Raw genomic sequence first — 454,755 nt, 5'->3', positions numbered from 1 at the left:
GACCACCACGACATCGCGGTCCAATTCGCCTGCGGCAAAGGCGGCGTTGACCGATTGCTGATCTTCGAAGACGCGGCACGGTGCCTCGATCGTCCAGCGGTGTTCCTCGACCGCCGAGGTCTTGATGCAGGCGCGGCCCAGATTGCCCTGCAGCAGCCGCATCCCGCCATCGGGGCGGAACGGCGCGGCAACGGGGCGCAGCATGGTATCATCGCCCGCCGGGCCGACATCGCGCCACACCAGTTCTTCGACATCAAGCCCCGGTTCGCGGGCATAGTCGCTGAAATCGCCGCGTCCCACCGTCAGGATGTCACCGTGGGCAAGACCTGCGCCGAGCAATTCGCCGACTACATAGCCCATGCCGCCTGCCGCGTGGAACTGGTTCACGTCGCCCGATCCATTGGGATAGACCTGCGCAATCAGTGGCACCGCGCCCGACAGTTCGGACATGTCGTCCCAATCGAAGATTACGCCCGCCGCACGCGCCATGGCGGGCAGGTGGATCGCGTGGTTGGTCGATCCGCCGGTCGCCAGCAGACCGACAGCGGCATTGATGATCGCCTTTTCATCGACGCACAGGCCCAGCGGGCGGTATTCTTCGCCCTTGCGGCCCAGCGCCGCGACCCGGTGTACCGCTTCACGGTCAAGCGCCTGACGCAGCTTTGTGCCGGGCTGGATGAAGGCGCTGCCGGGAATGTGCAGGCCCATCATCTCCATCATCATCTGATTGGAATTGGCGGTGCCGAAGAACGTGCAGGTGCCGGGCGAATGGTAGCTGGCCATTTCGCTGGCGAGCAGTTCGGCGCGGTCGGCCTTGCCTTCGGCGTAAAGCTGGCGGACGCGCTGCTTTTCCTTGTTCGGAATGCCCGAGGGCATCGGCCCGGAGGGCACAAAGATTGCGGGCAGATGGCCGAACCGCAGGGCGCCCATCAGCAGCCCCGGCACGATCTTGTCGCAGATGCCCAGCATCAACGCGCCGTCATACATCGCATGGCTAAGCGCGACCGCGGTGGAGAGCGCGATCACATCGCGGCTGAACAGCGACAGTTCCATCCCCACTTCGCCCTGCGTCACCCCGTCGCACATCGCAGGGGTGCCGCCGGCAACCTGCGCGGTGGCGCCGATTTCGCGGGCGTAGATTTTCAGCCGGTCGGGGTAGCGGCCATAGGGCTGGTGGGCGCTCAGCATGTCATTGTAACTGGTGACGATCCCGATATTCGCGCCACGTGCCGATACCAGTGCAGGCTTGTCTTCCTCCATCCCGGCATAGGCATGCGCGAGGTTGGAACAGGACACGGCGCTGCGTTCGCCCATATTGTCGCCTTCACGGCGGATCAGGTCGAGATAGGCGCTGCGGCTGGCGTGCGAGTTTTCGATGACCCGCTGCGTCACCCGGTGAAGGGCATCGTGAAGGGGCTTATTCATGCCACGTTACTCCATCGCGTTCAGCCAGCGCGATGGCCGCGCTCGGGCCCCAGCTGCCGGCGGTGTAGGTTTTGGGCGTGACGTCATTCGCCTTCCAGCCGGCACGGATGGCGTCGACCCATTCCCACTGCGCTTCCACCTCGTCCCGCCGGACGAACAGCGTCTGGTCGCCTTCGACCAGATCGAGCAGCAGGCGTTCATAGGCGATTCGCCGCACCGCACCTGAAAAGACATCAGGCATGGCAATATCAAGCGGGACAGAGCGCAGGCGGATGCCTTCACGGTCAAGACCGGGCACCTTGGCCATCAGCGACAGCGTGATATTTTCTTCAGGCTGGATACCGATCACCAGCCGGTTGGGCTGCATCGTCGCGCCTTTACCGGCAAAGATGGAATGCGGCACGCAGCGGAACTGGATCACGATTTCGGTGACGCGCTTGGGCATCCGCTTGCCCGTGCGCAGGTAGAAGGGCACGCCCTTCCAGCGCCAGTTATCGACATGCGCCTTGATCGCGACGAAGGTTTCGGTGCCTGAATCCTTGCCCAGCTCTTCGTCATAACCCGGCACAGCCTGCCCGCCGATTGCGCCAGCACGGTACTGGCCCGTGACGGTTTCATTCGCGGCAACGCTGCGCAGGGCTCGCAGCACCTTGACCTTTTCATCACGCACGGCGGTTGCATCGAAATGCGCAGGCGGCTCCATCGCCACCAGCGCGAGCAGTTGCAGCATGTGGTTTTGCACCATGTCGCGGATGGCCCCGGCATCGTCGTAAAAGGCGACGCGGCCTTCAAGTCCCACGGTCTCGGCCACAGTGATCTGCACATGGTCGATGTGGGCGGCATTCCACAACGGTTCGAACATGATGTTGGCGAACCGCAGTGCCAACAGGTTCTGTACGGTTTCCTTGCCGAGATAATGATCAATGCGGAAGATGCGGTCTTCGGGGAAGGCCCCGGCGACGGCATCGTTGATCTCGCAGCTGGTGGCCAGATCGGTGCCAAGCGGCTTTTCAAGGCACATGCGCACCGTTTCGCCCGTCAGCCCGGCTGATTGCAGGCCCTTGATGGTGGGGCCGAACAGGCTGGGGGCGGTGGACAGGAAGATGGCGAGGCCATGCTTGGGCGTGCCGACCTTCTTGGCAAGATCGTCATACCCGTCAAGCGTGGTTGCATCGAGCGGCTGATAGCTCAGCCGGTTCATGAATTCCGCCATCCGGCCGCGTCGTTCCGCCGGGAGATACCGTTCCAGCGCGGCGCGGGCGAAATTGCGATATTCGCTATCGGTCATATCGCTGCGGGCCGTGCCGATGATTTTCAGATCGGTGGCCAGCAGCCCATCGGCATCCAGCGCAAACAGGCTGGGCAGCAGCATCCTTTGCGCAAGGTCGCCGGTGGCTCCGAACAGCAGCAGGCGGTCAGCGGTGAAGCTCATGCAACGTGGCCCCTTCTTGGCGTGCGCGCACCCTAGTCGCGCAGGCCCCGGGGTGCCACCCCGGCGCATACTTATTCAAGCAAGAAGCGGTCAGGCGGGCCTTCTGGCGAAGAACCCGAACCCGGCAATGATGAGGTAGCAGGCGATCGGAAGGATCAACGCTGTGCCAAGGCTGCCGCTGGCATCTGCCAGCATTCCGGTCAGCAGCGGGATCACCGCACCGCCGAAAATCGCGATGTTGATGATGCCCGATCCATCCGCCGCCTTGGCTCCCAGCTTTTCGCAGGCGAGGCTGAAGATGGTGGGGAACATGATTGAATTCATCAGGCCAACGGCGAGCAGGCTATAGCCCGCAGTGGTGCCCGCGGTGTTGGTGGAGACCAGCACCAGCACGATCGCCCCTGCGGCCACACCGGCCAGCACAAGGCCGGGACTGGCGAAGCGCAGCACCGCCGAACCAATGATCCGCCCCACCAGCGCGCCGCCCCAGTACAGGAAGATCAGATCGCCCGCGCCGCGTTCGGTCAGACCCATGACGCTTTCCTGCATCAGATAGCTGACGATCAACGAACCGATTGCCACTTCTGCGCCAACATAAAGGAAGATGCAGGCCGCACCGTAGGAAAATCGCGCGCGCGACAGCAGCGGGTTGCCCCACAGCCAGATCGCAGGCCCCGCCATCAGCAACGCGATCCCGGGAAGCTCGATCCCCTGGATCACCAGCCAGCCACCGATCATGATTGGCACCAGCCCGATCAGATAGCGCGCCAGCGTGGTCAGCGCCGCATCGCGCTGCGCACCGGCATCGTGCGGCAGTTTGCTGCGATACACCCACACCACTGCAGCAATCACCGCCAATGCCACGGCAAGGCCGATATAGGTCGATACAATCGCTGCGCTTTCGGCCGTGCGATAGGCATCAAGTTCCGCGCCGCTGAGTTCCGCCGCCGAAACGCCCGCCAATCCGCCGAGGATCAGACCCGATCCGACCCGCGGGAACACCGTGGTGCCCAGACTGTTGAAGGCCTGCGCAAACGTCAACCGGCTGTGGACCGTGGATTGCGGGCCAAGCAGGCTGATCAGCGGATTGGTGACGACCTGCACCACCACGACCCCGCTTGCCAGAATGAACAAGGCTCCCAGAAACAGGCCATAGGTTGCGGTCTGGCTGGCCGGGATGAACAGGAGGCACCCCGCCATCATCGTCAGCAGTCCGACCACCGCACCGCGCATGTAGCCCACGCGCTTCACCAGTTCGGCGCCCGGAATCCCGATTAGCAGATAGGCGGTGAAAAAGCAGAACTGCACCAGCATTGCTTCGGTGTAGCTAAGCGTGAAAAGCTCCTGCAGCTTGGGCAGGATCACATCATTGAGGCTGGTGATACCGCCGAAGATGAAGAACAGCGCAAAGACGAAATAGTTGAGGCCGGGTGCCTGAACATGCGGCGCGTCGCCCGCAATATCCCCCACAGGCGCCGCCGCGCCCCCATCCGGTGCCATTGCCATTGCTGCTCTCTCCCCGTGTCGCTTATAACTGCGAACGTTCACAATTCACGCGCTGCCTTTGATTTGCAAGACCTGCGCGCACAAATCCAGTGCGAATAGCAATGCAGGTGCGGCTTGCGCGGGGCTACCCACAGGTCCTAGAGAATATCGCCATGAACGGGGGATCACGCAGACGGCCGACATCGTTCGATGTGGCAGAGCGGGCGGGCGTCAGCCAGCCGACCGTCAGCCGTGCGCTGTCAGGATCGCCCGCCATTGCCGAGGCGACCCGCCGCAAGGTGGTCGAAGCGGCCGAGGCGCTGGGTTATTTCGTCGATGAACGCGCGGCGCGGCTGCGGCGCGGATCGACCGGAACGCTGGCCGTGGTGGTAATCTGCCGCGAAGGCGACAATGCGTCGAGCATCAACCCGTTTGCCTATGCGCTGCTTGGCAGCGTGTGCGTGGCAGCATCTGAACGCGGGTTTGAAACGCTGGTGTCGTTTCAGGCGCGGGACGCGAATTTCTTCGGACATTATCAGGAACAGGGCCGGGCTGACGGGTTGGTTGTTATCGGCACCACCACCAATTCGGCCGCGTGGGAGCATTTCCGCAAGCTGGAAGCCGAAGGGCGGCGGGTGGCCTATTGGGGTTCGCCCTTCGATGAACTTGACTGGGTGCGTTCGGACAACCGGCTTGCAGGACAGCTTGCGGTCGAGCACCTGCTGGCCGCCGGATACCGTCGTCCCTGTTTCCTCGGCGCGCTCAATACGCCGCAGGTGCAGTTTACCGAACGCTACGAAGGCTATGCCGAAGCGATGCGCGCCGCAGGCCACGATCCGTGCCTTGCGCCGACGGTCAACGCCCCGACCCGCGAGGAGGAAGGCCGCCGCGCCGCGCTCCGCCTGATCGAACGCGGGACCGATTTCGATGCCATCTTCGCCGCCTGCGATGCGATGGCGCTGGGCGCGATCGAGGCGCTTGCCGCGGCTGATATTGCCGTGCCGCAACAGGTGGGCGTGATGGGCTTCGATGATCTGGTCGCCGGGCGATTCAGCCGTCCGCCGCTGACCACCATCGCACCCGACCCCGCCGAAGCAGGCGCTGCACTGGTCGAAGCCGTTCTGGACGAACGCGAAAGCAACGCCCGCCGCCGCGTGCCCGTCTCGCTGATTGCACGGGGCAGCACCTTGCGTTCCTGATTGGCGATCGCGCTGGCATGATGTCAGCGCCGCCGAACCTCACCGGAAACTATCCGTGCGCGCCGAATTCGTTGGCGATGGCGGTCGAAATGCGCAGGTTGAGATCGTGTGCTCTTGCGATGGGTGTCATGAAGTCACGCTCGATCACGCCGTAGCCTTCCTCGCCGCCATCCGGATAATCGCTGGGTTCATCAAGCGGGAAGTCCCGCGGGCCGGGCACGCGCACCGGGAAAGCGCGCCGCAATTGCGCCAGCGCTTCGTCCACGCGCAGGGTCATCACCATTTCGATCACATCGCCGCGGCTGATGTCATTGGCGCGGCTGAAGGCGGGGACCGCCACGGCTTTCAGGAACATGTGCTGAAGCAGTGCCAGCCGCAGCGCCTGCAACACGCCGATCCGCCGGCGCACATGTTCGCGCGCGGCATCGGGCGCTTCGCCGGGCAAGAGATCGATCAGGCGGTGAAACTTCAACGCATCAATCCTGAGCCGGGATGCCAGCCGGCGAAATACACCGGTGCGGTCGTCGCCGACCAGATATTCGGCCAGCGCGGCGCAGGCACCGGCCAGATGATCTTCTGTCCCGCGATAGGTGCGGCTGGCCCAATAGGCCGAATTGAAGAGCTCGCCATAGGCAGCAACGGTCTTGATGCTCGCCAGCGCGTTGGCACGGCGCACCAGCCGCAGGATCTGCTGACCCCGCGGGCTGTCGTTCAGCAGCGCAGCGATTTCTTCGGGATTGCTGTCGGCAGCGGTGCCGATTCCGGCAATCACGTTGACGGGGTAGCCCAGCTGTTGAAGGATCGCGTTGTGCGGGATGGCGCGGATCTGCCGCAGGCTCATTTCGCGGTCGGCGTTGATATCGCTCTGGCGGCGCGACACGCGGCTGCCGGTGGGGTTCAACAGCCCCAGCCCGAAGGCCGTGACCGCGCGGGCATAGGTGCGGCTGGCCAGATGATCGCCCTGATGTTCCTTCACCGCACGGTAGAAATCCAGACTGATGTCGGTGCGGTGGTAGAAGGGATCGGCGGGCGCGCCGGGATCGGTTTCAGCCGGGCGCAATTCGGCAATCCGGCTGAGCGTGGCCAGCGCCAGTTCGGGCGTGGCAAAGAACAGATAGCCGTCACCGCCCTGAAAACTGGCTTCGGGTTCAAGCCGGATGCCCGCCCGCGTAAACCGGCGCCGCGCCCATGGCGAGAGGGGCCATTCCAGCCGATCGCGAAAACTGGCAGGATGCGCGCCGCGGCCCATGCCTTCGCCATGAGTGTTGAACACCAGCGCGGCGATATCCGACAGGCCATTGGCCGCCATCGCCTCGGCCAAACGGCCTTGAAGGCGTTCGATCGCAAGGCTGGCGGGGATCTGCCCGACAAAACGGCCTGCATCGGAAAAACCGGTCTGCACCGCCACCCGTCCGCGCTGGCGGGCGTAACTGCGGTACGCCGGTTCGGCCAGCAGCGCGTCAAGAAACCGGCCGCCATGTTCCAGCGCCGCTTCGGTTTCAAACAGGGGCGAAACATCGACCTTGCTTTCCACCCCGAACAGCTTGGCAAAATACAGCGCGGCCAGCACCGTCGCGGGCTGTTCGCATTCGGCCACAAGCATCCGGATCGGTGCATCGGCATCAATGTGCTTGAGGATTTGCGCCATCGCGATGAACTGGCGGATCGCGGTCGAACTTTCCGTGGCGAGCGCGGCGAAATTGGTGCGCAGGGGCGTGGTGTCTTCGACCATGCGGCGCAGCGTGGCAATCGCGCCCTTGCTGGCAAGGTCGATCGCTTCGCCTTCGCCCAGACGGCGGCGGACCGCGTTGTGCAACTGCTTGGCGTTCACGCGGAAGTGAATCCAGCCCATGCCCAACCCATCGGCACGCATCGCGGCGGCCAGCGTGAGCAACCCGACCGCGCGATCGGGCACGGCATCCTGCGCTTCGGTTTCCAGCGCGGCAATCAGCGGTGCGAGCGACAGCAGATTGTCGGGGCTGTGCGTGGTCAGCCGATTGGCGGCGGCGGCCAGCGCATCGGCGCTGGACAGGTCGGCGGCAAAATCATCGGCACGCGCTTGTGCAAAGGCGGATGCCTGGCGCAGTTGGTCAAGCAGCCGGTGCGCAGGATCAAGCTCTGCAAGGGCGGCGGTGTAGCGCGCCAGCCGTTCGGCCTTTTCCGCCAGCCGGAAGCCGATCGAGGTGTGCCACCCGATATCGGTGCGCCCGTCCATGTCGTAACCCACCCAGCTCGCAAAGCGGAAGGGCAGCGGGCGCAGGCTGCGCCATTGTTCGGGCCAGCGGGTCCGCGCTTCGGTCAGCAGGCGGGCCACGATCACGTCGCGCGCATCCTGCGCCCGCGCCATTGCCGCCATCGCCGCCCGGTGTTCGTGCTTCAGCGTGACAGGCGTGCGTTCCGGCGATGCCTCACCCACTGCATCATCGGCGCTGTCCGGCAAGGAAGCGGCCTGCGCGACAGCTTTGGTCTGTTGATCGGTCAGCAGAAAAGTGGGGTGCGCGGTAAACACCGCGTGAAGTTGTGGATTTTCCCAGCGGGCGCAGAACGTGCCGAAATCGTCAGTATCGTCAGCCAGCGACGCCGCTTCCAAAGGCGGGGCGAGCAGTTGGCGCAACCTTCTCGCGCGCGAATGCAAACCGTCGCATTCCAGTTCGTCCACCAATGCTGCCACATCATCCAGCGCAAGTTCGCCCGCTTCCAGCGCCCGCGACAGGTCGAGCGATAGCTGGAACACCGGATTGAACAGCGGTGTTTCGCGCGTTTTCTGGTGCAGTTCACCCAACCGCGTTTCCAGCGCTGCTATGGTTTTCATGCCGAGCCTCCATGTTCTGCCGCAAACGCCGCCGCCGCGCCGAACAGGCCGGGTTGGGGGTGTACGATCAGTTTGACCGGGATGCCCGCCATCAGGCTTTCAAACCGCCCCTTGGCCTTGAATCGCGACCCGAACCCGGATGACAGCAAGGTGTCGCGGATACGGTAGCCCAGCCCGCCCGCGATCACGACGCCCGCAAATCCGCCCTGCGCCAGCGCCAGATCGCCCGCGACCGAACCCAGCGACAGGCAGAACCGGTCCACCGCCGCGGCGGCGAGCGGGTCTTCGCCGCTGGTGCCCAGGTTCCAGATCGTGATGGCATCGCGTTCCGAAACGCTGCGCTGTTCCATCGCGGCCAGCGCCAAGTAGATATCGACGATCGCAGGGCCAGCCACCACGCGTTCCACCGATACGCGATTGTGGCGACTGCGCAGCCGGGCAAGGATAGCGTCTTCGATACTGTCGAGCGGGGCAAAGTCGATATGCCCGCCTTCGGTCGCCTGCACGCGGTATTGCGCGCCCGATCGCCACAGATGCGCAACACCCAGCCCGGTGCCGGGGCCCAGCACGCTGATCGTGCCTTCGGTGCCAAGCGGCTGATCGGGGCCAGCCAGATGCAGGAACTGGCTGTCGTCGGCGCGTGCAACAGCATGCGCGACTGCCGCAAAATCATTGACGAGCGTATAGCGTTCCACCCCCAGCTTTTCCGGGATCAGCGCCGGGCGGATGATCCAGGGGTTGTTGGTGAAACGGATCACCGGGTTCAGGTTGCCGCGGCTGCCCACGGGCCCTGCAATCGCCATGCTGACCGACCCGGGCAGACTGCCCCCGTTCATTTCGCGAAAGTGCTGCCAGGCGGTCTGGAAGCTGGCGTGATCCGCCGTATGCAGCGTTGCCGGTTCGCCCAGCGCAATCGACCCATCATCCGCGATATGGGCAATCGCGAACCGGGCATGGGTGCCGCCGATATCGACCACGACCACGTCTTGCATCATATTCTCCCCATGCAACTGCGCCTGCCGGGGAGGCAATAGCAGGCGGCGCGCGGAAATCCCACGCGCCGCATACTTATTCAGATTTATCCGGCCAAAGCCTTACTTGCCGGTAGCACCCATTTCGGCGAGCAGACGGTCGGCGCCGTCCACCTTTTCCATTGTCCACAGCATGAACCGGCTATCGACGTGGATCGTGCGATTGATTGCGGGATCATACATCCAGTCGGACACCACGCCTTCGATCGTGCCATCGAAGGCCAGACCCACGAATTCGCCTCGCGAATTCAGCGTCGATGAACCCGAATTGCCGTTGGTGATATCCACCGTGGACAGGTAATCGACCGGAAGGGTGCCCAGTTCGGGCGCAACGTACTGGCCATAATCCTTCGCCTTGATCAATTCGATCATCTTGTCAGGCGCATCAAATTCGCCGCGGCCGGTATGCTTGGCAACGATGCCTTCAGCGGTGGTGAAAGGTGTCCAGACCTGCCCGTCAACCGCCTTGCCGGTGACCTTGCCATAGGTGAACCGCAGCGACCCGTTGGCATCGGGATACATGGTCTTGCCCATTGATGCGGCATAGGCGAGACGCGCCTGCATGACCTTGGAACGGGCCTTCTGGACATCACCGGAACGGGCCTTGTCCTCCGCTTCATCAGTCATGGCTTCATCATAGGTGGCCACGGCCAGCTGGATGAAAGGATCGTTCGATGCGCGGAAATCGGCGACTGATTTGCCCATCCATTCCATGCGCTTGGCGGTGTTGCCGAGTTCAGTGGCGGCATAGAAGCCGGCCAGATCGCGGCCGTCCATGAAGGCATCGAAGCTGGCGATGCGCTGATCGGCGGGCAAGGTGCGGTATTCGGCGATGCCATCTTCCCACAAGGCCTGATCGATGTCCGCGACATAGCGGCGTTCGATCCGCTGCATGGCCTGCGTCATGAACGCACGGTCGCGGTCCTGATAGCCGGGTTCGCGCTGCGCGTCGGGCTTGGCCTGTTCGTTGGCCCAGCGCAAAAGGCTGCGTGCGGCGCCATAAAGCTGGCTGCGCCCCAGCATCCCGCGCTTGGCATCAGCCAAAGCTTGCGCGTTGCTGGTCGCGATCAGGGCATCCAGTTCGACGAGTGCTGCGCCGTATTGGGCCTGACGCTTGCGATCGGCGGCCACCCATGCGCGGAACGCCGCTTCGTCAGCCTGCTTCTTTTCCACCAGCGAGATGGCGTCGGCCCCTGCCAGCTGCCCGGCGATCTTCTTTTCGTAATTTTCAACGCCCTGCAGCGTTGCGGCATAGGCGATGGTCGCGGCCTGATTGCCTGCGGTCAGCGCATCGATCATGTCGCCATATTCAGCCAGCATGTTCTGCTGATAGGGATAGAGTTCTTCGAAATAGAACCGGGCTTCTTCGGCCAGACGCAGGCGTTCGGTGGTGCCCGGGAATCCGGCGACCATGATGAAATCGCCCTCCTTCACGCCCTGCTTGGCGATCGGCAACCAGGCCTTGGGCTTGAAGGGGACATTGTCCTTCGAAAAGTCTGCCGACGAACCATCGGGCGCCACGTAAGCGCGGTAGAAGGAAAAATCGCCGGTATGGCGGGGCCACATCCAGTTGTCCTTTTCCCCGCCGAAATTGCCGACACCAGCGGCTGGGGCATAGGCGAGGCGCACGTCCTTGATTTCAAGCTGCTGTTGCAACCAGTATTGCTGCCCGCCGAAATAGGCACGCACATCGCAGCGGCGATTGGCCTGCTTTTCGCACGCTTCGATCAGTGCGGTGCGGTTGGCCTGCAAGCGGTCATACCGGGCGCGGCCTTCCAGCTTTTCGGCGCCCTTCGTCATCGCAGCCGACACATCGCGCAGATCTTCGATCACATAGACCCGGCTGCCGGGCGCTGCGGGGATTTCATCACCCAGCGTCTTGGCCAAAAAACCGTTGGTGAGATAATCGTTTTCGGGCGACGAATTGTACTGCAGCGACCCGGCAACGCAGTGGTGGTTGGTTGCGACCAGACCCTGCGGCGAAAGGAAGGCTGCCGAACAGCCGCCCAGCGATGCAATCGCGGTCAACGGCGGGCGCTGCAGATCGCCCAGCGTTTCGGCATCGAGCTCCAACCCGGCGGCTTTCATGTCATCGGCAATCGCCGCAGTCTGGCTGGGCAGCCACATGCCTTCATCGGCCTGGACGACAGCAGTAGCCGAAAGCATCGCGATGCTGGCGCCGGCCAGCAGGAAGTTCTTCATGACTTGCGTTTCCTCGGTGTTGTGCCGCGCGGATGATCGCTCTGCGGCGGAAGATGGTATTGCCCCGGAAGGCAAGGCGCTGGTGTTAGGCCACATCGCATCCTTCTGAAAAGACCCAATCGCGTGCATCGACCAACAGCTGAACACGTTCGGTCAGCGACGTTGCGAGCTGACCCTGCAAAACAGCTCTTGCGAACCATTATCATGTCGGCCATGAGGCTGACCCTCACATCTACCTATTTCCCCGCAAGGATTGCCCGATCATGAACACCACCTTCAAACTCTGGACACAGCTTGGCCTTGGCACGGTGCTTGCCGGTGGTTTGCTGGCAGCGTGCGGCGGCGAAGCGGGTGAGAACGCCGCGCAGGGCGAAGCCGGCGCGTCCGGCACCGCCGCTACTGCAGGCGAAGGCGAAGGCGGCGAATCCGCCGGCGGCGAAGGTGAAGGCGGCGCAGCCGCTGGCGGCGAAGGCGAAGGCGGCGTCGCGGTTGCCGATGCCGCGACCGATCCGATTGCCTATGGCACCGCGCTGGCGGTTGCCGAAGCGCATGTGGTTGCCGCGCGCGATGCCTACGCTGCCGGAAACACCGATGCCGCTGCCGACATGTTCGCGCACCCGGTCAGCGAAGTGCTGCTGGATATGGAACCCACCTTCACCAAGCTGGGCGTGGCCGATATGAGCCCGCTGTTCACCGCCGCATCCGATGCGGCGCTGGCGCGCAAGCCCGCTGCCGAAGTGAACAAGGCTTACGATGCCATCATCGCTGCCTTGCGCGCAGCGGCCAGCAAAGCGCCTCGGTCCGATGCCACCGCGGCCACGATTGCTGCCGGTGTGATCGCTGATCAGATCGAACGCGCCAGCGCGATGTACCGCCTCTTGCCCACGAACGACGCGTACGAACCTTACCTTGATGGCTATGGCTTTGCGAAGGTAGCTGCGTCTTCCTTTGCTGCATCAGGCGCGGCGATCAAGGCGCAGAACCCGGCGGCCCACACACGCATCACCGAAGCGCTGGGCGTGCTTGCCCGCGCTTATCCCGCCGCTGTCCGCCCGGCAGATTTGCCGGTCGCACCGGGCGCAGTGTCGGGCGCGTCTGCCAAGGTGATGCTCGCAACCGCGAACTGATCCCATACCGCACGGGGGCCTCCGCAAGCCGCCCCTGTGCGATGATCGTGGCATCAGTAACGATAGGCAATCACGGCCTTGACGGTCTGCAGATTAAAATCGTCGTTCGCGCGACTGAAATCGACCCCGCCGGCAAGAACAAGCGGTCTGGCAGAAAGGGCGGTGTTATGTCCCACGCGGATCAGCGTGCCGGCTTCGTCGTATCCGGTGTAGAGGTATTCGATACCGATCGAGACGTCGCTGCCGATCTTCTTTTCCAGCCTCATGCCCTCCGAAACGCGTCTCACCCCATTGTCATGCCGCACCGGGGGTGTAGCTTGGCTTCAAAACGGGGTCAGATTAGGGAGAGTTGAGATGATCCACGCTGTCGAGAGGCCCAAGCCCCACGGCCAGACCCATTGCACGCCGGAACAATACGACACGCTGTACCGGCGTTCAGTTGAAAACCCCGATGCATTCTGGCTGGAACAGGCGCAGCGGCTCGATTGGGTGAAGGAGCCCAGCATCGGGGGGGACTGGTCTTTCGATCCGGTTGGGGTGGCGTGGTTCGCAGACGGGACGCTGAACCTGTGTCACAACGCGGTTGACCGTCACCTGCCTGAACACGCTGACCGCACCGCGTTGATATTCGAAGCGGATGATCCCGCCAGCCCGGCGCGCAGCCTGACCTATGGCGAACTGCACAGCGAAGTCATCCGTATGGCCAACGCGCTGAAGACGCTCGGCGTGGCGCGGGGCGACCGGGTGACGATCTACATGCCGATGATCCTTGAAGGGGTGGTGGCAATGCTCGCCTGCGCACGGCTGGGCGCGGTGCATTCTGTCGTTTTCGGCGGCTTTTCGCCCGAAGCGCTGGCGGGCCGCATCGCAGATTGCGGCAGCCGCTTTGTCATCACCGCAGACGAAGGTTTGCGCGGCGGCAAGGCGATTGCGCTGAAAGCCAATGTCGATGCGGCGCTGGGTCTTGCAGATCATGCGCTGGACGTTGCGGGTGTGCTGGTTGTTCGCCACACCGGCGGCACGATCACGATGCAGCCAGGCCGCGATCATTGGGCTTCCGATCTTGCCAGCGATGATGATTGCCCCTGCGCAGTCATGAATGCCGAAGATCCGCTGTTCATCCTTTACACCAGTGGTTCGACCGGCAAGCCCAAAGGCGTGCTCCACACCACTGGCGGCTACGGCGTGTGGACGGCGACGACGTTCCACACCATCTTCGATTACAAACAAGGCGAAGTGTTCTGGTGCACCGCCGATATCGGCTGGGTCACGGGGCACAGCTACGTCGTCTACGGCCCGCTGTTCAACGCGGCGACCGCGGTAGTGTTTGAAGGCGTGCCCAACTATCCCGACCACGGACGGTTCTGGGATGTGGTGGACAAGCACAAGGTCAACATTCTGTACACCGCGCCCACGGCGATCCGCGCACTGATGCGTGAGGGCGACCATCATGTAACGAGCCGCAGCCGCGCCTCGCTGCGTCTGCTGGGCAGTGTGGGCGAGCCGATCAACCCCGAAGCCTGGCGCTGGTATTTCGATACCGTGGGGGAAGGCCGCTGCCCGATCATCGACACCTGGTGGCAGACCGAAACGGGCGGCTGCATGATAACGACGCTACCCGGCGCGCATGACATGAAACCGGGCAGCGCGGGCCTCCCCTTCTTCGGCATTCGCCCGCAGCTGGTCGATCAGGACGGCGCGGTTCTGGAAGGGGCGGCCGAAGGCAACTTGTGCATCACCCACTCATGGCCGGGTCAGGCGCGCACCATCTATGGCGATCACGAACGCTTCGGGCAGACCTATTTCAGCACCTACAAGGGCAAATACTTTACCGGTGACGGGTGCAAGCGCGATGATGACGGGTATTACTGGATCACGGGCCGCGTCGATGATGTCATCAATGTTTCGGGCCACCGCATGGGCACCGCCGAAGTCGAAAGCGCGCTGGTGCTCCACCCGAAAGTGGCAGAGGCCGCGGTGGTCGGGTTCCCGCATGATATCAAGGGGCAGGGCATCTATTGCTACGTCACGCTGAACGCGGGCGAGGATGGCAGCGACGCGCTGCTCGCCGAGTTGAAGGCGCAGGTGCGTAAGGAAATCGGACCCGTGGCCACGCCCGATGTGATCCACTTCACAGACGGGCTGCCCAAGACGCGTTCGGGCAAGATCATGCGCCGCATCCTGCGCAAGATTGCCGAAAACGATTACGGGTCGCTCGGCGATACCTCGACGCTGGCCGATCCATCGCTGGTCGAACGGCTGATCGAGGGGCGGCACAGCGTCTGACCCGCCCCGGACACAAAAAAGCCGCCGGAGCGCAAACTCCGGCGGCGTTTTTGCAAGATCAGGCCGAAGCAATCAGGCTTCGCGCGTGCCCGAAAGCGGCATCGCGCCGAATGCGCCGGCGTTGACCGATCCGGTCAGGTTGTCGCCATCGATGGTCGCTTCGCAATCGAGCGACATCGGCATGGGGACGACCATGTTCATCTTCCACTTGATGGTGTTGCCTTCGACGGTGCCACCATTGATGTCCATCGAACCCAGGCTGCCGACCATCGAGCCGGTGAAGCTGTCGCCGTTGGGAACAACGGTGAGGGTGCCGGTCTGATCGCCCATCGGGCTCTTGACGATGGTCTTGTACGTACCTGCAACAGACATATTCCAACTCCTTGGCATCGGTGCGGACCTTGGATGACCCGGCACTATGGCTCGCTATTTACACTCATGTCAGCGCGCTTCAACCGGATTTCCGCTGAAGCGCGCCGTTTGACGGTTACTCTCCGCCTTCCATCTCACGTTGCTCGATCGGCAGACCAAGCGGTTCAAGCTGGCTGCGCACCTTGCTGGCATCGCCTACCACAACCCACACGAACTTGTCCGTATCGATCGCCGCGCGGGCAGCGGCATCAAGGCTGGCGGTGGTCTGAGCCCGGTAAATGCTGGCAAGCGTTTCCTGATAAATATCGGGCCGACCAAACAGGGCGTTGCTCTGCATGGCTCCCAGCACCGCAGGCGAGGTTTCAAACTGTCCCGGAAGCGCCCCGACCTGCGACGCGATGCTGCGCTCCAGTTCTGGTGTGGTTACGCCCTTGCTGGTCAGGAATTCATCGGTTTCGCGGATCATCTCGGCCAGCGATTCTCCGGTGCGATCTGCCTGAACGCCGCCGGAGATGCCGTAGATCACCGCATTCTCACGCGCCTGCGTGCCGCCGCGCACGCCATAGCTCCAACCCTTGGTCTCGCGCAGGTTCATGTTGAGCCGGGCAAGGAAGTTGCCGCCGAGAGAGTTGTTCGCGCTGTTGAAGGCGACAAAGGCCGGATCGCCGGCATCCAGCGGCGTGACCTGCGCACCGTAGATGAAGCTCTGCGGGGAATTGGGCCGGTTGACCAGAATGATGCGATTGCCTTCGGCTTGCGGGGCAGCGGTGAACTGCTTCACACCCTTTGCGGTAGCTGGAGCGGTCCAATCTCCGAAAGCCGTGTTCAGCGCGGTCACGATCTCATCCAGCGGCTTGTCGGAGATGACGAAGACTTCGCCATTGTCCGGGCGGATCCAGGCATCCTTGAAGGCGACCAGATCGTCACGCGTGATGGCGCTGACGCTTTCAACCGTGCTGACACCGCCATAGGGGCTGTCTTCGCCGAACAGTTCGGGCGTGATCGTGCGTTGGGCGATGCCCTGGGGCGACTTCATCGCCTGACGAATACCGGTGATAGTCTGCGTGCGCACCCGTTCCAGATCGTCAGGGTTGAAGGCGGGCTCACGCACGATCTGGCGCATCAGGTCGAGGCTGGGGGCAAGATTGGCTGTCAGCGCCGATAGCGTGAAGGTGGACCGATCATTACCGCCGCCGACTGCAATGTTGGCGCCCAAGCGCTCGCTCGCCTCGGCGATTTGCTGCGATGACAGCTTGGCCGTGCCTTCGTCGAAAAGGCCAAGCGCTAGGGTTTCGACACCGCTCTTGCCATCCGGATCGGCGACTGTGCCGGCGTTGAAGCTCATCGCCACATAGGTCGCGGGCACAGCGGTGCGGCGGGCATAGTTGACCGTCATGCCGTTGCTGAGCGTCGCACGTTCGATTGACGGGAAGTCCAGCGTGGCTTCGCTGCCGATCGCGGGCTTGGGACGCTCCTTCGTGACGGTCAACGCTTCGGCTGCGCGGTCCCGTTCCGAAGCGTTGGCATCTGCGCCCACCGATGCGGCTTCTTCATACGCCGCATCGCGTGCGCCCGGTTCCAGAACCAACGTGAAAGCGGGCTTGCTGACCCAACGCTGCATCGCGGCTGTCACGTCGGTCGGTGTGATGCTGGCGAGGGTATCGAACTGCTTGGCATAGAACGCCGCATCACCCGCCAGCACCTCGCCTTGTGCAAGCGTTACCGCCTTGCCGCCGAACCCGCCAACCTGTTCAAGCCCGCGGATTGTCCCGGCAAGCGAGCTGGTCGCCGCGCGGCGTACTTCGTCGTCGGTGGGCCCTTCGCTGATGAACTGCTGAAGCAGCGCATCAAGCCGCGCTTCGGCAGCCGCAAGGTCCACACCGGGCTTCAGCGTCATCTCAACCGCGAACACGCCGACACGCTGGAAATCGTAATTGCCGGCCGAAACGCTGACTGCCAGCTGTTCGTCACGCACCAGGGCTTCATCAAGACGGCTGGATGCGAGCCCGCCCAGAATGTTACCGCCCACCGCCAGCGCGGTCAGATCGGCATCGGTCATGCCGGGGACGGGCCAGAACTTGCTGAGCGTGGTGGCGGCGACCTGATCCTTCATCACCATCCGCTTGTTTTCAGAAAGCATCGGAACGGCGGCGGCGGCGGGCGTGTTTACGGGTCCACGTGCGATCTGGCCGAAATACTTTTCGACCAGAGGCCGGGCTTCTTCGGGCGAGATGTCGCCGGCCATCACCAGCGTTGCATTGTTGGGGCCATACTTGTCGCGGAACCAACCCCTGACCGTTTCCATCGAGGCCGCATCCAGATCGGCCATCGATCCGATAACGTTGTGGCGATAAGGGTGGCCTTCGGGGAACAGCGCGTTCAGGATTTCGTAGAAGACAAGACCGCCCGGTTCGTTGTCACCCTGACGCTTTTCGTTCTGCACCACGCCGCGCTGGTTATCGAGCTTCTGCTGCGTCACCGCACCCAGCAGGTAACCCATGCGGTCGCTTTCCAGCCACAGCGCGCGTTCCAGCGCCGGGCGCGGGACGGTCTGGAAATAGTTGGTGCGATCAAAATCGGTGGTGCCGTTGTAATCGGTCGCCCCCATTTCAGCGAGATACTGGAAGTAATCGTCAGGCGCGTTTTCCGATCCGTTGAACATCAGGTGTTCAAACAGGTGGGCAAAGCCAGTCTGGCCTTCGGGTTCGTCCTTGGACCCGACATTGTACCACACGGCCACGCCCACGATCGGGGCCTTGCGATCCTGATGAACGATCACGGTCAGGCCGTTTTCAAGCTGGAACCGTTCGTAAGGGATCTGCACCTGATCGACCAGCGCGGGAAGATCGGCTGTCGGCTGCGGCGCGGCGGCAGTCGCCGGGGCTCCGCTTTGCGCAAGCGCAGGTGTGAAGGACGCGGCAAGAGCGAGCGAAAGCGCAGAAAGACTGGCAGCAGCAAAGCGGTAGGTCATGGACGAAGGCTCCGGTAATTGAGACGGGCAACAAGAATACGCCGGTCGGCGCGCAGTTCAGGGCATGGTGGTGACGGTTCGCCGATTGCTGGCTTTCGCCAGAACATCTTCGCGCCAGAAATGCACCGGCTTCAGCTTATGATCGATGAACAGCCGCATCTGATCGGTGTAATGCGGACTGGCGGGCCGGGTTGTGGCCGCACCAAACGGCTGGATCGATCGCGAGCTGACCTTTTGTCCCGGCGCCCATTCGATCCACATGATGAAGCTGTCGCCATGCTTGATGCTGAGGCGGCCATCGTCTGCCACGCCCCAGGTCGTCGAAGCGCGCAGCGTGTCGGAACCGCCATCAAGCGGCAGGTCGATATCGCCCTGCCGCAGCCGCAACAGATCGGACATCGGGGGATCGAGGCGGCCGAAATGGGTAGTGAGATGATCGGCGGCAGCTTGCAGCTTTTCGGCCACGTCAGGGAAGGGCTTGTTGTTGTAATCGGCCCCCATGAAATCGCGGATCAGCAACAGCGCGATGGCATCGGCCCTGCCGTCATTATCGGCCGTGAAGTCCCATGACAGCGCCAGGTTGCGCGCTTCGGCCAGCGCGCCTTGGGCCTTCAACGCTTCAAGCCCGCTGAACATCCGGTCGATATAGCCGCGCCGTTCGTAGGCGGTGTCGTACTTGATCCGCTCCAGCGTTGCCCGGTCGAGCACGCTGGCTTGCGACAAGAGCGTGTAGGCGCGCCACGACCGGTTGGTTTGCTTCAGTTCTATCCCCATCAGGGGCGAGAACGCCTCGGGCGCAAGATCGCTCCCCGCGCCGGCGGCGGTGAAGGGGGTGTTGTTGGAATTGTAAAGCCAACCGCTCGCCGGGTTCACGATCCGCGGCAGGGTTTCGTAGTCCACCGAACCTCGCCAGATCAGATCGCTGCGATTGCCCGGCAGGATGCCGCGCCAGTTCGCTGTCACGCCTTCGGGCCGCTTGGGAATGGCGGCGTTGTAGACATAGGCGATGGTGCCCGCCTTGTCGGCATAGATGAAGTTGGTGCTGGGAATGGCAAGGCGCGACAATTGTGCCTCCCATTCCGCAAAGCTGGTCGCCTTGTTGATGCGGTAATAGGCATCAAGCTGCTGCAGTTCGCCGATCCCGCCATAGCGAATGGCAAAGGCGCCTTTCGCGTTCTTGATGACAGGGCCGTGGGCGGACCGCAGCACTTCGCGCCGGATCGGCAGGATGACAGGGCCAACCTTCACAGGCAGCGTCACCCATTGCGATTCCAGTTCGCGCCATTGTCCGTCAAGCTTGTAGCGGTTGCCGGTGTCGTCCAGTTCCAGCTGGTACACATCGATCATGTCGGGTGTGTTGACCGTGTTGGTCCAGCCCAGATGTTCATTGTGACCAAGGAAGGGGAACGGCGATCCAGGGAAGTTCGCGCCCGCAAAATGCCAGCCTTGGCCGCTTTCGACCACCAGTTCATACCACGCCACCCCGCCGCGCAGCGGCTGGTGGGAGTTCGAGATCAGCGTGGTGATCCCACCGCCCTTCTGCGGTGCGACGGCAAAGGCGTTGGAGCCCAGATGGTCGGCATCTTCACCCAGTGGCAGCACCAATGTGCGTGCCTGTTGCGGGGCAGCGGCCGTATCGCCCGGCGCGGCAACCGGCAGCGGTTCGCGTGGGAAGCCGGGAATGTCGGGGCCATGTTCGCGGCGCAGATCGTCGCCTGCCACCAACGGCCCGATCACACTGTCGAGGCCAAAGAAGAACGGTTGGCGCAGCGCGAAACCGGCAGCGACATCAAGGCCGTTGACCGGGAACAGATTGGCCAGCTTCACTTCGCCCGGATGGCCTTGCGCATACTGGTTGAGCCCTGCGGCATAGGCTTCGAACAGGGCGCGGGTGTCAGCGGGGAGTTTGGGATATTCGCGCTCCGCCGTGCCGCGTGCATCAATCAGATGATAGGCAAAATCAATCTTCGCGCCTTCTTCACCCGCGATTGCGCCGTAACGCCCCCGCGCCATCGCAACCACGTCTTGCAGCGTGAAGAAATCATCTTCCGAATGGGCAATGGCGACCCCGTAAGCGGTGTCGGCATCAGTCGCGCCATAAATATGCGGCACGCCGAAATCGTCACGGATAATCTCGGCGGTATAGGTGCGCAGCGGCGGAGGATTGGCGGCGGTTGCGAAGAATGGTTCCCACGTGGCAAGCGCCGCCACGGCAAGCAAAAGCACCACCACCAGCGCAAATGCGCCGCGCTTGACCCAGATCATGTCCTATTTCTCTCCCAATTCCCGCATGTTCTCCATCGCGTGACGACAGGGCGAGGTCAAGGCTCGCCCACGTCTTGCCTTGGACAGCAAAGCAACCCACCTAGTCGGCTAACACACCTGTTTGCGTTTTTTGCAGGTCCGGGACTTGTGTTGCCGTTGTGCAACACCATCTGAATCGGGCAACCTTTGGAGGGGTTAGACAAGCATGAATCTGGAAAAATTCACCGACCGGGCCAAGGGCTTCCTGCAAGCCGCGCAGACCGTTGCGATCCGCATGAACCACCAGCGCATCACGCCGCTGCACATCGCCAAGGCCCTGTTTGAAGACAGCGAAGGCATGGCGGCAGGGCTGATCCAGCGTGCGGGCGGTCAGGCGCCGCTGGCTGCGACCGCGATCGATGTGGGTCTGTCGAAGATACCTTCCGTCACGGGCAGCGGCGCGCAGGCCACCCCGGGGCTGGACAATGATGCGGTGCGTCTGCTCGACCAGGCCGAACAGATTGCGGACAAGGCCGGTGACAGCTACGTCACGGTCGAACGGATGCTGACCGCGCTTGCGCTGTCGCCCGGCGCCGCTGGAGAGGCTGTGAAGGCCGCCGGGATCACGCCGCAAAGCCTCAACACCGCAATTGAACAGCTGCGCGGCGGCAAGCGTGCCGACAGTGCGGGGGCGGAAAACACCTATGATGCGATGCAGAAATTCGCCCGCGATCTGACGCAGGCGGCGCGCGACGGGAAACTTGATCCGGTGATCGGCCGCGACGAGGAGATCCGCCGCACGATCCAGATCCTTGCCCGCCGCACCAAGAACAACCCCGCGCTGATCGGCGAGCCCGGCACCGGCAAGACCGCGATTGCCGAAGGCCTTGCACTGCGCATCGCCAATGGCGACGTGCCCGACAGCCTGAAGGGTCGCACCCTCATGAGCCTCGACATGGGCGCACTGATTGCGGGCGCGAAGTATCGCGGGGAGTTTGAAGAACGGCTGAAATCGGTGCTCGACGAGGTAAAGCACGCCGATGGGCAGATCATCCTGTTCATCGACGAGATGCACACGCTGATCGGGGCAGGCGCGTCCGAAGGTTCGATGGATGCATCGAACCTGCTGAAGCCTGCCCTGTCGCGCGGCGAGTTGCACTGCATCGGGGCCACCACGCTCGACGAATACCAGAAGTATGTCGAAAAGGACCCCGCGCTCCAGCGGCGCTTCCAGCCGGTGTTCATCGCCGAACCGACCGTGGAAGACACGATCTCGATCCTGCGCGGCATCAAGGACAAGTACGAGCTGCACCATGGCGTGAGGATCACCGATGGTGCGATCGTGGCGGCGGCGAAGCTGTCCGATCGCTACATCCAGAACCGCTTCCTGCCCGACAAGGCGATCGACCTGATGGACGAAGCCGCCAGCCGCATCCGCATGGAGGTGGAGAGCAAGCCCGAGGAAATCGAGGGCCTCGACCGGCGGATCATCCAGCTGAAGATCGAGGAACAGGCGCTTCAGAAGGAAACCGACCAGAACTCGAAGGACCGGCTCGTGGCGCTGCGCGAGGAACTGGCGAACCTTGAACAGCAGTCGGCCGAACTCACCACCCGCTGGCAGAACGAGCGCGACAAGATCGAGGCCGAAGGCAAGATCAAGGAACAGCTTGATGCGGCGCGGCTGGAACTGGAACAGGCCCAGCGCGAAGGCGATCTGGCGAAGGCTGGCGAGCTGTCATATGGCCGCATCCCGGCGCTTGAAAAACAGCTCGGCGAAGCCCAGGGGCAAGCCGCCAATGCGATGCTACGCGAAGAAGTGACCGAAGAAGATATCGCCGGCGTCGTCAGCCGCTGGACGGGCGTGCCTGTCGACAAGATGATGGCAGGCGAGCGGGAAAAATTGCTCCAGATGGAAAGCATCCTCGGCAAGCGGGTGATCGGGCAGACACAGGCGATCGCCGCGGTATCCAAAGCCGTGCGCCGCGCGCGTGCGGGTTTGCAAGACCCTGGCCGCCCGCTTGGCAGCTTCCTGTTCCTCGGCCCTACGGGTGTCGGCAAGACCGAGCTGACCAAGGCGCTGGCCGGGTTCCTGTTCGATGATGACAGCGCGATGGTGCGCATCGACATGAGCGAGTTCATGGAGAAGCACGCTGTTGCCCGCCTGATCGGCGCGCCTCCGGGCTATGTCGGGTATGAAGAAGGCGGGGTGCTGACCGAAGCCGTGCGCCGCCGCCCCTATCAGGTGGTGCTGTTCGACGAGGTCGAAAAGGCACACAGCGATGTGTTCAACGTGCTGTTGCAGGTGCTCGACGATGGGCGACTGACCGATGGGCAGGGCCGTGTGGTCGACTTTGCCAACACGCTGATCATCCTGACCAGCAACCTCGGCAGCCAGTACCTTGCCAACCTGCCCGACGGGGCGGAACCGGCGACGGTGGAAAAGGACGTGATGGACGTGGTGCGCGGGCATTTCCGGCCCGAATTCCTCAATCGGCTGGACGAGATCATCCTGTTCCACCGCTTGGCGCAGGAACACATGGCACCGATCGTCGAGATTCAGGTCAAGCGGGTGCAGAAGCTGTTGGCCGATCGCAAGATTACGCTCGACCTGACCGAGCCCGCGCTGCGCTGGTTGGGCCGGGTGGGGTACGATCCGGTCTATGGCGCGCGGCCGCTGAAGCGCGCGGTGCAGCGTTATCTGCAGGACCCGCTGGCAGAAATGCTGCTCGAAGGCCGGTTGCCCGATGGCAGCACGCTGGCGATCGATGAGGGCGACGGTGCGCTGACGTTTGAGGCGCCCGATGCACCCACTGCCTGAACGGCAATAAAAAAAGGGGCGAAGCATGGCTTCGCCCCTTTTTCATGTCGGGATCGTCAAACGATCAGAAGTTGAAGCGGGCGCCCGCGGTGAAGCGACGGCCGATCACATCGAAGTCCGCAGCCGTTTCCAGCCCGGTCGGTGTGCCGAACTGCGCACCCGGCAGGTATTGCGGCTTCTTGTCGAAGACGTTGTCGACGTTGAAGAAGACGGTCGCATCTTCGTTGACGTTGAAGCTCAGCTGAGCGTCATGGGTCGCATAGTCGTCGATGTCGTTCAGTGCGACCACGGCCGGGTTCGCATTGATGAAATCACGGACATAGGGCCCACCGCTCAGGAAGTTCGTCTGCCAGCTGAACCGGACGAAATCGACTTCATAGGTTCCACGCAGCGTGAACGAATGGGTTGAGAACGTCCGACCAAAGGTGCCGGCCGAATTGATCGCCTCTTCGGTGGGATCGGTCTGCACCTTGTTGTCGATCAGGTAGGTGTAGTTCCCCGAAAGCTGGAACGAATCGTCCGCGCCGATCCCCACTGCCGTGCGATACCGCACGCCAACGTCGACACCGCGCGTCTTGAGCGAGGCGACGTTGATCAGCTGACCGTTGACGGTTTCGATGAAGCCCGTCGACTGGTCACGGATCACGTTGTCGCAGAACACGTCGAGGCCGGTTTCAAGACAACGCTGGATCGAATTGTTGCGGCCCAGGGTCGCAATCGCACCGTCGATCTTGATGTCGTAGTAATCGACCGTCAGCGACAGGCCGCGAACGAACGAAGGCGTGACCACCGCACCAATGGTAAGCGTCTTTGCGGTTTCTTCTTCAAGATCGGGGTTGCCGCCGACAAAGCCGTTGATGCCTTGCAGATCGGCAAGTGCGTAATCGAAGGTGCCGTCCGCAGCGATAGCTGCTGCAACGCCCGGAAGCGCACGGCAGGTTGCACCGAGGCCGCCCAGATCGTTGGTTGCCGTTGTGCCATCGCACGGATCATTGACCGCAGCGAAGGTTTCGCTGGGGGCGCTGAACAGTTCCGAAATGTTCGGCGCACGGTTGGCTACAGCGTACACACCGCGGAACCGGATATCGCGCGTCGGCGCCCATTCGGCACCGGCGTTCCAGCTGAACACGCCGCCGATGGTCGAGTAATCGGAATAACGGGCAGCGCCGATCAGACCAAGGTAATCGAAGAACGGCTTGTCCGACAGGATCGGCACGTTGACCTCACCGAAGACTTCCCAGACATCGAAGGCACCCGACAGATCGGGGATAAGGTTGCCCGAGTTGCCACCGGTGTTGGTCAGGATGTCCAGATCGTTGAAGGTGGATTCGCGCCGATATTCGGCACCGGCTGCAATACCCACATCACCGGCAGGCAAGGTGAACAGCGGGCCAGCAAGCGATGCGTTGACCACATATTGTTCGTTGGTGACCTCTTCCGACTTGGGTACGACGGCCTGAACATAGGACGCTGCGCGCGGGTCTGCGGTGTTGAACCCGAAGAGGTTCAGCGGAATGCAGCCTTCCGAACGTGCCTGTGCGTCGGCACACACAATATCGACACCCACGACATTGCCGGGGCCCACGCGAACCGCGTTCAACGCGTTGCGATAGCGGTTGTTGTCGATATCTTCTGACGAGTTGAAGTCGTTCAGGTGACCGTAGACAAAGCTGGTTTCCCAATCGAACTTGCCTACGTCGCCGCGAAGACCGGCGGCTACGCGCCAGGTCTGGCGTTCGACCTGGTTGCTGCGATCGAACACGTCATTCTGACGGCGACGACCGGAAATGGCGTCGACGTCATTGGTCGGATCACCATCCGAATTGGCAGCTGCGATGGCGGCTGCGATATCGTCGGGAATGAACGGATTGCTGGCAGGGATACCGAAGGGATCAATATCGCGGAAGAAGATGTCGTTTTCGAGATCGAGCGCGAAGGGTTCGATCTGCGAATTCGAAATCACGCGGGCATAGGTCACTTCGGCGAACGCGGTGACATTGTCGGTCACTTCATAGTTACCGATGACCGTGCCGAGGTAACGCTCAAGCGGCACCGAGATGTAACGCGCGCCGTTGCGGTTGTAACCGAAACCGACAGCGCCGAGGCCGGGGATCAGCGCGGTGCTGTTGTCGGGGTTGAACGAGAAGGTCGACCCGCCGCCCGGAAGGACCGAGCGCACTTCGCCGTTGGGGCCGCGCAGCTGGAACTGGCCCTGGGGTGCGAAGGAGGAATAGGCCGCCGGCCCACAGATCACGCCGTTGCAATCCTCGTCCGAAATCGCACGGTTGCGCGAAAACAGACCATCGTCCCGGTCGTAGGAGAAGTTGGCCATGATGTTGCCGCGATCGTCGGCGCCGAATGTGGTGCCGCCCGTTACGCTGACATACTGACGCGGGTTGTCGCCTTCACCGGTGACAGACGCCTGCGCGCGCACCGAAATGCCTTCGAAGCTGTCCTTCATGATGAAGTTCACCACGCCGGCGACGGCGTCGGAACCGTACACGGCCGACGAACCACCGGTCACAACTTCGACACGCTCGATAAGGTCGGTCGGGATGTTGTTGAGATCGACCGACGAATCGCCGGCAAATCCGCCGATGAAGCGGCGACCATTCACCAGAGTCAGCGTGCGCGAGCTGCCGAGGCCGCGCAGGTTGACCGTGGCAATCCCGGTTCCCGATGTCAGGAAGTTGGAGTTGGTGCGTGTCGAACCGATGCCGACCTGGGGCAGTTCGTTCAGAATGTCCGATACGTTCTGCGCGCCGTCGGCCAGAATAGTATCAGCGCCAATCGCGACGACGGGCACTGGGCCGTCGATATCCGGACGCGCAATACGCGAACCGGTGACCACAATGGCCTGCGTTTCAGTTTCGGCCTCGGCGGTCGCAGCAGCTTCGGGCTGGGTCTGCGCCAGCACGGGCAGCGCGCATGCGACAGCAGCAAGACCGACGCCGGTGCGCAGCGCAAGCCGGAACCGGGCGGGGGTGGAAAATTGCATGAAGTCAGTACCTCTCATGTGTTTTTGCGAGCCGTTGCACAAGCGGGGACTAGATGAACGGCGGTGCCGGCAGTGATGCCGTGCGCGAGGATTAGGCAGCGCTGCGGCAGGGGTCACTGACAGACGAACTCCGTTCGGCGCAGCATTACGGCTAGTTGCAAGATTGCAACGATACAGGGAAACTATCGTAAACTCCGCACGGTTCATCGTTGCAGGCGCAAAATCTGAATATTTCCTGACTTATGATAAAAATGTCCGTTTTCAGACAGTTCCTGTCTATCCGCAGGGATGATGTTACACAAAGCGCCGTTGGGGCATCATCGGCCGAGCGCCGGGCCGAAGTCGGTTGGCCGATTCGTCCTCCACCTCTGCTGGTTAAGCGCGGCGCTGTGGGTGCACGCCGATTGTCGCGGCGGAAAATCGGCTATAGAGATAGGCCATTGGCAAGATTGGAGAGCCCAGGTGAAAACGACGTCAAGCGTGAAGGGGTTGATGGCTTCCGTACTGGTCGCAGCGGCCATGCCGGCTGCGGCGCAGTCCAAGGCGCCCGATGGGCCGCCCGAAGTTTTCACCCAGGTCGTATCGTGCCGCACGATCGCCGACGATACGGAACGGCTGGCCTGCTTCGATCGGGCGGTCGGCGCGCTTGCCCAGGCTGAAGAGAGCCGCGAACTGAAAGTGGTCAGCCGCGATCAGGTCCAACGGTCGCGTCGCAGCCTGTTCGGGTTCGTGACATCGGGCTTCGGGATGTTCGATGGCGAGGACGAGGCGGAAGAGGAAAAGATCAAGGAGATCGACGCGACGATCACGTCCTATTCGGGCGATACCGGACGCTATGTGTTCCGGCTTGATGATGGTTCGGTGTGGGAACAGATCGATGGCGCCTTCCTGAAGCGGCCAGCCGCGGGTAAGCCGATCAAGATCCGCCGCACCTTCATCGGCAATTACATGGGCAGCGTCGACGGCGGGGTCGGGTTCAAGATCAGGCGTCGCAACTGATCCGGAGCGCCGCTGTGACCACCAGCCAATCGCAGCTTGCGCAGATTCACGCGCAAATGCAGGGCGGCGATGTACCGGGCGCCCTGCGCGCCATCGCCGCCGTTGTCAGCGCCGAACCGCGCAACGGGGCTGCTTGGCAACTGGCCGGCATGATCCGGCGGCGCAGCAAGGACTTTGTCGGCGCCGTCGCGGGGTTCAATCATGCGCTGACTTGCGGGGTGCGGACGGCCGAACTGCACAACAGCCTTGCCCTGACCTACGAGGATCTGGAGCAATTCCCCGAGGCAGAGAGCGCTTATCAAGCGGCGCTGGCGTGTGATCCGGGCTATCTGCAGGCGCAGATCAACGCGGCACGGTTGAAGCACAAGCGGGGCCACAGTACCGAAGCTGTCGCGGCCCTGCGCAGCATTCTGGAACGTCATCCAACCTCGGTGCTTGCCAGCAACGCGCTCGCTGGTGTTCTGGCTGACGAAGGGGACGCTGGACTTGCCGCAGACCAATACCGTGCCAGCCTCGCCCGGTCGCCTGACAATCTGGCCGCGACGATCCGGCTGGGTGTGACCTTGCGCGAAGATGGTCAGGCCGATGCGGCCCTGGCGCATCTACAGGCTGCCGCGGCCCGCTTTGGCCAGTCTCCCGAATTCGTCGATGCGATGTGCGGCGCATTGATCGAATGTGGCAAGGTGGCCGAGGCCGAAACCCTGCTTGAACGACTGGTGCAGCAAACGCCGTCCTACTTCCCGGCGCACCGCGCGTTGGCGCGCCTTGCTTACGAATATCGCACCGGCAAGGACCCCTACCGCAGTTATCGTGCGATGTTGAACCAATGGCCGGCAGAGCGAACGATCTGGCAGAACTGGTTCGGCTTGATGCTTGACCACCGCGACCATGCCGAAGTGGTGACGGAGGCAGAGCATGCGCGTAAGGTGCTTGGCGCGCTGCCTGAAATCGATTTTTACGAAGCGGTCGCACGCGGCGAACTGGGGCAGGGCGAGGAAGCCGAACAGCTTTACGCCCGCGCGCATCGACAGTTTGGCGAAACCGCCGGTTTCATCGCGGCCCGTGCGCGTAACGCCTTGCGCCGGGGTGAGCCGCTGCAAACACAGGCGCTTGCGCGGCAAGCCGCCGAGCGCGATCGCTCCGATCAGTTTGCCTGGGCCTATCTCGGGCTGGCGTGGCGGTTGCTGGACGATCCCCGCGAATTCTGGCTGCACGATTACACCGCGCATGTCGAACAGCGCCCAGTGCCCTATCTGTCGGAACCGGGCGCGTTGGACGAACTTCGGGACACCTTGCGCAGCCTGCACCGCGCTTCGCATCATCCGCCGGATCAAAGCCTGCGCGGCGGAACCCAGACTGAAGGCGAACTGTTCAAGCGATCGGACCCCGTCATTCGCCGCCTTCGCGATGCAATCCGCGAACAGGTCGATGGGTACATCACGCGCTTTGCCGCGGACCCAGCGCATCCGCATTACTGGGGGCCGGATGCGGCATTCCGTTTTTCGGGATCATGGTCGGTTCGGCTGACGGGGCAGGGCTTCCATGTGGCGCATATCCACCGGGCTGGCAGCATCAGTTCGGCGCTGCATATCACGGTACCGCCTGCAAACCCCGATGATGTGGCAGAAGCCGGTGCGCTGGTGCTGGGCGCCCCGCCCAGCGAGCTTGGGCTTGATCTGGCGCCGCGGCGGGTTGTGCCTCCGATCGAAGGCGCGTTGGTGCTGTTTCCTTCGTCCATGTGGCACGGAACGCACCCGTTTACCGCAATGGGCGAACGCTTGACGGTGGCTTTCGACGTATCCGTTATCCGCTGACGGTAAGCGCGGCGTTCCGAGAAAGACGCGGCACCGCCGCTACCTCCAGCCACAACGCCAACGCCGCCCTCACTGTCAAAATGGCCAAAAAAGGGGCAGCTGATCGGATCAGCTGCCCCTTTTCATGTAGCGATTACGCTGCGGATCAGAAGTTCAGGGTCGCCTGAACGGTGTAGGTACGACCCAGGATCAGCGGCGAGTAGAACGACACATTGGTGTTCGCCTGCTCGAAGGTGCCGACCGCAGTCTGCGGGGGCGTATCGTTCAGGACGTTGTTGACGATCCCCGTGATGGCGAAGCCATCGCTAACCTTGTAGCGCAGCGACAGGTCGACCACGTGAAGGTCAGGCACCCGCGGAGTGCGGAAGCCGGTGTCTTCGTCCGGACCGAACAGCGCGCCCGACTGGTCGCCACCGCTCTTGTAGACGTAGCGAACCTGACCGGTGAAGCGTTCCTGCTGGTACGCCACCTGAAGGGTCGAAGCCCATTCCGAGGTGATCGCGCCGATGCCCGCGTCAGCGGTGTCGACGAAATCGGTGCCGCCAATGTCGAACTTGTCGACCCAGGTCAGCAGCTCGTTGATGGTCAGACGACCGCTGAACAGGGGTACAGCCCAGTTCAGGCCAACGTCGATACCCGAGGTCTGGAGATCGGTATCGCCGTTCACAAGCGTCGTGTTGATCGATTCAACTTCACCCGTTGCCGAGCTGCGGACGATACGATCGCACGCGGACTGCAGCTGCTGGTTGAAACACTGGTTGAGGAAGAACTGCGCGCCCTGGGCGGCAATCCGGTCCTGCAGCTTGATGTTGTAGTAATCGATCGTTGCCGAGAAGCGGCCCAGCGGGAACGAGTCCGGAGCGATCACCGCACCAATGGTGTAGGTTTCCGCATCTTCTTCGGTCAGGCCGGGGTTGCCGAAGGCAAAGGCCTGAACCTGCTGGTTGCTCTGTGCAAAGCCGGTCACAAGTGCCGGGTTGGCACCCGCTGCGGTGAACTGTGCCTGACAGAAGGCGGTGTCACGAGCAGCGTTGATCTGGTTGCACGGATCGCTGTAGCTCGGGAAGCCCTGGTCGCCGTTCTGGAACAGTTCGAAGACCGAAGGTGCACGAGCCGCCTTGTTGTAGGTGGCGCGGAAGCGGATGGCTTCGAACGGAGCGAATTCAACACCAAACTTGTAGTTGAACAGCGTTCCGACCGACGAGTAATCCGAATAACGCGCACCGGCTTCGAAGGCGAGCAGTTCAGGGAAGCCATCGCCGCCCAGAACGGGGACGCGGATTTCGCCGTAGACTTCCTTCACGTCGATCGAACCGGCGATCGGCTGCGAAGCGTTGAAACCGATGATTTCACCGCGCTGCTTGGCATCGTCAGGAACCGACAGACCGGTGTCCTTGCGATATTCGGCACCAACGGCAACACCAACCGGGCCGCCCGGCAGTTCAAAGAGGCTGCCAGCGAGGTTGAGCGCTGCACGAACCTGTTCGAATTCCGAGAAGTCGTAGGTGTCGGTCTGGATGAAGTTGACCATCGTCGGTGTCAGGGCGTTGGCACCGAAGATGTCGACCGTGACGCAGCCCGGCAGGATGCCCGCGCCGCCAACAACGCCCGCGCTGTTCTGGCAGCCGCGCAGACCCTGATCGACCGCAACGCGGTTGATGTTGCCCTGCGAGTAGGAATCGAAGTCGGTACGGCCGTAGCTGGCAACAGCCGTTGCAGTCCAATCGTCCGACAGTTCGTGCGTCACGAATGTCCGCAGCTGAAGCTGCTGCGATTCATTGGTGCCGATGCGCGGACCGGTTTCAGCAAAGCGACGGTTGAAGTTGAACGGCGCAAGCGGATCCGGACGGGTTGCCAGAGCGGCAGCCAGATCGGCCGGGATCAGCGGCGAATCCACCGGAATCAGGAAGCCGGTTCCGCCAGCCGCCGGGGTCGGGGCCAGGTTCACAACCGACGTCGTGCGGGTGTAGCTGCCGAAGAACTTCGCGCTGGTCTTGTCCGTGAACTCATAGCTGGCGATCGACGACACGTTCAGACGGTCGAAGGGAATCAGCAGGAAGTTCTGGTCGTTGAAGCTGTAACGCGACGAGTTGCCAACCGGGATGGCGCACTGGCCACCGGTGCTGTTGGGACGCAGGTTGCCCGCCGTATCGAACGAAAGGCTGCCGCCATTGACTGCAGTGTTGGCAGTGGCAGGGTTACAATCATTGTCGAACGAGGCAAAGTTGGGACCAACGCCGGGGTTGGTCGCCAGACCCTGGAAGGGGTTGCCGCCGTTGTTGACCACGGTGCCGAACGGGTTGGTGGCCGAACCGCCCGAGAAGATCACAGCACCATCGGCACCCAGATCAGCCGGATCGTCAACCACGACCAGCGTGTCGTCTACGAGACCGAGCGCGCCGGAGGTGCGCGAATAATCGAAACGGCCCTGACTTACTGGGTCACGGTCGTAATACTGTACGGCGAGAGCAACGTTACCGCGGCCATCGTCGAAGTTGCCGCCGAACACGCCGTTGATGGCGTAGTTGTAGCCAGCGCCGTCACCCGAAATTTCGTTCTGGAAGGTCAGTTCAAGACCTTCGAAATCGTCCTTCAGGATGAAGTTGATGACGCCTGCAACAGCGTCCGAACCGTAAACAGCGGTCGCGCCGCCGGTCACCACGTCAACGCGCTCGATGAGGCTGGTGGGGATCTGCGAAATGTCGACAGCACCGGTGGTCGACGAAGCGGCAACGCGCTCACCATCAACCAGGATCAGGGTGCGGTTCGGGCCAAGGCCGCGAAGGTCGAGCGTGGCGAAGGATTCACCGCCCGAGTTGTTCGACGTGCGGTTGTTGCCGGGGATGAGCTGCGGAAGATCGTTGATCAGTTCTTCAAGCGTCAGCGTACCGGTCAGGCCGATCGTCTCACCCGAAACCGTAGTGACCGGGCTGGCCGAATCAAGATCGGGACGGGCGATGCGCGAACCGGTGACGACGATCGAGCGGGTTTCCTGCTCGTTCGCCACACCGTCGGCGTCTGCCTGGTCCTGCGCGAACGCCGGAACCGAAGCCACCATCAAGCCAAGCGCGATCGGTGCAGTTCCAGCCTTCAAGATGGAGATTTTTCTCATGCTAGTTTTGTCCCCTAGTAGTCCGGCCATGGTGGCCGAAAAAAATGTGGTCTTGGACCGTTTATAGGTCTGCCCGGGAAAACCCACGGGCTGACGTATGCGAACGAAATGCTTCATTTGACGCAATGCTCGCAAACGAAAAGCATCCCGGCAGGGGAGTTTGAGGTAATTCTGTGTCAATGTTGCAACACAGATTAGTACCCGGTGTTACGCCCCTGCACACGCCTGCTTGCTTGACCTGATGGCGGTCGCTGCTAACGTTTACGAAAACGGAAACCCTACGGAGAGAGAGCAATGACGACAGCCTATATTGTCGAAGCCGTGCGCACGGCAGGCGGACGCCGCGGCGGGCGTTTGGCCGGGGTCCACCCCGTCGATCTGCTGGCCGGATCGCTGGATGCGATCGTGGAACGCAGCGGGATCGACCCCAGCGCGATCGACGACGTGGTGACGGGATGTGTCAGTCAGGCAGGCGAACAGTCGATGCAGGTCGGGCGCATGGGTGTGCTCGCTTCGAAGTTGCTGCCGCAGTCCACTCCGGCCGTGACCATCGACCGTCAGTGCGGATCATCGCAGCAGGCGATCCAGTTTGCCGCACAAGCGGTGATGAGCGGCACGCAGGACGTGGTGATTGCCAGCGGGGTCGAAAGCATGACCCGCGTGCCGATGGGTTCCAACGTGACGTTGCACATGAAGGAAGGCCTCTACAGCAAGGCCGCAGGGATCGAGGCCAAGTTCCCCGGCATCAATTTCAGCCAGTTCATGGGCGCCGAGATGATCGTGCAGAAGCACGGGTTTACCAAGGACGATCTCGATCGTTTCGCGCTATCCAGCCATGAAAAGGCAATCGCGGCAACCAAGGCCGGCGCGTTCAACCGCGAGATTGTCGCGATCGAGATCGAAACGGCCGAAGGCACGCAGATGCACACCGTAGATGAAGGCATCCGTTTCGATGCGACCCTGGAAGGCATCGCGGGCGTCAAGCTGATCAGCCCCGATGGCGCGCTGACCGCAGCGTCGGCCAGCCAGATTTGCGATGGATCATCGGCGGTGCTGGTGGTGTCCGAAGCCGCGTTGATGGCACACGGTCTGACCCCGCTGGCGCGCATCCACAACCTGACCGTGACCGCAGGCGATCCGGTGATCATGCTCGAAGAGCCGCTGTTTGCCACCGACAAGGCCTTGCAACGCGCCGGTCTGACGATCGACGACATCGACCTTTACGAAGTCAACGAAGCCTTTGCATCCGTGCCGCTGGCATGGCTCAAGCATACCGGCGCCGATCCGGCACGGTTGAATGTCCACGGCGGCGCGATTGCGCTGGGCCATCCGCTTGGCGCATCGGGCACCAAGCTGATGGCGACGCTGGTTCATGGGCTGCACCGCCACGGCAAGAAATATGGCCTGCAAACCATGTGCGAAGGCGGCGGTGTCGCCAACGTGACCATTATCGAGCGTCTCTGAACGCTTCGGACCACAACTGACCATCAGGAGAGAATTATGGAAGTTTCTGCCAATACCCCCGCTGTCGTCACCGGCGGAGCGTCGGGCTTGGGCGCGGCCACCGCGCGCGCGCTGGCTGCCAAGGGTGCGAAGGTTGCAATCTTCGACATGAACGAAGAAAAGGGTGAAGCGCTTGCCGCGGAACTGGGCGGCGTGTTCTGCAAGGTCAATGTAACCAGCGATGCCGATGTCGATGCCGGTTTTGCCAAGGCCCGCGAAGCCCACGGGCAGGAGCGCATCCTCGTCAACTGCGCCGGAATCGGCAATGCGATCAAGACCGCCAGCCGCAGCAAGGAAGACGGTTCGATCAAGCACTTCCCCGTCAGTGCCTTCGATTTCGTCATTCAGGTCAACCTGATCGGCACCTTCCGCTGCATCGCCAAGTCGGCCGCGGGTATGCTGACGCTTGATCCGATGGACGATCACGGTGAACGCGGCGCCATTGTCAACACCGCGTCGGTTGCCGGTGAAGACGGCCAGATCGGCCAGGCGGCTTACTCGGCTTCGAAGGCGGGTGTGATCGGGATGACGCTGCCCATCGCACGCGACCTGATGAACGAGGGCATCCGGGTGAACACGATCCTGCCGGGCATTTTCGATACCCCGCTGCTTGCCGCCGCGCCGCAGAACGTGCGCGATGCGCTGGCCGCATCGGTGCCGTTCCCCAAGCGGCTTGGCATCCCTACCGAATATGCCAAGCTTGCCATGTGCATGATCGAAACCGGCTACTTCAACGGTGAGGACGTGCGTCTCGACGGCGCGATCCGTATGGCGCCGCGCTAATCCAGCGTTACCCGTAAGGTCAGACCGCCCCTGCGCGACTTCGCGTGGGGGCGGTTTGCATATGCGGGGGCGTACGGTCCGATGGCTGGGCCTGCATGCGTTGTCTCTTTCCTACCGGGATGAGGCAGGGATAGAATTTTCGACATGTCCCCTGCGCCGTTTTCTGCCCTTTGGCACCCCTCTCAAGCGCACGCTTCGGACAGGCTTGTTTTCGCCTTCTGGACAGTGTCTCATGTGTCTCCAACAAGAGCGCCAAGCCCTGATCGAGAGAGAGCCTGCATGACCGATTACACCCAGATCACGCTCGCCAAGAGCGATGGTATTGCGACAATCACGCTGAACCGCCCCGACAAGATGAACGCCTATACCCGCACGATGGGGCAGGAAATCATCGCGGCGATGGACGATATCGATGCCGATGATGCGGTGCGTGCGGTGATCTTCACCGGTGCGGGCGAGCGGGCGTTCTGTGCGGGCGCTGACCTGACCCCGGAAGGCGGCGGACATGTGTTCTCCGATCCGTCCGAGGTCAGCGACCTGTCCGATCCCAAAGTGCGCGACGGGGGCGGCTTGTTGACGCTGCGCCTGTTCGAATCGAAAAAACCGCTGATTTCGGCGTGCAACGGCGTGGCCGTGGGCGTTGGCGCGACGATGCAGCTGGCGATGGACATCCGCCTGGCGAGCGAGACGGCACGTTATGGCTTCGTCTTTGCGCGGCGCGGGATCGTGCCGGAGGCGGCCTCCAGCTGGTTCCTGCCGCGGCTTGTCGGTATCGCGCAGGCGTTGGAGTGGTGTTACACGGGCCGCATCTTCGGCGCAGATGAAGCCAGAACGGGCGGTCTGGTGCGTTCGGTCCATGCGCCGTCGGACCTGCTTCCTGCGGCGCAAGCGCTGGCCCGCGAAATCACCGAAAACACCTCGGCCGTATCGGTTGCTATGACCCGTGCGATGATGTGGCGATTGATGAGCGCGGATCATCCGATGGAAGCGCACAAGATCGATAGCCGCGCGATCTATCGCCTCAGCCGCAGCGCCGATGCGAGGGAAGGCATTGCCAGCTTCCTTGAAAAGCGCAGCCCCGCGTATCCGGGCACAGTCAGCGCCGACATGCCCGATTTCTATCCGTGGTGGGAAGCGCGCCCCTATGAATGATGACACCGGCGATCTGGCGGGGTTTCTGCCCTATCAGCTTTCGGTCGCCTCCAATGCGGTCAGCGGGCTGATCGCCGAACGGTATCGCAAGCGGTTCGGGCTGAAAATTCCCGAATGGCGGGTGATGGCGGTGCTGGGTGATCGCGGCAGCATGACCCAGCGCGCGCTGACCGCGGCAACTTTGATGGACAAGGTGGCGGTCAACCGCGCGGTCAAGGTGCTGGAGGAACGCGGTCTGATTGCACGGGTGCCCAATCCAGGCGATGGCCGCTCGCACCTTCTGGCGCTCACGGATGAAGGCAGGGCGATCCATGGCGAAGTGATGCCTCTGGCCCGTGCCACCGAACACGAATTGCTGGCCGATCTGGTGCCGGGCGAAGAAGACACCCTGCGCCGCCTGCTGGCGGGTCTGCGCGCCCGTGCATTGCAGCTGGCCCGCCCTGCAAAGGAAGGGCCGGAACAGGAATGATCCTGTTCCGGCCCCTTCATCGTTTCGCGGCCTTTGGCGGTTACTTGTTGACCAGGTTGTCCGAAATCGAACAGGCTGCCGGGCCCAGAATAACCACGAACAGGGTGGGCAGAATGAACACGATCAACGGCACGGTCATGATCGCGGGCAAACGCGCAGCCTTTTCTTCAGCGCGCATCATGCGATCATTGCGGAATTCCGCTGATAGCACCCGCAGCGCCGAAGCCAGCGGCGTGCCGTAGCGTTCGGTCTGGATCATGGTGGTCACCACGCCTTTGACGGCTTCCAGATTGACCCGGTACGCAAGGTTGTTGAATGCCATGCGCCGTTCGTTGAGGAAGCTCAGTTCGATCGCGGTTAGGGCGAATTCGTCGCCCAGCTCGGGATAGGCGCGGCCCAGTTCCTTGGCGACGCGGTTGAAGGCGGCGTCGACGGTCAGACCGGCTTCGGCGCAGATAACAAGGAGGTCGAGCGCATCGGGCAGGCCCTTCTGGATTTCCTTGGTGCGCTTGTCGGCCTTGTTCTTGAGGAAGATTTCAGGGCCCTTGTAGGACATGAAAACGCTGCCGCCAAACACGCCAAGCCGGGTCATCGGACCCCAGTCGGGCCAGAATTCGACCACGTACACCAGCAGCCCCATGATCACACCGATCACAACCGGCAGAATGGCACGGGCGACGATAATCAGAACCGCCCATTCCTTGTTGCGATAGCCGGCATGGGCCATCTTCTGCTGGATCTCCTTGATCTGGCTTTCCTGCAGCACGTTGAGACGGCCAAGACCGTCCTTCATCTTGTCGGTCGCATCGGTGCGACGGACCAGACTGGTGCGCTTCCTGGTCGACGATGTGACGATCCCGGCCTTCAACTGTTCGCGCCGTGCTTCCAGCGCCTTGACGCGCTTGGCCATCGGATCGCGGATCGTGACCGCAGCGTAGATCGCCAGCATCATGGCGAAGGCGGCAAGGCCAGCCAGCAGCGTGCCGACAAGAACAACGTCGAAGCCAAGCAGGGTCGGACTGGTGGGTTGGTTGATCATGATGTTATATGCCCCCCGCCATCAGATTTCGAAATTGACCATCTTGGCCATCATCAACACGCCAAGTCCCATCCACACGCCAGCACCAAGGCCGGTCACGATCAGCCGATCGTCGGTGAAGAAGGTGCTCATGTATCCGGGATTGATCGAGAAGATCGCGGCAAAGACCAGGAATGGCAGCGAGCCGACGATGTAAGCCGAAGCCTTGGATTCCGAGCTCATCGCCCGGATCTTGAGCTTCATCTGCGCGCGCTTGCGCAAAACTTCGGCAAGGTTCGACAGCGTTTCAGCCAGGTTGCCCCCGGTTTCGCGCTGGATGGCCAGCGTGATCGTAAAGAAGTTGAATTCCGGAATGCCCAGCTTGTCGGCGGTGTCCTGAAGCGCGTCTTCCATGGTCTTGCCGACCTTGATCCGATCGATCACCGCCTTGAATTCATAGCCGACGGGGCCGGGCACTTCGGTCGACACGATGCCAAGCGTCTCGGTAACCGGCAGGCCCGAGCGCAGACCGCGCACCAGAAGCTCGATACCGTCGGGAAACTTGGTGATGAAGGCATTGGTGCGCTTGTTGATCAAATAACCGACGACCATGTGAGGCAGGCCCGCGCCGATCAGCAATCCGAGACCAAGCGACAGCATCGGCGCGCGGGTCAGCACGAAAAACACCACCGCAACCCCCAGTGCCAGCCCGATCGAGGCATAGGCATACTGGCTGACAGTCCACGGCTTGCCCGTCCGATTAAGCCGCATGCCGAGTGCTTCGACCCGCGAGCCCGAGCCTGCGACCTGATATGTCTTCGGTTTGCGGGCGGCGATTGCGCGTTTGAATTGCGCATCGACCTTGGCATCGACGCTTTCGGCATGGCGATCGCGCAGCGCTTCGATGCGGCGTTTCTGCGATTTGGATGCACCCGATCCGGTCGCTACCGCGTAGCCCATGACCAGCACGGAAAAGATCACGATCGTGATCAGCAGGGTTTGGAAAAAGTCCATATCTGTGTGTCCTGCCTGATTCCGCCGGGTTGGGGCGGGTCATGTCCGGTGTCGCTGGGCGAGGGGGAGCCAGGCACCTGTGCGCCCGGCATCCCGCTCTGGTCGGGTTCAATCAGCCTTGGTCAGGTCGACCTTGGGCTTCTTGGCGAGCATCGCCTTGAAATCGAAGTTGCCGAGCAGCGACTTCTTCTCTCCGCCGACATCAAGGGTGTCTTCCGAACTGACGCCCATGACGCGTTCGGCGATCTGGCGAATTGCCGCGGTCGCCTTGCTGGAACGGTTCGCGTCTACGAACACCTGACCCAGCTTTGCCGCGTTCGAGGCCGCCTTGATGTCGTAAGGCACGATGAAATCGACCTTGCGTTCGATCGAGGCTTCAAAATCCGCCTTGCTGATTTCGGCAAGGGCGGGTTGCACCTTGTTTGCCACGATCATCGGATGCGCATGGCTGGCATTGGCTTTCAGCCACGACAGGATGCGAATTGTGTCGCGCGCCGACGCCAGTGTCAGCTCGCAGGTCAGCACCACCAGATTCACGTCTGCGAGAAGCTGCGGGAAGTTGATGAGCATGTTGCGCGGCAAATCGATGACCGTCATTTCGAACGCCTGGCGGAATTCATCCTCCAGCTGCACGAAGGCCGATCCATCGGTCATCAACGGCTGGCTGATCGGGGCTTCTGCCGACAGGATCGAAAGGTGATCGCCCGCACGCACCATCGCGCGTTCGATGAACAGCGGGTCGATACGGCTGGGATTCTCGATCGCGTCGGTCAGGCCGCGGCCCGGTTCCAGATCAAGCGACAGTGCGCCGGTGCCGAAGTGCACGTCGAGATCGAGCAGTGCGGTGGCGGCCTTGTGGTGATCGCTGAAAAGCCAGGCAAGCGAGGTTGCAAGCGTCGACGCGCCCACACCGCCGCGGGTACCCACGACCGCGGTCGAGATATGGCGCCGCGCGGCATCCGCGTCGCCGGCCTTGGGAGCCATGAACACAGCCAGAGCCTGGCTCAGCGCATCATGCACCTGTTGCGGCGACAGGGGTTTGAGCAGGTAATCGTGGATGCCACTGGACAGCAGATCGCGGTACAGGCGCACGTCATTGACCTGACCGATGGCGATAACCACAGTGCCGGGCTCGCACACTTCGGCCAGTGCGTTGATGTCGTTCAGCGGATCGCCGCTTTCCGACAGGTCGACAATCAGGATTGCCGGACTGGCGCTGACCGAAAGCGATTGCACCGCATTACGCAGGCCGCCCTTGTTGCACTTTTCCGGTTGCCAGCCGAGTTCGATAACCACGGGACGCAGCACGTCGAGCGCGGTGTCATCGCAGATATAGGCAGCAAAGGGATCACGGTTTCCGGGCAAGCCCGATTTCCAGGGAGCATTCATGGCTTAATTACCTCCGCCGCCGGCTGCACCGGCATTTTGCAGACCGCCTGCGCCGGTCGGTTGTGCTTCACGATAGGTTGAGATTGCCTTGTTCGAAGTGGCGATCACGGTTTCGCCAGAGGCTTTCTTGCCTTCAAGCAGGTCTTGCGGATCGGCAACCATCGCCGCCAGATTGCTATTGACCGCGCAGCCATAGCCGGGGCTGAGACCGTTCATGTAATTCATGTCGGACTTGGCCGACCAGTCGGGGCAACCCGGAACGCTGGCGGTCGTGCGGGTGATGACCACGCGGGCCTGACCGGGCTGGATAAAACCAGCCGTTACCGGGGCGGTATCGCTGATCATGAGGCCATAACGCGCGGCCAGATCACGCACCGCATTGGTCACGGCGGGGTTCTGGCCCGGATTTTCGATCGCGATACGATCACCGTAGCGAAGATCCATCGTTTCGAACCAGCCGTTGATGCGCTGCTGTTCCGAAATCGGCAGACCCGCAGGGGTGGTGTTGACATCAAGCGTCATGTTGGTGCGTTCCACCACCGGCACCTTGGCGCTGTAGAGCGAGGTGTTGGTCGGCATTCCGCCGCAACCTGCCAGCCCCAGACCAAGCGACAGCGCAAGTGCGAGCCGGGCCACATGAACTTTGGGGAACGTGGTGTGTCGTGCATTGGGCATCGTAATCACCTTTCTCACGTTAGAGGCTGAAGCCCGGGGTCGCGGCACTGGCTTCGCGTTCCTCACGGCGGTTCTTCTTGTCGGCGCGGCGCGGTTGCTCCGGCGTGTTCGGGACGATAGCGGCCGGTTCAGCTGCGCTGACCCGCGGTTCGGGCGCATCGGGCTGCGCCGAGACCGGTCCGGGGCGAGCTTCGCCAGAAATGCCAGCGTGGTTCTGATAACCCAGCAGCTGCTCGAACTCGTTGGCAGAACGGAACCCGTCGGTCGGCAGCTTGATGTCCTTGGCATCCACCGGTTGCACCAGATAGGGGGTGACGATGATCACCAGTTCCGTTTCGCCCTTGCGGAAATCGCGGCTGCGGAACAGGTTGCCAAGGATCGGCACATCACCAAGGCCCGGCGCCTTATCGAGCGAGTTCTGCGAATTCGCGCTCATCAGGCCGGCAATCATGAAGCTTTGACCTGAACCCAGTTCGACCGTGGTTTCGGTCCGGCGCGTGGTGATGGCGGGAACCTGAAAACCATTGAGCGTGATGGCGCCCTGGGTCGAAAGCTCGGACACCTCCGGGCGTACCCGCATCGAAATGCGGCCGTTCGACAGTACCGTGGGGGTGTAGGCCAGGCTGACGCCGAATTGGCGGAACTGCACCGTCACCTGACCAAGGCCCTGCGCAATGGGGATCGGGAATTCGCCGCCCGCCAGGAACGTTGCGGTTTCGCCCGAAAGCGCGGTCAGGTTGGGTTCGGTGATGGTCGTCACCAAACCCAGACGCTCCGACAGATCGAGCGCGCCGAGCATGTTGAGGCCAAACAGCTGACCCAGCCCGGCAAGCGAAGTGCCGCCTTGCGAATCGACCGTTGGGCCGATCACGCGGGTGCCATCCGGCAGCAGGAAGGACGTCTGTCCAGCGCCGCTGCCCACACCAAGAGGACCGCCGTAGTTGAAGGTTTCGCCGCCGATCGAACGACCGGTGCCCACACCGAAGCGGAAACCGCCCGTGGCATCGGCCATTTGAAGGTTGCCGCCGATCTCGCGGACCAGGCTGCGGCTGACTTCGGCGAACTTGACATGCAGATTGACCTGCAGCGGGGTGGCAGTTTTCAGGCGGCTGATGACATTGGCCTGATCGCCCAGAAACGCGGTAACCAGCCGTTCGGCCTCTGCAGCATCTTCGGGTGCGGCCACGGTGCCGGTCAGCAGGACGGTGTTGGTCCCCATGGTCGAAACGCTGACCTTGGCATCGGGCATCGCCATGGCGAGCATCTGGTCGATGCTGCCGATGTTCGAGCCAACCCGGATATTGGCCGAAAAGATTACATCGCCGCGATCATTGCTGGCGTAGATCGTGGTTTCACCCCCGGCCTTGCCAAAGACATAAAGCTGACGCTGCGACTTGATCTGCACGTCGGCAACCGAATCATTGGCGACAAAAACGTCAGCCATGGTTCCCGGCACCGTTACCAGTTCGCCCTTGCCGATCGACAGGACGATTTCCTGCGACGGGCTGACGACCTGCTGCGCGGTGGCGGTTGCCGCCGGCATGGCCGCCATCGGCACTGCGGCCATTGCAGCGACCAAAAGCTTGATCTTGAAATTGCGTGTCATGGGTTTCCCCCCTTCGGGTCTGCCACGGTTTGTCTGAAGAGCAGACAAGCGATGGGTCATGATGTTCGACATGGTCCGGTTGGCTCTCAGTTGATCACGGTCGCGCCAGCGCTGGGAAGCGTGGGCCCGGCGCGGCGCATGCCGTTCGATTGGCTCGAGAGAATGGCGGTGCTGTTAGCCTTGGCGCTGACCGATGCCTGTTCGGTTTCCTTGCCGCGTGTCACCCGCACGCTTGGACCGGTGTAGACAGGAGCATCATTTCCACCCGATGAAGGCGCTGCGCGCGCCGGAGCGGGCTGATACGGGGCTGCTTCGCGGCGTTCGGGCGCACGGGTCGGTACAGTCGTGCGCTGGAAGCGCGAAACATCGCCGCCGGTCACAAAGGTCGTGCCCTTGTCGATCGGACGTCCCATTGCAGCCTTGAGCATCTTTTCTTCCTGCTCGGGCGTGGCATTGGCAGGCAATTGCACATCACCGGCAGCGACAGCGCGTTCGAGTTCGGCCGGGCTGTCCGCCAACGAACGCAGCACCAGGCTGATAGTCCCGATGGTTTGCGCCACCGCCACCTTTTCCGCGATCTTCGGCGTCACTTCGAGCGTAACAGTGCGGAATTCGCTGACTTCGGTCTTGCCGTTTTCATCGGTGGTCTTTTCCACCATCTGATCGGTGGCGAGCACGCGCAGGTTGCGCAGCACGGTTTCGGCAGTCTTCAGCGATTCGCCTTCACCTTCCCCGCTCACATCCTGTGTCAGCACAAGATCCACCCGGTCGCCGGCAAAGACGAAGCCGGCAACACCTGTGATCGCGGACACCGGAACGGTGACAGCCCGCATCCCCGGGCCAAGCGCCGCCGCCAGGAAGCCGCGGTCACCCGGCGCAACCAGCGATCCTTGCGTGACAGGCTCTCCTGCGGTGATCGGGTAGCGAACGACCGTGCCCAGCAGCGCGTTCATATCGGCTTCGCCGTCGATGAAGTAGGCATCCTGCACCAGTTCCTTGGGCCAAGGCTGGAAGCCCAGCGCATCGGCGGTGATGATGGTGCCCGCTGTCAGGGCCCGCTTGGCTACCAGGACGCGCGGTCCGGTGGGCTGTGCAGCCTCAGCATCGGGGGCGGCACCTCCAGCGAAGATGGTCCGTGCGCCAAAGGCCGTCCCGATCGCGATGATCAGCGCGCCGAGCAGCAGAACAAGTTTCTTCCTATCCATGGCTCAATTAGCCCCCTCGTAATTGCCCTTGGTTGGTGTGCGGGCGGGTATGGTTTCGGTGAGTAAGTCGTGACTGGTTAAAATCGGGTTCACGCCGCCGGCACAGCAAAGGCGCCGTCCGGCAGATAGTTGACCGCAAGCACCCACAAACCGCCAAATGCGATGGCAACCCCATAGGGTATGGCCAACTTGCCTTTCTGTCGGCGAATCGTGTGCCAGGCGACCATCACGATGGTCAGCGCGCCGCCAGCCAGCGCCATCACCAAAAGCAATTGCATGAAGGCCTGCGGGCTGACCCACAGCGCCAGCACGGTCAGCAGCTTCACATCACCGCCACCCATCATGCGCAGCGCAAACAATCCCGCAAAAACCGCAAAGGCGGCAAGCGCCACGCCAAACTGGATGGCCACGTCGGGCCACAATGACAGTCCGCTTGACCACCAGAACACAGGAGCGCCAATCGCGATGCCCAGATTGAGCCAATTGTCGATCTGACGCCGGCGCATGTCCGTGAACGCAGCAAAGACCAGCGCAATTGCCAAGGCGATCAGCAAAACGTAGGAAATGGAATTCATCGACTTCGTGCCCCCGGGCGCGGGCCTCGCGAAAGCCGCGGGCCGTCCTTCAATGGGACACTGCTACAGGTTATGACTTACCAAATAGTAACCACACTTCACGGCCCCGTGGCGTGCCTTGGGGGTGTGTGCGCATGATCGACCGCCGCAGCATTCCGGCCGAGGCCAGTGAAACGATCTGGACCGCCGCGGATGGCCACGCCGTACGCCGTATCGATTGGCCGGCCACCGCAGGGGACCGGGGATCGATCCTGTTCCTCCCCGGACGCGGCGATTTTTACGAGAAATACCTTGAGACGCTGGAAGAATGGCACCGCGCTGGATGGCGTGTGACGGCGGCAGACTGGCGCGGGCAGGCAGGCTCGGGGCGTCTGGGCAATGATCCCGTGACCGGCCATGTTGCCGATTTCGGCATCTGGGTCGATGACTTGGAGCACCTGTGGAACCAATGGATTCGTGAAACACCGGGCCCACATGTTCTGGCGGCACATTCGATGGGAGGCCATATTGCGCTGCGTGCGCTGGCCGAACAGCGGTTCCGGCCCGATGCCGTCGTTCTCAGCGCACCGATGACCGGGATGAACGGGCCGCAATTGCCCTTGCCTGTGCTCCATGCTGCTGCAAGGATCATGTGCCGGTTCGGCGATCCGCTGCGTCCGGCATGGAAATGGAGCGAAAAACCGGGAGAGCTTCCCACCGCCCGCGCCGATCTGCTGACACATGATCCGGTGCGATATGCCGATGAACAATGGTGGCGGCAGACGCGGCCCGAACTGGTGATGGGCCCGGCAAGCTGGCGCTGGGTGGAACGGGCCTACGCCTCGTGGCGGATGCTTGATGCACCGGGCACCCTTGAGGCTGTGGATGTGCCGGTGCTGATGGTTTCTACCCGTACGGACCGGCTGGTCAGCCACGCTGCCAATTGTCAGGCTGCTTCACGCCTGCCGCAAGGCGAACTTCTGGCATTGGGCGAAGAATCGCATCACGAAGTCCTGCGCGAAGTCGATGCGGTGCGCGAACCGATTATGGCCGCCATTGCCGCGTTCCTCGATCGCGCCGCGCCGCGGCCGATGGTCGCGTCTTGATGTACGATGTCGCCATCATCGGTGCGGGCATGGCCGGAGCCGGGCTTGCCGCTGAACTTGCGCCGCATGCACGGGTTCTGCTGCTCGAAGCGGAAGACGCACCGGGCTATCATGCCACTGGACGGTCAGCAGCGTTCTGGGAAGAATGTTACGGCGGCCCTGGGGTCGTGCCCCTGACGCTGGCGTCGGGAGGCTATCTGAAAGACCACGGCTTCCTGACCCCGCGCGGCGCCTTGTATGTCGGGCGCGCCGAAGACCGCGCGGCGATGGACGCCCATGTCGAAACCTTTGCCGGAACCGGCGTAACAATCGAGCGGCTGTCACCGTCCGCGCTGGCGCACAAAGTGCCGCACATCCGGCCCGATTGGACCGAGGCACTCCACCAGCCAGCCTGCGCCGATATCGACGTCGCGGGCCTGCACCAGCACTACCTCGCGTTGGCGAGGCGCCACGGTGTTAATATCATCTGCCGGGCCCGGGTAAGCGCTTTGGCTCGCGATGGCGGGGCGTGGTCAATCAGGACCGAAGGCGGCGCAAGCTGGCGCGCCGCGATCTGTGTCAATGCCGCCGGGGCCTGGGCCGATACCGTCGCACAATTGGCGGGGGTTCGGCCCATCGGTATCGATCCGCTGCGCCGGACGGTCGCGGTGCTGCGGGTGGAACCACAAGCGCCTGCCGATCTGCCACTGGTGCTCGACATCAATGGCGGCTTCTATTTCAAGCCTGATGCCGGACGGCTGTGGCTCAGCCCGCATGATGAAGTACCTTCTGCGCCAACCGATGCTGCGCCGGAGGAGCTGGATGTTGCGATAGCCATTGACCGCTTCCAGCAGGTGACCGACTGGAAGATCGCGGCGGTCGAACGGCGCTGGGCAGGGCTGCGCAGCTTTGCGCCTGATCGCCTGCCGGTCTATGGCTTCGATGCGGACGCCGAGGGGTTTTTCTGGTTCGCAGGACAGGGCGGGTTCGGCATTCAGACCGCGCCTGCCGCTGCACGGTTGGGTGCACAGATCCTGCTGGGGAACGCGCGCGATGCGATGACCGCAGCGATCGATGCGGCTGCCTATACGCCATCGCGCTTTCGCGACGGGACTGCGGCGCGACCTGTCTAACGGCGCGGTCTAGCTTCCTGCAGCGATGCGTGCCGCTTCGGCGCTTGCCATTGCGTCAACGCGCTCATTCTCCGGATGACCGCTGTGGCCGCGGACCCAATGCCAGTTGACCTGATGCGGCCGCGCAGCTTCGATCAGTTCATGCCACAGATCGGCGTTGCGCACGGGTTTCTTGCTGGCGTTGACCCAACCGTTGCGCTGCCATCCGTGAATCCATTTCTGCATTCCGTCGAGCACATATTTACTGTCGGAATACAGATCGACCTTGCACGGTTCTATCAGCGCGTTCAGCCCCTTGATCGCCGCCATCAATTCCATGCGGTTGTTGGTGGTGTCAGGTTCCCCTCCTGACAGCTCCTTTTCATGCGCCCCCATACGCAGCAGCGCGCCCCAGCCCCCGGGCCCAGGGTTACCCTTGCAGGCACCGTCGGTGTAGATTTCGACCTGTTTCATTGCGCCCAGCTTTGGCGCGGGAGCGGTCAGCCTGCAAGCACGCCGTCACCCGCTTCGTCGTAGAACGCCCAGCGTTTGACGAATTGCATCGGATCCTTGCGGGTAACTAGCGCATCGTCGGGCGTGTCGAGCCAGTCTTCAGCGCGGCTGGCCACAAACCGCAGACACGCGCCCTTGGCAATTTCGGGGAACAGCCTGCGTTCGGCCGGGTCAAGCGGGCGGATGCTTTGATAGCCCGCGATGAGCGCGGCGCCGCAGTCTGCGTGGTAAGCATTTGCACTGTCAAAGCACCAGGCGGCATGGGTGACTGCCAGATCCAGCACCATTGGCCCGGTGCACGCGAAATAGAAGTCGATCAGCCCTGTTACCCGGTCGCCCAGCATCAGGACGTTGTCGGGAAACAGATCGGTGTGTGTCTGCGATTGCGGCAGGGCTGAAAGATCAAGTGTAGCGGCACTGCGGGCGTGTTCTACCATGGCGGAAAGACGCGGGTCGATGGTCGCAAGGGCATCCGGGCCGCAATTTCCAAGAATTGCGGCGGTGGCGGCAAAATCCATCGCATTGCTGCGTTGGCGCGGAAAATCCTGTGCAGCCAGATGCAACCGCGCCAGCACCGCGCCCACAGCCCATGCCTGCGCTGCGGTTGGGCGGGTGGGGGAGATGCCGGGCAGAAATTCGATCAACGCGGCAGCCGTGCCTTCCACCATCCGAAAAGATGCCCCATCGCGGTCGTGCATCGTTCGCGGCACAGGGCAGCCTTTGGCGGCCAGATGATCGAGCAGGTCAAGAAAGTAGGGCAAATCGCCGGTGTCGATCCGCCGTTCGTACAAGGTCAGGATAAAGCGTGCGCCGCGCCGGTCAGCGCCGGTGGTTTCCACTAACCAGTTCGAATTCGACACGCCTTCGGCAATACCCTTGGCCGAAACCAGATCGCCGACATCGTAGTGCGCAATCAGCCGGGCGAGTTCTTCCGCCCCCAGATGGGTGTAAACCGCCACGATAAGCTCGGCTTCAGTCGGTCAGCTGGCGGGGAAGCTTGAACACCATCTTTTCGACCGTCGCAGTGATCTCCTTTTCGTGGATCGTGCGATGTTGCGCCAACAGTGCGACCACTTCGCGCACCAACACTTCAGGCGCCGAAGCGCCAGCGGTTAGCCCCAGGGTTTGCACCCCTTCAAGCCAGGCAAGATCGATTTCGCTGGCCCGCTGTATGAGCTTGGCAGGAGTTCCGAGCCGTTCGGACACCTCCACGAGCCGCAGCGAATTGGACGAATTGGGCGCCCCGATTACGAGCACCAGATCGCAATCATGCGCCAGTTCCTTGACCGCGGCCTGGCGGTTGGACGTGGCATAGCAGATATCTTCGGCGCGCGGGCCCGAGATGTTGGGATAGCGCCATTCAAGCGCCTGGATCACCTCTCGTGTGTCATCGACCGACAGCGTCGTCTGGGTCAGATAGGACAGTTCTTCGTCCGCATCGAACGGCAGCTTGTCGACATCCTCAATGGTTTCAACCAGCGTCATCTGTCCGGGCTCGACCTGCCCCATCGTGCCGATCACTTCGGGGTGGCCTTCATGACCGATGAAAATGATGTGGCGGCCTTTTTCGATCTGGCGTTCGGCCTGCCGGTGAATTTTGCTTACCAGCGGACAAGTCGCATCGACATACAGCAATTCGCGGCGCCGCGCTTCGGCCGGGATCGACTTCGGCACGCCATGCGCGCTGAACACGACTGGCGCATCGTCAGGCACTTCGTCCAGTTCCTTGACGAAAATCGCGCCCTTGGCCTTCAGCCCTTCGACCACATATTTGTTATGGACGATCTCGTGCCGCACGAACACCGGAGCGCCATAGCGTTCCAATGCCTTTTCGACGATTTCGATCGCACGGTCGACCCCGGCACAAAAGCCGCGCGGCGCGGCAATCAGAAGGTTGAGAGGCGGGCGGGCCGAAACCATGGCTGCGGCATCGGTGTCGGATGCTTGAAAGGGCGCGTTCATATCGCTCCCTCTAGCGCTTTCGCCGCGTCCTCGCTAGGGCGCACGGGATCGTAAATTCGAGGACGGCTTTGATGATGCTTCGCGCACGCGCCTTTTTTGCCATTTCCGCCGTTGCGGCGCTCGCTGCCTGTTCCAATGAAGGCGAACTGGTGATTGATCAGGGGGTTGGCATTGCCAGCGTTCTGACGCTTTGCCCTTCGGTGGGGATACCGGATTACACGGGTGATATCACCACATTCCGCGATGCCGCCGATACCACCACCGCGAGCCTTGATGTCAGCGCCGCGATGACCGATCTGCGCTCCACCTGCAACGACACTGGCGAAAAGGTCTATTCGGAAGCGACCTTCACTGTGAACGGCCGCCGCGCCGATGCGCGGGGCAGCCGCACGGTAGAACTTCCCTACTTCGTCACTGTCCTGCGCGGCGGCAGCGCCGTGGTGAGCAAACGGCTGGGCACCGCAAGCCTGACCTTTGCCGACGGGCAGGAGCGCGCTAGCGCCGCGGCCAAGGTGGGCAGTTACATTAATCGGGCTGATGCTGCCTTGCCCGAAGATATCCGTGAACGCATCACGCGCAGACGCCGCGCCGGCGATGCCGAGGCCGCGCTTGATCCGCTGGCTGACCCCGAAGTGAAGGCCGCTGTGGCGCGCACTCGGTTTGAAATGTTGGTCGGCTTCCAGCTTACGGAATCGCAGCTTTCATACAACGTGACGCGGTGAGTGTTTTACGCACCCGTTTTTGCGGGTGCGTCATCGGCGCGGTTTCTTCGCTTTGCTTGTAAGCACCTGCGGAGTTGACCGCAGGCTGCACCTGTTGCCGTCCCAGACTTGACCCGGCAGTTCGCTTTCTATCTTGCAGGCGCAATATTCTGCGCCCATCGCACGAGACAATTATGACCGAACCCAAGACCCTCTACACTGCTTATACGGCGTTGATCGAAACGGTGCTGACCGAATTGATTGCGGACGGCGTTTTGCCCGCGGGCACGTCCTTCGCCAATGTGACGCTGGAACCGCCACGCGACCCGTCGCACGGCGATTTGGCAACCAATGCTGCAATGGTGTTGGCCAAGCCCGCAGGTCTCAATCCTCGCTCACTGGCTGAGGCGATCACGGCAAAGCTGGCGGCGCATCCCTCCATCACTAGTGCCGACATAGCGGGGCCGGGTTTCATCAACCTACGCCTTGTGCCGCAGGCTTGGCTGGATGAATTGCAGGCGATTGCGAGCTTGGGCGATGATTATGGCCGGTCCGACGTGGGTGGGGGCCGGGTGGTCAACATCGAATATGTCTCGGCCAATCCAACCGGCCCGATGCACATGGGCCACTGCCGCGGCGCGGTGGTGGGTGATGCGCTGGGCAGTCTGCTGGAGTTTGCCGGCCACCAGGTGATCCGCGAATATTATGTCAACGATGCGGGCGCGCAGGTCGATGTCCTCGCCCGTTCGGTACATATGCGGTATCGCGAAGCCTTGGGCGAGACGATCACGATTCCCGAAGGTCTTTATCCCGGCGATTATCTTGTGCCGGTGGGTCAGGCGCTCGCAGCCGAATTCGGCGACACTTATGTGACCGCGCCCGAAGATGATTGGCTGATCCTGTTTCGCACCCGCGCTGTTGCGGCGATGATGGACATGATTCGCGAAGATCTCGCCACGCTCGGCATCAAGCACGACCTGTTTTCGTCTGAGGCCGAATTGCAGGCGTCGGGCAAGGTCGATGCGGCCGAACAATGGCTGCGCGACCATGACCTCGTCTATGATGGCGTGCTCGAAGCCCCCAAGGGCAAGGCACCGCCGGAGGATTGGGAGCCGGTGCAGTTGCCGCTGTTCCGCTCCACCAAGTTCGGCGACGATCAGGATCGCCCGATCAAGAAATCGAACGGGGCCTGGACCTATTTCGGCGCGGATCTCGCCTATCATTTCCAGAAGTCTCAGAGCGCGGACGCGCTGGTGGATATCTGGGGCGCAGATCATGCCGGCACGGTCAAGCGGATCAAGGCAGCCGTCGCTGCGCTGACCAGCGCCGACGGGGCTGCGCCGAAGCCCTTCGAGGTCAAGCTCGTTCAGATGGTGCAGCTGCTGAAAGGCGGGCAGCCATTCAAGATGTCCAAGCGTTCGGGTAATTTCGTTACGCTTGCGGACGTTGTCGAGATGGTCGGCAAGGACGTGGTGCGGTTCACCATGCTGACCCGCAAGCCCGATGCGCAGATGGACTTCGATTTCGACAAGGTGGTCGAAGCATCCAAGGACAATCCCGTGTTCTACGTGCAATACGCCCATGCGCGTATTCGTTCCACGTTGCGCAAGGCAGCTGATGCGGGCCTGACCCCGACCGATACGAACCTTGCAATGCTGGGATCCGAGGAACGCGCGCTGATCGCCCGCGCGGCCCAGTTCCCGCGCGAAATCGAGGCGGCGTCTCGTGCCCGCGAACCGCATCGGATTGCCTTCTATCTTTATGATCTGGCAGCCGATCTGCATTCTTACTGGAACCTTGGTAATGACCGTCAGGAAAAGCGGTTCATCGTGGAACAGGATGCGCAGCTGACAGAGGCAAGGCTTTTCCTTGGCACGGCAATCGGGCAAGTGATCCGCAACGGTCTCGCTGTCCTGGGTGTCGAGGCTGTCGAAAGTATGTAACGGCAGGCCATTGGTTGCCGGGGGAAGGACTGAAAGTTCGCCATGATCGATGCCGAGTACGAAGAACTGAACGATGACGGTAGCGAGCTGGACCTTGCTGACACGGACAGCTTGCCTTGGCTCGAATCCGATGAGGACGACAATGATGCAGGCGGGCTCGATCCCGGCCAGATCGTATTGTTCATCGCAGCAATGGTGCTTGTACTGGGCGCGGTTGTCGGCGGGGTGTGGTTCGTAACGAACCGTGCAGCCGACGAAGATATGGTTGCCGACGGAAGCGTGATCCCCGCGCCGGAAGGTCCCGTCAAGCAGCGTCCCGATGATCCGGGGGGCAAGGAATTCGCCGGCACCGGAAATGTCGCGCCCGTCGTGGGTGAAGGCGGATCGCGCCCTGCGGTGGTGGCTGAAGCGCCTGTGCCTGCCACAAGCGCTGCGCCCAAGCCTTCAATTGCGACCTTGCCTGCAGCATCACCGTCCGAAGGCGCTGCGCCTGCAGTGCAGGGCGTGGGCGTGCAATTGGCTGCCTACGGAACCCGTGCCCGCGCCGAACAGGGGTGGACCGATATCACCCGCCGAACCGATGTTTTGTCCGGCGTTAAATACCGGATTGTCGAAGGCAAGGTAGATATCGGAACGGTTTACCGGTTGCAGGCCGTCGCGCCCAACCGCACCGAGGCTGAACGCATGTGCGCATCATTGAAGGCCGGCGGGATCGATTGTCAGGTCAAATAAGGGCCTGGCGCGCGGGCGCACTATCTGACAGCGTCCTGCGCGTCTTTTCCCCGCCCTTGATCGCGCCGCACCCTTGCTAGACTGTCTGGAGAATGCGACCTTGCGGGGCCTATGACCCCTGCCATCTTTGGCCTTTCCGGCCCGCACCTGACTGCTGACGAACGCGCCTTCTTCCGAGAGGCAGATCCGGCGGGGTATATCCTGTTCGGCCGCAACTGCATCGAGCCCAATCAGCTGCGCAGTCTGACAGATGATCTACGCAGCCTGCACGGGCGCGAAAACCTTCTGGTGTCGATCGATCAGGAAGGTGGACGCGTCGCGCGCCTGCGACCGCCTCTTTGGGCCCATTATCCGACCGGGCATGCGTTTGACGCGCTGTATCAGATCGCACCGGCCAGCGCGATCGAAGCTGCGCGAGCGAATGCCACGGCGATGGGATTGGAATTGTCTGCCATGGGGATCACGGTGAATTATCACCCCCCGCTTGATCTGAGAGTCGCTGGCGCGCACGATGTAATCGGCGACCGTGCATTCGGAGCTGAACCCATGCAGGTTGCAGCAATTGGCCGGGCCGTGCTTGAAGGGCTGGCAGCCGGCGGCGTAGCGGGCTGTATCAAGCATATGCCGGGCCATGGCCGCACCGATGTAGACACGCACAAGTCGCTGCCAACCGTCACCGCATCGACCGCCGAGCTGGAGGATGATCTCATCCCGTTTCGCACGCTCAATCACGCGCCAATCGGTATGACGGGTCATCTTGTTTTCACGGCTTGGGATGCCGAACATCCCGCCACGCTGTCTGAGACCGTGATCCGCGATGTGATCCGTGGACAGATCGGCTTTGATGGTCTGCTGCTGACCGACGATATCGACATGCAGGCGCTTGGCGGCACCATCCCGGAACGCGCGGCCCGCGCTTATGCAGCTGGATGCGATATTATCCTGAATTGCTGGGCAAAAATGGATGATATGCAGGGTATTTGCGAGGCGCTGCCGGCCATGTCCGAAGTGACGAGTACGCGGCTGAACCGCGCTTTGTCAGGCACCCGAATTGCGCCCGCGATCGGGCCGGAAGCAGCCGAACTGCTGGCCAAACGCGATACGCTGCTCGCTCTTGGCGCCGCGCATACATGATCAACGAAGCGGCTCCTTTCCTGTTTGCGCCAGATCCGGCCAAGGCCGAAGCGGACGCGCTGTACCTCGAACTCGATGGCTGGGAAGGTCCGCTCGATCTGCTGCTAGACCTGGCCCGGCGGCAGAAGGTGGATCTGCTGCAAATTTCGATCCTTGCGCTGGTTGACCAATATCTTGCCTATATCGAGCAGGCAGGAGAGATGAAGCTGGAACTGGCAGCGGATTATCTGGTGATGGCGGCATGGCTGGCATACCTGAAATCGGCGATGCTGCTGCCAAAGGCGGAACAGGAAGATCCATCCCCCGAAGACCTTGCGATGCGTCTGCAATTGCGACTGCAACGGCTGGGTGCGATGCGCGAAGCGGCAGCGCGCCTGATGGGGCGCGACCGCATCGGACGCGACGTGTTCCTGCGCGGCGCGCCCGAAGGCTTGCGCACAGATCGCAAGACCGTGTGGCGAAGCGATATTTTTGCGCTGATCCAGGCTTACGGCCAGGTAAAGGCGCGCACCGCGCCGCGGATATACCATGTGGCCAATCGCCCTGTGATGACGCTGGACAGCGCGCTCGAACGTGTGTCTGCGATGCTGGGCGTGACGCTGGAATGGATGGAAATCCGCGACTTCCTGCCGCCCCATGCATCGCCTGAACTGAAGCGATCTGCACTGGCATCAAGCTTTGTCGCGGCGCTCGAACTGGCGAAGCGGGGTCGGGCGGAACTCGATCAGGAAGGCGCATTTGCCCCCTTGCGCATCCGGCGTCTGAAAGATGCGGCATCGGTATGAACGAAGAACCCGATACGCTGGAGCGCGCGGTGGAAGCCACGCTCTTCGCTTCAGAACAGCCCATGGCGGTGGACGCGCTTGGCGCGCATCTGGGCGGGCTGGCCGCGCATGACGTGCGGCGTGCCTTGTCAAACCTGCAGGAACACTACCGGGCGCGAGGGGTGCATCTGGTTGAACGCAGCGGGCGCTGGCATTTTGAAACCGCACCCGATCTGGCGCATTTGCTGCGACGGGAAAAGGAACAGGTTCGCCGCCTCAGCCGCGCTGCTACCGAAGTGCTTGCGATCATCGCCTATCACGAACCGGTAAGCCGTGCCGAAATCGAATCGATCCGCGGCGTGCAGACAAGTGCCGGAACACTCGATGTGTTGATGGAAGCGGGCTGGGTACGGCTCGCCGGGCGGCGTGAGGTGCCGGGTCGTCCGGTGATCTACGCCACCACGCCGGAATTTCTCGACCATTTCGGACTTACCAGCCGCCGCGATCTGCCCGGAATCGACGAGTTGCGTGCCGCAGGTTTGCTTGACCCGGTTGACGAGGCAATGGAAGCGGCGATGCGGTTTGATCCCGATGATGCGGATGACAGTGAGGGTCACGCTCATGAATGAAGCGTACCCTGCTTTTTGTCTGCCGGGTGGCGTCCCGCTGGCAAGGCTCCTATATGGAGTTCTGGTCCTTAACACGAGTCACACTTCATGAACGTCGGCATCTGGCAAATCCTCATCGTCGCATTGGTTGTCCTGGTCCTGTTCGGGCGCGGCCGCATTTCGGAAATGATGGGCGATTTCGGCAAGGGTATCTCGAGTTTCAAGAAAGGCATGAGCGAGACGGACGAGCCGCAGCCCAAGGCCCGGATCGAACCTCCGGTCGCCGCGCCGCCGCCGGTCGAAACACCAGTGTCGGTCGACAAGAACGACAGCACCGGCGCCTGATTAACGTCTTGGGGAGGCGGCGCGCCCGCATCTAACATGTTCGACATCGGCGCCGCAGAACTGCTGGTCATCATCATTGTTGCGGTCGTTGTCATCGGCCCGAAGGATCTGCCGCTCGCCATGCGGGTGGCCGGGCGCTGGATCGGCAAAATGCGGCGTATCTCGGCGCATTTCCGCAGCGGCATAGATACGATGGTGCGAGAAGCGGAATTGGAGGACATGGAGAAAAAGTGGAAGGCGCAGAATGAGGAAATCATGCGCCGGTCCGCTGCTCTTACCGAGGCTGAAGCCAGCGCAACCTTGATGACCGGGCCGCCCGCGAACGAACAGTCCGCTTCTGATACTGCGCCTGCCTCTTTCAACCCGCCGCCCATCGAACCGATTACGGTGGAATCGCCGCCGGGTTCGGTTTCCGAAACCTCCGACATTCCCGCAAAGAACGGCAAGCATGTTCAAGGTTGACGATCTTGACGAGACCCGCGCTCCGCTGCTCGATCATCTGATCGAACTGCGTACCCGCGTGATCCGTGCGCTGTTGGCGTTGGCGGTCGGGTTTGGCGTATGCCTCTACTTTGCTGGCGATATCCTTGGTTTCCTGGTCTGGCCGCTCGAACGCGCGTTTCCCGATGGGCAGGGCCAGCTGATCTTCACCAAATTGCCAGAGGTTTTCTTTGTTGAACTGAAGGTTGCCCTGTTTGCCGGGTTCATGATCAGCTTCCCCGTTATCGCCAATCAACTTTGGGCGTTCATTGCACCCGGGCTGTACGCACGCGAGAAAAAGGCATTCCTGCCATTTCTGCTAGCCACGCCGGTGTTGTTCCTGAGCGGGGCGGCGCTGGCCTATTTCGTGGTTATGCCGACCGCTTTCGTGTTTTTTCTGGGCTATGGCGGAAAGGCTGGGAACCTGACCTTGCAGGCCCTGCCCAGTGCAGAGGAATATCTCGGCCTTGTGATGCAGTTCATCCTCGCTTTCGGGATGACTTTCCTTTTGCCGGTGCTGTTGTTACTGCTGCACCGTGCGGGGATCATCACGCGCTTGCAGCTTGCAGGTGCACGGCGTTACGTGATCGTTGCCATCTTCGCGCTATCAGCAGTGGTGACGCCGCCCGACCCCGGTTCGCAGGTCATTCTCGCACTTCCCCTGATCCTGTTGTTTGAAGCATCGCTTGTGCTGATGCGCTTTCAGGACAAGGCGGTTGCGGCCGACAAGGCCGCGCGCGAGGCTGAAGAGGCAGCTGCGCGCGCGGCGGCAGAATAGTCAGTCAGCGCCTGTCACTCTGACACCGCCGACCCACACCTGCAGGATTTGCGTTTCCCGCAAGGCTTCGGGCGATGCGAACAGAGGGTCGCGGTCCACCAGCAGAAAATCGGCGCGCTCGCCTGGGATAAGGCGACCGAAGCGGCCTTCGGCAAATCCGGCATAGGCTGCATCCGAGGTAAACCCGGCAAGTGCCATCTCGCGGCTAACGGTTTCTTCGGGGAACCAGCCGCCGAACGGCGCGCCGCTGGCATCGGTGCGGCTAATCGCGGCGGCCATTCCGGCAAAGGCATCGGCAGGTTCGACCGGCGCATCCGATCCGAAGGCAAGTCGCCCGCCAACCGCCGTCACGCTGCGCCAGGGATAGGCGCCGTCCAGCCTGTCAGGCCCCAGCCGCGCTTCCGCCATCAGCCGGTCGGACGTCTGGTGGAGCGGTTGCATTGACGCGATGATGCCATGCTGCCCCAAACGCGAAATATCGGCAGGGTCGATGATCTGCGCGTGTTCGATCCGCCAGCGCCGGTCGCCGGTATAGCTTTCGGACAGTTCCTCCACCGCAGCCAGCACTTCGGCATTGGCTGCATCGCCGATCGCATGGATGGCGGTCTGGAAGTTGTCCATGCTTGCGCGGCTCATGAGATTGCGTAGCTGGGCAGGAGTGAGCAGCGGCAGGCCCTTGGCGCCGGGGTCATCGTGATAGGGCGCCTTCAGGCTGGCGCCGCGCGATCCCAATGCTCCGTCAAGGTACAGCTTGATGCCGCCCATGCGCAGTTTGTCGTCGTACAGCCACACCGTCGGCTCCGGCCCTGCGACTGTTTCGAGCGTCTCGAACGAATCGGCGTAGGCCATGATGCGGATCTGTAATCGGCCCTGATCGCCTGCACGCCGGAACGTTGTCCAATCGGGCATTTCGGTGCCCATGTCCGCCACCGCAGTCACCCCCTTGGCGAGTAGTGCTTTCTGCGCGGCGTCGAAGGCCAGATCCCTGTCTTCGGGGCGCGGCGCGGGCACCACCTTGCCCACCAACTGCACGGCATTGTCCACGAAAACGCCTGCCGGCGCCCCCTTTGTGTCGCGAATGATCCTGCCACCCGCGGGGTCGGGCGTCTTTGCCGTGATGCCAGCGGTCTTGATCGCGAGGCTGTTGCCCCAATTGGCGTGATTATCTGCACGTTCGAGCCACACCGGGCGGTCCGACACGACGCTATCGAGTTCTGCGGCGGTGGGGAACCGGCCCAATCCCCATTTTTCCTGATTCCACCCGCGCCCGATGATCCACGGGCGGCCCGGATTGGCATCGGCAAAGGCCTTGATCGTGGCTAGCGCATCCTCCAGCGAGGTCGTGGCCGAAAGATCGAGCGTCAGCGCGGCAAAGCCGATGTCCATGACGTGCACATGCGCATCGATCATCCCGGGGATCATCACGCGGCCTTCCCCGTCTAGGCGATAATCCACCTGCGGACGCTTGTCGTCACGGGTCAGCACAGCGATCACCTTGCCATCTTCGTCGAATACAAGGCCGTTGAACCGCTTAACCTTGCCGACTTCGTCGATCGTGATCCCGTCGACATTGTCGATGAGCGTGTCCGCCCACGCAGGCGCAGCAAGGGCGATGGCAGAGGCAGCGGCAAACAGCGGAGTAAAAGTGCGGAACATGGCTATCCTTGCGGCAGGGCAAAATCAGGAAGTTGCGGTGCCTATCGCTTTGCTGCGCGCTTGCCAATCGGTCGGCGCATACGAAATCGGTGCGGCGCCGATTGCCCTTGCGCCGCCAAGGTTCTAATCGCGCGGTCGCTATGTCGACACAACCGCTCACCGCCAGCCCCAAAGGTGCCGCCGCTACGTCGGCCGACCTGACCCTTGATCACGTCCGCGCCGCTGCTGCGCGTATCGCAGGTGCGGTGGTCAAGACTCCGATGATGCATTCGATTACACTGTCGGAAATCACCGGCGCGGATATCTGGCTGAAATTTGAAAACTTGCAGTTCACGGCCGCTTACAAGGAGCGCGGTGCGCTGAACGCTTTGCTGCTTCTGAATCAGGAACAGCGCGACAGGGGCGTGATTGCAGCCTCGGCCGGAAATCATAGCCAAGGCCTTTCCTATCACGGCACGCGGCTGGGTGTACCCGTCACCATCGTCATGCCGCGCACCACCCCCACGGTGAAGGTCATGCAGACCGAAAGTGTCGGCGGTAAAGTGCTGCTTGAAGGCGAAACCTTCGACGAAGCCTATGCCCATGCGCGCAAGCTGGAAATCGAACTTGGCCTTACCTTTGTACACCCGTTTGATGATCCCGATGTTGCTGCCGGTGCAGGAACGGTCGCGCTTGAGATGCTGGAGGTCAAACCGGATCTTGATTGCATCGTGACGCCGATTGGCGGGGGCGGGCTGATCTCCGGCATGGCGACCGTTGCCAAGGCGCTGAACCCTGACATCGAAGTTGTCGGCGTGCAGGCTGGCCTGTTTCCCAGCATGTTCGACCGGATCAAGGGCGCCAATCTGCCTTGCGGCGGGGATACGCTGGCTGAAGGCATTGCGGTGAAGCAGCCTGGCGATTTCACCGCCAAAGTCATTGCTGAAAAGGTTGATGACATCCTGCTGGTGGACGAACCGGCCCTGGAAAAGGCCGTGGCCCTGTTGCTGCAGATCGAAAAGACCGTGGTGGAAGGCGCAGGCGCGGCGGGCCTTGCAGCGGTGCTGGGAAATCCCAAGCGGTTCGCGGGCAAAAGCATTGGTCTGGCGCTTTGCGGCGGAAACATCGACACAAGGTTGCTTGCCAATGTGCTGCTGCGTGATCTGGCACGGCAGGGGCGTCTGGCTCGCCTGCGCATCACGCTGCAGGATCGGCCGGGCGCGTTGTTCAAGGTGATGCGCCTGTTTGACGAACACAACGTCAACATCATCGAAATCTACCATCAGCGGATATTCACCACCTTGCCCGCCAAGGGCCTTATCACCGATATCGAATGTGAAGCCCGTGATGCCGAGCAGGTTGAACGCCTGATCGAAGGTCTGCGTGCGAAGGGCTATATCGTCCAGTTGGTCGAACTCGGTTAAAAATCAGAGTTTTAGGTGCGGTTCGTTATCCGGCTTTGATCGGGGCTGGAGGGGCTTGTGTGCCGCAGTGAGGGAATGTCTGCAAAATTCGCGACATTTTGATGGTTAAAGGACTTTTACCGGGGCACCTGTGCGGGCATAAGATTTTCTTAACGATTTCGACCCCGCAGACTCATCTGCTTCCTCAGGCGCAAGAAGGACAGGCCCCACCCGTGACGGCACCGATCCGCTTTCCCCGGTTCTTCGTGACCAGCCCCGCGCCGTGCCCCTATTTGCCCGGGCGTAGCGAACGCAAGGTTTTTACCGAACTGAAAGGCCCCCACGCCGATCAGCTCAACGAAGCTTTGGGCCGCATCGGGTTTCGGCGCAGTCAGACCGTGGCCTATCGTCCGTCCTGTCTGGAGTGCCAATCCTGCGTGTCGGTGCGGGTGGTAGCGAACCAGTTTCAACCTTCGTCCACGCAAAAGCGCGATCTTAAGCGCAATGCGGATCTTATCGTAACCGAATGCCGCCCGTGGGCGACGGATGAACAGTTTGAACTGCTTGCCCGTTATCTGGGCCAGCGGCACCCCGATGGCGGCATGTCGGCGATGGACGAGCTTGATTACGCCGACATGATTGAACACACCCCTGTCGGAAGTGTGGTGACCGAATATCGCGAGCCCTTGCCCGATGGAAAACCCGGACGGCTTGTCGGCGCATGCCTGACCGATCGTCAGGGGGATGGATTGTCGATGATCTATTCCTTCTACGAACCCGATCACCCCACCCGGGCCGGACTGGGCAATTTTATTATCCTCGATCATATCCGCCGCGCAGCGGCTGAGGCATTGCCTTACGTCTATCTTGGATATTGGGTCGAAGGCAGTCCACGCATGCAGTATAAAGTCCGCTACCGCCCGCTTGAGCGGTTGACGCGGGAAGGGTGGCAGCTGATGGATTCGGACGAGCAGCACCGTCTGATCGCCGCTGCGACGGCACCGCGCCATGCGGACGATCGCAGTCTGGTCGAAATGGGTGCAGGCGCCCGAGGCAAGGATGGTCAGCCTGTCAAGTTCACGGCTAGCTGAAGCGCAGCGACTTCTCACGCTCGGTCTCGCACTCATTGCAGGCTTGGGTCAGGGATCACTGGCGCTCGGGGCATATCCGGCTGCGGCTCAGCAGGCTACACCTGCGGACGCACCGCCCGTGCCTGATGCAACCGCGGGTGACGAAGACGCCATGTCGTCGAATAGCTCACCTATCTTTGCTGATGAACCTGCACCGGTGCCGGCGTCGCTCGATGAATTGATACCGACGGATGCAGTTGCCAATCCGGATGCCTGGGCCGCTTCCGGGGTCGCGGATACTACGCCTGTGGCCACGCCTGGTGAAACCCTGGCCGATGGCACCGATCCATCGTCCGACGATCCCCTCGACGGCTTCCTTCCGCCGCCAAGCCCGCAATTGCAGCCAGCCATCGACAGCGTCTTCGCCGCGTTCGAACTCGAAACGCCAGAACCGCTACCGGCAGACCCTGCGCTCGAAGCTCTGGCCTGGATCGAAGCGCCCCAGCTTGGTGATCTGCCGGAACTGACCGAAACCAGGCTCGGCAGTGCGTTGGTCATCGCACTTCCGGCAGCGGAAGGCGCTTTTCCTGAAAGGGATGAGTTCATTCAGCGGTTCAAGGATCTGTCGACCTTGGATGCGCTTGATGATGGCGAGGATTCCGCCCCGCAGGTCGCCGCACGCGCCCGCGAAGATGAAGAACTGCTGGGCAATATTTTGCGTACCTATGGCTATTATGATGGCGAAGTGGTGCGACAATTGTCCGGCGGACGGCGTGCACGCGCCGATGATGGCGAAGCGCAGCAGGACGCCGAAGCGGCGGCCAGCGAACCCAGCGTCCGGTTCGATGTTCTTCCCGGCACCCGTTATCGATTTGGGCGCATCGATCTTGGTGCGCTGCCCACCTTGCCAGAGCCCGAAGCCACGCGCCTGATCGAAGCCTTCGGGATCGAGCCGGGCGATCCGCTTTATGCGGATCGCATCGTCGAACAGGAGCTGGAGCTGCGCGTTGCGCTGGGCGAGACAGGCTATCCCTTCGCTCAATTGTCCGAGCCGGAATTGCTGATCGATCATGCACGTAGCGAAGGCGACCTGACGCTTGATGTTATGCCGCGTGGCAAATATGTTTTTGGCGATGTGGTCAGCAATGACCCGCGGTTCCTTTCAGGTCGTCATCTTTCGCGGATCGCCCGTTTCGATCAAGGCGATGTGTTCCAACAAAGTCTGGAAACCGATCTACGCCGCGCAATTCTGGCAACCGGCCTTGTCTCCAGTGTAGCTATAACTCCTCGTGAAACCCGTGCCCCGCAGGACGGCGTGCCGGGTGAGGTGGCGCTTGATGTCGAATTGGAACGGGCGCCGCTGCGCACCATTGCTGGCGCAATCGGATACGGCACCGAAGATGGCTTCAAACTCGAAGGCCGTTGGGAACATCGCAACCTCTTCCCGCCTGAAGGCGCGCTGCGGCTACGCGGTATTCTGGGCACGCGCGAGGCGCTGGCCAGCGTCGGGGTACGACGAAACAACTTCCTCGGCCGCGATCAGGTTTTGACCGTCGATTTGTTCGCCAGCGACATCACGACGCTGGCGGTCGATTCGCGGGGCGGCGGGATGCGGGCAACCTTTGAAAAGGTGTCGAACATCCTGTTCCAGAAGCCGATCAGCTGGCAGGTTGGTGGCGAACTGATCTACACCGATGAACGCAACCGGGATGTGCGCATCTCCCCTGACCTTACCACGCCGAGGCAGGCGTTTCTGGTGGGGGGCCTTTTTGGCAGCGTGACCCTGGATGAAAGCGACGACCTGCTTGATCCCACACAAGGGTACAGGGCCACATTGTTTGTCGCCCCCGAAGCGTCGCGAACGCAGGGGACCGAAAGCTTTTATCTGCGCTCGCAGGTCGATGCGGCCTACTATCAGTCGATCGGTTCCACGGTGCTGGCAGGCAGGGTGCGGGCTGCCACGATCCAGGGTGCAGGGATTGACGATGTTGCGCCTTCGCGCAGGCTGTATGGCGGGGGCGGCGCTTCAGTGCGTGGTTACGGGTTCCAGGGTGTCGGCCCGCGCGACATTTTCGGCATTCCCACAGGCGGCGCATCGCTGGTTGAATTTGCGCTCGAAGCTCGGGTGCAGACGCCTTTGTTCGACGATGCCGTGGAAGTGGTGCCCTTCATCGACGCAGGGTCTGTCGCACGCGGATCGACTCCGGATTTCAACGAGATCCGTTTCGGTGCCGGAATTGGTCTGCGTTACAAGACAACCTTTGGACCGATCCGCGTTGATGTGGCGGTTCCGCTGAACAAGACCCAGTTCGATAGTCCGGTTGTTGTCTATGTTAGCCTGGGGCAGGCATTCTGATGGCTGACGAACCGGCAAGTCTGCCCGAAAGCGCGCCCGCGCCATCATCGCGCGGCAGGCTATGGGCAAAGCGTGCAAGCTGGGCGATCGGATTGCTGATCGCGCCGTTGCTTTTGTTAGCTGTGTTTTTTGCCTCGCCCATCGGCAAACGTTTTATCGCCGACCAGATCGCCAGCGTTGCCCCGGCGTCGGGCCTTAGGTTTACGGTGGGGCGGATCGAAGGCGACATCTATGGGCAGGCGGTTCTGCGCAGCGTCGTCGTAAGCGATCCCAAAGGCGTGTTTCTGACGATCCCCGTCGTGCGGCTGGACTGGCGACCGTTGAACTGGCTGTGGAGCGGGCTTGATATCCGAGAGGCGACCGCGCAGCGCGGCCGATTGACGCGCTTGCCCGAACTTCTGCCCGGCGATCCTGATGCACCGTTGCTGCCAGATTTCGACATTCGCGTCGACAAGCTGACGATCGACGATCTGGTGATTGCCAAAGGTGTGGCCACACCGCAGGATGAGCGGGCGAGCCTTACGGCGCAGATCGATATTCGCCAGGGCCGCGCACTGATCGATGCAAAGGCAAGTCTGGGTGCGCAAGACCGCTTGGCGCTGTTGCTTGATGCCAAGCCTGACGGCGATCGGTTTGTTCTGTCAGGCGATGTGCGTGCGCCATCTGGCGGAGTACTCGCAGGCTTGGCAGGTTTGGACGCTGGCTATCGCGGTCGGCTCGTCGGTGATGGCACCTGGACCCGGTGGCGGGGTGCCGCCACTGTACGGCGAGAGGGCGATGAAGGCACTGATCCTGTCGCCGCGTTCCGGATCTCCAATGACGGCGGGCAATACGGTGTTCTTGGCCAATTGCGGGCCGGTATGGGTGACAACACGCTGACCGGACGTGCTTTGGGGAACATCCTGTCGGTTGCAGCGCGTTTTCAGTTGCAGGACAGCATCATTGAAGGCCGGGCCGCCGCAGTTTCGGACGGCGTCGATCTTCGCGCTGCCGGTGTAGTCGACATGGCCGACAAGGTGGTGGACGGGGCCAGAGTTAGCCTTGCTGTCCGAAATCCCGATCTATTCGGTACCGATCTGCGCATCGAAGGCGGTCGGCTTGCTGCCAATCTGAACGGCGCCTTTGACAACCTCACCATCAAGCATGAAATCAACGTAGCCCGCCTGACAGCATCCGGCGTCGTTGCCGCTGATTTGGCGCAGGAAGGCGTGGCCCGGATCGAGGGAACGCTCTTGAGCGTCCCGTTGGCGCTTACCGCAGGCCGCGTGACGACGGGGAATGCCTTTGCCGACCCGCGACTGGTCAATGGCCGGCTGACCGGTCTGCTGACCTTTGATTCTGATCGGCAGAGGCTTTCCGCTGATCGCGCGCAGATCACGTTCCCGGGTCTTGATGCGACGCTTGCCCTGCGCGGCGATGTTGCCAAGGGTGCTTACGCACTTGCCGGACCCGTAATAGCCCGGCGTCTTGCGGTTTCTGGCGCGGGTGAGGTTACTGCGAACGCCAAGATCCTTGCAAAGTTCGGTCCATCCGTACCCTGGAGCTTGCGGGCAAACCTTGCAGGCGTGCTCAGCCGGATCGGTAACGCCACCCTGGTCAATCTGGCGGGGGAGCAAATCCGTTTCAAAGGCGCGCTGGGGATGGGGGCGGGCCAGCCGATCGTGTTGCGCGATACGGAAATTGCTTCGGCCCGTCTGAACGCTCGTCTGGATAGCCGAATTGTATCAGCCCGCGGAGTGACCCGCACTGTGCTGGCTGGCAGTGGCCGGCAAACGCAATATGGCCCTTTTAGTTTTGATGCCGAAATCACCGGTGAGGGGCCGCGTGCGGTGTTGGTACTGGCCGACCCCTTGCCTGCCGCCGGGCTTAAGGATGTGCGTATTGCGCTGGCGCGAAGTGACGAAGGTTTCGCACTTGATGTGGCAGGCGGATCGCTGCTCGGCCCGTTTGAAGGCAAGCTGCAGCTGATCGTGCCCGCCAACGCCCCCACCCGGGTAATAATCGATCGGCTGGACATCTACCGAACCACTGTGACTGGTGAGGTAGTGCTGGCAGAAGCCGGGCCTGCGGGTGACATGAGGCTGACCGGTGGCGGTGTCAGCGGGACGATCGCATTCCGTCCGCAATCCGGTGATGCGATCGGATTTGCGGTTGATCTGGCAGCGCGCAATGCAACTTTCGGAGGCGATACGCCCATCGGTATGGTGCGGGCCGACCTGACGGCCACAGGACGCTACGCATCAGGGAATGCCACTTTGAATGCTGACCTGACAGCGGCAGGGCTGGAATATGGCGGCTTGCGCGTCGCCAATCTGGCCGCGAAAGCTGCAATCGATAACGGGCAGGGCAAGGTGACGGGTTCAATTGCCGGCCGCCGAGCTGATCGTTTTGCGCTGAACTTCGATGCCGATGTTGCGCCGCGCCGGATCGCGGTTGCTGCGCGTGGGCAATATGGCAACGCCCCCATCACCATGCCGCGCAGAGCGGTTCTCAACGCGCTCGATGATGGCGGATGGAGCCTGGCGCCGACACAAGTGGGATTTGGTGGCGGGTTTGCCATCGCACAAGGCCGCATCGGTTCGGGCGTCACCGCAGCGGAGGTCAAGTTGGCGCGAATGCCGCTGCGGTTGCTTGATCTTGCGGGCGCTGATCTTGGCTTGGGCGGACGTTTGACCGGGGTGATCGATTATCGGCGCGAAGGTCGAAACCCGCCGACGGGTACAGCAAAAGGCCGTATCGAACGCTTCAGCCGCGCAGGGTTGGTGGTATCGTCAAGACCGATCAACGTTTTGGCGGTGGTCAATCTGACCGCATCGCAATTGACCGCGGCTGCGCGGCTATTTGAAGGCGAAGAGCGGCGCGGCGACATAGCGATGCGCATCAGCGGATTGGCAAGCGATGGCAGCCTGACCGATCGGGTGATGCGCGGCCAACTGGGCGCACGCATGACCTTTGATGGTTCGGCAGAAACGTTGTGGCGTCTTGCAGCGGTGGAGGCCTTCGATCTGGCAGGCCCCTTGACGGTGGCGGCGCGGGCAACGGGGACGCTTGCTGATCCAAGGATCACGGGCACACTTGCCAGCGATGATCTGACCGTCGAAAGCGCGTTGTCCGGCACGCGGGTCACTGGCGTTTCTGCTCGCGGTCGGTTTGCCGGATCGCGGCTCGAACTGGTGCGGTTTGCTGGCGTAACTGCAGGCAACGGTACGATCAGCGGCAGCGGCACGGTTGATCTGGCGGGAATGAACGCCCAGCGCGGGCCGCAACTTGATCTGCGTGCTTCGGTCAAGCGCGCGCGAATACTCAATGCCAATGGTCTTGCGGCCACGATCACCGGACCGCTGCGAATCGTATCCAACGGTCTTGGCGGAACGATTGCAGGCCGTGTCAGCATTGACCGGGCGCGCTGGGTACTGGGCACTGCCGGGGAAGACGTTGCCTTGCCGCGCATCGCCACCCGCGAAATCAACGGCGATGACGGGCGCGCCAGAACGCAGGTGTCCGACCGTGCGACAGCGTGGCGTTATCTCGTCAATGCCAGCGGCCCCGACAGAGTGGCCGTGGAAGGACTGGGCCTGGAAAGCGAATGGGGTATCGACATCGCACTTCGCGGCACTGTGGCCGATCCGCGCATCGGCGGCAGCGCAAGGCTGGTGCGCGGCGACTATACCTTTGCCGGAACCCGGTTCGACCTCACCCGTGGACGAATCCAGTTCGATGTGGACGAGCCGATCAATCCACGGCTCGATGTGCTGGCGGAAACAAGCAAGAACGGCACCAACGTCGACATTGCTATCACCGGTAACGCGCAATCGCCTGCGATTGCCTTTTCCAGCGATCCCGCACTTCCTGAAGAAGAAATCCTTTCGCGTCTGCTGTTCGGTGGTTCGGTCACGTCGCTATCGGCGACCGATGCGGTGCAGCTGGCCGCGGCGCTGGCGGCCTTTCAGGGTGGCGGCGGCGGTCTGGATCCGATCGGAAGCCTGCGCCGTTCGATCGGACTTGATCAGCTGCGGATCATCAGCGCCGATCCGCTCATCGGCCGGGAGACGGGCATCGCGATCGGTAAAAACATAACGCGAAACATCTATGTCGAATTGGTCACAGATGGACGCGGTTACAGCGCGACGCAGGTTGAATATCGCATCACCAGCTGGCTCGCCTTGTTGGGGACAGTATCAACCATCGGCCGTGATTCGGTGCTGATGCAGGTCAGTCGCGACTATTGATAGGGTTTTGCGCAGGGTGAAGTAGCAGCAATCACCGCGACTGACTTTCGTACAACGCGGCTTCGGCGGCGCGGCGACGGGTGAGGCCTTTCAGCACGCGCCCGCCAGCCCGGTTCCAGCGTGCAAATTCTCTCGCAGCGCCGGGGTGGTCGCCAGCGATATGCTTGCGCGTCAACGTCGCCCTGGCAATCGCACCAGTGTTGTAGTGGAAGCTGACCATCGCATCGAATTGCGGCTGCGTGGTGTGCGCATTACCGATGGCAGCAGCGACTTCGGTAGCATACCGGGTCAGATCCTGCGCGAGCCTCGTGTCGCACTGCGGCTGGGTCCAACAGGTTCCGCGACCGATCCGGCCGCCATGGACATGATCCCGCCCCGTCGCACCCCATCCAATCGTCCATGGCTCTGCGCCGGTGGCCGGATCGGGGTAGGCTTCAACCATACCATCGGCACGCAGACGGGCACATCCTTCGAACTGTTTGATAAGCGCGATACCTTTCGCGCTGACCTGTTGCGGCCGGGTTGCGGTGGCTGCGGGCAGGGGTGTAAAGCGGCGGATCAGCGCAAGCAGCGGTGCGGTCAGGTGATAAGCCATAGAGCAAAGCCTCCGTTGAAGGGGGTGAGGCCACGCGATTGAGCACGTTTTGCCAGAGTAGGAAAACAGTTTTCCGTTCTAGGGTGACAAGAGCTCTTGACTGACAAGAGTTCTTGTCTGTAAAGAGCTCTTGTCAGGCGGCGTTTGAGTTTCTGCCGTACAAAAACACATGGATTGTCCGGTCAGGAAACGATGGAAAATCGCGTGAAGCATTACCGCGAAGCACACAGCTGGAGCCAAGGCGAACTCGCCCGTCGGCTCGGCGTTTCGCGCCAAACCATTAATGCGGTCGAGACCGACAAGTACGATCCGTCACTGCCCCTCGCACTGCGCATGGCACGATTGTTCGGTGTGACCGTGCCGGACCTGTTTATCGATCATTGGGAGCCTGAAGCATGATGTCCGAAGACAAATCCTCCGCAGCGTCATCTTCCCTGCCGCGCTGGGTGCAGAAGATATTGATACCCGCATCGCTTGGCGGTGTTGTCGGCTTTGGTGCGAGCGCTGGCATGATTGCCTATATCAAAGGCGTCAAAGGCGCCGATGGTATCGGTTTGGACGCATCGGCAACCATCGCCGCTTTGGTGGCCGTGCTTTATGTCTTGATTGGCCTATCGGTAGGTTTTGGAGCGGTCATTCCAGGTTTGGGCGCCAAGTTTCTGAATGTCGAAGATGCCGATGAACTTCGCGAACAGAAAAAGACGTTAATTCTGTCAGGCCTTGCCATGATGCTGTTTGGCGTGGCGCTGGCGGCTCTTGCCTTTGCAGCGCCTGATGGGCCGTTGTCGCAGGGCGCAGCCTTGGCGGTGGCGATGGCCGGTCTGGTGGCAGGGACCTTTCTGTCTGTATTGGTTTACCGTGCCAGCGATGAACTGATGACGGCCGTCAATCTTGAAGCCTGTGCCATTAGCTATGGACTGGTGTTTCTGGTTTTCGGGATTTGGGGAATGCTGTCGCATCTTGGCTATACCGCGCCGCCAGCCCCACTTGATCTGGTGACTTCGTTTTACACGCTGGCACTATTGGCCACCTTTGTTGCAGTCGGGCGGCGCGGTATGTTGGCGACCCGCTGATTTCCGATGACAAATTCGCCAAAGAAAGGGGCGCCCGCATCTCTGCGCGCGCCCCTTTTCGTTGGGTTCTGAATTGATCAGAAGCGGTAAGTGGCGGTTCCGCGGATCACCTGTGCATTGGCACTTTCGCGGCCGATGGTGGTGTCAGCCCCGAGGCTGAACTGCAGCGGACCGTTACCTACCGACGCACTGATACCGATTTCAGCCCAGGTCTGATCGGCGGTATCGAGCACGAAATTGGCGTTCGCCCCAGTTCCGTTGACAAAGTTGGCAGCCAGCAGCTGCGGGCCTTCCTCCAGTTCGAACACCATTTGCGCCGTGGCATTGATCATCACACCCGTGCCCTGCATTTCGTAATCCAACCCGGCGCGGGCCTGGGTGCTGGTGAAGTTCTCGCGCGCGACCGCCAGGGCAACTGTCCCGCCCGTTTCGCGCACCGTCGACAAATCGACGCTTGCATAGCGGGCTTCGATACCAGGGGAGATGGTGCCGAAGCTGGTTGCAAGATCGTAGGACAAGCCCAACGCACCCGACACCAGCAGATCATCCGATGAGGATTCAATCGATTGGGCCGCGCCGAGGAACTGTACTTGGCGGCGCGTATCGAAGCCGATGCTGCCCATGCTGAATTGCGCATCAGCCACAGCACCGCCTTCAAAGGCATGGCGCATATAGAGCGAAGCGGCATAGGTTTCGCTATCGACGCGCTGGCCGAGCGGCGTGTCGGCTTCAAGCGAGTTGAAGTACCCCGACAGGCCCAGCATCGTGTTGTCGCCGGGGTAGAATTCGATGCCACCAGCAATGAACAGGCCCGAAACATCAGTCTGCTGGATAAAGCCCGGCAGGCTGTCGAATTCTCCCGTAACATAGCCGCCCGACAGGAAGACGCCGACATTTTCGGGAAGGCTCGTCTCCATCATGTCGGTGGTTTCGCTTCCGTCCTGCATCGCCATCAGCGCGCCGCCAAGCGGTTGGCCTGCTGGTGCAAGGCTCATGTGCGCCAGATCGAGCGGACGGCCCGAAACGGCAACCTTGCCCCCTGAACGCGATTTGTCAGCTTCGCGCAGGCGTGCGTCATTGAAGTTCTGCAGCAGATTGATCGACTGCCCGGACAAAGACAGCACGGCTTGCTCATTCACCGGGGCCAGATTGGTGAAGGTGCTGCGGATCGTATCTGCCGTCGCAAAATCAAGCCCGTAAAGATCGGCAAGCGCGGCGTTTGTCCGGTTCTGATCGAAGAGCCTGGCGTAGGCGGCCTGCACCGAATTGTTGGTATCGATGACCGTATTGAAGCTTGCCGCTTCAATCTGCATGAGGACCGCGTCTTCCTGATAGGTGAACGTCTGGCTGAGAATGGCTGAAATTGTCACCGGGTCAAAAGTGCCAGTGATGCCATCTTCTGCGGTGAGAATCGTATAGGTGCGGCCCTGTCCGTTGACCTGAGAGAGAAGACCCATGCCAAGCATCACCCGACCGCCCAAATCCGCTGCGCCTGTTACTGCGAGCAAATCCGAAGCGCCGCTGGCGTTGAAATCGACAAGGTATGATGTCCCTGAAGCCAGCACCAGATTGCCATCGATGGTGAGCGTTCCCACAGTCCCCATCGTGCCGGGCGAAATCGCGCCTGCAATGCTGGTAACAAACGGCGCCGTGATCGTGCCCGTGCCGCCCAGCATGCCTGCGAACAAGGTGTAATCGCCCACCGAAGTTAGGGCGCCGTTCAGGTTCAGGTTCCCGCCGAACTGGTTCACGTCGATCAGCGAAGTCAGGCTTCCTGTTGCCGCAATCGTCAATCCGGCGGTGTTGCGCAGGGTGAGGCGATCGATGGTTACGTCGCTGCTCAGCGTCGTCGTACCGGTCTGGCTCAGCGTCACATCGTAATACCGCGGATCAACGTTCAGCGCAGGATCGGCGCTGACGATGGGATCAACATTGTTCGGCACGAAACCGGTTGCTCCGGGCAGGCCATTGGCCAGCGTCGCAGCGGGCAGGACATCTTCCTCTGCCGCATCGATCGCAGCAGCAGCCGGCGACGTCGTACCGCCAGTAGCACCGCCTGTGAGCGCCGCACCGTCAGCGGTCAGTGTGAAGGTACCGGGCATGGAGGTGTTTTCCGCACCGAAATCAGCCACGCCCCGGTTATCGGAAATGGCGGCGACGAAGCCTGTTGCATTGCCGACAGCATCGGCCGGTGCAGGTTCAGGCGTCGTGTCGAGCAATTCGCCTGTCGCAGTGTCAAGGCATTCGTTGAAGCTGGGCAATTCAAAGCAGATCTGACCGAAATCGCCGTCAGTGCCATCCGGCCCCAGTTCGGGGGTCGTCGGCAGGCCGTTCACGACCGCGCCGTCGGAATTGATCACCCGGTACATCGGGTCGAGCTGCGTGACCCAGTGGCTGCTGTCCTCCCAATTGCCATCGCCAGCCACAGCGCCGACATAGCGGTAGGGATTGTTGGCGACGATGTACTGCCAGTACAGCGACAGGGGCTGATAGAAGCTTGTGGTTCCCAGCGTGCTAAACGGCTGGGGGCCGAAGAAACGCGATCCGCCTGAAAGGACACCGATCACAAGATCTTCATCCGTCAGCGCGTTGTTCGCTGCATCAAGGATCAGCGGCCCGCCGGAATCGCCACCAGCAGTGATGCCTTCGTTGGGAAGCGCATCGTCACGGTGAACATTGAAATCGAACGGGGAGCTGCGGTTCTGCGAATCGAAGTCGACCACGTACAAATTCTGCGGCAGGAAAGCGGGGGCAGGGCCGAACAGGAAATCGTTGCGATCATCGAGCGAGTTGAAACCGCCCAGCATGTTTTCCGCTGCACGGCGGCGGAAATCGATCTGACCTGCAACGCCGCCAGTGGCCGTACCCGTGCCGCCATAACCGACGATGTTGACATGATAGCCTGTCCCGCGAACCGGATCGATCGTTTCGGGCGCGGGTAAGGTTGTGAAAAGCATCGCCCAGGTTGGGATGCCGGCCGCGGGCGTATCAAGGCTCGCCAACGCGATGTCAGCTTCAAGGAAACCGCCGCCTGCTGCATCTTCGAGCGAGCGGCTGTCATAGAAAATGCGATTGACGTTGAAGGCCGACAAGGCGGTGTTGGTCTGTCCGTTGGCAAACCAGCTTTGGATGCCGGGAAGCGCATTGACATTGAACGACACAACCGCGCGCAGCTGTTCACCGTCGTAGGCGGTTTCAGGAACGTCGTTCACGCAGTGCGCGGCAAACAGCACGGTGCGCGGATTGATGAGCGATCCGGTGCAGATGCCGATTCCGAAGGTTCCGGGTACGTTGGTGATGATCGTACCGACGCCGGGAAATTCATCTTCGGTGTCGACAATTTCGTCCGACGTGGTCGTTTCGTTGGGTACGACTGCCAAGGCCGGCGTAGCGGTTGCAGCGATCGACAAGGCGGCGATGCCTGTGCCGATCATCAGACGGCGGCGCGAGACAGACGACGTTTTCATGCAATTTCTCCATCGGGACAGCCGGCAGTACGGCGGATGGAGAGGATGCTAACGGTTCAAACCATTCTTACAATTCGCTTTTCAAGGCAAATCCGAATGTTTTTTGACGTGTTGCACCAATGTCTCAACGTGTGGCCAGCAACACCGTGTAACCAGCGTAAAGCGCCACCAACAGGCCGCCCTCAATCCGTGAGAGGCGCCATCCGCTGCGCAATTGCACAAGCAAAAGCATGGTCACGCCAAGCATGAACCAGATGTCGAAGCGTACAATCTCTGCCGGTATGGCAATGGGATGGATCACGGCAGTTGTGCCGAGAATGCCCAGCGTGTTGTAGATGTTTGATCCCACCACATTGCCAAGCGCCACATCTGCATGTTTGCGCAGAACCGCGACGACGCATGCAATCAGTTCCGGCAGCGACGTGCCGATAGCAACCACCGTCAGGCCGATCACACTTTCCGAAACGCCCGCCGCACTGGCAAGAACGGTCGCTCCGTCAACCAGCAAACCTGCGCCAAACACCGCTGCCGCCAGCCCGGCCACGATCATCCCGATAAGGATGACCGGACTGGTGCCGGGCGGCACCGGACGGTCTGCAGCTTCTGCTTCATGGCGATGGCATTCGTCATCATTCGCGGCGCTTTCCGACTTGTAGGCGTACCACAGGTATCCCACGAGGCAGGCGAGCAACACGATCCCCGGCAAAAGCCCGATGATACCAAGCAGAACGGCACCCGTGCACAACAGCGCGCTGCCGCCCAATGCAATTGAGTCGCGCTTGAAAGATTTGGGGTTCACGGCAAGCGGAAGGATCAGCGCCGACACACCCAAAATCAGTAGGATATTGGCAATGTTCGATCCCACGACATTGCCGATCGCAATGCCGGGCGCGCCGGCCATGGCTGCCTGCACGCTGGTTGCAAGCTCTGGCATCGACGTGCCGAACCCGACAATTGTCAATCCGGCCAGCAGGGGGGAAATCCCGAGCCGTGCCGCCATGCCAACCGCGCCGCGAACCAAGAACTCTCCGCCCAAAGCCAGCAAAACCAGGCCACCGGCCACAAGTAGAATCGTCTCGGTCATGCAATATCTCGTCGTGTCAGAAGCGGGGCGGGCGCATCCGCAGCCTGGGGTTAGGCAGAACAATCGCAAAAAGGCCGCACGGTTCCCCGGGCGGCCCTTTGCAGGTTTGACAACAGGCCGCGCCAGCAAGGCACGGCCCGTCACGGCTTACATGGAATAGTACATGTCGTATTCGACCGGGCAAGGGGTGGTTTCGGTGCGGATCACCTCTTCCCACTTCAACTCGGCATAGGCTTCGATCTGGTCCTTGGTGAACACGTCGCCCTTGAGCAGGAATTCGTGATCGGCGGCGAGCGAATCCAGCGCCTCGCGCAAGCTGCCGCACACTGTCGGCACTTCGGCAAGTTCGGCCGGCGGCAGGTCATACAGGTTCTTGTCCATGGCTTCGCCCGGATGGATCTTGTTTTCGATTCCATCGAGACCCGCCATCAGCAACGCCGAATAGCACAGGTAGGGGTTGGCCATCGCATCGGGGAAGCGGAATTCCACGCGCTTTGCCTTGTCGCCGCTGCCGTAAGGGATGCGGCAAGAGGCCGAACGGTTGCGCGCCGAATAGGCGAGCAGCACCGGCGCTTCGAAGCCCGGCACCAGCCGCTTGTAGCTGTTGGTTGTCGGGTTGGTGAAGGCGTTCAGCGCCTTGGCGTGCTTGATGACGCCGCCGATGAAATACAGGCACATTTCCGACAGACCGGCATATTCGGTGCCAGCGAACATCGGCTTGCCATCCTTCCAGATCGAGATGTGAGTGTGCATCCCCGACCCGTTGTCCGCTTTGATCGGCTTGGGCATGAAGGTTGCCGTCTTGCCATAGGCGTGGGCAACCTGATGCACGACATACTTGTAGATCTGCATCCGGTCAGCGGTTTGCACCAGCGTGCCGAAGGTCAGGCCCAATTCGTGCTGAGCAGCGGCAACTTCGTGGTGATGCTTGTCGCAAGGCAGGCCCATTTCGAGCATGGTGGATACCATTTCGGCACGAATATCGACCGCGCTGTCAACCGGCGCGACGGGGAAATATCCACCCTTGGCGCGCGGACGGTGCGCCATGTTGCCCTGTTCGTATTCCTTGCTCGAATTACCCGGCAATTCGATGTCGTCGATGGCAAAGCCCGAACCGGCGTAACCGTCTTCAAAGCGCACATCGTCAAACATGAAGAACTCGGCTTCGGGGCCGACATAGACGGTGTCGCCGATGCCGGTGGACTTCAGGTATACTTCAGCGCGCTTCGCGGTGGTGCGCGGGTCGCGGCTGTACCAGTCGCCTGTCGACGGTTCGACAATATCGCAGTTGATGATCAGCATCGGGGTGGCGCTGAAAGGATCGACCCAGGTTTCGGTCAGGTCCGGCTTCAGGATCATGTCAGATTCGTTGATCGCCTTCCAGCCGGCAATCGACGAACCATCGAACATCAGACCATCTTCAAGCTCGTCTTCGCCCATGATGCTGGCGACCATGGTCAGATGCTGCCACTTGCCCTTGGGATCGGTAAAGCGCAGGTCGACCCATTCGATTTCCTCGTCCTTGATCAGCTTCAGGACGTCTTTTGCTTTCGACATTTTGGTATTGCCTCCAGGTAGTGTCGTGCCAGCGCACCGGTTTGGCGCGCAGGAGAGGGTGGAAAATCAGATCGCGTCGTCGTTCGTTTCGCCGGTACGGATACGCAGCGCGCTTTCGATCGCGGTGACGAAAATCTTGCCATCGCCGATGCGGCCGGTCTGTGCGGCCGCCGCGATCGCTTCGACCACGCGTTCGGCTTGATCGTCGGTGACGACCACTTCAAGTTTGACCTTGGGAAGGAAATCGACAACGTATTCGGCCCCGCGATACAGTTCGGTGTGGCCTTTCTGGCGGCCAAAGCCCTTCGCTTCGGTAACGGTGATGCCAGAAACGCCGATTTCATGCAGCGCCTCCTTCACCTCATCGAGCTTGAAAGGTTTGATGATCGCTTCGATCTTTTTCACGTCGTCCCCATCCGCGCCTGGCTGGATTGCTGACCGATTCTAAACAAGAACCGTGCCAAGCTCTAAGGTGGTGGCTGCGAACGATCGTTGCCGCTTGAAGACTCAAAGGGCAGGATGTCTTTCGCCGGAAAAGCCCGGTTAGCAAGATTATGGTGCGCTGCGCAATGGGTGCACAGCATATGATCGAGCCTTGCCTAAATTTTAAGCATTACCCAAGCGCAGGCCGGTGGTTTCGGGCAGGCCGCACATGACGTTGAGGTTCTGGATCGCAGCGCCTGATGCCCCTTTGCCGAGGTTGTCGAGCACGGCGACAAGCCGCGCGTGCCATCCCCCCTGATTGGCAAAGACATACAGCGACATTTCGTCCGAGGCTGGCGTAGAGCGATCGAGCAGCAGCTCGTTGACTGCGCCGTCATCGCCGACCTTAACGATCTGCGAGCCTTCATAGAAATCACGCAACGACGCACGCAAACGGCCAGCGTCGGGTGAGCCCGGCATCGCTCCGAGATGAAGGGGGATCTCAACCACCATCCCGCGATAGGCAGGGACCACTGCAGGGGAAAAAATCACGTCGTGGCGCAGGTCCGCGTACCGCTTCATTTCCGGAAGATGTTTGTGCGCCATATCAAACCCATAGGCGCGGTAAGCGGGCGCATCAGCGGATTCAAAGCGCGCAATCAGCGCATTGCCGCCGCCGGAATAACCGCTGACGGCATTGATTGTGTAGGGCCAGTCAGCCGGCAAAAGCCCGGCGCGCACCAGCGGCGCGATCAGACCGAGAAAGCCCGTGGGATAGCACCCCGGGTTGCTAACCAACTGCGCATCGGCAATCGTATCGCGGCCGACAAGTTCGGGGAAGCCGTAGCGCCAACCGTCAGCCACCCGATGCGCGCTGGAAGCGTCTATGATGCGGGTGCCTGAACCTGCTGCCAGCTTCGCCGCTTCCTTGGCCGCATCGTCCGGAAGGCACAGGATCGCGATATCGGCAGCGTGGAGCGCATCGCGGCGTGCGTTTTCATCTTTGCGCTGCGCATCATCGAGCAGCAGCAGTTCAAATTCGCTCCGTCCTTTCAGACGCTCACGAATTTCAAGGCCGGTGGTGCCTGCCGCACCGTCGATGAACAGGCGAATGGCCATGCCTAGGCTTCCTCTGGCGCGAGTTCACTGGCCCGGCACCAACCTGTCGGGCCGCTTGGGCTGGGGCATCCCCAAACCCAATCACCGGCCACATCTAGAAGTTCGAAGCGGCTTCGCGCGGCAAGTGTGGTGAAAACTTCGGCATCATCGCGCGGGGACAGGCGCAGGCCGACTCCGGCCGCACCCACCGTCCTGTGGTGGGGTATGACATAGTGCGCCGCCAAGTGCGTTTCGGCCAGCGCCATGTGTGCCAGATCGCCGCGCAATGGCAAGGTGCCGGGCGCGGGCTTTTCGACCGGGCCTTTCAGACCCAGCACACCCGCAGGCACTGCATAGTCGGTGGTGTCGCGCGCCGCGCCGCTCATCGTCGTTCCGTTGGCCCCGAATATCCCGCGCGCGCCAAGCCCGGCGACCGCGTGGCAGGCCCGTTAGCGGCAAGCGGCCCGCGGAGCAAGCGCACGCCTTGTGTCATTGGCCATAGCGGGCGCGGATTGCATGCCACGATGCGCGCAGCCCCAGTCCCCGTCCGCCGCGGGCGCGCCCCGGCTTTGATACCGGGCTCCACGCGAAGGTATCGTAATGCACCCAGTCGATACCTTCGCCGACGAACCGGTCCAGAAACAAGCCTGCAACACTTGCTCCGGCAAAGGGGTTATTGGCAGAGTTTGCCATGTCGGCCACGTCCGAGGCGAGATATTCGCGGTAAGGTTCGTGCAGCGGCAATCGCCAACCGGCATCGTCATGGGCCTTGCCCGCCGCAAGGAAGGCATCCGCCGTTTCATCGCGCCGCGCCATCAGCGCAGGCAGGTCTGGGCCCAAAGCCACGCGAGCAGCACCGGTCAGCGTGGCAAAGTCAACGATCAGGTCAGGGTCCTCCTCGCTTGCCCGGGTCAGCGCGTCACCCAAGATCAAGCGCCCTTCGGCATCGGTGTTGTCGATTTCGACCGTCAGCCCCTTGCGGCTTTGCAGCACGTCGCCGGGCCGGAAGGCGTTGCCGGAAACCGCGTTTTCCACCGCGGGGATCAGCAGATGCAGCCGCACTTTCAATCCCGCGCCCATGACAAGCCCTGCCAACGCCAAGGCGTGGGCTGCACCGCCCATGTCCTTTTTCATCAACCGGATACCGGCACCTGGCTTGATGTTGAGACCACCGGAATCAAAGCATACGCCCTTGCCAACGATCGCAAGCACCGGATCTGCCGCATCGCCCCAGACCAGATGCATCAACCGCGGTGCGTGGTGGCGTGCCGCTGCTCGGCCTACGGCATGAACCATCGGATAGCCTTGTTCCAAAGCATCTCCGCGCACCACGGTCAGATCAGCCTTGTGCACCTTGGCGAGCCGTTCACATTCGGCTTCGAGCGCGGCTGGGCCCATATCCTCGGGCGGCGTATTGACGAGATCGCGTACAAGGCATTCGGATTCGGCCTCGGCGGTCGCCGCGTCGATCTGCCCGACCTGCGTTGTGACCAAGATACGAGGCGCAGGGGCCTTGTCGTCGTTTTTGTACCGGGCAAAGCGGTACTGACCTGTAATCCAACCAAACATCGCGGACCCAGGATCGGTGGTCGCTACGCGGTAGACGCCTTCGGGAAGTTCTTCGGCAAGTTTGGCCAAGCACCAGCTCGACAGGCTTTCAGGATTGGCAACGCCGCCTACGGCAAACCAGCTGTCGCCATCGGGCACGATACCGACCTGATACCCGCTTCCATCGAATTTCTGGGCGGCCAGGGCGGCGCGCTGGCCGGCTGTCAGCCCCTTGGCAAACGTGTCATAGCCATCCTTGTTGACCAGATGAATGGCAATCGCATCCTCGCCGCGATCGGGCCGGATCAGTGCTTTGGGTTCGCTCATACCTGCTCCATAATCCGCCTGTGCCGAATGTCACCAGCAGATTCGGCCGCGCCGAAGGAGAGTACGATGCGCATTGCAATGTTTCACGTGGAACACCGTTCTGGCGTTGCTGGCATGATCCAGCAAGTCCACGCAGGATCGGTAGCGGCCATCGTGCTGTTGCTGGGGGCGATGCTTGCTGGATGCGCGGAGCCGGAACCGGTGCCCCGCGAAATGCAGGCTGCGCAGCAGGCGGATACGCCCGAACCGCCCATGCCGCCCGCGCCGGCTGCTCCCGATGCAACCAAAGTGACATTCTCCGACAATGCCAGCCAAGGAGAGGCCAAGCGCGAATTTGGCTATGCCTGGCCTGCCGAGGTGTCCGCCGTCCCATTGCTTGCCAAACAGTTCACCGCCGAGCGAGACAAGCTTCTGGCCGAACAAAAGGCCGATTGGACAGAGGCGATCGCCGAATACGGAAACAGCGATTGCATCGCCTGTGTAAACCGCGGGTTTGGAAAAACGTGGGAAGTCGTAGCAGACCTTCCCCGGTTCCTGTCGCTCTCGGCAAGTTTCTACGCCTACACCGGCGGTGCGCACGGCAACAGCGCGCATGACGCCTTGGTATGGGACCGCGAAAAGAATGCGGCAATCAAACCTGCGGCGATGTTCCGGTCACCTGCAGCATTGCAGGATGCGCTGGGCGCTGCGTGGTGCAAGGCGCTAAAGGCGCAGCGGACAAAACGCCTGGGCGAAGAATACAGCGACGACGGGTTTTTCCCCTGCCCGCCGATTGCCGATCTGACGGTGCTGGTGGGATCATCGGACAAGCAGGCATTCGATCGCATCGGATTGATCGCTGCGCCTTACGTGGCAGGTTCCTACGCCGAAGGGGATTACGAGGTGACCATGCCGGTGAACGCGGCCGTGCTCGCGGCGGTCAAACCTGAATACAAGGCAGCCTTCGCGTTGGGGACGTAGCTTTTTGCGCGCAGCATCGCTATGTAGCGGACATGCACGATTACCAACTCGTTGACGGCGATGAGACCGTCTATCGCGACGGCAGCATCAAGCTGCATTCGGCCGAGGGCTTCGAAGCCATGCGCAAGGCAGGGCGGCTGGCAGCCGAGATCCTGGATGCCTGCGCCGATCTGGTGAAGCCCGGTGTCACCACCGGCAGCATCGATGACGCGGTGCGCGCCATGATGCTGGATGCAGGCGCGGTGCCTGCGACATTGGGCTATCGCGGTTATGCGCATTCGTCCTGCATTTCGATCAACCATGTGATTTGCCACGGAATTCCGGGCGACAAGGTGTTGAAGGATGGCGACATCCTCAACATCGACGTGACGCCTTTGGTCGATGGCTGGCACGGCGATACGTCGCGGATGTTCTATGCTGGTGAGCCTTCGCTGAAGGCGCGCAAGCTGGTCGAAGTAACCTATGAATGCCTGATGCTTGGCATCGCGGCGGCGCAGCCCGGCGCCCGGCTGGGGGATATTGGCGCCGCGATTGAAGCCCATGCGAACCAGTTCCGCTACGGCGTGGTGCGCGAGTTTTGCGGGCATGGTCTTGGCCGCCTGTTCCATGACGCGCCCGAAGTCGTCCACGCCGCCAAGGCTGGCACGGGGCCCGAGCTGAAGCCCGGGATGTTCTTCACCATCGAACCGATGATCAACCTCGGCAAGCCATGGGCCAAGGTGCTGGGCGACGGGTGGACTGCGGTGACGCGCGACAAGAGTCTGAGCGCGCAGTTCGAACATTCGATCGCAATCACCGAAACCGGGAACGAGATTTTCACCAAAAGCCCGACAGGGCGCGACTTTCCGCCTTACGTGTAATTCGGGCCGCTTGTGTTTGAAGTTGGCTCATAGGTTCAACGTATCACTGCAAATACGTCGGGGCCGACAGGTAGGTGATTTGAGGGACTAATTCTCTCTTGCCGCCCGGATTGCTGCCCCTGCGGCGAAGGGCGCAAGTGCCACCAGCGCGAGGCTGATCGCGGCTACGAAGCCAAGGCTCGTCTGATCCTGACGGGCGAGCGCGCCGGCACCGAAAATCAGGATCGGCAGGGCGAGCGGGATCAGAAGTAAGCCCGAAAGCGCCGCGCCTGCGCGCAGGGAGGCGGTCAAAGCGGCGATCATCAGTCCGATGGCAGCGAGGCCCGGCGTGCCTGCCAACAGACCCAGCAGCAGGATCTGAAACGGCTCGCCCTCAATTCTAAGCAGCGCGGCGGCGGGAAAGGCCGCCAGTACCAGCGGCGGGCCAAAGCTGAGCCAGTGCGCCAGAAGGCGCACGGCCATCATTGCCTCTTCGGCCATCCCACGCAGCTTCAATTGGTCGAAGAATCCCAAATCGATATCGCGGGCTACCAGCTTTTCCAGGGGCAGGATCGCTGCCAGCAACGCCGCGATCCACACCACCCCGCCGCCTGTCTTGGCGAGCACGTTGGCATCCGGCCCAACCGCAAAGGGAAACAGCATCGCCACTGCGACGAAGAACACCACTGGAAGCGCAGCACCGCTGCCGGTAAAAGGGAAGAACTGCGCAAGATCACGGCGAAGCAGCGCGACAATCATCCGTCTTGCTCCTCAGCCGGAGCAAAATCTTCGATCGCGAAGCTGGTCATGCCCGGCACATCAAGCGGTTGGTGCGACGCGATCAGCGCAATACCTCCGCCAGCACAATGTTGGCGCACAAGTTCGCTGACCAGATCCTGCGAGGCCGTGTCGAGACCGGACAAAGGTTCGTCCAGAAGCCAGACAGGCGCGGCCTGACCCAGCACGCGGGCCAACGCGGCGCGCTTTTTCTGACCGGTGGACAAATACCGTACCGGCACCTCGGCCAGGGAATCGAGTCGCAACCGCGCCATGATGGCGTCAGTGGCGGCCACACCGTCCAGCCCGAACCAGAATCCCAGCGCCTTCGCCAAGGGCAGATCGGGATCGAGACCGCTGCGTTCGTCAAGCAGCGCCAAGTCGCCACGGCGAGACACGCTGCCGGAAAAGGGCGTGGTCAAACCTGCCGCGGAGCGGATCAGCGTTGTCTTACCCGAACCGTTTGCGCCTGTCACATGGCACACCGCGCCAGCCTCAAGCGAAAAGGACAGGCGCCGAAACAGTAGCCGGTCGCCCCGGCTGCAGGCCAGATCGTTGGCAACCAGAATGGGCGAGGGCGCTTGCATTGCGCTTTCGCGTTAGGGAAAAGGGGGCCAGCAAACAAGCGACCCCTTTTGCCGGAGTGCCATGATGTCCGTCCCCGAACTCAAAGCCGATGACGTAAATGACTTGCTCAGCCGCCATCCGGAATGGAGCCTCGCTCGCGACGGCAAGGCGATCACACGCTCGTTCCAGTTTGCAGACTTTTCCCAAGCGTGGGGCTTCATGTGCCGTGTCGCCCTGATAGCCGAAGCGCATGATCACCATCCTGAATGGTTCAATGTCTATGCCAAGGTGGATATCACGCTGACCACCCACGATGCCGGAGACACGGGCGGGCTCTCGTTGCGCGATGCCAAGATGGCGCGGGCCATAGATGCGCTGATTTAACCTGCTTGCTTACCGCCCCAGCGGCCCAGAACTTGCGCGCAGCTGTTTCCTGACCTTGCCGGGCATCCAGCGTTTTGCAAAGGCCATGCGCCGCGACGTGGGGCCAACGAAGTAATCCAGTTTATCGCCGTGAACGGCATCCCAGATGGCCTGCGCGACATGTTCAACCGGACTGATTTCCAGCCCGGCGGCGCGCACCCGGTCGCGGATCTGTTCGTTCGATTTGCGGTTGCCCGTGCCGTTCAGCAGTGGCGTTTCAATGAAGCCTGGGCAGACGGAAGCCACCGTGATCCTGTCGGGCGCCCATTCGGCATCTAGGCTTTCGGAAACCGCACGCACGCCGAACTTGGTGGCGCAATAAACGCTCATCCCCGCAGAGCCTGCGATCCCGGCGGCGCTGGCAATATTGACCATGGCGGAACGCGGCGCGCTGGCCTTGAGATAAGGATAGGCGGCCTGCGCGCCGTACAACACGCCCTTCAGGTTGATATCAAGGCAACGGTCAATTTCTTCAGGGTCGAGTTCGGACAGCGATCCGCCGGTGCCAATCCCGGCATTGTTGACCAGCACATCGATACGCCCGCCAGCCGCGGCGGCGAAAGCTGCAAGCGATTCGTCCCATGCTGCCCGGTCGCGCACATCAAGGTGGCCCGCCCACTTTGCCTCGCCCGCAATGGCGCCGAGTGTCTCGTCCATTCCGGCGACATTGATATCGGCAACGCCCACAAACCACCCTGCCTCGGCAAAGTGGAGGGCGGCGGCCCGGCCAATGCCCGATCCGCCGCCAGTGATGAAAATGCTGCGCTGCTGTCCCATGAGATCCCCTCAGATTGTTGTTTGCAACCTGATTAGAACGCCGCGGGACGCTTGTCAGCAGCGGTGTCGAACTATCCCCCGAGCGCGGCTTCGAGGCCCTTCACATGCTCGGCCCCTTCGACGATCTGCGCGCTCGATGGCTTGAGCACATCGCCCACCGGCTCGGCACGCCCGCCGATGCATTCGGCGAGGAAATTCTCGGCGACGGCATAAAAGGCGATGTTGTTTTCGGGCCGGGCAAAGCCGTGGCCTTCATCGGGATAGAGCACATAGGTCACCGGGACCCCGGCAGACTTCATCGCGGCGACGATCTGGTCGCTTTCCGCCTGCGCCACGCGCGGATCGTTGGCGCCTTGGCCGATCAGCAGCGGCTTGACGATCTTGTCCGCCTTGTAGAGCGGGCTGGCCGCCTTCAACAGCGCAAGGCCTTCGGGAGTGTTGGGGTTCCCCATCCGGTCGTGGAACTGCTTGACCACAGGTTCCCAATACGGGGGGATCGTTTTCAGCAGGGTTTCAAGGTTCGACGGGCCCACGATGTCGACGCCGCAAGCGAACTTGTCCGGCGTCATGGTGAGCCCCGCGAGCGTTGCGTAGCCCCCATAGGAGCCGCCCATGATCGCTACCTTGTCGGCTTGGGCAATGCCTTCGCTGATCGCCCAATCGACTGCGTCGATCAGGTCGTCATGCATCTTGAGACCCCATTGGAGGTTTCCGGCATTGATGAAATCTTTCCCGAACCCGGTCGAGCCGCGGAAGTTGACGCTGAGCACCGCATAGCCGCGGTTGGCGAGCATCTGGTGGTTGGAATTGAAGCCGTAGCCATCGCGCGCCCACGGCCCGCCATGCACCAGCAGCACCATCGGCACCGGCTTGTCGGGCTTGCCGTCGCCGTCGGCATCGCTGCCGGGCGGCAGGGTCAGGTAGGAGGGCAGGGTCAACCCGTCGCGGCTGGTGATTTCGCGCGGGTGCAGCGGTTGCAGCGGCGCACCTTCGAGCGCCGGACGCGAGGTGTAGAAGGGGGTGAGCGTATGTGCCTTGCGGTCGTAGATATAGGTCGCGGCCGGCTTCACCAGTGGGTCGTTGGCGACGATCCAGATGCTGTCATCCTCCGTACGGCTGGCGACGCCGAACTGGCCTTCGAGTTTGGTTTCCAGCCAATCGAGCGATGCGCCGATTTCGGGATCGATCGCGGTCCATTCGTTCTTGAGGTAGTTGACGGCGTAGGCTTCGACCACGCCGGTTACGGGATCGCGAAGGGTGCCGCCGATGTCGGCCTTGGCATCTTCCGCGATGACGCGCTTGTCGCCCGTGGCGCTGTCCTGCGCGATCAGCGCGGCGGTGTTGCGGCCGCGGCTGTCGATCCAGTAGAGCGTGCTGCCATCCGATGTGTAGCCGGCGGGCGAGGTGGTCAGCGAATCTTCCATCGCGGTGGTTTCAAACGGCTCGGCCGCGACCACGTTGTTCTCAACGCGGAAATAATCGGTGCCGCCGGCCGCATTCTGGCGCATCGCCATGCGCAGGGTCAGCGTGTCATCGGCCATGAACCCGGCATAGCCCGGATTTTCGAGCACCTTGGTCAGCTCACCGGTGTTCAGATCAAGCAGGTGGACATCGTGGAAGCGCGGGTCACGGTTATTGAGGCCCAGCAGCACCTTGTCCTTCATCGTCGTCGAAGCGCCGATGATCTGCACGCGGGTCTTTTCGAACGGGGTGAGGTTGGTCTCGGCACCGGTGGCGACGTTGATCCCGTAGAGCAGGAAATTCTCGTCCCCGCCCTTGTCCTGGATGTACATTACCGAACTGGCATCGGGCGACCAGAAATGCTGGCGTATGGGGCGGTCGGTCGCGCTGGTGAGCGCGCGAGCATCATCGGGGTTGCTGACTGGCGCGATCCAGATGTTGAGCACGCCTTCCTTGGGTGCAAGCCAGCTCAACCATTTGCCATCCGGGCTGATCTGGCCGCCGGCACGGACGGGATTGCCGAACAAGGCATCGCGCGGGATCAGAGGGGCGGCTTCGGCGGTGGTGGTCATGGTGGTTCCGTTGTTGGCAGCGTGGTTATCGGCGTGCCCGGCGGCGGGTAGAGCCAGCGCCGAGACTGCTGCCGAAATCAGACACAGACTGCGGAAATGATGGAATGGCCGCATTTCTTATTGCCCCCAAGGCTGCAAAATTGTTGTTGGTGTGTTGTAACAATAATACACAAAGAGACCGTATTCAAGCAATCACGCTTCACAGCGCCGGGTTGGCGTAGAAATGCCAAGTGAAGATCGCCATGCTCCCGCGTTGGGGCGACCACGGTTCGGCCAGCCGGCGGGTCACATTTTCACCGGGGCGTTCTTCAAGGTTGAGCAGCCGTTTGACCCCTTCCTGCACAGCCAGATCGCCAGCGGGCCAGATATCGGGGCGACCTTCGGCAAACAGCAGATAGATTTCCGCCGACCAGCGCCCGATCCCCTTGATCCGTGTCAGCAGGGCAATCGCCTTTTCATCATCAGCGGGCAGGGTGCCAAAATCGAGCTCGCCCGAATGCGCCAGTTCGCACAGTGACCGGGCGTATCCCTGTTTCTGACGCGACAGGCCGCATGCGCGCAAGGTGTCGAAATCACGTTCAAGCAAAGCGGAAGGGACAAAGTCGGTGCCGAGTTCGGCTTCCAGCTTGTTCCAGACCGATTCCGCCGATGCGACCGAAACCTGCTGGCCGATGATCGTCCGCAGCATCGTGGCAAACCCCGGTTCCCGAATACGCGCATCGGGATAACCGACCCTTTTCAACGCCGATGCCAGATATGGCTCCCGCGCGGCCAATGCGTTCAGATCGTCGTGCAATTTTTCCGTAGTGAGTCCCACTGGCACCGTCCTTAACTTGCCTTGGCCCTAAGAGTATCTTAGCAGCCGCAGTCATACGCGCAGCGCAAGACCCTGTGTCCAATAGCTCAAAAGGAACTTCGATCCATGCCCAGACTGGTCGTCACCAACCGCGAAGGCGAAACCAGCGAGATTTCCGTTAAGGACGGACTTACCGTGATGGAAGCGATCCGTGACAATGGGTTTGACGAATTGCTGGCTTTGTGCGGCGGATGCTGTTCGTGCGCGACGTGCCATATCCACGTCGACCCGGCTTTCGCAGACAGGATGCCCGCGATGAGCGAAGATGAGGATGATCTTCTCGAATCCTCGGACCACCGCACCGAAAACAGCCGCCTGTCGTGTCAGGTGCCTCTGACGCCCGCACTTGATGGCCTGCACGTGACAATCGCACCCGAAGACTGATCCCTGGGCTGAAGGCAAGGCTGGCTTTCCGGGTGCAGCGGACTTCTGCGTTGCCCCGGACCGCACGAGCGCCTAATTCAGCGCCATGAACATTACACGTCCTATTGGCGATACGCTCGCACTGATCGGTAACACACCTCTTGTCCGCCTTGCCGGCCCCAGCGCTGCTGCGGGTTGCGACATCTACGGGAAGTGCGAATTTGCCAACCCCGGCTCGTCGGTCAAGGACCGCGCCGCGCTTTGGATCATTCGTGATGCCGAAAGCCGCGGGGAACTGCAGCCCGGCGGTACTGTGGTCGAAGGCACCGCCGGTAACACCGGGATCGGCATTGCGCTGGTCGCCAATGCGCGCGGCTACAAGACGATCATCGTCATGCCCGACAACCAGTCCAAGGAAAAGATGGACACGTTGCGGGCGCTGGGCGCCGAACTGGTTCTGGTGCCACCGACCAAGTTCGCCGATGCCGGTCACTTCGTTCATACCTCGCGCCGGCTGGCTGAAGAAACACCGGGCGCAGTGTGGGCGAACCAGTTCGACAACATTGCCAACCGCCGCGCCCATATCGAAGGCACCGCGCCTGAAATCTGGGAGCAGCTTGACGGGCGCGTCGATGGTTTCACCTGTGCGGCTGGCACCGGCGGGACGATTGCGGGCGTCGGGCTGGGGTTGAAAGCGTTTGACGAAAACATCCGCATCGCGCTGACCGACCCGCACGGAGCGGCACTGTACAACTACTACGCCAATGGCGAACTGAAGGCCGAGGGGTCATCAGTGGCCGAGGGTATCGGGCAGGGCCGGATCACCGCCAACCTTGAAGGGGCGCCGATTGATACGCAGTACCGCATCGGCGATGAAGAGGGTCTGCACTGGGTCGAACGCCTGCTGAAGGACGAGGGGCTGTGTCTTGGCCTGTCATCCGGCATCAACGTCGCTGGCGCAGTTGCGCTAGGCAAGGAGCTCGTGAAAGAGGGGCGCGCCAACCCGCATGTCGTGACAATCCTGTGCGACACCGGCTTCCGTTATCTGTCGACCCTTTACAATGCCGAATGGCTGGCAGCAAAGGGCCTGCCCGTGTTTGACTGGCTTGTCCGCGATGGCAACGCTGCTTCGGCAGGTGCTGCATGAACCGCCCGTCGCTGCTCGATCGGCTCCGGCGCATGAACCAGCGCAGCCTGTTTGGGCCGAATGCGCGCAGCACCGCCGCCGTGCGCAGCAATGTCACCGATGCTGATGCGCTTTCATCCGCAGGCCAAGCACGTTCGGAAGCAATACAGCGGTTGCAAGTCGGCGTGTTCGGGATCGGCGCGATGGTGTTGCTGGTGGGTCTTGCCAGCGTCATCGGCGGGCAAGCGGACATGAACGATGACCTTGCTGTGCCCGAAGCCGCGCCCACAACCGAACCCAATCTGGCGCCGGCACAGGCCAATCCGCTCGCCGATGCAGGTGTGGTGCCCGACATTGCTGCCGAACCCAGCGCCTCGCCCGAGCCGCTGCTGCTGCCCACTGGTCCGTCAGATGTCCCGCCGCAACGCTAGGTCTGTGGTGGCCGCGGTTGTTGCGGCGATGTTGGGTGTCAGTGCGTGCAACGCGCCCATGACTGCCAGCGATGATCGCACATCCATCGAAACGTCGAACCCGGTTGCCATCAAGCTGGGATTGATGACCAGCCTGCCGCTTTACTGGCCGCTTGGCGTGCAGATGGGCGAACTTGCCAGCGGACAGGTTCCGGTGCCGTGGCAGCGCACTGAGTTGGAGGCGCGCTATGCCATCGATCCGCTGGATACGCTTTCGCCCGTTCCTTCATTTCCGGCCGGCGGCCCCGACCGCGATCCGCTGGCCGGGCTGAACGCGCTGGCGATTATCCAGCCTCGCGGGCTTTCACCCGCTGACAATGTCGCTCTTGACCAGTGGGTGCGAGGCGGCGGCCGGTTGCTTTTGATGCTCGATCCGGCTCTGACCGGGGAATATGACCTTCCACTCGGCGACCCGCGGCGTCCGGTCGATACGGCGCTGATCCCACCGGTCGTTGCGCGGTGGGGTCTGGCAATAAGCTTTGATGATACGCAGGCCGCCGTTGTGACGACGACGTCACTTGATGATGCACCATTGCCTCTGGCGTTATCCGGCACGGTAGCGATTATTGATCCCGAAGCCGCCCGTTGCACGGTGATGGCAGATGGTGCGGCTGCACGGTGCGCGGTGGGGAAGGGCATGGTGACACTCATCGCTGATGCCGCCGTGTTCGAACACGAGGAGCTTGGCCGCGCGGATGCCGGTGTGCTGCGCGCAATCGTGTCAGCCGCGATCGAAGCATGACCGTGGGGAAAATGCGGGACATTCCGGATTCGCACTTAACACAATCGGGAATCATGCGGGAAATCCCGTCAATTTGCGGGGAATACGGACATTTTCAGCAAAGCCTGGCGAATGATTATCTCCTAATCCCGATGTGAATATCGTTACAAAACAATAAGCTATCAAGTTTTCCCGTTATTTCCCGGAAAATTCCCTTCCAAACCCGCCCGGTCCCCGATATTACCGGGGTCCATCAGATATGCCTGTTTGTTTCGCGTTCGGCTGGTGGGGTCGGCGCAACCGTGTCGCATGCGTGCGCGCGGAGCGGGAAAGGCATGTCTCATCATCATGCGAGGCGCCAATCGGCGGCGTTTCGTTCGGGGCAAGAGGGGGTCGCAGGCACGTGTCTGCATTTGGAGGATATAACGGCCAAGCTTACTCGCCTTCGGGCGAGAAGGGCCGTTTTGTCCTGCCGCCCGCCTTCCGCAAGGCCGTCAAGGAAAGCTCTGGCGGCAGCCGCACCCTCTGTCTGACCGTGCATGACAAGTTCGATTGCCTCATCGGGTTTGGCCTGTCGCGGATCGACCAGCTTCACGCCAAGCTCGATCGCGAGGAAGATCTCGCCATCAGCCGCAAGGATGACAGCTTTGACCGCGATGTTCGCGCTGCGCAGCTGTTCGGCTTCGAGCAGTTGTCGTTTGATGATTCCGGCCGTTTCGTAATGCCCGAACATCTTCGGGAACTGGGCAAGATCAGCGATGGGGCCTATTTTCACGCCGCAGGCGATTTCTTCTTCGTGTGGTCGCCCGAAGAACTGCTGCAGATGGGGCCTGAATGGAAAGGCGCGCAAGCTGCCTGTTCCAAGCTGATGGCAACCGCCAAAAAAGGGGGCTCGGCATGACACAGATCGCGCCTCACATCCCCGTGCTGCTTGATGAAGTGATAGCCGCATTGGCGCCGCGTCCCGGCATGACGATCGTGGATGCAACTTTTGGGGCAGGCGGATATACCGCTGCGCTGTTGGAAGCCGGCGCGACAGTTCACGCGTTCGACCGTGACCCCGATGCCATTGCCGCAGGACAGGCGATGGTGCAGCGGTTTGACGGACGTCTGTCGCTGCATCCTGCCCGCTTTTCCGCCATGCGTGCAGAACTTGCCGCCATCGGTATCGACACTGTCGATGCGGTGGTGATGGATATTGGCGTGTCTTCGATGCAGCTCGATCAAGGCGAGCGGGGATTTGCCTTCATGCATGATGGCCCGCTTGACATGCGGATGAGCCAGGACGGCGAAAGCGCTGCCGATTTTCTCAACACTGCCGATGAAGAAGCGATTGCCGACGTGATCTATCTTTACGGCGAAGAGCGCCAGTCGCGCCGTGTAGCCCGCGCCATCGTGGCAGCGCGCCCGCTTGCCACCACCGGGGAACTGGCCCGCATCGTACGCCGTGCCCTGGGACACAAACCGCACGACAAGAAGGACCCGGCCACCCGTACGTTTCAGGCGGTGCGGATTCACGTCAATGATGAACTGGGGGAGCTGGAAGCAGGACTTGCGGCAGCAGAGGCGTTGTTGCCCGCAGAAGGCATGCTGGCGGTGGTCAGCTTCCACAGCCTTGAAGACCGCATCGTGAAGCAGTTTCTGCGCAACGCCAGCGGTGCAGGGCGGGCGGTTTCGCGGCATCTGCCCGGTGAACTTCCCGGGCCTGCGCCAACCTTCGCGCAAGTGTCCAAGGCAATTCGTCCGTCCGAGGCCGAAATCGCCCGTAATCCGCGTGCCCGTTCTTCCACCTTGCGCCATGCAATCCGCACAGCCGCCCCGTCCAGGAGCCAAGCCGCATGATGAACCGCTCTAAAGCCCGTTCGCTTGGCTGGGTCGCCGTGCTGGCGATCTGCTTTGCGCTTCTCGTGGTGCTCAGCTTCAAGGTTCATGCCGTGAAAAGCGAAGTATTGCTGGCCGAACGCCAGTTGATCGCGCTTGAGCGTGAAACGATGCTGCTGGAAACCGAATTCGAAACCCGCGCCAATCAGCGGCAGTTGGCCGAATGGAACGCGGTCGAATTCGGATACGAAGCACCGCGGGCCGGGCAGTTTCTGGATAGCGAACGCCAGCTGGCAAGTCTTGGCGAACGGCTGGGCCCTGACGCGCCATCCCCGATCCGCTTGGCGCGGGCGGGCGGCGATGATCTGGACGAAGCGGTAACTGATGCGCCGATGCGTTCGCCGGTGTCCGGGGCCAAGGTCACACTTGCATCGGCTTCGACCGAGAAGGACGCAGGCGCTGTCTTTGCCGAAGCCTTTGGCGATTTCCTGATCGAAGCGTCGCCGATACGTCCGGCCCGCGCCGAAACGCCTAGGGCCAATCCCAGCCTCGCAAGCGCGGGGACCGGCGAATGAACATGATGGCGGCTTCGTTCAACACGCGCGTCGCCACGCCTGTCATCCCCGCGGGCCGCGTTTCCGGCCCCGGAATGCGCCAGCAATTGCTGTGGACCGCGCGCGTAAGGGTGCTGTGGCTGCTGGCAGGTTTTGGCTTGATTGCGTTGATCGCGTTGCTGCGGATCGCCTCGCTTGGTCTTGCAGGACAGGCACCGCAGCGCACCAGCCTGGAAGACGCGCTGCTGCCGCCGCGCGGTGAGATTACCGACCGCAACGGCGCGCCGCTGGCGCGGGCATTTCCGGCCTATGCCCTGCGGCTCAACCCCGAAGCGATGGGCGACAGCGGCTCTCCGTTGGTGCGTTCGCCTGAAGAGGTTGCACGTGGTCTGAAGGCCATTTTCCCGGACATTGATGAAGCGCGCATGGCGCGGCGTCTGATGTCGGGCAAGGCTGGCTACCTGCGCCGCCGCATTTTGCCGGAAGAGGCGAACCGCGTGTTCGCGCTGGGCGAAATTGCGCTGGAAATTCCGCGCGAAACCGATCGGTATTATCCGCAAGGCACGCTGGCGGCCCATGTCCTTGGTTATGTGGTCGAAGAAGAAGGCGGCAAAATCGGTATGGAGGAGGTTCTGGAAGATCACCTCAGCCATCCCGAAAAACGGAACCAGCCTGTGGCATTGTCGATAGATGCGCGGGCGCAAGGCGCGCTCGAAGATGAGCTGCGACGGGGGATGCTTGCAACCAACGCCATCGGCGCTGCTGGTATTGTTTTGGATGTCGACACCGGTGAAGTGATGGCGCTGGCCAGCCTTCCGGAATTTGATCCGAACACCGCTGGCGCTAGCGGCGCAAAGAACGTTTTCAACCGGGCCACCAATGGGGTGTTCGAACTCGGATCGACGTTCAAGCCGCTTAGCATTGCTGCCGCGATCGATGCAGGCGTGGTGCGTGATTTCGGCAAATCCTGGGATGCAACGCCTGTCGCGGTCGGACGGCGCACCATCAAGGATCTTCATCCGCACGGCACGGTTCTCAATGTTCCGCAGGCGCTTGTCTATTCGTCCAATACGGTCACTGCGCGGGTTGCTGACGCATTGGGCTCTGAACAGCTGCGCAAGGTGATGATCGATCTGGGAATGGATCGCCGCCCCTTCATCGAACTGCCCGCGAAGGGCAAGCCGATCTGGCCCGCCGGACCCTGGAGCCGCGTAACCAATATGACGGTTAGCTACGGCCACGGTCTTGCCGTTACCCCGCTGCATCTGGCAAGCGCCTATGCCGCGATGGTCAATGGCGGGATCTGGCGCCCGGCATCGCTAAGGAAGCTTGCACCGGCTGATGTGCCGCGCGGTCGCCGCGTGTTCAAGGAATCCACCTCGTCGCGGATGCGGCAATTGCTGCGCATGATTTCGCTCTATGGGACGGGACGAAGTGCCGATGCGCCGGGATACCGGGTCGGCGGCAAAACCGGTTCGGCAGAAAAAGCGGGCGTGGGCGGCTACCGCAAGACTTCGCTTGTGTCGTCCTTCGCCGCCGCATTCCCGATGGATGCTCCCCGCTATGTCGTGGTCGTGGTTGTGGATGAACCCAAGGGCACCGTGGCAAGCTCGTTCCAGCGGACTGCCGCATTCACCTCGGCTCCGATCGTGGGCCGCTTGGTCCCGCGGATTGGCCCGATGCTGGGGGTGCAGCCGGATGATAGCCGCGATGTAGACATTTCAGATCTGCGTTATCTCGTGGATCGCGGCGAATGAGGCTTTCGGAACTCTTGCAAGCCGCGGGTCTGCCCACCGACGGCGCGCAGGAAGCCGCGGGCGTCACCGGCTTTGCGATCGACCACCGCAAGGTCGCCCCCGGAACAGTATTCGGCGCTTTTCGCGGCGCCAAGTTCAACGGTGAGGATTTCATAACTGCCGCTATCGAGGCGGGCGCGATTGCCGTCGTGGCTCACCCCGAAGCCCGCGTCGAAGGTGCGCTGCACATTGCCGACGTTAACCCCCGACGGGCTTTTGCGCGCCTCGCCGCGGGCTTTTTTGCTCCTGTGCCTGAAACGATCGTGGCTGTGACAGGCACCAACGGCAAGACATCCTGCGTGGAGATGACCCGGCAAATTTGGCGCATGGGGGGTGAACGTGCCGCAAGCATCGGGACATTGGGCGTCACAACACCCGACGGAAGCGTATCCACCGGCCTGACCACGCCCGACATCGTCACGTTTCTTGCCAACATGAGCGGGCTGGCCCGTGAAGGCGTGACGCACGTGGCTTTCGAAGCATCAAGCCACGGCCTTTCGCAATATCGCAACGAAGGGCTCCACGTCACTGCCAGCGCGTTTACGAACTTCAGCCGGGATCATCTTGATTACCACGGCACAATGGAGGACTATTTCGCTGCCAAGATGCGGCTGTTCACTGAAGTGGTCGGGCCGGGCAGCCCGGCTGTGATCCATGATGCGGGCGATGGTTCGGAATGGACAGCCAAGGCGGTAGCGCACGCAACGGCCCGCGGGCTCGATGTGCGCACCGTGGGCGAAGGAGGCACGTATCTGCGCCTTGTCCGCAGGGAGGCAGGCCAGCTTGGTCAGATGCTGACCATCGAACATGATGGTGCCGAGCGAAAGGTGAACCTGCCGCTCATCGGTGCCTATCAGGCGGCCAACGCTCTGGTTGCTGCCGCCCTGACGATGGCGACCGGTGTATCTGCTTCCATGGTGTTCGATGCACTCACCCGCCTACAACCCGTGCGCGGCCGGTTGGAGCGGGCGGCGCTCAATGCGGCCGGGGCGCCGGCCTATGTTGATTATGCCCATACGCCTGACGCGCTGGAAGCTGCCATGGCCGCGCTGCGTCCTCATGTGGACGGCGATGGCAGGTTGATCGTGGTTTTCGGGGCTGGAGGCGACAGGGACGCTGGCAAGCGGCCCCAGATGGGCGAAGTTGCGGCGCGGATGGCGGATGTCGTGATCGTCACGGACGACAATCCGCGCAGTGAAGATGCAGCAGCCATTCGCACCGCGATCATCGCGGGTGCAGGCGCCGATGCCCGCGAAATCGGCGATCGCCGTGCTGCCATTGCTGCCGCAATTGGGGAAGCCGGTCCGCGCGACATTGTGCTTATCGCGGGCAAGGGGCACGAACAGGGTCAGATATTCGGGTCAGGAGAAACAATGCGGATCGAAGCGTTCGACGATGTCGAGGTTGCGCGGGAATGTGCGGGGAGCGCAGGCCGATGAACGCGCCGCTTGCCCATCCGATGATGCACCAGTGGCCTGTTGCAGTGCATGACACGCTTCCGACTGCGCTGTGGAGCGCGTCCGAAATCGCGGCGGCGACGGGCGGGATCGCCAGCCATGATTTTCAGGCTGCGGGTGTCGAAATGGATTCGCGCGACGTAAAGCCGGGTGATGTCTTTGTGGCGCTCAAGGGTGAAACGATGGACGGACATCGTTTTATCGATACCGCCTTTGCCAAGGGGGCGGTCGCAGCAATCGTCGACCGTGCGATCGATTATCCGCATGTGTTGGTAGCTGATACGACCAAGGCATTGCACGATCTGGCCCATGCGGCGCGGGACAGGGCAGTGGAAGCCGTTCGGATCGCCGTGACCGGATCGGTGGGCAAGACGGGTGTGAAGGAAGCAATCTTCGCTTGCCTCGATCGGGCCAGCCGGGGCGCAGCGCATCGCAGCGTTCGCAGCTACAACAACCATGTGGGCGTGCCGTTGAGCCTTGCCAGGATGCCGGCACGCGCCAAGTTCGGTGTCTTTGAAATGGGCATGAACCATGCGGGCGAAATCGCGCCCCTGTCCGCCCACGTCCGGCCCCATGTGGCGCTCGTCACCACGATTGCGCCTGCGCACATCGAGAACCTTGGCGGACTCGATGCGATTGCCGACGAAAAGGCGCAGATCTTTACCGGGCTCGAGCCGGGCGGCGTCGCTGTTATCCCGGCTGACAGCGAATGGGCCGAACGCATGATTGGTCACGCGCGCGCCTGCGGTGCCCATGTGGTGACGTTCGGGCGTGCAAGGACCGCCGATGTGCGGCTGCTCGATGCGATCCCGGCAGCAAATGGTGGTTCGCTCGTTACAGCGGATCTTGGCGATCGGCGCATTTGCTACACGATCGCAGAACCTGGTGATCACTGGATTGCCAATTCGCTGGGCGTGATAGCCGCTGTGCGCGCCGCTGGCGGTGATTTGGCGAGCGCAGGATTGGCTCTGGCAGAAATGGGGGGTTTGAAGGGCCGCGGAGCGCGTCACACCATCATCCTGCCGACTGGGGGCGCAGCCGTGATGATCGACGAAAGCTACAACGCGAACCCTGCTTCGATGCGCGCTACGTTGAAAACGCTGCAACAAACCCCTGCGACCCGCCGCATTGCGGTGCTTGGCAGCATGAAGGAGCTGGGCGATTTTGCCGATGGTTTTCACCGTCAGCTGGCCGATCCGATCACCGAAGCGGGTGTAAGCCACGCAATCCTGGTGGGGCCGGAGATGCGCGCTCTTGCAGACGAACTGGGGAAAGCCGCGCGCGCGCAGCTTGGCAACAGCGTCACCTTCGCGCATTGCGAGGGACCTGCCGAGGCGATCGCAGCGCTCGGTCAGTTCGGACTTGCTCATGATGATGCGGTACTGGTCAAGGGGTCCAATTCGGTGGGACTTGGGCGATTGGTGGCGCATTTCACTCAGACTGCCCGTGCATCAGGCGCAACCGGAGGCTGAGGCCGCGCCGAAGGACGCCAAAGGACGATTCCATGCTGTATCTTCTTGCCGAGTGGCTTGGCTTTGAAGGCATCCTCAATCTGGTGCGCTACCAGAGCTTTCGGGCGGGCGCGACATTGATGACGGCGCTGTTGATCGGTCTGATCATCGGTCCGCGCTTCATCAATCTGCTGCGTGTGCGTCAGGGTAAAGGCCAGCCAATCCGGCTGGACGGGCCGCAATCGCATCTGGCCAAGCGCGGCACGCCGACTATGGGCGGGCTGATGATCCTGACTGCGCTGTCGCTGTCGCTGCTGCTGTGGATGGATCTTACCAACCCGTTCGTCTGGGCGTGTCTTGCCGTGACGATAGGTTTCGGGGCCATCGGCTTTATGGATGATTACGACAAGGTGTCGAAAAACAGCCATGCCGGGGTTTCTGCGCGGGTCCGGCTCCTCGCAGAATTCGCCGTCGCCGGTATTGCTTCGTGGATTATCGTCAGTCAGATCAACACCAATCTGTATCTGCCCTTCCTGACAGGTGCCAGCATTCCGTTGGGGCCGGCATATTACGTATTCGCAGCCTTCGTGATTGTGGGCGCAGGCAATGCGGTGAACCTTACCGATGGGCTTGATGGTCTGGCAATCATGCCGGTCATCATTGCCAGCGGCACATTTGCCATCATCGCCTATCTGGTGGGCCGCGCAGACTTCTCCGACTATCTTGGCATTCCGCATGTGCCGGGTGCAGGGGAGCTTGCCATTTTCTGCGGCGCCATCATGGGCGCAGGCCTGGCGTTCCTGTGGTTCAATGCGCCCCCGGCGGCGGTTTTCATGGGTGATACAGGGTCGCTCGCACTCGGCGGTGCATTGGGCGCGATCGCGGTTGCCTCGCATCACGAGGTCGTATTGGCGATCGTCGGCGGGCTGTTCGTGTTGGAAGCGGTTTCGGTGATTGTGCAGGTCTTCTGGTTCAAGCGCACGGGTAAGCGCGTGTTCAAGATGGCCCCGATTCACCATCATTTCGAACAACTGGGCTGGAGCGAGAGCAAGGTTGTGATCCGTTTCTGGATCATTGCGATTGTGCTTGCGCTGATCGGCCTTTCCACCCTGAAGCTGCGATAGGGCGCGGCGGCGTGATCATCTCTCCTGCCTTCAAGGACAAATGTTACGCCGTGCTGGGTCTGGCACGCTCGGGCGCGGCTGCGGCCGAGGCGCTGATCGCCAGCGGCGCAAGGGTGGTCGCGTGGGACAGGCAGGATGTTGCACGCGAACCGTTTGAGGGCCGCTGTCGGCTGATCGACCCGCTGGAACTTGATCTGACCGGCTTTGCTGGTGTCGTGGTGTCGCCCGGCGTACCGTTGAACTCTCACCCGATTGCGCCCCACGTTTGGCAATATGGCCTGCCGGTCATTGGCGATATCGAATTGTTTGCTGCTGCGCGGCCCAGTCTGCCGCCGCACCGCGTGGTGGGGATTACAGGAACCAACGGCAAATCGACCACCACCGCGCTGACCCATCACATTCTGCAAAGCGCGGGCATCGCGAGTGTCATGGGCGGTAATATTGGGGATCCGATCCTGGATCAGACGCCGCTGCCCGAAGGCGGCGTGTATGTGCTCGAACTGTCAAGCTTTCAGATCGATCTTACGTTCACGCTGGATTGCGACATTGCCGCGTTGACCAACATCACGCCTGATCACCTTGATCGCTACGCCGATTTTGCGACCTACGCTGCATCGAAGGAACGATTGTTTCAGATGCAGGTCAACGGCACCGCCTTGATCTGTGACGAAGACACCCCGTCGCGCGCCATCGCCGATCGACTGGATGACGCGGGCAAACCGCCCGTACGGATCAGATCTTCCGATCTGGACACCGCGGGGCTTGCAGATGTGCGCTCGCCTTCGTTGGCCGGGCCGCATAACGCGCAGAACGCATCTATCGCCGTCGCGATCTGCCGTCAGCTCGGGCTCGACGATGGGCAGATTGCCAGTGGTCTTGCCACCTATCCCGGTCTTCCGCATCGGATGGAGCGGGTCTGTGATGCGGGCGGCGTTGTCTATATCAACGATAGCAAGGCGACCAATGCGGCGTCTGCGGCACCGGCGCTTGCCGCATTTCCGCCCGATGCCGCAATCAACGCCAATAGCCCGCGCATCCACTGGATTGTTGGCGGGCTACCGAAAGAGGATGGGCTTGGCGCCTGTGCGGATCATCTGCTTAACGTCGCGGCGGCCTACACCGTTGGAGAAGCCGGTCCGATGTTTGCCGATCTGCTCGATGGGCAGGTGACAACCCACCGATGCGAACTTATCAGCGAAGCCGTTCGCCGCGCTGCCGAGGCTGCGCGTCCGGGCGATGTGGTGCTCCTTTCACCCGCCTGCGCATCCTATGATCAGTTTCGCGACTATGAAAAGCGCGGCACCCATTTCCGCCAGATGGTCAGGGCGATCACCGGATGCGATGGTGGCGGCGATGCCGCCCAATCGGGCGCGGCGTCATGACTGTGCCGGTCTATCCCCCGGCAGCGCGCGGCGCGGGCAACTATCTCCCGCCAGTTCCGGTGCAGCGTCGGTGGCGCGATGCCTTGCGCATCTGGTGGCGTGAGATCGACAAGGTGCTGTTGCTCCTGATCGGGCTTTTGATGGCGGTCGGGATCGTGGCTGTGGCTGCAGCGTCGCCAGCCAGCGCCGATCAGCTTTCGACGTCGAAAGAACGTGTAGCGGATTTCATGTTCTTCCAGCGCCACATCGTGTTTCAGCTGATGGGGCTGGCGATGATGATCGGTCTGTCCTTTCTGGGCCGTGATGCTGCGCGCAGGCTGGGCATTTGTGTGGGCGCGATAATGCTTGCACTGTTGTTTGTCGTTCCGATCATTGGCGAAGAAAAGAACGGGGCCAAGCGCTGGATCAACGTCGGCATGAGCTTGCAGCCATCCGAATTTCTCAAACCGGGCTTTGCGATCATCTGCGCCTGGATTCTGAGCTGGCGTTTGCGCGATCCCGGTCTTCCCGTGATCCTGTATGTCACGGGGCTTATGGCACTGGTTGCCGCGCTGCTGATGCTGCAACCCAACCTCGGCGATGCGATCCTGTTCGGCGGGATCTGGCTGGTGATGGTGCTGCTGGCTGGCGTTGCCTGGCAGCGCATTGCCGGCCTGATCGGTGCAGGCGTGGCCGCGCTGGGGCTGGCTTATGTGTTCTACGATAACGCGCGGCACCGGATTGACGGGTTTCTGGGGGGCGGCACGGCTTTTGACCAGGTCGATCTGGCGCAGCGCACCATCACGGCAGGGGGTTGGACAGGAACGGGTTTGTGGCTGGGCGTGCGCAAAATGAACCTGCCCGAAGCCCACACCGACTACATCTTCTCGGTCATTGGCGAGGAGTTCGGTCTGATTGTCTGCGCGATGATCGTACTGCTTTACTGCGCGCTGGTGCTGCGCGTGTTGTTGCGGCTGGTGGGTGAAGACAACCTGTTCGCGCTGCTGGCGGCAACCGGGCTTATCACCCAGCTCGGTGGGCAGGCATTCATCAACATGCTGGTAAATCTCAAATTGTTTCCATCCAAGGGCATGACATTGCCGCTCATTTCATATGGCGGATCATCGACACTGGCGGTCTGCTTCACGCTTGGGCTATTGCTGGCGATCACCCGGCGCAATCCGTTCCTCGCCCGCGAAGGCGGTTCGTTGCGCGACCTGATCGAACGCAAGGACAATGCCGCATGAGCAGCGACACACCCACTGGCGCATCGCGTCACTTCGTGCTGGCCGCAGGCGGCACAGGCGGTCACCTGATCCCCGCTTTTGCACTGGCAGCGGAACTTCATGCGCGCGGCCATCACGCCGCGCTCATCACCGATGAACGCGGCGCTGCCATTCCGGGGAAGCCCGATTTTCTTACCGCGCATGTTCTGCCTGCCGGGCGTTTCGGCAAGAACCCGCTGGGCTGGCCTTCGGGTATCCGTGCGGTACTGCAGGGCCGTGCCATGGCGTTGCGATTGTTCGATGCCTTTGAACCATCGGCAATCGTCGGCTTTGGCGGCTATCCTGCGCTACCCGCGCTGCTTGCCGCTACCTCAGCCAAATTGCCAAGCGTGGTGCATGAACAGAACGCGGTGCTGGGCCGGGTGAACCGGCTGCTGGCCGGGCCGGTGGACGCGATTGCGACCTCCTATGGTGCGGTGGATCGGCTGAAACCCAAGCATGCAGGCAAGGTGCATCTCACCGGCAACCCTGTTCGCGCTGATGTGCTGGCGTTGCGCAAGAAGGACTTCCCCGCGTTCAGCGATGAAAGCTTGCTGCGCATTCTGGTGACCGGCGGCAGTCAGGGCGCAAGGGTACTGTCCGAAGTGGTGCCCGATGGGCTTGCGATGCTGCCGCCTGCTCTGCGCCAACGCCTGCAAGTGACGCAGCAATGCCGCGCCGAAGACCTTGAAGCCGTACGCGCCCGTTATGCCAGCCACGATATTCCCGCTGAACTGGGCACATATTTTGAAGACATGCACGAACGTTTGGCCGATGCGCACTTATTTATCGGCCGGGCGGGCGCTTCGACAATTGCGGAACTGACAGCCGTAGGCCGTCCGGCAATTCTGGTTCCGCTGCCGATTGCTACCGACGATCATCAGGCGGCCAACACCCGCGAAATGGTGAAAGCGGGCGGGGCGCGGATGATCCGCCAAGAAGCGTTCCAACCCAAGGAGCTGGCAAAGCAGATCCAGGCGATGGCGATGAACCCTGCCAGTCTCGCCAATGCGGCGCATTGTGCATTCAATTGCGGGCGACCCGATGCAGCCAAGGATCTGGCTGATCTGGTCGAAAGCATGAGCGGGCTTGATTTGATGGACGTGATCCGGGTGGGCGAAGGCGCGACCGGTGCCGTGTCTGGGGTAAAGGGGCGCGCCACGGCCGCAGGCGCTGGCAGGGATCGCGCGGCATGAAGGGCGTCGGCACAGACATCGGCATCATTCACTTTGTCGGGATCGGCGGGATCGGCATGTCCGGTATCGCCGAAGTGATGCGCAATCTGGGCTATACGGTGCAGGGCTCCGATATCGCAGAAAGCCCCAGCGTCGAACGCCTGCGCGCCCGCGGCATTACCGTGCATATTGGCCATGTGCGCGAAAACGTGGAAGGTGTCGCGGTGGTTGTGACATCGACTGCGGTGCGCCGCACCAACCCGGAAGTGGCCGCCGCGCTGGAAAACCGGATTCCCGTAGTGCGCCGTGCGGAAATGCTGGCAGAACTGATGCGTCTCAAATCCACCGTTGCGGTGGCCGGCACGCATGGCAAGACCACCACGACCAGCATGATCGCAACGCTCCTGGATGCCGGCGGGGTCGATCCCACCGTCATCAATGGCGGGATCATTGAACAATACGGCTCCAACGCACGGCTGGGCGATTCCGACTGGATGGTGGTCGAAGCCGACGAGAGCGACGGCAGCTTTCTTCGGCTCGACGGCACGATCGCGGTCGTCACCAATATCGATCCCGAACACCTCGATCACTACGGCGATTTCGACGGGGTGAAGAAGGCCTTTGTCGAATTCATCCACAATGTCCCGTTCTACGGCGCGGCGGTGTTGTGCGTCGATCATCCGGTGGTCCAGGCGGTGATTGGCGAGGTGCGCGACCGTAAAGTCGTAACCTACGGCTTTTCGCTTCAGGCCGATATCTGCGGCGTCAATGTTCGTTCGCAGGACGGAGGCAACACCTTCGATGTGATCGTGCGCCAGCGCGGGCCCAAGAACCAGAACGCGGATCGACGGATTGAAGGGGTCCATCTGCCGATGCCCGGCCGCCACAACGTCCAGAACGCGCTTGCAGCGATTGCGGTATCGATTGAGATGGGCTGTTCGGACGATGTCATTCGCACAGGCTTTGCTCGGTTCGGGGGGGTGCGGCGCCGCTTCACAAAGGTTGGCAGAATTGCGCTGGATGGCGGCGCGGTGACGGTGATCGACGATTACGCCCATCACCCGGTCGAGATCCGTGCCGTACTCAGCGCCGCGCGAGAGGCGGTAGCTGGGACGCAAGGGCGCGTAATCGCGGTTGCGCAGCCGCATCGCTATTCGCGGCTCAATGATCTGATGGACGCCTTTCAGTCGTGCTTCGACGATGCCGACATCGCGTATGTCGCTCCGGTCTATTCTGCAGGCGAAGACCCCATGCCGGGTGTGGACCATGCAGCGTTGGTGGCAGGCATGAAGGCACGCGGGCACCGCGCCGCACGCGAAATCGCCGGGCCCGATGCGCTGGCGCAGACGCTCGCCGACGAAATTGCGCCGGGTGACATGATCGTGTGCCTGGGGGCAGGCGATATCACCCGATGGGCCGCGAGCCTCGCGCCTGCGATTGTTGCAACACGGGGCGCATCGTGAACCAACCGGGTGACACCAATATCTACAGCAACGGTGCCGCACCGACTTGCACCGTAGAAGGAGCCGTATCCGGTTCGGTTCCGCACGATGGCATCGGAGGCAAACTGACTGCCAACGCGCCCTTGGCCCCCTATACATGGTTCAAGACAGGCGGCCCGGCCGATTGGTTGTTCGAGCCCGCCGATCTTACCGACCTGCAGGGCTTTCTTGAAAGACTGGGCGGGGAAATTCCAGTCATGGCGCTGGGCCTTGGTTCGAACATGATCGTGCGCGACGGCGGGGTGCCCGGTGTGGTGGTGCGGCTTGGCAAGGCCTTTGCCAAGGTCGAGCATACGGCCGAGCGGGAACTGACCTGCGGCGGCGGGGCGAGCGGGATTCTTGTGGCATCAACCGCGCGCGACCTCGGCATCGCGGGGCTTGAATTTCTGCGCGGCATCCCCGGCACCGTCGGCGGCTTCGTACGGATGAACGGCGGGGCTTACGGGCGCGAGGTGGCTGACGTGCTGCTCGACTGCGCGGTGATTCTGCACGATGGCAGCTTCATTACGCTGACTGCCGCCGAACTCGAATATTCCTATCGCCATTCTGCCTTGCCGGACGGAGCGATCGTGGTCTCGGCCCGGTTCGGTGGCCATCCCGGCGATCCGGCGGAGATCGGCGCGGAGATGGACCGCATCGCCGCCGCACGCGAAGCCTCGCAGCCGCTACGCACCAAGACCGGCGGTTCGACCTTCAAGAACCCGGAAGGCCACAAAGCGTGGGAACTGGTCGACCGCGCGGGTTGCCGCGGGCTCCAGCTTGGCGGCGCGCAGGTGAGCGAGAAGCACACCAACTTCCTTATCAATACAGGCACCGCCACCAGCGCCGATATCGAAGGGCTGGGCGAAATGGTGCGCGACAAGGTCTACGCCGCAACCGGCGTCAGTCTTGAATGGGAAATTCAACGAGTAGGACGACCGTGACCCTTTCCAATCTCCACGTCGCAGTCCTGATGGGCGGCTGGGCCAACGAACGCGAAGTCTCGCTCACCAGCGGCGCGGGCGTGGCCGATGCGCTTGAGAGCAAGGGCCACCGCGTCACCCGCATCGACATGGGGCGCGATGTCGCGCTCAGGCTCGCTGAGGCGAAGCCCGACGTGGTGTTCAACGCGCTTCATGGTGTTCCGGGGGAGGACGGGACGGTTCAGGGGATGCTTGACCTGATGGGACTGCCCTACACCCATTCGGGCCTCGCCACCTCGGTGATCGCGATTGACAAGCAACTGACCAAGCAGGCGCTGGTCCCCCACGGTATCCCCATGCCCGGCGGGCGGATTGTGACGCGCGAGGAGCTGTATGAACGTGACCCGCTGCCGCGCCCTTATGTGCTGAAGCCGGTTAACGAGGGGTCGTCAGTCGGCGTCGCGATCGTCACGGATGATAGCAACGTGGGCAACCCGATAAACCCGGACGCACGCGGGCCGTGGCAGGAATTCGCCGAACTGCTCGCCGAACCCTTCATCAAGGGCCGCGAATTGACCGCTGCCGTGCTCGATGGTCCCGATGGTCCGCGGGCGTTGGGGGTAACGGAGCTTGTGATCGAAAGCGGGTTTTACGATTACGAACACAAGTATACGGCCGGGCAAACCCAGCATATCTTCCCCGCCCAACTTCCATCCGAAATCACCGCCTTGTGCGAACATTACGCCGTGCGGGCCCATCAGGTGCTCGGCTGCCATGGCACCAGCCGCACCGATTTTCGCTGGGACGAAGATGCCGGCGAAGACGGGTTGTTCGTGCTGGAAACCAACACTCAGCCCGGCATGACCCCGCTCAGCCTCGTACCGGAACAGGCCGCAGGGCGCGGCATCGCCTATGCCGATCTGGTCGAAATGCTGATTGCCGAGGCCATCCGGGTGCATGGGGCCACGCGTGCCAAGGGGGGCGGCAATGGCGCAGCAGATCCGGCGTAACGGGACGACGGGCGTTCGCCGCGCCGCCAAATCGCAAAGCCGCAGCCAATCGGCTCGCCGCGCGCGGGGACAAGCCAGCGGCGTGCTCGACAAGGCAATGGGGCTTCTTCCGTTCACTGAAGAACAGTGGAGCCGCATCTGGCTGGCCACCATCATCGGTACGGGCGTGGGTGTTGCCTTTATTATTGCCAGTCTTGTTGGCGTTCCTGCGCTGGCACAGGCGCAGGTCGCAAGGATCGCAGCCGATGCCGGGTTCGAAGTGCGCCATGTTCGTGTCACCGGCACATCGCGGATGGATGAACAGCAGGTCTACGCGCGCGCGCTTGCCACGCGCACACAGGCCATGCCCGATGTCGACGTGGAAGCGCTGCGTGCCGATCTGCAGGCGCTGCCGTGGGTAAAAGATGCGCGCGTATCGATCCAGCTGCCCCATACGCTGGCGATCGACATCGTCGAACGCGTGCCGCATGCGGTGCTTGAAAAGGCGGACAGGTTGGTGCTGATCGATCCGTCAGGCGTGGAACTTGAGCCGGTTTCGGCCGAAAAGGCCAAAGGCATGCTGCGGCTTGCGGGGCCGGGTGCAGGCAAGCAGGCCCGGACGCTGGAAACATTGCTGGCCGCCGCGCCCGCGCTGGCACCCAAGGTTGAAGCGGCCGAATGGGTTGGCAATCGCCGCTGGAATTTGACGTTTACAACCGGACAGCTTCTGGCGCTTCCCGAAGGCGAAACTGAAGCAGCCAGTGCGCTGGTCAAGTTTGCAAGGCTCGATGGCCAGAACCGATTGCTGGGCGGTACGGTTCTGGCGTTCGACATGCGCACGCCGCCGCGGCTGTATCTTCGCCTGCCTGAAGCCGTGGCAAAACCCAAATCCGTCGATGGGGAAACGACCTGATGGCCGCGCCCAGTGCTGCCCGCACCCCGGCACCCCGCCGCCTTTCGCGTACCTATGCCGCGGTCAACGTGGGGTCATTCCGTATCTCGGCGATGATCATGGGCGAGACGGAAAACGGCGAACTGCAAGTGTTGGGGTCCGGCCATCGGGCCAGCGCCGGGATCAAGCGTGGCTATGTCACCGACATGGGCGCTGCTGCGCATGCAATCCGCGATGCGGTTGAACGGGCTGAAAAGAGTGCCAATACCCCTGTCCGCAGCGTCTGGATCGCCTGCGCCGGGGCGGGGCTTGCCAGTCATGTGATTGCTGTCGATATCGAAATTGGCGGACGGCGGATCGAGGACGAGGATGTCGAACAGCTTCTGATCCAGGCGCAGGACATGATCCAGCCCGATGGACGCAAGGTTCTGCATGCACAGCCTGCGCATTACACGTTGGACGGTGCACACGGCATCGCCAACCCGCGCGGGCTGCATGCGGAAAGGCTGGGCGTGGATATCCATGTCATGCTGGCTGATGGCGCCCCTATCCGGAACCTGACAGAAGCGGTGCAGAACGCGCATCTCGAAGTCGAAGGCGTGGTCGCCGCGCCTCTGGCAGCAGGCCATGCATGTCTGACGCCCGAAGAACGCGAACTGGGTGTGGCTCTGGTCGAAATTGGTGCCGACATCACCAATGTCGCGGTGTTTGCCGGCGGCATGTTGCTGGGACTCCATGCAGTGCCGATGGGTTCGGCCGATATCACCGATGCCATTGCAAGCAGTTTCGGTATTCGTCGCTCTCAGGCAGAGCGGCTCAAATGTGTTGCCGGTTCGGCTGTTGCCAGTCCTGCTGATCACCGCGAGCTGATTCCGGTCAATGGGCCGGGTGAAGGCGGCGAAGGCGCGCCGCTTGGCCCGCTGGCGCGCGGCGCGGATGACAAGAACCGCATCTTGCGCGCCGAATTGGTGGCTGTTGTGACACAGCAACTTGCCGTCTTGACGGGCGAGATCGGCAAGGCGCTGAAAGGTATGGGCTTTACCGGAAGCCGCGCAGGTCAGGTGGTGCTGACCGGGGGCGGCGCGGAATTGGCTGGCATGGCGGATTTCATGCAGGGCGCGCTGGGTCAGCCTGTGCGTCTGGGTCGGCCGCCGCAGCTTTCCGGAATGCCTGAGGCGCACCATGCACCCGGCTTTGCCACGCTGGCGGGCCTTTGCCTTTACGCGGCGGAAGACCCGGTTGATATTCGGGCGGTGGGCGCGGGGCGGGGCGGCGTTTATCGGACGATGGCAAACGAAAGCGGGGTCGCGGCCTTGCTGATGCGGCTGTTTCGGGCCGTAAGGGAATATTTCTGACCGCCCGCCAACGCACGACCAAAGGGCAAAGCGGCAAAAATACAGCCGTGCATTGTGGATAAGGGCTTTGCCGCTATAAAATGTCCCCTTACTTTATGTCAGAGACGAGCATCGCGGGGGTGTAAGATCCCAAAACTCCATTCCCGCGCCTGGAGGATCAGCTGATGAGCATCAATATCGGACCCGCAGCGAGCGACGATCTGCGCCCGCGCATCACCGTTATCGGGATTGGCGGGGCCGGTGGCAACGCGATTGCCAACATGATCGCCGCCGAAATCGAAGGCGTCGAATTCATTGTGGCCAACACCGACGCGCAGGCGCTGAGCACTTCGCCCGCCGAACGCCGCATCCAGCTTGGCCCGGACATCACCGGCGGCCTTGGCGCGGGCGCCCGCCCCGAAGTGGGCAAAGCGGCTGCGGAAGAAACCGTTGCGGAAATCGAAAAGGCGCTTGAAGGCGTCAACATGTGCTTCATCGCCGCCGGCATGGGCGGAGGCACCGGCACCGGCGCTGCGCCGGTCATCGCCGAAGTCGCGCGCCGCATGGGTGTGCTGACCGTGGGCGTTGTGACCAAGCCGTTCCTGTTTGAAGGCACACGCCGGATGCGCGCCGCCGAGGCCGGGATCGACGAGCTTCAGACCCAAGTCGATACGCTGATCGTAATCCCCAATCAGAACCTGTTCCTGGTGGCGAAGGCGGAAACCACCTTCAAGGAAGCCTTCCAGCTTGCCGACGAAGTGCTTCAGCAGGGCGTACGTTCGATCACCGATCTGATGGTGATGCCGGGCCTCATCAACCTCGACTTTGCCGATGTGCGATCGGTGATGAGCGAGATGGGCAAGGCGATGATGGGCACGGGCGAAGGCGAAGGCGAAAACCGTGCGCTTGATGCCGCCGAACAGGCGATTGCCAACCCGCTGCTCGACGGTGTTTCGATGGCCGGGGCCAAGGGCGTCATCATCTCGATCATCGGCGGCGAAGACATGCGCCTGCTCGAAGTTGACGAAGCCGCCAATCACATCCGTGAACTGGTGGATGAAGACGCCAACATCATTTGGGGTAGTGCCTTTAACCCCGATCTGAAGGGTAAGATTCGTGTGTCGGTGGTCGCCACGGGGATCGAACAGAGCGCCATCGGTCATGTTGATCGGTCGCAGCCTGTTTCGCTCGGCCAATCGCGTGCGCCCAAGCGCCCGGTACTTGAACTGTCCGAAGACGAAGGTGTGGCTGAAACGCCTCCGCAGGTCAGAGCGCCTGAACCTGCGCCCAGAGCGGCAGAGCCGGCCGCGCCGGTCGCTGCCGCTTCGGTAAGCTACGATGACGATGCGCTTGATCTTTCGGACGAAGCGGATGACGCCGAATATCCGGCGGCGGCTCCATTTGAATTGACCGGAATGCAATCCGGTGATGGCTACGGCAGCGAATATGACGACGACGTGGACGACATCGTCGATCCGCTCGCCGGGCTGCGCGGCGCTGACGAAGGCGCCGTTGCCACCGGGCCCGGCACTGCAGGGTCGCCAAGCGCGCCGGATCATTCGGGCATGCTCGATTTGGGCGAAGGCTATGCTACGTACGAGGACGATGCCTCGCAGGACGATCTGCTTTCCAACGCCGATCGGCTTGCCGCAGAAGACCGTCCGGTTGAAGCCAAGCTCGGCGGTGGACGTCGTCGTGCGCTGCTTGGCGGGTCGGCGGGCGAACCTGCCAGCAGCGGCGGCAGCACGCTGTTTGAACGGATGGCCAATCTGTCACGCAGCACCGCACGCGATGATGAAGAGGACGACGACGGCGATGATGGTCCGGCGCTGAGCATCCCGCGCTTCCTTGGACGGCAGAACAACCAGTAAAGGCCTGGCCCTGCCGCCATCCGGCGTGACTGCGGCGCTGTTCGCCGCGCCGGATCGGCAGGGCACTGGCAGGCAGCGGCGGGGACGTTAAAGCAGTGGTCATGGTGTCGCGCCTTTCAGTTATTGTTCTTGCAAGCACGGCCGGGCTGGCAATCCTGCCGGCCGCAGTGTGTGCGCAAGAAACCGTGTCGCAGCCTGTCGTGCAGGCGCTCCCGCAACCCGAAGTGCAACGGTTGAACCGCGCTCTTGTCGCGCTTGCCCGCTCGCCGCGTGATCGTGATACCCTGATCGAAGCGGGCCGCGCCTCGCTCGCGGTTGAGGATTTGGAGGCGGCCATCGGCTTTTTTGGCCGCGCCGCGGAAGTTGATCCGGGGCATCCGGCTGTCGCGCAAGGCCTGGGGTCGGTCTATCTGAGGGCGGGCCGTGCGGGCGAGGCATTGCTCCAATTCGAAAGGGCGCTCGCTGCGGGGGTGGACGAACGCGCCGTGCTCACCGATCAGGCGCTGACCCTTGACCTGGTAGGCGAACAGGCCGCCGCGCAAAGCGCGTATACCCGCGCGCTCCAGCTTGATCCTGCCAATGCAGAGGCCCGCCGCAGGCTCGCGCTCAGCTTTGCGATTTCGGGGAACCGCGCAGGCTTTGAAGATACGCTGCGCCCCTTGCTTGATGATCGCGATACGGCCGCACAGCGGGCCCGCGCCTTTGGGCTGGCGATCCTTGGCGATGGCGACCGTGCGACCGCCATTGTCGAACAGATCATGCCGCGCGATCTTGCAACGCGGCTTGTCCCGTATCTGGGTTACATGCCGCGCCTGACAAAGCCGCAGCAGGCCGCGGCTGCCAACCTGGGCATCTTTCCGCGTGCTGCCGATATTGGCCGCGATGATCCGCGCCTTGCCCGGTTTGCGGCCGAGGAACGGGCGGAGAGCCGTCTTGAGCCTGCGGGTCCGCCGCTCAACGCCCGGCCAAATCCTGTGCCGACGCCGACGCCGACGCCGGTCGCCACCGTCACAGCCGCGCCTGCCGCAAACGTGGCGCCGCCTCCCGCGCGTGTCGCCACGGTTACGCCTGTATCGGTCAGCACGGCTCCAGAAGTTTCACCCGCCGCCGTGGCTCCCCCTCCGTCTCCGCCCGCCGCTCCGCCGATGCGTGTGGCCGATGCCTTTGCCGACTTTGTCAGCGCTCCGCTTCCCGATGCGCGAATCAGCGGCGATGCCGTCGATATTTCGCGCATTCAGGTAAAGCGTGAACTTCCGCCTCCGCCGCCGCCCGCGGCGCAGCCTGCAGAAAAGGCGAAACCCAAGGCGAAGGAGCCGGCCAAGCCCGTGCATCCGAGCCGGATCTGGGTTCAGGTGGCCACGGGCCGGAACGTCAAGGCGCTCGGGTTTGACTGGCGCCGCATCTCGAAGGATGCTGGCGCGCCGCTGGCGAAGCTGAACCCCTTCACAACCCGCTGGGGCGAAGCGAACCGGCTGCTGGCAGGTCCGATAGATAGCCGGGACAAGGCTCAGGGACTGCTACGCGAATTGAAGGCGAAGGGTATTGACAGTTTCCTGTATGTCAGCCCAGAAGGCGAAGAAATCCAGCCTGTTAAGTAGGTTTTGCGCGCTATCCCCGGCTATCTATGCACAGGCTTTGCACAGGTCTGTCCGGTTCTCCCCAACCGCTCCGCTTCGTGTGATTGCCAATCGCACCCGATAGCGTTCATGCGTTGGTCAATGGTGCAAATGACCCTCCCTCCCGCGTTCCCACGGCCATGAGAGTGCAAGACATGGACTATTCCGCCGAGGACGACGCCGCCCCTGTTGAAATGCTCGCCAGCCTCTTCACGGCGCGCGGGTGGCCGTGCGAGCTCGTGTCAGACGACGAGATGACCGGCGAAGTGCAGGGCAGCTGGGCCAATTACCAGTTGCGAGCGATCTGGCGGCCGGAGGACGGCGTTCTGCAGTTTCTGTGCCTTCCCGATATTCGCGTTACCGAAGAAAGGCGTGCAGCGGCCTATGAACTGCTGTGTCTGGTCAACGAACAGATGTGGCTTGGCCATTTCGACATATGGTCCAACGGCGATGTGCTGTTGTATCGGCACGGTGCGCTGCTGGGTGATCACGGTCGCTTGAGCATCGACATGGCGCAGGCACTTGTTGAAAGCGCGATTGACGAATGCGACCGGTTCTATCCTGCGTTCCAATTTGTGTTGTGGGGCGGCAAGAACCCTCGCGAAGCTCTGGACGCTGCAATGGTTGACGCAGCGGGCGAGGCCTGAGAGGCTAGGCCTCATGATTGACAGACTTCTTGTTATCGGATGCGGCAACATGGGCGGCGCTATGCTGACCGGGTGGCTGGCCGCAGGTGAGCCGACGTCGCGTTTTGCGGTGCTTGATCCCGGCCTTCCCGAAGCGCCTGCCGGTGTGACGTTGTACCGGACGGTCGATGACGCCGTGGGCGCCGGACACGATGCGGTACTGCTGGGCATCAAGCCGCAGCAACTGGGCGCGCTGGGTCCGGGGTTGCAGGCCCTTGCGGGGGCCGGGGTGACGGTTTATTCGCTTCTTGCCGGGATCACGCTGGATCAGCTGGCGCGTGCCTTTCCTGATGCGGTCGGCCATGTGCGGGTGATGCCCAACCTTGCGTCGCGCATCAACAAATCGCCCGTCATCCTGTGCGAGCAGGGTTTGGATGAGGTGTCGCGCAACACCGCGCTGGCATTGTACGACCAGCTCGGCAGCGCGGTGTGGCTTGATGACGAAGGCAAGTTCGATCTTGTCACGGCGCTCGCCGGATCGGGACCGGGCTTTGTTTATCGGTTTATTGACGCGCTGGCTTCTGCAGCGGTGGATCTGGGCCTTGATGAAGCCACGGCAGCCAGCCTTGCGCTGGCCACGGTCGAAGGCGCGTCGGCGCTGGCCGCCGGGGCAGATGTTGCCCCTGCAGCGCTTGCTGACCGGGTGGCTAGCCCGGGCGGGATGACCCGCGAAGGTCTGAACGTACTGGATCATGAACAGGCGTTACAACGGCTTTTGGCAGACACTTTGCGCGCCACGCGTGACAAGGGTGCCGCGCTGTCGCAGGGCAGTTAAGATTAACTTCGGTTAAGATGAACCGATTGCACCCTTTGCAATCCGGTTTCGCTTGAAAAGACGAACGGAAACACCGATATTCGCTGGACTGATGGGCGCGGGCGTTTCCGTGCTCCGCTAAGAAAGGCTAAGGGTTTCGCAATGGCTGACTGGAATGACACCTCGCGCAATGCGCAGCGTATGGGCTCCGTGCCTCGCGCTGGAGGCGATGTCGCCGGCCGCGCGGGTTACGATGAGGGTCTGCGCAAGCACATGCTCTCGATTTACAATTACATGACATCCGGCATCTTGCTGACCGGGATTGTCGCACTGCTCGCTTTCACCAGCGGAACGGCTGCGGCGATCTTCACCGGCGGGATCCTGCGCTGGATCGTCGCGCTTTCGCCGCTTGCCATCGTATTCGCGATGAGCTTCGGCGCCAACCGGTTCAGCACCGGCACGCTGCGGCTGATGTTCTGGGGTTTTGCCGTCCTTATGGGTCTGTCGCTGTCTTCGGTGTTCCTGGTCTACACCGGCGCTTCGATCGCAACGACCTTCTTTGCGACCGCCGCAGCCTTTGCCGGCCTGTCGCTGTGGGGCTACACGACCAAGAAGAACCTGTCCGGCATGGGCAGCTTCCTCATCATGGGCGTGATTGGTCTGCTCGTCGCGATGGTGATCAACATGTTCCTGCAGTCGCCTGCGTTCCATTATGCGATCAGCTTCATCGGCGTTTTGATCTTCGCCGGTCTGACCGCCTACGATACGCAGCGTTTGAAGAACGAGTATGAATATCTGCGCGGCACGCAGTTTGCGGGCAAGGCCGTGGTGCTCGGCGCGTTGAGCCTGTATCTGGACTTCATCAACATGTTCCAGTTCCTGCTCAGCTTCATGGGCAGCCGCGAATAACGACGCAAGCGCCTGACACGCATGTTGAAATATCGAATGCCCGGGGCCTTTCCATAGGTCTCGGGCATTTGCTTTGTTACCCGGGGCGGCTATCGACAGTGCTTAAGGCTGGAGCAAGCCGGGGCTATGCACGTTCGCCCCGCATTGGCTGCACAGCCCCTAGCGAGAGAGGTTATCTTCAATGAATCCGGTCTACCATCCGTCTTTGTCCTCCATATCGACACGTGAAGATACCGCCACGCGGCGCCGTTCGGGCGTCGGCTTTGCGACATTGCTCGCCGGCGGAGCGCTGCTGTCAGCTTGCGCCACCCCGGCGCCGCCGCCGCCGCCTCCGCCCCCACCGCCGGCTGCTGTCGTGGAATCCGTTCCCTATCGCCCGCTTCCGCCGGGCGGCGCGCATTATGTGATGGATCTGCCGCCGCGCGGGCCTGATGGCCGCCGTGTCACGGTTAACAGCAACCTGTCGGATGATCAGTTGGTCTGGAACCTGCGGTCGGCTTGGAACGTGGCTGCGCTCAATTGCCTTAGCAGCGAATATGAACCGATCCTCGATGGCTACCGGGCCTTCCTGACCAGCAATGTCAAATCGTTAAAGGCGGTGAACGACCGGATCGAGAAGAGCTATACCAGCCGTTTCCGCGTCCGCCGTGATGCGATGGTAGCGCGCGATGGTTACACGACGCAGGTCTATAACTTCTTCGCCGAACCGGCGGCCCGTGCCGGGTTCTGCCGCGCGGCGCTGGATATGGCGAACCGGTCGCTGGCTGCCCCGTCGACCGATCTGGTCGATTTTTCGCGGACAAACTTTGATGGGTTGATGGCGCCGTTCGAACAGTTCTTCAATGAATACGAAGCGTATCAGCAGGCTTCGGCAGCGTGGGATGCGCGCTGGGGCACCCTGTTTGGCGCGTCGCAGCCCGGTTGGGTGGCCGTGCAGCAGGCCCGCGCTGGCGGCATGACCGTGCCCACCGTAACCACCCAGACTGTTACCGATCCGGAAACGGGCCTTCAGGTGCCGGTGATCCCGGTGAATGAAGGCGTGGTGTCGCAACCGATCGTCGAACCGATTGCTGCGCAGCCTGAAGCCGTTTCGGGTCAATAATTGTCACAAACCGTGCGGCGACTGCGCAAATCGGTCGTTGCGACGTGCTTTTGATGACGCTATTCGGCGCTCGCCCGGGTCCTCAGGGAGGGGCGGGCGCCATGTCCTGGAACGGGGCCGTAGCTCAGATGGGAGAGCGCGTCGTTCGCAATGACGAGGTCAGGGGTTCGATCCCCCTCGGCTCCACCAGGCGCGTTTTGATTTTCACCCTCACGCCAGCGTGAGCGAGGATATTGCGCTCGTGGCTGCGAGCGCTTAACAACACCCCGCGCCAAGGTAACGGGAATGCGGTTCGATTCCGCAGCTGTCCCTGCAACTGTAAGCGGTGAGTATCAGGCAGCGTGCCCTTGTCAGCAGGGGCAGCCACTGGAGCAACGATGTTCTGGGAAGGTGAGCGCCCGATGCGTTGATCCGTGAGCCAGGAGACCGACCGGGGCGTGTCGCTCTTTGCTTGGTTCAGGGATTGGCCAGGCGCGGAAAAAAACACTTCTGTTGTGAGCGACATCGCTGGGCTGCGTGAAGGGCGACCTCTTGCGGCCACCATGTTGCTGATGACGGGAGGGATCCGTGAAAAATCTGAAATTGTTATGCAGCGTCGCTGGGGCGGCGCTGGTTTGGGCTGTGCCTGTGGCGGCGCAGGAAGCTGCGGATGATTGCTCGGATGGAGGATGCTTCGTCGCTCCGGCGCCTTTTCCGATCCTCGTCACCGCGAGCCGGGGCCAATCAGTGACAATATGGGACTACACGGGGTCCTTTACCGTCATCACCCCTGAGCAGCTTGAAAACCGCCAGACGCGCGACATTGCCGACATCCTGCGCGATGTTCCGGGTGTGGCCGTGGCAGGGGTGGCAGGCCAGACCCAGATCCGCCTGCGCGGTAGCGAAGCCAATCATGTGCTGGTTCTGGTCGACGGGATCGAGGTGTCCGATCCCTTCGCGGGCGAATTCGATATCGGCACGCTCCAGGCCGATATCGGGGCACGGGTCGAAGTGCTGCGCGGCCCGCAATCGGCGCTTTACGGCCCCGACGCGATTGGCGGCGTGGTTGCTTATGAAAGCGCCGGTGGCCGCAACCTCCCCGGTCTCGCCGCAAGGATCGAAGGCGGCACGCAAGATACGGTCAACGGCGCGCTGCGCTATGGCGCTTATGGCGACAGCTGGGACACAGCGCTGTCGGCCGTGGTGGTCAGCACCGGTGGCCAACCCAATGCACGGGGAGGTACGCGTGACATCGGGCGCGACAGCTATACCTTGTCGGGCAAGGGCAGCGTCAGAATATCCGAAGGCTTCGCCCTGCGCGCCGCCGCACGGCTGATCCGCACCGAAGGCGAAACCAACGACAGCGATTTCAATACCACCAGCCCTACCTTCGGCTTCATCATCGACAGCCCGGGCACTGGATTCACGAACGAGGCGATCTACGCGCTTGTGGGTGCGCAGGCCAAGGCCCTGGACGGGCGATGGACCCATGATCTTTCGGGCCAGATCGCCAATGTCTCCCGCGAAACCGCAGGCCCCTTCGGCGTTTCCAGCGCGAGCGAAGGCGACCGGGTCAAGCTGTCCTATGTCAGCGCCATTCAGCTGGCAGATGTGCACAATCTGACCTTGGCCGCCGATTACGAGGTCGAAGGTTTTCGCAACACCACCCCCGGCGGCTTCGCGTTCAACGGTCGGCGCGAGATTGAACAGGTCGGACTGGTCGGCGAATATCGGTATGATGGTGAGGCTTTCGACCTGTCAGCGGCGCTGCGCCATGACATAAATGACCTGTTCGCCGATGCCACCACTTTCCGTGTGGGCGTAGGCTACCGGGTTACAAGCACCACCCGCCTGCGCGCAGCAGCCGGTTCGGGGGTCAAGAACCCCGGCTTCTTTGAACTTTACGGCTTCGTCGATGGTCGTTTTATAGGGAATGCAAACCTGCGGCCCGAAAAGTCGACCGGTTGGGAAGTCGGCATCGATCAGGACGTGGGCACCAATGCCCGCATCGCCGCCACCTATTTCGACAGCGAGCTGGATGGCGAAATCTTCACCACCTTCCCGCCGCCCGCATTCATAGCGACGCCGGCCAACCGCACCACGGTCAGCGATCAGAGAGGGGTTGAGGTTTCGCTGGCCGCCCGGTTGGCAGATCAGTGGCAACTCAACACCGCCTATTCCTATCTTGATGCCAAGGAAGACGGCGTGACCGAGGTTCGCCGGCCGAAACACATTGCCAGCGCCGCCTTGACCTGGACGGCATCGGGTGATGCGGCATCTGCCACGCTGATCGTTCGCCACAACGGCGAAACACCCGACGTAGCCTTTACTGATCCGACATTTGCGCCAGTGCGGGTCAGGCTGGATGACTATACGCTCGTCAATATTGCCATACAGGCGAAACTGGCGGATGGGATCAGCGCCTTTGCCCGGGCCGAAAACCTGCTTGATGAGGAATACGAACAGGTCATCAGTTTCGTGTCACCGGGCCGATCGGCGGTCGTGGGGATCGAGGCGCGGTTCTAGGTTCCTGCCCCCTCCCTGTGCCGGAGGGAGGGGGTTCGTGCCATTCCCCTCGCAATTGCAGCAAAAAATGCTATGTGCGCGCCATGCATTTTCTTGATCAAGCAAAAATCTATGTGAAGTCCGGCGGCGGCGGCCCCGGTGCCGTTTCGTTCCGACGCGAAATGTACGTCGAATATGGCGGGCCCGACGGCGGTGATGGTGGGCGCGGCGGCGATATCGTGTTCGAAGCGGTTGCAGGGCTCAACACGTTAATCGACTTCCGGTATTCGCAGCACTTCAAGGCGCCGCGCGGCGGGCACGGCATGGGCAAGGACCGCACCGGCGCCAGCGCCAAGCCGCTTGTCATCAAGGTGCCGGTGGGCACGCAGATCCTGTCCGAAGACAAGGAAGAGGTGCTTGCCGATTTCACGCAGGTCGGTCAGCGGATCGTGTTCCTTGAAGGCGGAATGGGCGGACGCGGCAACGCCAGCTACAAGACGTCAACCAACCGCGCTCCGCGCCAGCACCAGGACGGCATACCGGGTGAAGAAGCCTGGCTGTGGCTGCGGCTGAAGCTGCTTGCCGATGTGGGCCTTGTCGGTCTGCCCAATGCGGGCAAATCGACCTTCATCAACGCTGTCAGCAACGCGCAGGCCAAGGTGGGTGCCTATGCCTTCACCACGCTGGTGCCCAAGCTGGGTGTGGTACGCCACAAGGGCCGCGAATTCGTTCTGGCGGATATTCCGGGCCTGATCGAAGGCGCTGCCGAAGGCGCCGGTATCGGTGATCGCTTTCTTGGCCATATCGAACGCTGCCGGGTGCTGATCCACCTCATTGACATCACCGGCACCGAAGATGCCGATCCCGCGGCGGCCATGCGCATCGTCGAAGACGAACTGGCGGCCTATGGCGCCGGTCTGGAAGACAAGGCGCGGCTTGTCGTGCTGAACAAGCTTGATCTTGCCGATGCCGAACTGGTCGAAAGCTTCCGCCAAGAATTGCTGGCAGCGGGCGCAGACAAGGTGTTCGCGGTATCCGGTGCGACCGGCGCGGGCATTTCGGATCTGCTCGATGCCATGCTGAGCTACCTGCCCGATCGGACATCGACCGAAACCAAGACCGTCGAGGTCGAGGACGAGGCAGACGTGGTTGCATGGTCGCCGCTGTAAGCGATCGCGGCCCATCATCTGAAGAAGGAACGCCTGAGAAAGGGAGGAATTCATGAAAATCGAGTCCCTGCTCGACTTCCGCGATATTGAAAAATGTCCGCGCCTTGTGATCAAGCTGGGTTCGGCGCTGCTGGTTCATCCCGATGGGAAAGTCCGTCATGAATGGCTGCGTACGGTAGCAGCCGAAATCGCCGGGGCACGCCAGCGCGGTCAGGAAATCATCGTTGTCTGTTCGGGCGCTGTCGCCGTTGGTGCGGCCAAGCTGGGTCTGCCCGGCGGGGGACGCGAAACACTGGCCCATGCGCAGGCAGCCGCCGCCACCGGGCAGGTGGTGCTGATCGCCACATGGGCGCAGCTTCTGGCCGAACATGGTCTTACCGCAGGTCAGATGCTGCTGACGCTCGACGATCTGGAAGGGCGCCGGCGTTATCTGAACGCGTCGGAAACCTTGCGCGAATTGTTGGCGCGCGGCGCTGTGCCGGTCATCAACGAAAACGACAGCATTGCGACTTCGGAAATCCGCTTCGGCGACAATGATCGGCTGGCGGCCCGTGTGGCGCAGGCCGCATCGGCAGATGGCGTGCTGCTGCTGACCGATGTCGATGGCCTTTATGACCGGGACCCGGCGCATCCCGATGCGGAAATTCTGCCAGAAGTGCGCGGCGTGACGGCGGAAATTCACCAGATGGCAAGCGGCAAGTCATCATCCGGCAAGGGGTCGGGCGGGATGACATCCAAACTTCTTGCTGCCGAAATTGCCGAACGTGCCGGAATTGCGCTGGCCATCATCAAGGGCACCGATGATCTGCCGATTGCCTGCGCCATGGCATCGGGGCTGGGGACGCTGTTCCTTCCCACGCGCGATGACAACGCCCGCAAAAGCTGGATCGGCGGCCGGTTGCGGTTTCGAGGCGGCATCACGGTCGATACCGGCTGTGTTGCGGCGCTGGGGCGGGGCAAAAGCATTCTGGCTGCGGGCATCACAGGTGTCTTCGGCAATTTCGAACGCGGCGATGTGATCCGGGTGGAAGGCCCCGATGGGGTAACAATCGCCAAGGGCATGGTCGAATACGACTGGGATGAATGCGACGCGATCAAGGGCCTGCGCAGCGATGAACTGGCCGAACGGCTGGGCCATCTGCCGCGTTCCTGTGTGATCCACCGCGATCATATGGTTCTTGTGTGAGCGTTGCTGGATGAGCCTTTTGGCACTCACCGGTGCGACCGGGTTTGTGGGCAGCGCGGTATTGGCAGAGGCATTGGCACGGGGGCACCAGGTCAAGGCGCTCGCCAGGCGCGATCAGGCGCCGCACGAAGGGGTGTCATGGGTCCGCGGTGATCTGGACAATACGGCTGCGCTTGCCAACCTTGTGAATGGCGCGGATGCGGTGGTGCACGTGGCCGGTCTTACCAATACGCCCGATCCTGCGGCCTTCGAAGCGGCCAATGTTACTGGAACCGCCAATGTGATCGCCGCAATGATCGGGGCGGGTGTCAGGCGGCTTGTCTTCGTGTCATCGCTGTCGGCGCGGATGCCGGTTCTCTCGGCCTATGGCGCTTCCAAAGCGAAGGCCGAGGCAGTGGTGGAAGCGAGCGGGTTGGATTGGACCACGGTGCGACCGCCGGGCGTTTATGGTCCGCGCGATTCCGATTACCTGGAAATGTTCCGCACCGCCCGGTGGGGCTTTGTCCCGCTGCCGCCCGGCGGGGCAAGCTCGATCATTCATGCCGATGATCTGGCACATCTGCTGGTGTCGCTGGCTGGCGGACACGCAGCGGCGACCAGAAAGCAGGTGTATGAACCTGATGATGGGCGCGAAGGCGGGTGGAGCCACAAGGAACTGGCGGCCGCAATCGGCCGCGCTGTCGGCAGGGATCGCGTTTTCGCCCCGCACCTGCCGCGTGCGGTACTGGAAGCCGCCGCGACCGCCGACCGGATGCTGCGCGGCGACAAGGCGAAGCTGACCGCCGACCGTGTGGGCTACATGACGCATCCCAATTGGGTATCACGATCCGATCGCAGGGTGCCGCCGGGGATCTGGCAGCCACGCATCGAAGGCGAAGAGGGTCTGCGCGCCACTGCCGAATGGTATCGGCGCGCAGGCTGGCTTTAGAAGGTTAGAGGAACGGTTCCTCGCCGGGCTTGTGGATGCCGCATTCGGTCTTGTCCCAACCTTTCCACCGGCCCGAACGTGGGTCTTCGCCCGGTGCCACCTGACTGGTGCACGGGGAACAGCCGATCGATGGATAGCCCTGTGCAATCAGCGGGTGACGCGGCAGATCGTGCTGGATCAGATAGGCTTCGATCTGGCTCGCATCCCAGTCGATCACCGGATTGATCTTGAGCCGGCCCTGCGCATCGGACGTGTCGATTTCGAACCGCGGCAGGTTGGCGCGGGTGGATGACTGGAACGATTTGCGTCCTGTAAAGGTCGCATCGTAATTCACCAGCGCCTTTTCCAATGGGCGGACCTTGCGGATGTCGCAGCAGCCATCGGGATCGTACGACCAGCGCAGGCCGCTTTCATCCTTCTTCGCCAGATCGTCCGGGTCGGGTGTCAGCACCACCAGATTAAGGCCAAGGCGCTCTACCAGAAGATCGCGATAAGCGAGCGTTTCGGGAAAATGCTTGCCCGTGTCGAGGAAGAGCACGGGGATGCTGCGATCGACGCTGGCGATCAGGTGGAGCAGCACGGCGCTCTCCGCGCCAAAGCTGGACACCACCGCCAGATCGCCCGCCAACCCATCCCGGATCACGGCTTCGAGCATTTCCTGTGTCGAGGCACCGCGGAACATACGATTAAGCCGCAGCGCATCATGTTCGCTGAAACGCGGCGCAAGGTCGATCGTGTCGCGGGTGCGCGGTTCGCCCGTGATGTTGAGTTCAGGTTTCATGGCGCTTGTCCGCAATGATAGGCCGGCGATCGGCGGCGCGCTGATAAACGTCCTGCCATGTGGCAAAGGCCCGCGCCGCATCGTCTTCATCAAGCCGCTTGTCGGGGGCAAAGGAATCGAAACCGCAGCGGCGCATATGCGACAGCTGGTCGATCAACACATCGCCCACTGCGCGAAGCTCGCCAGTGTAACCTGCTTCGCGCAAGATACGCGCGGCCGAATAACCGCGCCCGTCGCCAAAGCTGGGAAAGTTGACTTCGACCAGCGCAAGACGATCCAGAAACGGCAGCAAGGCGCGCGCATCGTCACCCGGTTCGATCCGGACGGCGTTGGCATTGGTCTGCTCCAGCGCGGAATCGACCGTCACCGTGCCGTGATCGACAGGTTCATCATCGCGGAAACGGAACTGGACTTCGTCAGGGCTGGTGCCCAGGTTCTGGGTATTACCCATAAAGCGCCTCCTTGAACGGCTCCATGCCGATGCGGCGATAGGTATCGAGGAAGCGTTCGCCCTCGGTGCGCGATGCAAGGTAGACGTCCGTCACCTTTTCGACCGCAGCCACAACGCCGTCCTCGTCAAATCCGGGGCCGGTTATCTTGGCCAGGCTGACATCTTCGGCTTCCGACCCGCCGAGAGAGAGCTGGAAGTTTTCCACCCCCTTCTTGTCGACACCAAGAATACCGATGTGGCCCGCATGATGGTGCCCGCAGGCGTTGATGCAGCCTGATATCTTCAGCTTCAGTTCGCCCAGCTCCGCCGTGCGTCCTGATGCGGCAAAGCGTTCCGAAATGCGCTGCGCCAGCGGGATCGAACGGGCGTTGGCAAGGCTGCAATAATCAAGGCCGGGGCAGGCGATGATATCTTCGATGGTGTCCATGTTGGGACTGCCAAGACCTGCTTCGTCAAGCGCGCTCCAAACGGAATGCAGATCGGCAATGCGGACATGGGGCAGCAGCACGTTCTGGGTGTGCATCACGCGCAATTCGTCAAAACTGTATTGCTTGGCCAGTCGCGCCATCAGACGCATCTGGTCGGCCGTGGCATCGCCGGGAATACCGCCTGCAGGTTTCAGGCTGATCACCGCCGACACATAGGCATCGTGCTTGTGCCGGTGTGTGTTGCGGTCGACCCACAGCGCGAAATCGGGGTCCGAACGGTCAAGCGTCTTGGGGCCATCGACGAAGGCGGGCAGGGCAAAATGCTCCGCAATCCGCGCCAGTTCCTCTCGCGGGGGCTCGACGCCCACGGTGAGCATATGCGCGAATTCTTCCTCAACCTGCCGCGTGTACTCGGCCGCGCCCAGTTCATGGACAAGGATCTTGATCCGCGCCTTGTACTTGTTGTCGCGCCGACCGTAGCGGTTGTAGACCCGCAGGCATGCCTCGGCATAGGTGATGAGCTGATCGAGCGGCACGAAGTCGCGGATCATCGGCGCGATCATGGGCGTGCGTCCCATGCCGCCACCGGCAAAGAACTGCGCGCCCGTCTCTTCATCTCGCTTCACGATGCGGATGCCGATATCGTGCAGGCGCATCGCCGCACGGTCGGTTTCCGAGCCTATCACCGCAATCTTGAACTTGCGCGGCAGGTAGGTGAATTCCGGGTGGAAGCTCGACCACTGCCGCATCAACTCGGCATAGGGGCGCGGATCAACCACCTCATCGGCGGCGGCACCGGCAAAGTGATCGGCGCTGATGTTGCGGATGCAGTTCCCGCTGGTCTGGATCGCGTGCATCTCGACCTTCGACAGGTCGGCGAGGATATCCGCGGCGTCCTCCAACTTGATCCAGTTGTACTGGATATTCTGGCGCGTGGTGAAGTGGCCATAACCGCGGTCATACTTTTCCGCGATGGTCGCCAGCGCCTCCATCTGACGCGGGTTGAGCGTGCCATAGGGGATCGCAACGCGCAGCATGTAGGCATGCAGCTGCAGGTAAAGCCCGTTCATCAGCCGCAGCGGCTTGAACTGGTCTTCGGTCAGCTTGCCTTCCAGCCGTCGGCGGGCCTGATCGCGGAATTCTTCCACGCGGGCATCAACCATCGCCTGATCATAGGAATCATATTGGTACATATCAGATCACCCAATCCCAGCCGGTCTTGTTGGCGGTGGGCACGGCAAGATCGCGCCGCACCGTCGGGCCGAGCGCGCGCACCCGGTCCTTGATGTGAGCCGGGCGGACATGCCCGGCAGCGTCAACGGATGCTTCGATCGCGTAAGGCACGTTGACCCGCCGCGCGGCTTCCTCGCGGGCGAGAATTTCTTCGGCCTTGTCGCCCACATCGACCGCATCGTCGACGAACAGCGACCAGCCTGTGCCGTTCCACCATGTTACCGCGCCCGAGCGCAGATCGTTGCCGGTGAGGATTTTCATTGTGCAGCTTCCTTGGCAATCGCGGCAAGGGTGGCGGAGTCGCGCGCGGTGACATCGCCAATGACGATCAGCGCAGGGCTTTTCACGGCTTCCGCCTCGACCAGATCAGGCAATCCTGCGAGCAATCCGCGCAGAACGCGCATTTCGGGCCGGGCGGCGTTTTCGATCACTGCAATCGGCATGCCAGGGGCCAGACCATCGGCCATCAGCTTTTCGGCAATCTGCGCGGCGGTGGAAACGCCCATGTAAATCACCAGCGTGCGGCCCTTTCCGGCAAGACCCGACCAGTCCTGTTCGCTGAGACCCTTGCACTGCCCAGCGACGAAGCTGACGATGCTGGATGCGTCCCGGTGGGTGAGCGCGATACCGCTGGCTGCGGCCGCACCATTTGCCGCCGAAATGCCGGGCACCACTTCGACCGGAACCCCGGCTGCGCGGGCGGTTTCTGCCTCTTCGCCGCCGCGCCCGAAAATATAGGGATCGCCGCCCTTGAGCCGAACGACATCACGCCCCGCCAATGCTTCGCGCACCAGCAGGTCGTTGATGTCTTCCTGTGGCAAGGTGTGACGTGCGCGCTGCTTGGCGACGGAAATCAGCCGCGCATCAGGGTGCGCCAGGCCGAGGATATCGGGGCCGATCAATCCATCATGGACGATCACCGTTGCGGTCTCGATCAGACGGGCGGCACGAAGGGTGAGCAAGTCCACCGGACCCGGCCCAGCGCCGACAAGATAAATGGTGCCAGTTTTGTGCATGACCCCTACATGGGCGACCGCGTCCCGACCTGCCAGCGAGAATGGATTGCCCCGCACGAAGCGGAGCTATTCGTGTTCCTGATGGGCAGCCGCACCGCGTCCTTCAAGCGCCGCAACCAGCGCCTGCATCTGCGGATTGTCGCGCAGATTGATGTCGCGCTGCGGGTAGGGAATTTCGATTCCGTTATCCTTGAACAGACCCCACAGGTTCTTCAGCACCGCGCTTTTCACGTTGCCCACGCCTTCTTCAGGATCGTTGATCCAGCAATGGATCGTGAAGTTGACCGAATTGTCGCCGTAATCATTCCACCACACCGTGGGCGGCGGGGTGGCCAGCACGCGTTTGGCTTTGGCAGCGGCTTCCTGCATCAGTTTTTCGGCCAGTTCCATGTCGGTGTTGTAGCTGACGCCGACCGAAACCTGCACCCGCACGTTGCGCGATGAATAGGACCAGTTTTCAACCTGATTGATCATCAGATTTTCGTTTGGAATCAGATATTCGCGTTCGTCGCGCGTCACCACCGAAATCGCCCGGATCCCGATCTTGCGGATCTGGCCGAAGGTCTGCTGCCCCGATTGGTCGGACACGGCAATCACGTCCCCCGGTTTGATCGATTTGTCCATCAGCAGGATGATCCCCGAGATAAGGTTGCCGAAAGTCTTTTGCAGGCCAAAACCGATCGCCAGACCGAACGCGCCTGAAAAGACTGTCAGGGCGGTCAGATCAATGCCGAGCAGATCGATCCCGATGAGGAAGGTGACGACCCAGATCACGATCTGCGCGATCTTTTCAATCAGCACCCGCTGCGTGCCGTCGAGCCCCGTCAACCGTTTGAGCGCGCTGCGGGTCAGGCGGGTTGCCATCACCGCGAATGCCAGCACCAGCAGCACGGCTGCGGCGGCAAACAGGATGTCGAACAGCGAAATGCGCCAATCACCGACAGCCAACGCCAACCCGTCAAGCCGGTCCAGAATGTCGCCCACGGTCTGGCTGCGTTCGGAGATGTCTTCCCGAACCGAATCCGCCCCGCTTACCACGTCTTCTGCAAGCGGGGTGGGCTCGGGTGTCGGATCGGGGGTCGGGGTTGCTGCCGGTGTATCGGATGGCGCGGGACTTGCGCCGAGTTCTCCCGACGGCGTGGCGGCGGGATCGTCCAAAATCGAGGGAACAGTCATGCTAGGCCCTTAAAGCTTGTGCGAGGTCGGCGATCAGATCGTCTGCATCCTCAAGCCCGATTGCCAGCCGCAACGCGGGCGCACCGCCGGTGGGGCAGGGCATACGGTTGCGATGAACGCCGGGCGTGATCGGCAGGGCGAGACTTTCAAACCCGCCCCAGCTGTACCCAATCCCGAACAGCTGCAAGGCATCGGCGACCCGGGCAGAGTGGGCGGGATCATCGCTGTTGAGAACAAAGGCAAACAATCCGCAGCCGCCGGTGAAGTCGCGGTGCCACAGCGCGTGGCCGGGATCGGATGGGAGCATCGGGCACAGCACCCGCGCAACCTGCGGCTGGGCTTCGAGCCACTGCGCCATCTTGAGCGCCGAACGGGTCTGCGCCTCCAGTCTGACGCCCATCGTCCGAAGCCCGCGCGCGGCAAGCGCGGCGTCATCCGGCGATACCACCTGTCCCAGTTCCTGCGCGGTGCGGCGCAGCGCGGTGTACCATCGCTTTCCTGCGCTGGCGCTGCCCATAATCAAATCGGAATGGCCGCCGACGTGCTTGGACAGGCTCATCATTACGATGTCGCAACCATGTTCAAGCGCGGCAAAGCCGAGCGGGCTGGCCCAGGTATTGTCGATCATGCTGACCGCGCCGTGGGCGCGAGCGATGGCGGTGAGGGCGGGCACATCGCACATTTCGAAAGTGAGACTGCCGGGCGCTTCGAGCCACACCGCCCTGACAGGGTCGGCAAACAACGCCTCGAACGCGGCGAGGTCGCGCGGGTCGAAAAAGGTGGTCGTTACCCCCATCCGCGCCAGCAACCCGGTCGCCATGCTGCGCGAGGGATCATAGGCGTTGTCCGCCATCAGCAACCGGTCGCCCGGCTTCAACACTGCAAGCATGCAGCCGGCGATTGCGGCCACACCGCTAGGGTAAAGCTGCGTGGCATAGGCGCCCTGCTCGATGGCGGTCAGCGCCTCTGCCAGCGCCCATTGGGTCGGTGCGCCGCGCCTGCCATAGAAGAACTGCCCATCGGAATTGTTGCCGCCCGCTGCCTGCCGATCGGCATCGCGATCATACAGGTGGGTCGATCCGCGCCAGACCGGCGGGTTGACCACCGGCCCGGTCCATTCCTTGCGCCGTCCGCCGCGCACCAGCCGCGTAGCGGGGTTCAATCCGCTGTCGTCGGTATCTGCGCTCACGTTGTGGGGCCTTGCAGTTTGGGCGTGTCGGGGTCCGCACCCCATTCGCTCCAGCTGCCATCGTAGAGCGCGGTGTCGTGCTTGCCGATCAGGTGCATTGCGAACATCAGAACGCTCGCTGTGACACCGCTGCCGCATGTCGTGGTGACAGGCTGCGAAAGATCGATCCCCGCAGCGGTCAGCGCGGCGCGGATCTCATCCGGCGATCTGTAGGTGCCATCCGAATTCAGCACGCCGCCAAAGGGCAGGTTCAGCGCGCCGGGGATACGACCGTTCGGTCCGCCATGAATGGGGTCAATGCCTGAACCGAACACCCGGTCCGCGCCGCGCGCATCCAGCACCTGTTCGCGCGGCTGCGCAATGTTGGCGAGCATATCGGCCTTGCTGCGGATGCGGCGGGCGGGCGTAAGTGTGGCGGCCGCGGCCGCGGCCGGGGACAGGGGCTGATCGCCGCTTTGCACTACGCGGCCTTCGCTGCGCCACTTGCCAAGGCCCCCTTCCAGTACCGCGACATTGTCCCGCCCGCTTGCAGTCAACACAAACCACGCCCGCGCGGCGGTGCGGATCGCGCTGTCATCATAGACCACGATCGCGGTTTCCGGCGCGACGCCCAATGCGGCAAGACGCTCAGCCAGCTGTTCGGGCGTCGGCATGGCATAGGGCACAGCGGAATCGGGATCGAATAGCGTTGCCAGATCCAGAAACCGTGCGCCGGGAATGTGCGCAGCGGTAAATTCGGCGCGGGCATCGCGCTCTGCTGCGGGCAGATGGTACGATGCATCCAGCACGGCGGGCGGCGATGCCTTCATTGCATCGGCAAGCCATTGGGTCGAAACGAGCGCGGAGGGAAGCATGGTCATGCCCGAACCCTAGCCTGCCGGGGCGGCCAATGCCAAGCGTGCGCGGCTATGTGCTGGCAGAAACTCGCGGGACGGCGATGCCTTGCGCCACGAGTCCCGCGATTCCTCCGGGTGGCCGATCCAGCGCGATGGGGTGAACCCGCCCGCTGCCTGATCCGCTTGGCGTGCCGATCACAAAGCTTTTGGAAAGCGCGGGGAGGCCTTCTCCTTCAAGCGTTACGTGCATCAGGGGAATGAACAGCGGCGTGGCCCCTTGGCGAAGCGGCTGAATCGCTGACAGCGGCAATTGCACCTGTCCGGTGATGCTGCGTGCCTGATGCGGGCCGATCCTTTCTACCGATGCGACCGACGGTGCCCGTCCGGGCGAGGCGGCATTACCCCCAGCGGGCGCGGCACCCGTCCGCGCACAGGCCAGTTCCAGCGCAATCGCGACATCGCTGATTGCTCGCTCGGACCGGTTGGCCAGTGTGAGGCGGTATTGCACGGTGAACATCATCACGCTGCGCGATGCGGCCGTTATGTCCAGCGTGATATCTACCCGCGGCGCCGCGGAGTCGGGCACCGGGGAGTGCGTGGCTGCGACCGGGGCGGCAAGGCGCAGCGCCTTGGGCGGGCGCTGGCGACGCCATGCGATCACGCCGCCAATCAGCGCCAGCACGGCAAGTCCGCCGACGGCCCAGGGCCACCATGCAGCTGTCGCGGTATCGGCTGTTGGCTCTGCCGTCGCGGCAGGCGGCGGCGCAGGAACGGTTGTCAAGGGTTCCGGCGGTGCAGCCGTCACAGCAGGCGTCGGCGTCTCACCTGCAAGCGGCGGGGGCGCGGGTTCCGGTTGCGGCGTTACGGGATCGTTGGGAATGGGCTGGCGCACCAGCGGCACCGCACGCGCGCTTGGCGTGGGGGAAGGCGTGAGCCGCGGAGACGGTGACGGGGTCGGCTGGAGGATCGGGGTTGGAATCGCTCTTGGGCTAGCGGTCGGTCGTGGCTGCGGCACCGCCGTGGGCACGGCGCGCGGCGGGATCACCACGCCGGCGCGCTCGTCAGCCGGACCGGCGGGGGCGGGGCCCTGCGTGGGGGTCGGCTGGGGCAGGGTGAAGGTGCCGGATTGTTGCTGCGCGAAAGCGGGCAAGGGAACCGCAGTGGAGGCAGCAAGGGCGATGATCAGGCAGGCAGCGGGACGGGTCATGGCGGGGTGCAGTTCGAAGCGGAGGGCAATTGGCGGGTCTTGTCGACGAGGCAGGGTGAACCTGCGCTGTCCCCATAGAGAGCGCCACCGCCCCGCGTCCAGTTCAACGCTTGCGCAAGGCGGCGGATCGAGGCAACAGCGCGGCATGGAAAGCACACACGAAACCCCGAAGTCCGCGCCGCAATTCCTGGGCCGCGATACGCCGCTGCCGGCATCCCCCGAAGAAGCGGTGCTCGATTACGTTCCCAACCCCCGTGCCGGGCTGACCTACATGGTGCGTTTCGTCTCACCAGAATTCACCTCGCTTTGCCCGGTGACCAACCAGCCCGATTTTGCCCATCTGGTGATCGATTACGTGCCGGGTGAAACGATCGTGGAAAGCAAAAGCCTGAAGCTGTTTCTGGGGTCGTTCCGCAATCACAACGGGTTTCACGAAGATGTGACCGTGGGGATCGGGGTGCGCCTGTTCGAAGAAATGCGCCCGCAGTGGCTCAGGATCGGGGGTTACTGGTATCCGCGAGGCGGAATTCCGATCGATGTTTTCTGGCAAAGCGGAGCGCCGCCGGCTGATCTATGGCTGCCCGATCAAGGGGTCGCATCCTACCGGGGTCGTGGATAATTCCAGCGTCCGGCCACGCGCCGCCTTTTATTTGTTCCTGAAATGTTTCACGTGAAACATTGATGTCTCTCTATGCGCCGGGTGCGCTGAGTGCGAGCTGCACGAAACGCGGCATCGTCTTGTTCGCTCCGCGCCATTTGGCCAACGGGAAGGCCCCGGCCCCGAGCGCAGCCAGCGGAATGCCCGCTTCCGCCAGGGAATAGGGCGATATGCGATGCCGGGTCATGAAACCGCCGCTGCCATCGCTGATCAGCGCGGTTTCAAAACTCAGGCCCTGACTGTTTTCGCTGGCGTTGACCACTTCGCTCACGACCAGCTGGCCATGCCCCAGATCAAGCACCACGGCTGTACCTACCGGAACCCCGGCAAGCCCGGTGATCCGCGCGCCGGTCTTTGACAGGTTGCGCAAGATCACATCGTAATAATGATCTTCGTGGATCAGGCCCACCTTGCGGAAGATCGTGATCCGGTCAGCGCGGTGGCGCGGGGGGCCGCTGGGGCGGAATCTGGGCGATCCGCTGGCAAACATGTCCAGCACCTGTTCCTGCTTGAGCGCAGGCGAATAGATGTACCCTTGCACCAGATCCGCGCCGCGCAGCTTGACCAGATCGAGTTCGTCCATCGCCTCGACACCTTCGGCCACCGTTTCCATGCCAAGCGCCCGTGCCAACGCCACGATCGCGGTGATGATCGCTGGGTTGATGTCGCCCGTTTCGGTGCAGCCGCGCACAAAGGTCTGGTCGATCTTGATCTTGTCGAAATGGCCATGTTTCAGATAGCCGAGCGAGGAATACCCCGTTCCAAAGTCGTCGAGCGCCAATCGCACGCCCATTTTTTTTAGATCGCGGAAGATCGTATCGACCGCTTCCTGATCGCCCACAAACACGCTTTCGGTGATTTCCAGTTCCAGCCGTCCGGGTGCAAGACCTGATTCGTGCAAGGCTGATGCAACGGTCTTGCGGTAACCGGGCTGAATGAACTGCTTGGCCGAAACATTGACTGCGACCCGGATCGTATCGGGCCAGGCCATCGCATCGCGGCAGGCCTGTCGCAGCGCCATTTCGCCCATGCGAATGATAAGATCCTCGTTTTCGGCCAGCGGAATGAACAGCGATGGCGAAATGTCGCCTTCGTTGTCATCGTGCCAGCGCATCAGCGCTTCGAAACATTTCACTTCGTTGGTGACGGGATCAATCAGCGGTTGATAGGCCAGCCGCAACTGATCGCGGTCCACCGCATCACGCAGCCGTTCGCCGAGAACCGCGTTCTTCGATGCCGCTTCCCGCAATTCGCTGGTGAAGAAACAAAAGGCCCCGCCGCGGGTTTCCTTCGCACTGTATAGCGCCATATCCGCAGCGCGGGTCAGCTCTTCCGCTTCGACCCCGTCATACGGCGCCACGGCGACCCCCACCGACGCGCCGATAATCGCGCGGCGGCCGTTGATCTGGTAGGGCTGCGAGATCGACTGGACAATGCGGCTGGCAAGCTCGCCCAGCGTACCGCGGTCGTCCATGTCAGGCAGCAGCACCTGAAATTCGTCGCCGCCCAGCCTGCCGACTTCGCCCAGGTCCCCTACAAGCGATGACAGGCGGTGCGCAACCTGCTTCAGCAGATCGTCGCCCGCGGGGTGGCCCATCGTGTCATTGACCTGCTTGAAGCGATCCAGATCGATCATCAGCAACGCACAGCTGCGCTGGCTGACGCGGAAGGCGCCAAGAGTCGCGGTCAGGCGTTCGGTCAGCTTGCGGCGGTTGACGAGGCCGGTCAGCTCATCGACCTGCGATTGGCGCGCAACCTGCGTTTCGTAGGCATACTGCGACGAAATATCGACTGCGCTGCCCCTGTAGCCCTGAAACACGCCTGTTTCGCTGGTCAAAGGTCGCCCGTTCAGCCGCCACCAGCGCGTGGTGCCGCGCTCTGTGGGGACCGCGACGATCTGTTCGTCGAGTTTCGATCGGGCATTGAGCTTGAAGGCCAGATTGCGCTGCGCGGGGCTTCCGGTTTCTTCTTCGACATCCTGAAAGATCGTGGTCAGCGGCCTGCCAATTACGGCATTGGCCTCGACCCCAAGATCGATCATTGCGCGCTGCGACAGGAAGCTGAGGCGTCCCTCGGCATCGGTTGCCCAGAACATCCCGATTCCCAATTCCTCGATCTCGCCCAGCACGAATGCGCGGTCAGGGACCGCTGCGGCATCGCGCGCCGGCGTATCGGGCACCGGGCGCCGCGGCCCGCGTGCGGATTTGAGAAAGCCGATCGGCATACCTCGTCCTTGGTTGGTGGCAGGATGCAGCAGCACGCCCGGCCAACCGGTCCCATAGGCCTGGCGTGATTGATAAACCGTTACAGCTAACCGGTGCTGACGGAAACGGGCCGAGGCAGGAAACACCATCTCCATAAAGGTCCGGAACCGTTTTGATGACGCTGCGTTATCGGGGGTGCGCTCTAAATGGCATTTTCTTGCCGAATGGGGCGACAACGTGTAATTTTACTGCATAACCGCCAAGCGTCAGGGATCGCGCGCAGCGAATTGTCGTCACCATTGGGGGGACTGCGCCATTTCTGTGACCACCTTGCTTGCGAGCGCGCCGCAGGCGCTGACCAATCCCGTGCGTACCCGCGCCGACTGGCACCGGATGCGAACTGCCGCACTGGCAAATCCGGGTGCATTCCACGGCGACATCGCCGCGCGCAATATGCACTGGTTCATGGCCGACATCGGCGCTGCGGGCGCATGGATTGCGCGTGACGATGATGGGCACTGGCATGGCTGGGATGCCGCCACCGCTGCCCCTGTCAGCCCCGACCTGTCGCAAGACTTCATGCCTTGGCATACAGGTTTTGACGGGTCGCAGGCACCGCACTGGCGCTGGTTTGTCGGGGGGCGGACAAATGCCGCATTTTCCGAAATCGACCGCCATGTGCTCAGCGGTCATGGCGATGAAGCGGCGTTGATCTTTGAAGGAGACCGCTGGGACATGTCGGCGGGCGGCGGCAAGGGTGCGCCGATCGATTGCTTTGCCGTCAGCCGCAAGAGGCTGATGCTTGAGGTGGCAAAATGCGCGGTTGCCCTGAAAACCCTGGGCCTCAAACCCGGCGACCGCATGGCGTTGAACATGCCAAGCATCATTCCGCAGATCTACTGGACCGAAGCGGCAAAGCGGATGGGGGTGGTCTATACCGCGGTATTCGGCGGGTTCTCCGACAAGACGCTCTCCGATCGCATTGCCGATACGGGCGCAAGGGTGATCGTCACGTCTGATGGCAGTTACCGCAACGCGCAGGTGGCCGCGTTCAAGAATGCCTACACCGACCCGGCGCTTGATAACTTCGTGCCGGTGACGACCGCGCTGGATATCCTGTCGGCCCTCGACATGGGGCTTCCTGCCGATGACGCCGCAACCATCGTCGATACCGTGCGCGAAGCGCTTTCGGGCGAGATTACCGTTGATCGTTCAGACGTGATGCGCGGAGTAGGCCGGGCGCTGATCAACCTTGGTGCCGAAGGGCGGATCAGCACCGCAGACGCTGCCCGCGTGCGGATCGCAATAGCCTCCAGCCTCGTCACGCTGCCGCCGCGCGTGGAGGCGGTGATCGTGTGCCGCCACACCGCACAGCCCGACGTGATCTGGCGCGAGGAACGCGACCGCTGGAGCCACGAGCTGACCGACGCCGCGCTGGCCACTTTGCTGGAGACAGCGCGGCGCGCAGGGTTTGACGTCAGCTCCGAAGCCGATCTGCTGGCGCTTTCGGACACCGATTTCGTCCGCGCCATCTGGGCGTCGTCCAAGCCGATGCCGGTCGATGCGGACTATCCGATGTTCTTCATCTACACCTCGGGCAGCACCGGAAAGCCCAAGGGAATCGTCCATTCGCACGGTTATGCGGCGGGCATTGCTGAGACGATGAAGGTCAGTTTTGACGCGCGCCCCGGCGACACGCTGTTCGTGGTCGCCGATCCGGGCTGGATCACCGGGCAAAGCTACCTCATCTGCGCGCCGCTGATGACACGGGTGACAAGCCTCGTTTCCGAAGGTTCGCCGGTGTTCCCGCATGCAGGCAGGTTCGCCTCAATGATCGAGCGGCACAATGTCACGATCTTCAAGGCGGGTGTGACCTTCCTCAAGGCGATCATGTCCGATCCGGCCAACCTTGCCGAACTGCAACGCTACGACATGAGCGGGCTGCGTGTGGCCACGTTCTGCGCAGAACCCGTCAGCCCTAGCGTGCAGGCCTTCGGGATGGAGCACGTGACGCCGCGCTACATCAATTCGTACTGGGCAACCGAGCATGGCGGGATCGCGTGGACCCACATGTTCGGCAATGACGATTTCCCGCTGCGTCCCGATGCGCACGCCTATCCGCTGCCGTGGATTGTGGGCGACGTGTGGGTGGAGGATGCGGACGCGCCAGGGGCTGGGGATGCGCCGTTCCCCCGCACTGAAGATGGCGGTGTGCCTTGGCGACGCGCGGATATGGGCGAAAAGGGCGAGATCGTGATCGCCGCGCCCTATCCCTATCTGGCGCGCACGATCTGGGGCGATATTGCTGGCTTCAAGGTTAAAGATGGCCGGGTTGATCCTGCATGGCGCGGCGATGCCGCACGCTGGGAGGATGGCTACTGGAAGCGCTGGAAAGGCGCATGGGCCTACACCCAAGGCGATTTCGCCATCCACCACGATCACGGCTCATTCTCGCTCCACGGGCGGTCGGACGACGTCATCAACGTCTCGGGCCACCGCATGGGAACCGAGGAAATCGAAGGTGCGGTGCTGCGCGACAAGGCGCTGGCGCCGGACTCGCCGGTCGGCAACGTGCTGGTGGTCGGCGCGCCGCACCGCGAAAAGGGGCTGATCCCGCTCGCCTTCGTGGTACCGGTTGCCGGGCGCAAGCTGACGATCGACGACAAGCGCCGTTTGTTCGACCTCGTGCGCACCGAAAAGGGCGCGGTCGCGGTGCCCGCCGACTTCATCGAGGTCAGCCAGTTCCCAGAAACCCGCTCGGGCAAATATATGCGCCGCATGGTGCGCGCACTGGTGGTGGACGAGGACGTCGGCGACGTTACAACCCTGCGCAACCCCGAGGCGCTCGACGAATTGCGCAAGGTGATCGGCGACTGGCAGCGCAAACAGCGCCTTTCGGACGAACAGGCGCTGTTTGATCGTCACCGCTATTTTCTCGTGCAATACAACACGCTTGATCACCTTGGCGCGCCCGGCAAGCAGGTGGCGACCGTCACGGTCGCCAATCCGCCGGTCAACGCGCTGAACGAACGCGCGATTGACGAGCTGGTGCTGGTCACTTCGACGCTGGCGCGGGACGACAACGTCGTCGCGGTGGTGTTTACTGGTGAGGGGACATCGTCCTTCGTCGCAGGCGCGGATATCCGCCAGATGCTCGAGGAAATCCATACCCGCGAAGAGGCGCTGGTGCTGCCCAACAACGCGCACCTCGCCTTCCGCACGATCGAGCGCATGGGCAAGCCTTGCGTCGCAGCGGTGCAGGGCGTGGCGCTGGGCGGCGGCATGGAGTTCGCGCTGGCCTGCCATTACCGCATTGCCGAGCCGGTCGCGCGCTTCGGCCAGCCCGAGATCCGCCTGCGGCTGCTGCCCGGCTATGGCGGGACACAGCGCCTGCCGCGCCTGCTGATCGACCGGCGCGGGGAGGAGGGATTGCGCGATGCGATGGACCTGATCCTTGGCGGGCGCAGCATTGATGCGGATGCGGCCGAAGCCATCGGTTTCGTCGATGAACTGGTCGGCGGATCAGCGGATGCGCTGGCGGCAGCCCATGCGGCGGTGCGTGACTATGCGAAGCACGGCGAGGACAGCCCGCTGGGCGCGGCCTTTGCCGAACGGCAGGCAGCGGTGGAGCGCTGGGACACCGCTGCGGAAGTTGGTCTGGATGGCGTAATGGCGGATGATTTCCTCCAGCGCATCTTGCGCCAACTCGATTGGGCAGGACGCGGGGCAGCAGGTGCACGGGCGCTGGAAGCGGTGCGCGTGGGTCTTGAACAGGGGATGAAGGCGGGACTCGCCAAAGAAGCCGCGCTGTTTGCCGAAGCCATCGTCGATCCCGAAGGCGGCAAGACCGGCATTAAGCAATTCATGGACAAAATTGCCCCTCCGCTCCCGGTGCGGCGCGATGGCGTGTGGATCGACGCGGAGCACGAAATGCGTGCGCAGGCGTTGGAAGCGGCAGGCGAGCTGCTTCCTTTAGGAGCGCCATTCTATCCCGGCGTGACCCCGATCCCGCGTCACCAATATGCTTTCGGCATCGCCCGCGATCCCGACACGGGCCAGCCGCGCTTCGGCCCCCCGGCGAGCCACGAAAAGGAGCTGATCGTCACAACCCCCGAGCCTGCGCCCAACGAGGCGCTGCTCTACATGCTGACCAGCGAAGTCAACTTCAACGACATCTGGGCGTTGACCGGCATCCCGGTGTCGCCCTTCGATTCCCATGAGGAAGATGTGCAGATCACCGGCTCGGGCGGGATCGCGCTGGTCGCGGCGCTCGGCAGCGAGACGCGGGCGCAGGGGCGGATCAAAGTCGGCGATCTGGTGACGGTCTATTCGGGAACGAATGATCTGCTCAGCCCGCTGGTCGGCAATGATCCGATGTATGCCGATTTCAGCATTCAGGGTTACGAGACCAAGACGGGAAGCCATGCACAGTTCCTGACCGTGCAGGCCCCGCAGATGCACAAGGTGCCGCCGGATCTGACGCTGGAGCAGGCGGGGAGCTATGTGCTGAACCTCGGCACCATCGCGCGCTGCCTGTTCACGACGCTTCAGATCGCTCCGGGGCGGACGCTGTTCGTGGAAGGCGCGGCGACGGGGACGGGGCTCGATGCGCTGCGGTCTTCAGTGCGCACGGGCTTGCAGGTGACGGGGCTGGTGTCATCGGAAGAACGCGCGCAGTTTATCACCGAGGTGCAGGGCGCGGTAGGCGCGATCAACCGCAAGGATGCGCGGTTCGCGGGGCTCTACACCGTGGTGCCCGAGGACAAGGCCGAGGCACAAAAGTGGGAAGCCGCAGGCGCCCCGCTGGTCGAGGAATACAAGGCCTTGAACGGCGGCAAGCTCGCCGATTACGTGGTGAGCCACGCGGGCGAGACGGCCTTTCCGCGCTCGTTCCAACTGCTGGAAGAAGGCGGCACGCTGGCCTTCTACGGCGCGTCTTCGGGCTATCACTTCAGCTTCATGGGCAAGCAGGGCACGGCTTCCCCTGAAGAAATGCTGCGCCGCGCGAGCCTTCGCGGGGGCGAGGCGGTGCTGATCTACTACGGGCCGGGCAGCAAGGAATTGCTCGACGAGACGGGACTCGAAATGATCGAAGCCGCGCGGCGCTTCAACGCCCGCAGCGTGATCGCCACCACCACCGACGGCCAGCGTGAATTCCTGCAATCGCTGGGGCTGGAAGATGCGATTGAAGGCATCGTCAGCCTTGAAGCGATCCGCAGGCGGGAGGGCGCGAATTTCCTCTGGCCCGACACCATGCCGCGCCTGCCGGACGCCAAGGCCGATATCGAGGTCTTCAAGGCGGCGGTGCGCGACTATCAGGACCGGGTGATGAAGCCCTTCGGATCGGCGGTGGGCAAGATCCTGCGCTCGCCCGACAACCCGCGCGGCAACCCCGATCTGGTGTTCGAGCGGGCCGGGCAGGACACGCTCGGCATCTCGACCTCGCTGGTGAAACCCTTCACGGGCCGCGTGATCTTTGCCGAGGACCTGACCGGCTGCCGCTTCACTTTCTACGCCCCGCAGGTCTGGACCCGCCAGCGCCGGATATTCATGCCGACCGCCCAGATCTTCGGCACGCACCTCTGCAACGCTTACGAAGTCGCTCGGATGAACGACATGATCGCCGCCGGGCTGCTCGAAGTGACCGAGCCGGAAGTTGTCCCGTGGGACGGCTTGCCCGAAGCGCATCAGGCGATGTGGGACAACCGCCACACCGGATCGACCTATGTGGTCAACCATGCGTTACCCGAGATGGGCCTCAGAAGCCGCGATGCGCTGCTGGAAGCGTGGGCGGCGACGCAATCGGGCGAACCGGGCGTTTGAACCGGGCGATGCCGTGCATGAAACGTTCGAAGCTCTCCTCCCCAGGGTTTGAACGAACAGCAAAAATACAAATTGCAGCAATCTTGTGAGGAGAGTTCCCAATGGCAAAATTGAAGAGCGCCGCGGCCGCACCTGCCTTGCAAGGCGATGTTTCGGGACGTCTGGCTGGCAAGATTGCGCTGGTCACGGGCGCGGCCGGCAATTTGGGGGGGCATATCACGGCGGATTTTCTGGCCGAAGGCGCCACCGTGGTGATGACCGGCCGCACACCCGAACGCACGCAGGCCGCGGCCGATGCATTGCTGAAAGCCACCGGGGCGGATCCTTCACGGCTCAGCACAGCGACACTTGATGGCGGCGACATGGCATCGGTTCGCGCTGCGATTGCCGATGTGGTGGAACGGTTTGGCCGGATCGATATCCTCGTCAACAATGCCGGAAGCGCAGGCCCAAAACAGCCGATCGAACAGCTTCCCCTATCGGCTGAGGAACGCGCCGCCAGCGATACTGAAACAGTCAGCGATGCGTTGCGCAATATCTTTGGCGTCGCCTTCAACGTCGCGCGCGCTGCCGCGCCGCACATGCCCGAAGGCGGGTCGATCATCAACGTCTCGACGATCTTCAGCCGTACGCCGTATTATGCGCGGGCCGCTTATGTTGTCCCCAAGGCTGCGATGAATGCCTGGAGCCGTGAGCTGAGTCTGGAACTCGGGCCGCAGGGCATCCGCGTGAATCTGATCTATCCCGGCCCGATCGAAAGCGAACGTATCCGCACCGTATTTGCCGCAATGGACGCCGCGCGCGGGGACGACGGTGGCACCACTGCAAACCAGTTCTTCGACATGATGAGCCTGGAACGGGCCACCGGCGGGAACGACAAGGCCAAGACGTTCCCGACGCCGACCGATATTGCCGCGACCTGCGTCTTCCTCGGCTCGGACGAAAGCGCGGCGTACAACGGCCACGATTTTGAAGTCACGCACGGGATGACCGTGCGCAAGGAAGACCGTGCAACCTATCTGGCGCGTCCCACGATGCGATCGATGGATGGTACGGGCCTTGCCGTACTGATCGCGGCGGGAGACAACTTCGAAGAGGCGCTGGACATCGCGCAGGTGCAACTGGCGTGCGGCGCGGAAGTCGTGCTTGGCCTGCCGCGCGCCGCCGACGTGGCAATTGCCGAAAAGCGCTGCGCCGCGCTGGGTCTGTCGGACAAGCTGGCGATCATCCGCTTCAGCCGGAATGATCCAACGGGCATGGAAAGCGCGCTGGACGATTATACCCAGGCCGGCACCCCCATCAGCGGGGCGCTGTTCCTGCCAGCCCTCAGCGCAGGCGAACTCACGGGCACATTGACCCACGCGGATGACAGCGTAGTGGAAGCGCTGATGGACGCGGAACTGGCGGGCAACATGGCGCTGGCCCGCACCATGAGCCGCTACTGGAAGCGGCACGACAATCTGCTGCAACCGCCACGCTTTGTGTTCGTGAGCCATGCCAGCGATGGGAAGGGGAATGTCTATAGTCACATCCTGCGCGCCGCGACCGAACAGCTGATCCGCATCTGGCGCGACGAAAGCGCGATCGACGCAGCACATGGGCGTCGCCGCCAGGCCGCATGGGGCAACCAGATCGTGCGCTTCACGAATACCGAGGCTGAAAACATCCGCTTCACCGCGGGCCACGCAGCGCGCATCCTGCTGAAGGAAAGCAAGCTGGGCGAAATCACGCTTTATGTCCCTGCCAACATCGGTGAGGCGACGGGGGCGCGGAAGGCCATGCCGGGCTTTTCGGAAAACATCACCGGGCTGCATCTGGGCAAGGTCGCGCTGATCACTGGCGGCTCGGCCGGGATCGGCGGGCAGGTTGCGCGTCTGCTGGCGCTGGCGGGCGGCAAGGTAATGATGGTCGCCCGGCGCGAAAGCGAACTCGCGGCGGCGCGGGCGCGGATCGTCAGCGAGTTGGAGGATATCGGCTTTGCCGGCGTTGAGCGCCGGGTGCAGACGCTGGCCGATGTCGACGTCAGCAATTTTGAAAGCCTGAAAGGCGCGGTCGATGCGACGCTGAAGGCTTTCGGGCGGATCGATTATCTCATCAACAACGCCGGGGTCGCGGGCGCGGAAGACATGGTCGTCGACATGGGGGTCGATGCCTGGAACTACACGCTCGATGCCAATCTGGTCTCGAACTACTTCCTAATGCACCACGTTGCGCCGCTGATGAAGGCACAGGGTTCGGGCTATATCCTTAACGTCTCGTCCTATTTCGGGGGCGAGAAATACCTCGCGGTCGCCTATCCCAACCGCGCGGATTACGCCGTCAGCAAGGCCGGGCAGCGCGCGATGGTGGAAAGCATGGCGCGCTATCTGGGGCCGGAGGTGCAGTTCAACGCCATCGCCCCCGGCCCTGTGGACGGCGACCGCCTGTCCGGCACCGGCGGTAAACCCGGATTGTTCGAGCGGCGCGGCAAGCTGATCCTCGCCAACAAACGGTTGAACGCCGTTCACGCTGCCGCGATCAAGGCGATCCGGCGGGGGGTGCGGGTGGAAGCGGTGCTGGCGCGGCTGGCGCGCAACGACACCGTCAAGATGAGCCACGACACCAACAACCCGCGCGAATTGCGCGATCTGGCGCTGGCCTGCGCGCGCGAAGGCGATGGCACGTGCAGCTGGGACAAATATCTGCTCACCCCCAGCATTGCCGCAGCATTGGTGGCACGCTTCCGGCAGGCTGGCCTGCTGCTTGATGCGCCCGAGTGGAACGACCGTCCCGCCACGCCAGAGGCTGACGCCGACTGGCTGATGCGCGTCCCGCCCGAAGATTCGCCCTTCCTGCCCGCGGACAAGATCGCGGTCGAGGCCAAGAAGGTTGGCACCGGGGTGCTGTCGAAGCTCTATCTCGGCAAGATGCCGACCGAGCATGACGTGGCTCAGGCGACCGTATTCTTCCTCGCCGACCGCGCGGTTTCGGGCGAGACCTTCATGCCATCGGGCGGGCTCAGCGTCGAACGTTCGACAACCGAGCGTGAACTGTTCGGCAGTCCGAAGCAGGAACGGCTCGACCAGATGCGGGGCAAGACGGTGTGGATCATCGGCGAGCATCTGACCGATTATCTTGCCGAAACCGCGCGCGCCTTCATCGAAGATTGCCATGTCGCCAATGTGGTGCTGATCAGCCGCAGCGCCGAAGGCTACGCTGCGGTGCGGGCGCTGCTGGAAAGCGAAACCGCTGATGCGCTGACATCGCTGGTCGTCTCCAGCCATATCGAGGCGGCGATGGACGAGGCGCTGCTGACATGGGGCAGGCCCACCACCATCCTGTCGACCCCGTGTGCCGCGTTACCGGACAAGCTGTTCGATAGCGCCGGTCCGCTGACACCCGATGAATTCCGCGAGATGATCGGCGACAATCTCACGCACCATTTCCGTGTGGCGCGCCGCGCTTCGCTTTACGATGATTGCCAGCTGGTGCTGACCAGCCCCGACGTGCCGATGGGTGACAAATCGCCCGCTTTTGCGCTGGCGAACTTCATCAAGACCACGCTTCATGCATTCACCGCGACGCTGGCAGTGGAGAATGAACGGCTCGTACATGATGTGCCGGTCAACCAGATCAACCTGACCCGCCGCGTGCAATCCGAAGAACCGCGCGATCTGGACGAACATCTGGAAGAAGTGCGCCGATTTGCGCGCGCGGTGCTGCTGCTGGGCGCACCGCTACCCGATGCCGAAGATTCGCGGTATCGGGCGCGGATCTATCGCGGCATGTCGATGACGGTGTGATGCTGGTGATAGCTGTTGGTGAGGTGACGGTGCCGGCTGCAGGATTCGAACCCGCGGCCCCCTGATTACAAATCAGGTGCTCTACCAACTGAGCTAAGCCGGCGCTCCGTGCCGCGCCATTGTATCAGACTGCGCCGAAAGTCCAGCCCTCGGTGCATGCGATCTTTGGCGTCAGGCGGGCAGGGTGCCACATTGCCCGGTCAGAATGCACGTGCCGCAGCCACGCCGCGGTCAGCAACGCATCGGATGAATGATCGTCAACATGGCCCGTACCGGGAACCGGCGGCGAGCCCAATGTGTCCAGCGCATCGTTGAGCGCTTCGTAACTGCGCAGCTTGGTCGCCGTGCCCTTCACGCCGCCCAACCGCGCGGCCATGGCGGTGTAGATTTCGGTCACGACCGATCCCTCTGCGGGAAGTGGGTCGATCGGCCAGACGGGAACCTTGCCTGCCACATGATGCAGCATCCGCATCCCTGTCAGGCTTGACTTGCCGACCTGCGCTGCGCCCACGAGGTTGAAATTGCTCACCGGCCGCACGCCCGCCGATCGCTGCGCGTGTTCGGCGATGCGAAAGCGGCCTTCGCGGGTAGCGGCGCCGGGCAGAAGAAATCGATCGCCCTCGGCTCCCGCGCCGTGACGGAAATAGCGCGCAGCCTCGGTATGCGCGAGAAACCCCGTTGCTTCGAAATTTGGGTCATGCGTGCACAGGGTATCGATTAACCGCCACAGCGCGCGCGCGTCGGGCGGCGAGGCGTGCCAATCCGGAAAGAACGCGCCTGCGTCGGCATGGGGCAGGCTGATCCCAAGATCGAGGCCGACGAGCGTCGGTTCAGTTAAGGATCTTAGCAGCACCAGCACCTCGGTCCGCGCCCAGCCTTTGATGTCAGGCGGGGCAACCAGCGCGGGCGGCCCGCCATGCGCCTGCGCAACCGCCACTGCGATACCTTTTTGCCGCGTTCCTTTGGCGCCTGACCAGTCGACCGCCAGAAAATGGCTGAACCGGGTCATCCCCGCTCGGCCCGCAATTTGTCCCAGTAGTCGAGCCGTTTCTTCACCTCACGCTCAAACCCGCGTTCGACCGGAGTGTAGAAGGTCTGCGCCTCCATCTCTTCGGGCCAGTAATTGTCGCCCGAAAAGCCTTCGGGCGTATCATGGTCATAGGTGTAACCCTTGCCATAGCCGAGGCTTTCCATGAGGCCGGTGGCCGGGTTGACGATGTTCATCGGCGGCATCAGGCTGCCGGTGTCCTTGGCTGATTTCCATGCGGCTTTCTGCGCCTTGTAAACCGCATTCGATTTGGGCGCAGTGGCCAGGTAGACGCACGCCTGCGCCAGCGCCAATTCGCCTTCGGGGCTGCCCAGAAAACGGTAGGCTTCCATCGCGGCCATGCATTGCGGCAGGGCGTGGGGATCGGCCAAGCCGATGTCTTCAACCGCCATGCGCACCAGCCTGCGGGCAAGGAACAGGGGTTCTTCCCCCGCCGTCAGCATCCGCGCAAGGTAATACAGCGAAGCCTGCGGATCGCTGCCGCGCACGGCTTTGTGCAGGGCACTGATAAGGTTGTAATGCCCGTCACGGTCCTTGTCATACACCGCCACGCGGCGTTGGAGGAAGGTGCCAAGCGCAGGCGGATCGAGCGGGGTGGACAGCTTTGCAGCATAAAGCGTTTCGGCCTGCCCCAGCAAAAACCGGCCGTCGCCATCGGCTCCCGCCACCAGCGCGGTCCGGGCATCAGGTGTCAGCGGCAGAGCGCCTTCCAGCCATTCCGCCTTGATCAGCAAGGCGTCCAGCGCAGCCTCGTCGAGCCGGTTAAGGACCAGGACCTGCGCGCGGCTGAGCAACGCGGCGTTCAGCGCGAAGCTGGGATTTTCGGTGGTTGCCCCGACCAGCGTGACCACGCCGCGTTCGACATAAGGCAGAAAGCCATCCTGCTGCGCGCGGTTGAAACGGTGGATTTCGTCAACAAAAAGCAGTGTCTTGCGGCCCGCGCGCGCCATTTTTTCAGCCTCGGCGAAGGCCTTCTTCAAATCTGCCACTCCGGAAAACACGGCGCTGATGGCGGCAAAGCGCATCCCCACCGCATCGGCCAATAAGCGGGCGATGCTGGTTTTGCCGGTGCCGGGCGGCCCCCACAGAATGATGCTGGCGAGCTTTCCTGCGGCCACCATCCGACCGATTGCGCCATCCGGGCCGGTCAGATGTTCCTGCCCCACCACATCGGCAAGGCACGCCGGACGCAGGCGGTCGGCCAAAGGCGCGTCGTCCGATGGCGCGTCGGGCGGGGGCACAGATGCATCCTGTCCGAAAAGATCAGTCATTCGTCGGGCCTGATAGGCGCATTGGCGGAAAAGGAAAGATGACGCATCGGCAACCCTTGCGAAGATAGGTCTAAGATATATCTTGGATGTATCAAGGCGTGAAGGAGACCTGTTATGACCTGGAACAGATATGGGCGCGGCGGCGGCTGGGAAAAGTTTGCCGAAACGATGGCAATGATGGCCATGAACGGAAACATGAATTTCGCGGGCCCCAAGTTCGACACCGGCGGGGCGAACACCCGCTGGCGTGATGATGCCGATGATGCCGAAGAACGCGGCGCTGGCCGACGCGGCCGGCGCGGACGGATGTTTGCATCGGGTGAACTGCGGCTGGCGCTGCTGGCGCTGATCGCTGAAAAACCCAGCCATGGGTACGAACTCATCAAGGAGATCGAGGAACTGACCGGCGGCGCCTATGCGCCAAGCCCGGGCGCGGTGTATCCCACGCTGCAGTTGCTTGAAGATGAAGGCGTCATCGAAGAGGCCGAGGCCGAGGGTGCGAAAAAGCCGTTCGCCGTCACCGGCAAGGGCCGCGAGGAGCTTTCGACCCGCACCGATGAAGTCGAAACGCTGATGCGCCGACTGGGCCGCCATGCCACGCGGGCCGAAAATGTCCGTTCGCCCGATCTGTTCCGCGCCATGGGCAATCTGGGATCGGTGCTCAAGAACCGGGCGCGCAGTGGCAAGCTGGATGAACGCACGATCAACGAAATCGTCGACATGATCGATGAAATGGCCAAGCGCATCGAACGCCTGTGACGCCGTCGTTGCGGGAAGCGCGGCAAAGGCATATTCTCTCCCCCGTCCGGGCCGCACCGGAAGTGGGGGAGGGGTGTACCCATGACAATCGCAGGTAAATACCGGGCCCGCGCACCCTGGCATCTTTGGGTGATCGGTGCGCTGACGCTGGCGTTCAACGCCATGGGCATCCTCAGCTATATGACCACCAGGCTCGGCATGCTGGCCGATGTGGGCATGACGCCGGATCAGATTGCCTTCATGGAGAGCTACCCCGCCTGGGTCAGCGCGTTCTGGGCGCTGGGCGTATGGGGCGCCTTTGCCGGATCTGTGCTGTTGCTGCTGCGGTCGCGATGGGCGGTTCATGCGATGTCCGCCGCGCTGATTGGGCTGATTGGCACGACGGCTTACAACTACGGCATGATTGCCATGCCGGAATCGATGCAAGCACCTGCGCTGGATGTGGCAATTTGGGGGGTGACGCTCATTCTGCTGGTTTATACCCGCCGCATGGCCGCGTCCGGTGTTTTGCGTTGATTGCAATCAGCCGCGCTTGGCCCGGCGTTCCTTTACCAATGCGACATAGGTATCGGCGACCACCGCGTTGATCGCTTCCCAGCTGTATTCGCAGGCCCGCGTCTCCCCTGCGGTGCCGTGCGCGGTGCGCAAGGCCGGATCGCGGCAATAGGGGGCAAGAGCGGCTGCAAAAGCGTCCGCATCGGTATCCTTGTTCCCTGTAGGCGCGACGAGCCTGCCGGTCACGCCTTCTGCCACTAGGCTCGCACTACCTGTCGCACCGGCGGCAACCACGGGAAGGCCGCTCGCCATCGCTTCGAGCGTTACATTTCCGAAGGTTTCGGTGACGCTGGGATTGAAGAACACATCGCCGCTGGCAAGCGCTTCGCCCAGCGCCTCGCCCGTCCTGAACCCTGCGAAGATTGCGCCGGGCAGATTGGTTTCGAACCAGCCGCGCGCCGGGCCATCGCCGATCACCAGCACCTTGTGCGGGGCGCCTGCTTCGCGCAGGCGGCGGATCGTCTCGGCAAAGACATCCAGCCCTTTTTCCATGACCAGCCGTCCGAGGAAGACTATGGCCACGTCGTCATCGGCAAGACCAAGGCTGCGCCGCCATTCGGGATCGCGGCGCGCGGACGAGAAGATCGTACGATCCACCCCCCGGCTCCACAGTCCGATGCGGGTGTGCATTCCCATCGCCCGCAGCTCGTCGATCATCGATTGCGAGGGTGCCACCAGCGCATCGCAGCGGTTGTAGAAGCGGCGCAGCCCTTTGATGATCAGCGGTTCGAGGAAAGCCATGTTATAATAGCGCGGATAGGTTTCGAACCGGGTGTGGACGCTGGCGAGCACCGGCAGATCGTGCGCCCGCGCCCAGCGCAGCGCGGCATGGGCAGCCGGATCGGGTGAGGAGAGGTGGACGATGTCAGGCGCGAATTCGGCAAGGTCGCGCTTTACCGCGGCGCCCAGATGGGTCGGCATCCGATATTCGCCGCGCCCCTTCACCGGCATCGGCACATTGGGCAGCCCCACCAGATCGCCGGTCGCGGGAAAATCGGGGTTGGCGACCTTGGGCGAATAGACGCGCACCTTCGCGCCCTTGGACAGCAGCGATGCCACCAGACGGTTCAGCGCCTGATTGGCCCCGTCGCGGGTGTAGTTATAATTGCCGCTGAACAGGGCGATGCGAAGGTCTGATGTGGTCATGGAACGGCCCGTTTAGTGACATTATGAGGACTTGGCGAGTGGCCCCGCGACCCCATTCGAACCTTGCCAAAGAACATTCGACCGCATCCGCGTTATTTCACGTTGACTCTTTTCTGCGCAACTCTAGTGCGGCGAGCGGGCCACGCGGTCCCAACGCCGCGCGAGCTCTCTGCAAGGAGAGAATACATGACTGAGTACACACGCGGGCTCCAGCACGAGCCTACGACCAAACCGGAACGCCCTTTCTTTTCTTCGGGCCCAACGGCGAAATTCCCAGGCTGGTCGCTGGACAAGCTCCAAACCGAAGTTCTTGGCCGCTCGCACCGTTCGGCGCTGGGCAAGGCGCGTTTGAAGTGCGCGATTGACCTCAGCCGCGAACTGCTCGGCATCCCTGACGATTACCTTGTCGGCATCATGCCCGCGTCCGATACTGGCGCAATCGAAGCGGCGATGTGGGCGATGCTCGACCCGGCGCGCCCGGTCACGGTCGCTGCTTGGGAAAGCTTTGGCAATATCTGGATTCAGGACGCGGTGAAGCAGTTGAAGCTGCCCAACTTGCAAGTCCTGACCGCCGATTACGGCGATATCCCCGATCTCACCACCATCCCGCAGCGCAATGATGTCGTGTTCACCTGGAACGGCACCACCAGCGGCGCGATGATCCCCAACACCGACTGGCTCGACGCGGACCGCGAAGGGATCACCATCAACGATGCCACCAGCGCGATCTTCGCGCAGGAAATGGACTGGTCGAAGCTCGATGCCACGACCTATTCCTGGCAGAAGGTAATGGGCAGCGAAGCGCAGCACGGGATGCTGATCCTCAGCCCCAAGGCTGTCGCGCGGATCGAAAGCTACGATCCGCCGTGGCCGATGCCCAAGCTGTTCCGCATGAAGAAGGGCAACAAGATCAACCTCGGCATCTTTGCGGGGGAAACGATCAACACGCCGTCCATGCTGGCGACCGAAGATTACATCGCGGCGCTGGAATGGGCCAAGTCGATCGGCGGGCGCAAGGCTTTGATCGAGCGGGCAAACGCCAATGCCAAAATCGTGAAGGACTGGATCGAAGCCACCCCGTGGCTGCGTAACATGGCGTCCGATCCGGCCCAGCAGACCAACACCGGCGTCTGCATGGTGTTCCAGGGTGACTGGTACGACAGCCTTTCGGATGACGACAAGGCGGGCGTTCCCAAGAAGATCGTCAAGCTACTGGAAGATCGCAACGTCGGCTTCGATTTCAACGGCTACCGCGACGCGCCGCCATCTTTGCGGGTCTGGTGCGGTTCGACCGTGGAGCAGGAGGACGTGAAGCGTCTGCTGCCGTGGATCGAATGGGCTTACGACAAGGTCAAGAACGGCTGAGGCCGTTGCTATTTGCGTCGCCCCGGACCTGATCCGGGGCCGCTCTCCCCGATTTGCCATGCGCGTGCTGCGCGCGGTCCCGGATTGGTTCCGGGATGACGATGGAAGGTATTCAAAATGACCCGTCCCAAAGTTCTCATTTCTGACAAGATGGACCCTAATGCTGCGCGCATTTTCGAAGAGCGCGGCTGTGATGTCGATGTCATCACCGGCGAAACCCCCGAACAGCTGATTGCGCGGATCGGCGAGTATGATGGCCTTGCCATCCGTTCGTCGACCAAGGTGACGAAGGCGATCCTCGACGCCGCCACCAACCTCAAGGTGATCGGCCGCGCAGGCATTGGCGTCGACAATGTTGATATCCCTTATGCCAGCGCCAAGGGCGTCGTGGTGATGAACACCCCCTTCGGCAATTCGATCACCACTGCCGAACACGCCATCGCACTGATGTTCGCACTGGCGCGCCAGATCCCCGAAGCCAACGCGCAGACGCAGGACGGCAAATGGCCCAAAAGCGGGTTCATGGGCGTTGAAGTCACCGGCAAGACGCTGGGCCTGATCGGAGCGGGCAACATCGGTTCCATCGTTGCAACCCGTGCTTTGGGACTGCGGATGAAGGTTATCGCCTATGATCCGTTCCTGACCGAAGACCGCGCAGTGGAGATGGGGGTCGAGAAGGTCGATCTCGACACGCTGCTGAGCCGCGCTGACTTTGTTACGCTGCACACCCCGCTGACCGACGAAACCCGCAATATCCTGAGCCGCGAACGGCTGGAACATGCCAAGAAAGGCATCCGCATCATCAACTGCGCGCGCGGCGGGTTGATCGATGAAGCCGCGCTCAAGGATTGTCTGGATAGCGGGCAGGTGGCCGGCGCGGCGCTCGACGTGTTCGAAACCGAGCCTCCGGCTGCCGATCATCCGCTGTTCGGCACGCCGGGCTTCATCTGCACCCCGCATCTGGGTGCAAGCACCACCGAAGCGCAGGTCAATGTGGCTTTGCAGGTGGCCGAGCAGCTCGCCGATTATCTCGTCAACGGCGGCGTCACGAATGCGCTCAACGTTCCCAGCCTGAGCGCCGAGGAAGCGCCCAAGCTGCGCCCCTACATGGCGCTGGCAGAACGGCTCGGCAGCCTTGTCGGTCAATTGGCGCATGGCAATCTCACGCATATCAGTATCGAACGCGAAGGCGCCGCATCGGGTCTGAACGGGAAGCCGATCACGGCAGCGGTGCTGTCGGGCTTCATGCGCCGCTATTCGGACACGGTGAACATGGTCAACGCGCCATACCTCGCCAAGGAGCGTGGGCTGGACGTCAGCGAAATCCGCCATGACCGCGATGGGGCATTCAACACGCTCGTTCGCGTGACGGTGGAAACCGCGCAGGGCCCGCGTTCGGTTGCGGGCACGCTGTTCGGTGCTGAATCGCCGCGTCTGGTGGAGATTTTTGGCATCGGGATCGAAGCAGAACTCGCCGGGCATATGCTGTACATCGTCAATGACGACAAGCCGGGCTTCATCGGCCGGATCGGTACGCTTCTGGGCAGCCACGGTATCAACATCGGCACCTTCAATCTGGGCCGGCGCGAGGCGGGCGGCGAGGCCGTGCTGCTGCTCAGCCTTGATGAACCCCTGACCTCCGAAGTGATCACCGAGGCCGAGAAACTTGATGGCGTGAAGCTGGTCAAGGCGCTGGCTTTCTAGGGAAGGCTTGCAATTCATCGTCACCCCGGCGAAGGCCGGGGCCAACAGGCGCAGGCGGATCGGATGATCGGCCTGCGCCGTGACGACGTGTGAGTGACTATGACCCAACCCAACGATCTCCTTCCTGAAGGTCTGGAAGACCGCCTGCCGCTGGAAGCTGCGCGGATTACAGCGGCGATGCGCGCCTGTCTGGATGTGCTGGACGCGCATGGTTACGACCGCGTCCGTCCGCCGCTGCTCGAATTCGAGGCGTCGCTGGCGGGCCGCATGGCAGGCGCGGAGCCGGGCGAAGCGCGTGCGATGTTCCGCTTCGTCGATCCGGCCAGTCTGCGTACGCTGGCGCTGCGCAGTGACATGACCCCGCAGGTCGGACGGATCGCTTCCACCAGTCTGAAGGGCGCGCCGCGTCCGCTGCGTCTTGCATATTGCGGCGACACCGTGCTGATCGCGGCAAGCCAGCTTGATCCCGCGCGCGAACGGCTGCAACTGGGCGCCGAACTTATCGGTGCCGACAGCGTCGCGGCCGCAAGCGAAGCGGTGATGCTGGCCATCGAGGCGCTGAAGGCGGCCGGGCTGACCGGGATCTCGGTCGATTTCACGCTGCCCGATCTTGTCGATACCCTGAGCGCCGCGGCCTTCCCCCTTGGCGCTGACCAGATTGAGGCGGTGCGCCGCGAACTCGACACCAAGGACGCAGGCGGTCTGAAGGCGGCGGGCGGTGCGGCATACCTGCCGCTGCTATACGCCACCGGCCCGTTCGACAGCGCGCTTGCCGCGCTCCGCGATGTCGATGCCGGCGGCGCGCTCAAGTCGCGGCTGGAGGGGTTGACCCGGATCGCCGCACATATCGGTGATGCGGCGCGGATCACGCTTGACCCCACCGAACGCCACGGGTTCGAATACCAGACGTGGTTCGGCTTCACCTTGTATGCCGAAGGGCTGCGCCATGCCGCAGGGCGGGGCGGCACGTACCGTATTGCCGGAAGCGATGAGCCTGCCACGGGCTTCACGCTATATCTCGACCGTCTGGCCGACGCCGCGCCGCAGCCGTCGCCCGCCCGTGTGGTGTGGCTACCGCTGGGCCATGATCGCCAAGCCGCGTCGCAGTTGCGCGGTGAAGGCTGGCGCACGGTGGCGCAGCTTGCCGAGGATGAAGACCCGGCCACGCTGGGATGCGACCATGTGCTTGATGCAGGTTCGGTGCGCGCGCTTCAGGATCGGGGCGCTTGATCGCGGTCATCTGAACGCGGCCTTCAGCCTCGCATCCGCCCGCATATTGGTCTGCGCGATGGCATCGGGCCGCTGGACGTAGGGCAGCAGGAACGCGGGCGCATTAAGCGCCGCCGCGGCGTGCGGTGTATCGCTGCCGCGTTGCTGCGCAAGGATCGGAACCGGCATTGAAGCGGTGGCGGCAGCAAGAACGGCCAGGGCTTTGGCAGCGGCGTTCATGACAATTCCTCCCCTCCATCATCCCTGCATCGCCAAGCCGTGTAGGAGACACATGAGACACTGTTCAGAAGCGAAAACCGCCCCCCTGCCATTATCTGCTGTCCCCGGCCCGTAACGGGGGGCGTGGGCAGACACGCGGTTCACGGGTTTTCCTTGCCCCATCGCCGGCGCCGTAGGAAAGCGCGATTGCGGCTCGCGCTTGCCACCATGACCCGGACAGCCTAGTGCCCCGCGCGGCTTATCGCCACCTGCATCACTGCCATCATCGAAGGAACAACATGGCCAACGTCACCGTGATCGGCGCCCAGTGGGGCGATGAAGGCAAGGGCAAGATCGTCGACTGGCTCGCCAGCCGCGCCGATGCCGTGGTGCGTTTCCAGGGCGGACACAACGCCGGCCACACGCTGGTGATCGACGGCAAGACCTACAAGCTCAGCCTGCTGCCTTCGGGCATCGTGTCGGGTACGCTGTCGGTGATCGGCAACGGCGTGGTGCTCGATCCCTGGGCCCTGCGTGACGAAGTCGCCAAGGTCGAAGCGCAAGGCGTCAGCATTACCGAGGAAAACCTCGCCGTGGCAGACAACTGCCCGCTGATCCTGCCGCTGCACCGCGATCTGGATGGCCTGCGCGAAACCGCCGCGGGCAAGGGCAAGATCGGCACCACCGGGCGCGGGATCGGCCCGGCTTACGAGGACAAGGTGGGCCGCCGCGCGATCCGCGTGTGCGATCTGGCGCATCTCGATACGCTCGAGCCGCAGCTTGACCGGCTTTGCGCGCATCATGATGCGCTGCGCGCCGGGTTCGGCCAGCTTCCGGTTGATCGCGCTGCGTTGCTGGAAGAACTGCGCGAAATTGCGCCCTTCGTGCTCAAGTTCGCGCAGCCGGTGTGGAAGCGTTTGAAGAAGGTCCGCCGCGCCGGGGCCAAGATCCTGTTCGAAGGCGCGCAGGGCGTGCTGCTCGATGTCGATCACGGTACCTATCCCTTCGTCACTTCGTCTAACACCGTCAGCGGCACCGCTGCATCGGGCAGCGGGCTTGGCCCCAATTCGACCGGCTATGTGCTGGGCATCGTCAAGGCCTACACCACCCGCGTCGGCTCCGGCCCGTTCCCGACCGAGCTTGAAGACGAAATCGGGCAGGGTCTGGGCGAGCGCGGCCATGAATTCGGCACCGTCACCGGGCGAAAGCGCCGCGTGGGCTGGTTCGATGCGGTGCTGGTGCGTCAGTCCTGCGCGATCAGCGGCGTGACCGGTATTGCACTGACCAAGATCGACGTGCTCGACGGGATGGAAAAGGTGAAGATCTGCACCGGCTACCGTCTGCGCGGCAAGGTCTACGACTACCTCCCCAGCCACGCCGCCGATCAGGCCGAATGCGAGCCGATCTACGAAGAAATGCCCGGCTGGCACGAAAGCACCGCCGGCGCGCGCTCCTATGCCGATCTGCCGGCGGCGGCGATCAAGTATATCCAGCGCATCCAGGAACTGATCGAGTGCCCCGTAGCGCTGGTTTCGACCTCGCCCGAACGGGACGACACGATCCTGATGCGCGATCCTTTTGTCGACTAGGCGGTTTGTGGATTGATCCGCGGGGGCGCGCAGGGTTACTCTTGCTGCCGTGAAACGCATCGCCCTTTTGCTGGTGTTCGCTGCGGCGGCCTGCGCTGCCCCGCAGGCTGAACAGACCACCGCGGCCTCACAGCCGCCGCAGCCCGCACTTTCGCGTGCGGCGGCGCGGATCGTGCCCGAACGCGGGGTAAGCCACGTCGATTATCTGATCGTCGACAAATCCGAACGGTTGCTGATCGCCTATGCCGCGGGCCAACCGGTCAAAGCCTGGCGCGGCCTTCAATTCGGTGACGCACCGCAGGGGCACAAGCGGTTCGAAGGCGACGAACGCACACCCGAAGGCCGTTATGTGATCGAAGGCCGCAATCCCGGCAGCGCCTATCATCTCAGTCTCAAGATTTCCTATCCCAATGCGGCAGATCGCGCCCATGCGGCGCGATTCGGCCGGTCGCCGGGCGGCGATATCTTCCTGCACGGCCAGCCCAACAGCCTGCCGTCCGGGCGGATGCCGGGAGATTGGACCGACGGGTGCATCGCACTGTCAAACGCGCAGATTGCCGAGCTGTGGCGCCTTGTTCCCGATGGCACCGTGATCGAAATCCGGCCGTAACGCCTTGGCGCTACGCACTTATACTTGACATGATCCGTATTTGTTCTAGCCATGTTCCATCATTGTTGGAGTCGCATCATGCTGAACGTTGCTTCCGGACAAGCCGATTTCGCTTATGACATGGCCGATGACGGCGCTGGCCTGGCTGCGCGGGTCGCGATCTTTGGCGAAGATGAAACGTTGCGCCGCCAGATCGGCGCGGACCTTGACGGTGCAGGGTTTCGCAGCGTCGATGGCGGCTGTGTACGATCGTTGCTCGAAGGGCCGATTGCGCTGTTGGGCGATGTGGTGGTCGTCGATTGTCCCGTGGCGGGCAACCGCGGCATCGATGCGATGATGCTGGCAGGGCTTGCGCGGCTCGATATGCGGATCGCGCGTTCGGGGGCCAAACTGATTGCGGCAACCAATCTGGCCGGACTGGATGATGTTTTTGCCGTGCTCGATCAATCCAACCCGCAGATCCTGATTGCGCCCAGCCGCGCTGAACGGGTTATTGCGGTGGGCCGCGCCATGGGCGAAGCGGGCGCGGCGCGGGTGCGCGAGATGGGCGACGAAGACCGTGTGGCTTTGCTCCGCTTGTCGCAACAGGTCGAAGCTATCGCCCATTCGCTTGACCGGATGGGTCAGGTGTCAGCCGCGCGGCCATCGGCGCTGGGTGAATTCAAGCGCGAATATCATGCTGGCCAACCCGCGTCTTTTTCTGCGAGTGATGCAGCGGGATTGGGCGGCGCGCGTGCAGTGCAGCCGCCGCTGCCCGATCCGCAGGTGGTGCGCCAGCTCATCGCCAACCGTCATGCGCGCAGCCGCTTTTTCGATGCGGCGCTGTTCGGCGATCCGGCGTGGGACATGCTGCTTGATCTGACCGCGGCCCACGGCGAAGGGGCGCAGGTTTCGGTGACTTCGCTTTGCATTGCCGCAGGCGTGCCTGCCACAACCGCGCTGCGGTGGCTGACGCAGATGGTGGAAACCGGCCTATTCATGCGCGTCCCCGATCCTGCCGACCGCCGCCGTGCCTTCATCGCGCTGAGCGACAAGGCATTGGCGGCGATGGCAGGGTATTTTGCCAGCTTGCGATATCCGGCGCTTCAGGCCGCCTAGGCCGCGGGCGCCGGGCGCCAGTGGAGGATCAGGGTCAGCCCCGCAGGCTGTGCGGTTCCGGTGTCCTGCGCCCCCATCCGTTCACGCGCTGCATCGGCGCGGGCGCGGGCCAGAATGGCGGTGGGGACCGCACCATCGATCAGCAGCAAATCGGCCTGTCCGAGCAGGCGCGCCTGTTTGAGCGTCAGATCCTCGGGATCGGGACTGGTCAGGGTGATGGCGAAGGTTTCACTCGAACTCAGTCGCTCCGCGCCGGCCAACCAGGTATCAACCTTCTGGAACGATGCCCCATCGAACGGATCCAGTGCGCCGTTTTCCGCCAGCGCGGCGTCCACCGCGCGTCTGCGGTCGGCACCATCGGGGAACTTTTGCCGCAGGGCGGGACGCGCCGCTTCCAGCGCCTTGGCGAGCTGTCCCAGCGTTTCGGGGAGCAGCCGTTCCAGCCGCAACCGTACATGTTTTGCCAGACCAGCCGATGCGCCCCCCGTTCCGATCGCAACCAGCAGCGGATCACGGTCGAGGATCGACGGCGTGGTGAAATCGCACAAGGCGGGCCGGTCGACCACGTTCACCAGCATCCCGGCACAGCGGGCGTTGATCGCGGCGACTTCGCAGGCGCGGGCATCATCATACGCGATGAAGGCGATGCGCACCCCTTCATCAATCGCGCGGGCGAGATCATTGACGATGACGCCGCCCGCGCGTTCCACCAGCCGCCGCTTGGGCTCTGCTGCGGGGCCATCGCCCAAAACCAGCACCGGCTGGCCCGTAATCTGATGAAACAGCGGCAGGCTGGCGATGGTGCCTGTCAATGCCTCAATCCAGCCATTCGGGCACGCGTTCGGCATCCATGATCGCGCCCGCTTCGATCCGGTCGGCGACAACGGCGAACTTGTCGCCATCGACCAGCACTTCGGCAACGAACCCGCGTGAATTGTAGGACGATGCCATCGTCGCGCCATAAGCGCCTGCGGTGCGGAACACGGCCAGATCGCCGGCCTCAAGACGGTCGCATTCGCGGCCCATCGCAAAGGTATCGCCGGTCTCGCAGATCGGGCCCACGATATTGGCGGTCATCTGCGCGCCGCGCGGCTTGACCGCTTCAAAGTGGTGATACGCCCCGTACAGCGCCGGTCGCGCCAGATCGTTCATCGCGGCATCGACGATCACGAAAGGATCGTTAATCCCGCGCTTCACCCGCACCACCTGTGTCAGCAGCACGCCAGCATTGCCTGCGATGACCCGGCCCGGTTCGAAGATCAGCTTCACGCCCCAACCCGCCGTGACCCGCGCCACCATCGCGCCGTAAGCTGCAGGCGCAGGAAGCACTTCGCCCACGCGGTATGGCACGCCAAGCCCGCCGCCCAGATCGACATGCGTGATCGTATGGCCCGCCCCGCGCAGCGCCGCTACCAGCGCGCCCAGCTTTTCAAACGCGGTTTCCAGTGGGGCAAGGTCTGCCAACTGACTGCCGATATGCACCGCAACCCCGCGCAGGTTCACCCCCGGCAGGCCCGCAAGAACACCGAATATCTGCCCGGCTTCGCTGATTGGCACGCCAAATTTGTTGTCGGCCTTGCCGGTCGAAATCTTGTCGTGCGTGCCTGCGTCAACATCGGGATTGATCCGCAAGGTGCACTGCGCCGTCATCCCGCGGGCCGCCGCGATCCGGGCAAGTTCGATGCCTTCTTCTTCGCTTTCAATGTTGAACTGGCCGATCCCTGCTTCCAGCGCGGCGACCATTTCGGCGGCGGTCTTGCCCACGCCCGAGAAGACAATCATCTCCGGTGCGATCCCGGCGGCCAGTGCGCGGCGCATTTCGCCCACCGATACCACGTCGGCACCCATGCCCTGCCGGCCCAGCACCTTAAGCACCGCAAGGTTGGGATTCGATTTGACCGCAAAGGCAATCAGCTTGTCAGGCACAGCCTCCAGCGCTTTGCGAAAGACGCGGGCATGGCGTTCCAGTGTGGCGCGTGAATAGACGTAGACGGGCGTGCCGACAGCTTCGGCAATGTGCGGCAGCGGCACATCTTCGGCGTGCATGACACCGTCGCGATAGACAAAATGATCCATAAGCCTGTGTTTCTATTCCGGGGGAAGATCAAAGGGGTCGTCCTGCCGTTCTTCCGAACGGCGGCGCAGCTCGACACTGCGTTCAGGCGCGGCCAGCGCGTCGCGGCGCAGCAGATCATCGGCAGTAGGGGTTTGGTCGGCGCCGTAGGGTGTATCGGGCAGGCTGGCGCCATCAGGCGGGGTCAGCGGCGAAACCGAACCGCACGCGGCCACCGCCATCGCAAGGCCCAGGACAGAAAGCTTGGCCATCATTCCTCCAGACCCAGAACGCGGGCCGCACGGGCGACCTGCAAGCGCACCTGATCGGGCGCTGTTCCGCCATACGAATGGCGCGCCGCGACCGAGGCATCGACCGACAGGGCCGCATAGACGCTTTCGTCGATCCGTTCATCGATTGCGCGAAGATCGTCAAGCGCAAGCTGGTCAAGCGCAATGCCGCGCTGTTCGGCCAGTTTGACCGCCGCGCCGGTGATATGGTGCGCTTCGCGAAAGGGGATGCCGGCAGCGCGCACCAGCCAATCGGCCAGATCGGTCGCAGTGGCATAACCCAGTTCGGCAGCAGCCCGCATCCGGCCGGTGTGGAACGTTGCGCCCGCGATCATGCCTGTCATCGCCGCCACCGAAAGCGCCATGAGGCCCGCAGCTTCGAACACCGGCGGTTTATCGTCCTGCATGTCCTTGGAATAGGCCAGCGGCAGGCCTTTCATGGTGATCATCAGGCTGGTCAATGCGCCGATTACCCGGCCCGAATGGCCGCGCACAAGTTCGGCGGCATCGGGGTTCTTCTTTTGCGGCATGATCGACGAACCCGTCGACAGGCTGTCGGGAAGGCGGATGAAGCCGAACGGCTGGCTGGCCCACAGGATCAATTCTTCGGCAAGGCGCGACAGGTGCAGCGCGGTTGACGAACAGCACCACAGGAAATCGAGCGCGAAGTCGCGGTCGGACACCGCATCAAGCGAATTGGCGGTCGGACGATCAAAGCCCAGCGCGTGCGATGTTGCGTCGCGGTCGATCGGAAATCCCGTGCCTGCCAGCGCGGCGCTGCCCAGCGGACATTCGTTCATCCGCCCCCGCGCATCGGCCAGCCGGCCGCGGTCCCGGCGGAACATTTCGTAATAGGCCATGAGATGATGGCCCAGTGTCACCGGCTGCGCGGTTTGCAGATGCGTGAAACCGGGCATGATGCTGTCGGCATGTTCGCCCGCACGCCGGACCAGCGCGGTTTGCAGACCGGCAAGGCCTTCGTCCATCTGCGCATTTGCATCGCGCACCCACAGGCGAAAATCGGTTGCCACCTGATCGTTGCGGCTGCGGGCGGTGTGAAGCCGCCCTGCGACCGGGCCGATCAGTTCGGCAAGCCGCGCTTCGGTGGTCATATGGATATCTTCGCGGTCCCAATCTTCGGGCACGCCCTGCGCTTCGTATTCGGCAGCAACGGCATCAAGGCCATTGGCGATCACCAGCGCATCTTCGTTCCCGATGATTCCCGCAGCGCCCAGCATGGCGACATGCGCCTTGCTGGCGGCGATATCCTGCCGCCACAGCGCCTTGTCGAAAGGGATCGAGGCGTTGATTTCGCGCATGATCGCGCTAGGGCCATCCGCGAAGCGACCGCCCCACATGGCGTTGGTCGTGCTGTTATCGGAGCCTGTCATGTCCCGCTGGTCGCTCATTGTCGGATTGCCGCTCCTGCTGCTGGCGGGATGCGATAGGGCGGCAGACGCGCCAGCGCAACCAGTTGAGGCAGGCGGACCGGCAGTGAGCACGATAGGTCTGACGACCCGCCAGTTTGCCGGGACGCCGATCCCCGATCTGCAATTCAGCGATCCGGCGGGCGCGACACTGGATCTGGCGGCTACAGATGGCCCGGTACTGCTCAACCTGTGGGCGACGTGGTGTGCGCCGTGCGTAAAGGAAATGCCGCAGCTCGATGCGCTGGCCGCCACGCTCGATGGCGAAGTGCGCGTGCTGACTGTCAGCCAGGATTTGCGCGGGGCCGAAGTGGTGGAGCCGTTCTTCGTCAAGGGCGGGTATGCTCGTCTCGAACCGTGGCTTGATCCTGATGCCGTGCTGTCCGCGCAGTTTACCCCGGAAGGGGCGCTGCCGCTCACCATTCTTTACGACGCGCGCGGCCGCGAAGTGCTGCGCGTGGTGGGCGGATATGAATGGGACACGCCCGCAGCCGCAGCGATGGTCCGCGGCGCGCTGGCGGCCGAATGATCTAACCGATGCGCCGTGCGATGGCTTGCCCCATGCGCAGGGTATCGCCCGGTTTGAACCCGTCGAGCCATTCGATCCGGCCCGGCTCAAACAAGAGCACCACGGTCGAGCCGAGGTAGAACCGCCCCATTTCGTCGCCCGCAGCAAAGACGTGCTGGGCGTTTGTGAAATCTTCGCAGACCGGGGCGGCGGCATGGGTGCGGAAACGGTTGGGCCAGACCGTATCGATTCCCGCCACAATCATCGCGCCGACCATGATGCTGGCAAAATGGCCATCCGGCCCGTCGAACCGGCACGCCAAGCGTTCGTTGCGCGCAAACAGGCGGTCGACCCCGCCGGCGGTGGCGACATTCACCGAATAGAGATCGCCGGGAATATAGGTGGTGTCCGTCAGCGTGCCCGCGGCGGGCATGTGGACCCGGTGGTAATCCTTGGGGCTGAGATAGATGGTCATGAACCGCCCCCCTTCGAACCGCGCGGCATCCGCATCATCGCTGCCGAGGATTTCCGCCACGCTGTAATCGCGCCCCTTGGCCTGGATGATCCGCCCGCCTGCGATCGGTCCCGACTGGCTGACAGCGCCATCGGCCGGCGACAGGATGAAGGCGCCGCTATCCGCCAGTGGCCGTGCGCCGGGCTTGAGTTCGCGGGTGAAAAAGTCGTTGAAGCTGGCAAACTGTCCGATGCTGCGGGCGGCTTCGGTCATGTCGACACCATAGGCAGCGACAAAGCGGCGGATCAGCCGGTCTTTCAGCCACGGCGCCCGGCTGGCGGCAAGCCGCCCGGCAAGGCGCGACAGCGCGTGTTGCGGCAGAATGTGTTGAAGCGCGATGAAGGCTGAAGACATGCCGACCGCGCTACCCACCCCTACCGCGTCATGCAAGCGGTCCGTGGCCAACCAGCGCAAAGGATGTGGTGGGCGGTAACGGGCTCGAACCGCTGACCCTCTCGGTGTAAACGAGATGCTCTACCAACTGAGCTAACCGCCCCACGGCGTGTGACAGGCGATTTAGCGGCGAACGCTCCGGGGTCAAGCGGCCTTTGCGTATTTGCGCGCAACATCGGCTTGGTGTTACATTTGAAACGTCCACAACGGCAGCGAGGCAGCCTGTGACAATCAACGCGCATCTCAATGATGGTTTACCGGTGTGCATCCGCCGCGTTCGCGCGGAAGACGAACAGCGGTTGAAGGACGGAATTGCGCAGCTGTCACCGCAATCGCGCTATTTGCGCTTTTTTTCAGGCATGAAAGAAGCGCCGCCGCAGGTCTTGCGCGCGCTCACCAGCGTCGATGGGCATAACCATATCGCCTGGGGTGCGCTGCGATCCGATCTGCCCGACACGCCGGCGCTTGGCGTGGTGCACGCCTTTCGTGATGCGCAAGACCCTGACAAGGCCGAGTTTTCCGTTGCGGTGGTCGATGCGTACCACGGACGCGGTCTGGCGCGGCTGCTGACCGCAGTGCTGCTACTGGATTGCGCGCGCGAAGGGCTGGGGCATTTCACCGTCAATATCCTTCCCGAAAACCGCCCCGCGCTGACGTTGGCCCGGTCGCTTGGCGCGCAGGGTGTGGGGTATGACAGCGGGGTATCGGTGTTCGACATCAACATTGCCGAAGCATTGCAGGCGATGCGCGAAGAAACCGACGTGCCCGGTCTTGCCGATGTGTTTGCGCAATTCGCAGCGGAGGCGGGCTAGGTTCCGGCGCCGCAAGCGGCTAGAGCGCGGGCCATGACAATCCCTCGAATTCTTGTGCTGGGCACTGGCGGCACGATTGCGGGCGCTGGCAGCAGTGCCACCGGCGCTGCCTATCGCCCCGGCGATCTGGCGCTTGAAACGCTGATCACGCATCTCGACACGCTGGGTCTGGCGGCCGATCTGGTGCCGCAGGATGTGGCCAAGATCGGTTCGCAGGATATCGGTTGGGCCGAATGGCAGGCGCTTCATATTGCGTGCGCCCGTGCGCTGGACGATCCGGCGATCGATGCGATCATCATCACCCATGGCACCGACACCGCCGAAGAAACGGGTTTTCTGCTCGACCTCACGCTTCCCACCACAAAGCCTGTGGTGCTGGTGGGCGCGATGCGGCCTGCCGATGCCGTAGGGGCAGATGGAATGCGCAATTTTGCCAACGCGGTAAAGGTCGCCAGCGATGCGCAGGCGACCGGGCGCGGGGTGATGCTGGTGATGGGCGATGCGGTGCTTTCAGCCCGCGATGCGCGTAAGGCCGCGACATCGGCGATCGATGCATTCCGCAGCTTTCCGCGCGGCCCGCTCGCCCGCGTATCGCCCGCCCGTCTCGACTGGTTCGGTCCGCCGAACAGGGCGGGGGAGGCGGCGCGTTACGCCTTCCCGGCAGCGTTGCCGCGCGTGGCGATCCTGACAGCGGGCGCGGGCATGGACGAACAGCCGGTCGAAGCGCTGCTCGGCATCGGCGCGAAGGGCATCGTCCTCGCCGGGATGGGGCAGGGCAACGCGCCGCGCGTCGTGATCGAAGCCCTCGCCCGCGCGGCGGCGAGCGGTGTCCCGGTGGTGCGCGCCACCCGCGTCGACGAAGGGTTGGTCGACCGCAATGTCGAGGTGGACGACGACGCGCTGGGGCTGGTCGCTGCCCGCGCGCTCGGCCCCGCCAAGGCGCGGGTGCTGCTGATGGTGCTGGTGGCGGGCGGGGTTACCGATGCGGCCAGCGTTCAGGCGGCCTTTGACGCGGGGTGAGGCGATCATTGCCCCCGCGGCAGCTCCGCTTCCTTACATATTCCATTCAGATGCGCTAAACCCCCGCGAGAAACCGGGAGGCAGCCTCCACCCGTCAAAGACAAAGTGAGCCTTCCCCATGTTTGACGAACCCGGATTCTCGACTGACGATGATCTCGACCCGGACGCAACCCTGCTGGAAACCTTCGTCTATTGCAGCCGCGCTGCCGAGGGCGTCGATGCCGATGAGGTCAGCCGCCTTGTCGCATTCTCTCAAGCCCGCAATGTCGCCCGCGGCATTACCGGCGTGCTGGTCTTCGGCAGCGGCGTGTTCTTCCAATGGATCGAGGGGCCGCCTGCAGAGGTGCGAACGCTGATCGCCAATCTGCATGGCGACACGCGGCATTTCGATATCGTCACGCTCGACCAGAGTATCGACATGCGGGAACGGCTCTATGCGAACTGGGACATGGAGCCGGTCGAGGCCGATGACCTGCGTGAAGTGCTGGAAAGCGCGCTCGAGAGCGCCGAGGACGACAGCAATGTCGCAGCGCTAAATCGTATTCTGGGGCATCTCGCGTCGGGGCCGTTCCCCTCGATCGGGCGCCGTTGACGGTCACCATGGCCGCACCCCCTTCCGTCGCCCTGTGCTAGACACGGGGCGACGGATGGTGGGACAAATCACCCCCAGGGCGTGACCAGATATTTCTCGCCGGTCTTCATCTGGCGGTAATCGCAGATGGCGTCCTTCTGCAACATGTCTTCAAGGCTGACTTTCGCCTTGTAATGGCTGGCGAAGGTCGTGGTGAGATTGGCCTGCACCCGGCCGCGCATCCGGCTGACGGTTTCCATGCCCGCACGCTGCAGGAAAGGTGTCAGCAACCAGCCGGCGATGCTCCACTGAAGGCCATAAGACGGTGTCAGGATCGTCGGGCTGAGATCAAGGCGTCCGTAGATATACATCTTCTTCTGCTGGTTTGATCCATAGCGCGAAAATTCACCCATCTGCGCAGACGCGACCTGTTCCATCGCTTTCAGCACGCCGTCCGAAGCCTGCCCGCCGCCGATCGGATCGAACCCGAGGAATGCGCCCGTTTCCGCAATCGCGGCGCGCAGATCGGCCATGTAGGTGGGGGCGGAGGAATTCACCACATGGGTCGCGCCTTGCGATTTCAGAAGTTCGACGTGTTCGTCCTTGCGCACGATGTTGACCAGCTTCATCCCATCTTCCACGCAGATGCGGTTGAGCATCTGGCCAAGGTTGGACGCCGCGGCGAGGTGGACGATCGCCGAATGGCCTTCCATCTTCGCGGTCTCGACAAAGCCCAACGCAGTCATCGGATTGACGAAGCTTGATGCGCCCGTTTCAGCCGAATGTTCGCCCAGCGGCAGGCACATCATCGCATCGGCGATGGCATATTGCGAAAAGGCGCTGCCCGGAACGCAGGCGACGCGCTGGCCCATCAGCGCCTTGGCCATGTCGCTGTCACCTGTGGCGATAACCGTGCCTGCACCTTCATTGCCGGCAGGCAGACGCTGGCCGTGGCGGCCCTTCTGACCTGACAGGAACGGTTCGGGCATGTCGGCAACGACCTTGCCTGCCGAATAGTCGGCATTGTCGAAATCGGCGGCACTGGTCAGGATCGCCAGGTCCGACGGGTTGATCGGCGCGGCTTCCATCTCCACCAGCACCTGATTGCCGGTGGGCGCGGGGAAGGTGGTTTCCGCAACCTCCAGCGTCAGCTTGCCATCAGCGGCAAGGGTGGTGAACAGCTGTTTTCCGGTGGTTGTCATGTTGAAGGTTCCTCTCACGATTGCGGGTAGATTGCCTCAACGAAGTAGAGGCCATGGGGGGGCGCGTTAAGCCCCAAAGCGTTGCGGTCCTGCGCGGCAAGGGCTTCGGCCATCCGGGCTTCGGGCCAGGTGCCTGCGCCCACCAGTTTGAGGCATCCTACCATCGAGCGCACCTGATGGTGCAGAAAACTGCGGGCGGCGGCGTGAATGTGGATTTCATCGCCCACCTGTTCGACATCGAGCCGATCGAGCGACTTGACCGGATCGGCCGCCTGACAATGCACCGAACGGAAGGTGGTGAAATCGTGCCGCCCCACCAGCGCCTGCGCCGCACGGTGCATGGCCTCGGCGTCAAGCGGCTGGGCCACGTGCCATGCCCGGTTGCGCTGCAATGTCAGCGGTGCCCGGCGGTTTGCGATGCGATAGAGATACCGCCGTGCCGTGCAGGAAAACCGCGCATGCCAATCATCGGGCACGATGTCGCACTGCGTCACAGCCACCGGATCGGGCCGCACCTGCGCGTTGATGGCGGCCATCAGGCGGAACGGATCGAACGGCTTTGCAATGTCGACGTGGCTGCGCATGGCAATCGCGTGCACCCCGGCGTCGGTGCGTCCGGCGCTGTGCAATGTGGCACGTTCCCTCATGATCCGATGCAGCGCGTCCTCGATCGATTGCTGCACGCTTGGCCCGTGCGACTGACGTTGCAGCCCGAAGAACGGTGTGCCGTCGAATTCAAGGGTGAGAGCAAAACGGGTCAAGACAGGCAGGTTCCCGCTGCAACGGCGCGTCCGCGCAGGAAATCGGCGCGATCCAGCACGGGCTTGCCCGCACGCTGAAGCCGCAAGGGCCGAATGGCGCCGGACGCGCAGGCAATGGTCAGATCATTGTCTATCACCGTTCCGGGCGCGCCTTCGCCGCCCACGGTTTCAGCAAGCAGCAGCTTCACCCGCTCACCCTCCAATTCGAACCACGCGCCGGGGAAGGGGGCGAGACCGCGTACGAGCCGCTCGACCGTGGCGGCGTCTTGCGCCCAATCGATTTTGGCTTCGACCTTGTCGATCTTGGGCGCGTAGATCGCATCGCTGTCATCCTGCACCTGCGGGGGGAAGGCAGGAAGATCGGCCAGCACCTCTACCATCGCAGCCGCGCCGACCGCGCTCAATTCGCCAAACAGTTCGCCCGTGGTCTTGTGGGCGACAGGCACTGTCACCTTGTGGAGCATCGGCCCGGTATCGAGTCCCGCTTCCATCTGCATGATGGTGACGCCCGTTTCGGCGTCGCCTGCCATCACTGCGCGGTGGATTGGCGCGGCCCCGCGCCAGCGCGGCAGCAGCGAGGCGTGGATATTGAGACAGCCGTGCGCGGGCGCATCCAGCACCGCCTGAGGCAGGAGCAGACCGTAAGCTGCCACCACCGCCACATCTGCCCCAAGCGCGGCGAACTCTGCTTGAGCATCAGCGTTTTTGAGCGACACCGGCGACCGTACGGGCAGCCCCAACCGCTCCGCCTCCGCCTGCACGGGGGAGGGCATCAGACGCTTGCCCCGGCCAGCTGGACGCGGCGGCTGGGTGTAAACGCACGCAATGTCGTGCCTCGCTTCGTAAAGCGCGCGCAAAGCCGGAACCGCGAAATCGGGCGTCCCCATGAAGATGATGCGCATAAGCTTTGCCCGCAGCCTTTGTTAAGCGAAGCGCAGCCCCTATCTTGCCCCCCATGGCATCGCAAGAGATCGAGGCGCTGAGTTCGGCGCTGGCCCGCTTGCCGGGTCTGGGGCCGCGTTCGGCGCGGCGGGCCGTGTTGTGGCTGGTCAAACACCGCGAAAGCGCGCTGCCCGCATTGCTCGAAGCCTTGGCGGGTGTCGCCGAAACGTTGGTGGAATGCCAGATCTGCCGCAATGTCGACACCCGCGATCCCTGTGCGATCTGTTCCGATCCGCGCCGCGATGCGAGCAGCCTGTGCGTGGTGGAGGAAGTGTCCGATGTCTGGGCGCTGGACCGTGCGCGGTTGTTTCCGGGGCGGTATCATGTGCTGGGGGGCAGGCTGTCCGCGCTGGACGGCATCGCGCCTGACGACCTCAACATCGCCAGTCTACTTGCGCGTGTTGAAGCAGGCGGGATCGATGAAGTCGTGCTGGCCATGAACGCAACGCTCGAAGGGCAGACCACCGCGCATTACATCGCAGAACGGCTTGACGCGTTTTCGCTGCGCGTCACGCAGCTTGCGCACGGCCTGCCCGTGGGCGGAGAGCTGGATTATCTGGATGAAGGCACTCTTGCACAGGCGCTGCGGGCGCGCCGGCCGATCGGATAGCACGCGGCGCGTTGAAATCTGCACCATGCTCGCCTAGATAGCGCGACTATGACTATCCGCGAAATCCTTGAAGTGCCGGACCCCCGGCTGAAAACCATCTCGACCCCGGTCGAACCGCACGAGTTCAACGACGATCTGCGCACCCTCGTCGAAGACATGTTCGAGACGATGTACGATGCCCCCGGCATCGGCCTCGCCGCGATTCAGGTCGGCGTGCCCAAGCGGGTGCTGGTGATTGATCTGCAACCCGACGATCCTGACGCGCCGCCGGTGGAATGCTCGCATGACGGGCACAAGCACACGCACCCCGCGACCAAAAAGGAACCGCGGGTGTTCATCAACCCCGTGATCCTCGATCCGGCGGACGAGCTTTCGACCTATCAGGAAGGCTGCCTGTCGGTTCCGGAAATTTATGCCGATGTTGATCGCCCTGCCACGTGCCGGGTGCAGTATCAGGATCTTGACGGAAACACGCATGAAGAGGCGCTTGATGGGCTGATGGCAACCTGCCTTCAGCACGAGATGGATCACCTCGAAGGCGTTTTGTTCATCGACCACTTATCGCGCCTGAAAAAGGCGATGGCTTTGAAGAAGCTAAAGAAAATCCGCCAGGCCGCTTAAGCGAAAGCGCCGCCCGCAACGGGGCAGGCGGCGCTAGTATACGGCTCAGGCCGCTTGCGACATCTGGTTGAGCGCCTTCAGGCAATCATCGGTACATTCCCGGCACATCTGCGCACAGCGGCGGCAGTGGTCGTTGTCGTGCTTGGCACATTCATCGATGCACTGTTCGCATGCAGTGATGCAGGCGCGCAGTTGCGCTTCGATCACGGCTACATTGCCAGCAGTCCGGCGGGCTGCGACCCGGTAGGTTGCGGTGCAAATATCCGCGCAGTCCATGCACAGCCGAATGCAGGCGCGCATATCACCGTCTTCGGCCGAACATGCATCGGCGCAGCTGTTGCAGATTGCCGCGCAATACATCGCGTGCCGAACAGCTTCGGCCAGCGCCTCGTTGAAATCGGCCCCGACGTCAGGATGTTCCTGAATCATTTTCTTGATCGACATGGCAATTTCTCCTTCTGCCTGACTGAACCGGAGCCATTGGCCATTGTTCCGATATTTGTGGAAAACGGGGGCTTGGCTCCTATCCATGTTCAGCCTATGTTCCGGTCATGAGTGAAACTTTTCTTGCTGTTGCATTGTTGATCGCGGGTCTTCTGGGGGGCATGTTTGCGGGGTGGTTCCTTGCTTCACGCCCGCTTGATGACCTGCGCGCCCGTCTGGCCGACGCGGATCGGGCCGCAGGGCAACAGGATGCGGACTTCAAACGCGCCGTAGCCGAATTGGGCGAGGCGCGGATCGAAGTGGCCGCGCTGAAAGAACGCGCAGGCCAGGCCGATGGGCTGCTGACCCGGCTTGATGCGTCGCAGGCTGACCGGGCCAATCTGGCGCAGCAACTCGCATCTTTGGAAAGCGCGACTATCGAACGTGAAAAGGCCTTTGCCGAACAGAAGGCAGGGCTGCTCGCGGCGCAGGAATCCTTGCGCAAGGAGTTTGAAAACGCGGGAAGCCGCGTGCTGGAACGGGCGCAAAGCGCGTTTCTGGAACGGGCAGAGGCGCGGTTCCGCCAGTCCGAAGAAACGGGCGAAGCAAAGCTGAAGGCGCTGTTGTCCCCCGTGGGCGAACGCTTGGCCAGCTACGAACGGCAGGTCGCCGAACTCGAAGCCAAGCGGACGGACGCCTTTGGCCAGCTGACCGGTGTGATCCAGTCAATGCGCGAAGGGCAGGAGGAAATTCGCAAGGAAGCGCGGCGGCTCGGCAATTCGCTGACCAACGCGCCCAAGGCACGCGGGCGCTGGGGAGAGCGCGCGTTGCAGAACGTGCTGGAACAATGCGGTCTGGCCGAACACACCGATTTTCACCTCGAACAATCGATGGACACCGATGAAGGCCGGCTGCGTCCCGATGCGATCGTGAATGTGCCAGGGCAAAAGAAGCTGGTTATTGACGCCAAGGTTTCCCTGAACGCCTATCAGGCCGCATTCGAAGCGGACGACGAAGGTGAGCGCAAGCGCCATCTGGATCTGCACGCCAAATCTATGCGCGGGCATGTGCAGACGCTGGGTTCCAAAGGCTACCAGAGCCAGTTCGACGATGCGCCAGACTATGTCGTGATGTTTGTGCCGGGCGAACATTTTGTCGCCGCTGCGCTCGAACATGATCCTGAACTGTGGGACTTTGCCTTCCGCAACAAGGTGCTGCTGGCAACGCCTACCAATCTTGTTGCCATCGCCCGCACCGTTGCGCAGGTATGGCGGCAGGACAAGATGGCGTCCGAAGCGGCCGAAATTGGGCGGATGGGCGCTGAATTGTATGATCGCCTTGCCACTGCAGCCGAACATCTCAAGCGTGTCGGCGGCGGTCTGGAAAGCGCAGTCAACAACTACAACAAGTTCGTCGGCAGTTTTGAACGCAATGTATTGTCGTCCGGGCGCAGGCTTGCCGAAAAGGGCGTTGAGATCGGCAAGCGCGAAATCGATGCAGTCGCGCTGGTAGAATCGGCCCCGCGGTACAATGCCGCCGATGGTGATGCGGTGGATGCCGAATATCCCGCGCTGGAAACCGCCCGCGATGCCGCCGAATAGCTAGCCTTCGAGGCTTGCGAGCACTACGTAGGCGAGCACAGCGCCTGCCACGGCTGCGTTCAGCGAATCGGCGCGGCCGCGCATCGGCATGGTGACACGCAGATCGCACGCGGTTTCGTAATCTGCCGGCAGACCCTGCAATTCGTTCCCGACCAGGATGAAGCACGGCGCCGCATAGGGCGCGCCGCGATAGGGCACTGCATCGCGCAGCGAGGCTGCGACAAGCTGACCATCGCCTGCGCGCAGCCATGGCAGAAACTCTTCCCACCGCGCCTGCGCCACAGCCACGGTGAAGACCGCGCCCATGCTGGCACGCACGGCTTCGGCACTGAAGGGATCGGCGCAATCATCGATCAGGATCAATCCACCAGCCCCCACAGCATCGGCAGTGCGCAGCATGGTGCCCAGATTGCCCGGATCGCGCAGAGCCTGCGCTGCCAACCAGATTGGCGCTGCCGAACGGTCAAGCGCGGTAAGCGCGGTGTCCCATTCATCGAAAACCCCGGCCACGCTTTGCGGATTGTCCTTGCCGGTAATCTTGGCAAGAATATCCGGCGCGGTCACGATCACTTCGCCGCCCGCCGCCAGCACATCGTTCTCCAGACGCGCCAGAAGATCGTGCGGCGCCCGGTGTTCAGCCATCACCAGCGTTTGCGGAACCCGGCCCGACGTGCGCGCATCTTCAAGCAGCCGCAAGCCTTCGACCAGAAACTGGCCTGCGCGTTTGCGATGCTTCTTGTCCCGCAAGCTGCGCAGGTACTTGACGGTGGGGTTTGAAAAGCCGGTGATGTGCTTGCGCATGACAGGGTCGCTGACGGTTTGGGCCGCTGGCGTCAATCCTCTCCGAAACCATCCGCGATCAGCGCGATCAGATCATCAAGCACGGCCTGCGCATTTTCGCCTGCGACCTGGACCTCGACCGTGTCGCCCTTGGCCGCGCCGAGCATCATCAATCCCAGAATCGAACCGCCTGCTGCGCTGTGCGGCGCTTTGCTGACAGTGACCGCGGTGCCATCGGGCAATGCGGCGACGGCACCGACGAACTTTGCGCTTGCCCGCGCGTGCAGCCCACGGCGATTGACGATGGTTACGGTTTGGCGTGCTTCCCCCAAAGCGGAACGCTCCTACGCTTTGGCCCGCGCTGGCGGGGCGTTGTCTGCCCCCAGCAATTCGCTGGCGATGGTGATGTAATTGCGCCCGGCGGTCTGTGCGGCATGCACCGCCGCGGTCACATCCATGGCCTTGCGTGCCCCGGCAAGCCGGATCAGCATCGGCAGATTGATCCCGGCGATCACCTCGACGTGGCCCGCATCCAGCAGTGAAATTGCAAGGTTCGACGGGGTGCCGCCGAACAGATCGGTAAGAATGATGACACCTGCGCCGCTGTCGACTGCGGCAATTGCGTCGGCAATATCCGCGCGGCGCTGTTCCATGTCATCATTCGGCCCGATGCAGACCGTGACGATCCCGTCCTGCGGGCCGACCACATGTTCCATTGCCTCGACAAACTGGTCCGCGAGGCGGCCATGGGTTACCAGGATCAAGCCGATCATGTGTGAATAGTGATCCGTTAACTGCCCGCCGGGGGCTTGCCTTAAGCGTTTCTACCATGCGGGGCAATGCGCCTTGCACTGAGCCGCCAATTTGCCGACGTTCCGGTCTAGCGTCGATCCCGTTCAATGGTATCGGCTGCACGCGAGCCCAGATTGCGGTGCCGAACAGTGGGCGAAAACCCCGCGGCGCGCAAGGCCCCAGCCATCTGTTCGGCCGTGAAGACCGAACGGTGTCTCCCCCCGGTACAACCAAACGCGACATGCACATAGGGTTTTCCCTGCGCGGCATAGCGCGGCAGCAGCATCAACAGCAGGTCGCGGATTCGGTCAAACGCCTCGGCAAAGGCGGGATCGCTGCGGATATGGTCGCCGACCGCTCGATCCTGCCCGGTCTGTTCGCGCAAGTCTGCGACCCAATGCGGATTGTCCAGAAAGCGCATGTCGAACACCAGATCGGCAAGCGGAGGCATGCCCCGTGCAAAGCCGAAGCTGGACAGGGTAAGGGTCAGCGCGGCATCGGTGCTGACGGGTGCAAACAATTCGCGGATGCGGGTTTGCAAGTCGTTGCTGGTCATCGCCGTGGTGTCGATCATCACCTCGGCCCAGCGGCGTAGCGGTTCCAGCAATTCGCGTTCAGCGGCTATACCTTCCATCACCGGCCGCCCGTCAGCCATGGGATGGCGGCGGCGGGTTTCATTGAAGCGGCGTTCCAGTTCGCCCCCGGCGCAGTCGAGAAACAGGAAGGTCAGCGCAATATCGGGCCGTGCGGCAAGGTCTTTGACCAGCGCGATGATGTCGGCCGGCACGAAACCGCGGGTGCGCGAATCGAATCCGATGGCGAGCGGGCCGCGCGCATCATCGGGCGCCGCGACGAGGCTTTTGAGCATTCGCACCGGGAAATTGTCGATCGTCTCCCAGCCCAGATCTTCCAGGACCGCAAGCGTTGTCGATTTGCCTGCGCCTGCAAGGCCTGTGACAAGCAGCAACTGGCGGCGGGAAGGCGAAGGTTCGGCCGTGTTCATGGCGCTCCATCTGGCGCGTCTGGCCGGTAAAGGGAAGCCGCTTTGCATGGCAGGCCGTGCAGCTGCAAAGCCCATTCGGCGCGCTGCGCGGGTGCGATTGTGCCGGGATCGAAAGTCAGCACTGGCACGGCAATTCCGCACATCGTCCGGGTGGGGAGGGGGTCTTCAGGCAGCCTTTCGGGCCGCGTGCCGCCAAGGGTCAGGATCAGCGCAACAGGCGCCGCGTCTGCCAAGGGCAGCGTCGCCAGCCCCACGCCGCGCACCTCCAGCAGGCCGCCGATGTGGGGCGGCGGGCTGGCGATCAGAACGCCGCCCTGCGCGGTCAGCGTGACGCCATCATCGCCAATCAACCCGGCGCCGCGATCAATCAGCGCCAGTGCCAGGCTGGATTTGCCGTTGCCGGGCGGGCCTTCGATCAACAGCGCCCGGCCGCCGATCACCACGGCCCCGGCCTGCATGACAAGAACGCCCGGTGCCGTCACGACGCCGCAGGCAGTCGGAGCCGCAGACAGGCGCCTTGCGCGCCGTCCGAACGGACATCGGCAGTCAGCGTGCCATCATGCGCCTCGGCAATGGCGCGGCCGATAGCAAGTCCCAGGCCGGAGTGGTTGCCAAAGCTTTCGCCTTCGGGACGGTCCGAATGAAACCGCTTGAACACATCTTCGCGCCGTTCGGGCAAAATGCCGGGGCCTTGGTCACAGATTTCGGTCACGACATGGCGCCCGCCCTGACGGATCGACACAGTGACCGTCCCTTCGGCGGGGGAGAACGACACCGCATTGTCGAGCAGATTTTCAGCCACCCGTTCCAACTGGGTCGGCACGCCCATGACCTTGTGATTGCCGGGTGCCGCATCAAGAACGATCTGGCGCCCCCCGTTCATCCCGCGGTCCTCGCGGCTGCGGATAAGGTTGGCAAACAGATCGGCCATATCCACCCGTTCCAGCGTGGCGCGGCTGATTTCAGCGTCCACGCGGCTGGCAGCGGCAATTTCGGTGACCAGACGGTCGATCCGGCGCACATCATGTGTGGCGATCTCAATCAGCTTGGCGCGCAGTTCGGGATCGTCCACGCGCGGCAAGGTGTCGACAGCGCTGCGCAGACTGGCCAGCGGGTTCTTGATTTCATGCGCGACATCGGCGGCAAAGGTATCGACCGCGTCGATCCGCTGACGCAGCGCGCCCGTCATGTCCGAAACCGCGCGTGCAAGCAGGCCGATTTCATCACTGCGCTGCGGCAGACGCGGCACTTCCACTTCGCGGTCGCGGCCTTGTTTCACCCGCACCGCCGCGCGGGCCAGCAGTCGCAGCGGAGTGACAATGGTGCGCGCCAGAAACAGCGACAGCGCCGCCGATGCCGCCATCACCAGCAGCATGGCAACAAACAGTGTCGATCGTGCCGATCGCACGCTTTCGGTAATGTCGACCGCGTTGCGCACGGTCAGCAACGTTGCGCCCTGCAGACCGACAGGCACCGCGGCGGTGATGACGGGTGTGCCATCGCGCCAGTCATACAACCGTACCTGCGACAACCCCAATTCGCGCGCGCGGGCCAGTTCGGGCCAGGCGTCGGCCTCCTGCGCTTCGGGTTCGACATAATCCTGCACGGATTCGGCGCTGACAATGGTGTCTACCGTGCGGTCCAGCCAGCGCGAGAACCGCTGTTCCCAGTCGTCGTCATTGATGTCGTTGAACCGGAATGACGGATCGGCCAGCGCAAAGCTGTCGGCGATCAGATCGCCTTTGGCATCAAAGGTGCGCAGCCGCATGCGCTGTTCCTTGCCGATCTGCACCAGCAAGGCTTCCTGCCGTTCGCGGGTGGCGCCGGCCAGCGCCTCGGCCGTGATCTGGGCCTCGATCCGTGCCAGCTTGAAGCGTTCATTGATCAGCTGGGTGCGGTAACTGTCGAGATAGAACAGCCCCCCGCCCAGCACCAGCAAAGGCAGGATGTTCACCGCGAGGATGCGCCCGGTCAGCGCAAATCGGCCCGTGGCGCTTAACTGTTCGCTGCCGTTACCGGCGCGCAGGGTGTCAGCCATCGGTGAAGCTGTAACCTGCACCATAAAGCGTCTCGATCGCATCGAACGTGGGATCGACCACCCGGAACTTGCGCCGCATCCGCTTGATGTGGCTGTCCACCGTGCGATCATCGACGAAAACATCGTCGGGGTAGGCCGCATCCATCAGCTGATTGCGGCTTTTGATGACGCCCGGGCGGATGGCGAGCGCTTCGAGAATCAGGAACTCGGTCACGGTAAGGCTGACGGTCTGACCGCCCCATGTCACCTGATGACGCGCCGGGTCCATGTACAACCGTCCGCGGTTCAGCGCTGCGGGCGCGGTTTCGAGTGCGGTGGTCAGACCATCGCCAGCCGCAAGCGGTTCGGCCCGGCGCAGGATTGCGCGGATGCGGGCGATCAGCAGGCGCAGCGAAAACGGCTTGGCGATGTAATCATCCGCGCCCAGTTCAAGCCCGGCTTCCTCGTCGCTTTCATCGTCCTTGCTGGTCAGGAAGATGACCGGCATCGGCGAATGGGCCCGCAGGCGGCGCAGCAGTTCCATGCCGTCCATCTTGGGCATCTTGATGTCGAAGACAGCCAGATCGGGCGGGTTGTCCAGCAGTGCCTTCAGCGCAGTCTCCCCATCGGAATACATGCGGGTGGCAAAACCTTCCGCCTGCAATGCGATGGCAACGGTGGTCAGGATGTTGCGGTCATCATCGACCAGCGCAATCTGCAGCTTGCGGCTGTCCACATCGCCATGATCGGATGGCGAAGACCACGGCGAAGGTGTGGCGGCGGTCGAGGCCAGCGGTTCTGCGCTGCTGTCGGACATGGCATCAATCCTATCTGTCCCGGCGGTCTGCATACCCAAGCGGTAGCGCCAAGCCGTCCTGATCGCAATGGCAGCGCATCACCATGCCGAATTGACGCAGCCAGCCTCGCCACTTAGGTGATCGCCGCAAGGTTTGAACAGCTGAAAGCACTGAATTTCGAGCAAGGTTGCATACGTATGCGCAGATGCTACGGGGTGACTGACAGGCAAAGGGGATTCGTGCCGTCATGCTGGCCCCGGACCCTGAAGAATACGACACTTTCGCCCACCTTGCTGCTGCCCCGCCCAGGAGACGTATGTTGACCCCGCTTGCAACCCCGCTGGCCGCCCAGAACCTTTCCACGCGCGCACGCATCCACGCCAATCTGGGCACCGCCGCGTTGGTCGAACATGCCCTGGCAAAGGGCGAAGGCAAGCTGACCAGGCATGGCGCGCTGCTGGTCGATACCGGTCGCTTCACCGGTCGCAGCGTCAAGGACAAGTATATCGTTCGCGACAGCCAGACCGAAGACACGATCAACTGGGGCCCGATCAACCAGCCGATGAGCCCGGAGCACTTTGCTGCGCTGAAGGCTGACTTCCTGAAGGAACTGGAAGGGCAGGATGAACTTTACGTTGCAGACCTGTTTGGCGGATCGCAGCCGGAATACCGCGTCAACGTGCGCGTCGTCAACCAGATGGCGTGGCACAACCTGTTCATCCGCACGCTGCTGGTCCGTCCCACGGCGGACGAACTGGCAAGCTTCGATCCCGAATACACCATCATCAATCTGCCCAGCTTCAAGGCTGATCCCGAACGCCACGGCTGCCGCAGCGATACCGTGATCGCGGTAAGCTTCACCGAAAAGCTGATCCTGATCGGCAACACTGAATATTCGGGCGAGATGAAGAAGGGCGTGTTTGGTCTTCTGAATTACCTTCTGCCTGCGCAGGGCGTGATGCCGATGCACTGTTCGGCCAACATCGGACAGGATGGCAAAAGCGCGATTTTCTTCGGCCTTTCGGGCACCGGCAAGACCACGCTTAGCGCCGACGCCAGCCGCACGCTGATCGGCGATGACGAACACGGCTGGTCGGACACCGCGGTCTTCAACTTCGAAGGCGGCTGCTATGCCAAGATGATCAACCTGTCGGCGGAGGGCGAGCCCGAAATCTACGCCACCACCAAGATGTTCGGCACGATCCTCGAAAACGTGACAATGGACGAGGCCACCCGCGAGCTCGATTTCACCGATGGCAGCAAGACCGAGAACACCCGCGGCGCCTATCCCATCGAGTTCATCCCCAACACTTCGGAGAAGAACCTCGGCCCGGCGCCGTCCAACGTCATCATGCTGACCGCCGACGCCTTCGGTGTGCTGCCTCCGATTGCGCGGCTGACCCCGGATCAGGCGATGTATTACTTCCTCAGCGGTTACACCGCTAAGGTTGCGGGAACAGAAATCGGTGTGACCGAACCCGAAGCCACCTTCAGCACCTGTTTCGGCGCTGCGTTCATGCCGCGTCATCCCGGCGTCTATGGCAACCTTCTGAAGGACCGTATCGCCAAGGGCGGTGCACAGTGCTGGCTGGTCAACACCGGCTGGACGGGCGGCAAGTACGGCACCGGCAGCCGTATGCCGATCAAGGCGACCCGCGCGCTGCTCAATGCGGTGCTTGATGGCAAGATGGACGAAGTCGAGTTCCGCAAGGACCCCAACTTCGGCTTCGATGTTCCCGTGCATGTGCCCGTGCTGGCCGAGGCGGGGATCGACCAGACCATCCTCGATCCGCGCAGCACCTGGGCCGACGGCAACGAATACGACGCAACGGCGCGCAAGCTGGTGCAACTGTTCATCGACAACTTCGCGCAGTTTGAAGCGCATGTTGACGAAGGCGTACGTCAGGCAGCCCCGGCACCCGTCGCCGCCTGACGCTGCCATTTACCAGTTGGAGAGGGAGAAGCCCCGCCCGGCGCAAGATCGGAGCGGGGCTTTTTCGTTGAACTGCCGCACAGTCGGCCCACAGTCGGGCGCACGCGATTCGCAGGAGGAACGACATGAGCATTTTCGATGGTATTCTGAAGAACATTGGCGGCGCACCCGATGATGTGGTCAACCTTGCTCACAAGCTGGGGATCGATCCCAAGATGGCCGAACAGGCGATTGCGGTGCTGGGCAAAACCCACACGATGGACGGCGACACCGTGGGGCTGGCAGCGGAAAAAACGGGTATGAGCCCCGACATCCTCAATCAGATCGTCGCGGCGATCGGGGGCGAAGGTTCGCTCACCAATTTCGCCTCGATGCTTGACCGTGATGGTGACGGTAGCCCGCTGAATGACATCATGGGTATGGCCAAGGGCTTTCTTGGCGGCGGCCCGCGCTGATAATGATGGTCAGTGCGGCGGGGATGTCTCGTCCAGATATTGCCAAATCCGGCTGACCACCACCGATCCTTCGCCCACGGCGCTTGCCACGCGCTTCACCGAATGGGCGCGCACATCGCCAACGGCAAAGACGCCGGGCGCGGTGGTGGCATAGTCGTCCGATTGTCCCGCCGCCGCACCGGTCAGCACAAAGCCTTTCGCGTCGGTTTCGGCCACGCCTGAAAGCCAGCCGGTGTTGGGCGCTGCGCCAATCATGATGAACAAGGCGCGGGTATCGATCCGGCGCTCTTCTTCCTGTGTGCGCAGCGTGATCGCTTCGAGCCACGTGTCGCCGTGCAATGCGGTCACTTCGGAGTTGTAGTGAATGGTGATCCGCGGATCGGCCTCCAGACGCTGTGACAGGTAGCTCGACATCGATGCCGCCAGGCTGCTGCCGCGTACCACCAGATGGACGTGGGATGCCGCGCGGCTCAGGAACATCGCAGCCTGGCCTGCCGAATTGCCGCCACCGATCACCACCGCCTGTGTCTTGCCGCAAAACCGCGCTTCCATCTCGGTCGCGGAGTAGAAAATGCCCGCGCCTTCGAGATCTTCAAGGCGGGCCAGCGGCAATCGGCGGTATTGCACGCCTGTCGCCACCAGCACAGAACGGGCGCATAGCTGATCGTCATCGTCCAGCGTGACGCAATAGGACCCGTCCTCCTGCCGGATCATCGCTTCGACCCGGCGCGGCATAACGAACCGCGTGCCGAACTTCATAGCCTGCACCTGTCCGCGCCAGGTCAGGTCGGTGCCGCTGATGCCGGTGGGGAACCCCATATAGTTTTCGATCCGGCTGGATGTGCCCGCCTGCCCGCCGACGGCGGTATCTTCCACCACCAGCGCCTCGATACCTTCCGATCCTGCATAGACCGCGGCGGCAACCCCTGCAGGGCCGCCCCCGACGATCAGCAATTCGTAGGTGCGCTGCGAACAAATATCGAGATCAAGACCGAGATATTGCGCAACCTTGCGCGGCGTCGGGTTTAGCAGCGGCGTATCGGTTCCCAGGATCACTGCGGGTTCGTGCCCGATCAGCGAGCACACCTGCACGGTTTCAGGATCGCGCCCATCCATGTCAAAGCTCTGAAATGGGATGCGGTTGCGCGACAGGAAGCGTTCAACTGCCTGCACAGCCGCATCGCGGTCCGCGCCGATTACTTTTACAGCGCTGTTGTTCAATTCATACTGCTTGCGGCGGCGTGCGGCGAAGACCGTGATGATATGATCGCTAAGTTCGGGCACGCGGCTCATCAGGTCGAGCATCGCCTGACGCGGCGCCTCGATCACGCGGGTGTCGGTCGCAGCCCGCATTTTGAGATAATTAGTGCCCCGATTGAGAAAGCCGATTTCGCCCATGAATTGCGTAGCGCCCAGCGTGGAATCGAACAGGCGTTCATCGGTGTGGGGATCGACCACCTCGATTTCGCCTTCGATGACATAGACAAACCGGTCCAGCGGTTCGCCGATATCCATGACGACGCTGCCCGCCGGATAGAAGGTTTCGCCCCCGATGGCGCAGATCGCGTCGACATGGTCCGGCGCCAGCGGCACCCGGCGCATGGTTTCCAGGTCTTGTCCCAACGTCTCCATGCGGCTCTCCTGCGCGGCAGGGCCGCAACATGGGGTGAGCTGCCGGGCTTTGCAATTGCGCGTGCTGCCGGCGCCGTCCATGCCGCGAAGGTCAGGACGGCGGTGCCTGTTCAGGCCTTGCTGCTGGCGATGTAGCGGCTGACCGTATTGGCCATCACCGAAAGCGGCGCATTGCCGCCCAGCACCAGTGCGGTGTTGAACGCGCGGAAATCGTACCGTGCGCCCAATTCGCGCTGTGCCCGATCACGCTGGCGCAGGATTTCGGAATGCCCGATCTTGTATCCGCACGCCTGCCCCGGCCAGCTGCAATAGCGATCGACCTCCGAGGCGACTTCCTCAACCTTCGAACCGTTGCGTTCGACAAAGAACTGGCGTCCCTGTTCGCGGGTCCATTGCTTGGAATGAAGCCCGGTATCGACCACCAATCGGCAGGCACGGAAGGCGAGGCTTTGCAGGAAGCCCAGCCGGCCAACCTCAAACCCGTCATACGCACCCAGTTCATCGGCGATCTGTTCGGCATAAAGCGCCCAGCCTTCGGAAAAGGCGTTGAAGGCAAGGATCGAACGGATCAGCGGCAAGCGGTTGGAAAATTCACCCTCCCACACGTGACCGGGGATGCTTTCGTGGAAGGTAAGATCGGCCAGATCATATTTGCGGTGCAGATCGGTGGTGCGCAGGTTGATCCAGAAACGCCCCGGAATGCTGCCATCCTTGCTGCCGGCCCCGCCGTATGCTCCCGGTGCGCCAGGTTCTTCCGAAAGCGGCAGACGCACCACTTCAAGCCGCGGATTGACAACCTGCGTGAACGCGCGCGGCATCTGCGCCTTGATCCACGTCAGCCGTTCATCGATGAAAGCGAAGATTTCTTTGCGGCCCGGATCGCCTTCGGCAAACTGATAGCGCGGATCTTCTGCCAGCCCGCGCATGCGTTCGCCCACGCTGCCCTTGGTGTAGCCGATCGAACGCAGGATCGGGTCCATCTGGCCATGCAGCGCATCCAGTTCCGCAAGGCCTTGCCGGTGGATTTCATCGGGGGTGAGGCTGGTTGTGGTCGATGCCCCCAGCGCCCAGGCGTAATATTCCTCGCCGCGCGGCTGGGCCGAGATACCTGCGGCGTTTTGCGCGCGGCTGCGCTGTGTCTTCAATTCGGCGAGCTGACGTTCCAACGCGGGGACGATGCCGCGCGCTGCAATCTGGCTGGCCTGAGCCGCTGCGGTGCGGGCAGCGGGAATGTCGGACGCTTCCAGCGGCCCTGCGTAACTTGCCTGCGCCTCTGCGATGCTCGCTTCCATCTGGGCAATCGCCTTGTCGAGCAGGAATGCAGGCGGAATAACGCCCATGCCGCGCGCAGCTTCAATCCGTTCACGCTCTCCGTCAAGGATTGCGGGCACTTCCATCAGACGATCGAGATAGGGGCTGACATCGTCTGCTGTCGCCAGCGGCTGTGTCGAACTGAAGAAGCGCGGGAAATCGATGTAGCCGCCAACGTTCTGGATCACCACATAGGGCGCGTTGCGCCAGCTTCCGACGGCCACGTCGCCGTAAGGCAGGGCCATGCCTTCCACGGCGCGGGTGAAGGCGGTTTCCACCACTTCAAACCCGATTTGCTGATCGCTGGTCAGGCCATCCTTCGGATAGGCCCGAACTTCCGACACCATCTCTTTAAGGCTGGCGGCATAGGCTTCGCGTCCGGCTTCTCCGGGTGTTCCGAAGGTCGATCGCCAAGCCGCATATTCGCCCGTATCGACGCCCAGACCCGTGGCGCGGCCCGGTTCATGCGCCAGCATGCGATAGGCAATCTGTTCCAGTTTCGCATCGGCGCCGGTCGCCGTGCCCGATGCTGGGGAAACTGCCACGGTCGCTGGCCGCGATGCGGCGCAGGCTGGCAGAAGCGCAATGGCAGAAACGCCGCCAAGCCCACTCAGGGCCTGGCGGCGGGTGAATGCAGTGTTATTCTCTCTCATGCTCCCGGTGTGACGGGGGCACAGGATCAAGTCAATCGCAAGACAATCAATCCTTGAGGATGCCGCCGACCTTGCCGCCTTCCAGCGCCAGCAGGTTCATTACCGCATGGTGCAGCGCGATGTTCTGTTCAGCGGTGCCTTCATAATCGGTCATGCCAAGCTCGTCTGCCAGTTCCTTGCGGTTCTGGAAGCTGGGATCGATGCCCACCATTTTCATCAAATCGACGATCGAGGTCTGCCAGTTGTATTTGGCGGCATCGGGCATGGCACCGATACGTTGCGCCATTTCCGCTTCGCTGATTGCCGCATCAACAGGTTGCGGCGCCGGCGCTGCGGGCTGTGCCGCGGGGCGCGGAGCGGGCGCGGGCGTTACAACGGCAGGTTTTGCTGCGCCTTCAACCTTGTCCTTGTCCTTGCCGAAAACCGCATTCTTGATCGAAGAAAAAATACCCATCATAGCCTCCCAGTTATACCACTGCGCACAACCGGGCATGCGCCCACAATGTTCCGCTTGCGGGACGACCAGAGGACATTCCTTTGACCGATATCGTGCTTTCGATCGTGATGCTGGCGGCATTGGCGCTGGTTGCCGGCGCATTTGTGCTGTGGCGTCGCACCGGGGAGGCGAAGAACCCTGCGCTGATGGTGCTACTGGCGGTGATTGCCATTGCAAATGTGCTGATCTGGACGGTTCCGACAAAAACGGGCGATGTGCCGATCGAACAGTTGAAGGCCGCGGGGGAACGCTGACAGCAGCCCCCGGCGGCTTCAGGCATTGGCTACTTGATCGGGCAATCCGGCGACAGGCGGAAGTCGAGATAGTTGTCGACCGAACGCATCAGTTCTTCAAGCTCGTTTTCGAAGAAGTGGTTGGCGCGCGGAATTTCTTCGTGATGAATGGTGATGTGCTTTTGCGTGCGCAGCTTGTCGACCAGCTTCTGCACCGCATTGGGCTGAACCACCGTGTCGGCCGCTCCCTGCACGAAGATGCCGCTGGCGGGGCAGGGGGCAAGGAAGCTGAAGTCATACATGTTGGCTGGCGGCGCGACCGAAATGAACCCGCGCACTTCGGGACGGCGCATCAGCAACTGCATTCCGATAAGCGCGCCAAAGCTGTAGCCGGCAATCCAGGTGCTTTGCGCTTCAGGATGGATCGACTGCACCCAGTCGAGCGCGGAAGCGGCATCCGACAATTCGCCCACACCCGAATTGAAGCTGCCCTGCGAACGGCCCACGCCGCGGAAGTTGAAGCGCAGCGTGGCAAAGCCGCGATCCGCGAAGGTCTTGTATAGACGCTGCACGATCCGGTCGTTCATGGTGCCACCGCCTTCGGGGTGCGGATGCAGGATCATCGCCACGGGCGCGCGCGGACGCGGCGGAGGCGAAAAACGGCCTTCAAGACGGCCTTCGGGGCCGGGAAAGATGACTGAGGGCATCGGTAAACCTTATGAACGAGACACCGCACCGGGTGGCGCTGGAAATTGCGCGGCCTATATAGGCACCCACGCCAGAATCGCAATTTTTTACGAGGAACCGCGCCATTCCCGAACGGGTCTACCTCGATCACGCCGCCACCAGCCCCCTTCGCCCCGAGGCAAAGGCAGCGATGGAGGACGGTTTCCGCCTGTGGGCGAACCCATCATCTCCCCACGCGGAAGGCCGCAAGGCGCGCTCTGCGCTGGAGGATGCGCGCGAGCGGATCAAACGATCATTGGGGTGGGATGGGGAACTGATCTTTACCAGCGGGGCAAGTGAGAGCGCCTTGATGGCTTTCGACAATTCGACCGTGATTGACGAGGTCGTCAGCCCTGTCGAGCACGACGCAATTGGACAGTTCGAGCAGAACCGAGGTGTGCCGGTGATAGCGGTCGGGGCTGGCGGCGGCGTCGATCTAGCCGCACTTTCGGCGGCGATCGCGCCATCGTCTCGTGTCGAAGGCTCGGAGAACCGCAGCCTTGCCGCAGTCCAGCACGTCAATTCCGAGACGGGCACCCGGCAGGATATCGGCCTCGTCGCCGAAGTGGTTCACGATCAGAACGGCCTGCTGCTCGTCGATTGCGCGCAAAGCGCGGGGAAAATCGCGATACCGCAGCCTGCCGATATGGCGATTGTCTCGGCGCACAAGTTCGGCGGGCCGATTGGCGTCGGCGCGCTTCTGGTCAGGGACTTCAACATGCTCAAGCCCGTCGGCGGGCATGAGCGCGGCTATCGGCGTGGCACCGAGAACCTGCCCGGCGTGTTGGGCATGGCGGCGGCGCTGGAGGCTGGTCAATGGCTCGCGTCAGCCGCCGACCGCGCGGCTTTCGCTGAGCGGGTCGATGCTTACCGGCTGAAAATCGGCAAGCAGGTGGATTACATCTTCGCCATCGCCCACCCCACCCTGAGCGCCCAAGCCCTTCTCATCCGGCTCGACGCCATGGGCTTTGCCGTCTCGGCGGGGAGCGCGTGTTCTTCGGGCACGCTCAAGAAAAGCCGGGTGCTCGATGCGTTTGGCGTGCCGGATGATGTCGCGGCGCGCACAATCCGGGTCAGCCTGGGGTGGTCGACGACTCCCGAAGAATTGGAGCGGTTCAGCGCGGCTTGGGCTTCGCTTACCTGAAACCATCATCGCCCCGGACTTGATCCTCCCGCATCAAGTGCGGGATGACGTGATGAGACAGGTCGGGCATAGGGCACCGATGATCTACCTCGATTACCAGGCTACCACGCCCCTGTGCCCCGAAGCGCGCGAGGCGATGCTGCGCTGGCTGGGCGGGCCGGACAGCGATGCGTTTGGCAACCCCCATTCCCCGCACCGCATGGGCCGCATGGCCGCCGCCGCCGTGGAGACGGCGCGCGAACGGGTTGCGGCTCTTTTGCCCGGTAGTGGCACATTGGTCTTCACCTCTGGCGCGACCGAGGCGATCAATACCGTCATCCTTGGCATCCCGGGCGATATCATCACCTTTGCCACCGAACATGCCGCCGTGCTTGATTGCGCACGCGCTGTCGAAGCGCAGGGGCGGCGGTTCACGATCCTTCCCGTCACCCCCGACGGCCGCGCCGATATCACCGCGCTCGAGGCTGCGATCACGCCGCAAACCGGGCTTGTCGCGGTCATGGCGATCAACAATGAAATCGGTGTGCATCATCCGCTTGCCGCGGTGGTCGCCCTTGCGCGCAAGGCGGGCGCACGGGTGCTGGTTGATGCGGTGCAGGCCTATGGCAAGGTGCCGGTCGAAGTCGCGGCTGATTACATCGCGATTTCGGCGCACAAATGCCACGGGCCGAAGGGCATCGGTGCCTTGTGGATCGCCGCAGATGCGCCGCAACCTGCTGTTCTGATCCACGGCGGAGGGCAGGAAGCAGGCCTTCGGTCGGGCACGCTGTCGCCGATGCTGTGCGCAGGCTTCGGGGCTGCTGCGCAGGCCGCGCAGGATGGGTTGAGTGACCAGATGCTCCATGTCGAACGATTGTGGAGCGCGGCGCGCGAAGCATTTTCGGATTGGGAGTTGAACGGCAGCGCTGCTGACCGTTGGCACGGCAATCTCAACATCCGGCGCATGGGCGCGGGCGGGGGCGTGGATGTTGCCCGGTTGATGAGCGATTGCCGCCAGATCATGTTTTCGGCAGGCAGCGCCTGTGCCAGCGGATCGGGACGGCCCAGTCACGTGTTGAAGGCAATCGGATTGAGCGATGCCGAAGCAAAGTCCTCTATCCGCCTTGGCTTTGGCCGTTATACCACGCTTCAGGACATCGAAACCGCCGCAGCCCTGCTGGGCGCCGCCGCAAGGGAGCAAGACTTGTGAGCATTACCATCACCTTTGTCGATCCGCGCGGGCAGGCGATTGCTGCCACAGCACAGCCGGGGGACAATTTGCTCCGCGTCGGACAAGCAGCGGGCCTGCCGCTCGAAGGGACGTGCGAAGGGCAGATGGCCTGTTCCACCTGCCACGTCATCGTGGCGGCGGAATGGTTCGACCGGTTGGCATCGGCCAGTGACGAGGAAGAAGACATGCTGGATTTTGCCGCCGGAGTGCGGCGCACCAGCCGACTGTCGTGTCAGATCGATCTGACCGATGCGATGGACGGTCTTGTCGTAAACATACCACCCGAAAGCAGCGATGCCCGGCGGATGTAAAATTCAATTCGCGAGCGGGGTCAGGTCGAGCAGCCAGATCGCCAGCACCAATCCGCTGCTGGTTACGATCATCACCCCGGCTATCAGCCGCAAGGCCATTCCGCGCATGGGTTCGGCACGGTGACATTCCAGTCGTGCGGCAACCGACGCCGCCCGGCGCTGCGCAGCAAAGAAAATGGCAATGGCGACGAGGATGAACCCCGTCGCCAAAACCTTGGGCAGCCATGCTGGATCCAGTTTGCCGAATAGCGCATTGAACCCCAGACCGATTCCGACCGACGCAAGGCCTGTCCGCATCCATCCGGCAAACGTTCGTTCATTGGCCATGATCGTGCGATCTTCGGCCCAATCTGTACGTTGCTCGGCAAATGTCGTGCGTTGTTCAGCAAGTCCTTTCTTGTCAGCAGGCTCGGTCATGTCGGAACAGTCCTTCAGGCGGACTTTTCCATGTTCAGCGCCGCCATCAATGCTTCGGTAAAGGCGGGAATATCTTCCGGCTTGCGGCTGGTGATGAGATTGCCATCGATAGCCACTTCACGGTCGACGACGGCAGCGCCAGCGTTGGCGAGATCGGTGCGGATCGAAGGCCATCCGGTGACGGTGCGTCCTTCCAGCAAATCCGCTTCGGCAAGCAGCCACGGTGCATGGCAGATCGCGGCGATCGGCTTGCCTGCCGCATCGAAAGCGCGGACCATATCGATGACCTTGCTTTCCATGCGCAGGATATCGGGGTTCATCTGGCCGCCGGGCAGAAGCAGCGCGTCGTAATCTTCAATCGACACATCGCCCAGCGTCTTGTCGACGCTTACGCTCTTGCCCCAGTCCTTCTGGTCCCAGCCGCGGATTTCGCCCATTTCAAGGCTGGCGATCGTCACTTCTGCGCCTGCCTTGGTAAGGATGTCGCGGGGCTGCATCAGTTCGGATTGTTCAAAACCGTCGGTGGCGATAAAAAGTACACGTTGCATCGGAAAACTCCTTGGAGAGGTTATTTAGGGTCTAGCGCCGCGAGCCGTGGTTGTTCCGCCGGTCAGGACGAAACGGCGGCAACACACGACAGGCCGCTTTCCCTGTGGAAACCACTCTCCCTGCAGGGCCGCATGATTGCTAGACACAGCGCATGACCGATCCCGTCACCACCGATGCACCCGATGACGGCTTCGACGCTATCGTCGATGCGCCTTTCGATGCTGCCCTGTCCGAACGTTATCTGGTTTATGCGCTGTCGACGATCACGGCGCGCAGCCTGCCCGATCTGCGCGACGGGCTTAAGCCCGTTCACCGCCGCCTGCTGTGGGGGATGCGCCAGTTGCGGGTGACGCCGGACAGCGCCTTCAAGAAATGCGCACGCGTGGTCGGTGATGTGATGGGCAAATATCACCCGCACGGCAACCTTGCACTGTATGACGCGCTTGTCCGCCTCGCGCAGCCTTTCATGCTGCGCTATCCGCTGATCGAGGGGCAGGGCAATTTCGGCAATATCGACGGCGATAATGCCGCAGCCGATCGCTACACCGAATGCCGCCTGACCCGCACCGCGATGGAACTGATGGCGGGCCTTGACGAAGGCACGGTCGATTTCATTCCGACCTACAACAACGAGGAAGAAGAACCGGTCATCTTCCCCGGTCTGTTTCCCAACCTTCTTGCCAATGGCGCCAGCGGGATCGCGGTGGGCATGGCCACATCGATACCCAGCCATAACGTTGCCGAGATTATCGATGCCACGCTGGCGCTGATCGACAACCCTTCGGTCACACACGAACAGTTGATGGAACTGTTTCACGGCCCGGATTTCGCCACGGGGGGGCAGGTTGTCGATAGCCCGGCCGCGATTGCGCAGGCTTATCTTACCGGGCGCGGCAGCTTCCGCCTGCGCGGACGGTTCCATGCACCCGAAGCCAGGGATGCAGACGATATTGCTGCGGGGATCGAGCGTTTGGGCGCCGGGCAGTGGCAACTGGTCATCTCGGAAATCCCCTATCAGGTGCCCAAGGGCAAGCTGATCGAACAGATCGCCGCGCTGATCGGCGATCGCAAACTGCCGATCCTGGAAGATGTGCGCGACGAAAGCGACGAAGCGATCCGCATCGTGCTCGTCCCCAAAAGCCGCAATGTCGATCCTGATCTGCTGAAGGAAAGCCTTTACAAGCTGACCGATCTGGAAACGCGCTTCAGCCTGAATCTCAACGTGCTGGACGAACGGCCCGGCTTTGGCCGCACCCCGATGGTGATGGGGCTGAAAGAACTGCTTGAAAGCTGGATGGTCGCGCAGATCGACATTCTTCAGCGTCGTTCGCGCCACCGGCTGGCGCAGATTGCACGGCGGCTGGAACTGGTGCGCGGTTACATCATTGCCTACCTCAACCTTGACCGCGTGATTGCCATCATCCGCACCGAGGACGAACCCAAACCGATCATGATGGCCGAATTCGATCTGAGCGATGTTCAGGCCGAAGCGATCCTTAACATGCGGCTGCGCAGCTTGCGCAAGCTGGAAGAAATGCAGCTTCGCAAGGAACAGGACGCCTTGCTGGCGGAAGAGGCCGAATTGCAGGCTTTGCTGGACAGTCCGGCCAAGCAGCGCACCCGCCTGAAACGCGATCTGCGCAGCCTTCGCAAAGCCTATGCTGAAGATACCCCGCTGGGAGCGCGCCGTACGCTGATTGCCGAAGCCGCCGCAACGGTTGAATTTTCGATGGATGCGATGATCGAAAAGGCGCCCATTACCGTAATTCTCAGCCAGAAAGGCTGGATCCGCGCAGCCAGCGGGCACGTGCCGCTGGATCAGGAATTCAAATACAAGGAAGGCGATGCGCTTGGCTTCATCCTTCATGCGCAAACCACCGACAAGCTGTTGCTGGCTGCCAACGACGGGCGGTTTTACACGCTGGGCTGTGACAAGCTGCCGGGCGCGCGCGGATTTGGCGATCCGGTGCGGACCATTGTCGATCTGGAAAGCGATGCCAGCATTTCGGCGATGATGGTGCACCGCCCGGGGGGCCGGTTGCTCTTGGCCTCAAGCCACGGGAAGGGCTTTGTCGCCGAAATGAACGACCTGCTGGCCGAAACCCGCAAGGGGCGGCAGGTGGTCAATCTGAAAGACGGTGCGCGGCTGCAGGTCATCCGGCCGATCAGCGACAACCACGATCACGTGGCCTGCGTGGGCGACAATCGCAAGCTGGTGGTGTTCAATCTGGAAGAAATGCCGGTCATGTCGCGGGGGCAGGGCGTCCAGATGCAGCGATACCGTGACGGCGGCATGTCGGATGCGACCACCTTTGTACTGGCTGACGGACTTAGCTGGCAGATGGGCGGGTCGGGCGAACGCACCCGGACCGAAACCGAAATCCGCATGTGGAAGGTCGCCCGCGGCGCGGCTGGTCGGATGCCGCCGCAGGGTTTCCCCAAGGACAATCGCTTCGACTAATCGAAGTTGAACGCGCTGGTGCCCAGTTCTTCGGCCAGCATCTGATTGACGCGGTCAGCGCCGGGGAAGCCCTCGGCCAACCAGCGCGCCTCGATCGTGCGGAGCAATCGCGCCACATCGGGCCCTGCGGTGATCCCGCGAGCCACAATCGCCCCGCCTTTCAGCGGGAACACGGGAACGCTCCAATCCTTGAGCATGCGCGCATCAACGCCGGCCAGCAGCAGCCGATCCATCGCCAGCTCGGGCGAAAGGCGGTAGGCCAGCGCCTTGGGATCGGCGCTGTCGCTGTCGCTGCGCTCGGCTGCGTTGACTAGGCGGGTTCGCTGCGCTTTGGACAGGCGCAAGCGGGCTGCCACCGTTTCGGCTACCTCGGGCGAAGGGGGGAGCAGCGCGGCAAGCCGTCGCACCGGATCGGGGGCAACGCCTTGTGCGCTTTCGGCGGCGATCAACCGTTCCAGCGCCGAAACGTGGGCCGGGCACGTTTCGGGGAGGATAACCCCCAGAACGCCCCGCATCCGCATCCGTGCGACAGTCGCACCAGGGTGCGGCAGGGCCAGCAGGTTCAAAAGCTCCGCCGCAATCCGTTCGCGGCTCAGACCTTTCAGGGTGTGCGCCAGGTTGGCGCAGGCTTCTTCGGCCTCTACATCCAGCGCCGCACCAAAGCGGGTCTGAAAGCGATAATATCGCAGGATCCGCAAGTGATCTTCGGCAATGCGTTGCTGCGCATCCCCGATGAAACGCACCCGCCCTTCGCGCAGATCGTCCAGCCCGCCAAAATAATCCTGTATCACCAGCGTTTCTGGGTGGGCGTAAAGTGCGTTGATCGTGAAATCGCGGCGCGCGGCGTCATCCCGCCAATCCTGGGCAAAGGCGATGGTGGCGCGGCGGCCATCGGTGGCCACATCGCGGCGCAGAGTGGTGATTTCCACCGGCCCATCCGTGAGTATCGCGGTAACGGTGCCGTGCTCGATCCCGGTGGGCACGGTCCGCATACCTGCGCGTTTGCAGGCCGCGATCACATCTTCCGGCAGCAGCACGGTTGCACAATCGACATCGTGCACCGGAACGCCCAGCAAGCCGTCACGCACTGCGCCGCCGACCCAGCGGATATTGTCAGCGCCCAGCGCCGCGGTCAGCGCAGCCAGACCGTCGCGGCGCGTCCAATCGGCGTCGGCAAGGTCACGCAGCATTGTTGAGCCGTTCCCACGAAATCCGGCGCGACAAGTTGGCTATGATCGCTGCAGTCACGCCCCAGATGCGGAAACCCTGCCATTCCAGTTCGAGATAGCGCCGGGTTGCACCGCGCCAGTACACTTCGTTGGCCGTCCAGTTCGCCGGGTCGAGCAGCATGGCGAGCGGCGCTTCGAACCACGCTTCGACTTCAAGCGGGTTGGGGGTAAGCGTCAGCCCTTGGGGCACCACGCCCACCACCGGCGTCACCAGAAAGCCGGTGCCGGTGTGGTAGGGATCGCTGGCGCCGATCACGCGCACCGCCTGACGCGGCAGGGCCAGTTCTTCTTCGGCTTCGCGCAAAGCGGCGGTTACCGCATCCTCGCCCGGATCGATCTTGCCGCCCGGAAAGGCAACCTGTCCGGGATGATCGCGCATCGCCCGCGGGCGCTGTGTCAGGATCACCTGCGGATCGCGCACCGAATCGGTAATTGCGATGAGCACCGCCGCCGGGGTGGCGCGGCCATCGGCGGCAAATTGCGCATCGCTCAAAAGATCGGGGATTGCGCGCGCATGGCCATCGGCAAAGGCGCGTTTGACCGAATCATGAATGCTATCGTCAGGCCGCGGCATCATGGAAGGAGGCTGAAGGTCGCACCCTTGCTGACGACCTGCCACCGATTCTCTTCTGCCCCTTCGGCCAGCGCGATATCGACCAGCTGCGACCACGTCGAACGGTTCAAGCGGGCCTCGCAGCCGCGCCGGACGTGGAGGTACACAGCAGGGTTATCGGGATCACCGGACGCACGCAAACCGTGATCGGGCCCGGCAATTACAAGATCATCGGTGTTCAGCCGGAAAGCCAGCGCATCATCGGTCCGCACGCAATCGACCGCGATAAATGCAGCATCTTCAACCTCGATGCTGAGCTTTTCGAACGGCGTGACAAGCCAGTGATGCCCTTCGTCATCGCGGCTGAGCAGGCCCGCAAAGGCCCGCACCATCGCTTCGCGCCGGATTTCACCACCTTCGTGAAACCAGGTTCCATCGGCGGCAATCCGCATGTGGCTTTCGCCGACCTGCTGCGGGGCCCAGCCTTCGACCGGGGGCAGCTTGCGCTGCTCAACCAGATCGGCGATCTGCGAAAGGGTCAGGCTGGCGAGATAGGGGGGCGGTTCGTAGGGCATCACGCAACCGATGGCAGATGATGCGCCCGAGGTGAAGAGGCTATGCTTCCCACGGCCCCAGCATCCCTTCAGATGGCATCGCTGAAAGTGCCGATCCGCGCGCCAGCAACCGCTGCGGCTCATACGGGCCGGGGCAGCGCCAGCCGCCCGTCAACGCCGCAGAAAACCCCCAACGATTGTAATAGCCCGCATCGCCGATCAGCACCTGCGGCAAGGCGCGGCCCCCGTTTGCCGCGAGCCGCGCGTCTTCGGCGATCATCGCGCTGATCAGGCCAACACCAAAACCTTCGCCCTGGCGTTCCGGCACGACCGCAACCGGGCCGACCATCACCAGCGGCACCTGACCCTGAGGAGTCTGCAAGCCAACCGGCCAGCACTGGATGGTGGCAACCAGCATGTCATCTTCATCGAGCGCGGCCAGGCTCAACCCCGGCAGCCAAGGCATGCCTTCGCGGATACGATAGGCCGTGCGGGCGTGCCGGTCAGGCCCGAACGCACGGTCGAGCACCGCCTCAATCATGGCAGGCTCGACCGCTTCGAGCGGGATCAGTGTTGCAGCAGTGGTCGCCATTAGCGGGCGGTAAGCTTCAGCAGGCGGGCACCCTTGCCATCCTCGGCAATCCAGATCGCCCCGTCAGGACCTTCGGCGATTGCCCGCAGACGTGCACCAAAATCGTGCCGGGCAACTTCACGGGCGCTTTCGCCTTCAATTGCGACGTCGATCAATGCCTTGGTCTTCAGGCCTGGCATCAGCGCATGGCCCTTCCATCCGGCAAACATGGCGCCGTTGTAGATCAGCATGTCACCGGGCGCGATCACCGGGGTCCACGATGCCGCGGGCTTGGCAAAGCCATCATCGGCACTGTGATCGGGAATGGCGCCGCCATCGTAATGTTCGCCATTGGAACGAACAGGCCAGCCATAATTTGCCGCACGCTGGACAAGGTTCAGTTCGTCACCGCCCGCCGGGCCATGTTCCAGTTCCCACAGGCGACCGCTGGCATCCCAGTCCATTCCCAGGATGTTGCGGTGGCCCCACGACCAGATCTGAGCGGTAACGCCGCCCTTGTCGGCGAGCGGATTGCCGCTGGCCGGGGTGCCATCAAGGTTGAGGCGAACGATCGTTCCCAGCGTGTTGGTGGTATCCTGCGCAGGTTCCATCTTCTGCCGGTCACCGCTGGCAACAAACAGATATTTGCCATCGCGCGAGACAAGCAGTCGGTGCGAATAATGGCCGCGGCCCGATACCTTGGGGGTCTGGCGCCAGATCACTTCCAACCCCTCGATTGTGCATGCGGCAGGCTGGGCGCAAACCAGCGTGCCCTTGCCAACCGCTGCGCCGCGGGTGTCGCCGTCGCCTGCTTCGGCCCAGCTCAGATAAATCGTGCGGCGCCCCATTGCAGCGCCTGCTTCGGATGGCAGGAAGGCAATATCGCCAAGCCCGCCCTGACCGCCGTAATCCACCGTCGGCGCGCCGCTGACTTCGGAAATCTTGCCGGTGGCCGTATCGACCAGCTTCAGCGTGCCCGCCTTTTCCGTGACGAACAGCATTCCTGTACCGGGCGCAAAGGCCAGCGCCCAAGGCTCTTCGAAGGTTGCGACATTGTTCACCGCAAACGGCGTGGTGCCGGATACGGTAGCCGGTGCGGTTTCCCCCGTTTCTGCAATCGTGCAACTTGCCAGCATCATCGCAGGAAGGGAAAGAGCGGCGAGCATTCGGGCAGAACGGATCATGTCAGGGGTCACTCCGGTTTTTACGGTCACAAACGCGCCACTGATCATCGGGGTGGACGAGGCAGGGCGCGGGCCGCTGGCCGGGCCGGTTGTGGCCGCGGCGGTTGTGCTTGGCACTGCGATACCTGCCGGGCTCGATGATTCCAAGCGCCTTTCGGCCAAGCGACGCGGGGTTCTCGACACCGCGATCCGTTCGAGCTGCGGCTGGGCGGTGGCGGTGGTGGAACCCGATGAAATTGACCGGGTGAACATCTTCATGGCAACGATGCTGGCGATGACCCGCGCTGTCGCCAGTCTGACAGCCGCGTTGCAATGTCAGGACTGCGACGTTCTGATCGATGGCAACATGACCCCGCACCAACGGTGCGAGGATTGGCGCTGGCCCGCGCGCGCCATTGTGGGCGGCGACGGGATCGAACCGTGCATTTCGGCCGCATCGATCATCGCCAAGGAATGGCGTGACCGGTTGATGTGCGACGCGGCGCAGCGCCATCCGCACTACGGATGGGAACGCAACAAGGGGTACGGCACCGCCGAACATATCGAAGCGTTGCGCGTTCACGGGCCCACACCCTTGCATCGCCGCAGCTTTGCACCGGTGTCGCAGGCCAGCCTGCTCTGATCGAAATTTTGCTGGGTTGATGGCGGCGGTGGTGAGTCCTGCGCGCCACACCGCTGCATATCGAGTCCACCCGCAAGGGCGAGACTCAACATCTTGTGCCGGTCCCGCTTCGTTCCGCCCACGGCTTGCGACACCGCCCCCCTGTCAACCATATTTTGCACAAAATTAGGCGCTTGACGCGGACTCTTCAAAGACTCATGCCTGTGGATAAGTGGACGGCTAAAACAAACGGGGTCAAGACGGTGGGCGTGATAGAAAAGGTAAAGACAAGGGCGAAAACCGTTGTTAAATCAAAAGAAACAGCACGATCTCTAGATCTGCCTCTGGGGCGGATCCTGCCGGGGGACTGTATCGAAGCGATGCGGTCACTCCCTTCGGCCAGTGTCGATCTGGTGTTCGCCGATCCGCCCTACAACCTGCAGCTGGGCGGCGATCTTAACCGTCCTGATGGCAGCCATGTCGATGCCGTGACTGATCACTGGGATCAGTTTGACAGCATGGCCGCGTATGACAAGTTCACCCGGGAATGGTTGACCGAAGCGCGGCGCGTGTTGAAGCCCGATGGCGGTTTGTGGGTGATCGGTTCCTATCACAACATCTTCCGCGTCGGCTCGATCCTTCAGGATCTGGGGTTCTGGATCCTTAACGATATCGTCTGGCGCAAGACCAACCCAATGCCCAATTTTCGGGGCACGCGGTTCACCAATGCGCATGAAACGCTGATCTGGGCGAGCATGGGGGAAAAGGCGCGCTACCAGTTCAACTATCGCGCGATGAAAACCCTGAACGACGAACTGCAGATGCGTTCGGACTGGGTGATGCCGATTTGCGCCGGGGGGGAACGGCTGAAGGAAAACGGCAAGAAAGCGCACCCAACGCAAAAGCCCGAAGCCTTGCTGTACCGCGTCTTGCTGGCCACGACCGAGCGGGGGGATGTGGTGCTTGATCCGTTCTTCGGGACGGGCACGACCGGCGCGGTTGCCAAGCGGTTGGGCCGCGAATGGATCGGTTGCGAACGCGAGGACATCTACCGCGATGTGGCAACCCGCCGCATCGCCAAGGAATTGCCGCTGGATGAAAGCGCTCTCACCTCCATGCAAAGCGCACGCTCTGCACCCAAGGTTGCCTTTGGCGCTGTGGTCGAAGGCGGGCTGATCCCGCCCGGCTCGCAGGTGTTCGACAAGAAGCGCCGCTGGATAGCCACCGTGCGCACCGACGGGTCGCTGGAATGCGGGGGCAAGACCGGATCGATCCACGGGCTGGGCAAGGAGTTGCAAGGCGCGCCGTCGTGCAATGGCTGGACGTTCTGGCATTACGAAAACGGCGATGATGTACAGGCCATCGATGCGGCGCGGCAGTTGTATCTGCTGGCTGCCGAGGATTGATCCGGTCCATGATCGATACCGTCTATCTTCACCCGTTAACACTGGTTGCGGGCCCGCAACTGGTTGATGGCGCCGCCGTGCGGCTGGGCGGATCGATGGTCTATGCCCGCGAATTTGCGCTGGTGATGCGGCGCGAAGGCGCAGCGGTGCAGCGTGTTCTGTGCACAGCCGACACGGTTGCAGACGCGATTGCCCGGTTGCCGGACAGCGTTGCGGACGATGCCGCGCAGCAATGGAGCAATCTGGCCAAAGTCCACCCCCCGCTGCAACTGGGCAACCGCACGATCCGTCTCGATCAACCGCAGATCATGGGCATCCTCAACGTGACGCCGGACAGCTTTTCGGATGGCGGCCAGCACGAAGCCCCCGATGCCGCCCGCGCGCGCGCCTCGGCCATGCTGGAAGCCGGGGCTGCGATTATCGACATCGGCGGCGAAAGCACCCGCCCGGGCGCCGCGGCCACGTTCGAGGATGAAGAAATCCGCCGTGTTCTGCCTGCGATCGAATTTTGCGCCGGCATGGGCGCTGCCATCAGTCTGGATACGCGGCGCGCTGGTGTGGTGGCTGCCGGGCTTGCCGCAGGTGCACACGTCATCAATGACGTTTCGGCGCTGCGGTATGATCCGCGCAGCATCGACCTTGTGGCAGGGGCTGGCTGCCCGGTGGTGCTGATGCACGCCCCCGGCGCAGGGGAAGATCTGCACGCCGGCGGCCACTATGCCGATGTGGTGAGCGACGTGTTCGATTTTCTCAAGGCAGCGCGGGCCCGCGCGCTGGCGGCGGGTATTGCCGAAGATCGCATCATCCTTGATCCCGGTATCGGCTTTGGCAAGTCGCTGGCGGAAAATCTGGCGCTGGTGAACGCGCTCCCGCTGTTCCACGCGCTGGGCAGTCCGTTGCTGCTGGGGGCGAGCCGCAAGCGGATGATCGGTGCGCTTTCGGCCGAGGAAGACGCGGATCGCCGGCTTGCCGGATCGATCGCACTGGCGATCAGGGGGATGGACGCCGGTGTGCAGCTTGTACGTGTGCATGATGTCGCCGAAACGGTGCAGGCGCGCAATGTCTGGCGCGGGGTCAAAGACGCGGCGCTGACCGATTTCAGCCAGCTTGCCATGATCTGAAAGCCTTTCCCTGTTGCCACGCTTCTGTCACGGAGCACGGCCACATCGGGACTCGCATACCCTGCGACCCGATCTTTCACGGAGCCCTTTCATGCGCTTTTCGCTGCTTGCTGCCACCGCTGTTGTTACCACTGTTCTTGCCCCGTTTGCCGCGGCCCCCATCATGGCGCACGACGATGAGCCTGCGCAGGTGAAGTCCGCCCCGGTTGCAGTCAGCCTGACACCCGATCAATTGCTCGCCCCCTATTACGAAGCGCTGGCCCAGCAGGTCGATATGCCGGTGGCAGGCCCGAACCCCGCGCTGGCCGCGGGCACCACGCTGACCCGTATCGCAGTGGGTAGCTGCAACCATCAGAACGCGCCGCAGCACATGTGGGCGCAGATCGCGTCGGCCAATCCGCAGTTGTTCCTGATGATCGGTGACAATGTGTATGGCGACAATGGCTGGGATGCCGATGCGGGTCTGGAAAGCCTGCGCAGTGCCTATGCCATGCAGGCCTCGCACCGCGAATTCACAGACTTCCGCGCGCGGGTGCCGATGATGGCGACCTGGGACGATCACGATTACGGCCTGAATGATGCCGGCGGCAATTTCCCGATGCGCCGCTGGGGCGAAACGCTGTTTGAAACCTTCTGGGGTTCGTCCGATGCGGTACGGTCGCGACCGGGCGTTTATGAAAGCAGCATTACCGGCCCCGAAGGACGCCGCGTGCAGGTCATCCTGCTGGATACGCGCTTTTTCCGTTCCGATCTGAAGCGCGCTGAATGGAGCCGTGAGCGGCCGCCGCTGGGGGGGTATGTGCCCAACGAAAGCCTTGATGCCACGATGCTGGGCGATACGCAGTGGCAATGGCTGGAACAGGAACTGGCAAAGCCTGCCGATCTGCGCATCGTGGTGTCATCGACACAGGTCATCACCACCGCGCACCAGTTCGAAGGCTGGACAAACATGCCGGTCGAACGCAACCGGCTGCTTGAAACGCTGCGCCAGCGCGAAGCCAGCGGCATGGTCATCCTGTCGGGTGATCGCCATGCGGCGGGCATCTACAAGACCGCGCACCGCGGTGAGACAATGTGGGAGCTGACCAGTTCGTCGCTCAACCTTGCCTTTGGCAATGATATCGAACGCAGCACTGCGCGCGAACCTGATGCTGCACGCATCACACCGTTCTTCCCAATAGAAAACTACGGGTTGGTCGATATCGACTGGAAGGCCAAGGCACTGACGATGACGCTGAAAGGCAATACCAGCGATACGTTGGCCAGCCAGACCTTCAACTGGTGACGAACTTCACGCCCGGCTCAAAATGTTCTTGCTATGTTTCACGTGAAACATTTTGGGCCGGGTTGGAAATTTGCTGAAAAAGCGTTGAAGATCAAAGAATAAAGCCGCCGTCCGATACCATCACGTGGCCGGTAATGTTGGATCCGGCATCGCCAAGCAGATAAAGGATCGTGTCGGCCATTTCTTCGGAGGTCGCGAAGCGTCCTAGCGGGGTTGTCTTGGCCATGGCTTTCAGCGTGGCGTCACGCCCGATGGCCGCGACCGACCGCTGAAAATTGGCGCCGCTTTCCCAGATGGCGGTATCCACTCCGCCTGGGGCTATCGCATTGACGCGAATGCCCTTGGATGCGTTTTCCAAGGCGGCAATGCGGGCCATGTGCGCAACCGCTGCCTTTGACACGCCGTAAGGCCCGATCCCGGCGACCGGCTTGATCCCGGTGGTCGATGCCACCACCACCGCGCTGCCGCCCTTTGCCTGCATCGCACGCAGCGATGATGCCAGCGTCATGAATGCGCCATCAAGATTGACAGCCATCACCCTGCGCCATTCGGCGAGCGACACACTGGCGATCGGCCCGCCGGAACCGATCCCGGCATTGACGACTGCATGATCCAGCCCGGTCAGTTGCGGTTCCAGCGACTGCCACAGCGCATCGTCAGCAACGCTGCCCACGATGCGGTGAACCTCGCAGCCGGGCAGGTCGAGCGCATCGAGCCCTGCGGCATCGACATCGACAAGGAACAGACGTGATGCGCCGCGTGCGGCCAATGATTGGGCGCAGGCGGCACCAATGCCCGATGCTGCGCCCGTGACGAGCGCCGAACGCCCGGCGAAATCTTGCAAGATGGTCATGACAACGGGCTAGGGCCGACAGGCCTGCCGATCAAGCCGCGTTGTCAATGCCCAGATCGCTGAGTTTGCGATACAGGGTGGACCGGCCAATCCCCAACCGCCGCGCCACTTCGGTCATGCGGCCGCGGTAATGGCCGATGGCGAGCCGGATTACGTCCGCTTCGATATCTTCCAGCGGGCGCAGGTTGCCATCATCGGTGTACAGCATGATGCCCACGCCTTCATGCGCGCTGGCCACGGTGACGCTGCCCTGTTCGCCAAGCATTTCGGACAATTGGGGGAAGCTGTCCGCGCCCAGCGAATTGCTTTCGCAATAGACCGCAGCGCGGAACAGCACCGATTGCAGCTGCCGGACATTGCCCGGCCAATCATAGGCCGCCAGCAATGCCAGCGCGCTGTCGGATACGGACAGATGGTTTAGCCCCGGCTGTTCACCGATACGGGCAAGGAAGTGGCGCGTAAGTGCAGGGATATCGCCGCTGCGTTCGCGCAAGGGCGGCAACACGATCCGCGTGGCGCCCAGTCGCGCGGCAAGCCCTGCGTCGAACTGGCCCGCCGCCACCATCCGATCAAGCCCGACATTGCTGGTTACCAGCAGCCGCACATCGACCCGGAAGCCGTAACTGGCGCCGACCGGGCGGATAATCCCGCTTTCCAGCGCTTCGGACAGGCGTTGCTGCAGCACCGGCGTCAACCGGTCGATCTCGTCAAGGATCAACGTGCCGCCATCGCAATTCTGGAACGCGCCGATCTGCCGGTCGAAGGCGCCGGGGAAGCTGCCGGGTTCGTGCCCGAACAGCACCGAATTGATCGAGCCTGGAGGGATCGAGGCAAGGTTGACGATTCGCAGCGTTTCCTTGGCGCGGGGCGATGCGCCATGCATCGCGCGCATCAGCATTTCCTTGCCGGTGCCGGTTTCGCCTTCGATCAGGACATGGCCGTGCCCGCGAGCAGCCTTGGCGGCCTGTGCCAGCGCGGCGCGGAATTGCGGCGCGGTGCCGATCATCGCATCGAAATCAAGGCTGGCGGACATTTTTTCGGTCAGCGGCGCCAGTTCATCGCGGGCCGATTCGCGCGTGGTCACGCTGCGCAACGCCTCCATCAGCCGATCGGGGGAGACAGGTTTGACGAGGTAATCGCTTGCGCCTGCGCGCATTGCTTCGACCGCAAGCAACGGTGATGCGCTGGTGGTGAGCATCAAGATCGGCAGGGCAGGGCGGCGCGATTTTAGCTCGGCGATCAGTTGACAGGCATCGTCACCCGGCACCCACTGGTCAAGCAGGATGGCAGACAGCTGCATTCCTTCGCGTGTGCCCAGCATCGCAATCGCGGTTTCCGCATCGCTCGCCACGATCGTGCGCCAGCCATCACGCGCCGCAATCGCGGTGATGAGCCGCGATTGCGCGGGCTCATCGTCGATCAACATGACGATTCGCGCGTCTTCCTGCACGTGGGGGTGGCAATCAATATCCGCCATTAGTCCTGCCGCTCGCTTTCATAGGGCTCACCGAACCCCCTCGGGAACGGTGCCTTGCAAGGCTTCGGCATAAGGCAGGGAGGTAAAAACGGGATTAAGACTGTACCGCGGCGGGACAGGTGAGAACCGGTAGGAATGCCGCCTGCCGAAGTCGTCGCGGTGCGAAAGGTGACTTGAGATAGGCCTGCGGCTTCGATACGGCATCGCTCAAGGGCCTTGCGGCCCCGCATTATTTCCGACAACCATTCGGCAACCAATCGCGCCGCGGCGCGTTTGAACGCCCAAGGGGAATTACGACCAATGACTGTTCACGATATGGAAAAGGCCGAAGCAACCTATGGCGGCTTCATGGCAACGCTCAAATGGGCTGTTCCGGTGATCGCGGTAATCGCGTTCATCGTTGTCGCCATGATCGCCAGCTAAGCCCGCGGCCCAGTGAAAATCGCCATCCTGAAAGAACGCGCGTCCGGTGAGACGCGCGTTGCCGCCACCCCGGAAACGGTGAAGAAATTTGCAGCGCTGGGCTGCAGCGTTGCGGTGGAAGCGGGCGCAGGGGTGATCGCTTCGATCACCGATGCCGCCTATGCCGAAGCCGGGGCGACGGTTGCAGATGCAGCCGCGGTGGTCAGGGATGCCGATATCGTGCTGGGCATTCAGGCGCCCGATGCGGCGCTGCTGGCGGGTGCAAAGCCGGGGGCATCGGTGGCGGCGCTGTTCGATCCCTTTGCGCGCCGCGACGTGGTCGATGCCTATGCCGCCGCCGGTTACGAGGCGCTGAGCATGGAGTTCATGCCGCGCATCACCCGCGCGCAGAGCATGGACGTGCTGTCCTCGCAATCGAACCTTGCCGGTTACAAGGCAGTGCTGGCAGCCGCCGATGCCTATGGCCGCGCCTTCCCGATGATGATGACGGCGGCTGGCACCGTGCAGGCCGCGCGCGCTTTCATCATGGGTGTGGGTGTGGCGGGGCTTCAGGCCATCGCCACTGCCCGCCGTCTGGGCGCGCAGGTTTCGGCGACCGATGTGCGCTCCGCCACCAAGGAACAGATCCAGTCGCTGGGCGCCAAGCCGATCTTCGTCGAGAATGTCGCCGGGATCGAAGGCGAAGGTTCGGGCGGCTATGCCACCGAAATGAGTGAGGAATATCAGAAGGCACAGGCCGAACTGGTGTCTTCGCACATTGCCAAGCAGGACATCGTCATCACGACGGCGCTGATCCCGGGCCGCGCCGCGCCGCGCCTCGTCACCGATGCGCAAATCGCCACGATGAAGCCCGGCAGCGTGATCTTCGACCTTGCGGTGGCGCAGGGCGGCAATGTCGAAGGATCGGTCGCCGATCAGATGGTCGAGAAGCACGGCGTCAAGATCATCGGCTATTCGAATACCCCGGCGCAGCTCCCCGCGGACGCTTCAGCGCTGTTCGCACGCAACCACTACAACTTCCTCAGCGCCTTCTGGGACAAGGAGGCGGGGCATCCCGTGCTCGACGAGGAAATCGGCAATGCCATCCGTCTGACGCAGGGCGGCAAGGTTGTCAGCGAAAGGCTGCTGAGTTGAACCAATGGGCCTGATCAACGCCACCGTCTGGGATACAGCCGACGCGGCGGATGATCTCGCCTATGCGCTTGGTCACGGCGAACAGGTGCGCATGGCGTTCAAGCTGGTGCGCGATTCGATCATTTTCACGGATCGCCGTATCCTGATGATCGATGTGCAGGGGCTGACTGGATCGAAGAAGCGCTTCGTGACCATCCCGTATCGTGCAATCACCACCTTCACGCTGGAAAGCGCGGGGCATTTTGATCTGGATACCGAACTGACGCTGACCGTTTCGGGCAGCGCGCCGATCGCATTTAACGTGAGCCGCGGCGCCGATGTGCCGGGGCTGGTGACGTTGCTGACAGAATATCTGGCACCGGGCAAATAAGGGGGTTCGCATGGGGGGGCGGTTTCACATGATAGCGCGTTTGGCGGCAACCTCGCTGGCCGCACTATCGATTGCCGCCGCGCCGGCAGATGATGGCGTTGCCGCTATGGTTGGCAGCTGGACTGTTGATCTCAGGTTGGATCTTGCAGACGCGCCTTACACGCAGCCGATGACCCTCGCGATTGCGGATGATGGCGCGGTCACAGGCCTTTTCTACAACAGCGCTATCATCGCCGGACACGCAGGCAGCGCGCAGGGGCGCAGGTGCGTCGCCTTTCGCACCACCGATGGCCAGGGCCTCTATCACACTTCCGCCTGTCTCGTGGATGGGAAGATGATCGGCCAGACCTGGGCCGAGGGCCGCAATTTCGTTCTGCCATGGACCGCAACAAGGGGCTGACATGGACTTTATCTCGATTCTCTCAATCTTCGTGCTGGCCTGCTTTGTCGGCTATTACGTCGTCTGGTCGGTTACCCCGGCGCTGCACACCCCGTTGATGGCGGTGACGAATGCGATTTCGTCGGTGATCATCGTTGGCGCGCTGATTGCTTCGGCAGAGGCGAACAGCCCGATTGCCAAATATCTCGGCCTGTTCGGGGTGGTGCTGGCAAGCATCAACATCTTCGGCGGCTTTGCCGTGACGCAGCGCATGCTCGCGATGTACAAGAAAAAGGGGAAGTAAGAGATGAGCTTCTCCATTCTTGCCTCCGGCGCTGCTGGTGCTTCGGCCACGCCTGCCTGGGCAATGCTCGCCTACCTCGTTTCGGGCGTGTTTTTCATCCTCGCGCTGCGCGGGCTTTCGAGCCCCGCGACCAGCCAAACGGGCAACCGCAACGGCATGATCGGTATGGCGATCGCGGTTGCGACCACGCTGGTCACGCATGACATCGCCAACATTGTCGAAATCCTGATCGCGGTCGGCATCGGCGGCGCGATCGGCGTCGTAATTGCGCGCCGCATCGCGATGACCGCGATGCCCGAATTGGTGGCGGGCTTCCACAGCCTTGTCGGCCTTGCCGCTGTGGTCGTGGGCTTTGGCGCGTGGCTCGATCCGCAGTCCTTCGGCATTGTCGATGCCGCCGGGCAGATCATGGCGGTCAGTCGGGTGGAACTGGGCCTTGGCATCGCCATCGGCGCAATTACGTTTTCGGGCTCGATCATCGCCTTTCTCAAGCTGTCGGGCCGGATGAGCGGTTCGCCGATCATGCTGCCGGGGCGGCATGTCATCAATCTGGGCACGCTGGGGGCGATCCTTGGTCTGATCGCGCTTTACACCATATCGCCCGATGGCGGCGCGGGTGAGGGCTGGATGGTCATCGCGATTGCGGTGCTGGCCTTCATCATCGGCTTCCTGCTGATCATCCCGATTGGCGGGGCGGACATGCCGGTCGTGGTGTCGATGCTCAACAGCTATTCGGGCTGGGCGGCGGCGGCGATGGGCTTCACGCTGGGCAACAGCGCGATGATCATCACCGGCGCGCTGGTCGGCTCGTCGGGCGCGATCCTCAGCTACATCATGTGCCGCGCGATGAACCGCAGCTTCATTTCGGTGATCGCGGGCGGTTTCGGTGCCGCGCCCGAAGCGGCCGGCGCCGGCGGCGCGCGCGAACAGCGGCCCTACAAGCAGGGCAGCGCGGAAGACGCGGCCTACATGCTTGAACAAGCTGAAAAGGTCATCATCATCCCCGGCTACGGCATGGCGGTCGCGCAGGCGCAGCACGCCTTGCGCGAAATGGGCGACAAGCTGCGCGAAAAGGGCGTGGAGGTGAAATACGCCATCCACCCCGTCGCAGGCCGGATGCCGGGGCACATGAACGTGCTGCTCGCCGAGGCATCGGTGCCCTATGACGAGGTGTTCGAACTCGAAGACATCAACTCCGAATTTGCGCAGGCCGACGTTGCCTTCATTATCGGCGCGAATGACGTGGTGAACCCGGCGGCCAAGACCGACAAGTCTTCGCCGATCTACGGGATGCCGGTGTTCGATGTCGACAAGGCCAAGCAGGTGTTCTTCATCAAGCGTTCGATGGGGGGCGTCGGCTATGCCGGGGTCGACAACGATGTGTTCTACATGAACCAGACCGTGATGCTGCTGGCCGACGCCAAGAAGATGGTTGAGGAAATCGTCAAAGCGCTGGATTAGGCGTAAGTCGACCGGCTGTGATCCGGTTATCGCAGGTGAGAAGATGACGATGCAAAATCATGATTCCGGCGCCGTGCGCAAAGGCGCAATCGCCCTGCGTTTGGGCGGGCTTGGCCTTGCCGCGATATTGCTGGGCGCCTGCGCGCAGACCATCGCCAAAAGCCGGGTGGAAAGCGCGTTGATCGATGCCGGGCTTGACCGCGGCAATGCCGATTGCATGGCGACGCGCATGGTCGACCGCCTGACGATCGACCAGCTTCGCAAGCTTGAAGCGCTTAAACCGCAGGGTAATGAACCGGCGCGGCCCACCACGCTGAAAGGCTATGTCGACCGCGTCGCGCGGGTGGGCGATGCCGAGGTGCTGGCCGTAACCAGCAGTTCGGCAGCGCTGTGTGTTGTCGGCCTGGGCTGACGAACCGCAGCTTGCCAAGCCTCCCTTCGATGCGCCACACTGCGCGGCGGAGAGGGAGAACATCATGACACGTCCGGCTTTGGCTGCCGCCTTGCTGGCGACCGCCGCATTTTCAGGCGCGCCGCTATCTGCAGAAACCCACCGGGTCGACCCGGGCGAGGGCGCTAGCGAGAGGTTGCAGGAGGCGCTGATTCTGGCGGCGCCCGGCGATGTGATCGAACTGGGCGCCGGGAGGTTTGTGCTGAACGACGGCCTCAGCCTCGATGTCGACGGGGTGACGGTGCGCGGCGCCGGGATGCAACAGACCATCCTCGATTTCACCGGACAGCAAGGTGCGGGCGAAGGGCTGCTCGTCACCAGTGACGAGGTCACCTTGCGCGATTTCGCGGTCGAGAATGCCAAGGGCGATGCGATCAAGTCCAAGGGTGCGGACAACATTGTCTATTACCGCCTTCAGGTAACATGGACCGGTGGACCCAAGGCAAGCAATGGCGCTTATGGCCTCTACCCGGTTGAAAGTACCGGGGTGCTGATCGATGGCTGCGTAGTGTCTGGCGCATCGGACGCAGGCATCTATGTCGGCCAGTCGAAGGACATCACGGTTCGCTATTCGGTCGCCGAATACAATGTTGCCGGGATCGAGATCGAAAACAGCCGCAACGCCATCGTCCACAACAACCTCGCCACCCGCAACACCGGCGGCATTCTGGTTTTCGATCTGCCCAGCCTGCCAGTGATGAACGGCGGCAATGTAACAATTGCGGGCAACGTGGTGGTAGACAACGATACGCCGAATTTCGCTCCGCCGGGCAATATCGTAGCGGGGGTGCGGCGGGGTACCGGGATTATGGTGATGGCGAACGAGAACGTCGTCATCGAGGAAAACTGGATTGACCGCAACCCGACCACCGCGGTCATGGTGATCAGTTATCCCAACGCCTTTGATGATGCGCGTTACGACCCTGCGCCGCGAGACGTTAGGATCAATCGCAATCGGTTCGGCCGGAATGGCTACGATCCGCAGATTGACGGTGCGCCGATGCTGTTGGCCGCCTTTGGGGGGAGCTTGCCGCCTGTTCTGTGGGATGGGTTAGGGGAGGCACCTGAAGCGGGTTCTCCGGACAACCAAGCTGCATGGACTCTTGGTCTCCCGCATCAAGCCGCTGGATTTGACAAGGCGAGGCCACAGACGGTGACATTGAAATCATCGATCAATGTGGGCGGAGTCGTACGATATGGGGCTCCTGCAGCGCTGGAGGCACGGCTCAGGTGAAGCGCAGTGTCGGACTTCTCGCGCTTGCTTGCACGGTAATGGGCGCGGCGATGGCTCATGGGACCGTCCTCGAGCCTGAGCCGGTCAACGATGCCGCCATCACCGACGCGGCTTTTCCGAAGGCACTGAGCGAATTTGCATTCTTTCAGGATGGGCGCGGGCAGCGCCCTTCGGGCCGCGTGCATCCCTATTCGCTCAACACCGCGCTGTGGTCGGATGGGGCGGAAAAATTGCGGTTCATCTACCTGCCCGAAGGCACCCAGATGACTGCAGACGATGAGCCCCTGCTGCACTTCCCGGTCGGCGCTGCCATCATCAAGACCTTCGCTTTCGGCGAGGGCGCCGAGCGCCGTCTGATCGAAACGCGCGTGCTGCTCCACCGGGCGGAAGGCTGGGTGGCGCTGCCCTACCGCTGGAACGCCGAACAGACCGATGCGACGCTGGCGCTCGCTGGCGGGCGGATCGATCTCACCACGCCTGCAGGCGAAGCGATTTCCTATGCCATTCCCAACAAGAACCAGTGCAAGTCCTGCCATAGCAAGGATGGCGCGGTGATCCCCATCGGCCCCAAGGCGCGCAATCTTTCACAGGGTTGGCTGCAGCAGATGGTTGAGACCGGGCTGCTTGACCGCGTGCCGCAAGGGGCCGCCACGTTGCCCGATTGGCGCCCCTTCGCGAACGGCCCTGCTGCACCGCTGGCCCGCGCTTACCTGGATGTGAACTGTGCGCACTGCCACCAGCCCGGCGGCGCGGCATCCAACTCGGGGCTCGATCTGCGTTGGGAACAACAGGACGCCCACGCGATCGGTTTCATGAAGCGTCCCGTGGCGGCAGGGCGCGGAACCGGGGGGCACGCATTCGCGGTGCTGCCGGGTCAGCCCGATGCTTCGATCCTGCTGCATCGGATGAATAGCGCGGAACCGGGCGTGGCGATGCCTGAACTGGGGAAGAGCACAGTGGACAGGGACGGCGTGGCTGTGGTGCGGCGCTGGATTGCGGAGATGGAACAGCAATGAAATGGATTTTGCGCGGGCTGCTGGGGCTTGCCGCGGTACTTGCCGTCGCCTTTCTGGTGTTCCGCACGCCAGATACCGATGCGGCCGCGATGCGCGCCAAGTATGGCGGGCCACCGTCGCAATTCGTGACCATCGGCAATGGCGTGCGTGTGCATCTGCGTGACGAGGGGCCGCGCGATGCGCCTGCGATTATATTGCTCCATGGCTCCAACGCAGACCTCCACACATGGGAGCCCTGGGCGGCGGCTCTCAGGAGCCAATACCGGGTGATCCGTTTCGACCAAGTGGGCCATGGCCTGACCGGCCCGGACCCTGCGCATGATTACAGCCGTGACAACTACGTGGCCGATGTTCTGGAAGTCGCCGATGCGATGGGCCTTGCGCAGTTCGTTCTGGCGGGCAATTCGATGGGCGGCAAACACGCGCTGGCTTTTGCAACGGCACATCCCGACCGCCTCAGCGGGCTTGTTCTGGTGGATGCCAGCGGCGGACCTATGCTGGCGGCGGACGAGGAAGAAGATAAGGGCAGCGGCAATATCGGCTTTGCCATCGCGCAGACCCCGGGGATCAATCGGCTGGCCGAACAGATTACTCCGCGCAGCCTGATTGCGCAGAGCCTTGAGCAATCAATTTCGGTCAAAGCGGTCGCGGACGAGGCAGCGGTCGACCGGTACTGGGAATTGCTGCGCTACCCTGGCAATCGCCGCGCTACGCTGAAGCGGTTCGGTTATCCCTATGATCCGATCAGTACTGCGGACATTGCCGGAATTGCCGTGCCGACGCTGATCCTGTGGGGCCAGGAAGACCGTTTGATTCCCGTGGAATCCGGCAGGTGGCTGGCCCGGACCATGCCCAATGCCGAACTGGTGGTCTATCCTGCAATCGGGCATCTGCCGCATGAAGAAGCCCCGCAAGCGACGCTGGATCGGCTCAAGCCGTGGCTTGCCAAGCACGCCTTGTCGCCAAAGACTGAGTAAGCCGCATCAGACGGATCTGGCCTCTGGACGGGTGGAACACTTGCGCCCTACATCCGTTCGCACCTGCACACTAAAATTTGAAAGGCTGCGACTTTGCGCAAACTCGGGATCATCGGCGGCATGAGTTGGGTGTCGACCGCGACCTATTACGAACGCATCAACCGCATCGTCCAGAAACGCGCCGCCCCGATGGCTAGCGCCCCTCTGCTGATCGAAAGTCTGGATTTTTCCCAGCTTTATGCCTTGCGCGAAGAACGCGATTGGCAACGCGCCGCTGGCGTACTGGTTGAAAGCGCGCGCCGGCTCGAAGGGGCTGGTGCGCAGGCGCTGATTATCGGTGCGAATTCGATGCACCGGCTTTACGATGATGTCGCAGCCGCCGTCGATATTCCGATCCTGCACATCGCGGAATGCGTTGGCCGTTCGATGAAGCGTCTGTCGGTCAACAACGCCGCAGTTCTGGGCACCCGTAACGTGATGACCGAAAGCTTCTATCGCAAACGGCTTGTTTCGCATGGAATAGACCTGCTGCCGCCCAATCTCGACTATGTCGAAATGCTGGACCGGATCATCTATGATGAGTTGATGGTGGGCAAAGTTACCCGCGAAGCCGAACGCACGATGAAAACGATCATCACCAACAAGGCGCAGGAAGGCGCCGAAGCGATCGTGCTTGCCTGCACCGAGCTCAATCTGGTGGTGGACGCTAACGCCAACGTCCTGCCTATCTTCGACAGCACGCGAATCCACTGCGAAGCGGCTGCAGACTGGATTCTCGAACAGAACGACGCCGGATAAATCTTCCGCTCATCGGTTTGAACGGTCATCTTGCCGCATTGCAGCATTGCATGGGGTGCATCTTGTTAACGTTCTCTTCTAAGGGGCGCGTGGATTTTGTCGCGGAAACGTAACAGGCATGATCCGGGTCTTCGGGTCGCACCGATGGGCCCTTGGGGCCGTCCTCCTCCCCCCAATCACCGGAGGGCGGCCCCATAATCCGCTTGGCAAACGATTGTTCACAGGCGATTTACGCCGTGTTCACCCCCCGTTCCCGTTGAGAACCCTACCAGCCTCGCCTAGGCGCGCACCTGTGATGACCCGCGCCCCCTATGCCGCCGATCCCGAAGCCCCTGCATCGCGCGAGTTTGCCCGATCCGGCAGCGGAGAACAAAGGGGGCCGCGCAGCCCTTTCCAGCGCGATCGCGACAGGATCATCCATTCGATGAGCTTTCGGCGCCTGAAGTCTAAAACGCAGGTTTTCATCGCACCTGACGGCGATCATTACCGCACCCGTTTGACTCACAGTCTTGAAGTTGCGCAGATCGGCCGGGTGATCGCCCGCGTTTTGCGGCTCGATGAAGACCTGACAGAGGCATTGTGCCTTGCCCATGATCTGGGACACCCCCCGTTCGGCCACGCGGGCGAGGCGGCCCTGTCGCAATCGATGGAACGCCATGGCGGGTTCGACCATAACGCGCAGGCGCTGCGTACGGTCATGCGGATCGAATGCCCCTATCCTGAACATGATGGGCTGAACCTGACCTGGGATTTGCTCGAAGGTCTTGCCAAGCATAATGGACCTGTTGCCGCGCCGAATTGGGCGCTTGCCGAACTCGACGCGGCGTTTCCGCTTGATCTGCAGACGTGGCCATCGCTGGAAGCGCAGGTGGCCGCCATCGCCGATGATATTGCCTACGACAATCACGATATCGATGATGGTCTGCGCGCAGGCTTTCTGGCGCTGGACGATCTTCTCACGCTCGATTTCCTCGCAGACCAGTGGCGTAACGTCGAAAAGCGCTTCCCTCACGCCCCGCGAGAGCGTTTGCTGCGTGAGATGATACGCGACCAGATCGGTTTGATGGTGAATGATGTGATTAGCCACACCGCAGCGCAGGTGAAAGATTGCGGTTCGGTGGCGGAGGTGCGCAGCGCAGGCCGGCAGCTCGCCGGATTTTCGCCTGCGATGGCGCTGCAGGAACGCCGTCTGAAATCCTTCATGTACGAACGCCTCTACTACCACCCCGAACAGATCGCGGCTGCCGAACGGGCGCGCGACGTGGTGGCCCGGTTGTATGCCGCTTATGCGCAAGACCCCACCTTGATGCCTGACGACTGGCAACCGCGTCTGCCCTCGCACGATCCTGACCGTGCGCGGGTGATCGCAGATTTCATTGCGGGGATGAGCGACCGCTTCGCCATGCAGGCTGTCGGCCGAATCTATGGCGAGCGGCCGGTGGGGCTCATCAATGTCTGATCCGCACAACAGTGCGCCGGTGCGTATCGCGCTGGTCGGCGCAACAGGACTGGTGGGGCGCCGCGTGATCGAAGTGGCCAGCAGCGGCGATGATGTGCGGATTGTCGGGATTGCCCGCCGCGAAGCCCCGCTGCCACCGGGTGCGCGGATGGAGATGTTCGTGTCCGATCCGCAACGATGGGGCGAAGTGTTCGACGCGCTAAGCCCGCGCGCTTTGATCTGCGCGCTGGGCACGACATGGAAAAAAGCGGGGCGCGATGAATCCGCATTCCGCAGTGTCGATCACGATCTGGTTATCGCCACCGCCGAAGCGGCCAAGCGCGCCGGGATTGCCAACATGGTGATGGTCAGCGCGGCGGGGGCCGACGCCCGGTCGAAGACGCTGTACATGCGCGTTAAGGGTGAAACCGAAAATGCGCTGTCACGGATCGGTTTCAAACGGCTTGATATTCTTCACCCGGGATTACTGCGCGGAACACGGCAAGGCGATCTGCGGCTGGCCGAACGCGCCGCCATTATCGCAGCGCCGTTGATTGACCCCTTGCTGGCTGGATCATGGGCGCGGTTCCGCTCCATCGATGCTGGGTTGGTGGCCGAAGCCGCTTTGGGATTGGCGCTGCGCCGGGCAGGCGGACGCTTTACCCACGATAACGAAGCGATGCGCCGCGCCGCGCGCGAATGGCGCCGTATCAATGACACTGAGGATGCGGCGTAATGGCGTGGACTGCGATATTCGGCATGGTGAATGTGCTGGCCCTGATTGCCTGGGCAGCGTTGATCCTGCTTCCGCGATGGCCGGCTTTGCTGTCGGCCATCCTGTATCTGGGTGTGGGATTGTTATGCAGTATCTACGCTAGCGGCCTGATCGGCCTGCTGACCGGCGTGATCCCCAACACGGGTGGGGGCGGAGCTGATTTTACCACCATTGCCGGCGTACGCGCCATCTTTGCCAGTGACGCCGGGGTAACGATTGGCTGGACCCACTATCTCGCCTTTGATCTGTTCGTGGGAATCTGGATCGCGCGCGATGGCGATGCCAAGGGCATTTCGCGGTTTGTGCAGGCTCCGGTGCTGCTGGCGACCTTTGTTGCCGGGCCTCTCGGCCTGCTGGTGTGGCTTGCTTTGCGCGAACCAGTTGCGCGGCGGCAGGGGCGGTTTCGCTAGACCGGGGGGCATCCTTCAGCTTAACCTCTGTCCCGACAGCTTTTGGGAGAGAGCATGGCCATGGCGCACAACGCCTATCACGATCATCAGACCTTCGATGCGATCTTGCATTTTTGGGCAAGCGAGCGACCCGGCGGTCCCGCCTTCGACCAGGATGGGCGGACAACGACCTTTGCCGAAGCGGACACATTGACCCGTCAGATGATCGCGATGTTTCAGGCACGCGGGATCGCGAAGGGCGACCGGATCGCATGGCTCGGCAAGAACCGCGACACCTATTTTTTGCTGTATATCGCCGCAGCACGGATGGGCGCGGTGATGGTGCCCATCGGCTGGCGTCTTGCGGCGCCAGAGGTGGCCTACATTCTGGGGGATACGGATGCCAAGCTGCTGTTTGTCGATCCCGATTTTTTGGAGACAGGGCGCCAGGTGGCCGATGGCCTTCCCGTTCGTCCCGAAGTGATCGAGGCAGAAGCTGCGCGGGCGGAGGCAAGCCGTCTGTCACCCGCTGACTATACGCCCCCCGGCGTGCATGATCCGGTGCTGCAGCTCTACACATCGGGCACGACCGGCAATCCCAAAGGCGCGATGCTGACCAACGCCAACCTTTTCGGGCTACGCAATCCGGGCAATGCGGCAGGTCTTGACTGGCAGTTTTACGAACCCGACGATTGCATGCTGGTGGCCATGCCGTGTGCGCACATTGGCGGGACGGGCCTTGTTAACATCGCTGTCGCCAATGGGGTGCGCAGTCTGGTTCAGGCCGAATTTACGCCGGTCGGCGTGCTGGAGGCAATCGGGGCGGGGGCCACCCATATGTTCATCGTCCCGGCGGCCTTGCAGATGGTGGTGCAGCATCCCCTGGCCGCGACGACCGATTTCACCAACCTCAAATATCTGATGTATGGCGCTGCGCCGATGCCGCTTGAACTGCTAAAAGAAGCGGTGCGCACCATGCCATCGACCCGCTTCCTGCAAGCCTATGGCATGACCGAAACCAGCGGCACGGTGTCGATCCTGCCGCCCGAAGATCATAGCCTTGAAGGCAATATGCGCATGCGTTCCGCGGGGAAGGCGTGTCCGGGCGTGGACATCGAAGTGCGCGACAGCGAAAATCGCGAAGCGGCGCGTGGGACAATCGGCGAAGTCTGCATCCGTTCGCCTTCCAATACGCCGGGTTACTGGAAGCTGCCCGACGCAACACGCCGCACCATTGATCCTGATGGTTGGCTGCACACTGGGGACGCTGGGATTATGGACGCAGACGGCTATGTCTATATTCAGGACCGCATCAAGGACATGATCATTTCGGGCGGTGAAAATGTCTATCCGGCGGAGGTGGAAAGCGCGATCTACGGCCATCCCGCCATTGCCGAAGTGGCGGTAATCGGCGTGCCGAGCGCCAAGTGGGGCGAAGAGGTCAAAGCCTGCGTTGTGGCAAAGCCGGGGCACACGGTCGATGGCGATGATGTCATCGCATGGGCACGCGAACGTATCGCCGCCTTTAAGTCCCCCAAAAGCGTCGATGTAATTCCCGCCATGCCGCGCAATGCCAGTGGCAAGATCCTGCGCCGCGAACTGCGCGCGCCGTACTGGGCCGGGCAGGATCGGCAGGTGTCATGACTGCCAAACAGCACGCCCCGGCAACCCAGCGCAATCGTGATCCGATCGCGGCGGTTCTTGCCCAGGAATTGCCAGATTCGGGCACTGTGCTCGAAATTGCGGCAGGGACAGGGGAACATGCCATAGCCTTCGCCCAACGCTTTGCCGGCCTGGAGTGGATTGCGACTGATCCATCACCCGATGCCTTGGCTTCGATCGCCGCCTATCGCGATGAAAGCGCGCTGCCCAATCTGCGCGCGCCATTGATGCTGGATGCGGCATCACCGGATCGCTGGCCAATTGAAAATGCTGATGCGATCGTGTGCATCAACATGGTACATATCGCTCCGCGGGAAGCCACCCTTGGGCTTTTCCGGGGCGCTGCGCAATTATTGGGCAGGGGCCAACCATTGATCTTGTACGGCCCCTTTATCGAGCGTGACATTGTCACAGCGCCGTCCAATCTGGAATTCGATTCCAGTCTGAAGCTACGCAATGCCGCATGGGGACTGCGCGATGCCGAAGCTCTGGATATTCTCGGCGTGCAACACAAGATGGCCCGCAGCGCACGCCATGCGCTGCCGGCCAACAACATCATGCTTGTGTACCGAAAGGATTAATCGATGGCGCGTTCACCCGCACGGCCAACGGATTTGATATCTTCGCCCACACCCTTGACAGGGTTGCAGGCGGTCGCGCCAAGCGCAAGAATGGTGAGGGCGGTGGCAGCAAGCATATTGCGGATCATTTATCAGGTTCCTTCTCGTCAATCTTGAAAGATCGGCGCAGACGCCTGCCTAAACCTTCCTGACAATAGCGTGAAGCACCGCCCACGTTTCAGGAAAAAATCAGATTTCTTCCTTCACCTCGCGCGAAGCCGATTGCAGGTCTTCGCCTGCGCCTTCGACGGTATTGCAGGCACTGGCGGCCAGAATGGCGGGAACGGCAGCAAGGGCTAGAATCAGGTTACGCTTGTTCATGGGGTGCTCCTTGGTAACAATTACCGGACCGGAAACCGCAGCGTACATCAAAAAGGTCCATTCTATTCGCCAGAGCGCACCCGAGATCGGGCGAGTTGCCGTTCTCTCCAAGCGATTAGCAGCCCTGCAGCGATGATCAAAGGCGCACCGAGCCAAAGGCTTGTCGGCGCAGCACGATCAAAGATGTAATACCCGTAGAAGCTGGCCCACAGCAAGGCGGTGTAATCCATCAGCAAAATGACGGCGGCCGATCCGAACCGAAGCGAGGTGGTCAGCAACATCTGCGCCAGCGCGCCGACCAGTCCCATGCCGACAATCAGCGCCCATGTCACCGGATCGTGCGCACTGATCACAAAGGGCAGCGCCAGCGCGGCGACCGGCAAACTGAGAGTTGCGAACCAGAAGACAATACGCCACGGGTTTTCGGTGGTGTTGAGATCCTGGATCTGAAAGCTGATTAGCGCAACCATGAAGGGTGCAATCAGGCCTACCGCCACGCCAGTAAGCGTCACGCCTTCGTGTAGACCTGAAAATGGCTGCATCACCACGATCACACCTGCAAACCCGATCACGACCGCCGCCCAGCGATACCGGCCGATGCGTTCGCCAAACAGCGCCATCGCAATCAGCACGGCAAAGACGGGAGCGGTAAAGCCGAGCGTGGTTGCCTCTGTCAGAGGTAGCAGCAAGACCGCGCCATAGGTGAATACCATCCCAACCAGCCCTGTCGCGGCGCGCCGCGCATGCGCGGGTAGCCTGCGGGTCTTGAGCATGGCCAACCTTCCGGTCAACGCAAGCCCGGCCAACAGCAGCACCACTGTCAGCAATTGCCGCCAAAAGATCAGCTCCATCAGATGCGCGCCGCGTTCGCCCGCCAATTTGACCAGCATGCCCATCGTGGCCAACGCCAGCGCGGCGAGCAGTCGCACGCCCAGCGCAAGCAGGGGGCGGGGGCGGGCGATCGAGCCATCCATCGACAGTCCGCTTGGCCGAGCTGTGGGGATTGCGCAAGCCGCAGGCGCGCCTACATGCAACGCGCCATGGACATGACCGCGCAATTTGCCTTGATGAGCGATGCCGCGCAGCTGGCATGGGTCGGCGCAGCGTTATGGGCGCTGGCTGCAATTGCCGGTTACATGGAGCGAAGACGGATCAAACGGCGCAATCTCGATCGCCTTGAACAAGTCGGATGGGTCCCGTGGACGGGCCTGTTCATGCTGTCTGCGATTGCAGGCGGAGGGTGCCTCGCGATGAGCCTGCCGGTTGTGTTGGGTGGGCTGTAGCTTACTGCATTTCAGCTTTACAGGCAGGCTTCCAGATACGCCTGATCGAACCCGAACTGCCGGGCTTTTTCCAGCGTGTAGGGGCGCAGACCGCTGGCGCGGAATTCACCCAGGATTTTCCCGTCATCGGTTTCGTCCAGATATTCGAACTTGAACAGTTCCTGCGTCACGATCACGTCGCCTTCCATCCCGATCACCTCGGTGATGTTGGTGGTGCGGCGTGAACCATCGCGCAGACGCTTGACCTGAACGATCAGGTCGACCGATTCGGCAATTTGGCGGCTGATAGCTTCCTTGGGGATCTTGATGTCGCCCATCAGGATCATGTTTTCCATACGGCCAAGGCATTCGCGCGGGCTGTTGGCGTGGAGCGTACACATCGAGCCATCGTGACCGGTGTTCATCGCGGCCAGAAGGTCGAAACATTCCGCGCCGCGAATTTCGCCCAGGATGATGCGGTCAGGACGCATACGCAGGGCGTTCTTGACGAGGTCGCCAATGGTGATCGCGCCCTGGCCTTCAAGGTTGGGCGGGCGTGTTTCCAGCGGCAGCCAGTGCGGCTGCTGCAAGCGAAGTTCGGCCGCATCTTCGATCGTCAGCACACGTTCGCCCGGGTCGATCATCTTGGACAGCGCATTGAGCATCGTGGTCTTGCCGGAGCCCGTACCGCCCGAAATCACCACGTTCATCCGGCATGCGCCTGCGATCTTCAGCGCGGTGCACATCTTGTCAGACATCGAACCAAAGTCGCGCAGCATATCCAGAGTGATGGGCTTTTCGGAAAACTTACGAATCGAGATCGCGGTGCCGCGCAAGCTGAGCGGCGGCACGATAACGTTCACACGCGAGCCGTCCTTTAAGCGAGCGTCGGCCAGCGGGGTGGTTTGGTCAACACGGCGGCCAACCTGGTTCACGATGCGCTGTGCAATCTGGAACAGATGCTGTTCATCGCGGAAGCGGATCGGGGCAAGCACCAGCTTGCCCTTCTTTTCGATGTAGGTCTGGTCCGGCCCGTTGACCATGATATCGGAAATGTCGGGATCGTTAAGCAGTTCTTCGAGCGGCCCAAAGCCAAGCAGTTCGTCGATCAGCACCTTTTCCAGCGCGAACTGTTCGCGCCGGTTCAGCGTGACCTTCAGTTCGGCCAGCACTTCCATGATGATCGGGCGGAATTCTTCGGACAGCTCTTCCTTCGACAGCGTTGCCGCTGCTTCAGGATCAACCCGTTCGAGCAAGCGCGGCAGCACCTGTTCCTTGATCTTGTGAACGCTGGCTTCGAACCCGCCGACTTCGGAATTGCCGTCATTGACCGCAGACATGCGTTCATTCAGGCGATCGATCGCTTCAGATGTGGTTGCCGGGCGCGACGATGCAGCCGGTTGTGCAGGCGCGGCTGCAACCTCGCCGGGGATAGGCGGGAACTGTTCGCCGCCGCGCGGACCAGCGCCAGCGCCCTTCATCGGACGGGCGACACCAAAGGCCGGCCGAGAGCCGGGCTTCATTCCGCCAGCATTGCCCTTTTTACCGAATGCGCTCATTCCCAGCCCCCGAGGCTTTGTAAAACCCTGCGCACTTCGCCCTAACAAAGCGAAGGGTGCGTCTCGAAGAATGGTGAATAGGTCGGAAAGGTTGTTTTTTTCCTAAGCCCCCCGCCACTCGTCGTTCGCGGCGCTTGCAGTTGATCCGGGCTTGGGTAGAGCGACGCGATCCACAAACTAGGGAAACCGGAAAACTATGTGCGGCATCATCGGGATCGTGGGAAGTGCCAGCGTGGCCGACCGTTTGGTCGATGGTTTGAAGCGCATGGAATATCGCGGCTATGACAGCGCCGGGATCTGCACCTTGCATGATGGCGCACTGGTTCGCCGCCGGGCCGAAGGGCGCCTTGCCAATCTGGTGGCTGTGCTGGCCCGCGATCCGGTGTCGGGGGATGTCGGCATTGCCCACACGCGTTGGGCGACGCACGGAGCCCCTACTGCTGCCAATGCACACCCGCATGCCACCGACGAAGTGGCGATCGTGCACAACGGCATCATCGAAAACTTCAAGGAACTTCGCGCCGAATTGACTGGCCAGGGCCGCGTGTTCGAGAGCGAAACCGACAGTGAAGTGGTCGCGCACCTGATCTCAGCCGAACTTGAAGCCGGAGCCGATCCCCAATCTGCAGTGCGCGCGGTGCTGCCGCGCCTTCGCGGAGCGTTCGCGCTTGCTGTCGCTTTCCGGCGCTATCCCGATCTGCTGATCGGCGCACGGTTGGGTTCGCCGCTGGTGCTGGGCTATGGCCCACAAGGGGATGGGGCGGAGATGTATCTGGGCTCCGACGCGTTGGCGCTTGCGCCGCTGACGCAGCAGATCACCTATCTGGAAGAAGGCGACTGGGTGGTGCTGCGCCGCGACGGCGCACAAATCTATGATGCGGACAATACGCCCGTCACCCGTGAAATCCGCGCATCGGGCGCGTCTGCTGCTGCAGTGGAAAAGGGCAATTATCGTCATTTCATGCAGAAAGAAATTTACGAACAACCCACGGTGGTGGCGCAAACGCTGGCGTCCTATCTGCGTCGTTCCGACAACTCTGTCGCGCTGCCCCAAATCGATTTCGATCTGTCGAGCATCCGCCGTCTGACCATCGTGGCCTGCGGCACAAGCTTCTATGCCGGGATGGTGGCCAAGTACTGGTTCGAACAATTCGCCCGCGTGCCTGTCGACATCGATGTCGCGTCGGAATTCCGCTATCGCAATCCAGTGCTGGAAGATGGCGGCTTGGCACTGTTCATTTCGCAGAGCGGGGAAACGGCCGATACCTTGGCCGCGCTACGGCATTGCAAGGCCAACGGCCAAATTATCGGCGTGGTGGTCAATGTCCCAACCAGCACGATGGCGCGCGAAGCGGACTTGCTGTTGCCTACGCATGCCGGACCCGAAATCGGCGTTGCCTCGACAAAGGCGTTCACCTGTCAGCTCGCCGTACTTGCTGCATTGGCGGCGCATGTTGCAGTGAAGAAAGGGCGCCTGAGCCGCGATGAAGAGGCCGAGATCGTGCGCCATCTGCTCGAAACACCAGCCGCGCTGAACGCTGCGCTTGCGCATGATGATGACATTGCCGCAATGGCCCATCTTGTCGTCCCGGCACGCGATGTGCTGTATCTGGGCCGCGGTCAGGATTATCCGCTGGCGCTTGAAGGCGCATTGAAGCTGAAAGAAATCAGCTATATCCATGCAGAGGGTTATGCTGCGGGGGAAATGAAGCATGGCCCCATCGCGTTGATCGATGATGCCGTGCCGGTCGTGGTGATTGCACCTTCGGGGCCGTTGTTTGAAAAGACGATATCAAACATGGAAGAAGTGCGCGCACGCGGCGGGCAGGTAGTTCTTATCTCCGATGCCAAGGGGATCGCGGAAGCGGGGGAAGGCTGCATCGCCACTATCGAAATGCCCGTGGTTCACCCTTTGATTGTGCCAATGGTGTACGCCGTTCCGGTTCAACTGCTGGCGTATCACGTGGCAGTCGTGAAGGGCACCGATGTCGACCAGCCGCGCAATCTCGCCAAGTCTGTGACCGTCGAATAGCCGGGAATGCCCAGCGGTGGCTTCGTAAGATGTCGCTGCGCCTTTACTGCACACTAACCATTACGCGCTAGGCACTCGTGCAGTGACCAAGCCCACCGCCCCGCTATCGACGCTTACGGCAGTCGAATTGCCGATGGCCGATATCCTCGGGCTGTCGCGCAATCCGGCATTTGATCCCACGCGGCTGCGCGGGGATGAGCACGCCGAACTTGCACGTGCCAGCCGAAACCGGGTCCTTGCCAATGTGCTGGTGGCCGTGTTCGTGGGGGTTGTGTTCGTGCCATTGATTGGCGCGCCGCCCGTGTTGGTGTGGGCGGCCATTCTGGCCGTAATGCTTTACAAGACACGGCAAACGGATCTTCTACTGGTTGACCCGTCCTACCGTGCTGGTCCTGCCGCGATCGAGCGGACGCAGAACATCAACGCCATTGCGGCAGCTGCGTGTTGGGTTGCGGCGTTGCTGGCGTTCCCTTGGCTCGCGGACGGTGCCCAGGCGATCACGATGCTGCTGATCGTGCTGGTGATGATGATGTCGTCAACCTTCGTGTTTTCGACATCGCCGCTCAGCGTTATCATTTATATTGCGATCCTTGGCGTAGGCACGGTTCTGTCGCTGGCGCTGGAGTCACAGTGGCTGGCGGTTTGCGGTGCGATCCTGTTTACGATTGCGGGGATCGTGGCGACGATCCAAGTGCGTTCGACTTTTGTGAAAGCGCGCATGGCCGAAGCGGCAGTGATCGAACGCGACGCCGTGGTTTCCCTGTTGCTGCGAGAATTCGAGGAAAACGAGGCCGACTGGCTGTGGGAAGTCGATCCCGCCCGACGCCTTCGTTCCGTCTCACCGCGTTTCGCCTTTGCCTTGGGACGATTGCAGTCCGACATCGAAGGCAAACCGCTGTTGGAGATGATTTCAGGCGTCAACTGGGACAACGGACAATTCCCCGCAAGCCTACACGATCTGGCCGAGCGGTTGAAAAATCGCGAAAACTTTTCAAACATGATCGTGCAGGTTCAGATCCTGGGCGAAGAACGCTGGTGGGAACTGTCCGGCACGCCCATGCGCGACGAACAGGGACGTTTCCTCGGTTTCCGCGGGGTCGGGTCCGATGTGACCGAACAACGCAAGTCTTCTGAAAAGATCGCCTATCTGGCCAGGTACGACACCCTGACCCAGCTACCAAACCGGCTTCACCTTACCGAATCCCTCGGCGACGCGCTGCGATACGCCGTGCAATGGCGCACCCGCTGTGCGCTGCTGATGGTCGATCTTGACCGGTTCAAGGCCGTGAATGATTCGCTGGGGCACATGACGGGTGACAAGCTGCTTAGTCAGGTATCGGCACGGTTGCAGTCGCTGATGGGTGACAGTCAGATGTGCGGGCGGCTGGGCGGCGATGAGTTTGCCATCGTTATCCGCGATGCGAGCACGCCGGGCTGTGTCCGCGAATTGTCGCAGAAGGTGATCGAGCGGCTGTCAGAGCCCTATCAGGTGGATCACCATACCTTGTATGTGGGCGCCAGCGTCGGTTCGGCCGAAGGGCCCCGTGATGGCAACAGCGTCGAAGAATTAATGCGCAACGCCGATCTTGCGTTGTACCGTGCGAAGGATCTGGGCGGCGGGGAGCATTTCCGGTTTGAACCAGAACTCCACGCCCTTGCCGAAGAACGGCGCCAGCTTGAAGTTTCTTTGCGCAAGGCGTTGGGCCGCGATGAGATGGTGCTGCATTATCAGCCGGTCGTTGATGCCCGAAGCGAAAGCGTGGTGGGCTTCGAAGCGCTGGTGCGATGGAACAGCGCCGATCACGGTTTTGTCAGTCCCGGCAAATTCATTCCGCTGGCGGAAGATACACGCCTGATTGTGCCGATTGGGCAATGGGTGATGCGCGAGGCCTGCCACGAGGCGCTCAACTGGCCGAACCACATCAAGGTGAACGTCAATGTCTCGCCCGAACAACTGCTTGAGCCGGCCTTTATCGAAGAGGTGAAGCAAGCGCTTGCCATGACCGGGTTGAAGCCTGACCGGCTGGAAATCGAAGTCACCGAAAGCATCTTTCTCAGGGACGCGAGTGTGGCCCGCAACGCGCTGGAACAGGTGATGGCGCTGGGATGTTCAGTGGCGCTTGATGACTTTGGTACGGGCTATTCGTCGCTCGGATATTTGCGCAAGCTGCGCTTCTCAACGATCAAGGTCGATCGCACATTTGTGCAAGGCGCGGCGCAGGGAAGCGCCGAAAGCCTTGCCATCATCAATGCGGTTGTCGCGATGGCCAAAAGTCTCAAGATGTCTACTACGGCCGAAGGGGTGGAAACCATCGAGGAAGCCGATCTGATCCGCAACCTGGGATGCGACAAGATTCAGGGCTTCTATTTCGGGCGCCCGATGACAGCCGAAGACGCGCGCAGCATTTTCAACCGGCCAGCGGAACGCCGCGCCTGATCGTATCTGTCAGGCGTCAGCGAAGCTTGTCAGGATATTCTCGAACAACCGGCGGCCATCGGTCCCGCCCATCGATGCAACCGCCGCAGGTTCGATGGCACGTTCAGGATGCGGCATCATGCCCAGCACCCGGCCGTTGTCGCTAAGAACTCCGGCGATATCGCGGGCGGAACCGTTGCAGTTTTCAACATAGCGGAACGCGATGCGACCATCGCCTTCGAGACGATCCAGCGTTGCTGCATCCGCATGGTAATTGCCATCATGATGCGCGACCGGGATGCGGATCGTCTCGCCTGCGGAGAAGCCTAATGTGAACGGCGAGGCGTCGTTCTCGACAGTGAGGCCCACGGTTCGGCACACGAAACGCTGTCCGGCATTGCGAAGCAGCGCACCGGGAAGAAGCCGCGCTTCGGTAAGTACCTGAAACCCGTTGCATATGCCCAGCACCGGCACGCCGCGTTCTGCCGCGGCGATGACGGCGCGCATGATCGGGCTGGTCGCCGCCATCGCGCCCGACCGCAGGTAATCGCCATAGGAAAATCCGCCCGGGAGCGCGATCAGATCAAGCCGTTCGGGAAGCGCCGCATCGCCATGCCATACGCGCAGTGCCGATTGGCCTGACACCGTCTCCAAAGCAGTAGCCATGTCCCGGTCGCAATTGGAGCCGGGGAAGGTGATAACCGCCGCCCGGAACGCCATCACCCTGTTGCCCCTGTGTCGATCGTGAAGCTTTCGATCACCGTATTGGCGAGAAGCTTTTCGCACATCGCCTGAATGGTTTGGTGGTCGGTGCCATCAGCGACGTCCAGTTCGATCAGGCGGCCAATGCGCACATCTTGCACGCCGTCAAAACCGAGGCCTTCGAGCGCGTGGTGGACGGCCCGCCCCTGCGGATCGAGCACGCCGGGTTTCAATCGGACGAGGACGCGCACTTGCATGTCTGTTGCTCCATATTCGCTGGGCCTGTCACACGGCCGGTTTCGACGCTCCTATAACGCCGCACGGCGGGCACGCAATCACAGTGATTGGCAAACTGGTGTGCTCCACATTGGCGGGCGTTGTCATAAACCGGTAATCAATTGCCATCGATTGTAACTTTGTTGCAACAACTGTCGAAAGATCGCCACCCAACTGCCCTTTTGCTGAAACATTGCACCGCGCCCCCATCGCGCGAATCGGACAAAACTGTCACGGGCCGCGGCGAACACACGCATGGTCCGTTCAAACCTAGGGGTTGTCCGATGTCTCACCGAATCCGCGCATTTCGTTCTGTCTGGGTGGCCTCCACCGCTGTCGCTGCCGCTGCCATTGTTGGCATCGCCGCCCCTGCCGCTGCGCAGGATGGCGAAGTTGCCGAGGCCAGTGAAGGCCAGCTTGCCACCATCATCGTCACCGCCAACCGGCGCGAAGAAAACCTTCAGGACGTCCCGGTTTCCGCCGATATCCTCGATCAGGAGCGTATCGGTGCGATCTTTAGCGGCTCAGGCGACATTACTGCGCTTGCCGGAACCGCGCCTGGCCTCAACGTCGAAAGTTCCAACGGCCGTGTCGCGCCGCGCTTTTACATTCGCGGTCTGGGCAACACCGATTTCGATCTGGCAGCGTCGCAGCCCGTTTCCGTCCTGCTCGACAATGTCGTGTTGGAAAATGTGACGCTCAAAAGCTTTCCGATCTTCGATGTCGAGCGGGTCGAGGTTCTGCGCGGGCCGCAGGGCACGTTGTTCGGGCGCAATACCCCGGCAGGCATCGTCAAAATCGATTCGATCAAGCCTAGCCATGATACGAGCGTCAGCGCGGGCCTGTCCTATGGCAGCTTCGATACGGTGTCGCTCAACGGCGCGTTCGGCGGTTCGATAGTAGAGGATGTGGTGGCGTTTCGTGTATCGGGACAGCTTCAACGCCGCAGCGACTGGATCGACAATGGCTTTACCGGTGAAGACGATGCGCTAGGCGGCTTTACCGATATTGCGGTGCGCGGCCAGCTGCTCTTCAATCCGAGCGACCGGGCAAGCGTTCTGGCTGCGGTCAATTACCGCGATCTGGATGGGTCTTCCACTATCTTCCGCGCCAACATTCTGGGCCCCGGTAATAACGATCTGAACGCAAATTATGATCGCGATACCGTGTTCTATGATGCAGGTGGCGGCAACGTTGCGGAATACGAGCAATTCGGCGCGACGCTGACGGCAGCTTACGAATTCGACGGCGCAACGCTGACTTCGATCACAAGCCATTGGACAAGCAAGGGTTCAAGCCGCGGCGATGTTGACGGCGGTTTTGTTATTCGCGACGCCCAAGGCGATATCGTGCGCACGGGTCCGGGCTTCATTCCGTTTGAATCCGACACGCAGGATTCGCTCGACCTTGAACAGACCACGCAGGAGGTGCGCCTTGCGTCCAACGGTTCGGGGCCATTGAGTTGGCAGCTTGGCGGTTTCTATTTTGAAAGCGATTTCGATGTTACCACGGTAGGCTTCAGCTTCCCGCCACCGGTAACCGTAAATCACACCAACGAAGCCTGGGCGCTGTTCGGACAATTAAGCTATCAGTTGACCGATACGCTGCGCGCGACAGGCGGTATTCGCTACACCGATGACCAGAAGGATTTCTTTGTGCGTTCGGGTGCCGCACCGCAGCCGCGCAGCGTTCAGGACGATCAGTTCGACTGGGATGTCAGCCTGTTTGCTGACGTTTCCCCTGATGTCAGCGTGTATGCGAAGGTCGCCAACTCGTTCCGCGGGCCGACCATTCAGGGTCGCGATGTCGCATTCTTCAATCCGCCATCCGTCGCACAGTCCGAAAATATCACGTCGTATGAGTTGGGCTACAAGACCGAACTGGCCGATCGTCGAGTCCGCTTGAATGGTGCGATCTATTACTACACCGTCGAAGATCCGCAGTTCACCGCGGTCGGCGGTGCGGGCAATCTGGTTCAGCTCATCAACGCCAACAAGGGCGAAGGTTATGGCTTCGAATTCGATGGCGCGTTTCAGGTCACGCCCAACCTGCTGCTGACACTTGGTGTGGCGTACAACAGCACGGAAATTCAGGATTCCGCGCTTGAAGTTGGCACCTGCGCGCAGTGCACTGTAACTGATCCCACCCGCACGATTGCCGGCCCGTTCGGCCCGATCACCTTTGCTGCGATCGATGGCAACCCGTTCCCCAATGCGCCGGAATGGAGCGCGGACTTCACTGCCCGCTATGCCATTCCGGTGGGAAGTGCGGGTGAATTCTTCGCTTTCACCGACTGGGTCTTCCTCGGCGAAACGAACTTCCTGTTGTACGAAAGCCGCGAGTTCAACGCGAAGAGCAGGATCGAAGGCGGTCTGAAGGTTGGCTATTCGGGGAACAACGGACAGTGGGAACTAGCCGCTTTTGCGCGCAACATTACCAATGAAGACAATGTTCAGGGCGTGATCGACTTCAACAACAACACCGCGTTCGTCAATGATCCCCGCATCATCGGCATCATGTTCGGCGTAAAATATTGAGGCACACGATGGCCGCACTTTGACGTGCGGTCATTTTGTACAAGGCGTTTGGACGCGAAGAGGCCGGCAGGGAGCAAACCTGCCGGCTTTTTTTAGCTCATTCCGGTTTGGGCGCGGGAATTACGGTAAATTCAACCGCACCTTTGGGTTTAAGATATGTCAGCGCCGTGCGGTGAATATCCTCTGGTGTGATCGACGCCATGATCGCTCCCGAGGCGCGGAACCGTTCAAGCCGCTCAGGCTCGCTCTGCGCTCTGGCAGCCAGCGCCAGCCACCCGTTCAAATCTTTCAGGACGTTGTTGTATTCTTCAAGGTAGGGTTTGCGCGCCCGCTCTATCACGTCGCCATCAAGTGGTGCAGCGCGAAGATCTTCGATCATTGCGTTCACGGCCTGCCGGGTTGGCTCGACCTGATCGGCGGCGATTGATGCCCCGATGATGAAATTCCCATAATCGGGATAATAGTGGCTGGGCTGCGACCCGGCAGACGGGGAGTAGGCCTGACCCAATTGTTCGCGCAGCCGGTCGGTCAGTTCGATCCGCACGATCCGCGACAGAAGATCCAACCGCAAATGCTCGGTCAGATCGCGGTCGTCGGTTGTGGGCCAATACCAACGTACCAGCGCCTGATCGGCCTCGCCCTTGTGGTAGAGAGTATGCTGAAGGCGTTCAGCGGTGAAGGTACGCTTTCGATTTTCGATGCGCGGATTGAAATCCGCTTCGCGGATGGGCAGCGCGCCGAGCGTTGCTGCGACTGCTGCGACGGCTGCGTCTTCATCGAAGTCACCCACCAGAGCCAGTTCAATCGCGCCTGATGTCAGCCGCCCTTCGATTACGCTGCGCAATTGGGCAAAATCCAGCGCGAAAAAGGCATCGCGCGGTTGCAGGCTGAAACGCGGATCATTGTCCGACAGGATCGCCCCGCTGGCAGATGACAACGCGCGGCTAGGGGTTGAATTCAGGGTGTTGAAGAAGTTGTCGATGTTCTTGTAGAACCGCTCAACCCCCTCCGGACGATAGCCCGGATCGGTGAGCAAGGCTGCGAGCACTTGCAACTGCAACCGCAAATCGCGCGGCGTGGTGATCGACGATGTGGTGAAGGCATCGGTGTCGCTGTTCAGACTGAAGGCGACGCTGCGCCCGGCCAGAATGCTGGTGAGTTCATCCTGACTGTGCTTGCCCAGTCCCCCTGCAGCCAACGAATTTGTAAGGTAGGTTCCCAGCGGAGCATCAGCAGTATTCATCAAATCGCCGCCATCCACGGCCAGCGCAAAACCCACCCGGTCCTTGCGGACATCGGTCTTGCCTAGGGTCAGGCGCACACCATTGGCAAAGCGGATCAGCCTGAGGCCCAACCTGTCCTCAAGCACGTCGGACACAATTAGGCCCGGGGCACCGAAATCGCTGTAACCAAAGGCGATCGGTCCGGTATCGGCCGGTGCGGCGATGGGTAGGGCCATGCCAGCGGCAAAAGCATTGCGCAGTGCCGCTTGGCCGCCATTGGGCGCGGTGCGGCCTTCAAAACGGATGAGCGGATCGTCCAGCGGCGCAGCATCCGCCTTTACGGCAACTAGCAGTGCCTGCGGCGTGATATCGCTCGCCCATTCCTCAAAAGCGGTTAGCTGCCATTCCGGTGTGACAGGAACCCGATCGTCACTCACCAGCGAAAGGGCCATTCCTGCGAACACGGCATTGCTGCGGGTTTCGGTCGCATTGACCGCATTTTCCAACGCGGTGCGCAGATTGGCGATCTGTTCATCTGCTTCGGCCTGCGTGAAGCCATAGGTCAGCGCCTGATGAAGCTCGCGTGTGGCGGCTGGCACACCCTTTTCCCAATCGCCATCCGCAGTGCCGATCTGAAGGCTGGTGATCCGCGCGTCCTTGAAAATATCTCCCGAACTGAAATTGGCGCTGCGGAAAGGTGCGTCTGGGCCCCGGGCAAGCCGCGCAAGGCGTCGATTTATGATGGCATAGCCCAAACCGCGCAAGGTCGCGGCGCGCCGGTTAGCGATTGTATCGGGCTCATCGCGCCAAGGACCAAAACGGGTGATGGTGACGGTTTCAGCCAGTGCAGGATCAATATAAACGTCCGTCAGGTCTTTTGCCGAAACATCGATTGGCCCGGTTTCGGGCTCGATCGGAGCAGGGCGGGGCGCCCAGTCGGCGAAACGCTTGCGGATTGCAGCTTCAACGACATCTACCGGAAAATCGCCCACCACCACCAGGACCGTGTTTGCAGGTGTGTAGGTACGGTCGTAGAGCGCGCGGATTTCGTCAGCTGAAGCGCTTTGGAGAACCGGGACCGTTCCGATGGGGATGCGTCGGCCATACCGAGCGTCCGGAGCCAGAAAGGCTACATTGTCTTCGAAATTGCGCTGCTGAAACCCAGCCCGGTCACGCCGTTCTGCAAGCACGACCCCGCGTTCCCGGTCCACTGCATCCGACGCAATCGTAAGTTCGCTGGCGGTTTCGCGCATCAGCATCAAAGCCGTGCCCAACAGCGCTTCGTCGTTGCGCGGAAGGTTCAGTAGGTAAGTAATGGCTTCGAACCCGGTGGACGCGTTGGTATCCGCCCCGAAGGCGAGACCTTCGCGCTCGAGCAATTTGATCATCTCGCCTTCGGGGATGCCCTTTGATCCGTTGAAAGCCATGTGTTCAAGAAAATGCGAAAGACCGCGCTCGCTGTCGGTCTCTTCCAGAGCCCCTGAACCTATTCGCATCCGCACCAATGCTGTGCCCGCTGGCGTTGCGTTACGGCGGATGATGTAGCGCATGCCGTTTTCAAGCCGGCCGAAGGTGAAGCCTTCGTCAACCGGAACATCGCTGTCTTCAAACGCCCAAACTGGTGCTGGGTTCGTATCGGAGGTTTCAGCGGACGGCGCATCCTGCGCCGCGAGCGCTGTCGTGAAGGCAAGCGGCGACAGCGCCAGCATGAAACTGGCGAACAGGGAACGATTCCGCATGGATATCAGATGTCTCTCGGATCATGGATGACTGAAGCGAGAGTAACGGCGCAGACTGAGCTGTCAGCTTATTTCTTCATCGGCGGCGGCCCGCGCAGGCGCGAACGTGCGTGCGACAGGTCAAAAACCTCACCCGGGCCATTGTCTTCGGCATTCAACAGGCCAAGCCGGCGTGCTACCTCACGGTAGGCTTCTTCCTCACCGCCCAGATCCCTGCGGAAGCGATCCTTATCGAGCTTTTCGCCAGTGGCCATGTCCCAAAGCCGGCAACCATCAGGGCTGATCTCATCGGCCAGAATAACCCGGCTGTAATCGCCATCATAAAGCCGGCCGAATTCCAGCTTGAAGTCGACGAGTCGGATATCGATCGCGGCAAACATGCCGCACAGGAAATCGTTGATCCGAATCGCCATCGAGGAAATGTCGTGCATTTCTTCGTTGGTGGCCCAATTGAAGCAGGCAATGTGCTCCTCGGCGACCAACGGATCGCCCAGTGCATCATCCTTGTAGTAATATTCAATCAGCGTGTGTGGCAGAGGCTCGCCTTCCTCAATTCCAAGGCGCTTGCTGATAGATCCGGCGGCGACGTTGCGCAGCACCACTTCCAGCGGAATGATCTCGACCTGCCGAATCAGCTGTTCGCGCATGTTCAAGCGGCGGATGAAGTGCGTCGGGATGCCGATATGGGCGAGGCGGGTGAAAACATGCTCGCTGATGCGATTGTTGATCACGCCCTTGCCGTTGATGGTGCCTTTTTTCTCAGCATTGAAAGCGGTCGCATCATCCTTGAAGTATTGGATGAGCGTACCCGGTTCCGGACCCTCATACAGGATCTTGGCCTTGCCTTCATAAATCTTGGTGCGGCGGGACATTAGGTCGGCACTCCCAGCTCGCCTTCCGGCGTTTTCAGCGAATGGTGCCCGGGGGCGGATTTGAACCACCGACACGCGGATTTTCAATCCGCTGCTCTACCCCTGAGCTACCCGGGCATTCGCTGCGAGCGACGGGATCAAGCCATGTGGCCGCCCCGGCGAGCAAATGAGAGCGGCCCTATGGCGAAGCCAAGGAGGGTTGGCAAGGGCCTTTTGCGACTACCACGCAAGATTATTGCAACTGGATCAATCCTGCTCTCGCCAGTCGTCGGATGCGAGCGTCTCAGGGTCAGCTGGCGGCCCGGGCACGGCGTAGGTATCGGAAAACCAGCGTGCCAGATCGCGATCCTTGCAGCGCTGAGAGCAAAAGGGGTGAAAATCCGGATGGCGCGTCTTGCGACAGATGGGACAGGGCTTTGAAGCGGAATGGGTCATGCCGACAGAAGCTGGGCACTGCCGCTCTCAATGGCAAGAGCGGTGTCGATGTCGATACGCACTTCGCGGCCTGTGCGCCGGGTCAGCGTCTCGATCCAGTCTGCCTGCAAATGAGGCCTGACCGCCGGATGCACGGTAATCTGCATCATTCGGCCTATACCGCCGTCCGCTGCCAATTCGGCTTTTCGCAGCGTCATCCGCGCTGCAGCGCCAAGCCTTGTGGTCGCAAAGCGGTGCAACAGTGATGGGCCTTCCAGCCGCGCGACAAGCTGGACGAAACCGAATCCGTTCATCGCGGTGCGCTCATGCGTCCATCCTGCCAGCGCCGAATCGAGCGCTTCGTCGATCGCGCGGCGGTCTGCCTTGGCGGCGATCGTGGGAAAATCGATGCCTATGTTTCCGGCAATATCAAACCACATCAACGAACGGGTGATTGCCGGTATCGCTGCCAGAGCGACGTCGCGTGGGGTGCCGATCCCGTCGATATCAATCAGTGTCATTGCAGGCGTGACGCTGACCAGCACCTCGCCGCCAGAAAACGCCAGACTGGCCTCGGACGCGGATTGCCACACGTCCTCCCATAATCCGGATGCGAATCGGCGAACCACGCGCCCTTTGGGCACCGGCGAAGTTGCGGCAGCGCTGTCGACAAGCGCTATTCGCGCCTGCGCCCGTTTCACGCGTCCGCGTTCGGCCAAGGGGGCGCGGGTTACGACAAGATCGAGCGCCTGCCCCTCGGTGACGGTAGGGGGAAGGTGATCCACCAGCGCTTCCGTGCCATCAACAAGCAAGGCTACACCGCGCCTGGTCCCTTTGAGTTTGGCCGTCAGTCTGCCTGTGACCCGCAGTCCGGCATGCAGCTCGCCGGGCCAGAAAACCTTGGCCGCAAAGACCCGTTCACCGCTGACCAGCAAGGCACGAGTTTCGCCTATGCCCTCCTCGATCAACCATTCGGGCGCAGGACATTCAGCCAATGGCGAACCCTGCCGCCTTCAACAATGCGCGGGTTTCATGAAGTGGCAAGCCCATCACGCCCGAATGGCTCCCCCTGATCCATTCGATTAGTCCTTCGGCCGCGCCTTGGATCGCGTAACCGCCGGCCTTGCCTTGCCATTCGCCGCTCGCAAGATAGGCGGCGATTTCCTCAGCCGAAAGGCGTTTGAAATGCACGACGGTTTCTGACAATCGTTCGCGCATCGTGCCATCGGGTGCGCGCACCACGACGCTGGAAAGAACCTGATGGCGCCGCCCGCTCATCAAAGCCAGACAAGCGCGTGCTTCGGCCATGGTTTCGGTCTTGGGAAGAATGCGCCGACCCACCGCCACCACTGTGTCACCTGCGAGTACGTATCCTGGCGTCTGCACCGCGTTCGCCTTTTCGCGGCCCATGCGCATGGCATAGGCGCGGGGGAGTTCACCCTTCAACGGGGTTTCGTCGATGTCGGCAGGAGTCACCTCATCCGGGGTCAAGCCCAGACGCGACAACAGTTCACGCCGCCGCGGCGACGCCGATGCTAGTGTCAGATAGTGCGCGCCCATGGGGGCAGCGGGCAATTACTGAGGGCCGGGGCCGCCGCGACCCGGCATGAAGCGATAGGTGATGCGCGCCTTGGTCAGATCGTAGGGCGTCAATTCGCACAGCACTTCGTCACCAACCAGCACGCGGATGCGGTTCTTGCGCATTTTGCCCGCGGTGTGGCCCAGCACTTCATGGCCGTTTTCAAGCTCCACCCGGAACATCGCATTGGGCAACAACTCTACCACGCGCCCGCGCATTTCGAGGAGTTCTTCCTTGGCCATGTATTTCCTTTTGATCTGTTGCGGCGCACAATACGCCCGTCGATGTGGGGCTGCGCTTTAGCGATGCGGGAACCAAAAGGGAAGGCTCGTGCGTTAGGCGCTTAATATGCGGGCATTTGCAGGCCCGGTTCAGGGTGAAAGGTGCAGCAAAACCCTGCCGAACTGCAAAGCCACCTGTCGCCAGAAAGCAAGGGCTAGCTGCCGCTCTGCCATCCGATTTTTAACCAAAGGGACTCCATGAACCTCTCCCCGCTTTCCCGCGCTGATCTTCGCGCTGGCACATGCGCGCTGGCCCTGTCGCTGGCCCTGTCGTCGGCCATGCCGTTATCAGCCGAAGCCGGTTCAGCTGCGCAGGCACAGCCCCAACCCGTCGCAGAACCCGATCAGGAGGAGCCTGATAGCGCGACCGACACGGGCACGATCGGCAATGAGATCGTGGTTCGGTCAGGTCGAATCCGCGGGCAATTGTTCGTCGACCAAGCCCCGCTGCTCGAACTTGATGAAACCGCGATCGCTGCGGAAGGCGTAACCTCCATTACCGACCTTATCGCGCAGATCAGTGCACGAACGGGGTCGGCCAGAGGGCGCGGCGAGGGCGGGCGTCCTGTCATTCTGGTCAATGGTATCCGCATCGGTTCGTTCCGCGAGTTTGCCAATTACCCGCCCGAATCCCTCGCACGCGTCGAAGTGTTTCCGGAAGAAACCGCACAACGCTTTGGCTTTCCACCCGACCGGCGTGTCATCAACCTGATCCTGAAGGACAATTACTCCAACCGTCAGGTCGATTTTGAATATGAACTGCCCACACGGGGCGGATATTCGCGCAACGAGCAGCAATTCGGCCTTCTGAAGATCGCCGATGGTGGGCGGATCAATGCCAATATCCAGGTTGAAGACACCACCCTGCTGACCGAAGATGAACGTGATATCAACCAGACCGATGGGTCGGTGTCCGATGTCGCAGGCGATCCGAACCCGGCACGGTTCCGCAGCTTGCTGGCCGACACGTTTGGCCTTGAAGCCAACCTTTCATGGGCCAAGGCGATTATCGATAGCGGGACATCTTTGAGCGCAAACCTCAATTATGACCGCAGGGAAAGCCGAAGTCTGGATGGCCTGAACACCGTGGTGTTGCGCGCCGATGAAGATGATGACGGCGTCGTGCGCACCTTTGGCGGCGACACGCCGCTTGCGCGCCGTTCGTCGACCGATACGATTTCGACCGCAGGTTCGATCACCAAGCCGGTCAATGCCTTCCGGTTCACCAGTACCTTCGATGGTTCACTTTCGGAAACCGAAACAGCGATCGACCAGCGCCTTACCAGTGATGAACTGGCCGTGTTCGAAAACGCCGCACTTGCCGGAACGCTTGCGGTGACGGGGCCGCTGCCGACCGACACTTCAAACGGGTTCGATTTGGCCCGCAGCAGATCGATCAATGGTTCTTCGCTCACTACGCTCGAAGGCCCGCTGGGTAATCTGCCTGCAGGCGAGGTGCTGGCCACTTTTGATATTGGGTTGGATTGGCAGCGAATCGAAAGCTCGGACACCCGATCCGATACCGGAGCGACGCTGACCCGGCGTCAACTGTCGACAGGCGCCAATGTGGTCGTGCCGCTGACAAGCCGCCGCGAAGAATTCGCCGACGCGCTTGGCACGTTCACACTGAACCTGCAGGCTGGCGTAGCAGACCTAAGCGACTTTGGCGTGCTGGGTGATTGGAACGCTGGCGTCACATGGCAGCCTGTTGATGGTCTGGACCTGTCGGCCACCTACATCTGGCGCGAAGTGGCACCGGGATTGACCGCTCTTGGCAATCCTCAGATTTTCAATCTGAACGTGCCCGTGTTTGATTTCGTTCGGGGTGAGACAGTGTTGGCGACCGTTCAGACGGGCGGCAATCCCGATCTGCCTGCGGAAACCCAGCGCGACTGGAAATTCTCTGCCAATTGGGAACTGCCGTTCTGGGAAAACTCGCGCCTTACTGTCGACTATATCCGCAACCGTTCGGACAACGTTGTAAGTGGCTTTCCGCAGATCACACCCGATATCGAAGCTGCGTTTCCGGATCGCGTAATACGCGATGAGGATGGCCGCCTGATTGCCGTGGACCGACGTCAGGTCAGCTTTGCCGAAACGCGGGCGGATCGCGTTCAATTCACCTTTTCCACCAACGGCACATTTGGCGCGCCGGATGAGGGCGAGGGCCGCGGCGGCGGCGGCAGGTTCGGCGGTGGCGGCGCGGCGTCATCGCGTGCAGCCCAGGCGCCGCAGCCTGCGCCCCCGACCACCGGGCCAGCTCCGGCCATATCAGATGGTGCAAGTGAGCGTCCTCAGGGTGGGGGCAGATTAGCAGGCGGCGCGGCGCCCACGCCCGAACAGCGTGAACAATTTATGGCCTTCCGTACACGCCTGTGCGCCGACGATGGCCTCGCCTTCCTGGAAAAGCTTGTAGCCGCAATTGAAAGCGGAGCGGACATTTCAGCAGAATATCCGGGCATAGATCCGGCGCGGCTTGCGCCCATGATGGCGCGGCTGCGTGGCACTGATGGCACGATCGAACAAGCGCGTCTGGCCCAGTTCCGGACCCGGATTTGCAGCATCGATCCCGCGTTGATGGGCGCCGGTCCGATGGGCGGCGGTGCTTCTGGCCAAACCGTTCCTCCGCAATTGGCAGCGTTCCGCGAACGCGCCTGCGGCCCGGATGGTACGACAGCAATTGCGGAACTGGTCGCCAGGATCGAACGCGGTGAAGATGTTTCTGCCGAGATTCCGGGCGTTGATCCAGCCTTCATCAAGATGGCGCTCGACCGGTCGAGGCTTCCCGATGGAACGATCCCGCCCGAAGCGCTGGCGCAGTTCCAGCAACGGTTCTGCGCTGCCGCGCCGCCTTCGGGAACGGCTCTGGCGGCAGGGGGCGGTGCACCGTCCGGTGGGCCTGCATTCAATCCCCTGGCAGGTGGACGCAACTTCCAGGGCTGGCGGTATTTCTTCAACCTTACGCACACCATCGAACTCGCCAACGAGATCCTCATAGCCCCGGGCCTCGCGCCGCTCGATCAGCTTGATGGACAGGCTACCAGCGCCTTTGGCCAGCCACGCCATTCCAGCCGTCTGGAAGCGGGTCTGTTTGGCAAGGGCATGGGCTTGCGGCTATCCGGCGTTTATACAGGGACAACCCGGCTTGACGGCGCAGTAGGCGGTAGCGACCTGTTCTTCGATGATATTGCGACCTTCAATCTTCGTATCTTTGCCAACATGGGCGAAATCACGGGCAAGAACGAAGGCTTGCTGAAGGACTTCCGTGTCAGCCTTATCGCCGACAACGTCTTTGACGCGCAGCGTCGGGTGCGCGACGGCACGGGGGGGACTCCCATCAACTATCAGCCGTTCGTCATCGATCCGCTGGGTTTGTACGTTGGGATCGACCTTAGGAAGCTGTTCTGATCGTACACGTGTCTGCGCATTCGAGCGGGCACGTTCATAAGGTAAAAAAACTACGGCTGCCGTGTTTCACCCTTGGCGTGCGCGGCAGCCAGAGCTTCTGCACAAGCAAAGCCGCTCGCCCATGCCCATTGGAAATTGTAACCGCCCAGCCAACCAGTCACGTCTACCGCCTCACCAATTGCGTAGAGGCCGGGAACCTTGTTCGCCTCCATCGTGCGGCTCGACAATTCGGCTGTCGCAATCCCGCCAGCGGTGACTTCAGCCTTTGCCAGCCCTTCGGTGCCGTTCGGGGCAAAACGCCAGTCAGCCAGCCGTGCCTGTGCATCTCGCAGGTCCTTGTCCCCGATATTTCCCAGTTCGCGATCAAGCCCGATCCGATCTGCCAGCGCATCGGCCAACCGTGCGGGCAGGGCTTCGCGCAACAAGGTCCGCATATGTGTGCGGGGGCGATCGCGCTTGGCGGCCAACAACCAATCGGTTGCCGCATCGGGTAGGAAGGTAACGCCAACCTCTTCGCCGTGGCGCCAGTAGGATGAAATCTGCAGGATCGCAGGGCCCGAAAGCCCTCTATGCGTAAATAAGGCCGCTTCGGCAAATGCAGCCGTGTTCTTGCCCGAACCTGCGCGTGCCAGCACCGGTGCGGCCACGCCCGATAGCTCGCGGAACAGGGCATCTTCCCCGCCAAGCGTCAAAGGGACAAGGGCGGGGCGGGGCTCTACCACTTTCAGCCCGAACTGGCGTGCCAACCCATAAGCGAAATCGCTCGCCCCCATCTTGGGGATCGACGGCCCTCCTGTAGCAATAACAAGCGCAGGTGCGCGCCACACCCGGCCATCAGTGACGGACACGGTGAACATGCCATCACCGGCCCGCACAACGCCAATCACATTCGCATCACACGACAGCGTCACCCGATCTTTGGGACATTCTTCGATCAGCATTGCGACGATCTGTTTAGCCGAACCATCGCAAAACAGCTGTCCCAGCGTTTTTTCATGCCACGCTATGCCATACTGATCCACCAGTGCGATGAAGTCCGCCGGGGTATACCGGGCAAGCGCACTTTTGGCGAAGTGAGGGTTGGCGGACAGGTAATTGCCCGGTCCTGCGCCCAGGTTCGTGAAGTTGCAGCGCCCGCCGCCCGAAATCAGGATCTTTTTTCCCGGCGCATCGGCTTTTTCCAGCACAGCCACGCGGAGACCGCGCTGTCCTGCCTGTCCTGCGCAAAACAGTCCGGCAGCGCCTGCGCCGAGGATGATGACGTCGTGCGTTTCCATGACGGTGCGGATAGGCGCGCTTGCAGCAATTGCCAATCGCCCCCCTCAGTCCCTATCTGAGCGCCATGGCCAAAACACCCGCAGGCACCCCCCACGATCCACGCGGCGCAGAACGTTTCAACGAAGAACGCGCTGCCTATACCGTGTCGAGCGCCAAGCCCGATCTTGAGGGCGGCGTGGCGGCGATCCGTGATGTAGTGAAGGTCTTGAAGCCCTCGCCCGGTGTTTATCGCATGCTCGATACCCGGGGAGAGGTTTTGTATGTCGGGAAAGCCCGGAGTCTGAAGGCGCGCGTGGCAAACTATACGCAGATCGCCGGCCTATCCGGACGGTTGCAGCGGATGGTCAGCCAAACCCGCAGCATGGAGATCATCACCACCAATTCCGAAGCTGAGGCGCTGCTTCTGGAAGCACAACTGATCAAGCGGTTTCGCCCGCCGTTCAATGTGCTTTTGCGCGACGACAAAAGCTTTCCGTTCATACTCCTGCGTGCCGATCACCGGTTTCCGCGCATCCAGAAACATCGAGGCGCACGCAGGGCGAAGGGCAATTACTACGGCCCCTTCGCCAGCGCGGGCAGCGTCAACACCACGCTCAACGCGCTGCAGAAGCTGTTTCTGTTGCGGTCATGCACTGACAGTTTCTTCAACAACCGCGACCGGCCGTGTTTGCTCTATCAGATCAAGCGGTGCTCGGCGCCGTGCGTCGGTCGGATCGACGAGGCGGGGTATGATGCGCTGGTGCGGCAGGCCAAGGATTTCCTTTCGGGCAAATCCGGGGCCGTTCAGGCCGATCTCGAGCGTCAGATGGCCGAAGCTGCGCAGAACTTGCAGTTCGAAACAGCAGCGATGCTGCGCGACCGGTTGCGGGCAGCGACATTCATTCAGGGATCGCAGGCCATCAATGCGGTTGGCCTGGGGGATGCGGATGTTTTTGCGCTTGCCGCCAAGAATGGCCAGATGAGCGTCCAATCCTTCTTCATTCGCGGCGGACAAAATTGGGGCCACCGCGCCCTGTTTCCGCGCCACACCAATGATGTGGAAGAAGCGCAGGTGCTGGCCGATGTGATGCTGCAATTTTACGAAGAAGTGCCGCCGCCGCCCACCATTCTGGTCGATCGCGATTTGCCCGAATGTGCGTTGATCGAAGCGGCTCTTACCGAGCTGGCCGGCCGCAAGGTTCGCATATCCGTACCCGAACGCGGCGATCGTCGTAAACTGATGGCGCAGGCGCAGCGCAATGCGGTCGAGGCGCTTGAACGGCGTTTGGCAGAAACCGGCACCAAGGCACGCCTTAACCGCGAGCTGGCCGAATTTCTGGAGCTCGACACAGCGCCCCAACGGATTGAGGTTTACGATAACAGCCATATTCAGGGCACCAAGGCCGTCGGTGCGATGGTGGTGGCCGGGCCGGACGGCTTCGAGAAGGGCCAATACCGGAAGTTCAATATCCGCGAAGCGCAGACCAATGATGATTTTGCGATGATGCGCGAAGTAATGGCGCGGCGTTTCCGTAACTTTGCCGATGGGGAAGGCAATCCTGATGCCAAATCCGGGGGTCACGAAACCATCCTGCCTGACCTGTTGCTGATTGACGGCGGCAAGGGACAGTTATCGAGCGTCATGCGCGTGCTCAACGATATCGGCATAGCTGACGAGGTCGCAGTGGTCGGTGTTGCCAAGGGACCGCATCACGGCAGAGACGGGCGCGAAGTGTTTCACTTTCCCGATGGGCGCGAAAAGATGCTGCCGGTAAATTCGCCGCTGTTATTCCATTTGCAAAACTTGCGCGACGAAGTGCACCGCTATGTCATCGGCGCGCACCGTGCCAAACGTTCCAAGGCGATCACCGCGTCGCCGCTTGATGAAATCCCGGGCATTGGCCCAGCGCGCAAACGCGCTTTGCTGCTGCATTTCGGAACTGCCAGCAAGGTCCGCGCCGCGGCACTGGAAGACCTGCAACGCGCGCCAGGCGTCAGCGCGACTGTGGCGCGCAAGGTGTATGATTTCTACCACGCTGGCGGCTAGGGCGCTTTATCACGCAGGCTGTCTGCAAGGGTTGGGAGGGCGAAAGAGGGACAGGCGTGATCAGCCTGCCCCTCCTGCAAAGAATTACTGTCCGTCAAGCGCCTTGCTGACCAGAACGTTTACCGAAACGCGGCGGTTCTGCGCACGCCCGGCAGCCGTGGCGTTATCAGCGGCCGGATCAGATGTCGCCATGCCAGTCGGGGTCAGCATCCGGTAGGGCTTCCACTTACAGACCTGCTGAAGGTGATTGACAACCGCAGAGGCGCGCTTTTCGCTGAGGGTCTGGTTGACCTCCTGCGAGCCGGTGGAATCGGTGTAACCCAGAACCAGCATCAGAGAGTTTTCGTCTGCGCCCGCAGTTTGCGCCGCTGTGCAAAGTTCGGACTTGGCACGGGGCGAAAGCACTGACTTACCTGTGTCGAAATAGACGTTGGTGGTGCTCTTGAGGTTGTACTTGTCGATGTCGCCAAGACGGCCGCGCAGTGCTTCGGTGGCTGCGGCGTTCTGTTGGATTGCAGCGCCCTGTTCGCCAAATTGCTGTTGGGTTCCGCCGCGGATCATCGCTGCGATCTGTCGATCGTCGCTGGTAAAGCGCACCTCGCTTGCGACAAGGCCTTCGCCGTACTGCGACGTTTTCACAACGACCGGAAGCCCGTTGATAAGCGCGTTTTGATCAAAGGCCTTGTTCCCGATGCCGAGAAACCCGCCGCGGCTGCGGATTTCGGTTTCGGGGTGCAGCGTGATCATGGTGGTGGAGCCATCGTCCGCGGTGATTTGCAGACGCGAGCCCTTGCGGGCCGAAATGATGCCCGTCACTTTCGGACCTTCGGCCATCTCGGCCAATGGCGGAAGCGAGCCGTAAACTGTCGTCAGAACCTCGTTCTGATTGGGTGCGGGCGACTGGGTTTGAGCAGAAAGGCCCGACGCCGATGCGGCACCGAGTAAAGCGATCAGCGCGAACTTACGCGCAGTGGAAAAGGTCTTCGTCACAGTGGCAGGCTCCAGAAATGGGGGCCGCGATCCCTCGGTCGGCCCTGATTGATGCTGTGTGCGGAGCGTGGTTGTTCATCGGCGCCTTGCTCGCAGATGAACGCCGAACCCCCGGATGCCACAGGAATGGGCAACCGGGGTATGGGATGCGACGAATTGAGGCAAAAACGTGGCCCCGTGTGCGGATCAACGTTCGGCTTGTGCCAATATCCAGCGATCAATCTTGGCTTCAAGCACGGTCAAAGGAAGGCCGCCGGTGTTGAGAATCTGCTCGTGGAAGGCCTTGATGTCGAATTTGGGGCCCAGAGACTTTTCGGCCCGCTGGCGAAGTTCCTGAATCTTGAGCGCCCCGACCTTGTAGGCAAGAGCCTGCCCTGGGATGGCAATGTAGCGATCGACTTCGGCGACGACTTCGGTGCGAGTCATGCCCGAATTGTTCATCATGAAATCGATCGCCTGGTCGCGCGTCCAGCCCTTCGCATGAATACCGGTATCAACCACAAGCCGCATGGCGCGAAGCTGTTCATCCTGAAGCGTGCCGTACCGGTTCCACGGGTCCTGGTAAAAGCCCATCTCGTAGCCCAAAGTTTCGGCGTACAGTGCCCACCCTTCAACAAATGCGGTCGTACCGCCATACCGCATGAATGCGGGCAGCGCTTCGTTTTCTTGCGCAAGGCTGATCTGGAAGTGATGCCCCGGGGCGCCTTCATGCAGGTAAAGCGTCACGTTCCCCGGTGTCAGACGACTCGGCAGGTCATAGGCGTTGAAATAGAATACGCCGGGCCGCGCGCCGTCGGCTGAACCTGACTGATACGATCCTCCCGCTTCGAATTCTTCGGTCGACGTATCGTAGGGGCGAATTTCCAACGGCGATTTGGGGATCAACGAGAAATATTCCCAGATCTTTTGGTCGACCTGCTTTCCGATGTCATAATAGGCCTGGGTAAGCCCCTCACGCGTCTTGGGCTGGAACTGCGGATCGGTACGAACATAGTCGAAGAATTCGGTCAGCGTCCCGTCGAACCGGACTTCCTGCTTCAACGCTTCAAGATCGGCCTTGATTCGCGCCACTTCGGAGAGTCCCAGCTGGTGGATCGTTTCCGGGGCCAGCGGCAAGGTGGTCGATTCCTCCACCAATCGCGCATACAACTTGTCGCCGCCTTTCATCTGGGACAGGCCGATGCTTGTGCGGGCAATCGGAAGGTACTCGTCGCGAAGGAAATCGCGCAAGGCCGTGTTCGCGGTGTAGATTTCGCGCGTCTTGGCTTCATAGGCGGCAAGAAGCCGTGTGCGGTCCTCAGCGGAAATGGTTTCAGGGAAGTCCTTGGTCGGCGCCATGAATTGCGATTCTGCAACGGGCATTTTTAGCTGCGTGTCGAGTTGTGTAACCATGATCCCCACCGTTAGGCTGGTCTCCAGCACGCCGGTGTCCATGCCTTCGCGAAACTTGTCGATCGCCCGTTCGACAAAGGCGATATAATCGTCGTGCCGCGACAGATTGTCTTCGTAGTTGGCGAGCGTCTTGAACGGCGCAACGCCGGTGCCGCTGGCGAATTGCGGGTAATACGTGTGCAATCCGAAGAAGTGGTTGAGCGGGCGGACCTCGGTCAGCGCGCGCATTTCGTCGGTATATCCTTCGGCCGCGCGTTCCTGTGTGTACCTGAACACATCATAAGCCAGCGCATCGGTGGCATCGAGCTTGCTGCGGTCGACCTGTGCCAGCAGCGCAAGGTTCAGTTTGATGTCCGTGCGACTTGCAAGAAAACTTGAATCGGTAAGGAAGTCGCCAAGCCTGTCGGCGTCTTCCTCCTCTCCACGAAACAACCGGTTCAAGGGGTTCAGAGCAAGCTCGCGTTCGTCAGCGTCAGCAAACAGGGCAAACAGCTTGTCATGCTCTGACATCGTTGCCGCTGCGGCTTGTTCGATAGGTGCGGCTGCCGGTTGGGCGACAGCGGGGACGGCGGTGGTCAGCAGCGCGGTCGACGCGGCAAGGACAAGGCGCAAGGTCATGAAAATAGTCCCCGGAAAAGAGGTGGTAATGCTGCAGCGCGTTAGGCATGCGGCCATAAGGAGGCAACAAGACGGGCGACGAGCGTCGGAGACAGGTCGACGGGTGTCGTCACGCTGCGATATCAGTCGGCAGCGCGACGCGCTGCGCTGAATGCCGCGTCCGTTCGAAGTTGATCATGTTCCACCCAAGCCGAATGGGTTCCCGAACACAGCTTATGCGGCAGGGCAAGGCGGCAGATCGGGCCTTTCGTCACATCAGCAGCGTCCAGGATGGCGCATTGTGACGTGCCGGTATTTTCGTCGATAAGAAACGTTATGAGATACCCGTCATCTTCTGCAGTGGCGCCATGCCGCGGGATCATCGGGCTTTCGCTGGCATAAACGCCTTCGGGTAGGCGGTAGACCTGTTCCTGGCCCGTATCGGTATCATGCCGGACGTAACCGTTGAACAGGAACCATCCGGGCCGGGTTGTCGTGGACCAGACGTAGCGGCTCTTGCGCATCGCTTGGCGCGGATTGATCATGCCGAACTCGACGATGCGATCAGTGAGGCGATCTTCGCGGGTTTCGCCTGTCGTCAGGTTGAACCGCCAGCGATGAAGGCGCGATTGAAATGAATGTTCATCCACATAGGCCATCATGTGCGCATATCGGCCCATACCCTCCAGCGGATCAGGCATCGGTCGCGCCTGATGATAGCCTTCCACGATGACCTCGTCGCCCTCCTCCCACGCATTGGTCCAGTGCAAGACATAGGTCGGGGTAGCCTCAAACCAGCGTATGTCCGCCGCGCCGCCGCGCCGCGGGATCAGCGCGAAGCGGGTTGGCACGCCGTCATGGATCCGCGCGGCGTGAATGTTACGTTCGAGCAGGTCCTTGTCCCAGAACAACGGCATATCATTCAGGATCGACCAGTTCGGCGTAATTGCCATGTCATGAGGCAGGCGGGGGCCGGGCAGGGGGATGGGCGTGTAATGCACCAGTGTACCAGTACGATCGACGACGCCGTAATGCATGAAAGGCGGGTATTTGGAGTAGTTGAAAAACATCATCTCCCCCGTTGCCTCGTCGACCTTGGGGTGGGCCGATACGCCGTCTAACGGCACCCACGGCGCCTTGCCTCGACTGGCGAGCGTTACCGGATCGAGCATCCACGCCTCACCGCATTGGTAGAGCGTTGCATAGGCCGTTCCCGCATGAACGATGATGTCGGTGGAGCCTGTGTCCTTCAGCCCGCCATGGGCGCCGAACCCAGGGCGCTTTGATGTCCCCCAAGGGTCCATCAACCCGCCCCACAGCGATTGTCCGGCGATCTGTTCGGCCTCAAAGCAATGCGTTCGCACGAAGCGATTGCGATAACTGGCCTTGCCGCCGGAAATGTTGACCTGATGGATCATTGCATCGCCATCGAATGGGTGATGACGTCCTAAAGGTTGGTGTACCTGATTTTCGGTATTGCGAAGGTAAATGCCATCAATGTCGGCCGGGATTTCGCCTGCGATCACCGTCAGTTCTGCAACATCAAGCTCTTCATGCTGCGGGGTCCAAGGCCCAGTCAGATAGGGGTGATTGGACGGCTTCAGCGAAGTCTTTACTGCCGGATGTCGCATGATCTGCATGGCTCGTCTCCCTGAACGTCAGACTAGCGATGGGCGGGATGCTTGCAAGCTGGTATGCTGGCGCAGCTTTGGGGCTGAGTTTGATCCTGAACAAGGCAGGCGACCGTGTTAGCGTCGATACACCGCCGACTAGGAGGACCTTCTGCCATGAAATCCATCTTGCTTCATATCGATCACGACACCGGGATGAAGGCGCGCCTGCAAGTCGCACTGGATCTGGCGCGGGCTACCAACGGGCATATCACCTGCCTTCAGGCGGTCTGCTATGACGTGTTTGCACCCGGAGATGTCTACGGTTCTGCAATCGCGGCGGCGATGCCAGTCATAAAGGCGAATGCCGAGCAACAGCGCGCCGAAATCGAACGCGAACTGGAGCACGAAGGCGTGCCATTCGATTGGCGCTTTGTCTACGGCACCGCTTTGCATCAAATGCTCGAAGCATCGCCGCTGGCGGATATCGTTATTGTCGGTGCGGTCAGCGTCGAAAACCGGCCGTCATCGCTGGCCGGCGATTTGACGATAAAGACGTCAGCGCCGGTGTTGGTTGTGCCAGAGGGAAGCGCTGGGTTTGATGTCAGCGCACCTATGCTGGTGGCGTGGAACGGTTCGTCCGAGGCGTGTCACGCCTTGCGCAGCGCCGTGCCTGTTTTGGCATGCGCATGTACCGTAACGCTTGCCAGCGTGACGGAGACGAAAGAAACGGAACGGTTCGATTTTCCGGCAACCGAAGGTGCGAAATATCTGAGCCGCCACGGGATCGCTTGTGACATCGTGGAGATTCCCCGTGGTGCGGCGCGAATATCTGATACGCTGTTTTCCGCAGCGCAGATGCGCCAATGCGGGCTGATGGTGATGGGCGCCTATGGCCATTCACGTTTGTCAGAAATGGTCATGGGCGGAGTAACACGTGAAATGTTGCGCGAACCAATGATGCCGGTTCTGATGGCGCACTAATTTGCTTGGTCCGCAAGCGCCGAGCGGTGGATATAACGAGAGCTGCGCTGTCGCGTCGCATGCGGGACGATATATCCCCGCCGAAGCGGTGTAGCTCTTAAAGACGTTTGCGCATCATGCCTTCCTGCGCGACGCTGGCGACCAGTTCACCTGCGCGGTTGAAAATTCGGCCGCGATTGAACCCGCGCCCGCCGCCCGACCACGGCGCGTCGGTCGCGTATAGAAGCCATTCATCAGCGCGCGCATCGCGGTGGAACCACAGCGCGTGATCCAGGCTGGCACCCACCAGTTCGTTGCGCATCCAGCTCAACCCGTGCGGTAGCGCACTGGTGCCAAGAAGCGTGTAATCGCTGGCGTAGGTGATGATCGCCCTGTGCAGCTCGGGCGTGTCTTCGGCGCCCGTGATCGGTGCGCACACGCGAAACCAGGAATGCGCGCGCGGTTCGCGGGGTTCGCTGCTCATCCAGTGCAAACGATCGGTCGTTCGCATCTCGATCGGTCGAGGCCGCAGCATCAATCGACGCTGCGCCTCGTTCAAACGCTCGCCCCAGGCTTCTGCGATTTCACGTCGCTGGTCCATGTCGGACCGCAGATCTTCGGGTTGGGGCACATCGGGCATCGGCGAATCCGCATGCTCCAACCCTGCTTCGGGCAGTTGAAAGCTGGCGGTCAGGTTAAGGATCGGCACCGCGATGCCTTCCTCGTTTTCCTGCGCCGCCACGACGCGGCGGTTGGCAAAGCTGCGACCGTCAAAATCGCGGGCAATACGATATTCGATTGGTGCGCCTTCGCGGCCCCCACGCAGGAAATAGGCGTGCAGCGAATGGGCGCACTTGCCGTCTGTAACCGTACCTTGTGCCGCCTGAAGCGCCTGTGCGAGCACTTGCCCGCCAAAGACGCGACCGATCCCATCGACCTGTGGTGGTCCGGCAAATACATCGGAGGCACGTTTTTCGACCGTCAGCAAGCGGACAATGCCGGCAGTCAGTTGCTCATTGGAAGGTATGTCGGTCATCGCAAGATGCCATGCTGCGGGCTCAGGCCCCCGTCAATCCCAGCTTCCGCATCGCCCGAAAGGCGTAGGCCTTGGCAAAGTTCTGACGCGGCCAACGGCCTGGCGCTGCGGGGTTGAAGCCGCGATCCCGCAGAATCGCGTTAAAAACCCGCGCATCGCTCTCCCGGTAGCTCCATTCGCTACGCCAGGTGATCGAAAGCGAAACCGAAGGTGCGGGACCGTTCCTGACGAAATGCGGCGCCATCACCGGGACGAACAGGGCTTCACCGGGGCATAAGGGAAAAGCCGTTCCATGATCGAGAAATGCGTCCTTCCAATGCAATTCGCGCGGACCGCCTGAATGATAGGTTTCATGCGCCTGATCGGGAACAAAGCGGGTGTCGCCAGCCGGGAACTGCGTCATGACTTTGGTGCCGCGGATCTGCAGCAGAATATTGTGTTCCGGATCGAAGTGATAGGGCGTGACCGAAGACGGGCTCGATACGAAAATGAAGCCTTGCGGCATAAGCATCGCACCGGTTGCAGATTCGATCTGGGGCCGCAGTTCTTCCAGCAAGCCGAGCAAGAGATTACGGTAGGGGGCAACCTGTTCGATATTCTTGAGAACCGCCCAGCTTTCGGCCTCGGCCACGTGGCGGATCGTTTCGGCGATAGTAAGGCCGTTCGATCCGGGCTTCCCATCGACCCCGATCGGCAGATCGCCGCGGTTGTATTCAACCGAAGTGCTTGGAAGCAATTCTGCCAGCTGTGCCAGCGCGTCAATTTCCAACAACGGGTGGCTTGTCAGATTGTGGGTCAGGACATGCGGCGTTTCCGGGTAATTCGCGGTAAAGCATGCGCGGGCGTCGCGGCCAAACACGGTTGCAGACAAAATGTCGCGAAAGTCAGAATGCGCGTTCATGCAAGCTTCCTGGAACGGGTTTCATAAGCCATGAGAAGTCGGAATGCGGTGCGGCGCAGCAGACCGCCGATGGCGATATTGCGGCTCACCATGCGTCGCTTGTCGCGCCACAGCCGTTCGATCATCGGATGTCCTTCCGCCGCGCAGCTATCCGCCCACTGAACATCGCTGCGATCAAGCAGGCTCAGGTTTTCCAGCTGAAGCAACATACCCGGAGAGAACCGGGCGTAGTTTTCGTCGAATGCCGTCTTGAAACTATAGACGCCGGGCGGCGTAACGAAGTTCACCAGCATCGCGATGGCACGGCCATTCAAACGCAAGGCCAGCCGTTCGAGCCGCCCTTCCGCCGCTGCGCCAGCCAAAGCCTGTACGAACAGCGTGTACGTATCAGGCGCGCTTGCCAGTGCCGATCCTGCTGCGCCTTTCCAGCCTGCCGCTTCGAGTGCCAGAAATTCGGCTGTCCACGCCGCCAGACTTGAAGCGTCATCAAGCCGTTCGAAGATCAGCGCCCCTTCTTCGGTCAAGCGGTTGTGCTGCCGGCGCAGTTCCTTGCGCTTCTTGGCGCTCATCGATGTTTCAAGATAGTCGTCTGCACACATGGGGCCGGTCAAGACTGCACGGCTTTCCTCGGCAGCGGTGTAGTAGGTGCGAGGCGTTGCGGCGAGCACACGGCTCAGCGCCGCGTTCACCGGACCATCGGCGGGAAGCAGCGGCAGGTGCCAGAACAGCGCGCGCCCTGCCTGACGATCGAGATAGGACAACATGGCGCGCCAAAAGGCGTCCTCGTGCCCGGCGGCAATCAATGGCACGCCGCAGAAGGCGTTGGGGTGCAACCAGCTTTTGGCGTGCGGTACGACATGGCCGTAATAATGCAGACTGCGGTTGACAGGGAGCAGAGCCGCCAACTGCCCATTGTCATACCACGCTGTGGCTACAACCTGATCGGCAGTCGCCCACTGGTCCATCGCGGGGCGCAGGAACCACGGTTCAAAGAAGGGATTGGGTTCGGCCGCACAAGCGACCAGCCTTTGCCATGCGGAAACGAAGACGGGGTCAGCCATCTCCTCCGTCGTCAGCATTTGCAGATCACCAGGCCGGGATCTGATGCGGGCAAAGGCCGTGCTGCGGGTGCGAAAGCTGTCCGCGCGTGCCATGTCCATAATCGTTAGCCCTGCCTTGCCGCACCAGTCCGTGCGCTTCAGCTGGGTCTTGCCACAGGGCGATTAAGAAAGCCTCAGCGCAGAGACGCTGTGTCCAATGGAGGGACAGCGGAACGAGCGTTATTAAACCCCGCCGAAACTGTGTCCGGCGGGGTTGATGGTTCTTATCGGCGTGTCGGGATAGCGATCAACCCGCTGCCAGTGCTGCAAGCAGCAACAGGGCAACGATATTGGTGATCTTGATCATCGGATTGACCGCCGGGCCAGCGGTGTCCTTGTAGGGATCGCCGACTGTATCGCCGGTCACTGCCGCCTTGTGAGCATCGGAACCTTTGCCGCCGTGATGGCCATCTTCGATATACTTCTTGGCATTGTCCCACGCCCCGCCGCCCGATGTCATCGAAATCGCGACAAACAGTCCGCCCACGATCACGCCCAGCAGCAAAGCACCCAGCGCAGCAAATCCATTGGCCTGACCGGCTACCGCAGTGATCACGAAATACACCGCGATCGGCGCAGCCACCGGTAGCAGTGACGGCAGGATCATCTCCTTGATTGCGGCTTTGGTGACGAGGTCGACGGTGCGTGCGTAATCAGGCTTCACTTCGTAGGTCATGATGCCGGGGTTCTTGGCGAACTGATCGCGGACATCCTTCACCACTTCGCCTGCAGCCCGGCCTACCGCCGTCATGCCCATTGCCCCGAACAAATAGGGCAGCAGTGCACCGAGCAGAAGCCCGACGATGACGTAAGGGTTTTCGAGGCTGAAATCGACCGTCACACCTTCGAACAGCTCACGCAGATCGGCGGTGTACGTGGCGAACAATACCAGCGCCGCCAGACCTGCCGAGCCAATCGCATAGCCTTTGGTGACGGCCTTGGTGGTGTTGCCGACAGCATCCAATGCATCGGTCTTCTCGCGCACGCTGTCATCCAGCCCGGCCATTTCGGCAATGCCGCCCGCGTTGTCAGTGACCGGGCCATAGGCGTCGAGCGCCACGACCATGCCCGCCAGCGCCAGCATCGATGTTGCTGCGTAGGCAATGCCCATCAATCCAGCGAGTTGATAGGCAATGACGATGCCGGCACAAATCACCAGCGTCGGCAACGCGGTGGATTCCATGCTGATCGCCAGACCCTGGATCACATTGGTGCCGTGACCTGTTTCAGAAGCTTTGGCGATCGATCGCACCGGGCGGTAATTGGTGCCGGTGTAATATTCAGTGATCCAGATGATCAGCCCGGTGATGACCAAGCCGAGGAACCCGCAATAGAACAAGGTGCGGCCATTATAGGTCTGCCCGCTGATCACAGTCTCCATATCACCTAGAGTGACGCTGATCGCGAACCAGATCGCCGGAATCGACAGCACGGCGGTGACAAGGAAGCCCTTGTACATCGCGCCCATGATGTTGGTCCCACTGCCCAGCCGTACAAAGTACGTGCCGATGATCGAGGTCACGATGCACACGCCCCCAATCAGCAGCGGTAGCACCATCAGCGCGAACAGGTTTTCTGCGCCGCTCATCAGCAACGCAGTCAGCACCATCGTGGCGCCCACGGTAACAACGTAGGTCTCGAACAAGTCGGCCGCCATTCCGGCGCAGTCGCCGACATTGTCGCCCACGTTATCGGCAATCACGGCGGGATTGCGCGGGTCATCCTCCGGGATGCCAGCTTCGACCTTGCCGACGAGGTCAGCGCCCACGTCTGCTGCCTTGGTGAAGATCCCGCCGCCAAGGCGTGCGAAAATCGACACCAACGAAGCGCCAAGCGCAAGGGCGGTGAGGCCGATGACAACCGGACGGCTATCCGCAGGCAACCCGGCAGGACCGGTCAGATACCAGAAGAAGCACGCAATCGCGAGCAGCGCGAGGCCTGCGACCAGCATGCCCGTGATAGCGCCCGCACGAAACGCCAGCGTCAGGCCTTCTTGCAAACCCTTCATCGCGGCAGCGGCGGTGCGCACGTTGGAACGCACCGACACGTTCATGCCGATGAACCCTGCCACACCCGAAAGCACGGCACCGATGAAAAAACCGACCGCCGGGATCGCGCCCAGCGTTACCGCCACGATCACAGCGACAATCACGCCGACAACGGCGATGGCAGTATATTGACGCTTCAAGTAAGCCTGCGCGCCTTCCTGAATGGCGGCGGCAATTTCCTGCATCTTGGCATTCCCGGCATCCGCGCCGAGCACCTGTCTGCTGGTGACAAAGCCATAGACAATGGCAAGCACCCCCAGCCCAATCGATATGAGCAATAAATTCACGAGCAATCCCCTCTCGTTCTTTGTTGCTACCCCATTGCGGGGTGCCTGCGCCTCGTTCCTGGGCGCAAGAGGGACAGTTGTACGCGCTCGCGGCATGCTGGCAAGCCTGACGCTAGGGATACCTGAGGTCACGCGACTTTCGCATGGTTTGGCAGGAGGTTAAGCAGCCAGTTAGCCGTGTTGAAAACCCAGCGTTTCAGGGTCCGGATAAGCCATGTCGCCCACTATGAGCGGCGCGACTGTGCGCGGCGCAACCGTTCCAATACGATGCGCCGCCACGGGCAGATGTGTTCCGCGCGGGGTCGTGAACAGCAGTTCGTAATCATCTCCCCATCGCATGCACGCATCGCGCTGCGCCGGATCGGCCACCGGCACGGCATGGGTGTCGATGGCAAAGGTCACCCTGCTTGCCCGCGCCATGCGCCAGCTATCCAGCAGGAGCCCATCCGAGACATCCATCATTGCGCTGACATGGGGGGAGAGTGCCTGCCCTTCGGCCAGCCGCGGGATCGGACGATCGAACGCAGCGCGATGTTCTTCCGCGCCAATAAAGCCCAGCATTGCCCGGCCGACCGGGCCGGTGATCCAGATTGTATCGCCCGCCTGCGCGCCCGACCGCGCCGGCACCGGAACATGCGTCGCCCGTCCGATGGCGGTAAGGCCAAAGCTGCGAACGCCCTGCACTGCTATCGTGTCGCCGCCCAGCAAGGGCGCTTCGAACACCTCAAGCGCCTCACGCAGTCCGTGCAGAAACCGCACGTCCTCGTGTCCAAGCGTGTGGCCCAGCAACACACCGATCGGCACTGCACCCTTTGCAGCCAGATCCGAAAGATTGGAGGCGACCAGCTTCCAGGCGACATCGGCCAAGTCCGCATCGGAACGAAAATGAGTCCCTTCGGCCATGGTGTCGTGGGTCAGTACCAGCGTCTCGCCGCCTATGGCCAGTACAGCGCAATCATCGGTCAATTCGCGTGCGCCGGGATGCAGCGGCAATCCGCGCAGAGCAGCGATGAAATCGGCCTCGTTCATTGGGCCGAGATCTAGCTCGCCCGAGCGCCCTTGGCCACGGCGTCCAGAATACCGTTCACAAACTTGGCCTGGCCGTCGTCGAAAAACGCTTTGGCGACTTCGACATATTCGTTGATCGTTACTGCGGACGGCACATCGTTGCGGGCGATAAGTTCGTAGGTGCCTGCGCGCAGAACCTGCAACATCGTCTTGTCGAGCCGGGCGATGGTCCAGCCGGACGCCAGCTTGTCTGTAAGCAGCGTGTCGATTTCGTCACGCCGTGCATCCACCCCGCGCACGATGTCGTCGAAAAATGGCACTTCGGCATCAGCATATTCGGCATCGTCGAAATCATCGTCATCGATGGTTCGGCCCAGCCGATGCTGGTGGAACTCATCAAGCAGCCGCGTCAATGCGGTGCCTTCCATATGCTGCTGGTACAGTGCCTGTACGGCAGCAAGACGCGCTGCCGACCGGGCTTTGGAACGAGACGGCTGGTTCATTTGATCCTCAGTTCCACGGACTTGGCGTGGGCAGGCAAACCTTCTGCATGGGCGAGGGTTGCGGCGGCGGGACCAATGGCGGCAAACGATGCCGCATCCAGCCCCAGAAAACTGGTGCGCTTCATGAAATCCAGGACGGAAAGCCCGCTGGAAAAACGCGCGCGCCGTCCGGTGGGCAGCACGTGGTTGGGCCCGGCGACATAATCGCCGACGGCCTCGGGCGTCATCCGGCCAAGGAAGATGCTTCCTGCGTGGCGGATAGCCTTAAGGTACGGTTCGGGATCATCGACTGCGATTTCGACGTGCTCGGCCGCGAGACGATTGGCAAGCGCGGGGGCTTCTGCCAGCAGATCATTGACAACGATCATCACACCATGCGCGTCCCAACTGGTGCGCGCAGTCTTTCCAGTTGCAAGTTGGCTGATCTGCAAGTCGATGCAATCTTCCACTTGCCGCGCAAAGCCCGCGTCATCGGTAATCAGGATCGACTGTGAAGTGGGATCATGTTCGGCCTGGCTCAGAAGGTCTGCTGCGATCCAGTCAGGATCGTTTTTGCCGTCTGCGATGACGAGAATTTCCGATGGGCCCGCCACCATGTCGATACCAACCACACCGTAAAGCTGCCGCTTGGCCTCGGCCACCCAGGCATTGCCGGGCCCGGTAATGACATCGACCGGGCGGATGCGCTGCGTGCCATAGGCGAGCGCGCCCACCGCCTGCGCGCCGCCCACGCGCCATATTTCGTCCACGCCCGCAATGTGTGCAGCGGCCAACACCATCGGGTTCGATTGACCCTTGGGTGTCGGCGTGACAACGACCAGCCGCTCAACCCCTGCGACCCTCGCCGGAATGGCATTCATCAGCAGCGATGATGGATAGGCTGCACGCCCACCGGGCACGTACAGTCCGGCAGCATCAACCGGACGCCAGATCGCGCCCAGCCGAACACCGGCTGCATCCTTGTAATCGCGGTCCTGCGGAAGCTGCGCTTCGTGATAGGCGCGGATACGAGCCGCGGCAAGTTCAAGCGCGTCGCGCAAATCGGGGGTGAGGGCGTGATAGGCCTGCTCACATCGTTCGCGCGGGATGAACCAGTCGCCATCCTCTGCCAGCGTGTATCCATCGAACCGCTGCGTGTAATCCGACAACGCATGGTCGCCGCGCAACTTCACAGTCTGAAGAATATTCGCGACCTGGCCGGCAACATCGGTATCCGATTCGCGCCGGGCATCGACAATCCGGTCGAATTTGCTCGTGAAATCCGGCTGCAGCGTTGAAAGTATGTTGATCATCGGGAAGCCTTTTCGCTGCGCGTATCCGCATCGCGGCGAAAGGCATCAACCAACGCGGCAACTCGTATGTCGGTTTTAAGCGCTGTCCGATTGACGATAAGCCGCGCAGAAATCTCATGGATTACGTCGGTTTCGACCAAGCCGTTCTCTTTGAGCGTACGTCCTGTCGACACAAGATCGACAATCTGACGCGCAAGCCCAAGGGATGGAGCCAGTTCCATCGCGCCGTTCAATTTGACGCATTCGGCCTGCACGCCGCTCGCCTCGAAATGGCGGCGGGTCAGATTTGGATATTTTGTCGCCACGCGCAGATGGCTGACGCTGCCGGGTTCGTCGCTGTCAGTCGCTAGGCGGGCGACAGACAATCGGCACAGGCCAATCCCCAGATCGACGGGCGCGTAAAGATCGGCGTAGTCAAATTCTTCGATCACATCGGACCCGACAATCCCGACCTGCGCAGCGCCATGAGCGACAAATGTTGCCACATCAAAGGCGCGCACGCGGATAAGGCGCATGTCGTTCCGGCTGGTGGCGAATGCCAGCGCACGGCTTTTAGGATCGTGGAATTCAGCATCAGGCTCGACACCGGCGCGCGCCATCACGGGCAGCGCCTCGTCAAGGATGCGCCCCTTGGGGACAGCGAAGGTCAGCTGTCCGGGATTGTCTTGGATGCCGGTCGTGATCATGATTGGCCGCGCACTTAAGGATCCGCGGACAAAAGGGCAATGGGAATGGCAGGTTCATCGGAACGTCCGGCGTATGAATTCGTCGACATGAATACCACAGGGCCGGGTGCGGTGTTGACGGCGTTTGCCAATCAGGTGGCCTATTGTGAAGCTTCGGACGCTCCGATCACGGCAAGGGTAGTAGCCGGGATCGCTGCTGTATTGCGTTCCGGTGCGCACGGAGAGTTCCTGAACCGTGTTCGCGATTGGCAGGGCGCGCCGCTTGCTGATGCGTTGCCTTTGCGTGTTGCTGGCGGTCTCCACGCTCTTTTTCTGTCTGGTGCCGCGCCCCGGCTTGGCCCGCTTTATCGGGGCGAGCCAGCGAATGACCCTGACGTGATAGCCGCTGCTATCGCGACCGACGAAGCAGCAATGCTGCCCTGGCTTGATGGCCCGCCACAAACCAATGAAGCAGGCCGTTCCGCCAATTTCATCGCCGCAATGCTCTGGCTGGCTAGTCGCGGCCTGCCGGCGCGCTTCCAATGCCTCGAACTCGGATCGAGCGCCGGTATCAATCTTATGCTCGATCGCTACAGCTACAATCTGGGAGGCGTCCAAATCGGGCCCGATCCGGCAGTGATGCGCTTCGAACCATTGTGGCAGGGCATCTCGCCGCCGCAGCAGGCGATCGCGATTGCTGCCACCAAAGGCTGTGATGTCGCGCCCGTCGATCTTACCAATGCCTCGGACGCAATGCGGCTGCGGGCCTATATCTGGCCCGAACATGCAATTCGTTTCGCAAGATTGGATGCAGCGGTTCGAGCCGCTTTGGAACGCAGGCCGCATCTGGTTCAGGCCACCGCTGCTGATTTCGTGGAAGCTGAACTGGTCAAGCCGCAGGACGCAGGCACCACCCGGATGCTGATGCATTCAATCGTATGGCAGTATCTTCCGACTGACCAGCAGGGGCGCGTGACAGCTGCAATGGAAGCTGCAGGCGCCCATGCTACCTCCGATCGCCCGCTGGCATGGGTAAAGGTCGAAGCCGATCGGTCCGTGCACCGCCACAAGCTGACCGTGCGACATTGGCCTGATGGCGCATCAGAGGTTCACCTTGCCTGGTCGCACCCGCACGGCGCGGCGATCGAATGGATAGTGGATTAGCCTTCGAGAAAGGCTTCCATCGCCGCATTGACTGCGTCCGGCGCTTCCCATGGCACAAAATGCCCGCAACCGGGAACGTGAACGATGGTGAGCGGATCGATGATATCGCCGAGCCCTTCAAGATTTTCCGGAGGCAGCGCAAGATCGTCCATGGCCCAGATCACCAGCGTCGGAATGGTCAATTTGGGGAGCTGCGGTGGCTGGTAGCCTAGCGGAACTTCGAACGGCGCATCCATCAAAGGGACATCGATTGGACTGGCGCGGTAGTAATTCAGCATTCCGAACGCCGCATCGCGGTTCTGCCAGTCCAGCAACAGCGCGTCGCGTTCTTCGGGCTCCATCTTGCTGGGGCGGTCCCATTTCACTTCCTTCAGAAGCAGAGCGGTCAACCCATGCTCCTTGACCATCGGATCGTTGGCCGTGTCGCGGAAACCACGGATATACTGGCTCGCCTCGCGTTGGCCGGGATGCGTGTAAAGCAGCTTCTGGAAGATCGAGGGATGCGGCGCATTGGCGATGATTGCGTGCGTGACTCGCGCATGTTGCCCACCCAGAGCCACGCCCCATGCAATCGCGCCCCCCCAGTCGTGGCCCACGATGGTAAAGTTGCCGATCGCCAGCGTATCGGCCAGCAGGAACACATCGCCGATGAGTTTGTCAGGCGTATACGCTTCGACAGCCTGCGGCTTGGAAGACCCCCGATACCCGCGCTGATCAGGAGCGATGCAGCGGTAGCGGTCCGAAAAATGCGCAATCTGGTGCCGCCAGGTTCTGTGACTTTCGGGAAAGCCGTGCAGGAATATCAGCACCGGCGCATCGACCGGGCCTTCATCAACGATGTTCAGGCTGATACCGTTGGGCAGCTGCACCCGTTTCAGGTCAACATCCATCATTGCTGCTCCAGCTTTTCCATGTAGCCCTTGGCGACCATGCCTGCCATCTGATCGAAAAGCGCATCGGGGGTGCGGCGCAGTTCGCCAATCGCCAATTCGCTGCCGTCAGCGACAATGATTTCTCGCTGTCCTGCTGCGATACCATCCAGCATGGCGTGGGCGGCGACGTCTGCGGGAATGCCTTCGTCAATCGCCTTGTCGGAACGGCCGCGCGCCGTGCCTTCAGCGGTCAGTGCGTTTCTGGATACATTGGTGGCGACTGATCCGGGATAGATCGTGTGGACGCTGACACCGTTCTGCGTCAATTCGGCCCGCAGCGCATCGGCATAACCCGCTAATCCGAATTTGGCAGCGCAATAGGCTGTGCGCATAGGCACGCCAACCTTGCCCGCGATTGAAGAAATAAAGCCCAGCGCGCCCGAGCCGCGATCCGCCATATGGCCGATCAGACCCTGACTGAACGCGATCTGGGCGGTGAGATCAACCGCGATGATGTCGCGATAGACCTGCATTGAAGTTTTCAGCGCGCGGCTGCGCTGAGAAATTCCAGCATTGGCGAACGCAAGGTCGACGCCGCCCTTCCACGCGACCGCATTTCGCGTGGCTTGGGCAAGGGCCTCATCATCGCGAACATCGAAGGCGAGAACCAGCGTTTGGCCGCAGGTGGCTGCAACCTCGGCAAGGCGGGCTTCATCGCGACCCGACAGCACGATATGCGCACCCCGCGCCGCAAGCTCCTTTGCCAGAGCCGCCCCGATGCCCGATGATGCGCCGGTGATCCAAGCCACCTTTCCTGCGTAATCCATCACTCTCTCCCCATTATGACTTCAGGGATAGCTGACGGTCTTGGGCTTGTCGGGCAAGGGGATAAATTCGTCTTCGTCTCCGGGCACGATGGGAAAGCGGCCAGCCCGCCAATCTTCCTTCGCCTGATTGATACGTTCACGATCCGAGCTGACGAAGTTCCAGAACACGTGCCGCTTGGTGGCAAACGCCTCTCCGCCCAGCAGCATCACCCGCGCGCCGTTTCGGCTGGCGAGGCGCATGGTTTTCCCGGGGGCAAGCACGGCGAGCTGATATTGCTCCAGCGCAATACCATCCACCTGCGCTTCGCCGCTCACCAACATCACCGCCCGTTCGTCAGCCTCGGCATCCAGCGGGATTGATCCACCCGGTTCCAGCACGATTTCTGCATAGATCGTGGCCGCATGGGTCGTCGTCGGGGCTCTGGCACCCCACAGTTCACCCATGATTACCCACGCCTTGGCGCCATTGTCGGAAATGACAGGCAGATCCGTAGCCGCTTCGAACGCGGGATCGATCTCCTCACGGCCATCGGGTAGGGCAAGCCATGTCTGCATTCCGAACATCGCCGGATTGGTCGCAAGTTCGGCCTTAGGGCTACGCTCCGAGTGAACGATCCCGCGTCCGGCGGTCATCAGATTGACCTGACCGGGCCGGATCGTGGCACATGTACCCAGACTGTCGCGGTGGTCGATCGCGCCTTCAAACAGCCAGGTGACGGTCGCCAGATTGATGTGCGGATGAGGGCGCACGGCCATGCCTTCGCCGGTCAGATCGGCGGGGCCGAACTGGTCGACGAAGATAAATGGCCCGACCATCGTGCGCGCCTTTGATGGCAGCACGCGGCGGACGGTGAATTCGCCAAGATCATGCGTAACGGGAGTGATGGTCTGGGTAATCATGCGTCATTGTCCTGATCGATCATGGCAAGAATGGCCTGAGGAAACACTGCCTCATGCCAATCGGCAAGCTCTGATCGGGTGAACCAGCGGTGCTGCGTCATCAGCCGTTGTTCCAGCGCGGTGTGCCGCGATGTATCGATAATCGTATTGTCCACGCGGACACGAAAGAACCGCTCATCCGCTTGCACAAGCTCGCCTTCAACCGTGACAAATTGAGGCATAAGCTGGGCAATCTGAGGGCCCGGATCGGCGGCGATGCCGGTTTCTTCCAGCAATTCGCGCCGCGCCGCTTCTTCAAAACTCTCGCCCGGCTCGCATTCACCGCCCGCCGTCACCCAGAACGGATCGCGCCCTGGCACGTCATAGCGAAACATGAGAACGCGGCTTTGCGCATCGAGGACGATCAGCCGCGCTGCACGGCGCAAGCGGAGATTGGGGTTAAGGCTCACTCGGCCGGAACGCCCGCCTTGATGGCGACGGCATGAACCCGCCGCCCCACAATGTCGCCGAGCGCCGCAATCACAGCGCGCTGGCGCGCTAGGCGGTTCATATCGGAAAAGGCGTGCGCCTCGATCTCAATGGTGAAATGCGATTCGCCCGAACCATCGTCTCCCATGTGGCCCGAGTGTTGGGCACTGTCGTTGATGATTGCCAACCGGGTCGGCGCAAAGGCGCTGGTCAGCAGCGTATGCATTTCGTCAGCGACACTCGCGCTCATTATGGATTTCCTTTTTCGCACGCCGGCAGGGGCAATTTATGGGTTGGAACTTGGGGCCCCAATTCCCATTCTCAAGGGCTATGCCTTCACCACGATTTCATGGCCGCGTCGAGAGCGAGGGGCGCCGATGCGAGGCGCCGGGCTGCGGCGAAGCGGGCGAATTCCGTGCGCCCGGCGGCCGGCCCAACGGGTTCGACGGGCCGGGTGACTGGCGCTGGTTCTGCCTTCAGCACGTGCGTGAATTCAACGCAGGCTATGACTGGTTCGCCGGGATGAGCGCCGAAGAAATCCTCGCTGCACAATCGCCGATAGCGGGCTGGCGTTCGGACACCCGCGCTTTCCGCCCGGATGCCGGCGTCGATGGTATTCCGCGTTGGGCTGACTATTCCGATCCGCTGGATGCGATTGCGGCACGCGCTCGCGGCATCCGAAGCCGCGCCGAACGCGAAGCGCGCATGGCAGCCACGGGACGTTTCTCACGTGAGGAAGCGCAAGCGCTCGAGACATTGGGGCTGGGCAGTGACACGGATCGCACGCGGCTTCGCCGTCGCTATTCGGAATTGGTGCGGCGCTACCATCCCGATCGCAACGGCGGTGACCGGCGGCACGAAAACAAGCTATCCGCGGTGGTCGAAGCCTATCAGCTGCTCAGGGCCAGCGCGGCGCTGCCCTGATTACATGGTTTCGCACAGTTCTGCCAATTGGGCTGCGCAGGCCTCCCAGCCTTGCACGAACCCCATTTCTTCATGTTGCCGGCATGCGTCAGCAGACCAGTGCCGAGCACGCGCAGTGTAGCGGGTTCCTTCGCCTTCGGGTTCAACTTCCCAGATCCCGATCATGAACGGACCCGCTGGTTCGAGATCGCCCACGATCGCGTCAGTGGAAGCGAAGCGGCGCCCTTCATCCCACAAAAGCATGATGCCTTCCTGCGGCATTTCTTCGCCGTCCGGCCCCCGCATGATCATGGCGCTGCGGCCCCCAGCGAAACGGTCTTGCGCAATGATTTCCACGGACCAGGGACGAGGGCACCACCATTCGGGCTGCCGATTGACCATGGCGTCCCATACGGTAGCGGGTGGTGCTGCGATGAAGCGACTGACCGACAGTTCGTTCATTCAGCCTCCCCGACGAACATAGGATCAAAGCCGCCGATGATCATGCGCTTGCCATTGAAGGGCATGTCACTCCCATCCGGGTTGCCAAATTCGGTTTCCATGCGCGGATCGGCCATCATCTTGTCATGCGCTGCATCCGCGGTGGCACGGTCTGGCCAAGTCATCCACGAGAATACGATTTTCTCGCCCGGTTCTGCCTTCACCGCAGTGCGAAAATCGGTCGTGGCGCCATCTTTGATATCGGCCTCCCAGCATTCGATCTGCGAAAGCGCTCCACAGTCCTTGGCAATTTCCCAGAACTTGCGCGCCACTTCGGCATAAGCATCCTTGTTGCTGTCCGGGACAGGAATGACGAAACCTTGCACATACATCGGCAATCTCCCTCCGCGGGTGATTATGCCTCAGGCTCGGGCGACGCGAAAGATACTATTGCCGGAACGCCCATCGCAGCGTCCGGCCCATGCCCCAGGTTGCCGCACGTGCGGGAAGGGCGGACAGCATCGGACGTTGCAGGCGCAGCATAGTGCGTGCCCAATCTGGCAGCATGGTGACCGCGTCGGCCGTAATCATGGTCTGTACCGCTTGCGGAGCGCCCTGCGGACGCTGGTTCAGAACCAGTTGGGCCACCTCGCGCGTCGCAGGCGATGCTTGCAAATCATGGCGTAGCTCGCGAAAAATCGCATCGGCCTGCGCCCGGGTTTCAGGCACTGGATCGGCGCCCAGAGCGCGTGCAACCACTGCAAATTGTCGGTAATATTCGTCCTGCTCACCTAGCGACATATCGGGCCGGACATGGCGCATATACCCAGCCAGGAAACTTTGTGCTTCTGTCACATGCACCCATGCCAGTGTACGCGGATTGGTCGCTTCATAATGCGAACCATCGGGCAGAGTCCCGCCAACCTTGGCGTGGATACGATTGACACGATCAATCGCTTTCATCGCATCGTCGCGGTGGCCGAAGGTTGTTACCGCGATGAACCGTGCGGTGCGTCGCAGCCGACCATGCATATCCTCGCGAAAATTGGAATGATCGAGAACACCCTGAAGCGCATGGGGATGTAACATCTGCAGCAACAATGCGCGTACTCCGCCCGTCATCATGCCGACGATATCGGCATGGACCTGACGGATCGGCGTATCACGCACGAACAGCGCATCATCGGAAGGCGGGATCGGCGATTGGCCGGCATTGGCATCGTGGAATACCCCGCGCACCTGAGAAACCAGCTTGAGTCGCAGAGATTCGACGGGGTCGGGCATGACACGCAATATAGGAACGATAGGCGCGCAGGGAAGCACGCAACGGAAACCTACGTGCTACAGGTGGCAGTGTCTGGCTGCAAACCTCTGCTTGCGGCCAGACGACTTGCGCTCTAACCGAACAACACGATGACTGCACCCTCTCACACCAATGTCACCGGCGATCACGCCATGCCCTACCAGCCCGACACCACCGTCGATGTCCGCGAGGTCTTCGGTATTGATGTTGACTGGCAGGTGCCCGCCTTCTCGCAACCGTCCGAACACGTGCCTGAAAAGGACGGCGCCTATGTGTTCGATCCGGATACGACGCTGGCGATCCTTGCGGGCTTTGCGCACAACCGCCGCGTAATGGTGCAGGGCTACCACGGGACAGGCAAGTCCACCCATATCGAACAGGTTGCTGCTCGTCTCAACTGGCCCAGCATTCGTGTCAATTTGGATGCGCATATCAGCCGCATCGATTTGATCGGACGCGACGCAATTGTTTTGAAAGACGGATTGCAGGTCACGGAATTCAAGGAAGGCATCCTGCCCTGGGCGTTGCAGCATCCCGTCGCGCTGACCTTTGATGAATATGATGCGGGCCGCCCTGATGTCATGTTCGTGATCCAGCGAATTCTTGAATTTGATGGACGTTTGACACTGCTCGACCAGAATCGCGTGATTACGCCCAATCCGTTCTTCCGTTTGTTTGCCACCACCAATACGGTTGGGCTGGGGGACACCAGCGGGCTGTATCATGGCACGCAAGCCATCAATCAGGCGCAGATGGACCGCTGGAACGTCGTGGTGGCACTGAACTATCTTGCCGCTGATGTTGAACAGCAGATTGTCAAGTCAAAGGCCCCGGATGCTGATGACAAGCTGATCGCCGATATGGTCAAGGTTGCCGAACTGACCCGGCAGGGGTTCATCAACGGCGATATATCGACCGTGATGAGCCCGCGTACAGTTATTACCTGGGCACAGAATGCAGCGATTTTCGGATCAACGGGTTTTGCCTTCCGCCTCAGCTTTCTCAACAAGTGCGACGAGGCAGAGAGGACATTGGTGGCAGAATACTACCAGCGTGTGTTTGGCGAGGATCTGCCTGAAGGCGCAGGAAAGAAGCGGTAAGCAAGCCACTTGCTCCCAAGTGTCCTAGGCTGATAACACAGCCTGACCATGGCGCTGTTTGATCAATTCTGGAAACGCTCCCGTTCCGTAAGGTCGGACCCTGATCGTGCGCCCTCCGGCTTCTTCCCGCTTTACGAATCAACCCGTCCGCTCGACGAGGATGATGATGATGGCGACGCCATGCCACGTTCGCGCAGCTCGGCGATCCCCGACTATGCGCTCTGGGACGCGAAACTTGGGCTGGTTGACGATGCGCTGCAGGTTCAAGAAAAACGGCGCCAGCGTTGGTGGCAGCGCGCATATTGGCGTGACCGCAGCAAGCTTTGGTGGACCGGGCGCGGCCTTCTGGCGATGCTGGCGGTGCTTGTCCTGCTGATCGGGTGGCTTACGATTACGGCGCCGCTCTCCAAAAGTCTCGAACCTATCGCCCCGCCGCAAGTCACACTTCTCGCTAGCGACGGCACACCCATCGCACGGCAGGGTGCCATGGTCGAAGCACCGGTCAAAGTGGCCAATCTGCCGCCGCACGTGACGCAGGCATTCCTCGCGATTGAGGATCGTCGCTTTTATTCGCATTGGGGGATCGATCCCCGGGGGATCGCCCGTGCGGCGTGGACCGGATATGGCGGCGGTTCGACCATTACGCAGCAATTGGCCAAATTCACTTTCCTGACCCCTGAACAATCACTGACCCGCAAGGCGCGGGAGGCACTGATCGCCGTGTGGTTGGAAAGCTGGCTGACCAAGGACGAAATCCTCGAACGGTATCTTTCCAACGCCTATTTTGGCGACAACCAATATGGCCTGCGTGCCGCCAGTCTGCATTACTTCTATCGCCAACCGGAAAAGCTGCGGCCCGAGCAGGCAGCGATGCTTGCCGGGCTGTTGCAGGCGCCTTCGCGCTATGCGCCAACAAGACACTATGAAAAGGCAAAGGCGCGCATGGATCTGGTTGTGCAGTCGATGGTGGCGGCCGGTTACATGACGCCTACCGAAGCGGCGGCGCTTCCTGATCCGCGGATCGATGTTCGCACACGAGACGATAATCTGCCCACCGGCACCTATTTTGCGGACTGGGCCTTGCCGCTGGCACGCGAAGGCATGGAGGCAAGCTATTCGCGTGCGGTTTTCACCACCACGCTGGATTCGCAGCTTCAGGCTCTTGCTAACCGGATCGTCGGGCGGGCGCCACTGGGCGGGGCGCAGGTCGCGCTTGTCGCGATGCGTCGCAATGGCGAGGTCGTCGCCATGGTGGGCGGTCGCGACTACAGCAAGTCTTCGTTCAATCGCGTGACCCAGGCCAAGCGCCAGCCCGGGTCAACCTTCAAAACGATCGTATATCTGGCTGCGCTGGAAGCCGGGTGGGAACCTGAAGACACAATCCCGAACACCCCAATCACGCAAGGCAGCTATCGTCCCAAGAATGCGCGAGAGCGGTATTCGGACCAGATCTCGCTTGAAGACGCGTTTGCCCAATCGAGCAACGTCGCCGCCGTCAGGCTGTTTCAAGCGGTGGGCAGCGACAACGTGATCCGCACCGCCCGCAAACTGGGCATTTCCGCTCCCATGACGGAAGGCGATCCCAGCCTGGCGCTCGGGACATCAGCGATGACCCTGATGGAGCTGACAGCGGCCTATGCCGGTATCTCCGCAAACGAATACCCGGTCGTCCCTCATGCCTTTGCCCGCGGTGAGCAAGGATGGTGGGAATGGTTGACGACGCGCCGGGATTCGTTGTCGGGAAGCGACCACGACGACCTGGAAAGCATGTTGCGTGCGGCGATCAATCGCGGAACCGGGCGAAACGCGATGCTTCCCATCCCCAATTTCGGGAAGACCGGAACAACGCAGGATTATCGCGATGCGCTGTTCGTGGGTTATGCGGGGGATCTGGTCGTCGGCGTTTGGGTTGGGAATGATGACAACACCCCGCTGAACGGTGTCACAGGCGGTAGCACGCCTGCGCGAATCTGGCGCGATTTTATGCGCGGGGCGCTCAAGATCACAGCTGCACCTGAACCTGCACAATCAAACACGCCCGATCCTGCAGGTCCAGTGCAGCCGCTGGACATTGAGGGTGGGCAAATACCATTAGGCGGCGAAGGTGGCCCCACGTTGCGCATTGAAAACAACGGTGTCGTATTTGCGCAAGACGGTGTCCCGCTGGAAATCCTGGTGGACGAAAATGGCGTTGCGATCGAAACGATCCCCAACCCGCCACCAGACGGCCCCCCCTGATAAAGCCAGCTTACCCCATCAGAATGTTCATCACGGCCGTCGCAATCGGACGTGATCGATCGTCCTGCCACGCTTCCACGGTCACATTCGCGTTGCGCCGCCCCAGCCGGGTGATGCGACCCACAGCAAAACTGGGCCGTGATTTGCCCGCTGCCAGATATTGTACGGTGATGTTGATCGGCTTTAACTGGTGGTCGCGCCCTGCCGCCATCAAGGCCGACCGCAAGGCAGCATAGCCTGCATTTTCCAGTAAACCAGCGGTAGCCCCGCCATGAAAGTGGTGCGGGCGTCCTTCCACGTTCGGGCCAAATTCCACCGAAAGAACGGGCATTCCGCCTTCGGATTCGCCGGTCATAATAATGCCGAGCGATTGCGCATAGGCCGGCAGCGCCCCGTAGCGTTCGGTCATGTCAGGCATCGCTGGCGCCCTGAAGTGCAGGGTTGGCAGAACGCGGGTCCGTGCCGATTGTCATGAATACGCCAGCAACATGCGCGACGGGATCGTCAGGGTTGCCGTCATGTGCGATGCCGCGAACAAACGCGGCTGATCGCGTGCGTCGGTAACATTCGACCCGGCCCCTTACGCTGGCCCGGTCCTGGGCAGCGCGCTGATAATCCACACGCAGATCAAGCGTGGCGACCGGGGTGAAGTTTCCACCGGCGCGCCAGATTGCCATGCCGCTTGCCATGTCCATCAGACTGATGATCGGACCGGAGGCCAAGACCGGACGGCTGGCATCACCAAGCAAGTCTTCACGCCACGGCAGTTCCAGCTCGACCCAATTGTCGCCCTGATCGACAAATTTGAGGCCAAGCCAGCCTGTGTGGCCATGACGAAAAAACCATTGCGACGCTTCGCGTGCGTCAAACCGGGCAGGGGAGGTGGTCATGTGCCGTGCCTTAGGAGCGGGCGCAGCTGCCTTGCAACGTCGATTTTCGTCATCGTTAGAACAGACCGCCAGCCAGCCGATCGATAGCGCCCTGAAGGATGACCGCAGCGGCGTGCGCATCGATCGCGGCGGCGCGGCGCGCACGGCTCATGTCTTGCCCGATCATCGCTGCTTCGGCGGCCTGGGTCGACCAACGCTCATCCCATAGCAAAATTGGCAATCCGAACGCTTCGGCGCAGTTGCGGGCATAGGCGCGGCTTGCCTGCGCTCGGGGTCCTTCGGAACCGTCCATGTTACGGGGCAGGCCCAGCACGATGGCCTTGATGCTGCGGCTCTTGATCAGCGTAGCCAGCGTCTCGCGGTCTCGCCCCCACTTTCCGCGCTGAATGGTGGTGCCGTTGGTGGCAAATCGCCAACCTGCGTCGCACGTTGCGGTGCCGACCGTTTTGGTGCCGAGATCAAGACCAAGCAACACGCCGCCATCTTCGCCCACGCAACCGGCAAATCCGCTCGCGTCCTCAAAGATCAGCGACGCGCCCGAATTCAAGGCGCCTGCCATGCTTCGGCTCTGCGCATCACGTCAGCCTTCGTGTTGGCCCAGAACAAGGGCAGATCGTAGACATGATAATTGTTTCCGGGCAGCACGTACGAGCCCATTTCCGGCGGCGGGCCGATCAGCAAAAGACCGCGATCATCGCAGCGGGCCGGAACCAGATCAGGAACAAGTTCGCCCTGTTGCATGCTGTCTTCGGGGACGAGCGTTCCAAGGTTCGCAGTGGCCGGCGCGGATCCGCCGACAACGCCGGTAAGCGGGTTGGTGCACAAAATCATCGAATTGCCCGCGGGCATCCCGTCCAGCGCCGCGGTTCTCCCATATGCTTCGAGCACGTGCGCCGGGTCCGCAGGTTCGGCAAAGCTTGACCAGCTGATCACGCATCCGGTCTGGGCAGGCACCGCGCAGGGCGGCAGGCCCATAACGGGCAGATCATGATCTACAGATACAGGCCAGCCGATGACATAGGCCGCCACCAGCCGCGCCGCGACAGCTGATCCCTTGACCTCTTCGGCGATCAAGCGCTTCAGATGCAGCGCGCCTTGCGAGTGGCCGGCAAGGACGATCGGTGTATCCGGTGCAACACTTGTCAGGAAATACCGGAACGCTTCGCGCACATCGGCATAGGCAGCATCGATCGCTTGCCTGCCTTCAGGTTGATCGGTCAGAAAGGCCCCCATCGTGGCCTGGCGGTAGCGCGGAGCCCAAATTTCGGAGGCGGAATTGAAAGGGCTCGCCATGCCGCGCAGATAGATACGCGCGATCCGTTCGGCCTCGGCATCGCCGCCGCCTTCAAGCGGGGCATTCCACTGCGAGCGGTTGATGAAGCTTGTGGGATGCACAAAGAAAACCGCGAACCGTTGCGCAGGTTCGGCAGGGGTTGGCAGAATACCGCGATCGCTGGCGTAAGCGGGCTGCCACCGCGATGGATCGTTCACCCCGATACCGGGCCGCGAATACCAAAGACCCGGATCTTCGTAAGCGTTGGGATCAAGCGGCTCGACCGGCGCAAATGCGACAGTTGGAACGGTCACGAACCTGGTCAGCTGTTGCGGGAAAAGCGCCAGCAGAATGCCGCCTGCAATCACCAGAACAATGCAAAAGGCGACAAAATAGAGAAACTTGCGTGCCATGTCTGCTTCGCTGCCTCAAACTATCTCGCGACGGCTCTCTCAGCCAATGCGGGACGAAGCGTGGTCCACGCCCGCTCACCGCGCAGGCTGGAGAACCATGTCGCCGGGTTCCAGGTTGTCGATCCATTGAGGCTAAATGTTATGAACTCGGCCCGTCCACCGATGTTAGCCATAGGAACCGGCCCGCCCAAACCATCGGCAATCGCCAGTGCGCGGCTGTCTGCCGAAAGGTCGCGGTTGTCACCCATTACGAAAACGCTGTCGTTGGGTACGGTAACGGGCCCGTAATTGTCGAGATCCTGATCGCGGTAATCGATGGTTAGATAGGTCGCGCCATTGGGCAGCGTTTCACGCCAGGTCGGCGGATCAAAATAGTCGCGACCGTCGGGTCCGGTTTTCCGGTAATCCTCAAACGCCTGGAGGCAAGGTCGTCCACCATCGTCCTGATTGCAAAGCAATTCGGGCTCGAACGGCAGGCGAACCGGGGGGACGACTTCGCGTTTGATCGGTTGCCCGTTCAGGATGATCTGACCGCCGCGCACCTCGATGGTGTCACCCGGCAAAGCCACGACCCGCTTGATGTAATCCACATCCTGATCAGGGTGTACCGGGATGACGATATCGCCATACTCTGGCGTTGACGGCAGCACGCGCCAGTTGTCGCGCGGAAGGATATGGAAACTCGCCGAAGCCCAGGACCAGCCATAGGGGTATTTGCTGACGACAAGCCGATCGCCGACCCACAGGCTCGGCATCATCGATGTCGAGGGGATGTAGAACGGCTTGGCCACCAGGCTGTGAAACGCCAGTACGGCGAGCAGCATAAGCGCAAGGCCGCGGATTTCCGCAAGCCAATTGACCTTGTCCGGAGCATTGCTGTCAGTCACGTGCGGGCTTTCAATGCTGGCCTTGGGAAACGGCCGGTCAAAGGGGGAGAGCTTCGATGATCACAAAGGCCTGCGCCCAGGGGTGATCGTCGGTAAGAGTAAGATGAATGCGCGCCTCATGGCCGTTTGGGATCATTTCTTCAAGCCGCAAAGCCGCGCCGCCGGTCAGCGCCAGTGTCGGCGCACCTGAAGGTGCGTTGACCACGCCAATGTCCTTCATGAACACGCCCCGCCGGAAGCCGGTGCCAACAGCCTTGGAGAAGGCTTCCTTGGCAGCGAACCGCTTGGCATAGGTTCCGGCAATAGTGAAAGGGCGGCGCTGCGCCTTGGCGATTTCGGTCGGAGTGAAGACGCGCTTTTCAAAGCGTTCGCCGTATCGGGCCAGCGAGTTGGCGATCCGCTCGATATTGCAAAGATCGCTTCCCATGCCGATGATCATTTGAAGGCTTTCACGATTATCGCCGCAAGCAGCGCCAGTGCAATGGTGTGCAGCATTACCTGCGATTTGAACAAGGGATGGGCAAAATCGCCCTTTGCCATCTTGAGCGCGCCCACGAATCCGAAAATCTGCAACACCAGCCAGCCGACAGCAAAAACGACCATGACCTGCGCATTCAGCGCAAAACCAAGAAATCCGACAGCGACAAGAAACAGCGCTGCTGCTGCAAATGCCCATCGTTTCTGTTGGCTCGTCAGATCAGGCAATTCGGGGCTGTTCATGTCTAACGCACATCATCCATCAATTCGCGCATGCGCCGGATTGCGTTTTCGAGCCCGACAAACACCGCCTCTCCGATCAGGTAGTGACCGATATTGAGTTCGGCAATCTGCGGAATAGCAGCAATTGGCTGTACATTTTCAAATGTCAGGCCGTGGCCTGCATGAGGTTCGATCCCGTTTTTTGCAGCCAGCGCGGCCATGTCCGCAATGCGGCGCAACTCGCGTTCCACCCGCTCGCGATCGCCGGCGATGAAGGCATGAGCATATTCGCCGGTATGAAATTCCACCACGGGCGCGCCCAGCCTTAACGCAGCATCGAGCTGGCGTTCGTTCGCCTCGATGAAGAGTGATACGCGGATGTCAGCGGCGCGCAGTTCTTGAACCATCGGCGCCAAGGTGTTGTGCATGCCTGCCGCATCAAGCCCGCCTTCGGTTGTGCGTTCCTCGCGCTTTTCAGGGACAATACAGGCAGCGTGGGGTTTGTGACGCATCGCAATGGCGAGCATTTCGGGTGTGGCTGCCATTTCCAGGTTAAGGGGCAGATTGGTCGCGGCCTGAATACGCGCCAAATCTTCGTCACGGATATGGCGGCGATCCTCGCGCAGGTGCGCGGTGATGCCATCTCCGCCTACAGCCGCGACGATCTCGGCCGCGCGCACCGGATCGGGGTGATCGCCGCCACGTGCATTGCGAATGGTGGCAACATGATCGATGTTGACGCCAAGGCGAAGAGGGCGGGGGTGTAGGGTCTGGTTCATTCTTTCCGGCTTCCGGGCTTTGTCACTTCGATACGTGCCAACGCCTCGGGAAGGGATTCGGGTGCGTAGGTGGGAAAATCAATGGCGAGCAGAGGGTAGAACGGCACGCCCAGATCGACCGAACCGCATGAACGGTCGATGATTGCGCACTCGGCGATCACCTCGCCCCCCTCACGTGTCACGGCAGCAATCGCCTCGCGGCTGGATAGTCCGGTTGTCACTACGTCTTCTACCATCAAGGCTTTGGCCCCGGGCCGCAGGGCGAAACCGCGACGCAGGTGGAAGACACCTTCGGGACGTTCGAGAAACAGCGCATCCTTATTCAGAGCTCGGCCGACTTCGTGGCCGATAATGATACCGCCCATTGCGGGCGAAACCACCACGTCGACACGTTGCAGAACATCCGCAGGAATGCCGGCCACAATCGCCTCGGCCAGCCGGGCGGCACGGGCGGGATTCATCAGAACGCGCGCGCATTGTAGGTAGTGGGCACTATGGCGGCCTGACGAAAGTTTGAAGTGGCCTTCGAGCAACGCTCCGGAATCGCGGAATTCCGCCAGAACCTCGTCTTGTGTCACGTCACGAAACCCCTACAAAACATGGAAGAAAATGAAGACTTGCGCGCCGGACATGGCGCCTTGCATAATTTTCTCCCTAGAAGCGCTTGAGGCCCCCGGCAAGCGCGGCTAAGGGCACAGTGAAGCTTGCCTTAGGGTGAGCCACGCGCTGTCTGTAGCGGGTCTTTCAAGATCGAGCGGCGGGCAGTATGGGATCAGACTAGAACCACTTGGGCACTTGTAATGGGTCAAAGGCACACCCGTATGAAAAAGGCTATTCTGGCGGCAGTCGCTGCCGGGCTTGCGGCATTTGCGCCGCTTGGGGTTGCGGCGCAGGATGCTGCTGCCCCCGCTGTCACATCGGCTGACGCCGGTCAGGTCGATGGCGCGCAGACGGCGCCGGGTGCCGAAGCAGGGGTGGGAAATCTCACTCCGGCTGAAGCCTCTGCCGCAACTGCTGGGGAGGGTGCTTACACCCCCATGGCCCCGACAAAGGGCAAGGGCATGCCGACGTCTTACGAAGACGGCGCGTTGGACAGCATGACCTTTCAGGATCAGTATTCCGACATCGGCGAATATGCCCAGTGGATGCATGACGGAATTCTGATGCCGGTGATTACCGCGATCAGTCTGCTTGTGCTGGGTCTGCTGCTTTATGTGGTGGTGCGGTTTAACCGTCGCCGCAATCCCGTCGCATCGCGCACGACGCATAACACCGCGATCGAAGTGATCTGGACCATCGTTCCAGTGATCATCCTGGTTATCATCGCCGTGCCGTCGATCACGCTGCTTGCGCGTCAGTACGAAACGCCGCCAGCCGATGCGGTAACGATCAAGGCAACCGGTTATCAGTGGTATTGGGGTTACAACTATCCCGACCACGGTGACATCGAAGTGATTTCGAACATGCTCGACGAAGGCGAGGCTGTTCGCCGCGGGGAGCCTGGGCAGTTGGCGGTCGATAATCGCATGGTCGTTCCTGCGGGTGTCCCGCTGCGAATCCAGACCACCGCGTCTGACGTGATCCATGCCTTTGCTGTGCCCTCGCTGTGGTTCAAGATGGACGCGGTGCCGGGGCGGCTCAATGAAAAGATGCTTACCATCAAGGAGCCGGGCGTTTATTACGGCCAGTGTTCCGAGCTGTGCGGCGCGCGTCATGCCTATATGCCGATCGCTGTCGAAGCGCTTCCCCCTGCGGAATTTGCTGCATGGGTAAGAGCACAGGGCGGCTCCATGCCCGGCGAAGATGCGGCTGACCCGGCTACAGTGCCTGCCGATGATGCTGTCGCCGCACCCGATGCCGCTGCCGCACCGGCTGCAGCGCGTTGATAATGAACAAATATTTGAAGCAGAAGAGTAGCTGATCATGGCAACCACCGCAGAAGGCTTCGACGCCCACGATACCGGGCATCACGATCACGGGCATGGCGCCCATGATCACGCTGATCACAAGCCGGGCTTCTTTGCCCGCTGGTTCATGTCGACCAACCACAAGGACATCGGAACGATGTACCTCATCTTCGCGATCATCGCGGGGATCGTAGGTGGCGCGATTTCGGGTATCATGCGTGTCGAGCTTGCAGAGCCAGGCATTCAGTACCTGCAATGGTGGGCGCAATTCATGGGCGGTGCCAATGATCTGAACACTGCACTGCACATGTGGAACGTGTTCATCACGGCGCACGGTCTCATCATGGTGTTCTTCATGGTGATGCCGGCGATGATCGGTGGTTTCGGCAACTGGTTCGTGCCACTGATGATTGGCGCGCCGGACATGGCCTTCCCGCGGATGAACAATGTCAGTTTCTGGCTGACGGTTGCCGGCTTCTTCAGCCTGCTGTTCTCGCTGTTCGTTCCCGGCGGCACCGGCCCCGGCGCGGGCACCGGCTGGACGGTCTACGCGCCGCTGTCGACCAGCGGTTCGGTTGGCCCGGCAGTCGATTTTGCCATCTTCTCGCTGCACCTTGCGGGCGCTGGCTCGATTCTGGGTGCAACCAACTTCATCACCACCATCTTTAACATGCGCGCGCCGGGCATGACCCTGCACAAGATGCCGCTGTTTGTGTGGTCGGTGCTGGTCACGGCCTTCCTGCTGTTGCTGGCGCTTCCCGTTCTGGCGGCTGCCATCACCATGCTGCTGACCGATCGTAACTTCGGTACTACCTTCTTCAATCCGGCTGGTGGCGGAGATCCGGTGCTTTATCAGCACCTGTTCTGGTTCTTCGGTCACCCTGAAGTTTACATCATGATCCTGCCGGGCTTCGGCATGATCTCGCAGATCATCGCCACCTTCTCGAAGAAGCCGGTGTTCGGTTACCTCGGCATGGCCTATGCGATGGTCGCGATTGGTGTGGTTGGCTTCATCGTCTGGGCGCACCACATGTACACCGTCGGACTCGACGTGAACACGAAGATGTACTTCACTGCTGCGACCATGGTGATCGCGGTGCCGACCGGCGTGAAGATCTTCAGCTGGATCGCAACGATGTGGGGCGGTAGCCTCAGCTTCAAGTCGCCGATGGTCTGGTCGATGGGCTTCATTTTCCTGTTCACCGTAGGCGGCGTGACTGGCGTGGTTCTTGCCAATGGCGGGATCGACGACAACCTGCATGACACGTACTATGTGGTCGCGCACTTCCATTACGTGCTGTCGATGGGCGCCGTGTTCTCGATGTTCGCAGGCTTCTACTACTGGTTCCCTAAGATGAGCGGCCGGATGCATTCCGAACTGCTGAGCCACATTCACTTCTGGACCTTCTTCGTCGGCGTGAACGTGATCTTCTTCCCGCAGCATTTCCTCGGGATGCAGGGGATGCCCCGTCGCTATCCTGACTACGCGGAAGCTTTCACCTTCTGGCACCAGGTCAGCACCTTCGGGTACTACATCATGGCCGGTTCGATGATCTTCTTCTTCGTCAACATCGCCTATGCGTTGCTGGCCGGTAAGAAGGCGGCTGCCAATCCCTGGGGCGAAGGCGCGACGACGCTCGAATGGACCCTGCCGAGCCCGCCGCCCTACCACCAGTTTGAAACGCTGCCGGTTATTACCGATGCGCACGACTACCACGATCACCGGCCGGTAACGGCCTGATCGCGGCGGGTGGCAGGGCTGGATTTAGCCCCGCTGCTCGGACTGGATGTACACACAAGCGGGGGCGCGGCTTTTCATGAGCCGCGCTCCTTGCCGATGGAAACCTGATCAGACATGGCCTCAACTGCTCCTCAGACGACAGCGATGCTCCCGACGGAATGGCGTGACTTCTTCACCCTGACCAAGCCGCGGGTGATGACGCTGGTTATCTTCACCGCGATCTGCGGTGTGGTGGCAGCGCCTAGCTCGATCCATCCGGTGCTGGGCTTTACTGCCATCTTGGCGATTGCGATGGGTGCCGGCGGATCTGCCGCGCTCAACCATTGGTGGGAAGCCGATATCGACGCTGGCATGAAGCGCACGATGAACCGCCCGCTTCCCGGTGGGCGGATGCGGCGTGAAGATGCGCGCGATTTCGGCATTTTCCTGTCGGGCGTATCCGTCGCGCTGATGGGTGTAGCAATCGGATGGCTGGCAGCATCGCTGCTGCTGGGCGCAGTGATCTATTACGCGGTCATTTACACGATGTGGCTCAAGCCGCGCACGCCGCAGAACATTGTTATTGGTGGGGGTGCCGGGGCATTTCCGCCGCTGATTGGCTGGGTCGCAGTGACGGGTGAAATTACCGCGATGCCGATCTTGTTGTTTGCGATTATTTTCTTCTGGACGCCGCCGCACTTCTGGGCGCTCGCGCTGTTCGTCAAGTCTGACTATGCGAAGGTCGGAATTCCGATGCTTCCGGTGGTTGCAGGTGAAAAGGTCACGCGCCGTCAGATCATGATCTACACCCTACTGCTTGCCCCGATCGCCATCGCGCCTTGGTATATCGGCGGCACAAGCTGGATTTATGGTTCGGTCGCAGTGGTCCTTTCGGCGCTGTTCGTGGCGCTCGCAATGCCTGTTGCGACCCGCACACGCGCCGATGTTGACGCCATGGCGCCGGAAAAGACGCTTTTCAAATATTCGATCGTGTATCTTTTCGTGCTGTTTGCCGCGTTGGTTGCTGACCGCGTGGCCGCACATCAGGGGTGGATCGCATGACACCCGAGGAAGAACGTGAATTCCTTCGCCGCCGAAAGGCGCGCAACTGGGTGCTCGCCGGCACACTTCTGTTTTTTGTCGTGCTGTTCTACGCCATCACCATCGTTCGCATCGGAGATGCGGGCTGATGGTAACGCACACCCATGTGTCTGACGATGCTGCCCGTCGCAATTTGCGCGTCGGATTGCTGGCGTTCATGGGGGCGTGTGCGATGCTGGGGTTGGGATATGCCTCGGTGCCGCTTTATCGTCTGTTCTGTCAGGTGACGGGTTTTGGGGGAACGACGATGGTCGCGACCGAAAGCCAGGCGCAGCGGGCCGCGGCTGGCGCGACAGGTCAGATGATTTCGATCAGGTTTGATGCTTCGGTGCCGTCGGATATGCCGTGGAGTTTTTATCCCAGCGCTCCTACGGACACGATTGCCATCGGCGAGCGGGATATTGCAACCTACGTGGCGCGCAACAACAGCGATCGGCCGATCACAGGCATGGCGACCTTCAACGTTACACCTGAATTTGCGGGCAAGTATTTCAACAAGATCCAGTGTTTCTGCTTCACGGAACAGACCTTGCAGCCAGGGCAGGAAGTGACCATGCCTGTTCTGTATTTCGTCGATCCTGCGATGCTGGATGATCCGAACATGCAGGGTGTTGAGCAGATCACACTCAGCTACACTTTCCACCGCGCGGAAGACCCGGTAGATCCGGTCAGTCCGCGCACCAATTGAACCTTTGACGCACAACCCAGGGACGGGAACGACGACCAATGGCTGGCAAACCAAATCACGATTACCACATTCTCGAACCCGATATCTGGCCGCTGGTCGGATCGTTCTCGGCGCTTACTTTCACCACCGGGATGGTATTGAGCTTTCACCCTGATCTGTTCGGCAGCGCGTCGAGCATCGTGATGTGGGCGGGGCTTGCCGGCCTGATCGCCACCTTCTTCATGTGGTTCAAGAACATCGTGGTCGAAGCCCAGCGCGGCGATCACACGCCTGTGGTCCAGCTCCACATGCGCTATGGCATGATCTTGTTCATCGCATCCGAAGTGATGTTCTTCGTAGGTTGGTTCTGGAGCTTCTTCGATTTTGCGCTGTTCCCGACTCCGTTGTCCTACGACGCTGCGACGGGGGCGACCACCAGCCTGTTCGATCAGGAAGGCGCGCCGGTGGCGTCGTTCATTCCCGAAGGTTTTGAAGTTCTCGATCCCTTCGCTTTGCCGTTGCTGAACACCCTGATCCTGCTGTGTTCGGGCACCACTGTAACGTGGGCGCACCACTCGCTGATCCACGGCGATCGCACCGGTCTCAAGCAGGGCCTGTGGGCAACGATTGCCCTGGGCGCGCTGTTCAGCTGCATCCAGGCCTATGAATATGCCGCGGCGCCGTTCGGCTTCGGCGGCAACACCTATAGCTCTGCCTTTTACATGGCGACCGGGTTCCACGGCTTCCACGTTTTGATCGGTACGATCTTCCTCGCCGTGTGTTTGTACCGCGCCTATCTCGGCCACTTCACGCCGCGCCAGCATTTCGGCTTCGAAGCCGCTGCCTGGTACTGGCACTTCGTTGACGTGGTGTGGCTGTTCCTGTTCGTCGCCATCTATGTGTGGGGCGGTTGGGGCGCTGAATTCCATTGATGACGCCGGACGAAAGTCCGAGTGAACAGAAGGGGCAGCCGGGATTAGTCTCGGCTGCCCTTTCCGGTTTGTGCCCCCGCTGCGGCGCGAAGACACTGTTCGCTGCGCCTGCGGGGTTGGCGGAGGAATGCGCGCATTGCGGCCTCGAGTTCCGCAAGCTGGAGCGCGGCGGGCGGTTTGTGGGGGTGGTGACGATGCTGCTGGCGCTGGTGCTGATCCTCGCCGCGCTGGGGGTTGATGATTGGCTTCGTCCGCCGCTCTGGGTGTCTCTGCTGTTCTGGGGCCCGGCAACCGTTGCTGCGGTGATGTTCGGGCTCAGGTTCTACAAGACGATGTGGATCTATCACCTATACGAAGAGAGCCAGCCATGAGCCGCCGTGTCCCCGTATTCGCGACAATGATTGTCATTGCGGCGGTTCTCACAATGATCGCTCTGGGTTTTTGGCAACTTGGACGCAGGGCGGAGAAGGCGGAACTTCTCGCCAGTTACACCGCAGCCGCAGGCGAAAGCGCCGTTGTTCCGTTCCCGATTGGGGGCGATGGCGCCGAATTGTGGTTTCGGCGCAGCGCCGTCAATTGCCTTGGCGTCAGCGTGATCGAACCGGTCGCTGGCACAGCGGCAAGCGGGCAAAAGGGCTGGGTGCATCGGGCAGGCTGCAGACTGAGCGGGAATGTCATTGCCACAGTCGATCTTGGCTTTAGCCGTGACCTTAACAAGCCTGCATGGTCCGGGGGCGCGCTGACGGGAGTTATTGCGCCCGGACCGCGCCTTGTCGCTGACCCGCCGGTTGCTGGTTTGAAAGCGATGGCCAAACCCGATCCCGGCGATCTGCCCAACAACCACCTTGCCTATGCCGGGCAGTGGTTCTTTTTCGCGCTGACCGCGCTGGTCATCTACGTGCTGGCATTGCGCCGCCGCCAGCGCTAGGCGGCAAGCGCTATGCACTACGTATCGACACGCGGGAGCGCACCGACGCTCGATTTCGAAGGGGTAACGCTTGCTGGCCTTGCCAGTGACGGCGGCCTGTACCTGCCTGCCCAATGGCCGCGCTTCAGCGAAGCGGACATCCGCGAGATGCGCGGGCTGGCCTATCCTGATCTGGCCGCGCGGATCATGGCGCCCTTTGTTGCAGGCAGCCTGACCGATGACGAATTGCTCGCAATGACCCACAAGGTTTACGGCGATTTCGGCCACGCCGCGGTGACGCCGCTGGTGCAGCTCGATCAGCAGCACTGGCTGCTCGAACTGTTCCACGGGCCGACGCTGGCATTCAAGGATGTCGCGCTGCAACTGCTCGGCCGGTTGTTCGAAACCTTCCTTGAACGGCGCGGCGAACGACTCACCATCGTCGGCGCGACCAGCGGAGATACGGGTTCGGCCGCGATTCAGGCCGTAGCGGGTCTTGAGCGGGTGGAGATCTTCATGCTCCACCCAAAAGGCCGGGTCAGCGATGTGCAGCGCCGCCAGATGACCACAGTGCGCGCGCCCAACGTTCACAACCTTGCGATCGACGGTAGTTTCGATGATGCGCAGGCGCATGTGAAGCGGATGTTCAACGATCGCGATGTTACGCAAACGCTGAACCTCGGGGCGGTCAATTCGATCAACTGGGCGCGGCTGATGGCGCAGGTGGTCTATTACTTCGCCAGCGCACTGCAGCTGGGCGCGCCCGACCGCACGGTGGCCTACAGCGTCCCCACCGGCAATTTCGGCGATGTGTTTGCAGGCTATGTCGCGGCGAAGATGGGCCTTCCCATCGAACGCCTGATCGTTGCCACCAACATCAACGACATCCTGCACCGTGCGCTGTCCACTGGCGACTATTCGGCCGGCGGGGTCACGGCCACGATCACGCCTTCGATGGACATTCAGGTCAGTTCGAACTTTGAACGCCTGTTGTTCGATGCCGGCGGCCGAGATGGCGGGGCAATGGCCGCGCAGATGCATGGCTTTGAATCGAGCAAGGCGATGCAGTTGACCAATTCGCAAACGCAAGGCGCAGCGGCCTTGTTCAGCAGCACCCGTGCCGATCAGACAGACACGGCGCGCGCGCTGCAATGGTGCTGGCGTGCAGCCGGGCAAGTGATCGACCCGCACACCGCCGTTGGTCTGCACGGCGCCCAGGCGGCGGCCTCCACGCTGCGAACAGACGTTCCCATCGTGACTTTGGCCACCGCGCATCCCGCTAAATTCCCCGACGCGGTCGAACGTGCCATCGGCATGCGCCCGGGCTTGCCAGCACGCGTCGGTGATCTGTTCGGGCGCGAGGAAAGCTTCGTCGAATTGGCGGGCGATTATGCCACCACCCGCGATCATGTGCTGGAGCATGCGGCGGCAACCAGCGCGGCATAAATGGCAGACCTTGTCGAACAACCGCAGGTAATGGTGTGCAAGGGGTGGGATTCGTACCGCCTTCTGGACAGTGGGCATGGACGCAAATGGGAAGCGTTCGGTTCGCGCAGTTTCATCCGGCCTGAACCCCAGGCCATGTGGCATCCGCGCCTTTCCGATTGGCCCGCGGCGGGCGAGTTCATCCCCGGCTCGGATGAGGACGGCGGCGGGCGTTGGCAGTTTCGCGAACGGTTGCCCGATGATGGCTGGCCGCTGGCATGGGACGATGTGCGCTTTACCGCGCGGCCCACGCCCTTTCGCCATCTCCAGTTCTTTCCCGATATGGCGCCGGTGTGGGATTGGATGCGAACCCGGTTGGAAGGTGTCAGCGATGCCGAAACGCTCAACCTTTTTGGCTATACCGGGCTTGGCACGCTGGCCTTGTCGCGGCACGGGCGGGTCACGCATGTCGATGCGTCGAAGAAGTCCGTGGCGCAGGCACGTGAGAACGCCGATCTTTCGGACATGACAGCGCGCCCGGTCCGCTGGCTTACCGATGATGCGGCCAAGTTCACCGCACGCGAAGTGCGCCGCCAGAAACGGTATGACGGGATCATCCTCGACCCACCCAAATTCGGCCGCGGGCCGGATGGTGAGGTGTGGCGACTGGAAGAACATCTTGCTGGTTTGGTGACCGATTGCGGTCGGCTGCTCGACAATGACAGCCGTTTCCTGTTCCTTACGGTCTATGCCGTGCGGATGAGCAGCCTTGCCATTGCCGGCCTGCTGCAAGAAGCGCTGTCGCATCTCCCCGGCACGATCGAACATGGCGATCTTGCCGTGCGCGAAGACGGGGAGGGCGGCCGTCTGCTTCCCACCGCCATCTTTGCCCGATGGAACCGTTAGGCCGGGCGTGCAGCGCGCCAAGGCTGGACTTGCGCGCCCCATCCTGCCAACGGCCTCGCGATGCGTGATACCCTTACTCTTGAAGTCAACGATCTCGTCGTCGATGTCCTGACCGGCATCTATTCCGAAGAGACTGGCCAGCCCCAACCGCTGCGGATCTCGATTGCTGCGCGGTATCAGATCGCGGATCGGTACGATCCCGATACGCCGCTTGATGCCAGCAAGAACTACATGGACCTCAAATTTGCTGCCAGCGGCGGTCTGCCGCAGGGTGTGCATTTCAAGCTGATCGAAGCGGTGGCTGATCATATCTGCGAAACCCTGTTCGTGCAGGATGCGCGGGTTGAGGCGGTGACTGTCAAGATCGTCAAGCTGGCCATTGCAGAAGGCAGCGAACAGATTGGCATCACGCTGCATCGCGAACGGCCCTTGGTCGACGGGAGCTGATATTGTGATGCTGCGGATCGACGTTGACCGGCTGCCCGATAGTGCGCTGGATGCCTCGATCGCGTTTATGGCCGACCATCTGCAACCAGCGCGCAGGATGCTGAACGATCCAGCGTCTACGGCTCTGGTGATCCTTCTGCCGCCTGCGCCGCATGACCACCGCGACTGGCGGCTTGCGCTGGCCCGCGATCTTGCCCGGGAAGCAACGCCCAAGCGGGTGAATGTCGTGTCCGGCCGTGAAGGAGACGCACGTGACACCACTTTACGCTTTCTGGCCGATGCGCCGGGGGTGACAGGGCAGTATCTCATCTGTCATGAGTGACGCTGTGCCAACCACCGCGCCCCGCAGACCCGATCGTCTCATGCTGCCCGACCCGGCAGGGCAGGGACGGCCACTGGTCGATCGCTTTCATCGGCGCATCACCTATCTGCGCCTTTCGGTGACAGATCGCTGCGATCTGCGGTGTTCCTATTGCATGCCCGAACGCATGACCTTCCTGCCCAAGAAGGACGTGCTGAGCCTTGAGGAACTTCATGACCTTGCGGCCGGCTTCATCGCGCGCGGCGTTACGCGGATTCGGATCACCGGGGGGGAGCCGCTGGTGCGGCGCGATATCCTTGACCTGTTCGCCATGCTGGGGCGAAGGGTGGGGCATGATCTGGCGGAACTGACGCTGACAACCAATGGCACGCAACTGGCAAGCCATGCCGAAGCCCTGGCAAAGGCGGGCGTGCGCCGCATCAACGTTTCGCTCGATACGCTTGACCGGGCCAAGTTTGCGCGGCTTACTCGGCGCGACAGCCTGCCGCAGGTGCTGGAAGGGATCGCTGCCGCCAAGGCCGCCGGGATCGCGGTCAAGCTCAACGTCGTGGCGTTGAAAGGCGTGAACGAGGCTGAACTGCCCGATCTTATCGCCTGGGGCCACGCAAACGGGCATGACGTAACGTTGATCGAAGTGATGCCGCTGGGCGATGTCGAGGAAGAACGGCTCGACCAGTATCTGCCTCTCAGCACTGTGCGCGCCGCGTTGGAAACACGCTGGACGCTGACCGACAGCGCCTATGCCACCGGCGGGCCTTCGCGCTATGTCGACATTGCCGAAACCGGCGGCAGGCTGGGCTTCATCACGCCGCATACCAACAACTTCTGCGCAGGCTGCAACCGGTTGCGGGTAACGGCGACGGGGCAGCTCTATCCATGCCTTGGCGGGGGTGAGCAGGTTGATCTGCGCAGCGCGCTGCGGTCGGACACGCCGGAGGCCAATCTGGCGGCTGCGCTGGATGAAGCGCTTCGGATCAAGCCGGAGAAGCACCATTTCCGCATGGACGCGCGCGGGGCCGATCCTGCGACGGTGCGGCATATGTCGATGACGGGGGGCTGACATGATCACGGTCGTGCTGCTGGGCAAGCTGGCCGACCTTGGCGGCGCGCCCGTCTTGTCGCTGGCAGGCCCGCTTGACTGGGCGGGGCTGAAGGCCGCGCTACCCGCTGCGCTTGCCGAGGCAATCGACAATCCGCGCAACCGCATCGCGATCAACGGCGCCCTGCTGGCGGACAAGCGCGATTTGCACGTGAATGCGGGCGACGAGATCGCGCTTCTGCCGCCTGTATCGGGGGGGTGATGCGCGATATCCGCCTGCTGACCCGGATGTTCATTCCCGGCACGCTGATCGGCCCTTTCACGCAGGCCAATCCGGGATTGGGGGGCGTGTGCACCTTCGTGGGCGAAGTGCGGCATGATGCCCAGGAACAGGGCGGTGTCGAGGCGCTGGAGCTGACCCATTACGAACCCCTGACGCTGCCCGGTATGCACGCTCTGGCTGACCGGGCCTTTGCGCGGTTCGATTTGATGGGGCTGCTGATGGTGCACCGGGTGGGTGTGATGTTACCTGGCGAACCGATCGTCTGCGTTTCTGCCGCCGCGCGCCATCGCCGTGGTGCGATCGATGCGGTCGATTTCTGCATGGATCACCTGAAGTCTGCCGCATGGTTCTGGAAGCGCGAGAAGCGGGCGGGCGTGTGGCACTGGATCGAACCGCGCGATCAGGACCATGCCGATCTTGCCCGCTGGCAGGTGCCTGTTGGAGACACGTGAGACACTGTCCATAGAACGAAAAAACCGGCGGAGGCATACAGGGGCAGGACGGTAAGGAAACGCAGGTGCAGGCACTTGAACCGATCATCGCGCCATTTGTGCCAGCGTCCCAGCAAGTAGGAAAATCCGCGCCCGCGCCGCCAGTTTGATCGCGGTCAAAGCGGCGAGCGCGCAGGCCGGATAGACACCTTTCCAACGCAGGAAAGGATTTTTCGCATGAGCCATATCGTCCGCGATCGCATTGCCAGCGGCGACGCACGAATTGTTGCCCAACCGGCGGCGCCTCTTGCCCGCAATCAGGTCGAAAGCGACCGCAATTTCGGCCTGCCAACCGCGCTCTACGCTGCGACGGTAGGATGCTATCTGGGCTTTCTGGTGATCGCCTGGACCGCCTTTGCCAATCCGGTGCTGGCGATACCCATGATCATCTTTGCCGGCTTCATCATCGCAGGCTTTGGCGTTCCGGCAATCTGGACGCGGCTGGCGGGCAACACCAGTGCGCCTGCGACGATGGGCGAGTTTGCAAGGCGCGGGATCATGACGGCGACCGGGCGGCTCGCCGCCAGGGATGCAACGGTACAGATGCTGATCCTGCCGGTCTTGCTGGTGGTCTGGGGCGCAGCGGTCGCGGTGATTGCGGCGGTCGTGGCCTGATCGGCCCCATTGGACAAATCCCAGCTTTCGGGGCGGCGGCGGCCCGCGCGGCTACCGCCCTGAAAGATCGTGAAGCATCGCTGGATCAAGCAGAGCAATGCCGCGTCGTCCTTCGCGCCGGATCGCACCCAAATCTTCCAGCTCGCCCAGCTTGCGGCTGACCGTTTCGATGGTGAGGCCGAGCATGTTGGCAATCTCGCCGCGGGTCAGCGGCAGTTCGAAATGCGGGGCGAGATGGCACGAGCTTTGGCTGGCCGCGGCGGCAAAATCATGCAGCAGCGCTGCCAGACGCGCTTCGGCGCTGGCGTGAATGGTCAGTTCCAGCAAGTTGCGGGTCGCCAGCAGATCGGCCTGGCTGCGGCGCAGCAGCGCGCGCGCCAGTGCTGGGTAATCTTCGATCGCGCGTTCGATATCGCGGCGGGCAAAGGTGCACAGCTGGCTTTCGGTCAAAGCCACCACATCGTGATGGGCAAAGGGCGCGAACAATTCGCCGATGAAGCCTGCCGGGTGCACCAGCGCATAAATCCGTTCGTTGCCATCTTGATCGACGCCAGCAACCTTCAGCGCGCCGGTCAGCAAGGTGGCGCAGGCCGCGTCTTCGTCACCCGCGGCAAACAGCATTTCGCCGCGCTTCAATGTGCGTGTCCGGCCTGCTGCGGCCATGGCGCTGCGTTCTTCGGGGGTAAGGACGGCGCAGGCGGCAGTATCCCTGACCGGGCAGGCGCTGCACGCAAGGTTCATGACCCGCCCGCCGCCCCCATGGCGGCCCACAACCGCGCGATGGTCTGATCCTGCCGTTCTACAAGTGCTGCGATATCCGCTTGTACCGCGGCAAGCGTGGGATCGGGACTGAGCATGGTGGCAGCTTCGGCCTCAAGCCGATCGACGGTCGCCAGCGTGCTCGCCGTGGCGCCGCGCCGGGCGTCCAGATCGGCCAGTGCAACAAGCGCCGCGGCCCGCGCCGAACTTTCGATGGATTGGCCCGCCGCAGCGCGCACAAGTCGCGCCGCCGTGCCTTCCTGCGCGACAAAAGCGGCATGGGAACTGGTTGCCGCACCGCGCAGTTCATCGATCCGGGTCTGCGGGGTAAGCGGGCGAATCGGTTGGGCAGGGCCGGGCGCCACAGGCACCGGGCCGCTTTCAAATGCGCGCATTGCCAGCGAAGGATAGCGGCCCGTATCGGCCGCGCACCCTGCCAGTGTTGCGGCAATGCACGCCAGACCCAACGAATTTTTCAAATTTTCATGCATAATGATCGCCTGATCTGTTAGCATGCTGCCCACGCATGGCAAAGGGTACAACACAGGGAACCGCGTCAGGCGATTAGGGCCGAATTGGGAATATGTGGGCGTTGACTTGGGCCTGCCTTTCCCCTAACGGCACGCATCTTTCCGGGGCTGCATCCGCGCAGACCTCGCATAGCCGTTCGGTTGGCTTGGCATTTGTTGGCCCTGCCGGATTTGCACAGACTTGAGAGTATAAAGCCATGTTCGCTGTAGTGCGCACTGGCGGCAAGCAATACCGGGTTGCCGCTGGAGACAAGATTGCCGTTGAAAAGCTCGCTGGTGAAGCCGGTGACACCATTACGCTGGGCGACATCCTGCTCGCCGGCGAAGGCGATGACATCGCCGACGTGAGCAAGGTGACCGTTTCGGCGGAAATCATCGCTCAGGCCAAGAGCGAAAAGGTGATCGTCTTCAAGAAGCGTCGCCGTCACAACTATCGCCGCAAGAACGGTCATCGTCAGCAGATGACTTTGCTGCGCATCACGGCTGTTGGCGCTGAAGGTGCCAAGCCCGCCAAGAAGGCGGCTGCCAAGAAGACCACGAGCGAAGCGCAGGCCGATGCCGCGCCCGCCGCAGAATAAGGAGCGACTGAACCATGGCACATAAGAAAGCAGGCGGTTCGTCGCGTAACGGTCGTGATTCGGCCGGTCGTCGCCTTGGCGTGAAGAAGTTCGGCGGTCAGGACGTGATCGGTGGCAACATCATCATCCGTCAGCGCGGCACCCGCGTCTATCCGGGCGTGAACGTCGGCATGGGCAAGGACCACACGCTGTATTCGCTCGCCGAAGGCAAGGTCCGATTCCATTCGGGCAAGCTCGGCCGCAAATATGTGTCGGTCGATGCGATGGCGGAAGCCGCCGAATAAGCGGACGACTCGTACATGGGGTCGTCCGGTCAGGACGGTCCCGGCAGGTGCAAGACCTGCCTTCAGAGGGAGACAGGACCGTCCTCATCCGAGGGGGTCTGTCTCCCTTTTTGTATTCTCCCTCGCAACGCCCCGGAATCGCACGGTTTCGCGGCCACGAAATTGTCATGCGTTGCCCCTAGGGGTGCGCTTGGCGAGATAGGGAGATCGCTTGTGTTCCATCGCAGTGACAGACTGTTCTTGAGGCCCGCTTTCATCGAGGACAGCGAGGCGATTCTGGCGGGCATCTGCGACCGCGATGTGGTGCGCAATCTGGCGCTTGTGCCGTGGCCCTACGATATTGCCGATGCCCGCGCCTTTGCCGGCCGCGCGCAGGACCCGCGGTTCCCGCATTTTCTGGTGACATTGCCGGGGATCGGCGTGATCGGTTCGGCCGGTTTGGGCGAGCAGCAGGGCGAACCCGAAATCGGCTACTGGATCGCACGCCCGTTTTGGGGGCAGGGCTATGCCACTGAAGCAGCTGGCGCGGTTTTGCAGATCGCCCGGGCGATTGGCTATTCGCGGATCACGGCGGGGCATTTCACCGACAATCCTGCTTCGGGCCGCGTGCTGCGCAAGCTGGGCTTTCTGCCAACGGGGCATGTCAGCCGCCGCCACAGTCTGGGCCGGGGATGCGCGGGCGATCTGATGGAATATGCGCTTGATTGGGAGGCCGACGTAGACCCGGCCCCCATCGCCCGCGCGGCGTAAAGCGGCGCGGGTTGTTCGCGACTGCAAAACCGATTAGTGCCGCAAACCTATGGTCAGTCGCAAACGGTTAACGCCCGAAGAATCCCGCAATTCCGCTTTATCAGCCGCACGCCAGCTGTTGATTGAAACGGGGCCGCAATCGGTCACGCTGAAGGCGGTATCGGCGCGGATCGGGCGCACCCATGCCAACCTTCTGCATCACTTCGGCTCAGCCTCGGGCTTGCAGAAGGCGCTGGCTGAACATCTGGCGCGATCGGTTTGCGAAACGATCCTGCAGGCGGTTCACGCCACCAGAGCGGGGCTGGGGTCCGCGCGCGAGGTGGTCGATCTGGCCTTCGATGCCTTTGACCGTGAAGGTGCAGGCGCCTTGACCAGCTGGATGTTGCTGACCGGCAATGAAGACGCGCTCGACCCGATTATTTCCACCATTCACGATCTGCTCGATGAACTTGCGCCTTCCGAACCGCCCGAGCACGTGGCCGAGCGCCGTCTGCACCGCGAAACCTTGAGCCTGGTGCTGATGGCATTGGGCGATGCGCTGATTGGCGGGGCTTTGGCAAAATCACTTGAACTGCCCCGCGACGCTGCGCGCGAACGGGCCACGGCGATGCTTGAAGCGAGCCTCGCCGAACATCAGGTGGCCTAACCTTCAGACACGACGACACCTGCGCGCTGCCAAGCGGGGAGCGTGTCCGGATCGAGATTTTCGACCCTAAGGTGGTCGATCGCCCATCCCATGTCGGGGTACGCCGCCACCTGCCGCGCGTCTTGCGACAGGGCGAGCGGCACGGCCACCAGACGCCGGTTCACCTTCTGCCGCCAGTTCATGCGGGCGGTGTTTTCCTGCCCGACATAGCATCCTTTGGTGAAGCTGACGCCGTTCAGTTCGGCGGCGTTGGTTTCAAGCCACAGGATGTCGCCCATGTCGGTGCGTCCTTCGGGCACCCCAAGCGACAGGCGGTGCGCATTCCATGCGCCATCTGCGCTTTCGCCGTCTGCTGCGGCCAGCCAGCGGTATCCCAGTTCGGGCAGTCGGGGATCGGGCACAGCGCCGGGTCGGGGAACCGGACTCCAGTGGACGCCCAGCGAATCATCGCGGCGGATATCGATCTGGCGGCGCAGACGGTACATCGACAGGCGCTTGATCAGCTCATCCGCCACCGCCGCCTCGCAATCCAGCAGCAGCCCCGCCGCATCGGGCCACACCAGAAAATCGAACAGGTGTTTGCCCTGCGCGGAAAGCAGCGCAGCATAGCATGGCAGCGGCCCCTTGACGTCGTTTGTCACCAGACCTTGCAGGAACGCGGCAACATCTTCGCCGTCATCCAGCGGGGTCAGGCGGACAAGGGCGCGGTGGGCAAGATGCGTTGCTGTCATGCGTGACAGATAGGCCCGTGCGCCGCTAAGGGAAAGGCATGACCGACCGCATCACGATCCGCCGCCCCGATGACTGGCACCTGCATTTCCGCGACGGCGCCGTAATGCGCGATGTCGTTCCCTATACGGCGCGCCAGTTTGCGCGGGCGATCGTGATGCCCAATCTGACCCCGCCGGTGACGACCGCGGCGCTGGCCGCGGCCTATCGCGACAGGATCATGGCCGCGGTGCCCGAAGGAGTGCAGTTTACGCCGCTGATGACCTGCTACCTCACCGACAGCACCGATGCCGACGATCTGGCGCGCGGCGCGGCGGAAGGCGTGTTCACGGCCGCCAAGATCTATCCGGCCAATGCCACGACCAATTCGGCCGCCGGGGTGACGAGTATCGAAAATCTCTACCCGGTGCTCGCCCGGATGGAGGCTGAGGACATCGTGTTGTGCATTCATGGCGAAGTGACCGATCACGACATCGACGTGTTCGACCGGGAAAAAGCCTTCATCGACCGGCACCTGCAGGCAATTGTTGCGCATTTTCCAAAGCTGCGTGTGGTGTTTGAACATATCACCACACGCGATGCGGTCGATTTCGTGATGCAGGCGGGCCCGCAGGTGGCCGCCACGATCACGCCCCAGCATCTCCATATCAATCGCAACGCGATGCTGGTGGGCGGCATCCAGCCGCACAATTATTGCCTGCCGGTGGCCAAGCGCGAAGAACACCGCCTTGCGCTGCGCAGCGCCGCCACCAGTGGCAGCCCGAAATTCTTTCTGGGCACAGACAGCGCACCCCATCTGCGTCGCGCCAAGGAAGCCGCATGTGGATGCGCGGGCATTTTCGGCGCGCCCTTCGCGCTGGAAAGCTATGTCACGGTGTTCGATGAAGAGGGCGCGCTTGACCGGTTTGAAGGCTTTGCATCGCTGCACGGCCCGGCCTTTTACAAACTGCCGGTCAACGAAGACAGCGTAACGCTGGAGCGTGGTGAACTGCTGGTACCATCATGCCTGCATGTCGCGGGCGAAGAAATCGTGCCATGGCATGGCGGAGCCACACTGGGCTGGAAGTTCCTAGGCTAAGGCGGCGCCGCGCCGCTTGGCCCAAAGGTCGGATGCAAAGATCGCCACTGCGATCCAGATCAGCACGAAGCTGACCAATTTGACCGGTGCGAGCGGCTGCTTAAACACGAACAGCCCCAGAAAAAACACGATGGTGGGCGCGATGTATTGCAGGAAGCCCAGCGTCGAATAGTCCATCCGGCGGGCTGCAATCGCGAACAACAGCAACGGCACAGCCGTAACCACCCCCGAAACGATGATCAGAATGTTCATCCAGGCATCCTGCCCAAAAGCTGACCCCTGCGGACTGGCAGCATACCATGCAGCAATTCCCATCGCAGGAAGCAGCAGAATTGCGCTTTCGATGGTGAGGCCGGGCAACGAGCCCACGGCAACCTGTTTGCGCACCAGTCCATACAGCCCAAAACTGAAGCCCAGCGTCAGGCTGATCCACAGGCTTGTCAGTGCGCCCGCCGCCAGCAACGCCACCGCAACCGCAGCGATACCCACAGCAAGCCATTGGCGGCGCGACAGTTTTTCGCCCAGAACCAGTGTTCCCAGTAACACATTCAACAGCGGGTTGAGATAATATCCGATCGACGTGGCAAAAACCTCGCCTGCCATAATCGCCCAGATGTAAACGAACCAGTTGATCCCGATCAGCACCGCGCTTGCCAGCAAGGCCAGCAGGGTGCGGGGCGATTTCAAGGCTGCCAGAAGTTCGGGAAACTGGCGGCGGAATGCCACGATGGCAAGGCACAGCGGCAACGTCCAGATGATGCGCCAGCCGACGAATTCAAATGGCGGGACGGTTTGCACCAACAGCAGATAAAGCGGCAGGAAACCCCAGATCAGATAGGCGCCAAGCGCAGGGGCAAGTCCGGAAACGGCGGGTGCTGGCTGGGGGTCTGGGTTCGGCATCGCCCGGCGGCGTTAGGGGGCACTGCACCGCTGCGCAAGCAACCTTCATCAGCCTGCTGCAATGAATGGTGGCTGTCATGGCTGTCGCGCTTCTGTTCATTTTAACATGCTTATACATGAACGATAATTCGGGGCCCCGCCTTGCCGCGCCAATGCGTCGGGGGGGGCTTGTCGGACTTGCGGCCATTCCCACCAAATGGTCGCCGGCGTGTATGCTCCTATGCATATGCGAAAGGCGCCTCCGGGGTTTTACGATCCCGGAGGCGTTTTTGTATGTTTGTAAGCGCGGCGTAAACCATCTTGTGTCACGGCAGCACCATGCGCCGCGTGCTTGTCCCTTTGATCTGCTTGTTCATCGCAGGCTGTTCTTGTTCCGATGAAGCGGGACCGGAGCAATCGCAGATCATGACGCAAGATCCGGTGATTGCCCGCGCGCTGCATGATCCTTTGATGAGCGATCCCGATCTCGCCAGCGTCAATCCTGCCAACGCGGCGCTTGGCTTCGTCGATTCGGCGGCTTTGCCGGTTTTCGCGGTCAATCGCGAAACCACAGACCGCGCGCGCGAAGCGTTGCGGTTGGAATTGCTCAACGATGGGCCGATCCCAGATCTTCCCGCCGCCGAAGCCGGTTCCGGTGGCAAGATCCTGGGCCCGATGACGGGTGCGACAGAGTTGCTGGCGGCGGTTGGCGCGCCGCCCGGTTGCGTCGATCTGATCGAAGAAAACTTTGCATACGCTGCCAGCCTTCCCCGGGTCGCGGCGGTGCCGCCGCGCGGTATGGTAAGCCAGGCTGGCGGTGTGGATGCGCCCGGGTGCCGGGTGCGGATACTTCGCTATCAGACCGCAGCACTGCCGGACGATGTGCTGCTCTTCCACTACACCCGCGCAGTGCGTGCCGGGTTGCGGGCCAAGCGATTTGCCACGCCGGGACAAAGCATCGCTGCGTTCGGCGGCGATGGCGAAACGATGGTTGCGCATGTCCGAATGGCTGCCAATGGGCTGACCGGTATCACCCTTGTCTATCGGGCGCCTTCAACCGCGCGCATCAGGGTCGCAGACCGACCATGATTGACGCGCGCGGCTGATCCAGTTCGGTGCTGGCAACAGGGTAGGCGCAGTAATCTGCGGCATAGTAGGCCGCCGGACGATGGTTGCCTGACAGACCGATTCCGCCAAATGGCGCCTTGGAAGATGCGCCGTTGGTGGGGGAATTCCAGTTGATTATCCCGGCACGGATATTGGCCCAGAAGCGGCCGTAATCATCCGGGCTTCCGCCGATCAGCGATGCCGACAACCCGTAACGGCTGTTGTTGGCTTCGGCGATCGCGCTGTCGAGATCGGACACGCGCACCACCTGCAGCAGCGGGCCGAACAATTCGATGTCGGGCCGTTCCGGAATCTCGGTCACATCGATGATTCCGGGGCTGAGAAAGGGCAGGTCGTGAACGGTGCGGCGCATGTGGAGCAGCGCCCGCCCGCCTGCGGTTATCAGCGCAAGGAAACTTTCCGACAGACGATCGGCGGTGTCGTTGTCGATGACGGGGCCCATGAACGGTTGCGGTTCGCCGCGGGGGTCCCCCACCATCAGCCGGCGTGTCATCGGCACCAGTTCGGCCATCAGCGCATCGTAAATGCTTTCCTTAACGATCAGACGGCGCGCCGCGGTGCACCGCTGGCCCGCGGTGGTGAACGCGCTCTGGATAATCAAGGCCGCAGCGTCCGTCAGCTTGGGGGTGTCGATCACGACAATGGGATTGTTGCCCCCCATTTCCAGCGCGACGATCTTGCCCGGATTGTTGGCAAGCCGCCGGTTGATGGCGATGCCAGCCTGCGCCGAGCCTGTGAACAGCACGCCGTCAACACCGGGATGCGCGACCAGCGCCTTGCCTTCGTCCGGGCCGCCGATGACAAGCTGGATCACATCTTCAGGAACCCCGGCCCGGCAGAACGCGGATACCAGCGCCTCCCCAACCGCAGGGGTCTTTTCCGAAGGTTTGAACAACACCGCGTTGCCCGCAATCAGCGCCGGGACGATATGGCCGTTGGGAAGGTGCGCGGGAAAATTGTACGGTCCCAGAACCGCCATCACCCCATGGGGCTTGTGGCGCACGGCGGCGCTGCCGTTGATGCCGGAATCGAACTTCTTCTTGCCGGTGCGTTCGGCATAGGCCTGCACCGCGATATCGACCTTGCCCACGACGGCGTCGACTTCATTGCGCGCTTCCCACAGGGGCTTGCCCGCCTCGCGTGCGATAAGTTCGGCCAGCTCCTCGCTCTCGCGCTTCACGATATTGGAAAAGACACGCAGGATCCCGATCCTGTCGGTCAGCGAGCGCGAAGCCCAGGCAGCCCATGCGCGGCGGGCCCGCGATACCGCGGCATCGACATCGCTGATCGGTCCACGCCACAGTTCCTCCCCGTTCGCAGGTTCGGTGGAAATCAGGATATTGTCGGGCGTATTGCGGTCCATTGTGACGCTATCTACCTGTTTGTTTTAACCTCGACACCCTTTCGCGCCCTATCCCGGCCAAGGCCGAAAAGATAGGCACTACGCGTGTCCCGCAGGCTTAGGGGCGGCGCCGTGTGCAGCGCCCATACGGCGCAGGGCGGCGACCTTAGATTGCAGGAGCGTCCAGTCATCGGCCTGCGCGATCGCATCCCAGATGGCTTCGACTTCCTCGATCAGCAGGGACTGAGGGGCAGGGTCTTCCCAGTACGGGTGCGTATCGGCGACAGGTTGATAGGCCGCCAGCGCTTCGCCCAAGGCGCCCGTGGCACCGCCGCGCGCGCCGCGATGCGCAAAGAAGAATGCATCGGGCTGGGCGCGGTTTTCACGCATCGCCGCTTCGCAGGCCGCGACAAGCTGCGTGTCAGCCTCCACACCCTGCGGCACAACCCCCAACCGCCAGCACCACCGCCGCGCTACCGCTGCCATGTATAGCGGCCCGAACCGTTCAAGCGCTGCCACCAGCGGCGCGGTGTCGGCATGCAGTCGCAGCGCCACGGCAAGCTGCCCGCAATTCCAGTGCAGCGCTTCGGGCTGGCGGCCGAAGGCATAAAGACCGGCGTGGTCGAAATAGGCGGCGGTAAAGCCCGGTTCCCATGCAGGCAGCCAGCGCCACGGGCCGTAATCAAAGCTTTCGCCGGTCACGTTCATGTTGTCGGTATTGAGCACGCCGTGGACGAAACCTGCAACCATGTAGCTGGCGGCCAGATCAGCCATGCGTTCAACGACATTGTGCATCAGCCGGATCGCCGGTTCGTCGCGGCCGGGCGCATCGGCTGGAGCGGGCGGGCCGGGGAACTGGGTGAGGCAATAGTCGATCAGCGCCGCCATTTCGTCTGCCTGCTCCAGCGCAAGCAGGCGTTGGAATGTGCCGATGCGGATATGCGAATGGCTGAGACGCACCATAACTGCCGAACGCGTGGGCGATGGTTCATCGCCGCGCCACAAGGCTTCGCCCGTTTCGATGACGCTGAAGGTCTTGGAGGTATGAACGCCCAGCGCTTCGAGCATTTCGGTCGCCAGGATTTCGCGCACGGCGCCTTTCAATGTCAGCCGTCCATCGCCCGACCGGCTGTGCGGCGTGGTGCCCGATCCCTTGGTGCCCAGATCCATCAACCGGTCGCTGCCATCGCGCAGCTGCGCAAACAGAAACCCGCGCCCGTCGCCAATGTCCGGGTTGTACACCCGGAACTGGTGCCCGTGATACCGCAGCGCGAGCGGCCTTGGCAGGTTGCCGGGCAGCGGCTGGAACCGCCCGAAATGTGCGATCCATTCCGGGTCCGTCAGGCCGCCCAAGCCCACGCTTGCTGCGGCGCGATCGTTGCGCCAGCGAAGTTGCGTTTCAGGAAAATCGGCCGCCGCCACGGAATCGCCCAACCAATCAGCAAGGACGGCGATGGCCGGATCGGGACGATAGGGGGGGCTTGCCGTGCCGGGATTTGCAGGCGGGTGTTGCACAGGCTTGCTCATCCCGCGATAGTGGGCGCAAGCGCGGGCCTGCGCAAGCGGGACGCCATCTGGATCAAAGGGAATAATGCCGGTCATGGCCGCCACTTACGAAGATCGCTACTGGACCAGCAGCGATGGATTGAATCTGCATTATCGCAATTATCCCGGCCCTGAAGATGCGGCCGGCGTGCCTGTGCTGTGCCTGCATGGTCTGACGCGCAATGCCCGTGATTTTGCTGATCTGGCCGAGGCGCTGTGCGCCACGCGTCGGGTCATCGTCCCCGAAATGCGCGGCCGCGGGGAAAGCGATTATGCGCCCGATTCGGACACCTATTCGCCTGCCACCTATGTTAGCGACGTGGAAAAACTGCTCGCCGAACAGGGGATCACGCGCTTTGCGGTGATCGGCACATCGATGGGCGGGCTGATGGCGATGATCATGGCCGCAGCGCAGCCCGGCCGCATGGTTGCGCTGGTGATGAACGATATCGGTCCCGAAGTCGACGCGGCGGGCGTGTCGCGCATTTCGGGTTATGTCGGGCAGGGGCGCAGCTACCCCACGTGGGTGCATGCCGCACGCGGCCTCGCCGAAGCGCACGGCGTGGCCTTTCCCGATTACGATCTGGACCAATGGCTCGACCTGGCAAAGCGCACCATGACCGTGACGCAGAATGGCCGGATCAGCTTTGATTACGACATGGCCATCGCTGAACCCTTTGCCAAACCGGGCAATGCCGCGCCGGGGAACCTCTGGCTTGCCTTCGAAGCCCTGCGCGGCGTGCCCATGCTGGTGGTTCGCGGGGCCTTGTCCGATCTGCTGAGCCCGGAAACGGTCCGGCAAATGGCCGCCCGCAATCCGGCTATGACCCTGGTAACAGTGCCGCGGGTGGGCCACGCCCCCACTCTTGACGAACCCGAAGTGCGCGCCGCAATCCACGCCCTGCTGGACGGGACCGAGTGAGCCATTCTTCGGGGCCAATGTCCCGCAGCGTATCTGGACACGTGCCCCGTATCCTCCATTGCCATTCGACCTTTTCGGCGGGCGGCAAGGAGGTGCGCTGTGCGCGGCTGATGAATGCGTGGGGCGCGCGTTTGCACCATACCATCGTTTCGGCCGAACCACAGGCGATGGCCGCCGCCGCGCTGATCGATGCCGACATTCCTGCCACATACCCATCGGATTTTGCCGCGCTGAAAGGCAAGCCAACGCCCGCTCGGCTCGCGCGCTTGGCCAAGGCGATGCGAGGGTTCGATCTTGTCTGCACTTACAACTGGGGCGCGATGGATGCCGTAATGGCGCACCGGGTGTTTGCGCGCCGTTATGCGCTGCCGCCGTTGGTGCATCATGAGGATGGCTTTAACGAGGATGAGGCCGTGCGCCTGAACCCCGTACGCAATGCCTACCGCCGCGTGGCACTGGGCACCGCGGCGCAAGTCATCGTGCCATCCACCGGTCTTGAACAGATCGCGCTTCAAGTGTGGAAGCAACCGCATGATCGGGTGGCGCGGATTGCCAATGGCATTGATACCGCCGTGTTTGCCGCCCCTCCGCAGCCTGACGCATTGCCCTTTGCCAAGCCCGCAGGGCAACGGTGGGTGGGCACGCTGGCAGGATTGCGTGCCGTCAAACGCTTGCCCGATCTGGTCGCAGCTTGCGCTGCCCTGCCGCCAGAATGGCATCTGGTGATTTGCGGAGAGGGGCCCGAACGCGGTGCCATTCTTGCAGCAGCACAGGTGCATGGCCTTGCCAGCCGCGTTCATCTTCCCGGCGCTGTCGATCCGGCGCGGGTTGTCGGGCTGTTCGATATTTTTGCGCTGTCATCGGCGTCGGAACAGTTCCCGCTTTCGGTGGTGGAAGCGATGGCGGCGGGCCTGCCAATCGCCGCGCCGGATGTCGGCGATATTGCCGCCATCCTGTCCGAACCCAATCGCAGCCTTGTAACGCCGCCTTTGGATATTGCAGCGCTTGGCCGCACGATATCGCAGCTTGCTGCGGATGCAGACCTGCGCACACGGATTGGCGCGTCGAACCGCCAACGGGCGCAATCCCAATTCGACCTTGCCGCCATGCTGGCGCATTACACCGCGCTGTATTCCGGCGCGATGGGGCGCAGTTTCTGACCGCATGTGCTTCATCTCCCGTTCAATCCCCGGCCGCCATCCCGTCCACGCTGTTGCCGCGGATGGACGGCCCCACCATTGCGCGGCAGGCTGCACCTGCCTAAAGAGCGCGCTTCCAGCCGCAATCTGCGGCGCATGAACATTTTCAGGATCACGAGGCCCCCCATGGCGCGCACGCCTATCACCACTCCGGCCCCCGCCACCCCCTCGCACGAGGATGACGTTCTCATCCGCGAAATTGACGAGGCTGTGCGCGAAGATGCGCTGTACAGCTTCATGCGCGATCACGGGGCCAAGGTGCTAGGCGCGATCCTTCTCGGTCTGGCTGCTTTGGCAGCCTATCTGGTGTGGGATCACTACGCCGAATCCGCGCTTGAGACGCAGTCGGAAACGCTGGTGTCGGCGCTGGATTACGCCGATCAGCGCGATTTCAAGACAGCCGCCGAAAAGGTAGCGCCGCTGCTGACGGGTGACGCATCCCCCGGTGCCCGTGCTGCGGCACGGTTCATTCAGGCGCAGGCCGCGCTTGAAGAAGGCAACACCGCCAAGGCAGCCGACCTTTATAAGGCGCTTGTCGCAGACACTGAAACACCGCCCGCGCTGCGGGATCTGGCCCGCGTGCGCGACGTCAGCCTTGGCTTTGACACCATGAAGCCGGCCGATGTCATCGCGCAGCTTGGCCCGCTTGCGACGCCGGACAATGCACTGTTCGGCTCTGCGGGTGAACTGGTGGCGATGGCCCATCTCGAAGCAGGCGACCGGGCCAAGGCGGGCAAGCTGTTTGCCGATATCGCCAAGGCCGATGATCTGCCCGAATCGCTACGCAGCCGCGCACGCCAGATGGCGGGCCTGCTGGGTGTGGATGCAATTGTGGATGTGGACCAGCTGCTGAAAGATCAGGGCGTCAGCAATGATTCGCCCGCCAGCGATGGTCCGTCTGCTGGTGCTGCCGAATAAGAATCGAAGTCTAGGACGAACGGGAATGACGGATATGAAAATTGCACGTGCTGCCCTGTTGGCCGGCCTCGCCGCGGCGAGCCTTGCCGGTTGCAAGGGCGGGCTGTTTGGCGGCGGCGAAGACAAGGCCACGCCGACGGTGGGCAATCGAACACCGATCCTGTCGCGGATTGAAAGCGGGGCGGAAGTTGACCCTGCGCTTGCTGGCATTTCGGTGGTTCTGCCGCCCATGCGCAGCAATCCAGAATGGGCGCAGGCTGGCGGTTCGGCCAGCAAATCTTACGGCCACCTTGCCCTGGCGGAAAACCCCGGCAAAGTCTGGTCGGCGCAGGTTGCCGGATCAACCAACCGGATGCGTCTGGCCGCTGCACCTGTGATTGGCGGAAACAAGTTGTTTGCCGCCGGGACCGACGGCGTCATCACGGCCTTTGACAAGGCCACAGGCGCCCGGCTTTGGTCCAGCGGCGAAGGTGACATGACCAAGGATCAGGCGCCGTCCGCATTTGGCGGCGGGGTCAGCTTCGAAGGCGGCAAGGTCTATGCCACCAACGGCGTCGGCGATGTCAAAGCGTTGAATGCCGATACCGGTGAAGTTCTATGGAACGTCAAGCCTGCCGGGCCCCTGCGCGGTTCGCCCACGATTGCCTTCGGGCAGCTTTTCGTGATGACGCAGGACAACCAGATCCTGTCGCTGAACATCAATGATGGTTCGCTGATGTGGGACGAATCGGGATCGAACACCCAATCGGGCGTGTTCGGCGTCGCTGCGCCTGCCGCAGGGCAAGGCAGCATCGTTGCAGGCTATTCCAGCGGCGAGTTGTCGGCCTATCGGTATGAAAATGGCCGCACCTTGTGGACCGACGCGCTGGCCCGGACGAACATTTCGACCACGGTGGGCACGATTACCGATATCGACGCCGATCCGATCATCAATTCGGGCCGCGTCTATGCGCTCGGGCAGGGCGGCCGCATGGCTGCCTATGAACTGGTGACGGGCCAGCGGATCTGGGAACTGAACCTCGCGGGTATCTCGACCCCGGCAATCGCGGGCGAATGGATCTTCACCCTTACCGATGATGCGCGACTGCTGGCGATTGCCCGGTCGTCCGGCCGGGTGCGGTGGATCACCCAGTTGCAGCGTTACCGCGATGAAGAAGACAAGAAGGGCCCGATCTTCTGGACCGGCCCGGTTCTGGCGGGCGGCCACCTGTGGGTCGCCAGTTCGCGCGGTGAGATGTGGAAAGTCAGCGCCGGCGAAGGTTCGGCGGCGCTGTTCGCCAATATCGGCGAACCCGTCAGCCTGCCGCCTGTGGTTGCAGACGGCATGTTGTATGTCATGGACGATGCAGGAACGGTCCACGCCTGGAAGTAAGGCCTGTTAACCCTTATCCGGTAAGGCGGCGCTGGTATGAATGCGCCGTCTTCCCCCTTTGCGATCCCATCCCCGCCGCCGCCGCTGCGCCGCCCCGCAAGCGACGTTTCGGCAGGTGTGGGACTGGTCGGGCTGGCGGGACTGCTGATCTGGATCGCTGTGTGCCGGTCCTATCCCGAAATTGCCGGTGTCCTGGGGCTGGGTGGCGGACTTTCGGGCGAACGCGGCGTGCTGTCCGGGCCTTACGCGGCCCTTGCTGCCATGGCTTTCATCGCGGTTCCAATGACGCTTTGGTCGGTGTTGATCGACAAGGTGCACCGGCGCCCGTCAACCGGAATAGACTGGCACCTGTCGCGTCCCCTTGCGGAAGTTCTACCGATTTCGGTCGTGAAACTGTGCGGATTGTGGGCGACATGGGCCATTCTGGCGACATTCTATGCGCTGGCGCGCTGGTATTGGACGGGCAATTACCTGTTCGCAATGGAAGTGCTGAGCGCCGCGATCATCCCGCTGGTGGTGCTATCGGTTCCCTATGTCATCTGGCTTGATCGATTTCTGGTCGAGCCGCGCGACAGCAGCCTTCAGTTCGGCGCCTTCGTCCTTGGCGCAGGGATCGTGGGACGCGATCAATGGGACCGGGCAGAGCTGGCGAAGCATTGGCGCAGCTGGGCGATCAAGGGCTTCTTTGGCGCGTTCATGATTTCGATCCTGCCGCCCGGGTTCGCGCAGATCGTCGAAGCCGATCCTGCGCAACTGCTTGGCAATCCGGTCGCTTTCATCATGTTTCTGGTGACGCTGTTGTTCGTGATCGACGTGCAGATCGGCACCGTGGGATACCTTTTGACCCTGCGCCCGCTGGATTCGCATATCCGTTCGGGCAATCCGCTGCTTGCAGGCTGGCTGGCAGCCTTGCTGTGTTACCCGCCGTTTGTGTGGGGGATCATCGGGCCAGGCAATCAGGTGCTGAGCTATGAAATCGGCACACCCGGCTGGGCGCATTGGTTGTCGGGTCGTAATGAACTGCTGTGGCTGTGGGGCGCGGTGCTGGTGATGCTGACAGGCGTTTACGCCTGGGCAACGGTGGCATTCGGCATCCGATTTTCCAATCTCACCTACCGCGGCGTGCTGACCAATGGGCCGTACCGGTTCACGCGCCACCCGGCCTATCTGTCGAAGAACCTGTTCTGGTGGGCTTCGGTGCTGCCGTTTCTCGTCACCAGCGGATCAACCGCCGATGCCATCCGCAACAGCGTTTGCCTGCTGATCGTCAACGGCATCTATTATTGGCGTGCCCGTACCGAAGAAGCGCATCTTCTGGCCGAAGACCCCAAATATGGCGCCTACCACGCGTGGATGGACCGCCATGGTCTGATTACGGCGCCACTGGCCCGGCTGGCGCGGCTCGTTTCAGGAACCCGCGCAGCGCAAGGCGGCAACCCGCAGGCTGTCCCCGCGGAATAGCATCACATCAACGGCGCCCCGGCGTCTGTGTGGAACTTCATTGCTTCGCTGATCGTGAAATCCAGATCTGCGATCGCCGCACTGAAAGACGCCATGTGCGGCGTGGCAAAATGCGCGGCTAGCGCCGCGTCATCCTGCCATTTTTCGACAATATGCAACACACCGGGATCCAGAACGTCCTGCGTGAAAGCATAGGCGATGCAGCCATCTTCGGCATTGGAGGCGGCAACCATATCAGCGATTGCGGCCCGTGCAGGTTCGAGCGCGTCTTTGCCCACGTGCGCTTTTGCCAGGACGATCAACATGATGTCATCTCCATCTCAGAAGGATTGTTCGTAGACGCGGGTGATGTCGCCGTTCCATTCGCCATGATAGGCATCGAGCAGACGCTGGGCGGGCACCTTGCCGCTCGCCACGATTTCGTCGAGCGTTTCGAGATAGCCGGTTTCATTGTCGCCGCTGGCATTAAGCCGCGCGCGCGCCTTAAGACCGGAATGCGCGATCTTCAGCACCTCGCGCCCCAGATCCTGCAAGGTCCCGCCATCGGGCGAACGGGTGGCGAGCGCAAGGCGGGGCACTTCATTGCGCAAGCGTTCGCGCTCCTCCATCGACCAGCCCTTGACCAGATTCCACGCCGCATCGAGCGCGCCCTGATCATACAGCAGCCCGACCCAAAAGGCGGGCAGGGCGCAGATGCGGTTCCACGGGCCGCCATCGGCACCGCGCATTTCGAGGAAGCTTTTCAGCCGCACTTCCGGAAAGGCGGTGGAAAGGTGATCCCACCAATCGCTTTGCGTGGGCCGTTCGCCCGGCAGAACCGATAGCTTACCGTCGAGAAAATCGCGGAAGCTGAGGCCGGCCGCGTCAATGTATCGCCCGTCACGGAAAACGAAATACATCGGCACATCAAGCATGTAACGGGCCCAGCGTTCATAGCCGAAGCCGTCCTCGAACACGAATGGCAGCATTCCGGTGCGGTGCGGATCGGTGTCTGACCAAATGTGCGAACGATAGGACAGGAAGCCATTCGGCTTGCCTTCGGTGAATGGCGAATTGGCAAACAGGGCGGTCGCCAGCGGTTGCAGCGCCAGACCCACGCGGAATTTCTTCACCATGTCCGCTTCGGACTGGTAATCGAGGTTCACCTGGATGGTGCAGGTCCGCAGCATCATGTCGAGGCCCATCGTGCCCACCCGCGGCATGTGCCGCAGCATGATGTCATACCGGCCCTTCGGCATGATCGGCAATTCGGCGCGGGTTTTGTCAGGCCACATGCCAAGACCCAGATAGCCGACCCCGCATTCCTGCCCGACCGCCTTCACCTGCTCCAGATGCCGGCCGGTTTCGGCGCAGGTCTGATGCAGAATTTCCAAGGGCGCGCCTGACAATTCAAGCTGCCCTGCCGGTTCCAGACTGACAGCGCCATCGTCGCCTTTCAGCGCGATGACCTTGCCGCCTTCTTCCACCGGCTGCCAGCCAAACCTTTCCATCCCGCCCAGCAGATCGCGAATACCGCAGGGTTCGTCATAGGATGGGGCGCGGAGATCGCTCCGCTTGTAGACCAGCTTTTCGTGCTCGGTCCCGATCCGCCAGCGTTCGGGCGGCTTTTCGCCGCCGACCATGGGTGCGATGAGTTGGTCGAGGCTTTCGATCACCGGATCGTCAGCTGAGGTAGCTTCGCGTGTGCTCATCGCAGGGTGCCCTTGTTGGCCCGTTGCCTTAGAAAACCCAAATGCTGCTGGAAAGCGAAAACACGTTTGCGCCTGTGCGGGGCGAGTTACCAGTCGCCCGTGCTTGCCATCCACACGGCCAGCGCCGCGATTGCTGCGGTTTCGCCGCGCAGAATTCGCGGCCCAAGGCTGATTGGGCGGGCGGCGGGATGGCTGCGGATGGCGGCACGTTCGGCTTCGTCAAAACCGCCTTCGGGTCCTGTCAGGATTGCAGCCGGGCCGGAATGACCGCGAAAAGCCGCGGTCGCAGGATCGCCGCCATTTTCGTCAGCAAAAAAGATTGCGCGATCAGCGGGCCAACCCCTCAGCACCGCATCCAGCTTTGCCGGATCGGCCAGTTCGGGCAGGGCGGTGCGGGCGCATTGTTCGGCTGCTTCAATCGTAATCGTGCGGGCGCGATCGAGGTTAAGCTTGTCCGCCACGCACCGCCGCGTGATGACGGGCACAATCCGCGCCGCGCCCAATTCTGTCGCCTTTTCGAGTATGAGATCGAAGCGGTCTTTCTTGAGCAATGCGGGACATAGCCACAGATCGGGAACGGCTTCACGGTCACGCAGCTTTTCAGCCAGTTCAAGCACGACGTCACGTTTACCGACATCACTGACCCTTGCGGCCCATTCGCCGGTCACATTATCGCACACGATTACAGCGTCACCCGGCGACACGCGCATGACGCGGGAAAGATAATGCGCGGTATTGCCGTCGATCCGCACTTGCGCGCCTTGGGAAAGCGGCTCTGTGACAAAGAGCCGCGGCGCGCTTTTCGGCGGCCAGGCCGGAACCTTGGGATGGTGCGTCGCGGGCATGGCTTTGCACTAACCCCGAGCGGCGCTAGGGAGCAAGCATGACCGATCAGATCGTCCCCGATAGCGAGCACAGGGGTCTCGTCGCGCGATTGCCGCAGCTTCCGCGCGACCTTGCGCTGTTGGCGCGGTTCGACCGGCCGATCGGGTGGTGGCTATTGTTCTGGCCGTGCGTGTTTGGCGTCTGGCTGGCGGGTGCGCAGGGTGATGGCGGCGTATGGGACGGCGTGCAGCCTGCGCTGCTGGGCTGGCTGTTGATCGGCGCGATTGCGATGCGCGGGGCCGGGTGCGTGTACAACGACATCGTCGATGCCGATCTTGATCGCCAAGTGGCGCGCACCGCGCTGCGTCCGGTGGCAAGCGGGCGCGTATCGCGCACGCTGGCGTGGAGCTGGCTGCTTGCGCTGTGTCTGATCGGGCTGGTGGTTCTGCTGCAACTGCGCTGGCAGGCGCAGGCAGTGGCGTTGGGCAGCCTGGTGCTGGTTGCGGCATATCCGTTCATGAAGCGCATCACATGGTGGCCGCAGGCGTGGCTTGGGATGGTGTTCAATTGGGGGCTGCTGGTCGGTTGGACGCAGCTGCGCTGGGACAATTGGGATGGGCTGGCTGCGGTCTATGCCGGATGCATCGCCTGGGTCGTCGGCTATGATACGATCTATGCGCTGCAAGACCGCGAAGACGACGCAATGGTCGGTATCCGGTCGTCCGCGCTGGCGATGGGGGCAAAGGTGCGAGCAGGGATCGCGGTCTTTTACGCCGCTGCGGTGGGGCTTTGGGCGCTGGGTTTCTGGTTGTACCGTCCCGATCCTGTAGCGCTGTTGACGTTGGTGCCGGTTGCAGGCCATCTGCTGTGGCAGGTGGCGACCCTGGATACGAACGATCCCGACAATCCGCTCGCCCGGTTCCGTTCGAACCGGTGGGCGGGTGCGCTTATGGCAGCGGCGTGCTTCGTGATTGGCAACGCCTGATGTGCAACCTGTATCGCATGACCAGAAACGCGAACGAGGTGGCGGGATGGTTCGGCGCCGCCGAAGCAGCAGAGGGCGCGAATTTCGGTGCGGAAGTCTATCCCGGCTACCCCGGACTGGTCGTGGCGAACGGCGCGGTGCGGCCGATGACATGGGGCTTTCCGTTGGTGCGCAAGGGCGCCAAAGGCCAGCCGCTTAAGCCCAAACCGGTCAACAACGCCCGCACCGACAAGCTGACGACCTTCTTCTGGCGCCATTCTTTCGAGGAACGCCGCTGCCTTATCCCCCTGACAGCATGGGCCGAGGCCGAAGGCGCAAAAGGCCGGATGACGCGGACGTGGCTTTCGCTGCCCGATGCGCCATTGTTTGCTGCCGCCGGGGTATGGCGGGAAAGCGAAGAATGGGGCGCGTGCTATGCGATGGTCATGACCGAAAGCGAAGGTTCGGAGGTGGCGGCGGTTCACAGCCGGATGCCGGTTCTGCTTACGCCCGAAGGTCAGGCTGCGTGGATACAAGGCACCGCTGGCGATGCTTTGGCGCTGTGTTCGGCATGGCACGGACGGCTTGTTATCGATCGAACCGATAAACCTTGGGCTAAGGGTGCGGCAAGCCAACCCGGACTTCTTTAAGCCGGGGCGCTGACGTCAGCCTTCCGGGCCCAGTTCGGGATCAAGGTCGCGGGGCCGTGCAAGGTGCACCAGCTCTGCGCAATAACGCTTGAGATCGGCCCAGCGTTCAATGTCGCATTCAAGCACCGCATAGGCAGCGGTGGGGAATTTGACCACGGCTTCCTTGAAAAGCGCGTTTTCCTTACCCGGCGCGACCAGTTCGAGCAGCACGTCCTGAAGCCCGGGATTATGCCCGGCAATCAGGATCGTTTTTGCTTCGTCATCCCCGTGGCCCGCATGCGATTCGATCGTTTCCACAATCGTATCGAAGCTGGCGAGATAAAGCCGTTCATCATAGATCGGTGTTGCATCGGGCAGCGCGTTTTCCAGCGTCAGTTTGACCCGTACCGCTGGGCTCGCGATCAGCCTGTCCCACTTGATGCCGTGGGTACGGATATGCTGGCCGATCAATTCGGCACCCTTGCGTCCCCGCGCATTCAGACCCCTATCGAAATCGCGCTGGCTGGTATCGTCCCAATCGGACTTGGCGTGCCGCAGGAGGCCGAGGATCTTCATGGCAGCAGGGCACCTTGCGCTGGGGAGGACACTGCGCCCCCAACACCAGCCGCGACGCGATGTAAAGCCTCATCAAGTGTCATGCGCAGCACCGGGGTGCCGGGAGGAAACGCGCTGAGCAGGCGAGAGGGGAAGGCGGGCGAAAGCATGATGAAATGACCGGCATCGTCCTTTGAACGGATCAGGCGGCCAAAAGCCTGCGCCAGCTTGGCCCGGATGATCCGATCATCATAGGCCGATCCGCCGCCCGCCAACCGCCGCGCCTTGTGCAGAATGTCTGGGCGAGGCCACGGCACCTGTTCGAGCACCACGCAGCGCAGCGAATGGCCGGGAACATCCACCCCGTCCCGCAGCGCGTCGGTGCCGATCAGGCTGGCCCGCGGATCATCGCGGAAGATATCGACCAGCGTTCCTGTGTCGATCGGATCGACATGCTGCGCATAGACAGGCAGGCCCGCCCGCGCGAGCCGGTCTGCAATTCTGCCATGCACCGCGCGCAGCCGACGGATCGCGGTGAACAGACCCAGCACCCCGCCGCCGCTGGCTTCGATGATCCGGGCATAGGCACCCGCCAGCGCTGGCAGATCGCCTTTGGCGATGTCGGTCACAATCAGCACTTCGGCCCGGGCAGCGTAATTGAACGGGCTTTCTGCGGCGGACAGCAGCGGATCGACCGCGACATGGGCCGCGCCCGACCGGGCAATCGCGCTGGCCCATTTGTCATCGGTGGTGGTACGATCGGTCAAGGTGGCACTTGTCAGCATGACGCCGTGTGCTGGCTCCAGCACCACGCGGGCAAACGGCTTCATCGGATCGAGCCAACGGCGATGGATCGCCACGTCGAATTCACGCGCGTCGGAGCGATCAACCGCAAACCAATCAACAAAATCGGGGTCTGCCGGGCCGCCAAGCCGTGCCAGCAGCGCTTCCCAGGCGGCAATCAGATCGATCCGCCACGTCAGTGAAAACCGCGCGCCTTCAATCCGCGCCCGGCCTTGCGCGTCGAGCCAGTCGGGCGGTTCGGCCAGAATTGCTTCAAGCCGTCCTCCAAGCCGGATCAGCGGGACGCGAATACTGGCAAGCGCTTCGGCGGCGGCGCCCGCGGCTTCGATCACTTCGCCCGGCAAGCCCGCAGCCTCGGTTTCGATACCGTAGCCTGCATCGATCCCGCCGCTTTCGTCGCGTGCATAGGTTGCGATGCGTACCGCTGCGAGCAGGGCTTCAACGGGGCCGAACGGGGCGTTTTCACCGAGCCGCTGCAGCCAACCTTCACTGGGGAGCAGTTGGCCCGCCTTGCAGGCTGCGGCGATCGCTTCGGCGCCTTGTTCGTCGTAACTGGCGATATCGGCCAGCCGTGCCGCCAGACCCCGCCTGCGCCCGCGCGCTTCGCGTTCCGGACCGATGATCCAGCGTCGCAGTTCGATGGTTTCCTGCCCGCTTAGCGTGGCGGCAAAGGTCGAATCGGCAGCGTCGAAAACGTGATGGCCTTCATCGAAGATCAGGCGCGTGGGACGCTGGTTCGGATCGCGCGCGCGGGCCGCGTTGATCATGACAAGCGCATGATTGGCAATCACCAGATCGGCCTGCGCGCTGTCTCTGGCGGCGCGTTCGATGAAGCATTTGCGATAGTGCGGACAGCCGGCATAGATACATTCGCCGCGCTGATCGGTCAGGGCCGCGATCCCGCGCTTCCGGAAAAGTGTGCCCAGCCAGCCGGGCAGATCCCCGCCCACCATGTCACCATCGCGGGTATACGCGCCCCAGCGCGCCACCAACTGCGCAAGGATCGCTGCGCGGCCCGCAAAGCCGCCTTGCAGCGCATCTTCCAGGTTGAGCAGGCACAGATAGTTTTCCCGCCCCTTGCGCACAACAACCGGGGGCGAACCGTCGGCGCGTTTCGCGGGCCACGCCCGGCGGCTTTCGGCGCGTAGCTGGCGTTGCAGGTTCTTGGTGAAAGTCGATACCCACACCGTTCCGCCCGATTGCTCCGCCCATAGCGATGCCGGGGCCAGATAGCCCAGCGTCTTGCCGATGCCCGTTCCCGCCTGCGCCAGCGCCAGATGCGGGCGGCCTTCGCGGATGCGCGGTGCGAAGATGCGGGCGGCATCCTTGGCATAGGCGCGCTGGCCATCGCGTTGTTCGGAGCCTTCGCCCGTCAACCTCGCCAGCTGTGTTTCAACCGCCGGGGGTGGCAACGTCACCTGACGCGGCGCGGGCCGTTCACCTGTTTCTTCCCATTCAGGCAATTTGGCAAACAGCCACCGTTCGGCCTTTTCCGGTTTGGCGATGTGAGGGCGCAGCACCTGTGCCCAGGGCCAACGCAGCCGTTCAAGCGATTGCACGGCGCTCCATGCGCCTTCACGTTCGGGCCATGCGGGGTCCTTGCAGGTCGCAATCAATGCGCCGCCTGCGCGTTGAAGCATTTCCGGTACGTCGGCATCGGTTTCCGGCACGGGGAGCCCCAGCGCTTCGGCCAGTCCGCGCGGGGTTGGCACGCAGAAACGCGCCGGATGGATGAAAGCGAACGCTTCCAGCAGATCCAAACCCGAAAGATCGGGATAGCCCAGCCGGGTCGCCACCAAAGGTGCGTTCAGGATCAGAACAGGCGTATCGGCGGCGGCCATGATGGCATCGCCTTTGGACACGGCGCTGGTGCGGCCGGTTCCTTCGCGCAACCAATGCCCCCCGTGGCTGGCGTGGAGCGCGGGGAGCAGGAGCGGTTCGGGCAGAGGCGGGGGGGTCGTCACGCCGTGATAGATGGGGGAGGGGGGCGCACTTGTAAACGCACGCTTGCATGCCTGTCCGCCATCCCTAATAGCGCAGGTGCTATGACCATCACGCCCGAAACACTCATCGCCGCAGCGCAATCCTCAAAGGCCTGGCCATTTCAGGAGGCGCAGCGTCTTGCCAAGCGCATGCCCAAAGGCAAGCCGGGCGGGGTGCTGTTCGAAACCGGATATGGTCCTTCAGGGTTGCCGCATATCGGCACCTTTCAGGAAGTCTTGCGTACCACGCTTGTCCGCCGCGCCTATGAAGCCCTGACCGGCGGCGCACCGACGCGGCTGGTGGCGTTTTCTGATGACATGGATGGGCTGCGTAAGGTTCCTGACAATGTGCCCAATCGCGACATGCTGGCACAGCATCTAGGCAAGCCCCTGTCGCGTATTCCCGATCCGTTCGAAAAGTTCGAAAGCTTCGCAGCGCACAACAACGCAATGTTGCGCGATTTTCTGGATCGCTTTGGTTTTGAATACGAATTTGTCAGTTCATCGGAATGCTACAATGGCGGCAAGTTCGACACGGCGCTGAAAGGCGTACTGTCGAATTTTCAAGCGATCCTCGATATCATGCTGCCCACGCTGGGGGAGGAGCGCCGCCAGACCTATTCGCCGGTCATGCCTGTGTCGCCCACAACCGGCGCGGTGCTTCAGGTGCCGATCGAGGTGGTGGACGCAGAAGCGGGACTGATCCGGTTCACCGACGAAGATGGCGCTATCGTTGAACAATCGGCGCTGGGCGGCATGGCCAAGTGCCAGTGGAAGGTCGATTGGGCGATGCGCTGGGTCGCACTGGGCGTGGACTATGAAATGTACGGCAAGGATTTGACGGACAGCGGCATCCAATCGGGCAAGATCGCCCGCGTGCTGGGTGGCCACAAGCCCGAAGGGCTGATCTACGAGCTGTTTCTGGACGGCGAGGGTGAGAAGATTTCCAAGTCGAAGGGCAATGGCCTTTCGATTGAAGACTGGCTGCAATACGGCAGCGAAGAAAGCCTTGGCTATTACATCTTCGCCAATCCGCGTAGCGCCAAGCAGTTGCATGGCGGCGTGATCCCCAAGGCGGTTGACGATTACTGGCAGTTCCGCGCCGCCCTGCCGGGGCAGGAACTTGACAAGCAGCTGGGCAACCCGGTGTGGCACCTGCTGCGCGCCAATGAAAGCCATGCCGGGGCCAATGCTCCGGGATCAGGCGATACCTTGCCGGTGCCCTTCAGCTTGTTACTGAACCTCGTAGGCGTGCTGGGCGTAGGCGCAACGCGTGAGGCGGTGTGGTCGTACCTTGGCAATTACGTCACCAACGCCGATCCGGCCGCGCATCCGGCGCTGGATGCGTTGGTGGACAAGGCGCTGGCCTACAACCGCGATTTTGTCGCCCCGACGCTCGCCAAGCGTGCGCCTTCGGGGGGCGAAGTTGGGGCCTTGCAAGCGCTTGATGCAGCCTTGGCCGACGCCGATCCGGCCATCAGTGCAGAAGACTTGCAGACCATCGTCTACGAAATCGGCAAGCAGCCCGAATTTGGTTTCGATAACCTGCGGAACTGGTTCAAGGCGCTGTATGAAACCCTGCTTGGCAGCGAACAGGGCCCGCGCATGGGCAGCTTTATCGCGCTCTACGGTATCGCCCCGACCCGCGCCCTGATTGCCGAGGCGCTTGCCAAAGCCTGAACGGTCACCACCACTCGCGGGTGCGATACCATTTGGTGATGATGTATTTCACGCCGCGTTCTACTGGCAACCCGGCGTGCAGCGTCGCTTCGTTGGGGTGGCCATCGGGCAGGGCATTGTTCCATACCAGCAGGACGCCGGGTGCAGGCGTAATTTCGATTCCAAGTTCGGTAAACGCGGTCCGGCCCCCTGCCTCCACGGTGTTGAGATAGGCCATCGCCGTCCAACTGCGTTGCCCGCCGCGTGCCTCTTCCTGCGGCCAGTAACCTTCGGTCACGTAGAACCAGTCGTTATGCGGTTTGAATTGCTGACCGGGATGGTAACGCTGGCCTTGAACCGGCTCACCAATGGCGGCGTCCACGCCAAGCAGGGCGTCGATCCGCGCAGAAATGGCCGCCACCAGCGGTTCGCCGGGGTCGATATCAGCCGAATAGGACGTGCGAAACCCGCTCGCATAATCGACTTCATGCAAGGCCGATGGCTGGGCCGTTGCATCGATCATGTCGCGCAGGCGCGTGCATTCGCTGTGCGAAAGGAAGTCTGCCATCGCAAATAGTTCAAGAGGCCGGTCGCACAACCTGGCGATGGCAGGATTGTCTGCCATCCGCGCGCGAACATGCGCGCCCAGACGGGCCAGTGCATCCTGATCGGGTGACGGTGTCCGCATCAACGTGAAGGTAGCAACCCGCCTGCCATCGTCCAAGTGTCCGAAGCACATGAAAAAAGCCCCGCCGGTTATGTCCGACGGGGCTTTCTCATATCTGGCGAAGACCTACCAGAAGAAGTCGTTGATCACGTCAACCACTTCGCCGGTATAGATGTCGACCAAAACGACATCGTCGTAATACCTAATCCACTGATAAGGACCATACACCGGCGGCAAGCGGTACTGCCAGGGATCGTTCAGGAAGAACCGCGGCTGGAAGAACACGCTGTCGAGGAAGAAGCCTGACTGCAAACGGCTGTAACGATGCGCCCGGAAGGGTGCGTAGTAGGGACCGGGACGGAATACGAAGTGGTTGCTCCGCCGATAGTCATGCCAGCTATACCGGCGGTCGTTGCGCCATCCGTTGTTCCACCGTCGGAAATCACGGTTGTCCCAACCGGGACGGCCGTTCCAGCTGCGGCGCCAGTCATCCGACCGCCAGTTGCGGCGATCGTCCCTGCGGGCTGCACGCCAGTCATTGCGGCGTGATTCGACACCCTGGGCCCGTCGCAGATCGCGATTGATTTCGGCGACCTGACCGGTGAACACGCCGCCGCGGCCATTTCCGCGATCATCGACCCGATTAGCCCGGCGATCGCCGCGATTTTCAATCTGGTTGGCCCGGCGATCACCACGTTGCTCAACCCGATCAGCCCGGCGATCACCGCGGCGTTCAATCTGAATGGCGCGGTTTTCACTGCGGCGATCAACCCGCACGGCCGCAGCATCGCGCCCACGCTGGTCTAAGCGATCGGCGCGCACATCGCCGCGCCGTTCGACACGATTGGCAAGCTGTTCGGAACGCCGGTCGATATAGGCGGCGCGGCGTTCCGCACGCGGATCCACCTGATTAGCCCGCGCTTCGCTGCGGCGATCGATACGATTTGCAGCCTGACCACGTTCGGCCCGTTGGATAACAGCGCGCGGAGGACGCGGCGCTTCATTGCGTGTGGCACGCTGCATCTGGGCGCGGGCTGCACCGCCCCGGTTTTCAGCACGCTGTATCTGCCGTTCGGCGCGAGCCTGGGCGCGCGCACCGTTATCCTGCGCGGCGGCAGGAAGGGCCGTGGTGGCAAAAGCGAGCGAGACAGCGAGCGCCGCCAGCGATCCGCTTTTTGCAAAGAGGTTCATCATGGTAAGTGCCTCCAGATACGCCAGCCCACCACAAGCGGCTTGTTGAGAAGCCACCGAATAGGCCATGCAGACTGTCGCAGGGATGAACCGACCTGCCGATATTCATAAAAAGCGACAAAAAGATGAATAGTTTGTCGCATCGCCTGAGCGGTGTCGCGGAAGCTGAGGATTTTTCGATGTTTGAAACGCTTGATAATGTACTGGCCGATTGCCGCAACAGGTTCATTCGCGCACCACGCGACCGCAAATCGCCGATGCATGCGCCGGTTGTGGTGACGGGCGATGTCGATGCCCGCGTGATGGTGCTGCGCGCATTCGATGGCGAGAACTGGGCGTTGCGCTTCCATACCGATGCGCGGGCGCCCAAGGCGCAAGTCGTCGATGCCGATTCCCGCCTTGCCGTGCTGTTCTATGACAAAGGCGCCAAGATCCAGATCCGCGCACGTGGCAACGGCGCTATCCTGCGCGGCGGCCCCGAAGTGGATACTGCATGGGCGGCCAGCACCAATTTTGCGCGGCGATGCTATCTGGGAGAAGGGCCGGGTGCGGTGTCAGACATCCCTACCTCTGGCCTGCCTGCTGCGTTTGAAGGCATCGAACCGGATGACGATCAGCTGGTGCCCGCGCGCGAAAACTTTGCTTTACTCAAGATCGCGCTGACATCGTTTGACTGGCTATATCTGGCCCATACCGGCCATGTTCGCGCACAGTTTGCGAAATCGGACACAGGGAAATGGGCGGGCCAATGGGTGTCTCCCTGACCAGGCCGAATTCCTAGGCCGCCGATTCCGACGGAAGGGCCGGCGCGGGCAACAGCAGCACCTCTTCGATCTCGCTGGCGGGTACGGTGTAGTCTTGTCCCTTCGCCAATGCAGCTTTCAGCGCCTGGCGAGCCCTGCGGTCAAGCGCGGCATCGTTGCCGCCAAAGCGGCCCGCCGCCACACCAAAACTGGCGGAGAACCGTGTGTCGCTACCGGATTGCGGCATGCGAAGGCGGGTCAGTCTGCGGCGCAAACGTGCAGCGATACGCACCGCCGAACGCTCGTCAGCGCCATCGACACGGACGGTGAAGCGGTCGCCGTTCGTGCCCCGCGAATCCAGAGTCACGCGGTCGCCTTGTCGCAGCCCGGCGCGCATTACCGCGGCGACATGCTGGCGCACGTCATCGCTGATGTCATCATTCGTGGTCGAATGACACGCCGCCCTTTGATTAAAGCGGCCTTGAAGCACCGCGTGCGACCCCTGTCGCAGCGCATCACGGCGAATGGCAAGGTCGACGGCTTGCGACAACGCCGCCGGGTTCATCAGGCCGCGCAAAGGACCGCGCCTTGGGTCAAGCCTGCAACGCGCATAGCTTTGCCCCGCCCACGCGCCCGCAGCCGCGCAGGCAGCGGCCAGCACCATTGCCATTTCGAATGGCACTTCGATTCCTGTGACCATGCCCCTGTTACCCCCAAATCCAACTTATGTTGTCTTTAGGGGCAATGGCGTAGTTATAATTAAGGCGCAGTAAAGACCCGGCGTGACCCTGTTATCAACGTGTCAGCTTTTTGTAGGCGAGACGGGTCGGACGATCCGCTGCATCACCAAGTCGGCGCCGCTTGTCTTCTTCGTATGCTTCGAAGTTGCCTTCAAACCATTCGACATGGCTATTGCCTTCGAAAGCAAGGATGTGGGTGGCGAGACGGTCGAGGAAGAAGCGGTCATGGCTGATGACCACAGCGCACCCGGCGAAGTTTTCGATCGCATCTTCAAGTGCGGCAAGCGTTTCGACATCCAGATCATTAGTCGGCTCGTCAAGCAGCAGAACGTTGCCGCCTTGCTTCAGCATCTTGGCCATGTGCACGCGGTTGCGTTCACCACCCGATAGCTTGCCGACATTCTTCTGCTGGTCCGCACCCTTGAAGTTGAACGCTCCAACGTAAGCGCGGGTCGACGTTTCCTGCTTGTTGACGGTCATGTAATCAAGACCATCGGAAATTTCCTGCCACACGTTGTTGGCGGGGTTCAGATGATCGCGGCTCTGGTCAACGTAACCAAGGTGAACCGTGCTGCCGATTTCAATCGAGCCGCTATCGGGCTGTTCCTGCCCGGTAATGATCCTGAACAACGTGGACTTGCCCGCGCCATTGGGGCCGATGATCCCGACGATACCGCCCGGCGGCAGCATGAAGGACAGGTTTTCAAACAGTAGCTTGTCGCCGTAAGCCTTGGTCAGGTTCTTGGCTTCGATCACCTTGCCGCCAAGGCGTTCTGGCACCTGAATGACAATCTGCGCCTTGCCAATCTGGCGGTTTTCCTGACTGTTCTGCAATTCTTCGAACTTGCGCACGCGTGCCTTGGATTTGGTCTGGCGCGCAGCAGGCGTCTGCCGAATCCATTCCAGTTCGCGTTGCAGCGCCTTGGTCTTGCCGGATTCCTCGCGGCTTTCCTGCTCCAGCCGCTTGGCCTTCTTTTCGAGGTAGGTCGAATAGTTGCCTTCATAGGGATAGTACGATCCGCGATCGAGTTCGAGAATCCATTCGACCACGTTATCAAGGAAATAACGATCGTGGGTGATCATCAGCACCGCACCCGCGTATTCCTTCAGGTGGTTTTCCAACCACTGCACCAATTCTGCGTCAAGGTGGTTGGTGGGTTCGTCCAGCAGCAGGATCGAAGGCTTCTGGATCAGCAGCCGGGTCAGTGCCACGCGGCGCTTTTCACCCCCTGACAGGCTTTCTACCGGCCAGTCGCCCGGCGGGCAGCGCAATGCTTCCATCGCGACTTCCAGCTGGTTGTCGAGCGTCCAGCCATCGACCGCGTCGATCTTGTCCTGCAGTTCGCCCATCTCTGCGCCCAAGGTTTCGAAATCGGCATCGGGTTCGCACATCAGCGCGCTGATTTCGTTGAAGCGGTCCACCATGTCCGCAATCCCGCGCGCGCCATCCTTGACGTTTTCCAGCACGGTCTTGCTGTTGTCCAGCTCCGGCTCCTGTTCAAGATAGCCGACGGTGATGTTTTCACCCGCCCACGCCTCGCCCGTGTAATCCTTGTCGATCCCGGCCATGATCTTGATCAGGGTCGATTTGCCCGCGCCATTGGGGCCGACGATGCCGATCTTTGCGCCCTGATAGAATTGCAGCGAGATATTGCTGAGCACCGGCTTCTGGGCACCGGGGAAGCTCTTGGTCATGCCCTTCATGACATAGGCGTATTGCGCGGCCATCGGATGTGTCCTTCGAGGATCGTAGAATAGGGTCGGATGTTTGGGTGCGCAGATAGGGAAGGGGATGGCTGAGGGCAAGCGGCTAGACTTGTGACCGGGGCCCGGATAGCAACGCTGGCTATGAACCGCACCCTGACCGCGCTTGTCGCACTTTCGCTTGCCATGCCCGCCGCTGCCGCACCGCCGCCGCCGCCGACACTGGAACAGCGCGCTGATCAGGCGCTTGCCGCGGACGACAATGCGTTCCGGTTCGTCGAAGGACTGACAACCGAAGTCGGTCCGCGGCAGGCCGGAACCGAGGCCGAGGCCCGCGGGCGCGCATGGGCGGTTCAATGGCTGAAAGACAAGGGCTTTGCCAATGTCGTTGATGAGCCTTTCATGATGAATACCTGGGTGCCCGGCGACGTCGCGCGCGCGCGGGTCACGGCACCTTTTGCGCAGGATCTTGTGGTTCTCCCCCTTGGCAATTCCGCCGCCACGCCTCCGGCTGGGATCGAAGGTGAGGTGGTGTTTTTCCGCACGGTTGATGATCTGCGTGCTGCGCCTGAAGGAAGCCTTGCGGGCAAGATCGCCTATATCAGTCACCAGATGCGTCCTGCGCAGGATGGATCGCATTATGGCTTTGCTGGGCCCGCACGCTGGGTTGGCCCGGGACTCGCGGCGAGCAAGGGCGCAGTTGGCGTGGTGATCAAATCGGTGGGTACGGACCATCATCGCAACCCGCACACCGGTGGCACCAGCTTTCCTGCAGGCGTGGCAGCGATCCCCGCAGGCGCGCTAAGCCTGCCTGATGCCGAAAATCTCGAACGGATGTTTGCGCGTGCTGCGGGCAGGCCGATCATGCTGAAACTGGAGATGAATCCTCGCCAGATCGGTCAGACGCAAAGCGGCAACGTGGTGGGCGAAATCCGCGGACGCAATCCGATGCTCCCGCCGGTGCTTATTGCCTGTCATATCGACAGCTGGTGGAATGCGCCCGGCGCATTCGACGACGGCGCGGGTTGCGGGATTATCGCCGCGGCCGCGCTTAATGTGGTGGAAACCGGACAGCCGCTGCGCACCATCCGTGTGCTGATGGCGGGCGCCGAGGAAACCGGGCTGTGGGGCAGCGCCGCTTACAGCAAGGCCCATATCGACGAACCCATCGCGGCGGGCCTCGAAAGCGATTTTGGCGCGGACCGCATCTGGCGTTTCGACAGCAATTTCAGCGAAACCAATCCAATGTTGCACAAGAAAATCGCCGCAGCGGTGGCGCGCTTCGGTGTTTCGGTGGGAAGCGATGCTGCAACGGGCGGCGCGGATCTTAACATTGTGCGCGATCAGAAAGGGGCGCTGATCGATCTTCAGCAGGACGGCACGCGCTATTTCGATCTCCACCACACGCCCGATGACACGCTCGACAAGATCGACATTGCCCAACTGCGTCAGAACGTTGCTGTCTGGACGCAGGTGGTGGGCATTCTTGCCAATGAAAGCCAATCGATCCTGACCGGCGGGCCGATCCCGTCGGCGCCTGCGATCATGCAGCGCCAATAGGGACAGCCGTACCTGTCAGGTGCCGCGTCAGGCCGCGTGGCTGAACCGCAGATCGATGGGCGAGCGGCTGGCTTGCCCAAGCTGACCGACCGAGAAATTGGCAAGTGCTTCGTTAAGGATGCTGGCTTCACGGGTCAGCGACGTGGCAGCGGCGGTGCATTCTTCCGCCATGGCAGCGTTCTGCTGGGTCGATCGGTCAAGTTCGCCGACCACGGCGTTGATCTGCGACAGGTTCTCCGCCTGCGTTGCAGCGGAATCGGCGATAAGCTGGATCGCACCTGAAAGTTGGCTGACATCGCGGGTGATCGCGGCAAAAGCCTCGCCGCTGCGCCCGACCAGATCGACCCCGCGGCTGACCTGAACCGAACTTGCCGAGATCAGTGCCTTGACCTCGTCTGCGGCGTCGGCGCATCGCTGGGCCAATGCCCGCACTTCATTGGCGACAACGGCAAACCCCTTGCCTGCCTCACCCGCCCGGGCAGCTTCGACCCCGGCATTGAGCGCGAGGAGATTGGTCTGGAAAGATATCGATTCGATCACCGCGATGATCGATGTGATTTCCTTTGACGAACTTTCGATCTGCTGCATCGCGCCGACCGCTTCTGTCACGATTTCGGCGCCGCCTTGCGCCCGCGTGGTCGTTTCCGTGATGGTTTTGCGGGCGCTGGCACTGGTTGCAGCACTTTCCTGCACGCTTGAATTGATGGCCGTGATGGCGCTGGCGGTTTCTTCGAGATTTGCGGCCTGTTCTTCGGTTCTGCGAGACAGATCATCGGCGGCCGACCGTATTTCGGTGGCCCCGCTGGTCATCGATTGCATCCCGGCCATCAGATTGCCCAATGTCTGGCACAGGATCGTGAAGGCCGAATTGAAATCCACCTCGACTTGCCGGTATTCCGCCGGGAAACCATCCAGTCGCACAGTCAAATCACCCGTGGATACCTGCCGCAGCCCGGTGCCCATCTTGTCGCTGACGATGGCGCGCACCTTTTCTTCCGAATTCTGGAAATAGCCGGTCAGCGCCAGATCGATATCAAGCAGCGCGATCTTGACCAATGTCGACACATGCCGCGCTTTTGCCTTTCGCCAGGGAAGCCAGCGCTGCCAACCGGGCGCGATGATCGCGGTGATCAGTTCATCCAGCACCAGTCCATAGGCGCCCACATACCATTTGGGTTCAAGCCCGATGCGGGCATGAACGTTGCCGATCCGTGTTGCGCGTTGATAGAACCGGTCATCCACGCCATCGCGAAAGACCGCTTGCCAGTGTTCGGCCTGCATCGCCTTGGCGCGGGCCATTTGCTGCGGATTATCGAAATGCGCCGAAAGCTCGCGGCGCTGCGCAATGACGCGGTAAAAGTCATCAAGCGCGGTATCGAGTTGCCGTTCCAGCGCGCGGCTGACCCCGTTCAATGTGGCAGTGTCGATCTCGGCAAGGCCATAGTAGTCGAGACGCTCCTTTAACTTCTCGGCAGACATTGTAGTGCTCCTGGACATGACGGCGGCGATTGGCCGCAAGGGGGATTGCAATTCGGATGTCGCTGCAAGCGTGGCTTGTCGGGGCGCCGGAGATCAGGTTGCGTTGCAGGCGCGCTCAGGCGGCATCGACCTTCTCCAACGCTAGGCGCAGTTCGCCAAGGCGAATGGCGGCTACGGCGGCTTCAGGGTCTTTGGCTGACAGCACGATACCCATTTCGCGCAGTGATTGCGCAAGTCGGTCAATCTGCTGCAATTGCATCAGATAGCGTCCCGACACCTCTGCATCATTGCACAGCACGATGCCGAAGTCTTCGGCTTGGTCCGCAAGTCTGGCCAACCGCGCCGCAATGCCAGCCAGCAGCGCTGCGGAATGGGGAGCGCCGAATTCGTGAAGCGATTGGTTCATGATCACGCTGCCAGTTCGATAGGTTCATCAGACATCAGCCGCGCCAGATCGAGTACCATCACCATGTCATCCCCCAGCGGCGCGATGCCTTCGAGAAAATGCGTGATGCTTTCATGCCCCATCGCATCGGGCTGTTGCAGTGTGCCAGCTTCAATCGAAACGATGTCTGCCACGTCATGCACGATCAATCCGCGCATCTGGCCTCTATATTCGATCACGATGATGGGGTTGCGCGGCGTGGCTTCGGTCGGCGTCCAGCCAAGCCGGGCCGCCAGGTCGATGACCGGCAGGACCGCGCCCCGCAGATTGACCACGCCGGCGACATAATCGGGCACCCGTGGCAGGCGGGTGACGGGCGACCAGGCGCGGATCTCGCGAACGGTCATGATATCGATGCCGAAGCGCTGGTTGGCGATACCGAAAGTGATGAGTTCGTGTCGCATCTGGCAGGTTCCTCGGGCGGCAGGGTCAGTGGATGACGCGGCGCAGCGCCGCGGTGAGTTTTTCAGCGTCGAAAGGTTTGACGATCCAGCCGGTCGCCCCGGCGTTGCGGGCGCGCTGTTTCTTTTCGTCTGAACTTTCAGTGGTCAGCACCAGAATAGGGCGTTCGGCATGAAGCGCGCTGGTGCGAAGCTTTTCGATCAGACCAAATCCGTCGAGGCGCGGCATGTTGATATCGGTAATGATGACGTCGACCTCGTTCGAGGCGAGCCATTCGAGCGCTTCCTGACCGTCTTCGCATTGTTCGACATTGAACCCGCGTGATGTCAAAGCGCCGCGCAAAAGTGCGCGCATGCTGGCGCTGTCATCAACCGTGAGGACACGGATAAAGGCGGAATTGCTGGCTTCCATGATGTGCTCCATTTGGGTCAGAATAGCTCGACCGTCCCAAGCGCCGATTGCGGTCGCCCCAGAGGTTTTTGCGTAGGTGCGGTTTCGGCTGGCACCAGCCGGGCGCGGACCTGCCCGCTGGCCGGTCGAAACTGAATTCGCCGCGCCTGTGTGCCCTCAAGATCTTCAAAGACGCAGGGGATGGCTTCACGACGAAGAAACAGCCGGGCAAAGGCCGCGTTGGCGGTGCCGATCGGGCTGAGATCGGGGTTGAGGTTCGCACCGCCGTACAATCGCGCCCGCATCCGGTTTTTGTGCGCGCCAAGGCCGAGCATTTCGTTGATCAGCAGTTCCATCAGAAACAGGCCATAATCGCTATCGAAGGCCTGATTGCGCACGTGGGACGGTGGCTCGGCCAGCAGGAAGTGATTCATCCCGCCGACCCGCGCAACCGGATCGAACAAACAGGTTGCAACACAGCTTCCCAAAATGGTGCTCATTTCCACCTGCGGACTGGCGCTTGCCTTGGCTTCGCCCTGAACGATCGTCACTCGGACCACGGCGGCCGGGGCCATCATTGCGGCATCATGCGGAAAAGCGGCTGTCATGATGCGGGAGCCTTTGCGGACGCGAAGATGGCGGAACCGATGCGGTCCAACGGCAGGACTTCGCGCGCTGCGCCCAGCTCGATCGCGGCACGCGGCATGCCGAAGACCACGCAACTTTCCTGATTCTGGGCAATCGTATGCGCCCCGATACTGGCGAGCTGCATCATCCCTTGCGCGCCATCCTGGCCCATTCCAGTCAGCAACACGCCCAGAGCACGGGTGCCGTGGTTGGCGCCCAGCGTTGCGGCGAGCGATGCGAACAAGCGATCGACACTGGGGCGATGACCGCTTTGCAGATCACCTTCGCGCAGCACGCAGCGCAGCCCCAGCGCACCGCCTGCCGCTACCTGCAAATGGCGTTCGTTACCCGGTGCGAGCAGGACTGTGCCTCGTTCGAGCGGCATGTCACTTTGCGCCAGCATGACACGCGGACGCACGGCACGATCAAAAGATTGCGCGATCGCTCCTGCAAAGCACCCGTTGATGTGCTGTACGATAAGCGTCGGTGGGCAATCTTCCGGAAAATCGCCCAAAAGCGTGTGCAGCGCTTCGACCCCACCGGTCGATGCGCCGATGACGATGACATCGGGCCGTGTGCTTGCCACCTGACCAACGGCGTTCATGACCTCTGGCGACTTGCGCGGAGCGGGGTGGGGCCGGGGGATTGGGGACTGGTTGGTGCCAATCCGCATTTTTGCCGCTTCTCGCACGATATCCGCCAGACCATCGTCGTCGGTTGCACCCGGCGCCATGCTGAGCTTCGACTTGGCGATGCAGCCGACGGCGCCCAGCTGCAAACCACGGGCGGTCGCGCTTGCACCGGCTTCGGTGGCGCCCGATACCAGAATGACAGGGGTTGGGCGCAGTTGCATGATTTTTTCCAGGAAGGACAAGCCGTCCATTCCCGGCATCTCGATATCCAGCGTGACCACATCAGGATCGAGCGTTTTCATCAGCTGGCGGGCTTCTGCGGCGTGTGCAGCGGTGCCGACCACCGTAACATCGGGTTCACGTTCCAAACGATGCTGCAACAGGGCGCGCATCAACGGGGAATCATCGACGATCAGGACGCGGATGCTCATCGCGCGGTTCGTTTGTAGATCGTCGGGCCGACAGGCTCCAACATGGCAGACGCAGCCCCGCTGACGCGTTCGGAGTGGCCGATGTAAAGATAACCGCCCGGCCTCAATTGGTGGGCAAAGCGTTCGACGAGACGTTCTTTGGTGGCGGCGTCGAAATAGATCATCACGTTACGGCAGAAAATAACGTCGAACGCGCTCTGCATGGGCCACTCCTCCATCAGGTTGAGCATCCGGAAGCGCACCATCGCCTGCACGGCAGGATCGATGGTGAGACGCGGTTCCCCTTCGGTGAGGGTCGGCACGCACCAGGTTCGGCGCAAAGTGTCGGGCATCGCGTCGAGCGCGGCGGCGGGGTAGGTGGCGGCCTTGGCGCTTGTCAGCGCGCTGACGGAGATGTCGCTAGCCAGGGCCAGAACCTTGCTGCGGGCGATCTGCATGCCTGCATCACGACCCGGGCCAAGCAGCACCATCAGAAGCGTCCAGATCTCCTCGCCGCTGGAACATCCTGCCGACCAGATCCGCACCGTATCACCGGCAAGCGCACGCGCGACCAGATCGGTGCGCAAGGTTGTCTCGAAATGTCCGAAATGATGCGGTTCGCGGTGAAAATAGGTGTGGTTCGTGGTCAGAGCCGTGATGACATCGGTCAGGATGTCGGGCTGGCTGGCAAGGTTATCCAGAAACGCGCTGAAACTTGTCAGCCCGCTGCGCCGCACGAGCGGGGCAAGACGCGAATAGGCCAGCATGCGCTTGCGTTCGGACAAAACGATACCGGTTTTGCCATGAAGAAGATCGGCGATCCGGCGAAAATCGGTTTCACTGTAAATCGCCGGGCTGACGCCGGGGATCATGCTTTCGGATGCCATTTCGGTTGACCGGGCGGGTGTCATCAGGCCGCGACCGCCATCGCGCCTGCCGCCCCACCATTCAGGCTTCGCGCTGCGCTGCTGGCAATGAAGTCCACGTCGACAATAAGCGCCACCTTGCCATTGCCCAAGATGGTCGCACCTGCGACGCTGTCCATTTGTCGGTAATGTGCATCCAGCGCCTTGATGACGAACTGCCGTTGATCGGTGATGGCATCAACCAGAAGCGCTGCACGGCCGTGGCCTTCGGTTTCCACCAGAATCAGTACACCATCGCAGGGGTTTGCGACCGCATCGTGCGCGCCGGTCAGCAGGCCTAGCGGAATGATGGGCACAAAGCTGCCACGCGCATTCAGAACGCGCGCGTCTGTGCCCATGCCCTTTACATCGTCAGGAGTGGGACGAAGGCTTTCGATAACGTGCGTAAGCGGGATCACCAGCGATTGATCGCCGACCTGCACAATCATGCCATCCGAGATGGCCAGTGTCAGGGGCAAGGCCAGTACAAAGGCGGTGCCCTTTCCCGGCGTGCTTGCGATCGTGATACGTCCTCCCAGTTCCTTCACGTTCTGCTTGACGACATCCATGCCAACCCCGCGGCCCGATATGTTGGAAACCTGCGCGGCGGTGGAAAAACCGGGTGCGAAGATGAGCAGGTTGATGTCATCGTCGGACAATTGCGCATCAGGGGCAACCAGGCCGTTGGCGATGGCCTTGGCCAGAACACGCTCACGATCAATGCCGCGGCCATCATCGGCAATGCGGATGATGATGCGGCCCGCCTTTTGTTCAGCGGAAAGTGTCAAGGTTCCTTCGGGGTCCTTGCCTGCTGCACGGCGTTCTTCAGGGCTTTCGATACCATGATCCACCGCATTGCGGATCAGGTGCGTCATCGGTTCGGACAGGCGTTCAATAACCGTCTTGTCGAGCTCGGTGGTTTCACCGGCAACTTCCAGTTTGACGTGCTTGCCCGTGCTTGCGCCCAGTTCACGCAGTAGACGCGGGACGCGGCCAAACACCGAACTGATCGGCTGCGCGCGAAATGCCATCGCGTGTTCCTGAATATCGCGTACCAGCGTCTCGATAAGAGCCAGCTCTTCGACATGGGCAAGGTTTTCATTTGTCAGTCTTTGCGCCAGCATGGCCTGTGCAATCACCAGCTCGCCAACGCCGTCGATAAGGATGTCGAGTTTCTTCAGGTCAATCCGCACTGATTGGGTAGCCGTAGCCGCGGCGGGCGGTGTGGTGGTGGCGACCGCGGCATCCGTTAACGCTGCCACCATGGGTGCGCCCGCATCGCGGTCGGGCTTGGCAGGAGCGCACTGCGTGTTGTCAGTTGCCACAGGCGCCAATGGTGCGGCGATACGCGGGGCCGGTATCGTTGCCGCCGATCCATAAGCCACTGCAACGTCATCCCCGACGAAATCGAAAATGTCCGCCACGGTGTCTTGGGCCACGTGTCCGGGCATGCGGAATGTCCAGCCGAGATACCCTTGCTCAACCGCCAATTGGTCGATTGTCGGAACGGCGTTCAGGTCGCATACTTCGCAGGTGCCGCCAAGATCGGTCAGTTCGCGCAGCCACAGCAAAGGCTCGCTCCCTTTGGTCATCGCCCCGGCATGAGGACGAATATGAATTAGCCAACCATCTGCTGCGTTGGGTGTATCGCTTTGCGCAGCGGTATTGATCGAAGCAGGAATGGGGCTGGCCAGCTCATCCAGCAGCGCATCAAGATCATCGAAGGAGGATGCAGGGGCAGATGCGGGCTCATGTTCCGAATGCGGCGCTGCAATGTTGTTGCCAGCCCGCGCACCTTCCAGCCGCGCCAGCAGATCAGCATCATCGGGCGCTGCGCCATTGCCGCGGGCAGCCTCAACGTGATCGCGCAAACAATCCAGCGCCAGAAGCAGCAGATCGACAAGATCGGCATGCAGCGCCACGACGCCTTCACGAATTTCGCCCAGAAGATTTTCAAATCCGTGGGTGTAGGCTGCCAGTGCGGTGTGCCCGAAGGCGCCCGCACCGCCCTTGATCGAATGGACCGCACGAAAAATGGCGTTGATTGTCTCGGAATCATGCGTTCCTTCGCGGCAGGCGGCCAGCCCGGCTTCAGCCGCCTCAAGAGACTCTTCGCATTCGACGAAAAAGATCTGCTTGATATCGTCTTCGGTCATGCTGCCACGCCCTCCATCACAACGTGATCGAGCTTGGCGAGGATCACTGCTGCGGAAAAACTGGGACTGGGCTTATGGATTGTAATGCCGCCTTCGCTGCGCGCCGCCGATACCAGCAGTTGCAGCATGGCCTGACCGATCTTTTCGACACGGGATGCATCGATCGCAAGCGGCACTGCTCCGATCAATTCTGCCAGTTCAGGGTAAAGAGCGATGGCCGCGCTGCGGTCGCATATCGAGGGAAGCGTCATCATGGGTGCGTGCCTTTGCGGTCGAAGGGCTGACGGGCGGCAAGGGGTTAGAATTCGCTCCAGTCGTCATCGTCGGCGAACACGGCGGGGGGCGTTGCCGGGGCAGGCTTTCGGGCAAGGTTGCCTTCAATGCGCGGCGGTAATGGTTTCGGCTGGGGGGAGGGCGAATTGCGCGTGGTCGGCGATACGAAATTTACTGTGGGCGCTGACGTTGCCGGGCTGACGCGTTTAGGCGTCACTGCAACCGCTGTGGCCGCAGGGGATACGGGCGTGACCGCCATTGTGACCGCGGCCCCCAGTGGGTGATCTTGTCCGCTGACATGAAACTGCGTCACCAGTTCGCCCAGGCGCTGGGCTTCCGCGGCGAGACTGCGGGTCGCGGCAGTGGATTGTTCGACCATAGCAGCGTTCTGCTGGGTCATCCGGTCGATCGTTCCGACCGTGGCGTTGACCTGTTCCAGATTGGTGGCCTGGGACGCGGTGGTTTCGGCAATATCGGTGACCTGTTCGGTAACAGCCCCCACTTGCGCGACGATTTCGGCGAGCAGGGTTCCGGTCTCCCCCACGAGTTGCACGCCTTCGCCGACATGCGCGGTGGACTTGCCGATGAGCGTCTTGATGCCTTGTGCTGCCTCGGCAGAGCGCTGGGCGAGCGCGCGCACTTCGTTGGCAACGACCGCGAAACCCTTGCCCGCTTCGCCAGCGCGTGCCGCTTCGACCCCGGCATTAAGTGCAAGCAGGTTGGTCTGAAACGCAATACCATCGATGACATCGATTATTTGCGTGATCTCGCGTGCTGATTGTTCGATCGCGCCCATCGCTGCGACGGCTTTACCGACGACGATCCCGCCATCGGCGGCCTGCTGATGGGTCTGGGCTATGGCAGTGCGCGCGGTTACGGCATTTTCCGCAGAGCGGCGTGTAAGACCGGTCGCCTCGCCCACGGCGGCGGCGGTTTCTTCGAGGCTGGCCGCTTGCTGTTCGTTGCGCAGCGCCAGGTCTTCCGAAGCAGCACGGATTTCGTCCGAACTGGTGCGCACGCCATTGGCCGCCGTGCGCACGGCGGCAATCATGCCTTCCAATCGTGCGACAGAGGCGTTGAAGGCGGTTCGCAAACGTTCGTGTTCGGGGCTCGGCATGACCGTGATGCGGTGCGTCAGATCGCCCTCGGCCAGCCTGTCCAGTGCGCTGGACAGCGTTTCGACAACATCCCGCTGCGCCGCGGATCGTGCCTTGTCGGCTTTAAGAGCGTCCCGAAAATCTTCGATGGCGCGGGTCATGATCCCGATCTCATCCCCGCGGTGCCGCGTCGTAACTCGGGCATCGTGGTTGCCCGCCGCCATATCGCGCATGGTTTCGGCGGTAACACTGAGCGGGACCAGCACCTTGCGGCGGAACGCCAGATACGCCCCTGCCAGAACCCCCAGAACCCCCAAACCAGCCACGCCGATGCTCAGGACAATGAACATCAACGTGACGCCGTTTTCGTCAGCGACCGATGCGCTCAGACTTTCGCTTTGCTGCACCATCGCTGCAATCGCCGCCCGGTGCGTGCGATAGTGCCCTAGCAGGCGGCGGTGCGAGGCAACCAGCGCAGCTTGATCACGCCGCCTGGCGGCAGGTTTAAGCGATTGGTTGATTTCATCCCAGAACGCCTTGCCGTTGCCTTGCGCGTTTTCGGTGATAGCCACTTTAATGCCATCGTCGATCGTGCTCTGCATCCAGCGGCGCTCCGCGTCCCAATATTCCTTTTCGAGTTTCGCCAACCGTTCATCGTTCATGGCAACGGAATCGCGATGAACCGTCATGATGCTGGCATTGGCAAACGCTTCGACCAGAAACATGGGCGGAGGCAGGATATCGGCACGAAAATCGGACAGCATCTGCTCTTCACGATCGAGCGCACCGCCATTTCTGACGTGATTAAGGCCAACCATTGCCAATAGAAGGATCGCCGCGACCAAGCCTCCCAAGGCCATCGCACCAAGTCGCGAATATCGTTCGATCGTCATCATGGCTTACCCTGCTGCAGCCTACGGCGATGCGCCGATCGGGCCGGATTTGCAGGGTGGTCGCTAACCGTGATGCAGATAAGGCGCCTTTTCCGACCCCCTATGCGCAAGCCCGTAGCGCTCTTGAGAAAAATTGTTGGCGGCTTTGCGATAGAGGCTCTGTGGTAAGGCGCCCCTGCGTTTGTCTGGCCGATGTGGCCTGATCAGGAACTAAAGCGAAAGGCTAACCAAAGCATGGCCAATGTCCGGGTAATGGTGGTCGACGATTCCGCAGCCATGCGCGCCTTGTTCTGCGACATTCTCGACAATGCCAAAGGCGTTACGGTGTGTGGCACGGCCAAGAACGCCGATGAAGCACGTGACCAGCTTGAAACGCTCAAGCCCGATGTCCTTACGCTCGATGTCGAAATGCCGGGCATGAGCGGGATGGAATTTCTGGAAGAGGTCATGGCTAACCGGCCGATGCCTGTCATTATGCTGTCCAGCATCACGCAGGCCGGAACCGGCACCGCGCGCCGCGCCCTGGAGCTCGGCGCGGTGCATTGTTTCCCCAAACCGCTGCACACGTCGCGCGAAGAATTTGACGCCACGGTACGGCAGTTGGGCGATATCGTGATACAGGCAGCAGCGGGCGAACTGAAGCCCGGCGGAAACGACGCTGCGACCGGACAAAATTCGGGCGCGGCCTATTGCAGCGATGGGCGGATTGTTGCGCTTGCGTGCGGCGCCGCCGGGATTGAGGGCGCACGGGAGGTGCTGGCCGCTTATGACGCCGGATGCCCGCCCACGATCGTGCTGTTCGATGCCGAAGCGGACGTGGTCGAAAACGCCATGCGGGCCATGCGTCATTCCCTGCCATGTCAACTCGGAGATGCGGTCGATGGTGTCGCAATGGAAATTGGCAAGGTTTGGCTGGCGTACGACCCCACCCGCCACGTCATTATCGAGCCGGGAACACCGCCGCGGCTTCGCCTGATCGAACGCGATCCCGTTAACGGCTGCCGACCTTCGGCAGACCTGCTGTTCGGGAGCCTTGCACGAAGCGGCATGCCTGCCTTGGGCGGATTGTTGACCGGAAACGGTGCTGACGGGGTGCGGGGTCTCTCAATCCTTGCAGAAACCAAAGGCCGCGTGTTTGTGCAACGACCCGCCGATTATGCCCCGCGCGACCGATACGATGCGGTCCGCGGACTGGGGATCGAAATCGCCGATCTGCGGCAGGAAGCGGTGGCAGGCTGGATACTTGATCAAACCTGCATGAGTTCCTGATATGGCCGGACGCCGTCATTGATGACATCCTTGGAAATGTCGAATGCAATGGTCCTTGAGTGGGATGCAATGCCGTTTCGACCGGTCAGATCAGCCCCCGGGCTTCCAATGGATCGGGGGGATCCGCAATCTCGCCCGTTCTCAGGGCCAGTTCGGCAAAAGCATTGTCTTGCGACAGGAACACGTCGCCGGATAGGTCATCAAGAAAATGACTGCGTCTGAGGCGATCCATGACGGGGCCTTTCACTTCGGACAGGTGTAGCACTATACCGCCCGCCACAAGGCGGTGATTGATCGCTTCAAGGCTTTCCAGTCCTGAAGCGTCAATCGCATTGACGGCGCTGGCCATCAGAACGACGTGACGCAGGGCAGGGCGCTCTGCCACCTGTTCCAAAACATATTCCTCAAGCCAGCGGGCATTGAGGTAAGTCAGGCTTTCATCGACCCGGATCGTCAGGAAATGGGGAAGGGTCAGCACCTTGTGCCGTTCGACATTGCGAAAATGCTGTGTTCCCGGCACCCGTCCGACGATAGCGGCATGGGGCCGGCTTGCGCGCCACAGGTAGAGCATGAGTCCAACCGCCACGCCAGCGATCACGCCCATCTCGACCCCGGCGACCAGCGTGAAAATGATCGTTGCGGCGTGGGCGGTGAAATCGGCTTTCGAATAGCCCCAGAGCACCCTGGGCGTCTTCACATCGACAAGGCTCAGCACCGCGACGATGATGGTAGCGGCAAGCGTGGCGTGGGGCAGGTGGAACAACAGCGGCGTGAGGAACAGGGATGCCAGCGCAATGCCGACTGCAGTATAGGCGCCTGCAGCGGGCGTCTGCGCGCCGGCATCGAAATTGACCACCGAACGCGCAAAGCCGCCCGTGATCGGATAGCCGCCCGAGAAGGCGCTGGCGAGGTTGGCCGCGCCCAATCCGATCAGCTCCTGATCCGGCGCAATGCGCTGTCGCCGCTTGGCTGCCAGCGTCTGAGCTACCGAAACGCTTTCGACAAAACCGATGATAGAAATCAGCAACGCGGGCACCCATAGCGCCTGAAGCAGGCCGGGTTCTGTTAATGGGAGGGCAAAGGGCGGAAGACCCTGCGGGATGGCGCCCACAACGGATACGCCGCGGCCTTCCAGCTCAAAGCCAATAACTGCCAGAATTGATGCTGCCACGGCGGCTACCGGCCCGGCCTTGGCTACCATCTCCGCTGCGCGCGGGCTTAGACCAAGACGTTGCAACGCGGGCTTCAATCCCTTCCGTACCCAGAACAGGAACAACGTGGCTGGCACACCAACGGCAAGCGTGGCTGCATTGGTGTTCGCAATCGCACGGGCTAGGCCTTCCAACATTTCGGGCCAGGTTTCGCCGCCAGCCTTCACGCCAAGGATGTGCTTCAACTGACTGGTCGCAATCAGGATGCCGCTGGCGGAAATAAAGCCGCTGATGACCGGATGCGAAAGCAGGTTGGCAAGAAAGCCCAGCCGCAGCAGTCCCAGCACAACCAGCATCACGCCTGATAGCGCGGCCAACGTGATCGCCGCTTCCCAATATTCAGCCGTGCCCGGCGTCGCAATCGCGCCCACCGCGCTTGCCGTCATCAAAGAGACTACGGCGACCGGACCCACCGCCAGTGTGCGGCTGGTTCCAAACACGGCATAGGCAAACAGTGGCAGGATCGATGCGTAAAGTCCCACCACCGGCGGCAGGCCCGCCAGCATTGCGTAGGCGAGGCTTTGCGGGATCAACATTATGGTGACGATCACCGCTGCCATCAGATCGCTGGTCAGGGCAGGGCGATCATAGGTGCGCCCCCATTCGAGGATCGGGAAATACCGTGAAAACATGGTGTTACTGCGCGATCAAACCGCCGGGCCCAGCGAGCCATTCCCGGCCTTTCAGCATCCCGTTCCAGTAGATCCAAGGAAGTGCATCGGCTTTGAGCATCCATGATAGCCGTGCTGGCTTCGTCCCATCCAGCAGCCAGGTTGGGAAGCTGGGCGCCAGCTTTCCGCCATAGGCAAACTCCGCCAGCACAATCTTGCCCCGCTCCACCGTCAGTGGGCATGAACCGTAACCGTCGTACCCGGCGGCCGGACCCTTGCTATCCAGCTGGCGCAGGACGTTCACAGCCACGACAGGCGCCTGTTTGCGCGCGGCGGCGGCAGTCTTGGCGTTGGGGGTAGAGCCGCCATCGCCCAACGCAAAGACATTGGGGTAACGCACATGCTGCAGCGTATGCTGATCGACATCGGCAAACCCGCTGTCCGCGGCCAGCGGGCTGTCGGCAAGACATTGCGGTGCAACCTGCGGTGGGACCACGTGCATCATGTCGAAATCCACCGTGATCTCACCTGAGGTGGTGGCGAAGGTCGCGCACCGGGCAGGGCCGTCGACCGCGACAAGATTGCTGCCGAGTTCGAGGTTGATGCCGTATTTGCCCACATATTCCATCAGAGCCGGGACATAATCGGCCACGCCGAACAGGACGCCGCCGGCATTGCGGAAGTCCACCTGGATATTGTCCAGCACACCGGCACGGCGCCAGTGATCGCAGGCGAGATACATCGCTTTTTGCGGCGCGCCGGCACATTTGATCGGCATTGCAGGCTGTGTGAAGATCGCCTTTCCGCCGCGTAGCTGCTGCACCAGTTCCCAGGTGTAAGGCGCAAGATCGGCGCGGTAATTTGATGTCACGCCGTTTTGGCCCAGCGTCTCGGTCAGGCCTGCGATCTTTTCCCACGCCAGACGGATACCGGGAGCAACCACCAGCACATCGTAGCCGACCGTGCCGCCATCCTTGAGTGTGACCTGATTGTCTTCAGGCTGGAAGCTAACTGCGGCCTGTTTGATCCATCGCACGCCCTTAGGCATCACGCTTGCCATCGGGCGGACCGTGGTGGCCACATCGAACACACCGCCGCCCACCATCGTCCAGCCGGGTTGATACGCATGCGTGTCCGAAGGCTCGACAATCGCGATGTCGATGCCCGGGCGGCGCTTCAGGATCGAGGCCGCAGCGGCAATTCCCGCTGAACCCCCGCCGATGATGAGAATGCTGTGCGAAGTGGACGGCATGTTCGATCCTTTTCTACGGCAAGCGGACTAAGCGCTGCGCGCCAAACGTTCGGTCACCGCCGAAATGTCGTATCCGGCCCGCGCCGCGCTTTCGATCCGGTCCTGTGCGCTGATGCCTTCAATATTGGCGAGCGCGTCAAGCGTGACTGCCCGCATGCCACTGCGGCAATATCCCAGCACCTTGCCTGGTGTACCGCGGCGAACGGCGGCGAATGCGGCAACGGCAGCGTCGGGGAATTCCCCGCCAGCAACCGGGATATGATGGAATGCAAGTCCCGCATCCTGCGCAGCTTGCCGCATGGCGTCCAAAGAAGGCTGGCCCGGTTCTTCGTTATCGGGCCTTGCGCAGATCACACTTGTAATACCGTCACCCGCCAACGCGGCCAGGTCCGCCGGTTGCATTTGAGCGGCAACCACAAAGGAATCCGATACGTTACGCAGATCCATCACGACTTTCCTTCCACAAGGCGCACAATTGTCATGCCCATCAGCAGCGCAGCGACAAAAATGGCTGCCGAAACGGGAGCAATCGCTAACGCAGCAAAACCGGGGCCGGGACACAGGCCCGCTATGCCCCAGCCAATGCCAAAAAGCGCCGACCCGCCGATCAGCTTTCCTGTCAGGTCCGTACGATCCGGAAGCGCAAAGCCCTCCGCGAAGAAGGGGCGCATCATCTTGCGCTGAAACGTCCAGGCAACAGCCATGATTAGCACTGCGCCGCCCATGACAAACGCCAGCGTCGGGTCCCAATTTCCGAACAGATCAAGAAATCCGCGCACCCGCGCGGGGTCCGTCATGCCGCCTATCGTCAGACCGGCGCCAAATATCGTGCCTGACGCAAGTGATACGATGGGGTCGCGGATCATGACAGAACCTCGATACCGAGTGCGTTCATAACAGCCACCGTCGCAAAGCCCGTTGCCACAAAGGTTGCCACTGCGACCAGAGAACGCTGCGACAGACGGCTCATTCCGCACACCCCGTGACCGCTTGTACAGCCGCTGCCAAGGCGTGTTCCGATACCCACAATTAGGCCAGCAATGATCAGGGTCGCAGGATTGGCAAAAGGGGGAATTTCCGCCCCGGACATACTTGTGATGATGAACGCACCAAGCGGCAGGCCGACAACAAAGGCCCACGCTCCCAGACGCGGCTGAGATCCTTCGGAAAGGCCAAATGCGCGTGCAGCGATGCCCGATACGCCAGCGATCCGTCCTGCACCAAGCAGCATCAATGCCGCTGCAATTCCGATCAGCACTCCGCCGGCCAAACCGGCCAGCGGGGTGCTATCGGGAAAGCCGGGGAGGGGGTAAGACAGCATCGTCATACGGCGTTAATCGGGATCTTGAGGTAGGTGACCCCATTGTCATCAGGCGGCGGCATGTGCCCTGCGCGCATGTTTACCTGAACTGCTGGCAGGATGAGCCGCGGCATATCAAGCGTGGCATCGCGCGCATCGCGCATCTGAACGAACTCATCCTCGCTCACGCCGTCGTGCGCATGAATGTTGCCTTCACGCTCGGCGGCCACGGTGGTTTCCCACACGTAGGTCGTACGTCCTTTGGGCAGATAATCATGACAAAGGAACAGCCGGGTTTCGGGCGGAAGTGAAAGAATGCGACGCAGCGAACGGAACAGCTTGCGGGCGTTGCCCCCAGGAAAATCAGCGCGGGCGGTGCCATAATCGGGCATGAACATGGTGTCGCCGGTGAAAACGGCGTCGCCGACGACATAGGCAATATCCGCTGGCGTGTGACCGGGGACGTGCATGACCACGACCGGGATCTGCCCAATCGTGAACGTATCGCCATCTTCAAACAGGACGTCGAATTGCGACCCATCGCGTTCAAACGCAGTGCCAGCGTTGAACAGTTTGCCGAATACGTCCTGTACTGTCGTAATTTCCGCGCCGATCGCTATTTTTCCTCCAAGTTTTTCCTGAAGGTATGGTGCGGCAGAAAAGTGATCAGCATGCGCGTGGGTTTCCAGCAACCATGTCACTTTCAGATTATGCTTTGCAATGTAATCGACCACCTTATCGGATGAGGCTGTCGCCGTTCGCCCTGAATTCGGCTCGAAGTCGAGCACCGAATCGATAATCGCGGCTTCACGGGTGGCTGGGTCATGAACGACATAGGTGACCGTGAAGGTCGAGGGGTCGAAGAAACTTTCGATTTCAGGACGCAAAGCATCGTTCGCGGCAGCACGAAGCACATGCTCGGTCGCCAGTTCGAGAACCGGATCAGGCTTTTTCATCGTTCTTCTCCGTTCAATTTCATAAATCATGTATATGTATTGCAATTGTGGTGTCAAGTGCTACGAGGGGGAAATGATCCAGACAGGCAACCCAGGTCCGCCGTGTGCAGGCCTTAGAATTGGCGACCTTGCGCCCGATTTCGAAGCTCGCAGCACTGTCGGCGCCGTGCGGCTTTCGGCTCAGCGGGGGCGATGGCTTGTGCTGTTTTCGCACCCGGCGGATTTCACACCGGTCTGCACGACAGAATTTGTTGCGCTTGCACAAAATGCCGCAGCGTTCGACGCGCGCGATTGCGGGCTGATGGCGCTATCGGTCGATAGCCTGTTTTCGCATTTTGCGTGGCTGCGAATGATCCGCGATACGTTTGACGTAGAGGTTCGGTTTCCCATCGTTGAGGATCCCACACTCGTCATCGGTCGGGCTTATGGCATGGTGTCTGCCGAAGATAATGACAGTGCCACAGTGCGCACAACATTCTTCATCGACCCCAAAGGCATCATCCGGGCGATGACCTGCTATCCTGTCAATTTGGGCCGTTCAATACCCGAAATGCTGCGTATCATCGACGGGTTACAGGCGGTTGATGCACAGAACGCGTTGGCACCGGCAAACTGGCAGGCGGGAGATGCGATGCTTCAGCCCCCGTCTCACAATCTTGATGATGTGTTTGCGGCATCCGATGTCAGCGGATGGCTTTTGGGCGAAAATGGTAAGCAATCATGATTGACGATGACGAACCGATCGAAGCCTTGAAGGCGCTGGCGCACCCTTTGCGCTTTCGGATTTTGACAAGCTTGGCGGGCGCCGAACGGAATGTGGGCGAACTTGAACAGGTGACGGGTATCACACAGCCTGGTCTGTCCCAGCAACTTGGTGTGCTTCGCAAGGCGGGGCTGGTGGATACGCGCAAGGACGCAAAGCTTGTGTATTACACCATTGCCGATACGCAGATCGTCGCCGTGTTAAACGCGATTTCCGCGTTCGTGCCGAAGCGGGCAGAAAGACTGGGGGCCGAGACGCAGGCCACGACTGTATCAGCACCGGGCGCCGCGAATTTTGCCCGGATGTTCTGAGGTCAACTACTGCACTTTTGCGCACCTCGCAACGATCGGGAACGTGGTGATAAGGCGTCAGCCAAATATGACGCCGCAATAGTTTCAGCATTGGCGCAAACGTGGTTTCACACAGGGGTTAATCCCTAGCCGCGAGAAGGCGGCGCCTTAAATTTCACCCACTACTGTCTGCGCAAAATGATCTGCGGAGAAGTAGAATGAAATGGAAACTGCCCGCAGCCTTTGGGGTTGTTTTAGCTCTTACACCTTTCGCAGCATCGGCGCAGACAGCGCAGACAACCATGGATGTTTCCGCAACGGTTGTCGAAGCCTGCATTGTAGCCGCGAACAACCTGGCCTTTGGAACCTATGATCCCACGGCGCCAAGTCCGACCGATGCTGCCACTTCGATTACGGTGACATGCACCCCGGGCACGGTTTTTACCGTGGGTCTGAATGCTGGTATCGCATCGGGAGCAACGGTGAATTCCCGGCAGATGGCAAGTGGCAGCGAACGGCTCGGCTACGGATTGTATCAGGATGCGGGGCGATCGGTGAACTGGGGCAACACGCCTGGCACTGACACCCCTGTCGCGGCGACGGCGGGCCTCATTCCCTCGATTCTTACGGTTTATGGACGGGTGCCCGCCCAGCAGGCCGTGGCTGTCGGCGCTTACACAGATACCGTCACCATCACTGTCAGTTATTAAGGAGGGTCACCATGGTCGCAGCGATGATGCGCAAAACTCTTGCCAAAATTGCGCCGCTTGCGGCTGCAATCGCGGCCATGCAGACTCCCATGGCTCACGCCGGATCGCTCAGTGTGCTCCCGGTTCGGGTGGAGGTTGCTGCGGACCAGCAGTTCTGTTCGTTGACGATCGGCAATGACGGCAATCAGGATGTCATGGTGCAGGTGCGCGGTTTTCGCTGGTATCAGGACGCAGATGGTACGGATGCTCTTGATGAGACAAAGCGCATCGCGGTCAATCCGTCGATCGTCACCATCCCTGCAGGAACGAAGAAACTGGTTCGCTGCAGCTTGCCCGGCCAAACCGATACACTTGAATCAACTTATCGGCTGATCGTAAACGAGCTTCCCCGCCATCACGCACAATCCGGCACGCTTCAGACGTTGCTGCAGCTTAGTATTCCGGTGTTTCGGGCACCGCCCGGCCATAGTTCCGCCTTGCAATGGTCCACTACCTCTGATGGCGGTGTGATTGTCTCAAATACTGGCACGCGGCATGCCCGGGTAGCTCGGCTTGAGCTGCGCGGCGATGCTGGCGAACCGGTTGCCGTGCCCGGCAGCTTTTACTTGCTTGCCGGGGCTAGCCGCGTTGTCACGACGGACATGCCATTAAATAGAATGACCAGCGTTAAAGCGATTGCGGAAGACGGTTACGCCATGCCCGTAAGGTTCGAGCGCGGACCGATGCCTTGAGCGGGGCTGATCGGACGCGCCATGCGGTTGTGCCTGACATCATGCATTACCGGCGCGCTCGTCGTGACAGCGGCAGCAACGGCTCCTTCTGTTGCTCGTGCTGGGAACAGCAATCTGGTGGTACCCGAAAGCAGTGCCATTCCGCATGACACCGCCGGTACTGTATCAGTCGCTTCACCGCGCCCGGCGTCTCTGATGATAAATGGCACGCTGGCGCCAGAACCAGTATTGATCGCCGGATCGAACGCAGCGTTGTATGTCCGGCGCGCGGATCTTGTTCAGACGGGTCTGATTTTCCAGCAGGGCCTGCGAGACCAAGTGATCGCAGGGGAGCCATATGTCGCTATATTCTCGATCGTCGGGGTTGCAGCGACTTTGAACGATAGCGGCGATATTCTCGACATCACGGCCGGCCCCGAGATGTTTCGCCCTACCAAATTCAGACCTGCGGAACAGCCAGTAACGGTGGGCGAAATCATACCGGCGGGCTTCATCAGCTATGATCTGACTTTCACACGCTGGAATGGCCAGAATGCGGCCTTCGCGTTTCTTGATGCTGGTATCTCGGGGGCGTGGGGCTTGCTGGGCTCGACCGCTATCGGGCAAACAGAAGGCAACAATGTCGTGCGACTGGACAGTTCGTATCAACGCGATTGGCCGGGCGAACGCGTTCGACTGGTTATAGGTGACGCGGTTACGCGGGGAACCGAATGGAGTTTTCCTGCGCGTTTTGGCGGTGTCCGGATTGGCACCGATTTTTCGCTTCAACCTACGTCCGTCACATTCCCAATACCGTCGCTGAATGGAGCGGCGGCTATGCGTTCGACGGTCGATCTGGTGTCGGCGGGTGTCAGCCAGACAATGTCTGCTCAACCCGGTAACTTCGCCATCGACTATCAGCCCGTGTTCTCCGGTGCGGGAGAAGTAACGATGACGATCACCGATGTGACGGGGCTGTCTCGGCGGGTGACGCAAAGCTTTTACACCAGCCCGCGTTTGCTTCGGCCCGGCTTGGCAGATTATTCGCTAGAGGCTGGGTTTCTAAGGGAAAATTACGGCACGGCCAGCTTTGCTTATGGCGACCCCTTCGCCGCGGGCTTTGTGCGGATCGGCATCAGCCCTGCTGTCACCGTCAGCGGGCGGATAGAGGTCAGTCCGGATACAACAACAGGCGGGATCGGTGTGGGTTGGGTTTTGTCGCCATTCGGAGAGTTCGGTTTGGCAACTGCCTTGTCCGAAAGCACGATTGGAAGGGGCATAATATGGCGGGCGCAGTTTCAGCGGCTAGCACCCACCCACGCCTTTACGGTGAGTTATCAATGGGACAACGGACGTTTCGCACAGATTGGTGATAGTGCAGTCGAAGAACGAGGCGCGGTCCAGCCAAAGGGTGAACTCGCAGTCTCTGGCAGCGTTCGACTTGGCCAGTACGGTGACTTGGTTCTTGGCCACCTTGCCTCGCGAACACCCGACGGACGTGCCTTCGCCGCCACAAGCCTAAGCCTTTCCGGTAATGTGAAGGCCACATTCTACAATATCGGTATCAGACGGACACGAATTGCGGATGCGGCAGATCACGGCGCTTTCCTGTCACTTAGCGTCCCGCTCGGCATTCGCAGCAGTGCAGCCTTGAGAGCTGACGATCAACGTGCGATCGTAACCGCCGCTGTGACACCGCCAACAGATGTGGGGGCCGGATATCAGTTGGCCGCGGGATACGACTTTCGTTCGGGCGCGCCGCTTCTTAGCGCATTGGCATTGGTCAGGACGCCTGCTGGTGACTTCGAAGTGGCAGGTGATCGCAGCACTGCTGGCGACGGCATCCGAATCAGCGCACGCGGCGCACTGACAGCTGTGGATGGTGCCATCGTTGCCACTCCAAGGATTGAAAATGCGTTGGCTCTGGTCGAGCTGGACAGCGTGGAAGGCGTAACCCTTTTTTTGGAAAACCGTCCCGTCGTTGCCAAGGGGGGGCAGGGACGCAAAGCCGTGGTCGGCGGACTTCAGCCCTATGCGCCAAACAGGATAGGGATCGACGTAGCATCATTGCCAATCACCGCCGACGTTGATGTGGCTGAAAAGCTGGTCGTGCCCGGGTTTCGTCAGGCCGTCAAAGTGGGATTTGGCGGCGCCAGCCAAAGGCCGTTGACGGTAATGCTGGTGGATGAAAACGGCAAACCGCTGGCTGCGGGTCTTGAAGTGGCGGTGGGCGAACATATCCATACTACAGGCTATGACGGGATGGTGTTTCTGCCCGATCTTGCAGGCGCGCAGTGGTTGGTCGTTCGTGGGCGCGGCGCGGATTGCGAGGCTATCATCCCACCAGTGTCCGATGTTTCGGAGACCCAGCTAATCGGTCCGGTCGCCTGCTTTCCCGCGGCCATTGCGGAGGGTCGTTGATGGCTTGCAACGCCTTGGATCTGCTCCGCAGTCTTGCCGCATTGATCATCTTATCGCTTTTATTCGGGATGACCGCGCCAAGCCCGGCGATGGCCTGTACGCTCTGTTCGTGTTCGGCGACCACGACGAACGCCAGCTTTGGAACCTATGATCCGACAAAGACTACGCCTACCGACACTGCGGGCACGATCACGGTGAATTGCACGGGACTTATCTCGCTGCTTGGCACGGTCGAGATCGCTGCAAGCGCAGGATCGTCAGGAAATGCGGGGCAACGCACGATGAAGCGGGGGGCAACTCGCTGGGTTACAATCTCTATATCGATCCTGCGCGGTCCATCATATTCGGTAACGGAACGGCGGGGACGCAAAAGATCACCCGATCGCTGAACGGCTTGCTTATTTTCGGACAATCGGTGTTTTTCTACGGAAGGATTCCTCCCCGACAGCCGGCCGCTGTCGGAATCTATAACGATACCATCGTCATCACCGTAACCTATTAATCGCATTCCCGCAGGAAAGCGGGTCCGCGCAGTCCGCGCCTGCAGCGCTCGCATGTAACCTTCGAACCCATTGCGAGGATGTCGCGTCGTTTAGCGATGATCGCTTCAGGGGCATTTCGACTGTCTTTTCAAAGGCACTTGCGGGCACCTGTCGATTTTATCGCGGCTTTGCCGAAACCTTTGCGTAGCGATGCAATTCAGTTGGCATCCCTCCCGCGGCATTTCCCCCCAAACGCCGTGCAAGCCCAAGGTATGTGATTTCTATGCAAGCAGCCGAACACCGCGCGCCGGTCGAAACCAAGCGCCGCGCTGCTCCACCAACGGCGCAGGAGACGCCAACGACTTCTTCATTGGTCAGGACCGCGGTCCGCATTACCGAAAATTCCGATGATGACGCGATACTTTACGTTGCGACCGACGAAACACGTTCACGTATGTTGAGCGAAATGGTCGCGGCTTTCATGCCAGATGCCTGCGTGATCTATTTGCCTGCCAGCGACGCCCTGCCAGGTGACGACGCGCCTTCCTCGCCCGCAATTGCCGGGCAGCGTGTGGCAGCGCTGCGACAGCTCCACGAATGGAACAACCAACAAAATGCGGTGCGCCTCGTGTGTATCACAAGCGCGTCCGCGACCGGTCAGGCCTATGCCGCCCCGGAAGCCTATTCGGCGATCCCTCCGGTGCTGCGCGTGGGCGAGCCTGTCGATATGACGTCATTCGAGGCAGATTGCGTCGATCGAGGCTATATCGCCGACGACCGCATTGACGAACCGGGAGAAGTGGCTGTGCGCGGCGGGGTCATCGATGTCTATCCGGTCGATGCGCCCAACCCTGTACGGATCGAGGTGGAGGATGGTCGCATCATCGCCATTCGCGCTTACGATCCCGCCGACCAGCGCTCGCTCGACGCGTTGGACACGGTCGAAATTGGGCGAGCGCAAGAGCCGAGGGTTGCCAATGGTAATACGTTGCTGGCGCATTTCTCCCATCCTGCGCTGGTGATCGAGGAACGCGGCGTTGCCGCGCGGCGCGACAGCGCCCTCGCGCTCGCCCGCGATGCCGCGCGCTTCGGCCGAAAGGCGGCGACCACAATCGGCGCCGCTGATTGGGACAAGGCTATCAAAGACTGGGCCAAGCCCGATTGGTCGGACGACAAGGCCGCTCCGGTGCCCCGTTTTGTCGAGCGCAAATCCCCGCTCGCTGCGCTTGATCGAGTGGCAAAGCCAATTCTGGCTGAAGGAGGCCGGATTGTGTTGGTAGGGACAGAACGCGACTTGCGGTTTCTCGGCCCCCGGCTAGCCCGACGGCTCAAGGCGCCGATAGACACTTTTGCAAGCTGGGCGGAAGCGTTGCAGGCGCAAGGCTCTCTCGCATCGCTGGAAGCGCCCGCCGATACGGGGTTCGTCTGCCGCGACCTGATGGTGATTGCCGCGGCCGACCTTCTTGGTAGCCGCGCACTGGTAACCCCAAACATCGCGGCGATGCCAGAGCATTTGGCACTGGACGGGCTTGCCGAATTGCATGTCGGCGACTTGGTCGTTCACGAGGATCACGGGATAGCCCGCCTTTGCGGCATCGAACCCTTGCCCGGCGACGATGGCACGGCAGGTGATGCCATAGTGCTGGGATTTGCAGGCGACACGCGGCGCCTTGTCCCGGCGCGCGAGTCCAACCGCATCTGGCGATATGGCAGCGACGATGAGGCGGTCGCTCTCGACAAGCTTGATGGTTCTTCGTGGGAACGCCGCCGTGCCGGGATCGAGGCGGCTCTGGCCGAGACCGCCAAGGGTCTCGTCACGCTCGCCGCAACACGCGCCAAATGCGCCGCACCGGTGATCGACCCTGACCCTGCAGCATACGAACGTTTTGCCAGCACCTTCGGCTTTACCGAAACGCCCGATCAAGCGCGCGCGATTGCCGCTGTGCGAGATGATCTGGCATCGGGCAGGCCGATGGACCGGCTGGTTATCGGCGACGTCGGTTACGGCAAGACCGAGGTTGCCCTGCGCGCAGCCGCTCTTGTCGCGCTGGCCGGTGGGCAGGCCGCGATCACCGCCCCGACTACGGTTCTGGTTCGCCAGCACCTTGCGCTGTTCACACGGCGTTTCGAAGGCATGGGTATCACGGTTGCGGGCCTCTCCCGGCTGTCGACCACTGCCGAAAAGAAGGCGGTGAAGGCGGGTCTGGCTGATGGTTCGATCCAGATTGTGATCGGAACCGCAGCGGTAGCAGCGAAGGCGGTGACTTATCATAACCTGCAGCTGGTTGTTATCGACGAGGAACAGCGGTTCGGCGCCGCCGACAAGGCGCGACTGCGTGCCTTACACGAGGGTCACATGCTCACCTTGTCGGCAACCCCGATACCGCGCACCTTGCAATCGGCGCTCGTCGGCCTTCAGCAGATGTCGGTCATCGCCACGCCGCCCGCGCGCCGCCAGCCGATCCGCACCACGGTGGAAAGCTGGGATGACGGGCATGTGCGCGCCGCCCTGATGCGCGAGCGCGCCCGGCGCGGGCAAGCCTTCGTCGTCGTGCCGCGGATCGAGGATATGCCAGTGATTGCCGCTCGCCTCGCCAAGCTGTTTCCCGAAGGCGAGATCATCGAAGCCCACGGCAAGATGGCCCCCGAAACGCTCGACACCGCGATGACCGATTTTGCAGCCGGGCGCGGCGACGTGTTGCTGGCGACCAATATCATCGAGGCCGGGCTCGACGTGCCGCGGGCCAACACGATGATCGTGTGGCGCGCGGATCGCTTTGGATTGTCGCAGTTGCACCAGCTGCGCGGCCGTGTCGGGCGCGGTAGCCGCCGCGGGCAGATCCTGTTGCTGACCGATGGAGAGGCCGCGATCGCCGATGCGACGCTGAAACGGCTTCGCACTTTGCAGGCGTTCGACCGCCTGGGTGCAGGTTTCGCCATCAGCGCCCGCGATCTCGACATGCGCGGTGCTGGCGATCTGCTCGGCGAAAGCCAGACAGGGCATATGAAACTGATCGGCGTCGATCTCTTTCAGCACTTGCTTGGTCAGGCGCTGCGCGCCGCACGCGGAGAAAATGTTGACGATTGGCAGCCGGAACTGCGTGTCGGGATCGATGGATGTCTGCCCGAAGACTGGTTGCCCGACACCGATCTGCGGTTGCAGCTATACGGCCGCCTTGCGCGTCTTCGGTCGGTGGGTGAAGTCGATATCTTCGAGGAAGAGCTGGCCGACAGGTTCGGCGCCATCCCCGATGCGGCGCAGGAACTGCTCGTTCTGGTGCGGCTGCGGATCCTTGCTCGCACGCTCGGGATACGCCGGATTGATGCGGGCCCGGCGGCGATCGCCCTGACGCCAGGCAGCGAAGTTGATCCTGATCCTTGGGCCGCGGTGGGCTTCGCTCCGTCGGGCGAACGACTGGTGCAGAAAGCCGGCATCGCTGATCTGCACGAACGACTATCGCATATCGAGGAGCAGATGGTTGCAGTGCTCGAGCCCTAGCGAGCTGGTCGCTCGGCCTACCGCTCTGCCAATGGATAAATCGGTCGGATTGCTGCAGAGCTTCAGTTTTCGCCATTAAGCCCTAGCCTGCATGGGGCTCGTGGTGATTGCCTTCTGATCGGAGATGTTCAGAAGCTGAAACGCGAGGTTGCGCAGATCTGCCGCGGCTCGACCGGATGAACGCGGCTCGACCGGATGAAAATGCCCGCCCTCAATACCGCTCGCTTCGGCCTGCAAGCGCGATTGATAGAAATAGGTGGTGTCAGCGTCGCGGGTATCGAACAGGATTAATACTTTGAGCCCCAATCGCCTCGCGCCGCTATGGTAAAAGCCCGCTTTGTGAACCGCGCTTGGGATCGCATCGGGGTTGGGGCTGGGCAGATATAGCGTGCATCCGTATAGGCATAGGCCGTATCCATCACGATCCGCGCATCGCTCGCCAAAATATGCTGGCTGCAATACCAAAGCGCCGCGATCCGTCATCCAGTTCGGTCGCGCCGCCATCGCCAATGAAGACCAGCTGCGTGAGGCGCTTCAATCTACACGCAGAACGCCACAGCAGTTTCAACCATGGCGTTTTCAATCATCACGCAATCCGACCATGCGCGGTTCGCCATCGAGGGACGATGGGAAACATGCATGTGTCTTGAACCTACGCCCACTCACCGCTCGCGGATTTGTGCAATCTTGAAGATGTCCAATGAACTTGAATGGAATGCTCATCGCATGTTTAGTCCATAGACCGGACATTCGATGTTTTATCGACCTGACGGCAGAATCGGCTCCGCGATCCCATCCCTAAATCGATAACAATTCCGCCATTCGCATTGGATCAACGCGAATGGCGGCACACCGGGCGCGGCGGCTAGGTCATCTCTGATTTCAGCGGCTTATTGTTCCTGCCGCCTCTGCCCTTGGCGGTCTGGCTGGAGGCGGCGAACCACGTCCATCCGTAGCCCAAGCAACGCCATGAAACCGATCAGAGAAATGGCAAAGGCCCCAACCAGTACGTTCTGCGCCAGCCTTCCGAAGGGGAACAGAAAGTTCCATTTGTGGATGACGCTGAACACGAGGCGTTCAGGCTTCTCCCCGTCCGTCACCCGGTCCACAAGCATTCCTGTGCCAGTATCGACGAACAGGCTGGCGTTGACTGGCGCCCCATAATCGACGCGCCAGACCGGCAGACGCTTGTTGCGGAAGTCGTATTCGTGGCTGAAGCGGGTGACGAGTTCCACCCCCGTCACCGCGCTGTCGGGCGCGCCGGTGAAGCGACGGGTGATGGCGCGGGCAATGTCCTTGTCGCCTGACGTCACGACACTCCCGGTGACAGCATCGAGGTAGATCGCCGGACCATCGGGCTTGATCCCGTTAAAACGCGCCTCGCGGATTTCAGTATCTGCGATCGGCATTTTGGACGCACTCTGAGCCGCGATCATCGCCGCGTGGTCGTGCTCTGCCATGCCATGATCCGCTGCTGCCTTGGTAGGGCCGTGGTCATGCTCCCCGCCGCCCATGGCGCCTGTAGTTGGAGCAAGGCCAATGCGATAGAGCGGTTGCCCCTGTGCCCCCTCGACCAGCGCGACCGAGGAGATATCGCGTGCCCTGGCGATCAGCGCCCAGTCGGCTTCGACCGGCCATTTGCCGCTTGCGACATCGACGGGCTGGCCAATTGTGAGCTGGCTTACCGGCGGCACCAGCGCCGACTGGATCAGGTGGTAGATCCCCGAGGCCGAGAACATGATCAGCGGCACCGCCAGCACGTAGCCCGCGATCCGATGCCAGCCGCGCGCACCCGGCAGGCGCGTCTTGCGCCGCACCGTCACCAGCATGGCGATACCGGTCAGGCCGAGCGCCAGCAGGCTTCCGACCATCAGGCCGATCACCACCAGCCGCAGCCAGTCCATCCCCGGCGGCACCCATTCCCAGGTATGCAGCGCGCGGAACACCGATTGCAGGCGTGTCTTGGTGGTGTTGTTCACCGCCGCCAGACTGGAAGTCTCGGTGTGGACATAGGCGATAAGTCCGTCGTCGCCCGCGAATTCCAACTTCCACACCGGCAGCAGGCGGTTGACCCAGGGATAGTCGGCATCGAACTCCGTTTGGAGCTTGGCCGAGGTGATCGGTCGCTCAGTCGCGAGATAGTGGCAGGCGAGGAATTCGGCCTGCACCCTGTCACCGCCTGTGACCTCGCTGCCGTCGGCAGGGCGGAAGTACCGCCGCGCCCCGTCTGCCGCCGGTGTAACCTGCCACAGCACCCCGCCGCCGGGAGCGGGAACGGTTTTCACCGCTACCGCCTCGGCGATGCCCTGCTCGGCAAGAGTGGCTGCAATCGGCCGTGCCCCTTCGAGCGCGACCTCCGCAGCAGGCGGCATGAACGCCGCTTGCTGGGGGCCGAACAGCACCATAGCGATATGGGTGAGGCCAGAGAGGCCCCACACCAAGAGACTGATCCCCCCGACCAACCCCAGCCATTGATGCTTGGAATATGACCAGCGCGCGGTCTTAGTCTTCGCGTTCATCGCTGCCTCCCTCAGAACCGCGCGCGCAGGCCCGCGAAGTACGCGCGCCCTTGGCCGGGGGTGTAAATCGCCTCGTTCGTCAGGCGCTGGTTGGCGTTGGTCGTGACGTTGGAAATGAACACCGTGTCGAACAGGTTCTCGACCGATCCGAACAGTTCGATCCCCTCGGTCAGCGTCACCCCGGCGGTGATCTGGACGGTTTCGTAACCGGGAGCCCTTTCGGTGTTGGCGTAGTCCGCCCACGGGCCTTCGGGGATCCAGCGCAGGGTGGTGGAGAGATAGAACTTGTCGAGCCTGTCGAACCGGGCCTCGGCTATCAGGACATGGCGCGGGACACCCGCGAGATCATTGTCACCGTAGGTGGCGTCACCATCGAAGCTGAAGTCGTTCAAGGTATAGGCCGCGCTGAGCCGCAGGGCCTGTCCATCAGCCTCCAGCGCCGCCTTGAATGGGCGCACATCAAGCCCGAACTCGAGGCCCTGGTGGATGGTGCGATCGCCATTGGTGGTCACGGTGATCAGCCCCCGCGCGCCTGGCACGGCAAGATCGAGGAACTCGTTCTCCAGCTCCGCCCGGTAGAGCGCAACGTCCCACGACACGATCCCCGCCTGCCCGCGCGTGCCCACTTCGAACACGGTCGCACGCTGGGGGTCGAGCGGCGCGAAAGGGAAGGCCCCGCCGCTGGTGAGGTCGGCAAGGCTGGGCGCTTCAAAGCTGCGGCTGATATTGCCGAAGAACTGGATATCCTCGGCCGCATCCACCAGCAGGCCGATGCGCGGATTGAACTGGTCATACTCGCCCCGGCCGGTCACTGCATTGAAGATCGCGGTGACATCGCGGGTGGCGCGGGCATATTGCCCGCCCGCGACCAGAGTGACGGTGTCGGTCAGCCCGAGATCGGCTTGCCCATAGAATGTCAGTGTGTCCGAATCCTGATCCGACTGTGTGCGCAATGCCCTGCGCGCCCCGAAATCATTGGCGAAGGTCTTCGCGTCATTGCTGGAGAAGGCGTAGATCGCCCCCACCTGCCAGCGGCTCTGATCGGCGAAGAAGGGCAGGCTGCCGGACAGGCGGGTCGAGACGCCAACCTCGTTCTCACCCTGCACGATGATCCCGGCAAAGCGGGTGATCGCGTGGTCGAGATTGCGGCGCGCATACCATGCGCTGAATTCGAGATCCGTGCCGCCCAGGTCGATCACGGTGAGGTTCGACACCCGGTAGACGTCAAGATTGCGATCCCAGTCGTCCGCCACTGGGCCGGGGTCAAGCACCACCGGCCCGGCCGTCACAGGTCGCCCCGCTGCTCGCGGATTGGCGAGCGCGTCGGCAAGACGCAAGTTGCCTGCCAGCTCAAAATTGTCCGACAGCGCGGTGACATAGAAGCGCGTCTCGACATTGTCCGACACCCGCCAGCCGAGGTTGCTGTGGCTATAGAGGCTGCGCACTTCGCTGTGCTCGCGGTAACCGTGGCTGATGAGGCCGGTGATCCCGCCCCAGTAATCGACATCGCCGCTTGCGCCGGATATCGAAGCGTTGCCGCGGAAGGTGGAGAAGCTCCCCCCCTCGGCGCGCAGGGCGTTCGGCGCGCGAGCGGTGCGTCCGGTTGGGCTAACGATATTGACCGCTCCGCCCAGCGAGGCGGCCCCGTAACGCAGGCCGTTGGCGCCCTTGAACACTTCCAAGTAGCGGATGGTGAGCGGGTCGACCTCCTGAAACTCGGTCGCGCCCGATGCGCGGCTGATCGGCACTCCGTCGCGCAGGACGGTGAGGCCTCGTCGCTCGAAGCTGGAATTGAGACCCGAGCCGCGAATCGAAATGCGGCTTTCACGCGGGGCGCTGGTATCGGCGAAGACGCCGGGGGTCAGTTCGAGCGCATCGCCGATCGATTGGGCGAAGATGTCGGCAAAGCCTTCGTCTTCGACCAAGCCTGTCGCGCCGGGGACACGTTCAAGCTCACGGCGGGCGGCATCAGGCGTGGGCGCCGTGGGGGTACCCTGAAGGCTGGCGGTGACGATGATCTCGTCCTGCCGCTGGCCGATCCCCTGAGCGTGAAGTGGAGCGTTGAAAGCGCCAGTCGTTGCGGCAAGCATGGTTGCGCCCATGAGAGCGCGATTCACAGTGTTGATTTGCATGGTGTATCCCAATTTCCGTGGGCGCGCGCCTTTGATGTGGCGGAGCGCCAACGACCCTGCCTTGGCGGGCCGGTGAGCGAAGTGGCTTTACGCGCCGGGGTCAGACACCCGTGCGCAAAGCCTGACGATCAGACCGAAAGGGAAGGCGGCCCGCGCAGCGGCGGGCGCAGGAAAGGAATGTCGGGAGCAGGCGGCGACCGGAGCGGCGCAAGCCCGACCAGCAGGATGAAGGCCAGCGCGGTGGCGAGGAGCAACGAATCGGCTGCGCCGAGCGCGACCTGGCCAAGCCCTGAAAAGGCGCATGGCTGAGCCTTGTCCGCCGTTTCAGAATGATCGCTGCCCGTTTTGACCCTGTCAGAGATGTCAATCCGCACCTGCTTCGGTGTGCTGCTAGCATCTGCGCAGATCGTCACGATCAGAGAGCGGCCGCCCGCCGGAGAAACCATGTAACCTGTTGGGATCAGCGCCTTGACGGTTAAGGCAAGCGTCATCAGTACCAGCGTTAGCCGGGCATAGCTAAGGGTCATGGCGCGAAGGCTGGACATTGCGCGCGTGCCTCTAGCGCAGTGATATCGCAATGTCATCGTGTATCATCGGCGATCCTGAGCGATTTGCCGATGACCTTAAACACGCAATGTTCGCGTGGAGGCATCGCGAGGCTCCGGTCCTATTTTTCCAGGCGCCGACCCAGTCACCTTGTCCGAAATGACCGCTAACAGTCTTTGAGGAACGTCTTGGGCTGTTGTTCGAAATGGATGGTCTGTTTCATGGGCTAAAGGCAGAAACGCATCACTTTCGAACCTTCAATGGATATGCTGTCGATGATAGAAATGGCTATCTTTCCGGCCGCATCGTTGGCGAAAGATCTGAACCGACTAGGGAAAGCCGTTTAAGAACAGTAATTTGCGTGGAAAGTGGTCGGGGAGACAGGATTCGAACCTGCGACATCTTGCTCCCAAAGCAAGCGCGCTACCGGACTGCGCCACTCCCCGACTCTTTCTGCGTCACCATTTCCGTGCTCGTTCCCGGTGGGCCCGGCAGGATTCGAACCCGCGACCTAGCCGTTATGAGCGGCCAGCTCTAACCGCTGAGCTACAGGCCCCTCGAAAAAGGCACCGGAAGGCAAGGCGACGGATAGCCCCCTACCCTGAGGATGGGGGAGTGACAAGCAGGCAATCGGCCTGTGACATTATTCATCAATCGCGGTTAGGATATCGGAGACCGTGCAGCTTTTAACGCCGCGCAAAGCGAGATGGGCGTAGACAGTTTCGAACCACTCGTAGAGCTTTTCTACATCGGCAGTTGTGCGTGCATAGGGGGTATGACCGGGCGCAAGCGAGGGGCTGTGAAACGATAGGACAAGAACGGGCAGATCTTGGTCCAGTGCCAGATCAATAGCACGCAGCGCGTCAGCGCTTGCGACGCCTTCGGGTGTAAGCGCAATGCGTTCAAGCAGGCCCAACCGAGAAAGCATGCCCATGCCATGCTTGATGCGTGTGACAAGTCGCTGCACAGGTGCGCCCATACCGCGCAGGGCGCCGGAATGGACCGTGGTCACGGGTATTTCCAGCAGACGCTGCGAACTGTCGACCCAGTAAGGGGTCAATGGATGGCTTGTGTAATCCGGACCGCCTTGCTGGGAATAGTCGAACAGCGATCGAACCGAAGTATCGATCTTTATTCCGGCTCTGGTCAGCAACTCTGCCGTATGAGGGCCAAGCCCATAACGCCCCGCCCGGTAGATCAAGGGTGCCGATCCAAACGCACCCTCGATCGCGTCACGCAGTAGCATGAACTTTTCCGCTTCCAAGGCGCCAGGCAGATTGCCAGCATAGGAATTGAAGGCGCAGACGTCTTCGTCAAACGGCGGGTTCACCCAAGGATGCAGCTGAACGCCGACATCAGCCATCCCTCGGTGCACGGCATCTTTGATTACCTCTATCGCCCGCGCATCCGAGACGATGGGCCAATCAACCAGATAGACAGGGTGCGCGCCAAGTCGCTCGCAAAACGCCTGGAATCGGGGGATGGCTCCGACATGGCTCAGCCCATAGCCATCGCGCTGAAAAGGGCCATTCCAATCGAATTCTTCTTCAGTATCGACCGTCAGCAGCACGCGCTGGCCAAAAGCAGGCGGGAATCGGGCAACGCTTGTTGGAGACGGCACATTTAGCATTGAAGGTATAATCATCGCCCCTGCCGCTTTCTGGAATGACGCATCACGCGTTTGCAGCGCCGGGCAAGGCAGACGTATTTATCAGTAGCGGCAGTGTGAGCGTGAGCTCGCCCTTATCACTACGCAGCGCCCCGCCAGCGGCGCGGGCCTCGGCGCGGGCCAGCCGTAGGGCAAAACCGGTGCCGAACAGCCCGGCATTGATCGCGCTTTCAGAGGTGCGCGTTGTTGCTGAGAATAGGTTCTCTTCCTCGGCCAACCGTACGGGCAGCATGCAAACCAGATGCGCATGTCCAATGTTGCCCTGGCTGGCAACGTCAAGCCGCACCGCGATCCGTTCATCCGGTGTGCACGCAGAGCCAAGGCTGGCGAGCAGCCGCCATATCAGCGCTTCCGCATCGTCGGCATCAAGTCCGATAGGCACGCTGCCAGTGCCAGCAATGTTCAGATCAAGCCCCGCGCGCTGTTGGCCCATCACGGGGCCAAGCTGTGCAGCAGTCCGCCGGACCAAGGCGGCAAGATCAGTCTCGCCCGGCTCGATGCCGGTTGCCCCGGTTTCAAGCCGCGCCAGCCGATCCAGTTCTTCAAAGCCTGCGAGAATACGTGCAGCATCGGCAGCGATCGCAGCAGCCAGCGCACGATATTCGTGCGGCGCCGGCCCGAACAATTGCTGCTGGATAACTTCAGCATACCCCTGCACGGCGGTCACCGGAGTGCGAAGTTCGTGAAGTAGCTGACGAATGCGATCGGCTTCGCGCGCCGCGGCACTCGACATCGCATTCGCACCACTGATCAACCGGCGAAATCTTCCCAGATAGCCTGTGAAGTGGCCTTCATCGTTGAAATGCGGCTCGGCGTCGACGATCCAGTCGCCGCTGATTGCCGGGGCTCCCTGAAGGCTGATCCTGGCATCGGTGATCGGTTGGCGGCGCGCAAATGCGCGGGCCAGTGCGGCACCGTAAACGCTGCTTTGCCCTCGGGTCTGCTGGGTGAACAATCGAACACCAATAACCATGGGCGCTATCTCAGTGATCGCCCACGCAATCCGGCCGCTAATGTCGGTCGCAAATCCGAAATTGCTAACGTCCACGACTGGACGATCAGCCAGCTCGCCCAAAGGCAGGCGCGGGGAGCTTTCCAGATCAAGCGGGCTATCACCCCGCGTGCGCCGAAATTGCGCAATACGTTCAACCAGAGCGGAAATTTCTGTGCGGCCACTATCATCGCGGTCGCGTGAGCGGACCGGGTTTGCCGCGGTGGTACCGGGAACCTTTCGAAGCATCGGCGCCACGGTGACCGATGGCAGGGGAGCGGAGGGCAGGGGCCGTGCCGGCGAAGGTACGCGTGCCGCCGGCGCGGGATCGATGGCAGGCGGGGCGGCTTGATCTGATGCCTGATCGACCGTCGGTGCGGGAAGGCCGCGATCATGCACGCCCAACCGCGCAAGAAGTGCTTCGACGTCTAAAGGCAAATCGCGCCGAAGACGGAGAAATCCTCGGGCGCGCACCGGAAGGCGCGGGATCAGGGCGGTCCAATCCTCGCTCGTCAGCTCCGCACGAACAAGCGCCGCCGATGTAACCTCAGGCTCCTGATCAGCAAAATGCGCCGCAAGATCGGGACTGTGAAAACGCCAGCCGGGTTCTCGGATCAGGCGCGCGCGGATTTCAGCAGGAATGGCATCAGCCAGCGCGTCCATGCGTAGCCAGGCTGCGGCAAGCAGGCTGTGATCGGAATTGCCCGTATAGGTCCGGTCTTTACCCAGTAGGTCCAGCAATTGCCGAAACTGGGTACGCAGGCTCGCTTCACCCGTGGCGCGCTGCCGCAGCACCGTTGCGAGGCGATCATCGAAAAACAAAGACACCTCCTCAACCGGGCGCAAAACGCGCGAATCGCAAGCAATGGTGCCTGCTGTCTAACCGACGTAGGCGCCATTCACCCCGCCGTCTTATCAGCATGGAATATTTGTCACAGTCTGACGCTGAAGGCGCGTTGCAAAGCGGGACAATTGCTGGCAGACATAATAAAATTAGCCCAACGAGCCATTCGGCACGTGTGTTGTTTCTTGCTATCATAATACAGGTGCGTTGCCGATGGGTGAACGGTGCCGCGCCGGGGGAGCTGTAGCCTAGTGGCCAATCTTGACGAAATTGACCGCCGTCTGCTCGCAGAATTGCAGGCGGAAGGCCGAGTGACGAATGTTGAACTTGCCCAGCGCGTGGGCCTGACTGCGCCGCCATGCCTGCGTCGTGTGCGCGGTCTTGAAGAGGATGGAGTGATCCGCGGCTACCACGCCAATCTTGATCCTTCGAAACTGGGTTTTGCCATCACCGTATTTGCAATGGTCAGCTTGAAAAGTCAGGCAGAATCCAGTTTGCGTGAGTTTGAAGAACACATGCGCGAACTACCCGAAGTGCGCGAATGTCACATGCTGAATGGCGAGATCGATTTCATCCTCAAGGTCGTTAGCAAGGATCTGCAGAGCTTTCAGGAATTCCTGACCGGCAAGCTGACGCCGGCGCCCAACGTCGAAAGCGTCAAGACCTCGCTGACAATCCGCACCGCCAAACAGGAACCCGGCGTCCCGCTTTGAGCGAGGCGGCGCGTCTCGCGGCCCCCGTAACCGGGCAGTGCCTGTGCGGCGCGGTGACGATCACGATCACGGCCATGCGCGCCGAAGTCGATATCTGCCACTGCGCCATGTGCCAGCGCTGGGGCGGGGCCTTCTATGCCGGAGTGAAGGGCGAGAGCGCCGAGGTCACGGGCGAGGATGCGGTGACGATCTATCGCTCCAGCGGTTGGGCCGAGCGCGCCTTTTGCGGCACCTGCGGCAGCAACCTGTGGTATCGCTTCCTGCCGACCGGCGGACGCTCGTTCCTCGCCGGATTGTTCGACCTGCCCGCAGGCTTCGGGATCGAGCAGCAGATTTTTGTCAACGAGAAGCCCGAATGGTATGATATTGCTCAGGAAAGCCCGATGAAGACCGGCCCTGAAGTGATTGCCGAGGCGATGGCGCAGGGGTTGAGCTTCGACTGATCGCCACAGGAGGTGTGTGCCGCATGATCGAACAGCCACCGCCGCCAATCGATAATCCAGCGCCCGTATCCGCTGCGGCGCCGCTTGCTGTGCCGAACGCGGACGGGCGCGTCGTGATCGACCTCACCCGCCTCGTCCCGCCGCCACCCGATGAGCCCTGCGCGGCCCAGGCGCCCGATCCCTTCAACCCGGAAATCGTGGTGTGCACGGCTGCCGGGCCATCGCCGCGCCTCGGGCCGGCAGTGGGGCCCGTGGACGAGGAATTCGGCAGCGCCATCCCGCGCGCACGGGTCAAGCTGTCCGACACCGCCAGCGCCGAGGCCAATGCGACTGCGCCCGGCGTCGGCGGGATCAATGCCCAAGGCGGCGAGGTGCGTTTGAAGATCGACTTCTAGTGCAGCTTCAACCGCGGCCGCACGATCCGGTTGACGCGGCCGACCAGCATCAGGAAGGTCGCTTTGATCCAGCCGTGAATGCCGATCAGGTGCATTTGGTATAGCGAGGTGTAGATCAGCCGCGCCAGCCGCCCTTCGATCGCCATGCTGCCGCCCACCAGATTGCCCATCAGGCTGCCCACCGTCGAGAACCGGCTGAGCGACACCAGCGAGCCTTTGTCCTGATAGCGGAAGTGCTTGAGCGGCTTGCCGGTCTGCATCCGGCAGATATTGGCGAACACGGTCGACGCCATCTGATGCGCGGCCTGCGCGCGCGGCGGGACCGGGCGATCATCGCCGGGCGGGGTGTAGCTGGCGCAGTCGCCCAGCGCATAGATGTTCGGATCGGTGGTGGTCTGCAGCGTGTCGGTGACCAGGATCTGGTTGCGCGAATTGGTTTCCACATCCAGCCCCGACACGAACTCGGCGCCCTTTACCCCGGCCGCCCAGACGATCAAATCAGCTTCGATCACTTCGCCGGTCCTGGTGATCAACCGGCGCGGGCGGGCTTCCACCACCTGCACATCCGGGCGCACCTGCACACCCAGTTGCCCCAATTCGTGATGCGCCGCGTCGGCCAGCTTTTCGGGCAGGGCGGGCAAAATCCGCGGGCCCGCTTCCAGCAGCGTCACGTGCATCCGGCTCTCGTCGAACACCTCGAGCCCGTAGTGCCTCAGCGCGCCGGCTGCGTTGTAGAGTTCCGCTGCCAGTTCCACGCCGGTGGCGCCGCCGCCGACGATGGCAACCCGAACCTGTTCATTGGCGGTCGGGTCGTTCATCATCGCCCGGCTGACGCGCAGGCAGTGGTTGAGCAGCCGGGTTCGGAACCGGTCGGCCTGCACGCGGCTGTCGAGATAAAGGCAGTGCTCCTTGACGCCGGGCACGCCGAAGTCGTTCGACACCGATCCCATCGCCAGCGCGAGGATATCGTAGCGGATGGTGTGCGATTCGATCAGCTCGCTGCCGTCATCGTCCTTGACCGGGGCAAGGCGGATGGTCTTGGCGGCGCGGTCGATCCCTTCAAGGCTGCCCTGAAAGAAGCGATAGCCCCAGCGATAGCAGTGGCCGCGATAGCCGACCTCGTCGAGATTGGCGTCGAGCGACCCGGCGGCCACCTCGTGCAGCAGGGGCTTCCAGATGTGGGAAAGGTTCTTGTCGACCAGGATGATGTCGTGCCGCTTGCGGCCGTATTTCGCCCCGAGGCGGCGGACCAGTTCAAGCCCGCCGGCGCCTCCGCCAACAACGACGATCTGGGTCTTGCGGCTCATTCAGGCACTCCCTTGCACAAGCGTGCAGCGCAATCCCGAGCAAGCCTATAGCCGGGCAGCAAAACAAAATCGCGTCAAATCATGTCGCTGAGACAGAATTGTTCGTTCTCGGCGGGCAAATCGCAGCTTCATAAGCAATTGGGCGGCGCGGTCCAACCTCGCCGCCCGTCTATTCTGTCGTTTTGCGTTGCAGTGCAGCATTCTTGCACTGCTGCTGGTGGACGCTGGCCTAAGCCTCGCGCTCCTCCAGCCATTGTTCCAGCCACTTGATCGAATAATCGCCGTTCAGCACGTCGTCCTGCCGCAGCAATTCGCGGTGCAGCGGAATGTTGGTCTTCACCCCATCGACCACCATTTCCTCGAGCGCACGGCGCAGGCGCATGATGCAGCCTTCGCGGTTGCGGCCATAGACAATCACCTTGGCGATCATGCTGTCGTAATAGGGGGGGATCTTGTAACCGGCGTACAGGCCGGAATCGACGCGCACATGCATGCCGCCAGCCGGATGGTAATATGTCACCAGGCCCGGCGAAGGCGCGAAGGTGAAGGGGTCTTCGGCGTTGATCCGGCATTCGATCGCGTGGCCGGAGAATTCCAGCTCGTCCTGCGTCACCGACAGCGGCTTGCCTTCGGCGATGCGGATCTGTTCGCGCACCAGATCGACCCCGGTAATCGCTTCGGTCACGGGGTGTTCGACCTGCAGACGGGTGTTCATCTCGATGAAGTAGAACTCGCCGTTTTCCCACAGGAATTCGATTGTGCCCGCGCCGCGATAACCCATGTCGCGCATCGCCTTGGAGCAGACCTCGCCCATCCGCGCGCGTTCTTCGGGCGAGATGACGGGGGAGGGCGCCTCTTCCAGCACTTTCTGGTGACGCCGCTGGAGCGAGCAGTCGCGCTCGCCCAGGTGGATCGCGTTGCCCTGACCATCGCCGAATACCTGGAATTCGATGTGACGCGGGTTGCCGAGATACTTCTCGATATAAACGGTCGCATCGCCGAACGCGGCCTTCGCCTCGCTACCGGCCTGCTGGATCAGCGTTTCGAGCTGGTCGGGGCTGTTGCACACCTTCATGCCGCGCCCGCCGCCGCCGCTGGCGGCCTTGATGATCACCGGGTAGCCGGCGGCTTCGGCAATCGCCTTGGCTTCGGTGATGTCGGAGACCGCGCCATCCGATCCGGGGACCAGCGGCAGGCCGAGCGCGCCGGCGGTGCGCTTGGCCTCGATCTTGTCGCCCATCGTGCGGATATGTTCGGGCTTGGGGCCGATCCAGATGATGTCGTGCGCTTCGACGATGTCGGCGAACTTCGCGTTCTCCGACAGGAAGCCGTAACCCGGGTGGATCGCATCGCACTGCGCGATTTCAGCTGCCGAGATGATGTTGGCGATGTTGAGATAGCTTTCGCCAGCCGGCGGCGGGCCGATGCACACCGCGTGATCGGCAAGGCGCACGTGCATCGCGTCGGCATCGGCGGTGGAGTGCACCGCGACCGTCTCGATCCCCATTTCATGCGCAGCCCGGTGGATACGCAGGGCGATCTCGCCGCGATTGGCGATCAGGATCCGTTTGATGGCCATGGCTATTACGAAATCACGACCAGGGGCTGATCGAATTCCACCGGCTGCGCGGTTTCGATCAGGATTGCGGTGACCGTGCCGGCGCGCGGCGCGGTAATCGGGTTCATCACCTTCATCGCTTCGACGATCAGCAGCGTGTCGCCTTCCTTCACGGCCTGGCCGACCGATACGAACGGCGCAGCGCCGGGTTCGGGCGTGAGGTAGCAGGTGCCCACCATCGGCGATTTGACCGCGTTGGTCATATCGGGGCCAGCCGCCGCTTCGGGCGCGGCTGGGGCAGCGGCTGCAGGGGCCGGTGCAGAAGCAACAGCGGCCGGAGCCGGCGCAGCGGCGTAAACTGACGCCGCAGCGGCAACCGCGCCGCGCGACACGCGGATCTTGCGGTCGTCATCCTCGACCTCGATTTCGGTGAGGCCGGTCTCGTTGAGCAGTTCAGCAAGCTCACGCACCAGCGCGGTGTCGATGTTCATGCCCCCCGACTTGCGCTTACCCGCATCTTTGCCGTGTCCGTCGTCGTTCGACATGAAAACCCCTTGGTCAGTAAATCGCCTGTTATGGCGCCCGGACTATTGCGGGCAATTGCGGCTGGCAAGTGGCAGCGGTGCAAAATGTGAAAGTCGGGTGACGAAATCAGACCTGTCCCGACGCTACGGCCTCCAGCGCGATGCGGTAGGAGTCCGCCCCGTGGCCCTCGACCGTCAGGGCCGCGGCCATGCCGACATAGGACAGGTGGCGGAACGCCTCGCGGGTCTTGGGATCGGACAGATGCACTTCGATCACCGGCGTGCGGATGGCCTTGACCGCGTCGAGCAAAGCCACCGACGTGTGGGTATAGGCCGCCGCATTGAGCAGCACCGCGCGCGCGCCCTCGGCCTGCGCTTCATGCAGCCAGTCGACCAGCATGCCTTCGTGATTGGTCTGGCGCATCTCGATTTCGAGCCCGAGTTCGCGGGCGCGGTCTTCCAGCATCCCGGCGATATCATCGAGCGTGGTGGTGCCATAAATCTCTGGCTCACGCGTGCCGAGGAGGTTGAGGTTGGGGCCGTTGAGGACATAGACGAGGTTGGTCATGGGACCGCTGTTAGCCCGCGCCCGGACTTTGCAAAAGCGCTACCTTTCGACGCCCCTCACCTTCCCCCACTGCCGCGCCGCCGTGTAACCAAGATATCCAGTGCCAAACAGCGCATAAAGCGGTTCGGGCAGACCATTGAGATAGGCGTTTATCCCCGCAGCAATATCGCGCGCGGCCAGCGGCTGGAAAGCGCTGAGCACGCCCATCGGCAGCGCCGTCAGCAGCAAAATGTACATGATATAAAGAAAGCTCGGGCGTGCGCGACTTGTCCACGGGTCGGCGGAATTGGCTTCGGCCACGATGGCCTGCAACTGCGCTTCGATCATCCGCATTTCCTGCGTTCCTTCCAGAGCAATCAGTTCCAGCTTGGCGCGGGCCTGCGCCTCCTTGTCAGGGATGATCTTGTCAATTATCGAGGAAACCGGGCCGATTAGCACGTCGAGTATGGCCATTTTGCGCGCTCCTTGTAGATGAGTCGTTCACGAAATTGACCAAATGGGTTAAAGTAGGAAAGCATTTTAACCTATTTGCTGTCGACCTCGGCAAGCAGCCGCTGCGCCAGCGCGAGATGTGGACGGTCGAGCATCGCCCCGTCCAGAGCCACTACGCCAGCGCCGGGATGGTCGGCAAAGGCCTGCACCACGGCGCGAGCGTGCGCCATCTCTTCGACGCTGGGCGTAAAGGCAGCATTGATCGGATCAACTTGTGCCGGGTGGATCGCCAGCATTCCACGAAAACCTTGCGCGCGCACCCGCCGTGCCCGCGTTTCCAGCGCAGCCAGATCCCTAAATTCGGGCTGCACCGTTTCAATGGCTGCCACCCCGGCTGCCGACGCGCCGATCAGGCAAAGACTGCGTGCCATTTCATAGGTGTGGGAGTATTCGCCGTCCGCCCCACGCTGTTCGCTTGCGCCCAATGCCGATGACAAATCCTCCGCCCCCCAGCTCATCGCCGCCAATCGTGCCTTACCCGGATAGTCGCCCGCATAATCGCCGGTGCGGAACATCGCTGCTGCAGTTTCGGTCACCAGCGCGGCAATCTGAGTGGTGTTCTGTGTAATGCCGTTGGCGGCTTCAAGCGCGGTCAGATAGTGGTGCAGTTGCGCAATGTCGGCTGCTCCTTCGGCCTTGGGCAGAAATACTCCGCCGGGCTTGGCAGGCATGATCGCTACCAGATCCGCGATGCAGTCAGCACCGGTAATCGGATTGATCCTAACCCAAAGGCGGTTACGATCGTCCGATGCTGCGATATGTTCCGCCACCAGAGCGCGTGCGGCTGGCTTGTTTTCGGGGGACACCGAATCTTCCAGGTCCAGAAGCGCGATATCCGCCGGGCCGGACATGGCTTTGCCGATCTTCTTCTCGCTGTCTCCGGGTGCAAACAGCCAGGATCGCATCCGGCGGGTCGTGGGCACAGAAGTGTTCATGAGGCGCATCCTTTTGTATAGCAAGGCGCATACGAAGCGCGCCAGCCACCCGCAACCATGCAAGCAGCTTGCCGCCCGTTTCTGTTAGGAGGTGACCGATCAGGTTGCTATATGAGACGCAAAATATCAACGCAGGGGAAAACCAGCCGTGGCTATTGCATTTACCGTCAACGAAAAGCCGGTCAGCGTCGATGCTGAAAGCGATACGCCGCTGCTTTGGGTTCTGCGTGACAATCTGGGAATGACAGGGACTAAATTTGGCTGCGGAATTGCGGCATGCGGCGCTTGCTCGGTTCATGTCGATGGCGCGATTACCCGGTCTTGCAGCGTATCCTTGGGCGAAGTGGCAGGCAAAGCCATCACCACCATCGAGGGTTTGAAAAATTCTGAAGGCGCGCTTCACAAGGTGCAGGCCGCCTGGATCGATGCACAGGTGCCGCAATGCGGATACTGCCAATCGGGACAGATAATGGCCGCCGTTGCCTTGATTGAAAAGGTGGGAACGCCATCCGATTCGCAAATCGACGAAGCAATGACGAACATTTGCCGCTGCGGCACCTATCCGCGCATCCGCGCCGCTATCCTTGCTGCGACCAGTAGCGCCGCTGCGAGCAGCCGACAGCAGGGAGACGCTTGATGGCAGACAATCCCAATCCTGACCTGGACTATGCCGAAGCCCGGACCCCGGCTGCAAAGCCGAAGAAAAAGGGCGTGAAACGCCGCATATTTCTCGCAGGCAGCGCCTTGCTTGTTGGGGGGGGCGTCTTTGGCGTGTGGTGGACGGACAGCAGCGCAAAAGCCAAAGGCAAGGCGCTTACAGTTAGCCAAGGCGAACACGGGTTCCTTACGTGGATGAAAATCGCAGAAGACGATACGGTCACGGTATATTCGCCGCATATCGATTTTGGCCAAGGGTCACATACTGCGCTGGGTCAGATGCTTGCCGATGAACTGGATGCGGCATGGGAAAAGGTCAGGATCGAACAGGCCCCGGCTGACCTGGCCTTTGCCAACAGTCCATTGGGGCAAGGTTTTCTGGCGGACACATCCGGTTACCCTGGCTTGGTCAACGCCTTGCCTCAGGCGATTGTCGCGATGATTGCCCGGGCATTGCCATTGCAGATCACCGGAGGATCATCCGCCATCCGCTTCACCGGAGAGGTCGGGATGCGCAAAACGGGAGCGGCCGTTAGGCTGGCCCTGATCGAAGAGGCGGCAAATCGGCTTAAAGTCCCGGTAAGTGAGCTGACGACGTCGAACAGTTTCGTGACGCATGCGAAGTCGGGACGCAGCCTGCGTTATGGCGAACTGGCGGCGGGTGCGGCGGGACGGTCGCTTTCGGGTGACCCTGTCCTCAAGACGCGGGACCAATGGACTTTGATCGGCACACCTGTTCCGCGCGGTGATATCCCGTCCAAGGTCGATGGCAGTGCGGTGTACGGCATAGATTTTCGTCTGCCCGACATGCGCATTGCCGCTATCGCGGCAGCACCAGTGCGCGGCGGCACCCTCGTTTCGGTCGATAAGTCGCCAGCGATGGCGGTCAAAGGTGTCGAAGCTGTCGTATCGCTCGATGATGCAGTGATCGTCGTGGCAAACGGATATTGGCCCGCTGCCAAGGGACTGGCCGCGCTCAATCCCGCGTTTTCCGACGGGGGGCATGCCAGCATGTCGACACCCGCGATTTATGCGGCGCAGGACAGGCTCCGCAAGGCGGGCGGGGAACCTGACAATACAGGCGGCCAAGGCGATGTGATCGCCGCCTTCAGCGATGCCGGCTCGACGGTCGTGGAAGCAGAATACCGCGTTCCCTTCCTGCATCACGCGACCATGGAGCCATTCGCGCTGACCGGTCACTTCAATGACGGTATCCTTACGATATGGGGAGGGCTGCAAGACCCGCTCAGTACCCGCGCTCGCGCAGCAAAAGCGGCCGGGCTAGGTATGGATCAGGTTGTTTTCCATCCAATGATAATGGGCGGCGGCTTTGGTCGCCGCTTCCCCGATATCGTCGAAGCGATCGATCAGATTGCATTGCTGGCCAAGCAGGTTCCCTATCCCGTCAAAATGATATGGAGCCGTGAAGAAGACGTTCGCCGCGGGGCGTATCGGCCGCAATCTTCGGCAGGATTGAAAGCTGCAATCAAGGACGGCGCGATTACCGGGTGGCGAACGGACTACGTGCAAAGCGGCAATGCCGAAGGCGAAGTTCCGTTCATTTACGCCATTCCAGCGACCTCACGCCGCCACTTTGCCTATCAATCGAACCAGATAGATGGGCCATGGCGTTCGGTAAATGCGACGCAGATCGGATTTTATACCGAAAGCTTCATGGACGAACTCGCAGCTGCTGCGGGCCAGGACCCCTACCAGTTCCGCCGTAGGCACCTGTCCGCCGGCTCCCGCCATCAGGCCGTGCTCGACACTGTAGCGCAGCGATCGGGCTGGGGTACGGCACTTGTCGAAGGCCGGGGCCGCGGCATCGCGATTGTCGAAAGCTTCGGGACGATCGTGGCCGAAGTCATCGAAGCCAGCCTCAAGGACGACGGCAGCCCAACCGTGCACAAAGCCTGGGCGGTGGTCGATTGCGGGACCACGGTGAACCCGCTTAATGCCGAAGCGCAGGTCATGGGCGGTCTGGTGATGGGCCTGTCTTCTGCAATTGGTGAACAGATCACGCTGGCCAATGGTGCGGTGGAGCAAAGCAATTTTTCCGATTACCCGATCCTGAAGCTCGCCGATGCACCATCGATGGTCGACGTCCACTTCATCGAAAGCGGCGCGAAGACGGGAGGGATTGGCGAACCGGGCCTGCCACCTGCCACGCCCGCACTTGCCAATGCCATCGCTGCGCTGACGGGCAAACGCATCCGCAATCTGCCCATCCTAAACCAAGCGCTGGCGTAAATTGGCGGGTTGGTCCGCGCTGGTTCTTGCAGGTGGAGCGGGGCGACGCTTTGGTGGGGGCAAGTTGCTGGCCGATTGTGCCGGCGCTCCGCTGGTCCGGCGCGTCACCGAAGCGGCGTCCAGAGCCGGTTTTGCTGACCTCTTGGTAGTGACAGGCGCTGACCACGCAATGATCAAGACCGCCCTTCATGGGCTGGATTGCCGTATTGCTCACGCCGCCAATTGGGCCGAAGGCATGGCCGCCACCTTGCGCTGCGGGATCGCTACGCAAAAGAAAGACAGCGAAGGCGTCTGTGTATTTCTGGGAGACATGCCGCTGGTTCCGATGCACCTGTGCCCGGCCATCAGCGCTGCCGCCGCATCAGCAGGTTATGCCGCACGCCCGCGCCATGACGGGAAACCCGGACATCCGGTTGCCTTCACGCGCCACGCGTTTTCCGATCTTATGATGCTGACAGGCGATCAGGGCGCGACGCCGTTGTTGCGCGCACACGCGGACAAGGTGACGTATTACGATACCGCGGATTGCGGGGTTGTGTTTGATGTCGACACCCCCACCGACCTCGAAACCGCCGTGCGGCTGTGGAAAGATCGCGCAATCTCCGCCACGAGCGACAGCGCGACATCTTGCGGAGCTTTTCCGAAACCCGGAAGCCCGATGGGCGCATGAAGGCGCGCAATATTCGCCGCGCTCACGCCCTGCTGCCGTAGCAGGTCAATGCGCGCTGCAAGTCGCGTGCGCGCACCGATAGCGCCGATATAGAAGGCATCGCTCTGCAAGGCCGCTCCCAGACCGATCTCATCATCTTCGCGGTCGTGCGAAAGAACGGCGATGGCTGTCCAGCGGTCCGGAGCGATCGCAGCAAGCGCGTTCACGGGATCAGAGGCATGATATGCGTTCACGGGAAAGGGAGGCGAGGTGGGGCCACCGGGCGCGATCAGAACCACATCCCAGCCCATGTCCTGCGCCAGCGCCGCTGCGGCCATGGCAGCGCCATCGTCACCCATTAACACCAGTCGCAAGGGCGGGGTGTACACACGCACGTACCGTAGACCGTCCCATCCATGGGGGCTTGTGCCATCGCAGGCCATCGCGGTGCGGGTGGATCCGTCGCTTGCCCACAGCACACAATGCCTTTGTCGCCAGCCATCCAATGCTGCGCTGATTGCGGGGTCATCTGCCTGAACAGGTTCGACAAGAACGCTGATCCCTGATCCGCAGGCCAGTTTGATGTCGATCCACGGACTGCCTTGACCATATCGCAGCAATCGCGGCGTGCCGTCAGCCATCGCCGCGCGCGCGTGGCGCGCAACGTCGGCTTCGATACAACCGCCAGATAGAAAGCCCCACCAGGCGTCGTCGGTAACGATCATCTGCGCCCCGGGATCGCGCGGGGCCGATCCATCAACCTCGATCAGTGTCGCCATCCCAAAGCGCGCAGGTATGGTGCTTTCGGAAATCAGGACCGCACGAATATCATCGATGGGAGTGGCTTGGCGCCAGCGGTTCATGGACAGCGAGCTTTCGTGAAGGAAGAAGTCCCGAGCGTAGCTGCCTCGCCGTGTTGGCGCAATCAGCGCCCCGTCATGCCGTATCCGAGCACAAAAAAGGGGGGAAACCACTGGTCGGGACGAGAGGATTCGAACCTCCGACCCCCACACCCCCAGTGTGATGCGCTACCAGGCTGCGCTACGTCCCGTGACCAGTGGAGCGGCGCCTATAGGGGGACGGATTGTAGCTGGCAAGAGGTTTGGGAGAAAGTCGTGATGAAGGGTGGCAACCGGCCGGTTGCGGTGCGATTGCGGGCTGCTTGCAATGCTGCTAGGCGCGCCCACTTGAACGCGGGGGAGTTCGCCCCTTGCTTGACATTCACGGTATCCTGACGGGTTTTATCGCATGACATTCGACCTACTCGCTGCTGCTGCAGCCGGCACTGCCGCCGCGCCGCCTGCCTGGATCAGCTTTTTGCCGATCATCGGCATGATCGCCATTTTCTGGTTTCTGATTATCCGCCCGCAGATGAAGCGTCAGAAAGAACATCAGGCCAAGATTACCGCAGTCAAGAAGGGCGATCAGGTCGTGACCGCCGGCGGACTCGTTGGCAAGGTGATGAAGGTTGACGAAACCTACGTCGAATTGGAACTGGGCGCCAACGTCAGGGTCAAGGCTATCAAGGCGACCTTGGGTGATATCATCCAGCCCGGCGGCAAGCCCGCCAACGATTGACCCGCGGGCCAACGCTGTGCCCTATCTGACCCCTTGCGCGTGAGACCCTGACGCAATGCTCGAATTCCCGCTCTGGAAAAAACTGTGGCTGTGGGGGCTGACCTTGGCCGCTGCCGTGCTGGCGCTGCCTTCGCTGTTCAACGTTTCGGGGCTGGACTGGCCTTCGGGACTGCCCAATCCGCAAGTCAATCTTGGGCTGGATTTGGCCGGGGGATCGCACCTTCTGCTAGAAGCCAAGGCGGCTGATGTCCGTGCGCAGCGGCTTGAAAACATGGAGGAAACCGTCCGGCAGCTGATGCGGGGGGCAAGTCCGCGCATCCGCATTGGCGATGTGTCGACGGCTGACGGGCAATTGTCGTTCATGCTCGAAAATGCAGCTGACATTGATCGGGCCCGCGGTTTGATTGAACCTGTGATGCAGGGCAACACTACGGTTCGCGAATGGGAATTGCAGGTTGTCGATGGGCAGCGCATCGTGCTGTCGCAGACCGATGCCGGGGTCGAACAGGCACTTGATGATGCCATGGCGAGCGCGACCGAGGTTGTGCGGCGGCGGATCGACGAACTTGGTACGCGCGAGCCTACCATCATTCGCCAGGGTGCTACCCGTATCGTGGTGCAGGTTCCCGGCTTGCAAGATCCGCAGGCGCTGAAGGATTTGCTGGGTAAGACCGCGCAGCTCGAATTCAAGCTGGTTGCCGATCCCGCCGGATCGCAGGTTGGCACCGAAATTTTCCCCTACGCCCCCGGCACCGGGTTTGACGGCCAGTTCGTCACCGTTCGCCGCCTTGGCGGTATTCGCGGCGACAATCTCACCGATGCGAAGGCCGGCGTGAATCCCGAAAACAACCAGAGCGTGGTCAACATCACGTTCGATGGGCAGGGCGGCGCCAAGTTCGCCAAGCTGACGACCGAAAATGTCGGCAAGCCCTTTGCGATCATTCTCGATCAGCAAGTGTTGTCGGCGCCGAACATAAATGAACCGATTATTGGCGGAAGCGCGCAAATTTCAGGCAGTTTCACGCCAGAAACCGCCAATAGTCTGGCCATTGCGCTTCGTTCGGGCGCCTTGCCTGTGCCGCTGGCCATTGTCGAGGAACGCACCGTCGGTCCTGATCTGGGTGCGGATTCGATCCGCAAGGGCCTGCTCGCAATGGCGATCGGCAGTATCGCCGTGATCGCGCTCATGATCGCCACTTATGGACGTTTCGGGGTCTATGCCACGATAGCGCTGGCATGCAACGTCCTGATGTTGCTTGGTTTGATGGCCTTGGGCGGTTTCACGCTGACATTGCCGGGGATCGCAGGTTTCGTCATCACGATCGGCGCGGCGGTGGATGCCAACGTGCTTATCAACGAACGCATCCGCGAAGAACGCGCGCGTGGACGCAGGGTCGTTGCTGCGGTCGAAACGGGGTACAAGGAAGCCAGCCGGGCGATCTTCGATGCCAACCTCACCAACGTCATTTCTGGCGTTGCGCTGTTCGCATTCGGCTCCGGGCCGGTGAAGGGTTTTGCTGTTGTGCTGGTGATTGGTATCATCACGTCGGTCTTTACTGGCGTGACGCTGACCCGCCTGATGGTTGCCGGATGGCTGCGCAAGGCGCGGCCCAATGACATTTTGATTTGAGAGGAACGAGACGATGAAACTCCTGAAGCTCGTCCCGGACAACACGAATATCAAGTTCCTGAAACTGCGTATTCCGTTCTTCGTCCTCAGCATTGTGCTAATCTTGGGAAGCTGGGCTGCGGTTGCGGTCAACGGTCTCAATTTCGGTGTGGATTTTGCCGGCGGTCAGGAAGTGCGCATGACCTTCGCCCAGCGAGAAACCGCGCCGATTCCATCGTTAAGGGAACTGGTGGGGGGCCTTGGTTATGGCGAACCTGTGGTGCAGGAATTCGGCGCACCAAATCAGGTGTCAATCCGCGTCCCGTTGCCGGAAGGTACCGAGGACACGCCCGGTGCTGCCACCGCGATTGGTGACAAGGTTATCGCGGCAATCGAGCAACAATATCCAGACGCTCGCAAGGACGGCAATGACACGGTTTCCGGCAAGGTTGCCGGTGAATTCCGCAATCAGGCGGTGCTCGCTCTTCTGGCGGCGATGGCCGCGGTGTCGGTTTACATATGGGTCCGCTTCGAATGGCAGTTCGGCGTGGGTGCCATGTTCGCTCTGGTCCATGACGTGTCGGTCACGGTTGGTCTTTTTGCGCTAACGCAAATGGAATTCAGCCTTCAGATTGTGGCGGCTATCCTGGCGATCATCGGCTATTCGCTTAACGACACCATCGTAGTCTACGACCGCATCCGCGAGAATTTGAAGAAGTTTCGAAAGATGCCGCTGGCAGAATTGCTGGATTTGTCCGTGAATGAGACTTTGGCTCGCACGGTCATGACTTCGCTGACACTGTTCATCGCGCTGATCCCGCTGCTGATATTCGGGCCGCCGAGCCTGTTTGGCATGGTTGCGGCAATCACCGCTGGTTTGTTCATCGGCACCTATTCTTCGATCTACATGGCGGGGCCACTGCTGATCTGGATGGGGGTAACATCAACAAGTTTCGTTCCCACCGAAAGTGCTGCTGATCGGCAGGATAAGATCGCCCGCGGTCAGGTTTGATCAACTGACCGGCCGCTGAGCGATTTGAGCTCAGCGGCCGATTGCAAGCAACTTTTCATAATGTGCCGCCAATGTTGCGGCGTTCGCGTCCCAGCTAAATTGCTCGGTCATCGCGGCGACCGCTTCGCGGCTTGGCGGGCTGTTGAGAACCGCGTTGATCCCCTTGGCTACGGCGTGCGGGTCGCGTGCGACCAAGCGGCCTGCGACATCGTTGGCAATCAGTTCGCGCGCACCCCCGACATCGCTCGTGACCACAGGCGTTCCGCAAGCGAGCGCTTCCACCCACGCATTTGCTAGCCCTTCGCTGACCGTTGGCAGAACCATCACATCTGCGGCTGACAGGATCAGCGGCATCAGATCATGATCGATCGACCCGGCAAAATACACGCGGTCGGCCACGCCTTCAGTCTCGGCCAATGAGCGAAGGCGCGCTTCATCTTCGCCCTTTCCGATCAGGATCAACCGCGCACCCGGGATATCACGCAAGGCCGCAATCGCGATTCCCTGACCCTTGCGTTCGATCAAAGCGCCCACGCATGCCAGCAGAGGGACATTGTCCGGCAGATCAAACCCAAGCTCCCGAGATAACTGAGCCCGAAGCTGGGTGTGTTCCAGCGGGCGGAAGCGGTCACGATCCAGCCCGGTGTAATGAACCGCGATCTTGGTTTCATCCATATCCATCGCGATCATCTGTTTTGCCAGATCGCAGCTAACAGCAAGCAGCCCGGTTGCCTTGCGCGCGGCGATCAGCATTTGCTTGCGGGCAAAATCATAATCACCCCAGAAACTGATATCACTGCCTCTGGCCTTGATCGAAAGCGGCAGAGCCATCGCCTCGGCTATTTCCGCAGCCGCAGGTCCATCCGGGAAAAAGAACTGGGCATCGAGCACATCGATCGTGGTCTCTGCGTGAATTCGCTCGATCAACGGCAAGGCTGCGCGCGCGATGGCAGCAGCGTTGCGGCGTGCTCCTATGCGAGGGATCAAGGTAAAGTGTGGCCGGAACACGGTAATCCCGCATTCCTGAGAAATAGACGGAAGTTCAGCCAACGGTCGGTACCGCCCAAGCGCTAAGGGCGGCAGCCCGATTGGGCTGATTACCGTGACCCGCCAATCCCCGCGTCTTGCCAATGCCTCGAGAGACCGGGCGACAAAGGTGCCGAACCGCGGGTTCACCGGGTTGGGATACAGCGTCGAAAGAGCGACAACGTGCTTCACGCGATTCGCCTTACACAGTGACCGTCACAACGGCCTGACCAATTTGAACGCCACGGCAATCCACGCCGGTTTGTCGACAACCACCTGCTTTTGCCCGGTGCCGGGCGGCAACAGACCGATCAGGTTGGCGCGGCGGTCGATCATCCTGCCAAAAGCGAATCGACCGCCAGCACGTGGCACCAGGCAATCACGGTTCATCGCGCGATTGATTGCGCCTGCATTTTCCGACGGATCGAGCGGACGAAGCCATACTAGATCGCCGCTGCGGTATTCACCGACGCTTTCGCGAACCGCGAGCACCAAAGGCGTGGCATCTACTTCACCGGTCAGTTCGCTGGGCAACAAAGCCTCCCTGGGGACTGAAAGCGGCTCGGCTCCCGATGAAACCAGTTCAGCCACGATCTGGGCTGCATCGGATGCTTCGCCCCGCATCAGGCTGGCAGGCTCCACGCCGAGCGCAGCGGCAATCTTGTTCATCCAGGTCAGCGAAAGCTGCCGCGTTCCAGTCTCCAGCCGGCCGATCGTCTGTGCCGTCGTCGGCGGATTGCACGCCGCGCCCAGTTCGGCGAGCGTCAATCTTTTAGCCTTGCGGATATCGCGGATGCGATTGGTCATACATCTGGCCTCTATTAACCGGATTGGTTTTTTCTTTCCTACAGATGTGCGGCCTTGGCAAGCGGTCTGACCTAATTAAGCAAAGGAAAATGCCATGAAACGCCGACTGGTCGAACACGAACTCACACCAGAAGGCCCGTTGCGCAGTGATAGCAGGGGCAAAGAGCGGGCAAGTAGGACAGTGACTGTCAACTTGGCGGAAAGCCCTTTGGTATGGCTTCATGCGCGCGGGCATCTGGATGATCGTCTGCTTGATGCAGGTGAAGCCTTGCGAGCAGATTACGAACGCGCACAGATTGCGCCGAGCGTGACAATGCGGTGGGACCCTGTCCGAATCCGATCAACAGGCGAGCGCGGCCTATCGGCGGGCGAACGGCAGCTTGCCGCGCGTAAACGGTTTGACGGTGCGATCAGGGCTGCCGGACGAGGGCTTGAGGATATTCTCTGGCGTGTTGTGTGCGCAGGTGAAGCGCTGCCCGAAGCGGAGAAAACTTTAAGCTGGCCAGCTCGTAGCGGTAAGCTGGTGCTGCGTATCGCGCTGGAGCGGGTCGCTGAATTCTACCGGATCACTTGAAGCGAATGGTGCCGGGCGATTAGCCTTCAATCATTTCTGCCAGCATCAGCCAGCGTTCTTCAGCGGCGTCCTTTTCAGCCCGCGCATTTTCGATACCCTTGCTGATCGTGGCAAACCTTTGCGGATCTCTGGCATAAAGCTCAGGATCGTTCAGCAGGGCTTCGCCCTTGGTTATGGCGCTTTCCAGTTCGGCGATGCGATCGGGTAGGATCTCATAATCGCGTTGATCCTTGTAAGTCAGCTTAAGGCTGGTGCCAGATTTCTGTGGGAAGGTCGTGGACGGTGCAGGCTCCGCGTCGGTCGTCTTTGATGGCTTGTTTCCAGAAGCGCCGTGATGTTGGCTTGCTTCTTCCTTGCGCCGGGCTTCCCAGTCGGCATAGCCGCCCGCGACAATGTCCACCTTGCCCGAACCATCGAGGCCAAGCGTGACAGTGACAGTGCGGTCGAGAAAATCGCGATCATGGCTAACGATCAGCACAGTGCCGTCAAAATCAGCGATAACTTCCTGAAGCAGATCGAGCGTCTCAAGATCAAGATCGTTCGTCGGTTCATCCAGTACCAGAAGGTTCGCAGTACGGGCAAATTCGCGTGCGAGAAGCAGACGTGACCGCTCACCGCCCGACAGAATTCCAATTTTGGTATCGACAAGACCCGGGTCGAACAGGAAGTCCTTCAAATAGGCCTGCACGTGTTTTCGGACTCCGCGTACATCGACCCAGTCACCCCCTTCGGCAACGATCTGGCGTACGGTTGCCCCCGGTTCGAGCAATTTGCGCTGCTGATCGATCATGACACCTGTCAGCGTACGCGCATGACTGACCGTCCCTGTGTCAGGATCCAGTTCTTTGGTGAGCATCTTCAGAAGGGTGGTTTTGCCCGCGCCGTTCGACCCCACGATGCCGATCCTGTCGCCGTTCTGGATACGCAAGGTGAACGGCTTGATGATTGCGCGTTCGCCGTAATTCTTGGAAATGTTCTCGGCCACGATGACTGATTTTGATTTGAAATCATCGTCGCTGGCAAGCTTCAGCTTTGCGGTTCCGGCGCCCGATATCATCGAGGCACGGGTCGCACGCATCTGATACAGTTTTTCCAGGCGCCCTTGGTTGCGCTTGCGCCGCGCTGTGACGCCACGTTCCAGCCAGTGCGCTTCCAGCTTGAGTTTAGCGTCCATCCGTTCCGCTGCGCGCGCTTCTTCGGCGTAGACCTGTTCTTCCCATGCTTCATACCCGCCGAAGCCGACTTCCTTGCGGCGAATAGTTCCTCGATCCAGCCATAGCGTCGCGCGGGTCAGCCGGGTCAGAAAGGTCCGGTCATGGCTGATGGTGATGAAGGCACCGCGATAGCGCGACAGCCAATCCTCCAGCCAGTCGATCGCGGCCAGATCGAGATGGTTGGTAGGCTCATCCAAAAGGATCAGATCAGGATCTTGCGCCAGGGCGCGGGCGATGGCGGCACGCCGCTTCTCGCCGCCACTGGCGGTGCCGGCAGGCCGGGTCATGTCGATGCCGAGTTGTCCGGCGATGGCATCGATTTCGTGCGTGGCCGGTGCGTCTTCCCCGTTCAGCGCCCAATCCATCAGCGTGCTGAATTCCGTGAAATCAGGGTCCTGTTCAAGGAATACGATACGGGTACCCGGCTTTACCCGGCGATGCCCGCGATCTGCCTCGATTTTACCGGTTATAAGGCGAAGCAGCGTGGTTTTGCCTGCACCGTTTCTGCCGATGAGCGCCAAACGATCGCCCGGCAATACATGCAGGTCAATTGGCGCTGCGCCGCTTGTGGGCGTGGGCCCGCCAAACAGCCAGCGGCCGCCCTGTTGAAGGGAAACATTTTCGAGAGAGAAGATCGGGGGCTGTGCCATTGGATGCGGCACGTAGGGATAGACTATCTTTGCCACAAGAGCGCGTTTGCCCGACACGTGCGGATGGTTCATTCACGTGAAAGCTGAACGGGTTCAAAGACAGTTCAAATTGGAGACTGAAAATAATGATGAAACCTGCCATTGCCTTTATCGCCGCGTCCGCACTTACTCTTCCCGCTGCCGCTTTGTCCGCTGCGAATGTCGAAATCGACGCGGGGGGGCCGGTGGTTGAACTGAATGTCTATGAAAGCGTCGACGTGGCGCCCGATACCGCCACAATTGGCGCCGGCGTGACTACCGACGCGCCAACGGCAACCGAAGCGCTGCGTCAGAATTCAGCGGAAATGCAGAAGGTGATCGCACGGATCAAATCGCTGGGTGTGGCTGAAAAGGATATCCAGACGACCGGGATCAATATCAATGCGCGCTATGACTATGACCAGCAAACGCAGCGTCAGGTCTTTCGCGGATATCAGGCGTCCAACCGGGTCAGTGTGATCCTGCGCAAGATCGACGATACCGGCCGCGTTCTTGATGCGCTTGTCACCGCGGGCGCCAACGATATCAACGGTCCAAGTTTCAGCATCGAAAATGACACCGCAGCTAAGGATGCAGCACGCAAGCGTGCCGTGGCACGTGCCGAGGCGCAGGCCGCAGCCTATGCTGAAATGCTGGGATATGACGGGGCAAAGGTGCTGGCCATCAGCGAAAGCATCGCGGGCAATGGACCCATGCCCATCGAAGCCAAGGGACGGGGCGTCGCGATGGCGGCCGATGCGCCGCCCGTGCAGCCCGGCATGATCGCAACCGGCGTCAATCTGTCGGTTACCTACGAGCTGGTAAAAGATGGCGCAGCCGGGACGGATTAGCCCATTCACGACTTGTTCAATGGAACATGGCTAGGCATGGATTTGTGATGAAACGCTTTCCCATCCTTGTTTGTTCGGGTCTTGCCTCGCTGACATTGGCCTTCGCGCCGGTGTCAGCGCAGGATCAGGCGCGCGGAGATCAGGGCGAAGCGCGCCGTGAAGCGCAAGCAGGCAACATCATGCGTTCTGGCGAGATCGAAGCGAAGATTCTGCCAATGATGAAAGGCGCTGAATATTTGGGCTTTGCCTATGATTCCACGGCGCGCGCCTACCGTCTCAAGTTCATCAAGGATGGCCGTGTCACGCACGTCGATGTTGATGCGCGTACGGGACGCGTGATCGGTCGTTCGCGCTAACCCCCTTCTTCCCACACAAGCCGCATCAATGGGGAAAGCCCCGGCCAGATTCGCGCTCGCTTGCTTGACGCCCGCAAAGCAAAAGCGCACGAACCGGCTCAAACTCAACGCAAGGTAATGGTGGTTCATGCGCATTCTGATCGTCGAAGACGAACCGACCCTTGGCGCGCAGCTTAAGTCGACGCTTGAAGGTCAAGGCTATGCAGTCGATTTGTCTGTCGATGGGGAGGACGGTCACTTCATGGGATCGACCGAAGATTATGACGCTGTTGTCCTCGATCTCGGTTTGCCGGAAATCGATGGGTTGACCGTGCTTGGCATGTGGCGCCGGGAAGGGCGCACCTTTCCCGTTCTGGTGCTGACCGCACGTGACAGCTGGAGCGACAAGGTTGCCGGGTTGGATGCGGGCGCGGATGATTATCTTGCCAAGCCATTTCAGACAGAGGAACTGATCGCTCGTCTGCGCGCCCTCATTCGCCGTGCGTCGGGCAACACGTCTTCGGAATTGATTGCTGGCGACGTTCGGCTGGACACACGTTCAGGTCGGGTGACGTTGGATGGTGAACCGGTCAAGCTGACGGCGCAGGAATACAAGCTGCTGTCCTACCTCATGCATCACAAGGGCAAGGTGGTAAGCCGGACCGAATTGATCGAGCATATTTACGATCAGGATTTTGACCGTGATTCGAACACGATCGAAGTCTTCGTCACCCGCATTCGCAAGAAGCTCGGCGCGGACGTGATAACGACCATTCGTGGCCTCGGTTACAGCCTCGACGACCCTGCCGACCAACCGCGCGCCTGAGGCTGCGGTGTCCGGCGGTGATGTGGCCTCCATTACAGCTCAAGAGGGAGGGGAGAGTGCCGCCCGCTTGGATGGGGTGAACGACGCCGCCGTATCGCACCCTCGCGCCAGTCTTGCGCGCCGTATGGGCCTGATTGCGGCAGGATGGATTTTCGTATTGCTGTTAGGCGGCGGGATTGCGCTGGAACGAACGCTTACGACCCAGGTCGAAGCCAATTTCGACGAACAGTTGGACTACATCCTTACCGCCATGATTGCGTCAGCCGAAATCGACGCAAGCGGCGAAGTTTATTTCTACCGAACGCTTGGCGACCAGCGGTTCCTGGAGCCTGGAAGTGGGCTGTATTGGCAAATCAGCGGCGGCAACTACGAACCCTGGCCGTCGCGCAGCCTCTGGGATCGCACTCTTACACTTCAAGGTGCGCAGGCCGCAGGCGAGCATTTTGATAGCGACATTCATTTTTACAATTCCGATCAGTTTGCAGGCGAGCCTCTCCGTGTTGCGGAACGCACCGTAATATTGCCGGGCAGTGAGACACGCTGGACCTTTGCCGTTGCCAGCGCGACCGAACAGATGGATGCGCAGGTCGGCAGGGTGCAATTGATTCTGATCTGGAGCTTTGCGGTTCTGGGCTTCGGATTGCTTGTAATGACCCTGCTGCAGATCCGGTACGGCCTGTCCCCCTTGCGGCGCGTGCGGGCGGCAATTCAGAATTTGCGAACCACGGGCGCCAACCGAATTACCGAACCCCTGCCGATGGAAGTGCAACCGCTTGTCGAAGAACTGAACGCGTTGCTCGAGCATTCCGAACGTCAGGCAGAAGAAGCTCGGCGGCACGCCGGCAACCTTGCGCATGCTCTTAAAACGCCTCTCACCGTGCTCACCAACGCTGCCACGGCGCGCGCGCCCGATCTGGGCGATGCCGTTATGCGCGAAACCCGCACGATGCAGCGGCATGTCGATCACCACCTTGCCCGTGCCCGTGCGGTTGGGCGCCGGGCGGTGGGACATGCGCGAACCAATGTCATGGCCAGTGCGGAAGCCGTGCGTCGGGCAGTGGAACGACTTTATCCGGAAGACCGGCTCGACATCGCAGGCGACAGGAGCGCGACTGTCGCGCTGGAACGACAGGATCTGGACGAACTGCTTGGCAATCTGATCGAGAACGCCGCCAAGTATGGCGGAGGAAGCGTGTTCGTTACGATTGATCCCGATGAAGCAGATGCTCCGCGTGACCCAAAGATGTGCCTGATCTGGGTCGAAGATGATGGCACCGGCATCCCCGAGGCTGAACGGACCCGCATTTTTGATCGCGGCGTCAGATTGGATACGGACAAGCCTGGAACCGGTCTTGGCCTCGCGATTGTTCGCGATGTTGCAGAGATATACGGAGGCAGCGTGTCGCTTGGTACAAGCGAGGATCTGGGCGGACTTCTGGTGGAACTGCGACTGCCGCGCGCGAACTGAGTGCTCTTTGCGCTGAACTAGCACGATTTTGTGCGCATCTACGCTATGTTTTACGCCGCAAATCTTTGGCCGTTTTCCGGGTTTGCTGGTGTAGCTTAACCTGCTGCTGCCTGTTCGTGGTGGCGGATCACTTCGTCGATAATGAAGCGCAGGAATTTCTCCGAGAATTCAGGATCTAGATTGGCTTCTTCCGATAGCTTACGCAGCCTTGCGATCTGACGCGCTTCGCGTGCCGGATCGGCAGGGGGCAGGGTGGCCCGCGCCTTGTATTCCCCGACAGCCTGCGTAATCCGGAACCGTTCGGCTAGAATATGAATCAAGGCAGCGTCGATATTGTCGATGCTTTTGCGGAACGATGCCAGAACCGGATCGGGTTCGGATGGGGTTTGCGTTTTGTCGGACATGGTTGGCGAAACTAGCAGCAATTCAGCGCTTGCCAAGCACGCGGGGGCCGCCCTAGAGCCTTGCGCAGCATGAGTGCCGACATCATACCCTTGCCGCGTAAGGCACCAACGCTCGACCCCATGCTGGCCTTGACAGCGTCGGGCATGAATTCGGTTAATGCGGTCATTCTTGATCGCATGCAGAGCGAAATTCCGCTGATCCCCCGACTGGCTGGTCATCTCATCAGCGGCGGAGGCAAGCGGCTGCGTCCGATGCTCACGCTCGCAGGTGCTGAACTGGTAGGTTACAAGGGCACCCGGCATCACAAACTCGCCGCCGCGGTAGAGTTCATTCATACGGCCACCTTGCTGCATGACGATGTGGTGGATGGCAGCGAACTCAGGCGCGGAAAAGCTGCAGCCAATATTATCTTCGGCAACCCTGCAACGGTTCTGGTCGGGGACTTTCTGTTTAGTCGTTCGTTCGAATTGATGACCGAGGACGGTTCCCTGCGGGTGCTTGCGATCCTCAGCCGCGCGAGTGCGATCATTGCTGAAGGTGAAGTTTCGCAGCTGTCCGCCCAGCGGCAGATCAACACCAGCGAAGAACAATACCTCCATATCATTGGCGCCAAAACGGCGGCACTCTTCGCCGCGGCGAGCCAGATCAGCGCGGTGGTTGCCGAATGTTCGGAAGAACAGGAACGCGCGCTCGAAGCCTATGGCCGCAATCTGGGTGTCGCCTTCCAGCTGGTTGATGATGCGATCGACTACGATTCCGACGCTGCTGAAATGGGCAAGGAACAGGGCGACGATTTTCGTGAAGGCAAGATGACCCTGCCGGTGATCCTCGCCTATGCGCGCGGCAATGAAGATGAACGCAAATTCTGGAAGGATGCGATTATCGGGCACCGTTCGTCAAACGATGACCTTGCTCATGCCATTGCGTTGATTGAAAAACATAATGCGCTTGAAGACACCCGTGAACGCGCACGCCATTTCGCGCACCGGGCAATCGATGCCATTTCGATCTTCCCTGATGGCAAGGCACGCGCAGCGATGGCCGAAGCCGCGCAATTCGCGGTCGCGCGTGGACATTGATTTAGGGTAACGCCCAGGGCGATGACGCCCGACCTTCCCATCCACGCAGTTCTTCCAGACATTCGCGCCGCGCTTGCAGGCAAGGGCGCGGCTGTGCTGATTGCCCCTCCGGGCGCGGGCAAGACAACGGCAGTCGCACCCGATCTTCTGCGCGAGCCTTGGTGTACCGGGCAGATCATCCTGACATCACCGCGCCGCGTTGCAGCGCGCGCTGCTGCCGAACGCATGGCTGAAATGTCTGGTGAAAAGCCTGGCGAGACCGTGGGCTACATGACCCGGCTGGATAGCAAGGTGTCGCCGCGAACGCGTATCCTCGTCGTCACCGATGCCATTCTGGTGAACCGGTTGGTGGAAGACCCCGATCTTCCCGGTGTGTCGGCCCTGCTATTTGACGAAGCGCATGAACGTGGGCTCGACAGCGATCTCGGGCTGGCGCTTGCCTTGGAATCGCATGCGGTGTTGCGCGAGGATTTGCGGGTTCTGGTCATGTCCGCCACCATCGATGGCGCCCGATTTTCACGCATTCTGGGGGAAGGTACGCCGGTTATCACGAGCGAAGGGCGCAGCTTTCCGCTGGTAATAAAATGGCTTGGCGGTGATGCGTCTCAGAATATTGAGGACAGGCTTGCCGCCGCAATCATCACTGCCTGGCGCGAAGAAAGCGGCGACATCCTCGCTTTCCTCCCTGGTGTGCGCGAGATTGAGCGGGTGCGCGAGCGGATCGAGCCTCGCCTCAAAGACGTGCCGATCCATTCGCTCCACGGCCAGATCGAACCCGCCGTGCAGCGTGCTGCAATCCGGCGAGATCCACAAGGCCGCCGCCGTATCGTGCTGGCCACCGCGATTGCGGAAACATCTTTGACGTTGGACGGGGTCAGTGTGGTGATCGATTCCGGGCTTGCGCGTCTGGCTGAATTCGACCGGGCAGCGGGGTCGACCCATCTGGTCACGCGCCGGGCATCACAGGCGTCGGCCGCGCAGCGGGCCGGGCGCGCGGCGCGGCAGGGCCCGGGTGTGGCATACCGTTTGTGGGAAGAGGCGGGCCATGCAGGGCGGCCCGCATTTGCGCCCGCTGAAATCTTGCAGGCTGATCTCACGCCTTTGATGCTGCGATTGGCAAAATGGGGCGCGGGCAATCCGCAGGCGCTGCCATGGCTCGATCCTCCGCCCCAACCCTCAATCGCTGCCGCGCATGACGCACTGGAAGCTCTTGGGGCGCTGCATAGCAATGGCCGGATCACGCCCTTGGGCGAAGCGATTGCCGCATTGCCGATGGCACCTGATCAGGCGGCAGCCGTTCTGCATGGCGCACGCGCAGAGTGCGGTGTCGAAACAGCACGGCTGGTGATGTTGTTGCAGGAACGCGGACTTGGTGGGCGGGGTGAGGACATCCTGCAACGTCTTGCTCGTTGGCACGTTGACCGCGCACCGCGAAGCGTGGCTGCGGCGCGGATCGCGGAAGGTTGGGCAAGGCAGGCGGCCAAGCTGGCAAGCGTGATTCCCGCCAGTCCCGCCTGTGATGCCGCCGAAGCCTTGGCGCTTGCCCGCCCGGATTTCGTTGCGCGGCGCCGCGATCCTTCGGGGGAAAACTGGATCAGTGCAGGCGGGCGAGGCTATGTGCTTGATCCGGCCTCTCCGCTGGCTCGCTCCGAATGGATCGTGATTGGCGATGCGCAGGGACAGGCCAAGGGGGCCCGTATTACTGCCGGCGCACAGATCGCCACTGATCGTATTGGCGTGTTGTTTGCAAGATCAATGCAAGAACGCGTCACAACGCGCTGGAATTCCGAAAAGCACCGGGTTGAGGCCCGTAGGGAACGCAGGCTCGGCGCAATTGTGCTCGCAAGCGTTCCGGAACCTGCGCCGGACCCCGCGTTGCTTGTTGATATCCTTGTGGATGCGGCTGTGGAACGGCTGGGGGTAATCTTGCCTGAAGGCTTTCTGGCCCGCGCGCGGTTTGCCGGGATCGCGGCGCTATCACCTGAAGTCTTGCGCGACCGGGCGAGCGAGTGGCTCGCGCCGTTGCTGATGGGGCGCCGCGATCTGGATGTACACCCGAACCGGTTCGCGGAAGCAGCGCTCGGGCTTATTGACTGGAACGATCGGCAGCGGTTCGACATGGCGGCGCCGACGCATTTTACATCGCCCGCCGAAACACGCCATGCCATCGACTATGCAGGAGACGACGCCCCCAGTGTCGAGGTGCGCGTGCAGGGCGTGTTCGGGTTGGACACACATCCGATGATAGGCTCGACACCGCTGCTGCTAAAATTGACCAGCCCGGGTGGGCGGCCGGTGCAATCGACCCGCGATCTGCCCGGTTTCTGGCGCGGCAGTTGGCGCGATGTGGTCAAAGATATGAAGGGCCGCTACCCCAAACATCGCTGGCCTGATCAGCCGTGGCTAGAAAAGCCGAGCATGAAGACCAAAAACGCCTTCAACCGCAGCGATTCGTGATTTAAGGGGCATGGCATGAGCGCACGTATCTTTCAGAAGACAAAGCACGCGATGCAGTCCGGCAAGGCGCACACCGATGAGTGGGTGCTTGAGTTCGAACAATCCGAGGCGCGTTTTGCCGACCCGTTGATGGGCTGGACCGGATCGGGTGATACCCAGTCACAGGTTCAGCTGACCTTCCCGACGAAGGACGCAGCCAAGGCCTACGCCGATAAATATGGCATTGCTGCACGTGTGCATGCGACGCCTCCGAAACGGCTCAAACTTCAGGCTTACGCCGACAATTTTCGCTGAGTTGATTTGTGCTGATTCTTGCGCCATATGGTGCGCCGGGAGTCGGGTGGACGTTTGCGTTCGCTCACCGGGTCAGGTCCGGAAGGAAGCAGCCCAGGTGAATTGCGGCGGGTCGCTCGGCTCCTTTTTTGCACGGCTTCGCAACGCCGCGCACCATGACAAAGCGGCGTTGAGCGCCTAGCTTGTCGGCATGACCGAATCCGACCCCGATCCCACACCGCAGACAGGCGACGCTCCCACGGCGGCCGAGTTGGAGGCTGCTGGTCAGAACGCCTTGTTCGCCGATCCTGCTTCGCCGCCAGTGCAAATCGGTGGAGATGTGACTGCGCCTGCAGGGGGACCAGAGCTGGCGCCCGTAATCACGGAACCAGCGGTCACAGTGCAGCCCTATAGGGTGCTGGCACGCAAATATCGGCCGCAGACTTTTTCCGAACTTATCGGGCAAGAGGCAATGGTCCGAACGCTGGCCAACGCCATTGCGCGGGATCGGCTGGCGCATGCATTTCTCATGACGGGGGTGCGCGGGGTCGGCAAGACCTCGACCGCACGGCTCATTGCCAAGGCTTTGAACTGCGTCGGGCCCGATGGGCAGGGCGGCCCCACAATCGATCCCTGCGGCGTTTGCGAAGCCTGCGTGGCTATCGCAGAAGGGCGCCATATCGACGTAATCGAGATGGATGCCGCATCAAATACCGGCGTCGACGATGTGCGCGAGATCATCGAACAGGTGCGCTATGCTGCGGTTTCAGCGCGTTACAAGATCTACATCATCGACGAAGTTCACATGTTGTCGCGCAATGCTTTCAACGCTTTGTTAAAGACACTTGAAGAACCGCCTCCGCATGTGAAATTCCTGTTTGCCACCACCGAAGTCGATAAGCTTCCCGTCACCGTATTAAGCCGGACGCAGCGATTTGATCTGCGCCGCATCCCCGCGCCGATGCTGGCCGATCATTTCGCCAAAATTTGCGCCTTGGAAGCCGTTGAGGCTGAAGGGGAAGCGCTCAGCATCATCGCGGGCGCAGCCGAAGGTTCGGTACGCGACGGCCTTTCCATCCTGGATCAGGCGATCGCGCATGCAGATCTGGACGGGGAGGGCAAGGTCACGGGTAGCCGTGTACGGGATATGCTGGGCCTTGCCGACAAGAGCGCCCAGAGGCGGCTTCTCGGCCATCTATTGTCAGCGGATGCCAAAGCTTTGCTTGAGGCGATTGACGAACAATACGCGCTTGGCGTCGAACCGCTTGCGTCGATGCGGGCGCTGATGGACCTGACGCACCGTGTGACCCTGGCACAGGTATCGGGTGGAGAGCCCGATGCCCCGACAGAAGAGGAACGCAAGGCGCTTGCAGATTTCGCTGCAAGGCTCGGTGCAGGGGAACTGCATCGCCTGTGGCAGCTGCTCATCAAGGGTCACGACGAGGTGCGGACCGCGCCCGATCCGCTGGTGTCGCTTCAAATGGCGCTGTTGCGGATCCTTCACGCCTCGCAACTGCCCGATCCCGGTAAACTGGCGAGACGGATCGAGGAACTTGCTGCCCGCGGGCCGACCAGCGTTCAGACCGATAGCGGCGCGCCTTCGGATTCATCCGCACCTGCCGCCACTGCGCCATCGCAGGATTGGGCTGAACTCGTGGAGGCTGTTGATCAATCCGGGCAACTGCGGGTCGCGCAAATGATGCGGGATCGGGTGCGTGTTATCGAGTTAGGCGCGGAACGCCTGGTATACGAGCAAGCAGACAATTTTTCTGACGATCCGGCCCCGGATATTCGGGACGCATTGTTCAAAGTCACAGGAAAGCGTTGGCTTATCGAACGCGGAACCGGGGCTGCCCAGCCTTCGCTGCGCGAACTGTCCGAAGCGGACGCCGCCGCGCACGATGCGCGCATTCGTTCCGATCCTTTGGTAAAAGCGGCTTTTGCGGCTTTTCCCGACGCCGAACTGATCGCCCCCGCCAAGGCTGCCGCCGGCGCGGGTTCACCCCCTTGGAATTGAGGAGTCTCCCCCATGAAGTCGATGGAAGAAATGATGGCCGCCGCGCAGCAGGCAGCGGAAACCATCCAGAAGCAGATGAACGATATGCAGGTGAAACTCGACTCGATCGAAGTCGAAGGCACCGCAGGCGGCGGCCTTGTGAAGGTGCGGGCCAGCGCGAAGGGCCGTATTCTGGGCGTGAGCATTGATGACAGCCTGATGGTGCCTGATGACAAGCAAATCCTCGAAGACCTTGTCGCTGCCGCGTTCAATGACGCGCGCGACCGGGCCGACCGGGTGTCCGAACAGCAAATGCGCGAAATGCAGGGTTCGATGGGTCTGCCGCCGGGCTTCAATCTTCCCGGCATGGGGTGAAGTGGCATGCAGCGGTTCGCCGATTGTCGTACGCGTCGTTTTCGGGCGAATGTGCGGCAATTGGCGGAGCGTATCAGGCTTTTATTTGCTGAGTGGGCAGTGCGATTTCGCAGGATTAAGCAGTGGGTCAATCGGTCGTCCACAATCTAGCCGGGATTCCCCATTGCGACCCGCGGCGCTGCTTCCCATATCTCGGGCATGAACCAAACCTACCCCCTCCTTCCGCTGCGTGATATCGTCGTTTTCCCCGGCATGGTCGTTCCCCTTTTCGTAGGGCGGGACAAATCCGTGGCCGCGCTGGAAGCTGCGATGGAAGCGTCCAAGGATATCGCCCTGATCGCGCAGCTTGATCCTGCGTGCGATGACCCTGAAGGCGATGACCTGTATGATGTCGGCGTAGTCGCGCAGGTTCTCCAGCTTCTGAAGCTTCCTGATGGCACGGTGCGTGTGCTGGTCGAAGGCAAGTCGCGCGCCCGGCTTACAGCGCTGGAAAATGCCGGCACCTATCTCGTCGCAGAGGTCGAAGAGATCGCGCCCGAAACCGTTGCGGGCAGCGAAGTGACCGCGCTCATGCGGCAGGTGACTGCTCAGTTTGCCGAATATGTGAAGCTTGACAAGAAACTGGGCGACGATGCCGCGGTCGATCTGTCTGATGTCGATGACGCCGGTCAGTTGGCGGATACCATCGCTGCAGCCATCAGCGCCAAGGTGTCAGACAAGCAGGCGCTGCTGACAGAAACCAGCCCCCTGAAGCGGCTTGAACTGGTGATGGCCTTCATGGAAGGCGAATTGTCGGTCCTTCAGGTCGAACGCCGCATCCGGGGCCGGGTGAAGCGCCAGATGGAAAAGACCCAGCGCGAATATTATCTCAACGAACAGCTAAAGGCGATTCAGAACGAGCTTGGCGGCGGCGACGATGGCGAAGCCAATGAAATTGCCGAACTGACAGAGAAGATCGAAAAGGCCAAGCTTTCCACAGAGGCCAAGGCAAAGGCGCTGGCGGAGCTGAAGAAGCTTCGCGGCATGCAGCCGATGAGTGCCGAAGCAACCGTGATCCGCAACTATCTCGACGTGCTGCTCGGCTTGCCGTGGGGCAAGAAATCGAAGCTGAAGAAGGATATCGCGCGCGCGCAAGACGTGCTTGATGCCGATCACTACGCCTTGGAAAAGGTCAAGGATCGGATTGTCGAATATCTGGCCGTTCAGGCGCGCACCAACAAGCTCAAGGGGCCGATCCTTTGCCTCGTCGGCCCTCCGGGCGTGGGCAAGACCTCACTGGGCAAGTCCATCGCCAAGGCGACAGGGCGTGAATTCGTGCGCCAATCGCTGGGCGGGGTGCGGGACGAGGCGGAAATCCGTGGCCACCGCCGCACCTATATTGGTTCGATGCCCGGCAAGATCGTCGCCAACCTTAAGAAAGCAGGGACGAGCAATCCCTTGTTCCTGCTGGATGAAATCGACAAGCTTGGACAGGATTTCCGGGGTGATCCGGCGTCCGCCTTGCTTGAAGTGCTCGACCCTGAACAGAACGCCAAGTTCCAGGATCACTATCTTGAACTTGATCTGGACCTGTCGGATATCATGTTCGTTTGCACCGCAAACAGCTTGAACCTTCCGCAGCCTTTGCTCGACCGTATGGAAATCATCCGGTTGGAAGGATATACCGAAGACGAAAAGGTCGAGATCGCACAGCGGCACCTGATCGAAAAGCAGATCGAAGCGCATGGTTTGAAAAAGGGCGAGTTTTCGCTTGAAGAAGACGCGCTGCGCGATCTGATCCGCTACTACACACGCGAGGCAGGGGTTCGCACGCTGGAGCGGGAGATCGCCAAGTTGTGCCGCAAGAGCCTGCGTCAGATTCTCGAAAAGAAGACTGCCAGCGTCACGATCACGCCTGAGAATCTGAGCGATTTTTCGGGGGTTCGCAAGTTCAAGCACGGCGTTTCGGAGGAAGAACCGCAGGTTGGTGCGGTCACTGGCCTTGCGTGGACATCGGTAGGCGGCGAATTGCTTACCATCGAAAGTGTCACGACACCGGGCAAGGGCGAGGTGAAGACCACCGGCAAGCTTGGGCAGGTCATGAACGAAAGCGTCGCAGCCGCGTTCAGTTTTGTGAAGGCGCGGGCGCCAGCCTACGGGATCAAACCCAGCCTGTTCCATCGCAAGAACGTGCACATTCACCTTCCGGAAGGCGCCGTGCCCAAAGATGGTCCAAGTGCAGGTATCGGCATGGTGACGTCGATCGTATCGACCCTTACTGGCATCGCGGTGCGGCCCGATGTGGCGATGACAGGAGAGGTCACGCTACGCGGACGGGTTCTGGCGATCGGTGGGTTGAAGGAAAAGCTGTTGGCCGCCTTGCGCGGTGGGATCAAGATTGTCCTCATCCCGGAAGAGAACGTGAAGGATCTTGCCGAGATTCCGGCAAATGCCAAGGCGGGACTGGAAATCATCCCCGTGGCGCATGTGGATGATGTGCTGGCGCGTGCATTGGTGGAACCGCTTGTCGCGATCGAGTGGACCGAAGCGGATGATCTGGCGAGTCAGCCGGGAATGGGCCCCAGTGCGACGAGTGTAGCAAGCTCAGAGGTGCCAACCGCGCATTGAGCCGCTAGAAGGGTGGCCTTGCCGCGATTCGCGGCAGGGTCGCACCATTCCGGAGACGGCATTCAAAAGACTGAGCGGCGCCCGACGTGTGTTTGGCGTGAAGATTGTTGTGGCTTTTTGCAGAGCACTCCTGCTCGGCCCATTTGCCTTTGACAGCCTCTCATAAAACGTCTCAGTTTGACCGTTTCCGAAATGCGCGATTCATCACGATGAACGATGCTCTGAAGCGAGGGGGTTCCCAAATGAACAAGAACGACCTGATCAGCGAAGTTGCCACGACAAGCGGTCTGTCCAAGAACGACGCATCGAACGCCGTTGAAAGCGTGTTCGATGCCATTACCAAGGCGCTTGCGGGCGGCGACGAAGTCCGGCTGGTGGGGTTTGGCACGTTTTCGGTTGCCAAGCGCAAGGCGTCAACCGGACGCAATCCGCGCACAGGTGAGCCAATGAAGATCAAGGCATCCAATCAGCCCAAGTTCAAAGCGGGCAAGGGCTTAAAAGACGCGGTGAATTAAACCGCCTGCCAAGTTTGTATCCCTGTCTCGCATGGATGTACGAAAACCCCGCTCGCTATTCGGCAAGCGGGGTTTTTCTATGCGATCTGCATGCGTTTAACGTGTGGCTGCAATCAGGGCGGTCGGAATTTGCGTGGACCGCGGACTGACCTGCCAGGTCAGCACTTCGCCGCCGCTGTCCATTGTGGGTCCTTCATCGGTGTTGTTGGCCAGAATGCGAATTCCTTCGGCAACACGGATTGTGAATGTGCCCTCGACCACCGGAATGCCCTTTTCACCTGCGTTGCCGGTTTCAACGGCAGAATCTACGCTACCAAGCGCCGCCAGCCCCGCCAGAGACCCCATACCCATCATCGCGCCCATTCCGGCCGCATCGGCATTCTGGGTCGCAAATCCCGGCGCATTGATTCGGACCTGATTGCCCTTGCGCAAGTAGATTTCCACAAACGGATTGGTGCTAGGGAAGCCTTCAATCATCGGGAACAGGAAATCATGTCCCATCGTGCCCGTCACCTGGTAGCTCACATCGAACAAGCCATCGCCCTTGTGGACGACCCGTTCCCACCCTTTCTGACGCTGAAGAAGCGCAACAAGTTCATCGGCGGCTTCTGGATCGGACGGATCGATCCCGCCCATCACGCTGGCGATCTGGCTGGCCTTCCTTTTGGCTTCGGCCGCGCGGCCTTCGACAACGGCTTCCCAGCTTTCACGTTGGTCAGCGATCTCTTGCGTCGTACAGTCCCGGCTTTCGTAGGTTTCCTCATCGAAGCAATAAGCTGTGAAGCTTTCCGTGGCCGCATCCATCTGCGCCAATTGCGAAAGCCCTAGGAAGAAGATTTCTCCTTCGTATCGGAAGGTGAACGTATCCGCTCCCGTGATCGCAAGGTCAGATGTGAATTTTCCCGGCGTCATGAAGCAGCCCGTCAGCATAAGCGCGCATATCGTCACTGCCGCAAATGCACGCACACGGATCGTTGCAAGCATCGTCATGGCCTCCCCCCTCAATTGGAGCTGTGATTAAGTGCGTGTCGCCACTGCATACAACGCGATCGCACCTGCGTTTGATACGTTCAGGCTTTCGATCGACGAAGCAATCGGCAGTCGTGCCAGAACGTCGCAATGGGCAGCAATGTTCTGGCGCAGCCCTTCGCCTTCGGCCCCCAGAACAATTGCAAGCGGTCCGGTGGGCATCACATCGGCGAGCACTGCCTCAGCCTCACCTGCCATCCCGATGCGCCAATAGCCTGCCTCGGCCAGTTCCTCGAGCGCGCGGGCAAGATTGACGACCCGCACCCATGGCACCGTTTCCAGTGCGCCCGATGCCGCTTTTGCCAGCACGCCTCCTTCTGTGGGGGCATGGCGATCCTGGGTCACGATCGCCGCCGCGCCGAACGCCGCTGCCGACCGCAAAAGCGCGCCGACATTGTGCGGGTCAGTGACCTGATCGAGCACGACGATCGGACGAGCGGAATCGCCATCGGCAATTTCATCAAGGAACACATCTTCAAGCGCCGCACATTCCAGAACAAGTCCCTGATGCGGCGAATCTTTGGCCACCAGGCGCGCCAGATCGGCAGCCTGTGCATGTTCGATCGGAAAGCCGGCAGGCAGTTCGCCATCAAGGCTTTCAAGGCCTTCAGGGGTTGCCCACAATTTGCGATGCTGACGGTCGGGGTTCTTGAGCGCCGCTTCCACCGCATGACGGCCCCACAGCCGAACCGCGCCTGCGCTGCCGCGACCCGAACCGCGTCCGCCCTTCATGCGACCTGCTCGTCCCCTGAGTGCGCGCTTTTTTTCACCTTTGCTCATCTTGTTTCCTGCCTGAGGCGTTTCAAACACGCCCCCTGCCAGCAGGGGCATTGACAGGCAAGCAGTGCTTCGCCAAAGGGGCGCCTCTCGGCGGCGGGCCTGGCAACGGACTCGCGCAAATTCAGAGCGTGACACGCTTAGGAATGCCCCCCTTTTAACAGGGGACTGTGTGGACAGGTGGCCGAGTGGTTAAAGGCAGCAGACTGTAAATCTGCCCGCGCAAGCGTACGCTGGTTCGAATCCAGCCCTGTCCACCACTTTCCTGCTTCGAAGGTTTCACGTGAAACATTGGTTGGGCCTTTGAGGGTCGTCCTTAAACTGCACCATTTGGTCATAGTTTCTGCCAATTTTCGGACAAATTGCGCAGGTATCGGACGTGGTGACGAAGCCAGAGTGCAAAGCGGCGGGGCTTGCCGCGAGGGGAGGCGGGAAGTAAGGCGCGTGTCCCACGCAAAAGAGATCCATGCCTAAGATGCCAGCCCCCCTTACCGGCCGTCCGGTCATTTCCGCCACCGGCCTGTTCACGCCTGCCGATAGCATTTCCAACGAAGAGCTGGTTGCAAGCTTCAACGCCTTCGCCGATCGCCATAATGCTGCACATGCCGACGCCATTGCCGCGGGCGAAGCCGAGGCCTTGCCCCATTCGTCGGTCGAGTTCATCGAAAAGGCTAGCGGTATCAAGGCGCGCCATGTGATGAGCAAGGCGCCAATTCTTGATCCTGATGTCATGTGCCCGCGAATCCCCGAACGCGGCAATGACGAGCTGTCGGTCATGGCGGAAATCGGCGTGGCGGCGGCACGTCAGGCGCTGGAACGCGCCGGACGCGACGCGGCCGATGTCGACGCCGTGCTGTGCGCAGCGTCAAACATGCAGCGGGCCTATCCTGCGATGGCGATTGAAATCCAGCAGGCGCTCGGCATCGATGGCTTCGGCTTCGACATGAATGTGGCCTGCTCGTCTGCCACCTTCGGTATCCAGACCGCGGCTGATTACGTGCGTGCGGGCAACGCGCGAAGCGTGCTGGTGGTCAGCCCGGAGATTACGTCGGGTCATCTCAACTGGCGCGATCGCGACAGCCATTTCATCTTTGGCGATGTCGCAACGGCGGTTCTGGTCGAAGATGCCGCGATCGCACCAAAACAACATTGGGAAATCGTCGGGACGCGGCTGAAGACGGTGTTTTCCAACAACATCCGCAACAATTTCGGCTTTCTCAACCGCGCCGCGCCCGAAAGCGCAGGGGACGCGGACAAGCTTTTTGTGCAGGAAGGCCGGAAGGTATTCAAGGAAGTCGTCCCGATGGTGGCGCAGATGATCCTTGAGGAAGCAGGTCGTCTGGGCCTTGATCCCGAAGCGCTGCGTCGTCTGTGGCTGCATCAGGCAAATGCTGGCATGAATCGTCTGATTTCCCATAAGGTTCTGGGACACGAAGCGAGCGACGATGAAAGTCCGACCGTGCTCGATACGTATGGCAACACATCCAGCGCCGGATCGATCATTGCTTTCCATCAGCACAGCGACGACCTCAGCGCAGGTGACATCGGTCTGATCTGCAGCTTTGGCGCGGGCTATTCTGCGGGCACCGTTTTCGTGCGCAAGGTCAGCTAAAGGCCGTGTTGCTTGCGGCCACGCGTCGCAATCCCTAGAAGCCATCCGATGGCAGGCGAAATCCTCGATAACAAAGGCCGGGGCGAGGCGGGCTGGGACTGGCCCGCAATCCACCCCGAAGGACGCAAGTTCGGATTGATCGCGGTTGCTGCGAGCCTGTTTGTGCTCGTCGTGCTTGGTTGGGGGCTCATCGGCTGGCCGATGCTTTTGGCGTCGATCGGCGTGTTTGCGTTCTTCCGCGACCCTGAACGTGTCGTTCCGCAAGGCGAGACCGCTATCATTGCACCGGCTGACGGCATTGTAACCTTGATCGAAGAGGTTGAGCCACCACTCGAATTGCAGATCGCAGACGGCACAGGCTTCAGCGGCCTTTCTGCCGGCGCTGTGACCCGCGTATCGATTTTCATGAGCGTGTTTGATGTGCATATTAATCGTACGCCAGTGGGCGGAACGGTGCGGCGGGTGGTCTATATTCCCGGCAGGTTCATGAATGCCGAACTCGACAAGGCCAGCGAGCAGAACGAACGCCAGCACATTCTGATCGAACGATCCGATGGCATAAAAATCGGCTTCACACAGATTGCCGGTCTTGTCGCACGGCGCATCGTGCCTTTCATCAAGCCGGGTGACATGGTCGCCAAAGGGCAGCGTGCGGGGCTGATTCGCTTTGGCAGCCGCGTCGATATCTATCTTCCTGCCGGAACCGACCCTCGGGTTGTGATCGGCCAAACCACAATCGCCGGCGAAACCGTAATCGCCGAGATCGGCCAACGCGGGCTGATCGAAGGAATTGCCCAATGACAAATACCTCATCCACCCCCGGGCCGCGCAAGCTTTCCGGCGCACGCTTCTTTCCGGCACGGCTTGGGCCCAAGGCCGCAGAGGACGAAGATGTGGTGGAAGCGCCGAGAAATACGGGCGGGGGGCTGACGCTGCGGGCCATGCTGCCCAACGCGATCACAGCTGCCGCGCTGTGTTCCGGCCTTACCGGCATCCGCTTCGCTACCGAAGGGCAATGGGGATACGCGATCGGACTGGTTGTTCTGGCGGGCGTCCTTGACGGGATGGATGGACGGGTTGCGCGTCTGCTGAATGCGCAGTCACGCTTCGGCGCGGAACTCGACAGCCTTGCTGATTCGTTGTCCTTCGGCGTTGCCCCGGCGCTGATCGTGTTCATGTGGTCCTTGGAGGACTGGTCGCGTTTTGGATGGTTCGCAGCCTTGGCGTTCGCCATCTGCTGTGCGCTGCGATTGGCGCGCTTCAATGCGCGGATCGACATGGACGATCAGCCCCACAAGTCGGCAGGCTTTCTCACCGGCGTTCCTGCTCCGGTGGGTGCCGGGCTTGCCTTCACCCCATTCTATCTGTGGCAGGAAACAGGAATCGCGCTGTTCCGTGATCCGGTGCTGATGACGATATGGCTGACGATCATCGCGATTCTGATGATATCGAACATGGCCACCTTAAGCTGGGCATCGCTGCGTCCGCGCCGGTCGATCAGATTGCCGCTGATTGCATTCACAGGTCTTGCGTTTGCTGCGCTGCTTGTCGAACCATGGTGGACGCTGGCTGCTATCAGCATCGGTTATCTTGCGCTGATGCCCTACGGCCTCATCAAATATGGGCGGATCAAGCGGCGGCGCAGGCTTGAACCATCGCAGGACGAAGCGATGCCGGGCGTCGCCGCGCCGTGATCGGGCGGCTGGAGGGCCGCAGCGCCATGTCGCGCGCCGCGGCCTGAAGCACAAGACCGGCACGCATCACTTCGCCTTCACGCATCAGTGTGGCATACGCCGCACGCGCTTTTACGAGGCAATCGACAACCACCACCGCAGCGGCGATACCGGCAAAAACAAAAAGAGTAGCAATGGCAAAAGCGAGCATGATGACGTTTCCTACGGCGTTCGTTTTTTGTTCCGTCGTTTTGTTCCCTACCTGTTCCGCTGTGTCAAGCAACTTTCAGAGGTTGGGTACGGGATTTTTGCAAGCTTGAAGCATTCCGTACTGGATTTTGTTCCCTCACGCCGCTAAGGGCGCGCTCGCGCTTGGACGGGCATTCGGCCGGTTCAGGGGCAAATTCACATGGAAGGCGCACATACCGGTGCCGTTTGCGGGACACTCCGCACACGCGGTTCCAGCCTTCCAGAGGATCAACCGGAAAGGAATTCTTTATGGCGGCACCCGTCGTCACGATGCAGCAACTGATTGAGGCCGGCGCACACTTCGGCCACCAGACCCACCGCTGGAACCCGCGCATGAAGCCGTACATTTTCGGCGCGCGCAACGGTGTTCACATTATCGACCTGTCGCAGTCCGTGCCGCTGTTCGCGCGCGCGCTGGACTTCGTCGAATCGACCGTGCGTTCGGGCGGAAAGGTGCTGTTCGTCGGCACCAAGCGTCAGGCGCAGGAACCGATCGCTGAAGCCGCCCGCATGTCGGGCCAGCACTTCGTCAACCATCGCTGGCTGGGCGGCATGCTCACCAACTGGAAGACCATTTCGGGTTCGATCCGCCGTCTCAAGAGCCTCGAAGAGCAGCTTTCGGGCGACACCAGCGGCCTGACCAAGAAGGAAGTGCTCAACCTCACGCGTGAGCGCGAGAAGCTTGAAATGTCGCTCGGCGGTATTCGCGACATGGGCGGTATTCCGGACGTGATGTTCGTGATCGATGCGAACAAGGAAGACCTGGCGATCAAGGAAGCTAACGTGCTTGGCATTCCGGTCATCGGCATCCTTGATACCAACGTCGATCCTTCGGGCATTGCTTTCCCGGTTCCCGGTAACGACGATGCAAGCCGCGCCGTGCGCCTCTATTGCCAGGCAATTGGCGAAGCTGCGCTGGCTGGCAAGGGCAAGTTCCAGACCGACGTGTCGAGCGATTTCGGCGCGATGTCTGAACCGCCGGCCGAAGCTGCTGTGGCTGAAGAGCCGGCTGCGGCAGACGCCCAGGCCTGATCCTGCGCGGGCAGGGCGAGGGGTGAATAGTTTCATCCGCCGTCAATTGCCCGTCATAATATTCTTTTAGCGCGCCCGGCATTGCCTTCCCGTCCGGGACCGGCAGGTCGGGCGCCCGAACACCATACGAAAAGGAATTTCTCATGGCCGATTTTTCCGTCGCCGATGTGAAGAAGCTGCGCGAGCGCACCGGCGCTGGCATGATGGACGCCAAGAAGGCGCTGACCGAAGCTGGCGGCGACATTGAAGCCGCGGTTGACGCGCTTCGCGCCAAGGGCCTTGCCACCGCTCAGAAGAAGTCAAGCCGTACGGCGGCTGAAGGCCTCGTGGGTGTGATGGTTTCGGGCACCAAGGGCGTTGCCGTTGAAGTCAACTCGGAAACCGATTTCGTCGCCAAGAACGAGCAGTTCCAGAGCTTCGTGCGCAATGCGACGGCAGTGGCTCTGGAGCTGGGCACTGATGACGTCGAAACGCTGAAGGCTGCGGCCTATCCGGACGGCGGGACCGTATCCGAAAAGCTGACCGACAACGTCGCCACCATCGGCGAAAACCAGCAGATCCGCCGGATCAAGACCGTTGCGGTCGATAAGGGCATGGTCGTGTCCTACATGCACACCGCAGCAGCCGAAGGCCTCGGCAAGATCGGCGTGCTGATCGGGCTTGAAAGCGAAGCGGGCGCCGATGTGCTTGAACCCCTCGGCAAGCAGTTGGCCATGCACACCGCCGCGGCCTTCCCGATGGCGCTTGATGCTGACGGCCTTGATGCTGACGTTATTGAGCGTGAGCGCAAGGTTGCTGCGGAAAAGGCAGCAGAAACCGGCAAGCCCGAAGACGTGCAGGCCAAGATGGTCGATGGCGCGGTGAAGAAGTTCGCCAAGGAAAACGCGCTGCTCAGCCAGATCTTCGTGATGGACAACAAGACGGTGATCGCTGATCTGGTTGCGCAGGCAGGCAAGGCTGCAGGCACGCCCATCGTTCTCAAGGACTACGCCCGTTTCCAGCTTGGCGAAGGCATTGAGAAGGAAGAAGTCGACTTCGCCGCAGAAGTGGCAGCGACCCTGAAGGGCTGATCCTTTTTCCCGATTATCGGAAAACCGGACGGGCCGGATGGTATGCACCATCCGGCCCGTTTTTTTTCGCTGGGCAGCGATTTCATCCAGCTTATCAAGAACGCCGGTTCTGAGCGGGGGTGCTTTCGGTATGTCAGGCTATTCAGTAATATTGTGATGAATCGCGGTGTAGGGCGGCTGGAAATAGTCCAGCACCTCGCCAGCAGCGCGGCCGACCTGGCTGCGCGGATTCTTGAATAGCAATTCGCGCAGATTGAGGCCAAGCCCGACGAAGATGTGACGCTTCGGGACAATTCCCGCTGCCCGATCTTCATAGAGAAAATCGTCTCCGCGATAGCCCAGATGGAATTCTACGAACCGCATCGGCGTCTTCTCGAAAGCCTCGAACCCTGACGCTTTCAGCGCAAAGAAATAGCGCTGCTGCTGGAAATGCTCCTAGCCGTTGAAGCTGTAGATATTATCATTGGGCTGGATCATGAGGCGGAAATCAAGTTTACGATCGAGGCCCGGTACTGAGTTGCGCAGCACCGAGAACCCGGCGCCGAGCGTGTTGAAGGTCACGTCCTCCCACGACCAGCCGCTGGTCGGCTCGATGGAATCGAAGGCTTCGGACCACAACATAATGCCCGATGCGAGCGCCGCTGCAGTCCACTCGGTCCCCGGGGCATCTCCGGTCTTGTGCTTCAACCGCGCGAAGAGGATCTCGCTGATCACGTAAGCCGAATAGGCGTGGGCGAGCTTGTCCACCCCAACATTGGTCGTCGATCGCCCGAACCAGCCTTCGTCCTGCACGGTAGGCAAGCGCGGATTCTTGAACAGCTTGGGTGCGTTCGTCGCAGTATAATAGCCAAATACTGCCGCCAGCTCCCATTTGATGGTTTTCACGTCTTCACCGAAGGAAGCGTAATCACGTCGCGGCTTTTCTTCGTTCAGTGAGAGCGTTTCTTCACTGGCTTCCTGCATGTCCAGCGTGATTGGCCCTACGAAGTCTGCGTCGAGGGCGCTTGGCTGAGTGTCGGGCAATTGCGACGACAGATTTGTGTAGGGAAGGGGTTGCGGGGTGCGGGCTACTAATGCCAGATCGATCGCATCAAGTTCGGCGGCCGTCATCGGCGCTATCGACTGGCCAAGTGCCGGAGTGGAGAGCGTGATGCCCAGCAGGGTCGTTCCTAGCAGGAGTGGGCGAAGACGTGTCACAGCATTCCTCGAAAACCGAAACATTGCAGACCCCTGAACCATAAGAGTCGTGCGGCCTTCAGCCAATTGCATCACAACCCAGGGGCGAATCGCAGCAAAGCCGTGCACGCGGCTGCGGCATTCCCGATGGCGCTTGACGCCAACCTCATAAAACGTGAGGGCAAGGTTGTTGCGGAAAAGCGGCGGAAACCGGCAAGCCCGAAGATGTGCGTTCCAAGATGGTCGATGGCGCGACGAATAAGTTCGCCAAGGGAAACGCGCTGCTCAGGGCTGCGGCGGCCCTTTCGTATCCGCCGGGATCAGGCAATCGGTGTAAAGACCAAAGCCCGATATAGGCGAATTGACGGTGTGCAAAAATACCGGGTGTCTGACCCCGTCCGCCAGTTCAATGCGATCTTTGGGGATAGTGACGGCCCATAAGTCGAGCGCGTTCACAGCATCCCGCCATTGCTGGTTCCCTTCCGATCCGGTTGGCATGCGATAGGCTGTGAAGATGATCTCAGAAAACCCGAGCGCGCTGGCGGCTGCATATTCCGATGGATGATAGATTTGCGGAATAACCCGCGTTGTCCCAAATTTCTCCGCTATGAGAGAAAGATGTTGGTTCCCGTTTTTCAGATCGGTTACCAAAATGGCGTCTTCGTTAGCCTCAAACCACGCGACCACATCCGCCAAGCTGTCGCCAAGTCTTTCGTCGCTGCGGCCCACAACCAAACCGTTGCGATACAGAAAATCGAGTTCAAAATAGCGAAAGCCATGCCGATAGGCCAAATTGAGCGCCGCGACACTATTGGTGTAGGTAGCATCCGGCATACCTCCGCCTGCATGAGCGATCAAAGGCTGGTCAGTTGGTATGTATGCCGTGCATCTGGTGGTCACCGGGTGAAAGGCCGACCATCCTATCGAAGCAACCGCAAGTGTCAGCGATCCTGCGATAGCCCAATGGATAGGTTTCATGCATGATGGCTTAGCGGCCTGAATCGCGTGCGACAATAAAGCGCGGCTTCACGCGCCTTCGGCCTTGGCACCACATGCGCTCTGACTATAAGGGCGATCCCGATCCCGACCCATTCAACAGGCTTTGCACACCATGTCTCTCCCCCCTATCAAGCGTGTTCTCCTGAAGCTTTCGGGTGAGGTGTTGATGGGTGGGCAGCAGTTCGGGATCGACCCTGCTTTCGTGGCTGAGCTTGCCGGTGAAGTGAAGGCGGCCAAGGAAACGGGACTGGAAATCTGCCTTGTGATCGGGGGCGGCAATATTTTCCGCGGGATGGCGGGCGCTGCGCAAGGGATGGACCGCGCGCAGGCAGATTACATGGGCATGCTGGCCACTGTGATGAATGCGCTCGCCATGCAGAATGCCTTGGAGCAGCTTGGCGTGCAGACCCGCGTGCAATCCGCGATCGAGATGGACAAGGTGTGCGAACCGGTGATCCGCCGCCGGGCCGAACGGCATCTTGAAAAAGGCCGCGTGGTCATTTTTGCTGCAGGCGTGGGTGCGCCCTATTTCACCACCGATAGCGGCGCCGCCTTGCGCGCGGCGGAAATGAAGTGTGACGCGTTGCTCAAGGGCACAAGCGTTGACGGGGTCTATGACAGCGATCCCAAACACAACCCGGATGCGGTGCGTTTTGATACCGTCACCTATGACCGGGTGCTGGCTGACAATCTCAAGGTAATGGACGCTTCTGCTGTGGCATTGTGCCGGGACAACAAGATACCGATCATGGTGTTCTCGATCCGCGAAAAGGGCAATCTGGCCCGTGTTCTTGCGGGTGAAGGCGTCCAGACCATCGTTCAAGACAACTGAAAAGCGACAAAGAAGGAAACGCAGCCATGCCACAGTATGACAAGGCCGATGTCGAGCGCCGGATGAAGGGCGCCGTGGAAGCTTTGAAGAGCGATCTTCAGGGCCTGCGAACGGGCCGCGCGAATACCAGCCTGCTGGATCCTGTGGTTGTCGAAGTCTATGGTTCGATGATGCCACTGTCACAGGTCGCCACCGTATCCGCTCCTGAGCCCCGGATGTTGAGCGTTCAGGTGTGGGACAAGTCGAACATGACTGCGGTCGAGAAGGGCATTGCCCACGCGAACCTTGGCTTGAACCCAATCATTGACGGGCAGACCTTGCGTTTGCCAATCCCCGATTTGACGCAGGACCGCCGCAAGGAACTGGCGAAGCTTGCCGGGCAATATGCTGAAAAGGCCAAGATTGCGATCCGCAACGTGCGCCGCGATGCGATGGAAAGCCTGAAGACAGACGAGAAGAAGAAAGAAATCTCCGAAGACGATCGCAAGCGTTCCGAAGAACAGGTTCAGAAGTTGACCGATCAATACGTCAAGGAAACCGACGAGGCCGCCGCAAAGAAGGAACAGGAAATCCTGACGCAGTGATTGCGCGTTCGGGATTGTAGGAAACACGCTTGGACCAGTCGCGCGCCAGACATGTCGCTATCATCATGGATGGCAATGGCCGATGGGCCAAGAAACGTGCGCTGCCGCGTGCGGTCGGCCATCAGCGCGGCGTCGAAGCGGTCCGCCGTCTGGTTCGCTCGCTGGAGCCAACGGGTCTGGAGTGCCTGACGCTATATGCCTTTTCATCGGAGAACTGGAAACGGTCGGAAGATGAAGTGGATGATTTGATGAACCTGATGCGCCGGTTCATCAAATCCGACCTGCCTGAATTCATCGCCAACAATGTGAAACTGAAGATCATTGGCGACTGGCAGTCGTTGGCGCCCGATATTGTTGCGATGCTGGAAGATGCGCTTGCGCAGACGGCAAGCGGCAAGCAGACGCTTGCGGTGGCGCTCAATTATGGTGCGCAGCATGAAATTGCACGCGCAGCAGCCAAAGCGGCTGCGGCGGGCGACGTGACCATCGATAGCATCGCCGCAGCGCTCGACACGGCGGATCTCCCGCCGCTTGACCTCTTGATCAGGACAAGCGGCGAAGTGCGCCTGTCAAACTTCCTTTTGTGGCAGGCAGCCTATGCCGAAATGCTGTTTGTTGACACGCTTTGGCCAGATTTCGAACCTGCGCATCTTAATGATGCGCTCGATGATTTTGCCCGGAGGGAACGACGTTATGGCGGACGGTGATGCGCGAGTGCGAAACCCCAAGGCGGGGGTAACCGACTTACCCGTCCGTCTGGGTTCCGCGATCGTGATGCTCGTCCTGGCAGGCGGCGCTTTATGGATGGGCGGCTGGTTCTGGACCGTGTTCGTTGTTCTGGTTGCCTGCGGTGTGGCATGGGAATGGAACAAGCTGATCGAACGCTTCGGCATGACGGGGCTGGGCGAAACGCTCTGGTTTTTTGCCGGCGTCGTCTACATTGGCGGCGCGGCGACCGCGATGCTTGCCGTTCGGAACGGCCGGCAGGTGTTGCCGCTTGACCCGCTGCAATATGGCTATGGCCCGGTTGAAGTTCTACTGGTCTTTCTGTTGCCGGTCGTGGCGGTTGATGTGGGCGCGTACTTTGCTGGCCGCGCGATTGGCGGTCCGAAGATCGCCCCGCGGATCAGTCCGTCCAAGACGTGGGCTGGTCTTGGTGGCGGCGCGGTGTTTGCATCGCTTGTCGGCATCGCTGTCGAGATCGCCGATATCGGACCCGCGGCGGTTCCCGGTTACACCTTCCTCAGTATGGCAAGCGCGGTGATCGGCGGCGTGCTGATTGCGATTTTGGCGCAGGCTGGGGATTTCTTCGAAAGCTGGATGAAACGGCGTGCCGGATTGAAGGATTCTGGCAGTCTTATCCCTGGTCACGGCGGACTGTTCGACCGGCTGGACGGGTTCATCGCTGTATTCTTCGTGCTGTTTGTGATTGCCACGGCAAGCACTTTGCTGGGATGATGCGGCGATGACCCGGACAATCACCCTGCTTGGCGCCACCGGATCGATTGGCGCCTCCACCCTTGATCTCGTGCGGCGCAATCGGGATGCCTGGCAGGTTGAGGCGCTCACCGCGCAATGCAGCGCGGCAGAGCTGGCGGCGCTTGCGATCGAATTTGATGCCAAACTGGCTGTGGTCGGTGATGAAGCGTGCTTGCCCGAGTTGCGTGAGGCTCTTGGCTCAAGCGGTATCGAGGCTGCGGGCGGCCGTGCTGCCCTGATCGAAGCGGCAGCGCGGCCCGTGGACATAACAGTCGCTGCGATTGTCGGGTGCGCGGGTCTTGCCCCGGTCATGGCCGCAGTTGAGCGCGGCGGCACGATTGCGCTTGCCAACAAGGAAGCGCTCGTGTCGGCGGGGGAAGTGTTGATGCAGGCGGTGGCCCGGCATGGTGCGACCCTTCTGCCGACCGATTCCGAACACAATGCCATTTTTCAATGCCTGAGCGGCAACCGGATCGAAGACGTATCGAAGATCACGTTGACGGCCAGCGGCGGTCCGCTTCGCAGGTGGAGCCCTGATCGTTTGGCAGCCGCAACGCCTGCTGAAGCCGTCGCTCATCCCAACTGGTCGATGGGCGCCAAGATCAGTGTCGATTCGGCCACGATGATGAACAAGGGGCTCGAATATATCGAAGCCTATCACCTGTTCCCCGTCGGTCTGGACAGGCTGGCGATCGTGATCCATCCCCAAAGCGTGATCCATTCGATGGTTGAGTTTCGCGACCGATCGACGCTGGCTCAGTTGGGCCCGTCTGACATGCGTGTGCCGATCGCTTCGTGCCTCGCGTGGCCGCAGCGAATGGAAACGCCGCTCAACCCGCTCGATCTGGCGGCTATTGGCGAACTTACTTTTTTCGCGCCTGACGAAGATCGCTTTCCTGCGACACGGCTGGCGCGCGATGCGATCCGCGCGGGCGGTTCGGCGCCTGCAATCCTCAACGCGGCCAATGAAGTTGCTGTTGCTGCGTTTCTGGCTGGTCAGATCAGGTTCACACGGATCGCTGCACTGGTCGAGGAAACTCTGGCGCGTAACAACGATGCCCCGCGCCCGACCAGCCTTGAAGAAGTGCTGGCTGTAGATCAATGCGGACGATTGCAGGCAATGCGCCTGCTGGAGACCAATGCCCTTGTTTGAAACGCCACCTTTCTGGATGTACGTGATTGGCTTTCTGTTGCTGCTCGGGCCGCTGATTACGCTTCACGAACTTGGACATTTGCTGGTTGGCCGACTGTTTGGCGTGAAGGCCGATGCATTTTCGGTTGGATTCGGCAAGGAACTGGCAGGCTTTACCGACAAACGCGGAACACGCTGGAAGATTTCCGCTTTGCCGCTTGGCGGATATGTCCAGTTCAAAGGCGATATGAACCCCGCCAGCGTTCCTGAACCGGGCGCCCCAGTGGAACCCGGCAGTTTCCAAAACGCAGCCTTGTGGAAGCGGGCGCTGATTGTTGCGGCAGGTCCGGTGACCAATCTGGTGGTCGCGATCGCCATATTCGCGGCGTTCTTCGCCATCATCGGCAAGCCCGTGATCGTCGGGGAAGAAGATTCGCGAACCATTGGCGCTTTCAGCGAAGACAGCGCGGCGCAGGCGGCAGGGCTCGAAGTTGGCGACGTCGTCGTCGCTATCGATGGCCAGCCGCTTCGTGATTTTTCCGATTTGAAGACCAGAGTGGCGCTGCATCCCGGCAAGGCGATGATATTTACCGTCGATCGTGCAGGCGAAACGATGGACTACCCCATCACGACGGCTCGCATCGAACGCATGGACAGCTTTGGGAATGTCAGCACCGAAGGCTTGATCGGCATTGCCCCGGCCGGTGGCAAGTACGAGCTTGAAAAGGTTGGCATCCTTGCATCTATCCCGCTTGGCATAAAGCAGAGCTGGGACTTCATGGGGATGATGATTACCGGCATTCAGCAGATCGTCACGGGCGAACGTTCGGTGAAGGAGCTTGGCGGGCCGCTGAAGATCGCCAAGTACTCAGGCGAGCAGATGAGCATGGGGGCGGCCGCCTTCATTCATTTTGCTGCGCTGATCTCGCTTAATTTGGCATTCATCAACTTCTTGCCAATCCCCGCACTCGATGGCGGGCACCTGATGTTCTACGCGGCTGAGGCGATCCGCCGTAAACCTGTAGGGCCGCAGGCGACCGAATGGGCCTATCGTACGGGCATTGCGCTTGTGTTGATGTTGATGGTGGTGGTGACTGTGAATGACATTGTTTCGCTGCCCATTTTTGGAAGCTGACATCGCAGCAGTGAATTTGAACGAGGGCGGCAGGTTTTACCGGGGAAAGCGCGACCATTCGCGGCGTTCCGGAGACCGCGCGGCTTGATTGCTCGGATGACATGGGGCAGAGGCGAGGGCCGTGAGGTGGGGGCCGCATGGATCTGGGCGCGAATGGTGACTGGCAAGGCTTGACGACGCGGGTCGCAGGGTTGGAAACGGGATTTTAGCTGCATGAACCGATTGAGCAAGACGGGCCGCGCGCCGGTCATTTGCAACCCTGTCCTTTCGCGGGGCCCTTTGCGGCTGGCGAGTTTGCTTTGCTGTGGATCGATCCTGGCAGGCCTCCCCGCGATGGCGACCGCGCAGGAACAGGGCACCGCGCCGGGCGCTGCAGTGGCACCGTCTAGCCCTGAGCAGCAGTTGCCGGTGGCCCGCAACGACACCATTCGAACGATCACGGTTGTCGGGGCGGAGCGGCTCGAGCCGACGACGATCCTCAGCTACATCCGCCTGAGAGCCGGTCAGGAGTACACCTCGACCGCCGCCGATGAGGCGCTGAAGGATCTGGGCGCAACCGAGCTGTTCGCCAATTTTTCGATCCGCAATGATGCGGGCAATGTCGTCATCACCGTGACGGAAAATCCGGTCATCAATCGCATCGTTCTGGAGGGCAATTCGCGCCTCAAGTCCGACAAGATCCTGCCCGAAATCAAATTGTCTCCGCGCCAGATTTTCACCCGTTCAAAGGTTCGGGCGGATGTGGCGCGCATCATCGAGCTTTATAAGCGACAGGGTCGGTTTGCTGCGCAGGTCGAGCCGAAGATGGTGCAGCTTCCGCAGAACCGTGTCGATATCGTATTCGAGATCACCGAAGGGCCCAAATCCAAGGTTCGTCAGATCAATATTCTTGGCAACGAGAAATTCTCGGACGGCGATTTGCGCGGGGAGATGGTGACGAAGCAGGCACGGCTCACCAGTTTCTTCAGCTCCAGCACCAGCTATGATCCGGATCGGCTGGCATTCGACCAGCAGAAACTGCGGCAATTCTACCTCACGGAAGGCTATGCCGATTTCCGCGTGGTGTCTGCCGTTGCAGAACTGACGCCCGATCAGAAAGACTTCATCATCACGTATGTGGTCGAGGAAGGCGAGCGTTACACCTTTGGCGATGTCAAGGTCGACAGCCAGCTCCGCGACTTCGACAGCGATGTGATGAGCACGCAGCTGCCGATGAAGGATGGCGATTTCTACAACGCGAAGACCATCGAAGACACGGTCGAACAGCTGACCGAGCTGGCCGGGCGCTATGGCTACGCCTTTGCCGACGTTCAGCCGCGCATCAATCGTAATCCCGCCGATCTGAAGATGAACGTGACCTTCGTCTTGCGCGAAGCGCCGCGCGTTTATGTTGAACGCGTGGATATCAACGGCAATACGCTGACACAGGACAAGGTCATCCGCCGCGAATTCCGTCTTGCGGAAGGCGACGCGTTCAATTCGCTTGGCGTGCTGCGGACCACGGCGCGCATCAATTCGCTCGCGTACTTTCAGGAAAACTTCGAAGTCACACAGGTTGAGGGCAGCGCACCTGACCGGATCGTGCTCGAAGCCAATGTCGAGGAACGGCCGACGGGTGAACTGCAGTTCTCGGCCGGGTTCTCCTCGATCGAACAGTTCATTCTTGCAGGATCAATTCGTCAGCGCAATTTCCGCGGGCGTGGGCAGACCATCGGGCTGAGCGTAAACTATTCGCAGTTTTCGCGGTCGGCACAGGTCAGCTTCTCGGACCCCTACATATTCGATCGCAACATCTCGGGCGGGATTGATATCTATCGCCGCGATTTCAACAGTTTCAACTTTACCGGCAACAATCGCAACACCACCTTCGAACAGGCCACGACGGGCTTTTCGATGCGGGCTGGTGTTCCGCTGACTGAATACATGTCGCTGGTTGGCAGCTACACGCTCAACTACGACGATGTTTCGCTCGACGAAAACCTGTTCTTTTCGGACACGGATGGCGACGGGACACGCGAATGTGATCCACTTCGTGCAGGGCGGTTCCTGTGTGACACCATCGGTACGCGACTGAGTTCTATCGTCGGCCTTAGCCTGAACTACAACTCGCTCAATTCGCGTATTCGGCCGACCCGCGGCCGCACGGTGTCGCTGAGCGCCGAATTTGCAGGGCTGGGCGGCGATGTGCGCTATGCGCGCTTCCGCGGCCGCGGTCAGCAGTTCTGGAATGTTGGCAATTCGGGTTTCATCTTCTCGATCCTGGCCGAAGGCGGGACCATCATCCCTCTGCAGGAACGGCCGGGCGCCGGTGTGGACGATGTGCTTTTGACCGACAGGTTCTTCCTGGGCGAACCACAGTTCCGCGGCTTTGCCATCCGCGGCGTGGGGCCGCGCATCCTGACGCAGAATTCGATATTGGATGAATTCAATCGGCCAGTCCTCGATGCCAGCGGCAACGTCACCTACTTTGGCGAACGCAACGAGATCCGCGATGATGCCATCGGTGGCCGCAACTATTACCTTGGCCGCGCCGAGCTGGAGATCCCGCTCGGCACCGGTGCGCGCGAACTTGGTCTGCGCCCTTCGATCTGGGCTGACATCGGCGCCTTGTGGGGTGTCGAGACGCCTGTGCTGACGGTCAGCCCCGGCGGCCAGCAGTTGATCGACGAAGATACCGGCTTGCCGCTGTTCAGCACTCCACCCGCAAATGGCAGCTGTGCGTCGGCTGGCCGCACGCCCACAACAAGCCCGACCCAAGCTGACGGATCACCCAACTGCCGTGAGATCCGGCCGGGGACCAATATCCGCGAGCTGTTTCTTGGAAATTCGCCCAGTCCCCGCATCACTGCCGGGATCGGTGTAAACTGGAATTCGCCCTTTGGACCGTTCCGCATCGACCTCGCCCAGACCATCCGCAAGGTCGAAGGCGATGACGAGCGGCGCCTTACCTTCAACGTAGGAACTCAATTCTGATGACACGTCTTGCCAAGATTGTTGCTCCGGTCGGTCTGATTCTGGCCGCGACCGCTGCACTGCCCGCCCATGCTCAGGTCGAAGGACGCATGGCGTCGGTCGACATCACGCGCACCATTATCGGCACTACTGCCTTCCAGACGGCTTACGAACTGGTCAACACCACCTACGCCCAGCAGAACGAACTGCGTCGCACAAAGGTGCAGGAACGCCAGACGCTGCTCGCCAAGTTCGACAAGAATGGCGACAAGCAAGTTGACGAGACTGAGCAGGCTGCGATGCAGAGTTCGGCCGATTTCCCCAAGCTGCAGACGCTGGAGCAGGAAATTCAGGGTCTTGCCAACCAGGTGGACGGGGCCCGGATTTTCGCTGTCGAGCAGATCATCACGCAGTATGGTGCTGCGCTGCAGGACGTAACCACAGCGAACCAGATCAAGATCGTGTTCGAACCGGGCACAGTGCTGTTCGCGGTGCCTGAAGCTGATATCAGCCAGAAGGTGACCACTGCGCTCAATGCTCGCGTGCCGTCGGTCGGCGTTGTCCCGCCCGCAGGTTGGCAGCCGAGCCGCGAAGGTGTTCAGGTTTATCAGGAAATTCAGCAGCGTCTGCTGGCCGCGCAATACGCGCAGGCGCAACAGCAAGCCACGCAGCAGGGCAATCCCGCTGCACCTGCTGGCCGCTGATCCTGAAGGGTAAGACATCATGAGCGAAGCGGGTAGCAAGCTGGCCGAAGTGCTGGACTACGATATCGTCAAGATCCTCAAGGCCTTGCCGCATCGCTACCCGCTGCTTTTGGTGGATCGTGTGCGATCGATCACGCTTGGCGAGCGGATTCACGCGGTCAAGGCCGTGAGTATGAACGAGCAGTTCTTCCAAGGTCACTTCCCCGGTGCGCCGATCATGCCTGGCGTGCTCCAGATCGAGGCGCTGGCGCAGGCCGCCGGCATCCTTGGGATCGAAACGATGGAGCTGGCCGGGACGGGCAAGCTGGTGATTTTCATGGGGATCGAGAACGCCAAGTTCCGTGCTCCTGTTACGCCCGGTTGTTTGCTTGATCTGCATGTGGAGTTCACCCAGCGCCGCAGCCGCGTCTACAAGTTCAAGGGCGTGGCAAGCGTCGAAGGCAAGACCACCTGCGAGGTGGAGTTTACTGCGATGATGACGGACCCGCCGGCCTGATCCTGATACGTGATAACAAAGGTTGCATTGCGGCGACTTCCCGCCTAAGCGCGCCGCTTCCCATTCATAGCTGCGGCGGTCGGAACCGCCTCCAAGCTGCAAAGGACGCTAATCATGAAGGCCGAAGGTCACCCCGAATACCACATGATCACGGTCAAAATGACCGATGGTACCGAATTCCAGACCCGTTCTACCTGGGGCAAGGAAGGCGATGTGCTCGCGCTTGACATCGATCCGTTGAGCCACCCGGCATGGACCGGTGGCAAGCAGCAGGTTTCCGAAGGTGGCCGTGTGGCCCAGTTCAACAAGCGTTTCGGCGGGCTTAGCCTCAAGAACAAGTAATGCGAGATTCGGCGCGGCCATGTGGCCGTGCGAAACGGTTCGCAGTCGCAAGACTGCGTTGGAAGGGCGGCCTGACGGGGTCGCCCTTTTTCCATGGTAGGCTCCCTGTCAGTCCGTTCGTTGACGGCGCGTCTGCTTCATTGCCAAGTGCGCAGAAGAGATTCGGTTTGAGCCAGCCGGTTTTTTTTCGAGTGGGGTCTTCGCCAAATTTGCGACGGCGTAACAATCTTGCGTGAGAGATGACACAAAGCAGTTTTCGCTTCCCATCGCGATGCCTTTGTGCAAGAGGCGCGCCACCCCTGCTAACGCACTTGACGGTGTGTCTGTCTTGCTTACACGGCGCCACTTCGCGCGGGCTTGGCAGCCACTGAAATGGTGGTATGCGGGCAGGGACGTGTGGCGATCATAGCTCAGTTGGTTAGAGCGCCGGTTTGTGGTACCGGAGGTCGCGGGTTCGAACCCCGTTGATCGCCCCATCTTCCCTCTTGCTGTAGGTCAGCACCGCGCCCCACAGGGGAGACGACATGACCGCATTCTGGGCTGAGCCTGATTTCGACGCGCACGAACTTGTGCAGTTGGTCCACGACCGGGCCAGCGGGCTGACAGCGATCATCGCGGTTCATTCAACCTATTGTGGTCCTGGTGCGGGCGGCACCCGTTTTTGGCATTATGAAAACCCGGCTATGGCCATGCGTGATTGCCTGCGGCTGTCGCGTGGCATGAGTTACAAGAATGCCATGGCTGGTCTGCCGATGGGTGGTGGCAAGGCGGTTATTCTGGCGGATGAACAGCGGATCAAGACCCCCGAAATGCTTGCCGCGTTCGGTGATGCGGTCGAAGGTCTGGGCGGACGTTATGTCACAGCCGAAGATGTCGGCATCACGGAAGCCGATATGGTGGCGGTGTCGCAGCGTACGGCCCATGTGTCCGGTCTGCCTGTCGAGGGTAATGGCACGGCAGGCGGCGATCCCGGGCCTTTCACCGCGTATGGCATCTATCTGGGGATCAAGGCTGCGGTCCGTCACAAATTGGGTCGTGACAGCCTGTCCGGTGTCCACGTGGCGGTTCAAGGGACGGGCTCGGTAGGCGGCGGTGTTGCCCGCTTGCTTGCCCGTGACGGCGCCCGCCTGACCTTGGCCGATATCAACGAAGCGCGCGCTGCATCGTTGGCCGCCGAACTGGAAGGTACGGCGGTGTCCAGCGAATCGATCATGGCAACGGCGTGCGACGTATTCAGTCCGAATGCACTGGGCGCCATTCTCGATGACACCGGGATTGCAGCCCTCGATTGTGCGATCGTGGCCGGAGGCGCCAACAATCAGCTGGCGCGTCCCGAGCATGGCGAAAAGCTCGCCGCACGCGGGATCCTTTACGCACCAGATTACGTCATAAACGCTGGCGGCATCATATCTGTAGCAACCGAATATCTTGCCCGCCGCGATGGGCGCATGGGCGATGTGGCGGACGTGAACGCCAGAGTTGAACAAATTCCAGGACGGCTCGAAGCGATCTGGCAGGAAAGCGACAGCAGCGGCGTTTCGTCTGACGTGGTCGCCGACCGGATGGCGCAAAAACTCATCGGGCGCGGCTGAGGGCGGGGCGGACCGGGGAACGAAAGCCCCGTTGCATGAATTGCAGTCTTGTTCGGATCGGGTGTAAGGCTACAAGCCCGGTCAGACCAAGATAATCATGCACATTTACGCCAACCCCACCCGATTTCTAAGCCTCGCAAAGTGGCTTACTCCGCTTCTGTTCTGGAGCGGGTTGGTGCTGTCTGCAGGGGCGGTAGCATGGGGGCTGTTCGCAGTCCCTCCCGACCGGCTGATGGGTGACACCGTACGGATTCTCTTTATCCATGTTCCCGCTGCTTGGCTTGGCATGGGCGGTTGGGCTGGTATCGCCATTTCCAGCGCGATGTTGCTGATCTGGAAACATCCGCTGGCGGCCCTGTCGGCCCGGGCTATCGCGGTGCCGGGGATGGTCTTTTGCGCTATCTGTCTTGCCACCGGGTCGATCTGGGGGCGGCCAACCTGGGGCACCTGGTGGGAATGGGACGGACGACTGACATCCATGCTGGTGCTGTTGTTCCTTTACGCAGGATACATTGCCTTGACCGAAGCGACGGATCGCGAAGGGTCATCCAACAAGATCGGCGCTATTTTCGGCCTTGTCGGTGCTGTGAACGTACCGATCATCAACCGATCTGTAGTTTGGTGGAATTCGTTGCATCAACCTCCCAGCATTACTGCTGGCAAAAGCGCGATAGAGGCAACTTTTCTAGTGCCGCTGCTCATCGCGGTGATTGGTTTTTCGCTTCTGTTCGGAGCAATCGTACTCATGCGGATGCGTGCGTTGATCGCGCAAAGCCAAATTGCAGCGCGCCTGCGCCGCCGGGCGCTGGCTGACGATGCGGCGGTCGCACCCGTCCCCGCGATGGAGCAGGCGTAATGCGCGAAGAATTGAACCAGTGGGACTTTGTGTGGCTGGCTTATGGCGTCGGCATTCTTGCACTGGCCTTGCTGATCGCCTGGGCGTGGCGTGCCATGGTGCAAGCCGAAGCGCGCCGCGATGCAACGCGCAGGCGCTGAACGGAAGAATTTCATGAAAGCCAAACACCAACGCCTTATCCTCGTCATCATCGCTCTTGTAGCGATTGTGGGGGCAGCCTTGCTGGCCGCGTGGTCGCTGCGCAATCAGGCGAATTATTTCTTCCTGCCTGAGCAGATGGCGTCGGCTCCGCCCGAAGTTGGTCAGCCCGTTCGGCTGGGCGGCATGGTCAAACCCGGCTCGATCGTGACCGAGCGAGATGGTGTCACGGTCAATTTCTTCGTCACGGGTAACACCGCAGATGCAATTCCTGTGCGTTACAGCGGAATTCTTCCGGACCTTTTTGTCGAAGGCTCAGGTGTGGTCGCCGAGGGCAGTCTCAATCCCGACGGCGTATTCATGGCCACCAATCTTCTTGCCAAGCATGATGAAAATTATGTGCCCAAGGAGCTTGAAGGCATGGGAACCGAGCAGGCCGCAAGGATGGCTGCCGATACCACCGTTGGCTTGCAGTAACATCATGCCGCAATCGAGGGTCCAGCAATGATCGCAGAAATCGGACTGGCCGCATTGTGGCTTGCCGCTGCGTTGGCGGTCTTGCAGATGATCTCCGGCGCCTTTGCGTTGAAAGCCACAGAAGGTGTTGCCAATCCGCTTGCGATCTACACGCGCCCGGCTGCCATTGTTCAGGCGTTTCTCGCAGCGCTGGCGTTTCTGATGCTGCTACGCGCGTTCGCCATCACCGATCTCTCGATCAAATTGGTTGCCAGCAATTCGCATTCGATGAAGCCGCTGCTTTACAAGCTCACGGGCACATGGGGGAACCACGAGGGTTCGATGCTGCTGTGGGTTGGCGTCCTGGCAATTTCCGGCGGCCTGCTTGCAGCTTTCGAAAAGCGGTTGCCTGAACGCACAATGGGCGCAACACTGGCAGTGCAAGGCTTTGTGGCGCTGGGATTTTACGCATTTCTGCTTTTGTCGTCCAACCCGTTTGAACGTTTGCCCGTGCCCGCCGCCGAAGGCACCGGCCTCAATCCCTTGCTGCAGGACATCGGGTTGGCGATCCATCCGCCGACGCTTTATGCAGGCTATGTCGGACTGTCCGTCGCTTTCAGCCTGGCTATGGGCGCCTTGTTGACGCGCGAGGTGAACCCGGCCTTTGCGCGTGTGATGCGGCCTTGGGTTCTGGGGGCGTGGGTGTTGCTTACGCTTGGTATTACCGCTGGTTCCTATTGGGCGTATTATGAGCTTGGTTGGGGTGGTTGGTGGTTCTGGGACCCAGTCGAGAATGCGTCGCTCATGCCCTGGCTTGCGGCAACGGCGCTGATGCATTCAGTCAGTGTGCTGGCAGCTCGCGATGCTTTGCGTACGTGGACGATTATGCTGGGCGTACTTGCGTTTTCCATGTCGATGCTGGGCACCTTCCTGGTGCGTTCGGGGGTGCTGACCAGCGTCCACGCCTTTGCGGTCGATCCTGAACGAGGCGCCTTCATTCTGGTTTTACTGGGCCTTTACATCGGCGGAGCATTCACGATTTTCGCTTTGCGCGCAGGGGCCGTGGCCGAAGGCAAACGGTTTGCAGTCGCCAGCCGTGAAGGCGCGCTGGTCTTCAACAACGTCATGCTTTCGGCGATCCTTGCGATCGTGCTGTTGGGCACACTGTACCCACTGTTGACCGAAATGTTCGATGTCCGTGTGTCGGTGGGGCCGCCTTACTTCAACCCGGCCTCTGCGATTTTTGCCATACCCATGTTCCTTGTGATGGCCGTGGGCCCCCTGCTTCGGTGGAAAAGCGATAAGCCTGCGCGCCTTCAGTTCGAATTGGTGTTGATCGCCGCGCTTATCATCGGGGTGATCGGGGTGGTTAGCTTCTTTGGGCAGTTTCCGCTGCTTCCCCTGCTTAGCCTCGGATTGGCAGCGGCATTGGCAGTGGCGGCGTTTCTACCCCTTCGCGGGCGCAAGTTGGCGCGCGTTCCGGTAGCGACATGGGGGATGGTGCTTGCCCATTTTGGTGTCGCGGTTTCGCTGTTCGGCATGGCTTGCGAAGGCGCCTTTTCGCAGGAACGACTGGCCGCTGTCGCGCCGGGCGGTACGGAGCAGATCGGCAGGTTTTCTGTCACGCTGGAAAACGTCACGCCGGTCGCCGGGCCGAACTGGACCGCCATCGAGGCCCGTCTGGCCATCCGCGAGGACGGGGAAGAACCCGTCATCCTCAGCCCGCAGGCGCGCAGCTTTTGGACACCTCCACAGTCAACCAGCGAAAGCGCCTTGCTGACGCGTTGGAATGGTCAGCTTTATGCGGTGATCGGTAACCAGGCCGCTGACGGTCGGTGGCAGATCCGGGTGTGGTGGAAGCCGTTTGTGACATTCATCTGGTACGGCGGATTGCTGATTGGGTTGGGCGGCATTCTTGCCATCGCGGGTCGTGTGAAGGTTGATGTGACACGCCGAAAAGCTGTGGCCAAGGGCGCTGCACGACGTGCTGATCTTGATGCGCTTGATCCCGCATCGCCGATCCCGGCGGAGTAAAGCAATGCGGACACGACTGACCCTTTGGGTGCCTCTTGCACTGTTTGCGTTTTTTCTGGGCGTGGCAGGCTACATGCTCACGCAGGACAAGGACGAATTTGTCCAAAGCACAATGATCGGCCAACCGCTCCCCGATTTCGCGCTCGACCCCGCAGTCGACGGAATGCCGGGAGCGGCCAAGGCGGACTTTGTCGGTAGCAAACCGCGGTTGCTCAACATCTGGGCGAGTTGGTGTCTTCCCTGCATCGCCGAAGCCCCGCAACTGGAAGCGCTGAAGGCACAGGGGGTCGATATCATCGGGATCGCAATCCGTGACCGTCCGCAAGATGTCGCCAATTTCCTGAGCCGCCATGGCAATCCCTACAGCCGTATAGGCAGCGACACGATTTCAGAAGTTCAACTCGCCATCGGTTCTTCGGGCGTGCCGGAAACCTTCGTCATCGATGCGCAAGGTATCATCCGCTACCAGCATATCGGCGACATCCGGCAAGACGATGTTGCCCGGTTGCTTGCCGAACTGGAGAATGCTCGGTGATCGCGCAAAGCGCATATCGTACGCTGATCGTATGTCTGGCAGTTCTGCTGGCTCTGCCACTGTTTGCGCAGGATTCGCTGCCGCCAGCGCCGTTCGCCTACAATCAGCTTGAAGATCCGCGCATGGAGGCTGAGGCTTCTGCGTTGATGCAAACCTTGCGCTGTCTGAAATGCCAGTCGCAAAGCATTGCCGATTCTGACGCCCCTATGGCGGGCGACATGCGGCATCAGGTGCGAAGCCGTATTCTGGCGGGGGAAAGCCCTGCCGAAATACGCAGATGGTTAATTGCGCGTTATGGCGACTATGTGAGCTATGAACCTGAAGTCAGCGCAACCACCTGGCCGCTGTTTGCAGGCCCGCTTTTGCTGCTGCTGATCGTGGCAGGCGTGTTGCTTCGCAGGTTGGGCAAACGGCGCGGCGAGCCGGGAGATGCACCATGATCGCTGGATGGCTGCCGGTAATCGCGCTGGCGTTGGCTGCTTTTGCGATTGGCGCAGTCTTTCTGAAGTTACCGCGCCAAAATCTAACATTGTTCGCAGCGGTGCTGGTGTTCGGCCTTGCAGGTTATGCCTGGCAGGGATCGCCCGGGCAGGCATCTGCGCCAAAGCAGGCTGCCAGCCAGGCTTCGGGGCCGGGTGAGGCCATGGTAGAAGGGCGTGCCGCCTTGTTCGATCGGACGCTGCCGCCCCCTGATTACCTTATGACCTCCGATGCATTCGCGCGTCGGGGACAGTTTGCCGATGCAGCCGCCCTGCTGCAACGCGGCTTGTCTGAAAACCCGCGTCATGTCGAAGGATGGCTTGCACTTGGCCTTGCTTTGGTGGGGCATGCTGATGGGTTCGTGACCCCTGCCGCCGTTCAGGCTTTCGGCCGCGCAAAGGCGATTGATCCTGCGCATCCCGGTGCAGAATACTTCCTCGGGTTCGCTTATCTTCAAAGCGGCGAAATCGTGGCCGCCCGAAATGTGTGGGCTGGCCTGCTCCAGAATTCACCCGCTGATGCACCTTGGCGCGAGGGACTTGAAGACGAGGTGCAGCGTCTTGATTCGATGATTGCACGCGCACCGATGTTACAACGTCGGTAAGGCATCGGGCACTGCGGCCTTTGCCCATGCGCCGACATTGTTGCAGGTGCGAATGCGCAGTGCTAGGCGCGCCGCCTCACCGGTCTGAATCGTTCGGGCAGGATGGGCAGTACCGCGGGATACGGGAAATCCGATCGAGATGAGCAGCACAGCAAGCCCAACCGAACCAGTCGCTGCTCACGGAGCAGCGCATGGCCACCGTGCGCCTACAGCAACGCTTGCGATCGGTGCGGTCGGTGTGGTGTTTGGCGATATCGGCACCAGTCCGCTCTATGCGTTCCGGGAAACCTTCGCGGCACACCACGGTGTGCCCGGAATAACGCCGGACGCCGAACATATTCACGGCGTTCTCAGCCTGGTTTTCTGGTCCATGATGATGGTGGTGACGGTGAAATACGTTTTCACCATCATGCGCGCCGACAACCAGGGCGAGGGCGGGAGCCTGGCTTTGCTGGCGCTGATCAAACGTACATCCGACAAGGCGGTCTGGACGGCGCCGCTGGTGCTTCTCGGCGTTTTTGCAACTGCGCTGTTCTACGGCGACAGCATGATTACGCCCGCCATTTCAGTTCTGTCGGCGACAGAAGGACTGCAATACATTGTCCCCGGTTTCAAACCGTGGATCGTGCCAACAGCTGTGGCTATTCTGTTTGGCTTGTTTGCGATCCAGTCACGGGGGACCGAACGCGTCGGCAGGCTATTCGGCCCTGTCATGCTGACCTATTTCGCGATGCTTGCCACGCTGGGCGTCATGCATTTGAGTGCGAACCCGGCAATCATCCTGGAAACAATCAATCCGATCAATGCGCTGCGGTTCTTTGCCACGGATGGGTTTGTGGCTTTCATCGCCTTAGGCAGTGTTGTGCTGGCCGTGACAGGGGCCGAGGCGCTCTATGCGGACATGGGGCATTTCGGGCGCAAGCCGATTGCACTTTCCTGGCTGACCTTTGTGTTCCCGGCGTTGATGCTCAATTACATGGGGCAAGGCGCGCTGATCCTGTCGCAGGGTAGTCCGGAAGCTGCCGCGGCGCTGATCAAGGATCCGTTCTTCTTGATGATCCCGGACATGGTGCGCGTTCCGGTTATCATCCTTGCGTTGTTGGCGACCATCATTGCCAGCCAGGCTGTGATCTCAGGGGCTTTCAGCCTGACTCAGCAGGCCATCCAGCTCGGCTTCATCCCGCGGATGGAAATCCACCACACCAGCGCCGCAGCGGCAGGCCAGATCTATATTCCGGCGATCAACTGGGCCTTGATGGTCATGGTAATCTTGCTGGTGCTGTTCTTCCAGTCATCAACCAACTTGGCGGCGGCATATGGTATTGCGGTTACGGGCGCGATGTTCATTGACACGCTGCTGCTGGCGGCGGTGCTGTTTGCCTTGTGGCGCTGGCCTGTCTGGAAGGCCTTGCCATTGGTGGTCGCATTCCTGATCGTTGATGTTGCCTACTTTGGTGCAAACCTCATCAAGGTACCGCAAGGCGGCTGGGTGCCTCTGCTGATTGGCTTTGTCATTTTCACTCTGCTGACCACTTGGTCGCGCGGCCGTGAATTGATGCGTGCCAGCATGACTGAAAGTGCGCTTCCAATTGAAATCTTCGCCAAAAGTGCACAAAATTCGGCCACTCGGGTCGCGGGCACTTCGGTATTCATGGCGTCAACCAATTCCGGCGTGCCCTCCGCACTGCTGCATAATATCAAGCACAACAAAGTTCTGCACGAACGCGTTCTGATCCTAACCGTCGCCGTGCAGGGCATGCCCTATGTGGCCGAATCCGAACGATACGAATGCAAGAATCTGGGTAATGGATTTTACCGGGTCACGATTAATTGTGGCTTCTTGGAAGAAACCGATGTTCCCAAGCTGCTCGGCACGCTCGATCTGTGCGGCGGCAAGTTCGAGATGATGCATACGAGCTTCTTCCTGTCGCGCCAGACGTTGCTGCCGTCCAGCAAGCCGGGCATGGCAATCTGGCGCGAAAAGCTGTTTGCGTGGATGCTGCGCAATGCGGCCAGTGCGATGGCATTCTTCCGGTTGCCCACCAATCGGGTGGTTGAACTGGGCAGTCAGGTCGAAATCTGACGCTGTTAGCGCGCGCTTCACTAGCGTCCTGTAAGCCGTGAGCGAATGAAGGGTGCAGCGATCAAAATTTTGATGGTGATCGGCTGGACCGCCGTTCTTCCGCTCGTCGGCTATTCACTGATCGCAATGCTGACCGTTGTTCCGCTGCTGGGCCTGTTCCTTGGCCCGTGGCTGCTGATCTTCATTTATGGTGCAGGCGGTGTCCCGGCATTCGTCACGGCCGCAGGATTTGAATGCCTGTTTCACCGATGGGGCTTTCGACGCAGCCTGATAGCCACTGTCACGCTAGGCATGGTCTCCACGCTGGTCTGGGCCATAGGCACAGGATACCTGCCGCCCCAAACGCGTCCATGGGCGGCCTACGTGACATTTAGCCTGCTGCTGAGCGCAGCGTTTGCGGCGGCGCTGATGCCACTGACGCGGTTTGCGCAAGATCGCCGCTGCGCAGGCTAGCCTCCCGTAGGCGGTTCGTCCTTCAAGGGCGCGTCCCGATCTTCAAAACTTAAGCCATGTTTCAACAACATTGGAATTTGACTGAAGGTGAAAAGGAAGGTCAGCGGCAGAAACACCCACAGCTTGGCCCATAACCATCCTTCAAAATCCATCTGCGCGCGCAGCACCTCATTCAAACCGGCCAGAACCAGGAAGAACACGCCCCAATTGCGCGACAGTTTGAGCCAGCCATCGTTTGAAAGACCTTCAAACGCTGCTTCAAGCAATATGCGCAGCAGTGCGCGGCCCCGTGCCCAACCCGCAAGCAGCACCGCGCCGAATGTCGTGTAGATAATCGTCGGCTTGATTTGCACGAAGGTGGGATCGCCGAAAAAGATCGTGAGGCTTCCAAATCCGACGATCAATGCGGTCGAAAACCACAGCATCGGGGAGACTTTGCCAAGCCTCCATTTAGAGACAATCAGCGCGATCACAGCCGCGACCATGAAGGCGCCAGTCCCGTTGATGATTGCGCCAATTTCGCCTGCAGCACTGGTTTCGTTAGGCGCGCTCCAGCGATAGACTGCGAGAAAGACCACCAACGGGCCGTAATCGACCCCCACGTTGAGCCAACTGGAGGCAGCCTTTTTGGTTTCGTCGTCCCCCATCACGCAATCCCTGCAATAACGCGGGCAACAAGGTCCGGATCGAATGGACGCAAATCTTCCATCCTTTCGCCAACCCCGATCGCGTGGATGGGAAGACCATACTGCTCCGCGGCTGCGACTAGAACGCCGCCGCGTGCCGTGCCATCCAGCTTGGTCATGATCAGTCCGGTGACACCTGCGACCTCCTTGAACACATCAATCTGGGCGAGCGCGTTCTGGCCGTTGGTCGCATCCAGAACCAAGACCACGTCATGAGGTGCTTCGGGGTTCAGACGTCCCAACACCCGGCGGATTTTCGCCAATTCTTCCATCAGCTCCTTCTTGTTCTGAAGCCGGCCCGCGGTGTCGACGATCAAGGCATCGATCCCGGTATCGGTGGCCTGCTTCACCGCGTCGAACACGATCGCCGCCGGATCGCCGCCTTCGGGGCCGCGCACCAGATTTACGCCGATGCGGTCTGCCCAGGTCGCCAACTGTCCAATGGCTGCCGCACGGAAAGTATCACCAGCGGCCAACAATACGCCGTAGTCGTCTTCCTGAAAAAGGTGGGCAAGCTTGGCAATAGTGGTGGTTTTGCCGCTGCCATTGACCCCGATGACCAGAATGACCTGCGGGCGCGGGAAGGCGGTGATTTCGAGCGGCTTTGCCACAGGGCGCAGGATCGCCGCGATTTCTTCAGCGACGGCCTCTTTCAATTCGCGTGTGGTGATTTCAAGCCCGAACCGCTTGTCTGACAGTCGCTTGCGGATCCGCGCGGCGGCAGCAGGGCCCAGATCGGACATAATCAGTGCATCCTCGACTTCATCAAGGATGGCATCGTCAAGTTTCGCACTGCCGCCTACCCCAGCAAGATTTGCAGTCAGGCGTTCAGAGGTCTTGGCAAAGCCGCCCAGCAGGCGCTGGCTCCAGCTGGTTTCACTCATTGCAGCAGGCCCTCCTTGGCCTCGCGCACAGTCACTTCGATGATGTCGCCCGGTGCTATTCCGGCAGGCAGGGCAACACGGGCGTAATTCGGGGCATAGCCTGTGCCATCGCGTTCGGCGAGGACGGTCAATGTTTCGCCCACAAGGCTTTGCAACCAAGCCGCACGGCGCTCAGCACTGCGAGCACGCAGTTCGGCAGCGCGCAACCTTACGGTGTCACGTGGCAATTGGGGCATCCGCGCAGCCGGGGTTCCGGGGCGGGATGAATAGGGGAAGACGTGACAATGAACGATATCGAGTTCGTCGATGATCGTCAGGCTTTCGGCATGGTGAGCGGCGCTTTCGGTGGGGAAGCCTGCGATCAGATCAGCTCCAATAGCAATGCCAGGTCTTAGCGCCTTGAGGCGGGCCACCAATTCCACCGCATCGCGGCGCAGGTGACGACGCTTCATCCGTTTGAGGATCAAGTCGGCACCGTGCTGAAGGCTAAGGTGCACATGCGGCATGAGGCGCGGTTCATGGGCCAGCAAGTCGAAAAGTTCCGGGTCGATTTCTACGCCATCGACTGATGAAAGGCGCAGCCGGCCAAGCTGTTTGAATGTGTCCAGAATTTCACGAACAAGCGATCCAAGGCGGGGCGAATTGCCGATATCCTGTCCCCAGCTGGTCAGATCGACCCCGGTCAGAACGATTTCTCTGGCCCCAGCTGCCAAATGCATTTCGACTTGGCGCAGCACCTCTGCAATTGACAGCGATCTGCTGGTTCCACGCCCTTTAGGGATCACACAGAACGTGCAGGCATGATCGCAGCCGTTTTGCACAGCCACAAAGGCGCGGGTTCGCGATGGCGCAATCGGTTGCCGATTGCCTTCCACATTCCACGCCCTTGGATCGAGTTTCGCCGCGTTGGCTACCAAACCATCTACTTCGTCCATCGCACCGATTACGGCGCGCTCGATTTCAGCAGCGCAGCCTGTTACCACCAGCCGTGCCGAAGGGTTTTCACGCCGCGCGCGCCGAATTGCCTGCCGGGTCTGCCGCATTGCCTCACCCGTCACCGCGCACGAATTGATCACCACCAGATCGGTTTCGCCAGCAAGCATTACCCGCATTCTTTCGGCTTCGGCAATGTTCAAGCGACATCCGAGCGAGACGATATGCGGCGCGTTCAACCCTCTGCTCCGGTCGTGTAATCATCCCAGATGAAACTGCCGCGATAGCTTTCTGCCGCAGGACCACTCATCATGATTGTGCTGCCGGGCGACCAAGCGATCTGAAGATCGCCGCCGGGCAAGGTGACGCGCACCGGGCTGCGCACCAGCCCGCGGCGGATGGCGGCGATGGCGCTGGCACAGGCCCCTGTGCCACAAGCCTGCGTCAGACCGGCGCCACGCTCCCACACCCGCAAGCGCAGATGATCGGGCCCAGCAAGGCTTATCACGTTCACGTTGATGCGTTCGGGAAACAGGGAATCGTGTTCGATCTGCGGCCCAATAGCGCCAAGGGGGACGGCATCGGCATCATCGACAAGGAAAACAACGTGCGGATTGCCGACATTGATCGCCATCGGGTTTTCCAGGGTGCAGGAATCTTCCACCCAGCCGACCGGCATGGCAAAGGTGTCCATGGGATAAGCAAGAGGGACGGTATCCCAATCGAACCGCGGCTGCCCCATATCGACTCGTGCGCCGCCTTCCAGCGCTTCGAGAGAAATTGGTCCACCGCCTGTTTCGATTATGGCTGGTTCCCCGTGCAGCAGCGCGACAGCGCGAGCGGCATTTCCGCAGGCGCCGACTTCGCTGCCATCCGAATTGAAGATCCGCATCCGAAACGCATGGCTGTCGCTCGGTTCCAGCAGAACCAGTTGATCAAAGCCGATACCCGTACGACGATCAGCCAGTCGCCGCGCGACGATGGGTCTCATCGCCGGGATCGGCATCGTACGGGCATCAAGGACGACAAAGTCGTTGCCCAGACCGTGCATCTTGATGAAGGGTACCGTCAACGTCACGGCCGCGCATCTATTCACGCAGAGGCGCTGCGTCCAGTCCTGTGCTTCAAACAGCGATTGCTATGTCAGGGGTTGGCGTTGCGGCAGATTGTCGATGGATTGCCGGATACCTTCCGCGGCGACTGCTTAGCACCCGCGGTAAGCCCATGGTTCAACCGGCCTGCCGCTCCCAAACGTGCACGCACGGCTTCGGCGTCTTCGGGTTGTCCATAGAAATACCCTTGCGCCTTGAGACGGCCCATGGATTTCAATGCCTCGAGAATCTGTTCGTCTTCCACCCCTTCGGCCGTCAGCGGCAAATCGAGTCCGCGCCCCAGCGAAACAATTGCTTCCACAATCCGTGAACGCCCTCCCGGCTGGCTGAGCTCGCTGACAAAGCTGCGATCAATCTTCAGACGATCAAACGGTAGGGTCCGCAGCTGTTCAAGACTGGAGTAGCCTGTGCCAAAATCGTCAAGGCTGATCTTCACGCCCTGATTGCGCAGGCTCGTGATCATCGATCGCACCAGCCCGACGTTTTCGTGCAGGCAGCTTTCGGTAATTTCGATTTCCAGCCGCTGCGGCGGGAACCCGGCTTCGATCAGCTTTTTCAGAAGGCGTTGTGCAAACCAGGGATCGCGTAACTGCACAGGCGAGATGTTGATCGACAGCGTCAGGCTGTCATCCCATTCGCGCGCATCAGCGAAAGCCTGCTCCATCAACCTTTCGGACATTTCGTTGATCAGGCCGATTTCCTCGGCGATGGGCACGAAAATGTCGGGGCTTATCACACCCAATTGCGGTGATCGCCAACGGGCCAGCATTTCAAACCCAACCAGCTCTCCGCTGTCCAGATCGACCTGTTGTTCGTAAAATGGCACAAACTCCCCGCGGGCAAGACCGCGGCGGATACCGGTTTCCAGCTGGTTGCGGAACCGCAGTTCGCTTTCCATGCTTGGCTCGAACCAGAAATAGCGGTTTCGGCCCTGTTTTTTGGCATGATACAACGCCATGTCTGCGCGCTGCATAAGGGTGCCGGCATCGACCACCAATCCAATCATGCCGTCCGCATCATGATCGGTTGAAAGACCAATCGACAAAGTTATTTCAACGGTAAGCTCTGGCAAGCGGAAGGGTTGTGCCAGCGTTTCGAACACTCTGATAACAAGATCATCCACCCTCTCCGGATATCCGGCGGGGTAGGGCATCACGAAGGCAAATTCATCACCGCCCAGCCGAGCCATGGGGGCTCCTTTCGGCAGCAATGCGCGTGCCCGCTCGCAGAACATGACCAGTACTGCATCCCCGATAGGGTGGCCGTGCATGTCATTAATCTGCTTGAAATTATCGAGATCCATCATGCAATAGGCCACGGCTTCGCCGCGCATCGTTGCGCGGGTGCGAAGTTCTTCCGTCGCGTTCAGCATACTACGGCGGTTGAGGCACTGAGTGAGCGGATCCGTGGCGGCGAGCAGTTTGGCGCGCTCCTCAGCCCGCCGGCGTTCGGCGATTTCGCGGGTCAATTCGCTGTATCGCCGCCATCCGAAAATGATGAGCGCAATGTTCAAAAGCAAAGCATTGACCAGCAATACATCAGGACGAGAGCCATCGCCAAAAAGGGCGTCCATGACCTTGGGCAGAACCGATCCGCCGGTCCCCACAAGCATGATGATTGCTGCCACAGCGATACCCAGAGCGATGATGTCACGCTCGGCTGCCTGCAAGGGATTTTCGGGTTCGTTATCTAGCAAAACCGTTGCCTTGTCCGTCTGGCGCAGAACAACTGGCTGTCTTGCCACGGGCGCCTTCCCGCGTTTCATCGCAGATCACACTGAAGAACGGGTTAATCGCTTGTCCGCGAAGTGTTGATTGTGAGGGGGTGACGACCACCATTCATGCGCGCTACGGCGCGTGAGATATTGCAAGGGAGTGCATTGCCGGCATGGCCTATTGGTTGATGAAATCCGAACCGTTCAAGTACAGCTGGGATGACCTTGTCGCTGAAGGCGAGGGCACATGGGATGGCGTGCGCAATTATCAGGCACGTAACAATCTTGCTGCGATGCGCGTGGGAGACGAGGCGTTCTTCTATCATTCTCGTGAAGGCTTGGAGATTGTCGGTGTCTGTACGATCAGCGTTGCGGGGATCAAAGATCCCACGGACGAAACGGGCAAATGGGACGCGGTAAAGTTGAAACCGCAAGCGAAACTGGCAAATCCGGTAACGCTGGCACAGATCAAGGCGGAAGCTCGCTTGTCAGACATCGCTCTTATCCGACAATCGCGCCTTTCGGTATGTCCCATAACACCGCGGGAATGGGACATCATTCTGGAGCTGTCTGACCTGTAAAAGGGGGTGGTTATTCGAGTGGGCCATCATTCGTCGCATGAATGTATCGGTCTGGCGCCTGCCGATCGCAGGCATGGAACATTTGGCGTCCCCGACTGGTTACCCCTTCATACAACGCATCATAAGATGCTGGTTTGAAGGAGAAATAAAATGGGTAAGCTGACCGAGAACATCAAGGGTAATGTGAACGAAGCCATCGGCAACGTGAAGCAGCAGTCCAGCGATCCGGAAACGCGCGCTGAAGGCCACAAGCAGGAACTGAAGGGCGAAGCACAGAAAGCCAAGGGCAAGATTCAGGGCGCGATGGGCGATAATATCTGATCATCGATGATCAAATCTAAAAGAGGCCGCTCCGATTGGGGCGGCCTTTTTTTTAAACAGTATCACGATGTGGAGTTGGCCTTGGCCCGCAATCCTGAAATTGTGGCGCCACTGGCTGCGATGTGTTCAAGATCGGTCAAGACATGGATCAATCGCAGACCTTTCTGGTCTCGGGCTTCGGCAAGAGCCGCGTCGAATTCGCGTGTCGTTTCGGCTCTCGCTGTCCATGCACCATAAGCTGCGCCCAGTTTGGCGAAATCAGGGTTCGACAAGGTCGTTGCTGAAACGCGGCTGGGATATTCGCGTTCTTGGTGCATGCGGATCGTACCATAGGCACCATTATCGACCACTATTACTATCATATCGACGGCATATTGCGCCGCGGTGGCCATTTCCTGACCATTCATCAGAAAGTCGCCGTCGCCAGCCACGGCTACAACAGTTCGGTCTTTGAAACGCAGTGCTGCGGCAACGGCGGCTGGTACACCGTAGCCCATGGCTCCGCATGTCGGCGCCAATTGACCAGGATAGGCTGCGTATCGCCAATATCGGTGCCACCACCCGGCGAAATTGCCGGCACCGTTACAGATTATCGTATCGCTTGGCAGCGTTGTACGCATGTTCGCAACACAAGCGGCCAAATCCATGTTCGCGTCGGATGGTTGCGGGGTCGCCCAATCCAGCCAGTCGCGGTGGGCGGTATCGCCCGCGTCGAATGGAATGATGGCTGCATCTTCCCATAACGCCGCGCATTCGGCGAATTCGTCCATCGCGCAACACAGAGCCAGATCGGTGCAATAGACCCGGCCCAATTCTTCCGGATCAGGGTGAATATGGATCAGTATCTGCCCGGGATGCTCCAGCGTCGGCACGGAGTAACCATCGGTCGTCGCTTCGCCCAGGCGCGCACCCACCGCAATGACCAAATCGGCTTGACGCACACGGTCGAGCAGCTTGGGGTTGGGCCCATATCCAAGGTTTCCCGCGTAGACCGGGCTGTCGGGCGCTATTGCATCCTGACGGCGAAAAGCAGTCGCGACCGGAAGACCGATATTCTCCGCAAATTGCTGAAAATACGTGCGCGCCTTGGTATTCCATCCCGCCCCGCCAATAATTGCAATAGGGCTGGCCGCATCCGCAATGAGATCGAACAGAGCTTGCATGGCATCGGGACAAACTGCCTGTGCGACACGGCTGACAAAAGGCCGGGGATGCAAGGCCCCCGAAACCTCTTCGACAAGCATGTCTTCAGGTAGCGCAAGAACCACTGGGCCAGGCCGACCATTGATCGCCACAGCGTAGGCACGGGCGACATACTCGGGGATGCGGGCCGGGTCGTCTATGCGCGCAGCCCATTTGCAAATAGGCGCAAAGAAGGCCGGGAAATCGACCTCCTGAAATCCTTCGCGGCCCTGCATCCCGCGTGCGACATCGCCCACGAACAAAATCATCGGCTGCGAATCCTGGTGCGCAACATGAACACCAATGCTCGCGTTGGTCGCCCCCGGACCACGTGTGACAAAGGCTACACCCGGCCGACCCGTCATGGTGCCATCGGCACAGGCCATGAAAGCAACGCCGCCTTCCTGTCGGCACGTGACGACATCGATTTCCGGCCGATCGGGCAGCGCATCGAGCACCGCAAGAAAGCTCTCGCCTGGAACGGTAAAGATGCGATCGCAACCCTGCTCGGCAAGGCAATCCACCAGCAGCGCCGCTGCGGTTTTCGCAGGTGTACGATTCGTATCAGGCATGTCGGCAGTGTCTCCCGTCGTCGTTGCGACTGCCTCTAACGTCGTGCTGTCCGGGGTGCAAACTCGGCCTGTCCCACGGTGCAACAGGTCTGTCGCAAGCCATTTTCAAAGGTTAAGAAAGTCTTAAAGAACAGGCATGCGTTACAGGAGAGTCGTACATGCGCCGCAGCCTGGTTTTGACAGATGAGACGGCCCGTCACTGGTTCCGGGCAAGCCTGCCCCCGCACGTGAAGCGAGATCTTATCGCGATCCCGGCTGAAGACTTGTGGCGTCTGACGCTTGAAGACGTGCGCGGGGTTGCCACCAGCTATGTTGCGATGACCTTGGCAATCTTTGCCTTCATTGTTTAGGAAATTTGTTGGCCTGCGGTGATTGCGGCCTTTTCCTCACGATACAGCAGCGCGCCAAGCCACGCGGATACTCCGCACATCAAGGCTGCCATGATGAGCTGCTCTGCAACCGGGACACCCACCTGCGTCAGGCCGAGCGCCAGGACCGATCCCCCGACCATGGCCAATGAATTGACGATATTGTTCGCGGCGATCGTCCGCGATGCCGCATCATGCGCGCAGCGCGTGGTAAGAAAGGCGTAGAGCGGCACAACAAACATGCCGCCCGCTGTCGAAATGCCGAGCAACATCCCCAGCAATGGCAACGCCAAGGGCTCGCGGATAAATTGCGCCACGTTTTGCAACTGTTCGCCCGCAGATGGCTGTGGCCATGCTTTTGCGACGACATAGAACCCGGCCACGAAAAAGCCCATGACTATGACAGCCGCCGGAGAATAGCGCGCTGACACCTCCCCCTTCAGCAAGGCATTGATGCTGACGGACCCGATCGCGATCCCGATCGAGAAGATGACGAGGAACAGGCTGGCGACCTCCTTACTGGCAAGCAGCTGGTTCTTGGCCAGCGGCGGAAACTGGATGAACAGCACCGCGCCGATGGTCCAGAAAAAGCTGATAGCAAGAATGGCAAAGAAGATTTCACGCTGATGCATTGTGTCCTTGACCAATTGCCAGCTCATCACTGCTTGATCGGCAACAATAACAAAAGGATACAACAACCACCGTTTCAACCGGGACGGTGTGCGCGCGCGGAAAGGTTCAATCAGTGGAAAATGCATTTCGTAGTCCCCCTGCGGCGGCGCGTCAGGGATATAACGGCAGGTAAAATAGCCCGCGAACGCGATCAGCATGATCAGCACCATCGCCACTTCCACCGCAATGAAACCGGCAAGGATCGTTCCGGCAAGGATCGCCAAATATGTCCCTGCTTCTACCAGTCCTGTGCCCTGAAGCACTTCGTCGCGGTGAAGGTGTTGCGGCAGAATCGAATATTTAATGGGGCCAAGGAACGTGGATTGCGCTGCGGCCAAAAACACGACGAAAAGCAGAAGCGGAATGGCTACCGTATGCACGGCAATACCCTGCCAAGCGAGGAACAGTCCCACCACGCCGATCAACGCCCAACCAATTTCGCACAATTTCACGATGCGGATAATTGCCGCCTTGTCGCGTGTGTCGGCAAGTTGTCCGGCAAGCGCCGAAAGCGCCACAAACGGCAAAATGAAGATGCCGGTTGCCAACGCGCTGAAGGTCGCCTCGCTCTGTTCGGAATTGTAGACCGAATAGACGACAAAAAGAACCAGGGTTGTTTTGTAAAGGTTGTCGTTGAAAGCGTTAAAGAATTGCGTCGCCATCAGGGGAAAGAACCGCCGCTGGCGCATCAGTTGTGTCGATGTGGTCATGCAGTGATCGTGCCGGTGCTTCCCTGTGAGAAACTGGCACATAGCGCGGGCCGACGCTTTCACAAGGGCGAAGCCTGCCGACCGATGATGGGCCTGTCACGCGGTTCCGGGGCTTCGGACGTTGGGGGAACTGGATAAAGCAGGGGTTTTGCCGCGGTCATTCCGGCGCTAGACGAGTGTCATCTATGTCCAGCCTGCCCAATATCCTCACCCTGTCCCGCATTTTCGCGGTGCCTTTGCTGGCCTTCTTTCTTTGGTGGCCGGATTGGCAATTGGGCTATCTTGTCGGATTTGTGCTTTATTGCGTCATTGCGCTGACCGATTATCTCGACGGTTATCTGGCACGCGCGCAAGGTGCCGTATCGAAAATGGGTACCTTTCTTGACCCCATTGCAGACAAGATCATGGTGGCCGCTGTGGTGCTTGTTCTGACTGCGCAAGGGTATTTGCGCGGCCCCTATGCAGGCGATGTGCATGTTATCGCAGGACTTGTCATACTGGTTCGCGAAATTGCGGTTTCGGGCTTGCGTGAATTTCTGGGCGGCATTCAGGTTTCGGTGCCTGTTTCGCGTCTGGCAAAATGGAAGACCACCTTCCAGCTCGTCTCGCTGGGCGCTTTGATACTCGGCGGCGCCATCAATGGCCCTCCGTGCCAGGCGGTAGGCGATATGTGCCAGACGCTGGCTCAAAGCTGGGTACATCTTATCGGACTGATCAGCCTATGGGCCGCAGCCGTGCTTACCTGTGTGACGGGTTGGGATTACCTGCGCGTTGGTCTCAAGCACATGGATTGATGATGGTGCGGCAGGCGGTGGACGTGGTATGCACATTGTCATGTGGCCCGGCTATCCACACGATCCAATCAGCTATGCACGGCTTCTGGCTGACCATGCCAGCAGGCTTCAGTTCGAAGCGCGCAAAGCCCTGGCCAAGGGCGATCTGACCCGCGCCGACGCACTTATCAGGGATGCCGAAATCTTGGCATTGGATGTGCGTGATCTGGTAGACTCAATCGAAGTTCACGACGCCGACAGGCTGCTTCACTGCGCCGCGAAAACGGGGTGCAAACCTTCAGATGACACGTCGCGTCGCTACCGGTTTGCGCCGCCATCACAGCGCCGACGGATTGCCGTGGGTTCGATCCTTGCCATGAGCTTCGCGTTGGCGGAGTGTTGAAGGTGCCTTTCGAGCCGCGTCATCCGGCGCGCAGTTCTTCGGCCAGCAGTTGAAAATCGTTCTCACGCGGACTGTTCTTGCGCCATACCAGCACGATTTCGCGCTTCGCCGTTGGGCTATCCACGGGCCGTGCGACCACCTGTGTTCCGGCAAGAATGCCCGCTTTGAGGGCCATTTCGGGGAGCATGGTGAGCCCCAGATCATTGTCGACGAGTTGCACCAGCGTATGCAGACTTGTCCCGATCATCGCGGCGCTGGCACGCAATTCGGCGCGGTTGCACGCAGCCAGCGCGTGATCGCGCAGACAGTGACCATCTTCGAGCAACAGCAGGCGGCCCTGATCGATCATGTCGGGCGTGATGCTGGCGGGCGGATCGCGCGGGTCGTCTTTGGGGAAGGCAATGAACAGCCGATCATCGGCAATATGCGCAAAAGCCGCATCGCCCGTGTCGAACGGCAAAGCCAGAAGCACGCAATCGACACGACCGTGGTTCAATGATTCCAGCGCGTCGTGGCTGGTTTCTTCGCGCAGCAGCAGCTTAAGATCGGGCCGTTCGCTTCTGAGCCGGGGCAACACTCGCGGCAAAAGAAAAGGCGCGATGGTTGGTATCACGCTCATCCGCAATTCGCCGGATAGAGGTTTGCCCGATGCCTGTACCAGATCGGCAAGTTCTTCGGCCTCGCGCAGGAGACGGTTGGCTTTGGCCACGACCTGTTCACCCAGAGCCGTAAAGCGAACGACCCGGCGCGATCTTTCGACGAGCGTCACCCCGAGCAGCGATTCCAGTTCACGGATGCCTGCCGAAAGCGTCGATTGCGACACGAAACTGGCATCCGCCGCTTTGCCAAAATGGCCATGTTCGTGAAGCGCAACAAGATACTGAAGTTGCTTTATCGTAGGGAGGTAGGTGGACACGCCTGACGCTACTCTGCTGCCAGCGTGTCAGGCTCTGATCCGGATGCATCGTCCGTCACAGGTTCCATTTCATGATCGGCCGCATCAAGGTGGGTCATCTTCAGCCGTCCACGCTCAACGGCAAAGGCGCGCTTGCCTTCGACAAGATCGAGGGCATCCTTGCCAAACACTTCAAACCGCCAGCCTTTTAACACCGGCAGATCACGAACCCCGGCTGCCAGTGCCTCCATCTCATCGGCGCGGGTCAAAAGGCGAGAGGCGACGTCAATTTCGCGCGCACGGATTTTCAACAACAGCTTGAGCAGATCGGCCACAAGCGCGCCTTCTTTGCCCAGCGGCGCGCCCTGTTTGATCTTTTCGGGCATCTCCGATTTCGGCAGTGGTTCGGCATCGGCAAGGACCTTCATCAACCGCTTGCCGATGTCGTTGTCCTTCCACGCTGCCGACAGACCGCGCACCTTGGCCAGATCGCTCTGCGATTTGGGGGGATGGCTGGCGATATCAGCAAGCGTTTCGTCCCGCATGATCCGCCCGCGAGGGATGTTCTTGTGCTGCGCTTCGCTCTCCCGCCAGGCGGCAAGCGCCTTCATCCGTCCCAGAACCTGCGGGTTGCGGCCCGGCTGGCGGATACGCTTCCATGCCTGGCCCGGATCGGTGATGTAATTGGTGGGATCGGCGAGCTTTTCCATCTCGGCATCCAGCCACAGTCCGCGGCCTGTCTTGATCAGTTTTTTCAAGATGCGCGGAAAGATGGCGGCAAGATGCGTGACATCGCCGATGGCGTATTCGATCTGCCGTTCGGTCAAGGGACGCCGGCTCCAGTCGGTAAACCGGGCCCCCTTATCGATGGTGAGACCCATCCACGTTTCCACCAGATTGGCATAGCCGATCTGTTCGGACTGGCTGATCGCCATCATTGCGATCTGGGTGTCGAAGATGGGGTGGGGCGTCTTTCCTGTGAGATTGACGATGATTTCTACATCCTGCCCACCGGCGTGAAAGACTTTCAGAACGTCTTCATTCTCGCACATCAGGTCGAGCAAGGGGGTAAGATCAATACCGTCAGCCATCGGATCGATCGCGGCTGCTTCCTCGGTATTGCCGATTTGCACCAGGCACAGTTCAGGCCAGTAGGTGTTTTCGCGCATGAATTCGGTATCAACAGCGACAAAATCGGATTTCGCAAGCCGTTCGCAAAGTTCGGAAAGGGCTTCGGTGGTGGTAATTAGCGGATGAATTTTCATATCGTCTTTTCGCAATTGGCGAGCGGAGTACCGCCCTCGGGATTGAACCCGGCTGGCCTTGCACACCTTGACAAAGTGCGAGGCTTCCCCTGTTAGCGCGCCGACGGTGGAGCATGGCTCCAACATGTATCGCGCGAACGCGCACTAGCGTCATAGCCGCAAACAGGACAAGAGTTTAGATGCACCCTTATCGCACGCATAATTGCGCACAGCTTTCTTCGGAGCAGGTCGGTCAGGCCGTTCGCCTTTCGGGCTGGGTGCACCGCAAGCGTGATTTCGGCGGCGTGCTGTTCGTTGATCTGCGCGACCATTACGGCATCACGCAGATTGTCGCGGATGCAGATTCCCCCGCCTTGCCCGTGCTGGATCGCCTGCGCGTTGAAAGCGTGATCACCATCGAGGGCGAGGTCAAGGCGCGGTCTGCAGAGACAGTCAATCCGCGCATTGCAACAGGTGCCATTGAAGTTTTCGCGCGTGCGATCACCGTGCAAAGCGCGTCGGAAGAACTTCCCATGCCGGTTGCGGACGAACAGCCGTATCCTGAGGACGTGCGTCTCAAGTACCGGTTCCTCGATCTGCGCCGTGAAACGCTGCACAGGAACATCATGACCCGCGTGGCTGTGATTGCGGATATGCGCACACGGATGGCGTCGGCAGGGTTCAACGAATTTTCAACCCCGATCCTGACAGCGTCCAGCCCCGAAGGCGCGCGTGATTTCCTTGTGCCGAGCCGCATTCACGCTGGCAAATTCTACGCGCTTCCGCAGGCGCCGCAGCAGTACAAGCAGCTGCTTATGGTTGCCGGCTTCGACCGTTATTTCCAGATCGCGCCCTGCTTCCGCGACGAAGATCCGCGCGCTGATCGGCTTCCGGGGGAGTTCTATCAACTCGATCTGGAAATGAGCTTCGTCACTCAGGAGGAAGTGTGGGAGACGATGGAGCCGATCATCCAGGGTACGTTTGCCGCCTTTGCTGGCGACAAGCAGGTAACCCCTGCCGGTGAATTTCCGCGTATCCCCTATGATGAGGCGATCCTCAAATACGGTTCGGACAAACCCGATCTGCGCAACCCGCTGATCATTTCGGACGTGTCGTCGCACTTCACGCAGTCCGGCTTCGGCCTGTTCGAAAAGATCGTCGGCGGCGGGGGCGTTGTTCGGGTGATCCCTGCGCCCGCGACGCACGAAAAGAGCCGCAAGTTCTTTGACGAAATGAACGATTGGGCGCGCAAGGAAGGTTACGCAGGCCTTGGCTATGTCACCCGTAAGGGCGGCGAATTCGGCGGGCCGATTGCCAAGAACCATGGACCAGAACGGATGGCCGAACTTTACGCCGAGCTTGGACTGGGCGAAAATGACGGTCTGTTCTTCGCCGCAGGCAGGGAAGCCGATGCCGCAAAGCTTGCAGGCGCTGCGCGCATTCGTGTGGGCGAGGACCTTGGCCTGATCGACGAAAGCCGGTTCGCGCTGTGCTGGATCGTCGATTTCCCGTTCTACGAATGGAACGAGGATGAAAAGAAGGTCGATTTCTCGCACAATCCGTTCTCGATGCCTCAGGGCGGGATCGATGCGTTGAATGGTCAGGACCCCCTGACGATCAAGGCTTATCAGTACGATCTGGTTTGCAACGGGTTCGAAATCGCGAGCGGATCGATCCGCAATCACATGCCTGAAACGATGGTGAAGGCGTTCGAACTGGTCGGGCTGTCCAAAGCGGATGTCGAAGAACGCTTCGGCGGCATGTATCGCGCCTTCCAGTACGGCGCGCCGCCGCATGGCGGCATGGCAGCCGGTGTTGATCGCATCATCATGCTGTTGTGCGGTGCCAAGAACCTGCGCGAGATTTCGCTGTTCCCGATGAACCAGCGTGCGGAAGACCTGTTGATGGGTGCGCCATCTCCGGCTGAGTCGCGCTCTTTGCGCGAACTGCATCTGCGTGTGGTCGAACCGCCCAAGAAGGAAAGCATCTGATTTTTTACTGCGGCTGTGACCGTGCTCCTTGTGGGGAGCGCGGCTCAAGCCCACTTGCACATCACCGCGCCGTTCTTTAGGGCGGAAGCGAGAGATTTAACCCCAGTTCAAGAGGGAATACCATGAGCGATACTGCCGACCGGGTAGCCAAGATTGTTGTCGAACATCTCGGCGTCGAAGCTGACAAGGTTACTCAGGATGCAAGCTTCATCGACGATCTGGGCGCCGACAGCCTCGACATCGTCGAACTGGTGATGGCGTTCGAAGAGGAATTCGGTGTCGAAATTCCTGACGATGCAGCTGAGAAGATCACCACCGTTGGTGATGCGACAAAGTACATCGAAGAGCACAAGGGCTAAGGCCCGGCCATCCCGTCTGCCCGTGATCCTGAGCCTGTCGAAGGATCAGGGGGGCGCCCTTCTGAATTGCTTGTCGATGGAAGTGATGCGGGATTTTGACAGGCTCAGCCCAAGTGGGTTGAGCCTGTCTTGCGTTTTGGGAGAAGTTGAATGCGCCGTGTGGTTGTAACCGGGCTTGGCCTCGTGACCCCGCTTGGAGCCGATGTCGAAACGACATGGGCAAATCTTGTCGCGGGGGAAAGCGGAGCGGGGCAAATCACCCGCTTTGATGCTTCAAACCAGAAATGCACCATCGCCTGCGAGGTGAAGGGCAAAGACCATCCCTGGGGTTTCGATCCCGACAAGCGCGTTGATCACAAGGTGCAGCGCCAGGTCGATCCGTTTATCGTTTATGGCATAGATGCTGCGGGACAGGCGTTAGAGGATGCGGGTCTTACCGATATGACCCAAGCCGAGAAGGAGCGCACTGGTTGCTCTATCGGGTCGGGTATCGGCGGGCTGCCGGGTATCGAGATTGAAAGCGTCAACCTGCACGAACGCGGTCCATCGCGGGTGTCTCCGCATTTCGTGCACGGACGCCTGATCAATCTCATCACCGGCCAGGTGCAGATCAAGTACGGGTTCATGGGGCCGAACCACGCAGTGGTCACGGCCTGTTCGACTGGTGCGCATTCGATCGGCGATGCGGCCCGGATGATCATGATGGATGATGCCGACGTGATGCTGGCAGGGGGAGCCGAAGGGACGATCAATCCGCTCGGCATCGCGGGTTTCGCCCAGGCGCGGGCGCTCAACATGAGCATGAACGACCGCCCGACCGAAGCAAGCCGGCCTTATGACAAGAACCGAGACGGATTTGTCATGGGCGAAGGCGCAGGCGTCGTCGTGCTGGAAGAATACGAACGTGCCAAGGCGCGCGGCGCAAAAATTTATGCCGAGGTTACGGGGTATGGCCTGTCGGGTGATGCCTACCACGTAACCGCCCCGCATCCCGAAGGCCGCGGCGCAGAACTCGCAATGCGCATGGCGCTGAAGAAGGCGGGCCTTGGGCCCGGCGATATTGATTACATCAACGCCCACGGCACCTCTACCATGGCCGACACCATCGAACTCGCCGCGATCAAGCGCGTGCTGGGAGATGACCTCGGCGGCGCTTCGATGTCTTCGACCAAAAGCGCGATCGGTCACCTGCTTGGCGGCGCCGGCGCGGTGGAGGCGATCTTCTGCATCCTCGCCATGCGCGACGGGATCGTACCGCCGACGCTTAATCTCCATGATCCTGATGATGGCACCGAAGGCATCGACCTTGTGCCGCTGGTCGCAAAGAAGCGCGAAGTGCGCGCCGTCCTGAACAATTCGTTTGGCTTCGGTGGAACCAATGCCTCGATCATCATGCAGAAGGTCGACTGATCCGGTGAAAGTTCTGCGGCTGGCACTGGTAGGTTTCGGGATTATCCTTGCCGCAATGGTGGCGGCTTGGACGTTCATGGGGTCCGCCACGATCGCGAAGGATACCAGCTTCACGATCCCGGCCGGCGCATCGGTCGCATCCATCGCCGAAAAGCTGGAGGCCGAGGGGCTGATTTCCTCGGCATCCAGCTTTGTGCTGCAGGCACGGGTGTTTGGCGCCGATACCCCGATCCAGGCAGGAGAATTCCTTCTCAGCCCTGACATGGGGCAAGGCGATATTCTTGCAGCTTTCCAGAACGGCGATGTGATCCGCCGTTTCATCACCATTCCCGAAGGCATGCCATCGGTACTCGTATGGGAACGCCTGATGGCAGAGCCGCTCCTGACTGGTGAAGTTCCCGTACCGCCGGAAGGGTCGATCCTGCCCGATACCTACAGCTTCGAACGCGGTCAGTCGCGCGCAAGTCTTGTTGAACAGATGCAAACCGCAATGGACCGTGCGCTGGCCGAAGAGTGGGCGGCGCGCAAGCCGGGCATCGCGGTTGATACCATGCGCGACGCGCTTACCCTTGCTTCAATCGTCGAGAAGGAAACCGGCAAACCGGAAGAACGCCGGATGGTTGCGGGTCTGTATTCCAACCGTGTGCGAACCGGGATGAAGTTGCAGGCGGATCCGACGATCATCTATCCGATCACCAAGGGCAAGCCGCTGGGGCGCCGGATCAAGCAATCCGAGATCGCGGCTGTTAATGGCTACAACACCTACACCCGCGTCGGCCTTCCGGAAGGGCCTATCACCAATCCTGGCCGCGCCAGCATCGCTGCTGTGCTGAATCCCCAGACCACGCAGGCACTTTACATGGTTGCCGATGGAACGGGTGGCCATTGGTTTGCCGATACCTTGGCTGAACACAATGCCAACGTTGCAAAATGGTACGCGATCCGCCGGGAACGCGGGGAAATGTAGATGAGATAGCCGGATGCCGCAGCCTTTCATCCTTACGGCAGCTTTGCCGCCCGATCTTGCGGGCTTTGCCGAAGGTTTGCGACGCGCGCATTTTCCTCCGGCACGCAACTACCTTCACGCGCATGTTACGCTGTTCCACGCGTTTGCGCCGTCGCTGTTGGATGAGCTTGTCGACTTCCTGCCTCACTGTACACGGGAATTTGCGGCGCCTGAAGGGGCGGTGAAGGGCGTGATGGATCTGGGCAAGGGCACCGCCATCGCGCTGGAAGCACCGCAGCTCATGACCTTGCGCGCGTTGATTGCAGATCATTTTCACGGCAGCCTGACAGCGCAGGATCTTACTGAGCCACGCCTGCACATAACGGTGCAGAACAAGGTGAGCAAAGACGAGGCGAGGGCGCTTCAGGCGACCCTGTCTGCATTGGTGACACCCTGGACGCAAAAGCCGCGCTTCAGCTTCCCGGCCTTGGAGTTGTGGCGCTACCTTGGGGGGCCGTGGGAACCGGTCAAGACTTGTCCTTTTCGAGGGAGCGAACGGCTTTAAGGTTTGTGTGTAACAGGGCTTGACCCCGCGCCCCAGTGACCCTAATTGCGCGCCTCGCCCGGGCCGACACCCGGTGCCGAATCCGGCGCAGTACTAAACGTCGGATGCCCATGGGGCGGAGTAGCTCAGCCGGTTAGAGCAGCGGAATCATAATCCGCGTGTCGGGGGTTCGAGTCCCTCCTCCGCTACCATTCTTGCAAGTTCGAAAAAATTCCCGCTCCGCATGGATGGCCTGATTTGCCGCGCTAAACGCGATCGGTCTATAATTGGCTTGCCAAGGGCGCAGCAGGTGCGGTCGTTTCACGTGTGCTGGAATGTCCGCGGCGAAGTGGGCTGCCATAACAGCCAAAGATGTAACATTCGCCGCGTCCCAGCGTTTGTTGCTGCTGTATTGCGGTGATCAGATGCAGCCTGTAGCGACCAGTCCCGTATTTCTGATGCTTCTTCAATGTAGACCGGACAACGCCTTATCATGACATCCAGTTCTTCCGTAGATGGTCGTTCCGATATTGGCGCTACACCGGTCGCGTTTACCGATCAGCACTCTCCTGAAATCGTAGAGGTGAATGACGATAACAGCGCGGGCAGTTTCGATGAGGCTGTTGCCGAAGTGGGTGATGGTTCCATGTTGGGTTACAGGTTAACCCAGCAGGCAATCCTGTCTGATTTCGGACTGCATGCGTTGAAGCAATGCTCTTTTGACGCGCTGCTTGATGATGCAGCGGTCGCAGCTGCCGAGGGAATGCGAACGGGGCTCGCCAAAATCCTCGAATACAGAAAGGACGAATGCGATCTTCTGATCCGCGCCGGTGTGGGCTAGCGCAGCGGGATCGTAGGCACTGCGACGATCGGGGCTGACGCAGGTCACCTGCGGGGTACGCATTCCAGACAGGCTCACCGGTGATATCGAACCATCTCGAAAAAGAAGAACGGTTCAGAACGCCTGATGTGATGGCAACGCATGGTGTCCGTCGTGCCATCAACGTTGTCATCGCTCGACTTAACGGGCCTTGGGGCGTTTTGGAGGTCGATAGCCCGAACGCGGGCGAGTTCGAGGCTGCTGACCTTGCCTTTCTGCAAGGCTTGGCAAACCTCGTGGGCGTTGCATCAGATCGGATTGCGATGGAAGAACAACTGCGCAAGGCGGTGGAGCAGCAGCGGTTACTGGTCAAGGAAGCAAGTCACCGCGTGAAGAACAGTCTCGCCATTCTGTCGAGCCTGATGCTTATGCAGGCACGCAGCGTCAAGACCGACGAAGCCGCCACCGCGCTTGGCGATGCCTCCGGACGAATTATGGCAGTTGCGGCTACCCACGATCATCTATGGCGTCAGAACATGACCGAGACGGTCGAACTGTCGGAGTTGCTTCCCAAGCTGTGCGAACAACTTGGCGGGCAGGCTCCTGCACATCAGATTCATTGCAAAATCGATCGTTTCTCGGTCGAGACTTCTGCAGCCACATCGATCGCCTTGGTGGTGTCCGAGGCAGTCACCAATGCGGTAAAATATGCGTACCCTTCTGGGGGTGGTCCGATCGAAATCCTGTTGCAGCGCAAAAACGATACAGCGACGCTGACCGTATCGGATCAAGGGGTCGGACTGCCTGACGGCTTCGATATAGGCATGGTTCAATTGGATAGCCTTGGAATCCAATTGATCATGACGCTGTCGGCAACAGTTGGGCGCGAGGCACGTTTCGAAACCAATGGTGGTACGCGCGTCATCATTCATGAAATTCGTGGCAGCTCGGTCAATCAATAGGCCGGACTAGACCTGTTTATCTGCAAATTCGGCAATGTTAACCCGGCCACGCAGGGTTACTGTAGTGACACTTTGACTTGCACTGCGTTGCTCGTTTTACACGCCGGCACCGCTTGCCCGCAGCGCAATAAAGCCGCCGATCAGCGCTGCGATGCTGCTGGCAGCAAAAAGAGTTGATTGCTGGCTAACGATATACCTATGGCGGCGGTCTTCACCAAGGGGTTCGAGACTTTGCAAAACATGCAATCGAAGCAGGGCATCCGATTTTCTTCGAAAGTTTGGTCGATCATCGGGCTTCTGGTCGGCGTGGGGTTCTTTATCATCACCGCTTACGCGGCATATGCCAACATTGCAGCTATGCGGGAGAGTGATGAGGGTATCCGCAACACCCATGAAGTGCTGAGCGCTCTTGATGATTTGATGATGGCAACGCTGAATGTCGAAACCGGTCAGCGTGGTTTTGTTGTTACCGGCGAGGACAAATATCTCGAACCCTATGAGGAAGGGCTGGCGGCTGCACAAAACAGCCTTTCCACAATTGAGACACTCATCAAAAACGATCCCATCCAACGCCAGAATTTAGGATTGCTGCGAACGACGGTCGACAACAAGATCCGTTTTGCGGAAGCTGCGGTGCGTATCCGGCGCGAGGATGGCGGTGAGCAGGCTATTGCATTCATCGACAGCGATCGCGGTGAGATCGCAATGGATGCGATCCGGCAACAAATGGCACAAATAAACCGGGAAGAGGTCGAAACGCGCGCAGAACGGGTAACGTTGCTGGCGGAGGCTTCGAGCAACGCGGTTCTGAGCGCCATCATCACAAGCCTTATCGGCGCCGTGTTGACGATCGCCGTTTTCATCTTTGCGACCCGAAGCAACCGCAGCCGCGAACGCCAGCGCTGGATTCAGACAGGTCAAGTCGCGCTGAGCGAAGCAATGCGGGGCGAAAAAACCGTTCATCAGGTTGGCGCCACGGTCCTGTCATTTCTTGCTGAAAGAACCGGCGCAAATGCCGGCGCATTGTTCAAAGGGGAGGGCGGTACGTTCAACCAGGTTGCCTTGATCGGTGTTGCGGACAGCGGTTCGGTGCCGGAAACCTTTGGCCTCAATGAAGGATTGCTCGGCAAAGTTGCCGCCGATGGTCAGGCGACATTGCTGAAAGACATACCTGAAGGCTACCTAAAGATCGGTTCGGCTCTGGGCCATGATACGCCGCGCCATCTGGTTGTGCTTCCCGTGCTTTTTGAAGGTTCGGTGAATTCAGTCATCGAGCTTGGCTTCTTCGATGCTGTCGATAGTCTTGTTCTGGATTTTCTGGACACCGTTTCGGGATCGATCGGTGTCGCCCTGCGCTCTGCGCGGTTCCGCGAGATGTTGCAGGATGCGCTGGAAGAAACGCAGCATCAGGCTGGCGAATTGCAGGCGCAAGGTGAGGAATTGCGCGTCAGCAATGAAGAACTGGAGGAGCAGGCCAACGCCCTGAAGGAAACCCAGGCGCGGCTTGAACTGCAGCAGGTCGAATTGGAGCAGACCAACAGCCAGCTCGAAGAACAGGCCCAAACGCTGGAAGTGCAGCGTGACGAATTGTCACGCGCAGCCGCTTCGCTGCAACTTAAGGCGAGCGAACTGGAGCAGGCGAGCCAGTACAAATCCGACTTCCTGGCGAACATGAGCCACGAACTGCGCACACCACTCAATTCGTTGCTCATCTTGTCAAAGTTGCTTGGTGAAAACGCCGATGGCAATCTAACGTCCAAACAGGTCAAATTTGCGCAGACGATTGAATCATCGGGCAATGATCTGCTGACGCTGATCAACGACATCCTGGATTTGTCGAAAATCGAAGCCGGGCATGTGACCATAGAACCGGCTCCCGTTTCGACCGAGCGGTTGGCGGCGGACCTGCGCAAGGTATTTGAACCTCTTGCGCAGCAACGCGGCCTTGATCTCCAGATCATTGTGAAACCCGGTGCTCCGCGAACCTTCGACACTGATCGGATGCGCCTGGAACAGGTGCTGAAAAACCTGCTTTCGAACGGTATCAAATTCACTGAAAAAGGCAGCGTAACGCTCGCGATTTCGACAACCGACAAGGGCCTTGTCGAATTGGTCGTGACCGACACCGGTATTGGAATTGCCGAAGCACAGCGAGAGGCGATTTTCGAAGCGTTCCGACAGGCCGACGGTACGATCAGCCGCAAGTTCGGCGGCACAGGGCTGGGTCTCTCGATCTCGCGCGAACTGGTGCGTTTGCTGGGCGGCACAATCCGTCTTGAAAGCGAAAAAGACAAAGGCAGCACCTTTATTGTCAGTCTGCCGATGGCATACGATCCGGCGAAGGTTGCATCGCGTCAGCTTTCCCTCAACAGCGAAAATCCGATCGAGGCGTCCGCGCCGGTTGCCCGTCCAACCGCCTCGTCGCAGCCGGTACCAACACGTTCGGCTGTCCCTGATGATGACCGCAAGCTGCTGACCGAAGGCAAGCAGGTGCTTTTGGTCATTGAGGATGATGCGGCCTTTGCCGGGATCGTTTCCGATCTGGCCCGCGAATTGGGTTTCCAATGCCTTATTGCCGGCACCGCTCAGGAAGCGATCGACGTTGCGGCGGAATACAAGCCGAGCGCCATTATTCTCGACATCGGCTTGCCCGACCAGTCCGGACTAACCGTGCTAGACCGCCTCAAGCACGACGACGACACGCGGCATATTCCCATCCACGTCGTATCGGGATCGGACCAGGGCCAGACGGCGCTGGCGCTGGGGGCGATCGGTTTTCTGGAAAAGCCCGCGCCCCGTGAACGCCTCGCCGAAGTGTTGGCCGGCTTGCAGGAACAGCTGGCATCGCGCTTGCGCCGTGTCCTTATCGTTGAGGACGATGACGTTCAGCGTGAGGCAGTCGGGCAGCTTTTGGGCTCGCAGGACGTGGAAACCGTGGGCGTTGGGACCGCTGCCGAATGCCTTGAGGAATTGGGTCGTGGCCATTTTGACTGTATGGTCCTTGATCTGACCCTTCCGGATGCATCCGGGTTTTCGCTTCTGGAAACGTTAAGCGACGAGGAACGTGGCGCCCTGCCACCTGTCATCGTCTATACGGGACGGGATCTTTCGCCGCAGGAAGAACAGCGTCTGCGGCGCTATTCCAGCTCAATTATCATCAAAGGCGCCAAGTCACCCGAGCGTTTGCTGGACGAAGTTTCGCTGTTCCTTCACCGCGTGGTGTCGGATCTCCCCCCCGAACAGCGTCAGATGATCGAAAAGGCCCGGCACCGCGATGCGGCTCTGGAAGGAAAGACCATCCTTATTGTCGAAGATGACGTCAGAAACGTCTACTCGCTCACCAGCGTTCTGGAACCGCGCGGAGCCCTGACAATGATCGCCCGTAATGGTCAGGAAGCGCTGGACGCGTTGGCACAATCGGTGGGTGATCCGGAAAAGGCCATCGATCTGGTGTTGATGGATGTGATGATGCCGGTCATGGACGGATTGACCGCCGCGCGCGCCATCCGTGCTGAAGCACGCTGGAAGAAATTGCCGATCATCATGTTGACGGCCAAGGCGATGCCTGACGATCAGCAAAAATGTATTGAAGCGGGCGCGAATGATTACATGTCCAAGCCCCTGGATGTGGACAAGCTTCTTTCTCTGGTACGCGTCTGGATGCCAAGGTGAGTGAGAGCATCGAAGATATCGAGATCCGGTTGCTGCTGGATGCCTTGTATCACCACTACCATTACGACTTCCGCCACTACGCCCAAGCGTCGATCAAGCGGCGGCTGCTTCAGGCACGCGCGCAGTGGGGGTATGACAGCATTTCCGACATTCAGTCGGCTGTGCTGCATGATGAGACGATCCTACCGCGTCTGCTTAATTTCCTGACGGTGCAGGTCAGTGAGATGTTTCGCGACCCGAGCTATTTTCGGGCTCTGCGCGAAAAGGTTGTCCCACACCTGCGCACTTACCCATCGCTGAAGGTTTGGGTGGCGGGTTGCAGCCACGGCGAGGAGCTTCATTCACTGGCGATCCTTTTCGAAGAAGAAGGGCTGGCGGACCGGACGATTTTTTATGCAACCGATATCAACCCATCTGCGCTGCGTGCGGCCGAAGCAGGGATCTATCCGCTCGATCGTATCCAGCTTTTTACGGAAAATCATCGCCTTTCCGGTGGCCACTCTTCGCTCTCCGATTTTTATACCGCGGATTATGATCGCGCAGTATTCAACAAATCGCTCCGTGAACGCACAGTGTTTTCAGACCACAGTCTGGTGACAGATGCTGCATTTGGCGAGATGCACTTGGTCAGTTGCCGCAATGTCTTGATCTATTTCGATCGCGGACTTCAGGATCGCGTTGTCGGGCTATTCGGTGAGTCCTTGGTGCGTAGCGGCTTTCTTGGCATCGGCTCAAAAGAAAGCCTCAGATTTTCGGCGCATGCCGACCTCTTTACGGATTTCGTTCGCGACGAACGTATCTATCGGAGGAACGCACGGTGAGTCTGCAAGCCGTTGTAATCGGCGCTTCGGCGGGCGGGGTTCAAGCGCTTTTGCAGGTGCTTCCGGTTTTGCCGGCAGACTTTCCTGCACCCGTTTTGGTAGTGGTGCATATCCCCCGGCGGCGCGACAATGCCTTGGTCGAACTTCTGGCGGAAAAATGCCGCCTCACGGTCAAGGAAGCCGAGGACAAGGAATGTCCGATGCCCGGCACGATCTATCTTGCGCCGCCCGATTATCATTTGCTGGTCGAGATCGATGGGGCAATAGCGTTGTCATCAGATGAAGCGGTCAATTATTCTCGCCCGTCGATCGATGTGCTGTTTGAAAGCGCAGCCGATGCCTTTGGCTCGCACCTGGCCGGGATCATCATGACCGGAGCGAACCATGATGGAGCGCAAGGGCTGCGCGCCATTTGCACCGCAGGAGGGCATGGCATTGTTCAAACCCCTGCGACGGCCGAAGTCGAAATTATGCCGCAAGCTGCGCTGGCGGCCTGTCCTGATGCACAAGCGATGCGATTGGAAGATATAAGGTCCGCCCTTGAGGAGTTGGTCGCACAATGACCGAGATCGTGAAATTCTTGTTGGTCGATGACCTTGAGGAAAACCTGCTTGCGCTTGAGGCACTGCTGGCAAGCGATGGCCTTGAACTTCACAAGGCGGGCAGCGGCGAAGAGGCGCTGGAACTCATGCTGCGTAATGAATACGCGCTTGCGCTGCTCGATGTGCAGATGCCGGGCATGGGTGGGTTTGAACTGGCAGAAATCATGCGCGCCAATGCGCGTTCGCGGCATATTCCGATCATATTTGTGACGGCCGGTAGCGGCGATTCAGCACGCCGGTTTCACGGATATGAAGCAGGCGCCGTCGATTTCATCCAAAAGCCGATTGAGGCTGATATTCTGCGGTCCAAATCGAAGGTCTTTCTGGATCTTTTCGTTCAGCGCCAAAAGATCATATCGCAACGCGATAAACTGGCCAATGCCGCGTCGGCGTTGCAGGCGGCAGACAAGCAGAAAAACCAGTTTCTGGCAGTGTTGGCGCATGAGCTGCGCAATCCGCTTGCCGTGCTGTCATCTGGTCTCAGCCTCATGGAAACGCCAATCGATGGCGTCGACAAGGACGCGGTTCGCACGTCGATGCGACAGAACCTGCGCCATATGACGCGGCTTGTGGACGATCTGCTGGACATCAACCGCATCGAACGCGGTCAAATTCTGCTACGCAAGGAAAGAATCTTGCTTGGCGATATTCTTCCATCAGCTCTGGAAATCGCAATGCCTGCGATTGAATCGGCCGGGCATACGCTTGTCGTCAATTCGCTGAATGATCCGATGTTGTTGGAAGTCGATCCCACGCGGTTCATCCAGATTGTTGGAAATATTGTCAGCAATGCGGCGCGATATACGCCTGCGGGCGGACGGATCGAGGTCAGCGTTTCGCACAGCAAAGACCGGGCCGTCATAACAGTGTCGGACAGCGGTGTGGGCATACCCGACGCACAGCAATCGATAATCTTCGACATGTTTGGTCAGTCGGACAACGCACGAGGCGTCAGCGGCGGGGGGCTGGGTATTGGGCTCGCCTTGGTGAAGCAACTTGTCGAATTGCATGATGGCGACATCCGGCTTGTCCGCAGCGCACCGGGGGAAGGCAGCACGTTTGAGGTGCGACTGCCGTTGGCAGCCTGAGTTTTCAGCGTAAGCGGGCAGATGTTCGCATCGCGTTTTTATGTTCCGGTTTGGAACATCTGACGACTGGCAAGCTTAGTAGTGGTCATGCGGACCTTCTTCCCCTCCTTGGCTAGTCCGATTGATATTGACGAAGAGCAGCTTCAGGCCAGCCTTCACGATCATATCGCCGATCGCGCATTTCCTTGTGTCGGCGCTAAATCCGCGATGAATTCGGGTATGCTTGAGATCGTCACGGCCTGGTCGCTCACTAGCGCATGGGACGATGTCGCGATCCATCAAGCCTTGCTGAATTGGAGCAAGCGCTATGAAAATGACAACGAAGGGCTTCGTAGCCTTGCCGTGGTCTTTTCAGAGCCCGGCGATCTGGACGAAGCGGGTTTTGAAAAGGCGATTTGGGAGCGTATTCAATCGCTTACCGATAAGGATGATTGGCGCGGACAGTCGTATCAGGAAGGCGTCAGCAGCGACCCTGATGATCCCCATTTTTCTCTGAGCTTCGGTGGCAAGGCCTATTTTGTGGTGGGCATGCATCCTCACGCATCCCGGGCGGCTCGTCGTACGAAGTACCCGGCAATGATTTTCAATTTGCACGACCAATTCGTTCGGCTGAGAGAAGAGCAACGTTACGAAAAGTTGCGGTCGGCGATCCTGACGCGTGACGAAAAACTCGATGGCAGCATCAATCCGATGCTTGCTCGTCATGGGGACGTAAGTGAAGCCCGCCAATACAGTGGCCGTGCCGTTGCAAACGACTGGGAGTGCCCCTTCGTCGACCCCCGTAAGCAGTGATGGTCGTTCCGAACTTGCTGGTCTGGTCCGTACCGCACTAATTAAACTAATATAGTGATTATTTTCCGGGAAACGCGTCGGAAAGTCTAGTAGAATGCCGCTCTAGACGTGGCGTGCCTTTTGTAATCAGGGAATTCAGGCGCAATACTTTTTAAAAGTAAGTTCGAATTTGAACAAAAGGAATGTTGCGACGCTTTAGAATGAGCTGCACGCGAATGTGTCTTTGGTCGCGAGGAGATCAAGGCATCATCGCATGTTCGTAGTCATCCATGCAATTGAACGAGGCGATCATGAAGATAATGTCGATTGCGCTTGGCGGTTGTATAACAGCGCATCCCAAGTACGGTATCACGCAGGACACCGGCGGTCATATATCCTACATACTTGGCGAGATGCAGGCGCTTGCTGATCGTAACGATGTCGAAAGCGCCGAAATCGTGACGCGCTTGTTCGATAGTCCGCAGCTTGATGCAATACATGCGCAAGCTCGTGAATCTATCTCATCCAAACTTTGCATCACCCGAATTGACAGTGGCAACACCCGTTACCTTGCTAAAGAAGCCTTGGCCGCTGACCGTAAGGCGTTCTCGCGGGCTTTGATCGCCGAATTGGCTCAGCGCGCCCACCTTCCGGATATCATTCACGCTCATTTTGCGGATGCGGCCGAAGTTGCCGAGGAGCTGCGAAAGGCCTTTGGCATTCCCTTTATCTATACCGCGCACTCCCTGGGGCTGGACAAGCTTGCATCGATTACAGAGGCAGACGCGGGCCTTCATCACCGCATCAGTGAAGAAAACGCCGCCATTGCCAATGCGGCGGCGATCATCGGTTCGTCCCGCGACGAATGCGAGCGCCAGCTTATGGCCTACCCCGATGCTTCTATAGGCAAGATACACAGAGTCACGCCGGGTACGAAAAAATCCTCTACCGATCACAGGGGTAAGGCGCAGGAGTTAATCGCACCGTTTTTGCGCCGGCCGGAGCGTCCGCTCATCCTGGCCATCGCTCGGCCAGTTTGGAAAAAGAATATCGCCGCATTGGTCGACGCGTTCGGTCAGGACAAATTTCTCCGAGACAACGCCAATCTCGTAATCGTTGCGGGACAGCGCCAGCATTTTTCCGAGAGCCAATCAGAGCAGCACGATGTGTTCGCCGATCTGTTGAACCGGATTGACGCGCATGATTTGTACGGCAGTATTGCATATCCCAAATGCCACGACGCCGATGACGTCGCCGGACTTTACCAGCTTGCCGCGTCCAGCCGCGGCGTATTCGTGAACCCGGCGCTGGTTGAGCCCTATGGCCTGACCGTTATCGAGGCTGCAAGTTACGGATTGCCGGCTGTTGCCACGTGTCATGGAGGGACCGTGGATACTGTGACCGAATTGGGCCACGGGGAATTGGTCGATCCGAAGTCTGCGCCAGCAATTGCGGAAGCGATCAGGCGGCTCATGACGGACTCTGATTATTGGAACCGCTGCGCAACGAATGGCGTGACCGGCTCAGCATCGCACACGTGGTCAACCTATGCCGAGCATTTTGTAAAGATCACCCGACAGGTAGTCTTTCCTGTTGGTTCAAGCACGGCGGTCACCCCCGTAGCTCGGCCGCCGCGGTATCTTCTGGCCTGTGATCTCGACAATACGCTGACGGGCTGTGCCGAAGGTGTAATAGCCTTCAAGCAGATGCTGCAGCATAGGCCGGAATTGACCTTCGCAATAGCAACAGGGCGGTCACTGGTCGAAGCTCGCAGGATCATGCGGCAATGGGATCTGCCGGACCCTGCCGTTTGGATCACAGAGGTTGGCACACGCATTTTCTGGCCGACACCAGGCGGCCCATCGCACGACACAATGTTTCCACATAACGTGAGCAAGGATTGGCAAGCGGCTGACATCTACGATGCTGCTGCGCCCATCGACGGTCTTACGCTTCAACCGCAGCACGATCAGAACCCTTTCAAATGCAGCTGGTTTTACAAGGAGGCCGTCGATGTCGTGACGCTGCGGCAATCGCTAGGCGCAAGAAGGATTTCGGCGCGCGTGATCGGTAGTCATGGTCATCTGCTCGATGTGTTGCCGCGTCAGGCCGGAAAGGGTGCGGCAATCTTGTATGTCGCGGCCAAGCTGGGAATTGCCCGGCATCGGATTATAGCCGCAGGGGACAGCGGCAATGATATCGATATGTTGCAAGCTGCCTCGCATCCCATTCTTGTGGCAAACCGCTCACCTGAGATGGCCGGTTGGCTGTCGACGCACAGCGTTCATGCCGCGAAGGGTTCACACGCCAACGGCGTCGTCGAAGGGACGCGCGCTTATCTTGCGTCTGAGGGCGCAAGAAGCACTGCTGGCGCTATCCATCCGGCGTCTGTGTGCCAAACCGCTGGAATAGCCGCATGAACATTCAGCCTATTGGCTACTTCGTCCATCATCAGGGAAGGGGGCATGCAGAGCGTGCGACCGCCTTGTTGAATGTACTGGTGAAGCAGCGCCCCGTCGAAATTTTCACGGCCCGCCCTGACATGTTCAAGGGACTTAGCCCGGCAATAGGTGTGACGCAGATACCTTCGTTGTTTGAGCCTACAGGTAATGAACCGGACAACATGCGCTGCATTCCTGAACCTGGAATAACGCATTGTGCGCCGCTTGGCTGGCAGACCATCCGTGATGCGATGGCGGCCTTGTCGAGTTGGTTCAGCGCGGCCAATCCTGCACTGTTCGTTACTGATGTTTCGGCGGAATTGGGTCAGCTTGCACGCCTGTGTTCGGTGCCGCACGTTGCGGTTCTCCAGCACGGTCGGCGCAGTGATTCCGGGCACATGGCCGCATATGAAAGCGCTGTTGGGATACTTGCTCCCTATGCGCCCATGCTCGAGCAGGATGATCGGCCGTCCTGGATGCTGGCCAAAACCCACTACGCTCCCGGTCTCGGTGTCGATGTACCGTCACTCCCATCCCGCGATGAGGCCCGCCGTGTTCTTGGCCTTCCGCTTGACCTCAAGATTGTCTGCGTGATCGGGGGAGGGGGCGGCGACGGGTTGCCCAGCACACCCCTGACATTGGGAGCGCGGCAAGACCCGCATTCACGGTGGTTTACTTTGGGGAAAGTCACCAGCGAATGGCACGAAACTTCGCCGGGCAACCTGACTCACTTGGGCTGGGTCCAGAATGCGGCAGAATGGATAGCCGCCGCAGACCGTATCGTATCGAGTTGCGGCAACACGACTGTGCATACTGTCCTCGCCGCACGCAAGCCGTGGATCGTTGTGCCTGAATGGCGGTATTTTGACGAGCAATTGTGCAAGGCCATCTCGCTTGAGAAAGCGGGTCTGGCGGCAATGTCTCCCCACTGGCCGTCGCACCGCGATGCGTGGCAGAAATTATGGGAGCAAGCTGAACGTATCGACACAGCTTGGCAGGCAGAATTCATAGACCCTGACGCTGCGATCAAGGCCGCCGATTGGATGGATGGGCTTGCGTCAAGCCTTTGGGACGATGCGGCTGAGGTCACAGTCCCGACAATGAAAGCGATCGCATGAAAGTTTCGGTTTGCACCCTAGCCCATGGCCGCGAAGAGCATTTGATCAACATGGTCAAAGGTCTGTCGCTGTCCTCTGTCTTGCCTGACGAGCTGGTGATCGCCGTCATGCAGGATGTTCCCTACGACCTGCCGCATACGGACTTTCCGATACGCCAGATCATGTTGGGCAGTGGGTCCATTCCGTTGGCCCGCGCGCGCAACACGGCGGCGACTAAGGCGGCCGGCGAAATACTCATTTTCCTTGATGTCGACTGTATTCCTCACAGCGAATGCATATCGGATTATATTAAAGCATCGCACGCGAACTCCGGGGTCTGGATGGGGGAGGTTGGCTACCTACCCAAGGATGCGACGCGTGATGGTATCCAGTATGACCGGTTCGACCGTATAGCCGTTCGTCATTCGGAACGGCCCGGCCCGCCTGATACGGGGGCGCGATCATGCGAAGACTACCGCTGCTTCTGGTCGTTGAATTTCGCCATTTCTGCTAAGGATTTTCGCGCATCGGGCGGCTTTGATGAAGCTTTCGACGGATATGGCGGTGAGGATACGGATTTTGGCCGGACATTATCTGCCCGCGATATTCCGCTGTGGTGGATCAAGGGCGCCAGGACCTACCACCAATATCACCCACACTTCATGCCACCGGTGCATCATCTGGACAGCGTCCTTGCCAATGCGATGACATTTGCACGTAAATGGGGGCACCCCACGATGCAGCACTGGCTGCGCGCCTTTGTCCTGATGGGGTTGCTGGAACGTACCGACAATGGCTGGCGAAAATTGCGCGACCCGGGTGAGAGCGATTTCGCACTCACGCGGCAGCAGGCGGATCAGCCTTACGCAAGCAGCGCGCGTGTTCTGGCTGCGTTGGAAGCCGAAGCGATGGCGGGCTGATCGGGCTGGGAAACCACAAGAATGGCCTCTTCGTAAAGCCTCTGATAGCCTTCAATCATCGCTTCGCTGGAAAACAGGCGTTCTGCCCGGGATCTGCAATCATCGCGGTTGATGCGCCACACGTTGCTCATCGCAATCGCCAGCGCTTGTGCGTCACCTTTCGGTACAACGAGACCGCAGCTTCCGACAACTTCGCGCAATGCGCCATTGTCGAACGCGCACACAGGCGTACCGCACGCAAGTGCCTCGGCCGCCACCAGCCCAAAGGGCTCATCCCACATGGGCGTAGCCAAAACACCCAATGCCGATCCGACTTCGGTAGCCAGTTCTTGCGCGGACCGGTGGCCGCAGTAGGTTACATCGTCCGAAAGGTACGGTTCGATTTGCGAAGTAAAGTAATCGGCATCCTCGACTGGGCCAAAAATTCGCAACGATGCACCCGCCAAACGGGCGGCATGAACGGCAAAGTGCGTACCTTTGTTTGGCGTGATGCGGCCCGACCAAACAAAATAGCCGGATCGCTGCCGACCGGGCTTCCAGCTTGCCGTATTGATGCCATTGTGCACGACATGCAAACGGTCGTGGAGGCTCGCCTGCCAGCTGGCGTGTTGCGCTGCGGACGGGACAGTAAATCTCAACCAGGGAACGGCAATATACCTTTGCGTGACGGTTCGTATCGTTTCGAATGGCGGAACATGATGCGACGTAACGCAAGGAATTTTGTCACGCGCCGCCCAGTCGATTATGTCAGGAAACAGCGTATTGTTGTGGACGACGTCAAAGTCGCCCGACCTGACAGCATACCAGCCAGTTGCGAAGGCTTCGGTTTGATATTCCGTCAATTCACTGGTGCCGCGCCATGTCGTCCAAGGTAACACGGCTTCGTAAGGTGCATCACAGATCGGAAAAAGATCCATATCATCAGACCCGCCCGCCGCGAACAGCGTTACATCGTGACCGACCGCCCGAAGGCCATCGCACAACATGCGGCAATGCGCTTCCATACCCCCCATAAATGGTTCACAAATGGCATGGCGAACATGGGCAAGGACAGCAATTTTCAAGTGATGGCCAATCTTGTTGCAACGCTTTGAACGAAGTGAGCGATGGTCAGATTGTTCCTTCCTGCGCCAAGGTGAACAGCAATTGCACCTCACCCGTGACTTTCATGACGCACCATGCAGCAAGGCCGCGACTTTCAACTATGACCCACGCCCATCGCTATGTTTTTGTGACCGGCCTCCACCGAACAGGCACCAGTCTTTTGGCACGGATGATCGCTTCGCATCCGGCTGTATCCGGTATCAATCATGCCCCGGTTCCCGAGAACGAGGGTTGCTATCTGCAAGGCGCGATACCGCATACAGCCCGCGATGGTGTTCCGGGGGAGTTTGCAACCGATCCCTTGCAGCGGATGGATGAAACCCACCCCCTGAACTCATGGGCAACAAAGCAGCGTTATGATACCGAATTGGGACGATGGTTCGATCCGGGTGGTCTCTGGCGGATTGAAAAATCGCCAGTAAACCTGACAAAGATGCGCTTGCTCCAAGGGCTGTTCCCGCTCAGCCAATTTGTTGTGATCGTTCGCCACCCATCGTTCATGGCCGCAGCGGTCGGGAAGTGGTCAGACAAGTCTTACACGGATCTGACATCTTACGGAAATTCGGCCTATCGCATGCTGCTGGACGATCTCACCTATCTCCACTCCGCTTTCGTTCTTCGGTACGAAGACCTCGTCGCGCAGCCTTCGCTTTATGCAAAAGCGATCACTTCCTTTCTTGATCTTGAACCCGGGATGCGGCCCGAACCGATGCGAAACGGTAATGCTGACTACCCCGATGTTGGACTTAATTGCGCTTCGCTGCATGAATTCGGATATTCCGCGTATGGCGCTATCGAACCGTGGGTTCCGATCGTGCAGCACCCTTTGCGGAAGGTGCGCGAAAGCGTTCGCACGATACTGGCAGGGTAGGGCGCTGTATCACTGATCTGGCTGCTCCGGGACCTGCTCCGGCCATTGCTCAGGATCGATTTCGGGAATTGCGCAGAATTCGGCGAAGCGTAACCGACAAAGAACCGCATCGTCGGTAATTTGCAACAGGGCAGGATGCACCGCACGCAGGCGTTCCCCCGCGCCGGCCATCCCGCCTTCTGCGATCACCGCATAAACGATCTGTTTGCCTTCGCACGACACCATAAGGTCGATCAGCGTGCCAATAGCTACGCCTTCTCGGTCATGAACTTTGTGTCCGATAAGGGTTCCGCCGGAAAACAATGTAGCGCCACTAGTTGTGCGGCGCGAACGCCGGCTGGCTTTCGCACTGCCATCTTCGTACCGCGCCTGCCGCCCGAGCCAGCGCCAAACGCCAAACAAGTTCACCAGCAGCAGGAAGGCATTAGTGACCATAAGGCTTGTTTGATCTGTCAGAAAGCCGACGGTGGACCACGCGATCGATCCGATCACGAACACCACAAACCCCCATCCGGTTACGCGCGAACCCAGATTTGCTGCCGTCATCATTGCAGCAAGCATGGTGGCTGCCGATGCGATGTATCCGACGTAAACGTCCATACTGGCTCTCCCGCTTATAGTGATGACGTTAGAGGAAGGATGATCTGCGAAAGTTGGTTCGACCAGCCGGAAAAAACCTTTCGTGCTGATCAAGGCGGCTTTGAGCGATTATGCCGGTAGCGAATTGCAGGCGCCCAGCTATAGCATCCAGACATATTGCGGTGTCTCGACCCGCTTTTACCCGAACCTCTAGGTCAGCCATGTTTTTTGAGAATGCCACGATCGACATAGTTACCAGAGGGGTCGTGCTCAGTCTGCTTGCCATGATGTGGGTGATTGCACTGGTCCGCGTTCTCGGACTGCGGTCTTTTTCCAAAATGACAGCGTTCGATTTTGTTATGACGATCGCCACGGGCTCATTGCTCGCCGGTGCGGCTCAATCGACCGATTGGGCCGGCTTTATGCAGTCCATGATTGCAATGGCCGGACTGTTCATGTTCCAATTTTTGGCTGCATCCGCGCGCAAGCATTCACAGGTCGCCGAGTTTGTTTTGCAGAATGAGCCTGTGTTCCTGATGAGGAACGGCCGAATGATCGATGAGGCGCTGAACCAAACCCGCGTCAAGGCAAGCGATGTCTACGCCAAACTCCGCGAAGCCAATGCCCTGAAACTTGCGGACGTTCATGCCGTTGTGCTGGAGACCACCGGTGACATATCAGTGCTGCATGGAGGTTCTGCGCCTGATGCTTGCGTCATCGAAGATGTGCGGCAGCACGCGTCGTCTGCTAGCCAGTAACTGAACTGAGTGATCGCCGCGGCATTGCACAGACGCCACGTACGCATCATCAACGCTGACAGCTTGTCGAACAGGTCTATCAATCTTTTATAAATTGCAAAAAAGGCGGATATTGGCAGCCATGAATACAACGTCAGATGAAAGCCGCATGGCGTCTGATACGGCAACACCGCGGCTGACGGCGCGGCCGTCTGATAATGCCGCCTCGGTAGCGCGTTCAACGCTGATCGTGCTTGCTATTGTGGCTTGCGGATGGCTGCTGATCGAGCTCAACCGTTTCTTTCTTCTGGTTTTTGCGGCCATCGTGCTGAGCGCCGTGTTCGATACGATCACAGCCCGGATCTGCCGCTGGACAGGAATCAAGCGGTCTTACGGTTTGACCTCGGCGATCACGCTTTTTCTTGGCGTGTTCATCGGTGCCTTTGCGCTGTTCGGCTCCCAATTGGCCAATGAATTCGATACGATAACGCAGACAGTTCCGGCCGCTGTGGAAATGCTCCAGGGCTTTCTTGAACGCTTTGGTATGGGCCAAGCGGTCAACGAATTGGCCGAGATGGGTAGCGACGATCTTTCCCGCCTGTTCACCCAAGCGGGCGGTTTCGCCTTGGCGGCGGGCAATGGCCTCGCCGATTTTGTCCTGGTGGTGGTGGGGGCGATCTTTATGGCTGCCAACCCGCAGGTGTACCGCAGCGGTTTTTTGATGTTGTTTCCATCCAATGCCGAACCCGTTGCAGCGCAAGCGCTTGACGATACGAGCGTGGGCCTGCGCGGGTGGATGATGGGGCAGGCGATATCGTCGCTGCTTGTTGCTGCGCTGACATGGATTGGGCTTTGGCTGCTTGGCGTGCCCGCGTCGGGCGGGCTTGGTGTGATTGCCGGATTGCTCGACATCATACCGATGGTCGGACCTATCATCGCAGGCATTCCGGCTGTCCTGCTGGCATTTACCGTATCACCGCTAACCGCCTTGTGGACATTGTTACTGTTTCTCGCGATCCAACAATTGCAGGGCAACTTCCTGCAACCCATGATCCAGAAACACGCGGTCGATATTCCGCCTGCCGTGCTGTTGTTTGCGGTTCTGGCCTTTGGACTGCTGTTCGGTTTTCTGGGCGTGCTGCTGGCCGCACCGTTGACGATCGTGGCCTTCATTCTGGTCCGGAGGGTCTATGTCGAAACAATACTGAGAAAACCGATCGAAATCTCCAACGAGAAGTAAGTGCTAAGGATACCTGCCACTGGTGGCCGGTATCTCTTTAAAACCCACTACACGGTGTTGGAGGTAACCCTTGTCTCTTGCGTCAGGTGACCAGGACGATTTGCGCTGCGCCCAAATTCCGTGTGGCTATCGGCATAGGCACTGACCCGCCGGACCCTTGCCCAAAGTGAGCGTGGCTTCCCGTCAGGTCTGATGACTTACAGTTCGGGGAAGAGATCATCACCTGCTATCTCAGTGGTCCGCTCTGCTTAAGTCCCGTCCTGGCCCGGATAAATTACGGGTAGCAAAAAAACGCCATCCGACTGGATAACGGTAGCACGCGCGGTGAGTCCTGATACCGGCACGCTGACCATGCCGCAGCGGAAGGCGTTCCCAACGGTGGTCGGTTGGCCGATCCGGTGACTGACGTGACCCTTGCGGTCATCTGCCTTATTCTTAGCAGAAATGGACCGGGGACATTGGCGGGCTTTCCTTTCAACCCTGCGCAATGATCTGGCTCAAGCTCTTCTTGTCTAAGGGGAAGGGAGGAGGCCATGGCTGACATTTCAACTGTCGCTTGCGCAAAATTTCGACACTTCTTCGCTTCAATATCGGTGATGATCTTGTTCAGATCGCGACTGCGTTCGCGATCGTTCCTGCGTTCATTACTTTGTCAGGCACGCCAACCTATCGTTGGCTGCGCACCTCACTCGCGATATTTTGCCGCACGATCGAACCGCACAATCGAACCGCACAATCGAAATTGCATGGGTAGTAACCGTCAAGTTGGCCGCAATGCCACATTTGTCGAAACTTTCGGAATCATGGTTGAGACACCCCTGATCACCGCATTCTTCGCTGTACCCATCACCGGGATCATTCTGCTGGCACGGTGACCTTATTCGCGGAGAGCTTTTCTCAAAAACCCCGGAAATTTTTCGCGAAGTATCCCTGCCATGATGAAAAAACGGCGCAGGACAATGTCCCGCGCCGCCTTCATTGTAATGTGGTTAAAGATCAAAGCCGAACTTCGGCAACCTTGTCTTTGTAATCTTCCTTGGGATCAATTCCCAACAGCATTTTGATGCCGGCGATCATTGATGATGCGTCGATCCAGATCTCCGCATCTTCAGGCTGAAGACGGATAATCGCGATCTTGGGGTCATCCTTGCCTTCGTACCAAGCAGCTACGAAACGATTCCACAGTCGATCAATCGTGGCCCGATCACGTGTGGTCGAGAGTGATCCATGCACGGTCGCCCACAAGTCATGGCCTTTAGATGCAAAGTGTGCAGTGGCGCGCGCGTTGGAATTTGCGAGTTCAGCCTGCTGTATCAGTTGATAGAGGCCATTATCGGTGGACGTGAAAAACCAAACGGGGCCGTGATATTCGCCGCCGTCGTAATTTTCATCGTCAAGCTGCGCCGTCATCGGACGGGCATGGCCATCTTCGCCCTCAACCATCCCGAGGAACATCGTCCTGTCGCTTTTGAGGGCCTTCCAGAACTTAGTGCGAATTTCCGCGTCGGTCGCCATGGGTCGTCTCCTTGCTATATTACAAAGAGCCATAGCGCCGACGCGGAAAAATGTTCCGGATCAGTAGACTTCGAAGAGACCAGCTGCCCCCATGCCGCCGCCAACGCACATGGTGACGACGACGTACTTCGCGCCGCGACGCTTGCCTTCGATCAGCGCGTGGCCGGTGCAGCGGGCGCCGGTCATGCCGTAGGGGTGGCCGATCGAGATCGAGCCGCCGTTGACGTTGAGGATGTCGTTATCGATGCCCAGCTGATCGCGGCAGTAAAGCACCTGCACGGCGAAGGCTTCGTTGAGTTCCCACAGCCCGATGTCGTCCATCTTCAGACCGGTTTGCTTCAGCAACTTGGGGATCGCAAACACCGGCCCGATGCCCATTTCGTCGGGCTCGGTCCCGGCGACCGCCATGCCGACATAGCGGCCGAGCGGCTGCAGGCCTTTCTGTTCGGCGAGCTTAGCTTCCATCAGGATGCTCGCGGACGAGCCGTCCGACAGCTGCGAGGCATTGCCAGCGGTGATAACCATGCCCGGGCCCATCACGGGGTTGAGGCTCTTGAGGCCTTCGAGCGTGGTTTCGGGGCGGTTGCCTTCGTCCTTGGTCAGCGTGAATTCGCGCTGGCTGACTTCCTTCGTCTCCTTGTCCATCACATTCATGGTGGTGGTGACGGGCACGATTTCATCATCGAACTTGCCGGCGTCCTGCGCAGCGGCGGTGCGCATCTGCGACTGGTAGGCGTATTCGTCCTGAGCGTCGCGGCTGATGTTGTAACGCTTGGCGACCGTCTCGGCGGTCTGCAGCATCGGCATGTAGACATTGCCGTGCATGGCGAGCAGCGACTTGTCCATCGACACGCGCATCTCGGGGGTCTGCACCATCGAGATAGAATCCTGACCGCCGCCGACGACGATATCCATGTTGTCGACGATGATCTGCTTGGCCGCGGTCGAAATCGCCATCAGGCCCGAAGAACACTGCCGATCGATGGTCTGGCCGCTGACGGTAACAGGGCAGCCAGCGCGGAGCGCAACCTGGCGGGCGATGTTGCCAGCCTGTGTGCCCTGCGTGAGCACAGCGCCCCATACCACATCGTCGATGGCGCCGGCTTCGATGCCTGCACGTTCGATTGCGGGTGTAAGGCTGTATGCGCCCAGTGTGGCGCCGGGGGTGGCGTTGAACGCACCCTTGTATGCGCGGCCAATGGGAGTGCGGGCGGTGGAAACAATAACGGCTTCACGTGCCATGATAGGGGGTATCCTTGTTGTCGTTGGTCAGCCGCCGCCCCGGTACCTGCCAGAGCAGCGATCGAAGAATTACACGAAGTATTGCGTGATCCACTCGCACATCAGGGCGGGCTTTTCCTCGCCTTCGATCTCGATGGTGATCTCGCAGGTCTGCTGCCACTGGCCGGGGCGCTTTTCAATCATCTCGGTCAGCTTCCAGTGCCCGCGAATGCGCTTGCCAGCGCGGACCGGCGCGATGAAGCGCGTCTTGTTCCCGCCGTAGTTGACGCCCATTTTCACACCATCGATGCGCGGAGCACCGCCTTGGGCACCAAGATAGGGGATCATCGACAACGTCAGAAAACCATGCGCAATAGTCCCGCCAAACGGGGTCATCTTTGCCATTTCCTCGTTGATGTGAATGAACTGGTGATCCCCGGTCGCCTCAGCGAACTGGTTGATGCGTTCCTGGCTCATTTCAGCCCATTCGCTGGTGCCGATCGTTTCGCCAACCTTGGCGGCCAATTCTTGCGGGGTCATGGGGGTCCTCCTCGTTTTCGTCGGCGGAATCCGGTGCCCGCCGCGCGCGTTTCGGCAGGCTTCATGGCGCATCATCGGGGGTTGCGCAACGTCCCCAACGCAGGGTCGGCTATGCCGCTACGGCACTGCGCATCTTGCTGGCGATGGCTGCCCGGCGCGATGCGCTGCGATCAAGCAAGCGCCGCGCCGAATCGATCCGGAAGCAGTAGGTGTGAAGCCCGATCTGAAGGCCGGCCAACATCAGCATGACAGGTTGATAGGCTATGCCCTGGAATGTCGCGCCGACCAGATAGATGATCGCCCCCATCTGCAACGCAGCGGCCAATGGCGCGATCCAGCGCTCGGTTTCGTTCTCGGCATTTTTCCAGCGCCGCTGTATCCGCTCCATCTGCCAGAGCCCGGTGAGGTGGAGCGCCAACCAGATCAAAAGGCCCGGCCAACCTTGTTCGCCCAGCATTTCAAAGAATGACGAATGATAGGCGCGCCCTTCGTCGACCACTTCCTGATAGGTGACGTTGGTGGTGTTGCCATCGATTTGCTTGACCGGCATGACGTATGCAAAGCGATTGCCACGATAGGCATCGAAGCCGCCGCCGAATGGTTTTTCTGCGACATAGTCCAATGTCCACTGCCATACCGCTACACGCGTCGATGCGCTTTCATCACCGCTTGGCTGTGCAAGCGTGGACATTCGATCATAGTAGCTTTGCGGCAGGAAAGGCAGGGCGGCGAGCCCAAGCGCACCCGCACCTGCGATGAACAAAATTCTTTGCCGGGTGTAGCGTAGCATCAATCCGCCAAGCGCCGCGATGCAAAGCAGACCAGTGCGTGCCTCTGTGCCGATTGGAACAAGCAGACATGCAAACGTGAGTGCCGCAGCAAACCCTGTCACCAGCCAGTGCGGTCGAAAAACGGTTCCATATCGGACAAACCACCAGAGCATTGGTATTAGTCCGATCGCAACTGTTGCCAGCGTCGAACTTTCGTAGATCCCGCTGTTGTCGTTCACGAAAAACTTGAGGTTCTGATAACCGCCTCCGCCAAGGACGGTTTTCATCCCAGTGCCAATGACGATGGTTGCGACCGACAGCAGCAACACCAGAGCCAACCCTTCTATCCGCGCACGGGTGGTGAGAGTGAGTGGGAGGAAAATTGCAAAGAGCAGCGCTTTCCAGACCCAGTCCCACTTGGTCGCAGCATCAACCGGAAAATCGGCACGACCAGTCGTCCACCAGCAATAGACAAGCAAAAGGCCCATCAATGCCTGCCGCATTGTAAATCGTGCGCCGTCCTTGCGATCGAGAGCAATCCAGCCACCAAACGCGGCAGCAAACGCAATCAGCGATACAGGAAGGCTGGCGATGATCGAATAGCCGATCCGCTGCGGGGCAAGGATGTCGATGTAGACATACAGGAGCACCCACAGGAAAGGCCGTCGCAAACCCAGCAGCAAAACATACCCGATAAAAGCCAGAAAAACGAGATCAAGCATCAGATTGAATGTCTGTATCAGGCGGCGTGGATCCTTCGGTGGTAAGGCGCCGCGCAGCGTTCCGGCCTGAGGTGCTGGTTGCCTTTCGGTTGCCTTCCGTCTCTGTCTTGAGAGCAGCGATCAACGGATCGACGTCCAAGCCCTTTCGCAACACCAGGCGCAGCAAGGCGATGGCCAGCAGGCCATGTCCCAGTGCAAGTGCGAAGTAGTCAATCATGGGTCGAGCAAATCCGGCCAAGGGGCGATAAAGCGGCTTTACGCGGTGGCAGTTGACGGCGCGTTAAGCACGCCTGCGATAGATAACCCTGCATGACCCGCGTTCTGCATGTGCTCGACCATTCGCTCCCCCTCCATAGTGGTTACACTTTCCGCACCCGTGCCATTCTGAAAGCGCAGGAGGGGCTGGGATTGGAGGTGTGCGGGATCACCGCGCAAAGGCACAATCTCGAGACTTCGGCGCGCGGCCTGTCCGAAGAAGCAGATGGTCTTCTGTTTCATCGCACGCCGGGCACGCCGTCGGGTCCGCCGCTCTTGCGCGAATTGGGCGAGGTCGAGGCACTGACAGCCGCAATTCACGAACTTGCCCGAACGTGGCGCCCCGATATCATTCATGCCCATTCGCCCGCGCTGGGCGGCGCTGCCGCGCAGCGTGCAGCGCGGGCTTTGGGTATTCCTTTCGTCTATGAGATTCGCGCCTTTTGGGAGGATGCTGCGGTCGGCAACCTTACTGGTACACAGGGCAGCATCAAATACAGGCTGACCCGCGCTTTGGAAACGCGGGTCGCAAAGGCCGCCGACGCCTTGTTTACCATCTGCGACGGGCTAAAAACCGACCTGGCCGCACGCGGCATTTCCAATGATCGTATCCACGTCATGCGCAATGGCGTGGATCTCAGTCTGTTTGGCACTCCACCACCGCGCAATATCGCGCTTGCCCAGTCGCTTCGCATCGCTGATGGCGCGTCAGTGATAGGCTATATCGGCAGTTTCTATGCCTATGAAGGCGTCGATGATCTGATCGCTGCAATGCCTCTGCTTAGACGCTCTCACCGCGATGCTCGTCTGTTGCTGGTAGGCGCGGGGCCAATGGAGACGGCGTGGCGCGAGGCGGCCGCTGCATTGCCCGATCCGGACGCGGTCATCTTTACAGGCCGCGTTCCCCATGATGCCGTTGAAGATTACTACTCGCTGGTCGACGTATTGGCCTATCCGCGCAAGGCGCAGCGTCTGACTGACCTTGTGACACCGCTCAAACCGCTAGAGGCGATGGCACAGCGGCGTCTGGTCGCCGCATCATGTGTTGGCGGACACCGTGAACTAATTGCCGATGGCGTAACCGGAACCCTGTTCGCGCCCGACGATCCGGCAGCCTGTGCCGCTGCGCTTGCAAGTCTGTTGGACAATCGTAGCGGTTGGGACGCGATGAAAGACCGGGCTGTGAACCATGTGCGTTCGCGTCACGACTGGGCCCTCAACGCTCGTGATTATCTCTCTATTTACCATCTCTTGTTAGCGCAAGCCGACGGCGGCGGCGCGGGGCGCGCGGCCGCGATGGCAGGATGACGAGAAAATGAAAATGGGGCAACAGGGTCAGCCGAAACCGCGCAAGCGTGACAAGTCAAAAACACACAACCGGGAATCGCTTGTAGCGCATCGGATATTTGCGCCGATGATGGGGCTGTGGGGAGCCCTGCTGGCCGGATTGCCAATCCTGGTAATCCCGGCTCCACTTTTTGATCAGATGGCGCGCGGTACGATGGTGGACGCCTCCGCGCTTCCGGCGCAACCGATAATGGCAGCCGGGGCGGCGGTCATCCTGGGCGGCGCATTTTTCGCACTTGCATCCCTCGCCAATCGCCACAAGCGCAAGCGGCATGAACCGTCATCGGTGGCATCGCGTGCGATACGATCGATCCGCCCCATTGATCCCGCTCAGGATCTTGGAAGCCGCAGCCTGGATGAACCTTTGGCCGCCATGCCGTTTGCCAGCCGAGCAGATCAGAGTCCCAAGATCGAACTTTCGTCGCCCGAGAAAGCAGCCGCGCCGCGCGAACTTGATTTGGCAGCTTTCGCTGACCTGCCCGGCCGTAACGCCGTGTGGATTGAGGAAAACGTAGCCGGACAGGGCGACGATAGTGCACATGGGAAAAATGAGTCTGCGGCGCAAAAGTCCGGACCAAGTCCTGTCACTTCGCTCCACGCTCGGGCGCCGCAACCCCAGCCATTCCAGCCGCACCCAGGCACGGCGGCGCTAAACCGCTTGCGCGCTGTTGCTCCAAGCGAACTCAGCCTGGTTGAAATGGTCGAACGCTTCGCTGGCGCCTTGCACGATCATCGTACAACCCCACCAGCCCCTTCGATGAGCGCCGCTGATCTTGCGGCGCGCGAAGCGGCACTGGCAGAGGCCTTACGGGCGCTTGCCGCACTTGGTGGCCATTCCGAAGTAGCAGACACGCGAGACCCCTTGCGTAATGCGCTGGCCCAACTGCAAACGCGACGCGGAGCGGCCTAAGAACACTTCCCCACGCAAAACACGCAACCGTCTCCCTTCGCAGGTGCGTAACGCGCAATCTAACGATAGTCTGAATAGGTCTGCGAGAAATTATAATTCGCCCAACCCCATTGCCAAATCTGCTTCCTGTCGGCATGAGAGCCCCGAAAGCGGGCAGGATCGGACTTGCACAGGTCTGACATGCCCGAGTGACCTGCCCTCAGGCGTGTCCCCTGCGTGAGCGTGTCTGCCGCAGAGGTCGCGCCTGTCGGCATCTGACAGATCGGATGTTTGCCATGGGATACCCTTCCTCCCAGGGTCTTTATGACCCCGCCAATGAACACGACGCCTGCGGCGTCGGCATGGTCGCGCATATCAAGGGCAAAAAAAGCCACACGATCATCGCGCAGGCGCTGGAGATTCTTGAAAAGCTTGATCACCGCGGGGCGGTGGGGTCTGACCCCTTGCTTGGCGATGGCGCCGGCATTCTGATCCAGATCCCTGATCCGCTGATTCGCAGTTGGGCTCAAAAGCAAAGCTATGACCTGCCCGCGCCCGGAGAATACGGCGTGGCCATGTGCTTCCTGCCTCAGGACAAGACCGCCCGGGATTTTGTCCAGGCACGGATGGAGGCATTCACCGCAAAGGAAGGACAGCGTTTCATTGGTTGGCGCGATGTGCCCACCACGATGGAAGGGCTGGGCGCGGCGGTGATCGCCTCGATGCCGGTGATCCAGATGGCGGTGATCGCACGCGGCGCCAATTGCGCCGATCAGGACGCGTTCGAACGTAAGTTGCTGACGATCCGCAAGCAGGTTCAAAACCCGCTCGCCAGTCTCGCCGAAAAGCACGGATTGCCGCACCTCACGGAAACTTATATCCCGAGCTTCTCGACCAGAACGGTGGTCTACAAGGGTTTGTTGCTGGCTACACAGGTTGGCAGCTTTTATGACGATCTGCGCAATCCGGATTGCATTTCGGCTCTTGGCCTTGTCCACCAGCGGTTTTCCACGAACACCTTCCCCAGCTGGCGGCTGGCGCACCCGTTCCGTTTCATCGCGCATAATGGCGAGATCAATACCGTTCGCGGCAACGTGAACTGGATGAACGCGCGGCGCCGAACAATGGAAAGCGAGCTACTGGGCCCTGATCTCGACAAGATGTGGCCGATCATCCCGCACGGGCAATCGGACACCGCGTGTCTCGACAACGCTCTCGAACTGCTGATTGCAGGCGGATATTCGCTCGCCCATGCAATGATGATCCTCATTCCTGAAGCTTGGGCCAGCAATGCTTCGATGGATCCCGCCCGCCGGGCATTTTACGAGTATCATGCCGCCTTGATGGAGCCGTGGGACGGGCCGGCTGCGGTGTGCTTCACCGATGGCCGTCAGATCGGCGCGACACTCGACCGCAACGGCCTGCGCCCTGCGCGTTTCTGCGTGACCAAAGACGATATCGTCTGCCTCGCTTCGGAAAGCGGCGTGCTGCCGTTCGCCGAAACGGATATTGTGCGCAAATGGCGTTTGCAGCCAGGGAAGATGCTGCTGATCGATCTCGACCAGGGCCGCATCATCGAAGACGATGAACTAAAGGCGGATCTTGCGCAGGCGGAGCCCTATGCCGAATGGTTGCAGCAGGCACAGTACAAGCTTGAAGACATCACCGACATCGTGCCCGAACTCGCCGCCATCCCGGCAGAGGAAACGACGTTGCTGCAACGCCAGCAAGCATTCGGTTACACGCAGGAAGATGTGTCCCGTTTCCTTGAACCCATGGCGGTGGACGGTGATGACCCCATCGGTTCGATGGGCACCGACACGCCAATTGCCGTGCTGTCCGACCGTGCGCGACTTCTCTACGATTATTTCAAGCAGAACTTCGCGCAGGTGACGAACCCGCCGATCGATCCGATCCGTGAAGAATTGGTGATGAGCCTCACCAGCATGATCGGCCCGCGTCCCAATCTACTGGGCCGCGATGCGGGCACACACAAGCGGTTGGAAGTGCATCAGCCGATCCTGACGAACGAAGATCTGGCCAAGATCCGCTCGGTCGAAGAAGCATTGGATGGTGCCTTCCGTTGTGCCACCATCGACATCACATGGGATGCCAACACCGGGGCCGCTGGTCTTGAAATGGCGCTGAAAGAGATGTGTTGGTCGGCGACCGAAGCGGTGCTGCAGGATCATAACATCCTGATCCTTTCGGACCGTGGGCAAAGCGAGACGCGGGTTCCAATGCCGGCGCTTCTGGCAACCGCGGCCGTGCATCATCATCTGGTGCGTCAGGGCCTCAGGATGCAGACCGGCCTCGTCGTCGAAACCGGCGAAGCGCGCGAAGTGCATCACTTCTGCGTGCTGGCAGGCTACGGCGCAGAAGCGATCAACCCCTATCTTGCCTTCGAAACCATCGAGGCGCTGCGGTTAAAGCGCCATGCCGATCTGCCCGCCGCAAAGGTGCAGCAGAACTTCATCAAGGGCGTGGGCAAGGGCATCCGCAAGGTCATGTCCAAGATGGGCATTTCGACCTACCAGTCCTATTGCGGGGCGCAGATATTCGACGCGGTGGGTCTGTCGACCGCCTTTGTCGAGCGCTACTTCACGGGCACCGCCACCACCATCGAAGGAATCGGCCTCGCCGAAGTCGCCGAAGAAGCGCTGCGTCGGCACGGTCAGGCCTATGGTGACAACCCTCTCTATGACGGGATGCTGGATGTCGGCGGAATCTACCAGTTCCGTTTACGCGGGGAGGAACACGCCTGGACGCCGCAGAACGTCGCGCAGTTGCAGCACGCGGTGCGTGGCAATGACCCGAAGAACTATGCCGAGTTTGCGGCCAGCATCAACGAACAGTCCGAACGCCTGCTGACAATTCGCGGGTTGCTGGAATTCAAGAAGGCTAGTGAGCCCATCGCCTTGGACGAAGTGGAACCAGCAGCGGAAATCGTGAAGCGCTTTTCGACCGGCGCTATGAGCCTCGGCTCGATCAGCCACGAAGCGCATTCGACCATGGCGATTGCGATGAACCGCATCGGCGGGCGCTCGAACACGGGCGAAGGTGGGGAGGAACCGTTCCGCTTCACCCCGATGGCGAACGGCGATTCGATGCGCAGCCGGATCAAGCAGGTCGCTTCCGGACGGTTCGGCGTCACCACCGAATACCTCGTCAATTCGGACGATATCCAGATCAAGATGGCGCAGGGCGCGAAGCCCGGTGAGGGCGGGCAGTTGCCCGGTCACAAGGTCGACAAGCGCATCGGCGCCGTGCGGCACTCGACGCCGGGTGTGGGCCTGATCTCGCCGCCGCCACACCACGACATTTATTCGATCGAAGACCTCGCGCAGCTGATCCACGATCTGAAGAACGTCAACCCGGTGGCACGGATTTCCGTGAAGCTGGTCTCCGAAGTGGGCGTCGGCACGGTCGCGGCGGGCGTTTCGAAGGCGCGCGCGGATCACGTGACGATTGCGGGTTATGACGGCGGGACCGGCGCATCACCGCTGACCTCGCTGACGCACGCGGGTTCGCCGTGGGAGATCGGTCTGGCCGAGACCCAGCAGACGCTGCTGCTCAACGATCTGCGTGAGCGGATCGCGGTGCAGGTCGATGGCGGCCTGCGGACGGGGCGCGATGTCGCCATCGGCGCGCTGCTCGGTGCAGACGAGTTCGGCTTTGCCACCGCGCCGCTGATCGCGGCAGGCTGCATCATGATGCGCAAGTGTCACCTCAACACCTGCCCCGTCGGCGTCGCCACGCAGGACCCGGTGCTGCGCGCGCGCTTCACCGGACAGCCCGAACACGTGGTCAACTACATGTTCTTCGTTGCGGAGGAACTGCGCCAGATCATGGCCGAGATGGGCATTCGCACGGTTGCCGAGATGGTGGGCCGCGTCGACCTGCTCGACACCAGGCGGATGGAGCGGCACTGGAAGGCTCGGGGCATCGATCTTGGCCGTATCCTGCACAAGGTATCGATCAAGGAAGGCGCATCGCTGCGCCAGCGCGGCGTGCAGGATCACGGACTTGATGGTGCGCTCGACAAGAGGTTGATCGCCGATTGTCGCGACGCCATTGAGAGCCGCCAGCCGGTGCAGCTGGCCTACGAGGTTCGCAATGTGAATCGCACCGTGGGAGCAATGCTTTCGGGCGAAATCGCCAAGGCGCACGGGCATGAAGGCCTGCCGGGCGACACCATCCGTATCAACTTGACGGGTGTTGCCGGGCAGAGCTTTGGCGCATGGCTGGCGCACGGCGTGACGCTCGATTTGGTCGGCGATGCCAATGACTATGTCGGCAAGGGGCTATCGGGCGGGCGCATCATTGTTCGCCAACCAGCAGAGGCTCCGCGTAACAGCCAGGACAATATCATCGTGGGCAATACCGTCATGTACGGTGCGATCGCGGGCGAGGCCTATTTCAACGGCGTAGCCGGCGAACGCTTCGCGGTGCGCAACTCGGGTGCCATTGCGGTGGTGGAAGGCACGGGCGACCACGGGTGCGAATATATGACGGGCGGTGTGGTCGTGGTGCTGGGCAAGACCGGCCGCAACTTTGCAGCCGGTATGAGCGGGGGCGTTGCCTACGTGTATGATCCCGACAGCACCTTCGATACGCTGGTCAACCATGCGCAGGTCGATCTTCTGCCGATCTCGGCAGCGCATGACGCCGACGAGGGAACGGGCCGCCCAGCCCAGCGGCCGCGTTCGGTCGGCGATTTTGGTTTGGGCGATATGCTGCGCCACGATAACGAAAGGCTTCGTATTCTGGTCGAGCGTCACCAATTGCACACTGGCAGTAAGCTGGCTGCTTCGCTGCTTGATGATTGGGACGCGGCGCTGACCCGCTTCGTCAAAGTGATGCCGCGCGATTACGCTGCCGCGCTGAAGCGCCTTGAGGCCGAGCGTCACGAAGCTGCCAGCGTCGCAGCAGAATAGATTTCAGGAACGAGACAGAACATGGGCAAGGAAACCGGATTTCTCGAGCTGGACCGCCGCGAGCGGGATTATCTCGACCCTCAGGAACGGCTGAAGAACTACCGTGAATTTGTGATCCAGCCGGATGAAAGCACGCTGGCGGGACAGGCATCGCGCTGCATGAACTGCGGGATTCCCTATTGTCACAACGGTTGCCCGGTGAACAATCTGATCCCGGACTGGAACCATCTGGTCTATGAAGCGGATTGGAAGCGTGCGCTGGTCATGCTGCATTCCACGAACAATTTTCCTGAATTCACCGGCCGTATCTGTCCTGCGCCGTGTGAGGCGGCGTGCACGCTTAATATCGTGGATCAGCCGGTCACGATCAAATCGATCGAATGCGCGATCATCGACCGCGGGTGGAAGGAAGGTTGGGTCACCCCGCAGATCGCCGAGCGCAAGACTGGCAAGTCGGTGGCTGTGGTCGGTTCCGGCCCGGCGGGTCTCGCCTGTGCGCAGCAACTGGCCCGCGCCGGACATTCGGTGACGGTATTTGAAAAGAACGATCGGGTCGGCGGGTTGCTGCGTTACGGCATCCCCGACTTCAAGATGGAAAAGCATCTGATCAATCGCCGCGCTCAGCAAATGGAAGCTGAAGGGGTGACATTCAAAACCTCAAAGGAAGTGGGCGTCGATATTTCATTCAAGTCCTTGCAGGAAAACTTCGACGCCGTGGTGCTGGCGGGCGGTGCCGAAGATGCACGGCCTCTCGCCATCCCGGGGGCCGAAATGCCTGGCGTGCGTTTGGCGATGGAATTCTTGACGCAGCAGAACAAGCGTGTCGCCGGCGATGACGAATTGCGCGCCGCCCCGCGCGGCAGCCTGACCGCGACCGGCAAGCACGTCGTGGTGCTGGGCGGCGGCGACACCGGCAGCGACTGTGTCGGCACCTCGAACCGGCAGGGCGCCACCAGCGTCACGCAGCTTGAGATCATGCCCAAGCCGCCCGAGAAGGAAGACAAGACGCTGACCTGGCCCGACTGGCCGATGAAGCTGCGCACATCGTCCAGTCATCAAGAAGGCGTGGAGCGTGACTGGGCAGTGCTGGCCAAGCGTGTGATTGGTGACGGCGAGAAGGTAACGGGTCTGGAATGCGTGCGGGTCGAATGGGTCGGCGGTCAAATGCAGGAAATGGTTGGCACCGAGTTTACCATTGCTGCCGATCTGATCCTGCTGGCCATGGGCTTTGTCGGACCGAAAAAGTCCGGTCTGCTTGAACAGGCGGGCGTTACGCTGAATGCCCGGGGCAGTGTTGATGCCGATACTGAACGATACGCCACCAGTGAACCGGGTGTGTTTGCCTGCGGTGACATGCGGCGCGGGCAAAGCCTTGTCGTGTGGGCGATCCGCGAAGGGCGGCAGGCTGCGCGGGCGGTTGATGCGGCGCTGATGGGGGTATCCGAACTGCCGCGTTGACCCGATGGCAATTGCTGAGGGATTGGGATGGCAAGGCCGGCGTAATCGCCGTTCCGGGCCTGCGTTATCGCGCAAATGCGTGGTAATCTGAAATCGCTGCTGTTGATCGGGGCCGAACTCGCCTAGAGGCACCCCGAGCACGTTCGATCCGCGCCCCTGTGGGGTGTGGGCGCGCCCGGTTGCTTCGCAGCACCGAAAGCTCCGCCGATGCCGGGGCTTGGCGATTATCAGATGATCTGGCCCCGCTGTACCAGCCGGCCAACAGGAGAATTTACCGATGAAGGGTTTCAAGGAACCGAGCTTTCAGGACAGGGCTGCCGCATCGTCCAAGGCCAAGGACAAGGCGCTCGCCAAGCTGAAAGCCGTCCCGCAACCGGATGCTGAACAATTGGCCCAGATGGCCCAGCGCCGTGCAGAGCGCGAAGCACAGGCCGAAGCCAAGGCTGCAAAGGCTCGCCAGGCACGCGAAGAAAAGCAGCGTCTGGCGGAAGAGAAGAAGGCCGAGGCCAAGCGCGAAGAAGCGGCCCGTGCAGAAGCTCTGGCACCGCCGCCCAAGAAGACCGAGGCTGAACTGAAGGCCGCGCGCGATGCGCGGTATGCAGCGCGCAAAAGCCGTAAGTGAATGCAATTTGCCGACTTTGATGCTGCGGTCTTCCTGAAGGATTACTGGCAGCAAAAGCCGATGTTGATCCGTTCGGCATGGCACGATTGGAGCAATCCGGTTGACCCGGATGAACTGGCCGGACTTGCGTGCGAACCATTGGTTGAATCGCGTATCATCACGCGCCGCGATCACGATTGGGAACTTGAACACGGCCCTGTTCGGGAAGATCGTTTCGCGTCTGCGGGCCGGGACCCGTGGACGCTGCTAGTCCAGTCGGTCGATCACCACATGCCTCAGGTCGCGCAGTTGCTTGAGCCCTTTCGCTTTGTCCCGAACTGGCGCGTCGACGATGTGATGGTGAGCTATGCCGTCGATGGTGGCGGCGTAGGCGCCCATTTCGATCACTATGATGTGTTTCTGGTGCAGGGCCTTGGCCGGCGGCGCTGGGAAATCGGCGCGATGTGCGATGATGATACCCCCCTGCTGGCGCATGATGGGCTTCGATTGCTGGCTGATTTTCAGGCGTCCGAATCATGGATACTTGAACCAGGGGACATGCTGTATGTGCCGCCGCGATTGGCACACCGCGGGACGGCTGTGGGCGATGATTGCATGACCTATTCGATCGGTTTTCGCGCGCCATCGCGTGCCGAACTGATCGAAGCATGGGCCGACGAAATGGTTCCTGATCTGGCAGACAGCGATCGATACACCGATCCGGGTCTTCCCGCGCAAGACAATCCCGGCGAAATCAACGCCGATGCGCTTGCACGGCTGCAAGAGATGATCGCGCAAAGCCTGTTCGATCAGACCCGCTTCGCGCGTTGGTTTGGGCAGTTTAACACTGCGCCCAAGAACCCCGAAATCGACTGGCGGCCCGAAGAACCGCTAACGGACGCTGACATCAGGGACGGGTTGGAGGCGGGTATGGCCCTTGTCCGCAACCCTGCCAGCCGTTTTGCGTTCGTCCGCGAAGCACCGGGATCACTGCTTCTGTTCGCAGATGGTCACTGCTTTGCCTGCAAAGCCGATACGTCAACCTTTGCCGAGCAGATTTGTGCAGATTCGATGTTTGTTGTCACGCCTGACGCCAGCGATGCGGTGATTGAACTGATTGGCCTGTTGATGAATGCGGGAAGCCTGGCATTCGATTACGCGGATTGACGCACAGACGGGTCAGACCGCAATTTTGCGGAACTGGCCCGGCGCGATATCGTCAAGCGTCCAATCCCCGATCGACCAGCGCACCAGACGCAATGTCGGCAGTCCGACTGCGGCGGTCATACGCCTGACCTGCCGATTGCGGCCTTCACGAATGGTGAGCTGCAGCCAGCTGTCGGGAATGGATTTGCGCTGCCGAATCGGCGGGTCGCGCAGCCACAAATCGGGCTCGTCGATCGCTTCGACAGCAGCCGGCAGGGTCATACCGTCGTTCAGCCGGACGCCGTCGCGCAGGTTTCGCAACGCGTCGGTCGTCGGTTCGCCCTCAATCTGCACGAGGTAGGTTTTGGGCATCTTGAATCGCGGATCGGCGATGCGTGCCTGCAACCGACCGTCATCGCACAACAGCAACAATCCCTCGCTATCGCGGTCAAGCCGGCCGGCAGGGTAGACGCCGGGAGCATCGATAAAATCGGAAAGCGTCGCGCGCGCTGTCGGAGACCCGCGGTCCGTGAATTGCGAGAGCACTCCGAAAGGTTTGTTGAACAGGATCAGCCGCGCCATGGTGGCGGCCTATATCCCGGCAAAGTGCTGATGTCTTGCAAGGGAACGCAGTTCTTCGAATACAAAATCGGCGCTGGAGTTTCGGACCAAGGCTGGCGTGAAAAGGCCCGGTGCGGTAGAGCGGGGGTGCAGATCACTGGCCCGCTCGGTCAGACTGGTTTTTTTGACACTTCAGAAACAAACTATCGTCGGGCAGGGTTGTCGCGGGGTCGCCGTGTCAATGACTCGGCATCTTGTAACGATCGGAACGCCCCACGTGAGTCTCCAAATCAACGTCCAGCTTGATTACCACTTCGAGCAGACGTGCGATGTCCTGCTTCAGGTGGAGGCTGCCGACATACCGGGCCAACGGATCGAACGTTCGAGCCTGACCGTGACGCCGCATGAATACCTAGCCCGCATCCCCGCGCAAGATCACATCGGAGAGCGTATCTGGCTGCGGATCAAAGGGCGAATGGTTCTGGATTACCAAGCTGTCATCACCGTGGATGACGGTGCCCGCGATTATGCCCAACTGCCTGCCACACCATTTCACCGGCTCCCCGGTGATGCAGTGCCATATGTTTTTGCGTCGCGGTATTGCCCGTCGAATCGCTTCGTCAATTTCGTTCAGTCGAAATTCGGAGGCGTCGAAGGCGGCGCCAAGATCGCCGCGATGCGGGACTGGATCGAAGCCAACCTGTCCTATGTCTCCGGATCAAGCGATGGCAACACAACCGCCGCCGATACCTTCGAGCAACGCCAAGGGATCTGCCGCGACTATGCGCATCTGATGATCACCTTTGCCCGCGCCGCGGATATTCCTGCTCGGATTGCAAGCGTGTATGCGCTTGGTGTGACCCCTCCCGATTTTCATGCGGTGGCAGAAGTCTACCTCGATGGTGAATGGCATCTTGTGGATGCGACTGACATGGCCCAGTTGGGTGAAACGGTCGTCATCGGCGTGGGCCGCGATATTGGCGATGTTGCGTTTCTGACGGCGTTCGGCGGCCTCAAGATGAACAGCCAGTCCGTGAATGTGGCACTTGCGCAAGTGGACGCTTCTGCCGATTGACCATTATCTGACTACGCCAGCCTTTTTTTTGCCTATCGCGGCGAACATGCGAAATTTGTCGTTGTCGCAGCTTAATAACCCATCAAGGGTTTCGGCTGCACGGTTGTTGGCGGCATAATGCGTTTTCGTGGTTCAGGGCGGTGAAATGGTGGTTTTGCTAGATCGCGCAGGGTGGCGGTCTGGCCATGATCGCTGTATCGCAAATCCGAATTACCTGTTTTGGGAAGAGAATTGATGCTCGTTCAAATGTCCGCGCCTGACGCGGATGCTGCTTTGCTGGAACCACGCAAGCTCGTGTCCCAGCTCAAGCCCTTTATCAAACCGAGCACGGGGCGAAGCCTTTGGGAGCTGGCGGTTACGGTTCTGCCGTTCTTTGCTGTTATCCTGGCAATGCTGTGGGCGGTCGATGCGGGTTATTACGCGGCGCTTGCCCTTGCACCTGTAGCTGGGCTGCTGCTGCTCAGAGTGTTTATCATCCAGCATGATTGCGGACATGGGGCGTTCCTTGCCAAGCGGGCGGGGAATGACTGGATCGGGCGGGCGCTTGGTGTCTTGACGTTTACGCCGTACGATTGCTGGCGACGGTCGCACACGTTGCATCACGCCAACACCGGCAATCTTGATGCCCGCGGGTTTGGCGATGTCGATACGCTGACGGTGCGGGAATACGAAGCGCTGAGCCCGCTGCAGCGGTTTGCCTATCGGGCCTACCGCCATCCCATCGTGCTGTTGGGTATTGGTCCGGCTTATCTTTTTATCCTGCGGCACAGATTGCCGATCGGATTGATGAAAGAAGGTTCGATTTACTGGACCAGCGCGATT

General features: G+C 61.2%; 424 protein-coding genes, 10 tRNA genes, 1 other RNA gene, 3 pseudogenes and 1 riboswitch (2 of these 439 running past the window's edge). Of the genes and pseudogenes, 240 read left to right on the top strand and 198 right to left on the bottom strand.

From position 1 onward, the window contains the following. The 3 genes from edd to SJY33_RS08490 all read right to left on the bottom strand — a co-directional run. Positions 1–1,425, bottom strand: the 5' portion of a protein-coding gene (gene edd, locus SJY33_RS08500; RefSeq protein WP_379922331.1) for a phosphogluconate dehydratase. Its footprint begins 390 nt before the window's first position; 1,425 of the gene's 1,815 nt are visible here — the first part of the coding sequence; its start codon is at positions 1,423–1,425; its stop codon lies beyond the left edge, outside the window. Beyond that, a complete protein-coding gene (zwf, locus tag SJY33_RS08495; protein ID WP_379922330.1) occupies positions 1,418–2,857 on the bottom strand; it encodes a glucose-6-phosphate dehydrogenase in 1,440 nt (479 codons plus the stop codon). Before zwf ends, edd begins: the two co-directional genes overlap by 8 nt. A gap of 90 nt (positions 2,858–2,947) precedes the next feature. Next, positions 2,948–4,363, bottom strand: coding sequence for a sugar MFS transporter (locus SJY33_RS08490; protein ID WP_379922329.1), 1,416 nt, complete (start codon positions 4,361–4,363; stop codon positions 2,948–2,950). 152 nt (positions 4,364–4,515) lie between these two features. Between SJY33_RS08490 and SJY33_RS08485 the strand changes: the two genes are divergently transcribed. Then, positions 4,516–5,541 (top strand): LacI family DNA-binding transcriptional regulator, encoded by a 1,026-nt coding sequence (locus tag SJY33_RS08485; RefSeq protein ID WP_379922328.1) that lies wholly within the window; start codon positions 4,516–4,518, stop codon positions 5,539–5,541. Between the two features lie 49 nt (positions 5,542–5,590). On the opposite strand, the gene SJY33_RS08480 is transcribed toward SJY33_RS08485, so the two are convergent. The 3 genes from SJY33_RS08480 to SJY33_RS08470 all read right to left on the bottom strand — a co-directional run bounded on the left by SJY33_RS08480 (position 5,591) and on the right by SJY33_RS08470 (position 11,586). Next, the gene (locus tag SJY33_RS08480; RefSeq protein ID WP_379922327.1) at positions 5,591–8,353 is read right to left on the bottom strand and encodes a phosphoenolpyruvate carboxylase; all 2,763 of its coding nucleotides are present in this window, start codon (positions 8,351–8,353) and stop codon (positions 5,591–5,593) included. Next, entirely contained in the window at positions 8,350–9,345 is a 996-nt protein-coding gene (locus tag SJY33_RS08475; protein ID WP_379923554.1) for a glucokinase, read from the bottom strand. The genes SJY33_RS08480 and SJY33_RS08475 overlap by 4 nt, the downstream gene beginning before the upstream one ends. Before the next feature lie 102 nt (positions 9,346–9,447). Further along, complete coding sequence (locus SJY33_RS08470; RefSeq protein WP_379922326.1) at positions 9,448–11,586, bottom strand: S46 family peptidase; 2,139 nt, start codon at positions 11,584–11,586, stop codon at positions 9,448–9,450. 263 nt (positions 11,587–11,849) lie between these two features. Here SJY33_RS08470 and SJY33_RS08465 point away from each other — a divergent pair, with 263 nt between their 5' ends. Then, positions 11,850–12,713, top strand: coding sequence for a hypothetical protein (locus tag SJY33_RS08465; protein ID WP_379922325.1), 864 nt, complete (start codon positions 11,850–11,852; stop codon positions 12,711–12,713). A gap of 53 nt (positions 12,714–12,766) precedes the next feature. On the opposite strand, the gene SJY33_RS08460 is transcribed toward SJY33_RS08465, so the two are convergent. Then, entirely contained in the window at positions 12,767–13,000 is a 234-nt protein-coding gene (locus SJY33_RS08460) for a hypothetical protein (protein ID WP_379922324.1), read from the bottom strand. Positions 13,001–13,067: 67 nt separating this feature from the next. On the opposite strand from SJY33_RS08460, the gene acs reads away from it, so the two are divergent. Next, a complete protein-coding gene (acs, locus tag SJY33_RS08455; RefSeq protein WP_379922323.1) occupies positions 13,068–14,999 on the top strand; it encodes an acetate--CoA ligase in 1,932 nt (643 codons plus the stop codon). Between the two features lie 72 nt (positions 15,000–15,071). On the opposite strand, the gene SJY33_RS08450 is transcribed toward acs, so the two are convergent. The 3 genes from SJY33_RS08450 to SJY33_RS08440 form a co-directional block, all read right to left on the bottom strand. Continuing rightward, a complete protein-coding gene (locus SJY33_RS08450) occupies positions 15,072–15,371 on the bottom strand; it encodes a hypothetical protein (RefSeq protein ID WP_379922322.1) in 300 nt (99 codons plus the stop codon). A 115-nt stretch (positions 15,372–15,486) separates the two neighbouring features. Beyond that, complete coding sequence (locus tag SJY33_RS08445) at positions 15,487–18,342, bottom strand: M16 family metallopeptidase (protein WP_379922321.1); 2,856 nt, start codon at positions 18,340–18,342, stop codon at positions 15,487–15,489. A 57-nt stretch (positions 18,343–18,399) separates the two neighbouring features. After that, positions 18,400–20,607 (bottom strand): acylase, encoded by a 2,208-nt coding sequence (locus SJY33_RS08440; protein WP_379922320.1) that lies wholly within the window; start codon positions 20,605–20,607, stop codon positions 18,400–18,402. Positions 20,608–20,812: 205 nt separating this feature from the next. Here SJY33_RS08440 and clpB point away from each other — a divergent pair, with 205 nt between their 5' ends. Next, a complete protein-coding gene (clpB, locus tag SJY33_RS08435; RefSeq protein WP_379922319.1) occupies positions 20,813–23,404 on the top strand; it encodes an ATP-dependent chaperone ClpB in 2,592 nt (863 codons plus the stop codon). Between the two features lie 64 nt (positions 23,405–23,468). Here clpB and SJY33_RS08430 read toward each other — a convergent pair whose 3' ends face one another. Continuing rightward, positions 23,469–26,402 carry a TonB-dependent receptor domain-containing protein gene (locus tag SJY33_RS08430; RefSeq protein WP_379922318.1) on the bottom strand — a complete coding sequence of 978 codons (2,934 nt, stop codon included), beginning with the start codon at positions 26,400–26,402 and terminating at the stop codon, positions 23,469–23,471. Between the two features lie 462 nt (positions 26,403–26,864). Here SJY33_RS08430 and SJY33_RS08425 point away from each other — a divergent pair, with 462 nt between their 5' ends. Continuing rightward, positions 26,865–27,401, top strand: coding sequence for a hypothetical protein (locus tag SJY33_RS08425; RefSeq protein WP_379922317.1), 537 nt, complete (start codon positions 26,865–26,867; stop codon positions 27,399–27,401). Positions 27,402–27,415: 14 nt separating this feature from the next. Beyond that, complete coding sequence (locus SJY33_RS08420) at positions 27,416–29,215, top strand: tetratricopeptide repeat protein (protein ID WP_379922316.1); 1,800 nt, start codon at positions 27,416–27,418, stop codon at positions 29,213–29,215. Positions 29,216–29,360: 145 nt separating this feature from the next. Here SJY33_RS08420 and SJY33_RS08415 read toward each other — a convergent pair whose 3' ends face one another. Then, entirely contained in the window at positions 29,361–32,327 is a 2,967-nt protein-coding gene (locus SJY33_RS08415; RefSeq protein ID WP_379922315.1) for a TonB-dependent receptor plug domain-containing protein, read from the bottom strand. Between the two features lie 294 nt (positions 32,328–32,621). On the opposite strand from SJY33_RS08415, the gene SJY33_RS08410 reads away from it, so the two are divergent. From SJY33_RS08410 to SJY33_RS08395, 4 genes are all read left to right on the top strand, one after another. Next, positions 32,622–33,791: an acetyl-CoA C-acetyltransferase gene (locus tag SJY33_RS08410; protein ID WP_379922314.1), complete on the top strand. Its 1,170-nt coding sequence runs from the start codon at positions 32,622–32,624 to the stop codon at positions 33,789–33,791. 36 nt (positions 33,792–33,827) lie between these two features. After that, the gene (locus SJY33_RS08405) at positions 33,828–34,613 is read left to right on the top strand and encodes an SDR family NAD(P)-dependent oxidoreductase (RefSeq protein ID WP_379922313.1); all 786 of its coding nucleotides are present in this window, start codon (positions 33,828–33,830) and stop codon (positions 34,611–34,613) included. 279 nt (positions 34,614–34,892) lie between these two features. Further along, positions 34,893–35,765 (top strand): crotonase/enoyl-CoA hydratase family protein, encoded by an 873-nt coding sequence (locus SJY33_RS08400; RefSeq protein WP_379922312.1) that lies wholly within the window; start codon positions 34,893–34,895, stop codon positions 35,763–35,765. Further along, complete coding sequence (locus SJY33_RS08395) at positions 35,758–36,234, top strand: MarR family winged helix-turn-helix transcriptional regulator (RefSeq protein WP_379922311.1); 477 nt, start codon at positions 35,758–35,760, stop codon at positions 36,232–36,234. The genes SJY33_RS08400 and SJY33_RS08395 overlap by 8 nt, the downstream gene beginning before the upstream one ends. 40 nt (positions 36,235–36,274) lie before the next feature. Here the strand turns inward: SJY33_RS08395 and SJY33_RS08390 are convergent, their stop codons facing one another. The 7 genes from SJY33_RS08390 to SJY33_RS08360 form a co-directional block, all read right to left on the bottom strand. Next, entirely contained in the window at positions 36,275–37,273 is a 999-nt protein-coding gene (locus SJY33_RS08390) for a type II secretion system F family protein (protein WP_379922310.1), read from the bottom strand. Between the two features lie 21 nt (positions 37,274–37,294). Continuing rightward, positions 37,295–38,266: a type II secretion system F family protein gene (locus SJY33_RS08385; protein ID WP_379922309.1), complete on the bottom strand. Its 972-nt coding sequence runs from the start codon at positions 38,264–38,266 to the stop codon at positions 37,295–37,297. Positions 38,267–38,374: 108 nt separating this feature from the next. Then, the gene (locus tag SJY33_RS08380) at positions 38,375–39,655 is read right to left on the bottom strand and encodes a pilus assembly protein CpaE (RefSeq protein WP_379922308.1); all 1,281 of its coding nucleotides are present in this window, start codon (positions 39,653–39,655) and stop codon (positions 38,375–38,377) included. A gap of 3 nt (positions 39,656–39,658) precedes the next feature. Next, positions 39,659–40,330 (bottom strand): CpaD family pilus assembly protein, encoded by a 672-nt coding sequence (locus tag SJY33_RS08375; protein WP_379922307.1) that lies wholly within the window; start codon positions 40,328–40,330, stop codon positions 39,659–39,661. 19 nt (positions 40,331–40,349) lie between these two features. Then, on the bottom strand, positions 40,350–41,936 hold the full coding sequence (locus SJY33_RS08370) for a type II and III secretion system protein family protein (protein ID WP_379922306.1): 1,587 nt from the start codon (positions 41,934–41,936) through the stop codon (positions 40,350–40,352). 86 nt (positions 41,937–42,022) lie between these two features. Beyond that, positions 42,023–43,141 (bottom strand): Flp pilus assembly protein CpaB, encoded by a 1,119-nt coding sequence (gene cpaB / locus SJY33_RS08365; RefSeq protein WP_379922305.1) that lies wholly within the window; start codon positions 43,139–43,141, stop codon positions 42,023–42,025. A gap of 89 nt (positions 43,142–43,230) precedes the next feature. After that, positions 43,231–43,716: a prepilin peptidase gene (locus SJY33_RS08360; RefSeq protein WP_379922304.1), complete on the bottom strand. Its 486-nt coding sequence runs from the start codon at positions 43,714–43,716 to the stop codon at positions 43,231–43,233. Positions 43,717–43,850: 134 nt separating this feature from the next. Here SJY33_RS08360 and SJY33_RS08355 point away from each other — a divergent pair, with 134 nt between their 5' ends. Both SJY33_RS08355 and SJY33_RS08350 read left to right on the top strand, forming a co-directional pair. Then, positions 43,851–44,801: an alpha/beta fold hydrolase gene (locus SJY33_RS08355; protein WP_379922303.1), complete on the top strand. Its 951-nt coding sequence runs from the start codon at positions 43,851–43,853 to the stop codon at positions 44,799–44,801. Further along, on the top strand, positions 44,801–45,913 hold the full coding sequence (locus tag SJY33_RS08350) for an NAD(P)/FAD-dependent oxidoreductase (RefSeq protein ID WP_379922302.1): 1,113 nt from the start codon (positions 44,801–44,803) through the stop codon (positions 45,911–45,913). The genes SJY33_RS08355 and SJY33_RS08350 overlap by 1 nt, the downstream gene beginning before the upstream one ends. 9 nt (positions 45,914–45,922) lie before the next feature. Here SJY33_RS08350 and rnhA read toward each other — a convergent pair whose 3' ends face one another. The 3 genes from rnhA to ispH are packed head-to-tail and all read right to left on the bottom strand — an operon-like array spanning position 45,923 to position 48,367. Beyond that, positions 45,923–46,366 carry a ribonuclease HI gene (rnhA, locus tag SJY33_RS08345; RefSeq protein WP_379922301.1) on the bottom strand — a complete coding sequence of 148 codons (444 nt, stop codon included), beginning with the start codon at positions 46,364–46,366 and terminating at the stop codon, positions 45,923–45,925. 26 nt (positions 46,367–46,392) lie between these two features. Next, positions 46,393–47,364: a homoserine kinase gene (locus SJY33_RS08340; RefSeq protein WP_379922300.1), complete on the bottom strand. Its 972-nt coding sequence runs from the start codon at positions 47,362–47,364 to the stop codon at positions 46,393–46,395. Positions 47,365–47,377: 13 nt separating this feature from the next. Then, entirely contained in the window at positions 47,378–48,367 is a 990-nt protein-coding gene (gene ispH / locus SJY33_RS08335) for a 4-hydroxy-3-methylbut-2-enyl diphosphate reductase (RefSeq protein ID WP_379922299.1), read from the bottom strand. A gap of 71 nt (positions 48,368–48,438) precedes the next feature. Here ispH and SJY33_RS08330 point away from each other — a divergent pair, with 71 nt between their 5' ends. The 9 genes from SJY33_RS08330 (at position 48,439) to tatC (ending at position 55,852) form a co-directional block, all read left to right on the top strand. Then, positions 48,439–49,089, top strand: a complete 651-nt coding sequence (locus SJY33_RS08330; protein ID WP_379922298.1) for a hypothetical protein — start codon at positions 48,439–48,441, stop codon at positions 49,087–49,089. A gap of 173 nt (positions 49,090–49,262) precedes the next feature. Then, a complete protein-coding gene (gene argS, locus SJY33_RS08325; protein ID WP_379922297.1) occupies positions 49,263–51,011 on the top strand; it encodes an arginine--tRNA ligase in 1,749 nt (582 codons plus the stop codon). 42 nt (positions 51,012–51,053) lie between these two features. After that, complete coding sequence (locus SJY33_RS08320; RefSeq protein WP_379922296.1) at positions 51,054–51,743, top strand: SPOR domain-containing protein; 690 nt, start codon at positions 51,054–51,056, stop codon at positions 51,741–51,743. A gap of 111 nt (positions 51,744–51,854) precedes the next feature. Continuing rightward, the gene (gene nagZ, locus SJY33_RS08315) at positions 51,855–52,877 is read left to right on the top strand and encodes a beta-N-acetylhexosaminidase (protein WP_379922295.1); all 1,023 of its coding nucleotides are present in this window, start codon (positions 51,855–51,857) and stop codon (positions 52,875–52,877) included. Continuing rightward, positions 52,874–53,662 carry a segregation and condensation protein A gene (locus SJY33_RS08310; protein ID WP_379922294.1) on the top strand — a complete coding sequence of 263 codons (789 nt, stop codon included), beginning with the start codon at positions 52,874–52,876 and terminating at the stop codon, positions 53,660–53,662. The genes nagZ and SJY33_RS08310 overlap by 4 nt, the downstream gene beginning before the upstream one ends. Then, entirely contained in the window at positions 53,659–54,270 is a 612-nt protein-coding gene (gene scpB / locus SJY33_RS08305) for an SMC-Scp complex subunit ScpB (protein ID WP_379922293.1), read from the top strand. Before SJY33_RS08310 ends, scpB begins: the two co-directional genes overlap by 4 nt. 87 nt (positions 54,271–54,357) lie before the next feature. Beyond that, complete coding sequence (gene tatA / locus SJY33_RS08300) at positions 54,358–54,594, top strand: twin-arginine translocase TatA/TatE family subunit (RefSeq protein ID WP_379922292.1); 237 nt, start codon at positions 54,358–54,360, stop codon at positions 54,592–54,594. Between the two features lie 36 nt (positions 54,595–54,630). Next, positions 54,631–55,056: a Sec-independent protein translocase protein TatB gene (gene tatB, locus SJY33_RS08295; RefSeq protein ID WP_379922291.1), complete on the top strand. Its 426-nt coding sequence runs from the start codon at positions 54,631–54,633 to the stop codon at positions 55,054–55,056. Then, complete coding sequence (gene tatC, locus SJY33_RS08290) at positions 55,043–55,852, top strand: twin-arginine translocase subunit TatC (protein WP_379922290.1); 810 nt, start codon at positions 55,043–55,045, stop codon at positions 55,850–55,852. Before tatB ends, tatC begins: the two co-directional genes overlap by 14 nt. Here tatC and SJY33_RS08285 read toward each other — a convergent pair whose 3' ends face one another. Then, positions 55,853–57,508 (bottom strand): amidohydrolase, encoded by a 1,656-nt coding sequence (locus SJY33_RS08285; protein WP_379922289.1) that lies wholly within the window; start codon positions 57,506–57,508, stop codon positions 55,853–55,855. 140 nt (positions 57,509–57,648) lie between these two features. Here SJY33_RS08285 and SJY33_RS08280 point away from each other — a divergent pair, with 140 nt between their 5' ends. The 4 genes from SJY33_RS08280 (at position 57,649) to SJY33_RS08265 (ending at position 66,545) form a co-directional block, all read left to right on the top strand. Further along, complete coding sequence (locus SJY33_RS08280) at positions 57,649–58,911, top strand: threonine ammonia-lyase (RefSeq protein ID WP_379922288.1); 1,263 nt, start codon at positions 57,649–57,651, stop codon at positions 58,909–58,911. Between the two features lie 212 nt (positions 58,912–59,123). After that, positions 59,124–59,981 carry an arginyltransferase gene (locus SJY33_RS08275; RefSeq protein WP_379922287.1) on the top strand — a complete coding sequence of 286 codons (858 nt, stop codon included), beginning with the start codon at positions 59,124–59,126 and terminating at the stop codon, positions 59,979–59,981. Then, positions 59,899–62,316 carry an autotransporter assembly complex family protein gene (locus SJY33_RS08270; protein ID WP_379922286.1) on the top strand — a complete coding sequence of 806 codons (2,418 nt, stop codon included), beginning with the start codon at positions 59,899–59,901 and terminating at the stop codon, positions 62,314–62,316. Before SJY33_RS08275 ends, SJY33_RS08270 begins: the two co-directional genes overlap by 83 nt. Continuing rightward, on the top strand, positions 62,316–66,545 hold the full coding sequence (locus SJY33_RS08265; RefSeq protein ID WP_379922285.1) for a translocation/assembly module TamB domain-containing protein: 4,230 nt from the start codon (positions 62,316–62,318) through the stop codon (positions 66,543–66,545). Before SJY33_RS08270 ends, SJY33_RS08265 begins: the two co-directional genes overlap by 1 nt. 31 nt (positions 66,546–66,576) lie before the next feature. Here the strand turns inward: SJY33_RS08265 and SJY33_RS08260 are convergent, their stop codons facing one another. Continuing rightward, positions 66,577–67,140 carry a lysozyme gene (locus SJY33_RS08260; RefSeq protein WP_379922284.1) on the bottom strand — a complete coding sequence of 188 codons (564 nt, stop codon included), beginning with the start codon at positions 67,138–67,140 and terminating at the stop codon, positions 66,577–66,579. Positions 67,141–67,332: 192 nt separating this feature from the next. Between SJY33_RS08260 and SJY33_RS08255 the strand changes: the two genes are divergently transcribed. Both SJY33_RS08255 and SJY33_RS08250 read left to right on the top strand, forming a co-directional pair. Continuing rightward, a complete protein-coding gene (locus SJY33_RS08255; RefSeq protein WP_379922283.1) occupies positions 67,333–67,539 on the top strand; it encodes a helix-turn-helix transcriptional regulator in 207 nt (68 codons plus the stop codon). Then, entirely contained in the window at positions 67,536–68,213 is a 678-nt protein-coding gene (locus SJY33_RS08250) for a hypothetical protein (protein ID WP_379922282.1), read from the top strand. The genes SJY33_RS08255 and SJY33_RS08250 overlap by 4 nt, the downstream gene beginning before the upstream one ends. Before the next feature lie 77 nt (positions 68,214–68,290). Here SJY33_RS08250 and SJY33_RS08245 read toward each other — a convergent pair whose 3' ends face one another. From SJY33_RS08245 to SJY33_RS08215, 7 genes are all read right to left on the bottom strand, one after another. After that, complete coding sequence (locus SJY33_RS08245; protein ID WP_379922281.1) at positions 68,291–71,680, bottom strand: autotransporter domain-containing protein; 3,390 nt, start codon at positions 71,678–71,680, stop codon at positions 68,291–68,293. Positions 71,681–71,804: 124 nt separating this feature from the next. Continuing rightward, on the bottom strand, positions 71,805–72,764 hold the full coding sequence (locus SJY33_RS08240) for a calcium/sodium antiporter (protein WP_379922280.1): 960 nt from the start codon (positions 72,762–72,764) through the stop codon (positions 71,805–71,807). Positions 72,765–72,911: 147 nt separating this feature from the next. Then, positions 72,912–74,321: a type I glutamate--ammonia ligase gene (gene glnA, locus SJY33_RS08235; RefSeq protein WP_379922279.1), complete on the bottom strand. Its 1,410-nt coding sequence runs from the start codon at positions 74,319–74,321 to the stop codon at positions 72,912–72,914. A gap of 66 nt (positions 74,322–74,387) precedes the next feature. After that, a complete protein-coding gene (locus tag SJY33_RS08230; RefSeq protein WP_379922278.1) occupies positions 74,388–74,726 on the bottom strand; it encodes a P-II family nitrogen regulator in 339 nt (112 codons plus the stop codon). A 201-nt stretch (positions 74,727–74,927) separates the two neighbouring features. Then, positions 74,928–75,863 carry an N-acetyl-gamma-glutamyl-phosphate reductase gene (argC, locus tag SJY33_RS08225; RefSeq protein ID WP_379922277.1) on the bottom strand — a complete coding sequence of 312 codons (936 nt, stop codon included), beginning with the start codon at positions 75,861–75,863 and terminating at the stop codon, positions 74,928–74,930. Between the two features lie 2 nt (positions 75,864–75,865). Continuing rightward, positions 75,866–76,228 (bottom strand): hypothetical protein, encoded by a 363-nt coding sequence (locus tag SJY33_RS08220; RefSeq protein ID WP_379922276.1) that lies wholly within the window; start codon positions 76,226–76,228, stop codon positions 75,866–75,868. A gap of 103 nt (positions 76,229–76,331) precedes the next feature. After that, the gene (locus SJY33_RS08215) at positions 76,332–77,717 is read right to left on the bottom strand and encodes a leucyl aminopeptidase family protein (protein ID WP_379922275.1); all 1,386 of its coding nucleotides are present in this window, start codon (positions 77,715–77,717) and stop codon (positions 76,332–76,334) included. A 66-nt stretch (positions 77,718–77,783) separates the two neighbouring features. Between SJY33_RS08215 and SJY33_RS08210 the strand changes: the two genes are divergently transcribed. Beyond that, complete coding sequence (locus SJY33_RS08210) at positions 77,784–78,677, top strand: PdaC/SigV domain-containing protein (protein ID WP_379922274.1); 894 nt, start codon at positions 77,784–77,786, stop codon at positions 78,675–78,677. A 32-nt stretch (positions 78,678–78,709) separates the two neighbouring features. Next, positions 78,710–79,537, top strand: coding sequence for a type I methionyl aminopeptidase (gene map / locus SJY33_RS08205; protein WP_379922273.1), 828 nt, complete (start codon positions 78,710–78,712; stop codon positions 79,535–79,537). Positions 79,538–79,624: 87 nt separating this feature from the next. Here map and SJY33_RS08200 read toward each other — a convergent pair whose 3' ends face one another. Further along, on the bottom strand, positions 79,625–80,275 hold the full coding sequence (locus SJY33_RS08200; protein WP_379922272.1) for a heme exporter protein CcmB: 651 nt from the start codon (positions 80,273–80,275) through the stop codon (positions 79,625–79,627). Then, entirely contained in the window at positions 80,272–80,880 is a 609-nt protein-coding gene (gene ccmA / locus SJY33_RS08195) for a heme ABC exporter ATP-binding protein CcmA (protein WP_379922271.1), read from the bottom strand. The genes SJY33_RS08200 and ccmA overlap by 4 nt, the downstream gene beginning before the upstream one ends. Positions 80,881–80,944: 64 nt before the next feature. Here ccmA and SJY33_RS08190 point away from each other — a divergent pair, with 64 nt between their 5' ends. Next, positions 80,945–81,244, top strand: coding sequence for a 4a-hydroxytetrahydrobiopterin dehydratase (locus tag SJY33_RS08190; protein ID WP_379923553.1), 300 nt, complete (start codon positions 80,945–80,947; stop codon positions 81,242–81,244). Between the two features lie 9 nt (positions 81,245–81,253). On the opposite strand, the gene SJY33_RS08185 is transcribed toward SJY33_RS08190, so the two are convergent. The 3 genes from SJY33_RS08185 to SJY33_RS08175 all read right to left on the bottom strand — a co-directional run bounded on the left by SJY33_RS08185 (position 81,254) and on the right by SJY33_RS08175 (position 84,910). Next, a complete protein-coding gene (locus tag SJY33_RS08185; RefSeq protein ID WP_379922270.1) occupies positions 81,254–82,060 on the bottom strand; it encodes an SDR family oxidoreductase in 807 nt (268 codons plus the stop codon). Between the two features lie 71 nt (positions 82,061–82,131). Beyond that, positions 82,132–84,207, bottom strand: a complete 2,076-nt coding sequence (locus tag SJY33_RS08180) for a S9 family peptidase (RefSeq protein WP_379922269.1) — start codon at positions 84,205–84,207, stop codon at positions 82,132–82,134. An 85-nt stretch (positions 84,208–84,292) separates the two neighbouring features. Continuing rightward, complete coding sequence (locus SJY33_RS08175) at positions 84,293–84,910, bottom strand: DNA-3-methyladenine glycosylase family protein (protein WP_379922268.1); 618 nt, start codon at positions 84,908–84,910, stop codon at positions 84,293–84,295. Positions 84,911–85,015: 105 nt separating this feature from the next. On the opposite strand from SJY33_RS08175, the gene SJY33_RS08170 reads away from it, so the two are divergent. The 30 genes from SJY33_RS08170 to SJY33_RS08025 all read left to right on the top strand — a co-directional run bounded on the left by SJY33_RS08170 (position 85,016) and on the right by SJY33_RS08025 (position 117,957). Then, positions 85,016–85,333: a 2Fe-2S iron-sulfur cluster-binding protein gene (locus tag SJY33_RS08170; RefSeq protein WP_379922267.1), complete on the top strand. Its 318-nt coding sequence runs from the start codon at positions 85,016–85,018 to the stop codon at positions 85,331–85,333. An 85-nt stretch (positions 85,334–85,418) separates the two neighbouring features. Beyond that, a complete protein-coding gene (locus SJY33_RS08165; RefSeq protein ID WP_379922266.1) occupies positions 85,419–86,459 on the top strand; it encodes a cysteine synthase A in 1,041 nt (346 codons plus the stop codon). Continuing rightward, the gene (locus tag SJY33_RS08160; protein ID WP_379922265.1) at positions 86,456–86,869 is read left to right on the top strand and encodes a hypothetical protein; all 414 of its coding nucleotides are present in this window, start codon (positions 86,456–86,458) and stop codon (positions 86,867–86,869) included. The genes SJY33_RS08165 and SJY33_RS08160 overlap by 4 nt, the downstream gene beginning before the upstream one ends. 58 nt (positions 86,870–86,927) lie before the next feature. Then, positions 86,928–87,650: a hypothetical protein gene (locus SJY33_RS08155; RefSeq protein WP_379922264.1), complete on the top strand. Its 723-nt coding sequence runs from the start codon at positions 86,928–86,930 to the stop codon at positions 87,648–87,650. A 382-nt stretch (positions 87,651–88,032) separates the two neighbouring features. Beyond that, a complete protein-coding gene (locus SJY33_RS08150) occupies positions 88,033–88,530 on the top strand; it encodes a division/cell wall cluster transcriptional repressor MraZ (protein ID WP_379922263.1) in 498 nt (165 codons plus the stop codon). After that, on the top strand, positions 88,527–89,471 hold the full coding sequence (rsmH, locus tag SJY33_RS08145) for a 16S rRNA (cytosine(1402)-N(4))-methyltransferase RsmH (protein WP_379922262.1): 945 nt from the start codon (positions 88,527–88,529) through the stop codon (positions 89,469–89,471). Before SJY33_RS08150 ends, rsmH begins: the two co-directional genes overlap by 4 nt. Next, complete coding sequence (locus tag SJY33_RS08140) at positions 89,468–90,025, top strand: hypothetical protein (RefSeq protein ID WP_379922261.1); 558 nt, start codon at positions 89,468–89,470, stop codon at positions 90,023–90,025. The genes rsmH and SJY33_RS08140 overlap by 4 nt, the downstream gene beginning before the upstream one ends. After that, positions 90,022–91,761: a peptidoglycan D,D-transpeptidase FtsI family protein gene (locus SJY33_RS08135; RefSeq protein ID WP_379922260.1), complete on the top strand. Its 1,740-nt coding sequence runs from the start codon at positions 90,022–90,024 to the stop codon at positions 91,759–91,761. Before SJY33_RS08140 ends, SJY33_RS08135 begins: the two co-directional genes overlap by 4 nt. Beyond that, positions 91,758–93,239 carry a UDP-N-acetylmuramoyl-L-alanyl-D-glutamate--2,6-diaminopimelate ligase gene (locus tag SJY33_RS08130; protein ID WP_379922259.1) on the top strand — a complete coding sequence of 494 codons (1,482 nt, stop codon included), beginning with the start codon at positions 91,758–91,760 and terminating at the stop codon, positions 93,237–93,239. The genes SJY33_RS08135 and SJY33_RS08130 overlap by 4 nt, the downstream gene beginning before the upstream one ends. After that, the gene (gene murF, locus SJY33_RS08125) at positions 93,236–94,729 is read left to right on the top strand and encodes a UDP-N-acetylmuramoyl-tripeptide--D-alanyl-D-alanine ligase (protein ID WP_379922258.1); all 1,494 of its coding nucleotides are present in this window, start codon (positions 93,236–93,238) and stop codon (positions 94,727–94,729) included. Before SJY33_RS08130 ends, murF begins: the two co-directional genes overlap by 4 nt. Before the next feature lie 32 nt (positions 94,730–94,761). Then, positions 94,762–95,832 carry a phospho-N-acetylmuramoyl-pentapeptide-transferase gene (mraY, locus tag SJY33_RS08120; RefSeq protein ID WP_379922257.1) on the top strand — a complete coding sequence of 357 codons (1,071 nt, stop codon included), beginning with the start codon at positions 94,762–94,764 and terminating at the stop codon, positions 95,830–95,832. An 11-nt stretch (positions 95,833–95,843) separates the two neighbouring features. After that, complete coding sequence (gene murD / locus SJY33_RS08115) at positions 95,844–97,214, top strand: UDP-N-acetylmuramoyl-L-alanine--D-glutamate ligase (RefSeq protein ID WP_379922256.1); 1,371 nt, start codon at positions 95,844–95,846, stop codon at positions 97,212–97,214. Then, entirely contained in the window at positions 97,211–98,440 is a 1,230-nt protein-coding gene (locus tag SJY33_RS08110) for an FtsW/RodA/SpoVE family cell cycle protein (RefSeq protein WP_379922255.1), read from the top strand. Before murD ends, SJY33_RS08110 begins: the two co-directional genes overlap by 4 nt. Next, positions 98,437–99,654, top strand: a complete 1,218-nt coding sequence (gene murG / locus SJY33_RS08105; protein WP_379922254.1) for an undecaprenyldiphospho-muramoylpentapeptide beta-N-acetylglucosaminyltransferase — start codon at positions 98,437–98,439, stop codon at positions 99,652–99,654. The genes SJY33_RS08110 and murG overlap by 4 nt, the downstream gene beginning before the upstream one ends. Continuing rightward, a complete protein-coding gene (gene murC, locus SJY33_RS08100; protein ID WP_379922253.1) occupies positions 99,651–101,096 on the top strand; it encodes a UDP-N-acetylmuramate--L-alanine ligase in 1,446 nt (481 codons plus the stop codon). Before murG ends, murC begins: the two co-directional genes overlap by 4 nt. 92 nt (positions 101,097–101,188) lie before the next feature. Next, positions 101,189–102,058 carry a UDP-N-acetylmuramate dehydrogenase gene (gene murB, locus SJY33_RS08095; RefSeq protein WP_379923552.1) on the top strand — a complete coding sequence of 290 codons (870 nt, stop codon included), beginning with the start codon at positions 101,189–101,191 and terminating at the stop codon, positions 102,056–102,058. Beyond that, positions 102,028–103,047, top strand: a complete 1,020-nt coding sequence (locus SJY33_RS08090) for a D-alanine--D-alanine ligase (RefSeq protein WP_379922252.1) — start codon at positions 102,028–102,030, stop codon at positions 103,045–103,047. Before murB ends, SJY33_RS08090 begins: the two co-directional genes overlap by 31 nt. Beyond that, entirely contained in the window at positions 103,025–103,939 is a 915-nt protein-coding gene (locus tag SJY33_RS08085) for a cell division protein FtsQ/DivIB (protein ID WP_379922251.1), read from the top strand. Before SJY33_RS08090 ends, SJY33_RS08085 begins: the two co-directional genes overlap by 23 nt. Next, on the top strand, positions 103,939–105,273 hold the full coding sequence (gene ftsA / locus SJY33_RS08080; protein ID WP_379922250.1) for a cell division protein FtsA: 1,335 nt from the start codon (positions 103,939–103,941) through the stop codon (positions 105,271–105,273). Before SJY33_RS08085 ends, ftsA begins: the two co-directional genes overlap by 1 nt. Before the next feature lie 164 nt (positions 105,274–105,437). Further along, complete coding sequence (ftsZ, locus tag SJY33_RS08075) at positions 105,438–107,123, top strand: cell division protein FtsZ (RefSeq protein ID WP_379922249.1); 1,686 nt, start codon at positions 105,438–105,440, stop codon at positions 107,121–107,123. Positions 107,124–107,224: 101 nt separating this feature from the next. Next, positions 107,225–108,721, top strand: coding sequence for a tetratricopeptide repeat protein (locus tag SJY33_RS08070; protein ID WP_379922248.1), 1,497 nt, complete (start codon positions 107,225–107,227; stop codon positions 108,719–108,721). A gap of 173 nt (positions 108,722–108,894) precedes the next feature. After that, a complete protein-coding gene (locus SJY33_RS08065; RefSeq protein ID WP_379922247.1) occupies positions 108,895–109,386 on the top strand; it encodes a YbjN domain-containing protein in 492 nt (163 codons plus the stop codon). Between the two features lie 13 nt (positions 109,387–109,399). Further along, entirely contained in the window at positions 109,400–110,200 is an 801-nt protein-coding gene (locus tag SJY33_RS08060; RefSeq protein ID WP_379922246.1) for a pyrroline-5-carboxylate reductase family protein, read from the top strand. A 141-nt stretch (positions 110,201–110,341) separates the two neighbouring features. Beyond that, positions 110,342–111,088, top strand: coding sequence for a Bax inhibitor-1 family protein (locus SJY33_RS08055; RefSeq protein WP_379922245.1), 747 nt, complete (start codon positions 110,342–110,344; stop codon positions 111,086–111,088). 181 nt (positions 111,089–111,269) lie between these two features. Next, positions 111,270–112,190, top strand: a complete 921-nt coding sequence (locus SJY33_RS08050) for a hypothetical protein (protein WP_379922244.1) — start codon at positions 111,270–111,272, stop codon at positions 112,188–112,190. Positions 112,191–112,303: 113 nt separating this feature from the next. After that, a tRNA-Ala gene (locus tag SJY33_RS08045) sits at positions 112,304–112,379 on the top strand. A 36-nt stretch (positions 112,380–112,415) separates the two neighbouring features. Next, positions 112,416–112,640, top strand: a riboswitch (cobalamin riboswitch). Positions 112,641–112,757: 117 nt separating this feature from the next. After that, complete coding sequence (locus SJY33_RS08040) at positions 112,758–114,695, top strand: TonB-dependent receptor plug domain-containing protein (RefSeq protein WP_379922243.1); 1,938 nt, start codon at positions 112,758–112,760, stop codon at positions 114,693–114,695. Positions 114,696–114,778: 83 nt separating this feature from the next. Further along, positions 114,779–115,843 (top strand): GTPase ObgE, encoded by a 1,065-nt coding sequence (obgE, locus tag SJY33_RS08035; protein WP_379922242.1) that lies wholly within the window; start codon positions 114,779–114,781, stop codon positions 115,841–115,843. A 52-nt stretch (positions 115,844–115,895) separates the two neighbouring features. Further along, positions 115,896–117,029 carry a glutamate 5-kinase gene (gene proB / locus SJY33_RS08030; protein ID WP_379922241.1) on the top strand — a complete coding sequence of 378 codons (1,134 nt, stop codon included), beginning with the start codon at positions 115,896–115,898 and terminating at the stop codon, positions 117,027–117,029. A 10-nt stretch (positions 117,030–117,039) separates the two neighbouring features. Beyond that, the gene (locus SJY33_RS08025; protein WP_379922240.1) at positions 117,040–117,957 is read left to right on the top strand and encodes an NAD-dependent epimerase/dehydratase family protein; all 918 of its coding nucleotides are present in this window, start codon (positions 117,040–117,042) and stop codon (positions 117,955–117,957) included. Between the two features lie 4 nt (positions 117,958–117,961). On the opposite strand, the gene SJY33_RS08020 is transcribed toward SJY33_RS08025, so the two are convergent. The 9 genes from SJY33_RS08020 to SJY33_RS07980 all read right to left on the bottom strand — a co-directional run bounded on the left by SJY33_RS08020 (position 117,962) and on the right by SJY33_RS07980 (position 126,274). Further along, positions 117,962–118,738 (bottom strand): phosphoadenylyl-sulfate reductase, encoded by a 777-nt coding sequence (locus SJY33_RS08020; RefSeq protein ID WP_379922239.1) that lies wholly within the window; start codon positions 118,736–118,738, stop codon positions 117,962–117,964. Next, positions 118,728–119,189, bottom strand: a complete 462-nt coding sequence (locus SJY33_RS08015) for a DUF934 domain-containing protein (RefSeq protein WP_379922238.1) — start codon at positions 119,187–119,189, stop codon at positions 118,728–118,730. Before SJY33_RS08015 ends, SJY33_RS08020 begins: the two co-directional genes overlap by 11 nt. Next, positions 119,182–120,810 (bottom strand): nitrite/sulfite reductase, encoded by a 1,629-nt coding sequence (locus SJY33_RS08010; protein WP_379922237.1) that lies wholly within the window; start codon positions 120,808–120,810, stop codon positions 119,182–119,184. The genes SJY33_RS08015 and SJY33_RS08010 overlap by 8 nt, the downstream gene beginning before the upstream one ends. Before the next feature lies 1 nt (position 120,811). After that, positions 120,812–121,111 carry a DUF2849 domain-containing protein gene (locus SJY33_RS08005; protein ID WP_379922236.1) on the bottom strand — a complete coding sequence of 100 codons (300 nt, stop codon included), beginning with the start codon at positions 121,109–121,111 and terminating at the stop codon, positions 120,812–120,814. Then, positions 121,108–121,866, bottom strand: coding sequence for a uroporphyrinogen-III C-methyltransferase (gene cobA / locus SJY33_RS08000; RefSeq protein ID WP_379922235.1), 759 nt, complete (start codon positions 121,864–121,866; stop codon positions 121,108–121,110). Before cobA ends, SJY33_RS08005 begins: the two co-directional genes overlap by 4 nt. A gap of 66 nt (positions 121,867–121,932) precedes the next feature. Beyond that, positions 121,933–123,042, bottom strand: a complete 1,110-nt coding sequence (locus SJY33_RS07995; RefSeq protein ID WP_379922234.1) for a mechanosensitive ion channel family protein — start codon at positions 123,040–123,042, stop codon at positions 121,933–121,935. Position 123,043: 1 nt separating this feature from the next. Beyond that, the gene (metC, locus tag SJY33_RS07990; protein WP_379922233.1) at positions 123,044–124,276 is read right to left on the bottom strand and encodes a cystathionine beta-lyase; all 1,233 of its coding nucleotides are present in this window, start codon (positions 124,274–124,276) and stop codon (positions 123,044–123,046) included. After that, on the bottom strand, positions 124,228–125,091 hold the full coding sequence (locus tag SJY33_RS07985; RefSeq protein WP_379922231.1) for a sulfurtransferase: 864 nt from the start codon (positions 125,089–125,091) through the stop codon (positions 124,228–124,230). Before SJY33_RS07985 ends, metC begins: the two co-directional genes overlap by 49 nt. A gap of 46 nt (positions 125,092–125,137) precedes the next feature. Next, entirely contained in the window at positions 125,138–126,274 is a 1,137-nt protein-coding gene (locus SJY33_RS07980; RefSeq protein ID WP_379922230.1) for a hypothetical protein, read from the bottom strand. Positions 126,275–126,419: 145 nt separating this feature from the next. Here SJY33_RS07980 and queF point away from each other — a divergent pair, with 145 nt between their 5' ends. Beyond that, positions 126,420–126,893: a preQ(1) synthase gene (gene queF / locus SJY33_RS07975; protein WP_379922229.1), complete on the top strand. Its 474-nt coding sequence runs from the start codon at positions 126,420–126,422 to the stop codon at positions 126,891–126,893. A 70-nt stretch (positions 126,894–126,963) separates the two neighbouring features. On the opposite strand, the gene SJY33_RS07970 is transcribed toward queF, so the two are convergent. Beyond that, a complete protein-coding gene (locus SJY33_RS07970; RefSeq protein WP_379922228.1) occupies positions 126,964–129,285 on the bottom strand; it encodes a putative bifunctional diguanylate cyclase/phosphodiesterase in 2,322 nt (773 codons plus the stop codon). A gap of 172 nt (positions 129,286–129,457) precedes the next feature. Here SJY33_RS07970 and SJY33_RS07965 point away from each other — a divergent pair, with 172 nt between their 5' ends. Continuing rightward, positions 129,458–134,959 carry an AMP-binding protein gene (locus SJY33_RS07965; protein ID WP_379922227.1) on the top strand — a complete coding sequence of 1,834 codons (5,502 nt, stop codon included), beginning with the start codon at positions 129,458–129,460 and terminating at the stop codon, positions 134,957–134,959. Positions 134,960–135,060: 101 nt separating this feature from the next. Further along, positions 135,061–138,741 carry an SDR family oxidoreductase gene (locus tag SJY33_RS07960; protein WP_379922226.1) on the top strand — a complete coding sequence of 1,227 codons (3,681 nt, stop codon included), beginning with the start codon at positions 135,061–135,063 and terminating at the stop codon, positions 138,739–138,741. Positions 138,742–138,771: 30 nt separating this feature from the next. On the opposite strand, the gene SJY33_RS07955 is transcribed toward SJY33_RS07960, so the two are convergent. From SJY33_RS07955 to SJY33_RS07945, 3 genes are all read right to left on the bottom strand, one after another. After that, positions 138,772–138,844 (bottom strand) — tRNA-Thr (locus SJY33_RS07955). Positions 138,845–138,865: 21 nt separating this feature from the next. Then, positions 138,866–139,750, bottom strand: a complete 885-nt coding sequence (locus tag SJY33_RS07950) for a hypothetical protein (protein WP_379922225.1) — start codon at positions 139,748–139,750, stop codon at positions 138,866–138,868. Then, entirely contained in the window at positions 139,747–141,060 is a 1,314-nt protein-coding gene (locus SJY33_RS07945; protein ID WP_379922224.1) for a replication-associated recombination protein A, read from the bottom strand. The genes SJY33_RS07950 and SJY33_RS07945 overlap by 4 nt, the downstream gene beginning before the upstream one ends. Before the next feature lie 114 nt (positions 141,061–141,174). Here SJY33_RS07945 and SJY33_RS07940 point away from each other — a divergent pair, with 114 nt between their 5' ends. Beyond that, the gene (locus tag SJY33_RS07940; RefSeq protein WP_379922223.1) at positions 141,175–141,819 is read left to right on the top strand and encodes a PadR family transcriptional regulator; all 645 of its coding nucleotides are present in this window, start codon (positions 141,175–141,177) and stop codon (positions 141,817–141,819) included. An 81-nt stretch (positions 141,820–141,900) separates the two neighbouring features. Further along, entirely contained in the window at positions 141,901–142,335 is a 435-nt protein-coding gene (locus tag SJY33_RS07935) for a hypothetical protein (protein ID WP_379922222.1), read from the top strand. 6 nt (positions 142,336–142,341) lie between these two features. Here the strand turns inward: SJY33_RS07935 and SJY33_RS07930 are convergent, their stop codons facing one another. Continuing rightward, on the bottom strand, positions 142,342–143,520 hold the full coding sequence (locus SJY33_RS07930; protein WP_379922221.1) for a glycosyltransferase family 4 protein: 1,179 nt from the start codon (positions 143,518–143,520) through the stop codon (positions 142,342–142,344). Between the two features lie 186 nt (positions 143,521–143,706). On the opposite strand from SJY33_RS07930, the gene SJY33_RS07925 reads away from it, so the two are divergent. The 3 genes from SJY33_RS07925 (at position 143,707) to SJY33_RS07915 (ending at position 147,819) form a co-directional block, all read left to right on the top strand. Continuing rightward, entirely contained in the window at positions 143,707–144,885 is a 1,179-nt protein-coding gene (locus tag SJY33_RS07925; RefSeq protein WP_379922220.1) for a phosphoserine transaminase, read from the top strand. Between the two features lie 117 nt (positions 144,886–145,002). After that, entirely contained in the window at positions 145,003–146,589 is a 1,587-nt protein-coding gene (gene serA, locus SJY33_RS07920; RefSeq protein ID WP_379922218.1) for a phosphoglycerate dehydrogenase, read from the top strand. Positions 146,590–146,688: 99 nt separating this feature from the next. After that, a complete protein-coding gene (locus tag SJY33_RS07915) occupies positions 146,689–147,819 on the top strand; it encodes an ATP phosphoribosyltransferase regulatory subunit (RefSeq protein WP_379922216.1) in 1,131 nt (376 codons plus the stop codon). Positions 147,820–147,825: 6 nt separating this feature from the next. Here the strand turns inward: SJY33_RS07915 and SJY33_RS07910 are convergent, their stop codons facing one another. Next, the gene (locus tag SJY33_RS07910; RefSeq protein ID WP_379922214.1) at positions 147,826–148,038 is read right to left on the bottom strand and encodes a hypothetical protein; all 213 of its coding nucleotides are present in this window, start codon (positions 148,036–148,038) and stop codon (positions 147,826–147,828) included. Positions 148,039–148,316: 278 nt separating this feature from the next. Between SJY33_RS07910 and SJY33_RS07905 the strand changes: the two genes are divergently transcribed. From SJY33_RS07905 to SJY33_RS07895, 3 genes are all read left to right on the top strand, one after another. Further along, the gene (locus tag SJY33_RS07905; protein ID WP_379922211.1) at positions 148,317–149,606 is read left to right on the top strand and encodes an adenylosuccinate synthase; all 1,290 of its coding nucleotides are present in this window, start codon (positions 148,317–148,319) and stop codon (positions 149,604–149,606) included. A 49-nt stretch (positions 149,607–149,655) separates the two neighbouring features. Continuing rightward, a complete protein-coding gene (locus SJY33_RS07900; RefSeq protein ID WP_379922209.1) occupies positions 149,656–150,216 on the top strand; it encodes a murein L,D-transpeptidase family protein in 561 nt (186 codons plus the stop codon). Between the two features lie 78 nt (positions 150,217–150,294). Continuing rightward, positions 150,295–151,314 (top strand): winged helix DNA-binding protein, encoded by a 1,020-nt coding sequence (locus SJY33_RS07895; RefSeq protein WP_379922207.1) that lies wholly within the window; start codon positions 150,295–150,297, stop codon positions 151,312–151,314. Here the strand turns inward: SJY33_RS07895 and SJY33_RS07890 are convergent. Genes SJY33_RS07890 through argH form a run of 4 tightly spaced genes read right to left on the bottom strand, consistent with a single transcriptional unit; the run spans position 151,311 to position 155,015 of the window. Then, positions 151,311–152,162: a bifunctional precorrin-2 dehydrogenase/sirohydrochlorin ferrochelatase gene (locus SJY33_RS07890; protein ID WP_379922204.1), complete on the bottom strand. Its 852-nt coding sequence runs from the start codon at positions 152,160–152,162 to the stop codon at positions 151,311–151,313. The two genes, SJY33_RS07895 and SJY33_RS07890, sit on opposite strands and share 4 nt — an antisense overlap. Further along, positions 152,131–153,390, bottom strand: a complete 1,260-nt coding sequence (lysA, locus tag SJY33_RS07885; RefSeq protein ID WP_379922202.1) for a diaminopimelate decarboxylase — start codon at positions 153,388–153,390, stop codon at positions 152,131–152,133. Before lysA ends, SJY33_RS07890 begins: the two co-directional genes overlap by 32 nt. A 12-nt stretch (positions 153,391–153,402) precedes the next feature. Further along, positions 153,403–153,642, bottom strand: coding sequence for a hypothetical protein (locus SJY33_RS07880; RefSeq protein ID WP_379922200.1), 240 nt, complete (start codon positions 153,640–153,642; stop codon positions 153,403–153,405). Then, a complete protein-coding gene (gene argH / locus SJY33_RS07875; protein ID WP_379923551.1) occupies positions 153,639–155,015 on the bottom strand; it encodes an argininosuccinate lyase in 1,377 nt (458 codons plus the stop codon). The genes SJY33_RS07880 and argH overlap by 4 nt, the downstream gene beginning before the upstream one ends. A gap of 136 nt (positions 155,016–155,151) precedes the next feature. Here argH and SJY33_RS07870 point away from each other — a divergent pair, with 136 nt between their 5' ends. Further along, positions 155,152–155,613, top strand: coding sequence for a TlpA family protein disulfide reductase (locus SJY33_RS07870; protein ID WP_379922199.1), 462 nt, complete (start codon positions 155,152–155,154; stop codon positions 155,611–155,613). Position 155,614: 1 nt separating this feature from the next. On the opposite strand, the gene asd is transcribed toward SJY33_RS07870, so the two are convergent. Together asd and SJY33_RS07860 are read right to left on the bottom strand one after the other, a co-directional pair. Next, the gene (gene asd / locus SJY33_RS07865) at positions 155,615–156,460 is read right to left on the bottom strand and encodes an archaetidylserine decarboxylase (RefSeq protein ID WP_379922198.1); all 846 of its coding nucleotides are present in this window, start codon (positions 156,458–156,460) and stop codon (positions 155,615–155,617) included. 66 nt (positions 156,461–156,526) lie between these two features. Next, positions 156,527–156,602, bottom strand: a tRNA-Val gene (locus SJY33_RS07860). Between the two features lie 121 nt (positions 156,603–156,723). On the opposite strand from SJY33_RS07860, the gene SJY33_RS07855 reads away from it, so the two are divergent. The 3 genes from SJY33_RS07855 to SJY33_RS07845 all read left to right on the top strand — a co-directional run bounded on the left by SJY33_RS07855 (position 156,724) and on the right by SJY33_RS07845 (position 158,923). Continuing rightward, positions 156,724–157,311: a GNAT family N-acetyltransferase gene (locus tag SJY33_RS07855; RefSeq protein WP_379922196.1), complete on the top strand. Its 588-nt coding sequence runs from the start codon at positions 156,724–156,726 to the stop codon at positions 157,309–157,311. A 33-nt stretch (positions 157,312–157,344) separates the two neighbouring features. Further along, positions 157,345–158,331 carry an asparaginase gene (locus SJY33_RS07850; RefSeq protein ID WP_379922194.1) on the top strand — a complete coding sequence of 329 codons (987 nt, stop codon included), beginning with the start codon at positions 157,345–157,347 and terminating at the stop codon, positions 158,329–158,331. A 118-nt stretch (positions 158,332–158,449) separates the two neighbouring features. Beyond that, complete coding sequence (locus SJY33_RS07845; protein ID WP_379922192.1) at positions 158,450–158,923, top strand: BLUF domain-containing protein; 474 nt, start codon at positions 158,450–158,452, stop codon at positions 158,921–158,923. Positions 158,924–158,991: 68 nt separating this feature from the next. Here the strand turns inward: SJY33_RS07845 and SJY33_RS07840 are convergent, their stop codons facing one another. The 3 genes from SJY33_RS07840 to fmt are packed head-to-tail and all read right to left on the bottom strand — an operon-like array spanning position 158,992 to position 161,767. Beyond that, on the bottom strand, positions 158,992–160,104 hold the full coding sequence (locus SJY33_RS07840; protein ID WP_379922190.1) for a zinc-binding dehydrogenase: 1,113 nt from the start codon (positions 160,102–160,104) through the stop codon (positions 158,992–158,994). Positions 160,105–160,118: 14 nt separating this feature from the next. Next, on the bottom strand, positions 160,119–160,865 hold the full coding sequence (gene truA / locus SJY33_RS07835; RefSeq protein WP_379922188.1) for a tRNA pseudouridine(38-40) synthase TruA: 747 nt from the start codon (positions 160,863–160,865) through the stop codon (positions 160,119–160,121). Beyond that, on the bottom strand, positions 160,862–161,767 hold the full coding sequence (gene fmt, locus SJY33_RS07830) for a methionyl-tRNA formyltransferase (RefSeq protein WP_379922186.1): 906 nt from the start codon (positions 161,765–161,767) through the stop codon (positions 160,862–160,864). The genes truA and fmt overlap by 4 nt, the downstream gene beginning before the upstream one ends. A 53-nt stretch (positions 161,768–161,820) precedes the next feature. On the opposite strand from fmt, the gene recR reads away from it, so the two are divergent. Both recR and SJY33_RS07820 read left to right on the top strand, forming a co-directional pair. Further along, positions 161,821–162,417: a recombination mediator RecR gene (gene recR, locus SJY33_RS07825; RefSeq protein ID WP_379922184.1), complete on the top strand. Its 597-nt coding sequence runs from the start codon at positions 161,821–161,823 to the stop codon at positions 162,415–162,417. Positions 162,418–162,465: 48 nt separating this feature from the next. Then, positions 162,466–163,038 carry a peptide deformylase gene (locus SJY33_RS07820; protein WP_379922182.1) on the top strand — a complete coding sequence of 191 codons (573 nt, stop codon included), beginning with the start codon at positions 162,466–162,468 and terminating at the stop codon, positions 163,036–163,038. A gap of 45 nt (positions 163,039–163,083) precedes the next feature. Here the strand turns inward: SJY33_RS07820 and SJY33_RS07815 are convergent, their stop codons facing one another. Beyond that, positions 163,084–163,482: a four-helix bundle copper-binding protein gene (locus tag SJY33_RS07815; protein WP_379922179.1), complete on the bottom strand. Its 399-nt coding sequence runs from the start codon at positions 163,480–163,482 to the stop codon at positions 163,084–163,086. A 107-nt stretch (positions 163,483–163,589) separates the two neighbouring features. On the opposite strand from SJY33_RS07815, the gene SJY33_RS07810 reads away from it, so the two are divergent. Further along, entirely contained in the window at positions 163,590–165,062 is a 1,473-nt protein-coding gene (locus SJY33_RS07810; protein ID WP_379922177.1) for a DNA recombination protein RmuC, read from the top strand. Here the strand turns inward: SJY33_RS07810 and SJY33_RS07805 are convergent, their stop codons facing one another. From SJY33_RS07805 to SJY33_RS07775, 7 genes are all read right to left on the bottom strand, one after another. Then, entirely contained in the window at positions 165,063–165,863 is an 801-nt protein-coding gene (locus SJY33_RS07805; protein ID WP_379922175.1) for a TrmH family RNA methyltransferase, read from the bottom strand. It abuts the gene before it with no gap. Positions 165,864–165,895: 32 nt separating this feature from the next. After that, complete coding sequence (locus tag SJY33_RS07800; protein ID WP_379922173.1) at positions 165,896–166,174, bottom strand: HPr family phosphocarrier protein; 279 nt, start codon at positions 166,172–166,174, stop codon at positions 165,896–165,898. A 12-nt stretch (positions 166,175–166,186) separates the two neighbouring features. Continuing rightward, a complete protein-coding gene (locus tag SJY33_RS07795) occupies positions 166,187–166,615 on the bottom strand; it encodes a PTS sugar transporter subunit IIA (protein WP_379922172.1) in 429 nt (142 codons plus the stop codon). Positions 166,616–166,722: 107 nt separating this feature from the next. After that, on the bottom strand, positions 166,723–167,637 hold the full coding sequence (gene rapZ, locus SJY33_RS07790) for an RNase adapter RapZ (protein ID WP_379922171.1): 915 nt from the start codon (positions 167,635–167,637) through the stop codon (positions 166,723–166,725). Then, the gene (locus SJY33_RS07785; protein ID WP_379922170.1) at positions 167,634–168,095 is read right to left on the bottom strand and encodes an HPr kinase/phosphorylase; all 462 of its coding nucleotides are present in this window, start codon (positions 168,093–168,095) and stop codon (positions 167,634–167,636) included. Before SJY33_RS07785 ends, rapZ begins: the two co-directional genes overlap by 4 nt. 20 nt (positions 168,096–168,115) lie before the next feature. Beyond that, positions 168,116–169,675 carry a stimulus-sensing domain-containing protein gene (locus SJY33_RS07780; RefSeq protein WP_379922168.1) on the bottom strand — a complete coding sequence of 520 codons (1,560 nt, stop codon included), beginning with the start codon at positions 169,673–169,675 and terminating at the stop codon, positions 168,116–168,118. Then, positions 169,668–170,471, bottom strand: coding sequence for a response regulator transcription factor (locus tag SJY33_RS07775; RefSeq protein WP_379922166.1), 804 nt, complete (start codon positions 170,469–170,471; stop codon positions 169,668–169,670). Before SJY33_RS07775 ends, SJY33_RS07780 begins: the two co-directional genes overlap by 8 nt. A 296-nt stretch (positions 170,472–170,767) precedes the next feature. Between SJY33_RS07775 and SJY33_RS07770 the strand changes: the two genes are divergently transcribed. Together SJY33_RS07770 and SJY33_RS07765 are read left to right on the top strand one after the other, a co-directional pair. Then, the gene (locus SJY33_RS07770) at positions 170,768–172,384 is read left to right on the top strand and encodes a phosphoenolpyruvate carboxykinase (protein WP_379922164.1); all 1,617 of its coding nucleotides are present in this window, start codon (positions 170,768–170,770) and stop codon (positions 172,382–172,384) included. 125 nt (positions 172,385–172,509) lie between these two features. Then, a complete protein-coding gene (locus SJY33_RS07765) occupies positions 172,510–172,839 on the top strand; it encodes a hypothetical protein (protein WP_379922162.1) in 330 nt (109 codons plus the stop codon). A 9-nt stretch (positions 172,840–172,848) separates the two neighbouring features. On the opposite strand, the gene SJY33_RS07760 is transcribed toward SJY33_RS07765, so the two are convergent. From SJY33_RS07760 to SJY33_RS07750, 3 genes are all read right to left on the bottom strand, one after another. Further along, positions 172,849–174,471 (bottom strand): FAD-dependent oxidoreductase, encoded by a 1,623-nt coding sequence (locus tag SJY33_RS07760; RefSeq protein WP_379922160.1) that lies wholly within the window; start codon positions 174,469–174,471, stop codon positions 172,849–172,851. Positions 174,472–174,581: 110 nt separating this feature from the next. Next, a complete protein-coding gene (locus tag SJY33_RS07755) occupies positions 174,582–176,435 on the bottom strand; it encodes a DUF885 domain-containing protein (protein ID WP_379922158.1) in 1,854 nt (617 codons plus the stop codon). Between the two features lie 46 nt (positions 176,436–176,481). Then, positions 176,482–176,892: a DUF3597 family protein gene (locus SJY33_RS07750; protein WP_379922156.1), complete on the bottom strand. Its 411-nt coding sequence runs from the start codon at positions 176,890–176,892 to the stop codon at positions 176,482–176,484. Between the two features lie 80 nt (positions 176,893–176,972). Between SJY33_RS07750 and SJY33_RS07745 the strand changes: the two genes are divergently transcribed. Beyond that, positions 176,973–177,185, top strand: coding sequence for a hypothetical protein (locus tag SJY33_RS07745; RefSeq protein ID WP_379922154.1), 213 nt, complete (start codon positions 176,973–176,975; stop codon positions 177,183–177,185). Between the two features lie 29 nt (positions 177,186–177,214). On the opposite strand, the gene SJY33_RS07740 is transcribed toward SJY33_RS07745, so the two are convergent. Beyond that, positions 177,215–177,871, bottom strand: a complete 657-nt coding sequence (locus SJY33_RS07740; RefSeq protein WP_379922152.1) for an alpha/beta hydrolase — start codon at positions 177,869–177,871, stop codon at positions 177,215–177,217. A gap of 104 nt (positions 177,872–177,975) precedes the next feature. On the opposite strand from SJY33_RS07740, the gene SJY33_RS07735 reads away from it, so the two are divergent. The 3 genes from SJY33_RS07735 (at position 177,976) to SJY33_RS07725 (ending at position 180,555) form a co-directional block, all read left to right on the top strand. After that, positions 177,976–179,034 carry a cysteine desulfurase family protein gene (locus SJY33_RS07735; RefSeq protein WP_379923550.1) on the top strand — a complete coding sequence of 353 codons (1,059 nt, stop codon included), beginning with the start codon at positions 177,976–177,978 and terminating at the stop codon, positions 179,032–179,034. A 79-nt stretch (positions 179,035–179,113) separates the two neighbouring features. Continuing rightward, on the top strand, positions 179,114–180,223 hold the full coding sequence (locus SJY33_RS07730; protein WP_379922149.1) for a cysteine desulfurase family protein: 1,110 nt from the start codon (positions 179,114–179,116) through the stop codon (positions 180,221–180,223). 2 nt (positions 180,224–180,225) lie between these two features. Then, the gene (locus SJY33_RS07725; RefSeq protein ID WP_379923549.1) at positions 180,226–180,555 is read left to right on the top strand and encodes a 2Fe-2S iron-sulfur cluster-binding protein; all 330 of its coding nucleotides are present in this window, start codon (positions 180,226–180,228) and stop codon (positions 180,553–180,555) included. A 3-nt stretch (positions 180,556–180,558) separates the two neighbouring features. Here SJY33_RS07725 and SJY33_RS07720 read toward each other — a convergent pair whose 3' ends face one another. Both SJY33_RS07720 and SJY33_RS07715 read right to left on the bottom strand, forming a co-directional pair. Next, entirely contained in the window at positions 180,559–180,972 is a 414-nt protein-coding gene (locus SJY33_RS07720) for a YidH family protein (RefSeq protein WP_379922147.1), read from the bottom strand. A gap of 14 nt (positions 180,973–180,986) precedes the next feature. Further along, entirely contained in the window at positions 180,987–181,520 is a 534-nt protein-coding gene (locus tag SJY33_RS07715) for a type 1 glutamine amidotransferase domain-containing protein (RefSeq protein WP_379922145.1), read from the bottom strand. 152 nt (positions 181,521–181,672) lie between these two features. On the opposite strand from SJY33_RS07715, the gene parC reads away from it, so the two are divergent. Next, positions 181,673–183,982, top strand: coding sequence for a DNA topoisomerase IV subunit A (gene parC, locus SJY33_RS07710; protein ID WP_379922143.1), 2,310 nt, complete (start codon positions 181,673–181,675; stop codon positions 183,980–183,982). Here the strand turns inward: parC and SJY33_RS07705 are convergent. Genes SJY33_RS07705 through SJY33_RS07685 form a run of 5 tightly spaced genes read right to left on the bottom strand, consistent with a single transcriptional unit; the run spans position 183,979 to position 188,073 of the window. Then, a complete protein-coding gene (locus tag SJY33_RS07705) occupies positions 183,979–185,172 on the bottom strand; it encodes a CCA tRNA nucleotidyltransferase (RefSeq protein WP_379922141.1) in 1,194 nt (397 codons plus the stop codon). The two genes, parC and SJY33_RS07705, sit on opposite strands and share 4 nt — an antisense overlap. Next, a complete protein-coding gene (locus SJY33_RS07700) occupies positions 185,162–185,785 on the bottom strand; it encodes a CoA pyrophosphatase (RefSeq protein ID WP_379923548.1) in 624 nt (207 codons plus the stop codon). Before SJY33_RS07700 ends, SJY33_RS07705 begins: the two co-directional genes overlap by 11 nt. Next, positions 185,785–186,339: a DUF1285 domain-containing protein gene (locus SJY33_RS07695; protein ID WP_379922139.1), complete on the bottom strand. Its 555-nt coding sequence runs from the start codon at positions 186,337–186,339 to the stop codon at positions 185,785–185,787. The genes SJY33_RS07700 and SJY33_RS07695 overlap by 1 nt, the downstream gene beginning before the upstream one ends. 40 nt (positions 186,340–186,379) lie before the next feature. After that, a complete protein-coding gene (locus tag SJY33_RS07690) occupies positions 186,380–186,910 on the bottom strand; it encodes a GNAT family N-acetyltransferase (protein WP_379922137.1) in 531 nt (176 codons plus the stop codon). Then, positions 186,910–188,073: a PQQ-dependent sugar dehydrogenase gene (locus SJY33_RS07685; RefSeq protein ID WP_379922135.1), complete on the bottom strand. Its 1,164-nt coding sequence runs from the start codon at positions 188,071–188,073 to the stop codon at positions 186,910–186,912. Before SJY33_RS07685 ends, SJY33_RS07690 begins: the two co-directional genes overlap by 1 nt. Here SJY33_RS07685 and SJY33_RS07680 point away from each other — a divergent pair. The 4 genes from SJY33_RS07680 (at position 188,072) to SJY33_RS07665 (ending at position 192,486) form a co-directional block, all read left to right on the top strand. Then, a complete protein-coding gene (locus SJY33_RS07680; protein WP_379922133.1) occupies positions 188,072–188,695 on the top strand; it encodes a ribonuclease HII in 624 nt (207 codons plus the stop codon). The genes SJY33_RS07685 and SJY33_RS07680 overlap by 2 nt on opposite strands. A 197-nt stretch (positions 188,696–188,892) precedes the next feature. Next, positions 188,893–190,080, top strand: a complete 1,188-nt coding sequence (locus SJY33_RS07675) for a site-specific DNA-methyltransferase (RefSeq protein WP_379922132.1) — start codon at positions 188,893–188,895, stop codon at positions 190,078–190,080. Positions 190,081–190,088: 8 nt separating this feature from the next. Continuing rightward, on the top strand, positions 190,089–191,201 hold the full coding sequence (gene folP, locus SJY33_RS07670) for a dihydropteroate synthase (RefSeq protein ID WP_379922131.1): 1,113 nt from the start codon (positions 190,089–190,091) through the stop codon (positions 191,199–191,201). A gap of 91 nt (positions 191,202–191,292) precedes the next feature. Next, the gene (locus SJY33_RS07665) at positions 191,293–192,486 is read left to right on the top strand and encodes an alkaline phosphatase D family protein (RefSeq protein ID WP_379922130.1); all 1,194 of its coding nucleotides are present in this window, start codon (positions 191,293–191,295) and stop codon (positions 192,484–192,486) included. A 91-nt stretch (positions 192,487–192,577) separates the two neighbouring features. Here the strand turns inward: SJY33_RS07665 and SJY33_RS07660 are convergent, their stop codons facing one another. After that, on the bottom strand, positions 192,578–193,339 hold the full coding sequence (locus tag SJY33_RS07660) for an SDR family NAD(P)-dependent oxidoreductase (RefSeq protein ID WP_379922129.1): 762 nt from the start codon (positions 193,337–193,339) through the stop codon (positions 192,578–192,580). A 31-nt stretch (positions 193,340–193,370) separates the two neighbouring features. Then, the gene (locus SJY33_RS07655; RefSeq protein ID WP_379922128.1) at positions 193,371–194,816 is read right to left on the bottom strand and encodes a sigma-54-dependent transcriptional regulator; all 1,446 of its coding nucleotides are present in this window, start codon (positions 194,814–194,816) and stop codon (positions 193,371–193,373) included. 300 nt (positions 194,817–195,116) lie between these two features. Between SJY33_RS07655 and SJY33_RS07650 the strand changes: the two genes are divergently transcribed. The 16 genes from SJY33_RS07650 to SJY33_RS07575 all read left to right on the top strand — a co-directional run bounded on the left by SJY33_RS07650 (position 195,117) and on the right by SJY33_RS07575 (position 208,208). Then, on the top strand, positions 195,117–195,239 hold the full coding sequence (locus SJY33_RS07650; RefSeq protein WP_379922127.1) for a hypothetical protein: 123 nt from the start codon (positions 195,117–195,119) through the stop codon (positions 195,237–195,239). Positions 195,240–195,251: 12 nt separating this feature from the next. Continuing rightward, entirely contained in the window at positions 195,252–196,373 is a 1,122-nt protein-coding gene (locus tag SJY33_RS07645; RefSeq protein ID WP_379922125.1) for an NAD(P) transhydrogenase subunit alpha, read from the top strand. 4 nt (positions 196,374–196,377) lie between these two features. Continuing rightward, positions 196,378–196,743: a PH domain-containing protein gene (locus SJY33_RS07640; RefSeq protein WP_379922123.1), complete on the top strand. Its 366-nt coding sequence runs from the start codon at positions 196,378–196,380 to the stop codon at positions 196,741–196,743. A 28-nt stretch (positions 196,744–196,771) separates the two neighbouring features. After that, positions 196,772–197,143: a hypothetical protein gene (locus tag SJY33_RS07635; protein WP_379922121.1), complete on the top strand. Its 372-nt coding sequence runs from the start codon at positions 196,772–196,774 to the stop codon at positions 197,141–197,143. Between the two features lies 1 nt (position 197,144). Beyond that, entirely contained in the window at positions 197,145–197,426 is a 282-nt protein-coding gene (locus SJY33_RS07630) for a proton-translocating transhydrogenase family protein (protein ID WP_067407592.1), read from the top strand. A 3-nt stretch (positions 197,427–197,429) separates the two neighbouring features. Then, positions 197,430–198,887 carry an NAD(P)(+) transhydrogenase (Re/Si-specific) subunit beta gene (locus SJY33_RS07625; RefSeq protein ID WP_379922119.1) on the top strand — a complete coding sequence of 486 codons (1,458 nt, stop codon included), beginning with the start codon at positions 197,430–197,432 and terminating at the stop codon, positions 198,885–198,887. A 43-nt stretch (positions 198,888–198,930) separates the two neighbouring features. Next, on the top strand, positions 198,931–199,299 hold the full coding sequence (locus SJY33_RS07620; RefSeq protein WP_379922117.1) for a hypothetical protein: 369 nt from the start codon (positions 198,931–198,933) through the stop codon (positions 199,297–199,299). A gap of 64 nt (positions 199,300–199,363) precedes the next feature. Further along, positions 199,364–200,572, top strand: coding sequence for a parallel beta-helix domain-containing protein (locus SJY33_RS07615; protein ID WP_379922115.1), 1,209 nt, complete (start codon positions 199,364–199,366; stop codon positions 200,570–200,572). Then, the gene (locus tag SJY33_RS07610) at positions 200,569–201,588 is read left to right on the top strand and encodes an SO2930 family diheme c-type cytochrome (protein WP_379922113.1); all 1,020 of its coding nucleotides are present in this window, start codon (positions 200,569–200,571) and stop codon (positions 201,586–201,588) included. Before SJY33_RS07615 ends, SJY33_RS07610 begins: the two co-directional genes overlap by 4 nt. Further along, positions 201,585–202,565 carry an alpha/beta fold hydrolase gene (locus tag SJY33_RS07605; RefSeq protein WP_379922111.1) on the top strand — a complete coding sequence of 327 codons (981 nt, stop codon included), beginning with the start codon at positions 201,585–201,587 and terminating at the stop codon, positions 202,563–202,565. The genes SJY33_RS07610 and SJY33_RS07605 overlap by 4 nt, the downstream gene beginning before the upstream one ends. 93 nt (positions 202,566–202,658) lie before the next feature. Continuing rightward, complete coding sequence (locus tag SJY33_RS07600; protein ID WP_379922109.1) at positions 202,659–203,363, top strand: aspartate/glutamate racemase family protein; 705 nt, start codon at positions 202,659–202,661, stop codon at positions 203,361–203,363. Between the two features lie 295 nt (positions 203,364–203,658). Beyond that, complete coding sequence (locus tag SJY33_RS07595; RefSeq protein ID WP_379922107.1) at positions 203,659–204,822, top strand: deoxyguanosinetriphosphate triphosphohydrolase; 1,164 nt, start codon at positions 203,659–203,661, stop codon at positions 204,820–204,822. Then, complete coding sequence (locus tag SJY33_RS07590) at positions 204,815–205,537, top strand: NAD(P)H-binding protein (protein ID WP_379922105.1); 723 nt, start codon at positions 204,815–204,817, stop codon at positions 205,535–205,537. Before SJY33_RS07595 ends, SJY33_RS07590 begins: the two co-directional genes overlap by 8 nt. Beyond that, positions 205,537–205,986 carry an ABA4-like family protein gene (locus SJY33_RS07585; protein WP_379922103.1) on the top strand — a complete coding sequence of 150 codons (450 nt, stop codon included), beginning with the start codon at positions 205,537–205,539 and terminating at the stop codon, positions 205,984–205,986. The genes SJY33_RS07590 and SJY33_RS07585 overlap by 1 nt, the downstream gene beginning before the upstream one ends. 54 nt (positions 205,987–206,040) lie before the next feature. Next, the gene (locus tag SJY33_RS07580; protein WP_379922101.1) at positions 206,041–207,609 is read left to right on the top strand and encodes a long-chain-fatty-acid--CoA ligase; all 1,569 of its coding nucleotides are present in this window, start codon (positions 206,041–206,043) and stop codon (positions 207,607–207,609) included. Then, a complete protein-coding gene (locus SJY33_RS07575) occupies positions 207,606–208,208 on the top strand; it encodes a DUF938 domain-containing protein (RefSeq protein WP_379922098.1) in 603 nt (200 codons plus the stop codon). Before SJY33_RS07580 ends, SJY33_RS07575 begins: the two co-directional genes overlap by 4 nt. On the opposite strand, the gene SJY33_RS07570 is transcribed toward SJY33_RS07575, so the two are convergent. The 3 genes from SJY33_RS07570 to SJY33_RS07560 form a co-directional block, all read right to left on the bottom strand. Beyond that, positions 208,205–208,336 (bottom strand): Entericidin EcnA/B family protein, encoded by a 132-nt coding sequence (locus SJY33_RS07570; RefSeq protein WP_379922096.1) that lies wholly within the window; start codon positions 208,334–208,336, stop codon positions 208,205–208,207. The two genes, SJY33_RS07575 and SJY33_RS07570, sit on opposite strands and share 4 nt — an antisense overlap. 100 nt (positions 208,337–208,436) lie before the next feature. Beyond that, entirely contained in the window at positions 208,437–208,568 is a 132-nt protein-coding gene (locus SJY33_RS07565) for a hypothetical protein (RefSeq protein ID WP_379922094.1), read from the bottom strand. A 62-nt stretch (positions 208,569–208,630) separates the two neighbouring features. After that, positions 208,631–209,542, bottom strand: a complete 912-nt coding sequence (locus SJY33_RS07560; RefSeq protein ID WP_379922091.1) for a DMT family transporter — start codon at positions 209,540–209,542, stop codon at positions 208,631–208,633. A gap of 54 nt (positions 209,543–209,596) precedes the next feature. Between SJY33_RS07560 and SJY33_RS07555 the strand changes: the two genes are divergently transcribed. Then, complete coding sequence (locus SJY33_RS07555; protein ID WP_379922089.1) at positions 209,597–209,851, top strand: hypothetical protein; 255 nt, start codon at positions 209,597–209,599, stop codon at positions 209,849–209,851. A gap of 17 nt (positions 209,852–209,868) precedes the next feature. On the opposite strand, the gene SJY33_RS07550 is transcribed toward SJY33_RS07555, so the two are convergent. Continuing rightward, positions 209,869–211,389 (bottom strand): CpaF family protein, encoded by a 1,521-nt coding sequence (locus SJY33_RS07550; RefSeq protein ID WP_379922087.1) that lies wholly within the window; start codon positions 211,387–211,389, stop codon positions 209,869–209,871. Positions 211,390–211,585: 196 nt separating this feature from the next. Here SJY33_RS07550 and glmS point away from each other — a divergent pair, with 196 nt between their 5' ends. Continuing rightward, complete coding sequence (gene glmS / locus SJY33_RS07545) at positions 211,586–213,421, top strand: glutamine--fructose-6-phosphate transaminase (isomerizing) (RefSeq protein WP_379922084.1); 1,836 nt, start codon at positions 211,586–211,588, stop codon at positions 213,419–213,421. Between the two features lie 133 nt (positions 213,422–213,554). Further along, positions 213,555–215,858 carry a putative bifunctional diguanylate cyclase/phosphodiesterase gene (locus tag SJY33_RS07540; protein WP_379923547.1) on the top strand — a complete coding sequence of 768 codons (2,304 nt, stop codon included), beginning with the start codon at positions 213,555–213,557 and terminating at the stop codon, positions 215,856–215,858. 9 nt (positions 215,859–215,867) lie between these two features. Here the strand turns inward: SJY33_RS07540 and purQ are convergent, their stop codons facing one another. Further along, the gene (gene purQ, locus SJY33_RS07535; protein ID WP_379922082.1) at positions 215,868–216,557 is read right to left on the bottom strand and encodes a phosphoribosylformylglycinamidine synthase subunit PurQ; all 690 of its coding nucleotides are present in this window, start codon (positions 216,555–216,557) and stop codon (positions 215,868–215,870) included. Continuing rightward, on the bottom strand, positions 216,557–216,796 hold the full coding sequence (gene purS, locus SJY33_RS07530) for a phosphoribosylformylglycinamidine synthase subunit PurS (RefSeq protein WP_379922079.1): 240 nt from the start codon (positions 216,794–216,796) through the stop codon (positions 216,557–216,559). The genes purQ and purS overlap by 1 nt, the downstream gene beginning before the upstream one ends. A 303-nt stretch (positions 216,797–217,099) precedes the next feature. Here purS and SJY33_RS07525 point away from each other — a divergent pair, with 303 nt between their 5' ends. Next, a complete protein-coding gene (locus SJY33_RS07525) occupies positions 217,100–219,352 on the top strand; it encodes a TonB-dependent receptor (protein WP_379922077.1) in 2,253 nt (750 codons plus the stop codon). A gap of 97 nt (positions 219,353–219,449) precedes the next feature. Here SJY33_RS07525 and SJY33_RS07520 read toward each other — a convergent pair whose 3' ends face one another. The 7 genes from SJY33_RS07520 to infA form a co-directional block, all read right to left on the bottom strand. Continuing rightward, positions 219,450–222,314 carry a M16 family metallopeptidase gene (locus SJY33_RS07520; protein WP_379922075.1) on the bottom strand — a complete coding sequence of 955 codons (2,865 nt, stop codon included), beginning with the start codon at positions 222,312–222,314 and terminating at the stop codon, positions 219,450–219,452. Between the two features lie 68 nt (positions 222,315–222,382). Beyond that, positions 222,383–223,186: a phosphoribosylaminoimidazolesuccinocarboxamide synthase gene (gene purC / locus SJY33_RS07515; RefSeq protein WP_379922072.1), complete on the bottom strand. Its 804-nt coding sequence runs from the start codon at positions 223,184–223,186 to the stop codon at positions 222,383–222,385. A 42-nt stretch (positions 223,187–223,228) separates the two neighbouring features. After that, a tRNA-Phe gene (locus SJY33_RS07510) sits at positions 223,229–223,303 on the bottom strand. Between the two features lie 129 nt (positions 223,304–223,432). Continuing rightward, positions 223,433–223,621, bottom strand: a complete 189-nt coding sequence (locus SJY33_RS07505; RefSeq protein WP_379922070.1) for a DNA gyrase inhibitor YacG — start codon at positions 223,619–223,621, stop codon at positions 223,433–223,435. After that, complete coding sequence (locus SJY33_RS07500; protein WP_379922068.1) at positions 223,618–224,595, bottom strand: ribonuclease; 978 nt, start codon at positions 224,593–224,595, stop codon at positions 223,618–223,620. The genes SJY33_RS07505 and SJY33_RS07500 overlap by 4 nt, the downstream gene beginning before the upstream one ends. Next, positions 224,588–225,160 (bottom strand): Maf family protein, encoded by a 573-nt coding sequence (locus tag SJY33_RS07495; RefSeq protein ID WP_379923546.1) that lies wholly within the window; start codon positions 225,158–225,160, stop codon positions 224,588–224,590. Before SJY33_RS07495 ends, SJY33_RS07500 begins: the two co-directional genes overlap by 8 nt. Positions 225,161–225,175: 15 nt before the next feature. After that, the gene (infA, locus tag SJY33_RS07490; RefSeq protein ID WP_007163491.1) at positions 225,176–225,421 is read right to left on the bottom strand and encodes a translation initiation factor IF-1; all 246 of its coding nucleotides are present in this window, start codon (positions 225,419–225,421) and stop codon (positions 225,176–225,178) included. Between the two features lie 237 nt (positions 225,422–225,658). Here infA and SJY33_RS07485 point away from each other — a divergent pair, with 237 nt between their 5' ends. Next, positions 225,659–228,868, top strand: coding sequence for a hypothetical protein (locus SJY33_RS07485; RefSeq protein ID WP_379922065.1), 3,210 nt, complete (start codon positions 225,659–225,661; stop codon positions 228,866–228,868). Positions 228,869–228,918: 50 nt separating this feature from the next. On the opposite strand, the gene SJY33_RS07480 is transcribed toward SJY33_RS07485, so the two are convergent. Next, entirely contained in the window at positions 228,919–230,145 is a 1,227-nt protein-coding gene (locus SJY33_RS07480) for an NAD(P)/FAD-dependent oxidoreductase (RefSeq protein ID WP_379923545.1), read from the bottom strand. Between the two features lie 65 nt (positions 230,146–230,210). Here SJY33_RS07480 and uvrC point away from each other — a divergent pair, with 65 nt between their 5' ends. Then, positions 230,211–232,172, top strand: a complete 1,962-nt coding sequence (gene uvrC / locus SJY33_RS07475; protein ID WP_379922063.1) for an excinuclease ABC subunit UvrC — start codon at positions 230,211–230,213, stop codon at positions 232,170–232,172. 84 nt (positions 232,173–232,256) lie between these two features. Here uvrC and SJY33_RS07470 read toward each other — a convergent pair whose 3' ends face one another. From SJY33_RS07470 to SJY33_RS07460, 3 genes are all read right to left on the bottom strand, one after another. Continuing rightward, positions 232,257–233,162: an OmpA family protein gene (locus tag SJY33_RS07470; RefSeq protein ID WP_379922061.1), complete on the bottom strand. Its 906-nt coding sequence runs from the start codon at positions 233,160–233,162 to the stop codon at positions 232,257–232,259. 186 nt (positions 233,163–233,348) lie between these two features. Continuing rightward, positions 233,349–235,172, bottom strand: a complete 1,824-nt coding sequence (locus tag SJY33_RS07465) for a DUF885 domain-containing protein (protein WP_379922059.1) — start codon at positions 235,170–235,172, stop codon at positions 233,349–233,351. Between the two features lie 122 nt (positions 235,173–235,294). Beyond that, positions 235,295–236,791 (bottom strand): carotenoid oxygenase family protein, encoded by a 1,497-nt coding sequence (locus SJY33_RS07460; protein ID WP_379922057.1) that lies wholly within the window; start codon positions 236,789–236,791, stop codon positions 235,295–235,297. 147 nt (positions 236,792–236,938) lie between these two features. Here SJY33_RS07460 and SJY33_RS07455 point away from each other — a divergent pair, with 147 nt between their 5' ends. After that, positions 236,939–237,745, top strand: a complete 807-nt coding sequence (locus SJY33_RS07455) for a universal stress protein (RefSeq protein WP_379922055.1) — start codon at positions 236,939–236,941, stop codon at positions 237,743–237,745. Between the two features lie 97 nt (positions 237,746–237,842). On the opposite strand, the gene SJY33_RS07450 is transcribed toward SJY33_RS07455, so the two are convergent. The 8 genes from SJY33_RS07450 to hisG form a co-directional block, all read right to left on the bottom strand. After that, on the bottom strand, positions 237,843–238,760 hold the full coding sequence (locus SJY33_RS07450) for an acyl-CoA thioesterase (RefSeq protein WP_379922053.1): 918 nt from the start codon (positions 238,758–238,760) through the stop codon (positions 237,843–237,845). A 22-nt stretch (positions 238,761–238,782) separates the two neighbouring features. Next, complete coding sequence (locus tag SJY33_RS07445) at positions 238,783–239,661, bottom strand: cupin-like domain-containing protein (RefSeq protein ID WP_379922051.1); 879 nt, start codon at positions 239,659–239,661, stop codon at positions 238,783–238,785. After that, a complete protein-coding gene (locus tag SJY33_RS07440; RefSeq protein WP_379922049.1) occupies positions 239,658–240,815 on the bottom strand; it encodes a GNAT family N-acetyltransferase in 1,158 nt (385 codons plus the stop codon). The genes SJY33_RS07445 and SJY33_RS07440 overlap by 4 nt, the downstream gene beginning before the upstream one ends. Before the next feature lie 193 nt (positions 240,816–241,008). Continuing rightward, positions 241,009–243,096 (bottom strand): sodium-translocating pyrophosphatase, encoded by a 2,088-nt coding sequence (locus SJY33_RS07435; RefSeq protein WP_379922047.1) that lies wholly within the window; start codon positions 243,094–243,096, stop codon positions 241,009–241,011. A gap of 171 nt (positions 243,097–243,267) precedes the next feature. Continuing rightward, on the bottom strand, positions 243,268–244,125 hold the full coding sequence (gene thiL / locus SJY33_RS07430) for a thiamine-phosphate kinase (RefSeq protein WP_379922045.1): 858 nt from the start codon (positions 244,123–244,125) through the stop codon (positions 243,268–243,270). Positions 244,126–244,136: 11 nt separating this feature from the next. Further along, positions 244,137–244,607 carry a transcription antitermination factor NusB gene (gene nusB, locus SJY33_RS07425; protein ID WP_379922043.1) on the bottom strand — a complete coding sequence of 157 codons (471 nt, stop codon included), beginning with the start codon at positions 244,605–244,607 and terminating at the stop codon, positions 244,137–244,139. After that, positions 244,604–245,899 carry a histidinol dehydrogenase gene (hisD, locus tag SJY33_RS07420; RefSeq protein ID WP_379922041.1) on the bottom strand — a complete coding sequence of 432 codons (1,296 nt, stop codon included), beginning with the start codon at positions 245,897–245,899 and terminating at the stop codon, positions 244,604–244,606. The genes nusB and hisD overlap by 4 nt, the downstream gene beginning before the upstream one ends. Beyond that, a complete protein-coding gene (gene hisG / locus SJY33_RS07415; protein WP_379922039.1) occupies positions 245,896–246,585 on the bottom strand; it encodes an ATP phosphoribosyltransferase in 690 nt (229 codons plus the stop codon). The genes hisD and hisG overlap by 4 nt, the downstream gene beginning before the upstream one ends. Before the next feature lie 45 nt (positions 246,586–246,630). Between hisG and SJY33_RS07410 the strand changes: the two genes are divergently transcribed. After that, positions 246,631–247,728, top strand: a complete 1,098-nt coding sequence (locus tag SJY33_RS07410; RefSeq protein ID WP_379922036.1) for a DUF2332 domain-containing protein — start codon at positions 246,631–246,633, stop codon at positions 247,726–247,728. Here the strand turns inward: SJY33_RS07410 and SJY33_RS07405 are convergent. The 5 genes from SJY33_RS07405 to SJY33_RS07385 are packed head-to-tail and all read right to left on the bottom strand — an operon-like array spanning position 247,725 to position 251,045. Continuing rightward, positions 247,725–248,621, bottom strand: coding sequence for an alpha/beta fold hydrolase (locus SJY33_RS07405; protein ID WP_379922034.1), 897 nt, complete (start codon positions 248,619–248,621; stop codon positions 247,725–247,727). The genes SJY33_RS07410 and SJY33_RS07405 overlap by 4 nt on opposite strands. Then, entirely contained in the window at positions 248,618–249,427 is an 810-nt protein-coding gene (locus SJY33_RS07400; RefSeq protein ID WP_379922032.1) for an SDR family NAD(P)-dependent oxidoreductase, read from the bottom strand. The genes SJY33_RS07405 and SJY33_RS07400 overlap by 4 nt, the downstream gene beginning before the upstream one ends. Before the next feature lie 21 nt (positions 249,428–249,448). Continuing rightward, positions 249,449–250,327, bottom strand: a complete 879-nt coding sequence (locus SJY33_RS07395) for a pirin family protein (protein WP_379922030.1) — start codon at positions 250,325–250,327, stop codon at positions 249,449–249,451. Then, entirely contained in the window at positions 250,324–250,776 is a 453-nt protein-coding gene (locus SJY33_RS07390; protein WP_379922027.1) for an NUDIX hydrolase, read from the bottom strand. Before SJY33_RS07390 ends, SJY33_RS07395 begins: the two co-directional genes overlap by 4 nt. After that, positions 250,773–251,045 (bottom strand): BolA family protein, encoded by a 273-nt coding sequence (locus SJY33_RS07385; RefSeq protein ID WP_379922025.1) that lies wholly within the window; start codon positions 251,043–251,045, stop codon positions 250,773–250,775. The genes SJY33_RS07390 and SJY33_RS07385 overlap by 4 nt, the downstream gene beginning before the upstream one ends. Positions 251,046–251,125: 80 nt before the next feature. Here SJY33_RS07385 and SJY33_RS07380 point away from each other — a divergent pair, with 80 nt between their 5' ends. Next, positions 251,126–251,719, top strand: a complete 594-nt coding sequence (locus SJY33_RS07380) for a DnaJ domain-containing protein (protein WP_379922023.1) — start codon at positions 251,126–251,128, stop codon at positions 251,717–251,719. Here SJY33_RS07380 and SJY33_RS07375 read toward each other — a convergent pair whose 3' ends face one another. Genes SJY33_RS07375 through SJY33_RS07365 form a run of 3 tightly spaced genes read right to left on the bottom strand, consistent with a single transcriptional unit; the run spans position 251,720 to position 253,423 of the window. Continuing rightward, positions 251,720–252,160 carry an SRPBCC domain-containing protein gene (locus SJY33_RS07375; protein ID WP_379922021.1) on the bottom strand — a complete coding sequence of 147 codons (441 nt, stop codon included), beginning with the start codon at positions 252,158–252,160 and terminating at the stop codon, positions 251,720–251,722. Then, the gene (locus SJY33_RS07370; protein ID WP_379922019.1) at positions 252,157–252,531 is read right to left on the bottom strand and encodes a DUF1428 domain-containing protein; all 375 of its coding nucleotides are present in this window, start codon (positions 252,529–252,531) and stop codon (positions 252,157–252,159) included. The genes SJY33_RS07375 and SJY33_RS07370 overlap by 4 nt, the downstream gene beginning before the upstream one ends. 55 nt (positions 252,532–252,586) lie before the next feature. Then, entirely contained in the window at positions 252,587–253,423 is an 837-nt protein-coding gene (locus SJY33_RS07365) for an oxygenase MpaB family protein (protein ID WP_379922017.1), read from the bottom strand. A 129-nt stretch (positions 253,424–253,552) separates the two neighbouring features. Between SJY33_RS07365 and cobS the strand changes: the two genes are divergently transcribed. Then, on the top strand, positions 253,553–254,542 hold the full coding sequence (gene cobS / locus SJY33_RS07360; protein ID WP_379922015.1) for a cobaltochelatase subunit CobS: 990 nt from the start codon (positions 253,553–253,555) through the stop codon (positions 254,540–254,542). Between the two features lie 48 nt (positions 254,543–254,590). Beyond that, positions 254,591–256,780: a transglycosylase domain-containing protein gene (locus tag SJY33_RS07355; protein WP_379922013.1), complete on the top strand. Its 2,190-nt coding sequence runs from the start codon at positions 254,591–254,593 to the stop codon at positions 256,778–256,780. A 10-nt stretch (positions 256,781–256,790) separates the two neighbouring features. Here the strand turns inward: SJY33_RS07355 and SJY33_RS07350 are convergent, their stop codons facing one another. Genes SJY33_RS07350 through pyrE form a run of 9 tightly spaced genes read right to left on the bottom strand, consistent with a single transcriptional unit; the run spans position 256,791 to position 262,299 of the window. Further along, complete coding sequence (locus SJY33_RS07350; RefSeq protein WP_379923544.1) at positions 256,791–257,189, bottom strand: PaaI family thioesterase; 399 nt, start codon at positions 257,187–257,189, stop codon at positions 256,791–256,793. A 1-nt stretch (position 257,190) separates the two neighbouring features. Further along, entirely contained in the window at positions 257,191–257,670 is a 480-nt protein-coding gene (locus SJY33_RS07345; RefSeq protein ID WP_379922011.1) for a PaaI family thioesterase, read from the bottom strand. 55 nt (positions 257,671–257,725) lie between these two features. Further along, positions 257,726–258,217 (bottom strand): Holliday junction resolvase RuvX, encoded by a 492-nt coding sequence (ruvX, locus tag SJY33_RS07340; protein ID WP_379923543.1) that lies wholly within the window; start codon positions 258,215–258,217, stop codon positions 257,726–257,728. Next, positions 258,214–259,356 (bottom strand): DUF3089 domain-containing protein, encoded by a 1,143-nt coding sequence (locus SJY33_RS07335; protein ID WP_379922009.1) that lies wholly within the window; start codon positions 259,354–259,356, stop codon positions 258,214–258,216. The genes ruvX and SJY33_RS07335 overlap by 4 nt, the downstream gene beginning before the upstream one ends. Positions 259,357–259,376: 20 nt before the next feature. Beyond that, positions 259,377–260,243 (bottom strand): signal peptidase I, encoded by an 867-nt coding sequence (gene lepB, locus SJY33_RS07330; RefSeq protein ID WP_379922007.1) that lies wholly within the window; start codon positions 260,241–260,243, stop codon positions 259,377–259,379. 37 nt (positions 260,244–260,280) lie between these two features. Beyond that, positions 260,281–260,682 (bottom strand): holo-ACP synthase, encoded by a 402-nt coding sequence (acpS, locus tag SJY33_RS07325; protein ID WP_379922005.1) that lies wholly within the window; start codon positions 260,680–260,682, stop codon positions 260,281–260,283. Next, positions 260,679–260,963: a pyridoxal phosphate biosynthetic protein gene (locus tag SJY33_RS07320; protein ID WP_379922003.1), complete on the bottom strand. Its 285-nt coding sequence runs from the start codon at positions 260,961–260,963 to the stop codon at positions 260,679–260,681. Before SJY33_RS07320 ends, acpS begins: the two co-directional genes overlap by 4 nt. A 2-nt stretch (positions 260,964–260,965) precedes the next feature. Further along, positions 260,966–261,721 (bottom strand): pyridoxine 5'-phosphate synthase, encoded by a 756-nt coding sequence (locus tag SJY33_RS07315; protein ID WP_379922001.1) that lies wholly within the window; start codon positions 261,719–261,721, stop codon positions 260,966–260,968. After that, positions 261,718–262,299, bottom strand: a complete 582-nt coding sequence (gene pyrE, locus SJY33_RS07310) for an orotate phosphoribosyltransferase (protein WP_379921999.1) — start codon at positions 262,297–262,299, stop codon at positions 261,718–261,720. Before pyrE ends, SJY33_RS07315 begins: the two co-directional genes overlap by 4 nt. Before the next feature lie 243 nt (positions 262,300–262,542). Between pyrE and coxB the strand changes: the two genes are divergently transcribed. The 15 genes from coxB to SJY33_RS07235 all read left to right on the top strand — a co-directional run bounded on the left by coxB (position 262,543) and on the right by SJY33_RS07235 (position 273,829). After that, on the top strand, positions 262,543–263,607 hold the full coding sequence (gene coxB / locus SJY33_RS07305) for a cytochrome c oxidase subunit II (protein WP_379921997.1): 1,065 nt from the start codon (positions 262,543–262,545) through the stop codon (positions 263,605–263,607). A gap of 37 nt (positions 263,608–263,644) precedes the next feature. Continuing rightward, a complete protein-coding gene (ctaD, locus tag SJY33_RS07300) occupies positions 263,645–265,369 on the top strand; it encodes a cytochrome c oxidase subunit I (protein WP_379921995.1) in 1,725 nt (574 codons plus the stop codon). 114 nt (positions 265,370–265,483) lie between these two features. Then, on the top strand, positions 265,484–266,410 hold the full coding sequence (locus SJY33_RS07295; RefSeq protein WP_379921993.1) for a heme o synthase: 927 nt from the start codon (positions 265,484–265,486) through the stop codon (positions 266,408–266,410). Next, on the top strand, positions 266,407–266,538 hold the full coding sequence (locus tag SJY33_RS07290) for a hypothetical protein (protein WP_379921991.1): 132 nt from the start codon (positions 266,407–266,409) through the stop codon (positions 266,536–266,538). The genes SJY33_RS07295 and SJY33_RS07290 overlap by 4 nt, the downstream gene beginning before the upstream one ends. Next, positions 266,538–267,137, top strand: coding sequence for a cytochrome c oxidase assembly protein (locus tag SJY33_RS07285; protein ID WP_379921989.1), 600 nt, complete (start codon positions 266,538–266,540; stop codon positions 267,135–267,137). The genes SJY33_RS07290 and SJY33_RS07285 overlap by 1 nt, the downstream gene beginning before the upstream one ends. Positions 267,138–267,175: 38 nt before the next feature. Then, positions 267,176–268,048 (top strand): cytochrome c oxidase subunit 3, encoded by an 873-nt coding sequence (locus tag SJY33_RS07280; protein WP_379921987.1) that lies wholly within the window; start codon positions 267,176–267,178, stop codon positions 268,046–268,048. After that, on the top strand, positions 268,048–268,419 hold the full coding sequence (locus tag SJY33_RS07275) for a DUF983 domain-containing protein (RefSeq protein WP_379921985.1): 372 nt from the start codon (positions 268,048–268,050) through the stop codon (positions 268,417–268,419). The genes SJY33_RS07280 and SJY33_RS07275 overlap by 1 nt, the downstream gene beginning before the upstream one ends. Continuing rightward, positions 268,416–268,976, top strand: a complete 561-nt coding sequence (locus tag SJY33_RS07270) for an SURF1 family cytochrome oxidase biogenesis protein (protein WP_379921983.1) — start codon at positions 268,416–268,418, stop codon at positions 268,974–268,976. The genes SJY33_RS07275 and SJY33_RS07270 overlap by 4 nt, the downstream gene beginning before the upstream one ends. 12 nt (positions 268,977–268,988) lie before the next feature. Beyond that, positions 268,989–270,401: a threonine synthase gene (gene thrC / locus SJY33_RS07265; protein ID WP_379921980.1), complete on the top strand. Its 1,413-nt coding sequence runs from the start codon at positions 268,989–268,991 to the stop codon at positions 270,399–270,401. Next, the gene (locus tag SJY33_RS07260) at positions 270,402–271,286 is read left to right on the top strand and encodes a class I SAM-dependent methyltransferase (RefSeq protein ID WP_379921978.1); all 885 of its coding nucleotides are present in this window, start codon (positions 270,402–270,404) and stop codon (positions 271,284–271,286) included. Between the two features lie 60 nt (positions 271,287–271,346). Beyond that, positions 271,347–271,733 (top strand): dihydroneopterin aldolase, encoded by a 387-nt coding sequence (locus SJY33_RS07255; RefSeq protein WP_379921976.1) that lies wholly within the window; start codon positions 271,347–271,349, stop codon positions 271,731–271,733. A gap of 7 nt (positions 271,734–271,740) precedes the next feature. Further along, positions 271,741–272,055: a Rossmann fold domain-containing protein gene (locus SJY33_RS07250; RefSeq protein ID WP_379921974.1), complete on the top strand. Its 315-nt coding sequence runs from the start codon at positions 271,741–271,743 to the stop codon at positions 272,053–272,055. Between the two features lie 40 nt (positions 272,056–272,095). After that, entirely contained in the window at positions 272,096–273,115 is a 1,020-nt protein-coding gene (moaA, locus tag SJY33_RS07245) for a GTP 3',8-cyclase MoaA (RefSeq protein ID WP_379923542.1), read from the top strand. Position 273,116: 1 nt separating this feature from the next. Then, positions 273,117–273,356 (top strand): MoaD/ThiS family protein, encoded by a 240-nt coding sequence (locus SJY33_RS07240; RefSeq protein WP_379921972.1) that lies wholly within the window; start codon positions 273,117–273,119, stop codon positions 273,354–273,356. Continuing rightward, positions 273,356–273,829: a molybdenum cofactor biosynthesis protein MoaE gene (locus SJY33_RS07235; RefSeq protein ID WP_379921969.1), complete on the top strand. Its 474-nt coding sequence runs from the start codon at positions 273,356–273,358 to the stop codon at positions 273,827–273,829. Before SJY33_RS07240 ends, SJY33_RS07235 begins: the two co-directional genes overlap by 1 nt. 84 nt (positions 273,830–273,913) lie before the next feature. Here SJY33_RS07235 and SJY33_RS07230 read toward each other — a convergent pair whose 3' ends face one another. Continuing rightward, a complete protein-coding gene (locus SJY33_RS07230) occupies positions 273,914–274,054 on the bottom strand; it encodes a hypothetical protein (protein WP_379921968.1) in 141 nt (46 codons plus the stop codon). Here SJY33_RS07230 and SJY33_RS07225 point away from each other — a divergent pair. Further along, positions 274,046–274,483: a hypothetical protein gene (locus SJY33_RS07225; RefSeq protein WP_379921966.1), complete on the top strand. Its 438-nt coding sequence runs from the start codon at positions 274,046–274,048 to the stop codon at positions 274,481–274,483. The genes SJY33_RS07230 and SJY33_RS07225 overlap by 9 nt on opposite strands. A 51-nt stretch (positions 274,484–274,534) precedes the next feature. On the opposite strand, the gene SJY33_RS07220 is transcribed toward SJY33_RS07225, so the two are convergent. Both SJY33_RS07220 and SJY33_RS07215 read right to left on the bottom strand, forming a co-directional pair. Further along, the gene (locus SJY33_RS07220) at positions 274,535–275,224 is read right to left on the bottom strand and encodes a Crp/Fnr family transcriptional regulator (RefSeq protein WP_379921964.1); all 690 of its coding nucleotides are present in this window, start codon (positions 275,222–275,224) and stop codon (positions 274,535–274,537) included. Continuing rightward, positions 275,221–275,733, bottom strand: coding sequence for a hypothetical protein (locus SJY33_RS07215; RefSeq protein WP_379921962.1), 513 nt, complete (start codon positions 275,731–275,733; stop codon positions 275,221–275,223). The genes SJY33_RS07220 and SJY33_RS07215 overlap by 4 nt, the downstream gene beginning before the upstream one ends. 236 nt (positions 275,734–275,969) lie before the next feature. Here SJY33_RS07215 and rplU point away from each other — a divergent pair, with 236 nt between their 5' ends. The 4 genes from rplU (at position 275,970) to SJY33_RS07195 (ending at position 278,030) form a co-directional block, all read left to right on the top strand. Further along, complete coding sequence (rplU, locus tag SJY33_RS07210) at positions 275,970–276,350, top strand: 50S ribosomal protein L21 (RefSeq protein ID WP_379921960.1); 381 nt, start codon at positions 275,970–275,972, stop codon at positions 276,348–276,350. Positions 276,351–276,364: 14 nt separating this feature from the next. Then, entirely contained in the window at positions 276,365–276,634 is a 270-nt protein-coding gene (gene rpmA / locus SJY33_RS07205; protein WP_379921958.1) for a 50S ribosomal protein L27, read from the top strand. Positions 276,635–276,874: 240 nt separating this feature from the next. Continuing rightward, the gene (locus tag SJY33_RS07200) at positions 276,875–277,384 is read left to right on the top strand and encodes a GNAT family N-acetyltransferase (RefSeq protein WP_379921956.1); all 510 of its coding nucleotides are present in this window, start codon (positions 276,875–276,877) and stop codon (positions 277,382–277,384) included. Between the two features lie 49 nt (positions 277,385–277,433). Next, entirely contained in the window at positions 277,434–278,030 is a 597-nt protein-coding gene (locus SJY33_RS07195; RefSeq protein ID WP_379921954.1) for a TetR/AcrR family transcriptional regulator, read from the top strand. Here the strand turns inward: SJY33_RS07195 and SJY33_RS07190 are convergent. Continuing rightward, positions 278,027–278,761 (bottom strand): YgfZ/GcvT domain-containing protein, encoded by a 735-nt coding sequence (locus SJY33_RS07190; protein ID WP_379921952.1) that lies wholly within the window; start codon positions 278,759–278,761, stop codon positions 278,027–278,029. The genes SJY33_RS07195 and SJY33_RS07190 overlap by 4 nt on opposite strands. A gap of 38 nt (positions 278,762–278,799) precedes the next feature. On the opposite strand from SJY33_RS07190, the gene pyrC reads away from it, so the two are divergent. Then, complete coding sequence (gene pyrC, locus SJY33_RS07185) at positions 278,800–279,837, top strand: dihydroorotase (RefSeq protein WP_379921950.1); 1,038 nt, start codon at positions 278,800–278,802, stop codon at positions 279,835–279,837. On the opposite strand, the gene rarD is transcribed toward pyrC, so the two are convergent. After that, positions 279,829–280,737, bottom strand: a complete 909-nt coding sequence (rarD, locus tag SJY33_RS07180; RefSeq protein WP_379921947.1) for an EamA family transporter RarD — start codon at positions 280,735–280,737, stop codon at positions 279,829–279,831. The two genes, pyrC and rarD, sit on opposite strands and share 9 nt — an antisense overlap. A gap of 405 nt (positions 280,738–281,142) precedes the next feature. Between rarD and SJY33_RS07175 the strand changes: the two genes are divergently transcribed. Continuing rightward, positions 281,143–281,805 carry a hypothetical protein gene (locus tag SJY33_RS07175; protein ID WP_379921946.1) on the top strand — a complete coding sequence of 221 codons (663 nt, stop codon included), beginning with the start codon at positions 281,143–281,145 and terminating at the stop codon, positions 281,803–281,805. On the opposite strand, the gene astD is transcribed toward SJY33_RS07175, so the two are convergent. Together astD and SJY33_RS07165 are read right to left on the bottom strand one after the other, a co-directional pair. Beyond that, complete coding sequence (gene astD, locus SJY33_RS07170; protein WP_379921945.1) at positions 281,783–283,207, bottom strand: succinylglutamate-semialdehyde dehydrogenase; 1,425 nt, start codon at positions 283,205–283,207, stop codon at positions 281,783–281,785. The genes SJY33_RS07175 and astD overlap by 23 nt on opposite strands. Before the next feature lie 78 nt (positions 283,208–283,285). Further along, complete coding sequence (locus SJY33_RS07165; protein WP_379923541.1) at positions 283,286–284,713, bottom strand: protein adenylyltransferase SelO family protein; 1,428 nt, start codon at positions 284,711–284,713, stop codon at positions 283,286–283,288. 73 nt (positions 284,714–284,786) lie between these two features. Between SJY33_RS07165 and SJY33_RS07160 the strand changes: the two genes are divergently transcribed. From SJY33_RS07160 to SJY33_RS07140, 5 genes are all read left to right on the top strand, one after another. Next, positions 284,787–285,653: an alpha/beta fold hydrolase gene (locus tag SJY33_RS07160; RefSeq protein WP_379921944.1), complete on the top strand. Its 867-nt coding sequence runs from the start codon at positions 284,787–284,789 to the stop codon at positions 285,651–285,653. A gap of 17 nt (positions 285,654–285,670) precedes the next feature. Continuing rightward, positions 285,671–286,813 carry a glycosyltransferase gene (locus tag SJY33_RS07155; RefSeq protein WP_379923540.1) on the top strand — a complete coding sequence of 381 codons (1,143 nt, stop codon included), beginning with the start codon at positions 285,671–285,673 and terminating at the stop codon, positions 286,811–286,813. A 165-nt stretch (positions 286,814–286,978) separates the two neighbouring features. Next, positions 286,979–287,770, top strand: a complete 792-nt coding sequence (locus tag SJY33_RS07150; protein WP_379921943.1) for a tetratricopeptide repeat protein — start codon at positions 286,979–286,981, stop codon at positions 287,768–287,770. 25 nt (positions 287,771–287,795) lie between these two features. Then, a complete protein-coding gene (locus tag SJY33_RS07145; RefSeq protein WP_379921941.1) occupies positions 287,796–289,142 on the top strand; it encodes a PQQ-binding-like beta-propeller repeat protein in 1,347 nt (448 codons plus the stop codon). 36 nt (positions 289,143–289,178) lie between these two features. Beyond that, a complete protein-coding gene (locus SJY33_RS07140; RefSeq protein ID WP_379921940.1) occupies positions 289,179–290,603 on the top strand; it encodes a methyltransferase family protein in 1,425 nt (474 codons plus the stop codon). A 2-nt stretch (positions 290,604–290,605) separates the two neighbouring features. Here SJY33_RS07140 and SJY33_RS07135 read toward each other — a convergent pair whose 3' ends face one another. The 3 genes from SJY33_RS07135 to SJY33_RS07125 all read right to left on the bottom strand — a co-directional run bounded on the left by SJY33_RS07135 (position 290,606) and on the right by SJY33_RS07125 (position 293,139). Further along, positions 290,606–290,908 (bottom strand): putative quinol monooxygenase, encoded by a 303-nt coding sequence (locus tag SJY33_RS07135; RefSeq protein WP_379921939.1) that lies wholly within the window; start codon positions 290,906–290,908, stop codon positions 290,606–290,608. A gap of 15 nt (positions 290,909–290,923) precedes the next feature. Continuing rightward, positions 290,924–292,294: a glutamate--cysteine ligase gene (locus SJY33_RS07130; RefSeq protein WP_379921938.1), complete on the bottom strand. Its 1,371-nt coding sequence runs from the start codon at positions 292,292–292,294 to the stop codon at positions 290,924–290,926. An 86-nt stretch (positions 292,295–292,380) separates the two neighbouring features. Further along, entirely contained in the window at positions 292,381–293,139 is a 759-nt protein-coding gene (locus tag SJY33_RS07125) for a 16S rRNA (uracil(1498)-N(3))-methyltransferase (RefSeq protein WP_379921937.1), read from the bottom strand. A 38-nt stretch (positions 293,140–293,177) separates the two neighbouring features. Here SJY33_RS07125 and ubiA point away from each other — a divergent pair, with 38 nt between their 5' ends. Then, positions 293,178–294,104: a 4-hydroxybenzoate octaprenyltransferase gene (gene ubiA / locus SJY33_RS07120; RefSeq protein WP_379921936.1), complete on the top strand. Its 927-nt coding sequence runs from the start codon at positions 293,178–293,180 to the stop codon at positions 294,102–294,104. Beyond that, positions 294,104–294,733 carry an SOS response-associated peptidase gene (locus SJY33_RS07115; protein ID WP_379921935.1) on the top strand — a complete coding sequence of 210 codons (630 nt, stop codon included), beginning with the start codon at positions 294,104–294,106 and terminating at the stop codon, positions 294,731–294,733. Before ubiA ends, SJY33_RS07115 begins: the two co-directional genes overlap by 1 nt. A 15-nt stretch (positions 294,734–294,748) precedes the next feature. Here SJY33_RS07115 and SJY33_RS07110 read toward each other — a convergent pair whose 3' ends face one another. Continuing rightward, positions 294,749–295,288: a SixA phosphatase family protein gene (locus SJY33_RS07110; RefSeq protein WP_379921934.1), complete on the bottom strand. Its 540-nt coding sequence runs from the start codon at positions 295,286–295,288 to the stop codon at positions 294,749–294,751. Continuing rightward, on the bottom strand, positions 295,285–297,912 hold the full coding sequence (locus tag SJY33_RS07105; RefSeq protein ID WP_379923539.1) for an ATP-dependent DNA helicase: 2,628 nt from the start codon (positions 297,910–297,912) through the stop codon (positions 295,285–295,287). The genes SJY33_RS07110 and SJY33_RS07105 overlap by 4 nt, the downstream gene beginning before the upstream one ends. 204 nt (positions 297,913–298,116) lie before the next feature. Here SJY33_RS07105 and SJY33_RS07100 point away from each other — a divergent pair, with 204 nt between their 5' ends. Next, positions 298,117–299,733 (top strand): lysine--tRNA ligase, encoded by a 1,617-nt coding sequence (locus SJY33_RS07100; protein ID WP_379921933.1) that lies wholly within the window; start codon positions 298,117–298,119, stop codon positions 299,731–299,733. 4 nt (positions 299,734–299,737) lie between these two features. Here SJY33_RS07100 and SJY33_RS07095 read toward each other — a convergent pair whose 3' ends face one another. Together SJY33_RS07095 and SJY33_RS07090 are read right to left on the bottom strand one after the other, a co-directional pair. Continuing rightward, positions 299,738–300,451, bottom strand: a complete 714-nt coding sequence (locus SJY33_RS07095) for a prolyl hydroxylase family protein (protein WP_379921932.1) — start codon at positions 300,449–300,451, stop codon at positions 299,738–299,740. A 54-nt stretch (positions 300,452–300,505) separates the two neighbouring features. Further along, positions 300,506–301,573 (bottom strand): RcnB family protein, encoded by a 1,068-nt coding sequence (locus SJY33_RS07090; protein ID WP_379921931.1) that lies wholly within the window; start codon positions 301,571–301,573, stop codon positions 300,506–300,508. Between the two features lie 122 nt (positions 301,574–301,695). On the opposite strand from SJY33_RS07090, the gene SJY33_RS07085 reads away from it, so the two are divergent. Further along, positions 301,696–302,334, top strand: a complete 639-nt coding sequence (locus SJY33_RS07085) for a pyridoxamine 5'-phosphate oxidase family protein (protein WP_379921930.1) — start codon at positions 301,696–301,698, stop codon at positions 302,332–302,334. A 13-nt stretch (positions 302,335–302,347) separates the two neighbouring features. On the opposite strand, the gene SJY33_RS07080 is transcribed toward SJY33_RS07085, so the two are convergent. Beyond that, a complete protein-coding gene (locus tag SJY33_RS07080; RefSeq protein WP_379921929.1) occupies positions 302,348–303,013 on the bottom strand; it encodes a diguanylate cyclase domain-containing protein in 666 nt (221 codons plus the stop codon). 94 nt (positions 303,014–303,107) lie between these two features. Next, positions 303,108–304,781 carry an energy-dependent translational throttle protein EttA gene (gene ettA, locus SJY33_RS07075; protein ID WP_379921928.1) on the bottom strand — a complete coding sequence of 558 codons (1,674 nt, stop codon included), beginning with the start codon at positions 304,779–304,781 and terminating at the stop codon, positions 303,108–303,110. A 120-nt stretch (positions 304,782–304,901) separates the two neighbouring features. On the opposite strand from ettA, the gene SJY33_RS07070 reads away from it, so the two are divergent. Continuing rightward, positions 304,902–306,317, top strand: a complete 1,416-nt coding sequence (locus SJY33_RS07070) for a M28 family peptidase (protein WP_379921927.1) — start codon at positions 304,902–304,904, stop codon at positions 306,315–306,317. A 27-nt stretch (positions 306,318–306,344) separates the two neighbouring features. Here SJY33_RS07070 and SJY33_RS07065 read toward each other — a convergent pair whose 3' ends face one another. From SJY33_RS07065 to SJY33_RS07020, 10 genes are all read right to left on the bottom strand, one after another. Further along, positions 306,345–307,796 (bottom strand): globin-coupled sensor protein, encoded by a 1,452-nt coding sequence (locus SJY33_RS07065; RefSeq protein ID WP_379921926.1) that lies wholly within the window; start codon positions 307,794–307,796, stop codon positions 306,345–306,347. A gap of 115 nt (positions 307,797–307,911) precedes the next feature. Next, a complete protein-coding gene (locus SJY33_RS07060) occupies positions 307,912–308,202 on the bottom strand; it encodes a hypothetical protein (protein WP_379921925.1) in 291 nt (96 codons plus the stop codon). 2 nt (positions 308,203–308,204) lie between these two features. Further along, the gene (locus tag SJY33_RS07055) at positions 308,205–308,645 is read right to left on the bottom strand and encodes a chemotaxis protein CheW (protein ID WP_379921924.1); all 441 of its coding nucleotides are present in this window, start codon (positions 308,643–308,645) and stop codon (positions 308,205–308,207) included. A 25-nt stretch (positions 308,646–308,670) separates the two neighbouring features. Next, positions 308,671–309,054 carry a response regulator gene (locus SJY33_RS07050; RefSeq protein ID WP_379921923.1) on the bottom strand — a complete coding sequence of 128 codons (384 nt, stop codon included), beginning with the start codon at positions 309,052–309,054 and terminating at the stop codon, positions 308,671–308,673. Between the two features lie 17 nt (positions 309,055–309,071). Next, positions 309,072–309,641, bottom strand: coding sequence for a chemotaxis protein CheD (locus SJY33_RS07045; protein ID WP_379921922.1), 570 nt, complete (start codon positions 309,639–309,641; stop codon positions 309,072–309,074). Continuing rightward, entirely contained in the window at positions 309,638–310,723 is a 1,086-nt protein-coding gene (locus tag SJY33_RS07040; RefSeq protein WP_379921921.1) for a chemotaxis response regulator protein-glutamate methylesterase, read from the bottom strand. The genes SJY33_RS07045 and SJY33_RS07040 overlap by 4 nt, the downstream gene beginning before the upstream one ends. After that, positions 310,720–311,613, bottom strand: coding sequence for a CheR family methyltransferase (locus tag SJY33_RS07035; RefSeq protein WP_379921919.1), 894 nt, complete (start codon positions 311,611–311,613; stop codon positions 310,720–310,722). Before SJY33_RS07035 ends, SJY33_RS07040 begins: the two co-directional genes overlap by 4 nt. Next, positions 311,613–313,763, bottom strand: coding sequence for a chemotaxis protein CheA (locus SJY33_RS07030; protein WP_379921918.1), 2,151 nt, complete (start codon positions 313,761–313,763; stop codon positions 311,613–311,615). The genes SJY33_RS07035 and SJY33_RS07030 overlap by 1 nt, the downstream gene beginning before the upstream one ends. After that, complete coding sequence (locus SJY33_RS07025; RefSeq protein ID WP_379921917.1) at positions 313,760–314,017, bottom strand: STAS domain-containing protein; 258 nt, start codon at positions 314,015–314,017, stop codon at positions 313,760–313,762. Before SJY33_RS07025 ends, SJY33_RS07030 begins: the two co-directional genes overlap by 4 nt. Positions 314,018–314,061: 44 nt before the next feature. Beyond that, positions 314,062–316,029 (bottom strand): methyl-accepting chemotaxis protein, encoded by a 1,968-nt coding sequence (locus SJY33_RS07020; protein ID WP_379921915.1) that lies wholly within the window; start codon positions 316,027–316,029, stop codon positions 314,062–314,064. Positions 316,030–316,260: 231 nt separating this feature from the next. Here SJY33_RS07020 and SJY33_RS07015 point away from each other — a divergent pair, with 231 nt between their 5' ends. Beyond that, positions 316,261–317,295, top strand: a complete 1,035-nt coding sequence (locus tag SJY33_RS07015) for a response regulator (protein ID WP_379921914.1) — start codon at positions 316,261–316,263, stop codon at positions 317,293–317,295. An 85-nt stretch (positions 317,296–317,380) separates the two neighbouring features. On the opposite strand, the gene SJY33_RS07010 is transcribed toward SJY33_RS07015, so the two are convergent. The 6 genes from SJY33_RS07010 to SJY33_RS06985 are packed head-to-tail and all read right to left on the bottom strand — an operon-like array spanning position 317,381 to position 322,625. Then, complete coding sequence (locus SJY33_RS07010) at positions 317,381–319,138, bottom strand: SulP family inorganic anion transporter (protein WP_379921913.1); 1,758 nt, start codon at positions 319,136–319,138, stop codon at positions 317,381–317,383. Between the two features lie 4 nt (positions 319,139–319,142). Further along, positions 319,143–320,369, bottom strand: a complete 1,227-nt coding sequence (locus tag SJY33_RS07005) for an FAD/NAD(P)-binding oxidoreductase (RefSeq protein ID WP_379921912.1) — start codon at positions 320,367–320,369, stop codon at positions 319,143–319,145. A gap of 27 nt (positions 320,370–320,396) precedes the next feature. Continuing rightward, positions 320,397–320,816 (bottom strand): TIGR01244 family sulfur transferase, encoded by a 420-nt coding sequence (locus tag SJY33_RS07000; RefSeq protein WP_379921911.1) that lies wholly within the window; start codon positions 320,814–320,816, stop codon positions 320,397–320,399. Further along, positions 320,816–321,235 carry a DUF6691 family protein gene (locus SJY33_RS06995; RefSeq protein WP_379921910.1) on the bottom strand — a complete coding sequence of 140 codons (420 nt, stop codon included), beginning with the start codon at positions 321,233–321,235 and terminating at the stop codon, positions 320,816–320,818. The genes SJY33_RS07000 and SJY33_RS06995 overlap by 1 nt, the downstream gene beginning before the upstream one ends. Beyond that, positions 321,232–321,690, bottom strand: coding sequence for a YeeE/YedE family protein (locus SJY33_RS06990; protein WP_379921909.1), 459 nt, complete (start codon positions 321,688–321,690; stop codon positions 321,232–321,234). Before SJY33_RS06990 ends, SJY33_RS06995 begins: the two co-directional genes overlap by 4 nt. 2 nt (positions 321,691–321,692) lie before the next feature. Next, positions 321,693–322,625, bottom strand: a complete 933-nt coding sequence (locus tag SJY33_RS06985; protein ID WP_379921908.1) for an MBL fold metallo-hydrolase — start codon at positions 322,623–322,625, stop codon at positions 321,693–321,695. A 73-nt stretch (positions 322,626–322,698) separates the two neighbouring features. Here SJY33_RS06985 and SJY33_RS06980 point away from each other — a divergent pair, with 73 nt between their 5' ends. From SJY33_RS06980 to SJY33_RS06950, 7 genes and pseudogenes are all read left to right on the top strand, one after another. Beyond that, positions 322,699–323,349 (top strand): peroxiredoxin, encoded by a 651-nt coding sequence (locus SJY33_RS06980; protein WP_379921907.1) that lies wholly within the window; start codon positions 322,699–322,701, stop codon positions 323,347–323,349. Then, on the top strand, positions 323,346–323,699 hold the full coding sequence (locus SJY33_RS06975) for an ArsR/SmtB family transcription factor (RefSeq protein WP_379921906.1): 354 nt from the start codon (positions 323,346–323,348) through the stop codon (positions 323,697–323,699). Before SJY33_RS06980 ends, SJY33_RS06975 begins: the two co-directional genes overlap by 4 nt. A 281-nt stretch (positions 323,700–323,980) precedes the next feature. After that, complete coding sequence (locus SJY33_RS06970; RefSeq protein WP_379921904.1) at positions 323,981–324,388, top strand: spore coat U domain-containing protein; 408 nt, start codon at positions 323,981–323,983, stop codon at positions 324,386–324,388. Positions 324,389–324,399: 11 nt separating this feature from the next. Further along, entirely contained in the window at positions 324,400–325,119 is a 720-nt protein-coding gene (locus tag SJY33_RS06965; RefSeq protein WP_379921903.1) for a molecular chaperone, read from the top strand. Between the two features lie 63 nt (positions 325,120–325,182). After that, positions 325,183–327,519 carry a fimbria/pilus outer membrane usher protein gene (locus SJY33_RS06960; protein ID WP_379921902.1) on the top strand — a complete coding sequence of 779 codons (2,337 nt, stop codon included), beginning with the start codon at positions 325,183–325,185 and terminating at the stop codon, positions 327,517–327,519. Next, positions 327,519–328,021 (top strand): annotated as a pseudogene (locus tag SJY33_RS06955) (spore coat U domain-containing protein). Before SJY33_RS06960 ends, SJY33_RS06955 begins: the two are co-directional and overlap by 1 nt. Before the next feature lie 263 nt (positions 328,022–328,284). After that, on the top strand, positions 328,285–331,500 hold the full coding sequence (locus SJY33_RS06950; RefSeq protein WP_379921901.1) for a DEAD/DEAH box helicase: 3,216 nt from the start codon (positions 328,285–328,287) through the stop codon (positions 331,498–331,500). A 75-nt stretch (positions 331,501–331,575) separates the two neighbouring features. Here the strand turns inward: SJY33_RS06950 and SJY33_RS06945 are convergent, their stop codons facing one another. The 8 genes from SJY33_RS06945 to SJY33_RS06910 form a co-directional block, all read right to left on the bottom strand. After that, positions 331,576–332,004 (bottom strand): hypothetical protein, encoded by a 429-nt coding sequence (locus SJY33_RS06945; protein ID WP_379921900.1) that lies wholly within the window; start codon positions 332,002–332,004, stop codon positions 331,576–331,578. Positions 332,005–332,390: 386 nt separating this feature from the next. Further along, a complete protein-coding gene (locus SJY33_RS06940) occupies positions 332,391–334,019 on the bottom strand; it encodes a PepSY-associated TM helix domain-containing protein (RefSeq protein ID WP_379921899.1) in 1,629 nt (542 codons plus the stop codon). Between the two features lie 11 nt (positions 334,020–334,030). Continuing rightward, positions 334,031–336,151, bottom strand: coding sequence for a TonB-dependent receptor family protein (locus tag SJY33_RS06935; protein WP_379921898.1), 2,121 nt, complete (start codon positions 336,149–336,151; stop codon positions 334,031–334,033). Positions 336,152–336,279: 128 nt separating this feature from the next. Continuing rightward, a complete protein-coding gene (locus tag SJY33_RS06930; protein WP_379921897.1) occupies positions 336,280–336,696 on the bottom strand; it encodes a hypothetical protein in 417 nt (138 codons plus the stop codon). A gap of 370 nt (positions 336,697–337,066) precedes the next feature. Then, positions 337,067–337,143 (bottom strand) — tRNA-Pro (locus SJY33_RS06925). 37 nt (positions 337,144–337,180) lie between these two features. Beyond that, a tRNA-Ile gene (locus tag SJY33_RS06920) sits at positions 337,181–337,253 on the bottom strand. A gap of 87 nt (positions 337,254–337,340) precedes the next feature. Further along, complete coding sequence (locus tag SJY33_RS06915) at positions 337,341–338,327, bottom strand: polysaccharide deacetylase family protein (RefSeq protein WP_379923538.1); 987 nt, start codon at positions 338,325–338,327, stop codon at positions 337,341–337,343. 43 nt (positions 338,328–338,370) lie between these two features. Beyond that, entirely contained in the window at positions 338,371–340,185 is a 1,815-nt protein-coding gene (locus SJY33_RS06910) for a histidine kinase dimerization/phospho-acceptor domain-containing protein (protein WP_379921896.1), read from the bottom strand. A gap of 267 nt (positions 340,186–340,452) precedes the next feature. Between SJY33_RS06910 and SJY33_RS06905 the strand changes: the two genes are divergently transcribed. Genes SJY33_RS06905 through SJY33_RS06895 form a run of 3 tightly spaced genes read left to right on the top strand, consistent with a single transcriptional unit; the run spans position 340,453 to position 341,752 of the window. Continuing rightward, complete coding sequence (locus tag SJY33_RS06905; protein WP_379921895.1) at positions 340,453–340,914, top strand: Lrp/AsnC family transcriptional regulator; 462 nt, start codon at positions 340,453–340,455, stop codon at positions 340,912–340,914. Then, positions 340,911–341,357, top strand: a complete 447-nt coding sequence (locus tag SJY33_RS06900; RefSeq protein WP_379921894.1) for a GFA family protein — start codon at positions 340,911–340,913, stop codon at positions 341,355–341,357. Before SJY33_RS06905 ends, SJY33_RS06900 begins: the two co-directional genes overlap by 4 nt. A 23-nt stretch (positions 341,358–341,380) precedes the next feature. Next, positions 341,381–341,752, top strand: a complete 372-nt coding sequence (locus SJY33_RS06895; RefSeq protein WP_379921893.1) for a hypothetical protein — start codon at positions 341,381–341,383, stop codon at positions 341,750–341,752. Here the strand turns inward: SJY33_RS06895 and SJY33_RS06890 are convergent. The 6 genes from SJY33_RS06890 to SJY33_RS06865 form a co-directional block, all read right to left on the bottom strand. Beyond that, complete coding sequence (locus tag SJY33_RS06890) at positions 341,749–343,059, bottom strand: NAD(P)/FAD-dependent oxidoreductase (RefSeq protein WP_379921892.1); 1,311 nt, start codon at positions 343,057–343,059, stop codon at positions 341,749–341,751. The two genes, SJY33_RS06895 and SJY33_RS06890, sit on opposite strands and share 4 nt — an antisense overlap. 229 nt (positions 343,060–343,288) lie before the next feature. Further along, a complete protein-coding gene (gene accC, locus SJY33_RS06885) occupies positions 343,289–344,638 on the bottom strand; it encodes an acetyl-CoA carboxylase biotin carboxylase subunit (protein ID WP_379921891.1) in 1,350 nt (449 codons plus the stop codon). Between the two features lie 5 nt (positions 344,639–344,643). Further along, the gene (gene accB, locus SJY33_RS06880; RefSeq protein WP_379923537.1) at positions 344,644–345,108 is read right to left on the bottom strand and encodes an acetyl-CoA carboxylase biotin carboxyl carrier protein; all 465 of its coding nucleotides are present in this window, start codon (positions 345,106–345,108) and stop codon (positions 344,644–344,646) included. Positions 345,109–345,268: 160 nt separating this feature from the next. Further along, positions 345,269–345,709, bottom strand: a complete 441-nt coding sequence (locus tag SJY33_RS06875; RefSeq protein WP_379921889.1) for a type II 3-dehydroquinate dehydratase — start codon at positions 345,707–345,709, stop codon at positions 345,269–345,271. A 39-nt stretch (positions 345,710–345,748) separates the two neighbouring features. Continuing rightward, positions 345,749–346,162, bottom strand: a complete 414-nt coding sequence (locus tag SJY33_RS06870) for a holin family protein (protein ID WP_379921887.1) — start codon at positions 346,160–346,162, stop codon at positions 345,749–345,751. Positions 346,163–346,233: 71 nt separating this feature from the next. Next, positions 346,234–347,136 carry an HpcH/HpaI aldolase/citrate lyase family protein gene (locus SJY33_RS06865; RefSeq protein WP_379921886.1) on the bottom strand — a complete coding sequence of 301 codons (903 nt, stop codon included), beginning with the start codon at positions 347,134–347,136 and terminating at the stop codon, positions 346,234–346,236. Between the two features lie 148 nt (positions 347,137–347,284). On the opposite strand from SJY33_RS06865, the gene SJY33_RS06860 reads away from it, so the two are divergent. The 3 genes and pseudogenes from SJY33_RS06860 to SJY33_RS06850 all read left to right on the top strand — a co-directional run. Then, a complete protein-coding gene (locus SJY33_RS06860; RefSeq protein ID WP_379921885.1) occupies positions 347,285–347,773 on the top strand; it encodes a (2Fe-2S)-binding protein in 489 nt (162 codons plus the stop codon). Then, positions 347,773–350,043 (top strand): molybdopterin cofactor-binding domain-containing protein, encoded by a 2,271-nt coding sequence (locus SJY33_RS06855; RefSeq protein ID WP_379921883.1) that lies wholly within the window; start codon positions 347,773–347,775, stop codon positions 350,041–350,043. The genes SJY33_RS06860 and SJY33_RS06855 overlap by 1 nt, the downstream gene beginning before the upstream one ends. A 1-nt stretch (position 350,044) precedes the next feature. Continuing rightward, positions 350,045–350,530 (top strand): annotated as a pseudogene (locus SJY33_RS06850) (NTP transferase domain-containing protein); the annotation flags it as partial. 23 nt (positions 350,531–350,553) lie between these two features. On the opposite strand, the gene SJY33_RS06845 reads toward SJY33_RS06850, so the two are convergent. Next, positions 350,554–351,555, bottom strand: coding sequence for an XdhC family protein (locus SJY33_RS06845; RefSeq protein WP_379921882.1), 1,002 nt, complete (start codon positions 351,553–351,555; stop codon positions 350,554–350,556). 111 nt (positions 351,556–351,666) lie between these two features. Then, positions 351,667–351,743 (bottom strand) — tRNA-Pro (locus tag SJY33_RS06840). Between the two features lie 197 nt (positions 351,744–351,940). Here SJY33_RS06840 and yajC point away from each other — a divergent pair. The 3 genes from yajC to secF are packed head-to-tail and all read left to right on the top strand — an operon-like array spanning position 351,941 to position 354,891. Beyond that, positions 351,941–352,270 (top strand): preprotein translocase subunit YajC, encoded by a 330-nt coding sequence (gene yajC / locus SJY33_RS06835; RefSeq protein WP_379921881.1) that lies wholly within the window; start codon positions 351,941–351,943, stop codon positions 352,268–352,270. A gap of 55 nt (positions 352,271–352,325) precedes the next feature. Then, positions 352,326–353,900: a protein translocase subunit SecD gene (gene secD, locus SJY33_RS06830; RefSeq protein WP_379921880.1), complete on the top strand. Its 1,575-nt coding sequence runs from the start codon at positions 352,326–352,328 to the stop codon at positions 353,898–353,900. Positions 353,901–353,913: 13 nt separating this feature from the next. Further along, a complete protein-coding gene (secF, locus tag SJY33_RS06825; protein WP_379921878.1) occupies positions 353,914–354,891 on the top strand; it encodes a protein translocase subunit SecF in 978 nt (325 codons plus the stop codon). Between the two features lie 30 nt (positions 354,892–354,921). On the opposite strand, the gene SJY33_RS06820 is transcribed toward secF, so the two are convergent. Beyond that, entirely contained in the window at positions 354,922–356,109 is a 1,188-nt protein-coding gene (locus SJY33_RS06820) for a glycosyltransferase (RefSeq protein ID WP_379921877.1), read from the bottom strand. A gap of 24 nt (positions 356,110–356,133) precedes the next feature. Then, entirely contained in the window at positions 356,134–356,724 is a 591-nt protein-coding gene (locus SJY33_RS06815) for a helix-turn-helix domain-containing protein (protein WP_379921876.1), read from the bottom strand. 94 nt (positions 356,725–356,818) lie between these two features. Between SJY33_RS06815 and SJY33_RS06810 the strand changes: the two genes are divergently transcribed. Then, complete coding sequence (locus tag SJY33_RS06810; RefSeq protein WP_379921874.1) at positions 356,819–357,298, top strand: DUF6456 domain-containing protein; 480 nt, start codon at positions 356,819–356,821, stop codon at positions 357,296–357,298. Between the two features lie 19 nt (positions 357,299–357,317). Here the strand turns inward: SJY33_RS06810 and SJY33_RS06805 are convergent, their stop codons facing one another. After that, positions 357,318–359,162 carry an ABC-F family ATP-binding cassette domain-containing protein gene (locus SJY33_RS06805; protein WP_379921873.1) on the bottom strand — a complete coding sequence of 615 codons (1,845 nt, stop codon included), beginning with the start codon at positions 359,160–359,162 and terminating at the stop codon, positions 357,318–357,320. A gap of 125 nt (positions 359,163–359,287) precedes the next feature. Here SJY33_RS06805 and SJY33_RS06800 point away from each other — a divergent pair, with 125 nt between their 5' ends. The 4 genes from SJY33_RS06800 (at position 359,288) to SJY33_RS06785 (ending at position 362,660) form a co-directional block, all read left to right on the top strand. Beyond that, positions 359,288–360,031 (top strand): SIMPL domain-containing protein, encoded by a 744-nt coding sequence (locus SJY33_RS06800; RefSeq protein WP_379921871.1) that lies wholly within the window; start codon positions 359,288–359,290, stop codon positions 360,029–360,031. A gap of 47 nt (positions 360,032–360,078) precedes the next feature. After that, the gene (locus SJY33_RS06795; protein ID WP_379921869.1) at positions 360,079–360,387 is read left to right on the top strand and encodes a hypothetical protein; all 309 of its coding nucleotides are present in this window, start codon (positions 360,079–360,081) and stop codon (positions 360,385–360,387) included. Between the two features lie 127 nt (positions 360,388–360,514). Beyond that, positions 360,515–361,192: a response regulator transcription factor gene (locus tag SJY33_RS06790; RefSeq protein ID WP_379921867.1), complete on the top strand. Its 678-nt coding sequence runs from the start codon at positions 360,515–360,517 to the stop codon at positions 361,190–361,192. Positions 361,193–361,316: 124 nt separating this feature from the next. Continuing rightward, complete coding sequence (locus tag SJY33_RS06785) at positions 361,317–362,660, top strand: sensor histidine kinase (RefSeq protein ID WP_379923536.1); 1,344 nt, start codon at positions 361,317–361,319, stop codon at positions 362,658–362,660. A 95-nt stretch (positions 362,661–362,755) separates the two neighbouring features. On the opposite strand, the gene SJY33_RS06780 is transcribed toward SJY33_RS06785, so the two are convergent. Further along, on the bottom strand, positions 362,756–363,064 hold the full coding sequence (locus SJY33_RS06780; protein ID WP_379923535.1) for a chorismate mutase: 309 nt from the start codon (positions 363,062–363,064) through the stop codon (positions 362,756–362,758). A 69-nt stretch (positions 363,065–363,133) separates the two neighbouring features. Here SJY33_RS06780 and SJY33_RS06775 point away from each other — a divergent pair, with 69 nt between their 5' ends. The 8 genes from SJY33_RS06775 to SJY33_RS06740 all read left to right on the top strand — a co-directional run bounded on the left by SJY33_RS06775 (position 363,134) and on the right by SJY33_RS06740 (position 372,367). Further along, positions 363,134–364,144: a polyprenyl synthetase family protein gene (locus tag SJY33_RS06775; RefSeq protein ID WP_379921866.1), complete on the top strand. Its 1,011-nt coding sequence runs from the start codon at positions 363,134–363,136 to the stop codon at positions 364,142–364,144. A gap of 21 nt (positions 364,145–364,165) precedes the next feature. Beyond that, positions 364,166–366,601, top strand: coding sequence for an ATP-dependent helicase HrpB (gene hrpB / locus SJY33_RS06770; protein WP_379921865.1), 2,436 nt, complete (start codon positions 364,166–364,168; stop codon positions 366,599–366,601). Positions 366,602–366,616: 15 nt separating this feature from the next. Continuing rightward, a complete protein-coding gene (locus tag SJY33_RS06765) occupies positions 366,617–366,895 on the top strand; it encodes an ETC complex I subunit (protein ID WP_379921864.1) in 279 nt (92 codons plus the stop codon). 35 nt (positions 366,896–366,930) lie between these two features. Then, an RNA gene (gene ffs / locus SJY33_RS06760) (signal recognition particle sRNA small type) lies at positions 366,931–367,025 on the top strand. Positions 367,026–367,085: 60 nt separating this feature from the next. Beyond that, positions 367,086–368,891 (top strand): DNA polymerase III subunit gamma/tau, encoded by a 1,806-nt coding sequence (locus SJY33_RS06755; RefSeq protein WP_379921862.1) that lies wholly within the window; start codon positions 367,086–367,088, stop codon positions 368,889–368,891. A gap of 12 nt (positions 368,892–368,903) precedes the next feature. Then, a complete protein-coding gene (locus tag SJY33_RS06750; RefSeq protein ID WP_379921861.1) occupies positions 368,904–369,245 on the top strand; it encodes a YbaB/EbfC family nucleoid-associated protein in 342 nt (113 codons plus the stop codon). Positions 369,246–369,443: 198 nt separating this feature from the next. Continuing rightward, on the top strand, positions 369,444–371,852 hold the full coding sequence (gene lon / locus SJY33_RS06745; RefSeq protein WP_379921860.1) for an endopeptidase La: 2,409 nt from the start codon (positions 369,444–369,446) through the stop codon (positions 371,850–371,852). A 242-nt stretch (positions 371,853–372,094) separates the two neighbouring features. Next, positions 372,095–372,367, top strand: coding sequence for an HU family DNA-binding protein (locus tag SJY33_RS06740; protein WP_379921858.1), 273 nt, complete (start codon positions 372,095–372,097; stop codon positions 372,365–372,367). 96 nt (positions 372,368–372,463) lie between these two features. On the opposite strand, the gene SJY33_RS06735 is transcribed toward SJY33_RS06740, so the two are convergent. Both SJY33_RS06735 and rlmB read right to left on the bottom strand, forming a co-directional pair. Further along, a complete protein-coding gene (locus SJY33_RS06735; protein WP_379921856.1) occupies positions 372,464–373,357 on the bottom strand; it encodes a hypothetical protein in 894 nt (297 codons plus the stop codon). A gap of 27 nt (positions 373,358–373,384) precedes the next feature. Beyond that, entirely contained in the window at positions 373,385–374,176 is a 792-nt protein-coding gene (gene rlmB / locus SJY33_RS06730; protein WP_379921854.1) for a 23S rRNA (guanosine(2251)-2'-O)-methyltransferase RlmB, read from the bottom strand. Between the two features lie 171 nt (positions 374,177–374,347). Between rlmB and SJY33_RS06725 the strand changes: the two genes are divergently transcribed. From SJY33_RS06725 to pssA, 4 genes are all read left to right on the top strand, one after another. Further along, positions 374,348–374,433, top strand: a tRNA-Tyr gene (locus SJY33_RS06725). Between the two features lie 215 nt (positions 374,434–374,648). Continuing rightward, complete coding sequence (locus SJY33_RS06720) at positions 374,649–375,785, top strand: beta-ketoacyl-ACP synthase III (protein WP_379921853.1); 1,137 nt, start codon at positions 374,649–374,651, stop codon at positions 375,783–375,785. Between the two features lie 48 nt (positions 375,786–375,833). After that, positions 375,834–376,586, top strand: coding sequence for a phosphatidylserine decarboxylase (locus tag SJY33_RS06715; RefSeq protein WP_379921852.1), 753 nt, complete (start codon positions 375,834–375,836; stop codon positions 376,584–376,586). After that, positions 376,583–377,479, top strand: coding sequence for a CDP-diacylglycerol--serine O-phosphatidyltransferase (gene pssA, locus SJY33_RS06710; protein ID WP_379921850.1), 897 nt, complete (start codon positions 376,583–376,585; stop codon positions 377,477–377,479). Before SJY33_RS06715 ends, pssA begins: the two co-directional genes overlap by 4 nt. On the opposite strand, the gene SJY33_RS06705 is transcribed toward pssA, so the two are convergent. After that, positions 377,415–377,669 (bottom strand): hypothetical protein, encoded by a 255-nt coding sequence (locus SJY33_RS06705; RefSeq protein WP_379921849.1) that lies wholly within the window; start codon positions 377,667–377,669, stop codon positions 377,415–377,417. The two genes, pssA and SJY33_RS06705, sit on opposite strands and share 65 nt — an antisense overlap. Positions 377,670–377,956: 287 nt before the next feature. Here SJY33_RS06705 and rpsB point away from each other — a divergent pair, with 287 nt between their 5' ends. Together rpsB and tsf are read left to right on the top strand one after the other, a co-directional pair. Further along, a complete protein-coding gene (rpsB, locus tag SJY33_RS06700) occupies positions 377,957–378,739 on the top strand; it encodes a 30S ribosomal protein S2 (RefSeq protein WP_379921847.1) in 783 nt (260 codons plus the stop codon). A 143-nt stretch (positions 378,740–378,882) separates the two neighbouring features. Next, the gene (gene tsf / locus SJY33_RS06695; protein ID WP_379921846.1) at positions 378,883–379,809 is read left to right on the top strand and encodes a translation elongation factor Ts; all 927 of its coding nucleotides are present in this window, start codon (positions 378,883–378,885) and stop codon (positions 379,807–379,809) included. Positions 379,810–379,947: 138 nt separating this feature from the next. Here the strand turns inward: tsf and SJY33_RS06690 are convergent, their stop codons facing one another. Together SJY33_RS06690 and SJY33_RS06685 are read right to left on the bottom strand one after the other, a co-directional pair. Next, positions 379,948–380,172: a hypothetical protein gene (locus SJY33_RS06690; RefSeq protein WP_379921844.1), complete on the bottom strand. Its 225-nt coding sequence runs from the start codon at positions 380,170–380,172 to the stop codon at positions 379,948–379,950. Between the two features lie 72 nt (positions 380,173–380,244). Then, on the bottom strand, positions 380,245–381,006 hold the full coding sequence (locus SJY33_RS06685) for a DUF2279 domain-containing protein (RefSeq protein WP_379921842.1): 762 nt from the start codon (positions 381,004–381,006) through the stop codon (positions 380,245–380,247). A 99-nt stretch (positions 381,007–381,105) separates the two neighbouring features. On the opposite strand from SJY33_RS06685, the pseudogene SJY33_RS06680 reads away from it, so the two are divergent. Then, a pseudogene (locus SJY33_RS06680) lies at positions 381,106–381,272 on the top strand (elongation factor Ts); the annotation flags it as partial. On the opposite strand, the gene SJY33_RS06675 reads toward SJY33_RS06680, so the two are convergent. Beyond that, on the bottom strand, positions 381,271–381,999 hold the full coding sequence (locus tag SJY33_RS06675) for a hypothetical protein (protein ID WP_379921840.1): 729 nt from the start codon (positions 381,997–381,999) through the stop codon (positions 381,271–381,273). The pseudogene SJY33_RS06680 and the gene SJY33_RS06675 overlap by 2 nt on opposite strands. Before the next feature lie 97 nt (positions 382,000–382,096). On the opposite strand from SJY33_RS06675, the gene pyrH reads away from it, so the two are divergent. The 21 genes from pyrH to SJY33_RS06570 all read left to right on the top strand — a co-directional run bounded on the left by pyrH (position 382,097) and on the right by SJY33_RS06570 (position 400,871). After that, positions 382,097–382,816 (top strand): UMP kinase, encoded by a 720-nt coding sequence (pyrH, locus tag SJY33_RS06670; protein ID WP_379921839.1) that lies wholly within the window; start codon positions 382,097–382,099, stop codon positions 382,814–382,816. A gap of 26 nt (positions 382,817–382,842) precedes the next feature. After that, the gene (gene frr / locus SJY33_RS06665) at positions 382,843–383,400 is read left to right on the top strand and encodes a ribosome recycling factor (protein WP_379921838.1); all 558 of its coding nucleotides are present in this window, start codon (positions 382,843–382,845) and stop codon (positions 383,398–383,400) included. Positions 383,401–383,465: 65 nt separating this feature from the next. Then, a complete protein-coding gene (gene uppS / locus SJY33_RS06660; protein ID WP_379923534.1) occupies positions 383,466–384,107 on the top strand; it encodes a polyprenyl diphosphate synthase in 642 nt (213 codons plus the stop codon). After that, entirely contained in the window at positions 384,094–384,858 is a 765-nt protein-coding gene (locus SJY33_RS06655) for a phosphatidate cytidylyltransferase (protein WP_379921837.1), read from the top strand. Before uppS ends, SJY33_RS06655 begins: the two co-directional genes overlap by 14 nt. A 7-nt stretch (positions 384,859–384,865) precedes the next feature. Next, positions 384,866–386,032, top strand: a complete 1,167-nt coding sequence (gene dxr / locus SJY33_RS06650) for a 1-deoxy-D-xylulose-5-phosphate reductoisomerase (protein WP_379921836.1) — start codon at positions 384,866–384,868, stop codon at positions 386,030–386,032. Continuing rightward, on the top strand, positions 386,019–387,146 hold the full coding sequence (rseP, locus tag SJY33_RS06645; protein ID WP_379921835.1) for an RIP metalloprotease RseP: 1,128 nt from the start codon (positions 386,019–386,021) through the stop codon (positions 387,144–387,146). Before dxr ends, rseP begins: the two co-directional genes overlap by 14 nt. A 213-nt stretch (positions 387,147–387,359) precedes the next feature. Continuing rightward, positions 387,360–390,119, top strand: coding sequence for an outer membrane protein assembly factor BamA (bamA, locus tag SJY33_RS06640; protein WP_379921834.1), 2,760 nt, complete (start codon positions 387,360–387,362; stop codon positions 390,117–390,119). Then, a complete protein-coding gene (locus SJY33_RS06635; RefSeq protein WP_379921832.1) occupies positions 390,119–390,802 on the top strand; it encodes an OmpH family outer membrane protein in 684 nt (227 codons plus the stop codon). The genes bamA and SJY33_RS06635 overlap by 1 nt, the downstream gene beginning before the upstream one ends. Positions 390,803–390,821: 19 nt before the next feature. Then, positions 390,822–391,298: a 3-hydroxyacyl-ACP dehydratase FabZ gene (gene fabZ / locus SJY33_RS06630; RefSeq protein ID WP_379921831.1), complete on the top strand. Its 477-nt coding sequence runs from the start codon at positions 390,822–390,824 to the stop codon at positions 391,296–391,298. Between the two features lie 114 nt (positions 391,299–391,412). Next, positions 391,413–391,640 (top strand): 50S ribosomal protein L31, encoded by a 228-nt coding sequence (gene rpmE, locus SJY33_RS06625; protein WP_379921829.1) that lies wholly within the window; start codon positions 391,413–391,415, stop codon positions 391,638–391,640. Positions 391,641–392,039: 399 nt separating this feature from the next. Then, positions 392,040–392,116, top strand: a tRNA-His gene (locus tag SJY33_RS06620). Positions 392,117–392,164: 48 nt separating this feature from the next. Further along, positions 392,165–393,232: a Leu/Phe/Val dehydrogenase gene (locus SJY33_RS06615; RefSeq protein ID WP_379921827.1), complete on the top strand. Its 1,068-nt coding sequence runs from the start codon at positions 392,165–392,167 to the stop codon at positions 393,230–393,232. Between the two features lie 97 nt (positions 393,233–393,329). After that, entirely contained in the window at positions 393,330–394,088 is a 759-nt protein-coding gene (gene ccmC / locus SJY33_RS06610; protein WP_379921826.1) for a heme ABC transporter permease CcmC, read from the top strand. Beyond that, entirely contained in the window at positions 394,088–394,228 is a 141-nt protein-coding gene (locus tag SJY33_RS06605; protein WP_379921825.1) for a hypothetical protein, read from the top strand. The genes ccmC and SJY33_RS06605 overlap by 1 nt, the downstream gene beginning before the upstream one ends. A 13-nt stretch (positions 394,229–394,241) precedes the next feature. Then, positions 394,242–394,703, top strand: a complete 462-nt coding sequence (gene ccmE, locus SJY33_RS06600) for a cytochrome c maturation protein CcmE (protein ID WP_379921824.1) — start codon at positions 394,242–394,244, stop codon at positions 394,701–394,703. A 27-nt stretch (positions 394,704–394,730) separates the two neighbouring features. After that, entirely contained in the window at positions 394,731–396,716 is a 1,986-nt protein-coding gene (locus SJY33_RS06595; RefSeq protein ID WP_379921823.1) for a heme lyase CcmF/NrfE family subunit, read from the top strand. A gap of 4 nt (positions 396,717–396,720) precedes the next feature. Next, positions 396,721–397,251, top strand: a complete 531-nt coding sequence (locus SJY33_RS06590) for a DsbE family thiol:disulfide interchange protein (RefSeq protein ID WP_379921822.1) — start codon at positions 396,721–396,723, stop codon at positions 397,249–397,251. Next, a complete protein-coding gene (locus tag SJY33_RS06585; RefSeq protein ID WP_379921821.1) occupies positions 397,248–397,691 on the top strand; it encodes a cytochrome c-type biogenesis protein CcmH in 444 nt (147 codons plus the stop codon). The genes SJY33_RS06590 and SJY33_RS06585 overlap by 4 nt, the downstream gene beginning before the upstream one ends. Continuing rightward, entirely contained in the window at positions 397,688–398,335 is a 648-nt protein-coding gene (locus tag SJY33_RS06580) for a tetratricopeptide repeat protein (protein WP_379921820.1), read from the top strand. Before SJY33_RS06585 ends, SJY33_RS06580 begins: the two co-directional genes overlap by 4 nt. A 139-nt stretch (positions 398,336–398,474) precedes the next feature. Next, complete coding sequence (locus tag SJY33_RS06575) at positions 398,475–400,418, top strand: potassium transporter Kup (RefSeq protein ID WP_379921819.1); 1,944 nt, start codon at positions 398,475–398,477, stop codon at positions 400,416–400,418. A 45-nt stretch (positions 400,419–400,463) separates the two neighbouring features. Continuing rightward, positions 400,464–400,871 (top strand): hypothetical protein, encoded by a 408-nt coding sequence (locus SJY33_RS06570; RefSeq protein WP_379921818.1) that lies wholly within the window; start codon positions 400,464–400,466, stop codon positions 400,869–400,871. On the opposite strand, the gene SJY33_RS06565 is transcribed toward SJY33_RS06570, so the two are convergent. The 5 genes from SJY33_RS06565 to SJY33_RS06545 form a co-directional block, all read right to left on the bottom strand. Beyond that, positions 400,868–401,518, bottom strand: coding sequence for an inner membrane-spanning protein YciB (locus SJY33_RS06565; RefSeq protein WP_379921817.1), 651 nt, complete (start codon positions 401,516–401,518; stop codon positions 400,868–400,870). The genes SJY33_RS06570 and SJY33_RS06565 overlap by 4 nt on opposite strands. After that, positions 401,518–402,441, bottom strand: coding sequence for a signal recognition particle-docking protein FtsY (gene ftsY / locus SJY33_RS06560; protein ID WP_379921816.1), 924 nt, complete (start codon positions 402,439–402,441; stop codon positions 401,518–401,520). The genes SJY33_RS06565 and ftsY overlap by 1 nt, the downstream gene beginning before the upstream one ends. Beyond that, positions 402,438–403,613 carry a MiaB/RimO family radical SAM methylthiotransferase gene (locus SJY33_RS06555; RefSeq protein WP_379921815.1) on the bottom strand — a complete coding sequence of 392 codons (1,176 nt, stop codon included), beginning with the start codon at positions 403,611–403,613 and terminating at the stop codon, positions 402,438–402,440. Before SJY33_RS06555 ends, ftsY begins: the two co-directional genes overlap by 4 nt. Further along, positions 403,610–404,446, bottom strand: coding sequence for a diaminopimelate epimerase (gene dapF, locus SJY33_RS06550; protein WP_379923533.1), 837 nt, complete (start codon positions 404,444–404,446; stop codon positions 403,610–403,612). Before dapF ends, SJY33_RS06555 begins: the two co-directional genes overlap by 4 nt. Before the next feature lie 71 nt (positions 404,447–404,517). Next, complete coding sequence (locus tag SJY33_RS06545; RefSeq protein ID WP_379921814.1) at positions 404,518–406,230, bottom strand: putative bifunctional diguanylate cyclase/phosphodiesterase; 1,713 nt, start codon at positions 406,228–406,230, stop codon at positions 404,518–404,520. Between the two features lie 143 nt (positions 406,231–406,373). Here SJY33_RS06545 and SJY33_RS06540 point away from each other — a divergent pair, with 143 nt between their 5' ends. Both SJY33_RS06540 and SJY33_RS06535 read left to right on the top strand, forming a co-directional pair. Next, positions 406,374–406,781, top strand: coding sequence for an EVE domain-containing protein (locus SJY33_RS06540; protein WP_379921813.1), 408 nt, complete (start codon positions 406,374–406,376; stop codon positions 406,779–406,781). Between the two features lie 150 nt (positions 406,782–406,931). Next, positions 406,932–407,102: a CsbD family protein gene (locus SJY33_RS06535; protein WP_379921812.1), complete on the top strand. Its 171-nt coding sequence runs from the start codon at positions 406,932–406,934 to the stop codon at positions 407,100–407,102. A 62-nt stretch (positions 407,103–407,164) separates the two neighbouring features. Here the strand turns inward: SJY33_RS06535 and SJY33_RS06530 are convergent, their stop codons facing one another. Then, positions 407,165–408,856 carry a thiamine pyrophosphate-binding protein gene (locus tag SJY33_RS06530; RefSeq protein ID WP_379921811.1) on the bottom strand — a complete coding sequence of 564 codons (1,692 nt, stop codon included), beginning with the start codon at positions 408,854–408,856 and terminating at the stop codon, positions 407,165–407,167. Positions 408,857–409,014: 158 nt separating this feature from the next. On the opposite strand from SJY33_RS06530, the gene SJY33_RS06525 reads away from it, so the two are divergent. Continuing rightward, positions 409,015–409,206 (top strand): hypothetical protein, encoded by a 192-nt coding sequence (locus SJY33_RS06525; protein ID WP_379921810.1) that lies wholly within the window; start codon positions 409,015–409,017, stop codon positions 409,204–409,206. Here the strand turns inward: SJY33_RS06525 and SJY33_RS06520 are convergent. Continuing rightward, positions 409,203–410,606: an MFS transporter gene (locus SJY33_RS06520; protein WP_379921809.1), complete on the bottom strand. Its 1,404-nt coding sequence runs from the start codon at positions 410,604–410,606 to the stop codon at positions 409,203–409,205. The genes SJY33_RS06525 and SJY33_RS06520 overlap by 4 nt on opposite strands. 185 nt (positions 410,607–410,791) lie before the next feature. Here SJY33_RS06520 and pgsA point away from each other — a divergent pair, with 185 nt between their 5' ends. Next, positions 410,792–411,400, top strand: coding sequence for a CDP-diacylglycerol--glycerol-3-phosphate 3-phosphatidyltransferase (gene pgsA / locus SJY33_RS06515; RefSeq protein WP_379921808.1), 609 nt, complete (start codon positions 410,792–410,794; stop codon positions 411,398–411,400). A 28-nt stretch (positions 411,401–411,428) separates the two neighbouring features. After that, entirely contained in the window at positions 411,429–411,782 is a 354-nt protein-coding gene (locus SJY33_RS06510) for a hypothetical protein (RefSeq protein ID WP_379921807.1), read from the top strand. A gap of 19 nt (positions 411,783–411,801) precedes the next feature. Here SJY33_RS06510 and SJY33_RS06505 read toward each other — a convergent pair whose 3' ends face one another. Together SJY33_RS06505 and rnd are read right to left on the bottom strand one after the other, a co-directional pair. Next, on the bottom strand, positions 411,802–412,698 hold the full coding sequence (locus tag SJY33_RS06505) for a LysR substrate-binding domain-containing protein (protein ID WP_379921805.1): 897 nt from the start codon (positions 412,696–412,698) through the stop codon (positions 411,802–411,804). A gap of 8 nt (positions 412,699–412,706) precedes the next feature. Beyond that, positions 412,707–413,942, bottom strand: a complete 1,236-nt coding sequence (rnd, locus tag SJY33_RS06500) for a ribonuclease D (RefSeq protein ID WP_379921803.1) — start codon at positions 413,940–413,942, stop codon at positions 412,707–412,709. Between the two features lie 179 nt (positions 413,943–414,121). On the opposite strand from rnd, the gene aspS reads away from it, so the two are divergent. From aspS to SJY33_RS06420, 16 genes are all read left to right on the top strand, one after another. After that, complete coding sequence (aspS, locus tag SJY33_RS06495; RefSeq protein ID WP_379921802.1) at positions 414,122–415,912, top strand: aspartate--tRNA ligase; 1,791 nt, start codon at positions 414,122–414,124, stop codon at positions 415,910–415,912. A 122-nt stretch (positions 415,913–416,034) separates the two neighbouring features. Beyond that, complete coding sequence (locus SJY33_RS06490) at positions 416,035–416,271, top strand: acyl carrier protein (protein ID WP_017666217.1); 237 nt, start codon at positions 416,035–416,037, stop codon at positions 416,269–416,271. 150 nt (positions 416,272–416,421) lie between these two features. After that, positions 416,422–417,681, top strand: coding sequence for a beta-ketoacyl-ACP synthase II (gene fabF, locus SJY33_RS06485; protein ID WP_379921801.1), 1,260 nt, complete (start codon positions 416,422–416,424; stop codon positions 417,679–417,681). Between the two features lie 55 nt (positions 417,682–417,736). Beyond that, entirely contained in the window at positions 417,737–418,648 is a 912-nt protein-coding gene (mltG, locus tag SJY33_RS06480; RefSeq protein ID WP_379923532.1) for an endolytic transglycosylase MltG, read from the top strand. Positions 418,649–418,661: 13 nt separating this feature from the next. Then, positions 418,662–419,192, top strand: a complete 531-nt coding sequence (locus SJY33_RS06475) for a 2'-5' RNA ligase family protein (protein ID WP_379921800.1) — start codon at positions 418,662–418,664, stop codon at positions 419,190–419,192. 114 nt (positions 419,193–419,306) lie between these two features. After that, positions 419,307–419,383: transfer RNA gene (locus SJY33_RS06470), tRNA-Met, on the top strand. A gap of 281 nt (positions 419,384–419,664) precedes the next feature. Further along, positions 419,665–420,012, top strand: coding sequence for a hypothetical protein (locus tag SJY33_RS06465; protein ID WP_379921799.1), 348 nt, complete (start codon positions 419,665–419,667; stop codon positions 420,010–420,012). A gap of 80 nt (positions 420,013–420,092) precedes the next feature. Continuing rightward, positions 420,093–420,953, top strand: coding sequence for a sensor histidine kinase (locus SJY33_RS06460; protein WP_379921798.1), 861 nt, complete (start codon positions 420,093–420,095; stop codon positions 420,951–420,953). 240 nt (positions 420,954–421,193) lie between these two features. Then, positions 421,194–424,625 carry a response regulator gene (locus SJY33_RS06455; RefSeq protein ID WP_379923531.1) on the top strand — a complete coding sequence of 1,144 codons (3,432 nt, stop codon included), beginning with the start codon at positions 421,194–421,196 and terminating at the stop codon, positions 424,623–424,625. Next, positions 424,622–425,446, top strand: a complete 825-nt coding sequence (locus tag SJY33_RS06450) for a CheR family methyltransferase (RefSeq protein ID WP_379921797.1) — start codon at positions 424,622–424,624, stop codon at positions 425,444–425,446. Before SJY33_RS06455 ends, SJY33_RS06450 begins: the two co-directional genes overlap by 4 nt. Next, entirely contained in the window at positions 425,443–426,009 is a 567-nt protein-coding gene (locus tag SJY33_RS06445; RefSeq protein WP_379921796.1) for a chemotaxis protein CheB, read from the top strand. The genes SJY33_RS06450 and SJY33_RS06445 overlap by 4 nt, the downstream gene beginning before the upstream one ends. Then, entirely contained in the window at positions 426,006–427,136 is a 1,131-nt protein-coding gene (locus tag SJY33_RS06440) for an ATP-binding protein (RefSeq protein WP_379921795.1), read from the top strand. Before SJY33_RS06445 ends, SJY33_RS06440 begins: the two co-directional genes overlap by 4 nt. 87 nt (positions 427,137–427,223) lie before the next feature. Beyond that, positions 427,224–427,928 carry a guanitoxin biosynthesis heme-dependent pre-guanitoxin N-hydroxylase GntA gene (gene gntA / locus SJY33_RS06435; protein ID WP_379921793.1) on the top strand — a complete coding sequence of 235 codons (705 nt, stop codon included), beginning with the start codon at positions 427,224–427,226 and terminating at the stop codon, positions 427,926–427,928. Between the two features lie 290 nt (positions 427,929–428,218). Beyond that, positions 428,219–430,327 (top strand): HAD-IIB family hydrolase, encoded by a 2,109-nt coding sequence (locus SJY33_RS06430; RefSeq protein ID WP_379921792.1) that lies wholly within the window; start codon positions 428,219–428,221, stop codon positions 430,325–430,327. Then, on the top strand, positions 430,324–431,466 hold the full coding sequence (locus SJY33_RS06425; protein ID WP_379921790.1) for a hypothetical protein: 1,143 nt from the start codon (positions 430,324–430,326) through the stop codon (positions 431,464–431,466). The genes SJY33_RS06430 and SJY33_RS06425 overlap by 4 nt, the downstream gene beginning before the upstream one ends. Beyond that, positions 431,463–432,365, top strand: coding sequence for a glycosyltransferase family 2 protein (locus SJY33_RS06420; protein WP_379921789.1), 903 nt, complete (start codon positions 431,463–431,465; stop codon positions 432,363–432,365). Before SJY33_RS06425 ends, SJY33_RS06420 begins: the two co-directional genes overlap by 4 nt. On the opposite strand, the gene SJY33_RS06415 is transcribed toward SJY33_RS06420, so the two are convergent. Continuing rightward, positions 432,308–433,351: a glycosyltransferase gene (locus SJY33_RS06415; RefSeq protein WP_379923530.1), complete on the bottom strand. Its 1,044-nt coding sequence runs from the start codon at positions 433,349–433,351 to the stop codon at positions 432,308–432,310. The two genes, SJY33_RS06420 and SJY33_RS06415, sit on opposite strands and share 58 nt — an antisense overlap. On the opposite strand from SJY33_RS06415, the gene SJY33_RS06410 reads away from it, so the two are divergent. Then, on the top strand, positions 433,319–433,459 hold the full coding sequence (locus SJY33_RS06410) for a hypothetical protein (RefSeq protein ID WP_379923610.1): 141 nt from the start codon (positions 433,319–433,321) through the stop codon (positions 433,457–433,459). The genes SJY33_RS06415 and SJY33_RS06410 overlap by 33 nt on opposite strands. 110 nt (positions 433,460–433,569) lie before the next feature. Then, the gene (locus tag SJY33_RS06405) at positions 433,570–434,340 is read left to right on the top strand and encodes a sulfotransferase family protein (protein ID WP_379921788.1); all 771 of its coding nucleotides are present in this window, start codon (positions 433,570–433,572) and stop codon (positions 434,338–434,340) included. Between the two features lie 9 nt (positions 434,341–434,349). Here the strand turns inward: SJY33_RS06405 and SJY33_RS06400 are convergent, their stop codons facing one another. After that, on the bottom strand, positions 434,350–434,940 hold the full coding sequence (locus SJY33_RS06400) for a PRC-barrel domain-containing protein (RefSeq protein WP_379921787.1): 591 nt from the start codon (positions 434,938–434,940) through the stop codon (positions 434,350–434,352). 200 nt (positions 434,941–435,140) lie between these two features. On the opposite strand from SJY33_RS06400, the gene SJY33_RS06395 reads away from it, so the two are divergent. The 3 genes from SJY33_RS06395 to SJY33_RS06385 all read left to right on the top strand — a co-directional run bounded on the left by SJY33_RS06395 (position 435,141) and on the right by SJY33_RS06385 (position 437,771). After that, positions 435,141–435,677 (top strand): DUF421 domain-containing protein, encoded by a 537-nt coding sequence (locus SJY33_RS06395; protein ID WP_379921786.1) that lies wholly within the window; start codon positions 435,141–435,143, stop codon positions 435,675–435,677. Between the two features lie 121 nt (positions 435,678–435,798). Next, entirely contained in the window at positions 435,799–436,896 is a 1,098-nt protein-coding gene (locus SJY33_RS06390; RefSeq protein WP_379921785.1) for an AI-2E family transporter, read from the top strand. A 746-nt stretch (positions 436,897–437,642) separates the two neighbouring features. After that, entirely contained in the window at positions 437,643–437,771 is a 129-nt protein-coding gene (locus SJY33_RS06385; RefSeq protein WP_379921784.1) for a hypothetical protein, read from the top strand. 121 nt (positions 437,772–437,892) lie between these two features. Here SJY33_RS06385 and SJY33_RS06380 read toward each other — a convergent pair whose 3' ends face one another. The 5 genes from SJY33_RS06380 to SJY33_RS06360 all read right to left on the bottom strand — a co-directional run bounded on the left by SJY33_RS06380 (position 437,893) and on the right by SJY33_RS06360 (position 441,881). Further along, positions 437,893–438,411 (bottom strand): pyridoxamine 5'-phosphate oxidase family protein, encoded by a 519-nt coding sequence (locus SJY33_RS06380; RefSeq protein WP_379921783.1) that lies wholly within the window; start codon positions 438,409–438,411, stop codon positions 437,893–437,895. A gap of 60 nt (positions 438,412–438,471) precedes the next feature. Then, positions 438,472–439,653 (bottom strand): acetyl-CoA C-acyltransferase, encoded by a 1,182-nt coding sequence (locus SJY33_RS06375; RefSeq protein ID WP_379921782.1) that lies wholly within the window; start codon positions 439,651–439,653, stop codon positions 438,472–438,474. A gap of 69 nt (positions 439,654–439,722) precedes the next feature. Then, positions 439,723–440,172 (bottom strand): MaoC family dehydratase, encoded by a 450-nt coding sequence (locus tag SJY33_RS06370; RefSeq protein WP_379921781.1) that lies wholly within the window; start codon positions 440,170–440,172, stop codon positions 439,723–439,725. 109 nt (positions 440,173–440,281) lie between these two features. Continuing rightward, positions 440,282–441,664: a DUF5935 domain-containing protein gene (locus tag SJY33_RS06365; protein ID WP_379921780.1), complete on the bottom strand. Its 1,383-nt coding sequence runs from the start codon at positions 441,662–441,664 to the stop codon at positions 440,282–440,284. Beyond that, complete coding sequence (locus SJY33_RS06360) at positions 441,657–441,881, bottom strand: hypothetical protein (protein WP_379921779.1); 225 nt, start codon at positions 441,879–441,881, stop codon at positions 441,657–441,659. Before SJY33_RS06360 ends, SJY33_RS06365 begins: the two co-directional genes overlap by 8 nt. A 92-nt stretch (positions 441,882–441,973) precedes the next feature. Between SJY33_RS06360 and SJY33_RS06355 the strand changes: the two genes are divergently transcribed. From SJY33_RS06355 to SJY33_RS06330, 6 genes are all read left to right on the top strand, one after another. Further along, positions 441,974–443,227: a TIGR04063 family PEP-CTERM/XrtA system glycosyltransferase gene (locus SJY33_RS06355; RefSeq protein ID WP_379921778.1), complete on the top strand. Its 1,254-nt coding sequence runs from the start codon at positions 441,974–441,976 to the stop codon at positions 443,225–443,227. A gap of 7 nt (positions 443,228–443,234) precedes the next feature. Further along, a complete protein-coding gene (locus SJY33_RS06350) occupies positions 443,235–444,176 on the top strand; it encodes a hypothetical protein (protein ID WP_379921777.1) in 942 nt (313 codons plus the stop codon). Positions 444,177–444,451: 275 nt separating this feature from the next. Next, complete coding sequence (gltB, locus tag SJY33_RS06345) at positions 444,452–449,092, top strand: glutamate synthase large subunit (protein ID WP_379921776.1); 4,641 nt, start codon at positions 444,452–444,454, stop codon at positions 449,090–449,092. Positions 449,093–449,113: 21 nt separating this feature from the next. Continuing rightward, positions 449,114–450,550: a glutamate synthase subunit beta gene (locus tag SJY33_RS06340; protein WP_379921775.1), complete on the top strand. Its 1,437-nt coding sequence runs from the start codon at positions 449,114–449,116 to the stop codon at positions 450,548–450,550. A gap of 277 nt (positions 450,551–450,827) precedes the next feature. After that, positions 450,828–451,172, top strand: a complete 345-nt coding sequence (locus SJY33_RS06335) for a DUF6481 family protein (RefSeq protein WP_379921774.1) — start codon at positions 450,828–450,830, stop codon at positions 451,170–451,172. Further along, positions 451,173–452,318 carry a JmjC domain-containing protein gene (locus SJY33_RS06330; RefSeq protein ID WP_379921773.1) on the top strand — a complete coding sequence of 382 codons (1,146 nt, stop codon included), beginning with the start codon at positions 451,173–451,175 and terminating at the stop codon, positions 452,316–452,318. A gap of 12 nt (positions 452,319–452,330) precedes the next feature. On the opposite strand, the gene SJY33_RS06325 is transcribed toward SJY33_RS06330, so the two are convergent. Further along, complete coding sequence (locus SJY33_RS06325) at positions 452,331–452,879, bottom strand: pseudouridine synthase (RefSeq protein ID WP_379921772.1); 549 nt, start codon at positions 452,877–452,879, stop codon at positions 452,331–452,333. A 256-nt stretch (positions 452,880–453,135) separates the two neighbouring features. Here SJY33_RS06325 and SJY33_RS06320 point away from each other — a divergent pair, with 256 nt between their 5' ends. Continuing rightward, a complete protein-coding gene (locus tag SJY33_RS06320; protein WP_379921771.1) occupies positions 453,136–453,933 on the top strand; it encodes a transglutaminase family protein in 798 nt (265 codons plus the stop codon). Positions 453,934–454,167: 234 nt separating this feature from the next. Then, on the top strand, positions 454,168–454,755 hold the 5' portion of the coding sequence (locus SJY33_RS06315) for a fatty acid desaturase (RefSeq protein WP_379921770.1). Its footprint extends 444 nt past the window's final position; 588 of the gene's 1,032 nt are visible here — the first part of the coding sequence; the start codon lies at positions 454,168–454,170; its stop codon lies beyond the right edge, outside the window.

This window comes from Erythrobacter sp. R86502, assembly GCF_042466465.1.
In the GTDB taxonomy this organism is placed as follows: Bacteria; Pseudomonadota; Alphaproteobacteria; order Sphingomonadales; family Sphingomonadaceae; genus Erythrobacter.
The sequence above is the reverse complement of the archived record's forward strand: the minus strand, read 5'-3'. Positions and strand labels throughout refer to the sequence as shown.

Excerpts from the sequence above, each read along its gene's own strand:
- zwf (WP_379922330.1), bottom strand. The coding sequence starts at position 2,857 with ATGAGCTTCACCGCTGACCGCCTGCTGCTGTTCGGAGCCACCGGCGAC.
- SJY33_RS08490 (WP_379922329.1), bottom strand. The coding sequence starts at position 4,363 with ATGGCAATGGCACCGGATGGGGGCGCGGCGGCGCCTGTGGGGGATATT.
- SJY33_RS08485 (WP_379922328.1), top strand. The coding sequence starts at position 4,516 with ATGAACGGGGGATCACGCAGACGGCCGACATCGTTCGATGTGGCAGAG.
- SJY33_RS08480 (WP_379922327.1), bottom strand. The coding sequence starts at position 8,353 with ATGAAAACCATAGCAGCGCTGGAAACGCGGTTGGGTGAACTGCACCAG.
- SJY33_RS08475 (WP_379923554.1), bottom strand. The coding sequence starts at position 9,345 with ATGCAAGACGTGGTCGTGGTCGATATCGGCGGCACCCATGCCCGGTTC.
- SJY33_RS08470 (WP_379922326.1), bottom strand. The coding sequence starts at position 11,586 with ATGAAGAACTTCCTGCTGGCCGGCGCCAGCATCGCGATGCTTTCGGCT.
- SJY33_RS08465 (WP_379922325.1), top strand. The coding sequence starts at position 11,850 with ATGAACACCACCTTCAAACTCTGGACACAGCTTGGCCTTGGCACGGTG.
- acs (WP_379922323.1), top strand. The coding sequence starts at position 13,068 with ATGATCCACGCTGTCGAGAGGCCCAAGCCCCACGGCCAGACCCATTGC.
- SJY33_RS08450 (WP_379922322.1), bottom strand. The coding sequence starts at position 15,371 with ATGTCTGTTGCAGGTACGTACAAGACCATCGTCAAGAGCCCGATGGGC.
- SJY33_RS08445 (WP_379922321.1), bottom strand. The coding sequence starts at position 18,342 with ATGACCTACCGCTTTGCTGCTGCCAGTCTTTCTGCGCTTTCGCTCGCT.
- SJY33_RS08440 (WP_379922320.1), bottom strand. The coding sequence starts at position 20,607 with ATGATCTGGGTCAAGCGCGGCGCATTTGCGCTGGTGGTGGTGCTTTTG.
- clpB (WP_379922319.1), top strand. The coding sequence starts at position 20,813 with ATGAATCTGGAAAAATTCACCGACCGGGCCAAGGGCTTCCTGCAAGCC.
- SJY33_RS08430 (WP_379922318.1), bottom strand. The coding sequence starts at position 26,402 with ATGCAATTTTCCACCCCCGCCCGGTTCCGGCTTGCGCTGCGCACCGGC.
- SJY33_RS08415 (WP_379922315.1), bottom strand. The coding sequence starts at position 32,327 with ATGAGAAAAATCTCCATCTTGAAGGCTGGAACTGCACCGATCGCGCTT.
- SJY33_RS08410 (WP_379922314.1), top strand. The coding sequence starts at position 32,622 with ATGACGACAGCCTATATTGTCGAAGCCGTGCGCACGGCAGGCGGACGC.
- SJY33_RS08405 (WP_379922313.1), top strand. The coding sequence starts at position 33,828 with ATGGAAGTTTCTGCCAATACCCCCGCTGTCGTCACCGGCGGAGCGTCG.
- SJY33_RS08400 (WP_379922312.1), top strand. The coding sequence starts at position 34,893 with ATGACCGATTACACCCAGATCACGCTCGCCAAGAGCGATGGTATTGCG.
- SJY33_RS08395 (WP_379922311.1), top strand. The coding sequence starts at position 35,758 with ATGAATGATGACACCGGCGATCTGGCGGGGTTTCTGCCCTATCAGCTT.
- SJY33_RS08390 (WP_379922310.1), bottom strand. The coding sequence starts at position 37,273 with ATGATCAACCAACCCACCAGTCCGACCCTGCTTGGCTTCGACGTTGTT.
- SJY33_RS08385 (WP_379922309.1), bottom strand. The coding sequence starts at position 38,266 with ATGGACTTTTTCCAAACCCTGCTGATCACGATCGTGATCTTTTCCGTG.
- SJY33_RS08380 (WP_379922308.1), bottom strand. The coding sequence starts at position 39,655 with ATGAATGCTCCCTGGAAATCGGGCTTGCCCGGAAACCGTGATCCCTTT.
- SJY33_RS08375 (WP_379922307.1), bottom strand. The coding sequence starts at position 40,330 with ATGCCCAATGCACGACACACCACGTTCCCCAAAGTTCATGTGGCCCGG.
- SJY33_RS08370 (WP_379922306.1), bottom strand. The coding sequence starts at position 41,936 with ATGACACGCAATTTCAAGATCAAGCTTTTGGTCGCTGCAATGGCCGCA.
- cpaB (WP_379922305.1), bottom strand. The coding sequence starts at position 43,141 with ATGGATAGGAAGAAACTTGTTCTGCTGCTCGGCGCGCTGATCATCGCG.
- SJY33_RS08360 (WP_379922304.1), bottom strand. The coding sequence starts at position 43,716 with ATGAATTCCATTTCCTACGTTTTGCTGATCGCCTTGGCAATTGCGCTG.
- SJY33_RS08355 (WP_379922303.1), top strand. The coding sequence starts at position 43,851 with ATGATCGACCGCCGCAGCATTCCGGCCGAGGCCAGTGAAACGATCTGG.
- SJY33_RS08350 (WP_379922302.1), top strand. The coding sequence starts at position 44,801 with ATGTACGATGTCGCCATCATCGGTGCGGGCATGGCCGGAGCCGGGCTT.
- rnhA (WP_379922301.1), bottom strand. The coding sequence starts at position 46,366 with ATGAAACAGGTCGAAATCTACACCGACGGTGCCTGCAAGGGTAACCCT.
- ispH (WP_379922299.1), bottom strand. The coding sequence starts at position 48,367 with ATGAACGCGCCCTTTCAAGCATCCGACACCGATGCCGCAGCCATGGTT.
- SJY33_RS08330 (WP_379922298.1), top strand. The coding sequence starts at position 48,439 with ATGATGCTTCGCGCACGCGCCTTTTTTGCCATTTCCGCCGTTGCGGCG.
- argS (WP_379922297.1), top strand. The coding sequence starts at position 49,263 with ATGACCGAACCCAAGACCCTCTACACTGCTTATACGGCGTTGATCGAA.
- SJY33_RS08320 (WP_379922296.1), top strand. The coding sequence starts at position 51,054 with ATGATCGATGCCGAGTACGAAGAACTGAACGATGACGGTAGCGAGCTG.
- nagZ (WP_379922295.1), top strand. The coding sequence starts at position 51,855 with ATGACCCCTGCCATCTTTGGCCTTTCCGGCCCGCACCTGACTGCTGAC.
- SJY33_RS08310 (WP_379922294.1), top strand. The coding sequence starts at position 52,874 with ATGATCAACGAAGCGGCTCCTTTCCTGTTTGCGCCAGATCCGGCCAAG.
- scpB (WP_379922293.1), top strand. The coding sequence starts at position 53,659 with ATGAACGAAGAACCCGATACGCTGGAGCGCGCGGTGGAAGCCACGCTC.
- tatA (WP_379922292.1), top strand. The coding sequence starts at position 54,358 with ATGAACGTCGGCATCTGGCAAATCCTCATCGTCGCATTGGTTGTCCTG.
- tatB (WP_379922291.1), top strand. The coding sequence starts at position 54,631 with ATGTTCGACATCGGCGCCGCAGAACTGCTGGTCATCATCATTGTTGCG.
- tatC (WP_379922290.1), top strand. The coding sequence starts at position 55,043 with ATGTTCAAGGTTGACGATCTTGACGAGACCCGCGCTCCGCTGCTCGAT.
- SJY33_RS08285 (WP_379922289.1), bottom strand. The coding sequence starts at position 57,508 with ATGTTCCGCACTTTTACTCCGCTGTTTGCCGCTGCCTCTGCCATCGCC.
- SJY33_RS08280 (WP_379922288.1), top strand. The coding sequence starts at position 57,649 with ATGTCGACACAACCGCTCACCGCCAGCCCCAAAGGTGCCGCCGCTACG.
- SJY33_RS08270 (WP_379922286.1), top strand. The coding sequence starts at position 59,899 with ATGCGGACGATCGCAGTCTGGTCGAAATGGGTGCAGGCGCCCGAGGCA.
- SJY33_RS08265 (WP_379922285.1), top strand. The coding sequence starts at position 62,316 with ATGGCTGACGAACCGGCAAGTCTGCCCGAAAGCGCGCCCGCGCCATCA.
- SJY33_RS08260 (WP_379922284.1), bottom strand. The coding sequence starts at position 67,140 with ATGGCTTATCACCTGACCGCACCGCTGCTTGCGCTGATCCGCCGCTTT.
- SJY33_RS08255 (WP_379922283.1), top strand. The coding sequence starts at position 67,333 with ATGGAAAATCGCGTGAAGCATTACCGCGAAGCACACAGCTGGAGCCAA.
- SJY33_RS08250 (WP_379922282.1), top strand. The coding sequence starts at position 67,536 with ATGATGTCCGAAGACAAATCCTCCGCAGCGTCATCTTCCCTGCCGCGC.
- SJY33_RS08245 (WP_379922281.1), bottom strand. The coding sequence starts at position 71,680 with ATGAAAACGTCGTCTGTCTCGCGCCGCCGTCTGATGATCGGCACAGGC.
- SJY33_RS08240 (WP_379922280.1), bottom strand. The coding sequence starts at position 72,764 with ATGACCGAGACGATTCTACTTGTGGCCGGTGGCCTGGTTTTGCTGGCT.
- glnA (WP_379922279.1), bottom strand. The coding sequence starts at position 74,321 with ATGTCGAAAGCAAAAGACGTCCTGAAGCTGATCAAGGACGAGGAAATC.
- argC (WP_379922277.1), bottom strand. The coding sequence starts at position 75,863 with ATGGCCATTCGCCTGTTCATCGACGGTGCGGCAGGCACCACCGGCCTT.
- SJY33_RS08220 (WP_379922276.1), bottom strand. The coding sequence starts at position 76,228 with ATGAGCGGCGCGGCGCGCGACACCACCGACTATGCAGTGCCTGCGGGT.
- SJY33_RS08215 (WP_379922275.1), bottom strand. The coding sequence starts at position 77,717 with ATGAGCGAACCCAAAGCACTGATCCGGCCCGATCGCGGCGAGGATGCG.
- SJY33_RS08210 (WP_379922274.1), top strand. The coding sequence starts at position 77,784 with ATGCGCATTGCAATGTTTCACGTGGAACACCGTTCTGGCGTTGCTGGC.
- map (WP_379922273.1), top strand. The coding sequence starts at position 78,710 with ATGCACGATTACCAACTCGTTGACGGCGATGAGACCGTCTATCGCGAC.
- SJY33_RS08200 (WP_379922272.1), bottom strand. The coding sequence starts at position 80,275 with ATGATTGTCGCGCTGCTTCGCCGTGATCTTGCGCAGTTCTTCCCTTTT.
- ccmA (WP_379922271.1), bottom strand. The coding sequence starts at position 80,880 with ATGCAAGCGCCCTCGCCCATTCTGGTTGCCAACGATCTGGCCTGCAGC.
- SJY33_RS08190 (WP_379923553.1), top strand. The coding sequence starts at position 80,945 with ATGTCCGTCCCCGAACTCAAAGCCGATGACGTAAATGACTTGCTCAGC.
- SJY33_RS08185 (WP_379922270.1), bottom strand. The coding sequence starts at position 82,060 with ATGGGACAGCAGCGCAGCATTTTCATCACTGGCGGCGGATCGGGCATT.
- SJY33_RS08180 (WP_379922269.1), bottom strand. The coding sequence starts at position 84,207 with ATGCGGCCATTCCATCATTTCCGCAGTCTGTGTCTGATTTCGGCAGCA.
- SJY33_RS08170 (WP_379922267.1), top strand. The coding sequence starts at position 85,016 with ATGCCCAGACTGGTCGTCACCAACCGCGAAGGCGAAACCAGCGAGATT.
- SJY33_RS08165 (WP_379922266.1), top strand. The coding sequence starts at position 85,419 with ATGAACATTACACGTCCTATTGGCGATACGCTCGCACTGATCGGTAAC.
- SJY33_RS08160 (WP_379922265.1), top strand. The coding sequence starts at position 86,456 with ATGAACCGCCCGTCGCTGCTCGATCGGCTCCGGCGCATGAACCAGCGC.
- SJY33_RS08155 (WP_379922264.1), top strand. The coding sequence starts at position 86,928 with ATGACTGCCAGCGATGATCGCACATCCATCGAAACGTCGAACCCGGTT.
- rsmH (WP_379922262.1), top strand. The coding sequence starts at position 88,527 with ATGACACAGATCGCGCCTCACATCCCCGTGCTGCTTGATGAAGTGATA.
- SJY33_RS08140 (WP_379922261.1), top strand. The coding sequence starts at position 89,468 with ATGATGAACCGCTCTAAAGCCCGTTCGCTTGGCTGGGTCGCCGTGCTG.
- SJY33_RS08135 (WP_379922260.1), top strand. The coding sequence starts at position 90,022 with ATGAACATGATGGCGGCTTCGTTCAACACGCGCGTCGCCACGCCTGTC.
- SJY33_RS08130 (WP_379922259.1), top strand. The coding sequence starts at position 91,758 with ATGAGGCTTTCGGAACTCTTGCAAGCCGCGGGTCTGCCCACCGACGGC.
- murF (WP_379922258.1), top strand. The coding sequence starts at position 93,236 with ATGAACGCGCCGCTTGCCCATCCGATGATGCACCAGTGGCCTGTTGCA.
- mraY (WP_379922257.1), top strand. The coding sequence starts at position 94,762 with ATGCTGTATCTTCTTGCCGAGTGGCTTGGCTTTGAAGGCATCCTCAAT.
- SJY33_RS08110 (WP_379922255.1), top strand. The coding sequence starts at position 97,211 with ATGACTGTGCCGGTCTATCCCCCGGCAGCGCGCGGCGCGGGCAACTAT.
- murG (WP_379922254.1), top strand. The coding sequence starts at position 98,437 with ATGAGCAGCGACACACCCACTGGCGCATCGCGTCACTTCGTGCTGGCC.
- murC (WP_379922253.1), top strand. The coding sequence starts at position 99,651 with ATGAAGGGCGTCGGCACAGACATCGGCATCATTCACTTTGTCGGGATC.
- SJY33_RS08090 (WP_379922252.1), top strand. The coding sequence starts at position 102,028 with ATGGGAAATTCAACGAGTAGGACGACCGTGACCCTTTCCAATCTCCAC.
- SJY33_RS08085 (WP_379922251.1), top strand. The coding sequence starts at position 103,025 with ATGGCGCAGCAGATCCGGCGTAACGGGACGACGGGCGTTCGCCGCGCC.
- ftsA (WP_379922250.1), top strand. The coding sequence starts at position 103,939 with ATGGCCGCGCCCAGTGCTGCCCGCACCCCGGCACCCCGCCGCCTTTCG.
- ftsZ (WP_379922249.1), top strand. The coding sequence starts at position 105,438 with ATGAGCATCAATATCGGACCCGCAGCGAGCGACGATCTGCGCCCGCGC.
- SJY33_RS08070 (WP_379922248.1), top strand. The coding sequence starts at position 107,225 with ATGGTGTCGCGCCTTTCAGTTATTGTTCTTGCAAGCACGGCCGGGCTG.
- SJY33_RS08065 (WP_379922247.1), top strand. The coding sequence starts at position 108,895 with ATGGACTATTCCGCCGAGGACGACGCCGCCCCTGTTGAAATGCTCGCC.
- SJY33_RS08060 (WP_379922246.1), top strand. The coding sequence starts at position 109,400 with ATGATTGACAGACTTCTTGTTATCGGATGCGGCAACATGGGCGGCGCT.
- SJY33_RS08055 (WP_379922245.1), top strand. The coding sequence starts at position 110,342 with ATGGCTGACTGGAATGACACCTCGCGCAATGCGCAGCGTATGGGCTCC.
- SJY33_RS08050 (WP_379922244.1), top strand. The coding sequence starts at position 111,270 with ATGAATCCGGTCTACCATCCGTCTTTGTCCTCCATATCGACACGTGAA.
- obgE (WP_379922242.1), top strand. The coding sequence starts at position 114,779 with ATGCATTTTCTTGATCAAGCAAAAATCTATGTGAAGTCCGGCGGCGGC.
- proB (WP_379922241.1), top strand. The coding sequence starts at position 115,896 with ATGAAAATCGAGTCCCTGCTCGACTTCCGCGATATTGAAAAATGTCCG.
- SJY33_RS08025 (WP_379922240.1), top strand. The coding sequence starts at position 117,040 with ATGAGCCTTTTGGCACTCACCGGTGCGACCGGGTTTGTGGGCAGCGCG.
- SJY33_RS08020 (WP_379922239.1), bottom strand. The coding sequence starts at position 118,738 with ATGAAACCTGAACTCAACATCACGGGCGAACCGCGCACCCGCGACACG.
- SJY33_RS08015 (WP_379922238.1), bottom strand. The coding sequence starts at position 119,189 with ATGGGTAATACCCAGAACCTGGGCACCAGCCCTGACGAAGTCCAGTTC.
- SJY33_RS08010 (WP_379922237.1), bottom strand. The coding sequence starts at position 120,810 with ATGTACCAATATGATTCCTATGATCAGGCGATGGTTGATGCCCGCGTG.
- SJY33_RS08005 (WP_379922236.1), bottom strand. The coding sequence starts at position 121,111 with ATGAAAATCCTCACCGGCAACGATCTGCGCTCGGGCGCGGTAACATGG.
- cobA (WP_379922235.1), bottom strand. The coding sequence starts at position 121,866 with ATGCACAAAACTGGCACCATTTATCTTGTCGGCGCTGGGCCGGGTCCG.
- SJY33_RS07995 (WP_379922234.1), bottom strand. The coding sequence starts at position 123,042 with ATGACTGTTCCCTCGATTTTGGACGATCCCGCCGCCACGCCGTCGGGA.
- metC (WP_379922233.1), bottom strand. The coding sequence starts at position 124,276 with ATGGGGTGCGGACCCCGACACGCCCAAACTGCAAGGCCCCACAACGTG.
- SJY33_RS07985 (WP_379922231.1), bottom strand. The coding sequence starts at position 125,091 with ATGACCATGCTTCCCTCCGCGCTCGTTTCGACCCAATGGCTTGCCGAT.
- SJY33_RS07980 (WP_379922230.1), bottom strand. The coding sequence starts at position 126,274 with ATGACCCGTCCCGCTGCCTGCCTGATCATCGCCCTTGCTGCCTCCACT.
- queF (WP_379922229.1), top strand. The coding sequence starts at position 126,420 with ATGGAAAGCACACACGAAACCCCGAAGTCCGCGCCGCAATTCCTGGGC.
- SJY33_RS07970 (WP_379922228.1), bottom strand. The coding sequence starts at position 129,285 with ATGGTGTTTCCTGCCTCGGCCCGTTTCCGTCAGCACCGGTTAGCTGTA.
- SJY33_RS07960 (WP_379922226.1), top strand. The coding sequence starts at position 135,061 with ATGGCAAAATTGAAGAGCGCCGCGGCCGCACCTGCCTTGCAAGGCGAT.
- SJY33_RS07950 (WP_379922225.1), bottom strand. The coding sequence starts at position 139,750 with ATGACCCGGTTCAGCCATTTTCTGGCGGTCGACTGGTCAGGCGCCAAA.
- SJY33_RS07945 (WP_379922224.1), bottom strand. The coding sequence starts at position 141,060 with ATGACTGATCTTTTCGGACAGGATGCATCTGTGCCCCCGCCCGACGCG.
- SJY33_RS07940 (WP_379922223.1), top strand. The coding sequence starts at position 141,175 with ATGACCTGGAACAGATATGGGCGCGGCGGCGGCTGGGAAAAGTTTGCC.
- SJY33_RS07935 (WP_379922222.1), top strand. The coding sequence starts at position 141,901 with ATGACAATCGCAGGTAAATACCGGGCCCGCGCACCCTGGCATCTTTGG.
- SJY33_RS07930 (WP_379922221.1), bottom strand. The coding sequence starts at position 143,520 with ATGACCACATCAGACCTTCGCATCGCCCTGTTCAGCGGCAATTATAAC.
- SJY33_RS07925 (WP_379922220.1), top strand. The coding sequence starts at position 143,707 with ATGACTGAGTACACACGCGGGCTCCAGCACGAGCCTACGACCAAACCG.
- serA (WP_379922218.1), top strand. The coding sequence starts at position 145,003 with ATGACCCGTCCCAAAGTTCTCATTTCTGACAAGATGGACCCTAATGCT.
- SJY33_RS07915 (WP_379922216.1), top strand. The coding sequence starts at position 146,689 with ATGACCCAACCCAACGATCTCCTTCCTGAAGGTCTGGAAGACCGCCTG.
- SJY33_RS07910 (WP_379922214.1), bottom strand. The coding sequence starts at position 148,038 with ATGAACGCCGCTGCCAAAGCCCTGGCCGTTCTTGCTGCCGCCACCGCT.
- SJY33_RS07905 (WP_379922211.1), top strand. The coding sequence starts at position 148,317 with ATGGCCAACGTCACCGTGATCGGCGCCCAGTGGGGCGATGAAGGCAAG.
- SJY33_RS07895 (WP_379922207.1), top strand. The coding sequence starts at position 150,295 with ATGCTGAACGTTGCTTCCGGACAAGCCGATTTCGCTTATGACATGGCC.
- SJY33_RS07890 (WP_379922204.1), bottom strand. The coding sequence starts at position 152,162 with ATGCCGAACGCGTGCCCGAATGGCTGGATTGAGGCATTGACAGGCACC.
- lysA (WP_379922202.1), bottom strand. The coding sequence starts at position 153,390 with ATGGATCATTTTGTCTATCGCGACGGTGTCATGCACGCCGAAGATGTG.
- SJY33_RS07880 (WP_379922200.1), bottom strand. The coding sequence starts at position 153,642 with ATGATGGCCAAGCTTTCTGTCCTGGGCCTTGCGATGGCGGTGGCCGCG.
- argH (WP_379923551.1), bottom strand. The coding sequence starts at position 155,015 with ATGTGGGGCGGTCGCTTCGCGGATGGCCCTAGCGCGATCATGCGCGAA.
- asd (WP_379922198.1), bottom strand. The coding sequence starts at position 156,460 with ATGTCTTCAGCCTTCATCGCGCTTCAACACATTCTGCCGCAACACGCG.
- SJY33_RS07850 (WP_379922194.1), top strand. The coding sequence starts at position 157,345 with ATGACAATCCCTCGAATTCTTGTGCTGGGCACTGGCGGCACGATTGCG.
- SJY33_RS07845 (WP_379922192.1), top strand. The coding sequence starts at position 158,450 with ATGTTTGACGAACCCGGATTCTCGACTGACGATGATCTCGACCCGGAC.
- SJY33_RS07840 (WP_379922190.1), bottom strand. The coding sequence starts at position 160,104 with ATGACAACCACCGGAAAACAGCTGTTCACCACCCTTGCCGCTGATGGC.
- fmt (WP_379922186.1), bottom strand. The coding sequence starts at position 161,767 with ATGCGCATCATCTTCATGGGGACGCCCGATTTCGCGGTTCCGGCTTTG.
- recR (WP_379922184.1), top strand. The coding sequence starts at position 161,821 with ATGGCATCGCAAGAGATCGAGGCGCTGAGTTCGGCGCTGGCCCGCTTG.
- SJY33_RS07820 (WP_379922182.1), top strand. The coding sequence starts at position 162,466 with ATGACTATCCGCGAAATCCTTGAAGTGCCGGACCCCCGGCTGAAAACC.
- SJY33_RS07815 (WP_379922179.1), bottom strand. The coding sequence starts at position 163,482 with ATGTCGATCAAGAAAATGATTCAGGAACATCCTGACGTCGGGGCCGAT.
- SJY33_RS07810 (WP_379922177.1), top strand. The coding sequence starts at position 163,590 with ATGAGTGAAACTTTTCTTGCTGTTGCATTGTTGATCGCGGGTCTTCTG.
- SJY33_RS07805 (WP_379922175.1), bottom strand. The coding sequence starts at position 165,863 with ATGCGCAAGCACATCACCGGCTTTTCAAACCCCACCGTCAAGTACCTG.
- SJY33_RS07795 (WP_379922172.1), bottom strand. The coding sequence starts at position 166,615 with ATGATCGGCTTGATCCTGGTAACCCATGGCCGCCTCGCGGACCAGTTT.
- rapZ (WP_379922171.1), bottom strand. The coding sequence starts at position 167,637 with ATGAACACGGCCGAACCTTCGCCTTCCCGCCGCCAGTTGCTGCTTGTC.
- SJY33_RS07785 (WP_379922170.1), bottom strand. The coding sequence starts at position 168,095 with ATGCAGGCCGGGGCCGTGGTGATCGGCGGCCGGGCGCTGTTGATCGAA.
- SJY33_RS07780 (WP_379922168.1), bottom strand. The coding sequence starts at position 169,675 with ATGGCTGACACCCTGCGCGCCGGTAACGGCAGCGAACAGTTAAGCGCC.
- SJY33_RS07775 (WP_379922166.1), bottom strand. The coding sequence starts at position 170,471 with ATGTCCGACAGCAGCGCAGAACCGCTGGCCTCGACCGCCGCCACACCT.
- SJY33_RS07770 (WP_379922164.1), top strand. The coding sequence starts at position 170,768 with ATGTTGACCCCGCTTGCAACCCCGCTGGCCGCCCAGAACCTTTCCACG.
- SJY33_RS07765 (WP_379922162.1), top strand. The coding sequence starts at position 172,510 with ATGAGCATTTTCGATGGTATTCTGAAGAACATTGGCGGCGCACCCGAT.
- SJY33_RS07760 (WP_379922160.1), bottom strand. The coding sequence starts at position 174,471 with ATGGAGACGTTGGGACAAGACCTGGAAACCATGCGCCGGGTGCCGCTG.
- SJY33_RS07755 (WP_379922158.1), bottom strand. The coding sequence starts at position 176,435 with ATGAGAGAGAATAACACTGCATTCACCCGCCGCCAGGCCCTGAGTGGG.
- SJY33_RS07750 (WP_379922156.1), bottom strand. The coding sequence starts at position 176,892 with ATGATGGGTATTTTTTCTTCGATCAAGAATGCGGTTTTCGGCAAGGAC.
- SJY33_RS07740 (WP_379922152.1), bottom strand. The coding sequence starts at position 177,871 with ATGCCCTCAGTCATCTTTCCCGGCCCCGAAGGCCGTCTTGAAGGCCGT.
- SJY33_RS07730 (WP_379922149.1), top strand. The coding sequence starts at position 179,114 with ATGATCTACCTCGATTACCAGGCTACCACGCCCCTGTGCCCCGAAGCG.
- SJY33_RS07720 (WP_379922147.1), bottom strand. The coding sequence starts at position 180,972 with ATGACCGAGCCTGCTGACAAGAAAGGACTTGCTGAACAACGCACGACA.
- SJY33_RS07715 (WP_379922145.1), bottom strand. The coding sequence starts at position 181,520 with ATGCAACGTGTACTTTTTATCGCCACCGACGGTTTTGAACAATCCGAA.
- parC (WP_379922143.1), top strand. The coding sequence starts at position 181,673 with ATGACCGATCCCGTCACCACCGATGCACCCGATGACGGCTTCGACGCT.
- SJY33_RS07705 (WP_379922141.1), bottom strand. The coding sequence starts at position 185,172 with ATGCTGCGTGACCTTGCCGACGCCGATTGGACGCGCCGCGACGGTCTG.
- SJY33_RS07700 (WP_379923548.1), bottom strand. The coding sequence starts at position 185,785 with ATGCCGCGGCCTGACGATAGCATTCATGATTCGGTCAAACGCGCCTTT.
- SJY33_RS07695 (WP_379922139.1), bottom strand. The coding sequence starts at position 186,339 with ATGCCCTACGAACCGCCCCCCTATCTCGCCAGCCTGACCCTTTCGCAG.
- SJY33_RS07690 (WP_379922137.1), bottom strand. The coding sequence starts at position 186,910 with ATGGCGACCACTGCTGCAACACTGATCCCGCTCGAAGCGGTCGAGCCT.
- SJY33_RS07680 (WP_379922133.1), top strand. The coding sequence starts at position 188,072 with ATGTCAGGGGTCACTCCGGTTTTTACGGTCACAAACGCGCCACTGATC.
- SJY33_RS07685 (WP_379922135.1), bottom strand. The coding sequence starts at position 188,073 with ATGATCCGTTCTGCCCGAATGCTCGCCGCTCTTTCCCTTCCTGCGATG.
- SJY33_RS07675 (WP_379922132.1), top strand. The coding sequence starts at position 188,893 with ATGCCTGTGGATAAGTGGACGGCTAAAACAAACGGGGTCAAGACGGTG.
- folP (WP_379922131.1), top strand. The coding sequence starts at position 190,089 with ATGATCGATACCGTCTATCTTCACCCGTTAACACTGGTTGCGGGCCCG.
- SJY33_RS07665 (WP_379922130.1), top strand. The coding sequence starts at position 191,293 with ATGCGCTTTTCGCTGCTTGCTGCCACCGCTGTTGTTACCACTGTTCTT.
- SJY33_RS07660 (WP_379922129.1), bottom strand. The coding sequence starts at position 193,339 with ATGACCATCTTGCAAGATTTCGCCGGGCGTTCGGCGCTCGTCACGGGC.
- SJY33_RS07655 (WP_379922128.1), bottom strand. The coding sequence starts at position 194,816 with ATGGCGGATATTGATTGCCACCCCCACGTGCAGGAAGACGCGCGAATC.
- SJY33_RS07650 (WP_379922127.1), top strand. The coding sequence starts at position 195,117 with ATGACTGTTCACGATATGGAAAAGGCCGAAGCAACCTATGGCGGCTTC.
- SJY33_RS07640 (WP_379922123.1), top strand. The coding sequence starts at position 196,378 with ATGGGCCTGATCAACGCCACCGTCTGGGATACAGCCGACGCGGCGGAT.
- SJY33_RS07635 (WP_379922121.1), top strand. The coding sequence starts at position 196,772 with ATGATAGCGCGTTTGGCGGCAACCTCGCTGGCCGCACTATCGATTGCC.
- SJY33_RS07630 (WP_067407592.1), top strand. The coding sequence starts at position 197,145 with ATGGACTTTATCTCGATTCTCTCAATCTTCGTGCTGGCCTGCTTTGTC.
- SJY33_RS07625 (WP_379922119.1), top strand. The coding sequence starts at position 197,430 with ATGAGCTTCTCCATTCTTGCCTCCGGCGCTGCTGGTGCTTCGGCCACG.
- SJY33_RS07620 (WP_379922117.1), top strand. The coding sequence starts at position 198,931 with ATGACGATGCAAAATCATGATTCCGGCGCCGTGCGCAAAGGCGCAATC.
- SJY33_RS07615 (WP_379922115.1), top strand. The coding sequence starts at position 199,364 with ATGACACGTCCGGCTTTGGCTGCCGCCTTGCTGGCGACCGCCGCATTT.
- SJY33_RS07605 (WP_379922111.1), top strand. The coding sequence starts at position 201,585 with ATGAAATGGATTTTGCGCGGGCTGCTGGGGCTTGCCGCGGTACTTGCC.
- SJY33_RS07595 (WP_379922107.1), top strand. The coding sequence starts at position 203,659 with ATGACCCGCGCCCCCTATGCCGCCGATCCCGAAGCCCCTGCATCGCGC.
- SJY33_RS07590 (WP_379922105.1), top strand. The coding sequence starts at position 204,815 with ATGTCTGATCCGCACAACAGTGCGCCGGTGCGTATCGCGCTGGTCGGC.
- SJY33_RS07585 (WP_379922103.1), top strand. The coding sequence starts at position 205,537 with ATGGCGTGGACTGCGATATTCGGCATGGTGAATGTGCTGGCCCTGATT.
- SJY33_RS07580 (WP_379922101.1), top strand. The coding sequence starts at position 206,041 with ATGGCCATGGCGCACAACGCCTATCACGATCATCAGACCTTCGATGCG.
- SJY33_RS07575 (WP_379922098.1), top strand. The coding sequence starts at position 207,606 with ATGACTGCCAAACAGCACGCCCCGGCAACCCAGCGCAATCGTGATCCG.
- SJY33_RS07570 (WP_379922096.1), bottom strand. The coding sequence starts at position 208,336 with ATGATCCGCAATATGCTTGCTGCCACCGCCCTCACCATTCTTGCGCTT.
- SJY33_RS07565 (WP_379922094.1), bottom strand. The coding sequence starts at position 208,568 with ATGAACAAGCGTAACCTGATTCTAGCCCTTGCTGCCGTTCCCGCCATT.
- SJY33_RS07560 (WP_379922091.1), bottom strand. The coding sequence starts at position 209,542 with ATGGATGGCTCGATCGCCCGCCCCCGCCCCCTGCTTGCGCTGGGCGTG.
- SJY33_RS07555 (WP_379922089.1), top strand. The coding sequence starts at position 209,597 with ATGCAACGCGCCATGGACATGACCGCGCAATTTGCCTTGATGAGCGAT.
- SJY33_RS07550 (WP_379922087.1), bottom strand. The coding sequence starts at position 211,389 with ATGAGCGCATTCGGTAAAAAGGGCAATGCTGGCGGAATGAAGCCCGGC.
- glmS (WP_379922084.1), top strand. The coding sequence starts at position 211,586 with ATGTGCGGCATCATCGGGATCGTGGGAAGTGCCAGCGTGGCCGACCGT.
- SJY33_RS07540 (WP_379923547.1), top strand. The coding sequence starts at position 213,555 with ATGGCCGATATCCTCGGGCTGTCGCGCAATCCGGCATTTGATCCCACG.
- purQ (WP_379922082.1), bottom strand. The coding sequence starts at position 216,557 with ATGGCGTTCCGGGCGGCGGTTATCACCTTCCCCGGCTCCAATTGCGAC.
- purS (WP_379922079.1), bottom strand. The coding sequence starts at position 216,796 with ATGCAAGTGCGCGTCCTCGTCCGATTGAAACCCGGCGTGCTCGATCCG.
- SJY33_RS07525 (WP_379922077.1), top strand. The coding sequence starts at position 217,100 with ATGTCTCACCGAATCCGCGCATTTCGTTCTGTCTGGGTGGCCTCCACC.
- SJY33_RS07520 (WP_379922075.1), bottom strand. The coding sequence starts at position 222,314 with ATGCGGAATCGTTCCCTGTTCGCCAGTTTCATGCTGGCGCTGTCGCCG.
- purC (WP_379922072.1), bottom strand. The coding sequence starts at position 223,186 with ATGTCCCGCCGCACCAAGATTTATGAAGGCAAGGCCAAGATCCTGTAT.
- SJY33_RS07505 (WP_379922070.1), bottom strand. The coding sequence starts at position 223,621 with ATGACCCATTCCGCTTCAAAGCCCTGTCCCATCTGTCGCAAGACGCGC.
- SJY33_RS07495 (WP_379923546.1), bottom strand. The coding sequence starts at position 225,160 with ATGGGCGCGCACTATCTGACACTAGCATCGGCGTCGCCGCGGCGGCGT.
- infA (WP_007163491.1), bottom strand. The coding sequence starts at position 225,421 with ATGGCCAAGGAAGAACTCCTCGAAATGCGCGGGCGCGTGGTAGAGTTG.
- SJY33_RS07485 (WP_379922065.1), top strand. The coding sequence starts at position 225,659 with ATGAACCTCTCCCCGCTTTCCCGCGCTGATCTTCGCGCTGGCACATGC.
- SJY33_RS07480 (WP_379923545.1), bottom strand. The coding sequence starts at position 230,145 with ATGGAAACGCACGACGTCATCATCCTCGGCGCAGGCGCTGCCGGACTG.
- uvrC (WP_379922063.1), top strand. The coding sequence starts at position 230,211 with ATGGCCAAAACACCCGCAGGCACCCCCCACGATCCACGCGGCGCAGAA.
- SJY33_RS07465 (WP_379922059.1), bottom strand. The coding sequence starts at position 235,172 with ATGACCTTGCGCCTTGTCCTTGCCGCGTCGACCGCGCTGCTGACCACC.
- SJY33_RS07460 (WP_379922057.1), bottom strand. The coding sequence starts at position 236,791 with ATGCAGATCATGCGACATCCGGCAGTAAAGACTTCGCTGAAGCCGTCC.
- SJY33_RS07455 (WP_379922055.1), top strand. The coding sequence starts at position 236,939 with ATGAAATCCATCTTGCTTCATATCGATCACGACACCGGGATGAAGGCG.
- SJY33_RS07450 (WP_379922053.1), bottom strand. The coding sequence starts at position 238,760 with ATGACCGACATACCTTCCAATGAGCAACTGACTGCCGGCATTGTCCGC.
- SJY33_RS07445 (WP_379922051.1), bottom strand. The coding sequence starts at position 239,661 with ATGAACGCGCATTCTGACTTTCGCGACATTTTGTCTGCAACCGTGTTT.
- SJY33_RS07440 (WP_379922049.1), bottom strand. The coding sequence starts at position 240,815 with ATGGCACGCGCGGACAGCTTTCGCACCCGCAGCACGGCCTTTGCCCGC.
- thiL (WP_379922045.1), bottom strand. The coding sequence starts at position 244,125 with ATGAACGAGGCCGATTTCATCGCTGCTCTGCGCGGATTGCCGCTGCAT.
- nusB (WP_379922043.1), bottom strand. The coding sequence starts at position 244,607 with ATGAACCAGCCGTCTCGTTCCAAAGCCCGGTCGGCAGCGCGTCTTGCT.
- hisD (WP_379922041.1), bottom strand. The coding sequence starts at position 245,899 with ATGATCAACATACTTTCAACGCTGCAGCCGGATTTCACGAGCAAATTC.
- hisG (WP_379922039.1), bottom strand. The coding sequence starts at position 246,585 with ATGATCACGACCGGCATCCAAGACAATCCCGGACAGCTGACCTTCGCT.
- SJY33_RS07410 (WP_379922036.1), top strand. The coding sequence starts at position 246,631 with ATGGCAGGTTCATCGGAACGTCCGGCGTATGAATTCGTCGACATGAAT.
- SJY33_RS07405 (WP_379922034.1), bottom strand. The coding sequence starts at position 248,621 with ATGATGGATGTTGACCTGAAACGGGTGCAGCTGCCCAACGGTATCAGC.
- SJY33_RS07400 (WP_379922032.1), bottom strand. The coding sequence starts at position 249,427 with ATGGATTACGCAGGAAAGGTGGCTTGGATCACCGGCGCATCATCGGGC.
- SJY33_RS07395 (WP_379922030.1), bottom strand. The coding sequence starts at position 250,327 with ATGATTACCCAGACCATCACTCCCGTTACGCATGATCTTGGCGAATTC.
- SJY33_RS07385 (WP_379922025.1), bottom strand. The coding sequence starts at position 251,045 with ATGAGCGCGAGTGTCGCTGACGAAATGCATACGCTGCTGACCAGCGCC.
- SJY33_RS07380 (WP_379922023.1), top strand. The coding sequence starts at position 251,126 with ATGCCTTCACCACGATTTCATGGCCGCGTCGAGAGCGAGGGGCGCCGA.
- SJY33_RS07375 (WP_379922021.1), bottom strand. The coding sequence starts at position 252,160 with ATGAACGAACTGTCGGTCAGTCGCTTCATCGCAGCACCACCCGCTACC.
- SJY33_RS07370 (WP_379922019.1), bottom strand. The coding sequence starts at position 252,531 with ATGTATGTGCAAGGTTTCGTCATTCCTGTCCCGGACAGCAACAAGGAT.
- SJY33_RS07365 (WP_379922017.1), bottom strand. The coding sequence starts at position 253,423 with ATGCCCGACCCCGTCGAATCTCTGCGACTCAAGCTGGTTTCTCAGGTG.
- cobS (WP_379922015.1), top strand. The coding sequence starts at position 253,553 with ATGACTGCACCCTCTCACACCAATGTCACCGGCGATCACGCCATGCCC.
- SJY33_RS07355 (WP_379922013.1), top strand. The coding sequence starts at position 254,591 with ATGGCGCTGTTTGATCAATTCTGGAAACGCTCCCGTTCCGTAAGGTCG.
- SJY33_RS07350 (WP_379923544.1), bottom strand. The coding sequence starts at position 257,189 with ATGACCGAACGCTACGGGGCGCTGCCGGCCTATGCGCAATCGCTCGGC.
- SJY33_RS07345 (WP_379922011.1), bottom strand. The coding sequence starts at position 257,670 with ATGACCACCTCCCCTGCCCGGTTTGACGCACGCGAAGCGTCGCAATGG.
- SJY33_RS07335 (WP_379922009.1), bottom strand. The coding sequence starts at position 259,356 with ATGGCACGCAAGTTTCTCTATTTTGTCGCCTTTTGCATTGTTCTGGTG.
- acpS (WP_379922005.1), bottom strand. The coding sequence starts at position 260,682 with ATGATCATCGGCATGGGAAGCGATCTTTGCAATATCGAGCGGATCGCC.
- SJY33_RS07320 (WP_379922003.1), bottom strand. The coding sequence starts at position 260,963 with ATGAACAGCCCCGAATTGCCTGATCTGACGAGCCAACAGAAACGATGG.
- SJY33_RS07315 (WP_379922001.1), bottom strand. The coding sequence starts at position 261,721 with ATGAACCAGACCCTACACCCCCGCCCTCTTCGCCTTGGCGTCAACATC.
- coxB (WP_379921997.1), top strand. The coding sequence starts at position 262,543 with ATGAAAAAGGCTATTCTGGCGGCAGTCGCTGCCGGGCTTGCGGCATTT.
- ctaD (WP_379921995.1), top strand. The coding sequence starts at position 263,645 with ATGGCAACCACCGCAGAAGGCTTCGACGCCCACGATACCGGGCATCAC.
- SJY33_RS07295 (WP_379921993.1), top strand. The coding sequence starts at position 265,484 with ATGGCCTCAACTGCTCCTCAGACGACAGCGATGCTCCCGACGGAATGG.
- SJY33_RS07290 (WP_379921991.1), top strand. The coding sequence starts at position 266,407 with ATGACACCCGAGGAAGAACGTGAATTCCTTCGCCGCCGAAAGGCGCGC.
- SJY33_RS07285 (WP_379921989.1), top strand. The coding sequence starts at position 266,538 with ATGGTAACGCACACCCATGTGTCTGACGATGCTGCCCGTCGCAATTTG.
- SJY33_RS07280 (WP_379921987.1), top strand. The coding sequence starts at position 267,176 with ATGGCTGGCAAACCAAATCACGATTACCACATTCTCGAACCCGATATC.
- SJY33_RS07275 (WP_379921985.1), top strand. The coding sequence starts at position 268,048 with ATGACGCCGGACGAAAGTCCGAGTGAACAGAAGGGGCAGCCGGGATTA.
- SJY33_RS07270 (WP_379921983.1), top strand. The coding sequence starts at position 268,416 with ATGAGCCGCCGTGTCCCCGTATTCGCGACAATGATTGTCATTGCGGCG.
- thrC (WP_379921980.1), top strand. The coding sequence starts at position 268,989 with ATGCACTACGTATCGACACGCGGGAGCGCACCGACGCTCGATTTCGAA.
- SJY33_RS07260 (WP_379921978.1), top strand. The coding sequence starts at position 270,402 with ATGGCAGACCTTGTCGAACAACCGCAGGTAATGGTGTGCAAGGGGTGG.
- SJY33_RS07255 (WP_379921976.1), top strand. The coding sequence starts at position 271,347 with ATGCGTGATACCCTTACTCTTGAAGTCAACGATCTCGTCGTCGATGTC.
- SJY33_RS07250 (WP_379921974.1), top strand. The coding sequence starts at position 271,741 with ATGCTGCGGATCGACGTTGACCGGCTGCCCGATAGTGCGCTGGATGCC.
- moaA (WP_379923542.1), top strand. The coding sequence starts at position 272,096 with ATGCTGCCCGACCCGGCAGGGCAGGGACGGCCACTGGTCGATCGCTTT.
- SJY33_RS07240 (WP_379921972.1), top strand. The coding sequence starts at position 273,117 with ATGATCACGGTCGTGCTGCTGGGCAAGCTGGCCGACCTTGGCGGCGCG.
- SJY33_RS07235 (WP_379921969.1), top strand. The coding sequence starts at position 273,356 with ATGCGCGATATCCGCCTGCTGACCCGGATGTTCATTCCCGGCACGCTG.
- SJY33_RS07225 (WP_379921966.1), top strand. The coding sequence starts at position 274,046 with ATGAGCCATATCGTCCGCGATCGCATTGCCAGCGGCGACGCACGAATT.
- SJY33_RS07230 (WP_379921968.1), bottom strand. The coding sequence starts at position 274,054 with ATGGCTCATGCGAAAAATCCTTTCCTGCGTTGGAAAGGTGTCTATCCG.
- SJY33_RS07220 (WP_379921964.1), bottom strand. The coding sequence starts at position 275,224 with ATGAACCTTGCGTGCAGCGCCTGCCCGGTCAGGGATACTGCCGCCTGC.
- SJY33_RS07215 (WP_379921962.1), bottom strand. The coding sequence starts at position 275,733 with ATGCATGAAAATTTGAAAAATTCGTTGGGTCTGGCGTGCATTGCCGCA.
- rplU (WP_379921960.1), top strand. The coding sequence starts at position 275,970 with ATGTTCGCTGTAGTGCGCACTGGCGGCAAGCAATACCGGGTTGCCGCT.
- rpmA (WP_379921958.1), top strand. The coding sequence starts at position 276,365 with ATGGCACATAAGAAAGCAGGCGGTTCGTCGCGTAACGGTCGTGATTCG.
- SJY33_RS07195 (WP_379921954.1), top strand. The coding sequence starts at position 277,434 with ATGGTCAGTCGCAAACGGTTAACGCCCGAAGAATCCCGCAATTCCGCT.
- SJY33_RS07190 (WP_379921952.1), bottom strand. The coding sequence starts at position 278,761 with ATGACAGCAACGCATCTTGCCCACCGCGCCCTTGTCCGCCTGACCCCG.
- pyrC (WP_379921950.1), top strand. The coding sequence starts at position 278,800 with ATGACCGACCGCATCACGATCCGCCGCCCCGATGACTGGCACCTGCAT.
- rarD (WP_379921947.1), bottom strand. The coding sequence starts at position 280,737 with ATGCCGAACCCAGACCCCCAGCCAGCACCCGCCGTTTCCGGACTTGCC.
- SJY33_RS07175 (WP_379921946.1), top strand. The coding sequence starts at position 281,143 with ATGACGCAAGATCCGGTGATTGCCCGCGCGCTGCATGATCCTTTGATG.
- astD (WP_379921945.1), bottom strand. The coding sequence starts at position 283,207 with ATGGACCGCAATACGCCCGACAATATCCTGATTTCCACCGAACCTGCG.
- SJY33_RS07165 (WP_379923541.1), bottom strand. The coding sequence starts at position 284,713 with ATGAGCAAGCCTGTGCAACACCCGCCTGCAAATCCCGGCACGGCAAGC.
- SJY33_RS07160 (WP_379921944.1), top strand. The coding sequence starts at position 284,787 with ATGGCCGCCACTTACGAAGATCGCTACTGGACCAGCAGCGATGGATTG.
- SJY33_RS07155 (WP_379923540.1), top strand. The coding sequence starts at position 285,671 with ATGTCCCGCAGCGTATCTGGACACGTGCCCCGTATCCTCCATTGCCAT.
- SJY33_RS07150 (WP_379921943.1), top strand. The coding sequence starts at position 286,979 with ATGGCGCGCACGCCTATCACCACTCCGGCCCCCGCCACCCCCTCGCAC.
- SJY33_RS07145 (WP_379921941.1), top strand. The coding sequence starts at position 287,796 with ATGACGGATATGAAAATTGCACGTGCTGCCCTGTTGGCCGGCCTCGCC.
- SJY33_RS07140 (WP_379921940.1), top strand. The coding sequence starts at position 289,179 with ATGAATGCGCCGTCTTCCCCCTTTGCGATCCCATCCCCGCCGCCGCCG.
- SJY33_RS07135 (WP_379921939.1), bottom strand. The coding sequence starts at position 290,908 with ATGTTGATCGTCCTGGCAAAAGCGCACGTGGGCAAAGACGCGCTCGAA.
- SJY33_RS07130 (WP_379921938.1), bottom strand. The coding sequence starts at position 292,294 with ATGAGCACACGCGAAGCTACCTCAGCTGACGATCCGGTGATCGAAAGC.
- SJY33_RS07125 (WP_379921937.1), bottom strand. The coding sequence starts at position 293,139 with ATGCCCGCGACGCACCATCCCAAGGTTCCGGCCTGGCCGCCGAAAAGC.
- ubiA (WP_379921936.1), top strand. The coding sequence starts at position 293,178 with ATGACCGATCAGATCGTCCCCGATAGCGAGCACAGGGGTCTCGTCGCG.
- SJY33_RS07115 (WP_379921935.1), top strand. The coding sequence starts at position 294,104 with ATGTGCAACCTGTATCGCATGACCAGAAACGCGAACGAGGTGGCGGGA.
- SJY33_RS07110 (WP_379921934.1), bottom strand. The coding sequence starts at position 295,288 with ATGAAGATCCTCGGCCTCCTGCGGCACGCCAAGTCCGATTGGGACGAT.
- SJY33_RS07105 (WP_379923539.1), bottom strand. The coding sequence starts at position 297,912 with ATGGCCGCCGCCGATACGCCTGTTCTGATCCTGAACGCACCTTTGGTG.
- SJY33_RS07100 (WP_379921933.1), top strand. The coding sequence starts at position 298,117 with ATGACCATCACGCCCGAAACACTCATCGCCGCAGCGCAATCCTCAAAG.
- SJY33_RS07095 (WP_379921932.1), bottom strand. The coding sequence starts at position 300,451 with ATGTGCTTCGGACACTTGGACGATGGCAGGCGGGTTGCTACCTTCACG.
- SJY33_RS07090 (WP_379921931.1), bottom strand. The coding sequence starts at position 301,573 with ATGATGAACCTCTTTGCAAAAAGCGGATCGCTGGCGGCGCTCGCTGTC.
- SJY33_RS07085 (WP_379921930.1), top strand. The coding sequence starts at position 301,696 with ATGAATAGTTTGTCGCATCGCCTGAGCGGTGTCGCGGAAGCTGAGGAT.
- SJY33_RS07080 (WP_379921929.1), bottom strand. The coding sequence starts at position 303,013 with ATGGTCACAGGAATCGAAGTGCCATTCGAAATGGCAATGGTGCTGGCC.
- ettA (WP_379921928.1), bottom strand. The coding sequence starts at position 304,781 with ATGGCCGCGCAATACGCCTATGTCATGAAGGGCATGACCAAGAGCTTC.
- SJY33_RS07070 (WP_379921927.1), top strand. The coding sequence starts at position 304,902 with ATGAACCGCACCCTGACCGCGCTTGTCGCACTTTCGCTTGCCATGCCC.
- SJY33_RS07065 (WP_379921926.1), bottom strand. The coding sequence starts at position 307,796 with ATGTCTGCCGAGAAGTTAAAGGAGCGTCTCGACTACTATGGCCTTGCC.
- SJY33_RS07060 (WP_379921925.1), bottom strand. The coding sequence starts at position 308,202 with ATGAACCAATCGCTTCACGAATTCGGCGCTCCCCATTCCGCAGCGCTG.
- SJY33_RS07055 (WP_379921924.1), bottom strand. The coding sequence starts at position 308,645 with ATGCGACACGAACTCATCACTTTCGGTATCGCCAACCAGCGCTTCGGC.
- SJY33_RS07050 (WP_379921923.1), bottom strand. The coding sequence starts at position 309,054 with ATGGAAGCCAGCAATTCCGCCTTTATCCGTGTCCTCACGGTTGATGAC.
- SJY33_RS07045 (WP_379921922.1), bottom strand. The coding sequence starts at position 309,641 with ATGACAGCCGCTTTTCCGCATGATGCCGCAATGATGGCCCCGGCCGCC.
- SJY33_RS07040 (WP_379921921.1), bottom strand. The coding sequence starts at position 310,723 with ATGAGCATCCGCGTCCTGATCGTCGATGATTCCCCGTTGATGCGCGCC.
- SJY33_RS07035 (WP_379921919.1), bottom strand. The coding sequence starts at position 311,613 with ATGACACCCGCCCGGTCAACCGAAATGGCATCCGAAAGCATGATCCCC.
- SJY33_RS07030 (WP_379921918.1), bottom strand. The coding sequence starts at position 313,763 with ATGACCGAAGACGATATCAAGCAGATCTTTTTCGTCGAATGCGAAGAG.
- SJY33_RS07025 (WP_379921917.1), bottom strand. The coding sequence starts at position 314,017 with ATGATGACGCTTCCCTCGATATGCGACCGCAGCGCGGCCATCGCTCTT.
- SJY33_RS07020 (WP_379921915.1), bottom strand. The coding sequence starts at position 316,029 with ATGATGACGATCGAACGATATTCGCGACTTGGTGCGATGGCCTTGGGA.
- SJY33_RS07015 (WP_379921914.1), top strand. The coding sequence starts at position 316,261 with ATGGCCAATGTCCGGGTAATGGTGGTCGACGATTCCGCAGCCATGCGC.
- SJY33_RS07010 (WP_379921913.1), bottom strand. The coding sequence starts at position 319,138 with ATGTTTTCACGGTATTTCCCGATCCTCGAATGGGGGCGCACCTATGAT.
- SJY33_RS07005 (WP_379921912.1), bottom strand. The coding sequence starts at position 320,369 with ATGCCGTCCACTTCGCACAGCATTCTCATCATCGGCGGGGGTTCAGCG.
- SJY33_RS07000 (WP_379921911.1), bottom strand. The coding sequence starts at position 320,816 with ATGGATCTGCGTAACGTATCGGATTCCTTTGTGGTTGCCGCTCAAATG.
- SJY33_RS06995 (WP_379921910.1), bottom strand. The coding sequence starts at position 321,235 with ATGATCCGCGACCCCATCGTATCACTTGCGTCAGGCACGATATTTGGC.
- SJY33_RS06990 (WP_379921909.1), bottom strand. The coding sequence starts at position 321,690 with ATGCTGTCTTACCCCCTCCCCGGCTTTCCCGATAGCACCCCGCTGGCC.
- SJY33_RS06985 (WP_379921908.1), bottom strand. The coding sequence starts at position 322,625 with ATGAAAAAGCCTGATCCGGTTCTCGAACTGGCGACCGAGCATGTGCTT.
- SJY33_RS06980 (WP_379921907.1), top strand. The coding sequence starts at position 322,699 with ATGATCCAGACAGGCAACCCAGGTCCGCCGTGTGCAGGCCTTAGAATT.
- SJY33_RS06975 (WP_379921906.1), top strand. The coding sequence starts at position 323,346 with ATGATTGACGATGACGAACCGATCGAAGCCTTGAAGGCGCTGGCGCAC.
- SJY33_RS06970 (WP_379921904.1), top strand. The coding sequence starts at position 323,981 with ATGGATGTTTCCGCAACGGTTGTCGAAGCCTGCATTGTAGCCGCGAAC.
- SJY33_RS06965 (WP_379921903.1), top strand. The coding sequence starts at position 324,400 with ATGGTCGCAGCGATGATGCGCAAAACTCTTGCCAAAATTGCGCCGCTT.
- SJY33_RS06950 (WP_379921901.1), top strand. The coding sequence starts at position 328,285 with ATGCAAGCAGCCGAACACCGCGCGCCGGTCGAAACCAAGCGCCGCGCT.
- SJY33_RS06945 (WP_379921900.1), bottom strand. The coding sequence starts at position 332,004 with ATGGCGGCGCGACCGAACTGGATGACGGATCGCGGCGCTTTGGTATTG.
- SJY33_RS06940 (WP_379921899.1), bottom strand. The coding sequence starts at position 334,019 with ATGAACGCGAAGACTAAGACCGCGCGCTGGTCATATTCCAAGCATCAA.
- SJY33_RS06935 (WP_379921898.1), bottom strand. The coding sequence starts at position 336,151 with ATGCAAATCAACACTGTGAATCGCGCTCTCATGGGCGCAACCATGCTT.
- SJY33_RS06930 (WP_379921897.1), bottom strand. The coding sequence starts at position 336,696 with ATGTCCAGCCTTCGCGCCATGACCCTTAGCTATGCCCGGCTAACGCTG.
- SJY33_RS06915 (WP_379923538.1), bottom strand. The coding sequence starts at position 338,327 with ATGCTAAATGTGCCGTCTCCAACAAGCGTTGCCCGATTCCCGCCTGCT.
- SJY33_RS06895 (WP_379921893.1), top strand. The coding sequence starts at position 341,381 with ATGATCGAACAGCCACCGCCGCCAATCGATAATCCAGCGCCCGTATCC.
- SJY33_RS06890 (WP_379921892.1), bottom strand. The coding sequence starts at position 343,059 with ATGAGCCGCAAGACCCAGATCGTCGTTGTTGGCGGAGGCGCCGGCGGG.
- accC (WP_379921891.1), bottom strand. The coding sequence starts at position 344,638 with ATGGCCATCAAACGGATCCTGATCGCCAATCGCGGCGAGATCGCCCTG.
- accB (WP_379923537.1), bottom strand. The coding sequence starts at position 345,108 with ATGAACATCGACACCGCGCTGGTGCGTGAGCTTGCTGAACTGCTCAAC.
- SJY33_RS06875 (WP_379921889.1), bottom strand. The coding sequence starts at position 345,709 with ATGACCAACCTCGTCTATGTCCTCAACGGCCCCAACCTCAACCTCCTC.
- SJY33_RS06870 (WP_379921887.1), bottom strand. The coding sequence starts at position 346,162 with ATGGCCATACTCGACGTGCTAATCGGCCCGGTTTCCTCGATAATTGAC.
- SJY33_RS06865 (WP_379921886.1), bottom strand. The coding sequence starts at position 347,136 with ATGAACACTTCTGTGCCCACGACCCGCCGGATGCGATCCTGGCTGTTT.
- SJY33_RS06855 (WP_379921883.1), top strand. The coding sequence starts at position 347,773 with ATGGCAGACAATCCCAATCCTGACCTGGACTATGCCGAAGCCCGGACC.
- SJY33_RS06845 (WP_379921882.1), bottom strand. The coding sequence starts at position 351,555 with ATGAACCGCTGGCGCCAAGCCACTCCCATCGATGATATTCGTGCGGTC.
- yajC (WP_379921881.1), top strand. The coding sequence starts at position 351,941 with ATGACATTCGACCTACTCGCTGCTGCTGCAGCCGGCACTGCCGCCGCG.
- secD (WP_379921880.1), top strand. The coding sequence starts at position 352,326 with ATGCTCGAATTCCCGCTCTGGAAAAAACTGTGGCTGTGGGGGCTGACC.
- secF (WP_379921878.1), top strand. The coding sequence starts at position 353,914 with ATGAAACTCCTGAAGCTCGTCCCGGACAACACGAATATCAAGTTCCTG.
- SJY33_RS06815 (WP_379921876.1), bottom strand. The coding sequence starts at position 356,724 with ATGACCAATCGCATCCGCGATATCCGCAAGGCTAAAAGATTGACGCTC.
- SJY33_RS06810 (WP_379921874.1), top strand. The coding sequence starts at position 356,819 with ATGAAACGCCGACTGGTCGAACACGAACTCACACCAGAAGGCCCGTTG.
- SJY33_RS06805 (WP_379921873.1), bottom strand. The coding sequence starts at position 359,162 with ATGGCACAGCCCCCGATCTTCTCTCTCGAAAATGTTTCCCTTCAACAG.
- SJY33_RS06800 (WP_379921871.1), top strand. The coding sequence starts at position 359,288 with ATGATGAAACCTGCCATTGCCTTTATCGCCGCGTCCGCACTTACTCTT.
- SJY33_RS06795 (WP_379921869.1), top strand. The coding sequence starts at position 360,079 with ATGAAACGCTTTCCCATCCTTGTTTGTTCGGGTCTTGCCTCGCTGACA.
- SJY33_RS06790 (WP_379921867.1), top strand. The coding sequence starts at position 360,515 with ATGCGCATTCTGATCGTCGAAGACGAACCGACCCTTGGCGCGCAGCTT.
- SJY33_RS06785 (WP_379923536.1), top strand. The coding sequence starts at position 361,317 with ATGGGCCTGATTGCGGCAGGATGGATTTTCGTATTGCTGTTAGGCGGC.
- SJY33_RS06780 (WP_379923535.1), bottom strand. The coding sequence starts at position 363,064 with ATGTCCGACAAAACGCAAACCCCATCCGAACCCGATCCGGTTCTGGCA.
- SJY33_RS06775 (WP_379921866.1), top strand. The coding sequence starts at position 363,134 with ATGAGTGCCGACATCATACCCTTGCCGCGTAAGGCACCAACGCTCGAC.
- hrpB (WP_379921865.1), top strand. The coding sequence starts at position 364,166 with ATGACGCCCGACCTTCCCATCCACGCAGTTCTTCCAGACATTCGCGCC.
- SJY33_RS06765 (WP_379921864.1), top strand. The coding sequence starts at position 366,617 with ATGAGCGCACGTATCTTTCAGAAGACAAAGCACGCGATGCAGTCCGGC.
- SJY33_RS06755 (WP_379921862.1), top strand. The coding sequence starts at position 367,086 with ATGACCGAATCCGACCCCGATCCCACACCGCAGACAGGCGACGCTCCC.
- SJY33_RS06750 (WP_379921861.1), top strand. The coding sequence starts at position 368,904 with ATGAAGTCGATGGAAGAAATGATGGCCGCCGCGCAGCAGGCAGCGGAA.
- lon (WP_379921860.1), top strand. The coding sequence starts at position 369,444 with ATGAACCAAACCTACCCCCTCCTTCCGCTGCGTGATATCGTCGTTTTC.
- SJY33_RS06740 (WP_379921858.1), top strand. The coding sequence starts at position 372,095 with ATGAACAAGAACGACCTGATCAGCGAAGTTGCCACGACAAGCGGTCTG.
- SJY33_RS06735 (WP_379921856.1), bottom strand. The coding sequence starts at position 373,357 with ATGACGATGCTTGCAACGATCCGTGTGCGTGCATTTGCGGCAGTGACG.
- rlmB (WP_379921854.1), bottom strand. The coding sequence starts at position 374,176 with ATGAGCAAAGGTGAAAAAAAGCGCGCACTCAGGGGACGAGCAGGTCGC.
- SJY33_RS06720 (WP_379921853.1), top strand. The coding sequence starts at position 374,649 with ATGCCAGCCCCCCTTACCGGCCGTCCGGTCATTTCCGCCACCGGCCTG.
- SJY33_RS06715 (WP_379921852.1), top strand. The coding sequence starts at position 375,834 with ATGGCAGGCGAAATCCTCGATAACAAAGGCCGGGGCGAGGCGGGCTGG.
- pssA (WP_379921850.1), top strand. The coding sequence starts at position 376,583 with ATGACAAATACCTCATCCACCCCCGGGCCGCGCAAGCTTTCCGGCGCA.
- SJY33_RS06705 (WP_379921849.1), bottom strand. The coding sequence starts at position 377,669 with ATGCTCGCTTTTGCCATTGCTACTCTTTTTGTTTTTGCCGGTATCGCC.
- rpsB (WP_379921847.1), top strand. The coding sequence starts at position 377,957 with ATGGCGGCACCCGTCGTCACGATGCAGCAACTGATTGAGGCCGGCGCA.
- tsf (WP_379921846.1), top strand. The coding sequence starts at position 378,883 with ATGGCCGATTTTTCCGTCGCCGATGTGAAGAAGCTGCGCGAGCGCACC.
- SJY33_RS06690 (WP_379921844.1), bottom strand. The coding sequence starts at position 380,172 with ATGCGGTTCGTAGAATTCCATCTGGGCTATCGCGGAGACGATTTTCTC.
- pyrH (WP_379921839.1), top strand. The coding sequence starts at position 382,097 with ATGTCTCTCCCCCCTATCAAGCGTGTTCTCCTGAAGCTTTCGGGTGAG.
- frr (WP_379921838.1), top strand. The coding sequence starts at position 382,843 with ATGCCACAGTATGACAAGGCCGATGTCGAGCGCCGGATGAAGGGCGCC.
- uppS (WP_379923534.1), top strand. The coding sequence starts at position 383,466 with ATGGATGGCAATGGCCGATGGGCCAAGAAACGTGCGCTGCCGCGTGCG.
- SJY33_RS06655 (WP_379921837.1), top strand. The coding sequence starts at position 384,094 with ATGGCGGACGGTGATGCGCGAGTGCGAAACCCCAAGGCGGGGGTAACC.
- dxr (WP_379921836.1), top strand. The coding sequence starts at position 384,866 with ATGACCCGGACAATCACCCTGCTTGGCGCCACCGGATCGATTGGCGCC.
- rseP (WP_379921835.1), top strand. The coding sequence starts at position 386,019 with ATGCCCTTGTTTGAAACGCCACCTTTCTGGATGTACGTGATTGGCTTT.
- bamA (WP_379921834.1), top strand. The coding sequence starts at position 387,360 with ATGAACCGATTGAGCAAGACGGGCCGCGCGCCGGTCATTTGCAACCCT.
- SJY33_RS06635 (WP_379921832.1), top strand. The coding sequence starts at position 390,119 with ATGACACGTCTTGCCAAGATTGTTGCTCCGGTCGGTCTGATTCTGGCC.
- fabZ (WP_379921831.1), top strand. The coding sequence starts at position 390,822 with ATGAGCGAAGCGGGTAGCAAGCTGGCCGAAGTGCTGGACTACGATATC.
- rpmE (WP_379921829.1), top strand. The coding sequence starts at position 391,413 with ATGAAGGCCGAAGGTCACCCCGAATACCACATGATCACGGTCAAAATG.
- SJY33_RS06615 (WP_379921827.1), top strand. The coding sequence starts at position 392,165 with ATGACCGCATTCTGGGCTGAGCCTGATTTCGACGCGCACGAACTTGTG.
- ccmC (WP_379921826.1), top strand. The coding sequence starts at position 393,330 with ATGCACATTTACGCCAACCCCACCCGATTTCTAAGCCTCGCAAAGTGG.
- SJY33_RS06605 (WP_379921825.1), top strand. The coding sequence starts at position 394,088 with ATGCGCGAAGAATTGAACCAGTGGGACTTTGTGTGGCTGGCTTATGGC.
- ccmE (WP_379921824.1), top strand. The coding sequence starts at position 394,242 with ATGAAAGCCAAACACCAACGCCTTATCCTCGTCATCATCGCTCTTGTA.
- SJY33_RS06595 (WP_379921823.1), top strand. The coding sequence starts at position 394,731 with ATGATCGCAGAAATCGGACTGGCCGCATTGTGGCTTGCCGCTGCGTTG.
- SJY33_RS06590 (WP_379921822.1), top strand. The coding sequence starts at position 396,721 with ATGCGGACACGACTGACCCTTTGGGTGCCTCTTGCACTGTTTGCGTTT.
- SJY33_RS06580 (WP_379921820.1), top strand. The coding sequence starts at position 397,688 with ATGATCGCTGGATGGCTGCCGGTAATCGCGCTGGCGTTGGCTGCTTTT.
- SJY33_RS06575 (WP_379921819.1), top strand. The coding sequence starts at position 398,475 with ATGAGCAGCACAGCAAGCCCAACCGAACCAGTCGCTGCTCACGGAGCA.
- SJY33_RS06570 (WP_379921818.1), top strand. The coding sequence starts at position 400,464 with ATGAAGGGTGCAGCGATCAAAATTTTGATGGTGATCGGCTGGACCGCC.
- SJY33_RS06565 (WP_379921817.1), bottom strand. The coding sequence starts at position 401,518 with ATGGGGGACGACGAAACCAAAAAGGCTGCCTCCAGTTGGCTCAACGTG.
- ftsY (WP_379921816.1), bottom strand. The coding sequence starts at position 402,441 with ATGAGTGAAACCAGCTGGAGCCAGCGCCTGCTGGGCGGCTTTGCCAAG.
- SJY33_RS06540 (WP_379921813.1), top strand. The coding sequence starts at position 406,374 with ATGGCCTATTGGTTGATGAAATCCGAACCGTTCAAGTACAGCTGGGAT.
- SJY33_RS06535 (WP_379921812.1), top strand. The coding sequence starts at position 406,932 with ATGGGTAAGCTGACCGAGAACATCAAGGGTAATGTGAACGAAGCCATC.
- SJY33_RS06530 (WP_379921811.1), bottom strand. The coding sequence starts at position 408,856 with ATGCCTGATACGAATCGTACACCTGCGAAAACCGCAGCGGCGCTGCTG.
- SJY33_RS06525 (WP_379921810.1), top strand. The coding sequence starts at position 409,015 with ATGCGCCGCAGCCTGGTTTTGACAGATGAGACGGCCCGTCACTGGTTC.
- SJY33_RS06520 (WP_379921809.1), bottom strand. The coding sequence starts at position 410,606 with ATGACCACATCGACACAACTGATGCGCCAGCGGCGGTTCTTTCCCCTG.
- pgsA (WP_379921808.1), top strand. The coding sequence starts at position 410,792 with ATGTCCAGCCTGCCCAATATCCTCACCCTGTCCCGCATTTTCGCGGTG.
- SJY33_RS06510 (WP_379921807.1), top strand. The coding sequence starts at position 411,429 with ATGCACATTGTCATGTGGCCCGGCTATCCACACGATCCAATCAGCTAT.
- rnd (WP_379921803.1), bottom strand. The coding sequence starts at position 413,942 with ATGAAAATTCATCCGCTAATTACCACCACCGAAGCCCTTTCCGAACTT.
- aspS (WP_379921802.1), top strand. The coding sequence starts at position 414,122 with ATGCACCCTTATCGCACGCATAATTGCGCACAGCTTTCTTCGGAGCAG.
- SJY33_RS06490 (WP_017666217.1), top strand. The coding sequence starts at position 416,035 with ATGAGCGATACTGCCGACCGGGTAGCCAAGATTGTTGTCGAACATCTC.
- fabF (WP_379921801.1), top strand. The coding sequence starts at position 416,422 with ATGCGCCGTGTGGTTGTAACCGGGCTTGGCCTCGTGACCCCGCTTGGA.
- mltG (WP_379923532.1), top strand. The coding sequence starts at position 417,737 with ATGGTGGCGGCTTGGACGTTCATGGGGTCCGCCACGATCGCGAAGGAT.
- SJY33_RS06475 (WP_379921800.1), top strand. The coding sequence starts at position 418,662 with ATGCCGCAGCCTTTCATCCTTACGGCAGCTTTGCCGCCCGATCTTGCG.
- SJY33_RS06465 (WP_379921799.1), top strand. The coding sequence starts at position 419,665 with ATGACATCCAGTTCTTCCGTAGATGGTCGTTCCGATATTGGCGCTACA.
- SJY33_RS06455 (WP_379923531.1), top strand. The coding sequence starts at position 421,194 with ATGCAATCGAAGCAGGGCATCCGATTTTCTTCGAAAGTTTGGTCGATC.
- SJY33_RS06440 (WP_379921795.1), top strand. The coding sequence starts at position 426,006 with ATGACCGAGATCGTGAAATTCTTGTTGGTCGATGACCTTGAGGAAAAC.
- gntA (WP_379921793.1), top strand. The coding sequence starts at position 427,224 with ATGCGGACCTTCTTCCCCTCCTTGGCTAGTCCGATTGATATTGACGAA.
- SJY33_RS06430 (WP_379921792.1), top strand. The coding sequence starts at position 428,219 with ATGAAGATAATGTCGATTGCGCTTGGCGGTTGTATAACAGCGCATCCC.
- SJY33_RS06425 (WP_379921790.1), top strand. The coding sequence starts at position 430,324 with ATGAACATTCAGCCTATTGGCTACTTCGTCCATCATCAGGGAAGGGGG.
- SJY33_RS06420 (WP_379921789.1), top strand. The coding sequence starts at position 431,463 with ATGAAAGTTTCGGTTTGCACCCTAGCCCATGGCCGCGAAGAGCATTTG.
- SJY33_RS06415 (WP_379923530.1), bottom strand. The coding sequence starts at position 433,351 with ATGTTGTGCGATGGCCTTCGGGCGGTCGGTCACGATGTAACGCTGTTC.
- SJY33_RS06405 (WP_379921788.1), top strand. The coding sequence starts at position 433,570 with ATGACCCACGCCCATCGCTATGTTTTTGTGACCGGCCTCCACCGAACA.
- SJY33_RS06400 (WP_379921787.1), bottom strand. The coding sequence starts at position 434,940 with ATGGACGTTTACGTCGGATACATCGCATCGGCAGCCACCATGCTTGCT.
- SJY33_RS06395 (WP_379921786.1), top strand. The coding sequence starts at position 435,141 with ATGTTTTTTGAGAATGCCACGATCGACATAGTTACCAGAGGGGTCGTG.
- SJY33_RS06390 (WP_379921785.1), top strand. The coding sequence starts at position 435,799 with ATGAATACAACGTCAGATGAAAGCCGCATGGCGTCTGATACGGCAACA.
- SJY33_RS06385 (WP_379921784.1), top strand. The coding sequence starts at position 437,643 with ATGGGTAGTAACCGTCAAGTTGGCCGCAATGCCACATTTGTCGAAACT.
- SJY33_RS06380 (WP_379921783.1), bottom strand. The coding sequence starts at position 438,411 with ATGGCGACCGACGCGGAAATTCGCACTAAGTTCTGGAAGGCCCTCAAA.
- SJY33_RS06375 (WP_379921782.1), bottom strand. The coding sequence starts at position 439,653 with ATGGCACGTGAAGCCGTTATTGTTTCCACCGCCCGCACTCCCATTGGC.
- SJY33_RS06370 (WP_379921781.1), bottom strand. The coding sequence starts at position 440,172 with ATGACCCCGCAAGAATTGGCCGCCAAGGTTGGCGAAACGATCGGCACC.
- SJY33_RS06365 (WP_379921780.1), bottom strand. The coding sequence starts at position 441,664 with ATGCTTGATCTCGTTTTTCTGGCTTTTATCGGGTATGTTTTGCTGCTG.
- SJY33_RS06360 (WP_379921779.1), bottom strand. The coding sequence starts at position 441,881 with ATGATTGACTACTTCGCACTTGCACTGGGACATGGCCTGCTGGCCATC.
- SJY33_RS06355 (WP_379921778.1), top strand. The coding sequence starts at position 441,974 with ATGACCCGCGTTCTGCATGTGCTCGACCATTCGCTCCCCCTCCATAGT.
- SJY33_RS06350 (WP_379921777.1), top strand. The coding sequence starts at position 443,235 with ATGAAAATGGGGCAACAGGGTCAGCCGAAACCGCGCAAGCGTGACAAG.
- gltB (WP_379921776.1), top strand. The coding sequence starts at position 444,452 with ATGGGATACCCTTCCTCCCAGGGTCTTTATGACCCCGCCAATGAACAC.
- SJY33_RS06340 (WP_379921775.1), top strand. The coding sequence starts at position 449,114 with ATGGGCAAGGAAACCGGATTTCTCGAGCTGGACCGCCGCGAGCGGGAT.
- SJY33_RS06335 (WP_379921774.1), top strand. The coding sequence starts at position 450,828 with ATGAAGGGTTTCAAGGAACCGAGCTTTCAGGACAGGGCTGCCGCATCG.
- SJY33_RS06330 (WP_379921773.1), top strand. The coding sequence starts at position 451,173 with ATGCAATTTGCCGACTTTGATGCTGCGGTCTTCCTGAAGGATTACTGG.
- SJY33_RS06325 (WP_379921772.1), bottom strand. The coding sequence starts at position 452,879 with ATGGCGCGGCTGATCCTGTTCAACAAACCTTTCGGAGTGCTCTCGCAA.